Raw genomic sequence first — 461,373 nt, forward strand, 5'->3', positions numbered from 1 at the left:
TGGCTTGATGGACTGGCAGATGGTATCCGACGGTTCGGTAACTACCTGGTATCCCCGGATTTCAAAAGTGACGTTGAGTCGTTTATGACCGGTGTTGAAAGGCTGGCGCGGGTTATTGGCAAGGTGATCGATTGGGTTACCGGAAAAACCGACATTACATTGGATGATGTTAAGTCCAACTCGACAATTCTCAGTGATGAGAAGCAGATCAATCCGCAGACAGGGGAGAGTTATACGCCGGGCAGCGATGATGATCCTCGCGTGTGGGGATGGTTGAAAGGGGCAAAGGGATTTTTCTCCAGTGATGGCAGTTCCTCCGGTAGTGATGGAAATCAGCCTTGGTGGAAATTACGCGCCGGCAATGATGGCATTTTAAACAATAAATGGAATCAACCTGAGCAACATGCTCAATCAGGTAATAGGCGATCATCAGCCGCGGTACCGTCTGATTACGATGGGTATTTTGAAGAGGCAGCCAAAAAATACGGATTAGATCCCAAGTTGCTTAAAGCTGTAACGGGTGCAGAGTCATCATGGAATACACATGCTGTCAGCAAAGCGGGCGCGCAAGGCTTGATGCAGGTGATGCCCTTCAACTTTAAACCCGGTGAGGATCCTTACAACCCCCGCGACAATATTATGGCCGGTGCCAGGGTAATGAAGTGGGCGAAAAATCAGGCTGGCGGTGATGTTGAAGAAATGCTGCGCTGGTATAACGGCGGCAAGAATCGCGGCAGCAAGGAGAATCGTGAATACCCAGGACGGGTTCGAGAGCAGTTCATAAAGCTCTACGGATCAGGCGCGCCGGGATCTACACAAAGCAATCCGCAGCAGCAACTCACTCAGCAGTCTTCTAGCAAAACCGACCAGATATTACAGCAAATCTTGGATAACCAGCGCAGGGGCGGCAGCTCGGGTGTGGTTGTGTACAACAACACCGGCGGCAGCGCGATTGTCTCGAGCACGCAACTCGGAGGATTTGGTTAATGGCATTTACCCGCGAACTTTACAAATTGGGGTTTGAAATCTCACCGGTGATCCTTTGCGACGGGGTTGCGCAGAGTATCCCCGGAGGGATGCTGCCGATCGTTGCGCTGACACAGAGCGCCAGTTTTGTCAGCAACCTGATGGGCGGCGCGGTAAATTTGACTGACCTGGATAAATATTTCTGCCACTGGCGCGCCGCACAGGGTTCCAGCATGGTGGATTACGATATCGGTCGCTACCCCTTTGCTAATCAGGCTGTCGCCGCTAACGCACTGCTGGCGCAACCGTTGCGCATTCCCATGCTGATGGATGCACCGGTGAATGAAAACACCGGCGCGTTGACAAAGCTGGTCACGCTCAGCGCATTGCAGGCCGTCCTGCAGGCGCACGCCAACCTTGGCGGCACGTTTGTTGTGGCCACGCCGTCGCTGATTTATAGCGGCTGCATCCTGCGCACCGTTCGAGACGTCACGGGGTCGAATGATCCGCTACCGCAGCGTCAATGGTTGTGGGACTTTGAACAGCCGCTGATTACCGAAACCGGCGCGGAGCAGGCGATTAATAGCTATTTGAGCAAGATTGATAATGGCGATAAAACTACGGAAAGCGCCTGGACCAATACGGTTTCCGCGCTCGGGAATACTTCGTTGGGCAGCAGCGTATCGGATGCGGTAACCGGGCTTATCGGTAAATTAAGCGGGGCGTTTAATTTATGAGCACAACACTTTATCCGTTTTCCGGGAATGAGCAGAAAAGCATGATTTTTACGCCAATGCTTGACGGTGAGGTATACAACTGCCAGACCAAATGGAATATTGCCGCGCAACGCTGGTATCTCAATATTACGGACAACTCAGGGAATCGCCTATTAACCATGCCGATGATCGATTCGCCGATGGGGTACGACATTAACTTGCTTATCGGGGCATTCACCGCCACGACAATGGTGTGGCGATACTCCTCGGGGCAAATAGAGGTAATCAACTGATGCGGTATTACGATATTCAGATATTTACCCCACCTGATAAAGACGGTAATCCCGGAAAACTCTTCAAGCAATATTCCAGTCTGAAAAATGGTGTCTTTAATCCCGGTAATTTAATGATTGAATTTGATATTCAACGCTTTGGGGAATCTACGCCGAAGGGGCAAAGTCAGATTACTATTTGGGGGATCGGACCGAAGGACATGCAGCAAGCCAGGCAAAACATGTTTGGCATGACGATAAAAATGTGGGTGGGCATGTCCAAGGGATTGCCGTTGGCGAAGCCTGCTCAGCAAGGACTGGTATTGGAGGGGACGGTGTGGCAGGTGCTGGGGAACTGGCAAGGTACCGAATTACGGACGGATCTCATTGTCACTGCGGGAGCCGTATCGGCGGTGAACCCAGCCCCTTTAGCGCCGATCAATTTAACGCTTCCGTGGAATAAGGGAATAAAGCTTTCTGTTGCGTTGACGCAATGCTTTCAGAACATGGGTGGAGATTACCGTTTCTCGATAAGCATCAGTGACCGCCTGGTGAATAACTACGACAGCAGCATGTTTTGCGGCAGCCTCTCAGAACTGGCGACGAAATTAAAATCGCTGAGCAGAAATATTATCAGGGACGATAAATATTCAGGTGTCGAAATAACGGTAGTGAATGGTAAGGAGATCCGCGTTTTCGATAATGATTTTGAAAGCCATATCGACAAGGACGCGAAAAAAAGCGCCAGTTACCGCAACAAAAATCCGGTCCAGATAGCGTTTACCGACTTGATCGGTCAACCAACGTGGGTGCAATTCGGCACGGTCAGTATTCCTTGCGTCATGCGCAGCGACATTCAAGTGGGGGATTATATCCGAATGCCTAAGGATTCTCGGCCGATGCTACAGGCTTCATCCTATTCCCAATTCCGAGATGACGCCGCCTTTACCGGTGACTTTCTGGTTTCTTCTGTGCGGCTCCTTGGCAACAGTCGACAGCCGGACGCTAACAGTTGGGTGACGGTGCTTGAGGCCCATCCGACAGGGGGAATGGCTGCAACATGAGTATTGAAAAAAAGCAGAGTTTCGCCGGCAACATGCATCGGTTCGCCGACCAAAAAATCGCGGACGCCATGCAGATGGCCGGCAAGGTGCTGCCGGCCTCGGTGGTCAGCAGAGCGGGGAATATGGTTACGGTGTCCTTCCTGCTGCGCGATATTCCTTTCATGTTGCCGCAGGTAACCCTCCCTTTATTTGGGCCGCAGTATATCCGCTATCCCATGCAGCCTGGGGACCGGGGGATCGTCATCCCAGCAGATACCTATCTGGGCGGTGCCAGCGGACAGGGTGGCGGCACCGCCGACCTCACGCCGCCGGCTAATCTCAGCGCGCTAGTGTTTTTGCCGATCAGTCACACGGAATGGGAGAACGTCGACGGGCAAGTGCTCACGTTGTATGGCCCGGAAGGCGTCACGATACGCGATGCCGGCAGCAAGACGACGTTCCTGCTAACGCCGGAGAGCATCACGATTGCCACACCTGATCAGTTCAAGGTCACGGTGGGCAGTACTGTGCTGACGCTGACAAATGGCTCATGGTCGCTGACCGGGCAGAGCGGAACCCTGGCGGATGGGCAGGCCAGTACCAGCCCGGCCATTATGCATGAAGGCTGGCAGCAGTTGCTTGCCTGGGTGAATTCCCATCAGCACAGTAACGGCAACGATGGGCAAGACACCGGAGGGCCGACAACACGTTTCGATGGGAGTATCACCGAATGAGATCTTACGGGCAGGATGAATCCGGCAAATGGGTCACGATCACGACCGACGCAAATGGTTTCAACGACGCGATTTATCTCACTACGCTGGTGCAAAATCTCAAGCTTGCACCGCAAGAATCGCCGTTCTTTGCGAACCATGGCATTCCGGCTAACGGCTCGGTGATCCAGCAGATTATCCCCACATTTTACGTGAACAGGCTACAGCAGCAGTTCAGTGGCTATTTTTCCTCTCTCCAGATTGCACTTACCGAGGTTGATCCTCCGGTTTACGACATTTCGGTTATCACCAACTCGGGTTCGAAAATAGTGGCGAAGGTGTATGTATGAGTGATTTACCCGTTATTTATGATATTACCGGCCCCGTCGCAAAAACGGCGGAAGAGCTGCGGCAGCAGGTTATAGAAACGGCGACGCGGCTTTCACCAGGGATCACGACCGATTTACCGGGCTCATTGATTGAAGACATGGTCAGCACCAGCGTTGGTGCGCTGCTGGTTTGCGACCAGGCGCGGGTTGATTTGATTAACTCATGCAGTCCTTACGGTGCGAACGTTCACCTGCTGAAGCAACAGGGGGCCATCTACGGCGTGCCGCAAGGTGAAGGCACGAACACGTCGGTGTATGTCGTATTTTCAGGGCCGCCCGGTTTTGGCATACCGAAGGGGTTTACCGTAGGGGATGGTACCTATTTGTATACCGTCAGACGGGACACGGTGATCCCCGCCAGCGGTCAGACCGAGCCTGTGTACTGTCTGGCTACGACTGGAGGGATATGGGCGGTGCCGGCAGGGACGGTTAACCAGGTGAAAACCTCTGTGCCGGAATCTTACCAGGTGACCTGTACCAACCTGACCGCCGGCTTACCGGGAACAGACGAGCAAAGCCTGGCATCGTATCGCGGGCAGGTGATGCGCTCCGGTATGTTTGGGGTGCAAGGCACGCCGGATTGCTACCGATCATCCCTGCAAAAAGTAGCTGGCGTACAGGAAAACCTGATTTCGTTCCGCCAGGCGACGCTCGGAAAATGGGTTGCCGTCGTCGGTGGCGGGGATCCTTACGAAGTTGCCTATGCGATTTATAAAGCTGTACCGGATATTTCCATTTTAACCAACGATGTATCGAATCCATCGGGTGCAGAAGTGGAAAAGAAAACCATACCGGTAACGGTCTACCCCGACGTCTACCAACTGCCTTTCGTGGTGCCATCGTCGCAAAATGTGGTGGTGCTGATCACCTGGAACTCAGCGTCAACGACCTACATCGATCCGGCCGGTGTTGCAAAAGCGGTGCAGCAGAATATCGCCGATTACGTTAACGCTATCGCCGTTGGCCAGCCGATAAACATTTTCCAGATACAGGACATTTTTCTGAAATCGGTTGAGGGACTCGTTGCCGCGTCGCTGCTGTCCATGATCCAGGTGCAAATCGGGATCAACGGCGCAATTAAACCACCGGCACCGGAGTCAAGCCTGGTTTATGGCGACACCTACGCCTATTTCTCCACCTCGGCGGCGCAAATACAGGTGAAGCAATATGCAAGCTCTAATTGAGAAAATCATTCCTGCTTATCCGTATACGCAATATAACGCCGACCCCAACATTGTCGCGTTCTTCACCGCCTATAACGCGTTGGCGCAGGGGTATCTTGACTATCTCAATGCGCTTAATTTGCCGTGCTGGACTTCTCCCTCCATCACGGGGGATCTGCTGGACTGGATAGCGCTCGGCATTTACGGGGAAGGGCGGCCATTACTGCAAATATCTGAGGATGCGATCGCTCGTGGTGCCTACAACACCATCGAGTACAACGCCATTCCGTATGCCGGCCTGAAAAATTACGTACCGGGCTCGGCGTCATACGTGCCCGATGATTATTTTAAACGGATCCTGACCTGGAATTTTTATAAAGGTGACGGCTCGCACTTTTGTATCGACTGGCTCAAGCGCCGCCTGGCGCGATTTATTCATGGCACGAATGGCATCGATCCGCCGTTGCAAAGCACCTTCGATATCAGCGTAACGGTCAATAACGGCGTGTTCACTATCACGATCCCCGATTATGGCGATGGCGTTGGCTATTTCCTGAAAGATGCGATCAGCCAGTCTCTGGTCAAGCTCCCCTTTGTTTATACCTACTCTGTAACGGTGGTTGAACCATGATTATTGGATTTGGAAACAACGTCGTGTCGTCGTTGGCAGCAGATATTACGGCGACCCAGACCACGATACAGGTGATGCCTGGCGCAGGCGCGTTGTTCGCCGGTCTGCTCACTTACGATTATGCCAACGACTCAAACCTCCTCAAGACCTACGCGAAAATCACATTGACGGATGCGAAAGAAACCGTGTTCGAAGTTTGCCACCTTACTGCCGTCAACAACGATATGCTGACAGTTGTGCGTGGCCAGGAGGGTACCGCGGCTAAAGGCTGGTCCCTGAACGATGTGATCGCCAACTTTGCGACAAGGGGTTCAGAAAATCAGTTCGTGCAGATAGAGCAACTGCAAAGTGGCCATTACACGTCGGCGGTGGCCGGCGGTACGGCGAACGGGTTAACGCTGGCGCTGCCGGCGACATTTTTCCTGAATGGATCGACGGACTGGGCATTAAAAACGCCGCTCCTCATTTACCCTATCCTGAACAATACCGGTGCCAGCACACTGCAGTTGACTATGGGCGGCCGTGTAATGGGGACTTATCCGCTGGTGAAGGGCAGCAACACGGCATTACGTGTGGGGGATATCGTTGCAAAAAATCCTTTCCTGGTGGTGTTCAATGCTGATCAGGGGCGATTCGTTGTGCTAAACCCAACAACAAATGTTGGGGCGGTTTTGACTGTTAATTCACATACCCCAGATGCAGCAGGAAACGTAAAACTGGGCACGGCTGCTGATGCCGATATTGGGACTTCTACGGGCAATGTGATAGGGGTGGGCGGCTTTGGCTTGGCTCCCTCCCTGACTTCGCTGTCTGGTGTTGACCTAAATACGCTGAGTACATTCGGTTTCTATGTTGTTCGAGACTCTACTAATACCCCATTAAATGATTCAAGTGTTTGGTTTTTATCAGTTCGAACATGGGACTCAAAATCGGCGGGCGATCCGTTTCGAATTGTTCAAATTGCAGAGGGTTATGGTACTTCCGGAACGCTGAAAAACAGAACATTTCACCGCACATACTCTGGTAACGCGGCTGGGTGGTCTACATGGGTAGAGTTCTACTCAGAGGCCCATAAACCCACTGCCGCTGATATAAATTCCTATACAAAACAAGAGGCAGATGGTCGTTTTATTTATAAGACTGGCGACACGATAAATTGGCTAACAGTCACGGATGGGTTAGACACAGGAAATGATGTAACTGTTGGTAGAACGCTCTACATTAAAGGCCTGGATTTTATTGTGAAGCAGGGGTTACAGGACCCCGTGAATAACTATCGGCAAACTAACGGCATGCGGATTCAAGGCGCAGGAAATTTGTTTGTTGATATATATCAGGCTGAGCGCATTGGCCAGCACCACTTCTTAGGTATTCACGTCGCAAATGGTGGTGCGGATGGCTGGTATGAATTTAGTAATGATGGCTCATTCAGTGCCGGGGCTACTGTATGCGCTGGGGGAGGCAGTGGAGGTAAACTTTATCAAGATGGGAATCTTTCTGGCTCCATTTGGGGAGGGTATCTCAGTAACTGGCTGAATCAAAATATTTCTAACGCACAAAACAACGCGCAAAACTGGGCCTATCAGAACCTTGTGCAAAACGTCAGGCTTACCGGACGAATCAACCAGCCTGATACCGGCGGCCAGGTCAGGGCTCCTGATGGTTGTGTGTTTACCGGTATGTCAGGTGCTAACTATGATCCATCTATTTGGGGCTCATATTCATATGTTCAAGTTTTAATTAATGGCTCTTGGCGGAATATAGGAACTTCTTAATTATGGTTAATTACAGAAACTTCACGACATACAAACCGGAATTTAAAGCCAGCGAAGAAGAGGACGCGGAATACAGGCCGGACATTCTTTATGCCCGCGATGAAACCGGGCGCGATTGGTACGATTGCCAGGCCGATTTTAGCGACGAAACGTTGAAGGTTATGTATGACGACAAGGGTGTTATCGTCTGCATGTCTATAGACGTTACAGCAATTTTCCCTCCGGGGTTCTCAGTGGCCGAGGTGGCGATAAGCGAGGTACCGCCGGAAGCGTGTAACGATATGACATGGGCATACCGCGATGGAAAGGTTGTTAAGCGCGTATACAGCCAGACTGAGAAACGCAAGATGGTTCAGGGCGAGAAAGAGCGCCTAATTACGCGCGTTAACCAGGTGACGCAAACCCTTAGCAGCAAGTTGTTATTGGGTATGGCTACCGATGAGGAAAAAGCTAAATTGCGCGTCTGGATGGACTACGTTAACGAAGTTGAAGAGATCAGCGACGATGAGGATCCTGAAAAAATCGTGTGGCCGACTCCACCAGACGCGAAATGATAAAAGCCGGGAAAGGCCGGCTTATCTGTTTAAATCGACAGCGTGCGCCCCAGCGGCGCGCGTTGACACCACCTATCTTTATACGCCTCCGTCGGCTTACCGAAGGAGTAGCGCATCTCCTTTCCCTCCCGTTCGCATAACTCGTATGCAGCCCGAACGTTTAACCATGTGACGATTGTCCCAGGACAAAATCCGTTATGTTCGCGGTCATATCCTCCATTCACATAATCAAAGCAAATCCACTCTGGACTGTCTGCGCGAGTAATTAGCTGGAAAGCGCACGGCTGGCCGTTATAGAACAGAACATAGCCGAAAATCATCTCACGCAGTGACGTTATCATTTCTATCATTTGGTGTTTGTTGCCGGGTTCTTCCCCCCAGCGCTTTGCGTACAATTCAAAGTAAATATCGACGAGTTGAATCGGGGTTAGTAACGTCTGATCTACTACTTCACCGCCTGAGTTCAGGAATTTTTTTAATTCACGGTTGCGGCTGTTTTTTGTCGATGACGAATATCCACCTTTGCCACAGGTTTTAGCCAGGCATATTTCACGCTGACTGTTCAGTGAGAACGTGGAGTTTAACGTAGAGCGCCCGTTAATGGCCGATAGGATTTTTGAGCGATAAGGGATCACTGTTTTAACACGGTTGCTAATTGGTAAAATCATTTCGTCCTTGTTGAACGGGAACATATCAATCCCGATGTTCTTCGACTTACGACCGACTATAGCGATCTCTTTACTTCCGTTCGTGCACATACCGCCGAGTAGCGAACCGTTGCTATCGCGTTTGATGTAGTATTTATGGTGTATGTTAAGTTGACGTTGCATAAAAGATAGGACGTCTGGGTGGGTCACAAAACTACCGCCATAAAGGCTATAACATGTTCTATATTCTTCTGCTGTGCCTGCGCGCCAACCCGACGCATAAGAAATAAATTTCCGTATCATAATTTAGATGTTTTCCTATGTTATACGGTGCCATTGTATGCTAAATGACCTTGCTTTTTGAAGTGTTACTTAACATAGTTACTTGGTATGGTGGGATTTCATTAACGACAAAAGGTGGTACACCATGCAGCTAGATGAAGAACGAGCAGTCTTTATGGCCAATGAGATAGGCGCGGCTGTGATCGATCTGATCGCGCAGGGTATGGATGTTAACCGTGCAAATATCGCTGGAATCCTTGAAGGAAAACGCAAGATTGTCGGTAATACGCGCTGTACAAGGGCGTATTGCGAGATGCTGCTGCATTAGTTCGCGAAAAATAATAATGACCGGTCACCAGTTTGTGCCGGTTGACTGATTTGATGCTGGACGGTTCGTTCTGCAAAACTCAACTGAAACCACTATGAATAAAGGCGCGTTAGACGCGATTCACTTGATATACCGAAATCTAAAATAGTGCTCTTTGTTTATATAATTCAGCATGTTAATTTTCACATGGTATGTGATGCTGCGTCACATGGGCTGGTTCGAAGCGGCTGACCTGATTGTTAAGGGCATGGAAGGCGCAATCGCTGCCAAGACTGTGACCTATGACTTCGAACGCCTGATGGAAGGCGCTAAGCTGCTGAAATGTTCAGAGTTTGGCGACGCTATCGTTAAACACATGTAATGGTGTTTAAGCGCTAAATGATAACGGGAACCTGATGGTTCCCGTTTTTTATTATTCAAACTGCAACGGTTATCAAAACTCGAGCACTTTGGGGGCGCTTTAGGGGGAGGGTATAAAAGTAATTGCCCGTTTATAACCAAACGCTAAAGCGTAAGCGTAAGTTAACCAATAGCTTGCCACTCTCTCTTAAGCAGAGCGTAAACGAAGGTATTGTCATATTGCTCCTCGCCATTTTCCGCTATAAACGTAACAAACTCCTTGAAGCAACCCTCCTGACGCATATGAAGACGGGCGCAAAGTTTCTGAGACGCCATGTTGTAATCTTCTACGTAGGCATAGAGGCGTCTGGCGTTTTTTTCAGTAAATAAATAATTAAACAACGCCGTGACGGATTCGGTGGCAAAGCCTTGGCCTTCATAACGCTGATTAAAGTGCCAGCCCACGCTCCAGGTATTCTGGTCCGGCTCTTCACTATTATCGGCAAAGAGATGGCCAATAAGTATGTCGTTCTCTTTGAGACATACGGCGAACTGACTGGGATCGAGAGCACGCTTGTTAACCGATTCGACTGCTTCGGCCAAGGAGTTGAGTTTCTCGTCATAAAAACAAGGCGTGCGGGGCGAGGACAGGTAGTCAAATAGCGCATTCGCATCTTTGCCATTAAATGCACGAATAATGAGTCGTGGGGTAGTGGTGACGATCATGAAACCTTCTTGTTAACCGGCGCTTTTTGCGGTTTATCCTAGCATCGTTTTACAGATGTTAGGATCGGTATCTGACACATCAGCAATGGCGGTCACGACCAAACACTGATAAATATTATCTCTTGTGAAAATCTGAAATCGGCAGGTGTGAAGCGTGTTGAAAAGATGCCAGTAACCAAGGAACCAGAAAAATGATTGTTCGTCTTGCTACGACAGCGGATATTTCTGCGCTGGCCGCTATCGATAGTTCTCTATCTCATGTCCCGCATCGCTGCACCCAGATTCGGGAATGGTGTGCAGCAGGAACCTGTTATCTCGCTGAGAATGAAGAGCAGGTGGTGGCCTATGGTGTGTTGAATGCCCATTTCTTTGGCTGCGGTTTTATCGAAATGCTGATGGTGGCTGAAGGCTACAGGCGACAGGGAGTGGGTTCACAACTGTTACACACGCTGATATCACTTTCACCTCAGCCCAAGCTTTTTACGTCAACCAACCGTTCGAATGTAACCATGAGGGGATTGTTGCTGGCGGCGGGCTTTATCGAGAGTGGCCATATTGAGAATCTTGATGAGGGCGATCCGGAGATGATTTTTTTCTATCCGAACAGGTGTGCGAGGAATTAACCGACAGGTGAGTTCACGTCAGCTTCAGCGGCACGCGTTGTTATCCCTATTGAGCCGATAAAGCCTGGCCTGGTAAGACACAGATACAACCGTTGGGGCCTGAAAAGGCCCCGGAATGAAGAGTACTGGCGTTTTACTCCGCCTTCGTGGCATCAGGGTGGTTTTTCCCTTCCTCGATGAATTCTTCATCGATTTCATCCGTATTTTCCTTGCTGTCGCGGCCGGAAAGTATATTCCAGCAAGCGATAAACAGGGCGGCAATCAGTGGGCCGATGACAAAGCCGTTGATACCGTAGATTTCCATCCCACCCAGGGTAGAGATCAGGATCAGATAGTCAGGCATCTTGGTGTCTTTACCGACCAACAGTGGACGAAGGATGTTATCGACCAGGCCGATGATAACCACGAAGAAGCCCACCAGGAACAGGCCTTTCCACAGCATACCGGTGGCGAAGAAATAGATGGCTGCAGGCACCCAGATAATGGCAGAACCCACGGCAGGGATAATGGACAGGAATGCCATCAGTGCAGCCCACAACAGGCTACCTTCGATCCCGGTGACATAAAACGCCAGACCACCGAGCGCACCTTGCACGACGGCGACCACGACGGTGCCTTTCACCGTGGCACGGGAAACCGCGGCGAATTTCACAAACAGGTGGTGTTTCACGTATTCGGATAACGGCAATGCTTCGAGCGTCAGGTTGACCAGATAAGGGCCGTCTTTCAACAGGAAGAACAGCAGATATAGCATGACGCCAAAGCCAACGGCAAAGTTGAACGTACCCTTGCCGATCAGGAACACGCTACCGGCAAGATATTGCCCGCCTTGCAGCGCCAGCTCGGAGAGTTTCTTTTGTATTTCTGCGGCATTGTCGAGGTTATGTTCAGTCAGAAAATGGCGTGCCCAACCCGGCAGTAATCGCAGGGTGTCGGCCAGAATGACCGGGAATTGCGTGTTGTTACCTTGCAACTTGGTGTAGACAACGTTGAGTTCAATCGCCAACGAAGATGCGATGATCGCCAACGGCGTAAACACGATCAAACAGATCACTGCGACCGTCAAAAGCGAAACCAGGCCATTTCGATCGCCCAGGTATTGTTTGAGCTTTTGTTTCACCGGGTGGAAAATCACCGCCAAAATGATGGCCCACAGCACTGACGAGTAATAGGGACCCAATACGTCCAGAAAAGCAGCGGTAACAATAAAAAGGATCAGAATAAAGAATCCTTTTGAAATACCTTTAGACATCATACCCGTCCCTCTGATGATAGATTTTTCTTGTCAATCTCGATATGCACCGGCATTGACACTTCTTGAAGAACAAACCCTAACATCACAAACGCGTAACAGGTAGTGGATTTTATGCACCAATAATTAATAAAGCTTATTAATGATGCCTCATTTTGTGGGGGTATTGGGTATAGGAAACGGGGCGTTAAGTTCGCCAGCGAGAATCCCCTTCGTCGGTGACGTTACTGCTCACATAGGCCACAGCGGCCTCTCGTTGATTACCAGCCCAATGGACTCATTTTATATATTGTGTAATGGGCCTTTCGTTTATCGCGCCTTCGTTGTGAGCGATAACGCCAGTGCGCTCCCCAGCACCGCGGCGGACAGCACCAGTACGGAGGGGGCTGTCCAACCCGCGTAGGCAACAAGGGCACTCAAGACGACCGGGCCGATCACCTGGCCGAGATAAATGCCTTGCATCACCAGGCCCAGGCTCAGGGGGATCAATGTGGGCTCTGGCGCTGCTGCTGGTGTCGCCGCCAAGATAGTGGCGGGCAGCATGCCACCGATGCCACTAAACAGTAAACACAGCGGGACAAGCAGGCCGTTAGGCGTTATTGAAAGGAAAACGCCGGCCCCGGCAAGCCCCATGAAGGTACTGACAACAGCGAGCAGGGTTCGGGCCCGTAGACCGCGCGACAACAGCACGCCTGCGGCCAGGTTGCCGAGAATATTGACGGCAATCACGGCAGCGCTGACGCCACCTGCCGCTGCCAACGTTAACCCGATGCGTTGCATCAGGAATATCGGCAAAAAGGCCATCACGGCAAAGAACTGCAGGTTGTAGGTGGTAAATATCAACGCCAACAACAGCGGTTGTCGCGCACGCATGATACTGAGCAGCGCCTGCCGCAGTTTGATCGCGGGTGCTGAGGAAAGGGTTATCGTACCACGTGGGGTCGTTAATGGCAGCAGCAGTGCTGCCAGCAGCGTCAGGGCACCGCCCGCGACCCAACTCTGTTGCCAGCCAGCGAAATGCGGGCCGAAAAACAGGGAGAGGGCTATGCCTGCCGGCATAAAGGTGCTCCAGATGCTGAACACCAGATTCCGTTTTTGTGGTGCGACCACACGTGTGAGCACGGTCGGTGCGGCGACGACGACAATGACGAAGCCAATTCCTTCGACGACTCGGGTCACGATCAGTCCGGCAAAAACATGTTGCATGGCGCCGGCAAAGCTGGCGAGGCTGACAATCACTAATCCCAGGCTCAGTAAAAGACGATCGCCCCAGCGGCGAACCAGCAGGCCTGCAGCGATACCGCCAAACACGCCGATAAACGGAAAGGCCGAGATGATCCAACTCAGCGACTCCAGCGAACGACCAAATTCGCGCTGCAGTTCCGGCAGGGCAATGGTCGCTTTACCCACATGGAGGGCAACGGCAATACCAGCGAACAGCACGTTGACGATTGCTGGCCATTGCGTCACGGTAGGGCTGGCCGAATCCACCGTGTCTGATTTGCTTGTGGTCATGATTTTCTCCAGGGAGATAAAAATCAGACTATGCGTTATGTCGATAATACCAACAGTTCAATTATTGCTCTATTCACCGGCAAAACCGTTCATTTCGAGCTTTATTGAGAAGCCAGAACGCTAAAGCTTCGGGTGTGAAGTGAAACGTAGAGTCACTCCAGAATAGGGTTACAACGAAAGAGAGAAGCCCTATGGCTTCTCTCTTGTTTAGGTGAAGATCAGAAAACGACGGGTTTTCTCATCATGTGTGCAATGGCTGCTAGGGACGAGACTGCGCGTATAATCCTGCCAGCACCTCCGCTATTTTTTCGCCAATAAAGTCTTTATTGCGGCTGACAAACCAGTGGTCACCGTGTACCACAAATTGCTGGAAGGCGTGGGTGGTTTGCGCCTCCCAGGCGGTCATTTCATCGACCAGCGTGACCTCATCCTCCAGCGCTGAGAACACCGTAATCGGGCAGGACAGCGGCGCGTCGTGCTGGTATTCATAACTTAATAGTAATGGCATATCTCTGCGCAGCCCCGGTAAGATTTGCTTAACGAACTCCAGATCGTCAATGTAGGTCAACAGACCGAGGATTTTTTGCTCTGAGTTGGAAGCAACACCACTTTCGCGTAACGATTCGCGGTTTTTCCAGGTGCCGGTGAGCTGTGGTGCCATGGTTGCCGATGAGAAGAAATGCACCGGCAAGAGTTTGTTGCCGGCACGCAATGCCCGGTAGAGCTCGAACATCACTATCCCTCCGTAGCTATGACCAAAGAAGGCGATGTCACCCTCCCAACCCAGCTGTTTTTCATCTTCCATCAAACGATCGAATGCCGTTTCCAATTCGCTCAACAACGCCGACAACTGGGTGTGGTTTTCTTCCTGTAACCGGTTTTCACGGCCCGGGGATTGAATGGCATAGACTTCGCAATCTGCCGGGGGGTTATAGAGGAAGTGAGCAAACATCGATGCACCAGCCCCCATCGAAGGCATCATAAACAGCTTGGTTTTCTTCGGCTGTTCATTCGGTGCCCGTTTTAAACGGACAAAGTATTCATGCACAACCTCAATGTCGGCTTCTGAAGTAATACCTGAAATGTCGCCGGATGGTGCTTGCGCAGTGCTGCCATTGGTCAATTCCTGGTAAAGTTGCTCGGCGAGTTCAAGTAAGCTTGGGCCTTTCACCATGCGCATCAACGGGTAATTGATCTCCAGTTTTTGCTGGATCCAATGGCGTAACTGGTTGAGCATTAACGAATCCAAGCCCATCGCAGAGAGCGATTTTTCCGGCGCAACCTTATCAACGGTGGTACCAAGGATCCGCGCTAATGCTTCGGTCAGCTGATGTTTCAGTTCCTGTACGGCCTCGGAACCCGACAACGCCTGTACTTTTTCACGCAGGCTGATATTGCCGTCGTTTTGCCCTTTGATCTGCAGTGCTTCATTGGACAATAAATGGGCGAAACGCAGATCGTTGCGCAGATGATCGTAATGCTCACGGAAACGCACCCAGTCAATATTGGCGGCCATTCTTATCACATTGCCGTCCAGCAACACTTGCTCGATTTTCGCTGTCACCTGTTTCTGGCTCATCGGCAGCCAGCCTTGTTTATCCAGCAGGTTCAATAACGAATCGGCATCCTTTGTTAGCCCGGCAAACTGACCGAGTACGCCGATATTGATCGCCTGCGCAGTCAGTCCCTGCATTTGGCGATAATGCGTTAGCTTGTCGATAAAGTTATTGGCGGCGGAATAACAGGTCTGGCCGCCAAAACCGAACACGGACGCGATGGAGGAAAGCGAAAGGAAGAATTCCAGAGGCGTATTCTGCAGGGCTTGATGTAAATGCCAGGCGCCCAAGGCTTTGGCCTCGAAGGCTGGCATCAGTTCGTCACGCTGCAGATTGCCGATCAGGGCATTTTGCATCACCGCCGCTCCGTGAATAACCCCGCCCAACGGGGCAACGTGCTTGATCTGTTCGATCATGGCCATCACGTCGGTGGACGAAGAGAGGTCGACTTTAGGTAACAGCACCTCAACCCCTTGTTGGCGCATTAGCGCAATGGCATGGCGATCCTCGTCATGCTTAGGGCCGCTGCGGCTGGCGAGCACCAGTTTTCTGGCTCCGTGCTCCACTAACCACGTAGCCAGCACAATGCCCAATCCGCTGGCCCCGCCGGTGATCAGATACGTTTTCTCCGCTGACAGTTGTAAATGCTGCGCGGGAAGTGCATTGACGGAGACCCCCTCCATGGTCACCACCCTGTTTTCTGACTGGCGATCGTCGCCCAGTGCGGAGGGAAGTGCATTGACCGGAAGAGCGGAGTAGGCCGGCAATGGCATTGGCGTTGCGCTGTTAATTGCATCGATGGCCTGAGCAAAGAGCTCTGCGGCTTCATGCGGTCTCTCAGCGACCAGAGACAGAACATCCACGGCAAAATAACTGAAGTTTGCTTGTTGGCAGTGGAAGCTTAACGCTTCATTTTCTCCTTGGTTATGTGGGTTCAGCGCTATAAACCGGCCAAAAGGCTGCAGGCATCTCAGACTTTGCATAGCGCCTTTACCGCTGAGGTTATTCAGAACAATGTCGACGCCGGCACCCTGCGTATCGGTCATAATTTGCTGATGGAAGCTTAACGTCGTGCTGTCATAAACGTGCGTAATGCCCAATGAGCGAAGCTGTTCTCGGCTAGCGTCGGTATCGGCGCTGGCAAAGACATCGGCTTTTAGCTGTTGAGCCAAATGCACGCAGGCCAATCCCGTTGGCGTATGCGCGCAGTGGATCAGCACACGTTCACCCGGTTTGATTCGAGCTAGCTTGAACAGGGCTTGCCAAGCCGTCAGGCAGGCGATAGGCAGCAGTGCGGCTTGTTCAAACGACAGGGCGGCAGGTTTATGTGTCACGTAATGTTTGTCGACTCGAGTGATTCCGGCCACGCCGTTAGCGGTGATAGCGATAACCCTATCCCCCGTCTTGAAGCCGCTGACTGCCGAGCCGATGCGGGTTATCACACCACTGCATTCGTGGCTGAGTGAACGTTCAGACGTTGTACGGCGGTTCAATGCCGCGGCTTTTATCGCGAGCTCAATCTCATGTTCCTGAAGCTCCGCAGGTGTAAATTGACGCATTTGCAGTGAACCGATCACGCCCGGCACACCAAACACAGCATGATAATTCCCGCCGCACCCCGGTAGCACTTTGGCGGCGTTGAGCTGAGCTTGGTCGGGGTCTACGCTCTTCAACCTGCGGGCGAAGAGTTGCTCCCCGCGTATCGCCAATTCGGTTTCATTCTTACCCCTGTGGGGGGCCGTAATCAGTCCAGCAAGAAGGCTCAGTTCGCCTTCGTTAGCCTTGCCTAAATCAACAACCTTGCAGACGGCAAGCGGATATTCATTGTTCATGGTGCGGCTGACGCCATACAGCGGAGCCTGTATCAGATTAATGGGCGAGTCTTCTGACGTGACCCACTCCGAGCCGCAGTTGATGGTCCAAAGGACGGGTTGCAGTTCATTTTCAATGATTGCGTGGTTGATATTGACGCTTTTCCAGATTAGCGATTCTATCCGGGGGGCCAAGTCATGTTCACCGACGTGCTCTTGCGGCAGCAGATTCACAATGCGCGTCAGGGCAGGGTAGCGTGCTTTGACTTCCCCCAACGCATTGAGCACGGCCTGGCGCTCCTGCAGGTCTACCGGCCAATCGAATGCGGGGTTTTCTCCCAAGGTAATGACCGTCGCCCCGCGCTGCTTCAATGCGTTGGCGAGTGCGCGATAATGCGTCTGCACGTCCGCAATCAACAATACTTCTGTACCAGGCTGTGCCGGTACACTTACGTTGTCGACAGGATGCCAGCCATATTCATAACAACCGCTGTAGGCAATATCCTCTTCGTTACTGCGTGAGCCGATGATGTATTTTAATCGCAGGCCGATGATTTGAGCGACTACATTACCGGCATCATCAAACAGCAACACATCACTTTGCAGATAGTCTTCGTCGGCTTGTTGGACAGAAAGGTAGCTCCATAAAATATCGCCCTGTGCCTTTTGGAAGAAGTGGTAGCGTTCGATATGCACCGGCAGGTAAACACCCAACTCTTCGTCAGTGTCCTGCTGTCGCGTAGCGAGAATGCTATGAACCACGGTGTCCATGAGTGCAGGATGCATGAAGTAGCGGTCGAGGCCAAACTTCAGGCTGTCAGGTATGACTATTTTCGCCAACAACTTATTCGGCGCGCTCCAGAGGTTCTGGATAGTTTTAAACGCAGGACCATAGCTTAAACCACCGCGTTTTAAACTGTTGTAAGTGGGTTGTACCGGGATTCGGTGGCTGACATCACGCTGAACTTCTCTCAGGCTGATTTGCGGCGCTGCCGGTTTAACGTCCAGATAATTTATTATTCCGTTCGCGTGTTTTATCCACTCCGCATCGGGTTTGCTGCCATCCCGGCTTAACAGCCAATAGCGGCCTGATGCAGAATCAATCTCCAGGTTAATGGTTAAAGGCTCCCCTTCATCCGGCAGGAACAGTCCGCGTTCAAAACTGATATCCATCAGATAACTGAACGACTCGCCAAAGGCCTGACGACCTGAGGCCATTGCAAGTTCCAGAATCCCGGCACCCGGGAACAAAATCAGATCATCCATCCGATGCTCGCTGAGATACGGATCTGCCTGGCTATCAAGAAATACATTGAACACGTGCCAGGTTGGATTGATGCCTGAACGATGATGTTGGGTAATATTGGGGTGGAAATCGAGTTTGAGGCGGTGTTCCTGATGGCGGCGGCTCTCATTCCAAAAACGTTTCTCTTGCCAGGCATAGCGAGGCAAATCATGCAGTCGGCCTGCACCAGGGCAGACCTTGTGCCAGCTCATTGGGTGTCCCGCGATCAGCAGCGCACCCAGGCTTTGCTTAAGGCGCACGGCTTCATCTTCCTGACGGCGGATTGACGGCAATATTTGTGCATTGACGTTCAGCTTGGTGAACAGTTCTTGTGCTCCACTGCTTAAAGCCGGGTGTGGGCCGATTTCGATAAACATATCAAAGCCGTCTTCTACCATGCGTTGCAGTGCCGGCGAGAAATAGACCGGGTCGCGGACGTTTTGGTACCAATAATCGCTGACTAAATGGAGTCCGTCTTCCCGCTTGCCGCTGACGGTGGAATAAAGGGCAATCTGGGCGGCAGTGGGCTCTAAAGCGCTGAGTGAGGCGATCAGCTCTTCTTTGAGTGGGCCCATATGGTGTGAGTGGAATGGCACATCGACCTTCAGGAACCGATGGAAGACATCTTTTTTTTCCAGCTCACTGGCAATCGCGTCCAGTGGTTTACGGTCTCCGGAAAGGGTAATGCTTTCGGGGCCGTTAATGGCGGCTATGGACACGCGATCGGCAACGTTGGCAATCAACTTTTCGGCGGTCGGTAAATCGACGCCAACAGCCAACATGACGCCTTTGCCAGATGCCGCGTGCTGGCCGCGACTGCGGTGGAATATCACCTGCACTGCCTGTTCCAACGTGAGTGCCCCGGCGGTATAGGCTGCCGCAACTTCACCGATTGAGTGGCCAATGACACCTTCAGGCTCAATACCGTTGTGTTTCCATAATTCGACCAAGGCGATTTGCAAGGCCATGATGGCGGGTTGGGCAATCCGAGTATCACTAATTTGTGATTCTGATTCTGGACGGCTCATTTCTTCCAGTAACGACCAACCGGCAATGTCGACAAACAGCTTGTCGATGGTGGCGATTACGTGACGGAAAACGGGCTCCGTATCAATAAGCTGACGGCCCATGGCGTACCATTGCGGCCCTTGACCGGTAAAGACGAAAGCCAAACGCGGCTTCTTATCCTGTGCCTGTCCTGACTCAACGCCGGCGAGCGACTCACCGCGTAGGTAAGCACTTATCTTTTCACCAAGATCCTCCGTGCTGCTGGCTGCAATAGCGAGACGGTGGCGAAGTAACGATCGATGTTGACCGGCGTTGAAACAGATATCGTTCAGGTTAGCTTGGGTGTCTGACAGATAGGCCAGATAGGTTTGCAATTGTGCTTTCAGCGCCTCAGGCGTTTGGGCACTGCAACTGAACAGATTTACCTCCGGCCGGATATCTTCTGCCTGATCCAGGCCGACAATGACCTCTGTATCCGGTATGTATTCTTCCAAGACAACGTGAGCGTTGGTACCTCCTGCACCAAATGAGTTAACACCGCCTATACGTGAGCGACCGTGGCTCGGTGCAGGCCAGCGTTGATTGCGGTCCACCACCTTCAGGCGCCAATTCTCAAAGTCAATTTTGGGATTTGGTCTGTTGAAATGCAGGTTCGCCGGGATCTGTTTATGATGGAGGCAGAGCGCCAGTTTAATCAAGCCGGTGACACCTGCTGCCCCCTCCAGATGACCAAGGTTACTTTTTATTGATCCAATAAGCAGGGGCTGTTCAACGGGACGCTGGCTAAACACATTGGCGAAGGCTTGAGTTTCCAATGGGTCACCGACAGAAGTTCCCGTACCGTGGGCCTCAATATATTGCACTCGTTGCGGATCAATGCCTGCTTGCCGGTACGCCGTCTGAAGCATTTCCGTTTGGGCTTCGGGGTTGGGTACGGTAAAACCGGCAGGGGTAAAGCCGTCAGAGTTACAGGCGCTGCCTCGCACCAGGGCATAGATCTTATTATTGTCCGCCAACGCCTGAGTTAGTGGCTTCAGATAGACCAATCCCACACCTTCTCCGCGCACGTAGCCATTGCCACTTTCGTCAAAACTTTTACAGGTGCCGTCTGCACTGAGGAAATTGCCTTTTGACAGCATCATCGTCAACGCAGGGTTGATATTCAGGTTAACCCCGCCGGCAATGGCCTGCTTCGCCTCCCGTAACCAAATGCTCTGACACGCCAGGTGGATGGCAACCAGGGAGGCCGAACACGCGGTATCGACGGCAATGCTTGGACCTTTTAAATCGTACAAATAGGAAATACGGTTTGCTAAAGATGTCAGTGAGATCCCCATGGCTGACTGCGGGCTAATGCGATAACGGTTATCAGGATCGGCAAGAATATCCTGATAATCGTTGGCAAACGAACCGATATATACGGCGGTTTTTGAGCCGCGGAACCTATCCAGTCGATCGCCAGCGTCTTCTAACGCCTCAAAGGTTGCCTGCAGCAGCAAGCGCTGCATGGGATCGATATTTTCTGCTTCCTTGGGGAAAATATTAAAGAATTCATTATCAAACTTGTCAATGCCATTGATAAAACCACCGCGTGCCGTCTTGGTTTTTCCGGTTTTATTGGTGTCTGGATCGTAGAACTTGTCCTTATTCCAGCGCTCAGGGGGGACGTCGGTAATACCGTCGACGCCTTTCAGTAATACATCCCATAACTCTTTGTGATTATTCGCATTTCCAGGGGTTTTGCAACCAATGCCAATAATGGCAATAGGTTCTCTATTTGCAGACATAGGGTGACCTCCGTGATGTAAACATAGGATTTTTTTGAAGATAGGAATTTTATTAATTTGCTATTTATTTATGGTTTGCTCATTGATTTTCTCTGTGGTCAGGCGTCGAAAATTAATTATAGATAGTTAATTTTTTTTCACATTTATATTTCCTTGTTTTTAGTAATGGTTTTATATCACTTTGTTTTATTTGATTTATTATTTCTATTAAATCCATATGGTATTATTTTTTTCTGATATAACTAAGGTTATTTGTGTTTGCCGAGATGAGGGGAAATTAAGTAGTATCAGGTGATTACCCTGTTTATTACTGACATAACCATCTCGGTTTTGATTTTTTATTTTTATAATTGTTTATTATCTTTATTTCTATAATTTCAACACGGTTCTATTTATCTTTTTGTTGTCTGGTTCGAGAGTGGGGCACTGTCATAATGATGCAGCATGTTATTTTTTTTCGGCGGCTCTGATCGATATCATTGAAAACTATCGACAGTCTGGGTAACACTGATGTCAACACCAAAGGAGAAAACGATGTACAGCGACAACGAGAAGAAGTTCTATATCATCCTGAACCGCAACCACGAACCTGCAACCTTGTTCAACGCGTCCTGTCACTTGACGGCAGGCATTACCGATTTGATCGAACAGCGTGAATTCCATCATTACCCTAGCGCTATCGACGGTGTCAGCGCCAATATGAGCCATTACCCGATCGTGATCCTGCAGGCGAAAAACAGCAGCCAGCTCAGCAATCTGATCCTTAAATGTAAGGAAGAGGCGGTGCTGGCAAACTTCTTCACCACCACCATGTTGTCGCACTCTGCTGAGCAGCAGATCGCGGATACTGCGAATACAGAGTACGAAAAGTTGGAGTTCGTTGCCGTAGCGCTGTACGGAGACACCGAACAGCTTAAGCCCCTAACGAAAAAATTCTCCGTTTATCGGTAAACCCTGTCTCCGCCATACCTCATTCACGTGCCCGATCACACAAACGCTGCCGCCGAGTTTCGTCAGGCGCATTTGTCATGATAGTTTCTATCAGAATAATGATGGGAGACGAGTATGGCAGGTAAGAAAACCACCCTGGCCGCCATCGCCAGAGAGGCACATGTCGGCATTGCCACGGTTGACCGGGTGATAAATCAACGAGCAGCGGTGCGGCCAGAAACGGAACGCAAGGTGATTGCGGCAGCGAAAAAATTGGGGTTCGCCCTGGAGAAATCGCATCGTTTGTTTGAAACGGCCGGGAAACCGGTTGTTCGGGTAAAAATGGGGTTTATCCTGCTGCGGAAGGCGCATTCGTTTTACGCCCAATTGGCTGATAGCCTGATGGAACAGGCTGCGTTATATCACGATCCTGCCTCTCCCCCGCAGTTCATTTTTCATGATATCAGTGCCGTCAACGAGACGGCCGCAGCCATTACGTCCCTAAGCCAGCGTGTTGACGTTATCGGCGTGCTGGCGTTGGATAACCCGATGATTGGTTACGCCGTTGAAGAGGCGACCCGGCGGGGCGTCAAGGTGTTTACGCTCCTGTCGGATCTGTCAGTGCACAGCCGCACTGGCTATATTGGTTTGGATAACCAGCAGGCTGGTCGTACCGCTGCCTGGGCGGTGGAGAGATTATGCCGACAGCCAGGAGACGTTGGTGTGATCATCGGTGATAACCGTTTTTTGTGCCAGGAAACCTGCGAAATCAGCTTCCGCTCTTACCTGCGTGAGCACCAGACCGGCCATCGGGTACTTGAACCGGTGCGCAACCATGAACAGGCAGAAAGCGCCAGGCAGGTAACTCAGGCCTTGCTGGCGCAACATACTGAGCTGGTGGCCCTCTATGCACCTTGTGGCGGTGTTGAGGGGATTATCGCGGCGCTGCGAGAAAGTGGCAGGCAACATGAGATTACCTTGGTTTGCCATGGCCCGGTGGACGGAGGGGAGATGGCGCTGTTTGATGGCACGTTGGATTTGATGTTGAGACACCGCATTACTGAGTTTGCCGCGACGGTTATCAACACTTTTGTGTCGGCTGTAACCCGTGATTCGTCCGGTTTTATACATGTCATTAATCGTTTTGATTTGATCACCCAAGAAAATATTTGACTGCCTGGCTCCCTGTTCGGGGGCCGTTCCCCGGTTCCAATTCCCTAAGCCCCTCTATAAGCCGTCTCGTCTTTATTTGATAAAAAACTATCATTTTTGTGATAAAAATTAACGCGATCGCTATCAAAAAATGAAATTTTCATCATTGCCGATTTTGAAACGTTTGTTTGATACTGACGCCACGCCTACTTCGCTACGGAACAAAAATCATGACTTTGTCTATCGCCAATGCACCTTGCAGTTGGGGAGTGGATGACCCTAACAATCCGCATCTTCCGCCTTACGCAACCGTCTTGCAGGAGGCAAGTACGGCTGGTTACCGCAGCATAGAGCTGGGGCCGTGGGGATACTTACCGACCGATGTCCTGACGTTGAATACCGAGCTGCAACGGCATGGACTATCGCTGGTGGCGGGAACCCTGTTTGACGATCTGGTCAGTGAGCATAACTTCGACCATATCCTTGAATTGACACATAACATTTGTCGCAACTTATCGCAGTCGATAAAAGCGCAACAAAACCGCGCCCCTCATTTTTCGCCACCTTATCTGGTCATTATTGATTTCGGCGACCCGCAGCGGGCGAAATTTGCCGGGCAGTCTTCTCTGGCACCGCGATTGTCACCAGATGATTGGCAAAGAATGATCAACCATATTATTACCGTCAGCGAGATTGCCTGGCAGAAGTATGGCGTACGGCCGGTTGTACATCCGCACGCGGGGGGCTGTATCGAATTTGCTGATGAGATCGAACAACTGACCGCCCAAATCCCGTATCAAACCGCCGGGCTGTGCCTGGATACCGGGCACCTTTACTACGCCGGAATGGATCCCGTTACCTGGCTCGACCGTTACTTCACGCGCATTGATTATCTGCATTTCAAGGACGTTAACCCACGGGTATTTCACGATGTATTGGCGCGTGGGTTGGACTTCTTTACGGCTTGTGCGCAAGGGGTGATGTGTCCTCTTGGCCAGGGAGCCATTGACTATCCGGCCGTGCGTGAATTATTGGCGGCACGTGGTTATCAGGGCTGGATCACCATTGAGCAGGAGCGCGATCCGCGTCATGCGCAGGGTAGCCTGCGCGATGTTACGGAAAGCCTCAACTATTTACGAAACATCGGCTTTTAATCAGGAGAAACGTGATGATCAACGGCACTAAACCTTTGGACCGATCCCTGCGCTGGGGCATGATCGGCGGCGGCGGCACCAGCCAGATTGGTTATATTCATCGTTCTGCGGCACAGCGCGATGGGACTTTCACCCTGCTGGCTGGTGCGTTTGATATCGATGCGCAACGTGGGCGCAGCTTTGGGCAAAGCCTGGGGGTGGCACCGGAGCGCTGTTATCCAGATTACGCCACGTTATTTCGCGAGGAGGCCGCAAGAGCGGACGGCATTGAAGCGGTTTCCATTGCTACGCCAAACAATACCCACTTTGCTATCTGTAAAGCGGCGCTGGCGGCCGGTTTACATGTGGTATGCGAAAAACCCTTGTGTTTCACCACGGGAGAGGCGCAAACACTGATCGAACTGAGCCAAAAGCACCATAAGATTGTCGGCGTCACCTATGGTTATGCCGGGCACCAGCTAATACATCAGGCGCGACAGATGATCGCCGATGGGTTGCTGGGCGAAATACGCATTATTAACATGCAGTTCTCTCATGGATTTCACGCGGCCCCGGTGGAGCAAGAAAACCCCAGTACCCGCTGGCGGGTAGATCCACGTTTTGTTGGCCCCAGCTATGTATTGGGGGATTTGGCGACCCATCCATTGTTCTTGTCGGAAACCATGGTGCCGCAGCTTAAGATCAAACGCCTGATGTGCAGCCGCCAGAGTTTTGTTAAAACCCGAGCGCCGCTGGAAGATAACGCCTTTGTGCTGATGGAGTATGATAATGGTGCTGTGGGTTCCATGTGGTGTTCGGCGGTTAACAGCGGATCGATGCACGGGCAGAAGGTGCGTATTGTTGGCGAAAAGGCGAGCCTGGAATGGTGGGATGAACAGCCTAACCAACTACGTTTTGAAGTGCAGGGGGAACCCGTACGCATTCTGGAGCGTGGTATGCCCTATCTCGATCCTATGGCGTTGGCGGATGATCGTATTGGCGGCGGTCATCCGGAAGGATTATTTGAAGCGTGGTCAAATCTCTACAGGCGCTTTGCGCTGGCCATGGACGCTAGCGATCGAGGGGACGGCGAATTTCTGGCCGATCTATGGTACCCCGACGTGCATGCAGGTGCGATGGGCGTGCGTTGGGTAGAAAACTGCGTGCGGTCGGCCGATGCAGGCGCCAGTTGGGTGGCGTTTCGCTGAGGTGCCGTAGTGCAACCTCATCGTAGGGGTTATCGCGGATAGGCAGGCAAGCCCATTGTGTTGTCTGCCTATTCGCGACGGCTCAGGCGCTGGCACCGTCATAGGGGTGGATTTGCAACGACTCGAGTGCCAGTTCGGGCACGCAGCGCAGGTTAACAGCGCACATCGCCGAACCGTCCGGACCTTTCCCATAGGCAAACGCCTCGGTGCCGCATGTTTGGCAAAATTGGTGCTGGATAACCTGTTTGTTAAAGGTATAGCCGCGCAGCGAGGTATCACCGCTGTTTAGCACAAAGGTGTTGATCGGGAAGAACGCCAGCAACAAGCCTTTACGGCGACAGATTGAACAGTTGCAACTCAGGGCTTCATGGGGCAGATCGGCGTTCACCGTAAAGGTGACGGCACCGCAATGACAGCTTCCTTGAAATGACATAATGGCTCACCTGCTGAAAATCTCAGTTCGTCCAATTATAGTTCACCTATTTAGCCTATTGATTGGCCTGGTGTACTGCACCTGAAGTGGGAAAGCGGTTTTGGGACGGCTGTATTAGAAAAATCTTTAAATTCTGTTAAGTTAGTGATTAAGGCAATGACAAGGAGACAGTGATGTTAGAGCAATACTACCCAGCCACCCTGAGTTCCAAACCGATCACGGACGAACAACATAAAAGACTGGTGGCTGTGCAAGCCGCACTGGAGCTGATCAAGGCGACATTATCCGACACCAACGACGGAAACGGTGTTGATTTCCAGCTTAAAGCGGCCGAAAAGCACATTGGCCCGATGGCTGACGCCATTCAGGAAGCGTTGAAATAAACGCCGAAAACGAGAATAAACCGCCTAAGTCTTAAGGGCGGTTTTTTTGTGCCAGCTTTGCTGGCAAACCGCGTTGAGCGCACAGCCATCGCATGATTGCTGTGATTTTTTCATTAGCGTATTGCCTTTTTCCCGACTAGTGCCGTTTTCAGCACCCACCTACTATGCAGATCCGGTTAATTACCAGGTTCCCTGTCATGTTCAAGAACACCCTATCATCAACTTCACCGCTGCGCTTTGGTGGTATTACGCTGTTGGTCAGCGTCGTCATGTTCTTTGCGACTGCCGCGCCGACCCAGGGCGCGCAGGTTATCACCTTTGTGCCCGATGCCGCTGGGGGATACCCCGAGAGCATTGCCTGGAATGAGCGCGCCGGGGCGTTTCTGGTTTCGTCGCTGCGCGGCGGGCAGATCGGCCTGGTTTATGAGGATGGGCGCTACAGGCCTTTCGCCGTCGACCGTTCACAGATCACGACTTCCGGCATTGTCGTTGACGCCGTGCGCAATCGGGTGCTGGTATGCAACGAAGATGTAGGCATTGCCCTCACGTCTTCGCCCGGTACGCACAATCGCGTGGCGCAGGTGCTCGAGTTTGATCTCGACACAGGTGCGTTGCAACATGTCTATGATTTCTCGCCGTTGAGCAAAGGACCGACGCTCGCCAACGATCTGGCCCTCGACGCGCAAGGCAATGTCTACGTTACCGATAGTTTCCAGCCGCAGATTTATAAAATCGACCAGGCAACCAAGGCGGTTTCGATACTTGTGCGTTCCGAACGTCTGATGCCCGCCACGACCACGGCGGCGTCGGGGGCGAAACCTTATCTCAACGGAATTGTTTACCACCCGGACGGCTATCTGATTGCCGGGGACTATTCCCGTGGTCTGTTGTGGAAGGTGGCGCTGGATGGGACGCACGCTCTAAGCGAAATCAAGCTGCCACAACGTTTGAAAGGGCCCGACGGGTTACGTCTTAAAAACCCCGACACCCTGGTGGTGGTGCAGTCTTTCCCTGGCATCGGGCAGGGCATGTCGGGGGATGTGACGCTGCTTTCTTCATCCGACGGCTGGGCTAGCGCGCGCATTACCGCTGTTGTCACCCCGCCGGGATTGGATGGACCCACTGCGGCGGCAGTCAAGGATGGTGAGGTTTGGGTTGTCAATTCACGTTATCCTCGCCTCTTTGCCGATACCGCGAATGCCGATCGCGCGCGCGCGTTCAGCATCGTCAAGGTGGCGTTTAGCGATGGCCAAAATGTCTCCGGGTTGCCATGAAGGCCCGTAACGCCCACTGATGGGGCGTGGATTTTCAACTGAAAACGGCAGCGCATGGGGCCGATGGCTGGCGCGATCGTCAATCCTGGCAGCAATCATCAACCGCTTAAGTGGCGTTCACTGAGGCGGTTTTTTTGTGCTATTCAGGCGGGAAAATTCGGATTTTTTGTCTACTGACAGCGGAAAAAAATTGGCAGAATTCATCTCAGGATTATTTTAGGGAATAGGCTGAGGAGAGCGTTGATGAAAGATGTGCATATTGCACTATCGGGTGGCTGCGTGCGGTTAGCTTACCCGGGAGAGGACGTACTGGATTTCACCGATAACCTGTCATTTGGGCCGCTGTGCGCGCTGGATGACGAGCAGGGTCTTCAGGCCCGATCCCGCTGGTTTCAAGATCTGCACCACTCTGTTAACGCCCCCGATTGGGGCACCTCTGCCCAACGCCTGACGGCGATGGAAAGCTTAAAAAAGCAGTTGGCTGCGATCACCGGGCAGGTGACCCTGTGGATTGGCGACAACGCCGATGAGCAATTGATGTTGCGTGCACTGCTGCCATTATTGTGTGAACACCCGGTGTTTGTGGTTAACGTCACCGCACTTGCCGCACACGAAACCACCGGTTGCTGTCCGATTGAAATGCTCGAATCTTTGTGGGTTCGCCGGCGTGAATTGCCACCCGAAGACCAAGCGGCGCTCATTACCGACTGGTATCGCCTGCTGAAGGAGAACGCCCCGGTGCGGATCTTTGCACAGGGAGAAGTGCAGGGGAAAACGCTGGAATTCCACGACCCGTTGCTGTTGCAATATTGCCCCAACGATTACACCCTGGGTTCCCGGGTGGTCGGCAACGCAAGGGTGAATTCGCCCTATGGGGTCGGCGACACTTTTCTGAATTTCCGACTGTACGCGTTGATTGAGCAGGGCATATTGCAGGCGCAGACCGGCGGCGTGAACATGAACCTTCTCCAGGTGCGGCAGGCTTAATCGTGCTCACCCCGCGTTGTGATTTTTTGTGCGGTGGGGCGGATAAAGCGGGGCAAAGCAGTTTTATCCGACCCCGGCTTCTGTTTATAATGCGGCATTGACTGTACAAATAAACAGGTATCTCGCAATGACGCTGGTATTGGATGGTGAAAAGATTGGCCGTAACCGGTTTACCGGCGAGAAGATTGAAAACGGCAGCTTTATTAACTGCGATTTCTCGGGTACCGACCTGACCGGTACCGAGTTTATTGACTGTCAGTTTTACGATCGCGAGAGCCAGCAGGGCGGTAATTTCAGCCGTGCGCTGCTGAAGGACGCCAGTTTCAAAAATTGCGACCTGTCGATGGCGGACTTCAGAAATGCCAGCGCGTTGGGCATCGAAATCCGCGAATGTCGTGCGCAGGGCGCTGATTTCCGCGGCGCCAGCTTTATGAATATGATCACCGCACGCACCTGGTTTTGCAGCGCTTACATCACCAAAACCAACCTGAGCTACGCCAACTTTTCAAAAGTGGTACTGGAGAAGTGTGAGCTATGGGAAAACCGCTGGAACAGTGCACAGATCCTTGGTGCGACCTTTAGCGGTTCTGACCTGTCCGGTGGCGAGTTTGCCTCTTTTGATTGGCGTGCGGCCAACTTTACGCATTGCGATCTGACCAATTCGGAACTGGGTGAGTTAGACCTGCGTGGCACTGATCTGCAGGGCGTGAAACTGGACAGCTACCAGGTGTTTCAAATGATGGAGCGGCTGGGTATTGCGGTTATCGGCTAGGGTTATGCCCATCGTCTTTCAAGCTGCCAGCGATGTTTTATGAAGGGCCGTGAGGCCCTTCGCGTTAGCGACGGCTGGCGCTGCGGCGGATAAATAATAAGAGGTGTGTATAAATATTATAATAAATATTCCTTGCTTAAATAAATCCCTCGTGTATAAATAACGCCATCGGTTTGTAGTACAGACCTTATGAAAGCAGTTTTAGTAAAGCAGTTCTCAGTATTAGTGATATCCATAGATACCTCTTCTCCCGCGAATTTCCTTCTTTAGTGCCCAATAAGTTTCCAACAAAAACAGACCTCTATCGCCATATGGCGTCTCAAAAATATAAAGGAAATATCTATGTCTACTAAAATGACTGGTTTGGTAAAATGGTTTGATGCAGGTAAAGGTTTTGGCTTTATCTCTCCGGCAGACGGCAGCAAAGACGTGTTCGTACACTTCTCCGCTATCCAGAGCAATGATTTCAAAACGCTTGATGAAGGTCAGCGCGTTGAATTCACGATCGAAAACGGTCAGAAAGGTCCTTCTGCCGGCAACGTCGTCGTTTTATAATTTGTAGGTAGTGATTTATTTCTTGCGATAGCGAAGACGGTGTAAACCTGAGCAGATGAGAAATAAATGCAATGCCTGAATAAACTCCAGGATTACCTGGAGTTTATCTAAAAATAAATTAAGCGTATTTCAATAACGGAAGTTATTGGCAACAGCAAAAGAGATTGGCGTCGTAACAATAATAACGACGATGATTCAGTCTATTTTTCTGTTGTGAAAAAGTTGTGCTTAGGCTGCGTAAGGTTGGAGTGTTGGACGGACGCTTACGCCATAACATGACAGTCGGGAAAGTAACCGACAAACATTGATAACCCTGGCCTGCGGCCGGGGTTTTTTTATGCCTAATGATCAGATTAGACGGTGGTTAGCTTCGCTGAGAATCCAGTACTTCACTGTTTTTCACGACGTCCTGCGCTTTAACATAGCTTTCAATGAGCAACTGATAGGCCGGGAATATTTTGGTGTAAACCTCTGCCCATTGCTGAGCATCCTCACGGTTCCAACTCCCCTGAAGTTCAGAAGCTACGCCTGCAGTATCAATCGGAACTACACCGGCCTGCACTACGCGCGCCAGGGTGATTTCCTGCGCCATTTTTGAATAGGTGCCCGACGCATCGATGACAGCAAACACTTTATATCCATCGGCGATTGCGCTTATTGACGGGAAAGCCATGCAAACGCTGGTAATGGTACCGGCGATGATCAGCGTTTTTCGCCCGGTAGCCTTAACCGCAGCGACAAAGTCTGGGTTATCCCATGCGTTGATTTCGCCTTTACGGGCAACATATTTTGCGTGCGGGGCATTTTGGTGGATCTCAGGGATCAAGGGGCCATTAGGACCTTGCGGTACTGAAGCCGTGGTGATTACCGGCAATTTGCTTAGCGTAGCGATACTGGCCAGTGCGCTAGCGCGAGCGCGCAGCTCAGTTATTGGCATGTCGGCGACGGTCTGGAACAGGCCGCTTTGATGATCGATCAGCAACATAACGGCATCATTAGCATCAATAACAGGACGCTGACCATTGAAGTTTGCTGGAGTGCTCATAGTTGTATTCCTCTTTCATCGGTAGATGGAACGTCAATTAACGTCAAAAAAGCCGGACTGAATCTCAGCACCTGCCTTTAGTCTAGGGATGGTGAGGATTTTCGGTAGAGGGTGAAGTCAGGATACATCGTCCCATCAACAGAACAATAACGCGGGAGGGCGATGATTTAATCGCTGAACTAAACTTAAGTTGCATGAGAGACATGCGAAACGTCTATTGCAGGGAGCGCGGTCCTGTTTATTGGCTCGATGTGGAGGGCAGTCATCATGACTTATCAACATATCGTTGTTGCAACGGATCTCAGTGAAGATGCTGAATTCTTGCTCGGAAGGGGGGCTAGGCTGGCCAGCGAGCTGAATGCCAAACTATCGTTGATATATATCGATATCCATCATGCCGGTTATTACGCCGAACTGGGGATCGGTGAATATAACTACACCGATCGTACCTTTTCTGAACGTGTAAAGAATATGCTCAATGCCATCAAGGGACGGTCATCTTATCCGGTTGAAGAGGTGATTATTGGGCGTGGCGAACTGACGGAAGAACTGAATCGGGCGGCAAAGAACAAAGGTTTTGACCTGATCATCTTTGGCCACCATCACGATATCTGGAGCCGATTGATGTCGTCGACACGACAAGCGATCAATCAGTTGAATATCGATCTGCTGGTTGTTCCCATTGAGAAAAAATAATCCATCCTGGGCTGCCCAAGATGCAGTCCGGGTTTTTCTATAACGGTTGCTTATCAACCAGATGACAACATAGAACAGTTCTTGAACTTATTCATTTCTGATAATACAGCTTAAAAATAATCACGCATGATTATTTTATTAATGGCATCAAAGGCTTGGCCTAATTCCGATAATGATTGCCCTGACGCCTTGAATTTACAATGAATACCTCTTTTTGATTATAAAACCGCACGTTTTGACTGGCCCTCACCCCCCATGAGTTTTATCCTCGGACTTAATCAGGATTTGTATGACTTATAAAAATACATTCACATGGAGGAGTTCTTATGCGTTTCGACAATAAAGTGGTCGTTATCACCGGGGCCGGCAATGGGATGGGGGAAGCGGCGGCACGCCGGTTCTCTGCCGAAGGGGCAACCGTGGTTCTGGCTGATTGGGCGAAGGATGCGGTAGACAAGGTGGCCGCCTCACTGCCAAAAGGCAAGGCATTGGCGGTGCATATCGATGTTTCCGACCACGTTGCGGTTGAAAAGATGATGAACGACGTGGCGGAAAAATTGGGCCGTATCGACGTATTGTTGAATAATGCCGGTGTGCACGTCGCGGGCAGCGTGCTGGAAACCAGCGTAGCTGACTGGCGTCGCATCGCCGGCGTGGACATTGATGGTGTCGTGTTCTGTTCCAAGTTCGCCATGCCGCATTTGCTGAAAACCAAAGGCTGTATCGTTAATACCGCTTCGGTTTCTGGCTTGGGGGGGGACTGGGGCGCCGCGTATTACTGCGCGGCGAAAGGCGCGGTGGTGAACCTGACGCGTGCGATGGCGCTGGATCACGGCGGTGATGGCGTGCGAGTGAACTCCGTCTGTCCAAGCCTGGTGAAAACCAATATGACCAATGGCTGGCCGCAGGAGATCCGCGACAAGTTTAACGAGCGTATTGCGTTGGGCCGAGCGGCAGAGCCGGAAGAAGTGGCTGCGGTGATGGCGTTCCTGGCCAGTGATGACGCCAGCTTTATTAACGGTGCCAACATCCCGGTTGATGGTGGGGCGACCGCCTCAGACGGTCAACCTAAAATTGTTTAAGTCGTAACGGTCAGGCCCGGCATCGCCGGGCCTGTAAACCTTACACGCCAATCCGATCTCGCAGTGTGTAGTAGGCTGCACCAATAGCGGTAAAGGGGATCTGTAGATTGCGGCCACCGAAGAACGGCAAGTGTGGCAGCTTGGCAAAGGCGTCAAAGCGTTCCGCATCGCCGCGCATCAACTCCGCAATCAACTTGCCCGCTAAATGGGTACAGGTCACGCCGTGGCCACTGTAGCCCTGCATGTAATACACGTTATTTTCAAGGCGGCCGAATTGCGGCATACGTGACAGCGTCAGCAGGAAATTACCTGTCCAGCGGTAGTCGAGGCGCACGCCCTTCAACTGTGGGAAGGTTTTCAGCAGTTTTGGCCGGATCAGGTTGTCTATATCGTCAGGATCGCGGGCACCATAAACCACGCCACCGCCATACAGCAGGCGGTTATCGCCCGTGATGCGGTAATAATCCAACAGGTAGTTACAGTCTTCAACGCAGTAATTCTGTGGGATCAATGACTGAGCCACTTCCGGTGCCAATGGTTCAGTGGCAACCACCTGAGTGCCGCACGGCATACTCCGTCTGGCCAGCCGCGGCTCCAGTTTATCGCCCAGATAGGCGTTACCTGCCACGATCACATAGCGTGCCTTCACCTGTCCATTGGCCGTACTGACGATCGCCGGTTCACCGTGCAAGATGTTGGTGACCGCAGACTGTTCGAAGATCCGTCCGCCTTGCAGACGAACGGCTTCGGCTTCGCCGAGCGCCAGATTCAGCGGATGGATATGGCCACCGCTGTGATCGAGCAGCGCACCGACGTAGCGATCGCTGTTGACCTCTTGGCGGATCCGCCCAGCATCCAACAGCTCAAGTTGCGTGTTACCGTAGCGTTCCCAGTTTTGTTTTTGCTCTATCAGCGCATGATATTGCCGGTTGTTGAGCGCGGCGAAGATCCCGCCTAGGCGATAGTCGCATTCGATGGCGTATTGCTTGATGCGGCTGCGAATGATTTCTGCGCCCTCAAACATCATGCTGCCGAGTATGCGGGCGCTTTCCGGGCCGTAGCGTTGTTCTATCACGTCGATATCACGGCTGTAAGAATTCACCAATTGACCGCCGTTACGGCCGCTCGCCCCAAAGCCAATACGGGCAGATTCCAGCAGGACGACGTTGTAGCCGGCTTCCACCAGAAACAGCGCCGAGGACAGGCCTGTGTAACCGCCACCGACGATACAGACGTCGCATTCAATGGATTCATTCAACTGCGGATAGGGCGCGTGGCTGTTGGCCGAGGCCGCATAATAGCTTTTTACGTGTTCAGTCATGGTGTCTGCCCTTATTCCAGCGAAATCCAGGTGGTTTTCAGTTCGGTGAATTTATCCAGCGCATGCAACGATTTGTCGCGTCCATTGCCGCTTTGTTTGTAACCCCCGAAGGGCACGGTCATATCCCCGTCGTTGTAGTTATTGATGAACACGGTACCGGCTTTTAACTGGCGAGCCAGGCGGTGCGCACGGGACAGATCGCGTGTCCAGAGCGCGGCACCCAGGCCGTAGTCGCTGTCGTTGGCCAGTTGCATGGCGTGTTGTTCACCGTTGAATAGCGTGACCGCCAGTACCGGACCAAAGATCTCATCGCGCGCAACGCTCATGGCATTATCCACCTGGGTGAGAATGGTCGGGCCAAGATACCCGGCGTGACCATGCTGTGGGTGTTCGCGGCCATCAAGGAACAGCGTCGCACCTTGGCTCAAACCTTGTTCGATATAGTCAGCGACTTTCTCGCAGTGGCCTTGGTCGATCAGCGTGCCCATCACCGTTGCAGGGTCGAGCGGATCGCCGGGCGTGAATGCTGCAGCATGTCGACGCAGCGCGTGCAGGAATTCTTGCTGAATGCTCTCTTCAACCAACAGCCGAGTCCCAGCGATGCACACCTGCCCCTGATTATAGAAGATGCCCGCTGCGGCACTTTGTGCCGCTTTATCCAGGTCAGGACAGTCGGCAAAGATAATATTGGCGCTTTTGCCACCGGCCTCCAGCCATACCCGTTTCATATTGGATTGGCCGGCGTAGATCATCAGTTGCTTGGCGACCTGCGTGGAGCCGGTGAAGGTGAGGGCATCAACGTCATTGTGCAGCGCCAATGCCTTGCCGGCATCGTGACCGTAACCGGGGACAATATTCAGCACGCCGTCCGGCAGTCCTGCCTGTTGCGCCAGTTTGCCCAGATAGATAGCCGTTAGCGGGGATTTTTCAGAGGGTTTGAGAATCACGCTGTTGCCGGTGGCCAAGGCCGGGCCGAGCTTCCAGCAGGCTAACAACAGCGGGAAGTTCCAGGGGACGATAGCCCCCACGACGCCAATGGGTTCGCGTTCGATTAACGCCAGTGCATCACCCGCGGTGGGGGCAATTTCGCCGTAAACCTTGTCGATCGCCTCGGCATACCAGCGCAGGCAGCGAATGGCACCAGGTACATCGTCACGCAGACTATGGCGAATGGGTTTACCGGTATCCAGCGTCTCCAGCAGTGCCAGCTCTTCTTGATGCTGCTCCATTAACGTCGCTAACCGTAACAAGGTGGCTTTGCGCTGCGCAGGCGCTGCCCGTGACCAGTCCCCACGTTCAAACGCCGCCCGCGCCGCACTGACCGCCAGATCAATATCGACACCGCTACCGCGGGACACCTGCGTTAACTCGCGTTGGGCGGCAGGATCCTCCACGGCAAAGGTTTTACCTTCGGCGGCGGGTTGATAACGGCCATTGATAAACAGTCGGTTCTCAATATTCAGGGCTTGTGCCCGTTGTTGCCAATACTGTAAGTGGTGGAAGTCCATGCCTTGCTCCGTTGATCAGAAAGTCGTCGGTGTATGGGCGCTGATAATTCGGCAAATCCGCGCCGACGTGTTGCTGAAACTGTGGGGAATGCCGGTGTTGATGGCGTAGCTCTGGCCAGCCTGCAGATGATAAGCCTGCCCATTGACCTGCAATACCACCTCGCCTTCCAGCAGGGTGCCAATCTCTTCCCCCTGATGCTTAATACGTTCGCCGGTGGTGGTACCCGGCTCATAGGTTTCGATCATCATCGCCAAAGTGCGATTGGGGTCGCCGTTGTGGATCAATTTCATCGACACCCCCTGACTGCCAATTTCGATCAGATCTTGGTGATCGATAACAATTTGCGGTTCATCCGGTTTTTCCGGCTCGGCGAAGAACGCCGACAGTGACAGCCCGTACACCGTCAGCAGCTTTTGCAAGGTACTGATGGCCGGGCTGACCTTGTCCTGTTCGATAGTGCTAATGGCGCTGTGGGTTAATCCAGACAGTTCGGCCGCGCGGCGCTGTGACAGACCCAATTGTTGGCGGATCTGTGACAGGCGTTTTCCCGGTGCCAAGCTGACATCGCTCATGGGCGTTTTTCCTTTTGATAGTGTCGGCAAGCGCTAATGAAACCTTCAAACAACAGACGCGACAGGGCGTACTCTTCACTGTTCCATTCCGGGTGCCACTGCACACCCAGCGCAAAGGGCTGATCGCGCAGGCTGATAGCCTCCACCAGCCCGTCTGCGGCGTGGGCCTCGATACGCACGCTGGAGCCGAGGGTTTTTGCCCCTTGCCCATGCAGTGAGTTCACCCAGAATCTGTTGCAATCCGGTATCAGTTGCGAGAGTAATCCGCCTTCCTGAACGATGACTTCATGGGCAGGGGCGTATTGTTGTTCCAGCGGTAGGTCGTGATCTTCTCGGTGTTCGAGTAATTCAGGTAATTCAAACAAGCGACGGTGGAGAGTGCCTTGGGTGGCAACCACCATTTCCTGCATGCCGCGGCAAATGGCGAAAAGGGGAATGCGCCTGTCGAGCGTATGGCGGATTAACGCCAGGCTCAATTCATCTCGCCCAGGATCGGCGTCAGGCTCATCGCCGTTTTCATCATAAAGGTGCGGCTGCACATTACTGGGGCTGCCAGGCAATAAAATGCCATCGAGGTGAGGCAGCAGTGCGTCCAGCAGTTCCGGCTCCGCAAGCGCGTGCGGCAGGGCGATTGGCAGCCCTCCAGCGGCTACTACGGCATTTAGGTACTTTTCTTGCAAGGTCTGAGTGAGGTGCCCGTTTAACCTATACCTGCACATCACTACGCCGACCACTGGTCTGTTAAATATATTGCCCATGCTATCCCCTTGGTATGTTCGAAATTATGAACGATAAGCTTCTCCACTGCCGTTTTCGTTCAATATTTTATAAATCTAGCAGTCAAATGGGCAATATTCAAACTCAAAGTAACACTTGCAAAACAATTTTGTTGCATCTATGTTTCATTGGTGGACATTATATTGAGCAAGATGGTCAAAAAACATCGACGGCAATAAGTGTGAGAACCACAGACAAAAACATACATGGCGGGTGAATCATGCAGACCAACATAGTAGAAGTGGAAAACTTTGTTCAGCATCATGAAGAAAAGCGAAGTAGCGCGTTCCAGCGTGAAGTGAAGAAGTACCTGGAGCGTTATCCATTAACTCAGCACGTTGACGTTCTGCTGACCGATCTTAACGGGAGTTTCCGCGGTAAACGCATTCCGGTTGCCGGGCTGAGTAAACTGGAGAAAGGGTGTTACTTCCCCGCATCGGTTTTCGCGATGGATATTCTCGGTAACGTTGTCGAAGAGGCTGGATTAGGGCAAGAACTGGGCGAGCCGGATCATATCTGCGTGCCGGTGCTGGGGACATTGACGCCGTCAGCGGCGGACCCGCAATACATCGGCCAGGTACTGCTCACCATGCTGGATGAAGATGGTACTCCCTTTGACGTTGAACCGCGCAATGTGCTGAACCGAGTGTGGCAGCGTTTGCGTCAGCGCGGGCTATCCCCCGTAGTAGCGGTAGAGTTGGAGTTCTATCTCATCGATCGCCAGCGCGATTCGGAAGGCTATCTTCAGCCGCCATGCGCACCGGGGACTCAGGAACGCAATACCCAGAGCCAGGTTTATTCCGTCGATAACCTTAACCACTTTGCCGATGTGCTCAGTGAGATTGATGAACTGGCGCGTATGCAGGGTTTGCCGGCGGATGGTGCGGTGGCGGAAGCCTCGCCAGGCCAATTTGAGGTCAACCTGCACCACACCGACAATGTCCTGCAGGCCTGTGACCATGCATTGGCGCTAAAACGCCTGATCCGCATGGTGGCGGAAAATCACAACATGCAGGCCACGTTTATGGCAAAACCCTACGAAGAACACGCCGGCAGTGGTATGCACGTGCATATCAGCATGCTGGACAGGCAGGGCAATAACGTTCTTGCGGACGACGACGGCGAAGATTCTGCATTACTGAAACAGGCACTGGCAGGAATGATTGCCCTGATGCCTTCTTCTATTGCGTTACTGGCACCTAACGTTAATGCTTACCGCCGTTTCCAACCGGGCATGTACGTCCCTACTCAGGCATCCTGGGGCCACAACAACCGCACAGTGGCACTGCGCATTCCCTGTGGCGATCGCGACAGCCACCGTGTGGAGTATCGCGTGGCCGGCGCCGATGCCAACCCTTATCTGGTGATGGCGACCATTTTGGCGGGTATTGTTTATGGCCTGGAAACGACGTTGCCTTTGCAAGAGCCGGTAACCGGCAACGGCCTGGAGCAAGAGGGGCTACCTTTCCCAATCCGCCAAAGTGATGCGCTGTACGAATTTGAGCACCAGCCGGTACTGACTGCGCTGCTGGGGGAAAGGTTTAGCCACGTCTACCTGGCCTGCAAAACGGATGAGTTGGTGCAGTTTGAGCGCCTGATCACCGAAACCGAAATCGAGTGGATGCTGAAAAACGCCTGACCCACTCAATATCCATTATACCGCGCGCGTTTGGCGCATTCCGCCGGCTATCCTGTGGCCTGCGAAGCTGCGCGCAGCGGTACAGCATTTCTTCCACTTTGGCGTACAGGACGCCAGCGAGGAAATAATCATGACAGCCATAACTGAACCATCAGTCTGCTCAGGCGTGTGCCTGAGCCGCAGTAAATACGGGCCATCTGCAGGCTTGTTCCCGTTGTCTTTACATCGCATTTTCCGCCGCCTGAACAGCAGTTTCCCCGCGGCCTCTCTGAATGACGTTAACCAGTTACCAGCAGAGGACAAAGAGGGGAAGAGCCATGACGATTAATGCCATTAACGGTAATGAAGCAGCCAAACCGCAGCTGCGTAAATCTCTGAAGCTGTGGCAAGTGGTGATGATGGGCCTGGCTTATCTGACACCGATGACCGTGTTTGACACCTTCGGTATTGTTTCCGGACTGACTGACGGTCACGTGCCTGCCTCTTATTTGCTGGCGCTGGCTGGCGTACTCTTTACGGCAATCAGCTACGGCAAACTGGTGCGCCAGTTTCCGACGGCGGGTTCCGCCTATACCTATGCGCAGAAGGCCATTAATCCGCACGTCGGCTTTTTGGTGGGGTGGTCCTCGTTACTCGATTACCTGTTCTTGCCGATGATTAATACGCTGCTGGCAAAAATCTACCTGACCGCCTTGTTTCCTGACGTGCCGCCGTGGGTATGGGTGGTGGGTTTTGTGATCATTATTACTGCCATCAACCTGAAAAGCGTCAATCTGGTGGCCAACTTCAATACGTTATTTGTTCTGGCTCAGGTTGCCATCATTGTGGTGTTTATTTTCCTGGTGGTGCGCGGTTTGCACAGCGGTGAAGGGTTGGGCACCGTGTGGAGTTTGCAACCGTTCGTGAGTGAGAACGCGCATCTGCTACCGATTATTACCGGTGCTACCATTTTGTGTTTTTCGTTCCTTGGCTTTGATGCGGTCACCACGTTATGTGAGGAAACGCCCGACGCCGCCAGGGTGATTCCCCGCGCCATTTTCTTGACCGCGCTGTATGGTGGGGTGATTTTCATCAGCGTGTCGTTCTTTATTCAGCTGTTTTTCCCTTCTATTCAACGTTTCCACCAGCCAGATGCGGCATTGCCAGAAATCGCGCTGTATGTGGGCGGCAAGCTGTTCCAATCGATTTTCCTCTGCATTACCTTTATTAACACCTTGGCGTCCGGTTTGGCCTCACACGCCAGCGTGTCGCGGCTGTTATATGTAATGGGGCGCGATAATGTGTTCCCGGAAAAGTATTTTGGCTATATCCATCCGAAGTGGCGCACGCCGTCGTTGAACGTGCTGTTGGTTGGGCTGGTGGCGTTGTCTGCGCTGTCATTCGATTTGGTCACGGCCACGGCATTGATCAACTTTGGTGCACTGGTGGCTTTCACCTTCGTCAATTTGTCGGTGATCAGTCATTTTTATATCCGCGAGGGCCGCAACAAAACGTGGAAAGACCATTTCAATTATCTGTTGCTGCCGTTGGTGGGGGCTCTGACGGTGGGCGTACTTTGGTTGAATCTGGAAAAAAGCTCGCTAACCATGGGACTGATTTGGGCCGCTCTGGGCTTTGGTTACCTGGTGTATCTCACCCGGCGTTTCCGCCAGCCACCTCCGCAGTTTGAGCGACAACCGCAGCAATAACCCAAGCCAGGCGGGGACGCCCGCCTTTCTTTTTTTTCCTGTGGGCAGTAGAGTGAAAATCCTGATAAAAAATAACCTATTGGATTTCATCGATGCCCTCTTTCCCCGTCCAGTATAGAGCCACATTACTCGGCCTGTTAGCGATCTTGCTGTGGAGCAGCGTTGTCGGCCTGATACGTAGCGTTAGCGAGGGGCTGGGGCCTATTGGCGGTGCGGCGATGATTTACAGCGTCAGCGCGATTTTTTTGCTGCTGGTGCTGCGGCTGCCAAATTTTCGCCATTTCCCGCGAGCCTATCTGATCCTCGGTAGCCTGTTGTTTGTCAGCTATGAGATCTGTCTGTCACTGTCACTGGGCTACGCGAATACCCGCTTGCAAGCCATTGAGGTTGGGATGATCAACTATCTCTGGCCTTGTTTTACCGTGCTGATGGCGCTGGTATTCAACGGGCAAAAAGCCAAATGGTGGCTGGTGCCAGGGTTGTTGCTGTCATTATTCGGTATCGGCTGGATCATGAGCGGCGAGGGCGGTTGGTCACCGGCGCAAATGCTGGAAAATGTGCGTAGCAATCCGCTGAGCTATTCGCTGTCGTTCGCTGGCGCGGTGATTTGGGCACTGTATTGCAATCTGACCAAGAAAATTGCGCAGGGTCAAAACGGTGTCGTGCTGTTTATTACGCTGACCGCCATGGCGTTATGGCTGAAGTACGCGTTTAGCGCCGAAAGCGGCATGCAATTTACCCTTCCCGTGACCTTGACGCTGCTATGTGCGGGTATCGCGATGGGGGCGGGCTACGCGGCGTGGAACGTCGGTATTCTGCATGGCAATATGACGTTATTGGCGACGGTGTCCTATTTTACGCCGGTGTTGTCAGCGGTATTTGCCGCCCTCGTGCTGGAGACTGCGCTGACGGCCAATTTTTGGCAGGGAGTGGTGATGGTCACGTTGGGCTCATTAGTGTGCTGGCGGGCAACCCGAGGAAATTAACGGAAATTATCAACCGATTGTCCGATGTTGGACTAGAATCTAACTAGCGATTCTGCATGAAGGAACATGAAAATGAGAGACGATATCCAATTCATTCAGCAGCCAGTTATTGATGATGAAAGCTATATGCGCGGTGATACCGTGCGACTGACCACGGCTAATTTGCGCCACGAATACCAACTGGATGTCAGTATTTTGCGTCGCGAAGGCAAGTTGATTGTGGGGTCGGTGATCGCTGCCGCACCCAAAGTGGATATTCCACCCAAAGAGTGGGAGATCGCACCTGGGCAGGAGGTGGTTTTCCGTCAAGAGAATATCGCGAAAGCTCTGCCCGCCGTTAACTGAAGTTTGACCAGCGGGGGGCTATTCCCCGTTTATCACCGTAGATTTCCTCAAAATGCCAGCGTTAAAAGCGCTGGCATTTTCATTTTTGCGACAGACCTGGTTACGTTTTTGTGTTGAACATAATTGGCACAAAAACTGCTTAAAAATTTACCGGGCATGACAAAAATCACAGCGATCGTGAATTTTCATGAAACATAATTTGACAAATGTGAACGCAATCGATTACCTATTCGCAAAATGCATAACTGGATCACAGATTCTTACACCCAGTGATTTCTATAATGCGCGCGTCGCCCGAGAGTTTGTAAGCGGAGGCAACGCCAGGTGTCGTCAGACTCATTGTCATCTTTTCTAACGGGCAGGAAATGGCCCTTTAAGCATGTGGTAATAAAATGAAAAAAATAGCTCTCGCAGCAGGTGTACTGCTCGCAGCGTCTTACAGTGCATCTTCAATGGCTGATAGCAAAGACAGCCAATACGTTTCAGATTGGTGGCACCAGAGCGTTAACGTGGTAGGCAGCTACCATACCCGTTTCGGACCTCAGTTGAACAACGACGTCTACCTGGAGTATGAAGCCTTCGCTAAAAAAGATTGGTTCGACTTCTATGGCTACGTTGACGTACCTAAGTTCTTCGGCGTTGGTAACACGCCGGATCGTGGCATCTGGGACAAAGGTTCACCGATGTTTATGGAGATTGAACCGCGCTTCTCCATCGACAAACTGACCGGTACCGATCTGAGCTTCGGCCCGTTCAAAGAATGGTACTTTGCTAACAACTACATCTATGACCTGGGCCACAATGCCGATGGTCGCCAGAATACCTGGTACATGGGTCTGGGTACCGACATCGACACCGGTCTGCCGATGAGCCTGTCGATGAACATCTATGCAAAATACCAGTGGGAAAACTACCAGGCTGCCAACGAAAACAGCTGGGATGGTTACCGCTTCAAAGTGAAATACTTTGTGCCGTTGACCCAACTGTGGGGTGGCAATCTGAGCTACATCGGCTTTACCAACTTTGACTTTGGTTCCGATCTGGGCAAAGACAGCAATTGGACCGACGGTACCGGCAAGCAAGTGCGTACCAGTAACTCAATTGCTTCCAGCCATATCTTGGCGTTGAATTACGATCACTGGCACTACTCGTTTGTTGCCCGTTATTTCCATAACGGTGGCCAGTGGCAGGATGGGGCTGATATCGGCACTCCGCAGGGCCCAATTAAATCCACCGGTTGGGGTTACTACCTGGTAGCCGGTTATAACTTCTGATTTTCCGTGGTGTCAGAAACAGAAAACCCCGCTTTGGCGGGGTTTTTTTTGTCATCACTGCGCAGGTTCACCCGGCAAATGTCTTACCGGCATAAATAATCGTCCTTTGATTACATGGCATTCATTATTGATCCAGTTGATGATTTGTTCACGGCTCACGCCTTCAGATTGCGCGTAGCGGTGAAGATCGCCATTAAAGTGCTGTGTGATGTATTCCATGAGGGTCATTTGCATGTCTTTTGCTCCTGAACGCCCGTCAGTTGCCACCTGGCCATTGCGGGAGGTTAAGGTTTCTCAGACGCCGAATTTAAAGTATTGGCAACTAAATCTCAACAAAAAGCACTGGTGTGGTGCATTTGATGTCAGTTTTATAGCAAAAAGAATCCCGCACGGAGTGGCGGGAAGTATTCCGAATTATCACTTTGGGTGATGAAAAATAATTTGAGGTGCGACGAAAAAGAGCAGATTCACTCTTTTTTGTGACCCTCACAAACTACGACAAGGCTTATTTCTCTGCAAGAAAAATCTCAGTCAAATCATTCGGTTTTATCGAGTTATTTTGCAGTGGGGGACCGTATTTTCATCTGAAGGGTGCGTCCTCATTCCAGGGGATAAATATCTCAGAGTTTTCCGCATGCTTTATGTGGACAGTTGCGCCAATATTGGAGGCAATAACCCATGCAGGAAGTGACACCCATGCGTACACCTCATATTACCCTCACCGTGCTGGCGCTGATCGCGTCGTTGGGCCTGTCATCTGCACCGGCATTGGCTGATAAAGGGGGGGACGGCCATGGCAACAACGGTAATCATGGCAACAACGGTAATCATGGCAATAACGGTAACCACGGTAATAAGGCCAAAGGAAACGATAGCGACCAAGGCATGGTTTCAGTCAGTATTTCTCGTGAGCGTGCACGCTCTCTGGCAGTGAACTATGGGCTGACCGGGTACCGTTCTTTACCGCCGGGTATTGCCAAAAATTTGGCGCGTGGCAAGCCGTTACCCCCTGGCATCGCCAAGAAAATGGTGCCCTCATCGATGCGCCATGATTTGCCTTATTATCCAGGCTATGAATGGCGTATTGCCGGTGACGACCTGGTCTTGGTCGCGCTGAGCACCGCATTGGTAGCATCAGTGATCAATGGCGTGTTTAATTAACGCGGGATTTTGCTGCGTAGAGCCTCGCTTCGGCGGGGCTTTTTATTTGCCTGAACCCAAGGTTCGTGGTGAACTCTTATCCTTATTGTTTTTAGGCAAATAAATAAGGACATGGTCATGTTCAGGATGTTATTGATTGCCTGTTGTCTGGTCAGTTTTTCCTCGTTGGCTGAAAGCAACATGGCACTCGGTGAGCTGGTAAACCAGCGGTTGTCTTACATGAAAGATGTTGCGGGTTATAAGGCACTACGCAATCTGCCAATTGAGGATTTGGCGCAAGAGGCCAACGTATTGGCAAGTGCGGAGGCAGAAGCGGGGCGTTTAGGATTGGATCCGCTTTCTGTCAGGCCCTTTATCAAGGCACAAATGGACGCGGCCAAGGCAATCCAATACCGTTATCGCGCAGGCTGGCTGGCGCAGCCGGAAAGTGAGTGGCAGCCGCGCCCGCTCGAGAGCGTACGGCCGCAGATTGCTGAACTCAGTAGCCGTATTTTACAGCAGTTGGCGACGGAGGTGAAAAGCGGTTCGTTGACGCAGGCCAGTCGCAGTGCCTTTATTCACGCGATTGATCAGGCCAACCTGAGCGAGGCTGACAAACAGCGCTTATTTACCGCCTTGCTGGCCGTCAGGGTAAGCAAGGCGGGGTGACAGCGCGATTAATCGCAACCCACGCCGCTGCGCTGAAAGGTCAGCACGCGGCTGCGATTAGCAATCAAATCCACGCTGTAACCACGGAAGTACAGGCAAAAGCGTTTTAACCACGGGCCGTCGTTGCTTTCAACCAGCATGCGGCCCTGGCCGAGCGAACTGATTGTCCCGGTCTGTGCCGCAGGGCCAACCCCAATATGCACTTGATCGCCGCAAATTTCGAAAGCTGTTCGGTACTGCGGGTGATACCACAACCCCTGAACGTGTTTCAGGCAGTCGCGGTTGGGTGTCACTGGCAGAAAACTGCGCGTCACATGGCCCACTTCCCCTTCAACGGCTTCCCCCGTCCATTTGAGCCGTATCGGCATATGAGCGGAAAGCGACACGGCGTAACCATCATCAGCTTGATACAGGGGTTCATCGCTACCCAGATAGGCGACGTTGCCGTTTTTCACCTCCAGCCAGTAGGGTTCGGCCACCGTGGCATAAATACCGTCAGGAATCGCCGTGCTGCGTTGCGGGAGCGCTTCGCCAAGCAAAGCGGCCATGACCTGCAGTGCCATAGCAAAACTGTCACAGTCCTCGCGGTTGGCGACCAGTACGACGCCAGCTTGACGGTCAGGTGCCAACAAGAAATAGGTTTTGTAGCCGGCATGTGAACCGCCGTGCCCCAGCAGTTGATGTTGGCCGAGCGGAGTTTGTGCCAGCCCCAGACCATAACGGCTGAGTTGGCCCTGGTTGAGATGACGCGGCGCACTGAGTTGTGCCAGTACGCCACGGCCGGGATCGCGATCGGCGAGCAGCGTTTGTAACCAGCGGGTGAGGGCATTGGCGCTGCCCGTCAGGCTACCGGATGCGGAAAGATGCAGACCCGCAGTGGCGAGTTGCCAACCCAGTGCTGAACGCCAGTAACCGGGGGCTAGACCGGGGACAACGTCAAACCAGCTTTCGGGCGCCCGTAGCTGCACCTGCAACGGCTGGGCGATGTGCTGCTGCACCAGTTGGTCAAAATCATAGCCCCTGGCTTGGAGTGCGGCTTCGACCAGCCGGTAACCGGTATTGGTGTAGGTGATTTCGCTTCCCGCGGGGTAGTTCAACCCACTCAGCCCTTGCAGGAACTGCATCACCGGCTGTGCCTCGCTGCGAGTGTGCACCGAGATGCCCAACAACCCCAGGGTTTCGCGCACGTCGGGGAGCCCGCTGGTCATGTCGAGCGCTTGGCCGACGGTGACGTCTGCCAACGGAGATTGCAGCTCAGGCAGCAAGTTGCCAAGCCGGTCACTGAGGCTGATGGCGTTGTCCGTGGCATTTAGTGCCAGCGCGGCGAAAATATGTTTGGTGACAGAGGCATAACGGACTACGGTGTCGGCGGTAAACGGGGTATTTTGCGCCAGATCGGCAAGGCCTGCGCTGGTGGTCGCTTGGATCTGCATCGCGTCGAACAGGGTAATCGCTCCACCGGGTTGGCCATCGGGCTGCCAATCAGCCAACAGCCGGTTGGCAACCGCCTGTGCGGCGCGCCAGTTTAGCGGGATTTCAGACATATCTAGCCTCCAGAATAGATTATCAATTTGTGCCTCGATGGGCTTTTCGCCAGATTGTCGCGTACCACGCAATCTGCGGGCCGCTGTTTTGTGCGCTGTTCCGACCAGATACGGTAATTTTCAGTCAAAACTGAGATGCAGTACGCAAATCGAAACGGCAGAAGGGAAGGAGGCAAAATGTGTGCCACAAGGCAAGACGTCAAGCGCAGGGATATGCGAGGCCGGCGCCGTGCCTCGCAACAGGTAGAGAAGACTTAGCGTGGCAACCCGCCCCAGGAAAGCAGACTGTCGATCATTTGTTTGAGCAGGCGTTGCAAGGACGCTGCACGCTGCGGATCAAAAGCAAAGGGATACTGTTCTGACATGTAGTTCACCTGCGCCAGCTCAAGCTGAATGGCATGCAGCTGTTCTTGCGGCTGGCCGTAAGCGCGAGTGATGTAACCACCTTTGAAACGGCCGTTAAGCACGTGCGTGAACTGTTGCTGCTGTTCACAACAGGCGACCAGACGATCGCTCAGCGCCGGGGCGCAGCTTTCACCGCTGTTGGTGCCCAAATTGAGGTCCGGCAGCTTACCGTCGAACAACCGTGGGATCACTGAGGCAATAGAATGCGCATCGAAGAGCAATGCGTAACCGTGTTTTGCCTTTAACCGTGCCAGTTCATCCTGCAATTGCTGGTGATAGGGTTGCCAGATGTCTTGCAGATAACGGGAACGCTCCTCATCAGAGGGTGCCTTGCCCGGCAAAAAGCTCGGACGTCCGTCAAACAGCACGTCAGGATACAGACCGGTCGTCGCGGTAGTATACAGCGGCTTATCGTCCGCGGGGCGGTTCAAGTCGATGACAAAGCGCGAATAATTACCGACCAACATGCTGGCACCCATCGCACGGGCAAAATCGTACAACTGCGGGATATGCCAGTCGGTGTCGGGTAGCGGTCGCGCGTCGTCGGTCAAACCGGCTTCGACCGCCGGCGTGAGTCGAGTACCGGCATGGGGAATGCTGATCAGCAACGGCAGGCTGCCGGCATGGAAATCAAACGGATCGCGAATAGTCATTGACGTACTTCTCCTCGGAAAATCACCGTACAGGGCAGTTGTCCGCCCAACCAGTAAGCCAGTTCAGCCGGTCGCGACAGCGGCCAGTGTACAAAATCTGCCACTTTGCCCGTTTCCAGCGTGCCATGGCTGGCTTGAAGGCCCAGCGCTTTAGCCGCGTGAGTCGTGACACCGGCAAGGGCTTCTTCCGGTGTCAGACGGAACAGGGTGCAGGCCATATTGATCATCAAACGCAATGACAGGGCCGGTGAGGTGCCTGGATTGGCGTCACTGGCAATGGCCATTGCCACACCGTGTTTGCGGAACAGGTCAACCGGTGGACATTGGGTTTCACGTAACAGGTAGTACGCCCCTGGCAGCAGTACCGCTACGGTACCGGCGTCGCCCATGGCGCGGGCATCTTGTTCGGTGGCGTATTCCAGGTGATCGGCGGATAGGGCATGGTGCTGCGCTGCCAATGTGCTGCCGCCCAGTGCAGAAAGTTGTTCGGCGTGCAGTTTCACGGGCAAACCCGCCGCTTCAGCGGCGGCGAACACTTTTGCCACCTGCGCGGGAGAGAATGCCAGGTGCTCGCAGAAGGCGTCGACCGCGTCGGCAAGCCCGGCGGCAGCCGCTTGAGGAATGATGGTGTTGCATACCAGATCGATATAGTCGTCGGCGCGGTTGGCGTATTCCGGCGGCAGGGCGTGCGCTGCCAGGCAGGTGGTTTTCACCTCTACCGGCACGTGTTCGTCCAGTCTGCGTGCGACACGCAACATTTTTAGTTCGCTTTCTGGTGTCAGACCGTAGCCGGATTTGATCTCCACGCAGGTTACACCTTCCGCCAGCAACGGGCGCAGACGAAACAGCGCCTGTTCAAACAACCGCTCTTCATCGGCGTCGCGAGTGGCTTTGACCGTGGAAATGATACCGCCGCCTTGGGCGGCAATGTCGGCATAGCTTACACCGTTCAGACGCTGTTCGAACTCACCGCTGCGATTGCCACCGAACACCAGATGCGTATGGCAGTCAACAAAGCCTGGGGTAATGATGCCGCCGTCGAATTTCACCGTTTCATCCGCGATTAGCGCAGCCGGCATTGCCGCATGTTCACCCAGCCAGACAATTTTTCCATCACGCACGGCAATCGCGCCGTTGCTGAGCGTGTGGTATTTGCCGTCGCGCATGGTGACGATATCGGCTCCGTGCCACAGGCTGTCGCAGTGAATCTCAGTGGTCATTGCTTTTCTCCGCTGGAGCCTTGGCTCCCACATGGTTGTATATACAATTAAAAACAACCTAGCGCATTCATCGGATTGTCACAAGAGGCAGGCTAAAAATTTGTTATCGGGATGTGATCGTTGTGGAAGGGCGGGTGCAAAAGCAGCACCCGCAGGGAATTACACGTCAGTGGTGAAACGGCCGAACAGTTGATAGCGGCTGCCCGGATACAGCAGGCGCGCTGAGGTCACCACGGTTTTACCCGACCAGGTGCGGCGGTGGATCAGCAGTCCGGGTTCATGGTCCTCCAATTGCAGCAATTCACGCTCACGGGAGGTTGGCACCACCGCTTCCACGATATGCTCGCCGGCGGTCAGCGGTGCGGCCTGTGTCAGGTAGATATAGGGCGTGACGCGATCGAAATCCTGCTTCATGTAATCAGGTGCGATCAGGGGGTTCACGCAGCGGTCCTCTACCTGAACGGGAATGTCGTTTTCGTAATGCACGATTTGTGAATAGAAAAGCTGTTGGCCGGGCTGGATACCCAACGCGACCGCCTCTTCTTCGCTGGCAGGGCGTGCTTTGAGCTGCAGAATTTTGCTGCTGTGCCGATGCCCACGTGCGGCAATTTCGTCGGCAATGTTATGCACTTCCAGCAGGGCGGTGTGTGCCTTGGCTTCGGCGACAAAGGTGCCAACACCCTGCATGCGGATGAGGAAGCCTTCAGTCGTCAGCTCACGCAGTGCGCGGTTGATGGTCATACGGCTGACGCCAAGCTCGGCGACCAGCTCGCTTTCAGAAGGAACGCGTTGGTGCGGTAGCCAATGACCTGCGCGGATCTGGTTTACGATTGCCTGCTTGACCCGTTGATAAATTGGGGCGGGGGTATCGCTCATTGCAGCAGCCAGTTGTAACAGGGTCTGTTGATCAACCACGACGTTAACCTCGTCAAATAAAAAAATAATAACACCAGTTTACTGTTGATGTCGGCGTATGTATATGTATATACAACTAAGGGCCGGTTCGCCACAGCAACACGTTGGCCCTGCATTTTCGGATGCGCGATTATCGCGCGTTATCAGCCGTTACACTAACAGTGGAAGACTGCCATGCCAGCTTATTTTGCCTCACGCTCTCTGCTCCCCGAAGGGTGGGCGCATAACGTCCGCCTGGATGTTGATGCGCTAGGTTACCTGACTCAGGTGACTGCCGATTCAGATCCTCAAGGCTGCACCCGATTGCACGGCGACGTGGTACCGGGCATGCCGAATCTTCATTCCCATGCTTTTCAGCGTGCGATGGCCGGGCTGGCAGAAATAGCGGGTAACCCACAAGACAGCTTCTGGACCTGGCGTGACCTGATGTACCGCCTGGTGCAGCGCTTGACGCCGGAACAGGTGGAAGTGATCGCCCGTCAACTGTATATCGAAATGCTGAAAGGGGGATATACCCAGGTTGCGGAGTTCCACTATCTGCATCACGGCGCGGACGGCAACCCTTACGCCGATCGCGGTGAAATGACGGGGCGTCTCAGCCAGGCGGCAGCACAGGCGGGGATTGGTATGACACTTTTGCCGGTGTTGTACAGCTATGCGGGGTTTGGCGGTCAGCCCGCGCAACCAGGGCAAAAGCGTTTTATTCAGAATGCGGAAAGCTATCTGGAGCAGCAGCAGGTGATTGCCCGTCAGTTGGCGGATCAACCTTTGCAAAATCAGGGACTGTGCTTCCACTCGCTGCGAGCGGTAGAACTGAGCCAGATGCAGCAGATCCTTGCCGCATCAGACAGCACCTTGCCGGTGCATATTCATATTGCAGAACAGCAAAAAGAGGTCAATGACTGTCTGGCCTGGAGTGGCCGCCGTCCGGTAGCTTGGTTGTATGATCACTTGCCGGTCGATAGCCGCTGGTGTCTGGTGCACGCAACGCATCTCGACCGTGACGAGCTGGAGCAGTTGGCGCGCAGCAAAGCGGTAGCGGGCCTGTGCCTGACCACGGAAGCGAATCTGGGCGACGGTATTTTCCCCGGCGACGCCTACCTGCAGCATCAGGGGCGTTGGGGCATCGGCTCCGACAGTCATGTCTCGCTCAATGTGGTTGAGGAACTGCGCTGGTTCGAATACGGCCAGCGGTTGCGCGATCAGCGTCGTAACCGGTTGACTACGCCAGAGCAACCGGCAGTGGCCGATGTTCTGTACCCGCAGGCCTTGCAGGGGGGGGCGCAGGCTTGTGGCGCGCCTATTGGGCGTTTACAAAGTGGTTACCGTGCCGATTGGCTGGTTCTGGACGGTGATGACCCTTATCTGGCTGCTGCACCTGACGCCGCCATTCTGAATCGCTGGCTGTTCGCCGGCGGCAAAGAGCAAATTCGCGACGTGTTTGTCGGTGGTCGGCAGGTGATTGAACAGGGGCGTCATGCCCTGCAACAGCAGAGCAGCACAGAGTTTCTGCAGGTGCTGAAAACGTTCCAGCAGGAGGCATAATGGGCCCGACGCGTTTTGATTTTGCCTCTCTGCCGGTAACGCCGTGGCGCAATGGTGGGGGAGAAACCCGCGAGATTGCCTGTTGGCCCGCTGGCAGTCAGGATTTTGATTGGCGCGCCAGTATTGCCACTATCGCGCAGGACGGCCCTTTCTCAGCTTTCACCGGTATCGATCGGTCGATCACGTTGTTGGAAGGCGATGGTGTGCATTTGCTGAGCGACGGGCAGATTGATCATCACCTTTCGCAGGTTGGTGAGCCGTTCGCCTTTTCCGGTGATGTGGCACTGAATGCGACATTGCTCGGCGGTAGCAGCCAAGACTTCAATATCATGACCCGACGCGGCCGCTGGGCAGCTAACGTGCAGCGTGTAACTGCGGCGACGGTGTTACCCCGCCATCATGCCGGTGTGTTGTACGTGCTGCAGGGCCGTTGGTCGCTGGCCGATGGCGTCATGCTGGCTGCGCGTCAAGGCGTGTGGTGGGCGGCGGATGAACACCACGGCACCTTGTCGTCGCTGGCGGAAGACAGCGTCATTCTGTGGGCCGATATCATGCCCTGCTAGACCGGGCTAGAGTCCAGCGCTAAGCTATGGGATTATTTGGTTTTCTATCCCACACAGAGAAGGGTGCATGGCCTCGCTGAAAGACGTTGCAAAACTTGCCGGGGTATCGTTAATGACGGTATCCCGTGCCATCAACGAGCCCGATAAGCTGCGGCCGGAAACCTACCAACGCGTCAAATTGGCGATTGACCAACTCGACTATGTGCCCGATCTCGCGGCACGGCGCATTCGCGGCGACAGCAGCCGGGTGCAAACGCTTGGCGTTTTGGCGCTGGATACTGCAACCACACCGTTTTCTGTGGAAATGATCCTGTCGATTGAAAAAACGGCGCGCGAGCACGGTTGGAACAGCTTTGTCGTTAACCTGTTCGCCGACGACAACGCTGAGCACACCATTGACCTGCTATTGGCACATAGACCGGATGGGGTGATCTTCACCACCATGGGGCTGCGCCAGGTGACCCTCCCGGCCAAGCTGCTGGATAAAAAACTGGTGCTGGCGAATTGCGTCAGTCCGGAACATCGGGTCGCCAGTTACATTCCTGATGATGAACAAGGCCAGTACGACGCAATGTGTACGCTGATCGCCAAAGGCTATCGTGCCCCCTTGTGTATTCACTTACCTGAAACCACCGTGGCAGCGGGCCTGCGTCGCCGCGGCCTGGAGCGTGCCTGGTGTGACGCGGGGGGGGATGTGAGCCAGTTGCGTCAGTATCATCTCGATTTGACGGATGGCGACGAGCATTACCGCGACAGCGTAGAACTGCTGGAAAGGCACTTTTCACCCGGGCAGCGCGACTGTGATGTGGTGGTGTGCGGGAACGATCGGGTAGCATTTATGGTGTATCAGGTGCTCTTGGCGCAGGGCTGGAAAATACCTCAGCAGGTAGGCGTTTTGGGCTATGACAACATGGTGGGGATTGGTCAACTGTTCCTGCCACCGCTGACGACGGTACAGTTGCCACATTACGAACTGGGCCGTCAGGCGGCGCTGCATCTGATCAATCAGCTCGATCACCAGGATACGCGGAAAGTCGCTTGCCCACTGTTGCTGCGCGAATCACTTTAATCCATCAGGGCCCAATAAACGCGTGCTGGTAATCAATGGCTGGGAACCGGCCCGAACATGTTCGACCCGATTTATCCCTTGCAGATGCAATGGGGCGCAGCATGTAAACTGTGCCCCTCACACCAAACAGGCGTTTATTCCCAGATGCTGTCCAATTCCCAGGCCTGTAATGCAGCAAACTGCGCCTGTCCACTTTCGGCAAACAGGCTAACGCCTTGATGACCGTCGGCCGGGTAGATACGGCTGGTTAGACAGGCAACGCCCTGATTGACGAAGACCTCCAACGATGATCTGTCGATAAAGATCTGTAACGATAACCCTTCCCCCGCCGGTAGTGGCACGCTGCGACAACCACATAGACCGGGATCCTCACTGAACCGCTCCAATACCAGGCGATGCGCCTGATTATCGACGTACAGCCGTGCAGCCTTACCGATAGCGATACCGTAACGCTCGGCATTACTGTCAGCCAGATTCAGCGTCAGGGCTAATTCCTGCACTTCTCCCGCTAACATTTGACGTTGGTTGCACAGCGATACCGCAGCCAGAGATTGTTGCTGCCCACGCAATGCCGCCAATTCGCGTGCCGGGTTCATCAGTACGTTTCCATCGGCCGCCAGCGTCAACTCACGGGGCAGGGTAAGGGCGCCGGCCCAGCCGTGCGCTTTGCTCGGCATCGGGGATTCCCACATGTCCATCCAGGCGAACAGCATGCGTCGGCCATCGGCGGTGGTAAAGGTTTGTGGCGCATAGAAGTCGTGCCCGTTGTCCAGTTCGCAAAACGCTTGGGTAACGTTGAAATCATTGCCGGGTTGCCAGTGACCAAGCAAATAGCCGCTCTGGAATCGATTGCGATTGCGGTATCCCTGCGCCGCCAACCCTTGTGGGGAGAATAGCAACACCTGTTTTTCCCCTAACGGGAAGAAATCGGGACACTCCCACATATAGCTCTGATGTAACGTCTGTGCAGCGCTCAATACGCGATCAAACTGCCAGTCGTGCAGATCGTTCGAACGGTAAAGACGCGCTTGTCCCAACCCGTTCTCCTTGGCACCGACTACCATCCACCATTGGTCGCCGGCGCGCCAGACTTTTGGATCGCGAAAGTGCTGGATACCCTCTGGCGGCGTTAGCACCGGCCCGTGTTTAACGAAATGGATCCCATCTTCGCTGGTGGCCAGGCATTGCACCTCGCGTACCTGATCATCATCGCCTTCTTTGCCCAGCCAGACGTGGCCGGTATAGATCAGTGTCAGTATGCCGTCATTATCCACCGCACAGCCTGAGAAGCAGCCGTCTTTGTCATCATCATCGCCTGGTGCCAGGGCGACAGGTTGGTGCTGCCAGTGCGTGAGATCTTGGCTGGTCGCGTGGCCCCAGTGCATTGGTCCCCAGTTCTCATCATACGGGTGGTGTTGATAGAACACGTGATAGACACCGTTAATACAGATCAGGCCATTGGGATCGTTGATCCAGCCTGCGGCCGGAGCCAGATGAAAGCGTGGGTAGTACTGCTCCTGACGTTGTGCGCGCAGGGCTTCGACCGCATGATCGGCTTGAGCTAAGGCATTTTTCATTGGGTTGGCTCACTTGATTTTATCGTGGATTGAAATGGATGCGTGCTGATCACGGTCTCGCCGCGCAGCAAAAAGCAGGAAATCAGTGTGGTACCGGCCACCGCGCAGCCCATCAGCAAATAGGTGTCAGCAAAACCGATGCGGTCATAACCGTAACCCGCCAAGGGGGCCAGAATGCCGGCAACGATCTGGCTGATAAATTGAAATCCGACCAGATACAAGGTGGAGGACAGGCGACTGTCGAAGCGCGTAGTGATGTACTTGAACATCGCTACCAGCAGGATCGGCAATTCTACGGCGTGCAGTAACTTCATGGCGGAAATCATCAGTGCGCCGCTGGCCATGCCGGAACCGAACATGCGCAGTGCCATTACGCTACTGGCCAGCAACAGACTCTGTTTGATGCCGATGCGGTTAACCAGCAGCGGTGCCAGGAACATGCCGCCGGCCTCCAGAAACACCTGCAGTGAGTTGAGGAAACCGTACATACGGTTGCCTTCTTCGTGGGTTGCGAACTGCGAGGCGAAATAAACCGGGAACTGCTGATCAAACACGCCGTAGATGCTGGTGCCGAGTACGAATACCACGAGTGCCCAGAACCCCGGTAAGCGCAGCAATGCCAGGGCGTCCTGCAGTTTCAGGTTTTCCGGCTTGCCGTACTCGAGACCGGCCATGGCATTGGGTTTCAGCTCACGCACTTGCCACAGTAACAGCAGAAACACTGCCGCCGAGGCCGAGGCGATCCAGAAGTTGATGTTGGGGTTGATATTGTAGTTAAAACCGGCAAAGAAGGTGGCGCTGGCCCAGCCCAGAGAGCCCCACATACGCGCCCGGCCAAATTCGAAACCGACGATGCGGCTGACACGTTCGGTATAGGATTCCAATGCGCCAATCCCGGCGTTGAACGCCAGGCTGACAAATACGCCGCCGACCAATGCGCCGGCCACCAAATTGGTTTGCAGTAGCGGGGCATAGACGTAGATAAAGAAGGGGCCGGTGAGTAACAGCAATACCCCGACAAACAGCAGCAGATGTTTACGCAGCCCGAGTTTGTCCTGAATAAAACCGTACAGCGGCTGTGCGCACAGCGCCATGATCGACATTGCGGAGAAGATGAGGCCGGTTTCTGTCCCTTTAAGGCCAATTTTCTGGTTCAGCCAGATCGAAATCAGTGAAAAGCTGGATGACCAGGTAAAGAAGAAGAAAAACAACAGGCCGCTGAGAAGTGCATAATATTTTTTTGTTTCGCGGTTCATGTGGAATGCCCTGATGGATGAAATTGGCTCTATTGTTAACGTTAACTTTGTGCCAAATAAAGTCATCAAAATGAGATGTTGCGATGTTAATCACAAAAGTTAACGTTAACATTTTACTGGTGTGATCGAAATCACTCAGCGAGAAAATAGGGCGCGCAGAGCGCCCAAAAGGAATTAACGCTCGTTGAGCGAACGCAGATGGTCGTCACGCCGCAGGGTCATCAGCGCGAACAGGCTGACAACCGACGTGGCGACCACATAGTAAGCGGGAATGTCGAGGTTGCCGGTCTGTTTAATAAGACCGGTGATGATTAACCCCGCGGAGCCGGAAAACACGGCATTGGACAGCGAGTAGGCCAGCCCCAGGCCGGTATAGCGCACCCGGGTTGGGAACATTTCTGCCAGCATAGCGGGGCCTGGTCCGGCGAGCAGGCCGACGACAGCACCGGCGATCATCACCGCTATACCCTTGGCCAGCAGCGAGCTCTGCGGATCTTGCAACAGGTGCAACAGCGGGAAGGTAAACAGGATCACCGCCACCACCGCGGTCAGCATGACCGTTTTGCGTCCCAGTTTATCGCTAAGGATACCGGCGGGCAGAATAGTCAGTGCGAAGCCGATGTTGGCCAGCACGGTGGCGACCAGCGCCTGTTGAAAGGTTGCGTGCAGCGAGGTTTGCAGGTAGGACGGCATGACCACCAGGAAGGTGTAACCGGCAGCAGACCAGCCCATCATGCGGCCAATGCCGATCACAATGGTTTTCACGACGCCGCTTACCTTCACGGCGGGTGCCTGCGTGGCTGTGTGGCGCGTCTGTTGTGCCTGGGTAAAGGTGGGTGTTTCTTGCAGTTTTAGCCGCAACCACAGTGCTACCGCCCCCATGGGTAACGCGAGCAGGAAGGGAATTCGCCAGCCCCAGTCATGCAATTGCTCTGTCGTTAATAATGCGGCTAACAGTGCCACCAGGCCTGCGCCGGCCAATAGCCCGAACGCCACGGTCAATGATTGCCAAGCCCCGAACAGGCCACGTTTACCCTTTGGCGCAAACTCGGTCATGAGCGACACCGCGCCACCAAACTCACCGCCGGCAAACAGCCCCTGAAACATACGTAATAACGTCAGCAACAGTGGGGCGGCGACGCCAATGGAAGCGTAAGTTGGCATTATGCCAATCAATGCAGTGGCTACCGTCATCAGCAGCAATACCGCAATTAACGTCGGCCGGCGACCAATGCGGTCGCCGATACGACCGAAAATCACGGCGCCGATCGGGCGACAGAAAAAGGCCAGCGCAAAGGCGGCATAGGTGAGGATCAGGCTGGTGATTTCACTTTCACCCTGGAGGGTAAAAAAATTGGCGGCGATCACGGTGGCGAGAAAACCGTAAACGCCGAATTCATACCATTCGATAAAGTTGCCGACCGAACCGGCCAGCAAGGCCTGACGCGACTGGCGTGCGTCGATAACCGCCGTTTGTGTGTCCATCCCCATTCTCGTGTCTTTGAATTATTGTCATTCAGTTCTAAATTCTTATGACAAAACAATCAATTATTTTAAACAGGAAGTGTGAGACGGGATTCACCATGGCAAAGGGGCGACCTCACGGCCGTTTTCAGCGTAGTACAAGGAGGGCAGAAATTGTGCCAGATAGCTGAATTCATTGTAACAATGGCGCATCAGGTTAAAACCGACATCATCCGGTAATTCGTCATGTGCGTTGGTGCAGGATTTCCCCAGTAAGAAGCGGCTGCGCAACACGCAACCATAAGGGGTGTCCCGAACCAGGTGCAGCATTTCTCCGTCGAGAGGGTCGCCGTTATCGTCCAACGCTACCTGTTCGCCGAAACCGATGCGGGCGCAAATCGCAGCAGATAACGCCTGGCTTTCGCGTGCCTGCTGCAAGGCGTGTGCAGCAAAGAAGTCTTCGGCGGCATGGAACTTCAGCCGAGCCGGTGTCGGTGGCATTTCCGCTAGCCACTCCACCGCGTCGATGCTGGCCCCGACATAGCTTTCCCCTTTTTTCCAGTGGGCGTCCCAGCCACGGTGTTCGACGTGATCATGCGGATGCCACCAGCGGATGTGTTGCGTGGTTTCAAAAAAGGTAAACCACCACTCCAGCATACGGCCTTTGCAGCCGTGCAGGTCGGTACGAATAGCCACGGTCAACAAACCGTCCATGCTACGTGTCAGCCCCATCTCCAGCCGCAATGGTTCCGGTTTAAGCAACGCGTTGATATCATTAACGCCCCAAGGGAGCACCAGCGATTGATGTGTCATAACGGTCATCCTTTTATTTTGGAAACTTATGTTGTTTCCAAAATAAGACTATGCCGGTATGCTGTCTCTGTCAACGCTGTAGAGGATTAATCATGGCAAATGAAACAGACGCTCAATCGCGTTCACGCGGAAGGCCAGCGGTCCCGGAAAGCGAGCTGCGGGCCGCCGTGGTGGAGGCGACCCTGCAACTCCTGCTGACGCAGGGCTATGCCGCGACGACAGTGGACGCGGTGGCAAAACAGGCAGGCATGGCCAAAAAGACCCTGTACCGCTTTGCTGAAAACCGAGAGGCACTGGTGATGCAGGCGGTAGCAAGTTGGCCGGACGCTTTTCAGCCGGTGTTCGAACAAGATCCACAACAGGTGGCAGAACTGCCGATGTTGTTGGAACAAGGCTTACGGGCGATAGCACGGCAGGTATTGAGCGCACAGGCCCTGGGGATGTTTCGTCTGTTACAAGGCGAGTTTCCAGGCCGGGAAGCGCTGTTGGTCATCTACCAGCGCAACGGTATTGAACGCGGTCGGGCTATTGTGGCTGATTGGCTGCAACGCCAACAGCGGCGCGGCTGGCTACGTGAGCTGGAATACACCCAGATCAGCGATCTGCTGCTGGCGATGGTGATAGCGGAACCGTTGCGCCAAATGGCACTGGGGCTGTTGCCACCGGGCAGTGAAATCGATGATCGCATCGCGGCTGCGGTGGCGGTGTTGTTGCCTGGATTGCTCAGCGCGCCGTTGCCGGCGCCCTGAGCGTGGGGGAGGTCTGCTGGCTTACTTGCCGTATTGACGTAATACTTGCTCGGCGGCTGCAAAATCTGGGGCTAGCGGGCGATCTGTCTCGATAAAGGGGACCTGTTTGCGTACAGCAGCGTAGAGTGCTGCAGTAGGTGCAGAGAGCACAAAACCATTGTGGCGTTGCTGGCGTAAATCCACGGCCTGTGCGTCATGAACCAGCAGAATGCCCAGCAATTGATAACTGTTATCCACTTGCTGCTGAACGCGCTCAACCACCGACGGGGCATTGGTGGCGATGTCTTCGATATCGCCGGCGACTGGGAAGTAATCAAGCGACACTGGCATTGCCAGCTCTTTGTTGCGCATTGCCAGCATCATGACCGGTTTTTCCATCGCACCAAAGGCATGTACCGTATGATCCGTGCCGAGAAAACGCGTCAGGCCAGTAAATGCAGGGTTGTTCAGTTTGACCACCTGTTGTGCGCTGGCCAGCGAGTTGTGCGCCAAGGCTAACCCCAATTGTTCGAAGGCCAACACCCACGGAAGGGGCTCAAAGTTGGCGCTGGGGAGCACGGCACCCTGCAGGTCGCCTTCACTGACGTACCCGACGGCCTCTTGCGGTCGCTGTGACGGTGCTGTCACGTTCAGTGCGACACCCGGATTGTCATCAGAACTGTTCAACTGCACCAGTAACTGATCGTAAGCTTGCTGATAGCTGCGTTGAAGTTCTCCTAAAAGATAGACGCCGGAGCGGAAGCTAAGTGGGTCTTGCAAGGGGCGGCTGTCGTCGTGTTGCCACAGGCTGGAGCCGGCCAGCAGCTCACGCAGGTTTTTCCCCGTGGCTGCCACTTCGGGATAAGGGCGCAATGCCAGGGTATTGGCAAGGAAAGGGGATACGTTGCCATTTAGCGCTTGCAGACTGAGCGCGTAGGTCAAGGTATTAACCTGTATCAGGTGAGACAATGAATCCAGGGCTAATGCGCCGCTGGCGGCAGAGTAAGCATTAGAGCTGAGGATCGATAACGCGTCTTTGGCATAAGGAGCAATGGGCGGCGTTTGGCTGCTATGCAATGCCGTTTTGGCCGCCACCTTTTTACCTTGGTAATAGACGTCGCCTTCGCCGAGCATCGCCAGTCCGACGTGGCTAATTACCGTAATGTCGCCTTCACCCACGGAACCCTCTGCGGGGATGACCGGTGTGATACCTTTATTCAGGAAGGCGACATAGGCGTCGACAATCGCTGGCTGAACGCCACCGCCACCGCTCAACAAGGCGTTGAGGCGGGTTACCATGGTCGCCCGCGCGACTCGAATGCTCATGGGGTTACCGATGCCGCCAGAGTGGGCATGCAACAGGCCGACGTTAAATTTCTTCGATGCCTCTACCACTTCTTGCGTTAGCTTGCCGTGTACATCGACCATCGGGCGGTCTTTGTTCAGGCCTACGCCGACCGTCAACCCATAGATTTTCAACCCGTTCTGCGCAGCTTGTATTAATACCTTATGTGACATTGTCACGCGCTCCATTGCTGCCGGAGCCACTGCCACTGCTTCGCCATCGGCGACGTTGGCGACAATCTGCGGGGTAAGAGAGTGGCCGTCGAGGGTTACGGTGGCTGCCCCGATCTGGCTGTAACCGAGCGTGAGCAGGATCAACAGCGATAACGTCAATTTTCCTGGCATGATAAATAGACCCTTATTATTGATTTTTATGATGTTGTAATCGCGATCTGGTTTAGAACTGCCGCTGTGGGCGACGGGCGATCAAATACAGGGTGATCAACGCCAATAAACTGGCGATCATCACGTACCAGGCCGGGGCAAAACGGGTACCGGTATTTTGGGTTAACCAAGTGAGGATTGCCGGGGCAAAACCACCGAACACGGTGACAGCCAGGTTGTAAGAGACGGACATGCCGCTGGCACGGACTTCAGTAGGAAAGAGATCTGATAAGGCTGCGGGTGCCACGCCGACGAACAATGACACCAGCACGCAAAACAGTGTCTGCACCAGTATCAGCATCGCCGTGGTGTGGTAGGCATCCAGCAGCAACAACAATGGGTAGCTGGCGACCAGCAGTAGCGCAGCCCCGGCCTGCAAGATCTTCAGTGTCCCGATCCGGTCTGACCAGGCACCGGCAGCGACACAACACACCACCATAAAGCAGTTGCCGATCAGCGCTGCCAGAAACGCCTGGTGGCTTTCGAAGTGCAGTACGCGCTGGACGTAAATCGGCATATAAATAATCAGCGCATAGACACTCACGGCCCATAGGATTGACAGCCCGGTACCCAGCAGGACGGCATGACGATGGGTACGGAATAACAAGCGCAACGGCATCTCTGGTGCACGTTTCTCTTGCAGCCGTCGCGCCTGTTCCTCGGCGAACAGGGGCGTTTCTTCGAGCGTTTTACGCATCCACAGGCCGATCGGGGCGATTGACAGGCCGATAATGAAGGGAATGCGCCAGCCCCAGTCACCCACTTGCTCGTGGCTAAGTGTCAGCGTGACGGCTGTCGCCACCAGTGCGCCAAGGATATTGGATATCCCCATGCTGGCCTGCAGCCATGAAGCGTACTGGCCTTTTTGATCCTTGGGGGCATGTTCGATCAAGAATGCCGCGGCACCGCCAACTTCACCGCCCGCGGAAAACCCCTGCAGCACTCGGCCACACAGGATCAGCAGTGGTGCCCCTATACCAATGGCGCTATAGGGGGGAGCAAAGGCAATGATTGCGGTACCGACGGCCATGGTCATTATCGTCAGCGTCAGAGCGGCCTTACGGCCGACCCGGTCGCCGTAAGCGCCGATCACCAATGCACCGAGGGGGCGAATGACGAACCCGAGGCCGAAGGCCAGAAAGGCTTCAAACAATTGGGTGCCGGGATCGTTCGGGTGAAAGAAGTTCTGCGCGATATACACCGCAAAAAAGGCGTATACCGAGAAGTCATACCACTCCAGCGCATTACCGACAGAAGCGGCGGCAATCGCTTTGCGCCCACTGCTTTTTTTACGCGGCGTGACACTGGCGTCAGTGGCCAACAGAGGCGATATTGAGGGAGCCGTGCTTTTATTCATCGTTGTTCTCCACGAGGCAGTGAGATATACGGCAGGGATTTTTCAGCAATCTCGTCCAGTGACTCTTGATAGCCGGCGTCGGCGTAGCGCATCACGCCCGTGCTGGTGTCGTTAGTCATCGACAGTTGCAGGCGCTGTGCCGCCGCAATGCTGCCGTCAGCAACGGTGGTGATGCCAGAGCTGGTCATATAACCGCTGTAACCGCCGCCACCGGAGTGAATGGCCACCAGATCCGCCATAGAGGCACAGTTGACCAAGGCATTGAGCAGCGGCCAGTCGGCGATCGCATCGGAGCCATCCTTCATCTTTTCAGTCATGATATTAGGATGTGCCATCGCACCGGCATCGAGATGATCGCGTGTGAAGGCGATCGGACCGGACAGGCGCCCGTCTGCCACCATACGGTTCACCTCTAGCGCCAGCTCGGTACGTTCACCGTGACCAAGCCAAGCGATGCGCGCCGGTAATCCCTCGAACGGAACATGCTTACGTGCCAGGGTGATCCAATTACTGACGATGCGATTGTCGGCAAAACGCTGCAGCAGATAGTCATCAATCACGCGAATGTCGTCGCTGTTATTGGACAGGGCTATCCAGCGGAACGGGCCGATAGCGCGGCAAAACAGCGGGCGAAGGAAGGCCTCGGTGAAAATAGGGATCTCGAATGCACGCTCAACACCGCCCTGATGGGCGTGAGTGCGTATGAGATTGCCGTTGTCGAACACCACCGCACCGCGATCCATAAAACCGATCATGGCCTGTACGTGCTGAACGATTGAACGGCGGCTGGCATCCATCAGGGCATTGATGTCTGTTTCGCGCTGTGTCGCCACCTGAGCGAGGCTATAGCCCGCAGGGACGTAGCCGTAAACCAGGTCATGCGCTGCTGTTTGGTCGGTGACGATATCAGGGATGACACCACGGGCCAAAATAGCCGGGTAGATCTCGGCGGCGTTGCCTAGCAGGGCAACAGAAAGGGCCTCTTTGCGCTGTTGGGCGGCAGCGATCATCGCCAGTGCCTGGTTGAGATCTGCCGCTTGATGCTGAAGAAAACCATTTTTCAGCCGCTTGTCGATGCTGGCTTGATTGACTTCGATGGTCAGAATCGCGGCATTGGCCAGGGTGCCTGCCAGTGGTTGGGCACCGCCCATGCCACCCAATCCGGCGGTAAGAATAAAACGCCCGCGTAGATCGTTGTCAAAATGCCGTTCGGCAATGCGCGAGAAGATTTCATAGGTGCCCTGGATCACGCCCTGCGAACCGATATATTGCCAGTCACCGGCGGTCAGGCCTCCCCAACAGATCAGATTCTCTTTTTCCCAGCGGTAGAAGTTTTCCGCTTTCGCCCATTGGCCGACCATATTGCAATTGGCCATGATCACTAACGGTGCATTGGCGTGGGTTTGCAACACGCCGATGGGTTTGCCGGACTGCACCAGCAAGGTCTGGTCTTCACGCATGGTTTTCAGTGCGTGAACAATGGCATCGTGTGATGGCCAATCACGTGCGGCCCGGCCCAGAGCGGCATACACCACCAGTTCATCCGGGTTTTCGCCTACCGCCAACACATTCTCCATCAGGCGCAGCAGGGCCTCTTGTCGCCAGCCGAGGCAGCGTAATTGGGTGCCGGAGGTGACCCCAAAGGTTCTTTTCATGCGGCATCTCCTGTCGGCAGGTAACTGCGTAGATCAATACCCAGCGTTTTCTCCACCGGGGGATAGACCGCAGGATCGGTAACCGAAGACGAGAGCGGGAACTGCGAGTGATGCATATGGAAAATCACGACGTCCATCCCGGCTTTCAGTTGCCCTGCGCTGATCGGGTTACCGGCCATATCCAGTGTGGTGATGACGTCCGGATAACTGGCAATTCGCTCACCATGGGCATCTTCTACTGCCATATGCTCATTCATGACGTGGATGCGGCGCAGCCCATTCCCCTGACCAATCGTCACAATACCGACGTCAAACGCCTCTTCGGTATAGCGCAAACTGTTGTCGGCAACGACGCCGCTGCCGATGATTTGACCGCCGGTGTGGCGGCAAATCGCGTCGACAACGTCACGGCCCTGTGCCGCCAGAATGCTTTCACCTAATGAGATCGCCTGACTGATTCCCCCCAGTGCCGCGTGTTGGCGTACATAGGCGGCCGGTATCGGGTTGCGGCAACTGGCGATGAACCCGCCGGACATGTCGGCCGCTTTGCGCAGCACTGGCGATACCTTGGCGGTGGCACCTTTCACGACCAACTCGATATAGGCATTATGGTTACGGTTACCACCGACGGCGGCCTGGATCATGGGTTGCGGGCTGGAGGCCAGGCCAATAGAACCCATATCACCGGTGGGATGGGCGCGCAGGTCGCCAACGGCATCAACGACCTTGCAGCCGAGGATTGCCGCAGGCAACCAGCCGTTGAGGGTACTGGACATACCATTTTGGCCAACCATCAATCCCGCGATAGGGGCGCCCAGTTCCTGTTGTACCAGTTGGACCGCCTTGACGTAGTCGACACCCAGCATCTGCCAATCGGTCAGACCGCCGGGGGCGCCAATTGCCGCAGCGGTGGCGATCCAGGCGTCATCGGCCAACTCATCAAGAGTCACTAACTCTGGCCGCCCAATGGTCACGGCCAACCGCCCCAGTTCCAGGCCGTGGGCCACCCAGCCGCCACCGCCGCAGGCAAATACCGAACCGCCTTTTACTGCGGCTTCTACATCATCAAGTGTTAAAACACGCCCCATGGTCTGTGCTCCTGAAAGTATCGGTGAGATTGCGCTTGAATGAATAATCTGTGAATAGTTGCGCTACCGGAATTCGATACTAGGGGGCGGTTAACTAAAATGTCGCATTACTTTTTATCACCTGCGTATAACAAAATGTTAACCCATGACCTAGAAAAAATAATGCGCCGCCGTCATGAGGGACAGCGGCAAGGGAAAGGGCGAAAAAATGGCCTAGCGCGACCAGTGGATCTGTACTGACTCCAGGGTATGGATAAACGCTTGTGCCAAGCGCGACAACGGTTCGTACATGCCATGCACGATACTGATAGGGGTATTTGCAGTGGGTTCTATCGGCCGAAAAACCACCTTGGTCCACACAGGTCCGTTGGCGGTAATTTCGTCGATCAATGCGATACCTACCCCGGCTTGCACCAATGCACAGGCGACATGGATCTGCTGCACCTCAACGGTGGGTCTCAGAATAATGTCGGCATCGTTCAACAGTTTGCGTACCAGCTGGCCGATAGGGATGTCGGCACCGTAGCCAATGAAGGGTTGGTCGATTAATTCTTCGATGCCAATCACATTTTTAGCCGTCAGTGGATGAGAAGCGGGCAGCGCCACCACTAATCGGTTCTCGTACAATTGACGCGAATGCACGTTGGGATGGCCCTCATGCAGAAAGGCGACGCCCAATTCGACCTGTTGTGTCAGCACCGCTTGCAAGAGCACATCCGGGATCATGGTGTGCAGAATTACCCGTGCTTCAGGCAGTTGTGCGTGAAACTTGGCGATAGCACTGGGGATAAGGCCTTGGCCTAAACTTGGGCTACAGGCAATGCGCAGGTGTCCCATGCGGTTTTGGATCAAATCCTCCGCCACTTCGTTGACCCGCTGTACTCCTTGATACACAGAGTTGACTTCGACAAACAGGTGGCGAGCTTCTGGCGTGGGGTACAGCCGCCCCTTGATACGCTCAAATAACGTCAGGCCTAACCGTTGCTCGGTATAGGCGATGAGTCGTGAAACTGCCGGTTGAGAAACGTGCAGCAGTTTTGCGGCACCGCTGATCGAACCGGTCAGCATAATGGCGCGAAACACTTCGATTTGTTTGAGGTTTAAACGCACACGTCCTCCACGGGTAGTTAACATTTTGTTATGCATGAGTGATAAACAAGCATAAGACAGAATAGATAGCCTCACCCTACACTGCCCTTGGTATCGGCACAACTGGTCGATTGATAACCTGAGATAACTGCATTTTTATGCAGTTATCGGAAGGGGATAATAAGGAGAGAGGCATGATGAATCTGAGTCAACGACCCGAGCTGGTGGTAAAGGGCAATCTGGTGGATGCCGAACGGGTGACACCTGACGGCTGGCTAGCGATCGCTGGCGGTAAAATCATTGGGAGCGGCAGTGGACAAGCCCCCGAGGCATGCAAAGTCATTGAGGCCAGCGGCAAGTGGATCCTGCCCGGCGTGATTGACGGTCAGGTGCATTCTGGTAGCCAGGCGAATCAGGAAGGGCTGGGGTGGGCATCGCGCGCGGCGGCGGCGGGGGGAATCACGGTGATGGTTGATATGCCCTATGACGACCCCGAACCTGTGGCTTGCCGCGCACTGCTGGACGCCAAGATTGCCGAGGTCGAGCGTGACTGCCATGTTGACGTGGCCTTGTTTGGTACCCTTAATGCAACCTACGGTTTTGACGCCGCCGCGGGTCTGATTGAAGGTGGCGTGTGCGCCTTTAAATTCTCTACCTTTGAGGCCACACCGGGACGCTTCCCTCGAGTGGATGAGGATGACCTGATGCACGCCTTTGAGCTGATTGCGCCCACGGGGCTGGCCTGTGCGGTACACAACCAAATGCAGGAGCTGACGCGTAAGAATATTCAACGGATGATCGACAGGGGGGATACCGGCTGGGATGCTTTTATGCGTGCCCATACGCCCTTGATCGAAAATCTGGCGACGGCGCTGATTTATGAAATGGGGGCAGAAAGCGGTGCTCGCGCCCATGCGGTGCATGTTTCTACCTCACGCGGTTTCGAGCTGTACCGGATGTATCGACAGGCCGGGTATCCCGTCAGTATTGAAACGTGCGTTCAGTACCTGATGCTCAATCACGAACAGCATACGCGCCAATTTGGTGCCAAAACCAAACATTACCCACCGATCCGCCCAAAAGCGGAAATGGAACGACTGTGGAGCCATATTGCACAGGGCGATTGTACTTTCGTTTCGTCCGACCACGTCAGTTGGGGGCTGGAGCGGAAAGGGGATGCCAACGTGTTCAAAAATGCGTCCGGTGGTCCCGGATTGGAAACCTTGCTGCCCGCACTGTGGACGGGATGTGAGCAACACGGCATCGCACCGACGACCGTGGCACAACTGTTGTGCCGCAACCCTGCGCGTCATTTCCTTCTCGACGATCGCAAAGGGGCGTTTAACCCCGGCATGGACGCTGACTTTGTCATTCTGCGGCCGGAACATTATCGATTCGACCCGGCTAACAGTCTGTCAGCCGTCAAATGGAGCGCTTTTGAGGGCATGGAGTTTAGCGTGCGGGTAGAAGCAACCTATTGCCGTGGTGAGGCGGTTTTCGTCGATGGGCATATTGTTAACACTCCGGGGACAGGCCAGTTCCTGCGTCCACACATTGCCAGAGGAGAAAAACAATGACAGCGTTAATCGATAGCGGACGCTTATGGGCAAGGGTCAATCATCTGGCACAGATGACGCTGCCGGACGTCCCCTGGACACGGCGTGCCTTTACACCGCTGTTCAGTGAGGCGCGTATCTGGCTTGCTGAGCAAATGCAGCTGGCCGGACTGACAGTGACGTTGGATGAGGCGGGCAATCTGATCGGACGTCGTGCAGGGCTACGCAATGATTTGGCACCACTCGTCACGGGGTCACATTGCGATACCGTGGTGGGCGGCGGGCGCTATGACGGCATTATCGGCGTATTGGCGGGGATAGAAATAGCCCATAGCCTGCACCAACAGACAATTGCTTTGCAGCATCCGTTTGAGGTGATCGATTTTCTGTCCGAAGAGCCGAGTGATTATGGCATTTCTTGCGTTGGCAGCCGGGCGCTCAGCGGTGAGTTGGACAGTGGCATGCTGGCGGCGAAGAACGCACAGGGTGAAACACTGGCGGAGGCAATGGCTCGTATCGGTGCTCAGCCTGAAAAGCTGGTCCAGCCGCTGCGCCTGCCCGGGGGGACAGCAGCTTACCTTGAATTGCATATAGAACAGGGCCCAGTGTTGGAGCACCAACGGCTGCCGATAGGGGTTGTAACGCATATTGTCGGCATTCGCCGTGTATTGGTGACTGTGGTTGGGCAACCGGATCACTCGGGCACCACGCCTATGGATATTCGTCGCGATGCACTGGTCGGTGCGGCACATGTGATAGAGCAGGCCCATGCCGCGGCATCACGACAAAGCGGCAACCCGCATTATGTGGTAGCGACCGTGGGCCGTATCTCTATGACGCCGAATGTACCCAACGCCGTACCGGGGCGGGTGGAGTTAATGCTTGAAGTCCGAAGCGACAGTCAGCAAGTATTGGACAGCTTTCCTGAGGTCCTGCTGGAGCAGTGCCTTTCGCGGTTACAGGCGTTGGGTTTGCAGGCGGAATTGCAGCACGTTAGCCGTGCGCGCCCTACCGCCTGCGCGGAACCGGTGATGCAGGCGATTGATAATGCTGCGCAATCACTTGGGTTGGCCAGTCGTCGTTTGCCTAGCGGCGCTGGACATGACGCCGTTTACATGGCACCGACCGGGCCGGTGGGAATGGTGTTTATTCCTTGCCTGAACGGGCGCAGTCATTGCCCTGAGGAATCGATTACCGAGCAACAGTTGGCGGATGGCGCCAGGGTGTTGGCACAGGCATTGATTAATTTGGATAAGCAACTGGCGTAAAAAAGGGGCCAATCGGCCCCTGAATCGTGAATACCTCTTTGCTTATGGGACTGAGCGCAACGTGCTGCGCCCCGTTGCCTTACAGTTTAGGTCCCGCATTCACCAATTTTTCCCCTGCAGGGGTCAGGGTATATTTAGCGAAGTTGTCGATAAAACGCTGCGCCAGATCCTGCGCTTTTTCCTGCCAGAGCGATTCGTCAGCGTAAGTTTTGCGCGGATCGAGGATCGAAGGATCAACGCCCGGCAACGCTGTCGGCACTGCCAGGCCAAAGATCGGCAGGGTAAAGGTGTCGGCGTGTTCAATCTCACCGTTCAAGATAGCGTCGATGATGCCGCGTGTGTCCTTAATGGAAATACGCTTGCCGCTGCCGTTCCAACCGGTATTAACCAAATAGGCCTGGGCGCCGGCGGCTTCCATACGTTTAACCAGCACTTCGGCATATTGCGTCGGGTGCAGCGTCAGGAAGGCTGCGCCGAAACAGGCAGAGAAGGTTGGGGTTGGGGTGGTGATCCCACGTTCAGTCCCCGCCAGCTTGGCCGTGAAACCGGACAGGAAGTGATATTGGGTTTGTTCCGGCGTCAGGCGAGATACCGGTGGCAGCACCCCGAAAGCGTCCGCAGTCAGGAAGATGATTTTCTTCGCATGGCCCGCTTTAGACACCGGTTTGACGATGTTTTCGATGTGGTCGATCGGGTAAGAAACACGGGTGTTTTCGGTTTTGCTGGCGTCATCAAAATCAATGCTGCCATCGGCCAATACCTGCACGTTTTCTAGCAGCGCGTTGCGGCGGATCGCCTGGTAGATTTCAGGCTCTGCCTGCTGAGACAGCTTAATGGTCTTGGCGTAGCAGCCGCCTTCAAAGTTAAACACGCCGTCATCATCCCAGCCGTGTTCGTCATCGCCGATTAACTGACGTTTGGGATCGGTGGAAAGGGTGGTTTTGCCGGTGCCGGACAGGCCAAAGAACACTGCCACATCACCTTGTTCGCCAACGTTCGCAGAACAGTGCATTGAAGCGATGCCCTGCAGCGGCAGCAGGTAGTTCATGATCGAGAACAACCCTTTTTTCATTTCGCCGCCGTACCAGGTTCCGCCGATGAGCTGCATACGTTCAGTCAGGTTAAAGGCAACGAAATTCTCTGAATGCAGCCCCTGTTGTTGCCAGTCCGGGTTGGTGCATTTGGCCCCGTTCATCACCACGAAGTCCGGTTCGAAACGTTGCAGTTCTTCGTCGGTCGGGCGGATAAACATGTTTTTGACGAAGTGTGCCTGCCAGGCCACTTCGGTGATGAAGCGGACCTTCAGGCGGGTATCGGCATTGGCACCGCAGAACGCATCCACAACAAACAGGCGCTTGCCGGACAGTTGGTTGCCCACCAATGTTTTCAGATGTTGCCAGACCTCGGGCGACAGCGGTTGGTTGTCATTTTTGCCGGTGCCGTTGTCGGACCACCAGACGGTATCGCGCGTGGTGTCGTCACGCACAATGTATTTGTCTTTCGGTGAGCGGCCAGTGAACTCGCCGGTATCGACGTTAACCGCACCCAATGTGGTTAGCGTTCCGCGCTCCAGTGCCGGCAGGTCGGCACGGGTTTCCTCAGTGAAGAGTTGCTCGTAGCTTGGGTTATGGACGATTTCGGTAGCCTGATGGATGCCGTAACGGGCCAGCGTTTGTGGGGTAATAGCGATTGAAGACATATCCTACTTCCTTATTAGTTCTATGCCCGCTGACTTTCGGGCCGCAGCAAAACTACCCGCATTCAGTAAGCCGCAGGGCATATATTATGTGCCTGTTTTCTGCACGGTGCCGCGTACAGAGACAGGCTCGGGTACAGCTGACCGGATTCAGCTAATTACCGCTCCGGTTCTCATTAATAAACGCGCGGATTTTTACTTCCACCTATAGCATAGCAGTGAATTTACGACTGATTATTTTAATTACAAAACGCTGACGATAATTAATTAAAACCAACATCGGCGAAGGTTCACAATATTGGATTAATAAGGCGTAATTTAGTTTTGTATTTTTATTTTTTATCATATTGTCAGTGCTGTCCACTATTTTATTTATTATAAGAAATAAAATTTATCCAGATAATAGCTTGTTTTAACGCTTTAAATTACTCCACGTATCGTTAGACGATCCGCTCCATACTGAACACTTGTCAGCAGGGTGAATAATGAAACAGATAAATGCAGAAATTGCGTGTGAGAAAGAAACACCGCAGCCTGATCCGTCAAGATTAATTAACCAAATCCGGCAGATGGATATCGGTGCAGTACCGGTTGCACTGTTTATCACTATTTGTGCCATTGTTGCCGTTTCGGCCTACGCCAACTTCTTGCCAAAGAATATGATCGGTGGTCTGGCGGTGATCATGACACTGGGTTTTGCGCTGGCACAGTTAGGGAAAAGTATTCCTGTGCTGCGCGATATTGGTGGTCCGGCGATTCTGTGCCTGATGGTGCCTTCAGTATTGGTTTACTTTAATTTCTTCCAGCCGAACGTAATGGCAACCGTTCATCTGCTGATGAAAGACGCCAATCTGCTGTACTTTGTGATCGCCAGTTTGGTGGTCGGCAGTATTCTTGGCATGAACCGGGTGATCCTGATTCAGGGCATGATCCGCATGTTTGTGCCTTTGGTCGTCGGCACGGTGACGGCCGTGGTGACGGGGCTGTTGGTGGGTAAGTTGTTTGGCTTCACTTTCTATCACACCTTCTTCTTTATCATTGTGCCGATCATCGGTGGCGGCATTGGTGAAGGCATTTTGCCCCTGTCACTGGCGTATTCTGCCATTCTGGGATCAACACCAGACGTGTATGTGGCGCAACTGGCACCCGCAGCGGTATTGGGCAATATCTTCGCCATCGTAGCGGCAGGTGTGTTGGCCCGTCTGGGTATGAAGCGCAAGGCATTGAGCGGCGATGGCATGCTAATCCGCTCGGCGCAAGAAAACGCCGTGTTCGCCATTAAAGAAACCAGCGGTAACGTCGATTTCCAATTGATGGGGGGCGGGCTGTTGGTGATTTGCGCCTTCTTTATCGTCGGTGGTCTGTTCGAACACATTGTGCATATCCCTGGCCCGGTGCTGATGATCTTGTTTGCGGTACTGTGCAAATACTGCCGAGTGATACCCACCTCAATGGAAACGGGAGCACACAGCTTTTATAAATTTGTTTCCACCGCGCTGGTGTGGCCGCTGATGATTGGCTTGGGTATGTTGTATGTGCCGTTAGAAAGCGTGGTAGCCGTCTTTTCAGTAGGTTATGTGGTGGTCTGCGGTTCAGTGGTGTTGTCTATGGGGTTGGTGAGTTTCCTTATTGCGCCTTATTTAAAAATGTACCCGGTTGAGGCGGCGATTGTGACCTGTTGCCACAGTGGATTAGGGGGGACCGGCGACGTAGCGATCCTCTCCGCATCCAACCGCATGGGATTGATGCCTTTCGCGCAAATTGCCACACGTATTGGCGGCGCTTCTACCGTCATTGGTGCGACGCTGCTATTGGGTTGGTTAATCTGAGTCCAAATGACATTATGGATACCGGGGTGGATTGCCCCGGTTTTTTTATTTGTGTCGCGGGCTAATAATAAGCACCAAAGCGTAATGGGAAAGGGCGTCATTATTTTAATGAGGTGAGGCGGTATTTTAATTAAAAGTGTCTATGCTTTTTGTTAAGGGATTATCGTTCTCATTAAGAGTGCTCATGGAGGGTGCCAGCCGCATTACCGAAATCCCCGTATTGACTCAGCACCGGACCCCGGCCATTAAGGCTATCCGTCAGTGACGCCCTCAGCTCACTGAAATGACGAATATGGAGATTTTGGCATGTCATCAAATAAGCAACAGGCTAGCGCTTCTGCTGAAGCTATAACGGTATTGGCCTTTCAGGGCGCGTATAAACCTGAAAGCGATTCACAGCTTAATGTGATCCATCCCTCAAAAAGTTTTGATAATGCCGGGCTGGAATTGATTCGTGGCGATCGCAGTTGGCACGACAAAGGGGTAACAGAAACGGCGGTTAACCTGAGCTATAGCTTCTGGGAACAGGCACCGGGCAATATGTCGAGCATGGCGATCAGCGGGTTCAGCAGCTTTAATGCACAGCAGCGTGAACAGGCGAAACTTTCACTGCAATCTTGGTCAGACGTTGCCAATATCACCTTTACAGAAACCAGCAATACCCAAAGCGCGAATATCAAATTTGGTCTTTTTGATGTCAGCTCGCGTGGTTCATATGCTTTCGCTTATAACCCGGACTCTTCTCCATCGGTGGCGGGACAAACCTGGTATAACGCCAAAAGCAACGTGTTCGTCAATAATCTGATTCATGAAAATGAATATGGACGCCAGACATTTACCCATGAGATTGGTCATGCTCTGGGGCTGCAACATCCAGGCGATTACAACGCTGCGCCTGGCGTCAGCATCACTTACAGCAAAGATGCCACCTACTTTGAAGACAGCCGCGCCCACAGCGTCATGAGTTATTTCAGTGAAAGCAGCACCGGGCAGGACTTCAAGGGGGCATACTCCTCTGCTCCATTGTTAAATGACATCACGGCGATTCAGCATTTTTATGGCGCCAATATGACGACCCGTAGCGATGATACGGTTTATGGCTTTAATTCCAATACCGATCGTGATTTCCTCACGGCCACCCATGCCCAGGACAAAATCGTGTTTACCGCGTGGGATGCCGGCGGCAATGACACTTTTGATTTCTCCGGTTTTAGCCAGAATCAGCGCATTAATCTTAACGAGAAATCGTTCTCCGATGTGGGAGGGTTGAAGGGGAACGTTTCAATCGCTGCCGGTGTTACGATCGAGAATGCGATTGGCGGTGCGGGAAATGACGTCTTGATTGGTAATGCCGCGAATAACCTACTGCAAGGCGGAGCGGGCAACGACGTACTGTTTGGTGGTGAGGGCGCTGACCACCTGTACGGTGGCGCAGGTAAAGACACCTTTGTTTATTTTGGTGCGTCGGAATCGCGTGCGTCTGCACCGGACTGGATCCACGATTTTGTTCGTGGTGAAGACAAGATTGATCTGTCGCTGTTTAATACCGGCAGCAATAGCCTTGAATTTGTCAGCCAATTTAGCGGCAAGGCCGGGGAGGCTATGTTGACCTATGACCAACAGGCTCATGTCAGTGATGTGGCAATCAATATGGGCGGCGGGTTTGACGGCAGTGATTTTCTGGTGAAAGTGGTGGGGCAACCCTTGGAAATCAGTGATTTCGTGCTGGCGTGAGGCCTGATGGCAACAATAATTCGGTGTTTTGAGGAAAAACCCGACAATTCCTATTAAATCCGTCATGTTAGCCTGACATAGTAATGCCCAGAAGGCCGGGCTTGCATACCTCGGGCTTCTGCCGAATCGCCAACCATTCCGGTTGGCGATTCATTTTCCATCTTTCAGCATGTTGATCGCCGCGCCGATCAGGATACGGCGTTCGATATCGTTGCAGTCGTCCAGTTGTTGTGTCAGGTGTTTCGCCAGCGTTTCTACCGTTAAAACCTCACCGCGATGGCGCAACTGCATCACGCTGTCGCCGATCAAACGTGCTACTTCATCCCACACGGGTTTTATCTCCTGCTCCGAGAACATCATCGTTTACCTCGGCTGGGTGATTTTTGGTCAATGTAGCAGGTGAGCCTGGGGTTCGCCACCACCCCGATCGCACAATTCCAAAACCGGAAGTATAAAAAACAAACCATCAGTATTTCTTCTGGTTTTTTTATCCAATACTGACAGTGTTGAATATCTGGAGGATGAATGATGAAACTGATCGATCAATTGGCTGGCTACCATCGCCGGAGTCAGCGGGCAGAAGTGCAGCATTGGTTGAGTCGTCTGTGGTTACCACAAGGGGAGGCACGAATAGCCTATCTGCGCGAGCTGCTGGAGCCGGAAGCCCAACAACCCGCAAAACGGGATCACCCCTAGTGCGGTGTTCGCCAGTGTCCGGCCGGACTGGCGTTATTCGAGAATATCTTCGATCTCTTCGAGCATCTGGTGACCTAATTCGGTGGTAATCATCAATACACCGCAGATCAAAATAACCAGCGCCAGCAGCAGTAAGGCGATTTGGATGCCTTTGCCATTATTTTTTGCCATCGGGCTTGCTCCTTGCCGTTAGCCAAAGACGATTGCCGCCCAGCGCAATAACAGTAGGGCGAGACAGATCAGCAACAAAATCAAAAACATCTTCCAGTGTTTGGTGCGCATGCGTTTGGTTGCCAATGTGACCTCCTGTTGGTGTAATCAACTGAAATACCAGCCGCCGATAACAAAGATAACGATCACCACCACCGCCAGGACTTTGAGTAAGTCACTAAAGGTGTCATCTGAGTCTTTATCTGCATCTTTCATTTTACCGCCTGACCGTCGCCATGGAGTGGATCTCGCCCACAGTATGCCTGTTGTCCTGGCACAGGCACAGGCATTTACCGTAAACGGCTTGTAAAAAATGTGGGAATGAGTGACAGCGGGGTGAATTAGGCAGGTGCAGGCAGCGGGGAATACGTTGTACTATTCTGTCTGCACAATGATTCATTCAATAAGGTATGGCAATGGCGAGCGAAATTCCGAAAAAATATGAAAACACCGAACGTTGGGCGTTTGGCAATACTGAGCAGCAGGCCGATGACATCGTAAAGCTGATCCTCAACGGGACCAAGACGGCAACCTGCGCCAATCTTGACGGTGAAGGTATCCCGCTGGCCGGCGATGTGTTTGTGGTGGTTGATGGCAAGGGTAACCCGATTTGCGCGGTAGAACTGACATCAGTAGAAATGAAAACCTACGATCAGGTTGATGAAGCGCATGCTTATGCTGAAGGCGAAGGTGACCGTTCACTGGCCTACTGGCGTAAAGAGCTGCAGAGTTTCTTTGAAGAGTATGAACTGTTCTCACCTGATATGACGCTGGTGCTGATGAATTTCAAAGTGGCAGAGACGTTCTGATTTGACACGTCCTGTTCCCTACGTCTGCCAGTGGGCGACACCCGAACTTGCGGCCGACTTGATTGCGGGCCGAGTGACGTTGGCTGACGACGCCAACTGGGCGCTCAGTGGTGCGCATGACCGTGCGGAATACGTCGAATGGGCTAACCACGTCTGCGGTATGGCCTGTCTGAAAATGGTGTTGAGCCACCGTGATGGTGATGCGCCATCGCTAATGGAGCTGGCACGCCGCAGTTTGCCGTACGGCGCTTACGTACGTGAGGGGGAGCGTATTAAGGGGCTGATCTACGCGCCCTTTGTCGACTATGTGCGTGAGCAGTTTGCGCTGGCGGCAGAGGTTCGGGTTGGGCTTGAACCTGGGGAGTTGCTGCCGTTATTAGCGCGACACCGTTATTTTATGGCCTCGGTGCACCCTGGCATTCGCCAGCCTGAGCAGGTACCTCCTCAACGAGGGGGGCATCTGGTTTTGGTGACGGCGGTCGAGGCTGACTGCGTGACCTTCCACAATCCTTCCGGTGACAGCCTGGCGACCCGCAAACAGGTGAGGTTACCGATGAACCACTTTGGCCGTTTTTTTGCCGGCCGCGGTATCGCTATCGCATAAAAAAACGCGCCGTGTTCTTAGCGGACACTGCGCGTTCTTCCGTTTACTGCCGTTCATTCTAATCGCATCACCCAGGCATCGGTCTGTCGATCGTAATGTTGTTTATACAGCAGCGATTGCTTGCCATTCAACATTGCCGGGATACTGGTGTGTTCATCCCAACCGTCTAGCTGCATACACAGGTCGGGATCCGACTTGCAAGGGATTGCCAGCGTACTGGCTTGCTCTGACGAAGAAGACAAATGTGCATCGTCGACCTCAAAACTGCCTATTTTCACCACGGTTTTGCCCATTGGAACTCCTTGCCTGATCTGCTGGTGTGAGGTGTGACCAGTTTGGGTCATCAGTATCAGCATAGACAAATGAGCAAAAAATGCCACATAAAAAATACAAGCTGGCAACATTCGTGTTCGGTGGCTACCGCATGGCGTTAATATGTCACCACAAAACTGACGTTGTCCTGATAGGTACCGACCGGCGCTTCGGTTTGTGCCGGGTTAATGGCTGCCTTGAAAGGGATGCTCTGCGCCAGGCCTGTTCCGGCGCCGCTTTGCGCGTTGGTGCTGCTCCATACGGTAGAGGTATTGGGCAGATAAATTTGGTACTGCAGAAAATTAGTGGTGCCATTAATCATCTGCCGCCAGCCGGTAACCGGGTTGTTGCCATTGGTGAAGTAGGTGGTGTAGCCCTGGCTCTTGGTGCAGGTAAGGGTGATGCTTTGGTTAATGGGATTAAATTGGCCAACCAGGGCCATACTGCCAAAATTGACGCTGTTGGCGGTATTGATCAGGCAACTCTTGGTGATGATTGCCGTCACGGTGACGGTACTGGGTTGATCGGTGCCATCCCACCAGACGCACAGTCCTAGCACCCCCAGGCCGCAGATATGGTAGTTCCATATCAGGTTAATGGTATCAGTATAGGTGCCGGCACTGACGTTCGCTCCTGCAGTGGTCTTGATATAAACCGGGAAGTTAACGTTAGAGGAGATCAGGATCAGCGACAGTAGATTCAGTGAACTGTAATCGATGGTTTGTCCGATGCTGTAGGGATATTGGTAATTCGCATCGGGGTAAATCAGGTAGGAAATTTTATCGCCGGAACCGTTGTTATTAAGTAGTGCCATGGTGTTTGTGGTTGAGGCGATTTTCACCGTTACGGTATTTTGTGACAACAGCGACAGGCCAAGGCCGGTGCAGTTAAGTCCTGCGGTACCCTGAGCATTGATCTGACCGTTGTACACGGCAAAGGAGCTGCTGGTGGGGAGCGTTACCGTACCGCTGGTGGTGCTACAGGCTGCCAGCCCTCTTTGACAGGTCATCAGCAACAACGCCGCCAGGATTATTATGAGTGGCCGAGACATATCTTTTTCTCCGTAATGGGTTATCGGCAGACGACGGGGCCGACGCGTTGCATACCTTGCGGTTTATCCAGGGTGAATTCTGCCTGGCATGGCGCACCGCCGTCAGCCGGAATGACGCTTAAGCGGTTGTGTTGTTCTACCGGGTCGATATAACTCATGCCGTCCCAGCCGACATAGCTTTGCTGATTGCTGCCGATAACGGCAACCTGGCTGCCATTGGCCAGATGTTTCCCTTGCGCATCGACCAGCTCAACGTCGGCAGCTGAAACACGTTTGACCGGGAAATTAACCAGGAAACCACTGTGGTCTCGTACGGCGACGGTTTTCTCTACCGTTGGGAGGGTAACGTCCGCAGGCAGATTTAAGGGGTCGATTTGGAATTTTGCATGGTAATACGAAGTGACGGTAGGCACTAATAGATAGCCATTGTTATTGGTTATACCAATCCGTTGGTTTTCGTAGCTCACCGGGATACCGGCGTAGCCATCCGTTGAAATCAGTGCAAAGGCGTCATTAATGGTATTGGTGGCATAGAAACTGCTGTTCATGGCGACCAGAGAACCGCTGACTTCGCCCCAACGCGTGTAGTTATTGCTGTTGCCATACAGGCCCGCGCGGGTTTCAAGCAGTGACGTACGCCAGGTGAGGTCGGCCTGTCGATAATCATTGCCACTGCCCTGGCTGTCGGCATAAGCCAGGTTCCATCCCAATCCGCCATCCGTAGGTGCAGACCGACTGTAACCCACGCGTTCACTCCAGCGATTATTGGTGTCACGTGTGGTGCTCACGCTGGCGGTGCCCCAACTGTCGAATGGGATACTGAGCTGGAGTTGCGAGCTGTAGCCGCTGCTGCCTATCTCACGGTTTACCGAGGCATACAGACTCATATTACGCCACAGAGTCAGGCTGTAAGATAAGTTGACCAAGCGCGTGCGCGTGCCGATGGCATCGCGCACGTCAAAATAGCCGACACCAATGCTACCAAAGCGTTCGAGCCCAATGCTGCCGGTGAGCTGATCGGTACGGCGGCTCAGACGGTAGCTGCTCTTATAAGCAGAAAGATCGCCGTAGCCTTCACTGCGCAGAACCCGCTGGGCGTTAAGGCTGAACAGTGAGTTGCTGTAGGTGTACCCCAGACTGGTTTGATCCCCACGCGTACTGGTGTACTGATAAACGTCGGTAGGTTCGGCCGGTGTGAACGGTTGACCGGTGATGGGATCATAGTAAATCTGCACGGGCAGCGGCGTGCCGTTGAATGCGTCACTGCCCGCCTGGCTATGACTGTAAGAGGCGTTTACTACCCCCCATTGCCCAATTCGAATGTCTGCGCCGGTGCCAGCGACGGCCAGTTGTGCGGCACCTTCGGCACGGCCTTCCAGGGTTAACCAATCGGTGACGCCGTAACGCCCACTGCCGCTGGCAACCCATTGCCCGTAGTCACCCGAGCTGATGCCGTAGTTTTGCCGCAGGGCACCGGTCGATAGGCTGAAATCACTCATACCGGCCTGTAACAAATTACTGGCGACGTAAAAGGGCACGGTCGTACTCACCTGGCGACCGAGTGCATCGGTAGTCACTACCGTTGCCTGACCGGCACCATTAATGTAGGGAACGGTATTGAGCGTGAAAGGCCCGGGGTTCACATTCGTCGATGTATTTTTATAGCTGTTGATATACAGATCGACGCTGGTGGGCACCGCTGCTTGCCCAGAAAACTGCGGTAATGGGTAGGTTATTACGTCCGGACGTGTGGCGAAGTCACGCGCCAGTTGCAGCCCTCCAATTCTGACTGCTGTTGTCCAGGGTAACGAGCCGGTGGTGACATCGCCTGCGGTGTAACTCAGCATGCTGTCTTCGTCACTGTAGCGCCATGAGCTGTCGTAACGGACGTAGCGACTGTTTTGTTCGCTTGTGCTGTCGTTGTTGAAACTGCCACGGTAAATACCGGTATTGGCGATCACACCAAATCCGTCGAATAAGCGCTGTTCGCTCCAGAGCGAGAAATACCCGGGGTTACCACTGCCGCTCTGGCTGGCATAGGCATCATAATTAAAGAGAAAACCAAGGCTGCTTTGTGCTTTCAGACGCTGTTCCGGATCGGTGGCGCTAATGTTTTGATTCGGCAGCCAGTCATTGGGCACGTTAATCATCAGCTGTTGGGTTTCGCCACTGTAGGTGACATCCACTTTATTGAGCTGATCGACGGCAATTTCTTTCGCCTGTTTATCTGCCACGGGCAGGCCGGCGTCGATAAGCTGTTGCGGGGTGAGGTAGTAGTGACCGCCGCGGTAGCTAATGGGGACCACATTGCCGGTTGGCCTGCCATTGACCACCGGCTCCAGGTAGAGGGTAGTATCGGGCATGGTGATCGCACCGGGCGGCGGTGGCAGATCGTCCGCCCGCACGTCTGCTAGCCACAGGTCTACCACCATACAGAGTACGGCAAGGGCTAACGGTTTTAGTCTCAATCCGTTGCCAATAGGGAGGCGTATCCGATTCACCAGCACCGAAGGCTCAATAGGCCGGAATCGTTATTGGCTGTTTATTATCGTTGACCGTCGCCTGTAGCTTACCGCCGGCAAAACTGGCTGACGGCGGTAAGGCAAAGCGTACCTGCGAACCCGGCAGGACGTAGCCCAGCAATCCAGCCGCAAGAGGCTTGCCCTGCATGCTGACTTGTGAAAGCCGGGCATGCACTACACCGGTATTACGCACGTCAAGCCAGCGTTGGCTGTTTTGCTGTGATAACCGGTAACTGAGCTGCGGTTGGCTGGCCGTTGCGTAGTCACGCGGATGCTCGTAATCCTGCTTGGTCCAGATCCCTTTGCCGCTGACAAACAGCGGGACGGAATAACGCATTTGGAATTTTAATCCCATTTGCGCCCCTTTTTCTGGGGCAGCACCGTCCTGATCCTTAATCGGCACTTCATCGACCAGAATACGGTATGCCTGCTCTTTACCGTCAGGGGTCGGCGTTTGTCTAATTAAACGGATCAGCTGACGTTTGCCGGGGGCGATGGTGGCAACCGGCGGGCTGGCGACCACGTTACTCTGGTTGTGGTAGTCATCTTTACCGTTAACCTGTTGCCATCCGAGAACGCGAACTTGCATATAAACGGTTTTGCTGTCGCGGTTCTCCAGCCACAGTGCGGTGGCCGGCTGATTGGCTTCAATGGCTGGATCAATCGGCCAGATAAGGATGGACGCGGCGGCAAAAGCGTGTGGCTGGCTTGCGAGCAAGAGGGCTGTCATCAAAGACAGTCTAAGGGCGGTTCGCATAGTGTGATCCTTGTTAAAGCTTAATAAGTCACTGTTAATAAGACCGTATCACTATAGGTGCCACTGGTGGGCAGGATACTGGTCGACATTAAACGGGCATAAATTTTGATTTCTTGCGTGCTGCCGGTGCTGGACACGGTTTGTGCGTTGCCACCGTTGGTGCCATCTCCCCAAAGGGTTGAGTAGTTACTGTCCTGGTACAGTTGGTACACCAGCGTTTCCAACGTGGTTGCGTTTTGTAATTTCCTGCCGCCGGAAATGGATCCGGTCACATTACTGCCTACATTAAGCGCCAATGTGACGCTCACATTTGGATTGCAGCGAATCAGTACCGAGCCAGCGCCAGCGCTGGATACGATGCTGATATTGCTGCTGAGTGAGGAGACCTGTCCGAAGCTGAGGGTGCCGAATGTCGTAACATCAGTGACACCGCTCCCCAATACGCAGCCTTTGATAATGGAAGCATTCACCGTAAAGGCCTGGCTAACGGTATCGGCAGAAGCCCCGCAGGCGCTTATCAGGCCAGCTAACAGCAAACAGGTCTTCGCGCTTTTCATTACCAATTTATCGTTACCTGTACCGTATCGGAATAGTTACCGGTAGCGGGGGTTGTTTGTGCGGGAACCAAGCCATACACCGGTAGCCAGGTCGTTTGTCCGGTGGCTGTCATCGACACGCCGGTCACGTTGTCCCAGACCAGGGTATGAGCGGCGTTGGTATAGAGGTTATAACTGACTTTTGCGCCAGCAGTGCTCTGCATATACCGCGCCGCCGTATTCCCACTCTGCCCACCGCCCAGCAACACGGTGTAGCTGGTTCCATTGTTGCAATTTACCTGTAAGGCCCCGGAATTCTGCTGTCCGGTAACCGGCACAGCGGTATTGAGGAAATACACTGTACCAAAGTTAAGCGTACCGAAAGTGGTGCTGCCGCCGCTGGTGGTACCCGCCACACAGGATTTAACCAGTGTGGCGTTGACCGAGACAGTGGCAGTCTTGACATCAGCACGGCCGTTTACAGCCACCAGCAATAACAGACAGGCGCTGGCCAGACGCAGCATGCTTACCAGGTTACCGTCATGGTCACCGTATCGGCATAGGCTCCAGCAGCCGGGGTGGTACCTGAAGATGGCACCAGACCATAGACGGTTAATGGGACGACCGCACCTGTACCGGTACCGGCAAGAACGCCAGTGGTGTTGTTCCACGTGAGCGTATGAGCGGCATCTTGATAAAGGTTATAGCTGATGTACGCGGGAACACTGCTGGCCATCCGACGTTGACCACTGGAGGCGTTTAACCCGTTATCCAACGCAACGGTATATGCGGTACCGTCGGTGCAGTTCAGCCCGATCGAACTGCCCGCGCCAGCGGTGCCGGTTGAGCTGGCGGTGATGATGTTGGCCAATGAGGAGTAGGTGCCGAAACTGATAGAACCAAAGTTGTTGACGGTTCCGGTTGAGGTACCACCGGTAACGACACAGCCGTTACCTATGGTTAACGATACGCCGAGCGTACCTTGAATTGTGCCTGCGTTAGCTGCGCCATTTGCGCACAGCAGGGTGGCTACCGAGGTCAATGCCATCAGAATCTTTTTCATATTAGTTTCCTTGCTGTGTAAGGGAGAACCCCACAAAATCGCCACCCGAAAACGGGTTGAACGCATTAATTTATTTACAGCTTAATTAATAGAATAAGAACTCGAAATTGTCTTGGGGAAAGACCGAAAATTTTCTTTGTTTTTGAAAGATGTCGCTATCCTCCAGCATCTCAGGGGGATAATGATTAGTTATGGAAATGATTAGAATAATAATACTTACGTATAGGAATATTATTAGGAGGATTAACCGGCCGGGGATTGACCGGCCAGTTAGGGCAAACATGGGATTATTGTTGGTGGAAATCCAGCACGCCGTCACGGACCAGTTCGCGCGGCAGGTTGTTTTTGATCCGGCTGCCAATGCGCTTGGCGATGCCTAACGGTTGTTGTTGATAGGTGACAATGCATTCGTCGGTCTGCGGCGGCAGTTCCGGGTACAAATCGCGGCCGTGGAACCACTCTTGCGCCAGCGCGGCATTAAGTTCAAAACGCTGTTTGCTATCGTCCATCGCCAAGGCGATAACAGCTTCGTGCTGCCAGCGGTAACCCTTGGTGAAACGCTCGGCCAGTTTCAGCCCGATGCGTGAGAATCGCACTTTATTGACCAGTGCCTCCAGTTCGGCGGGGAACAGCCAAATCTCCTTATCGCGCGCCCACAGACGACTGCTTTCATCCCAGGACAGGCCGGAGGCAGCGGCGGCCTGGGCAATGTCAGCCGAGTCCTTGCCGGACAGCGGGGTAAACGGAAACTTACCCAGTTTATAGTTTGGTTTTGCCAGTGGGGCAACGGAGTGGTGCTTACGCAAACGTGCCACGAAGAAGCCTTCGCTGTCGTAGATTTGCGGGAATACGTGCAGGAAACCTTCGGCAGTTAACGCCTGTTTAGCACCGGGGAACAGTTCACCCAGCGGTTCAATGCTGACTGCATCGCCGTAGGCTGCCAACAACCCGTTGACGATTTGCTGGTTCTCTTGCGCATTGAGTGTGCAGGTGGAATAGACCATCACCCCGCCAGGGACCAGGGCATGGAAGGCACTGTCGATCAATTCGCGCTGAGTGTCCGCTATGGCGGCAACGCTTTCCAGCGACCAGTTGCTCATGGCGTCTGGATCTTTGCGCACCACACCTTCACCGGAGCAAGGCGCATCCAGCAAAATGGCGTCAAAGCTTTCCGGTAACGCAGCACCGAAGACCCGACCGTCAAAGTGAGTTAACGCCACGTTTTTTACGCCACAGCGGCTGATATTGGCGTGCAGCACTTTTACCCGACTGGCGGAGTATTCGTTAGCCACGATACCGCCCTGGTTATTCATCAAGGCAGCAATTTGAGTGGTTTTTGATCCCGGTGCAGCAGCGACGTCCAGGACCCGTCGTGGCGTTTCCGTGTCAGCGAACAGTGCGCTGACAGGTAGCATCGAGCTGGCTTCCTGAATGTAAAACAGGCCACTCAGATGTTCCGCCGCGCTGCCCAAACGCAATTCTTCATCTTTTCGTTCTATCCAAAAGCCTTCAGCACACCAAGGGATAGGCTCCAATTGCCAGTCATAGTCCTGCACCAATACCAGAAAGTCAGCAACGCTGATCTTCAGGGTATTGACCCGCAGGCTACGGCGTAATGGGCGTTGGCAGGCGGCAATGAAATCGTCCATCGACAGGTCGGCGGGCATGATGGCGCGCGTCGCGTCGAGAAACGCGGGCGGCAAAAAAACGGAGGCAGGTTTGGCCACGGGTGAGCTCTCTGGCAGCAGTCAAAATAAGGGCGGGAGTTTATCACAAACCTGAGAACAGTAGGGGCCCAGCATTGCTGAGCCCCTGACGATGTTACGAAATTACTCTTTAGGGATTGCGGTGCCCCAAGCTTTCCAATCCTTCGGTTCTTCAGCATTCAGCATAAAGTGCTTGTTCGGCGTCGACTTCGGTGCCAGAGGAATGCTTGGCGGTGTGGCAAATGCAATGCCGCCGCGAATGAACTGTTGGAATGTCCCACTCTTGATGACGCCACCGGTCAGACCGAACTGCAGGTTATAGCCGGAGGCCAGCCAGAATACGCTGTTGTTACGCACCAGATACTGGTATTTCTTGCTGATGCGCAATGCGACGTGAACGCGATCGGACATGGTGCCCAGATAGAAACCGGTAACAGTGCCGACCTCCACTCCGCGGAACAATACCGGCGTGCCGATTTGCAGCGATCCGGTTTCTGCTGCGTCGAGGATAACGCTCAGGCCGTCCAGGTAACGTGAGTCGGTAATACTGGCTTCCTGCAGTTCAAAGCTGCGCAATTCGCGCCCACGACCCGGTTCAACGTTAATGTAGGGCTGTAGCAAGGTGTCGAGATTGCTCACCCCGGCTGCGGAAATCTCCGGTGATACGATGGAGAAACGGCTGCCCAGGCGTGCGAAGGTTTGCACGTATTCCGGGTACAACACCGCTTTGGCCAGCACTTCATTGCGTTCAGGTGCCAGTTTCAATGAGTCTACCTGGCCGATATCAATACCGAGATAACGCAGTGGCATACCGGGTGACAGCTTACTGGCGTCATAGGTTTTCAGGATAATCTGGCTGCCTACCGCACGGGCGGCAGTTTCTGTGGCGTACAGCACGCGTTTGGCGCCTTTGTCCAGCGTCACGCCTTGCAGGTTGTCGAAACTGATGGCCCCTTTCAGCGCGCGGTTGAGTGGCGATGCCTGAACCGTCAGGCCGCTACCGTTCAATTGCACTTTGGCGCCACCTTCGGCCCAGAAAATACTTTCGTTAGTCAGTAGTTTACGGTATTCCGGGCTGATATAAACATCGACCTCAAATTCGTTGGCTTTGGGCCGCACGTTAACGATTTCGCCTACCTGGAATTTACGGTACAACACGACCGATCCTGCCTGTACGTCTGGCAGACTGACCGCCGTCAGTGTCAGGGTAGGGGTCGGGCTATTGCCGATGATGCCGGCCTCTGCCTTTTCGCTATTGCCATATAACGGATACTGGCTGACAGCGTCGCCTTTGCTGCCGGGAATGATACGCACACCGCCGTCCAGCCATTCCTGGGCACTGGCACCAAGAACCTCCATACCATCCAGCCCCAGCTTGACGTCAACGCGGCTATTGACCACGAACTTACTGTCTTTATGCAACAGGCTGCGATATTGCGCTTCAATGGCGGCGGTAAACACCACGCCGTTGGCGGTCAGGGCGCGGCTCATGACCTGGCCAACCTTGACGCCATGCACAACCAGCGGCTGGCCAACGTCGATGCCGTAACTTTGCGGTGCGTTAAGCGTCACAGTCAGGACGCCAGGCTGTTGCAGCAATGTTTCGCTGCTATCGAGAACGTTGAAATGTTGCTGTGGTTCGCCTTCACCCGGCACCAGTTCCAGCGTATTGCCCGTCAGCAGTTGGCTGAGCTTGGCGTCGTTGAGGCTCAAACGCGGGCTGCGCATGACGATCCGCGTGCCGCTACGCATCAAATCCACGACCGCGGGATCGATCGTCAGTTCACCGGTGACCTTGCTGTCCTGTTGCAAGGTTAACTTGGTCAGGGTGCCCACCTGTAACCCTTGGTAAATCAGAGGGGTGCGGTTTTCGGTCAGATTGTTACCGCTCGGCAGATCCAGCGTGATGTTGACGCCGCGCTGGCTGTGCGCCAAATCGGGATACAGGGTATAGCTTTGATCGGCTTTGGCCTGCGGGGCGTCGAGCGGTGAATCAAAAGCAATGGCGCCATTGACCAGGGCTGTCAGGCTTTCCATCTGCACTGACGCGCCTGCCAGGCTAAAATCGCCTTTGAAGCCTGAGACGTTCCAAAAACGGCTGTTGCCTTTGACCAGATTGGCAAAGCGGCGATCGATCAGCACGTCGATAGTGACACCTTTATTGCCCTCGGAGATGGTGTAGTCATATACCTTGCCGACGGGGATTTTGCGGTAGTACACCAGCGAACCGGTATTCAACGAACCGAGATCGTCTGCGTGCAGGTGTATCATCAGTTCGCCGGTGTTCAGCCGGTACTTGGGCTGGGTATCGAGCGCGGTAAAGTGGGTTTGCGGCTGCCCGCTGCCTGGCATCATGCCGATGTAGTTGCCGCCGACCAACGCATCCAAGCCAGACACCCCCGCCAGCGAGGCTTTCGGTGTCACCAGCCAAAACTGAGTGCCGTCGCGCAGTGAGTCTTCGAGGTCACTTTTGATACTGGCTTCGACCACGATACTGCGCAGATCCTTGCTCAGGCTGATGCTTTGTACGGTACCGACTTCCACCCCTTGGTAACGCACAGGGGTACGCCCGGCGATAATGCCTGCGGCAGACTGGAAGTCTATGGTTACCGTGGTGCCACGTTCCTGGACGTTGTTATAAACCAACCACCCCGCGATCAGCAGGGCAATAAACGGCAGTAACCAGAATGGCGAAATACGGCGCTTGTTTTTGACCCGCGCCTCAGTCGGTGTATTCGGCGTTTCCTGTTGCATGTGCATCCCAAATCAATCGGCTATCCAGCCACTCTACGGCAAGAATAGTTAAAATAACCGCAGACCCAAAGTAAAAGGCAGCCGGTCCCATAGTAAAAGATAACAATTGGTCGCGATTCACCAGCGACATCATTAACGCAATAACAAACAGATCGAGCATCGACCAGCGCCCGATCCAGGTCACCAGACGCAGTAGGCGGATACGTGTTTTCAAACTGTGCGAGGTCTTGAAATGAATGCTGAACAGCAATGTAATCAGCACAATGACCTTGGTAAAGGGCACCAGGACGCTGGCAATGAAAACGATAGCGGCAATAGGCGCATTGCCCGAGGTTGCCAGCGAGACGACACCAGAGAAGATGGTATCTTCCAGGCGCGCACCGTTGGCGTAAATAATGGATATAGGCATCAGGTTGGCCGGGATCAGCAGAATCATTGCTGCAATCAGAGCGGCCCAGGTTTTTTGCAGACTATAAGGCTGACGATGGCACATCGGAATATGGCAGCGTGTGCAGCGGCCGCGTTCGTCAGGATAGCCGGTAAAATGGCACGACAAACAGACATGCAGCGCCGCCGGCGGACCTTCCGGCTGTTCCTGCGGGTAATAACGCTCCCACAATTGCTCCAAATTGACATGGATCAGCGTCAGGATACTGAGCAGAGTGAGCGACAGGTACGCAATCAGCGCGCTGCCGGCCTGAATGTCGGCGTACTCTTTGACCTTGATTGTCGCAACGGCCATGCCGATCAGGTAAATATCGAGCATGACCCACTCTTTCAATCGGTCCAGCATCAGCAGCACCGGCCGTAGATTCATGCCCAGCGCATGGCCAAACCGCAGGTAAAGCAGTGACAGTGCCAGGGTCAACGGGGCGCCAATGGTGCAAAATGCCACCATACTGGCGGTGATGGGATCGCCCTGACGGCTCATCTGCCAGATACCTTCCAGTAGGCTGGCGTCAATACGCACCCCCAGCAAACGGATGCTGATCAATGGTTCACTGAAGGCGAAGGGCATTAACAGCAACATCGTGACTGCCATGGCGGTGAGCCGGGTCATTGACCAGTCGCGTCCACTCACTACTTTTGCATCGCAACGCGGGCAGTAAGCGGCCTGGTTACCGCTGAGTGGCGGCAACACGAAGAGCAGGTCGCATTCGCAACAACGTTGGTGGCGAGCTTTGGAAAGTGGTGTGGTGATCGCGTGTATTTTCATCATGACAAAAGCTGCCCTAGAGCCCGCCGGATTTCATAGCGTAGCTGAAAAATAAACCTGGTCTAACCTGCTGATGATAAAGCTCAGGGCGGCAACGCAGGGAAAACAGGGTTTCTGCGAGGCAAACATACCTTGCCCGACAGGGGTTGTGAAGCAACAGTTCAACAACCCCGTGGCGATTGGCATTTAATGCCTATGGCGCGCAGGTTGGACAATGGCTTTACAAGCACCGGCAGAGAATATCCAATGCATTGATATAAAAAGAATAAAGCTTATTTCATTCAGTAAAGTGACTGCCGGGCTAACTTGTTGTTTCAAAACGTCTCATGATTGCTTTGGACAACCCGATGTAATAGCAATTATGCTGAGGGTCAGCTGGCAGAAAAATGGCAAGACAGCAAAACTACCTGCATGATATACAATAGAAAATCAAATAACTTGTCGCTCATGCGCATTATGACTGACCCCCTGTGTTTCTTTTAATATTAGACACAGGAATAGAAAACCATGGTTAACAGATGACAAAAGAAGAGTTCTACACAGATTTAAAACGTGATTTGGGTGCGCTGCTCGACGGGGAAACCAACTTTATCGCTGCGTTGTCCAACGCCAGTGCGTTGATCAATGAGCGTCTTGACGACGTCAATTGGGCGGGTTTTTACCTGATCGACGGCAACCAACTGGTGCTCGGTCCGTTCCAGGGAAAAATCGCCTGTGTGCGTATTCCTGTGGGTAAGGGTGTGTGCGGTACCGCGGTGGCGGAAAACCGCGTTCAGCGGGTTGGCGATGTCCATGCGTTCCCAGGCCATATCGCCTGCGATGCGGCCAGTAATGCAGAAATTGTGCTGCCGCTGAACGTTGGCGGTCATATTATCGGCGTTCTTGATATTGACAGCACAGTTTATCAACGTTTCGACGAACAGGACGAAAGGGGCCTGGAAGCAGTGGTGGCGGGGCTTTGCGCGCAGCTGGAACAGTGTGATAGTGCGAAATATGTCACTGTGACAGCAAGTTGATCTACGGTTAACGTGGCATTTACCGATGGCGTCATTATAATGACGCCTGTTCATGCCTGCGCTGGTTGGCAAACCCGTTGTAATCAGGAAATTTCATGGAAAATCAACCTAAGTTGAACTCTAGTAAAGAAGTCATTGCTTTTCTTGCCGAGCGTTTTCCGCTCTGCTTTAGCGCCGAGGGCGAAGCTCGCCCGTTGAAAATCGGTATTTTTCAGGATCTGGTCGAGCGTGTTCAAGGGGAAGAAAACCTGAGCAAAACGCAATTGCGTTCTGCTCTGCGCCTGTACACCTCAAGCTGGCGTTATCTGTACGGTGTCAAAGTTGGCGCACAGCGCGTCGATTTGGACGGCAATCCGTGCGGTGAGCTGGAACAGCAGCATGTCGATCATGCCCGTCAACAGCTTGAAGAAGCGAAAGCGCGCGTTCAGGCACAGCGTGCCGAACAAAACGCGAAAAAACGTGAAGCTGCGGGTGAATCAGCCGACGCGGAACCACGCCGTCCGCGCCCTGCAGGTAAAAAACCTGCCGTGCGTCGCGAAGGTGGAGCCGCACAGGAGAACCGCAAACCGCGCCCACAAACTCGCCCACAGCCAGCTCGCCAACCTCGTCCAGTAAAAGAGGAAAGCCAGCCGCGTCATGTGCCAGTCACGGATATCTCTAAACTGCAAATTGGCCAAGAAATCAAAGTCAGAGCAGGCAAGAGCGCGATGGATGCTACCGTACTCGAAATCGCTAAAGATGGCGTACGTGTGCAGCTCTCTTCCGGTCTGGCGATGATTGTGCGCGCAGAACACTTGCAGTTCTGATACGGAGGCCAACCAAGGCATGAACAAATTTGTCAGATTAACAGCAGTCGCGGGTCTGTTGTGGGCGGGTGTAAGTTACGGAGCGGACACAGCCAACATCCGCATCGATCAACTGCCGCAGCTTCAGCAGGAACCGCAACATGCTACTGTGAGTGAGCGCGTAACGTCGCGCTTCACTCGCTCTCATTACCGCCAGTTCTCCCTCGACGCGGACTTTTCAGGCAAGATATTTGATCGTTACCTGAATATGTTGGACTACAGCCATAATGTGTTGTTGGCCTCTGACGTGGCGCAATTCGCTAACAAGCGCGATCAGCTTGGCGAAGAACTGAAAAGCGGTAAGCTGGATACGCCATACGCGCTGTACAATCTGGCCCAGAAACGCCGTTTTGAGCGTTACACCTATGCCTTATCGCTGCTGGAAAAGCCAATGAGCTTCACCGGCAACGACACTATCGATCTCGACCGCAGCAAAGCGCCGTGGCCGAAAGACAAGGCCGAACTGGACAGCCTGTGGAATGCCAAAGTCAAATATGACGAGCTGAACCTCAAGCTGACCGGTAAGACCGACAAGGAAATACGTGACACGCTGACCAAACGCTATCAGTTCGCTATCAAGCGCCTGACGCAAAGCAACAGCGAAGACGTATTCCAACTGGTAATGAATGCCTTTGCGCATGAAATCGACCCACATACCAATTACCTTTCTCCGCGCAACACCGAACAGTTCAATACCGAAATGAGCCTGTCATTGGAAGGCATTGGTGCTGTGTTGCAGATGGATGACGATTACACCCTCATCAATTCTATGGTGCCAGGTGGCCCGGCGGCGAAGAGCAAGGCGATCACCGTAGGTGACCGTATTGTTGGCGTTGGCCAAGCAGGCAAACCTATGGTTGATGTGATCGGTTGGCGCCTGGATGACGTGGTTTCCTTGATTAAGGGGCCAAAGGGCAGCAAAGTGCGCCTGGATATCCTGCCGGCTGGCAAAGGCACCAAAACACGGGTGGTTACGCTGACCCGTGAGCGCATCCGTCTGGAAGATCGTGCGGTGAAAATGACCATCAAGACCGTCGGCAATGAGAAAGTCGCGGTGATGGATATTCCCGGCTTCTACGTTGGCCTGACCGATGATGTGAAAGTGCAGTTGCAGAAGATGGCCAAGCAAAACGTCAAGAGCCTGATCATCGATCTGCGCACCAACGGTGGCGGTGCGCTGACTGAGGCGGTATCGCTGTCTGGCCTGTTCATTCCGAGCGGCCCGGTTGTGCAGGTACGTGACAACAACGGTAAAGTGCGTGAAGACGCAGACACCGACGGTGTGACCTACTACAAAGGGCCATTGGTGGTACTTGTTGACCGTTTCAGCGCCTCGGCATCCGAGATCTTTGCTGCAGCAATGCAGGACTACGGCCGTGCCCTGATCGTCGGTGAACCCACCTTCGGTAAAGGCACTGTGCAGCAGTACCGTTCGCTGAACCGCATTTACGATCAGATGCTGCGTCCGGAATGGCCGGCCTTGGGTTCTGTGCAGTACACCATTCAGAAGTTCTACCGCGTCAATGGCGGCAGTACTCAACGTAAGGGTGTGACGCCGGATATCCTGATGCCAACCGGTGTTGATCCCGCGGAAACCGGTGAAGCGTTTGAAGATAACGCGATGCCGTGGGACAGCATCAATGCTGCGACCTACACCAAAACCGGCGACTTGAAGCCGTTCGAACCTGAACTGCTGAAAGATCATGAGCAGCGCATCGCGAAGGATCCTGAGTTCCAGTACATCGCGCAGGATATCGCGCATTACAAGGCACTGAAGGACAAGCGTAACATCGTTTCACTCAACCTCGCCCAGCGTGAGAAAGAGAACCACGATGATGATGCTACCCGTTTGCAGCGGATTAATGATCGTCTGCAGCGTGCCGGTAAGAAGCCGCTGAAGTCGCTGGATGATTTGCCGAAGGATTACCAGGAACCAGACCCATACCTGGATGAAACCGTGCATATCGCACTGGATCTGGCGCACCTTGACCAGGCGCAGCCAGCGGCGGCGAAGTAACGCAGTCGAACATCAGCAAATGAAAAGCGCACCCAAGGGTGCGCTTTTTAATGGGCGCTCCTGAAGCGTTTTTCGACGTTAAACACAGGGTGGGAACATGATGGTGAGCAACTTAACTCCTGCAATGCGTACTCTGCTGCGGCTCGAAGCGCTGCTGGTTCTGATCCTGTCTGTCGCGATATATCATTACCAACACTATAGCGGGTGGCTGTTTGCCGGTTGTTTTCTGCTGCCTGACATTTCATTTATCGCCTATGCACTGGGTAAAAAGGCCGGGGCGCTCGGGTATAACATCGCACATTCCTATATAGGCCCGATACTCTGTGGCCTGGTGTTTGTCTGGCTCCAACAGCCGTTTTGGCTGATGGCTGCACTGATTTGGTGTGCGCATATTGGCTTTGACCGCACGCTGGGCTATGGGCTGAAATACGCTGAAGGATTTGGTTATACTCATCTCGGGCGTTTGAATAATAAACAGCGCTGATTTTCCGTTAGAAAACCCACCTCTTTATGCAACAATCGTTTACAATTTGAAAAGCATTGCTCGCGCGCCGTTTTTGTAAAGTTTCGTATTTTTAGTAGGTTAATGGCGTGGAACTCTTGAAACTGTGACGAATGCCCATACGATCTAGGGTATCCGAGACAGCGTTTTGTTAACATTTATGAGGAAGTAAACATTTTATGATGCGTATAGCTCTGTTCCTGCTCACCAACCTGGCGGTGATGTTGGTTTTCGGGCTGGTACTCAGCCTGACGGGAATCCAATCCAGTAGCGTTCAGGGCCTGATGATCATGGCTGGTCTGTTCGGCTTCGGCGGCTCGTTTGTCTCATTGCTGATGTCCAAATGGATGGCGCTGCGCTCCGTTGGCGGGGAAGTGATTGAACAACCGCGTAACGAAACTGAAAACTGGTTGCTGGAAACAGTACGCCGTCAGTCACAACAGGCAGGCATCGCCATGCCGCAGGTGGCGATTTACCATGCACCGGATATTAACGCCTTTGCTACAGGCGCACGCCGTAATGCGTCGCTGGTTGCTGTCAGCACCGGTCTGTTGCAGAGCATGAGCCGTGACGAAGCGGAAGCGGTTATTGCCCACGAAATCAGCCACGTTGCCAACGGCGACATGGTCACCATGACGCTGATTCAGGGTGTCGTAAACACCTTCGTGATCTTTATCTCACGTCTGATCGCGCAGGCGGCCGCAGGCTTCCTGGGCAACCGTGACGGCGAAGGGGAAGGCAACGGTAACCCGATGATCTATTTCGGTGTGTCGATGGTATTGGAACTGGTGTTCGGTATCCTGGCCAGCATTATCACCATGTGGTTCTCACGCCACCGTGAGTTTTACGCCGATGCCGGCTCTGCCAAACTGGTTGGTCGCGAGAAAATGATTGCGGCGCTGCAACGCTTGAAAACCAGTTACGAACCGCAGGAAGCGGGCAACATGATGGCGTTCTGCATCAACGGCAAATCCAAGTCGTTCAGCGAACTGTTCATGTCGCACCCGCCGCTCGATAAACGTATCGAAGCGCTGCGTTCAGGCCAGTACCTGAAGTAACCCTGATAACGTTAAAAACCCCGGCTTGCCGGGGTTTTTTTATGCCTGCTATTTGGCTTGTTGGTGGCTTTCTACCGGTTGTACCCGCGGTTGAGTAATACGCAAACTGCTGACCGCCGCCGCCAATGTGGCAAAGGTGCCCGCCAGGATCAGTGAGGCATGAGTACCTGAGGCAGGGAACAGGTTAAACATCAGCGCCACCAAGGCTGCGCCGGAGGTTTGCCCCAACAACCGTGCGGTGCCGAGCATGCCGCTGGCTCCGCCGCTACGGTTACGTGGAGCGGCGGAAATAATCGTGTGGTTATTGGGCGATTGGAACAACCCGAAACCAGCGCCGCACAGGACCATACGCCAGATAATATCCATGTCCGACGGGTTATGCGGCAGCATCGCCAGCAGGAATAACCCCGATGCAAACACGGCCAGGCCTATACACCCGAGCAGCCCGGCGTGGACGCGTTCTACCAGCCGCCCTGCGAGGGGGGCCATGACGATAATGGCTAACGGCCACGGCGTTAGCAGCAGCCCGGTGGCGACCTCATCACGGCCCAACGTGCTTTGCAAAAAGAACGGCAATGAGACCATAGCCAACATCTGTGCCGCGAACGAACAAATTGATGTGCCCATCGACAGTGCAAAAATGGGGATGCGCAGCAGATCTACCGGCAGCAACGGAAATTCCTGGCGCAGCTGGCGGCGGACAAAGAAGAAGCCAATCACCAGTAGTGCTGCGATTTCGCTGAAAATCAACGTCAGGCTCTGGCCTTGAGCAAAGCCGCTGATGGCGGTAATCAACAACCCGAAGGTCAGCGCGTTCATCACGGCGCTGGTCGGGTCAAAGCGCTGGTTAGTACTTTTCTGGCTATTGGCCGGAAGATATTTCATCCCCAGCAACAGCGCCACAATGCCGATCGGCAAGTTGATGGCGAACAACCATTGCCAGGATGCTACCGACAGGATCGCTGCCGCTACCGTGGGGCCAGCCGCCGACGAGAAGGCGACAATCAGCGAATTGATGCCCATACCGCGCCCAAGGAAGCGCTGCGGATAGATAATGCGGATTAATGCGGTGTTGACGCTCATGATGGCGGCGGCGCCAAAACCTTGCAGCACGCGGGCGATGGTCAGTGTCGTCAGTGAGTCGGACAGGGCGCAAAACAGTGATGTAACGCTGAAAACCAGCAGGCCAGCCTGGTAGATGCGGCGATAGCCAATCAAGTCGCCGAGTGAGGCCAACGACAGCAGTGAAATGGTAATGGCTAACTGATAGGCGTTCACTACCCAGATGGAGCTGGCTGGGCTGGCATTCAGATCGCGGGCGATGGTTGGCAGTGCCACGTTGGCAATCGCACCGTCGAGCACTGAAACGGTAATGCCCAGGGCAATGGCAAGGATAGCCCCATAGCGCTGCGGGACGGGGAGGCCGTCAGTACAAGGACGCATGTTGATCTCGGCGGTATTAATTCGGGGGAGTATTATCATGCTAATCATATTCGTCTGCGATTGCATCCACAGTTTCGCACGCAATTGTAATAACCAATGAGAGCGAAACGCCTAACCCTTTCCCTCTCAGGCATTTATCTCTTGGCTGGATTGCATGGTCTCTGAGGTACCGCGTATACTGAAACCCGTGTTCAAATTTCTTAAAACAGAAGCTGGGTAGGATATATGGTTAACGCAGATCCAGATAAGCAACCGGATGCCGTGTCGTCGGTGCTAAAGGTTTTTGGTATCTTGCAGGCGCTGGGCGAGGAACGCGAGATCGGCATTACTGAGCTTTCCCAGCGGGTGATGATGTCCAAAAGTACTGTCTACCGTTTTTTGCAAACCATGAAGTCCTTGGGCTATGTGTCGCAGGAAGACGAGTCGGAAAAATATGCGCTTACTCTCAAGCTGTTTGAACTGGGAGCCAAGTCGTTACAGAGCGTTGATCTGATCCGCATCGCTGACGTCCAAATGCGTGAACTGTCGAGTCACACCCGTGAAGCCATTCACCTTGGGGCATTGGATGAAGATAGCATTGTCTACATCCACAAAATCGATGCCATGTATAACTTGCGCATGTACTCTCGCATAGGCCGCCGTAACCCCCTGCATAGCACTGCGATTGGCAAAGTGCTGCTGGCCTGGCGCGATCGGGCGGAAGTAACCCACATCCTGTCGCAGGTTGAATTTACCCGCAGTACTCCGAACACCCTGACCGACGCCGCTGCGCTGTTGTCAGTGTTGGATCAGGTGCGTGAACAGGGCGTGGGCGAAGATATTGAAGAGCAGGAAGAAGGGTTACGCTGTATAGCCGTGCCGGTATTTGACCGCTTTGGCGTAGTCACTGCGGGTCTGAGCATTTCGTTCCCTTCTATTCGTTACTCCGAAGACGCGAAGGCCGATTACATCAAACGTTTGCATACCGCCGCGCGTAACATTTCCGAGCAAATGGGTTACCACGACTATCCATTCTGATCCCGTCGGTATAGGGCATTAAGGGCGCAGCCAGTCATGGCTGCGCCTTTTTATTGTGGGCTTACGACGGCGCACCGGCATGCAGGATTAAAGCGTATCAACCTCAATGCGCAGGCTGTCGTGGCGCCAATATTCGATGTCGAAATCGAGAATGCGGCCTTGCTGATCGTAATTAAGTCGGCGCAGCAACAGTGCCGGCAGGCCAACCATCGCACCCAAGGCGGCAGCGGCATTGTGTGGCAGTGCGGTCGGGTAAAACGACAGGTGCATTTTGCGATAGGTCAGGTTGTAGTGTTGCTGATAAATCTCGGTCAGGCTGCCGTTTAGATCTCGGCGGAGTAGTTCCGGTACTCGCTCGGGCAGACAGTGATTTTCACAATAACAAATTGCCCGGTCATCGGCATAGCGCACACGGCGTAGCAGATAGATTTTATCCGATGGCGCTAATGCCAGCGGTTGCATCACATCACGCGGTACCCTGGTTTTCTCAGCCGATAATAGCGCAGTGCGGGCCGCACGCCCCTGTTCCTGACACAAGCGGTGAAAGTTGGTGTTTTGCGTCGGATCTAACCACAGCCGTTCTGGCGTCACAAACCATCCCCGGCGATCGGCACGGTAAATGGCCCCGGTCGCTTCCAGTTGCGCCAGGCTTTCACGGACGGTAACCCGGGTCGTGGAGAAAATTGCGCACAGCTCGCGCTCAGAAGGCAGTTTATCTCCCGCCTGCAGTTCACCAAGAGTGATGCGCGCCTGTAACTGATCCTTGATTTGCAGGTAGTGGGGGATCTCGCTCTGATGTTCTTTCATTTCAACTCGCTATGGCATTTTGGCACCTGCCCATTATACATGTGCAGATGAATTTTTTGTTTCAGCTGCGGTTGTCGTTTGACCCGAGAGCAAATTTACCGCCACTATACCGCAATCTGGTATAGACCAATTAGGTGAGTGAAATGTCTGAACATGATTACCTGTTGTTAACGCCTGGCCCGCTGACCACGTCAAAAACGGTGAAAGAGGCCATGTTGTTCGATAGCTGTACCTGGGATGAAGATTACAACCTGGGTGTGGTGCAGAACATCCGTCAGCAGTTGGTGGCGCTGGCGACTCAGTCGACCGGCTATACCTCGGTGTTATTGCAGGGCAGCGGCAGTTTTGCCGTAGAAGCGGTGTTGGGAACGGTGATTGGCCCACAGGACAAGCTGTTGATCGTCAACAACGGCGCTTATGGCGCGCGCATGGTTGAGATGGCCAGGTTGATGGATATCAACCACCACGCATTCAACTGCGGTGAAGTGAATGAGCCGGATGTAGAAGCGATGGACGCTGTGCTGAAAAGCGATACGCGTATCAGTCATATCGCCATGGTGCATTGTGAAACCACGACGGGAATGCTCAACCCGCTGCAACGGGTCTCAGGTTTGGCGGCGCGTAATGGCAAAACCTTGATCGTGGACGCGATGAGCAGTTTCGGCGGCATTCCGCTGGATGTGGATGCGCTGGGCATTGATTATCTGATCAGCTCTGCCAATAAATGCATACAGGGCGTGCCGGGTTTTGCATTTGTGATAGCACGACGCAGCGAGCTGGAAAAGTGCATTGGGCGTTCGCGTTCGCTGTCACTGGACTTGTATGCTCAGTGGCGCTGCATGGAAGATAACGCCGGTAAATGGCGTTTCACGTCGCCAACCCATACTTTACTGGCTTTTGCGCAGGCCCTGCGCGAACTGGCGCAAGAAGGGGGCATTGGTGCCCGTAACGTCCGCTACCGTACTAATCAACAACGTTTGGTTGCAGGGATGCGCGCACTTGGATTTGAAACGTTGTTGGAAGACGATCTTCACTCGCCGATTATCACTGCCTTTTATTCGCCTAAGGCAGAAAATTACCGCTTTACAGAGTTCTACCAGCGCCTGAAGCAACAGGGCTTCGTTATTTACCCCGGTAAGGTATCGCAGAGCGATTGCTTCCGTATAGGCAACATTGGCGAAGTCTATCCGCAAGATATTGAACGTTTGCTGGCCGCGGTCGGGCAAGCAATGTATTGGGAGCGATAGGATACCCATGAACCAGATTAACGCAGTGATTCTCGACTGGGCCGGTACGACAGTGGACTTTGGTTCTTTTGCGCCGACGCAGATTTTTGTCGAAGCCTTTAAGCAGACCTTTGATATCGACATTAGCTTGGCTGAAGCACGTGTTCCAATGGGGTTGGGCAAGTGGCAGCACATTGAAGCTTTGGGCAAGCTGCCGGCGGTAGATGCGCGCTGGCAACAAAAGCTCGGTCGTTCTATGAGCCATCAAGATATTGATGCGTTGTACCAAGCCTTTATGCCGCTGCAAATTGCCAAGGTCATCGACTTTGCCGACCCTATTGAGGGGGTTCCGCAGGTGATTGCCGCGTTACGTGAACAAGGCGTCAAGATTGGCTCCTGTTCAGGCTATCCGCGTGCAGTGATGGAGGTATTAGCACCTGCGGCAGCGCAGCGTGGCTATGCGCCGGACCATTGGGTATCGACGGATGATTTGGCCGTTGGCGGCCGTCCTGGGCCGTGGATGGCGTTACAGAACGTGATTATGCTGGGTATTGATGCCGTGGCGCATTGCGTCAAGGTGGACGACGCGGTGCCGGGTATCAGCGAGGGGATCAACGCGGGGATGTGGAGCATCGGGTTGGCGCTGTCGGGTAACGAATTCGGCGCCACCTGGGAGGAATACCAGCAAATGAATGATGAAGAGATTGAACGGCGGCGCAGGTTGGCGGCGGATAAGTTGTATGCTGCCGGGGCACACTACGTGATTGATACATTGGTACAACTGCCGGGGGTGATTGCCGAAATCAATCAGCGGTTGGCGAAGGGTGAACGGCCATAGTCGTTTCCCAGATATAAAAAAACCGGGGCTGGTGAAAGCCCCGGTTTTTTTAGTGCTGACGAAATTTACTGGTGAGCCAGTTCGACTTCGTCTTCGCTGTCCATAATGGACTTGTCAGTTTGCTTCATCAGCTGGCTGGTGATGGTACCGGCAGCCATAGAGCCGTTGACGTTCAGTGCGGTACGGCCCATGTCGATCAAGGGTTCAACCGAGATCAGCAGGGCAACCAGCGTAACTGGCAGGCCCATTGCCGGCAGCACGATCAGAGCGGCGAAGGTTGCGCCGCCACCCACACCGGCAACGCCGGCGGAGCTGATAGTGACGATCCCGACCAAGGTCGCAATCCACACCGGGTCCAGCGGGTTAATACCGACGGTTGGGGCAACCATGACCGCCAGCATCGCCGGGTACAAGCCCGCGCAGCCATTCTGGCCAATGGTGGCACCGAACGAGGCCGAGAAGCTGGCAATGGATTCCGGCACGCCCAGACGACGGGTCTGCGCTTCCACGTTAAGTGGAATACTGGCGGCGCTGGAGCGGCTGGTAAAGGCGAAAGTGATGACCGGCCATACCTTGCGGAAGAACTTCAGCGGGTTAACACCGGTGAATGCCAACAGGGCAGCGTGCACCGCAAACATGATAGCCAGACCCAGATATGAGGCGACGACGAAGCTACCCAGTTTGATGATGTCGTGGACGTTAGAGCCGGCGACCACTTTGGTCATCAGTGCCAATACGCCGTATGGAGTCAGTTTCATCACCAGACGTACCAGTTTCATCACCCAAGCCTGCAGAGTATCGATCGCCACCAGCACGCGTTCGCCTTTAGGCTTGTCGTCTTTCAGCAGTTGCAGCGACGCCACGCCGAGGAAGGTAGCGAAGATCACCACGCTGATGATCGACGTTGGGCTGGCACCGGTCAGGTCGGCAAACGGGTTTTTAGGAATAAAGGACAACACCATCTGCGGTACGGTCAGGTCGGCCAGCTTGCCCACGTAGTTGCTTTGGATCGCTGACAGACGCGCGCTTTCTTGCGCCCCTTGCACCAGGCCTTCAGCAGTCAGGCCGAACAGGTTGGTCACCAGCACGCCCACCAGCGCTGAAATCAGCGTGGTGAACAATAGGGTACCGATAGTCAGGACGCTGATTTTCCCCAGGGAAGAGGCGTTATGCAGCTTGGCAACCGCGCTCAAAATAGAGGCGAATACCAGCGGCATCACAATCATTTGCAGCAGTTGCACATAGCCGTTGCCGACAATGTTGAACCAGCTGATGGATTCTTTCAGTACCGGGTTGTCCGAGCCGTAGACCAGTTGCAGTGCCAGACCGAACACCACGCCCACGACCAGGCCGATCAGGACTTTTTTCGCCAGGCTCCATTGCTTGTGGCGGGTTTGCGCCAACAGCAAAAGAAGGGCGACAAAAATCACCACGTTAATAACGAGCGGAAGGTTCATCCCCAATGTCTCCAATATTTTTCTTATATAAAAATGGCTATGCACCATGGCGTAGCAATACTAAATATCGTAACAGTTTGCGTGGTGGCTCACTTATATCCAAATGGAATTTGATATAACTCCATGTGCTAATTTGTTTAATTAATGTGCTTTATGGGTGCTAAGTGGGCACTTTTATGTGATCACAGTCTGATATTTTTTATCTGCTCAAAATATGACTGCACTGGGATGGTGCACCCGCCTTGCCAATAGATGGCGAAAGCCACCAGGCACAGACACAGGGCGCGCTCAAGTTGATTGCCTTTTTGAGAATTAAGCAGTGGCAAGCGAAAACGCCAACGGCAGGGCCAAAGTAAGGGGACTCCGGCAGGGGTGAGCATATCCGCCAGCAGGTGACTGAAGTAACCAATAATCATGGCGTGCAGGACGTCGGCAGGGATGGGCCAGCTACGCGGTACATCGAGCTGGAACAACGCCATACCGCCAGCGATTGCCAGTAAGCTGTGGGTAAAGCCACGGTGGCCAAATGCGCGTGAAATTGGAATGGCAATCCAACGCAGGCGCTGACCCAGCACTGATTTGGGGTGATCGATATCGGGGAGTAACGACGTCAGCAGCGCGGCAGGGATGATATGCCACCAGTCGCCGGTAGCAAGCGATGGTGTCACCTCGGCCTTCTTGGCGAAAATCGCGCAAGCGACAGAGAAAATAAGATGCCCTTCCGCGGTCATACTGCTGTTCCGGCTGATAAACTGTTAATTTATCCAGTATATGGGAAAATTCCCAGTAGTGGAAGCAGTTACCCTGTAACCAATTGTTTATTTTTCTCGGGTTTACAACGGCTTGTTACTTAAATGGCCAATCGTTGTGCACTTTTGCGACATTAAGGCGGTTGGTGAGGGAGAAAGCGCCGGACGCGAGCGTTCGGCTGCGTGGCAGTGACAACCTGCGCCAACCGCCCGGTGCTTTCTTGTTGCTCCAGCATAAGGAGGGTGGCACGGTAACTCAATAAAAATGAAATAACGTTTTATTTATTTTATGACGGAGAGCAGGTTTTAGACATTGGCTTGCGGGTTAGGGGGGAAGATAGACATCATGGCATCGGATTAAGATTAAACCGATGCCATGCAGATCAGGTCAGGTGGTTGGGTGTCAACTGTTCGAGGCTATCGAGTTTATGATCCGCTAATGCCCAGCGTGTATCGTGCCGGTATTCGTGCGCAGGGATCACGATTGAACGCATTCTCGCCGCTTTGGTGGCGATCATGCCGTTGAAGGAGTCCTCCAGAGTAATGCAGTGCAGCGGATCGCTGCCGAGGCGTTCGGCGGCGATCAGGTACACTTCCGGATGCGGTTTGCTATAAGGCAGATATTCGGCGGAGACCAGTTGGTCAAAGTAGCCGTCGAGATCAAACATCTTCAGCACCTGCTGCTGCATATGCAGTGGCGAAGCGGAAGCCAGGCCGATATTCAGATCCAGACTGCGACACAGCTCCAGCGCTTGTTGTACACCTGGCAGCAGAGGGCGTTTCTCGCGGACCAGCTCGATAGCGCGCTCGATAATGCGGCCGGAAACCTCTTCCTGTGAAACACCTTGCCACGGCATGGCCTGGTACCACATTTTCACCACCAGATCGATGCGCAGGCCCAGGGTATCTGGCAGCTTGTGACGGTCAGACAAATCCAACCCCAGTGCGCCAAAAATATCCAGCTCTGCCTGGAGCCACAGCGGTTCTGAATCGATCAATAAACCGTCCATATCAAAAATAGCGGTTTCAATACGTTGCGAATAGGCCATTAGCGGTTAACTCCTGCCGGCGCCGGTGAATGTGGCCAACACTTTACCATTGCCGGCGGGGAGACTAAAACTTTTGCCTGCGCGGCCGAGCCTTGCCATACCGCAGAATACGCCACATATCCTGCAGTTTTAGCCACCAGCGCTGGTGTTGACGTTCGGTAACCTGCTGCAGCATCCGCGCATAATCCAGCACCAATCCCGGTGTCCAGGTCATGCTTTCGCCACGGCTGCGCAGCACCGCCAACATCCACAGGTTAGGATCGAGTATCAGCAACAGGAAGCGACGCCACAGATGTTTATCACCCAGTACGCCTTCCAGTGCGCTGTCGAGCGCCAAAATGACCGTGGTGGAACAGTTACGACGGGTCAGATTGTAGGTGGCGTCTTGATGGTAGCGCTGCCAAAAAGCGCGTAGTGCGGTGGGATTAAAACGATGGAACTGAATTTTCTTGTCCGGTGGACACCAGGCTGCCACTTCCTGCTGCAAACCCGGCAGAAATCGGCCGTCGACGTTGTTTTTCTCACCGGAATGCAGCAACTGGCGAAAATCTTGTGTGGACTGGCTGATATCGTTAAGCGGGTAGTGGCTGATATACACGTCCGGTGCCAGCGCCAAGGCTGCGTGGCCCGTGGAGATATTCCCGTTGCCGTCGACGGCTGCGATGTAACGATCAACGATGTAACGTCGCCGGGCATCTTTTGCTGAACCCATCGGTGTCCAGATATACAGGGTGAGCAAGGCAATTTCATCTGTCCCCGTTAACGTGGGGGGCTCCGGCGTTGGGTTCTGATTCAACGCAAAGCTCCCTAACTGCCGGGCAATGCGCAACAGCGCCCAACCGGAAAGCAGAATCATCACGCCGAGGCAAAAAGGCACCGTCATTCGGTGCGGCACCGGCCAGCCGACAAAGATCATCAACGAAAGCAGAATTTCGCCGCTGCCTGCCAGTGCAACCAGTTTCCAGCGGCTGTGTTGGATCACCGTAGATGAGGCGATGCGAACTGCGCCGTCGAGCAATAACGCGCTACCGAATACCAGCGTGGCGACAATGTTATCGTCGGCGGGTACGTCGAGCACCAAGAAGGCCAAAAACAAGAAGCCGAGCCCTTTCAACAATACCGGGCGGCTTGCGGAGGAGCCAATCACCAGCGCGGCGGAAATGGCCACCAGCCCCTCGAGCGCCAACAGCACGGCCAGCGCATCCAATGCCAGAACGGAGCGGCCGTCCTGCAAAACGTCGAACAGCATAAGTGCACCGATGGCTACCCATACCCAGCCAAACAACATCAGCAAGCGTCGCTGGCTGTGCAATGCCTTCGCACCCAGCAATAAGATTATCAGTCGAATCATGCAGACTCCTGTCGAGACGAACTTATTTAACTATATAACGATTAATGGTAACGAGCGGTCGCTATTGATCTGTCGACTTTGGATGATCCCGGCTACGCTTGTAGCACAGTAACGCTGAAGAAAACGATGGGCGAGCTTCAGTAACTACAGGTAGACTTAAGCAATTACGATTACGTCACTTACAAGGGGAACACATGACGTATCAACAGGCTGGGCGGATTGCCATTATAAAACGTATTCTTGGTTGGGTGGTTTTCATCCCTGCATTGCTGTCGACGCTGATCTCTATGTTGATGTTTGTGTATCAGCACAGTGAAAAGACGGCAGGCATTAATGCGGTGATGCTGGATTTCGTTCACGTAATGGTAGATATGGTGCGCTTCAATACGCCGTTTCTGAATATCTTTTGGTATAACTCGCCGGTGCCTGACGTAGAAAAAAGCCTGTTTAGCGGTGCTAATCTGATGTTCATCATCATTTATATTCTGATTTTTGTCGGGCTGGCACTCCAGGCTTCGGGCGCGCGCATGTCACGTCAGGTGAAATTTATTCGCGAAGGGTTGGAGGATCAAATGATCCTTGAGCAGGCCAAGGGGAGTGAAGGTCATACGCGTGCGCAGTTGGAAGAACGAATTACGCTGCCGCATCACACCATCTTGCTGCAATACTTCCCGCTGTACATTTTGCCGGTAGTGATTGCCGTGATCGCCTGGTTTGTGATCAAGTTGCTTGGCCAGTTGGCTGGCGCGGCTTGATGTCAGATAAAGGCAAGGCGCTGCGTTCAGCGCCTTGATTTTACTGTTGTTCAGGATGTAACAATGCGTCCACAGCACGCTGAGCCTTGACGAGGTGTTGCCCACCAAACAGGTTGCTACGGTTAAGCAGATAATACAGCTGATACAGCGGCTGACGTTCGATAAAACCACTCTCTAAAGGCCATACGCTCTGGTAACCGTCATAAATCTGCGGTGGCAATTCCGGATATAACGGCAGCATCGCTAAATCGCATTCTCTGTCTCCCCAATAACAGGCCGGATCAAACAGCAGTGGGCCCTCAGCGGTCATGGCGCAGTTGGCTGGCCACAGATCGCCATGCAGCAGAGAAGGTTGCGGCTGATGGTGTTGGAGATGCAGATAGACGATGTCGACAATTTCATCAATATCCCCAAAGGTCATGCCTTTTTCCGCGGCCATCTGTAACTGCCAGCCGATGCGTTGCTCGGCAAAAAACTCTGACCAGCGACGCTGCCAGGCGTTGGGCTGTGGCGTGGTGGACAGATCGTTATCGAAGTCGAGGCCAAACTGCGGCTGTTCACTCCATTTATGCAGATACGCCAGCTGTTGGCCGAGACAATAAGCGCCGTGGGCGTCAAGGGGTTTCAGGGGGTGGTATTCCAGCAGGAGGAAACTGTAGTCGCGATCGCTACCAACGCCGTACACCTCGGGGACCCGCACGGTTTTACTGCGTGCCAGTAACGCCAATTGATCGGCTTCAGCCGTAAAGATGGGGAGCAGTTCCCGAGCGTCGCATTTGACAAACACCTGCTTGTCACCGTAACTCACGCGCCATGCAGGGTGAATATCGCCCCCGGGCAGTTCGATTCTTTCGCGGATTTCTGCGCTGCCAAGATGTTCACTTAACAGACGACTAACGGCTTGCCACATGGTACACCCCCTCTGTGCTGCCTGCGAATTCATTAGGTTAGCGTCTTTAGCCTTGTGAAAACACGACCTGGCGCACAGCTGGCACCAACAATCGGCGATTTTCTCGCCACTCGCGTTTGCTCAAAGTATATACGCTATTGATTAATTTAAGTACTGTGCATGTTGCAACTTGGTGGTATGGGGGTAATGTTTAGTAGGCTGATTGCACATGTCGCGACAGTAGAAACCTTTAATGGCCTTCATTATCAATGAGATGAGAGGAAATGGAGCAAAATCAGCAATGGCAACGCGGTAACTGTTTGATCACCAGCAACATAAATGCGAGATACGCATTTATGTTGCTGGAAGATATCCTGAGCAATGAGTCAAACGATCGCATTTAAACAATGCGTTATCTCTTTAATGCTCGCTCCTATTCCACGACTTCTATAACGCCATGTGGCTTTTCACTTTTAATTAAGGTGATTTGTTAATTTCGAGTCATTAAGTATTGCTACACCTATACGTGATTGGTTATCAATGGCACAACATAGATGGCATTTTTTTATGTTCGTAAAGTAATACCATCATAGAGCGATATTTAGATGCTGTTATTGTTTTCTAAGGAGAAAGTATGAAATTCAAACGTGTTTATCTGATTTGGTTGATGGTTTTTTTATCATGGTCTGCGTCAGCAAATGATAATGTTAAATATTATGGTTATGATTGGTTGGATTTTTATGATGTTAGTAATCCATCTTTTAGTGCTACTGACGCGTTTAATTCGATCTATGGAGCAGGGTATAGTGCAACAAACCTTAATGTTGTTCATTCAATTAAAAACTTAAACTTGCCAATTTGCGCGAATGGAATGTGTGCGCTTAACATTCAAGCTGGTTCAGGTGTAACGGCTGGTTCACCATTTGTGGATATCTGCCCTGGGGCAGCCTCTAACAGTGAGTGTCAGGCTGCTGGTTCATGGAAAAATATCTGGAAAATAATTCAGGATATCAGTACTGCCAAAAATAAGCCCTCGGCTATTTATTTCATTGATGAACCTTTTGATGTGCCTGCATTACAGACAAACAAAATCTATGATGCATACCAATATTCCAGCTATGTTTGTACAGTAAGGCAGGCCATGAAAAACCATGGGCTTTCGATACCTATTTATACGATACTTTCATATCGTCACTCACAAGTTCCAGCATATCTCAATGAAATACAGAATGGAGCACCAGCGTCAGCCTGTCCGCTTGCAGACAAAAGTTCACCTGATTGGGTGGGTGTTGATAACTATGATTGGTCGCTATCTGATATGTGGGAAACATATAATCGTGTCGCACCTCAATCTAATAAAGAAAGCCCAAAGTGGGTATTGGTCCCGCCCTCAACGGCATCATTAGGTATGAACGATGAGAAACTATTCTCACAAATAAAGTTATATCGAGATTTTATCGGCCAATATCCTAATGCGCCTGTTGTTTATGTAATGAACTGGAGATTTGATCGAGATGTGACAGAGAAACGTGAAGTTTATAAGAAATCGACGGCGGTACTTTCTTGTATGGCCAACTCCATTGTTCTGAGGCTGAAATAGAGAATCGGATGGTGCCTTGCTAGCGTCTTTAGCCTTGTGAAAACACGACCTGGCGCACAGCTGGCACCAACAATCGGCGATTTTCTCGCCACCCGCGTTTGCTCAAAGTATATACGCTATTGATTAATTTAAGCACTGTGCATGTTGCAACTTGGTGGTATGGGGGTAATGTTTAGTAGGCTGATTGCACATGTCGCGACAGTAGAAACCTTTAATGGCCTTCATTATCAATGAGATGAGAGGAAATGGAGCAAAATCAGCAATGGCAACGCGGTGAATACCTGATCACCAGTGATAAAAGTGATTTAAATATTGTCTTTACGCATGCTTTTTTGACCACTTCAACGTGGGCGACCGGTATCTCGCTGCAGACGGTGCAACTGTCAATCGACAACAGCCTGTGTTTCGGTTTGTACTATCAGCAGCAACAAATTGGTTTTGCTCGTCTGGTGACGGATTACGCCACTTTCGGTTATCTGTGTGATGTCTTTGTCTCCCCGGATTATCAGGGGCAGGGGTTAGCGCGTTGGCTGATGGATTGCACGTTGGAACACCCTGTGCTGCAACGGTTGCGACGGATTATGTTGGTGACTGGCACTGCCCCCTGGTTGTACCAAAAAGTGGGTTACGAAGCGGTTAATCGTGAGGATTTTGTCTGGCATATCGTTCGACCGGATATCTACCAGCAACACTAATACGAAGTGGCGGCGCAATGGTGCACCGCCATCCATTTTAGCGTTTATCGGTGAGTAAGTTCTCTTCGTGACGTTGTAACGGTTTGAGTTTGCTGTAGAGCAGGGCGAAAACGAACAGAATGGCCTGAACGATCACAATGCAGGGCCCCGTGGCGCCATCAATGTGGAAGCTGATCAAGGTGCCTAGCACGCAGGAGAAGACTGACACCACCGTAGCGACGATCAACATACGATCGAAACTGCGGCACAGCATAAAGGCAATAATGCCCGGCGCAATCAGCATCGCAATCACCAAAATAACCCCCACCGCCTGCAACGAAGCGACAATGGTCAATGCCAGCAGACAGAGTAGCCCGTAATGCAGTAGCTTTACCGGCAGGCCAATAACGCGGGCATGGTTAGGATCGAAACAGTAGAGCATCAGATCTTTGCGTTTTAGCAGCACCACAACCAGGGTGATACCCGCCATCAGCAGGGTTTGTTTCAGCTCTGCATTGGTAATACCCAGCATGTTGCCGAACAGGATATGGCTCAGGTGTTGATCGGTGTCGATGCGTGAAAACAAAACCAGCCCGAAGGCGAACATGCCGGAGAAGACAATACCCATCACCGTGTCTTCTTTCACCCGGCTGTTCTCTTTCAGGTAGCCGGTAGCCACTGCGCAGAAAATGCCGGAAAAAAATGCGCCAATAACCACGGGAATGCCCAGTACGAATGCCACCACAATGCCTGGAAGTACCGCATGTGAGATGGCGTCACCCATCAGGGACCAGCCTTTGAGCACCAGATAGCAAGACAAAACGGCGCAGACGACACCGGTAACTATGGCGGCCAAGATCGCTCGTTGCATAAACGGGTAGGCGAAAGGTTCGCTGAGCAATTGATACAGGGTTTCCATCAGTGGCCTCCGGTCTGTTCATGCGCCACACGCCGCTTGGACGCCAGCAGGCCATGTTTGGGCGCGAAGAAAAATGCAACCAGGAACACCAGCGTTTGCAAGGTGACGATCACGCCACCGGTTGCGCCGTCAAGGAAGAAGCTCAGGTATGCACCAAGGCCACTGGTTAGCGCACCGATAATGATGGCAATGATCACCAGTCGGCTGAAGCGGTCTGTCAGCAAATAAGCGGTAGCACCCGGTGTGATCACCATGGCAATCACCAAAATGGCGCCAACGGTTTGCAAGGCGGCGACGGTGCAGGCGCTAAGGAGCGTGAAGAACAGGATCTTCAAGCGCAGCGGTGACAGGCCGATAGACACCGCGTGGTTTTCGTCAAAGAACACCGCCAGCAAGTCTTTCCAGACCAGACAGAGAATCAGCAGTGAAACGCCGATGATAATTTCGACCTGCAATACATCCTCGTCAGCAATGCCAAGAATATTGCCGAAGATAATGGATTGCACGTTAACCGACGTTGGGTTGAGCGAAACGATCAGCAGGCCTACGGCAAAGAAAGTGGAAAAGATAAAGCCGATAATGGCGTCTTCGCGCAGGCGAGTGACGTGACGCACTAGCGTCATGGCCAATGCAGCCAGCATACCGGTGAAGAAGGCCCCGGCAGCGTAAGGCAGCCCAAGCGCATAGGCACCTGCGACGCCGGGCACGACGGAGTGCGATAGCGCATCGCCCATCAGCGACCAGCCTTTCAACATCAGGTAGGCCGAAAGGAAGGCACAGGCGGCACCGACGATGGCGCTAACCCAAATGGCCTTGACCATATAGTTGTAGCTGAAGGGTTGTAACAGGAATTCCAGCATCAGGGTTGTTTCTCCTTTGGCTGGCTCTGTGCCGGGGGATCGCTCTTGGTATGCCCATAGAACACCGCTGGACGCTCATCGTCGGTCAAGACCGTTACGGTACGCGGGTCATTATCGTCGTGCAGATCCGGGCCTGAGAGGTTGATATGGCGCAGTACGCCGCCGAATGCCTGCTCCAGATTGCTCTGGGTAAAGGTGGTTTCTGTCGGACCGGCGGCCAGCACGGTGCGGTTAATCAGGATGACCCGATCGCAAAATTCCGGCACGCTGCCCAGGTTATGGGTAGAGACCAGAATCAGGTGCCCCTCATCGCGCAGCGCACGCAGCAGGTCGATAATGGCGTTTTCTGTTTTGACGTCGACGCCGGTAAAGGGTTCGTCCAACAGCAGCACCGTACCTTGCTGGGCCAAAGCGCGTGCCAAAAAGACACGTTTTTTCTGCCCGCCAGACAGTTCACCAATCTGGCGGGTACGCAGCTCGCTGAGGCCAACGCGCTCCAATGCTTTATCGACCCGTAAGCGGTCTTCTTTGGATGGGATACGCAGAAAGTTCATTTTGCCATAGCGGCCCATCATCACCACGTCTTCCACTAACACAGGGAAATTCCAGTCGACGTCTTCGGTTTGCGGGACGTAGGCGATAACGTTTTTCTTCAGTGCTTGCGCGACTGGTTGTTCGTTTAGCTGAACGCGCCCCGTGGTGGGGCGCACCAGCCCCATGATGCTTTTGAATAGTGTCGATTTGCCACTGCCGTTAACGCCCACCAGCGCGCAGATTGCACCGCCACTCAAGCTGAAGCTGGCGTTGTGGATAGCGGTATGTCCGTTGTTGTAGGTCACGGTAACGTCGTCCACGCTTAACTCTGGGCGGACAAAAACCTCAGTGGTCATTGATCAAATCCTTTGGCAATGGTTTGTACGGTAACATTGAGCAGGTCGATATAGGTAGGGACCGGGCCGCCCTGAGTGGATAGCGAATCGACGTACAGCACGCCGCCATATTTTGCCCCGGTTTCTTTCGCCACCTGTTTGGCCGGCTTGTCAGAAATGGTGCTTTCGCTGAATACCACAGGAATATGATGAGCGCGAACGGCGTCGATCACTCGGCGAACCTGTTGCGGTGAGCCTTGCTCATCAGCATTGATGGGCCACAGGTAGACTTCTTTTAACTGATAGTCTTTCGCCAGATAGCTAAAGGCACCCTCACTGGTTACCAGCCAGCGCTGGGCTTCAGGGATGCGCGCCAGGCGTTCGCGCAATGGGGCGTCCAACGCGGCAATTTTGGCCGCATAGGCTTTGGCATTGCGGTTATAGGTTTCCGCATTGGCAGGATCGTATTGCACCAATGCTTTGCGAATATTCTCGATATACACCAGCGCGTTAGTGGCGGACATCCAGGCATGCGGGTTCGGGTTGCCGTTATAGGGGCCTTCACGGATCGGGAGTGGGGTGATGCCTTCAGTCACTACCGCCGCGGGCACCTGTTTAATGTTCTCGAAGAAACGTTGGAACCAGCGCTCCAGATTCATGCCGTTCCATAGAATAAGATCTGCATGTTGCGCTTTGACGATATCGCGTGGCGTCGGTTGGTAATCGTGGATCTCGGCGCCCGGTTTGGTAATTGACTCTACCACGGCAGCATCACCGGCCACGTTTTGAGCGATGTCTTGGATGATGGTGAAGGTGGTCACCACGCGCAATTTTTTTTCCGCCAAGGCAGCATGGCTAGTCAGACTGGCGCTCACTAATAGGCACATCAGTGCGAAAGGGCGACAACATGTCCACGCCCGAACAATAGAAAGGCGTGGAAAAATGTATTGTTTCAAAAGCATGGTGACATCTCCTGGCTCAAATGAAAATGATTATCAATATCAATTAGAGCAAAGTCAAGCGTCACCTGCAGGTTGACTGCCGGTTATTTCCTCAACACGAAAAAATAATACCGCCCCGTAAGTTATAGCATTTTATGTATCAGTATGTAACCGCTTAACGTAGTCGTCATAGGTGACAATATCGACCTCCGGGGTTTTCCTCAGTGCGACCTCACCCAGCTTCTGTGCCAACAACAGTACATCCTTTTGATCCAGCGGGGTTATTAACGCAAAACTGTTGCTGCCCAGCTCATGTGGAACGCCTTGTTCGTCAGTCACTGACGTGACAAATCCCTGAAGGGTTAATTGTCCTGTTAGCTTGGCTAAATCAGCTAATCCTTCTTCCTGGTAGCGAAAAGTCACCACAAAACACGTCGTTGCAGATTGACTCATAAATCACCTCTTGGTATACGAGTAGCTTGAGAGTAGACCAAAAAAAGCGTACAGGCGTCCTTACAAGTTGTATATGCTACGCAACTCATTGAAAGGGGTGAAGGATTCTGTGAAAACAAAAATAGGTTGCCTGACGGCAATTTTGCTTTTGTCGGGGTGCGCCAAAGACCCGCAAAACGCAAACAATAATTTAAGCAGTGGCACATCGCGCGGTGGTTGGTTAAAGACCCCCCCGCAAGCTCCGGTTAACCGCACAGGGACACCGATAGCCTATAACGATTATATTCGTCAGGCCGCCAACAGTTATGGCGTTGACGAAACGCTGATTAAAGCGATTATTCAGGTGGAGTCCGGGTTTAACCCGAACGCAGTCAGCACCTCGAACGCAGTAGGGTTAATGCAGCTGAAACCTTCAACCGCCGGGCGTGATGCCTATCGTCTTAAAGGAAGAAGCGGGCAGCCAAGCTCGCGTGAGTTGAAGGATCCGGCGGTCAATATTGATCTGGGAACAGCCTATATCAATATTCTTCAAAGCCAGCAGCTAGCCGGGATCAATGATCCACAAACATTGCGTTATGCCACCATTGTTTCTTATGTGAATGGGGCCGGTGCCATGTTACGCACCTTCTCATCAGATAAGCGCGTGGCGGTAAACCGCATCAATCAAATGAGCCCGGATGAGTTTTATCAACACATCCAGAAAAAGCACCCAGCCCCGCAGGCGCCGCGCTATTTATGGAAAGTGACGACGGCCTACCAGGCAATGTCACCCTAGTTCAGATTTCGTTGATTAAACGGCCCCTTAATGGGGCCGTTTTTTTATCGGCGCGCAGTAAAATCGCGATACAACTCTCATTTTTCGTTATTTCCCATCCTGTTACCTAAAAAACCGCACAAATAGTTAAATTTACATTACCAACCAAATCTTTACGTTCATTCAATAAGTTACCGGTAACATTTTTGCGTTTGCTCACTTTGTGGCCTTCAATAAATAGACAAATAGGTAACAATTTATGTTTAAAACCCGCATCGACCGCAAGGTTGAGGTTAAATAGTTGTGATTATCTTTGGATGGAATGTGATATGTCGGACGATAAAACTAACAATTCACGGCGCGATTTCCTGTTGAAATCGATGACTTTAATCCCCGCAGCGGTGATTGGCGGCAGTGGCGTTAGCGCGCTGACAGCCACCATGCCGGCGGTTGCGGCGACAGATACCCCTAAACAAAATGACTACCAGCCTACGTTCTTCACCCCGGAAGAGTGGGCGTTCGTCAAGGCGGCGACGGCACGGTTGATCCCTGCTGACGATCGCGGTCCTGGCGCATTGGAAGCCGGCGTACCGGAATTTATCGATCGTCAGATGAATACCCCTTACGCTACCGGTTCTATTTGGTACATGCAGGGACCGTTTAACCCGGATGTGCCGAAGGAAATGGGTTACCAGCTGCCGTTGGTGCCGAAGCAAATCTACAACCTCGGTATTGCCGATGCCGACGCTTACAGCAAGAAAACCGCCGGTAAAGTTTTTGCCGAATTAGACGCTGCGCAGCAGGACGCCATGCTGCAAAAGTTTGAGTCTGGTGATGCGGAATTCCAGCAGTTACCTGCCAAGTTGTTTTTCTCCTACCTGTTGCAAAACACCCGCGAAGGTTTCTTCAGCGATCCGATCCATGGTGGTAATAAAGACATGGTCGGTTGGAAGCTCATTAATTTTCCGGGCGCGCGCGCCGATTTTATGGACTGGGTCGAGCGAGGAGAGCGTTATCCCTTACCCCCGGTATCAATTCGTGGGGAGAGGGGTTAACAATGGCAACGGTAATGAAAAAAGTAGACGCGGTGATCGTCGGCTTCGGCTGGGTTGGCGCCATTATGGCCAAAGAACTGACCGAGGCTGGCCTCAACGTGGTTGCGCTGGAGCGCGGCCCGATGCGCGATACCTACCCGGACGGTTCCTACCCGCAGGTGATTGACGAACTGACCTATAATATTCGCCGCAAACTGTTCCAGGACCTGTCTAAAAGCACCGTGACGATTCGTCACAATACCAGCCAGACAGCGGTACCTTATCGCCAGTTGGCGGCGTTCTTGCCGGGTACCGGCGTGGGTGGTGCAGGTCTGCACTGGTCTGGGGTGCATTTCCGCATCGATCCTATCGAGCTGCGCATGCGTAGCCACTACGAAGAACGTTATGGCAAAAGCTTTATTCCGAAGGACATGACCATTCAAGACTTCGGCGTAACCTATGACGAGCTGGAACCCTTCTTCGACAAGGCCGAGAAAGTGTTCGGCACGTCCGGCACGGCCTGGACAGTCAAAGGCCAGAAGATGGCGACGAAAGGCGGAAACCCTTTTGCGGCGGACCGTTCAGACAACTTCCCGCTGCCGGCGCAGAAGAATACGTTTTCTGCACAGCTGTTTGAGAAAGCGGCGCGGGACGTGGGTTATCACCCTTACAATCTGCCGTCAGCCAATACATCAGATTCCTACACCAACCCCTACGGTGCGCAGATGGGGCCATGTAACTTCTGCGGTTTCTGCAGCGGCTATGCCTGTTACATGTATTCCAAAGCATCGCCGAACGTCAATATCTTGCCGGCGTTGCGGATGGAGAAGCGTTTCGAGTTACGCACCAACGCCAACGTGTTGAAGGTGAACCTGACCGACGATAAATCTCGTGCAACCGGCGTGAATTATATCGACGCGCAGGGCCGTGAAATCGAACAGCCAGCCGAGTTGGTGATCCTGGGTGCGTTCCAGTTCCACAACGTTCACCTGATGCTGCTGTCTGGCATCGGCAAGCCTTACGATCCGGTAACCGGTGAAGGTGTGGTAGGGCGTAACTTCGCTTACCAGAATCTGACCACCATCAAGGCGTTCTTTGACAAGGACGTGTTTACCAACCCGTTCATTGGTGCCGGCGGTAATGGTGTAGGTGTGGACGACTTCAACGCCGACAACTTTGACCATGCTAAAGAAGGCTTCGTCGGCGGCTCGCCGTTCTGGGTCAACCAGGCGGGCACTAAACCCATCTCTGGATTGCCAACCCCTCCAGGCACTCCGGCGTGGGGCAGCAAATGGAAAGCGGCGGTGGCGGATGCCTATACCCATCATGTCTCGATGGATGCCCACGGCGCGCACCAGTCGTATCGCAGCAACTATTTGGATCTCGATCCTAACTACAAGAACGTGTTCGGCCAACCGCTGCTGCGTATGACGTTCGACTGGCAGGAAAACGACATCAAGATGGCGCAGTTCATGTTCGACAAAATGGCACCGATCGCCAAGGCCATGAACCCGAAACTGATCTCTGGCAGTCCGAAAAACGCCAACAGCCATTTTGATACGACCAGCTACCAAACCACCCATATGAATGGCGGCGCGGTAATGGGTGAAGATCCGAAAACCAGCGCGGTAAATCGCTATTTGCAAAGCTGGGACGTGCATAACGTGTTCTCGATCGGCGCGTCGGCGTTCCCGCAGGGGCTGGGTTACAACCCGACCGGCACCGTAGCCGCGTTGGCTTACTGGTCTGCACGCGCCATCCGCGAGCAGTATCTGAAAAACCCAGGCCCTTTGGTGCAGGCATAAGGACGGCGACTGATGAAAGCATTTGTTCCCGCACTGGTTCTCAGTGCACTGAGTTTCTCCGTCTGGGCGCAGGACACCACGGTCAGCAGTGAGCTGATCAAGCGCGGCGAGTATCTGGCGCGCGCCGGTGACTGCGTGGCCTGCCACACCAATGGTAAAAGCGGTAAAGCCTTTGCCGGTGGCCTGGCAATGGAAACGCCGATCGGTACCATTTACTCCACCAATATCTCGCCGGACAAGAAAACCGGTATCGGTGATTACAGCTTCGAAGAGTTCGACAATGCGGTGCGTAAGGGTGTCGCCAAAAATGGCAGCACGCTCTACCCGGCAATGCCGTACCCGTCATTCGCGCTGGTGAAAGAGGACGACATGCGCGCCATGTACGCCTATTTCATGCACGGTGTGGAGCCGGTGGAGCAGGCCAATAAGGATTCAGACATCCCTTGGCCGCTGTCGATGCGTTGGCCGTTGAGCATCTGGCGTGGCATGTTTGCGCCGGCGCCTGCGGACTTTGTGGCTAATGCCAAGGCCGATCCCGTCATTGAACGTGGTCGTTATCTGGTGGAAGGTTTGGGGCACTGCGGTGCTTGTCATACGCCGCGTAGCATCACCATGCAGGAAAAGGCACTGAGCAATAACGACGGTGATAACTATCTGTCCGGCAGTAATGCACCGATTGATGGCTGGGTTGCATCGAGCCTGCGCGGTGACAATAAGGACGGGTTGGGGACCTGGAGTGAAGCCGAGCTGACCGAATTCCTGAAAACCGGTCGTAATGACAAGTCGATCGTCTTCGGCGGTATGAGCGACGTGGTTGAGCACAGCTTGCAGTACCTGAGCGATGAAGACCTGACGGCGATCTCGCGTTACCTGAAAACGCTGCCACCGAAAGATGGCAAGCAGCAGGCAGTGCCTGTCGAAGACAGCGTCGCCAAGGATCTGTGGCGTGGTAACGACAGCAAACCGGGGGCGGCGCTGTACGTCGATAACTGTGCAGCCTGCCACCGTACTGATGGCGTAGGCTACAAGCGCGCCTTCCCGGCGCTTAAAGGTAACCCGGTCGTGCAAACTGAAGACGCGACGTCGCTGATTCACATTGTGTTGACCGGCAACACAACGCCAGCGGTGAAAGGGGCTGTATCCAACATCACCATGCCACCGTTCGGTTGGCGTCTGAATGACCAGCAGGTGGCGGATGTGGTTAACTTCATTCGCTCAAGCTGGGGTAACAGCGCCAAGCCTATCAGCGCTTCTGACGTGGCCAGCGTGCGTAAAGACCGCTCGATGATCCGCGATGAGAAGGAGATGGGCAGCGCAGCGGTACCGGAACACCCGGACGCTAACAAGTAACGCCGACTGGGGCCTCGTAAGAGGCCCCAGCTTTTTGTGCTCCCCGTGGCGGTTTTTACCGCGATAATTGTTCGCTAAGTAGACACTCAGCAAGCGAGAGATGGACCCGGACAGCATTTTTAATTATCCTTTGCCGTCCTTTTATCAGGTATGTGAATGAAATTCTGAGTTAATCCACTGATTATTATTAAAAATTCGCGGAGAAGGATATCCCGTTAGGCGCAATCGTTGTCGCCGCAGATTAAGGTAAGCTTTCCTATGAGTACGATTTCTCCCGATTCAGGTACGCTGGCTTCCGCCCAGCCGGCCAAATGGAATAAAACCGACACCCTCTGGATGTTTGGTCTCTACGCTACGGCGGTGGGTGCAGGTACACTGTTTCTGCCCATCAACGCCGGTTTAAATGGTCCGTTAGTGTTGGTGCTGATGGCGTTGTTTGCCTTCCCGTTGACGTATTTACCGCATCGCGCACTGAGCCGCTTTGTGCTTTCCGGCTCTAGCCGCGACGGCAATATTCATGATGTGGTGGTTGAGCACTTCGGCGTGCTGGCCGGTAAAATCATCATGGTGCTGTACCTGATGGCGTTCTTTCCGATTGTGCTGGTGTACAGCATTTCGATTACCAACGCGCTCGACAGCTTCCTAATCCATCAGTTTCATATCACGCCATTGCCACGTATCTGGTTGAGCCTGGCAGTCGTGGTTGTGTTGAACCTGGTTCTGTTGCGCGGCAAAGACGCCATTGTTTCGGCGATGGGGATGTTGGTGTTCCCGCTGCTGGTGTTTTTGATGGGGATTTCGTTGTACCTGATGCCCACCTGGCAAACGGCCAACTTTGTTAACGGACTGGCCAATACGCAATTCAACAGCCCTGATCTCTGGCATTCATTGTGGTTGGCTGTGCCGGTAATGGTCTTTTCTTTTAGCCATGCGCCGATCATTTCGTCGTTTGCTTCGACCCAAAAGAGTCTGTATGGCGATCTGGCTGAACGCCGCTGCGCACGTATCATGCGCTATAGCTATGTCCTGATCTGCGTCACGGTATTGTTCTTTGTCTTCAGCTGCGTGTTAAGCCTGTCTCATGAAGATATGCAACAGGCTAAAGAGCAAAACATCACCGTGTTGACTACGCTGGCGAATAAATTCTCTAATCCACTGATTGCCTATCTTGGCCCGATGATGGCGATGCTCGCGATGGCCAAGTCTTATCTGGGTACTTCTCTGGGGGTGACAGAAGGGGCGACCAGCCTGATTGACGGCCTGACGCGTGCGGTAGGTAAACCCTTAAGTTCGCGTATTACGCACCGAATTTCCGCGGTGTTACTGTTCCTGCTGACGTGGGCGGCGACGGTCTGGAATCCGAGTGCGTTGCATATTATCGAAACCATCAGCGGCCCGCTCATCGCGGCGATCCTATTTATTCTGCCGATGTATGCAGTGCGAGCGGTACCTGCAATGCGCCGCTATCGCGCGTTAAGTAATGTCTTCGTACTGGTGATGGGGCTGATTGCGTTGTCGGCGTTGATCTACGGCCTGATTTAATCTCAATGGTGCGCCGGCTCCGGCGCACCAGCTTGTTCTTGTTCACATCTCTTTTCAATTAACCGAAAACTCGTCTGGCGTTCTCTTTGATAATGGGAGCAATTCTCATTATTATTTCTGGATTAATTTCCTACGCTAAGGAGTGTTACGTGCACCGTCGAATGACCCTGCTGGCTTTAGCCTGCGCCTGTGGTTTGTCTGCTCAGGCAATGGCGACCACTTATCCACTCACCCTGACTGATGCCGCCGGTCAAACCCTGACCATTAAGCAAGAGCCGAAACGCATTGTGGTGCAGGACGGTCGCGATATTTTGGCGCTGGCCTTGCTTGACCGCGCCGATCCCTTTACCCGCGTGGTGGCATGGAACAACCTGCTGAAGAAAAGTGATGGTGAGACCTGGAAAATCCTGCAGAGTAAGTGGCCCGGAGCAAACAACATTATTGATATGGGGTTTAGCGACAAGGGCGAGGTTAACCTGGAAAGCGTCATCGCCAAGCACCCTGACCTGATGGTAGCGCAGCTGCGTTCTAAACCGTCGCTGAGCCAGACTGGCGTGTTGGACAAGCTGCAAGCACTGAATATCCCGGTGTTGTTTATCGATACCATGCTAAAGCCAGTGGAGAATACCCCGAAGAGCATCACGTTATTGGGGGAAACGCTAAACCGTGAAAGTGAGGCGAAGCAGTACACCGACTTTTATCAGCAGCACTATCAGCACATCCTCGATAAAACCAAAACGGTAGAACCAAAGCCGCTGGTGTTTATTGAGGCGAAAGCCGGCCTGAATGGGCTGGAGTCTTGCTGTTTCACGCACGCGCATGTTGGTTGGGGTGGGATGATTGAGGCGGTAGGTGCACGCAACGTGGGTTCAGCACTGTTACCGGGCGCGACGGGTGATGTATCCCTTGAAAAAGTGATCAGCATGAAACCGGATGCCTATATTGTATCCGGCTCCCAGTGGGCCAGCAAAACCAACGCCGCAGTGCCTTTTGGCTATGGTGTGACGCAACAGCAGGTTGATGATGCGTTCAACAAAATGAAGCAACGCCCAGGCTTTGCCCAGCTTTCCGCGGTGAAAGAGGGGCGCTTCTATGGCATCTACCACAACTTCTACAATCATCCTTACAATATCGTTGGACTCGAGTATCTGGCGAAGTTTATCTATCCGACTCAGTTCAAGGATTTGGACCCGGCGAAAACCTACAGCGAGATCCTCAGTCGATTTACCGAAGTGCCGGAAGGCAAGGGGATTCTAGGCGCGCAGGCGCCGGCAGGTAAATAAGTGAAGCGGGCGCGGCAATCGCGCCCGTTTAACCGGTCAGGCGACGGCAGGGGTGTAAGTGGAGATGATCTCCAATATGCCGTTGATAATAAATTGCACACCCATACACACCAGCAGGAACCCCATCAGGCGTGATATTGCCTCAATGCCGCTTTGACCCACGAGACGCATGATAGCGCCGGAGCTGCGCAAGCAGGCCCACAGGATAACGGCGACCGTCAGGAAGATGGCTACAGGTGCTACCAGCAGTACCCAATGCGCAAATCCCAGGGTGTTTTCTTTAACGCTTGAGGCCGAACTGATGATCATGGCAATGGTCCCAGGGCCTGCGGTGCTGGGCATGGCTAGCGGGACAAAAGCGATATTGACGGAGGTTTTCTTACGCAATTCGTTGTTCTTGGTTTCAACCTCGGGCGCCTCTTCCGCGCGCTGTTGCGGGAACAACATACGAAAGCCAATGAATGCCACGATCAGTCCACCGGCAATACGCAAGCCGGGAATAGAAATCCCGAAAGTGTTCATGACTAACTGACCGGCATAGAACGCTACCGTCATGATGAAGAACACATAGACCGACGCCATCAGTGATTGTTGATTGCGTTCTTCACGCGTCATGTTACCCGAAAGACCGAGTAACAGCGCGACCGTAGTGAGTGGGTTGGCCAACGGCAGCAGTAGCACCAAACCCAGCCCAATGGCCTGGAATAACTGCAGAATACTCGTCATGGTTCAAACTTCCTGTTTTCAGTGAATGTTGTGACGCGGCATAGAGTCATCCCCTGGTTTGCCACCTGTTGAGGGGCAGTGGCAGGGGAATAGATCTGTAATATAGAGGAATGGTATTTGCAGCTCATTATCCTTGAGTGCTGGAAGGGGTCAGCTCAGGAACAGCGTCAGTGTTGGTATCATCGTCATTCACACAATCGCTGGTTATCTCTTGTGTATCTTCACACTCCATTGGCGGTTCGTTAACCGCAATGGCTCTTGGGTGGCGGTCTGCCCCCAAATGCAACAGCGCAAAAATAGCCACCAACACGATGCAGGCACCAACGAGTAACTTCAATAACCGGTTCATGATGCGGGATGCTGTCTCAACTCTGCCGTTAATGGCATCAGGATAGCGGGAGCGGAGCATGTTCGCCATAGCTGATTGACGCAATATTATTGTCTGTCTGCTCAGGACCCGTTTGGGGTTGGACACAAAAAATTATCGGTGAACAGATGTCTCTGCCTGAACCGGCTTATTTTAGTGTCATGACGCCTATGGTCTTGCGTGCAGGAGAGGCTTTCTGGTGTAGAGAACCTAATTCATCGCTTATTCAAAGCCTGCCCAGAAACTCCGGGTAGATGGCGCGCTAATCATAGTGTTACACTGTCCGTTCCGTTATGGCGTCGCACCATGTCACATAGACATTATGTGTTCATGAGGGCATATATTCGGCAGGGTAAAGTTGAATAGCGTTCATAACATAATGTATTTAAACGATTTTGTATTTCTTCATGTGATCTGTCGTGTGGGTCACCACTGTAGATAAGGAATTATTAATGCCTGTTATTACTCTTCCTGACGGAAGTCAGCGTCATTTTGATCGTGCCGTTTCCCCCCTGGATGTTGCCCTTGATATCGGCCCTGGCTTGGCGAAGGCCTGTATTGCCGGCCGTGTAAACGGTGAACTGGTTGATGCCGGCGATCTGATCGAATCAGATGCGCAACTGGCGATCATCACCATCAAGGACGCCGAAGGTCTGGAAATCATGCGCCACTCTTGTGCGCACCTGTTAGGCCATGCGATCAAACAACTGTGGCCAGACACCAAAATGGCCATCGGTCCAGTGATTGACAACGGTTTCTACTATGACGTTGATATTGACCGTACCCTGACGCAGGAAGACCTGGATCTGCTTGAAAAGCGGATGCATGAGTTGGCTGACAAAGATTATGACGTCATCAAGAAAAAGGTTAGCTGGCAAGAAGCCCGCGACACCTTTGCTGCACGTGGCGAAAGCTACAAAGTGGCGATCCTGGATGAGAATATCAGCCATGACGACCGTCCTGGCCTGTATCACCACGAAGAATACGTCGACATGTGCCGCGGTCCGCACGTGCCGAACATGCGTTTCTGCCATCATTTCAAACTGCAGAAAACGTCGGGCGCTTACTGGCGTGGCGACAGCAAAAATAAAATGCTGCAGCGTATCTATGGTACTGCCTGGGCAGACAAGAAACAGCTGAATGCCTATTTGCAGCGTCTGGAAGAAGCGGCTAAGCGTGACCACCGCAAGATCGGCAAGCAGCTCGATCTGTACCATATGCAGGAAGAAGCACCGGGTATGGTGTTCTGGCACAACGACGGTTGGACCATTTTCCGTGAGTTGGAAGCCTTTGTGCGTATGAAGCTCAAAGAGTACCAGTATCAGGAAGTGAAAGGGCCATTTATGATGGACCGTGTGCTGTGGGAAAAAACCGGGCACTGGGAAAACTATAAAGACGCCATGTTCACTACCTCGTCGGAAAACCGCGAGTATTGCATCAAGCCAATGAACTGCCCGGGACACGTGCAGATCTTCAACCAGGGCTTGAAGTCTTACCGTGATTTGCCACTGCGTATGGGCGAGTTCGGCAGCTGCCACCGCAATGAGCCGTCAGGTTCTCTGCATGGCCTGATGCGTGTACGCGGTTTTACTCAGGATGACGCCCATATCTTCTGTACTGAAGAGCAGGTGCGTGCCGAAGTAAACGAATGCATCAGAATGGTCTATGATGTGTACGGCACTTTTGGCTTCGACAAGATTGCTGTGAAGCTTTCAACCCGCCCAGAGAAGCGTATCGGTACTGACGATATGTGGACGCGTGCAGAAGACGATTTGGCTGCAGCGCTGACTGAAAACGGGATTCCGTTTGAATATCAGCCGGGTGAGGGTGCCTTCTACGGACCAAAAATTGAATTTACTCTGCATGATTGTTTGGATCGTGCATGGCAATGTGGTACCGTGCAGCTCGATTTCTTCTTGCCGGGTCGTTTAGGCGCGTCGTATGTTGGCGAAAACAACGATCGCGTGGTCCCGGTAATGATTCACCGCGCTATTTTGGGCTCCATGGAACGTTTCATCGGTATCCTTACCGAAGAATACGCAGGGTTCTACCCGACCTGGATTGCTCCGGTGCAGGTGGTGGTGATGAATATCACCGACAGTCAGTCTGATTATGTCCAGCAATTGACCAAAAAACTGCAGGACGCAGGTATTCGCGTGAAAGCGGACTTGAGAAATGAGAAGATTGGCTTTAAAATTCGCGAACATACTTTACGACGGGTTCCTTACATGTTGGTGTGCGGTGATAAAGAGGTCGAATCAGGCAAAGTTGCCGTTCGTACCCGCCGTGGCAAAGACCTGGGAAGCCTGGACGTAAATGAAGTCGTAGACAAGCTGCTGAAAGAGATTCGCAGCCGTAGTCTTCATCAACTGGAGGAATAAAGTATTAAAGGCGGAAAACGAGTTCAACCGGCGCGTCCTAATCGCATTAACAGAGAAATTCGCGCGCAAGAAGTTCGCCTAACCGGCGTCGATGGCGAGCAGATTGGTATTGTCAGTCTGAATGAAGCTCTTGAAAAAGCTGAGGAAGCGGGTGTTGATTTAGTAGAAATCAGCCCAAATGCCGAACCGCCAGTTTGTCGAATCATGGATTACGGCAAATTCCTCTACGAGAAGAGCAAGTCGACAAAAGAACAGAAGAAGAAGCAAAAAGTTATTCAGGTCAAGGAAATCAAATTCCGTCCTGGTACCGATGATGGCGACTATCAGGTCAAACTACGCAACCTGATTCGCTTTCTGGAAGATGGCGATAAAGCCAAAATCACCCTGCGTTTCCGTGGGCGTGAGATGGCGCACCAACAGATCGGTATGGAAGTGCTTAACCGCGTCCGTAAAGATCTGTGTGAAGACTCTGATTTGGCCATTGTCGAATCCTTCCCTACAAGGATCGAAGGTCGTCAGATGATCATGGTGCTCGCACCTAAGAAGAGACAGTAAGGCTTCCAAGTAATCGAACCCACGCAGCGCATGCGTTGTGTGGGTTTTATTCGCCTCACTGACTTGTTGTTTAACAATGCGAAGTGGATTTAATTAAAATGCCAAAGATTAAAACTGTACGTGGTGCAGCCAAACGCTTCAAAAAAACCGGCAGCGGTGGTTTTAAGCGTAAACATGCTAACCTGCGTCATATTCTGACCAAAAAAGCAACCAAGCGTAAACGTCACCTGCGTCCGAAAGGCATGGTGTCTAAAAACGATATGGTCCTGGTTGTCGCGTGCTTGCCGTACGCTTAAGCCATTTTTTTTGAATCTAGAATAAGACTTTAGGAGAGAGCATATGGCTCGCGTAAAACGTGGTGTAATTGCACGCGCACGTCACAAGAAAATTTTAAAACAAGCGAAAGGTTACTACGGTGCCCGTTCGCGCGTTTATCGTGTTGCCTTCCAGGCAGTAATCAAAGCAGGTCAGTACGCTTACCGTGACCGTCGTCAACGTAAGCGTCAGTTCCGTCAGCTGTGGATTGCACGTATTAACGCTGCTGCTCGTCAGAACGACATGTCTTACAGCAAATTCATTAACGGCTTGAAAAAAGCTTCTATTGAAATTGACCGTAAGATCTTGGCTGACATCGCAGTCTTCGACAAAGTGGCATTCTCTGCACTGGTTGAGAAAGCGAAAGCAGCACTGGCGTAAGTCAGTTATTAAAGAGGGAGCTTGCTCCCTCTTTAATCTTTGTTTTCAGCGACACACATTGACTTTTATTGACCGCCGCTATATCACTGGTGGACAATCATTGACCAGGTAATACAATCATGAAAGCTGCTATTTTTCGTTTCTTTTTTTACTTTAGCGCCTGAACTCAGGAGGCTTTGCGCGTAAGAAAAGAAACGAAAAGTAGCGCCTAAGCCTCCCTTGTGGAGGCTTTTTTGTTTTTGGCCGTCTTCGAAGCCGGGTTAAAGCGTTAAATGCTTTGAAGATGTGCTAAAGGCGTGTTCGAATAATAGATAACAATTACTTAGAGCCATATCGGCCAGAGGAAGAGGAAAGCAATGCCACATCTCGCAGAGCTGGTTGCCAATGCCAAGGCAGCCGTAGAAGATGCCCAGGATGTTGCCGCGTTAGATTTGGTACGCGTCGAATATTTAGGCAAAAAAGGTCATTTCACCTTGCAGATGCAATCGCTGCGTGACGTGCCGGCGGAAGATCGCCCGGCTGCCGGTGCGGTGATCAACCAGGCAAAACAAGCGGTGCAGGAAGCGCTGAACGCGCGTAAAAACACGCTGGAATCTGCCGCATTGAACGAACGTCTGGCCGCAGAAACCATCGACGTCTCTTTGCCGGGCCGCCGCATGGAAAACGGTGGATTGCATCCGGTGACGCGCACCATCGACCGTATCGAAGCCTTCTTCGGTGAGTTAGGTTTCTCCGTGGAGACCGGGCCGGAAATTGAAGATGACTATCACAACTTCGACGCGTTGAATATTCCGGGTCATCACCCGGCGCGCGCCGATCACGATACCTTCTGGTTCGACGCCACACGCTTACTGCGCACACAGACATCCGGCGTGCAGATCCGCACCATGAAGAACCAGCAGCCGCCAATCCGCATTATTGCACCGGGCCGTGTGTACCGTAACGATTACGACCAGACACATACCCCGATGTTCCATCAGATGGAAGGCCTGATTGTTGATAAAGACATCAGCTTCACCAACCTGAAGGGGACATTGCATGATTTCCTGAATAACTTCTTTGAAGAAGACTTGCAGGTTCGTTTCCGTCCGTCTTACTTCCCGTTTACCGAGCCTTCCGCTGAAGTGGATGTGATGGGTAAAAATGGCAAGTGGCTGGAAGTGCTGGGCTGCGGCATGGTTCACCCGAACGTGCTGCGCAATGTGGGCATCGATCCGGAGATTTATTCCGGTTTCGCTTTCGGTATGGGTATGGAGCGTCTGACGATGCTGCGTTACGGCGTTACCGATCTGCGTGCATTCTTCGAAAACGATCTGCGTTTCCTCAAACAGTTTAAGTAAGGCGGGAATATCACATGAAATTCAGTGAACTCTGGTTGCGCGAGTGGGTAAACCCGGCCATCAGCAGCGAAGCATTATCCGATCAAATTACCATGGCCGGCCTGGAAGTGGACGGCGTGGAGCCTGTCGCGGGTGCCTTTAACGGCGTGGTCGTGGGCCATGTTGTGGAGTGCGGTCAGCATCCGAACGCGGACAAACTGCGCGTAACCAAGATTAATGTGGGTGGTGACCGTCTGCTGGACATCGTCTGCGGCGCACCAAACTGCCGCACTGGCTTGAAAGTGGCTGTTGCTACCGTGGGCGCAGTGCTGCCAGGCGACTTCAAAATCAAAGCTGCGAAACTGCGTGGCGAACCTTCTGAGGGTATGCTCTGTTCGTTCTCCGAACTGGGGATTACCGACGATCACGACGGTATCATTGAGCTACCGGAAGACGCGCCAATCGGGACAGATATTCGCGAATATCTGCAGCTGAACGACAACGCGATCGAAATCAGCGTCACGCCGAACCGTGCCGACTGCCTGGGTATTATTGGCGTTGCACGCGATGTTGGCGTTTTGAATCAGGTCGCGTTGACCGAACCGGATATGAGCTCGGTAGCCGCAACTATCAATGATACATTGCCAATCCGTGTTGATGCGCCTCAGGCGTGCCCGCGTTATCTTGGCCGCGTAGTAAAAGGCATCGACGTTAAGGCTGCCAGCCCACTGTGGATGCGTGAAAAACTGCGTCGTTGCGGTATCCGCTCCATTGATGCTGTGGTTGATGTGACCAACTATGTACTGTTGGAACTGGGGCAACCCATGCATGCCTTCGACCTGAGCCGCATTGAAGGCGGTATCGTGGTGCGTATGGCAAGCGAAGGCGAAACCCTGACGCTGTTGGACGGTAACGAAGCGAAGCTGAACGCCGATACTTTAGTGATTGCCGATCACCAGAAAGCCCTGGCGATGGGGGGCATCTTCGGTGGTGAACATTCCGGTGTTAACGAATCCACCCAGGATGTGCTGCTGGAGTGCGCTTTCTTTAGCCCGTTGTCCATTACCGGACGCGCACGCCGTCATGGCTTACACACTGACGCATCACACCGTTACGAGCGTGGCGTTGATCCTGCGTTGCAGTATAAAGCAATGGAGCGAGCGACTCGTCTGTTGATTGATATCTGCGGCGGTCAGGCTGGCCCTGTGATTGATGTAACCGCTGAAAGCGAGCTGCCAAAACGCGCCACCATTACGTTGCGTCGTGAAAAACTGGATCGCCTGATTGGTCACGTTGTGCCAAGTGAGCAGGTAAGCGACATTCTGCGTCGTTTGGGTTGCCAGGTGACCGAGCAGGGCGATAACTGGTTGGCGGTTGCGCCTAGCTGGCGTTTTGATATGGAAATCGAAGAAGACCTGGTGGAAGAAGTGGCCCGTGTTTACGGCTACAACAATATTCCTGACGTCCCGGTACGCGCTGACCTGATCATGACCAAGCATCGTGAAGCGGATCTGACGTTGAAGCGTGTGAAGACCATGTTGGTCGATCACGGTTATCAGGAAGCTATCACCTATAGCTTTGTTGATCCTAAAGTTCAGGCCTTACTGCACCCTGGCGAAGACGTCTTGATTCTGCCAAGCCCGATTTCGGTCGAAATGTCTGCGATGCGTCTGTCTCTGTGGACCGGTTTGCTGTCTGCGGTTGTCTATAACCAGAATCGTCAGCAAACTCGCCTGCGCCTGTTTGAAAGCGGCCTGCGCTTTGTGCCTGATACTGCGGCAAATCTGGGTATCCGTCAGGACGTCATGCTAGCTGGGGTGATTGCGGGCCATACGCATGAAGAACATTGGGATCTGGCGCGTAAGCCTGTCGACTTCTATGATTTAAAAGGGGATCTGGAGTCTGTTCTGGAGCTGACCGGTAAATTATCTGAAATTCAGTTCAAGGCAGAGACTCATCCAGCATTGCACCCGGGGCAGAGTGCGGGCATTTATTTCCAAGGTGAACCTGTAGGTTTCATCGGTGTAGTTCATCCGGAACTTGAACGTAAACTGGATCTTAACGGCCGAACAGTGGTGTTCGAACTGGAGTGGAACAAGGTCGCAAGCCGCGCCGTGCCTCAGGCGCGAGAGGTTTCTCGCTTCCCGGCAAACCGCCGTGATATCGCTGTTGTGGTGGCTGAAAACGTCCCCGCAGAAGATATTTTGGCAGAGTGTAAGAAAGTTGGCGCAAATCAGGTAGTTGGCGTAAACTTGTTTGATGTGTACCGTGGCAAGGGCGTGGCAGAGGGTTATAAGAGCCTGGCTATCAGTCTGGTATTGCAGGATACCGCTCGTACACTGGAAGAAGAGGAGATAGCCGTTACCGTTGCAAAATGTGTAGAGGCTCTAAAACAGCGATTCCAAGCATCCTTGAGGGATTGAACCTATGGCGCTTACTAAAGCTGAAATGTCAGAACACCTGTTTGAAAAGCTTGGGCTTAGCAAACGGGATGCCAAAGACCTGGTAGAACTGTTTTTCGAAGAGGTACGTCGTGCTCTTGAGAACGGTGAGCAGGTAAAACTGTCAGGTTTTGGCAATTTTGATTTGCGTGACAAAAACCAACGTCCGGGGCGTAACCCGAAGACCGGCGAGGATATTCCGATTACGGCGCGCCGCGTGGTCACTTTCCGTCCGGGACAAAAGCTGAAAAGTCGGGTAGAGAACGCAAGCCCGAAAGAGTAAGTTACGTGAAACCAAAAAAGGCCGCTTTTGCGGCCTTTTTCTTTTTGTGTATTAAATTCGGTTTATTCTTAAATTAAGGCGGAAAAACGAATTAAAAAATTAAGTTTCATTGGTTTTTTTAAATCCAAAATAATATATCGTTTGCGGATTATTCTTATGGTTATTTTTAACTTCGCATTACCATAAATAAAAGGGGCCGAAGCCCCTAATAATTAATAATGGTTGTAGTAGTGGCCAGGGCCACCACCGCCTCGGTGTCCACCACCGTAAGGTCCGTAGCAACAGGCGCTAAGCGCCGTGGCCAGCACGGCAACGGTCAGCAGCAGTACAATACGCTTAATCATAATAATATCTCTCTGGTGGGTGTTGGTTGAATTATAAATGTCGGTAGGGTACGCAGTACGTCAGTTATTCGTTAAACGTTGTTAGCAGCTATAATTATTTAAATAACGAAAAGTTGACTGTATGGATTGTGTAAAGGAGATGAAAACGATCTGAAAATAGGCTTTGGTGAGATAGGCGCAAAATAAACGCACTGATATAAACACCACAGCGAGAAAATAAAGTAGGAGCGTAAAATGAAAAAGATCCTGTTGCTGGTGTGTTTACCGCTGCTGCTGCCGCTGGTTGCAAAGGCGGATGTCTCTATCGATATCAATGTACCGGGTGTTGCGGTGCATTTGGGGGATCAGGACCGTCGCGGCTACTATTGGGATGGATACGACTGGCGCCCACCACAATGGTGGCATGAACACCAGGGACGCGGTATTGGCGAACGAAACAACCGCGGTATGTATTGGGATGGTGGGCGTTGGCAACCCTCGCCGCCGCGCGGAAATGATCACCGTGGCCCTGAGCGAGGGGGTAACCCGTTCCACGGTGAGCGTGATCATCGTGATAACGGCAATCATCATGACAATGGCGACCGCGATAATGGCCGCGATCGTGACAATGGTCACGGCAAACCCTATCCGCAAAACAATAACGACCCTCGCCGCTAATTGATTTAACGGCGGCTAATCTTGCCATCACCTGAGGGTTGTGGGCAGGATTAGCCGCTGTTTTCCTGCCGTAATCCTTATGCAATGCTTTCCCTTCTGAGGCTAACCCCCTAATATTTGACCCAGACGTCAATTATTCGGCCGCTGATCACGGCCAGCAGGGAACCGCCACACTTATGTCAACCCGCCAGACTTTTACCTTATTGCTGCACAAACAGCGTCATCGCGATAAACGGCATCTCATGGTGTTGGCGTTGGGCGTTGCCGTTGCTTTTGTTTTCAGCCTCAGTGCCGGTGATATATGGCTTTGGCCCACGCAGTGGTCGAGTGAAACGGCGCAGCTCTTTGTCTGGCAATTACGCTTGCCCCGTGCGCTGGCGGTGATGTTGGTCGGGGCGAGCCTGGCGGTTGCGGGTGCGGTAATGCAGGCACTCTTTGAGAATCCGTTGGCCGAACCGGGTTTGCTGGGGGTGGCAAATGGCGCGGGTGTGGCGTTGGTGCTAACGGTGCTGTTGGGCAACGGCCTGCTGCCGGTGGCGATGATGAGCCTGAGCGCTATTGCCGGTGCATTGATAATGACTTTCCTGTTGCTCAGTTTTGCGCGGCGCAAGCGCTTGACCAATGCGCGTTTACTGCTGGTCGGCGTTGCCCTGGGCATTCTGTGCAGTGCCGTGATGACCTGGGCGGTGTATTTCAGTTCCAGTCTGGATTTGCGCCAACTTATGTATTGGATGATGGGAGGGTTTGGCGGCGTTGACTGGCGACAGAAGTGGCTGGTATTGGCGCTGTTGCCCGTGTTGTTGTGGTTGTGCGTTCAGGGCAAGGCGCTGAACTTTATGGCGCTGGGGGAAGTGCAAGCTCGCCAGCTTGGCCTTTCTTTGCACCTCTGGCGCAACCTGCTGGTTTTAGCGATCGGCTGGCTGGTGGGGGTTAGCGTCGCCTTGGCGGGGGTGATCGGTTTCGTCGGTTTAGTGATACCGCATATACTGCGTCTGAGTGGCCTGACCAACCAACGTTATTTATTGCCCGGCTGCGCGTTGGCGGGCGCCGGCGTGTTGCTTGCGGCCGATGTCATGGCTCGTATTACTTTGCTGTCGGCTGAATTACCCATTGGTGTGGTGACCGCTACGTTGGGTGCACCTCTATTTATCTGGTTACTGATCCGGGTAAAAAGCGTAAGGTAGTTTCTCTGTTCATCTGCAAGCAAAACAAGAGGATAAAATCCATGGCTCAACCGATTTATGACATTCCACTGAATACCATCCAAAACCAGCCCACCACGCTGGGTACGTATAAAGGCCGCGTGTTACTGGTGGTGAATGTGGCATCAGAGTGCGGCTTGACGAAACAGTACGAAGGACTGGAAGCCTTATATGAAACCCACCGGGAGCAAGGTTTTGAAGTCCTGGGCTTTCCGTCTAACGAGTTCCTTGGGCAGGAACCAGGAAGCAACGAAGAGATCCTGGCTTTTTGCCGTGGCACCTTTGGCGTCCAGTTCCCGATGTTTGCCAAACTCGAAGTCAACAGTGAAAACCGGCATCCATTGTATCAGGCGCTGATCGCTGCAGAACCTCAAGCCGTTGCACCACAGGGCAGTGAGTTCCTGGCACGCATGAGCAGCAAGGGCCGGGCACCGAAGCAAACCGGCGATATTTTGTGGAACTTTGAGAAATTCCTGATCGGGCGCGATGGCACTGTGATCCAGCGTTTCTCCCCGGACACAACGCCGGAAGATCCGATCTTGGTTGCTGCGGTTAAACAGGCGTTGGCCGAAAAATAAAGAGGGAGTGGTAATTAAGCATGCTGCAACTCAGTCAGGTTGGGGTAGAAGGGCGTTTTACGCCGTTTTCAGCACAGGTCGATGCTGGGTTGCAGTTTCACCTTATTGGTCCGAATGGCGCCGGTAAAAGCACGCTGCTGGCGCGACTGGCGGGTATATTGCCGGGTACAGGTGATATCTTGCTCGCCGGGAAACCATTGGAAGACTATCAGGGCCATGAGTTGGCGTTGCGCCGTGCCTATTTGAGCCAGCAACAGCCGCCGGTCGCGCTGATGCCCGTATTCCAATATCTGGAACTGCACCGCCCTGCGGGGGCCGAGGAAGAGGCTCTGGAAAGTACCCTTCTTTATCTCTGTCAGCGTCTGAAACTGATGGATAAATTGTCCCGCATGTTGACACAACTATCCGGCGGGGAGTGGCAACGGGTGCGGCTGGCGGCGGTATTGTTGCAAGTCTGGCCGACGGTCAATCCGCGGAGCCAACTGTTGTTGCTGGACGAACCGACAAACAGTCTGGACGTGGCGCAGAAGGTTGCCCTGGATAGGTTGCTGCGGGAGTTTTGCCAAAGTGGGCGCAGTGCATTAGTTTGCGCGCATGACCTCAACCATACCTTGCAGCAGGCCGACCGAGTTTGGTTATTGCATGCAGGCCGTTTGGTTGCCCAGGGAGCCACGCAGGAAGTGATGGAGCCGTTATTGCTTTCAACAATTTATGACGTGGATTTTCACTTGCAGGCGGTTGGCGATCAACGCTGGATTATGACCAAAACTGCATAGTCCGTTAGCACGGTTAAAATTCACCCTAAACGAAAATTAAACGGACCCGATATAAATAGCGAGATAACGGTCGGCGTTATTTCCCTTTTTGCTTAAAATTGTCTGTCCAATCTTGAAAACCGTCGCTGACGTGCTACGATGATTAAGTTCAAAAATAATAAGTAAATAATTATAAATTACTATAACTAATTGATTATCAAATCAATTTGATTTTATGATGATGGCCCTCGCAGATCAGATAGTTAACTGATAATAAATCGCATCTTAAGGTTTAGTTAAGCTTGCGGCCGTACATTGGCAGTTAATCAACCAGGAACGATTCTCTCTGGCGTTTAATATCCGTTAAATAAAAGAGATCTACAGTGTCATTAAAAGAAGTTTGATACGTTTGGGGTTAACTATGGATCAATTTTTACCTTTCTCACGCCCAGCGATTGGCGATGAAGAAATCGCGGCGGTAGAAAGGGTATTGCGCTCAGGTTGGATCACTACCGGGCCGCAAAATCAGCAGTTGGAAAGTGAGTTTTGCGCCACCTTCGGCTGTAAACATGCCATTGCTGTTTGTTCCGCCACCGCCGGTATGCATATCACCCTGATGGCTCTGGGTATTGGCCCAGGCGACGAAGTTATCACTCCCTCACAGACCTGGGTTTCCACCCTCAACATGATTGAATTGCTCGGCGCGACGCCGGTAATGATTGACGTTGACCGCGATACGCTGATGGTCAGCGCCAGCGATGTTGAAGCAGCGATTACGGCAAAAACCAAAGCTATTGTTCCGGTACATTACGCTGGCGCACCACTGCAAATGGACGCGTTGCGCGATGTGGCTCAACGCCACAACATTCCTCTGATTGAAGACGCGGCCCACGCCGTCGGTTCCCGTTACAACGGTGAGTGGGTCGGTGCTCGTGGCACGGCCATCTTCTCATTCCACGCGATTAAGAATCTGACCTGCGCCGAAGGCGGCCTGATTGCCACCGACGACGATGAATTGGCGGATCGCCTGCGTTGTTTGAAATTCCACGGTTTGGCCGTTGATGCGTTTGACCGCCAGCAACTGGGGCGCAAACCTCAGGCTGAAGTGGTCGAGCCTGGCTACAAATACAATCTTTCTGATATCCATGCGGCCATCGCCGTGGTGCAACTGGCACGCTTGCCGCAGCTTAATGCTCGCCGTAAAGCGCTGGCGCAGCGTTATCTCACCGCGTTGGAAGGCTCGCCTTTCCTGCCGCTGGGTTTGCCGGATTACCCGCATGACCACGCATGGCATCTGTTTATGGTACGCGTTGATGCCGAGCGCTGTGGGATCGACCGCGATCAACTGATGGAACGCTTGAAAGAAGTCGGTATTGGCACCGGTCTGCATTTCCGCGCGGCCCATACTCAAAAGTTTTATCGTGAACGTTATCCGCAGCTGTCTTTGCCGAATACTGAATGGAACTCGGCGCGCCTGTGTACCTTACCGCTATTCCCTGATATGACCGACGACGATGTTGATCGCGTGGTCAAAGCCTTGTCTTCTGTTGTGGAGTCGTTACGTGTCTCGCGTTGAACCGATAAAAAAAGTTTCGGTGGTGATCCCGGTATACAACGAGCAGGAAAGCTTACCTGCTTTGCTTGAGCGTACCAGTGCTGCCTGTAAACAATTGACCCAACCTTATGAAATTATCCTGGTCGATGACGGCAGCAGTGACAACTCTGCTGACATGTTGACCGCCGCGGCTGAACAGCCAGGCAGCTGTGTTATTGCGGTATTGCTTAACCGTAACTACGGTCAGCATTCGGCGATCATGGCCGGTTTCAACCAGGTGAGTGGCGATCTGGTGATTACACTGGATGCCGATTTGCAAAACCCACCAGAAGAGATCCCGCGTTTAGTGCGCGTGGCGGAAGAAGGCTACGACGTTGTGGGCACCGTGCGTGCTAATCGTCAGGATTCCTGGTTCCGCAAAAGTGCCTCGCGCATCATCAATATGATGATCCAACGCGCCACTGGCAAATCGATGGGGGATTACGGTTGCATGCTACGTGCTTACCGTCGCCATATTATCGAGGCGATGCTTAACTGCCACGAGCGCAGCACCTTCATCCCTATCCTGGCGAATACCTTCGCCCGCCGCACCACAGAAATTGAAGTGCTGCATGCTGAGCGTGAGTTTGGCGATTCCAAATACAGCCTGATGAAGCTGATTAACCTGATGTATGACCTGATCACCTGCTTGACGACAACACCGCTGCGTTTGCTCAGCGTTGTCGGCAGCGTGATAGCTCTCTCAGGTTTCATACTGGCAGTGCTGTTGATCGCTCTGCGTTTGATTATGGGACCTGAATGGTCAGGCGGCGGGGTGTTCACCCTGTTTGCCGTATTGTTTACCTTTATCGGCGCCCAATTTGTCGGCATGGGCCTGCTGGGCGAGTACATCGGTCGTATCTATACCGACGTGCGTGCTCGTCCCCGTTATTTTGTTCAGAAAGTGGTCGGTGAACAACCGACTCACAATACTCAGGAAGAAGAATAATGAAAGCTATTGTATTTGCTTACCATGATATTGGCTGCGCAGGCCTGAAAGCGCTAACTGACGCAGGCTATGATGTTCAAGCGGTATTCACGCATACCGACGATCCTGGTGAGAACAACTTTTTCTCCTCCGTTGCCCGCTTGGGTGCAGAATTGGAGTTGCCGGTTTATGCGCCGGATGACGTTAACCACCCGCTGTGGATCGAGCGTATCCGTCAGATGCAGCCGGACGTTATTTTCTCATTCTATTATCGCAATCTGCTGAGCGACGAACTTCTGTCACTGGCCCCGAAAGGCGGTTTCAACCTGCACGGTTCATTGCTGCCACACTACCGCGGCCGTGCACCAGTGAACTGGGTGTTGGTGAATGGCGAAACCGAAACCGGTGCGACGCTGCATAAAATGGTCAAGCGCCCAGATGCGGGTGACATCGTTGGTCAACGTAAAGTAACCATTGCCGCTGAAGACACAGCTCTGACGCTGCACAAAAAAGTGTTGGAAGCCGCGCAGGTACTGCTGAAAGACGAGCTGCCAAAACTGAAAAACGGTACCGCCACGTTCACCGCGCAAAACGAAGCCGAAGCCAGCTATTTTGGCCGTCGCACTGCGGCAGACGGTGAAATTCTGTGGCATAAATCCGCGCAGGAAATCAACAACCTGGTGCGTGCTGTTACCGAACCTTACCCAGGCGCTTTCAGCTACCTTGGCCAGCGTAAATTGATCGTTTGGCGCGCTCGCGTGCTGGATACACAGCACGACAAACAACCGGGTACTGTGCTCAGCACTTCTCCGCTGGTTATTGCCTGCGGTGAAGGCGCACTGGAAATCGTTGCCGGTCAAAACGATGCGGGTCTGTACGTACAGGGCAGCCGTCTGGCACAGGAAATGGGTATCGTCACCGATGTGCGCCTGGCTGCCAAGCCAAACGCAGTGATGAAGCGCAGAACGCGTGTGCTGATTCTCGGGGTTAACGGCTTCATCGGTAACCACCTGACCGAACGCCTGCTGCGTGATGACCGTTACGATATCTACGGCTTGGATATTGGCTCTGATGCTATCAGCCGTTTCCTTGATAACCCGCGCTTCCACTTTGTGGAAGGTGACATCAGCATTCACTCCGAGTGGATCGAGTATCACATTAAAAAATGTGACGTCGTTCTGCCGCTGGTGGCTATTGCGACGCCAATCGAATATACCCGCAACCCACTGCGCGTGTTCGAGCTGGATTTTGAAGAAAACTTGAAAATCGTCCGCGACTGCGTGAAATACAATAAGCGCATTATCTTCCCGTCCACCTCTGAAGTGTATGGCATGTGTGACGATAAGGAATTTGACGAAGACCACTCACGTCTGATTGTTGGGCCAATCAACAAACAGCGCTGGATTTATTCCGTGTCCAAACAGTTGCTGGATCGGGTTATCTGGGCATACGGTGCCAAAGAAGGCCTGAAGTTCACGCTGTTCCGTCCATTTAACTGGATGGGGCCACGTCTGGATAACCTGGATGCTGCGCGTATTGGTTCTTCCCGTGCTATTACCCAGTTGATCCTTAATCTGGTTGAAGGTTCTCCAATCAAATTGATGGACGGCGGGGCGCAGAAACGTTGCTTCACTGACATCAACGACGGTATCGAGGCGCTGTTCCGCATTATCGAAAACCGTGATGGCCTGTGTGACGGCCAGATCGTCAACATTGGTAACCCGACCAACGAAGCCAGCATCCGCGAATTAGCAGAAATGCTGCTTGAAAGCTTCAACAACCACCCGCTGCGCGATCGCTTCCCGCCGTTTGCCGGCTTCAAAGATGTGGAAAGCAGCAGCTACTACGGTAAAGGCTATCAGGACGTTGAGCACCGTACGCCAAGTATCAAGAATGCGCGTCGCCTGCTGGATTGGCAGCCGACCATCGCGATGCAGCAAACCGTTGCTGATACGCTGGATTACTTCTTGCGCACAACCGTTCAGGAAGGTGACGGTGCATGAAGAAAGTCGGTCTGCGAGTTGATGTAGATACCTTCAGCGGCACCCGGGAAGGGGTGCCGCAGTTGCTGGAGTTGTTTGACAAGTACAATATTCAGGCCAGTTTCTTTTTCAGCGTAGGACCGGACAATATGGGGCGCCATCTTTGGCGCCTTTTGCGTCCGAAATTCCTGTGGAAAATGCTGCGTTCTAACGCAGCATCACTGTATGGCTTGGACATTTTGCTGGCTGGCACAGCCTGGCCGGGACGCAATATCTCCCGTCGGCTGGGGCCGTTGATGAAACTTACCGCAGAGGCCGGGCATGAGGTGGGGTTACATGCCTGGGATCATCAGGGTTGGCAAGCCAAAGTCGCGCGCTGGTCTGAGGCTGAGCTGACGCAGCAGGTTCAACTTGGGGTGGACGCACTGGCTGCCAGTACCGGTCAGCCGGTTAAATGTTCAGCGGTTGCCGGTTGGCGTGCAGATACGCGGGTGTTGGAAGTGAAGCAGCGCTTTGGTTTTCATTACAACAGCGATTGTCGTGGTACACATCCCTTCCGCCCTGTGTTAAGCGATGGCCGCCTGGGAACCGTACAGATTCCAGTCACGCTACCGACCTTCGATGAGGTGATTGGTAGCGAAGTGAGTATGGCTGACTTTAACGATTACATTCTGCGGGCCATTGAAAGCGATCCGGGTGTGCCGGTATATACCATTCACACTGAAGTTGAAGGTATGTCACAGGCAGCCATGTTTGAGCAGTTACTGCAGCGGGCGCAACGGCAGGGCATAGAATTCTGTCCGTTAAGCGCACTGTTGCCCCAAGATTTGGCGTCATTGCCATTGGGCCGCGTCGAGCGTGCTCCTTTCCCTGGCCGCGAAGGTTGGCTGGGCTGTCAAACCGATGTGAAGGACGATTCATGAAGGCGCTAAAAGGATCATGGGCCATTTTATTGGCCATTTTTTTTGCTTTGGTTTACCTGATTCCTCTCAACGGTCGCCTGTTATGGCAACCAGATGAAACTCGCTATGCTGAAATTAGCCGAGAGATGCTGCAACGTGGCGACTGGGTCGTGCCGCATTTGCTCGGTCTGCGCTATTTTGAAAAACCGGTTGCTGGCTATTGGTTCAACAACATCAGCCAATGGTTGTTTGGTGATACTAACTTTGCGGTGCGCTTTGGTTCGGTATTTAGCACAGGCATGACGGCGTTGTTGGTATTTGTACTGGCAATGCTGATGTGGCGCAATGCCCACCGCGCTTGCCTGGCGGTACTGATTTTCCTGTCTATGGTGCTGGTTTTCAGCATCGGTACCTACAGCGTATTGGATCCGATGATCTCGTTGTGGCTGGCCGCAGCCATGGTCAGCTATTATATGACGCTGAAAGCCACCACGGTTAAAGGCAAACTGGGTGGCTACGTGCTGCTGGGCTTGGCCTGTGGAATGGGCTTTATGACCAAGGGGTTCCTGGCACTGGCGGTACCGGTGATTGCGGTGATCCCGATCGTTATACAACAGCGGCGGATTAAAGATCTGTTGATTTATGGCCCTGTGGCGATCGTGGTTGCCGTGTTGCTGAGCTTGCCTTGGGCGTTGGCGATTGCACAACGTGAACCGGACTTTTGGAATTACTTCTTCTGGGTTGAGCATATTCAGCGATTCGCCGAAGACAATGCCCAACATAAAGCGCCATTCTGGTATTACCTCCCGATTCTGATGGCTGCTGTATTGCCATGGCTGGCACTTTTGCCGGGGGCGCTGCTCAAAGGCTGGCGTGAACGCGTCCAACGGCCTGAGCTGTTCTTCCTGCTCAGTTGGGTGATGATGCCGCTGATCTTCTTCAGCATCGCCAAGGGCAAGTTGCCAACCTATATTCTGCCATGCATGGCACCGATGGCGTTGTTAATGGCGGCGTATGCTGAAGATTGCGTGGCGGCACTGCGCAATAAGGTCTTCAAGGTTAACGCCGTATTAAACGGATTGTTTGGCTTAATCGGCATCGTGGCGCTGCTGCTCCTGGGCTCCGGGTTACTGCCGAAAGTGCATTTGTTTACTGCACAAGAGTGGCCGAAGATCGTCATCGGCATTATCGCCTTTGCCGGTTGGTTGCTGTTTGCTGTCGTATCGGTGCGCAATAATGCAAAACGCTGGAGCTGGGCGGCGGCTTGCCCGTTGCTGCTGTGCCTGCTGATTGGTTATGCTATTCCACAACAGGTCACTGACTCCAAATTGCCGCAAAACTTCGCGCAGACCAATATGGCTGAGTTAAGCCACAGCCGTTATGTACTGACTGATAGCGTTGGCGTGGCTGCGGGTTTGGCCTGGGAATTGAAGCGCAGCGATGTACTGATGTTTAACCAGAAGGGAGAAGTTTCCTATGGCTTGGATTACGCAGATGCGCGTAGCCATTTCATCAGCGATGCGGACTTCCCACAGTGGTTGGAACAGGCACGTAAGCAGGGCGATGTTTCACTGGTCTTGCAGTTGTCCCGTGGCGAAAGCATTGAACAGCAAAATCTGCCGCCGGCGGATAAGGTGCAGGTAATGAACCGTCTGGCATTGTTCTGGTATCAGCAGCAGCCATGATCATCGGCTATCTGTTGGTCATTGTGGTCAGCTTGCTCACCTGTGGTGGGCAGCTGTGCCAGAAACAGGCCGCCCAGTGCTGGCAGTTGGCTCCCGCCGTCAGGCGGGGGCCAACGCTGCGTTGGTTGGCACTGGCGGTGTTGTTGTTAGGGTTAGGTATGGCCGTGTGGCTTAACGTATTACAACGTTTGCCGCTCAGTTTGGCCTATCCGACACTCAGTCTGAACTTTGTGTTGGTGACGCTTGCCGCCCGTTGGTTGTTTAAAGAACCGACTACCGTACGGCATTGGTGGGGGGTAGGTTCGATTATGCTGGGGATCCTGCTGATGAGTATAAATCCATGAGGGGCTATGCCTGGGGCGCTGCCAGCGTCCTGCTGGTTACGCTGGCACAGCTGTTGATGAAGTGGGGAATGTCACAGATCCCACTGATGTCATTTGCTGACGTCACTCTCAGCCTGTTTAGCCAATACTGGTTACCACTTCTGGCGGTCAGTGGCGGTATTTTCGGCTATGCATTGTCAATGTTATGCTGGTTCTTCGCGCTCCACCATTTGCCTCTTAACCGTGCTTATCCCTTGCTGAGTGTCAGTTATGCGTTGGTCTATCTGGCGGCGGTGATTTTGCCATGGTTTAACGAATCGGCTACCTTACTGAAAACATTGGGTACGCTGTTTATCCTGTTTGGCGTGTGGTTGATTAACAGCCAAGCCACGGTAAAAACGCCCCAATAGCACAAAAACTGCCGCTAATACGATTATCTCCTTCACAGCGCTTGCCTTTTTCCCCCGGTGGGGGATAAATTAGCCCAAAATAGCGATCTCCTTACGTGGTGCCAGCTTTGCCTCGCAGGCGGTAGGCTTTACCGGACGGCATGATGCGGCAGCGTGTTCAATGAAGGGATATTATGCGGATGCGTATTTGGTTTTTACTCGCCAGTTTAATACTTGCTGGTTGCAGCAGCCATGCACCACCTCCAAGCGGCCGGTTGGCGGATTCCATTGTGGTGGTGGCTCAGTTAAATGAGCAGCTGCGTCAATGGTACGGCGCACCTTATCGTTACGGTGGCGTGGATCGGGGCGGCGTTGATTGCTCCGGGTTCGTCTATCGCACCTTCCGCGACCGTTTCGATATGCAATTACCTCGCTCCACAGCAGAGCAAACGTCTCTGGGCACCAAAGTGTCTCGTGATGAACTGATGCCGGGCGATTTAGTCTTTTTCAAAACCGGTGCTGGCGAGAACGGTTTGCACGTCGGCATTTATGATACCAACGATCAATTCATTCACGCGTCCACCAGTCGAGGCGTGATGCGTTCGTCTCTGGACAACGTATATTGGAAAAAGGCCTACTGGCAGGCTCGCCGCATTTAGTCTTAACTCTTTGATTTGGTGTATCATGGCGGTATCACATATTTAACGGTGACCGCCATGACACGTTTACGCTTATTGATTTCCGACTCTTACGATCCTTGGTTCAATCTGGCTGTGGAAGAATGCATCTTCCGCGAAATGACTACGCAGAAAATTCTGTTCTTATGGCGCAACGCCGAAACCGTGGTGATTGGCCAGTCACAAAACCCCTGGAAAGAGTGCAATACCCGCAGGATGGAACAAGACGGCATTCGCCTGGCACGTCGTAGCAGTGGCGGTGGCGCGGTATTTCACGATCTGGGGAATACCTGTTTTACTTTTATGGCGGGCAAGCCCGATTACGATAAGACAGTCTCAACCGGGATTATCCTGCAGGCGTTGGCACAGCTGGGTATTTCCGCCACCGCATCCGGGCGTAATGATCTCGTGATCGATACCGCAGACGGCGTACGCAAAATCTCCGGCTCAGCCTACCGAGAAACGCAGGATCGTGGGTTCCACCACGGTACGTTATTGCTCAATGCCGATCTTAACCGCTTGGCGGACTACCTTAATCCTGACCCAAAGAAATTGCAGGCTAAAGGCATCACGTCCGTACGCTCTCGCGTTGCCAATCTGTCCGAATTTCTACCCGACATTAGCCATGAACACGTATGCAACGCGGTGATCCAGGCGTTCTTTAATCACTATGGAGAGACCGCCACGGCGGAGATCATCTCGCCTGATGTCTATCCTGACCTGCCGGATTTTGCCGCACAGTTCGCCAAACAAAGCAGTTGGGAATGGAACTTTGGCAAGGCGCCAGCGTTTAGTCATTTGCTAAATGAACGTTTTGTCTGGGGCGGGGTAGATATCTTCTTTGACGTAGAGAAGGGCCTCATCTGCCGGGCGCAAATCTTTACCGACAGCCTTAGCCCGGCACCGTTACAACATTTGGCCGACATGCTGATTGGCTGTGCCTACCGTACTGATGCACTGGCAGCGTGCTGTGACAGTCTGATTGCCCAGTTTCCAGAACAGGGGGCTGAATTGGCCGAGCTGCGGCAATGGCTGGTTGAGACGATTAAATAATATTCAGATTCTGAATGTTCTGGGATGAGGCAACTCATCCCTTTTTTATGCCAGAAAGAGGGGCTTACTGACGGCCGGTATCCTCCCTTCGACAAAAAATGCAGCCAAAACATCGATGTAGTAGATTTTTCTCAAAAAGCAAGGTGGCATTTTTTTACCGTTTCAATGCAAGGAATAACGAGTGAAATTGATGCGTAATTAAATTTAATCAGTTTATGTGTCTCTTGTGCTTATGTTTGTCGTATACCTTGTTAATAGATTTACGTTGTTAGGATTTTCTTTAATGAAAACAATGATAATAAGTCAAATTTTTAGCGTGACGATATCACTTAAGTTAAATATCGCTTTTTTTAGGGTGTGGCGCGTGTTTTTACCCTTAAGCCAAATTGTTTCTGTTTCCGTCTGATGTGTCGTGGATATAGCTTTAATCTATCAATTAAATGATAAGTTATGGGAGGCTGCATTGATATTTCCGATTAATCTCAGAGGGATTGATCGATAAAATATATTGATATACGATGAGGTGCTCGCCATTCAGCCTGTGGCATTGAAATGAAAATCCAATTCGAAGCTGACTTTATTAGTAGCTATGTTTTTCAACCTGTTTACTCAATGGAGGGCAGGCTGTTAGCGGTAGAAATCTTGAACCGTTTTAATAGTCTGGACGGTGATTTGGCTATGCCGGCTGACATTGGGATTAATTTATTGACCGCTGAGCAAAGGATTGAGTTATTTAATGAGCAATTGAAATTGGCAGAACAGAATGCACCCTGGTTTGCCGAAAACAACGTGTTGTTGACGCTGAATATCGAAGAAACTCTTGTCGATTTGATACTCACTGATGATCAACTGTGTGAACGCATCAGAAAGTGGCCTTTTATTGCCTTTGAAATCAGTGAAGGTTTTCCGAATCTTTCGGCAGGTAAAAACAATGAAAAAATCTACCGGCTTAGCGAGAGGTTTTCGCTATGGTTGGATGATTTTGGTTCTGGTCAGGCAACGTTGACGGCATTGTATGATGGTTTGTTCGACTATGTGAAAATTGACAAGCGTTTTTACTGGCAGTTGTTTACCCATCAGGGATATGACGTGGTCATTGACTCGCTATTAAAGAATATCAATCTGCTGTGTAAGGGGGTGATCGTCGGAGGAATAGAGAAAAAGGAATACTTTAATAAGCTCAGACATGCTGGCGTTTTTGGGCTGCAAGGTTTTTTATGGCCTAGCGTCGGTGTGGATAATCTGGCAGCGTTACGGGTAACACCCGATGAGTTTAATAACAATAATTGAGACCGCACACACAACGGAGCCAATAGTGGACTGGATGATTTTTTCTGTGATTCCGGCGCTGTTATTCATTATCATTTTCTCGCTGATTAAGTATTTTATCTACCAGCGTAAAAAGACATTTAAGTCGTATCGGCATAAACGCTGATCTCCCGCATCTGCCCGCGTTTCGGGCAGATGCGTTCTCCCTACATTTCCTCTGTGTTAATCGTTCCGTCCTGGCTCTACACTAGCTGTAACGGAGGGCCTATGCCGCAGTTTGAAAATGCTTACCATGACCAGCTAGCCGGTTTTTATACCGAATTGAACCCTACGCCGCTGAAAGGCGCTCGCCTGCTGTATCACAGTGAGCCACTCGCGCGTGAGTTGGGGCTGGACGAAAGTTGGTTTACCCAAGATAAAACCCCGATTTGGGCGGGTGAAACGCTGCTGCCAGGGATGAAACCGTTGGCACAGGTATACAGTGGGCACCAGTTCGGGGTTTGGGCTGGGCAGTTGGGTGATGGCCGTGGCATTCTGCTGGGCGAACAGCGACTGGCCGATGGCCGCAGTATGGACTGGCATCTGAAAGGGGCCGGAATGACGCCATACTCGCGTATGGGGGATGGCCGTGCGGTGCTACGTTCGGCGATCCGCGAGTTCCTGGCCTCTGAGGCAATGCATCATCTGGGTATTCCAACAACGCGAGCACTGACCATTGTGACCAGTGAGCATCCCGTTTACCGTGAACAGCCGGAACACGGAGCGATGCTATTGCGCGTAGCAGAAAGTCATGTCCGCTTCGGCCATTTTGAACATTTCTACTACCGCAAACAGCCAGAGCAGGTACAACAGTTAGCTGATTTTGTCATTGCCCGCCACTGGCCGCAGTTTCAAGATCAAAGCGATGGCTATTTGCAGTGGTTTACCGATGTCGTCGAACGTACCGCACGGCTTATCGCCCATTGGCAGACCGTTGGCTTCGCACATGGCGTGATGAATACCGATAATATGTCGATTCTGGGTATGACCATTGATTACGGCCCCTATGGCTTCCTGGATGATTACCAGCCCGACTATATCTGCAACCATTCTGACCATCAGGGCCGTTATGCATTTGATAATCAACCGGCAGCCGCATTGTGGAACCTCCACCGGCTGGCGCAGACGCTGTCCGGATTGATGAGCACCGAACAGTTGCAGCAGGCGCTAGGAGCCTACGAACCGGCGCTGATGCGTGCCTACGGAGAGCAAATGCGGGCCAAGCTCGGTTTCTTCACCCAGTCGCAGCAGGATAACGATCTGCTTACCGGGTTGTTGAGCATGATGGCACAAGAAGGGCGGGATTATAGCCGTACCTTCCGTTTGTTGGGCCAAACGGAACAGCAACAAGCGCAGTCGCCATTACGGGATGAGTTTATTGATCGCGCCGCATTCGACAGTTGGTATCAGCAATATCGCCAGCGTTTGCAGCAAGAACAGGTGAGTGATGCCGAGCGTCAGCGGGCAATGAATGCCGTGAATCCTAAGTTAATTCTGCGCAACTATCTGGCACAGCAGGCGATCGAGAGTGCTGAACAGAACGATGTGAGCAAACTGGCACGTTTGCATCAGGCCTTACTGACCCCTTTTGCTGACACAGCGGAATATGACGATCTCGCGGCGTTGCCGCCAGATTGGGGCAAACACCTGGAGATTTCCTGCTCGAGCTGAAATACCCGTCGTCTTTCAAGCTGCAGGGTGGTTACCTGCACTCAGTGACGTGGCCCGTCCATGGGCCACACCCCTCGCTGCGAGCCGCGTTCACATCAGCTGGGCGCCTGACTGCAACTTAACATTCATCGGGTATAGGCATGGCAGTCAACTCATTGGCGCAAATACACCTGCGGCAACGCCACTTCCGGGTGGTGCACCACTCCCAAGTCCGCCTGATACCAACGGGTGAGAATCTCCGCCTGCAAGACCTCTTGTGGCGTCCCCGAAGCGACCAGTTGCCCCTGATGCAGCAACAAAATGCGGTCGGCATACAGCGCGGCCAGGTTGAGGTCGTGCAGTACGCAGCACACGGCAATGGGCTGCTGGCGTGTCAGCGTCCGCAGTAGCCTCAGCGTATGCTGCTGGTGGTAGAGATCCAATGCTGACGTCGGTTCGTCAAGAAACAGCCAGGCCGGAGAGGGCTGTGGCTGCCAGAGTTGTGCCAATACGCGGGCAAGCTGCACCCGTTGCTGTTCACCGCCGGAAAGTTGGCGATAATCTCGTTGTGCCAATTCAAGGCAGCCGGTTTGCGTCATCACCTGTTGTATTGCTTGCTGCGCATCCCGCTTGCCATGTGGCGCACGCCCCATGCTGACCACTTCTTCTACCGTAAAGGGAAAGGCCAAATCACTATGCTGGCGCATTACCGCGCGCACCTTCGCCAATTGCTGGGGATGCCACTGTTCTAACGGGCGTCCGAGCAACTGGCATTCGCCACAACCTGGAGCCAGATACCCGGTTAACACACGTAGCAACGTCGACTTACCCGCACCATTCGGCCCGATAATCGCCACCATTTCACCGCTGTTGATGCTGAGTGACACGTCGTTGATTAACCTGCGTGAACCCAGGCTGTAGCGTAATTGCTGCGCTGTCAGACTTGATGTGTTATCCACCCACACGCTCCCGCTGGCGCATGACCAGCCATAAGAAGTAAGGCCCGCCAATCAGACTGGTCATCAAGCCGACGGGCATTTCCGCCGGTGCAACCAGCGTGCGTGCAAACGTATCGCTGACTAAAAGCAGGCAAGCTCCCCCCAGTGCAGAACAAGGCAACAGCCAGCGATGGTCACCGCCAAGGCGCATACGAACCAGATGCGGTACCACCAGCCCGATAAAGCCAATCACGCCGCTCATTGCCACTGCCGCGCCAATCAACAATGCGCTTAATAACAACAGCTGCAGTTTGGCACGCTGGACGTTCACGCCAAGATAATGTACCTCTTCATCACCCAGTTGCAGCAGGTTCAGTCTACGCGCTTGCAACAGCGTGAGTAGGGTCGCGGGTAAAATCAGGGTGGCGGAAACCGCCAGCGTAGGCCACTGCGACTGGCTCAAGCTGCCCATCATCCACAATGAAAACTGGCGCAATTGCTGATCGTTACTGAGGTAAGACAGTACGCCAATTGCCGCCATGCACAGCGCATTGATGGCAATACCCGCCAGTAACAGACGCGACAGGCTCCCGTGCCCGCTGCGGCTGATACCGTAGATCAGGATAGACACCAGCATGCTGCCGAGAAACGCCGCCAGCATGTGGCCATAGAGGGCAACTACCGGTGGTAACGCCAGTGGCATCACGATAATCAGTGCGACAAACAGCGCACCGCCACTGCTGATACCCAGCAAGCTGGGGTCAGCCAACGGGTTGCGGAACAGCCCCTGCATTACGGCACCGGACACGGCTAACGCGCAGCCAATCACCACCGCTAACAGCACGCGCGGCAGACGGATGTTTAACCAGATATGCCAGGTGGTGTCGCTGAACGGTTGCTGCCACAAGGTACGGAATGACAAGGTCAGTGCACCCATATTGGCGGCACCCAGCGCCAGAAGCGTCAGTAACACCAGCAGGCTGGCAATCGCCAGGCGTGGGGAAGTGCGACTGCGCATTACTTTTGCTCCGCCGCATTACGCAATTTAGCCAGCGCGGCAGGCGTTTCTAACCCAAAACCGAGCAGCGCCATATCGTCAACGACCAGCACACGATGTTGTTTACCGGCAGGCGTGAGTGCAATGCCGGGCAATTTCCAAAGTTGTTCCTGCCCACCGAGGGTTTTAATGCCGTCAGTGGTGACCAACAACAGATCGGGTGCACTGGCGATCACGCCTTCCTGCGACAGCGGGCGGTAGCGGCTAAATCCTTGCATGGCGTTCTTCAGACCGGCTGCGGTGATGACCGCATCAGCCGCGGTGTGCTGCCCGGCAGCCATGGGGGTAATGCCGCCATGGCTCATGACGAACAAGACCCTGACCGGCAAGGCATCGGTTTTTACCGCCGCCAACTGTTGCTGGTAGCGCGTGTTTAACGCCTTGCCTTGGGCGGTTCGTTGCAGTGCATTGGCAATGACGGTGATTTTTTCCGGCACGCTCTGCAACGTGGTATCGCCTGGAATGCGCACCACGTTAACGCCGCTTTCTTCCAGTTGTTTCAGTACCAAGGCCGGCTCGGCCAACTCAGTGGTCAATACCATCGTGGGTTTTAACGCCAGAATGCCTTCGGCATTAAGCTGGCGCATGTAGCCGACATCCGGCAGTTTTTTGACGGCTTCCGGTTGCAGACTGGTACTGTCTCGCGCTATCACCTCATCGCCCGCGCCCAGTGCGAAGGCAATTTCGGTGACGTCACCGCCTATCGAGACAATACGTTCTGCCGCCGTAGCGGTGAAGGGTAACGCCAGCGCAATGCACAACGCCAGGCGACGGGTCAATGAGGATGTCATGCAGCAATGTCCTTAGGTTCAAGTGCCGCAACCTGCTCGCGCCACTGGGTTTGTTCAGGTTGACCTTCAGTACGTTGACCGTAAAGCTGGGCGATTTGTGTCCCATCAGCAGCGAACAATTCCAGACTGGTGACAAAGCCGTCTTTGGTTGGTTTGCGGGTGATCCAACTTTCGGCGATGGCATCTTCGATCAGGTGCAGGGTGAAGCGACGGTTAAACACGTTAATCCAGCCTTCCTGTGGCATCAGACGCTCGATCTGACCGGTAAAGATCTGCACACAGCCACGGTTGCCGACAAAAATCATGATTTCGTTTTGCAGGCCGAGCGCTGCGTTGAGCAACTGGGACAGGGCGCTGTTATCCACCCGGTAGGCCAAATCGTTGCCGACGGCCTTGAAGGCCTGCTGACGCGTCAGCTTATTGCGGCTTAACAACTGGAAGAACTGGTGAACGTCGGTCATTTCACGCCATTCGCGGTCGATCTTTTCGTTGTCCGGTGCGGCGTTACTGACCGTAGCGTCCGGGGCTTTCAGTTCCAACGCCGGATTTTCTGCACTCAGATGGCGCTCCACCAACGCCATCCAGGCGGACAGGTCGGTCTCGTCGGTGGTGTACACCTTATGCAACGCGTCACCCTGATGATCGAAGAACTGAATGCTGTGACGCACGCCGCGCTTGTTGGTTTCGCTCATGGCGAAGGCGCTGGCCCACTGGTTGAGGAACAGCCGCAAATCCAACTCGCGCGGGTTGAGGATCAGCCCCGCGTGTCCGTTCAGGTGTTGGTTGAGGTAGCGCCCCATCTGCTCGTGCACCGCGTAGCTGTTACGGGTGATGGATTTGGTGACGCCAACCTGCTCCAATTCGGTCAGCAGGGTACGGGCATCAGTCTGAAGGCGGCGGGTATCCTGACCAACGCGAGCATGGGTCAGTTCCGCTTCGCTAACGCCAAGCAGTTCGGCCAAATCACGTGCATATTTGCCTGGGTTATCAATCTTGGCCTGCTGGTAGCGTGCGTAGAGGGTATTGCTCATAAATAGTTCTCCTGTGTAAGGTGCAATCGGCGGGCATTCGGGTTGCCCGCCGGACTTAAAACGTTACCACTGGTAGCTGACCAACAGTTTGGCATTACGGCCATCCTGCGGAATGCCCTGCGGCGAGTAATATTCTTTGTCGAAGGCGTTCCCCAGCACCACGGTGGTGGTGACGCCTTGCAGACGATCGCGACCTTTATAGCTCAGGTAAAAGTCGTTGACGCCGTAGCCGCCTTGTTCTGGCGTGCCGGTTTCTACGCGGCTAGCCCGTTGGGCTAAGGTGGCGACCCAACCGGTTGACAGGCCTGTTTCGCCGAGTGGAATATCCAATGTGCTCGTGACGGTGTCTGGATTGATGCTGTTTAGCCATTCGCCGCTGGTTTCGTTCTTGCCGCGGGTACGGTTGTATGCCAAGTCCCAGCCAAAAATCGAGGTTTTATAGCTCAGCATGGCGTCCCAACCCCAGATTTTTGCCCGGTCGATGTTGGTCGAGAACGTGGTACAGCTGATGCAATAAGGGCCACGTGGGCCGCGCCCCAGCTCCATGGTGACGTCCGTGGTAATGTAGTCCCGCGCCTTGGTGTCGAAGTAGCTGGCTTTAAATTGCAGGCTGTCATCAGCCAACAACAGATCGTCAAAGCGTAATCCAAAACCGTATTCTTGGGTCGCATTGGTTTCAGGCTTCAGATTTGGGTTGGGCACCCAGTTGTTGGTAATGGTGGTAGGCCCCATAGGGATCGAGAAGTGTTTGGAATCGTTGTACATCTCTCCCATCGTTGGGGCACGGAATGCCTGCGAGTAGGAGCCGAACAGCATCAACCAATCGGTTGGCGTGATGCTGACTGCACCGCGAGAGGACCACTTGTCGGCATCCACATCCGCATACCCGTCGCTAGAGCCTTTGTAATTGTCGTAGCGTGTCCCGGCAAGCAGGGTGATAGGCAAATCACGCAGGGTGATTTCGTCTTGTAACCAGCCGGAAGCAAAGTTGATTTTTGCCTGTGGGAAGCTTTCCGTGGCGCCACCTGGCGTTTGTTCCTGCTTGTAAGCTTCACTGCCGTAGGTAAACAAGTGGGAAGCGAAGGTATCCGCAAACAGCCGCGTGCGGTTTTCCAACTTCGCACCCCGCGTGGTTTGCTTGCGGGCCTCATCTTCACTGCCGTTGGTGTGTGCGTTAATCTCTACTTCGGAGTAATAGACTTTCGCTTCTGCGTCGAGCCAGTCTTGGCCTACAGGTTTCAATTTGTAGCTAAGTTGACCGTCACGCTGGATGGTAGAACGGTCGGTCATCAGGTTACCGCTGCTGCTGGCGGACTCTTGCGGGTTCTTTGGCTCCTGCGCCCGGTTATTGTAGTAGCGTAAATTCCCGCTTAACGATTGGTTCTCATCGAGCGTCCATGTCCCTTTGGCTAACACATTGCTGATGGTTTCATCATTCGGTGCATCGAAGCCGTTACCCTGGCGCAGATTACCGACATCACGGGTGCCGAATGACAGCAAACCGTCGAGATTGTCAGTCCTGCCGTAGGTGCTGGCACCCATACCCAGGCTGTGATCGCCGCTACCCGCGGTGCCATAGACCCGGTAGCCGCTATTGTGACCCGGCATTAATAGATCGGCGGCATCCACCGTTTCATAGGCAATTACGCCGCCCAACGCACCGCTGCCATACAACAGGGCAGAAGGGCCGCGCACCACTTCAATACGCTTTACCAGAGCAGGGTCGAGGAATGTCGCACCAAGGTGCCCGGTGTCAGTGCCCTGACGAATACCGTCTACCAGCGTTAGTACGCCATTTTTACCATAGCCGCGCATAAAAACGTCCTGACCGTTGCTGCGACCGGTGCCATTGACGGTAATACCCGGCACGCGGCGTAGCATATCGGCGGCGCTGGTGGCGGTCTGGCTTTCAGGCGTATCGCCCTCGATCACCGTGACCATCATTGGTGCTTCGAAGCTACTGCGCGCGTTGCCGGTGGCGGCCACGGTCATTGTTTCGTCGCTGGCTTTGTCTTTTTTCGCTGGTGAAGCCGCCGTCGTAGAACGAGAAGAGGTCGTGCTGTTGGTTTGTGCAAAAGTCACCGCCGGCAGAGCACAGGCAATCGCCAGACTCAATGCGGATAAACGCAGCCGGGTGGAAGGGGTCAGAGGCATGTCGCAACTCTCCGTATGTTTTTAACATATCAATAGATTTGCTGGCTGCCTGGATCAACATCGATCGGGGTGGCTGGCGTTAAGGGATAGGTGTTATTTGGTCAGGATCAATTTCCCGGCTTTGGTCTGCCGCAGCTGATAGCGCTGGCCCTGATGGATGATGATCGCCACGCCATCGGCATCAAGCAGCTGAGTGCTGTCGTAGCAAGGAGGCGAGGTCAGGCCGGTCGCCGCGGGGCTAGCGGCTTTGGCGGGTAGATTATGATTGTGATTATCCATCGTCATGTGTTTATAAAACAGACCATTAAATAGTAATTAATATCAAAGTGAGAATCATTATCATGTGAACGAAAGGTTACATCAAGGAAAATTTTCTTACCAATGGAACCTTTTTGCAGGAAAGTGATGTGGTACGGGCTGAGCGACTCAGCCCGTGAAAATTGCGGTTATTTCAGCAGGGTTTCGATACGGTCAAATAAGCGTTCGGGTTTGGTGATCGGCGCGAAGCGTTTCACTCGTTGGCCGTCTGCCGTCAGCAAGAACTTGGTGAAGTTCCATTTGATGCGTTGGCTACCGAATACACCCGGTGCCAGTCGCTTTAATTCGTTAAACAGCGGGTGTGCACCCGGACCGTTAACTTCAATTTTGCTGAACAGCGGGAAGCTGACGCCGTAGTTCAACGTGCAGAAGTTGGCGATTTCCAGCGGATCACCGGGTTCTTGTGCTCCGAATTGATTACAGGGAAAGCCCAGTACCATCAGGCCGCGCTCGCGGTAGTATTGCCAAAGGTTTTCCAACCCACGGTACTGCGGTGTAAACCCGCATTTGCTGGCGGTATTCACCACCAAATAGGCCCGGGCAGGGAAATCACCCAGGGTTTTGTGTTCCCCTTGCAATGTAACGCAGGGGATGGATAACAATGAATTGCTCATGCAGGGAACTCCATATCCTGTGACGAAAGCGCTTTCGCGCTGCAGACTGGGCATAATTATAGATGAGTCGCTGGCGGGTGGAAAAGCCGGGGCGGGCGCCCCGGTGAGTGGCTCAGAAGCGGGTATCTACCGCATCCGCGAGCATAGCCAGCAACTGTTCGCTGTCGGACCAGCTCAGGCAAGGATCGGTGATCGACTGGCCGTAGGTCAGCGGTTGTCCGGCAACGATTTTCTGTGTGCCTTCTACGAGGAAGCTTTCTGCCATTACGCCTGTGACAGCGACAGAACCTGCACGGATTTGCTGGCAGACGTTTTCTGCCACTTCCAACTGGCGACGATGCAATTTCTGACAGTTACCGTGGCTGAAGTCGATCACCAGGTGTTCCGGCAGGTCGAATTCACGCAGGCTATCGCAGGCGGCAACGATGTCGGTTGCATGATAGTTCGGCGTTTTGCCCCCGCGCATGATGATATGGCCATACGGATTACCACTGGTCTGATAGATCGTCATTTGCCCGTGTTTGTCCGGGGACAGGAACATATGCCCGGCGCGTGCGGCACGGATGGCATCTATGGCAATACGGGTGTTGCCGTCTGTCCCATTCTTAAAGCCTACCGGGCAAGAAAGCGCCGAAGCCATCTCGCGGTGGATCTGGCTTTCGGTAGTGCGTGCGCCAATGGCACCCCAGCTGATCAGATCGGCAATGTATTGGCCGACAACCATGTCGAGGAATTCGGTGGCGGTAGGCAGGCCGAGTTGGTTCACTTCCAGCAACAGTCTACGGGCCATTTCAATGCCACGATTCACCTGGAAAGTTCCATCCAGTGCAGGGTCGGAGATTAAGCCTTTCCAACCCACCACGGTGCGCGGCTTTTCAAAATAGGTACGCATCACGATTTCGAGGCGATCCTGATAACGGATGCGCAGGGCATTCAGCCGGCCGGCATAATCAATGGCGGCGTCAAGATCATGGATAGAACAAGGGCCGATAACCACCAATAGACGGCGATCCTCACCGGTCAGGATTTTTTCAATTCGCTTACGTGACGCCGTCACGTTATCAGCGATTTCCGCCGAGATCGGCAACGTCTCTGCCAACGCTTGCGGCGTCACGAGGCTGTCGATGCGCGCGGTCCGCAGTTCATCTGTTTTGTGCATGATTTTCTCTAAAGATTTTTCTTCGCTGCGGCCGGAGTGCCGGGAAGTGATGGCGATCACAATAACGTAAAAACCGATGAATTCAACCGTAGAAACTGTGTTCTGTTGATCAAAGCCGCGAAAAAAAGCGCAAAAATGATGGGCTATGGAGGAATAATCAACAGATGGCAGGGGAGAGCCTCTGCGATTAGCATTCAAATCTGCTGCCGGTAGAATTGTCCTTCCAGTGATTTGCGGGGGCGAATACGTTTGCCGCGATTAACGCGGGCGCAGCATGCCGTGCCCCTTCAATCATGTCAGGTGCCTGTCCGTAATGTAGAGGGTACAGATCAGAACATACGGCGGCTCATACCCAGAATATCCAGAATCTTGGTTGAGATTTCTTCTACCGAATAGTTGGTGGTATTCAGATATCGGATCTGATTCTTGCGGAATAAAGCTTCGACTTCTGCAAGCTCCATACGGCACTGGCGTATTGAGGCATAACGGCTGTTTTCGCGCCGCTCTTCACGGATCGCGGCTAAACGTTCCGGGTCAATCGTCAGACCGAAAAGCTTGTGCTGAAACGGTTTCAGCGCGGCAGGCAGATGCAAATTGTCCATATCGTCAGCGGTAAACGGGTAGTTGGCAGCGCGAATCCCGAACTGCATCGCCAGGTACAGGCTGGTGGGGGTCTTTCCGCAGCGGGACACGCCAAGCAAAATCACCTGTGCCTGATCGAGGTTGCGTAACGAGATTCCGTCATCGTGTGCCAATGTGTAGTCAATGGCGGCAATACGTGCGTCATATTTCCCAAGGTTGCTGGCCGTCAGTCCGTGGGTGCGATTCGGTACCGGCGTCGGTTCCACACCCAGCTCACCCTGTAACGGACCAACCAACGCTTGCACGATATCCTGACAAAAGCCTTCGCTCTGAGTAATAACATTGCGCACTTCCGGCGATATGATCGAGTAAAACACCAGCGGGCGCACGCCGGTTTCACGATAAATCTCATTAATCTGCTGACAAACACCGCGGGCGCGCGCTTCAGTTTCCACAAAGGGCAGCGTAAATGTCGTGGCCGTCACTGGAAATTGCGACAACACGGCATGACCCAAGACCTCGGCAGTGATCGCCGTGCCGTCCGAAATATAAAAAACGCTTCTTTCCACCCTAGACTCCTTACCTGGAACAGTGACGTAATTTTCACGTCTGCTTGTTCTTATCATGGGCTCCAGGTAATCCAGCGGTAAAGAGGCGGGCAGAAAAATTGTGATAACGCGGTCAGAGTCGGTCATTAATCTGGCAAAAAGAGGGGGGGATGTCGGGTAAAAACTTCAGTGAAACACTATTTCAATTTTAATGAAGAGTTTAAGGTTATTTATCCTGCGTTATTATTCCGCATTGTGGTGTTATTTTGGTCTAAAACATGAATTTGAGTGTGGTTTTTAAAACTGAAGTTTAAAAAATACTTAATTTGTTGAGTTTTAAGCTATTAGTGCGGCAGGGAACGATTCCATCGCCATTTTCCCTGTCAGGAAGTTTTCCTAAAATCCACTTTCTTCGCCGGGTTGATCGATTCACCTTTCCATTTCCTATGGATCATTGTGCTAGTCTGATTCGGCGCCGTTTTGGCGGTGCTGAGAAAGCAAGCGAATTAAATCCGTCTATACCCTACTGATAGCAATAAGGATTGTCTCGATGTCCAACAATGGCCCAGACTTGCGTAATGTGCTTTGGTACAACCAGCTCGGCATGCACGACGTTGACCGTGTCGGCGGCAAAAATGCCTCCCTCGGTGAAATGATCACCAATCTTTCCGATTTGGGCGTGGCCGTGCCAAACGGTTTTGCCACCACCGCGCAGGCGTTTAACGATTTCCTCGAGCAAAGCGGTGTTAACCAGCGCATCTATCAGCTACTGGATCAAACTGATGTTGACGACATTGCTCAACTGACCAAGGCTGGCGCGCAAATACGCCAATGGATTATCGACACGCCGTTCCATGCAGAATTCGAGCGTGAAATTAATCTGGCTTACCAGCAGCTGGCCGACGGTGAACCCCAGGCGTCATTTGCAGTACGTTCATCGGCGACTGCGGAAGATATGCCGGATGCCTCTTTTGCCGGCCAGCAGGAAACCTTCCTCAACGTGCAGGGGATCGACGCCGTCATGGTGGCGATCAAACACGTATTCGCCTCGCTGTTTAACGACCGCGCCATCTCCTACCGTGTGCATCAGGGTTATGACCACCGCGGTGTGGCGCTGTCAGCGGGCGTGCAGCGCATGGTGCGTTCTGACCTGGCGTCTTCCGGCGTCATGTTCACCATTGATACCGAATCGGGTTTTGATCAGGTGGTGTTTATCACCTCCGCCTTCGGCCTGGGTGAAATGGTGGTGCAGGGTGCGGTAAACCCTGACGAATTCTATGTGCACAAACCGACATTGCTGAAAGGCAAACCGTCGATCGTGCGCCGCAACCTGGGTTCGAAAAAAATCCGCATGGTGTACGCACCTTCGCAGGATCACGGCAAGCAGGTACAAATCGAAGACGTGCCAGAGCAGCAACGCAATCGTTTCTCTCTGACTGACGAAGAAGTACAAGGCTTGGCCCATCAGGCACTGCTGATTGAAAAACACTACGGTCGCCCAATGGATATCGAGTGGGCCAAAGATGGCCATACCGGCAAGCTCCTGATCGTGCAGGCGCGTCCGGAAACCGTGCGCTCTAACGAGCAAACCATGGAGCGTTACCAGCTCAATGGTTCCAGCCCGGTGCTGGTGGAAGGGCGTGCTATCGGTCACCGCATTGGCGCGGGCCCGGTGAAGGTCATCCACAATATCAGCGAGATGGATCGTATCGAGCCGGGTGATGTTCTGGTGACAGACATGACTGACCCGGATTGGGAGCCGATCATGAAAAAGGCTGCAGCAATCGTCACCAACCGGGGCGGTCGTACCTGCCACGCGGCCATCATCGCCCGCGAACTGGGTATTCCTGCCGTGGTGGGCTGCGGCAATGCGACCGATCTGTTGAAAGAAGGTCAGAAAGTCACGGTTTCTTGCGCAGAAGGTGATACCGGCTTTGTTTACAGTGAGATGCTCGACTTTAGCGTGCAGAGTTCTGAAGTGACTGAATTGCCTAAACTGCCGCTGAAAATCATGATGAACGTCGGTAACCCCGATCGTGCTTTCGACTTTGCGCGTTTACCGAATGAAGGTGTGGGTCTGGCTCGCCTTGAATTTATTATCAACCGTATGATTGGTGTGCATCCGAAGGCCTTGTTGGAATTTGATCAACAAACCCCCGAATTGCAAAATGAAATCAAGGCGCTGATGCAGGGCTACGACCACCCGGCCGAGTTCTATGTGGGCCGTCTGACGGAAGGGATCGCGACGCTGGGTGCTGCGTTCTGGCCAAAGCGTGTGATTGTGCGTCTTTCTGACTTTAAGTCCAATGAATACGCCAATCTGGTTGGCGGTGAGAAGTATGAGCCGCACGAAGAGAACCCAATGCTGGGCTTCCGTGGGGCAGGTCGTTATGTCTCTGATAACTTCCGCGACTGCTTCGCGATGGAATGTGATGCGGTAAAACGCGTTCGCAACGAAATGGGCCTGACCAACGTTGAGGTCATGGTGCCGTTTGTCCGCACCGTAGCACAAGCGGAAGCCGTCGTTGCCGAATTGGCGCGTCAGGGTCTGAAGCGCGGTGAGAATGGCCTGAAAGTGATCATGATGTGCGAGATCCCATCCAATGCGCTGTTGGCGGATCAGTTCCTGGAACACTTTGATGGCTTCTCCATCGGCTCTAACGACATGACTCAGTTAACATTGGGTCTGGACCGCGACTCGGGTGTGGTGTCTGAACTCTTTGATGAGCGTAACGAAGCGGTGAAGATTCTGCTGTCGATGGCGATTCAGGCGGCTAAGCGCCAGGGTAAATATGTCGGTATCTGCGGCCAGGGTCCTTCTGATCACGAGGACTTTGCAGAGTGGTTGATGGATCAGGGTATTGATAGCCTGTCACTCAACCCGGACACTGTCGTACAAACCTGGGTTAATCTGTCGAAGAGGAAGTAATTCTCTGGCGTTGATTAATTGCTCACTCTAAAGCCGCGACCCTGTTGCGGCTTTTTTTATTTCTGAATGTAAATAAAAAGGGGCACAGGAATAATAATGACCAAAAAAAGAATAAAAAAAAGCCCATCATAGGAGACGGGCAAAGACTACACACAGCAATTCACATGTATGGCATTACATTGTTTGGAAATCTTGCTTTAAATCAGGTATTTGAAGCAATACATGGCAATAATACTAGATATTTAAACACCATTAGTCATTAAGAATCATCCTAATCAATATCCCTATCCCCCTTTATTTTTACCAGGCGTGATTATTATTGGGCTGATAAAAAGGTGTATTTATTCGGTATGTTCAATGCGTGCTCGAAAGAAAGTCACGGTGGTGATTTTATTATCGTGACCGGTTAATCCAAAAAACCAGGTGAGAGGCAGGGGCGGGGAAAGATCTCTGCCCGGCAGCCCGGGCAGAGTTTAAAGAGGGTTACATTTGCTCCAGATCTTTGGCGACCTCTTTTACATCGGCGGTGGGCTCTGGCGCTTCGCTCATCCAGGCAGTGAGTAAACGATAGGATACCGCCAGCACGACCGGGCCGATAAACAGGCCAATCATACCGAACGCGAGCAGGCCACCAATAACACCGGACAGGATCAGCAACATCGGTAAATCGGCACCCATGCGGATCAGAACAGGGCGCAGAACGTTATCCAGCGTGGCCACCACACAGCTCCAGACCAATAGCACGGTGCCCCAGGTTGTGTCCCCGCTCCAATACAGCCAGATGATTGCCGGCACCAGCACCAGTAGCGGCCCTAGCTGTGCAACGCAACAGATGAAGATCAGCACGGTCAGCAGCGTCGCGGCAGGAATGCCGGTTACTGCCAGGCCAATGCCGCCCAGGACCGATTGCACCAGCGCTGTCACTACAACGCCCAACGCGACTGCGCGGATTGCCTGCCCGGCCAATACCACCGCCGCGTCGCCGCGTGCAGCACCGAGACGTGTCGCAAAGTGACGGATACCCAGAGCAACTTGCTCACCGCGGGCATAGAGTAAAACGCTAAACAGCAGCATCAAGGTGCAATGCAATAAGAGGCGGCCAATATGCGCCGCTTGCGCGACAAACCAGGTTGCGGTCTGGCCGAAGTAAGGCTGGACCTTCGCGACCAGCGCCGTCCCCCCCGCGCTCACCAGCGTGTGGTAACTGGTATAGATCTTATCGCCGATCATCGGGATTGATTGTAGCCAGGCCAGATCGGGAATATGCAATTTTCCCGGCGTGCTAGCCCAGGCAACAACGGGCGCACTGTTGTCCACTACGCTGCTTATCAGCAGGGATATCGGCAGTATGAATAGCAGGATCAGCAGTATCGTCATCACGACGACCGCCAGTGAACGTCTACCCCAAAGTACTTTTTGCAACTTAATGAGCAATGGCCAAGTGGCGATGACCACCATGCCCGCCCAGGCAAAGCCGAGAATGAAGGGTTGAATGACCCAAAAACAAGCGACGATCATAATGGCGATAAATAGCACGCCAAAAATAATCCGTGGCAAATCGTATCGAGATTGCGGGATTGTCATGAATGGGTTCTCATCCTGGTAGGTTTAGTCCTTGGGACCGTTTAATCATGGTGCATATTGGTCAAAAATTACAGGGCGGCACACCTTTTGTTGCGGGCCATTCTGTGACAGGACAATTGCAATAATGTGCATGCCTTCACTAAACGAGTATGTTAGTTTTTATCTCTAATAAAAAATAGGGCGGGTCTGAATAAAGGCCTGATTCAGCGTTCATTAACGCATATAAAACAGACAGACAGGGTCAAAAATCGAATGATCCCACAGATTTCTCAAGCGCCCGGCCTCGTTCAGCGGGTGCTCGACTTTTTGGAAGCGTTAAAGCAAAACGGATTCAACGGCGATATCGCCACCAGCTACGCCGATCGACTGACGATGGCGACCGACAACAGTATCTATCAGTTATTGCCCGATGCCGTCGTGTTCCCTCGCTCAACGGCAGACGTGGCGTTGATTGCGCGTCTGGCGGCAGAGGAGCGTTTCAGTACGCTGGTCTTTAGCCCGCGCGGCGGGGGCACCGGCACTAATGGCCAGTCGCTCAATACCGGTATTGTGGTGGATATGTCGCGCCATATGAACCGCATCCTTGAGATCAACGTTGAGCAAGGCTGGGTCAAGGTTGAAGCGGGGGTCATTAAAGACCAACTTAACCAGTATTTGCGGCCGTTCGGCTATTTCTTCTCGCCGGAGCTTTCTACCAGTAACCGCGCCACGCTGGGCGGTATGATCAACACAGACGCCTCCGGTCAGGGCTCGCTGGTGTACGGTAAAACATCCGATCACGTGTTGGGCCTGCGAGCTGTCCTGCTGGGTGGGGACATGATCGACACGCGTGCTATGCCGACGCCGTTGGCGGAAACGATTGCTCGCGAAGATACGGTTGAAGGCCGGATTTACCACACCGTGCTCAATAGCTGTCGTGAGCAGCGCACACTGATTCTGGAAAAATTCCCCAAACTTAATCGCTTTCTGACCGGGTACGATCTGCGGCATGTGTTTAGCGATGACATGCAAACCTTCGATCTGACACGTATTCTGACGGGCGCTGAAGGGACGTTGGCGTTTATTACCGAAGCGCGGCTGGATATTACGCCATTGCCGAAGGTGCGCCGCTTGGTGAATGTCAAATACGATTCGTTTGATTCTGCACTGCGCAATGCCCCGTTCATGGTGGATGCCAAGGCTCTGTCGGTTGAAACCATCGATTCCAAGGTCCTGAATCTGGCTCGTGAAGACATTGTCTGGCATTCGGTGAATGAATTAATCACCAACGTGCCAGATAAAGAAATGCTTGGTCTTAACATCGTCGAGTTTGCCGGGGATGACAACGTGTTGATCGATCGGCAGATGGAGGATCTCTGTCAGCGGCTGGACGAATTGATCACCGAAAAGCAGGGCGGTGTGATCGGCTATCAGATCTGTGGGGATCTGGCCGGCATTGAACGAATTTATAACATGCGTAAAAAGGCTGTCGGGCTATTAGGCAACGCCAAAGGGCGCGCTAAACCTATTCCGTTTGCCGAAGACACCTGTGTGCCGCCGCAGCATCTGGCCGATTACATCGTCGAGTTCCGCCAGTTGTTGGACAGCCATAACCTGAGCTATGGCATGTTTGGCCATGTGGATGCTGGCGTATTACATGTACGCCCTGCACTCGATATGTGTGACCCACAGCAGGAAGTGTTGATGAAACAGCTTTCTGACCAGGTGGTGGCGCTGACGGCCAAATATGGTGGGTTGCTGTGGGGGGAACATGGCAAAGGGTTCCGCGCTGAATACAGCCCTGAATTCTTCGGTGATCAGCTGTTCCTGGAACTGCGGCGTATTAAGGCCGCGTTTGATCCGAACAACCGTCTCAACCCCGGTAAAATATGCCCGCCATTAGGTGTCGATGCGCCGATGATGAAAGTTGATGCCGCCAAGCGTGGCACGCTTGATCGCCTTATCCCGGTAGAGGTACGCACTTCGTTCCGTGGCGCGATGGAATGTAACGGCAATGGTTTGTGCTTCAATTTTGATGTACGCAGCCCAATGTGCCCGTCGATGAAGATCACCGGTAGCCGTATTCATTCACCCAAAGGTCGGGCGGCGTTGGTACGTGAATGGTTGCGTCTGCTTTCAGAGCAGGGCGTCGATCCGCTGGTGCTGGAGAAACAGCTGCCACAACAACGTCTCAGTTTCCGGACTCTGATAGAGAAAACGCGCAACAGTTGGTACGCCGGCAAAGGCGAATATGATTTCTCCCACGAAGTGAAAGAGGCCATGTCCGGTTGTCTGGCCTGCAAAGCCTGTTCTACGCAGTGCCCGATCAAAATTGACGTGCCGGGCTTCCGTTCGCGTTTCCTGCAGCTATACCACACGCGCTATTTGCGGCCGGCACGCGACTATATGGTCGCAGGGGTCGAGAGCTACACGCCGCTGATGGCGAAAGCGCCGAAAGTGTTCAACTTCTTTTTCCGCCAGCCCTGGGTTCGTGAATTGAGCCGTAACACGATTGGCATGGTTGATTTGCCGATGCTTTCCAGCCCGACGCTGCGCCAGCAACTTTCAGGTCATGGTGCCATGACCATGACGCTGGAGCAGCTTGAAGCGCTGAGCGTAGAAAAGCGCGAACAGTATGTCCTTATCGTTCAGGATCCCTTTACCAGCTATTACGACGCCAAAGTGGTGGCGGATTTTGTACGGCTGGTGGAAAAGCTCGGTTACCGTCCTGTGCTGTTGCCGTTCTCACCGAACGGGAAAGCCCAACATATCAAAGGTTTTCTGACACGATTTGCCCGCACCGCGCGCAAGACAGCTGATTTTCTTAACCGAGTGGCAAAGCTTGGCATGCCGCTGGTGGGTGTCGATCCGGCGTTGGTGTTGTGCTATCGCGACGAATATAACGAGATCCTCGGTGAGGCCCGCGGGGATTTCCAGGTACAACTGGTGCACGAGTGGTTGCAGCAGCGCTTGGCTGAACGTGCAGAGCAGCCTGCGACGGGCGAAGCCTGGTATTTGTTCGGCCACTGTACGGAAACCACGGCCTTACCTGCCAGCGGCCAACATTGGGCGTCCATCTTTGCACGCTTTGGGGCCAGGCTGGAAAACGTCAGCATCGGTTGCTGCGGCATGGCGGGAACTTACGGGCATGAAGTAAAGAACCTGCAGAATTCGCTCGGGATTTATGAGCTATCCTGGCATCAGGCATTACAACGTCTGCCGCGGCAACGTTGTCTGGCGACCGGCTATTCCTGTCGCAGCCAGGTCAAACGTATTGAGGGTAACGGTGTACGACACCCATTACAGGCACTTCTGGAGATGATTGAGTGAAACTGTGGAAACGAGAGACGACGCTGGAGCAACTAAACCAGGCCGGTGACGGATGTATGGTCAGTCATGTGGGGATCCAATTTACCCGACTGGAGGACGATTATCTCGAAGCGACCATGCCGGTTGATCAGCGTACCCGGCAGCCGTTTGGCCTGTTGCACGGTGGTGCATCGGTAGTGCTGGCAGAATCGATGGGGTCGATGGCCGGTTACCTGTGTAGCGAAGGGGAACAGAAAGTGGTGGGGTTGGAAATCAACGCCAACCATCTGCGCGCGGTATTTGAAGGCCAGGTGCGCGGCGTGTGTCGGGCGTTGCATGTGGGGCGTCGCCATCAGGTGTGGCAGATAGAAATCTTCGATTCACGCGATCGCCTGTGCTGCACTTCACGCCTGACTACGGCCGTTATCGACTAGGTTTACCCCGCAGGTAGCCTTACCTGCGGGTATTTTTGCCATTCAGTCAGTTCATAACTGAAAGGGCACCCGCTTAACGAAGTCTTTCTGGAAGGCATTGGCTTTCTCCCAAGTGCCTTCCATTGCATATTTTTGACAGATTAAGGTCAGAGTATGACGGGCAAAATGATAGCTCTGAACCCGGAACAGCTGACAACGCTGTGGGTTGTTGATCTCTACGATCAGCCGGTTATGCAGTTTGCTCAACGCGTGCAGATAGCTTTCATCATCACCGTTTTCCAGACACAGATTGGCCATATTCAGGCTGACACTGTTGTAGCGTTTCAGATGGTTGATATTGCACTCCGGCCGTTTAAGCGACGCCTCTGCCATGTAGAAATCTACCGTAGCGTCGCGCACGCTGAATTTATAGTCATCAATTTTGCCCAGCAGCCACGCATTCATCGAGATATTCATTTGCCCGTGCTCAATTAGAATTGAATGATAATCATTATCATATTTATTGGTGCGTTCGTGATCAATCATTCTGTTGAAATTTTTATCGCCAGCAGGGGATGCATTGGGGGGACAGCACCCCAACATAGTCAGTAGCGACTAAACTTTAATCAGGGATTGCCGCTTTTGTTGGGACGGACGGAAAGGCAAAAGAGGGGGAAAAGCCGTTAATTGTCGATAAACGCATTTTTAAGACAGACAAAATTCAGAAATAGGTATTTTCTATGAATGTTTAAATCGACATAAAAAGCCCGGTTCTGTAAAGCCTTCGCGCCAGCGGGTAAGGGGCATGGTATGACAGGATGTACAGTAAATTCATAAGGATAAAATGATTCCATTTCCGACCGGCAGCGCCAGACGCGCTGACTGTCCCACGCAGTTGCCGCACGCCAAAGCAAAAATCCGGGCTTTTGGCGGATAACCCCGCAAAACAAACGGTTGAAGTGATAATCGTTATCACTAACATAGTAGCAACCCAGATTGGCTGTGGTAAAACACGAGTGTGAGGTAGGCCATATGCAAACGGAAAATGTCGGCACTTTTTCTCTGGACGAAAATGTCTGGCAAGGCATTTTGCTCAGTGACAACGCCGTACAACAAATAACGAAACTAATGCAGCAGGATCCACAGGTGAAGGGGCTGCAACTCGGGGTCAAGCAGTCAGGCTGCGCCGGGTTTGCCTATGTGCTGGATCTCACCCGTGCTCCTGCTGACGACGACCTGCTGTTTGAGCGCGATGGCGCCAAACTGTATGTGCCGTTGAAAGCCATGCCGTTTATCGATGGCACCACGGTAGATTTTGTCCGTGAAGGGCTGAATCAGATATTCAAATTTAATAACCCTAAAGCTCAGCATGCCTGCGGGTGCGGCGAGAGTTTTGGCGTTTGAGCGATGCAATCAACATGACACGAAGCAATGTAGAAATGCCTAATGAAGTGCAGGCTTGGGTCAGCGAAGGTCGCTACAAAGAAGGTTTTTTTACCCAACTGGCCACCGATGAGTTAGCGAAGGGCATCAATGAAGACGTGGTGCGCGCCATCTCGGCCAAGCGTAATGAACCTGAGTGGATGCTGGAGTTCCGCCTTGAAGCCTACCGTGCCTGGCTGCAAATGGAAGAGCCACACTGGCTGAAAGCGAACTACGATCGGCTGAACTACCAGGACTACAGCTATTACTCCGCGCCCTCCTGTGGCAGTTGTGACGATGCCTGTGGATCCCAGCCGGGCGCAGAACAGCAACCGGGCGCACCGACCGATAACAACTACCTGACCAACGAGGTTGAGTTGGCGTTTAACCAACTCGGCGTCCCTGTGCGCGAAGGCAGTGAAGTCGCGGTCGATGCGATTTTTGACTCTGTCTCTGTCTCGACGACCTACCGCGAAAAGTTGGCGGAAAGCGGGGTCATTTTCTGCTCGTTCGGTGAGGCCATACACGAATACCCGGATCTGGTGCGTAAATACCTCGGTCGCGTCGTACCGTCCAACGACAATTTCTTCGCCGCACTGAACGCAGCGGTGGCTTCCGACGGGACCTTTGTCTATGTGCCGAAGGGCGTACGTTGCCCAATGGAACTGTCGACGTATTTCCGTATCAATGCCGCTAAAACCGGTCAGTTCGAACGCACCATACTGATCGCCGATGAGGGCAGTTATGTCAGCTACATCGAAGGCTGTTCGGCGCCGGTACGCGACAGTTACCAACTGCATGCCGCGGTGGTAGAAGTGATCCTGCACAAGGATGCCGAAGTGAAATATTCGACAGTGCAGAACTGGTTCTCTGGCGGTGACAGCAAGGGAGGCATCCTGAACTTTGTGACCAAGCGCGCATTGTGTGAAGGCGCAGGTTCAAAAATGTCATGGACTCAGTCGGAAACCGGCTCGGCAATCACCTGGAAATACCCTAGCGTGATCCTGCAGGGGGATAATTCTATCGGTGAGTTCTTCTCGGTAGCCCTGACCAGCGGCCATCAGCAGGCCGACACCGGCACCAAGATGATCCACATCGGCAAAAATACCCGTTCAACCATCATCGCCAAAGGTATCTCTGCCGGACACAGCGAGAATACCTACCGTGGCCTGGTGAAGATCCTGCCGGGGGCAGAAAACGCGCGTAACTTTACCCAGTGCGACTCGATGTTGATTGGGCCGGACAGCGGTGCCCATACCTTCCCGTACGTTGAAGCGCGTAACAACAGTGCCCAGTTGGAACATGAAGCGACGACATCAAAAATTGGCGATGACCAACTGTTCTATTGTTTGCAGCGCGGCATTAGCGAAGACAATGCCATTTCGATGATTGTTAACGGATTCTGTAAGGACGTGTTCTCTGAGCTACCGCTGGAGTTCGCCGTCGAGGCGCAGAAGTTATTGGCCATCAGCCTGGAACACAGCGTGGGCTAAACGCCGGATTTACAGCGCGACAGCGCGATCTAAGGACACTGCATGTTAAGTATCAAGAATTTAAAAGTCAGCGCGGAAGGCAACGAAATCCTTAAGGGATTGAACCTGGAGATTAAACCGGGTGAAGTGCATGCCATCATGGGGCCGAATGGTTCAGGCAAGAGCACGCTTTCGGCAACGCTGGCGGGACGCGAAGAATATGAAGTCACCGAAGGTGAAGTGACCTTCAAAGGTAAGGATTTGCTTGAGCTGGACCCGGAAGATCGTGCGGGTGAAGGCGTATTCCTGGCCTTCCAGTATCCGGTGGAGATCCCCGGCGTCAGCAACCATTTCTTCCTGCAAACTTCGGTTAACGCCGTACGCAAATACCGCCAGCAAGAACCGCTCGACCGTTTCGACTTCGCTGATTTTATCGAAGAAAAAATTGAATTGTTGAACATGCCACCTGACTTGCTGACCCGTTCGGTCAACGTCGGTTTCTCTGGCGGTGAGAAAAAACGTAATGACATCCTCCAGATGGCGGCGCTGGAGCCGGATCTCTGTATTTTGGACGAAACCGACTCCGGTTTGGATATTGATGCGCTGAAGATTGTCGCTAACGGCGTGAACTCGCTGCGTGATGGTAAGCGTTCGTTCATTATCGTTACGCACTACCAACGTATCCTGGACTACATCAAGCCGGATTACGTCCATGTTCTTTCTCAGGGGCGCATCGTCAAGTCCGGCGATTTCTCTCTGGTGAAACAGTTGGAGGAGCAGGGCTATGGCTGGCTTACCGACGAACAATAACGCGCGCGCGCTGCAACAACTGTATAGCCTGTTTGAAGCACGCGGTGGTGAGCACTCTGCCCATGCATTGGCACACTGGCAACAGGCTTTGCGCTTGGGGTGGCCGACGCGCAAGCATGAAAACTGGAAATACACACCGCTGGAAGGTTTGCTTGAACAGCAGTTCCTTGAGCCACCGGTGGAGCCAGTCACTGCCGCGCAGTTGGATGCGTTGGCGCTGGCGATTGATGCTTATCGGCTGGTCTTTGTTGACGGGCGTTTTTGTGCGGCGTTGAGCGACAGCGACCTGGGTGATTATCAGTTCGACATCGCACCCTACGGGACGTTACAGGCGCTACCCGAACCGATCCAGCCCGAGATCTTTCTGCATCTGACGGAAAGCCTGGCGCAGGAAACCAGCATTGTTCGCGTGGCCGCCGGTAAAATCGCGGCGCGACCGCTGTATCTGCTGCATATCAGCAGCGGACGCGGGGCTGAAGGTGAGGTGAATACCGTGCATCACCGGCATCACCTTGATATTGCGCGTAATGCGCAGGCCGAGGTGATAGAGCATTACGTCAGCCTGAACCAGGCTGCGCATTTCACTGGCGCGCGCCTCACCGCTAACATCGGTGATAATGCTCAATTGAACCATTGCAAGTTGGCATTTGAGAGCCAGCCGAGTTACCACTTCGCCCATAACGATCTGGTGATTGGCCGCGATGCACGGGTGAAGAGCGACAGCTTCCTGTTGGGGGCTGGGCTAACACGGCATAACACCAGCGCACAGCTTAATGGTGAAGGCTCTAATTTGGTGATCAATAGTCTGGTATTGCCGGTCGGTAAAGAGGTGTGTGACACCCGTACTTACCTTGAGCATAACAAAGGCTATTGCGAGAGCCGCCAATTGCACAAAGTGGTGGTCAGCGATCGCGCCAAAGCGGTATTTAACGGCATGATCAAAGTGGCAAAACACGCGATTAAAACCGATGGGCAGATGACCAACCATAACCTGTTGCTGGGTAAGGTGGCGGAAGTGGATACCAAACCGCAATTGGAAATCTATGCCGACGATGTGAAGTGCAGCCATGGCGCTACCGTTGGTCGTATCGATGAAGAGCAGCTGTTTTATCTGCAATCGCGCGGCATTGACAAGCACGCGGCGCAGCAGATGATTATCTTTGCTTTTGCCGCTGAGCTGACTGAGGGGATTGGTAACGATCTCATCCGAGAATCGGTACTGGCACGCATTGCGCAGCGCCTGCCGGGGGAGGCCGCATGAGTTTTCCGATTGAACGGGTACGCAGTGAATTCCCGCTGTTGGCGCGTGACGTCAATGGCCAGTCGCTGGCTTACCTCGACAGCGCTGCCAGCGCGCAAAAGCCGCAGGCGGTGATCGATCGCGAGTTGGATTTTTATCGTCATGGCTATGCGGCCGTTCACCGAGGCATCCACACCCTGAGTGCTGAAGCGACGCAGGACATGGAAGCGGTGCGTGAAAAAGTAGCCGCGTTTATTAATGCCGCTTCGGTTGAAGAGATTGTGTTCGTTAAAGGCACCACCGAGGGCATTAACCTGGTGGCTAACAGCTTTGGCCGTCATTTCCTGCAACCCGGTGACAGCATTATCATCACCGAGATGGAACATCACGCCAATATCGTGCCTTGGCAGATGCTGGCGAAGGAACGAGGACTGAACCTGCGTGTTTGGCCGTTACAGCAAGACGGCACCTTGGATCTGGCACAATTGCCTGGCCTTATCGACGCCAGCACCAAATTGCTGGCGTTGACCCAGGTTTCCAATGTGTTGGGGACGGTGAACCCGGTACGCGACATTACGGCGCAGGCGAAGGCCGCAGGCCTTAAGGTGTTGATCGACGGGGCACAGGCCGTGATGCACCAGCAGGTGGACGTACAGGCGCTGGACTGTGACTTCTACGTGTTTTCCGGCCATAAGCTGTATGGGCCTTCCGGTATTGGCATTCTTTATGGCAAGCAGTCACTATTGCAGCAAATGCCGCCGTGGGAAGGGGGCGGCTCGATGATTCAGCAGGTCAGCCTGACGCATGGCACAACCTATGCGGAGCCACCGTGGCGCTTTGAGGCGGGCTCACCCAATACCGCAGGCATCATGGGATTGGGGGCGGCGATCGATTACGTGAATGCGCTGGGGCTGGCAGCGATTGGTGATTATGAGCAATCATTAATGCATTACGCACTGGAAGCGCTGCAGCAGGTGCCTACCCTTAAAATCTACGGCCCGGCAGAGCGCGCCGGTGTGATCGCCTTTAATCTGGGTGAACACCATGCCTATGATGTTGGCAGCTTCCTGGACAAGTATGGTATCGCTATTCGCACCGGGCACCATTGCGCGATGCCACTGATGGCGTTCTATAATGTGCCGAGTATGTGTCGCGCTTCATTGGCTGTCTACAACACGAGGGACGACGTGGATCGGCTGGTGGCCGGGTTGCAGCGAATTCATAAACTGCTGGGATAGGGGCGATCAGCGTGCATAGCCGCCGAGTGAATGAACGTCTGTTGTATAAGACATGGGGTCGGCATGCCGGCCCCTAAATTATTGAAAGGATCCTCATGGCGAACTTGCCGGACAAAGATAAGTTAGTGCGTAATTTTTCCCGTTGCCTTAACTGGGAAGATAAATATCTGTATGTCATCGAACTGGGCGCGAAGCTACCGGCACTGGACGACAGTGAGCGTCAGGCGGGAAATCTGATTTCCGGTTGTCAGAGCCAGGTGTGGATTGTGATGCGGCTTGACGAGCAAGGGCACGTTGAGTTTCATGGTGACAGCGATGCGGCGATTGTAAAAGGACTGCTGGCAGTGGTGTTTATTCTTTATCACCATATGACCCCAGAGCAGATTATCGCATTGGATGTTCGTCCGTTTTTTGCCGAGTTAGCGTTGAGCCAACACCTGACACCTTCACGTTCGCAAGGGTTAGAAGCCATGATCCGTGCAATCCGCGCTCAGGCTGCCAAGCTCTGATGTGCGCTAAGACTCATTGATACGTTGCATGTTTTCTTGTGTCAGTGAGTCTTTACAAAGACCTGCCCACCTCGCCATTCATCCCGCAAATTAGTGACATATCAGCAGTTTACCTATTGACGTTCTGTTGACAAATGCATAAAGCGATTACGTTATAACATGTTGATTTTTAGAGGACTTATTGCCTTTGACGTCAGCATTGCTAGTATTAATCAGGTCTTGTCTGATTTACCCGCGGCCAGGCGCCAGATAGCCTTGTTGCCGAACCGTAATAAGCATAATAGGGATGATAATGAAACGTGCGTTGAGTTTAATGGGCATGCTGTTTGCCACCGTACTGACCGGCACCCAAGCCGCCAGCGCGAGCGAATACCCGCTGCCGCCGCCAGATAGCCGCCTGATTGGCGAAAACACCACTTATACCGTGCCGAACGACGGGCGTCCGCTGGAGGCCATTGCGGCCGACTATAAGATTGGTCTGCTGGGTATGTTGGAGGCCAACCCCGGTACAGACCCGTTTCTGCCGAAGCCGGGCACGGTATTGACCATCCCGACCCAAATGCTGCTGCCAGACACCAAGCGTGAGGGGATTGTGGTTAACCTGGCTGAGCTGCGTTTGTACTACTACCCGAAGGGCGAGAACAAGGTCATCGTTTATCCTATCGGTATCGGTCAGACGGGGATGCATACGCCGCTGCAGGTGACGTCTGTCAGCCAAAAAATCCCGAACCCGACCTGGACACCGACGGCTAATATTCGTAAACGCTATCAAGAAAAAGGTGTGACGTTGCCTGGCGTGGTTCCGGCCGGTCCTGATAACCCAATGGGGCTGTTCGCCATGCGCTTGGCGATGGGGCACGGTGAGTATTTGATTCACGGTACCAACGCCAACTTTGGTATCGGCATGCGCGTCAGTTCCGGTTGTATCCGCTTGCGGCCAACCGATATCGAGGCGCTATTCAATATGGTACCGCGTGGCACGCGGGTTCAGGTGATCAACGATCCGGTGAAAATTTCCGTTGAGCCGGACGGTAAACGCTATGTTGAAGTGCATCAGCCGCTGTCGAGAGTCGAAAGCGATGATCCGCAAACCATGCCGATCGCACTGTCTAAAACCGAAAAAGCGTTTGTTGGCGATGCACAGACCGATAAGGCCATGTTCGACAGTGCGGTTATACGCCGCTCTGGCATGCCGGTGCTGGTTAACCTTGGTCAGAACCCATCTGAGGTGAGTTTAACGCCTGTAGCCTCGCAGGAAGCGAATAAAGGCTTATTCAAAGGGGCACCCATCAGCTCTGTGAATTAAAATGTGCTTATAACGGGTATTACTGAGGGGTTCAGCGTGCTGAGCCCTTTTTTTTGCCTGGTGGCAAGAGGGGATTCATCGAGGGGATCAACAGACAAAAAAAACGGCGCACAATGTGCGCCGTTTTCATTAACCGAAGCTAACTTACTTTTTGTAAGCGTGAGCTTGGTTGTCCAGGCGCTGGTTAGCACGTGCTGCGTCGTCTTTAGCTGCTTGAACGTCAGAACGGATTGCGTTCACGTCGTTGCTCAGCTGGTCAACTTTAGCGTTCAGAGTCTGAACGTCAGAAGACAGTTGATCGATTTTAGCATTGCTAGAGCAGCCTGCCAGCAGAGTGGAACCCAGGATTACCGCGCCCAGTACCAGTTTAGTACGATTCATTATAACACCCTCTAGATTGAGTTAATCTCCATGTAGCGTTACAAGTATTACACAAACTTTTTTCGAAAGAGAATAATTTTTTTGTATTGGAGTGCTTTATTTTGATCGTTCGCTCAAACTTGCATCTTCTTTTGAAAAATAGTTAAAAAATGTAGGGAAAACAGCCGGATTCCATGGGACAACTCCGATTTGTAATTAGCCAAATAATGAGCAATCGATGGTTGCGTTTTTGATAAAATAGTTTACTAGTGCTAAAAAAAACGCCGCAAAGCGGCGTTTTTGTCAAAATAATTATGTCACGTTTTATATTAGAGCACGTGAACCGAGGCCGTATTGGTGGTGCCACTTGGTACCAGTGCACCAGAAACCATCACCACAACGTCGCCTTTTTGTGCAAGACCACTGGCCAGTGCCGCTTCTTTACCAATGCGGTAGAAATCGTCGGTGGAGGCGATTTCCTTAACCATTTGTGGAATCACGCCTTTGCTCAGAATGAGCTGGTGAGCGGTGACTTCATTGGTGGTCAGCGCCAGGATCACAGCGTTAGGGAAGTATTTACGCACGGACTTGGCTGATTTACCGCCGCTGGTGGCGACGACGATCAGTGGTGCATCCAGCTTTTCTGCGGTTTCAACCGCGCCGCGGCATACCGCTTCGGTGATGCGCAGTTTACGGTTGTCATTCAGGCTGTCGATACGGCTTGGCATCACGCGATCGGTGCGCTCACAGATGGTCGCCATGATGGTAACGGCTTCCAGCGGGTACTTACCCTTGGCGCTCTCACCTGACAGCATGACGGCGTCGGTACCATCCAGAATGGCGTTGGCAACGTCGCCAGCTTCTGCACGGGTAGGGCGCGGGTTTTTGATCATGGAATCGAGCATCTGCGTGGCGGTGATGACCACTTTGCGTGCACGGTTACATTTTTCAATCATCATCTTCTGCGCGAAGATCACTTCTTCTACCGGGATTTCCACACCCAGGTCACCACGAGCAACCATGATGCCGTCAGAGGCTTCGAGGATCTCGTCGAAGTTGTTCAGGCCTTCCTGGTTTTCGATTTTAGAGATGATCTGGATTTGCTCGCCGCCGTGGGCTTTCAGGTGTTCACGGATTTCCAGCACGTCTGAACGTTTACGGATAAAGGACGCAGCAACGAAGTCTACGCCTTGCTCGCAGCCGAAAATCAGATCGCGCTTGTCTTTTTCTGCCAGTGCAGGCAACTGAATAGAAACGCCCGGCAGGTTAACGCCTTTGTTTTCGCCCAGGTCGCCGCTGTTCAGTACCTTACAAACCACTTCGTTTTCGGTCACGTTGGTGACTTCCATACCGATCAGACCATCGTCTACCAGCACGGTGTTGCCGATTTTCAGGTCAGCACTAAAACCTGCGTAAGTGACCGCGACACGTTCATTGTTGCCGATAACGCTCTGATCGGTAGTGAAAGTGAAAGTCTGACCTGCAACCAGTGCGGCGTCTTTGCCGCCTTCCAGTTTCATGGTGCGGATTTCCGGGCCTTTGGTATCCAACAGGATACCTGCGTTCTGACCGGTTTTCGCCATTACGGCACGCATGTTCTTGATGCGGTTGCCGTGTTCTTCATAATCACCATGTGAGAAGTTCAGGCGCATTACGTTCATGCCGGCATTCAACAGGTTGGTCAGCATTTCTTCCGATTCGGTTTTTGGACCGATGGTACAAACAATTTTGGTCTTTTTCATGACGGATTTTTCTACAAGTTGTGATGGATAAAGAAACGAATAAAACCAGCGGTCAGGCCACTGATAAGGGATTTGAGTCGTGCCTGGTGATACAAAACAAAGTTAAGGATAGGTGACCAGAGTCGAAATGGGGCGGAAAAATTCAGCCCGCGCCGGGATGCGGGGATGCTGCGCAACGAGATGAGGTGAAAATATGTTGTTATTGCGTTTTCGCAGATCAAGGGCTGAAACCATTCAACTGAAAGACGTTGCGCATTATAAAGGCTAAGCGGCGGGAAACAAAATAAAAAACCGATGCTAAATCGCGGAACCGTCAAATCAGCAGCAAATGTGGCGCAAATGCAAACCAACAGCAGGTGTTTGTTGCGCAAATAACCCTTCTGTAAATACAAGTACCGTCGAGGGTTAGCTTGACGTGATGATTTCCCACAGCGTACCGGCAGACAAACAGAAGCAGCCACTCGCGGTATTCGCGGGGATCGTGACGGTTTCACCGGCGAGTACTATCTGGGTGTCGCTGCCTACGGTAAATTCAAACTCACCAGAGACTACCCGTGTTTGCAACGCGTGGGCGTGCTTTTGCAGTTGGCCGAAGGCACCCGCGTCAAATTTGACTTCTGTGGCGCGTGCTCCGTCGTTCATTTTCCCTTGTCGGCGGGAGAGACCATTGTCGAGCTTCTCAAAGGGCGTCTCTGCGGTAAATGTCAGCATGGGATCTGTCCTGATAAGGTATTCGCCTTGATGATAGGATATATGGCCTGCGATGGCAGAAACAAAAGTATGGGGCCGTGCTGGCGAGTTAACAATAGCGTGAGTGTTAAGCTGATAGGGCAAGTTTGAGAAAACAACGCTTTGGTGCGTCCGAGTGGACTCGAACCACCGACCCCCACCATGTCAAGGTGGTGCTCTAACCAACTGAGCTACGGACGCACTGCACTGCTTTAGAAATTTGGTGCGTCCGAGTGGACTCGAACCACCGACCCCCACCATGTCAAGGTGGTGCTCTAACCAACTGAGCTACGGACGCACTGTACTGCTCAGGAATTTGGTGCGTCCGAGTGGACTCGAACCACCGACCCCCACCATGTCAAGGTGGTGCTCTAACCAACTGAGCTACGGACGCATCTTTTCCTGTCTATCATGGCTGACAGCGGGGACGAATATTAACGAGCTACCCGCGTGCTGGCAAGGAGAAAAACGTAATTTTATCCGGTATTTCACGCGATTGCTGCGCTTATGTGCAGTGCGGTGGTTTTTTCCGCAAACTCTGGCGATGAAGCCGTCGGCCGGTTTAGCTACCGGCCGACGGTGGTGTTTAGCGGGTCGAGCGTTGCAAGATGAGTGTGGCGGGTTGTTTTTGCAGCCAACGCATACGCAAAGCCATCATGATGGCGGCAAAGGTTAGCCCGATGATAAATCCAATCCAGAACCCGCTTGGCCCCATTGCCGGTACGACGACATCCGTCAGCGCCAACAGATAACCGCTGGGCAAACCCAGTACCCAATAAGCGATAAAGGTGATGAAGAAGATTGAGCGGGTGTCTTTATAACCGCGCAGAACGCCGCTGCCAATAACCTGAATCGAATCGGATATCTGGTAAATCGCCGCCAGCAGCATCAGTTGCGACGCCATTGCCACAACCGCGGGGCTGTCGTTGTACAGCAGGGCAATGTGTTCGCGGAACGTGGCGGTAAACAGCGCGGTACAGCAGGCCATTAAGATGCCGACGCCGATGGCCGAATAAGCGGCAATCCTTGCGCCTTCGACCGAGCCTTCGCCCAACCGGTAGCCGACGCGAATCGTTGCGCTGACGCCCAGTGACAGAGGCAGAACGAACATCAATGCGCTGAAGTTCAGTGCAATCTGGTGTCCTGCGACGGAAACAATGCCGAGCGGCGACACTAACAGAGCAACAATCGCAAACAGCGTGACTTCAAAGAACAGGGCCAACGCAACCGGCAGGCCAATGCCGAACAAGCGTTTGATCGCTGGCCAGTCTGGCCGTTTGCTGCTGCCTTCGTGCGGGACAATATCGCGCTGCGACGGTGCACGTCGCACGTACCAACGCATCGCCAGGAACATAAACCAGTAGACGCTGCCGGTCGCCACGCCGCAGCCGACACCGCCCAGTTCCGGCATACCGAACTTACCGTAAATGAAGATGTAGTTAATCGGAATATTGACCAACAAACCGAGAAAGCCAATAACCATACCGGGTTTGGTTTTTGACAGCCCTTCACATTGCCCACGTAACACCTGGAAGAACAGATAGCCTGGCGCCCCCCACATGATGGCATGCAGGTATCCTACGGCTTTATCGGCCAGCTGCGGGTCAATGTTGTGCATCATGTCGATAACAAATTTGCTGTTATACAGCACTACAATGACCAACACGGAGACGGTCCCAGCCAGCCAGAACCCCTGACGGACCTGATGAGCGATACGATCGCGCCGGCCTGCACCATTAAGCTGTGCAATGACCGGTGTCAGCGCGAGCAGCAAGCCGTGACCAAAGAGAATGGCCGGCAGCCAGATGGAGGTACCGACGGCGACGGCAGCCATATCCGTGGCGCTGTAAGCACCTGCCATGATGGTATCGACGACACCCATTGCAGTCTGTGATATTTGCGCGATGATTACCGGGATTGCGAGGGCCAATAAGCTACGCGCTTCAATGAAGTACTTCTGCACGCATACACCTTTTCTAATTATTTATGATGAAGGGAAGGGTTGTCGCGAAAGGACAACAATTAAAAATAGCGGAATTTTGTACAAAAATATTGTACCCGCTCGGCGTCGTTAAGCAAATGCTGCGATGAAATAGTTATTAAATGCGCAGGTGCAGGTTTTTTGTCTCCTCGGGTTTGGTTTTCCTCGCTAACTGGGGCAAACTGCCCCAAGCGCTTTAAACATTGTAGAAAGAAGAGGCCCACATGTTCACCGGTATCGTACAAGGCACCGCGCCGCTGGTCGCCATTGATGAAAAATCCAACTTCCGCACTCACGTTATCGACATGCCGACTGAACTCTTGCCAGGGCTAGAGCTCGGTGCATCGGTGGCACATAACGGCTGCTGCTTGACCGTCACTGCGGTAGAGGGCAACCGCGTTAGCTTTGATCTGATCAAAGAAACCCTGCGTTTGACTAATCTCGGTGATCTGGTGTTGGGGGATGTTGTCAACATCGAACGTGCAGCCAAGTTTAATGATGAAATTGGCGGTCACCTGATGTCCGGCCATATTATCTGCACGGCGGAGGTAGCCAAGATTTATACCTCCGAAAATAATCGTCAGGTATGGCTGCGCATGCCGAATGCAGAATTGATGAAATACGTTCTGCACAAAGGCTTCATTGGCATTGATGGTATTAGTCTGACTATCGGTGAAGTCGTGAATAATCGTTTTTGCGTGCATTTGATCCCGGAAACGCTGGAACGCACCACGCTGGGTAAAAAACGCCTGGGTGATAAGGTAAATATTGAGATAGACCCGCAAACGCAGGCGGTGGTGGACACCGTTGAGCGTGTTTTAGCGAGCCGTGAAGCGGCGATGGCGGCGGCGAGCGCGCTGTCGCAGAAAATCTGACGGACGACAAACCAGAGAGGAGCAAACGCGTGAAGTTTTATGGGAAAACGTTGATGTTAACGGCGCTGTTGGCGCTGAGTGCTTGTAGCAGTTCGCCTGAACAGGGCGCGGCCAACCCGGCAGTAGACGCAGAAAATGATACCTGCGGTGCGGCACAGTACCAAAGCTATGTCGGTAAACCGATGTCAGCGCTTGAAGGTGTGCAGATTGATGCTCAGGTGCGCGCTATTCCGTATAACTCAGCGGTCACGATGGACTTTAACCTGCGCCGTCTGAACTTCCTGGGTGACAGTGATGATAAAATCACTCGCGTTTATTGCGGCTGATTCCTATTAGGTCATCAATGTATAAAAAGAACCCCGGCTAACAGGCCGGGGTTCTTTTTATTGCAGAGTGTCAGCGCGGAACGCGGATGCCACCTTCAACGCCTTTCGGGCTGAATACTACCTGCCACAGTTGAATATCCCGCGCGCGGAATGCGCCGGCGCAGGCGTTCAGGTAATAACTGAACATGCGTTCGAAGCGATCCGAATAACGTTGGGAAAGTTCTGGCCAGGCCTGTTTGAATCGCTCGTACCATGCCATCAGCGTGCGATCATAATCAGCGCCAATATTGTGCCAGTCCTCCATCACAAAATGCCCCTCGCTGGCCTGAGCGATATGTGAAACGGAAGGCAAACAGCCATTCGGGAAGATATATTTGTTGATCCACGGATCAACATTCATATCTGTCCGATTCGAACCGATAGTGTGCAGCAGGAATAAGCCGCCCGGTTTTAAATTACGCTCCACAACATTGAAGTAGGTGCGGTAATTTTTAGGGCCGACGTGCTCAAACATGCCGACAGAAACGATCCGGTCAAACTGTAGGTGCAAATCGCGATAATCTTGCAGCAGGATTTCGACATCCAGCCCGGCACAGCGCGCTTGCGCCAACTTTTGCTGCTCGGCAGAAATGGTGACACCGACCACGGATACGCCAAAGTTTTTTGCTGCATAAGCGGAAAGACCGCCCCAACCGCAGCCAATATCCAGCAAACGCATACCCGGTTGTAGCTGCAGTTTTTCGCAAATCATCCGCAGCTTGGCCTCTTGCGCCTCTTCCAGCGTGGTTGCCTCTTTCCAGTAGGCGCAGGAATATTGCATATAAGGATCGAGCATCTGCGTAAACAGGTCGTTCCCCAGATCATAATGTTCTTTACCGACAATCCAGGCGCGTTTTTTCGATTGCAAATTGGTTAATCGCGCGGCGGCAATTCGGAGGGTATCTTTGAGATGGCGGGGGAGTTTCTTTTCCAGGCCAGCGCGGACCACATGGTGAAAGAATATATCCAGCCGTTCACACTCCCACCAACCGTCCATATAGCTTTCGCCAAGGCCAAGGGAGCCTTCCTGCAGAACGCGTTTAAAAAAACTGGGATTTTTAACCTGAATATCGAATGGGCGTGAGCCGTTTATTTCAATACCGGCCATGCTGAGCATTTCATGAGCGATACGATACCATTGGTTATCCTGAATGCTCACATCTTCTATACACGATGAACTCATAGCTTCTCCATCACCTTCTTCTGACTTATGACCCGTCAAAAAATAGCTTAGACAAATTCTGCGGGTGCATACGTTTACCTACGGTAAAAAGGTCCCGTGGCGTCTGATATCCGACTATGAACAGAGGAAAATTTTAAGAAGGTTCCTGCGCAAGAAACGCGGGAAAGGCAATCCTTAAAAAAGTGTGACGCCATACGCGTACACAACAGCAATTTGTGATAAAGAAATTATAAAAGTGTTATTTTAAAAGGTCGTTTTGAGTATAGGCTTGCCGAGGCGCTTACTCAACTGTAAATCGCACTCGGCAAAAATATTCTTTAAGTGATTATTAATAATGACAATTATGACGCAGGGTTAGCATGTTCCTGCTGTGTTACGCGTCTATCGTCCTCCACTGTTCCCCGTTGCCACACATAGCCCAATGCGGCCAACAACACGGTTGAAACCATTACCGTCACCGTTGCCAATAACGGTTGGGCAATAAATGCCGAAACCAACATACTGGCGACAAAACACAAACCCAACTGCAAGGTGTTTTGCAAGGCTGCGGCTTTACCCGTGCCCTCAGGGAACGGCGTCAACGCATTCGCCACTACGATTGGATAGGTGGCGCCGTTAACGAGTGCCATCACGCAGAACGGAATCAACAAGGTGGTCAGCGTTGGCTCAGTCAGTGTGGCAACCAGGTATAGCGACACCATACTTATGCCATAAGCTACCAGCAGCCAGGGTAATAAGGTGTTGCCATTCATGCGGTTTAGCGCGGTGCGGCAACCATAACCCCCCAATAAGAACGCCAGCGTCTGTGGCACGTAGCTCAGACCAATATCGTTTGGGCTGTACCCCATATCACCAAGAATAAACGGCGAACCGGTCAGCCAGGCGAAGAAGCCGGCTGAGCAGGCGGCAAAGATCATGACGTTACCGCTGAAAGCACGTGATTTCAGGAGCTGGAAGAACGTTAGGCCGTTTTTCTTATTGGCGGAAGACACCGCTTTTGCGTTTTCTTTCAGCAGTAATGTCGGCAGTAATAAAACAACGGTGATGCCCAGCAGCACGGCGAAAATGGCGCGCCAACCCATGTGGTTTAACAGCCATGCCCCGACCAGCGGTGCCAATGCCGGGGAAAGTGCCACCAGTGGCATGATGGTGGCGAAAACGCGGTTTGCCTTACCTTCACGATAACGGTCAATGACGAGCGCTTGCCAGGTGACCGCGGCGGAACAGACCCCAATCGCCTGGATAAAACGCAGCGACCAGAGCTGAACGGCATTCTCTACCCACAACATCCCCAGGCAGCCCAAGGCAAACAGGGCCAGACCAATCAACAGCACGGGCTTACGGCCAAGGTGATCGGAAAGCGGACCCCAGAGCAATTGTGCAAAGGCAAAGCCCGCCAGGAAGATACTCAAACTGGCGCTGATCGCCCCGGCAGAGATTTGCAGGTCTTGTTGCATCACGCCAAAAGCGGGCAAGTACATGTCGGTAGCCAGGTAACCCAGCATACTCAGGCCGGCAAGATAGAACATAAAGCCAAAGGAATTTCGCATGGTATTTCTCGTTAATATTTTATTGTCGCAGGTTTTTAGCGCCGGCAAGTGTATCCGGCTGGATCTCTGCTTGTGAAACGGTAATATTTGCAAAGTGCTGTTAAAAAAATTGAAGGCAAAGCCATGTGGTCTGAATATTCTCTTGATGTAGTGGATGCGGTCGCCCGAACCGGCAGTTTCAGCGCAGCGGCGCAGGAGTTGCATCGGGTACCTTCGGCGGTCAGTTATACCGTGCGGCAACTTGAGCAATGGCTGGCGGTACCGCTGTTTGAGCGCCGTCATCGCGACGTGGAACTGACGCCTGCCGGCGTGCTATTTATTCAGGAGGCGCGCGGTGTCATCAAAAAAATGCTCGACACGCGTCGGCAGTGTCAGCAGGTGGCCAACGGCTGGCGTGGCCAGTTGAAAATTGCCGTAGATATTATCGTCAAGCCTCAACGTTGCCGTCAGTTGGTGTTGGACTTTTATCGGCATTTTCCTGACGTTGAATTATTGGTTCAGCCAGAAGTGTTCAATGGCGTCTGGGATGCGTTGGTGGATGGGCGTGCTGATATGGCGATAGGTGCGACACGGGCCGTACCGGTCGGCGGTGGGTTTGCCTTTCGCGATATGGGCGATATGCGTTGGTTGTGTGTGGCCAGCCCGCAACATCCACTGGCGGCTCAGGATGGCGTGTTAAACGATGATCAGCTACGACCTTTCCCATCGCTCTGTCTGGAGGATACCTCACGCAATCTCCCCAAGCGGGTCACCTGGACGTTGGATAACCAGCGGCGCTTGGTGGTGCCGGACTGGTCGTCGGCGGTGGATTGCCTGTGCGCCGGATTGTGTGTCGGGATGATGCCTGCGCATCAGGTCTTGCCGTTAGTACAACGTGGCGAGTTAGTGGCGTTACAGTTGCAGGAGCCGTTCCCAGCCAGCCCTTGTTGCCTGACGTGGCAGCAAAATACGCCTTCTCCGGCGATGGCCTGGCTGTTGGACTATTTAGGGGACAGTGAAACGTTGAATCAGGAATGGTTAAGCGAAGTGACGCCGGAAACCGCAGTGGCTTCCGGCGCGAATGACTAGCGGCGGTAATCGATGAACGGGCCGTCAGCAACCGAACGGCGCTCAACCAACTTGGGATGCACCTCAATCACCTGTGATTCTTCACGCTTGCTGATGATGCGATCCAACAACATGGTGAATGCCATCTCACCCAAACGCTCTTTGGGCTGATGAATAGTGGTCAGCGCCGGGGTGAAATAGCGCGCATTGCGCACGTTATCGTAGCCAATGACCGAGATGTCTTGAGGCACGCGTAGCCCAAGCTCATCGGCGGCGCAGATAGCCCCCATTGCCATGATATCGCCACCACAGAATACCGCTGTCGGACGCTGTTTCTGCGACAGTATCTGGTGCATGGCCTTGTAGCCGGATTCTGGCTCAAAGTCACCCTGGACGATCCACTCGTCGCGCACGTCGATATGGGCTTCCTCCATCGCTTTTAAGAAGCCCTGATGGCGCCCGCCCCCTGTATTACGTGACAGTTGGCCGGGAATGGCGCCGATATCGCGGTGTCCGCGTTCGATCAGATAGCGCCCAGCCAGATAGCCACCTTCGAACGCGTTATCAATGATGGTATCAGTAAAATCACCGCGTGCGGCGCCCCAGTCCATGACAACCATTGGGATGTTGCGGTAATCTTCCAACATGCCAAGCAATTGGTCCGGATATTCTGAACACATCACCAACAAGCCATCGACGCGCTTTTGCGCCAGCATTGCCAGATAGGCACGCTGTTTGTCCAAATTGTTGTGCGAGTTACACAGTATCAGCGTATAGCCTTTGCTGTAGCAGCTGTTTTCTACCGCTTCGATCACTTCAGCAAAGTAGGGTGCTTCACTGGAGGTTGCCAGCAGGCCAATCGATTTGGTGTGATTGACCTTCAGACTGCGCGCCACTGCGCTGGGTGAATAATGCAGCTCTTTAATTGCGGCACTCACGGCCGCTTTAGTCTCTTCGGCGACGAAACGAGTCTTATTGATGACGTGCGAAACGGTGGTGGTGGAAACGCCAGCGCGTTTGGCCACATCTTTAATCGTTGCCATGTAAAGAATGACTCCTGAACTCACATGTTGCAGTATGTAAGTGTGATGTTAATCGTTTGCCTGCGTAGATCCTTCTCCAAAGAAGCGAAAACTGAGTTTTTAGTGTGTTGAAGTCGTCAGCGCTTGGTCAGGAGGGGCATTTTTGCCGGTACACAGTTGTGAACTGCGAATTTTGTCCCATACTGAGCAAAAGGGGAAGAGGTAATCGGTATTATAAACCGGGAAATGATAACAAGATTTTATTGGCCAACTGTGTGAAAATGGTTTGACGCATTAATTGTGTGCCTTTTATCCTTGGGAAAACCAATCTGAAAAGGAGTTGTAATGGATACCGATCTGAAAATGTCACTGTTCACCACTGTCTGTGCGCTGGCCGTGATTATTGCTTTTAGCTTCACTGCAGCATTGAACTGATCCCCGAAGTAAAAACAGGCGCCGCTTCGTGCGCCTGTTTGCCTTATCCCACGCTATGCCAGGTTTTTCTCCACAAATGCCCAGTTAACCAGCGCCCAGAAGTTCTCCAGGTAAGTCGGGCGGGCGTTGCGGTAATCGATGTAGTAGGCGTGCTCCCACACGTCGACGGTCAGCAAGGGTTTATCTTCGCCGGTCAGCGGCGTGCCCGCGTTCGACGTGCTGACAATGGCCAGCGAGCCGTCAGTCCTCTTCACCAGCCAGGTCCACCCGGCGCCAAAGTTTTTGATTGCGGCATCGCTGAATTGTTCTTTAAAGGCAGCGAAAGAACCAAACGCCTGATTGATAGCAGCAGCCAATGCGCCCTGAGGCTCACCGCCGCCCTGTGGCGATAAGCAGTGCCAATAGAAGGTGTGGTTCCATACCTGAGCGGCGTTGTTGAAAATGCCGCCGCTGGACGCCTTGATAATCGCCTCCAGAGACAACCCGTCGAACTCGCTGCCTTTCAGCAAATTGTTCAGGTTGACCACATAGGCGTTGTGATGCTTACCATAGTGGTATTCGAGCGTTTCTGCGGAGATGTGGGGTTCGAGTGCGTTCTTCGCATAGGGTAATGCAGGTAGTTCAAACGACATTGCTTCCTCCTTATACAGGATCCATCCGACAACCCATAAATGGACTACAGATTGACCTGTTTTTATTGTGGGTATTTAGCTTATCAATTTTCACGATAAAAATCAGGGATGAGTCGGAGAAAAGCACAGGTGGGGAACTAACAGTTAAAGAAGCAAACAGAGGAAAGCGGCTGGGAAGGCCAGCCGCAGAGCGCATTATCGAATGGTTTTCGGCGTCACCACACGGCGTGCGCCAATGTAGTGGTTTTGCCAGTAGTCGTTGTCGAGCTGGCTGATGCGAATTTCTTCACCCGTACGCGGGGACTGAATGAATTTGCCATTGCCCAGATAGACACCGACATGGTCAGCTACGCCGCGGTTATTAATGCGGAAGAACACCAGGTCACCACTTTCCAGTTCGTTTTTCTTGATCGGTGCAGCGTCGCGCAGGTGATACATTTCGTTAGCGGTACGCGGCATTTTGATTTTTACCACGTCTTTATAGGCGTAATAAATCAGACCGCTGCAGTCAAAACCGGTTCTTGGTGACGTGCCGCCCCAGCGATAAGGTTTGCCCATTTGATCCATCAGCTTGGCCATCGCGGTTTGCTTGGCGTGCTGATAGCGTTTCTTGTGGGCTGGGGTGAGCTTCAGCGGTTTTTCATCACGTGCCAACTTAGCGGTTGCCATACCGGCTTCACGATGACGACCATAACCCTTTTTGTAACCCTTTTTCGGTGGGGTCACTTTGATTTTGGCGGTTTGTTGAGTTTTGTGTTTCGATTTGGCGCTGACGACCTTTTTAGCGGCTTTTTCTGTCTTGGCTTTGGTAACCTTGGCTGTTTTTTGCGGGGTGGTGACTTTTACTTTTTTGCTGCTGGCCTTAACCGCTTTCTTTTTCTTACGGTCATCTGGCCGGGCTTCGTTTACGTGGCTCTTGCGCTGTTCAGCGGCAATACGCGCCTGTGGCGCTGCGTGCGCCAAATTGAAGAATAGCTGTGTAAACAACAGCACAAAAAGCGTAAGAATTAAACGCATGTCGACGTTACCAACCTTGGCCCCGGAACAGATATCGAAAGAATGACAGTATTCCCGAATTTCGCCATATAAAACAGCGAAGAACTCATAAATGATAATCCATATTGTGAGAAAACGTTAATGACATTTTTTTTGCTGAAAAATCAAACCGTTGATGTATAAAAAATCAACAACAAACGCGTGGGGAATTATTAAACGACGTGTTTTGGTGAAAAAATATAATAGTGAAATGGCCAAGTTAAAAATGTTATTCTGTGCGTATGTTTTGGTCGGAAAGCGCTGGCCGATGACATGCGACTGACAATGGGGAATGCCCTTGCAAAAGATGGCGTTTTCTTGTGACGGTTTCAGCCGCTACAATAGCCTGTGTGATGCATGTTGTAGCCATGAGATTTGGCTTGAGGAAGCAATATAATGACGACGACGATTGAAAAAATTCAGCACCAGATCGCTGAGAACCCAATTCTGCTGTACATGAAAGGTTCACCGAAATTGCCAAACTGTGGTTTCTCCGCACAAGCCGTGCAGGCATTGTCTGCCTGTGGCGAGCGCTTTGCCTACGTTGACATTTTGCAGAACCCGGACATCCGTTCCGAGTTACCGAAGTACGCCAACTGGCCGACGTTCCCACAGCTGTGGGTCGACGGTGAACTGGTCGGCGGCTGTGATATCATCATGGAAATGTATCAGCGCGGCGAACTGCAACAGCTGATCAAAGAAACGGCAGAGAAGTACAAACAGCAGGAAGACCAGCAGCCATAACCGGCTCGGTTTAATTGTTGGACGAGAGTCGGGCGGTGCCAGTTGATACTGAGCCGCCCGATTTTTTTTCGCTAAACGCATCGTTTTTCTGTTGCTGCGTATAGCGTCTTTGCAACGATAGAGCTCGTTGAACGATGAGCCCTGATACGTAATTCAGAGCGCTTCGTCGGTATTGTCGGTAGCCAACGGCCAGCCACCAAGGCGCTTCCAGCGGTTAACCAGTTCACAGAACAACTGAGCGGTTTGCTCTGTGTCATACAATGCTGAGTGTGCTTGCGCGCTATCGAATGGAATGTTGGCGGCAATACAGGCTTTAGCCAGTACCGTTTGCCCCAGCACCAGCCCACTCAATGCCGCAGTGTCGAAGGTGGCGAACGGATGGAAAGGGTTGCGTTTCAGGCTGGCGCGCTCCGCTGCAGCCATCAGAAAGCTGTGATCAAAATTGGCGTTATGCGCCACAATAATCGCTCTGTTACACCCCCGGTCCTTGATACCTTTGCGCACGGCTTTGAAAATCGCGTGCAGCGCATCGTGTTCGCTGACTGCGCCACGCAGCGGGTTGCTGGGGTCGATGCCGTTAAAGGCCAGCGCTTCTGGCTGCAGATTAGCGCCTTCAAAAGGTTCTACGTGGAAGTGCAGGGTTTCGTCCTGCTGCAACCAGCCGTTTTCATCCATTTTTAACGTCACGGCGGCAATTTCCAGCAGTGCGTCAGTTTTGGCATTAAATCCGGCGGTTTCTATATCTATAACTACGGGGTAAAACCCACGAAAACGGCCACTCAGGGCGTTAAGATCACTTTTTTCGGCCATCAGTTTCTTATCTTCATCGAATGCAGCGCGCATTATGGCAAATTTTGCGCCCGGTTGCAGGCGGTTATCACGCGGATAAAAACAAGGGCGCAAAAAGCGCCCTTGATGATCGATCTCAGTGGCCGAGACCATGGCCGGCGTGTTTATTTTCGATCAGCTCAATCTTGTAACCGTCGGGGTCTTCAACAAAGGCGATGACCGTGGTGCCACCTTTGACAGGACCGGCTTCGCGGGTGACGTTGCCGCCTGCATTACGGATGCTGTCACACGTCGCGGCGACATCGTCAACACCCAGAGCCAGATGACCGAACGCGGTGCCCATTTCGTAGCTATCGGTGCCCCAGTTATAGGTCAGCTCAATCACCGCACCTTCGTTTTCATCGGTATAGCCTACAAACGCCAACGAGTATTTGTATTCAGGGTTCTCGCTGGTACGCAGCAAGCGCATGCCTAATACCTTGGTATAGAAGTCGATGGAACGTTGTAAGTCACCGACGCGGATCATGGTATGGAGTAAGCGCATAATTCCTCTGATTGGATGTGCCGTTGCCAGCGGCGGATGGATTGAAGCGAAAACCAGTATAGCGTTGCCGCATAAAGGATTTCAATGTAAGCCACGGAGGGGGGCGCAATGTACTTGCAGTGACATTGTCACTGACTCTTGCTGTCATGCAACAAGCGCACACATTGTCGGCGATAGGAGCCTGAAAATCGCTACTATAGAAGTATTGCGGAGCACCGTACGGCCTGATAACGAATAAATGTCTGGGTTGGATGGGGTAGTTTATCAATTAGGATCTTGTTTATATGGTTGTTTATTTTTCCAGTGCAGATTTACTCCCCTTGCTGGAGGAGCCGACAAATGGATGAAATGCTGATACTGGTAGATGCCGAGGATAACGCCATTGGTTCACAAACAAAAATGCTGGTGCATCAGCAGGGGTTACTGCATCGGGCATTTTCAATATTTATATTTGATAGCCAGGGGCGTTTGCTGTTGCAGCAGCGGGCTTTCAGTAAATATCACTCGGCCGGTTTATGGACCAACACTTGCTGCGGCCACCCGCGATGGGGAGAGTTAACGTTAGCCGCAGCGCAGCGTCGGTTGCAGGAAGAAATGGGTTTCAGCAGTGAGCTGCAGCAGGTATCCAGCTTTACCTATCGCGCAGAGGTGCCGGGCGATTTAATTGAGCACGAATTCGATCATATCTGCGTGGGGCTGTTTAACGGCGAACCGCAGGGCGATCCTGCAGAGGCAAAGAGTTGGCTGTGGATTGACCCTCAGCAATTAACCGATGAGATGCAGCGTAATCCAGATAACTTTACCGTTTGGTTTAGAACCATAATGGATAATATTGACGCCAATGAAATAGCACGTTGGGCGGCGCTGGTGGCCCGTTGAATTCATTCCTGAACATGCGGAGATAACGGTCTCTTTCTGCTGCCTTTTGGGAACAATGCTAAAAGCCCACCAATGCTTTCTCTGGCGGGCTTTTTTACTTAAATAAACATTCTTACGGCACAGTAGATCAATAACGCCGACAAAATAACATTGATCGTGCGGCCATGATATTGGAATAGAGACTGGAATATATGCCCAGCAAGCCCCCAAACCAAATTACCCATTGAACCAATAAAAGCCAATAAAATGCTAACGCATATGACTATAAACATATCGTGAGTATAGGGTAAAACGAATGTAGAAATTGCCGTGATGCCGTACAAAATTATTTTAACATTAACAAACTGAAGCCAAAAACTGACCCAGAAACTCAATGGCCTTGCCGCATCATCGTCCGCTGAGGGATTACTGGTGGCTATCCGCCAGGCCAGCCAAAGAATATAGGCTGCACCCGCCCAAGAAAGCCAGTGAGTAACAGAGGGGAGGAGGCTAATTAATGTGAATGTGAAAACCGCACAAAGCAGCATAAGGATCAGGAAGCCTGCACTCATCCCGGACAATACCCGCAGGCTCCGGCGAAAACCATGCTGATTAACTGAATTTAAAGCAAGAATATTGTTCGGTCCTGGGGTTAACGCTGTAATAAGTGTATATGTAAGAAATCCACTGATGATGGCTGATGTCACTTGTCTTCTCCTCGTTTTTCCAACATATTAACGCATCCGAAAAGGTCAAAATAACGAATATTTTCAAACTCTGACTTTCATGATTTCGATTGAATTTGGAGGGCACCATGGACTTACGACGCTTTGTTACGTTGAAAACGGTGGTTGAAGAAGGGTCTTTTTCAAAGGCATCACAAAAGCTGTGTTGCACACAGTCAACGATAACTTTTCATATTCAACAACTTGAACAAGAACTGTCGCTGAAGATTTTTGAGAAGATTGGCCGGCGGATGGTTTTGACATCTGCGGGGAAAAAACTCATGCCCCAAGTTCATGAACTGACACGGGTGCTTGAAGGGATACGCCAAACGACACAGCATGACGCTGAATTGGCGGGTGACTTGAGGATCGGGATCGGCGAAACCCTGCTGGCGTATAAAATGCCGGAAGTACTACAACTCTTTAGGGCTAAGGCACCCAAAGTTCGCATATCCTTACAATCGCTCAATTGTTATGTGATCAGAGATGCTCTCTTGGCAGACCAAGTGGACTTAGGTATTTTTTATCGTGTAGGCAATGATGATGCACTTGAAATGACCAGTTTTGGCAGCCAAGATTTGGTATTAGTCGCATCACCGTCGTTTCAACATATTGATTTTATGAAGCCAAATCGTCATATACCTGTAAGCTTCATTATTAATGAACCTCAGTGTATCTTTCGGCAAATATTCGAAAGCACGTTAAGGGCGCGGCAGATCACTATTGAGAGCACAATTGAACTGTGGAGTATTGAAAGCATAAAGAAATGTGTCATGAGTAATCTGGGTATTTCTTTTCTGCCTCGTTTTACCGTTGAACGTGAGCTTAATACGGGGGAGCTTCAAGAAATCATATTTTCAGATGTGCCCTTGTCAATAACGGCTCTGTGTGCTCACCATAATGACAAAACCGTCAGCCCAGCAATGCGCGCATTCATCGATTGTATGAAGGAATGTTTGCCATTGAACGTCGAAAACGCATTGGTAGAACGTTAAGCTGCAGTTTATGTCTTATACGAAGGGCTCGCGTTTTTTACCGCTATTTTCCATCATCAATATAAAACGGGGCCACATTTGTCATGTGGCCCCGTTATTTTACGCGTCTTACTTTTCAGATAAGAAAGGGTAGTCGGTATAACCCTCGGCACCGCCGCCGTAGAAGGTAGCATGTTGTGGTTCGTTGAGTGCCGCATTTTGTTTGAGGCGTTCAACCAAATCCGGGTTGGCAATATAGCTGCGTCCAAAGGCAACTGCATCGATAAAGCCTTTATTGATCAGTTCTTCTGCTTTTTCGGCGGTATAGGCACCGGCACCGACAATCACCCCTTTAAAGTGGGCGCGTACCGAATCGCGGAACGCATCAGAATAAGGTTTACCACCCGCCCAGTCCGGTTCGGAAATGTGCAGGAATGCAATGTTACGCTTGTTCAATTCTTCAACCAGATACAGCGCTGCGTCTTCCTGATCTTCGCCGTTATCCAGGCCGTTGAATGGACCCAGTGGTGAAATACGGATACCGATATGTTCTGAGCCCCATTCAGCAATGCTCGCATCCACCACTTCCAACGTCAGGCGAGTGCGGTTTTCAATGCTGCCACCGTATTGATCGGTACGCTGGTTGGAGGCAGGCGCCATAAACTGGTGCAGCAAGTAACCGTGTGCGGCATGCAGTTCGATAAAGTCGAAACCGGCTTCACGTGCGTTGGCTGTTGCCTGGCGGAAATCGTTAATGATGCCTGGGATTTCTTCTGTTTCCAGCGCGCGTGGCGTCGAGGTTGGGACGCGCACCCAGGCGCCTGTTTCGTCACGTACGGTGGTGCGGGTATCAGCATTGATCGCAGAAGGGGCAACAGGAGCTTGTTGACCCGGTTGCAGGCTGTTATGCGAAATACGGCCCACGTGCCACAGTTGTACGGCAATATGGCCATTTTTGTCGTGTACGGCCTGGGTGATCTTTTTCCACGCGGCGATTTGTTCTGGGGTATGCAGCCCTGGTGCGCCGGCATAGCCTTTCGCCTGGAAAGAGATCTGGGTCGCTTCGGTAACGATCAGACCTGCGCTGGCGCGTTGAGCGTAATATTCGCCCATGAGAGGCGTAGGAATATCGCCGGGTTCAATGCTGCGCAGACGCGTCAGAGGGGCCATAAACACGCGGTTTGGCAGGGTTACAGCGCCAACCTTCAATGGGGAGAACAACTTTTCAATCTTCATAGTGCATCCTATATTAATAGACCGGTCGACTAGTAACGAGCAAAGAATTGCCCAACAGGGGAATCCTTGATGAATCTATCGTTGTGTGTTTAGGGTTGCGCTGGGCGCAACAATAACTCAATACTTTCCAGCGCGCTGGTCAGCGGTGCAAGCGAGCGGCGGATTTTGGCGCGCAGTGAGGCACCAAGCCACAGTGAATACAAGGTTTCTGCCGTTGCCGCCGGGCTCATGGCTATTGACAGTGAGCCTTCACGAATACCGCGTTCAATTGCGTCTTGCAGATGGCCAATGACCCGGGCTGTGCCCGTTTCCAGCGCATGGCGCATGGGCTCCGACAAATCGCTCACCTCTGCGGACAGCTTCACCGCGAGGCAGGCGTTATGACATTCGCTGCGACAATGGTAGCTGATCGCCTGGGCGTAATAACTCAGCAACTGGTGGCGCGCATCCGTTTTATCATCAGCGAACAGTTGCTGCATCGCGGCATCATAGTGCCCGAAATAACGCTGTAGCATCGCTTCGCCAAAGGCTTCCTTCGAGCGGAAGTAATGATAAAACGACCCTTTCGGCACACCCGCCGTCTTCAGTAATTCGCTCAACCCCATGCCGGTAAAACCAAGGCGCAGGCTGAGCGTCTCGCCAGTGGCGAGCAAATGTTCACGGGTATCTGTAGGGCAATGCGCATGTTTAGTCATAATGGTTGCTAGCATAATAGACCGATTGGTCTAGGTCAATAAGAAAAAAACCGGCGTAAAAACGCCGGTGTCGATGAAGGGTATTTTGCCCGAGCGGGGCGCAGAAGTTAAGCCTTTATACCTCAGTACGGCAGCGTTGCAGGATATCCAACTGCGGTTGATATTCGCGCGTTTGCACGTTCAGCATGCCAATCATGGTGTGGAACAGGTTATCTTGTGAGACATCCTCTTTCTCAGCCAGAGTGCTCAGGCACTGACGGTCAACCTTGAAGTTACGCTCATAGTCAGCAGACATCCACATCAGGAAGGGGACATGGGTCTGCTGGCTTGGAGCGAAGACATAAGGCGTACCGTGCAGATACATGCCATTTTCACCCAGCGACTCACCGTGGTCAGAGAGATACACCAGCGCCGTGTTGAATTTGTCGCTGTGCTGTTGCAAAAGCTTGATGGTGTCGTCCAACATGGCGTCGGTATACAACAGGGAATTGTCATAGGTGTTTACCAACTGCTCATGTGTACAATCCTGAATCTGATTACTGCTGCAGATGGGCGAGAATTTCTGGAACTCGGGTGTGCTGCGGCGGTAGTAAGCGGGGCCGTGACTGCCCATTTGATGCAATACAATCACGCCGTCGTCTTTCAGGCCGTTGATATAGTCGTTCAGTTTGTACAACAACACATTATCCATGCAGACGTCACCGTCACAATCCTGCGGCAGTTTCATCTTGGTCATATCGACATGTGGCACGCGATCGCAGGCCCCTTTGCACCCCCCATCGTTTTCACGCCACAGGAGATTAACACCAGCATGCGCCAGTACATCAAGCATGCCTTCCTGATGCGTCGCCAGCGTTGCGTCGTAATCTCTGCGTGGCATGTTGGAGAACATGCAGGGCACGGAAATTGCGGTTTCAGTCCCACAAGAGCTGGCGTTTTTGAAGTACACCACGTTGTCCTGCTTAAGGCGTGGGTTGGTTTCACGTTCATAACCGCCGAGTGAGAAGTTTTCAGCTCGCGCAGTTTCCCCCACGACCAGAATCACCAGCGTTTTCTTTTGCTGTCCAGCGATCAACGGCCCTTTACGCGCATCTTCACCGATTTTCACCAGCGGGAGATTACGTGTGAAATAACGTTGCTGAGTAAATTTGATGGTGCCGGAAACGAAGTTCGACGGCGTCAGCATTTTCACCACGCTTTTGTTATTACGGATTAACGAAGCGTAATCCTTATAAAACAGTGCGGCGATAATCAGGATCACTACCACGGAAAGCATCACATTGGCAGCGCGTAGCCCAACCATGTACCACCATGGGCGCGTTTGACGGATATGGGTAAAACAAACCAGGATCGCAGGAAGAATGCCCAGCAACGCCAGCCATAACCCCATGCGCGGCGTTAATAGCGCTGTGGCTTCTTGCGGATTGGTCTCGAAGGCGTTCTGCATCATATTGCCGTCGATCACCACGCCATAACTGTACATAAAGTAGTTTGCGACGGCGCTGCCGAGCAAGAAAAAGATGATCAGCGGTTTACGCAGGAACGGTACCGTCAACACGCTGAAGATAATATTCAGCGCGCAGAAAATCACGACCGGCATGGTAGCGGCAAAAATCACGCTGTGGACGTTATCGAAAGTGATATACGACCAGGCTTTATGAAGGAATAACGCGTTTTGGAACAGAGTGAAGAACAAGGCGCAGGTGAGGATAAAACCCAAGCTGTTGCACTGTAAGCGTTGACGTAACCACATTGCCAAATCTAAATCCTGATATTGAGTAATGCGCTGAAATTTACAGGATGAAACTTAAGAAAACCTTAGAGATTCAGAATGGTGGCGGGGTTGTTTACTTTTGGTTTAGGTTGGAAAATGCCAGACCCTGAGGCCTGGCGATACGCTTAATAAGCGGCGGTAAACTGGGCTTTGATAAACTGTGGTTTTTCGATCTCATCGACAATGGCTACCGACAGATCTTCAACCGAGATACCGGCGGGTGCCTGGCCGTTCATCAACAATTTGGTGGTGCCAAGGCGGAACTGACCGGTGCGTTTGCCGGGTTCCAGCAGTGCAGCGGGGGACAAATAGGTCCAGTCGAGTGAGGATTCATTACGCAGTTTGTTACGTAAGTCTCGCACGGCCAGCGCCCCCGGGCGGATATTCTCCGGAAACTCTGGGGTATCCACCAGCTCAAGGCCAGGTGCAATTTCCAGGCTGCCAGCCCCACCAACGACCAGCAGGCGTTTGACACCGGATTTTTTCACGGCGTCCAGGATCTGCTGCGCACCTTTGGTGGTTTTGTCGTACAGGTTGTCTTCAGCCCAACCTGGGTTATAGGCGCTGATCACGGCATCTTGACCGGCTAACTGTTTTGCCAGCCATTCCGTGTCGGCCACGTCGCCCAAGGCAACGGTCAAGTTGGCATTGTTCGGTAAGTCTTTTTGCTGGCGGGCAATGGCGGTGACGTGCAATCCACGGGCAAGTGCTTCATCTACCACGCGACGGCCTACAAAACCTGTTGCTCCAATAATGGCGACTTTCATCAGTTTGCTCCTGTCAGGAATAGGTTCAGTGCGAAGTGTCAGGCCAAGTTGACCTGAGCGGTTGTATCTACTGTAGTACTTAACAATAGTCCTGATTAGTGCCATATTCATGCTTTCTTGATTAAGTAAAACTTCATAATCATGGATAAATTGAATCGAATGGCGGTATTTGCCACCGTGGTGGCGGAGGGGTCGCTGGCTGGCGCAGCACGGCGACTGGGCATGACGCCGTCGGCGGTCAGCCAACATATGCGTTCACTGGAAAAAGTGCTTGGCGTACCCTTGTTGCACCGTTCGACGCGGCGCTTGGCGCTCACCGAGGCGGGAGCAGCCTTTTATCCTGGCTGTGAGGCCATGCTGTTTCAGGCGCAGCAGGCCGAACAACGGTTGGCAGAGCTGCGCGATACGCTGGTGGGGGAACTGCGCATTGCCACAACCATCGGTATCGGCGGGCGTCCGCTGGCAGAAGCAATGGCTCCGCTGTTACAGGCGCACCCCAAACTGACGTTGCGGGTGCTGGCGGATGATCGCATCATCGATATGATCGAACAACGGATCGATATTGCACTGCGGGTCAATCGTCAACTGGCGGATGCCAACATGATCGCGCATCCGCTGGCCGAATGGCCTATGGTGCTGTGTGCTGCACCGCGTTATCTCAGTCAGCACGGGGTACCGGAAGCACCGCAGGATTTGGTGAAGCACCGTTGGATCTCCGGTGCTTTCAGCGGCGCGCACGTGGATTTACACCACCAAGGGGGCCAGCAGCTTAAATTGCGCCTGGCGGAAGGGCAGATTGTCAGTGACAGTATGAACGTGATGCGCGCCTTTACTCGCAGCGGCCTGGGGATTTCTATTCAACCGCTGTATGAAATTGAGGATGAGCTGCAACGCGGTGAACTGATACAGTTGATGCCAGAGTGGCGACCCGCACCGTTACGGTTGCATGCGATGACGCTAGAGCGGGCGATGCCGGAGAAAACTCGTCAGGCGCTGCGTTATCTGCGTGATTATTTTCACCGTCATGCCGAAAAGTCACTTGCCAGCAGCGGCGATGGCGTCTTCAATTAGCTAAAGAACGCAGGAGGACGTGTGCCGCAGCAGCTTGAGTTTTTTGACATCCCCAGCCCGTGTCGCGGCATTTGTCAGGCCGACGACCGCGGTTTTTGTCGTGGTTGCTTGCGTAGCCGCGAGGAACGCTTTGGCTGGATGCAAATGAGCGATGCGCAAAAGCGTGACGTGTTGCGCCTGTGTCGCCAGCGCTTCCTGCGCCTGCAACGCGCCAATAAACAGCCTGATGATCCGCAACCCGAGCAACCCTCATTGTTCTGACGCATTCCTGATCTGCCGCACGTAAGTGTGGCTTTCCGCTTCCCACTGCGTTATCTGCTTGTGTATGCTGGCTTTAAACACTGTCATGAGGTTTCAATAATGGTAAACCGTATTCAACTCGCACCGCAGGGGCCTGAGTTTTCTCGCATGATTTGCGGATATTGGCGTTTGATGGAGTGGGGCATGTCACCGCAGCAGTTGCTGGCATTCATTGAGCAACATATCGAACTGGGAGTGACGACTGCCGATCACGCTGACATCTATGGTGGTTATGCCTGTGAACAAGCCTTTGGCGACGCGATGCGCCTTAAGCCTTCGTTGCGTCAGTCTATGGAGCTGGTGTCCAAATGCGGTATTGCAACCACGGCTAAACCGGGCAATCCCATTGGACACTACATTACTGAGCGTAAGCATATCGTTGGCAGCGCGGAGACATCGTTGGCGAATCTGCACACCGATTATCTTGACCTGTTATTGATCCACCGCCCAGACCCGCTGATGGATGCTGATGAAGTGGCTGAGGCCTTTGTGGCGTTGCACAAAAGCGGCAAAGTCCGCCACTTCGGTGTTTCCAACTTCACGCCAGCGCAATTTACACTGCTGCAATCACGCTTGCCATTCTCGCTGGTGACCAATCAACTTGAAATTTCGCCGATCCACCAGCCGAGTATTCTGGATGGTACGTTGGATCAGTGCCAGCAGTTGCGTATCAAACCTATGGCGTGGTCTTGCCTGGGTGGGGGGCGTCTCTTCAACGATGTCGAGTTCCAGCCACTGCGTGACGAGTTACAGGCCGTTGCGCAGGAAATTGGTGCGGAGACGATTGAACAAGTGGTTTACGCGTGGGTCATGCGCTTGCCGTCTGCGCCGCTACCGATCATCGGCTCCGGCAAGATTGAACGTGTGCGTTCGGCGTTGAAGGCGCACGCGTTGACGCTGAATCGCCAACAGTGGTTCCGTATTCGTAAAGCGGCACTGGGTTACGACGTACCCTGATCATTGACAATAAACGGGGCAGCCTTGGCTGCCCCTTCTTTTACGCCAAAACGACCTGTCCGTCCGACAAGCTGTTCAACCCTAGCCCGACCAGCGTGACCGTATTGCCGCCAAAGTTAAACACCAGATTGTCGTTCACTTCGGACACAAAATCGCGGTAATCGCCGCCCGAACTGCTGCCCGGTGTCCCCATAAAGACCAGTTTGTCTTGTGCCTGATAGCCATAAATCTGATCTTGGCCAAAGTTACCGCTGAACAAGAAAGTGTTGCTGCCACCCTGACTGTGCATGATGTCGTTGCCGGCACCTCCGACAAACACATCGTTGCCTTTGCCGCCGAAGAGTTGGTCATCACCGTCAAGGCCGAATAACCAAGAGCCGGCGTTTTTGGCTGTCAGGATGTCATTGGTAGCGCCCCCTTTTTCCGAGCTGGCATAGGCAGTCAGTCCTTTCTCCGAGAGTAACCCACTGTCGGTTACCTGATGCGCAACGTCTTTGGTGAAAATCAGCAGTGACGACTCTGTACTTTTCAGCGTATTAATCGAGGTTGCCTGGGTAATATCGCCGTTAGCGTTGCGCAAGTAGAGGGTATTACCGTCGTAGGCAACTTCAGTCTTTTTCAAGGCGTGTTGCAGATCCAGTGTGTTGTTGCCTTCACCACCGGAAATGATGTTAAAGCCGCCACTGTCGCGGAAAGTGTCATTACCGGCGCGGCCCTCAAGATAATCATTGCCTGCACCGCCCTTGATTAAATCATTACCGTCGCTACCCACGATAAACGTCGGACCGCTGTGTTTCTCTGCGTTGCGGTTGAGATCCTCCACCCAGGTATTACCACGGGTGACATCGGAGAGGTTTGAGACGATCACCGTCGAATCTTTATTGGTCAGCGAGTAAAACTCGGAGTTTAGCACCCGCATTAACCCATCTTGATAAAAGAACGGCAGATGAGATAGCCAGGTTGGAATATTCAGAATGGAGAAGGGCAGGATGTTCCAGGCTGCGGAGGCATAGTGATCGTTAAAGTTAACGATATTATTGGTGGCAGACTCTTGTGGCGCATCGTGTACCCCTAACGAGGAAGGCGTGAGCGTCGTGCCATCAAGCGCGCGGAATACCGGGTCATTTTCGTAACCGATGTTGATCACTTTGCCGCCCGTCTCGTATTGCGTCGGCGAGGCAAATGCCACATAGCTGGATTGCGCATAGAAACCGCCCCAGTTATTGTCGCTGAGTGCCGCCATGCTGTTCACCGCCAATCCGCCAAGACTATGGCCGCTGATGGTCACATCATCCCCGCTTAGGCCCTGCGCCTGGGCAAATTTGGCCACATCGGCCAACAGGTTGCCAAAGGCCTTCAGACTGTAGTTGTCCGCATAACCCTTTGGCCCGAACCCGGCCAGCACATCGTTGATCAAGTCACCGATGGTATCGGTGACTAATGACTCTCGCGGGCCACTGGTGCCACGAAAAGCAATGCCAATGCCGGTCAGATGACCCGCGTCGTCATATTTTCCCAGCACCTCGGCTTGGGCCGTGGTATAGCCCAGCGTCTCACCATAATAGGTACCTCGGGCATCAGTCTTCCCCTGATAACCTAATTGATCGGCGCTTATCAAGGACCAACCGGCGCTATTTACCGCTGCCAGTGCTGCCTTTTCCGAATCCGGATTCCACGGAATACCAGGCAACCCGCCTTGTGACTGTGTGCTGCCAATCAACGCAGTCACCAGCGTCAACGGCAAGCCCAACCCAAAACCGGTCGTATGGTAGCCTTCGTCAAAACCATTATCGATATTGTGATAGGCATAGGTAGAAATCGCCATGGCATCGGTAAATAACACTTTGGACTTTGCCTCATCGAGGCCTTGATAATTAAAGATTCCCATATCAGTTCCTTATGAATTTGCTGCATTGCCGGGGGTGATCTTTGAATAGCCTTTGCAGCGGTTGCAGGTAAGCAGAGTGTATCTACCGATATCTGGTCAGAGGACCGACATCGGTAGAATTATTATTAGTAAGAATTATTAATAATGCGAACTTGATGGTCGAAAATGTGCCTGTTTTGAGTGGTGGCGTCACACATTCCCCTATACTGAATACTCACAGTTATTCAAAGGAGATTGATGAATGAAACATTATTGGTATGCGGCCTTCGGCCTGATGGCCTGCGGAGTCGCTCAGGCGGCAACGGTAGATGTTGACATGAATCTGGTGACCGGACAGGGAATTGGCCAGGACATTGGCAAGGTGACAATCAGTGAAACGCCTTACGGCCTGATGTTTACACCGCAACTAAAAGCGTTGCCGCCCGGCGTGCATGGTTTTCATGTTCATGAAAATGGCAGCTGCGAGCCGGGCATGAAAGAGGGCAAGGCGGTTGCTGCGCTGGCAGCGGGCGGGCACTTTGATCCGCAAAAAACCGGCAAGCACCTTGGCCCTTATGCTGATGGCCATTTGGGCGACCTGCCGGCGCTCTATGTGACAGACGACGGTATGGCTACGTATCCGGTGTTGGCCCCCCGGCTGAAGAAAATCAGCGAAATAACCGGCAAAGCACTGATGGTCCATGCGGGGGGCGATAATAACGCCGACCATCCGAAACCGCTGGGGGGCGGAGGGGAACGTTTCGCCTGCGGCGTCATTAAATCGTAACGTCGGTCAGTGGGCTGCGGGCACCGCTATTGTCGTGTCTGGTGGTGTAATCGCCTGCTGTAGCTGTTGCAACGAGCAGTACAGCCGCCAAATGAGTCCGGCAAGATCGCGTGCCGCCTGATCCGGGTGGTGCGCCAATGCATTGCTCATTCGCAGCAACTCCTGCAACGTGGCGTCTAGCGAGCTGTGCTGCACACCTTTCTCCGTCATAATGCCTCGCAGGCAGTGAATGCAGACGTCACGTACCGCTGAGAGCGGATCGGATCGTGTTTGCCAGCCGCGTAATTGCCAGACGATATGGCTGCAGTTAAGTAACACGACACCCCAGCGCAATAACCAACTACGCGCTTCTTGATCCTGACTTTGGTTCAATTGACTGATGCGGTGATAAATCAGCGATTCAAACTGGCTTTCGCTCTGCTGCGGCTTTTTGCTTAACTGATCGATAAAATCGCGTCGCAGGGCACGAATAATCCGCCGGCTTTTACGTTTGTCCGAACTGGGCCGTAAGATCTGGAATGCCAGGCCGGCCAGCAGCACCCCAACAATTTTACCGATACTGTCGTTAATAAAAGACTGATAATCGTAGCTTGGTGGATTGGTGACGGAAAGGAAAGAGCCCATAAATACAATCAGTTGTCCCCATAATGCCGCGTAGGATGGATGTTGCAGTTTGAACATCTGCATCGTGACCAGCACCGGGAACAGAAACGCGCAGAACAACCAAAAATCATCAATCTGAATCATCAAGCCGAATTTCACCACGAAACAGGCAATTGACAGCAATAGCACGGCTTTTAACAACGTCTTGATGCTGTTGATGGGGGACGGTGTGGAGGAATACAGCACGCAGCTGATAGCGATCAGCGTCAGGGCTGAGCTCCCCGCGTCCCACTGAGTGTTAATCCAGTAGGCACAACCGAGGACGATGCATAAGAAGGTGCGCAGGCCGTTATAGGCGGCCTCATAACTGTCGGTATGGCGAGCCAGCGAGGTCACGCGTGGCGGTTGGATATCGCTGACGGGTGTTGCGCTCTCGAGCCGCAATAACCAACGGCTGCAGTTCAGGTATAACCAGCAAAAATGCCGCAGGCGTAGCCAAAAGGCGCGGTGGCGGTAATCTGCCGGATCCTGCGGGGCGATCTGCTGCAGGATGCGTGCAAGACGGTATTTGTCGGTGTCGGGATGACGGAGTTCGGTCAGCAATTGATCCAAAACAGCCGCCAGGTTCGCAGGGCGGTCCGGCCAGTTCAGCAGCATACGGCGCAGGCTGGAGATGACGCTGGTAATGCGTAGCTGCTGATGCAACATATAATTGAGGAGGTTATTTTGTCGACGCAGTCGGTAGTGACTCCAGAAGGCCTGAATACGCAACAGATTCATGGTCAGAATCTGGCCGATCACCCCTTCATGTGATGTGCGCATCTGCAGGGTGATTTCCGGTTGCCATAGCATTGCTGCATGTTCCAGCAGGCGTAAATGCATGCGCCTTAATGAGGTCAAGAGTGCTTCACCGTCCGAGGTGCTGGGCAAGATCATCATCATCAGGCCACCGCACAGAATACCGGTGATCACTTCGCAAACGCGGGCCTGCGCGATATCGAAGATTTGCTGGGTATCCGTGACGTTGACTGTGCTGAATGCAATGATAGCGGCGGTATAGCCCGCCAGGGCAAAGGCGTAAGAGACGTTATTCTGATAATGATTTGAAATGTATGTGCACAGACCGATCCACGCCGCGATAAACAGCGTGAATAACCAAGGGTCGTTCAGGCAATGACCGGCGATGGCGACCGAAGCGGCCGCTCCCACCAGGCTACCGAAAACGCGGCCAATACTTTTACTTATTACACCGCCCACGGTGGGGAAACTGACCACCGCCGCCGAGGTTAACGCCCAATAGGGCTCGTCAAGATTCAGGACGAAGGCCACCCAAAGCGACAGGCACATTGCCAGCGAGTTGCGCAGCGCATAACGCCATTGTCCACCGGTGGCTTTCCCCCAGGGGGTACGGTTCCATTCCAAAAAGGGCAGGTTCACTCGTTAGCCTTACTGATGAATCGAGATGGTACAGGTTGTACCGGCCACTAACGGTAAATCAGTGGGGACATTCAGTAGTTTTATCCGTACCGGTACGCGTTGCGCCAAGCGAACCCAAGGCACGTTGGGTTTTACATCCATTAATAAATCGCTGCTGCTTTCAACACTCTGATCGTAAATAGCGCGGCCAATACTCTCCACCTCGCCTTGAAGTGGTATGTTGCCATTATATAAAACGATATCCGCTTTATTGCCTTCTTTTATATGTTTTAGCTTGGTTTCTTCAAAATAACCGAGCACATAAAACGAGTGTACATCGACCAGTGCGACCAACGGCGTGCCTACGCTGGCATAGTTTCCAACCCGAGTTTGTAAATTGGTGATATAGCCATCGGTAGGGGCGTAGATTTTAGTTTTACTTAAATTCCATTTAGCCTGTTCAAGATTCGCTTGGGCAGCTTTATATGCGGCTTTCATTGCCTGGGCCGCTAAATTTGACTCATCCATGTCTTCAGCCGAAATAACATTCTTCGGCAGACCTCGGCGTCGCGCCGCCTCGTGGTCAGCCTTGGCCATGTCGGATTGTGCTTTTGCCAATGCGGCCTCAGCATTGTCGAGTGCAATCTGGTATGGCACTGGGTCGATCGTAAAAATCAGACTTCCCGCAGGTATGAACTGATTGTCATGAACCGTTATTTTCTCTAATCTTCCAGAAACTTCTGGTGTGATATTGACGAGCTCGGCACGCACCTTTCCATCACGGGTCCACGGGGATTGCATATAATAATTCCAGAGCCACCAACCGGCACAGATGGCAATGGCGCAGACGATTACCGTAGAAAAGTATTTTAATGTTTTACGCGTCATGGGTTACCAACTCGCTAAAATCCACAGGGAGCCGCTGACGGCGATGACGAAAATAGACAAGTCCATCAGCATGGGGTGCCAAATTTCACCAGAATAAATCCAGTCTCGCAACAACTGGTGTACCAGCAGCCATAAAACGAGTCCGAGCAGAAAAGCCTTAAATATGGGCGGAAAATAAAGTGAGGCGCCCAAGACCAAATCGGGCAAAGGGGACGAGGCATGGAGCCATGAAGTATTCACATTAACAATCCCGATGAGTGAATATGTTGAGTGTTTGCATAGATAATAAACAATAACCGCTCAAAATGGTGGCTATTTCCACAATATACATTATATACATTTGTGTTTTTAATGTGAGTTACTCAAAATAGTCTAAGCTCTGGGAGGGTATATTAGCATGCTAATTATAAGGAGGGGGAAGTGGAGTCAACATTAGGTTCAGATCTAGCACGATTAGTTCGTGTTTGGCGCGCGCTCATCGATCATCGGCTCAAGCCGTTGGCGCTTACGCAAACACACTGGGTTACTCTGCACAGTATCAATCGTTTGCCGCCGGAGCAGTCGCAGATCCAACTGGCCAAGGCGATCGGCATTGAGCAACCATCATTGGTTCGTACGTTGGACCAGCTGGAAGAGAAGGGGCTGATTACTCGCCACACCTGCGCCAACGACCGGCGTGCTAAGCGTATCAAACTGACTGAAGCGGCCGACCCCATTATCAGGGAAGTGGACAGCGTCATCAGCTCTACGCGTGGTGAGATTCTGAGTGGCATTAGCATTGATGAAGTGCAGCTGTTGGTTGGTTTGATTGATAAGCTGGAACAAAACATAACTGAACTGCAAAACAAACAATAAGATTTTCTTTATTTTTTACGATTAGATTTCACAGCATCGGAAATGAAACCGGAGGCCTAAAGCCTCCGGTTTTACCTGATACGCTGAGTTTACAGCGGGGATACGGTAATGGTGTCGCCGGTGCGAGCCATACGAACACGTTGACCCGGGCTGAACTTGGTGTCTCCAGCCTTCTGAACCACCACGATGTTCTCTTTTTGGTCTGTCTTGATTTCCAGCTCGTAGCCTGAAGTACGACCGGCCGCTTCACCTATGCTGTTACCTGCCACACCACCTGCCACTGCGCCTGCAGCCGTCGCCAAGCTACGACCCGTACCGCCACCCACGGTATTACCAAGGAAGCCACCCAAAACGGCCCCCCCGATTGCGCCAATGGTATTCGACGTTTCACTACCCTGGATCTTGACTGGACGCACTGAAACCAGCGTACCGTAAGTCACGGTTTGCACCTGTTTGGCCTGCGAAGCGGAATACACGTCGCCTGACATGGAATCATTAGCACACCCTGCCAGCGTAACTGCGGCGATAGCAACGACGAGAAGACGCTTGATCATATAAAACTCCTGTTGGTAGTAGTCCATAACCTGGGGAACCTTTCCAGGCCATATTCAGTGAAAAAGATAGATAAAGTATGGCGTAAACGTGCGGATATCACCATGACCTGTTACTGCACGCAGCTTAACTTTGCACTGTTCAACCAATAATAAACGGTGGTTTAGCTTTATAACAGTATAGGAAGAAATTCCGTCGCATATTGAGCTGTTGTTTAGCCGAGGTTATCACTATGGAGAATAGGCGAATAAACAGGCGCATTGCTCACAGAGGTGAAAAAAGACATCATAATTCATGGCGTTAATGTTTCAATTCTGGTTTATTTATCAAGTTAAAATTTTGCTTCCCCGTCTGGGGTAAGGGATGTTGCTATGAAGTCAGGCCGCTATATAGGTGTTATGTCTGGCACCAGTCTGGATGGCGTCGACGTGGTGCTTGCTGCGATCGACGGACGAGTGGTCGCGCAACAGGCCAGCTACAGCCATCCGATACCGATTCAACTAAAGCAAGACATCCTCGGCATGTGCCAGGGACAGCAGACCACACTTTCTGCGGTAGGCAGGCTGGATGCTCAGCTTGGCACACTCTTTGGCGAGGCGGTGATTGGCCTGCTGAAACAAACCGGTCTGACGGCTCAAGACATTACTGCCGTTGGTTGCCATGGGCAGACGGTATGGCATGAGCCCGACGGCGATGCACGTTTCTCAATGCAATTGGGTGACAATAATCGTATCGCTGCGCTAACCAATATCACCACCGTTGGCGATTTTCGTCGTCGTGACATGGCTTATGGTGGCCAGGGTGCCCCGTTAGTGCCCGCCTTCCATCAGGCACTGTTGGCGCATCCGGTCGAGCGCCGTATGGTGCTGAATATTGGTGGGATCGCCAATCTCTCGATGCTATTGCCGGGGGCGCCGGTGCGTGGTTTTGACACCGGGCCGGGCAATATGCTTATGGATGCCTGGATATGGCGTCACCGTTCCCAGGCTTACGATAAAGACGGCAGCTGGGCTATGGAAGGGCGGGTCTGCCTGCCTTTGTTGCAGCAAATGCTGTCCGATCCCTATTTTGCGCTGCCTGCGCCAAAAAGCACGGGACGCGAGTATTTCAATGCGGCCTGGCTTGAACGTCAACTGGCGGGATTGGTCGCGGTCAGTCCCGTCGATGTGCAAACGACGTTGGCGGAACTGACGGCGATCACCATCTGTGAACAGGTTCAGTTAGCGGGAGGCTGCGAGCGCCTGCTGGTGTGTGGCGGCGGGGCACGTAACACGTTGCTGATGGCGCGGATGTCGGCATTGTTGCCCGGTACAGAAGTGTGCCTGACGGATGATTTCGGGATCAGTGGTGATGATATGGAAGCGTTAGCCTTTGCCTGGCTGGCGTTCCGTACGTTGTCTGGGCAGCCCGGCAACCTGCCTTCAGTAACGGGGGCAAGTTGTGAAACGCTGCTGGGTGGGATTTATCCGGTTTTGCCTTTGGGGGGGCGTTAGCTCTGTTAGGATAGAAATCGACAGGTTTTCCTAAGGAGCAATCGCATGAAAAAAGTCATTATTTCCGCCGGGGTACTGGCATTGGCTGGCTGTAGCTACGTTTTACCGCAAAGCAGCCAGACGTTGCATTACCAATGTGGCACCACGCCGTTGACGGTGTCGCTGGACGGTAAGGAGAGCACCGTCAGCATGTTGATGGACGGCGAACAGCTGAAGCTGAAACAGGTGTTGGCCATGTCCGGTGCCAAATACAGCGACGGCAAATACACCTTTTGGTCGAAGGGTCAAAACGCCTACCTTGAGCGTAATGGCAAAGTGATCATGAGCGACTGTACGCTGGCTAATTGATCCAGCGGGTGCGGCGTCAGAGCGATTGAGATCCTGACGCCGCTGGCGCAGAATAGAATCACGATTTTTCAGTTGGTTGATAACCGGATGATTGAAAATAATGAGTTTGATGTCGCGGACCTGCGCCGTGAATACACTCGGGGTGGCTTGCGCCGCAACGATCTGACCGCTAATCCGTTAACGCTGTTTGAACGCTGGCTGAAACAGGCGTGCGACGCGCGCCTGGCCGATCCCACGGCGATGTGTGTAGCAACGGTGGACGAGAACGGGCAGCCCTATCAGCGTATTGTGCTGCTGAAACATTATGATGACAAAGGGTTGGTGTTCTACACCAATCTGGGCAGCCGCAAGGCACAACAGTTAGCACAGAACCCACATATTAGCCTGCTGTTCCCATGGCACATGCTTGAGCGACAAGTGATTTTCCTCGGCAAAGCGGAGCGGTTATCCACTTTAGAGGTTATGAAGTACTTCGCCAGCCGGCCAAAAGACAGCCAGATTGGCGCGTGGGTGTCGCAACAGTCATCGCGCATTTCCGCGCGTGGTGTGCTGGAAAGTAAATTCCTCGAGCTGAAGCAAAAATTCCAACAGGGCGAAGTACCGCTGCCAAGTTTCTGGGGCGGGTTCCGGGTTAATTTCGACTCCGTCGAGTTTTGGCAGGGCGGTGCCAACCGTCTGCATGACCGTTTCCTGTATCAACGGGACGGGAATGACTGGAAAATTGACCGACTGGCACCCTGAAGACCGAAAATCCCCCTTAAGCGCTGGTACTGATGCCGCCGGCGCTTTATTCTATACCCGTCATATTTCAAGCGGCAGCCTTCCTGCGGCTCGAACGGGTTAGACTATATGCGTTATTCTGAATTTAATATTTCGCCAGTGGGCGAAAGGTCGTGTACCGACAAAGGTGCATTCGTTTATACATGGAGTCATTGATGGCAAGCAGCAACTTGATTAAACAACTGCAAGAGCGGGGCCTCGTTGCCCAGGTTACGGATGAGGAAGCGTTAGCAGAGCGACTGGCGCAAGGGCCAATTGCACTGTATTGCGGTTTCGATCCGACCGCTGACAGCTTGCATTTGGGCCATCTGGTTCCTCTGTTGTGCCTGAAGCGCTTCCAGCTTGCCGGTCACAAGCCGGTAGCGTTGGTGGGCGGTGCCACCGGTTTGATCGGTGACCCGAGCTTCAAAGCGGCCGAGCGTAAGTTGAACACCACCGAAACGGTGAACGAGTGGGTGGATAAAATCCGCAAGCAGGTTTCCCCGTTCCTCGATTTCGACTGCGGTAGCAACAGCGCGATTGCCGCCAACAACTACGACTGGTTTGGTGGCATGAATGTGCTGACCTTCCTGCGTGATATTGGTAAGCATTTCTCGGTCAACCAAATGATCAACAAGGAAGCGGTGAAGCAGCGTCTGAACCGTGACGACTCGGGTATTTCTTTCACTGAGTTCTCCTACAACCTGTTGCAGGGTTTTGACTTCTCCGAGCTGTACAACCGTCATCAGGTTGAACTGCAGATCGGTGGTTCCGATCAGTGGGGCAATATCACCTCCGGCATCGACTTGACCCGTCGTATGCACCAGCAACAGGTCTTCGGCCTGACGGTGCCATTGATCACCAAAGCAGACGGGACCAAGTTCGGTAAGACGGAAGGCGGCGCAGTCTGGCTGGCACCAGAAAAAACCAGTCCTTACAAGTTCTACCAGTTCTGGATTAACACGGCCGATGCTGACGTATACCGTTTCCTGAAGTTCTTCACCTTTATGGATCTGGCAGACATCAACGCGCTGGAGGAAGAAGACAAGAACAGCGGCAAGGCACCACGTGCGCAATATGTGCTGGCGGAAGAAGTGACCGGTATGGTGCACGGTGCTGAAGGCCTGGCTGCGGCCAAGCGCATCACGCAAAGCCTGTTCTCCGGCGCGCTGCACGACATGACGGAAGCGGACTTTGCCCAGTTGGCGCAGGACGGTATGCCGACAATTAAACTTGACGGCGACGCCGATCTGCAACAGGCGCTGGTGAATGCCGAATTGGTGCCTTCACGCGGCCAGGCGCGCACCATGATCGGTTCCAATGCGGTGACCATCAACGGTGAGAAACAGTCCAACGCCGAATACACCTTCAGCGATACCGATCGCCTGTTTGGTCGCTACACGCTTCTGCGTCGTGGTAAAAAGCATTACTGCCTGGTGGATTGGAAGTAATCAAAATTGCAGCAAAGGGGCCCTCAGCGGCCCCTTTATTTTTAAGGCGTCAGGGCAGGTCTTTGATGAAAAACATTCTTTCTATTCAATCTCATGTTGTTTTTGGCCATGCAGGTAATAGCGCTGCAGAATTTCCGATGCGCCGCATGGGTGTAAACGTTTGGCCACTCAATACCGTACAGTTTTCCAATCATACTCAATATGGCAAATGGACCGGCTGCGTGATGCCAGCCAGCCACCTGACTGAGATTGCGCAAGGTATTGCCGATATTGACCAACTGAAGCATTGCGATGCTGTGCTGAGTGGCTACATAGGTTCGCCGGAACAGGGTAGCCATATTCTGGAGATCGTGCGTCAGGTTAAGCAGGCTAATCCGAACGCGTGGTACTTCTGCGATCCCGTTATGGGCCACCCGGAGAAGGGGTGCATAGTCGCGCCGGGCGTGGCGGAGTTTCATTGCCAGCAGGCATTGCCGTGCAGTGACATGATCGCACCCAACCTGCTGGAGCTGGAGTTATTGAGCCAGCGCACCATCGCTGATGTTGATCAAGCGGTAAGCGCTGCGCGCGAATTAATTGCCAAAGGGCCAAAAGTGGTGTTGGTCAAGCATTTGAGCCGTGCTGGCTATCATAGCGACTGTTTTGAGATGCTGTTGGTTACGGTCGATCAGGCTTGGCACATTAGCCGCCCGCTAGTGGATTTTGGTTCTCGGCAGCCTGTGGGCGTGGGCGATCTGACCAGCGGCCTGTTGTTGGTTAATTTGCTGAAGGGTGAGGCGCTGGATAACGCGTTGGAACACGTTACGGCAGCAGTCTATGAGGTCATGCTGACCACGCAGGCAATGGGTGAGTATGAGTTGCAGGTCGTGGCGGCGCAAGACCGCATTGTACAACCGACGTGTGAATTTAAAGCGGTAAAGGTTTAAGTCAGATTCAGCGCCCCGGCAAGAAAACCTGCCGGGGCGTGGGTATTATTTCAGCCCTTCGGCACTCAACGTTGCATCCACCGCCGGTCGTGCCGCTACGCGCTCAAAATAAGCGGATAAGTGCGCGCGTTTTTTGAGATCAAACTGCATAGCAATTGCCCACCGCAAGATGGTGAACAAGTAAGCGTCAGCGACGCTAAAGCGCGCCCCTAACAAGAAATGCTGCTTCGCCAGCACCGAATCCAGGTAGTCGAACTGCTTATCCAGTTTCTCCCGCGAAAAGGTTTTGTATTCTTCCGGCGTTTTCGGGTTAAACAGCGGACTGAAGCCTTTATGCAGCTCCGTCGCGATATAGTTTAACCATTCAATAGCGTGGTAGCGTGACAATGTGCCTGCCGCCGGGATCAGCCCGCGATCCGGAACGCGGTCGGCAAGATATTGCACAATCGCTACGCCTTCAGTCAGCAGGCTGCCATCATCAAGCAGTAACGCCGGCACCTGTCCTTTTGGGTTGATGGTCAGGTAATCTGCGCCGCTTTCGGTTTTCTTCAGCGCGAGATCAACCTTTTCCGCCGTAAAATCCAGGCCCGCCTCACGCAGAACGATATGAGGGGACAGAGAACAGGCACCGGCTTTATAGAACAGTTTCATCGAAAGCTCCTTGAGAGTGATAAGTGACAGGCATGCTTAACCTCTGATCCTAGCTCTATAACGTCAAAATTACAGCGGGTTAACCGACAAAATTAACTTATCAATGCTTCTTCGGGTTCAAGCTGTGCCAGGGTAGTGGCAATTTGCTGCTGCAACGCCTGCGGCACGCTTTGCATTGGTGAGCGCAACTCATTGCGGATCAACCCTTGCAGAGCCAGTGCAGCCTTGACCGGCGCGGGGTTAGGGAAACTGAACATCTGGTGGATCATCGGCAACAGCGAGTAGAAGTTGGCGCGTGCGGCGATCAGATCACCGTTGGCAACCTGTTGCACCAGCTGCACAAAGCGCTCCGGGTGAATATGCGCTGAGGCGGAAATGGCGCCCGTGCCGCCGAGGCACAGCGTGGTGAGGATCAGATTATCTTCGCCTGTCAGAACGTCGATCTCACCATCGCTAATGAGTGCCATGGTGGTGTCCGGATTACCGCCGCAGTCCTTAATGGCTTTTACCTGCGGATGGCGTGCGATCTGGCGAAGGGTGGCCAGCTCGATCACCACGCCGGTGCGTTGCGGAATGTTGTACAGGATTACCGGCACGTTTGAGGCATCGGCAAGCTGGGTGAAATAGTCCACCAGACCACATTGCGACGGGCGAATGTAATAGGGCGCGGGGATCAGTACACCAGCAATGTCGCGCAGTTGGATCGCCTGCTGCATTTGCAGTGTGTCACGCATGTTATTACCGGACAGCCCCATAACCACTTGATGAGCCGGTGTCACGGCCAGTACCGCGTCGAGCACTGCCAGCTGTTCGTCGGTGCTCAATGCCGCCGCTTCTCCGGTAGTACCGCAGACCACCAACCCATCGACCCCAGAGGCGATCAGGTGTTGAGCCAGCCGTTGAGTCGCAGGCAGGTCGACGGCGCTGTTATTGAATGGGGTCACCAGCGCAACCCAAATACCGGAGAATGAGGCCATATTAATTTCCTTCAATGCGTGCAATAAGAAGCCAGATGAGAAAACAAGAGAGGAGACGAGTTGCGTACCGCCCTGTCAGCTCATCTGACGGGACCCTACGCCCCAGTCAAATGAGCGTCTGTTTCTTCGAATTAACCGCGAGCAAACCCGCAAGGCGCAATGTCGGCATCTGAGGAGCGTCATTGTTGTTGAGGTTGGCCATAGCAGTCTCATGAAAAGTGGATATGCGGTGATAATGAATATTCTGCATGATGCTGTCAATTTACAACCGCTTGATAACACGGTTATTCATGATTAAGACGGGCTGATGAGTTTGGCTAATCAACAATGGGGGAGTAAAACCCCGTCAATACGGGGTTTTGGGGCGGAGGTTTAGCGAGGGCGACGTGTGCTGTTCATTGAGGCTGTCCAGCTATAGGTTTCCCCAGTGGGCTGAATGCGATTGGCTTTGCGCTCGGCACGCGTCGCTTTTTCAATTTTTGCACGGGCGGCGGTGATACGTGCCACGACTTCATCCTTGATCTTGTTATTTTCGGCATTGGTCAATGCGCGGCCGAGACTTTTGCGTGCCTTGTCCAGCTCGGTTTTAACTTCACGTTGCTCGCTTTCCGTCATGTCTTTCAGCGTCAATTTTTTCATTATCGTCATAGCCTGGTCAGTGAAGATGACAGTCAGTGTACAGCAATTAGCGAGCCGAAGATGCCGCTGGCTTAACGGAACGACCGGGCAGGGGAAATTATCCGTTCACACCTCGTCCAGCAAGTCGCTAAGGAAGCGTCGCATGCGCTCGGTGCGCTCTTGCGCCATTGTTTTACCGGTGACGGTTTGGAAATCGTCCTGGAGTTTGAACAACTTGGTTTCGAAGTGGTCCAGTGTAAAACGTTTATCGTCATACTGACGATGGTGTGCCAGCGGATCGGCTGCATCGTACAGTGCGCTGCGCATGCGTCCACCAATATAGAAGCAACGTGCGACGCCAACCATACCGATGGCGTCCAGACGGTCTGCGTCTTGCATGATCTTTGCTTCAAGCGTCTCTGGCGTAATGGCGGCGGAAAAACTGTGCGCCTCAATAGCGTGAGCGGTTTTGGCGATGTCTTGCGCGGCCCAACCCAGCTGCGTCAGCAGTAAACCGGCTTTTTCGGCCGCCATGCGTGAGGCCAGGTGCCGCTGGGGCGAATTCTTTTCCACGGCCACACAGTCATGCAGCAAGACGGCAGCACACAGAATGCGGCGGTCACCGCCTTCATGTTGACTGATCTTACAGGTGTTTTTCCACACCCGGTGCAAATGGGCCACATCATGCGAGCCATCATCGGAATCGAGCGTCAGTGGCAGCAATGCCTGCGCCAGTTCCTGATAGGGCGAGAAAGGCTGCAGTAGGGCTTGCGGCAGGGAAGAATGCACGTTGTGTTCCTTGTTGTCGGAAAGCAACAGATTATAACAGCCGTCAATGAGCCGGTTATGACAATGCGGTAAAAGAATTGTTTACTATACTGCAACGGACTATTGCCGCAATTGCGGTTTTTGTACCGGAATAAGCAACCTACAATGGTCTTATTCCGGTCATCCCCGCTTGGTGTAAACCTGTGTCCGTGGGGTATGGCCGGAATATCCCGCTCACGCCACCGGAGAAATGTCATGCCAACGAATCTTGAAATTGTACGCGCTACTTATGAGGGTGGCAGTGCAGAAGAGAATGGTCGCAACCTGCTGGCGGCGTTAGCGCCCGACGCGGAATGGACGGAAGCTGCAGGGTTTCCCTATGCCGGTACCTATATTGGCCCACAGGCGATCTTTAAAAATGTTCATCAGCGTTTAGGAACGGAGTGGCAGGGTTACCGCGCGGATGTTGACCATTTTTATGATGCAGGTGATAACGTGATTGCCCAAGGGTTCTATCAGGGTACCTATGGCGCCACCGGTAAGTCTTTCACCGCATCCTTTGCGCATATTTATCAGCTACGTGCGGGGAAAATCGTGAAATTTGTGCAAATCGTAGACAGTGCAAAAGTGCTGGAGGCCATGCAGGGCTAATGGCCACTGTGCTTGCCAAATTTGCGATCGTACTCCCGCCGGTAACCGCGCGCTTTGTTGCGATCGCGGATCCACAAATACCCGCATACCAGCGCAACGGCGCCTGAAAAGGTGATGTTGCGCATATCCCGGTCATAAAAAAACACCAACACAGCGTCCATCGCCGCGATAAAGGCAATCCATTTGTACATATGGGATTGTCGTCGCGTGGCGGCGTTGAGGCGCTTTAATTGTCTGGCTTCGTGCATAACCGGCTTTTGTTGCATAACGTCTCGTCGGTAACAAATTTCTTAGTGGTAAATTAGCAGAATATTCCTGATAGCGGCAAAGCTTAACGCATGCGCGGCCCTGTTTTTCTTGTCGGCAGCTCCCTCATTGAAAACTTGCGTACTGACTGGCGAATTCTGTGAAATGCGCGTTGGTATATTTATGCAGCATAATGGATTGTTTATTCAATTTGGGCGCGTTGTAGCGCCCCAAACTCATAATGCCACCACGGCCTCGATCTCCACGCTAATCTGCGGTGAGAAGAGTGCGCTGACCTCAACCAGTGAACAGGCTGGTAGTGCACCATCAAAGTAGTCAAACAGCACGGGCCGAAGGGTCTGCAGATCGCCGATATTGGTTAAAAATACCGTTATTTTAATCAGCGCTTTTAGGTTCGCACCTTCCGCCGCGGTGATGGTCGCCAACTGCTCCAAAATAGCCTGTGCTTGTTGTTGCGTTGCTTGCCCCTGAGCCTCAGTGGCAAATGCCGTCAGCCCGGACACATACAATGTATCTCCATGGCGCACAGCATGGACATAGGGGCCGCCAGGTGTCGGCAAGTGCGGATAATTAATGCGCTTCAATGATGTCATGATTAAAACCCCGAGAGATTAATTAAAAAAATAAACAAACTTGGTTAGGATAGAGCGAAGAACATCGGAAGTACGCTGAGATCTATTGATTTCTAATAGTATCACTAACATTCATTTATAACTGTGAAGGATATTTCAGGGTAATGAATCAAGCCTTAATTCCCTATATGCAACGTTGGCAGTTGCAGCCCGACGGGCAGGCTTTTGAAACCCACAGCAGCCTGCTGATGCCGGTGCGCTATCAAGGGGCTCCTGCGATGTTGAAAATCGCACGCGAAGAGGAAGAAAAATTCGGCGGGCTATTAATGTGCTGGTGGCAGGGCGAAGGCGCTGCGCAAGTTCTCGCACGGCACGACGATGGCATCTTGTTAGAGCGCGCGCAAGGGACGCGTTCGCTGGCCCAGATGGTCCGTGAAGGTGACGATCAGCAGGCGACGGCAATTCTTTGTCAGGTGGTTGCCCGCCTGCATGTACCGCGTTCGCAGCCATTGCCGGATCTTATCCCTTTACACCAGTGGTTTAGCTCTTTGTGGCCAGCGGCTCAGGCTCACGGTGGCATGCTGCGCCTGAGCGCTAACGTGGCGGCTGAATTACTGACCAGCCCGCGCGAACAGAGCGTATTGCATGGTGATATCCACCATGACAACGTGTTGGACTTCGGTGACCGCGGTTGGTTGGTGATCGATCCCAAACGTCTCTATGGCGAACGTGCCTTCGACTACGCCAATATCTTCTGCAACCCTAATTACGGTGTCGCGACCGATCCTGACATTTTTTCCCGCCGGGTTGAACAGGTCTGCCAATTGGCGGGGTTCGAACGGCAGCGACTGTTGCAGTGGATCCTCGCTTGGGCAGGATTGTCCGCGGCCTGGTTTATGGAGGACGGCGAGGCGGCGGATATTGATTTCCGTGTAGCCGAGCAGGCCGCGCGAGCATTGGGGCTCGCGATACCTGAAGGCGATTCAGGGTTCATCCTGCCAATAATCGAGCGACGCTGAAGGGCGTTGCATGTAACGCACCGGTTGAGCATCTTCACGCAGGGCTGACGCCAAAAACTTGCCCGAGTCCGGATATTCCACCAGTTCGGGTTGTTCGCGGGTGCTGATGGAAAGGTATTTCAACGGCGCATCTGACGTGTTGATGATCTGATGCGGGTATTCCGGCCCCGGCGGGATAAAAATAACGTCGCCGGTTTTGATCGGCAGTTGTTCACCCGCAACCCGTAGGCTGCCCGTCCCCTCAAGTACAATGAACATTTCTTCCTGTGCATAGTGAAAATGATAAGGGCAGGAGCGCATGCCCGGCGCCACGATGTCTATGGATGCGCCCAACTTGCTGGCAGCGGTGCCAGTAGCCAAGCGGGCGCCGACGCTGTCATAAAGAGGTGGGCGCTGGTCGTGCGTTTTTTCAACCTGTTCGATATTGCGGATCAGACGCTGAGCTAACAGCGTGGCGTGGTCATTCATGAGTTTTCTCGTGACGGTGTAACCTAATAGTTAACTATGGCGATGGAAAAACCATCCCATCCCTTACTCCCTACGGTCTGCAACGCGGTAGCGCTGAGACGAGGTTCATTGGCCATCATGTCAAAAAAGCGCCGTACACCCTGAACCCGCTCGTCACGGCTTGTTGAGTCGGTAACTGCGCCGTCACGTACGACGTTATCGCCGATAATCACCGTTCCGGGGCGAGACAACGCCAGCGCCCATCGTAAATAATCAGGATTATTGGGTTTGTCGGCATCAATAAAGATCAGATCGAAAGGGGCTTCTTGCTGTAATTGCGGCAGGCTGTTGAGCGCCGGTCCGACCTGTAACGCAACACTTTCACTCAGCCCTGCGCGGGCAATATTGTTTCTGGCTATCTCAGCATGGCGTGGATCGGCCTCCAGCGACACCACTAAGCCGCCCGGTGCTAATGCACGCGCCAACCAAATGGTGCTGTAACCGCCTAAAGTCCCGATCTCCAAAATACGCTTGGCATTCACCATCAGGGCAAACAGATGCAGCAATTTGCCCTGATTTGGCGCGACGTCGTGATCGGGTAATCCTGCTGCGCCGTTGGCAGCCAGCGCCTGCAACAGAGCGTCATCCTGTTCGACCAGTTTGTCGACGAGATAAGCGTCAACCTGCGCCCAGCGGTTATTGTCTTGCATGGTTCACCTGATGTTGTTGGCTATACCAGCCCGGCCGGCGTTTGGGTTGCGGCCAGAACAGGGCACCTTGGCCGCCGCCGGGTATTTGCCACACCGCGCAGTCATAAATGGTGAAGGCATCACCAAATTTATCCACGCGCAGACCACAATATCCTTGTGCAATCCCTTTCAGCGTGACTTTATCCAGCAATTGCTGACGCTCCGCGCGATCCGCCGGTGAAGCACTCAGTCGTGAAGGCAGCGCGATAAATTCATCAAAGGAATAGCCAAAGCAGTGCTGAGCACAGTGATTGGCATAGGTAAACAACGGGTCGACGCCGTCCGCGTGAGCCAACAAGCTGTAAGGCGCTTGCTGATGTAACCAGGCGAGCCGCTCGTCAGCGGCCGCCTGCGGGCCGGGTAATCCATCGCCTGTCCAATGGCGGTAAGCGGCGTCAATTTGCTGAATCAGATCAATTTGCACGGAAGATGGCATGGCGGCTCCCTTAACGGTCCATTATGGGCAACGAGCTTTCCCACTTTCAGTTAAGCAGAAGATCACCGAAGGGGAAAAAAATTGCCACATTAACCCATGTGCGAAGGTCGCCCTGTTGGTTTAGCCTCCCGGTAGGCGCTTACGCTGCGGTAACGAGAGGATGAGATGGGCGATAGCCCCCCCGATAATTCCCCAGAATGCAGAACCCACACCGAGCAATGTCACGCCGGACGCGGTGATCAGGAAGGCAATCAGTGCGGCATCGCGCTGTCTTTCATCTTGCAGGGCGCGTTGCAAACTGCCTGCGATAGTGCCCAGCAGTGCAAGACCGGCAATGGTATGGATGAGTGCCGCAGGTAATGCGCTGAACAGCATGCCGATAACAGCGCCGAATACCCCAGCCAGCAGATAAAACCCACCTGCGGCCACGGCAGCCATATAGCGACGCTGTGGATCAGCGTGCACGTCCGGGCCCATGCAGATGGCGGCGGTAATCGCGGCAATACACACCGAAAACCCGCCAAAGGGGGCTAACAGCAGAGCGACCAGCGCCGTCCAACTGATCAGTGGTGACGTGGGCACGTTGTAGCCGGCTGCCTTCAGCGTTGCAATGCCCGGGGCGTTTTGTGATGCCATGGTGACAACGAAGAACGGGACGCCAATGCCTAATAACGTTGACCAGGTAAAATGCGGTGCAATAAATTCCGGTACGGCGAAAGTCAGTGGTTGTTGTGAAAGGTGAATATTGCCTTGCAGCGCTGCAATCGCCAGTCCGGCCAGCAGCGTCAACACAATCGCATAACGCGCCAAATAGCGGCGGGCGATCAAATACACCAATCCCATGCCCGCGCTGAGCACGAAATTGACCTGTAATGAGGCGAAGGCGTCGAGTCCAAAGCGCAGGAGGATCCCTGCCAGCATCGCCGCTGAAATAGCCTGGGGAATATAATCCATGAGCCGGGCGAACAACCCAGTGACGCCGCACAGCAGGATCAGTCCTGATGCAAAGATAAACACGCCAATGGCTTCGTTGATCGGAGTACCAGGCAGGCTGGTTACCAGCAGTGCCGCACCGGGAGTCGACCAGGCGGTCAAAATGGGGGTGCGGTAATACAGTGAAAGCCCCAGAGACGTTATCCCCATCCCCAGGCCTAACATGCTCAGCCAACCGCCGATCTGTAACGGCGTCGCGCCTGCGGCAGCGGCTGCCTGGAAGATAATGGCGGCGGAACTGGTGTAGCCCACCAATACCGCTACAAACCCGGCCATAACGGCGGGTAAAGAAAGGTGACGCAGAGAGATGGCAGGGCGCATAACACACTCCGGCAGCAGTTGTGCGTTATAGCGCACGAGAAGAAATGAGCATAGCATCGTGCGCTATAGCGCACAAGTGGCTATAATCAACCGGAATTTCAGGGGAGAAAAACATGCAGGAACTGTCCAGTCATCTGGCTCAGACGCTCCGTTCGTTGCGTATGCATCGCGGCTGGAGCCTGGCACAGGCAGCTGAAAACACCGGTGTCAGCAAGGCAATGCTGGGACAGATAGAACGCGGCGAATCCAGCCCGACGGTGGCGACACTGTGGAAGATAGCCACGGGCTTTAATGTGGCATTTTCTGCTTTTTTGGAAATATCACCGCTGCAACAGCAGGCGACGCTCCACCGCTATGGTGACGCGCCGGTGTTTAATCAGAACAGCGCCGATATGCGCGTCGTACCGCTGTTTCCGTTCGATCGTCAACTGGGCTTTGATATGTTTGTTATCGATCTGGCCCCGGGGGCTCTCAGCGAGTCTTCAGCGCATGAACCGGGGGTGATTGAGCATGTGATTGTCATCAGCGGTGAACTTGAGTTGGCGGTTGATGGGCAGTGGTATTCGCTGGCGACGGGCGAGGCAATGCGCTTCCAGGCCGATCGCCCCCATGCTTACCGCAATGCCAGCCAACAGACGGTGCGTATCCACGATCTGATCCACTATCCTAAATTTTGACTCAACGGTTGGGGCACAAGCTTTGACTCAGCGTTGTCAAAGACCTACTTTATTGAAAATGAGTCTTATTTATCCAAGAGAGGGAGCTTGATTTTGACGGTAACTCATCGACGCCAGTTTATTAAACTCAGTGTACAAACCGCAGGAGCCGTATTTGCGATGACTTCATTACCCAACAGTATCCGCCTGGCGATGGCGGCAGAAGGGGGCGCTCATCCCACCGATGAATTCCTGTGGCTGGAAGCGTTGCAGGGCAAGGCCGCCCAGGCGTGGATCAAGCAGGAAAACCAGCGTACCACTGCACGCTTTGCGCAAAGCGCAGCGTTCCAGCAGGTGGAAAAGCAGGTGTTGGACATTCTGAACAAAGACAGTCAAATTCCGTGGGTCGCCAAGCGCGGGAATTACTATTACAACTTTTGGCAGGATCAAACCAATCCACGGGGATTATGGCGACGGACCACGCTTCAGGAGTACCGCAAAGAAAAACCCGCCTGGGAAACGGTATTGGATATCGACGCACTGGGCAAGGCCGAGGGCAAAGACTGGGTGTTCCACGGTTCACAATCACTGGCACCAGAATACCGTTATTGCCTGGTGGAACTGTCACCGGACGGGGGTGACGCCACCGAAATTCGCGAGTTTGATCTGGTCAGCAAGCAGTTTGTGAAAGATGGCTTTGTCTTGCCTGTGGCGAAAAGCCAGGCGTCGTGGATTGATAAAGACACGCTGTTTGTCGCCACCGATTTTGGCCCAGGATCGATGACCCAATCCGGCTATGCGCGCATTGCCAAGCGCTGGCAGCGCGGTACACCCTTGAGTGCCGCCCAAATGCTGTATGAAGCGCAACCGCAGGACATGGCGGTGTTTGCCTATCACGACCACACGCCGGGGTTTGAACGGAACTACGTGGGCCGTAGCCTGGATTTTTACCGTCGTGAAACCTATCTGCTGACCGCGCAAGATCAACAGGTCAAAATTGATATTCCGGCTGACGCCGAGTTCAGCACACATCGCGAATGGTTGTTGATTAAACCGAGCAGTGACTGGGACGTTGGCGGTGTGCGTTATCCCTCCGGTTCACTGCTGGCGGCGCATTTCGATGATTATTTAGCGGGCAAGCGTGAGCTGACGGCATTATTCACCCCGACGGCTCAGGCTGCGCTGAGTGGTTACAGCGCCACGCGCGATCATTTGATCCTCAGTATCATGGACAACGTGGTCAACCGACTGGAAGTGCTGACGCCGCAGGGCACCACCTGGCAACGCAAGCCGCTGGGCAAGCCTGGTACGATCAGCACCATTTCAGCCGGCGGTATTGATGATGAAACCAATGATTATTTCCTGACCATCAGCGGTTTCCTGCAGCCAACCTCACTGTATCTGGGTAATCTTGATGGCGCTGAGGCAGAACTGCTCAAGCAGGGGCCACAAGACTTTGATGCCAGCGGCTATCAGGTCAGCCAGCATTTCACTGCCTCTAAAGACGGGACGCAGGTGCCGTATTTCCAGATAGCCGCCAAGGGCATCAAATTAGACGGCAGCAACCCAACGTTGCTGTACGGCTATGGCGGATTTGAAGTGTCGTTATTACCGGGCTACCTGGGGGCCAAGGCGCCGACCTGGCTTGAGCGCGGCGGCGTGTATGTGGTGGCGAATATCCGCGGCGGGGGCGAATATGGCCCCGCCTGGCATCAGGCGGCGCTAAAACAAAACCGCCACCGTGCTTACGAAGATTTTGCCGCCGTGGCACAGGATTTGATTGCGCGGAAAGTGACGTCGTCACAGCACCTGGGTGCCCGTGGCGGCAGCAATGGTGGGTTACTGGTGGGCAATATGCTGACACTTTACCCGCAGTTGTTCGGGTGTATTGTCTGCGAAGTGCCGCTGCTTGATATGCAACGCTATACCCAGCTGTCTGCGGGTGCATCATGGATTGCTGAATACGGCGACCCAAGCAAACCTGAAGAGTGGGCCTATATCAAAACATTCTCGCCTTACCACAACATTAAGGCTGATGTGGCCTACCCGCCGGTGTTGTTTTACACCGCCACCAGTGACGACCGGGTTAACCCATCCCATGCGCGTAAGATGGCGGCACGCATGCAGAAGATGGGCTACCAGCAGGTCTACTTCTATGAAAATACCGAAGGTGGGCACAGTGCGGCGGCGGATAAAAAACAATCCGCGTTTCATGGGGCATTGGTCAGCGAGTTCATGTGGACTAATCTGAGCGGCAAATCTTCGGTCTGAATCACCAACGACGCGGTATAAAAAAAAGCCGGTGCAAATTATTGCCCCGGCTTTTTTACGATTGGAAACCGTCGTCAGCGATTAATTGGCTGCAGCGGCAGCCTGCGCTTTCTTGTTGGTATCTTCTGCGGTGTCCAGCGTCATGCGATACAGCTTCGGCGCCGTCAGCATCATCAGGATGGCGATCACGGCGGTAGCAATACCAATTTGCATAAACACGTGGCTGTAGATAGCCAGTGACGCGTGGGCGTCGTTGACGTCGCTTGGCACAGCGGTCAGACCTGCGACTTTACCGGCAATCAGCGCAGCAGCGGCGGTGGTCAGGAACCAGGAGCCCATGATAAAGCCCATCAGGCGCTGTGGAACCAACTGAGCGACCATTGCAAGGCCCAGGCCGGAGATCATCAGCTCACCGATGCTCTGCAGTGCATAGCTCAGGATCAGCCAGTTAACCGAAACGATACCCTGTTCGTTGGCGAAGCTGGCGCCCCAAGGCAGCACCAGGAAGGCACCGGAGCACAGGATCATACCGAAAGCGAACTTGTGCGGCATTGGCAGACGGTCGCCCATCTTGTTATACAGCGCCGCCAGAATTGGGCTGGCCAGCATGATCCAGAACGGGTTCAGCGCCTGATACTGTTCAGGTTCAAAGGCAATGCCCAGGATGTTGTGCTCAACATTATGGATGGCGAAGAAATTCAGCGAGGTTGGCATCTGGCTGTACAACACGAAGAACACCACCGCTTCCAGCATCAGCAGGAAGGCGACGATCATCTTGCGGCGTGCGGCACCGTGCAGCGCAAAAGTTTCTTTGGCGAACACAATGACGATACCGATGGAAACGATAGCCAGTGCCCAGCGTGCAATAATCTGGTTGTGCAGCAGCCAGCTGGAAATAGCGACCAGCGCGACCACACCAACCAATACCATCAGCAGTTTTTTCACCTGCAGCGGTTTAAAGTCAGGCTTGGATCCCTGATTTTTTACCCATTTATTGCACATCATAAAGTTGACCAGGGTGATCAACATACCCACTACGCTCAGAGAGAACGCCACGCTCCAGCCATATTTGGCTGCCAGCCATGGCGTTGCCAGCATAGAGAAGAAGGAACCGATGTTCACCGACATATAGTACATGGTGAAAGCGCCATCGAGACGCGGGTCGTCTTTCTCATAGCAGGTTGACAGCAAGGAGGATGGGTTAGCCTTGAACAGGCCACTGCCCACGGCGATAGTCGCCATACCCAGATAGACCCAGAAGATGTCGTGGCCAGAGTAAGCCACCATGGCGTAGCCGATAGCCAGCACCAGTGCACCCAACACGATTACGCGTTTGGAGCCCAGCACTTTATCCCCAAGCCAGCCGCCGATGGCGACAAAGCCATAGACCAGTGCACTGAAGGAGGAGAACAGGGTAATGGAGTCGGCTTCACTCAGGCCAAGCATTTTGACCAGGTAAACCGCCATGATGCCTTGCAGGCCGTAATAACCAAAACGTTCCCAAAGCTCGATCGAGAAGATCAGATAAAACGCCTTAGGCTGTTTGAACGCGTTCAAACTGACGCTTTCAGGGTGTTTGCTGTTGTTGTTTGCTGTTGACACTGGTACCTCTGATTTTTCACTGCCCCGTCCCAGAGAGACGAGAAATTGCAAAAGGTGATGCAGGACTGCATCCTTCTGCGTTGTTATAGGATGGGATGACGGCGGTTAATGTTCACTATCTTTGTCAGCGAGGCAAGGTGTTTGTCATATCCTGTTACATATAACGTTCGCGAAGTGAAACAACCATGTTGCAAATGTTATGCAGCATTAACTTTCGACTTTATTTGCTTTGCCGAGTTTTTGTTTTGATTAAAAGCTATACGGAATTTAAACAGTGATATATTCTGCTGAATTGGATTTTGACGGTTCATATCAACAGGTGGGGTGATTAATCCATTGGATTGTTGTGCATATGGTGGGTTTTGTAAAATTATAGAAATTTAGGAAAACAGGGCTGGCGCTTGTGACGGTAATGTGATCTTTAAAACGTGAGGTTTGCCGCAATTTTTGACTAATTTTTCGCTTGAAAATAAGCGGGAAGTGCGTTTTCCACTGAAATCCTCGATAAGACCAAGGTTACTGCTGTTTGATATCACATTTCTGATAAAAAATAGCTCGATGGTATCGGGGGGATGAGGGACGGGCGCAATGTTGGCGCCCAACAGGATCAGGCGTCGGGATAAACCTTCTCTTTAAACTCACAGAGATCTTCAATGATGCAGGAACCGCAGCGCGGTTTACGTGCAATGCAGGTGTAGCGGCCGTGCAGAATCAGCCAGTGATGACAATCAACCTTAAATTCTGCGGGCACGACCTTTAATAGCTTCTCTTCAACCAGATCCACATTCTTGCCTGGCGCAAAATGCGTGCGGTTGCAGACGCGGAAGATATGGGTATCTACGGCAATGGTTGGCCAGCCAAAGGCCGTATTAAGCACCACGTTAGCCGTTTTTCGGCCAACGCCGGGCAGGGCCTCTAACGCGGCGCGATCTTCCGGCACTTCACCGTTGTGCAGCTCCAGCAGCATGCGACAGGTTTTGATCACGTTCTCAGCCTTGCTGTTAAACAGGCCGATGGTCTTGATATAGTTTTTAACGCCGTCAACGCCTAATGCCAGCATCGCCGCCGGCGTATTGGCGACCGGATAAAGCTTGGCGGTCGCTTTATTAACGCTGACATCGGTAGCCTGTGCGGAAAGTAGCACGGAGATCAACAGTTCAAACGGCGTGGTGTACACCAGTTCGGTGGTCGGCTGCGGGTTGTTGTCGCGCAGCCGGGTAAGAATTTCCAGCCGTTTCTGCTTGTTCATTATGCTTTCTCTGCCTGTCCTTGTCCCAGCACCGCTTCGGTGGTTAACGCTTTCGCCGTGCGTGCTTTCATCCGTTCATCAATCAGGTATTTTACGGCCAGCAACAATCCCAACCCGATGAAGGCGCCGGGTGGCAGCATAGCCAGCAGGAAAGGGCTGTCGAAGTGAACGACTTCAATGCGCAATACTTTGGCCCAGCTCCCCAACAGCATATCGGCGCCGTCGAACAGGGTACCGTTGCCCAGGAGTTCACGCATGGCACCCAGAGTAACCATCACACCGGTAGCGCCCAGGCCAATCGCCAAACCATCCAGCGCGGATAGGCCAATCGGTTTTTTAGAGGCTACCGCTTCAGCACGGCCGACCACGATACAGTTGGTGACGATCAACGGAATAAAGATCCCCAACGACTGATACAGGCCGAAGGCATAGGCGTTGATCAGCATTTGTACGATGCTCACGGCTGCGGCAATGATCATTACGTAAATCGGGATACGCACTTCATTTGGCACCCAGCGGCGCACGGCTGAAATGGATCCGTTGGTCAGCGTCAATACCAGGGTGGTTGCCAGCCCAAGCCCAAGGGCATTGGTCACGGTGGAGGTCACGGCCAACAGTGGGCACATCCCCAGCAATTGCACCAGGGCGGAGTTGTTTTTCCACAACCCTTGGACAATCAGATCTTTGGCTTCACTCATTCGCTGGCTCCACAGGCAGGTAAGCTATCAAGTTTAGGCGGCAGCGTTTCCATATACAATGCCGTGCGGCGAACGGCGTTGACCACTGCGCGTGGGGTGATGGTGGCACCGGTGAATTGATCGAACATACCGCCGTCCTTCTTCACCGCCCAGCGTTTATCGTCTGGGCCTTCAATTTTTTTGCCGCTGAAGAACGAGATCCAATTCGAGATACGTAATTCAATTTTATCGCCCAGTCCTGGGGTTTCATGGTGTTCGACCACACGAGTGCCCAGCACGGTGCCGCTGAAATCAGCCCCGACCAGCAGCTGAATCGCGCCGGAATAGCCGTCCGGGGCGGTGGTTTCTACCGCGGCCGCGGTGGGCTGACCGTTTTTGCGCGCCAGGTACAATCGATGCGGGGCACCATTACCCAGTGCCGGATCGCTGATCAGGAAACACTCGGTTTGCATGTTGTTGTCGTAGTGTTCAGGCGGAACCACCTGGTCAAGCAGCGCCTTTTGCTGCAAGGCCGCCTGGTGGGCGATGGTTTTCTGCGTCAGACTATGCACCACAGCGGTCAGGCCGGTGGTCACTGCGGCAAACACCGCCAGCGTGGTGCCATGCTTTCTCATTGAATTAAGCATCATGGCTCCTTAGCGATGGCCATACACGCGGGGCTGCGTGTAATGGTCGATAAGCGGTACGGTAATGTTGGCCAGCAGTACGGCAAAGGCGACGCCGTCGGGATAACCCCCGTAAACGCGGATAAGCCACACCAGAACGCCAACCAACGCGCCATAAATAAGGCGGCCTCTCGGCGTAGTAGACGCGCTGACTGGGTCGGTGGCAATAAAGAATGCACCCAACATGCTGGCACCGGAGAACAGATGAATCAGGGGCGAAGCTTGCTGCGCCGGATCAAGCCACCAGGCCAGACCGGAACACACCGCGATGGCTGCCAGCATGCTGAACGGGATCTGCCAGTGAATCAGGCGGCGGGCCAACATAAACAGGCCACCGGCCAGAAAACCGAGGTTGACCCATTGCCAACCGATGCCGGCTAACGCACCACCGAACAGCGGCTGCTGCAAAACCTGTTCGACGCTATGACCGCTGCGCAGGCCGGTTTTGAATCCGTCCAATGGCGTCGCCTGGCTGATGCCATCAATGCCCATTTGCAATTCATGGATGCTGGCACCTTGTGCAGTATGGCCGCTGAAAATAGCCAACAGCGTATCCTGGAATGACAGTGCGGTCGCACGTAGCTCATCCGGCGGCAGCCAGCTGGTCATCTGTACCGGGAAAGCGATCAGCAAGACGACATAGCCCACCATTGCCGGGTTGAACGGATTTTGTCCAAGGCCGCCATACAGCTGTTTAGCAATGACAATGGCGAAGAAGGTACCGATCACAATCATCCACCAGGGTGCTAACGGTGGCAAACTGATCCCCAGCAGCAGGGCGGTCAGCAGGGCAGAGTTATCCGCCAGCCGGGTGCGTACCGGCAATTTACGCAAGGCGAGAATGGCGCCTTCCGCCAATAGCGCGACGATCATTGCCAGAGCGGTTTGCACCAGGGTGCCATAGCCAAAAAAAACTACCTGCGCCGCAATACCGGGAATACAGGCCAACATCACCCACAGCATAATACGGCGGGTGCTTTGCTGGTTGTGGGTGAAAGGAGAGCTGGCGATGTGCAAGCCTTTGGTGGTTGCGGGTTGTACCGGCCTGAACTTCATAGAATAACTACACCTATCTTTACCGTATATTGGCAAGTTCAACGCGCCTCTCAGCGGAGGCGCAGGGAAAATTATAGCGCTGCATTCTACCTGAATCACTGCAAGGGTAATACGTCTTAATTGTAGGGCTATTAAGCTTTTAGCACTGCGCGTGTGCCAGGGGTTGGCAGGCAAATGGCGCGATTGGATTTTTCTTGGTGATAAAACCGGGATAGCTTGGTGCAGCAATCGTGAAATAGTCGTCATCACTGACCGGCGACAGGCAATATCCACTGGATTAATCGGGGGGATTAGGCCCCGTTTTTCGCACAAAATAACAACTTTTGCATAATCTATGTGGGTTATTATCCCGAGTATTATTAAGTTAGTGAATGTATATTAATGACTAATGAAGATGTATTTTTTATTGAAGAGTTAATTGAGTGGGTTGAGATACATCTGGAGAAACGGCCAAACCTGGACGAAGTCGCGCGCATTTCCGGCTATTCCAAGTGGCACCTGCAACGTAAGTTCAAACGTATCACTGGTATTCAACTTGCCACCTATATTCGCTCACGCATTCTGACGCGCGCCGCGGTAGCGTTACGTATTACTCATCGTTCTATTATCGATATTTCAGACGAACTGGGTTTCGATTCCCAGCAAACCTTCACTCGGATGTTCAAACAGCGTTTCGACACCACGCCTAACCGTTACCGTTCGATGGAGCGGTGGGATGTGAAGAACCTGATGCCGCGCTTTAGTTTTGATGCCAACTTTGCGGCTGACTACTACCCAGAGGTCAAGCGCCTGACCCTGCCGGATATGCAATTGGTTGGCTACTCACGTCAGTTGGATTTTGTCGGAGAGACGGAGATCGAACATTCGTCTTGTATGGCGATGAAAGATGAAATCTTTACCGATTTCTTCCGCGGGCTTAATGTCGATTGCCACCGTGTTTACAGTATTCACTCTGTCCGTAATCGAGGGGGCAGCGAATGTTCCGCGACGCACATCATGGCGGTGGATCCTGAGAATAAAAAAGACATTTTGTCAGGTTATCATATTGATAATATCCCTATTGCCGGGCGTGAGTATATCTCCATCAATCATTTGGGTACCGCGAAAGAGTGTTCACAGTTCTTTGCCTATCTGAGCACCCATGTGATGCCAGGACTCCGGCATGAGGTGAAAGGCAGCATTGAAATGGAAATTATTCAAACCAAAGAATGGAATCAGGATTCGAAAATGCGTCAGATCGACGTTGATTACACCTATCTGATTTCTATCGACTAGAGGGCGCCCCTGTAAGCGGAGCCGTCAATTGGGTTCAGCTAGCCTCATCATGGTCGCCAGCGACACTGACATACAATAAGGCATTGAGGCGCCCTGGATCCTGCAAGGCGCCTCATTTCGTCACTCTTTATCCATTTCTGCCGTGGTCAGACTCTGCGCGGCTTTTTTAGCTTTGACGCGTGCGATGGCCGCCGCAACCGCTGCCTTGCGCGGATCCTCTTCTGTCACTGTGGCAGCGGGTTCGGCCGGTGTGTCAACCGGGGCTGCCTGCTGCGCGGCTTTCTTGGCTTTGGCACGGGCGATGGCCGCCGCAACCGCTGCCTTGCGCGGATCCTCTTCTGTCACAGTGGCAACGGGCTCGGCCGGTGTGTCAACCGGGGCGGCCTGCTGCGCGGCTTTTTTGGATTTGGCACGGGCGATGGCCGCCGCAACCGCCGCCTTGCGCGGATCCTCTTCTGTCACTGTGGCAACGGGCTCGGCCGGTGCGTCAACCGGGGCTGCCTGCTGCGCGGCTTTCTTGGCTTTGGCACGGGCGATGGCCGCTGCAACCGCCGCCTTGCGCGGATCCTCTTCTGTCACAGTGGCAACGGGCTCGGCCGGTGCGTCAACCGGGGCTGCCTGCTGCGCGGCTTTCTTGGCTTTGACTCGCGCCAATGCCGCCGCAACCGCCGCCTTGCGTGGATCCTCCTCTGTCACTGTGGCAACGGGCTCGGCCGGTGCGTCAACCGGGTCCACCTGCTGGGCGGCCTTCTTGGCTTTGACTCGCGCTAATGCCGCAGCCACTGCCGCCTTGCGCGGATCATCGCCTTCTGCGGCGGCACTCGGCGTAGGGATTATTTCCTGCTGGGCGCGGCGTTCGCGAGCCTGCGCCTTGCGAGCCTCGCGGGCAGCAATCATCTCGCTGTTGTCCGGCGCGTCACCGCGAATAGTGCCCGTCGCCGGTGCGGCATTCTTACTGCGAACCCGTGCCAGGGCAGCCTGAACGGCATCCTGATCGCCATCGGTTAATTTGACCGCCGCTTTCTTGTGGCGCTCTTCGCGTGCCAGTTTTTCACGTTCGAGACGCGCCAGCTTGGCTTCATAACGTGCCTTGGCTTCCGCCGTGCGTGCCGCTTCCTGATCGATGGCTTTGATCTCGGCCTTTTCCTGGCGGTAGTACTGCACCAGCGGAATATTGCTTGGGCAAACAAACGCACAGGCACCACATTCAATGCAGTCGAACAGATTATGATTGCGGGCTTTTTCGTGTTCTTCGCCGCGGCTGAACCAGTAAAGCTGTTGCGGTAACAGACCTGCTGGGCAAGCGTCAACGCACAAGCCGCAGCGAATGCAGGATTGTTCGGGTTCCTGTGGCGCCATTTCACTGACAGACGGTGCCAGAATACAGTTGCTGATCTTCACGATCGGCACGTTAAGCGCGGGGAGGGTAAAGCCCATTAGCGGGCCGCCCATCACCACCATTTGCTGGGGCTGGGGCTGAAAACCGGCAAACTTCAGCAGGTGTTGCACTGGCGTACCAATGCGTGCCCACAGGTTGCCCGGTTGGCTCAGGGCTTCGCCGGTCAGGGTCACCACGCGCTCGATCAGGGGCTCACCGTCGACAATGGCGCGTTTGATCGCAAAGGCGGTGCCGACGTTTTGCATGAGCACGCCAATCGCGGAGGAGTGCTTGCCGTGCGGCACTTCTTTGCCTGTCAGGATCTTGGTGAGCTGCTTGGCGCCACCGGAAGGGTACTTGGTCGGGATCACGCGCAGGGCAATGCCGGGCTGGTCACGTAACGCATGTTTTAACGCGTCGATCGCTTCGGGTTTATTGTCCTCGATACCGATCAGGGTGACCTTGGGTTGCAGCAGGTGACGCAGGATTTGCGTGCCTTCGATAATTTGATCGGCATGTTCCTGCATCAGACGATCATCGGCAGTGATATAAGGTTCACATTCTGCGGCATTCAGGATCAGGGTTTCCACCCCGTTCATCCCCCCTTGCAGCTTGCTGGCGGTCGGGAAACCGGCACCGCCCAGCCCGGCGATGCCGGCCTGATGAATACGTTGGATCAGTTCGTTCGTTGCCAGTTGGCGGTAATCCGCCACCGGCGTGCGCTCACACCAGCGGTCTTCGCCGTCAGGCTCAATGATCACGCACAGCTCTGCCAACCCTGATGGGTGAGCCGTGATATGCGGTTTGATGGCGCTAACGGTACCGGAGGTGGGGGCGTGCACGGGGACAGTGCGGCCACGGCCGACGGTCAGCGGTTGGCCTTTAAGTACCCGATCGCCCGTTTTGACGCACAGCTCACCTTCCGGCCCCAGATGTTGCTGAAGCGGGATAACAAAGGTGTCAGGCAGTGGAGCGACACGCAGCGGCACACCGCTGGACAGCGTCTTCATTTCCGGTGGATGGATCCCGCCGTCGAAATCCCAAATCCGGTCTTTTTTGAAGGCGGCGAACAAATTAAGCATGTTGCTCCACGTGAATCACTTGCACCGGGATCGTCTTCATATCCCACTTCCAGTTGGCGGTAGTGGTGGCGACCGGTCTCATTTCAATACAATCGGTAGGGCACGGCGCAACACACAGGTCGCAGCCGGTACAAAGATCGGTAATGACGGTATGCATGGCGCGGGTGGCACCGACGATGGCGTCCACCGGGCAAGCCTGAATACACTTGGTGCAGCCGATACAATTGGCTTCGTCGATATAGGCGATCTGACGTACAGGCTCGACAGCGGCTTCGCTACCCAGCGGCTGTGGTTCGACGTTGAGCAGCTCGGCTAATTTCAGCATCACTTGCTCGCCACCCGGCGCGCATTTGTTGATCATCTCACCGTTAGCCACGGCTTCGGCATAAGGGCGGCAACCGGGGTAACCGCATTGGCCACACTGACTCTGGGGCAGGATCTCATCGACCTGCTCGGCCACGGGGTCTTCTTCTACTTCAAAACGGCGTGCGGCAAAGCCCAGCACCAGGCCAAACAACAGGCCGAGCGCGCTCAATGCCGCAATCGCAATCCATAACGCGGTCATTAGAATTTCACCAGCCCGGTAAAGCCCATAAAGGCCAGTGACATCAGCCCGGCGGTGATCAGCGCGATGGACGAACCGCGGAAAGGGGCCGGTACGTCGGCGACAGCCAAGCGTTCACGGATCGCAGCGAACAATACCATCACCAGCGAGAAACCTGCGGCGGCACTGAAGCCATAGACCGCAGACTGCAGGAAATTGTAGCCGAGGTTGACGTTAAGCAGCGCAACGCCCAGTACCGCGCAATTGGTGGTGATCAACGGCAGGAAAATGCCCAGCAGGCGATACAGCGCCGGGCTGGTTTTGCGCACAACCATCTCGGTAAATTGCACCACGACGGCGATCACCAGAATAAATGACAGCGTGCGCAGATACACCAGATCCAACGGAACCAGGATAAAGGTGTTGATCACCCAGGCGCTGACGGAGGCCAGCGTCATAACAAACGTGGTAGCCATCCCCATACCAATGGCGCTTTCCAGCTTTTTGGAAACGCCGAGGAACGGGCACAGGCCAAGAAACTTCACCAGGACGAAGTTATTCACCAGTACGGTGCCGACAAACAGGAGCAGGTATTCGGTCATTGCGATGCCTAAAAAAATAAAAGCCGCCTATTATCGGGAATTGGCGGCCTGACCACAACATAGGGATAGCAGGGTTATTGCCCTTTTTGCCCATTTTTGGCGAATATTTACACAATAACTCGCACAAAACGTGCCACAGCCGAGGTTAGCGCTCGGTAAAGGTACCTTTGACCCGTTGTGAACGCTTCATATAAGGCACCAGCAGCGCCGCCATTAACAATGGCCAACCCAAACTGCGCACAGCCAACTCATCCGGTACCGGCGCAAAGGCAAAGGCTTTCACCGCCAGCAACACGGTGATCAACAGCCACAAGAGGAAGAGTTTGGGGAACCGCAGTGATCGGTGGCAGAACAACCAAAGCAGCCACAGGGTAAAGCACCACATCGCCAGCGTCGTCAGCACTGAAAAATACCACTGCATGCTAAAGGCCTGGGCGTTGGTCAGCAGGTATTCGCGCGATTCCGGCATGAAAATGGCCATGGCATACAGGAGCAGCATCAGGCTGGCACTAAGCAGGGTGACGATCAGATAGGCCATTGGGGCCAGCAACCAACCGCCGATACGGGTGTATTCAGCTTGAGACATAAACGGCTTCCTGGGTAAGACATGATTCAATGAGACAGCCGCATAGCTTAGCGGGTAATGCGGGCTTAGTCATCAATATCACGTTATACCCTGTATACTTGAAGCTGCCTCTTTGTTGGCTTCCTGCGCTTACCCCGGTCACATACTGCTTGTTGGCTCCGGGGGATGCGCTGAGTTGCCGCCGCGATGCAATTTCAATTATTTGGGGTATAGATGTCAGGGAGCGTTTGGCTACCGGCAGACTGTTTTGCTGCCGGTAGCGGGAAAACTAACGGCGGTTAAGTTGGTAGTAGGCGTCGTTCCAGCGCAGCGCATTTTTGAATGCCGGAAGGGTGGTTGCCTGATCGATTAACAAAAACTCGATGTTATGCATTTCGGCATACAGTTGTAACAGTTCGGCATCCAGCGCCTGTGAGAATACGGTATGGTGTGCTCCCCCCGCCAGGATCCAGGCTTCAGCGGCAGTGGCCAGCGTGGGTTGTGCCCGCCAAATGGCACGTGCCACCGGCAGTTTTGGCAGTGGATGCGGCTGTTCCACCGTGTCCACCTGGTTGACCAGCAAACGGAAGCGATCGCCCAGGTCAATCAGGCTCGCGTTAACGGCAGGGCCGGCCGGGGTGGAGAAAATCAGCCGCGCCGGGTCGGCCTTGCCGCCGATTCCGAGAGGGTGGATATCCAGCAGCGGTTTGTGTTCTTTGGCGATCGACGGACAGACCTCCAGCATGTGTGAGCCGACCACTAAATCGTTACCGGGTTGGAAGTGGTAGGTGTAATCCTCCATAAACGACGTGCCACCGTTTAACCCGCTGGCCATGACCTTGAGAATGCGCAGCAAGGCCGCAGTTTTCCAATCGCCTTCGCCGCCAAAGCCGTAACCTTGTTGCATTAGGCGCTGCACCGCCAGCCCCGGCAGCTGTTTCATGCCATGCAGGTCTTCAAAATTGGTGGTGAAAGCCTGGAAGTTACCCTGTTCAAGGAATCGCTTCATGCCCAGTTCGATCCGCGCGGCATCGATCAGGTTCTCTCGCTTTGCCCCGTTGATCTTCGCAACGTCACTTAACACATAGCTGGCTTCATACTCTTCAATCAGCGCATCCACATCGCCACGGCTGACTTCATTGATGACGCTGACCAAATCGCCGATACCATAGGCATTGACCGAGTAGCCAAACTGGATCTGGGCGCCGACCTTGTCGCCCTCTGTCACCGCCACTTCACGCATGTTGTCACCAAAGCGAGCCACTTTCAGCTGCTGGCTGGCCTGTTTGGCTGCGGCTGCGCGCATCCATTGGCTGATGCGTCGGTGTGCCTCGGGATCCTGCCAGTGGCCGGCAATCACGCTGTGCTGTTGACGCATACGGGCGCCAATGAAACCAAACTCACGGCCGCCGTGAGCCGTTTGGTTAAGGTTCATAAAGTCCATATCCATGCTGTCCCAAGGGACCTGGGCGTTGAACTGGGTATGGAACTGCAGCAGGGGCTTGTGGAGGATGGATAATCCTGCGATCCACATTTTTGCCGGTGAGAAAGTGTGAAGCCAGGTCAGAATGCCGATGCACTGTGGCTGATAGTTGGCGTCACGGCACAGAGCGGTGATTTCATCCGGTGTGGTGACCAACGGTTTCAGCACCAGTTTTACCGGCAACCCGGCTTCGCGGTTAAGGCTATCAACCACCTGCTCGGCGTGAGTTCTGACCTGTTGCAACGTTTGCGGGCCATAAAGGTGTTGGCTGCCGATGGCGAACCAGACTTCGCGCTGTTTAAATGCGTCCATTAAAAACTCCTGAATTGTGTATTGGGACTGATTTGCTGAACCGCGGGTTGGGACGGATACCCGTAATAGTTGGCGTTGCGTCGGTATCTAAGCGCATTCCCGGTGAGGTGACCGGGGATGCGCAGGAAGCCAACGGGGGGCCACGTCACGTATCTTGGGCGTAGCGTGGCTCGGCGGCCTGGCACCATTGCTGATAACGCTGATAAAGTTGTTGGTAGCGAGCGACACGCTGTGCGTCTGGCTGTAAGGTGCGTTCGATGTCACAGGCCATTTGGCGTTGGGCGTCGGGCACACTGCCAAAACGGCCCGCGGCCACGGCGGCGAAGATCGCCGCGCCCAACGCACAACACTGATCGGAGGCAACAATGTGCAGCGGCCGGTTCATTACGTCGGCGCAGACCTGCATGATCGCCGTGGATTTACGCGCAATACCGCCCAAGGCCAGCACGTTATCGACCGGGATCTCCTGCTGTTCAAAGCACTCCATAATGGCGCGGGCGCCAAAGGCGGTGGCGGCAATAAACCCGCCAAACAGGGTCGGCGCATCGGTACCGAGATTGAGATCGGCTATCACACCTTTCAACCGCTGGTTAGCGTAAGGGGTGCGACGGCCGTTAAACCAGTCCAGCACCACCGGCAGATGGTCCAGTGAAGGAGCCTTGGCCCAAGCGTCGGTCAGTGCCGCCAGTAACCCCGTTTCAATGTCTTGCAGCTGTGGCCGCAATTGAGGGTGATTTTTTGCGGCTTCACGCAGCGGCCAGCTGAGCAAACGGCTGAACCACGCATACATATCGCCAAAGGCTGATTGTCCGGCCTCCATGCCGATCAACCCCGGCACCACGCTGCCATCGACCTGGCCACAAATGCCTTGAATGGCACGCCCGTCTGCCCGTTTGCGATCGGCGATCAAGATGTCGCAGGTAGAGGTGCCAATCACTTTTACCAAGGTATAAGGTTGGGCACCCGCACCGACGGCACCCATATGACAGTCAAAGGCACCACCGGACAAGACCACTGTCGTCGGTAATCCAAGGCGTGTGGCCCATTCAGGGCTCAAGGTACCCACCGGCAGGTCGGCGGTGTAACAATCTTCAAACAGTGGCCAAGGCAAGTGCTCAACCAACATGGGGTCGAGGGCAGCAAAAAAGGCTTTTGGTGGCAGACCGCCCCAGTCGGGGTGCCACAATGTCTTGTGGCCCACGCTGCAACGCCCGCGTTTTAGCTGATGTGGGGCAGTGGTGCCGGACAAAAGCGCCGGTACCCAATCGCACAGTTCCACCCAGGAAGCGGCCGCCCGGCGAACCTCGGCGTCTTGGCGCGTGACATGCAGGATCTTGGCCCAGAACCATTCGGCCGAGTAGACGCCGCCGATATAGCGGGAATAGTCGGGGAATTCACCGCTGCGGCACAGCCGATTGATGGCGTCGGCTTCTTCGAGGGCGGTGTGATCTTTCCACAGGACAAACATGGCGTTTGGGTTGTCGGCAAATTCTGGCCGCAGCGCCAATACCTGGCCTTGCTCGTCTATCGGCGCCGGCGTGGAGCCTGTTGAGTCAACGCCAATGCCAATCACCTGCAACCGTTGCTGCGGGGTCATACGTTGTACCAGACCGACAATGGCCTGTTCCAGGGTTTCAATATAGTCGAGTGGGTGATGGCGGAAACGGTTCTCCGCCGCATTGCAGAATTCACCGCGTTGCCAGCGGGGATAATAAACCACCTCGGTATCCAGCTCCGCACCGTCCTGGCAGTCAACCGCCAAAACCCGTACCGAATCGCTACCGAAATCCAATCCCAGGGCAATAGCACCTGCCGTCATGATGTGACTCCTGATGTGTTAACACGCTGTGACAACCATAGGAGCCGAAGCGGTGGGCAGGTGAGGAGCCGTTGGCTGGAAGTATGCACTTTTCTGCTTCACGCAGTGGTTTTGTGATGGCTGTCATAAGTTAGCGCTTGGCGAAACTCGCTAAATATATGCACATATCTGCTGTATTCCACGGATGTGATAGCGCTCTACATTTAAGTAACAAATACCCGCTAAAACTTAAGCCGTCTTACCCCTGCCGTGGGTGATTGCCGCGATATATGCGACATACCGACGGTATAAAACCTAATGATAACGTTTTCACCGCGAGCGGGTTTCGTCGCCAAAGAGAACAAAATAGCGGAGAGCATCATGCATAAATTCACTAAGGCGCTGGCGACACTGGGTCTGGCGGCCGTTATGTCACATTCAGCTATCGCCGAAACGATGAAACTGGGTTTTTTGGTCAAGCAGCCGGAGGAGCCGTGGTTCCAGACAGAATGGAAGTTTGCGGACAAGGCCGGTAAAGACCTGGGTTTTGAGGTGATCAAAATCGCCGTGCCGGATGGGGAAAAAACCCTGAATGCCATCGACAGTCTGGCGGCCAGCGGAGCCAAGGGCTTCGTGATTTGTACGCCGGATCCGAAGCTTGGATCGGCGATCGTTGCCAAAGCGCGCAGTTACAACCTGAAGGTGATTGCCGTGGACGACCAGTTTGTCAACGCGAAGGGCAAACCTATGGACACTGTGCCCTTGGTGATGATGGCCGCCACAAAAATCGGTGAGCGCCAGGGCCAGGAGTTGTGGAAAGAGATGAACAAGCGCGGTTGGACACTGCCGGATACCGCCGTGATGGCGATCACCGCCGATGAGCTGGACACCGCCCGTCGTCGTACCGGGGGTTCCATTGCGGCGTTAAAGGCTGCCGGCTTCCCAGAAAAGCAGATTTATAGGGTACCGACCAAATCTAACGACATTCCGGGGGCGTTTGACGCCGCAAACTCAATGTTGGTGCAGCATCCGGAAGTAAAAAACTGGCTGATTGTCGGGATGAATGACAACACCGTGCTGGGCGGCGTGCGCGCTACCGAAGGCCAGGGGTTCAAAGCGCCGAACGTGATCGGCATTGGTATCAACGGCGTGGATGCGGTCAGTGAATTGTCCAAGGGGCAGGCGACCGGCTTCTACGGTTCACTGCTGCCAAGCCCGGATATCCACGGTTACAAGAGTATTCAGATGTTGCATGACTGGGTCGAAAAAGGCGTAGAACCGCAGAAATTCACCGAAGTGACGGATGTGGTGTTGATCACCCGTGACAACTTCAAAACCGAACTGCAGAAAAAAGGCCTGATGTAATCCCCGAGCCGCCCGCAGCATTATACCGGGCGGCATTGTTGACTGCAGGAGGAAAACGCTATGAGCGCCGCATTGCCGTATCTGGCATTTAAAGGCATAGGTAAGACCTTCCCGGGCGTAAAGGCACTGGATGACATCAGCTTTAGCTGTCAGGCCGGGCAGATCCACGCGCTAATGGGAGAAAATGGCGCCGGGAAATCAACGTTGCTGAAAATTCTCAGCGGCAATTACGCGCCGACCCAAGGGGAAATTCAGCTGCAAGGCCGGGCGGTACAGTTCACTAACACCACCGATGCGTTGAATGCAGGGGTCGCGATTATTTATCAGGAACTGCATCTGGTGCCGGAAATGACGGTGGCGGAGAACATTTATCTTGGCCAGTTACCGACCAAGCGCGGGCTGGTGGATCGCAAACTGTTGCGCTACGAATCCCGGCTACAGCTGGAGCACCTCGGGCTGGATATCGATCCGGATACGCCGTTGAAATACCTGTCGATCGGCCAGTGGCAGATGGTGGAAATCGCCAAAGCGCTGGCGCGTAATGCCAAGGTGATCGCTTTTGACGAACCCACCAGTTCGCTGTCCGCCAGAGAGATTGAACAACTGTTCCGCGTGATCCGTGAGTTACGCGCCGAAGGGCGGGTGATCCTGTACGTTTCGCACCGTATGGAGGAGATCTTCGCCCTCAGCGACGCCATTACCGTATTCAAAGATGGCCGCTATGTGCGCACCTTTGATGATATGCGGCAGGTCGATAACGCGCAGCTGGTGCAGGCGATGGTCGGGCGCGATCTGGGCGATGTGTATGGCTATCAGCCTCGTGAACTGGGCCCGGAGCGTTTAGTGCTTAAAGGGCTTAAAGCGCCGGGTGTCAGAACCCCGATCGACTTGAGCGTGCGGGCTGGGGAGATCGTCGGGTTGTTCGGTCTGGTCGGCGCGGGGCGCAGTGAACTGATGAAGGGCATTTTTGGTGCTACGCGTATCAGCGGTGGTCAACTGATGCTTGATGGACAACCGATCGCCATTCGTTCACCGATTGATGCCATTCGTGCAGGCATCATGCTGTGCCCGGAAGATCGTAAAGCAGATGGCATCATCCCGGTGCACTCGGTCCGCGACAACATCAATATCAGCGCGCGACGTAACAGCATCCGCGCTGGGTGTTTGATCAACAACGGCTGGGAAGCCAGTAATGCCGAACACCACATCCGTGCGTTGAACATCAAAACCCCAAGTGCCGAGCAGCTCATTATGAATCTGTCTGGCGGTAATCAGCAGAAAGCCATTCTCGGCCGTTGGTTATCCGAAGAGATGAAAGTGATCCTGCTGGACGAGCCGACGCGTGGCATAGACGTGGGCGCCAAGCATGAAATTTACAACGTTATTTATCAACTGGCGCAGCAGGGCATTGCGGTGTTGTTCGCTTCCAGTGATTTGCCCGAAGTACTGGGATTGGCGGACCGCATTCTGGTGATGCGGGAAGGCGCCTTGTCTGGCGAATTACTGCATAACACGGCCAGCGAGGAAAAAGCCCTCAGCCTGGCAATGCTACGCACCCCTGATATTGCCCCTGATGCCGCTGCGGCGGTGGCCTGATTGTGAAGGAGAAAGAGATGTCGACCCTAACGACCGATTCCGTAAAAAACCGCAGCGGCCAAGGGCTGGCGCGGATTTGGGACAGCTACGGCATGCTAGTGGTGTTCGCGGCGCTGTTTATCGCCTGCGTGCTCTTTGTGCCCAACTTCGGTTCCTTCATCAATATGAAGGGGCTGGGGCTGGCAATTTCCATGTCCGGCATGGTGGCCTGTGGCATGCTGTTTTGCCTGGCTTCCGGTGATTTTGACCTGTCTGTCGCGTCAGTTATCGCCTGTGCAGGCGTCACCACCGCGGTGGTGATCAACATGACCGAAAGCCTGTGGATCGGCGTAGCGGCTGGCCTGCTGTTGGGCATGGTCTCTGGGTTGATTAACGGTTTTGTGATCGCCCGGCTGAAAATCAACGCGCTGATCACCACCTTGGCAACCATGCAGATTTTTCGCGGGCTGGCCTACATCATTTCTGACGGCAAGGCGGTGGGTATCGAAGACGAACGCTTCTTTACCTTGGGGTACGCCAACTGGCTGGGATTACCTGCGCCGATTTGGATCACCGTCGCCTGCCTGATCTTGTTTGGTTTCTTGCTCAATAAAACCACCTTTGGCCGCAATACGCTGGCGATTGGCGGCAATGAAGAGGCTGCACGTCTGGCCGGGGTGCCCGTCGTCCGCACCAAGATCGTGATTTTTATGCTGTCTGGGCTGGTTTCCGCCGCTGCCGGCATCATCCTGGCATCACGCATGACCAGCGGCCAGCCGATGACATCGATCGGTTATGAGTTGATCGTGATCTCCGCCTGCGTGCTGGGTGGCGTGTCATTGAAAGGGGGCATTGGCAAAATTTCCTATGTGATTGCAGGTATCTTGATTCTTGGCACGGTAGAAAACGCCATGAACCTGTTGAACATCTCGCCGTTCTCGCAGTACGTGGTACGTGGCGTCATCTTGCTGGCCGCGGTGATTTTCGACCGGTACAAACAACAGGCCAAACGTACGGTCTAGAAAATCGAGAACCCTGTTCACAGTTCTGTTAACTGCCCGGGTCGTTTTCCACCGGGCATCTAAGCTATAGGATCGTTACCTAAGCCGTTCCGGGAGGACAGATGTATCATCGTATGGCACAGGAACCGCAGCCAAACCCGTTGTTACCGGGTTATACCTTTAACGCCTATTTGGTGGCGGGGTTGACGCCGATCATGGCCGACGGCCCACTGGACTTCTTTATCGACCGCCCAGGCGGCATGAAGGGTTATATTCTTAACCTGACCATCAAAGGTCAGGGCAAGGTATTTGACGGCGAAGACACCTTTCACTGTAATCCCGGCGATCTCCTGCTGTTCCCGCCCAAAGCGGCGCATTACTACGGCCGTTCACCGGACAGCGATTGCTGGTACCACCGTTGGGTGTATTTCCGTCCACGGGCCTACTGGGCCGACTGGCTGGAGTGGCACAGCAAGACCCATGAGGTCGGGCGGTTGACGCTGCCGAACAATAACCTGTTGCTGGAGTTCGACCGGCTGTTCGCCAATATCGAGCAAACCCAACGTTCTGGCCGTCGGTTTGCCGAGGAGCTGGGGATGAACTTGCTGGAGCGCCTATTGCTGCGTGCGATGGAGGAAGACCCTCTGAGCCCGCAGAGGATCATGGACCCGCGAGTGATTGAAGCCTGTCAGTTTATTACCGGCAACCTGGCCGGGGAGTTGCGTATTGATGAGGTGGCGCGCCACGTCTGCCTCTCGCCTTCACGGCTGGCGCACTTATTCCGTGAGCAGGTGGGCATCAACATTCTGCGTTGGCGGGAAGATCAGCGGGTGATCCGTGCCAAGTTACTGTTGCAGACCACACAAGAATCTATTGCCACGATCGGGCGGGTGGTGGGCTATGACGATCAGCTCTATTTTTCCCGTGTGTTTCGCAAACGCGTGGGTGTGAGCCCGAGTGATTTCCGCCGTCGCAGCCTGGAGATTAATTATCCGGCCAGAAATGAGCGTGAATCGGCTCCTCTGGCGGTTACAAGTTAACATTAAATTTACTTCTTGTTCCTGCCAGCATCATGGTGTCAAATCTGATGGGTCCCTACTCGATAGATTTCACGTTCAACCAGGCGGCAAGCGTGTGAATTCCCAAGCGCATACTCAAGTAAGTGACGGGGTTGAGCACGAGCAGCCAACAAGGTTGTGGTTTGAAAGATGAAGAGTATTTTGCGAGCCAGTAAGAGGAAACACCATGGCAGAGAAAATTCGGGTTGGATTGGTCGGTTACGGCTATGCCAGCAAAACCTTTCATGCGCCATTGATCGTCGGTACGCCGGGCGTAGAGTTGGCTGCCGTATCCAGCAGCGATGCCGGTAAAGTGCACGCTGATTGGCCATCTATGACGGTGGTCAGCGATCCGCAGGCGCTGTTCAACGACCCGTCTATCGACCTGATCGTCATTCCTACCCCCAATGATACTCACTTCCCGCTGGCACAGCAGGCCATGGCCGCCGGCAAGCATGTGGTGGTGGACAAACCGTTTACCGTGACGTTGTCACAGGCACAGGAACTGAAACAACAGGCGGAGCAAAGCGGCAAGTTGTTGTCAGTGTTTCACAACCGCCGATGGGACAGTGATTTCCTGACGCTTAAAGCGCTGCTGAAAGAAGGTGTACTTGGCGACGTGGTTTACTTCGAGTCTCATTTTGATCGCTTCCGGCCGGAGGTTCGCCAGCGCTGGCGTGAGTCAGGCGGTGCCGGCAGCGGCATCTGGTATGACTTAGGACCGCATTTGATCGACCAGGCACTGCAATTGTTTGGCAAGCCGGACACCTTGTTTGTCGACCTGGGGGAACTGCGTCCAGGCGCGCAATCGGTGGATTATTTCCACGCGGTGCTTAATTACGGGAAACGTCGCGTGGTCTTGCATGGCACGGTGCTGGCGGCAGCGGAAACTGCACGCTATATCGTGCACGGTACTCAAGGCAGCTTTATCAAATTTGGGCTGGATCCGCAGGAAGACCGTTTGAAGGCAGGCGAGCGTCTGCCGCAGGCTGACTGGGGTTACGATATGCGTGACGGCGTCGTGACATTGTCACGCGATGGGGTGTTGGCGGAAAAACCCTTGCTGAGCCTCCCTGGTAACTACCCGGCTTATTACGCGGCAATCCGCGATGCGATTAACGGTGAGGGTGACAACCCGGTACCGGCTGCCGATGCCATCAAAGTGATGGAAATGATTGAGTTAGGCATTGAGTCGGCGAAACAACAAAAAGCGCTGCCGGTAGCCTAACTGTCGCGTTTCATTCTCCGGGTTCGGCGTGCTGAACCCGCTTTACTCTTCGAGGGATCCCGATCCATGTCCTGGTTGCAGCGTCTGCGTATTGATAAATTTTTGCTGGTATTGATTCTGGTCGTGATTATCGCTTCGGTTTTCCCCTGTGAAGGCGTATGGAAAACCTTCTTTGATCACCTGACCACTGCTGCTATCGCGTTGTTGTTCTTCATGCATGGCGCCAAGTTATCACGTGAGGCGATCATCGCCGGGATGAGCCACTGGAAGCTGCATTTGATGGTGTTTCTCAGCACCTTTGCGCTGTTCCCGTTGCTGGGTGTGGCGATGAACCTGATGGTGCCAGGCTTGATGACACCCACGGTGTATTTGGGCTTCCTTTACTTGTGTGCGCTGCCGGCGACGGTCCAGTCGGCGATTGCTTTTACCTCGGCAGCGGGTGGAAACGTGGCTGCGGCAGTATGCAGCGCTTCGGCATCCAGTATTCTTGGCGTTTTTCTCTCGCCGTTGCTGGTGGGGGCGCTGATGCATACGCAAGGGGGGGATACTGACGTGTTGCACGCCATTGGTTCCATCATTTTGCAATTGATGGTGCCGTTTGTGGTGGGGCATCTGGCAAGACCGTTGATCGGCAAATGGGTCGATCGTCACCGTAAACTCATCAATCTCACTGACCGTTCATCGATTCTGTTGGTGGTATATACCGCCTTTAGCGCAGCGGTGGTGGAAGGCATTTGGCACAAGATCGACGGCTGGTCACTGTTGACCATCTTGGTGATGTCATTGGTGCTGCTGACGGTGGTGTTGGTTATCAATACCTATGCTGCGCGCTGGTTAGGCTTCAGTACGGCTGACGAGATCACTATTGTGTTCTGCGGTTCGAAAAAGAGCCTGGCAAACGGCATCCCGATGGCCAACGTGTTGTTCCCGGCGGCGGCAGTGGGGGCAATGGTGTTGCCGCTGATGATTTTCCATCAGGTGCAATTGATGGTGTGCGCCGTGTTAGCGCAGCGCTATGCGCGCAAAACCGCCAAGCAGCGGGCGGACGTGCTGACGGCGAAATAAAAAATGAGGACGTGGGTAAAATACTCCGTTGTTTCATTGAAGGGGCGCTGCATGCTGCGCCCATTTGTATAATCAATGGGTTAAATCGGGTCGAACATGTTCGACCCCTACCGGTTTAGCCCTTAAGCGGGTTTATCAGCAGCCACAATGGGCGCGAAATAGCGCCCATCGCTCAATTCAATTAGCCCGGACTTTATCGCGCAGCGCTTGTTTTTCCTGCTCGCTGAGGAACGCCATTTTCAGGCCGTTTTCCTGAGCGGTACGGATTTCAGCCGGGGTCAGGCCCGCTTGTGGCGCCGCCACAAGGTACTCGTGTTCAATTTCGATGCCCTGAACCGCCGGATCGTCGGTATTGATCGACGCCATGACGCCGTGACGCAAGAATTTGGCCAGCGGATGTTGCGCCAGAGAAGGCACGGTGCTGGTCTGAATGTTGGACGTCAGGCAGGATTCGATCCCAATGCCGTGTTCCGCCAGGAAGTCCATCAACGCCGAATCTTCAATCGCTTTTACCCCGTGGCCGATACGCTCGGCACCCAGCTCACGGATCGCCTGCCAGATGCTTTCCGGGCCGGCGGCTTCGCCTGCGTGCACGGTGATGCGTAGACCCGCATCACGGGCGCGGTTGAAGTGATTGAGGAACAGACTGCCAGGGAAACCCAGCTCGTCACCGGCCAGATCCAGGGCTGTGATGCCGTCGCGATGTGCCAATAAACCGTCCAACTCTTGCAAGCAGGCGGCTTCGCCAAAGGTGCGGCTCATGATGCCGATCAGACGCACATCAATGCCAAAATCTCGTGTTCCTGAACGAATGCCATCAATGACGGCCTCGACTACGCCAGCCACGGGCAACTGGTGCTTCATCGCCATGTAATACGGCGAAAAGCGCAGCTCGGCATAGTGCAGGCCGGCATTTGCTGCATCTTCAACGTTTTCGTAAGCGACGCGACGACAGGCGTCTACATCGCCCAAGACCGCTACGCCCCAGTCCAGCTTTTGTAAAAAGCTGATCAGATCCGGTTCTGCATGGGTGATTTGCACGTGTGGGCGCAGTGCGTCGAGATCGTTGGCGGGCAGAGCAAGGTTAAATTGACGCCCTAGGTCGAGAATGGTTTGCGCGCGGATGTTACCGTCAAGGTGACGGTGGATGTCGGTCAGCGGTAAGCGGGAGTCAATCATGATGTGCACTCGTTATTTTGTTGTAGGTAAAGTGCAGATCAGTATAAAAACAAATTGATGAAAATTTCCATATTGTTGCATAAAAAAGTGACGGCAATCACATTAATGAGAGTGATTGCCATTTTTCTGCGCTGAGGTTGAAGAAAAAGCCCCCGCGTTGATAGAGGTAACAGATTTCAGCCCACCTTCAATGCTGAGAGGCGTTCATCATGATGCTCGCCGATGCCATGCTGTGCCAACCAATGCTTAACCCGACTGATATCCAACGGCTGCGCCTGATCAATACGGAGCACCGGTCCCAGGGCCAACGGCATGGCGCGATCGGCCAGCGCACGCAGTTCGGGCAGGTATTCCACTCCAGGGTGGCCTTTAGGGCGCTGCCCGGCACGTGCTGCATAGCGTTCGGCTGCCAATTCACCGGATATTTGGTTCCACACCTCCAATACCTGGGCCACGCCCGCCTCGCGCAGGTACTGGTTCAGCTGTTCTCTGGGCTGAAAGCCGAACCAGGCATCAATAACATAGATGCAGCGCAGTGGCGCCTGCGCCACCATCGACCAGATGGCCTGATAAGCGGCGTAACCCAGTTGCCGGTTAAGCTCGCGGTCAACGTCACCCAACCGTGCCATAAAAGGCTCTTTGATACCGTCGAGGGAGAGATAAGGCAAAGTAAAATGCTGTGCCAACGCGTGGGCAAGGGTGCTTTTCCCGGAAGCCGGAACCCCATTGACCAAAATAACGGTTTTACCGCCGGTCACTGTTGTCGAAGTCATAATATCTCCACCACGTCTTGCCAAAGTTTTGCGGCGCGTAGCTGGTCGAGACGCTGCTTGTTATCCAGCAAGTCCACGATTGCGCGCAGGCCTTCTTCGATATGGCTGTTACTGTCGGTCGCGCCGAACAAGATGACGATGTCGGCCTCCTCACTGTCCTGGAAGGTGATAGGTTGCTCGAGCAACACCATGCTGAAACAATTCTTTATCACGCCGCACTCTGGCCGCGCATGAGGAATGGCAATGCCTTCGTCGAACACGTAATACGCACCATGGGCCAGCGTATTGCTGATCACCGCCTGATAATAGGATGCGTGGATATAGCCGTTATCGATCAAGGGGCGTGCCGCCAACGCTATGACCTTTTTCCAGTCGGTTTCCTGCACACCGACCTGTATCGCACCGGCCTCTATCAACAGTTGTTTAATCGTCATCATGTTCCCTCAGAGAGACTTCCTGATAATATTGCGCAGCTCATCCATTTTAATAAAAACAGCATCGATATGTTGGCGATGGTTTTTATTTTTGGCATAAATCTTTAACGCGCGATTATAGGTCAGCATTAACGTCTTATGAATTTCGCTGTCCGCCGGTGTTGTTGCCAGTCGCTGCTCCAATGCGTCAATTTCGGCTGATATTTCATTGGCTTCATTATCTTGTTGATGGGGATTAGGCTCTTTATCCCGCCGGCTCTTCATAAAATTAAACATAACCATCTCCAGAAATTAGGCATAAAGTTTCCAGCCCCGACGGGCGCCGGGGCACCAGGGTTGTGGGTTTTATAAAAAAGAAAGCGGGGCAGTGATTATTTAAACAGACCGATCTTTTCCGTTAATACCTGGGTAACGGCATTATTGGCGGGGATCAGGAATTTGCGCACGCTGTCATTGACCTTGCCTTTTTCAAATGTGTGTTTGCATCGATCGACCCATTGCACGTTCATCTCGGTACCCACATTAACTTTCTCTATGCCCCCGGCCACCGCGCGCCGCATATCTTCATCGCTGACGCCGGTGCCACCGTGCAATACCAGAGGGGTACCGGTGGCCGCGGTGATTTCCGCCAGACGCTGATGCTGAATATGTGCTTTGCCGGTATAGAGCCCGTGAACGGTACCTACTGACACCGCCAGCATATCGACCCCGGTTTCATCAACAAAGCGTTTGGCATCCTCCACCGTGGTAAAACAAATGTCTTCTTCTGCCACGGCTTTGCCGTCTTCAGAGCCGCCGATGGCACCCAACTCGGCCTCCACCGACACGTTGCGCTGACGTGCAATGTCGATCACGCGACGGGTATTGGCGATATTCTCATCCATTTCCAGGTGCGAACCGTCATACATTACCGAACTGAAACCGGCGTCAATCGCCGTCTCGATGGAGGCAATGTCAGAGCAGTGATCCAAATGCAGACAGGTGGGAACATCCTCGCTCTGAGCCAGTGAGCGTACTGAATCAACCAGCAATTTATAGCCTAAATACTCGGCGGTACCGGTCGAAATCTGGATCATCAACGGGCTGTGCATGTTTTTGGCCGCTTTGAAAAAGGCCGGTAACATCTCCAGGCAGTGGAGATTAAATGAACCTATCGCCTTAAAATCACGGGCTTTGGCCACGGACAACAGCTCGTTGAAATTATAGAGTTTCATGGACTTTTTCCTCATGGTGCTTGGTTGATTTACCGTTAACAAACCACGCAATCAGCGTGACGAAGACGATGAACAGGGCGATGAACAACCAATTGCCCTGGAAAGCATGTCCCATCACCAGCCCACTGCTGATGACGTCGGAGTCGCTGAAGGTCACGCCGACAAAGCCATAACTTTCCAGCATTGGTACCAGAATGGCCGGGAGGAAGGTGATAAACAGGCCGTGAACCACGCCACCAATCATGGCGCCACGACGGCCCCCCAGCGCATTGCCGAAGATGCCTGCGGTGCCGCCGGCGAAGAAGTTGGTCAGCAGGCCCGGGAGGATCATCGCCAGGCCGAACATCGGGAAAACGATCATGCCGATGATTGAGCCAAGGGTGGTGGCCAGGAAGCCGACGATCACCGCATTGGGTGCGTAGGGGAACAACACCGGGCAGTCCAGCGCCGGTTTGGCATCCGGCACAACCCGTAGGGCGATGCCCCGGAAGGCGGGTACCAGCTCATTGAGCAGCAGGCGTACGCCGCTGTAGAGGATAAATACGCCGGCGACAAACTGGATGGCCTGCATAAAGGAATACATCAAGTAGTTCATGCCGCCGGCATACTGAGCGATATACTGCGGACCGGCAGCCAGCGCCGGGATCAGATACATCGGGATCATCACCACTGCCATCGACAGGTAGGTGTCCTGCAGGAATTTGAAGTTATCGGGCAGCTCCAAGTCCTCGGTTGAGCGGGAGCCCTTACCGACCACCTTGGCGACGGCGGCCTGTACCAGGTAGCCGATGGTGCAAAAATGCCCCAACGCCACGTCGTCTGAACCGGTGATTTTGCGTACCACCGGCTGGGCCAGCGCAGGCATCAACACGGCCATCACGCCACCAAATATGCCGCCGGTCAAAACCAGCGGCAAGCCGGTGAGTCCGGCCTTGTAGCCGATTACCGCACCGATGGTGGCCATCCACAGCAATGCTTGTCCGGTCAGAAAGATGTATTTGAACGGGGTAATGCGCGCAATGATGATATTCACCGCGAAAATCACCATCAGGGTTAACGCGACCTCTGAGCCCAACTCGCGGTTGGCCAGGCCGGCGATGGCGGCGACGTCGGTGATATAGCCGGTCATGCCGAAACCCTGAGTGAAGATGCTGTTCAAATAGGTCAGAGCGCCGACAATAATGTTGATGCCTGCCATCATGATCAGGAAGCCCAGCAGGGTTTTGAAGGTGCCTTCGGCCACTTTGCCGACGGACTTCTTCTGCAGCAATAGCCCCAGCATGGCGATAAAGGCGACCAAGATAGACGCCTGGCCCAATAAGTCTTTGACGATAAAGTCAATCAGGCTATTCATGGTGGGGTTCCTTCATGTCGCGTTCTTTCAGGAAGGCCACAATCTTTTGCTCAATTTCTGCCTTATCGGTGAGCCGGTGCAGAATAATAACGCGTTTCTTTTCTTCTTCGCTGGCATCGGCATTTAAAATATCGGCGAAGGTTTTTTGGGTAAGAATAATATCTGATTTAAAGGCACTGGCCTCGGAGATAGTGGTGTGATCAATATCCGCCTCAATCTCTAATTTTTTCAGCACCGCTCTTGCGCTCATTTCGATGGCAAAGCTGGAGCCGAGGCCACAGCCACATACGCACAGTATTTTAAGCATGGGTATCTCCTCAGATTATATTTAATTGCCTGGCGAGTTTGTAATGGTGTCCTTCTGTATCAACCAAACGTTTTTGCATACTGATTAGATCAATGGGAATGGGTTGATTGCTGGCATTAATAATGATTGCCTTGTTCTTCATGCCTGAATTAATGCACCTGACCACTTCACTGGCCATAATAGTGCCCTGGTAAATTTCTTCACCGGTCGGGTCTCCATTGCGCAGACCGTAGCCCATAATAGTTTTACGAATGCGCACACCAATCTTGGGTTCCAGCTGCTTAATCATGGTATCGATGGCGCCTTGAAAACCGGGTGAGTATTCTTTGGTATAGCCTTCGGAACACAAAATAATGACGCTGTTTTGCTGTTCCAACCGCTGAGTTATTTTTTCTGCCAGCTGATTTAAGGCATATTGGCATTCTGGGATAAGGGCAAAGTCCGCATTGGACTTGATCGCCGATTGCAGTGTCAATTCCCCGCAATAACCGCCCAGCAGCTCTATCATAAACACGCGCCCAGGCAGGGCACGCCCGGTGTTCCTCAGTTTGGCGACTTCTTTTATCACCTGTTCGCAGGCAGTAGAAAAACCAATGCTGTAATGACTGCCGAAAACGTCATTGTCGATAGTCATCCCTACGCCGAAACAGTTAACGCCAAACTCGCTGAGTGTATTCAAAAACTGCAGCGATCCATCGCCACCGGCCATAATAAGCACGTCTATGTGCAAAGCCTTAAGCTGCTTATGAATGGTTTCATATTCGTCAGAAGTCAATTTCTTGGCCGTACGGCCGGAAGACATTATTGGCATCGATGAAATCGAGAAGTCAACCAAGTCACGCTGGGCAATAGGATGATGCTGGTTGGCCAATAATCCGGGTATGCCGCCGTCAAACAGAATAATATCGGCCTGCGCTAGCCTAGCGACCTGGAAAATAAAACTATTGATACCTGTCACATCGCCGCCGCTTATTACTACACCAATTTTCATATATCCGTCCCCAGCCTGTTCTGTGGAACTCATTGTCATTTTTGGCATCGGTAAAATTTGCAATGGATATCACAAAACAATCACAAATATTTTTGTCATTAGGCTTGACAGGTAGAGTGAGGGGGATGGTTTTGAGAGGGAGGTCTCATTTGTATTTGGCGGTTTTAGCGAGTGCGTGATTACTATTAATTAAGAATCAATGCGTTATGTTTGTTTTTCTCTAAAGCGGTTTATTTCATCATCAACGACGATGCAGCAAAAAATAAGTTTAATGAAATGTGATAACTCTCGCATTTTTATCCGACACGCAGAGAATAACGCGAATAAATACGTGGCGAGTCTGAATAACCACGTATTTATTAAGTCCTTTAAGGTTGACGTTTATTCATGCTCTTATCACCGTCAATCCGGCCTGTTCCAACGGACCTGTCAGTGCAGCGTCGGTTGAACGTTCGACGATAACGCTTTGCGCCAGCGTGATATCGCCAATGGCATATTGTGAGGCGGCATTGAGTTTAGCCGCAGAAGCCAACACGACGGTTTCTGCCGCTCGTGCCGCCAACGCGCGTTTTATATAGGCTTCTTCAAGATCGCCGGTGCTCAAGCCCGCGGTGGGGTGTACGCCGGTCACACCCATAAAGTAGATGTCAGCGCGGATATGCGACATCGCCTCCACGGCCGCGGCCCCCACGCTGACGATCGAATGTTTGTACAGCCGCCCGCCGATCAGTATCACCTCAACCTTGGGGTGTTCGACCAGGCCAACGGCCACGCTGGGACTGTGGGTGACAATGGTGGCCTCCAGCGTGGGGGGCAGTTGCTTCACCAATTCGGCGGAGGTGGTGCCGCCATCCAGGATCACGACTTGCCCGGGGGATATCATCGCTGCGGCTGCTTTGGCAATGGCCCGTTTGGCGGCAGACTCCTGCCCATTCCTTTCGGCAAAGGGGGCAATGGCCGGGGAAACGGGCAGTGCGCCGCCATGTACCCGTTGCAGCAAACCTTCGCTGTCCAATTCACGCAGATCGCGTCGTAGCGTGTCTTCAGATAGCCCAAACATCTCGCTGAGCTGTTTGGCCAGCACCTGTCCGTCTTGGGCCAGTTTTTCCAGAATGATTTTTTTACGTTGGCTGGTGAGCATGGTTTTTCCCGTTAAATTTGCACTGCACGAAATATCTTGATCATACACGAAAATGCACGATAGTATCAATTTCCTTTCCTGGTTGTGGAGTTAACCAACATGACTGCTACCCAAGATCGGGTTCGTATTGTCGAAACCCGAGTGCTGTCCGATGACTGGTATCTGCTGAAAAAAACCACCTTCGATTTTTTACGACGTGATGGCGTATGGCAAAGACAGAGCCGTGAAACCTACGATCGCGGTGACGGTGCGACCATTTTGCTGTTTAACCGGCAAGCGCAAACCGTGGTGTTAACACGCCAGTTCCGTTTTCCGGTGTTCGTCAACGGCCATGATGGGATGTTGATCGAAGCCGCTGCCGGTCTGCTGGACAATGCGTCACCGGAAGAACGCATCCGTGCCGAAGCAGAAGAGGAAACCGGCTATTTCGTGCAACACGTGCAGAAGGTCTTCGAGGCTTATATGAGCCCCGGTTCGGTCACTGAGAAATTACATTTCTTTGTCGGTGAATACCACGCAAACAGCCGAGTCAGTGACGGGGGGGGCGTGGAAGCCGAAGGCGAGGATCTTGAAGTGCTGGAACTGCCGTTAACGGAAGCGTTGCAGGCCATTCGGCAGGGGATAATCGTTGATGCCAAAACCATCATGCTATTGCAGTTCGTTGCTCTACATCACACGTTGGATAATACACGATGAAGTCTCAACTGATTTTGATTGCCGGTCCTTATCGTAGCGGCACGGAGGGCGAACCGCAGCGAATTGCCGCGAATTTGCAGCGGTTGGAACAAGCAGCGCTTGCGGTCTACCAGCGTGGTCACGTGCCAGTGATCGGTGAGTGGTTGGCATTACCCTTGGCCGCAGCGGCCGGTTCCACGCAGCATGGTGACGCTATTTGCGAAGAATATCTGTATCCGGTGGCCCACCGGCTGATTGCCCAGTGCCAGGCCATTTACCGCATCGAAGGCGCCTCAGCGGGTGCGGATAACGACGTGCGCCTGGCAAATGAGCGGGGATTGCCGGTGTATTACCGTTTGGACGATATCCCGCAGTTGGCGCAGTAAGTAGGAGAAAAGGCAGGCTTATACCTGATGCTGGTCACGTAAGGTGATTTTTAGCGAGCTCACCGTTCTTTTCGGTCGATAAACAAACAACGCACTATGCAGCTCATGCGCCTCGACCGAGCAAGGGACCCAAGGCGGGGTCCCTTGCAACCCGCGCCTTTGCCCACTCAGACGGTTGGCTGAGCCAACGGCTCTCACTTCATCACGCCGCATCACGGCCGGCTACGACAGGCGTCCCTGCCTGTCTCGCCTGAAACCGCCGTCCATGGCGGTTTCGCCTATGCGTTGTTCTTGCGTTCGACGTCTTCAAGGGCGCCCAAGACCCTGCTTATCTCATCATGTTCACGGCCTTGGGTCACTGAGCCTACAGAGGCCGAATAAAAAAATGCCAATCGGACCTTACCGATCGACATTTGGCTTATACCTGCCTTCCGGTCGGTCAGATCATGCCTCGTCCAACACAAACGTGAGCCCATCGATCAACTTGTCCATTCCGGCCTCGACCTTACTGCGCGGACAGCCAACGTTTAAGCGCAGGAAACCACGGCCTTCCTCACCGTAGGTGAAACCGGGCATGATGGCGACCTTCTCGCGCTCAATCAGTACCTGTTGCAACTGACGATCGTCAATGCCCAATGGCCGCAGATCGATCCAGGCCAGATAGGTCGCCTGTGGCGGTTGCCACCCCAGTGCAGGGAATGCCTGATTCAACCGTTCGGCAACGTAGGTCAGGTTATCCTGCAGGTAATCGCGCAATGCGTCCAACCAGGGTTCGCCGTGGCGATAAGCGGCAACATGCGCCGCCACGGCTAACACCGCGGGTGAAGACAATCCATCGCGGGCTTTTAACTGTTGCGTGTAAGCGTCGCGTGCAGCGTCCTCACTGATAAAACCGTAGGCGCCGGTCAATGCCGGTATATTGAAGGTTTTGGAACCCGACGTCAGCAAGGCCCAGGGGGTGGTGGCAACCTGGCTCCATGGCGTGTGGCGCTGTTCTCCCCATACCATATCCATATGGATCTCATCGCTGATCACGCGCACACCGTGGCGTTCACACAGCTCGGCCATCTGTTGCAGTTCCTCTACGCGCCACACTTTTCCGGTAGGGTTATGCGGGCTGCACAGCAACAAAACTTTGGTTTGCGGCCGTGCCAACAAGGCTTCCAGGTGTGTCATGTCACACCGCCAATCATTGCCGTCCTTATGCAGGGGACAGGCCAGCAGTTGGCGCTGATTGCCGAGGATCACTTTATAAAAAGCGTCATAAGCGGGGGTATGAGTGACCACGCATTCACCCGGTGCTGACCACTGGCGGATCAATTGCGCCACCATGTAAATCACCGATGGCCCATAGACCGCCATGCGGGTGTCAATGGCGGTATTAAACCGCTGTTGATACCAGTGGCGTACTGCACCAAGGAAATCCTCATGCTGCCAGCGGCTGTAGCCAAGTACGCCATGCTGCAGGCGCTGTTGCAGCGCCTCGATAATGCAGGGGGCGGTGGCAAAATCCATATCGGAGATGGTGAACGGCAGGAGATCATCGCGGCCAAAACGGTCGGCGATGTAATCCCATTGCGTGCACCATGTGCCGTGCCGGTCAACCGGGGTAGAAAAATCAAACATGTGATGCTCCCTGCAAGGGTGCAGCAGGTTGTGCTGCAGCTATCAGTGAGTCTAATTCATCTTTCACTGATTGCACCTGTGGCCCGATCACCACCTGCAGATTGTGCTCGTTAAGGTGCACCACACCAATGGCGCGATTGGCTTTTAACGCTGCGTCATCCACTTTGCTCATGTCGTCAACCGACAGGCGCAAGCGGGTGATGCAGTTATCCAGTGAAATAATATTCTCACTGCCACCCAGCGCCGCCAGGATAGCCGGCACGTTATAGCCTGATTTGCCGACCGCGCCGACAGGTGCGCTCTGGCTGCCGGCAGACTCGCTCTCACGGCCCGGCGTCTTGATGTTAAAGCGCTGGATGGAGAAGCGGAAAATGGCGTAATAGGCGGCGAACCAAATGGCGGCGACGATCGGCACCAGATACCACTTGGTGGCGGTGCCGTGCAGGATGCCGAAGACGACAAAGTCGATAATATTGCCGTCAGTATTGCCGATGGTTACCCCCAGCAGTGCCATTACGGTAAAGCCCAGCCCGGTGAGAATGGCGTGGATGAGATACAGGAAAGGCGCGACAAACAGGAACAAGAACTCGATCGGTTCAGTCGTACCGCCGACCACGCAGGCCACCACACCAGAAATCAGCAGCCCTTTAATTTTATGGCGGTTTTCAGGTTTGGCACAGTGGTACATCGCCAGTGCCGCGCCTGGCAGCCCGCCGAGGAAGGCCGGCATTTTGCCTTGTGACAGGAAGCGCGTCGCGCTTTCGGCAAAGCCGGTCGTGGTTGGGCAGGACAGCTGTGCCTGGAAGATCGTCAGTGCGCCGCTAACGGTATGACCGCAGACATCCAGCGTGCCGCCTGCTTCGGTAAAGCGGATCAGCGCCACCAGAATATGATGCAGCCCAAATGGCAACAGCAGCCGCTCGCCAGTGCCGAAGATCATCGGTCCAAAAGCGCCGGCCCCGTTAATCACCCAGCCCAGGCCGTTGATACCCGCGGCAAACCACGGCCAGATCAACGGAATAATCAGCCCACACAGGCCCAGCACAACGGTCGTGACGATCGGCACAAAGCGAGTGCCTCCGAAGAACGCCAGCGCATCCGGCAAGCGAATGGTATTGAAGCGCTCATGCAACAGATAAACGATAATCCCGACGATCACTGCGCCCAGGATCCCGGTATCGATCGACTGAATGCCGAGGATGTTCTGGATATTGTTGGCTTTCAACACTAACGGATCGGTCGTAGGCAAAATACCGGTCGTGGTCAGGTAGAAGTTGGTAGCCAGGTTCAATACGGCGAACCCGACAAAACCGGAGAAGGCGGCGACGCCCTTGTTTTCACGCGCCATGCCCAATGGAATAGCAATGGCGAACATCACGGGCAGGAAGCTGAAGGCAAAAGAGCCGATCTTGCTCATCCAGGTGAACAGTAACTGGAAGGCAGGATGGCCAATAAACGGCAGTAGGGTGATGACATCACGGCTACTCAGCGAACTGCCGATCCCCAGCATGATGCCACAGAACGACAGCAAGGCGACGGGCAGCATGAATGTCTTGCCCAGACTTTGGAAAAACTCCCAAAGCGTTATTTTTTGTTTTTTAGATGCTGGCATAACCGACGGCTCCTGGCGAAAAAATGTGCAAAAGTGGTGTGTGCCCTGTTAGGTAAAAATAAGATAAAACGTTTTACCTAGCAAAAATGCGCCGCTAATCACAATTCCAGCGTGCGCTTTGCGGCGACAATGCTGATGCCAGTAAAACGTTTTACTGGCCAAACAGATTCGGTATACCATTTGCTTCAAGAGACATATTCCGTTGTCTTTCACGTCATTGCTCAGTCGTGTGAAAGGAAATGGGGACAGAATGCCCAGGATCGGGCTCGCAGAGGTTACGACCATCAAAAAGATCACCATTACCGATGTCGCCCAGCAGGCCGGTGTCTCTGTGACCACGGTTTCGCTGGTGCTGAGTGGCAAAGGGCGTATTTCACCCACCACCGTGGCGCGGGTGAATCAGGCGATTGAACGCTTGGGCTATGTGCGTAACCGCCAGGCTGCGACCTTGCGTGGCGGAGAGTCGGGGGTGATTGGACTGATCCTGCGCGATATCTGCGAGCCGTTTTATGCGGAAATGACGGCGGGGCTAAGCGAGGTGCTGGAAGCGCATGGCAAAGTGCTGTTTCTGACCCAAAGCGGCCGCGACGGCAAGGGGCTAATGCGGTGTTTTGATACGTTGCTGGAACACGGGGTTGACGGCATTGTGCTGGCGGGGGGCGTCCGTCTGGCCGAAGGGCTGAAGGAAAAAGCGGCAGAACAGGGGGTGCCACTGGTCTGTGCAGCACGCTCTAATGGGCTCGAAGGGGTTGATGTGGTGCGGCCCGACAATATGCAAGCGGCTAAAATAGCCACCGAATTCTTAATCAAACGTGGGCACAGCCAAATCGCTTACCTGGGGGGTGAGAGCAGTTCTCTGACGCGTGCCGAACGGCTCGGGGGATTTTGTTCCACGCTGGTACAGTATGGTCTGCCTTTCCGCTCCGATTGGATTATTGAGTGTGACTGCCATCAGCGTTCGGCGGCGGAAGCGGCTGAACATTTGCTGCGGCAACACCCGAATATCAGCGCACTGGTTTGCCACAAGGCATCGGTCGCGTTGGGGGCCTACTTTGGTATCGTGCGCAGTGGGCGCAGTATCGGCTCGGAAGGGGTCGACACCTACTACGGCCAGCAGGTGGCGTTGATTGGCTTTGGCGATGTGCCCGAAGCCGAACTGACCGAACCGCCGTTGACACTGGTTTCCAGCTCGGCACGTGAAGTGGGCCGCAGTGCCGCTTCACGCTTGCTACAACGGATTACGGATGCCGGGCTGCCGCCGCAAAACGTCATCCTGCCACCGATGCTGATCAAACGCGGCTCGGCCTGATCTCAATTCTGCTCATCGTTGGCCTGTTGCAATAGCCAACTCACAAACATTTTCATCGCTGGCGTCATATCGCGTGATTTCAGGTAGGTGAGCCAATACCCGCCTAAATTCGCTTCGGCGGTGAAAGGGCGTTGCAGAATGCCTTCCCGGAGCTCGCGGGTAAACATACACGCCGGGGCTAACGCCACGCCGCTGCTGTGAATTGCACCTTCCACCATCAGCCGAGACGAGTCAAACACCGGGCCGTTAATGCGCCAGGGGGGGATCCCTGCAGCGGTGAACCAGCATTCCCATTCGTCTTTGCGGTAACTGCGCATCAGCCGCTCGTTTTGCAGATCTTGCGGTGTGTGCAGCCGTTCCGCGACGTCGGGCGGACACAACACGGTCAGTGGCGCGTCAAACAATTTAACGTTATGGGTTGCTGGCCATCGGCCCTCGCCAAAACGAATAGCAAAATCCATCCCGTCAGCGGACAGATTGACCAGGTTATTATTGGTCAGCACCCGCAAATCGATAAACGGATGTGCTTCTCTGAAGGCCGCCAGGCGGGGCATGAGCCAACCCACGGCAAAGGTGCCGACCACGGCGACCGTCAGCACTTCATGGAAATGCCCACCTTCAAACTGCTGCAACACCGATTCAATACGATCAAAAGCATCCGTCAATATTGGCAGCAGTGCCTGTCCTTCCTCGGTCAGGTCCAGCCCGCGCGGCAGGCGACGGAACAGCTGAATACCCAGCTGTTGCTCAAGCGTACGTACCTGTTGACTGACAGCGGCTTGGGTTACACTGAGCTCCAGCCCGGCGCGCGTAAAGTTCAGATGACGAGCGGAAGATTCAAACGCTCGCAGTGCATTCAGGGGAAGTCGGTTGCGCATAATGATAGCCATAAGTTTTTCTTTATGCTGGCTGAAATTATTATCGCTTGTCAAGGCAAGGCTAAACCCCGATATTTTGCGCAACTGTTGCGGAAGTCACGCAGTCAGAAAAGGAATCGCATCACCACCCAAGGATATCCGCGTGTTGAATGACAATAAAATCTTTTGCCATCGGCCGATACCCTGCAACCCATGAGTTTTTACATGATGAAAATAAATCGCCTGGCGGCCGCGCTGCTCGCCACATTAATCTTGCCTGCTGGCCATGCTGCCGATAAAGCAGACATTGACGCCATCGTTCAACCGCTGATGCAGAAATACGGCGTGCCGGGTATGGCAATCGCCGTGTCGGTAGAGGGAAAACAGCAGTTCTATCACTACGGCGTTGCGTCCAAACAGACAGGTAAACCGATCACCAACCAAACGCTGTTTGAAATCGGTTCATTGAGCAAAACCTTCACTGCCACATTGGCTGCCTATGCCCAAAATGAGGGCAAACTGTCGTTCTCAGAGCCCGCCAGTCGTTATCTGCCTGAACTGCGCGGCAGCGCATTTGACCATGTCAGCTTGCTGAACCTGGCGACGCATACCTCTGGATTACCGTTGTTTGTGCCCGATGAGGTGACCAACAACGCACAGCTGATGGCCTATTATAAAAACTGGCGACCGCAGCACCCGGCAGGCAGCACGCGCATTTATTCCAATATGGGTATCGGCATGCTGGGGATGATCACGGCGAAAAGCCTCAACCAGCCGTTTGCCAAGGCGATGGAACAGACTCTGCTGCCGGCACTGGGCATGACTCATACCTATATCCATGTTCCTACCGATCAAATGGCCAATTACGCACAGGGCTACGACAAGCAAGATAAACCGGTGCGTGTGAACCCAGGCCCACTGGACGCCGAATCCTATGGCATCAAGTCCAACGCCCGCGATTTGATTCGTTATCTGGATGCCAACCTGCAACAGATCACAGTGGCGGAAAAATGGCGCAGCGCACTGGCTGCTACCCATGTCGGTTACTACAAGGCAGGGGTTTTCACCCAAGATTTGATGTGGGAAAACTACGCTTATCCGGTCGATTTAACCCGTCTTACCGAAGGGAACAACGCGGGGATGATCATGAACGGCACCCCTGCAACGGCGATCACGCCACCACAACAGGAACAGGCCGCCAGTTGGTATAACAAAACCGGCTCGACCGGTGGGTTCTCAACCTACGCCGTATTTATCCCATCGCAAAAAATCGCCGTGGTGATGCTGGCAAACAAATGGTTCCCGAATGATGATCGGGTTGCGGCGACCTACCGCATTGTTCAGGTATTAGATAAGAAATAATCACCGCTGGGGCGCCACGGTGCCCCAGTTATCATATTAACGCCAGTCCCGATTACCGTGATGCAAATAAGGTAAAATGCACAGGCGTGCCCCTCTCGTTAATACCCTCTCAATTTACCCTGCTGAACGCCAACCGATCGCCATTGCTCCCAAAGAGAACCCCCTCGTGAACCACTGTTCATGACGGATCACGATTGGCCCCGAATGGGTTACCTGACCATTTTCGCCTTCGATGAAATTGGTTATTGCCTTAAGGCGTTGGGGTTATGCTGCTGAGCCCGTTTTTCACGCATAAAATCAATAAATACCCGCAGCTTGAGCGGCATATGCCGATTGGCGGGAAAGTAGATGAAAAAGCCGGGGAAGTCACCGCTGTAATCCGACAGAATCTCCACCAACTGCCCATTATTGAGCTCGTGTTGTACGGTGCTGGCAAAGCGTTGGGTGATGCCCAAACCGGCCAGCGCGGCGTCTTTAATCAACCTGTCCTCGTTAAAGATCAGGCTGCCACTGGCTTCAAGGGTGAGCTGCCCGCCGTCCTGCCTGAAGTACCAAGGTTCAAATTTTCCACTGCCGGGGAAGCGGTAGCGCAGGCAGTTATGCTCGCTCAGTGCCTGGGGAGTCAGCGGTGTGCCGTGCTGTGCCAGATAGCCCGGCGTGGCAATGATCACACGCCGTTGGTCCTTGTCGATCGGCACCGCAACCATGTCTTTTTGCACCATGGCACGCATACGGATACCGGCATCGAAATTGTCCAACACCAGATCGGAAAAATGGTCGTCGGTAAACAGCTCAAGCTGCACCTCAGGGTAACGCGCCAGAAACTCCGTCAGATAAGGCATCACCAGTAACGACGCGGCCAGCTGCGGCAAGGTAATACGCAATAAACCGGAAGGGCGGCCGTGCAGGCTACGGACGTCATCAGCAGCTACGTCTATTTGCCCCATAGCAGGAGCCACTCGCTGGTAAAAGAGACGGCCTTCATCGCTTAGCCGAACCGACCTGCTGGTACGGTTAAACAAACGTACACCCAAACGTGTTTCCAGAGCCTGTATGTTTTGTGACACGGCGGGTGGGGTGACGCCCAGGTGATTAGCGGCCTGGGTAAAACTGCCTAACCGGGCCACGGCTTCAAAAAACGGCAGTAACTGCAACAGTGAGCTCATCTATCGATAATCCCTGCTTAATGATTCGTTAAGTAACCAGGTATTTAATTTTATAATAATCACTTTAGACTGATTTTATTACCCCTCAGAGAGCAATAAAACATGTCGACAGTGAATCAGTCATTAGCAGAAAGAGTTCAGGCGGTCAGCCTGCGGGCAATTGAAGAAGAGCGTATCGTCGGCAGCGTGGTGTTGGTGGCGCAACACGGCACCGTCATTTACGCCGAAGCCTACGGCTACGCCGATCGAGAGCAACAGCGGCCTATGCGGCGTGAGACGCAATTCCTGCTGTCGTCAGTCTCCAAGCCCTACATCACATTGGCGGCGATGCGCATGGTCGAACAGCAAAAGCTGAATTTGGATGATGCGGTCAGCCGTTGGTTACCCTGGTTCACGCCGACGTTGCCTGACGGTCGTCACCCCGAGATTAAAATCCGTCACTTACTGAGCCACACTGCCGGGTTGAGTTATCGCTTTAATCAGCCTGATGATGGGGTATATCAGCGTTTGGGCATTCAGGACGGTATGGCGCTGTCGTCATTGACGCTGGAACAGAACTTGCGCCTGTTGGCGCAGGCGGACCTGCTGGCCGAGCCGGGTCACGAGTTTAATTATTCTCTGTCTATCGACGTGCTGGGGGCCGTGTTGGAGCAGGTTGCGGGGGAGCCACTGCCACAGTTATTCAATGCCTGGGTTGCACAACCGTTGGGATTGGGAAATACCGGTTTTCACGCCGCTCAGGCCGACAATCTGGCTACGGCCTATCAGGATACGGCTGCCCGTCCAGAACCCATTTATGATGGGATGCGGCTGGCCTTGCCGGAAGGCTTTGGCTTCGCTATCGAATTGTCGCCTTCACGCGGGCTTGATCCTCAGGCCTATGCCTCCGGCGGAGCCGGTATGGTCGGTGATGCTGATGATGTGCTGCGGCTGGTGGAAACATTGCGCAATGGCGGCGACGGCATTTTGCAACCGGCCACGGCGGAACTGATGCGCCAACCCCATGTTGGGGCAGAGGCTGAAATTCAGGGGCCGGGCTGGGGCTTTGGCTTTGGTGGCGCGGTCTTGGTGGACGCGCAGTTGGCGGCGACGCCACAGCACAATGGCACTCTGCAGTGGGGCGGTGTGTATGGGCACAGTTGGTTTTACGATCCGCAGGCAGCATTGAGCGTGGTGGCGTTGACCAATACGGCGTTTGAGGGGATGAGTGGGCTCTATCCGCAGCAGATCCGCGATGCGGTGTATGGGGTTTAGCAATAAAAAGGCCCGCTAAGCGGGCCTCAATGCTTTTCGAACGGGGATTACTGGGCTGGTGCCGGCGCGGCGTCCTGAGCCGGGGCCCCGTCTTCCGCTGGAGCTCCCAGCAGACCGAAGGTGCCGATGAACTCTTGCAGTGACATCTTGTTGCCGTTCAGATCAACCTGATTGTCGGCGTAATGGAAGCTGCTGCCAATCACGTCGTCTTTCAAGGTGGTCAGTTTGAACATCTGCCCCATGGCCGCCAGCCCTTGCACCTGTTGCTGTGCCAGTTTCTGAGCTTCTTCAGCACTGTAACCCTGCAGTAATGCAGTTTGTGACGTGATTTCAGTTGCCATTGCGACAGGAATGCTCAGGTTTGCATCCAGTTTTTTCACTGAACGGGCAATCAATTGGTCTGGCGACTCTGCCGGTGAGCCAGCTTGCGCCGGGTCGGTCAGGTCCAGATTCAGGGTAAAGGTGCTTTCACCCTTGCTGTTTTTCCAGCTCAACGGGGCAACGCTAATGGTCGGGTTGCCTTTCAACAGCAGCGGCAGATTTTGCAGCAGGATATCGGTGGTTTGCTGCTGATAGGCCACAGGATCCATCGTTTGTGCCTGCTGCAGCATCGCCATCGCTTGTTGGTTGTAACGGTCGGCGAACTCTTTCAGCGATTTTGCGTCCAGTTTGTCGATTTTTAACGTCAACTTACCGGAGCCGAAGTCGCTGTTTTGGATCTTCAACGCGTCCATGGTGTAATCGATCTGGCCGTTCAGATTGCTGTCTTTCTCACCGAATTGGCTTGCCAATTTAAAGCCGTCCAGCGTCAGCGTTTCTTTACCGTCAACGGCAACCTTAACCTGTTTTACTGCCAGATTCTGGTTACCCAGGCTGAGATCGAACTGACCTGCGTGGGTGTTGCTTTTCAGCGTAGCGCCCAGCAGCTGCACCTGTTCGGTTTGACCAAACTGGTTTGGTCCGCTGATCACGGCGCTGTCGCTGCTGGCGTCCAGCGTGATGGCTTTCATATCGCGTGATACATCGGCATTGATGGTTGCACCGCCGAACTTCAGCGCTGACTTGTCTTTTTGGTAATCCAGCGGGATCACGTCAATAGCGGACGAGGTGTCGCCCGAGTAAGAAATGCGGGATTCGGCGGTGAACAGCGATTTACCCTTGGTGATCTCAAACAGACCTTTAGTTGCTGCGGTGTTTTCCAGTTCGGTATGCACCGACGCCATGCTCGGTAACAGGTTGAATTTTTTCAACTGGGCCAGCGGGAACGGGCCGTGATCGATGGTTTCCATAAACGCGACTTCATCGCCGGCTTTCAGAGGCGCATCGTCAGTCGTGACGCTGCCGTCAGCGCGCAGGACATAGCGAATTTTGCTGCTGAAAATACCGCGTTGGTAATTTTCGTAACCCAGTTTGACACCGGCTTTTGGCAGATAGGCTTTGAGTTGGCTGTTGGCGTTATCAACCACTTCACCCATCCGTTGTTCGATCAGTTTGCCGGTGTACCAGGAAGCCCCGGTCCATGCTGCGCCAAGAACCACAATGACGCTAACAGCGACTAACGATTTTTTCATAGTTCTGTTCATCCTTATTAAGCCAACTGTCTTAAGCAGGTGGCTGGGCAAATTTGGGCCAATAAAAAAACGCCCGCAGGCGTTTAATTGTGAAGGTAAGCCACTCTTTCAGCAACCAATTTGCGGAAATTTACCGAGTGTTTACGACAACAGGTTATAAACACGGGCGATTCGGCCCGAACCGCTGACGCTAACCGGCGATTCAAACGCGCCAATAAAGCAGGATTCACCCGGTTTGAGGACCAATTGCTGGTTTTGCTTGGTCAGCACGGCTTCACCGTCTACGCAGAACAAAATAGCGGCACTATTTTGTGTCAGCGCCTGCGGGGTGGCGGAAAGGTCGTGTAACGAGAACGCGAAATCGTCAACCGGGATGGGGAAGAAGAGCTCATCGCCGCGTTTTTGTGGCTGAGTCAGCAGACCGGCAGCCGGCTGCGGGCGGAATTGCAGATTAGCCAGCAATTCTGGGATATCAATGAACTTTGGTGTCAGGCCGGCACGCAGTACATTGTCCGAGTTGGCCATCACTTCCAGTGCAACGCCTTTCAGGTAGGCGTGTGGGGTTTCGGCATACAGGAACATCGCTTCGCCTGGCTTGAGCTGAACCACGTTCAGCAGCAACGGTGAAAACAGGCCGCTGTCTTCCGGGTAGAAACCAGCGATAAAGCGCACGGTATCCCAAGGCTCACCCTGTTGGTTGTTCAACGCGGCTTTCAGTACGCCGAGCGCCAACGCTTTTTGCTCACCGCTCATCGCCAACAGGCTGGCAAACAGCGCTGATAAGCGGGTGACGTCAGGCTGTTGCAAGAACGCGGCAATATCGTGATGCGCCCCGGCGAGTGGCTGTAACAGGGAAACAATATCGGACAGTTCACGGAAGCCGTTCATCGCCAGGAATGGCGTCAGGGCAAACACCAGCTCAGGTTTGTGATTGGGATCTTTATAATTGCGCTCGGCCGCATCCAGTGGAATGCCCGCCGCGTTTTCTTTGGCAAAACCGATTTCAGCCGCAGACTTGCTCGGGTGCACTTGAATTGACAGCGGTTGATCGGCGCACAGCACTTTGAACAGGAAGGGCAACTCGCCAAAACGGCGGGCGACGTCGGTGCCCAATTGCTTGGACTGATCTTCATCAATGACATCGCGCAGTGAGCGCAAATTGCCGTCGGACCCCGCTACGCGCGAGCTGCTCTTCGGGTGAGCGCCCATCCACAGCTCGGCCATCGGCAACCCTTGTGGGTTGGCGATACCATACAGCTGAGTTAATGCGTCGTGACTGCCCCACGCATAGTTCTGCACTGCGTTGATCATTTTTTGCATCTTGATAAACATCCTTTGCATTCGCCGCCGGGTGACGGTAAGTAGCTGACTGATTTATCCCCTTTGGTTTTCACACTGCACGTTGAAAGCCAGGGGGGATAAAAGGCTAAAACAAACAAATTAGGCGAGCTCCATCCTACACCCGAACGACGGCGAGAAAGGGGGGGATGATCAAACATGTGGCTCATCTGTGCCGCTGCCCCGCGGCTGGCAAAGTATAACGTGATAGCGTCAACAGTCACAATTCCCCTGTCCCTTGACAAAGGCCAGGGTGGCACAACACCGGGCGGGGGAAGGTAGAATAAATAACCTGTTATTGTGGCTCAGCGTAAATCCGGCATGCATACCGAAATAAATATTTTGTCCGTAGTATTATGCTCCAATATATTTCAATCTGTGTTTTTTGACGTGAATTATTACCGGGTGAATATATCTTTCATCATAATTATTCCGATTTTATCAGCAACCACACAAATGGCTTAAATTACCCAATGGCGTCGCTATACAGTGCAGACCAATAAACCGACTCTCTGATAATGACTTAACGCTGAGGCGCTGATGAAAAAACTTTTACTGGTTCTGGTTATGTGCACGTCGGGTGCTAATGCGGCTGTCGTTGTTACCCATGCATATGGCTATGGCGTTGCCAGGCCCGTGGTGGTGGCACCCAGGCCGGTGATTGTGGCGCCTCGTCCCGTGGTTGTTGTACCGCGGCCGGTCGTTGTGGCACCTGCACCTGTGGTGGTGACTGCCGCTCCGGTTGCGACAACAACGGTCGCTCACCCCGTCGCTGCGGTGGCCGGTGCTGTCGGCGTGGGGGTGTACCGCCACAATGAACGTCAGGACGCCTACGATGAAATCAACCATCTGCAGGACCAAAGAATTAATGCCTATAACCAACACCACCATTAATAGGTGTGCCGTGCAATAAATATTAAGAGTGCCAGATGGCGCTTTTTTATTATTCCGCACTATGAGGTAGAAGAAGGGGGAGAGAATGGGAGCTAAAAAATAATGCCCGCACACTGTTTAAGACAATGAAGAAAAAATGCTGTGAGGTAACTCTCTTAATGCGAATAGTTATTATGTCACTATACTGGATGGGTGTGCTGACGGGCTCGAGTACGTTGGCGTAATCGTACATTTTTAGGAATTGTACTAAGGAGATCGTGATGGCAGCCGTTCGTATTGAAAAAGACTCTATGGGACCCATCGAAGTGCCGGCAGAAAGGCTATGGGGCGCGCAAACGCAGCGTTCTCTGGAGCACTTTCGTATTTCCTCTGAGAAGATGCCGACCGCCTTGATTCACGCACTGGCGTTGACCAAACGCGCCGCGGCCAGCGTGAATATGGATTTGGGACTGCTGCCGGCCGAGCGGGCCAATGCGATTATCCGCGCCGCCGATGAAGTACTGGCGGATCAGCATACAGATGAATTCCCGTTGTCAATCTGGCAGACCGGCTCCGGTACCCAGACCAACATGAACATGAATGAAGTGCTGGCTAACCGCGCCAGTGAGTTATTGGGGGGCGTACGCGGCGAAGAGCGGCGGGTGCACCCGAATGACGACGTCAACAAGAGCCAAAGTTCCAACGACGTGTTTCCGACCGCGATGCATGTCGCCGCTGTGCTTGCCGTGCGCGAGCATCTGATCCCCGAATTGAACGTGCTGCATAAAACCTTGAGCGACAAAGCGGATGCCTTCCGCGATATCGTTAAAATCGGCCGCACCCATTTGCAGGACGCTACGCCGCTGACCCTTGGCCAGGAAATTTCCGGTTGGGCAGCAATGTTGGCGCACAGTCTGCGCCATATTGAAGACAGCATTCCGCATATTTGCGAACTGGCGCTGGGTGGCACCGCCGTGGGCACTGGGCTGAATACGCATCCGGAATACGCCGTTCGCGTTGCGAAGGCGCTGGCCGAGCTGACGCAACAGCCGTTTGTCACGGCACCCAACAAGTTTGAAGCACTGGCGACCTGTGATGCGCTGGTACAGGGCCACGGTGCACTAAAAGGCCTGGCAGCGTCGTTGATGAAAATTGCTAACGATGTGCGTTGGCTGTCGTCCGGCCCACGTTGCGGCATTGGTGAAATCGCCATCCCGGAAAACGAACCGGGCAGCTCGATCATGCCGGGTAAGGTGAACCCGACCCAGTGCGAAGCGATGACCATGCTGTGCGCACAGGTGCTGGGCAACGACGTGGCGGTGAATATTGGCGGTGCTTCTGGCAACTTTGAGTTGAACGTATTCCGCCCGATGGTGATCCACAACTATTTGCAGTCCATCCGCCTATTGGCCGACGGTATGCAAGGCTTTAACGAGCATTGTGCGGTAGGTATCGAACCTAATCGTGACCGCATCAGCCAGTTGCTGAATGAGTCGCTGATGTTGGTGACCGCGCTGAATACGCATATTGGCTATGACAAGGCCGCAGAAATCGCCAAAAAAGCGCATAAAGAAGGCCTGACATTGAAGGCGTCGGCGCTGAAGCTGGGTTACCTGACGGAAGAACAGTTTGATCTGTGGGTCCGCCCAGAAGAGATGGTTGGAAGTATGAAGAAGTAATTGATAGTCTGCATTGCACAGGGCTTACTTAGGGTAAGCCCTTTTTTATGGAGAGAAATGGATGTCGCGTACCGAGCGTTTATTCGATCTCATGCAGATCTTACGGCGGCATCGCTACCCGGTCACCGGCCAGGCGTTAGCACAGGAAATGAAGGTCAGTATGCGCACGTTGTACCGTGACATAGCCACGTTGCAACAGCAGGGGGCTGAGATCGTCGGTGAGGCGGGTGTCGGTTATGTATTGCGGCCTGGCTTTATGTTGCCACCCCTGATGTTCTCCCAACAAGAAATAGAGGCGCTGGTGTTGGGGATGCGCTGGGTAGGACGACGAGGCGACAGCCAACTGGCGGGCGCAGCCAATAACGCGTTGGCAAAAATCGCCGACGTTTTGCCTGCAACGCTGCGCGATGAGCTGGAGGCCAGTACGTTACTGATTGGCCCGATGGACTTAGTGAAGGTTGCGGATGAGACGCTGGTGCTGATTCGCGACGTCATCCGTCAGGAGCGTAAGCTCGCGGTGGATTACTGTGACCGCGAGGGTAACGTCAGTGAACGTATTCTGTGGCCATTTGCGCTCGGGTATTTTGAACAGACACGAATGCTGGTTGCCTGGTGCGAACTACGCCAGTCCTTTCGCCATTTCCGCCTCGACCGCATTCACCGGGCGACGCTACTGGAACAGCGTTACCCGAGAGGCCGCCGCATGTTGATGAAAGAGTGGCATAAAGCGCAGGGCATCCCACCGCAGTAATCATCACTGCTGCCAAAAACTGTCAGCAGACCCGTTTAGCCTTGGGTTATCGGGAACCAACCGGTTCCCCTCAGCCCTAAGGTGGATAAGATGACCATGCCGAACATGACCCTTCTGTACGTTGATAACCCAGAAAAGAGTGCTGCTTTTTACCGCCGTTTATTGGGGCAGGCACCGGTGGAACTTTCGCCTACCTTTGCGCTGTTTGTGCTGGGTAACGGCTTCAAATTAGCGATGTGGTCGAAACATACCGTGGAGCCTGCCGCAAGGGTTACCGGTGGCGGCGGAGAAATCGGTTTTATGTGCGAAACGCCGCAGCAAGTGGATGCGCTTTACCCGCAGTGGTGTGAACAAGGGCTTGAGATAATTCAGCCACCTGTGACGCTGGACTTTGGTTACAGCTTTGTCGCCACCGATCCGGACGGCCACCGCCTGCGGGTTTACAGCCTCAGCGAGTAGGCATGTCGGTATAAAGATGCAGCCGTTTAACCAGCAGTCGTAGCGGTTTGGCGTCTGGCTTGTATTTGTGTTTGACCGCCGCGGCGTCGTAATTGAGCAGCTCGCCAATCTTTGGCACCTTGGCACCGAGCTCAACCTGGCACAGGGCAATCAGCGGTAGCGGGCAGGGGTGTTGTACCTGCTTTTGCTGCGGCTGATACCAAACACGGGCGATGGGCTGCACTTTTACCGGGCGTTTAATTTTCAACGTCGCTTGCTGCGGCAGACGGCTGACATCCTCGATCTCGCGGCCGACCAGCTCGGCCCATTGCTCACGGTTATAGGGCGGAACTGCACGCCCAGCCTTCAGGCTTTTTTCCAATTGAGCCAGAATATCATCGCGTTTCACGTTCTTGATAATGTGCTTGTTGGCCCAGCCGAAACGCACGGAATCCGGATTCGTCAAAACGGTGAGGGTACGATAGGCGCTGAGGGTGATCAGGCCGTGCAGGTGAGTGTGAACAAAGTCAAAACGCTGCTCCGGTGCCAGGCCGGAGTCGACGGTGATAATCTGCTCCAGCTCGGCTTTGAGTCGGTTAATCAAAGCAACCTGCGCCTGTATCGCCCGGTATTCCGGTTGTTCCACCGCCAAGCAGAACACGCCGGGCAGGCGTACCGCCGCCTTGCTGCTGACGTTATGCTTGTTGTGATGGATAAACAGCCGCTGGACGTGTTCCAGCGCCAAATCACGTGCCGCCTGGCCAAGATGCTGCTCGACGGCGATCTGCTCCACAGCCGCATGTTCTTTGCCTTTCTCTATCTCCGGCAGACTGAATACCCGGCCAGCCAGCAAGCGCAGCGGCAGGATCTGCTGGTGGAGAGCGGCCAGCGCCTGTTCCAGCTCATTGAAACAAGCATTCATCCTGCCGATTAAACCGTACTTGTCCATCATTCACCTCTCATTTTAGTTACAACATACATTAAGAGGACGGCAAACAAAAGGGCAACATCAGCCACCGTGACGGGGTGAACATCGAGTGGTCCAGGCCTGGCAGGGGAATCAAGGTCACCGCCCGCCAGAGTCAATAGCGGGCAGGCGGTGAACAGGGGATTAAATGCGTGCAGCTTCCGGCAGTTTTTTCAGGTAGTGCACGACCAGTAAAGCCAGCAGCAGCATCACGCTGATAAACACCACGACGCCATTCCAGCCGAAACTGTGCCAGAAAACACCGCCAAGTGTACCCGCGACGCTGGAGCCTACGTAGTAACAGAACAGGTAGAGTGATGATGCCTGGCCTTTGGCCCGGCGGGCGCGACGTCCAATCCAACTGCTGGCGACAGAGTGGGCGGCAAAGAAACCGGCGGTGAACAACATCATGCCGAGAAAAATAACCGCTACCGGAGCCAGTGCGGTGATAAGAATCCCGATCAGCATAATCAGCGTTGAAGCCAATAGCACGGGCCCGCGGCCAAAACGGCTGGTCATGGCACCGGCTTTGGGTGAACTGTAGGAGCCGGTCAGGTACACCACCGACAGCAAGCCCACAATCGCCTGGCTGAGATGGTAAGGATCAGACAGCAGGCGGTAACCGATATAGTTAAACATGGTCACGAAGCTGCCCATCAGTAGAAACCCTTCGGCGAACAGCAATGGCAATCCCTTGTCGTGCCAATGCAGACGAAAGTTTATCAGCAAGGTGCGTGGACGCAGTGAACTGGCACGAAAGTGCGTGGAGGCGGGCAAAATGCGCCAGAACATACAGGCGGCAGCCAAGGCAAATAACCCAATTACGGCCAGTGATACACGCCAGGAGAAGAAATCGGTCAGTACTCCAGTCACCAGGCGGCCACTCATGCCACCGATCGAGTTCCCGCTGATATACAAGCCCATAGAAAAAGCGACAAAGCTGGGATGGATTTCCTCGCTCAAATAGGTCATGCCGACGGCAGCGACACCGCTCAATGAAAGCCCTATCAACGCACGCATCAACAAGATGCCTTGCCAACTGGTCATAAAGGCGCATATCAGGGTGCAGATTGCCGCCAGCAGCAGCGCCACGACCATAACCGGTTTACGGCCAATGGCATCGGAAAGCGGGCCGGTAAACATCAAACCGAGCGCCAGCAAGCCGGTGGATACTGACAATGACAGGCTACTTTCCGCAGGGGAGATGCCAAAGTCTTGTGATAAAACCGGCAGAATCGGTTGCACACAATACAACAAGGCGAACGTCGCCAGACCGGCAGAAAACAACGCCAACGTAACGCGTATAAACTGCGGCGTTCCGCGTTCGATGTAGGGAAGTTTGTTCAGGGTGGAACGTTGGGTTTTTGGCGCAGCAGCCGCATCGTCGTTGGCGGCCAGCGTCGACGGCATACTGGCCGCAGAACGCACAGGGGTTGTCACAGTTTTTCCTTACCGAACGTGGGGGTGTATTCAGCACTTCATGGGTTAACAAAATGATAGGGAGAGGGCAGTTTTTTGTCTAATATATTAATAATTAAAATTAAGACGTTTAACGTATGAATATTGAATTGAGACATCTGCGCTATTTTGTTGCCGTGGCGGAAGAGTTGCACTTTGGGCGTGCAGCAGAACGCTTGCGGATTTCACAGCCGCCGCTTAGCCAGCAGATCCAGGCGTTGGAAGAGATGGTGGGGGCGCGTTTGTTGGCGCGCAACAACCGCAATGTCAGCCTGACGCAGGCGGGGGAAATGTTCCTGAAAGAAGCGTATCAGGTACTCGATCAGGTCGGCCGGGCGGCTGAGAAAGCGGCCAGACTGGAACGCGGGGAGTTAGGGGAGCTAACCATAGGTTTCACGTCCTCAGCCCCATTTATCAGCGTCGTATCACGCAGTTTGCGGGCTTTTCGGCAGCAACACCCACAGGTGCATATCAAAATGCGCGAAGTAAACACCAAACAGCAGATTGAACCCTTGCTTAATGGTGAACTGGATCTGGGCGTTATGCGTAATACGCGCTTACCAGACGCGTTGAAACATCAGCTTTTGCTGTGTGAACCCTTGGTGGCCGTGGTGCCGGAAGGGCATCCGTTAACCCATGTTGCTCCCGGCACCTTGCGTTTTCAGCATTTAGCGGAAGAGCCCTTCGTGTTTTTCTCCCGCGAGGTGGGCACCGCACTGCATGACGAAATTTTATCCTTGCTGGCCAAAGCGGGGATCACTCCTTACATCACGCAAGAGGTTGGCGAGGCGATGACCATTATCGGTCTGGTGTCTTCCGGGTTGGGTATTTCTATTCTGCCGGCGTCTTTCGCCCGCGTTAAAATTGATGGCGTGCAGTATTTGCCGTTGGCAGAACCGGGCGCCATGACGGAAGTTTGGTTGGTGCATCACCGGCAAAGGCCACTGACCGCAGCGGCCAAATCGCTGATGGCATTGCTGTTAACCTGAAGGCCAGGCTGGGCAAATAAAACACAATCCGCAGTGAAAGTGGGGTGAATTTGTGCAGCAAATCACATAACGAATCAAATAGTTGACGCTGTATTACAAAAGCCCCACCATAGCCGATAGTCTTTATTTAGAAGCGCGAAAAATAGTAGGAGCAGGTTTGTGATTGCTGTTGGGCAGCCTGGGCATATTGATCAAATCAAGCAAACAAATGCAGGGGCAGTTTATCGGTTAATCGATCAACTGGGCCCCATTTCGCGTATCGAATTATCCAAACGCGCGCAGCTCGCTCCCGCCAGTATCACCAAAATTGTTCGCGAACTGCTGGAAGCGCATCTGGTTAAAGAAACCGAATACCAGGAAGTGGGCAGCCGTGGCCGTCCTGCCGTGGGGTTGGTGCTGGACACCGAAGCCTGGCACTATCTGTCCGCTCGCATCAGCCGTGGCACCATTACGCTGGCGTTGCGTGATATCAGCAGCAAATTGGTGGTCGAAGAGCTGTTGCCTCTTGCCGCCGAACACCCTGATCCCCTGCTAAAGCGTATTCTCGGTGAAGTAGATCAGTTCTTCATTCGTCATCAAAGCAAGCTTGAGCGGCTGACGGCTATCGCCATTACGCTGCCAGGCATGGTTGACGCCGTTTCTGGTGTGGTGCACCGCATGCCGTTTTACGACGTCAAAGACATGCCCCTGGGACCGGCGCTGGAAACGCGCACCGGGCTACCGGTTTATCTGCAACACGACATTAGCGCCTGGACAATGGCCGAGGCCTTATACGGCGCATCTCGCGGCAGCCAAAACGTGATTCAGGTGGTGATCGACCACAACGTTGGCGCCGGCGTGATCACGGGCGGTAGAGTTCTGCATGCAGGCAGCCACAGTGTGGTAGAGATTGGCCATACTCAGGTCGATCCTTACGGCAAACGCTGTTACTGCGGTAACCACGGCTGTCTGGAAACTGTGGCCAGTATCGAAAACATGCTTGAAATCGCCCAGCAGCGCCTCGGTAGCTCAATGAGTTCAAGCTTGCATGGCGCACCACTGACGGTTGAGTCATTGTGTGATGCCGCGATGGCGGGCGATCAACTGGCTAAAGACATCATTCTTGGGGTGGGACACAGCGTAGGCCGGATTTTGGCCATCATGGTCAATCTGTTCAATCCGGAAAAAATTCTGGTTGGTTCACCGTTGAACCGGGCGGCGGAAATTCTTCATCCGGCCATCGCCTCTTGTATCCGCCAACAATCGCTGCCAGCTTACAGTGAAAATGTGAAGGTAGAATCTACCCAGTTCTTCAATAAGGGCACCATGCCAGGTGCCGCACTGGTAAAAGAAGCGTTATACAATGGCTCGCTGTTGGTGCAGTTGCTGCAAGGCTAAGCCAAAATACGCGCCCCATACCCGCTCACTACCAATCAGTAATTCTTATCGTTTAACGACAAAAGGTTGAGCTACCTCAAGCCCCGTCTCCCCGGCATCCTCTAGACTTTTCCTGTTCGTCTCTTTCGCCGTCTTTGCGGTGATATTTTGGTTAACGGTGCATCTCGGGGCAATTAAGTCATGTTAACGCGTTTATTTGTTACAGGTACGGATACCGATGTCGGTAAAACCGTGATTTCCCGCGCTTTGTTGCAGGCATTTGCTGCGCAAGGCCGCTCTGTGGCCGGCTATAAGCCTGTTGCCGCACGCTGTCAGGAAACCAGCGAAGGCCTTCGCAATAAAGACGCTCTGGTTTTACAGGCTTCCTCAACCATACCGTTGTCGTATCAAGAAATTAATCCCATCACCTGCCTGGAAGAGGTGTTCCACGCGCAGCCTACTGATGACATCAACTACGGTGTGATGAGCAGTGGTTTGCAACATTTATCCGCGAAAGCCGATACGGTGGTGGTCGAAGGGAGTGGCGGTTGGCGCGTGTTGATGAACGATATGCGGCCTTATGCTGAATGGGTTATCCAAGAGCAATTGCCGGTGGTCTTGGTGGTGGGAATTAAGCTGGGTTGTGTTAGCCACGCATTACTTACCGCACAATCCATCATCAATGATGGTCTGCCTTTACTGGGCTGGGTGGCAAACCGCATCAATCCGGGGTTAGCGCACTACGCTGAAACCATCGAGGCATTGCAGCAGCGCATACCTGCGCCACTGCTGGGGGAAATTCCTTATCTGCCTCGCGCCGAACAGCGTGAGTTGGCGCATTATCTGGATATTACGCCTCTTTTGGGTCGTTAAGCATTGTGATAGACCGACACTGAACGTAAGCCACGTGACACGGTGGTTGCGATCACGCAGGCCAGCAGAATGCCGGGCAGCAGAGTATATTCACCGGTCATTTCGAACACCATTAATGCAGCCATAATCGGTGCGTGGGTGGTTGCAGCCAACAGCGTGGCCATGCCGGTTAACGCCATTAGCAGCGGCACCGCACTGCCTAATTCTGGCCAAAGGGCACACAATTGCCCAATCACCGAGCCGAGTGCCGCGCCAACAAACAGGGTGGGCGTGAACACACCGCCAGGCGCACCGGAACCGCTGCTGGCAAGTACGGCCAGCAACTTGCAGATCAGAATCGCGCCAACCAACAATACGCCGGGCGGCGCGCTAAGCAGTGACTGCACCACGCTGTAGCCGTTCCCCCACACTTCAGGAAACAGCAACGAGAGCAACCCCACAATCAACCCGCCAAGTGCCAATTGCAGTGGCGGTTTCAGGCGCAGTGAACGGAACGCATGGCCGGACGCCGACATTGCCCATAAAAATAAGGGGCCACAAACGCCGGCCAAGATCCCGAGTAGCGCCATCAGCAGATATTGTATTGGCCAAGGGGCAGGTAAGGGTTCGACCAAATACAGTGGCGCTTGGCCGCCATTGAGCAGATTGGTGACCAGCAATGCGCTGACGGCGGCAATGACCACTGGGCCGAGAGAAGCCAACATCAGCGTACCAAAGAGTATTTCGGCGATAAACAAGCTGCCCGCCAGGGGCGCATGGTAGGCGCTGGCCATCCCGGCGGCGGCACCGCAGGCCACCCACAGCTTCCACTCTTTCTCATGAGTGAAACGTTGGGCAAACACCGACCCCACCAAGGCTGCCAACAGAATCATCGCGCCTTCACGACCGATAGCGCTGCCGCTCGATACCACCAGCAGCGAAGCCAGGCATTTTACCAGGCTGGCGCTGACGTCGAGTCGGCCGTCGCCAGTTTCAATGGCTTCCATATAATCGGTGGGAGCTACCTGACGTTGGTGTTGATAACGTTGGTAAATCCACAGCAGCAAACCGGCGGCCAGGCCACCCAACGCGGGCGTTAACGCCCTGCGCCAGCCCGGTAACGCAGCCGCGGCAGCCACCAGGCTGCCTTCACCGTGATCGAGCAGCAACCATTCCAACCCGAGCATTGCACGGTGAAACAGCCAAACCACCAACGCGGCAGCAATACCAAGAAAAATGGCAATAAACAGACGGCGCAGCAGGGCGCGATAGTGGTGCAGGTGGACCCATCGTTTCATGCGTCAATAAAATCGTGAGAAAAATGAAAGGTTCAGCTTTGCATTGTGCTTGGCGGCCCGACCGAAGGCCAGAGAATCTTTGCAGATTCGCCGGTAGGTTCGCGCTTTGTGGGTTATGCGGCTGATTCAGCTTGATTTATAGTGACGTTGTCACTATACGTTCAAATGGTGCGCTTTTCGCCAATAAAAACAGCTAAGTAGACACAGATAACGGCAGTGTTTCTTCCGGCTGGTATAATGAGGTGAAAATAAAAATCTACGGTTTGTAATAACGCTATGACAAATAACGAAGTATCTGCCCCCATCGCGCACCGTCCCTTGATCCTGATTGCCTGCATGTTGGCGATGTTTATGTCCGCGATTGAGGCAACCATTGTCGCCACGGCGATGCCGACCATTATTGGCGACCTCGGCGGGTTTTCTCTGCTCGGGTGGGTATTTGCGGTCTATTTGCTGGCGCAGGCCATCACCATCCCCATTTATGGTCGGCTGGCGGACCTGCTGGGGCGCAAACGGGTATTTTTCTTTGGCGCATCGCTGTTCTTGCTGGGGTCGGTACTCTGTGGTTTCTCGCCAAACATGTACTGGCTGATTGGTTTTCGGCTGCTGCAGGGGCTGGGGGCCGGGGCTATTATGCCAACAGCGACCACCATTATTGGTGATATCTACAGCCCCACCGAGCGGCCAAAGGTGATGGGTTACATCTCCAGCGTTTGGGGGGTATCGGCGATTATTGGCCCCTTACTGGGGGCGTTTATCGTCCAGCATTTGCCCTGGGCGCTGGTATTCTGGGTCAATCTGCCGATTGGTCTGCTGGCGATGTTTTTCCTTGCTCGTTATCTCCCTTCTCGCCAACAGGTGCGTAAACATGCGCTGGACCTGGTGGGCACCGCTTGGCTGACGCTGTTTGTTACCGCGTTGCTGCTGTCACTGCTGCAGGCAGAAAATCTGGGGTGGTGGGTGTTGCCGCTGTTGGTGTTGGCGGCTATCTCGCTGATGTTGCTGATCCGCCAGGAACGACGTGCACCAGAGCCGTTGTTCCCGCTGGCGTTATGGCAAAGTCGGGTGATTGTGGCCGGCAATATTGGCGGGCTGGTGATTGGTGCAGCGATGATGGGCATCAGCGCTTTCCTGCCAACCTTTATTCAGGGCGTGATGGGGAGAACGCCGTTGGAGGCAGGGACGACCTTGGCGTTAATGTCGATCGGTTGGCCGCTGGCCAGCACCTTTAGCGGGCGGTTGATGCTCATGACCTCTTATCGGACCACGGCGTTACTGGGGGCATTACTGCTGTTGGCCGGGGGACTGATCCTGTTGCTGCTGCAACCTGCCGGCGGTCTGTTATGGGGGCGCGTGGCCGCCTTTATGGTGGGTGCCGGTATGGGGCTGTGCAACACCACATTCTTGGTGTCGGTGCAAAACGCGGCGCATCACAGCATTCGCGGTATCGCTACCGCCTGTACCGTGTTTACCCGAATGATGGGCTCGGCCATCGGGACCGCGATTTTAGGGGCGACGCTAAACATCAACCTGCAGCTCCGCTTACCGCAAACGTCCGATCCTGTTCAGCAGTTAATGGAGCCTGCCGCGCGGGGATCAATGGCACCGGAGATGTTGGCGGATATGACGCAACAGGTAGCCGCTTCGCTGCATGGGGTATTTTTGGTTTCTGCACTGATATCACTGCTGGCACTCGCCGCAGCGATGCTGATTCCTGCGCGGCATCGTCCACAGGGCGAGGGTGAAGAAGCGGAACAGGCGTGAGGCGCAGAAGAAGTAGAAAAGGAAAGGGCGCGGTTAGCGCCCTTAACGATCATTATTGCGAGGTCTTAGTGTCCTGGCTGGTGCCGGTTTGCGCCGCGTCACCATTGTCATCACCGTTACTGATGCGGGTATAGACAATCTTCTGTGTGTCATTTTCGCAGTGACCCACCACCAGCCCGCCAGCCTGTTGGGCCTGGTCATTCGGCACAATATCCAGCTTGAAGCCAGATTCTGGCACGCCGTTATTGACAATTTTCTGCGAAATATCAGCCTTCACGCTTTCGCACGAGGCCAGGGCAGCCAGTGGTGCTGACGCCAGCAGCAATGCACCCAGGATAAGCGCTTTTTTCATCAATTCATCCTTATTTGAGATTGGGCTTCCTTTGTCAGGATAGCAGCAACGGCGTCGTAGGGTAACGGCCGCCGCCTGCTGCGGCAAGATTAAGGATTAATCTGACGGCCCGTCTGGCGGTCCAGACACTTACGGGTATTGGGTTCCCAGTAAGCGTTAACGTTCAGGCTGTCGTCGCAGCGCTCTTCGTTATCAATGGCCTTATCGACCTTATCGAATTCTTTCTCAACGCGGGTGTTGACCTTGTTGCGCAGAGACTTGGTGTCGTTGAATTGCTGTTTGCTTTGGCGAGCCGCTTCTGTGCTCATCGCTCCGCTGTTGCTGCCATCGACGGTAACGCAGGTGCTGCCCTGAGTGCAGGTGGCAGCCAGCGCTGGAGCCTGCCAGGCACCCATCAGCACCAGCATGGCGACCGGCAGCATCCCGCGCAGCAGTCGTTGAGTCGAAAGTGTTTTCATCGTTTCATCCTTATGAGTTAGTGTTGCCTGAAAACGGCAACACTGGCTTACTGCGCCCTCAGGCGTGTTGATAAATATACCATCGCGCACTTAGACTGCACCAGCCAAGCACGGCCTTGTTTACTTTATAGAGAGAAAACGTTCCTATGATCAAGACCACACTGTTATTTTTCGCGACGGCATTGGCCGAGATCATTGGCTGTTTCTTACCCTACCTGTGGCTGAAAAAAAGCGCCAGCGTGTGGCTGCTGTTGCCGGCTGCGGCGAGCCTGATGTTGTTTGTCTGGCTGTTGACGCTGCATCCTGCCGCCAGTGGGCGCGTGTATGCGGCTTACGGCGGCGTCTATGTGGCGACTGCGTTGCTGTGGCTACGGGTGGTAGACGGGGTTAAATTGTCTGCGTTGGATTGGCTGGGGGCTAGCGTGGCCTTGGTGGGGATGTTGATTATTGTTTCCGGCTGGCGAGCCGCCTGATAAATGGCGGCAGGGCATGCCTGCCGCGCACAGGATCAGGCCTCGCGGTGAATGTTCAACCCGGCAAAGGACTGACTGACCGGCATGATTTCCAGCGAGTTGATATTGACGTGGCTCGGCAGGGTTGCCACCCAGAACACCGACTCGGCGATATCCTCCGGCGTCAATGCATTGGCCCCGTCATAAACTTTGTTAACTTTGCCGTCGTCACCTTTGAAACGCACGTTGGAAAATTCCGTGCCGCCTACCAGGCCGGGCTCGATGTCGGTAACGCGAATACGCGTGCCCTGTAGGTCGGCACGTAAACCGAGGCTGAACTGTTTCACGAAGGCTTTGGTGGCGCCGTAAACGTTACCGCCGGCATAAGGCCAGTTGGCCGCGACGGAGCCGATGTTAATGACATGGCCAACATTGCGTTCAACCATGTCAGGTAACAGGGCGCGGGTCATGTTGACCAGGCCTTTGGCGTTGGTGTCGATCATCGTTTCCCAATCGTCAGCGTTGGCTTTATGTGCCGGTTCCAGACCTAACGCCAGCCCGGCGTTATTCACCAGTACGTCGATGTGGCGGAGTGCCGCAGGCAGTTCGTCAATCACTTGCTGAATCGCCGCGCGGTTACGCACGTCCAGGCGGACGATATGCAGCGGATCACCCAACTCGTCTTTCAATTCTTCCAGGCGTTCGATACGACGGCCGGAGGCAATCACCTGATGGCCTTCGCGGATAAAACGTCGTGTAATGGCTTCACCAAAACCGGATGTGGCACCCGTAACAAAAATGATCATGTTGCTGTTCCCCAACTGTTTTTACCCTACATGCTACTAGCATTAGCATAATCCCACGTTAAGTGGCAGTGGTTATCGGCGTCGACATAAAAAAACCGCCATCGCTGCTGCCAGACGGGCGGTTTTTGGTCAGTGAATCCTGCATGTTTAAAGACGGGCCGAGCAGAATGGCCGATAAAGTGATCAGTGCTGTGGTGGGACGTGATACACCACGCAGTCGTATTTGGTGTTTTCGCGTCGGCCGGCCACCACGCCGCCTAAAGATTCGGCGATGCGCCGACTCGGCGTATTTTGCTCTGCCACCGGATAGATAAAGTATTGTGGGTGGTAGCGCTCGCTGGCCCATACCGCCATAGCTTGAACAATTTCACGGCCATAGCCCATGCCGTGCAGATTCTCTTTTACCCAAATACCCAGCTCTGGCGTGGTGCCATGCAAATCGTGTACGCCACCTACACCAACAAACTGTTTAGTGTCGCGCAGGCGTGCGATAAAAATCACTTCCTCGCCTTCACGGATTAACGGTAGCCAGCCTTGCCACACGTTTTCAAACGCTTCTGGCGACGCCTCCGGTTCAAAATTCATAAAGCGTGTCAATGTAGGGGTGATCGCCTGGTAAACATCGTCGGCGTCTGCTGCGGTAAAGGGGGCAATCAACAACCGGTCGGTGTTAACGCGGCACTGAGAAAGGTCACTGTGAATCATTATTATTACCTCGCTTTTCAGGCCAAAAACGGCAAAAAATCCGCACCGGTGAAACGGGGCGGATCATCGATACTACGTTGATTGGCAGCAGATGCGACTTATTTTTGCAATCGTTGAGGTGCGTTCGTCAGTGGTGCCGCCGGGGAGGTTCTTTGTCGGACCTCGTTACCTGCGTTGGCATTCAGGGTTGCGCTGTCGATCACGGCTACCACGGCAATCACGCCGATGACCACGAAAGCCCACTGAAAATCGGCCAACGGAATACGCTCAGCGGACTGCGGCATCAGCATCTCCGTTACTCTCAATGCCAGCGCGCCGACGGCAATCCCCAGCCCGCTGCCCATTTGTTGTGACACATTAAACAGGGTATTGGCGCCGCTCATCTGTGATTGCGGTACTTCCGAAAATGCCAGTGTATTGAGCGCGGTAAACTGCATGGATCGCGTCAGACCACTGACGAACAACAGTGCCAGAATCAACCAGGTTGGCGTCTGTGGCGTCAATAGTGCACAAGCGAAAATCGTGGCGGCATTTAGCAGGCCATTCACCACCAACGTGGTGCGAAAGCGAAACCGGTAAAGTACCGCGGAGGTAAAGGGCTTCATCACCAGGTTACCGGCGAATACCGCCAGTACCAATAATCCGGCGTCAAAGGCGTTCAGGCCAAAACCGATCTGAAACAGCAGCGGTAACAAGAAAGGTACGGCACCAATGGCGATGCGGAACAACGTCCCACCCCATATAGTGACGGCGTAACTTTTTATTCGCATGGCCCACAGCGTGATCAAGGGGTACGCGGCGCGTTTGGCATGGCGAACCGCCAGCGCACCGAGTGCCAGACTGCCAAGAAGGCATAGCGCAGGCACCAGCCAAGACAACTGCGGATGGCTGATCAGATCCAGACCAAACATCAGACCAAAACAGGCAACGCCGGTCAGTACAAAACCGAGGGTGTCAAAGGGAACGCCTTTCTGTGGTGCTTCCTGTGGGATCAGTCGCCATGCCAACCACAGCGCGGCCATGCCCAAGGGCACGTTGAGAATAAAAATCCAGTGCCACGAGGCATAGGTCGTAATAAAACCGCCGACGGGAGGGCCGAGGATAGGGGCGACCAATCCAGGCCAGGTAATGGTGGCGATGGCTTTGATCAAATCGGGTTTGGCGGTGTTGCGCAGTACCACCAGCCGGCCGACAGGCACCATCAGAGCACCGCCGAAGCCTTGCAAGATACGGGCAGCGGTAAAGGTAGGCAGGTTAATACTGGCCGCACACAACACGGATGCCAGTGTAAAAATCAACACCGCGGCGGCAAAGATATTGCGTGCACCAAAGCGGTTGGCAATCCAGCCGCTGGCGGGAATAAACACCGTTAGCGTCAAAATGTAAGCTGAAATACCGATGTTCATGTCTACCGGCCGTACGCCGAAAGCCGCTGCCATTTGTGGCATGGCGGTGACAATCACAGTGCCGTCGAGGTTTTCCATAAAAAAGGCACCGGCCACCAAGAGAGGCAACGCACTTGCACGTGAAAAAAAGCTCATGGCAGAGCGCACCGGATGGCGTACAGACGGAATGCGGACATGGCAGAAATCCCGTTTCAAAAATGTTAAAGCCGGAAGGGTTTTTGAGCATAGCGCATTGGGCAGAGGTTAAAAAGAGGTTGAGCAGGTGATAATTAGCGGGCGCAGTGATTGCGCCCGCGGGGGAATTAGAACTTTACAGAGCCTTGCAGATACAGGGTACGTGGCTGACCGATGTACAGCCCCTTGTTGTTATCGTCGTAAGCGCGGGTGAAATATTCGTGGTTAAACAGGTTCTTAACCCCGACACCCAGGTTTAGCCCGGCCATTTCCGGCCCAAAGTCATAGGCGGCGCGCATGCCCCACAGCATATAGCCAGGAATGCGACCGGTGCTGCCGTCAGCACTTTCCGCCACCGTGTTGGCGTTATCGGCAAACTGGCTGGACTGGAATTCACCGTTGAGGTTAAACAGCCAATGACCCGGGGTGTAATCCAGTCCCAGAGTCCCCTTATGCTTTGGTGAGAACGGCACCTGATTTCCCCGGTAAGCGCCGTCTTCGCGGATAGTCGCGTCGACATAGGCATAGCTGGCGTATACCGTCATATCATCAAGTGTCGGTGTCAGCTGCGACAGATCATAACGCAGGCTGCCTTCCAGTCCGGCGTGGCGGGTTTTGCCGCGTGCGGTAACGCTGTCGGTCACCTGATTGGAATCGTACTGATTATTGAAGTTGATCAGGAAGAGACCGATTTCACCCTGCAGCGCATCGCCCTCGTAGCGTGTCCCCAATTCCCAAGTGCGCGCCTTTTCCGGCTCGATATTACCGCTGTCGACTGCTTTGCCCATCTGGCTGTATTGCACGGTCCCGAATGAGCCTTCCGTGTTCGCGTACACATTCCAGTATTCATTCAGGTGATACATCACGTTCAGCGCTGGCAGGGGCGCGTTGTAGCTCACATCCAGGCGGTTATTCTTGATGTAGTTGTTCTGATACGAGGTGATATGCTCGTAACGCATACCCGGTGTGATGGTCCAGTCGCCGATATCAATACGATCATCGATATAAAAGGCGTGGGCATCGGTACCGGATTGGGTATCACGATCGTAAGGGCTACGGGTTGACGGCAGAACGCCGTTGCTGGCCTTACTGTAATAACGCAGCTCGTGGGTGGACTCGCTCACATAACGGTAGCCCACGCCAACTTCATGCGCCGATTGCCCCCAGCGGAAGCTCTGGCTGTAACGTGGCTCCACGCCGCGCACCCAGTATTCACGCGGAGACAGTGTCAGGTTCTTGCCCTGATCCAGATAACCGCTGCGCAGGGTATAGGTATAGAAACTTTGCACATCGAATTTGTGTTGCTGGTCGGGCTGGTACCGGTAGCCAAAGTTCGCCAGCTGGCGACGGCCCCAGAACTTATCGTATGGGCGTGTCGATTGAAACGGGTTGGCATTGTAATCTGCCCGGCTCAGGCCGCCCGGCATGTCCGCTTCACCTTCATAATATTGCAGCAGGCTATTAAACGTATGCACATCGTTGGGGGCATAGCGGCTTTTCAGCATCACGTCGTCAATTTTGGTTGAACTGTGTTCGCGCCAGTCGCTGCCGCGCGTGCCGGAATAAAGCAGTGCGCTGCCAAAGCCATTATCCGCGGTGCCGCCGATCATCAGGTTGCCCGTTCCCTTTGGGTGATCCTGACGAGACGTCGGGCTCAGTTGGCCCTGCATACCGGCCTCCATGCCGAAGGTCTCCGGGATGGCCCGAGTGACAAAGTTGACCACGCCACCGACGCTCTGTGGCCCATAACGAACGGCACCGCCGCCCCGTACCACATCAACGGCATCCATATTGCCGAGGGAAACCGGCGCCAGCGACAGCTGCGGCTGGCCATAAGGGGCGAAGGGGACCGGGATCCCGTCCATCAATACCGTTGAACGGCTGGCCAGACGCGGGTTCAGGCCACGAATACCGAAATTGAGTGCCATATCGTGACTGCCGGTCCCGTTGTTTTCTGGCGCAACAACGCCGGGAACGCGGTTCAACACTTCACGTAGCGTGGTAGCCCCGGTTTTGGCGAAGGCTTCACGGCGAACGACATCACGTGCCCCAGCGTGTTCGAACACGTCAATTTGCCGGCCTTCAGCCAGCCAGTCGCCCACAACGGTGATGTCTTGTTCTTTCTGCGCGATTGGGATATTGACCAGGGTGTAACCATTGCCACCGAGCGCCTTGGCCTGCAAACCGCTGCCCGCCAGCAGTGCGTTCAGCCCTTGGTCGAGGCTGTAATTACCCTTTAACCCTGGCGAATGCTTACCGGCGGTGAGCTTTCCGTCTACCGACAGCGCAATACCGGCATGCGCGGCAAAGGTCGTCAACGCACCATCCAGATCACCCGCAGGGATAGCGTACGCGGTGGGTGCCGGTTGTGCTGCCATCACCGGTAAAGCGAATGCCAGGCCCACGGCTATCGCCAGTGGTTGAAGCGGTTTTCCCCAAAAGTTGTTCATACCTTCTCCTGATTTCTTCTATTTTTTGCTGCAGTGTTTTATCTGGAGTCGAATGAGAATGGAAAAGGGACAATCAAGAATGCGATTTTTTATCATTTTCATTTAAATAAATCAGGCGGGGACAATTTTTAACCAGTAACGGGTAAAACTTTGCAGCCGTATCGGCAGGGTTTGGCTGAGTAAAAGAAGGGCGCGATCCGGCTCCCTCAGCGGGAAGCTGCCGCTAACACGAAAATTGGCAACGGCGGGATCGCATTCCAAACGGCCAGGGCGGTAACGCGCCAGTTCGGCAATCACCCGATCCAGCCGCCATTGGCTTACGTTGAGCACGCCGCGTGTCCAGCCATCAGCGATATCCAGCGTCTGCAGCGGGTTAAATGCGGTGGCGCTAAAGCTGATTTGCTCGCCGGCGTTAACCCGACGCTTCTCCTGCGGATACTGTGCCAGTTGGGCTTCCACGGCGTGTTCAATCACGGCCAACTGCGTTTGCCCCTCGCTTTCATGTACCAGAAAATGGGTGCCCAGTGCACGCATTGCGCCTTGTTGGCTTTCTACCCACAGAGGGCGGGTATCACGGCCGGTTATGAGGCTAATCTCACCGGTGTGCAGTACGATCAGCCGCTTTTCAGCGGTGTAGCGAACATCAACGGCGCTGGCGGTGTTTAACACCAGTTGGCTGCCGTCGCTAAGGATGATGGGTTTGATCTCACCCGTAGCGGTGCGGTAGTCAGCGCGCAGCTCACGCCCCAGCGGTGACTGATAGCCTAGCCAACTGCCGCCAACGCCGAGCAATAGCAGCAGGCTTTTCAACAGCGTGCGGCGATCCAACGAGCTGTGGCGATCGGCCTGATCGAGCGTGCGATAGCCGAATTTACCCGGTACGCCTTGTAATTGGCTTTGTAGCGCTTCAACCCGTTGCCAGGCCCAGCGGTGGTCATCGTGTTGTTGATGCCAGGTCTGCCATTGCTGTCGCTGGCGTTCGGTGACATTTTCATCACTTAACAGGGCAAACCAGTGAGCGGCCATTTTCAGCGCATGGCGTTGTTCGGGGGTGATGTTATGACTCATTGCAGGTATTCGTTTTCCAGGCTGAACAGCAGGCAGTGCTCGGTGGCTTTTGCCATATATTTCTTCACTGAACTGACTGAGACGCCAAGCCGCAAAGCGATGTCGGCATAACCCAACCCTTCAAGTTGCGACAGCAAAAAGGCCTGTTTGATTTTTGGGTCCAACCCGTCGAGCATGCTGTCGATCTGTTGTAGGCTTTCCAGCAAACATTGGCGTTGTTCCGGTGAGGGGGCAAGCGCTTCCGGCGCTAATGCGAGCATATCCAGATAGGCTCGCTCCAACGTTTTACGGCGGAAAAAATCGACCATGACCCGTTTGGCGAGCGTGACCAAGAAATCTTTAGGTTCACGGATGGTGGCGGCGGAATCACTTTTCAGGATCCGCAGGAACGTGTCTTGTGCCAAATCGTCGGCATCACATGCGCAGCCAAGCCGACGGCGTAGCCAGCCCTGTAGCCAACCATGGTGGGTTGTATAGAGGTGAGCTAGCGCTTCAGAGGGTGAAGGGGCTGTGGCTGACATGGGTTCCGCGGTGAAGGTCTACTCTAAAAAAGATGCGCGGATGATAATTGAGAATGGTTATCGTTTCAAGTTTGATGCCGTCCATGGCAACCGGTTCTCTTAACGTTCACTGAGTCGCTGTCCTGTTGCAGCGTCAAACAAGTGGATTGCATCACTGTTGGGAGCCAGGTACAGCAACTGACCGCTGTCTGCGTTGACTCGCCCGCTGAACTGTACGTGCAACGTGTAACTGCCCCAGGTGAGATGCAGCAGGCTGACATCGCCGGTGATCTCCATCAGCCGCAGCGTGGCGGCCGGTTGTTCGCTGGTTTCTACCAAACGGAAGTCATGCGGGCGCAGCCCAAGGATCACTTTGCTGCCTGGAACGGTTTGATGCCATTTCGCGGGCAGGGGAAACCATAACGTTCCGCAGGTTACGCCAGGACGATGGTCACGTGGCGTAACGACGCCCTCCAACAGGTTCATCGGCGGTGAGCCGATAAAACGGGCGACAAAGGTATCTGCCGGTGCATCGTAAATCTCCAGCGGTTTCCCTTGCTGCACGATATTGCCGTCTTTCATCACCACAATTTGGTCAGCCAGCGTCATGGCTTCGATCTGGTCGTGAGTGACATACACCGTGGTGGTTTTAAATTGCTGATGCAGGGATTTGATCTCGGCGCGCAGCTCCATACGCAGTTGGGCATCAAGGTTAGACAGCGGCTCATCGAACAAAAATACCTTCGGGTTGCGCACCATGGCGCGGCCCATCGCCACCCGCTGGCGCTGTCCGCCTGACAGCTCTTTCGGGTAGCGCTGTAAAAGAGGGTCGATTGCCAAAATACGCGCGGCCTGTTGAACCTTGGTCTGTTGCTCGCTTTTTGGCACCTTCATCATCTGCATGTGGAACGCCATGTTTTCAGCCACCGTCAGGTGCGGGTAGAGCGCATAGCTCTGAAATACCATGGCGATATCGCGATCGGCCGGGTCCAGATCGTTAATTTTTTGCTTATCCAGCAGGATCGCGCCGTCGGTCAGCGTATCGAGCCCGGCCAACAGACGCAGTAACGTGGATTTCCCGCAGCCAGAGGGGCCGACCAGCACGGTAAAACTGCCGTCGGGAATGGTCAGATCCAACGGATTCAGCACGCGCTGTTTACCGTAATATTTGGTGACTTTTACCAGCTCTACACTTGCCATCAGACCATTTCTCCGGCGCAGGTTTTCAGGGTGTTCCAGTCCAGGTACTGGCGCGGTGAACTGCTGATGGCGTGGCTTGCGGCGTGGATACCCCAGCGCAGCGCGACCGCAGCGGAATGGCCATACAGGCAGGCGGTCAGAAACCCCGCGTTAAAACTGTCGCCGGCACCAATGGTGTCGACGACCTTGATCGGATGCGCCGCTGCTTGCAACAGGCGCTCTCCCCACCACATGCGAGCGCCGTCAGGGCCGCATTTCACCACACAGGCGGCATCGGTCGGTTGCTGCCGGTTCAGCGTGCGGGCGGCGGTGTAAAGGTCTTCATGACCGGCCATACCGCAGGTCTCCACTTCATTAAGCAACAGAATGTCGCAGAACGGCAGCCAGTCGGCGATCTGCCCGCGTAAAGCATCGCTCCAGCCCTGAGGTGGCCAGCCGGTATCCACCGCAATGCGGTAGCCGCGCTGGCGCAAGGTTTGCAGCAGCGCCGGATATTCCGCCATCAAGGTGGTGCACAAAAACGTGCCGCACAACAACACCGTGTCGCCAGTGCCGGCGAACAGCGGGATCTGATGCAGCACGTCGTCCTGGCTCAGGCGGGTGATATGGCCCTGATTGCTGAAAAAAGTGCGCTCGTTATCGGGGTGCGTTACACCGAAGGTCAGAGAGGTTTCACAACTGTAGGTCGGCCAGTACAGCGAGCTTTCCGGGAACAGCTGTGCCAGCCAGGGGCTGAAATAGTCGTTGCCCTGGTTGGCCACCAGCCGGTAAGGGGTTTCCAGCGCCGCCAGCGCCAGTGCGCAGTTGCCCGCCGAACCACCGGGGCGCAGTTCGCTGTGATCCAGCATCGCCTCGGTGCCTTTTTGCGGCCACTGTTGCAAAGTGCTCATGATCACGTCGACGTTGATATTGCCAACCACGTACAGTGTGGGTCTGGTGTTGGTGTTCATCATGTTAATTTCCCTGAATAAATTAGCCCTTGCTGCCGCCACTGGTTAAACCGCTAACCAGCGTTTTTTGCAGCCAGATGGCAATAAAAAGAGGTGGAATGGCGGCCAGAATGCCGACGGCGGCGATCAACCCGTCATCGGTGGCGCGACCGGCAGTGAAGCCGGCAATGGTGACAGGTAGCGTCTGTGCCTGAATATTGCTGGTGAACAGCAATGCATAGAAAAATTCGTCCCAGGCCAGCAGCCAGCCAAACAGCGCGGAGGCGCCCAGTGCCGGTTTGGCCAGCGGCAGGGTGATGCGTAACAACACCTGCCATTGCCGCAGCCCATCCAACCGCGCCGCCTGTTCGATATCTATCGGCAAGGCGTCGAACTGGTTTTTTAGCATCCAGGTGAGAAACGGCAAGATCAGTGAGCAATAGACCAGCACCAAACCAATATGGGTATTCAACAAGGCTAACTGTTGCAAAATAAAGTACAGCGGCAAGACAAAAGCCACGGGGGGCACCATGTAAATGGCCAGGCTGGCAAACAGCCAGCCGTCGCGTCCTGGGTAGCGTGAAAAGCTGAACGCTGCCGGGATCGCCAACAGTAATGAAATTAGCGTAGCGCCACAGGCCACCAGTAGGCTGTTGAATAGCGCGTGCAGAAACAAGGTACCCGGCTGGCCGGGCTGCAATGACAGCAGGCTGCCGTAGCGCGAAAAGTCCCACTGACGTGGCAGCCACTCCAGGGGCACTCGCGTCAGATCGGCCGAGGCACTGACGCTCATCAGAAACAGCCACAGCATGGGCGCAAGGATTGAAACTGCCAGCAGCAGCGCGGCGCTGTAGCGCAGCACCAAACGAATGTTACGCTTCATCGGCGAGGCTCCTTCGGCGCTGACGGAACAGCATCAGCATGTACAGCGCGATCAATAACCCGCACAACAGCGTCATCAACACCGCATAGGCGGCACCGCTGCCGGCGCGCAGATAACTGAATGATTCCTGATACACGAAGAAACTGAGGGTTTTGGTACTGTCCATCGGCCCGCCGCGCGTCATCACGTAAATAATGTCGAACACCTTGAAGGCGTCAATGGTACGTAATACCAGAGCCACCGCCAGCGGTGCCAGAATGGCGGGCAGGGTGATGGCGCGAAACCGACGCCAGGCAGAGGCCCCGTCCAGCCGCGCAGCCTCGTACAAATCGTCTGGGATGGATTGCAACGCCGCCAGCGTCAGCAGGGTAATCAGCGGGTAATTCTTCCAAATATCCGCCAGCATCACCGCGTTAAGTGCCGAAGCGGGATCGCCCAGCCAACTGCGGTAGTGATCAATTACGCCAAGCTGGGTCAACAGTGCGTTGATACTGCCGTAATCCGGGTTGAAATTCAGCCGCCACATGGTGGCATTAACGATGGTGGGTAGCGCCCAGGGCAGAATAACCAGTACCCGCAGAAGGTTACGCCCATGGAATTTTTGGTTAAGCAGCAACGCGACCAATACGCCAATCACGCCTTCAAATGCCACTGACACCAGGGTGAAATACAATGTACGCCACAGGGCAGCCTGGAAATCCGGATCGGTCAGCGCATAAAAAAAGTTGTCCATACAGACCCAGGCCGGCGTTACGCCATCGCCCACCAGCGCCGCATCGGTAAAGCTCAGCCATAGCGTACGGGCCAGCGGCCAGGCGGTTAGCAGCAGCATCATCAGTAGCATGGGTGCTAACAGCACCCATGCCTGACGCCGCTCACGTTGGGGAAAAGTGAGCATTGTCATTCCTTAACGCAACCGCGCAGCGCTTTGGGTCGCGGCGTCCAGCCCGGCCTGCGGCGTGACTTTACCCTGCAAGATTTGCTGCAGGTCCTGCTGCAATCCGTTGGACAAACGGGAGTAATCGACGGTTTCAGGGCGCGACAGCATCACGTTCAACGACTGTTTGGCTGCGGCAATCAACGGCTCCTGGCCTTTCTGTACCGCCGGATCGTCGTAGGACGCCTTCCAGATCGGCAGGCTCAGTTTGGCGTATTTGTCTTGCACCGGCTGTGAGGTCATATAACTGATGTACTGCCAGGCTTGGTCAGGGTGGGCGCTGGCTTTGGCGATGCCCAGCCCCATCGACCCATTCACCGCGGAGACCTGGCCTTCCACCGAGCCAGGCGCAGGGACGATCCCGACGTCACCGGCCACTTTACTTTGCTTCGGATCGTTGGCCATGTTGTACATGTAGGTCCAGTTTAGCGCGAAGGCGGCGTCACCGTTGGAAAACGCCTTACGCACGTCTTCCTCCAGATACTCGCGGGAGTTCGGGTTGGTTAACCCTTTGTCCAGCGACGCTTTCATATAGTCGACAGCCTGCAGCGAACCTGGCGTAGAGAAGGTGATTTTCCCTTGCTGGATAAACTGCCCCTTAAAGGCAGACACCAACGTGGTGTAGTCGCATACCAACGCCTCGGCCTGTGACCAGCTCCACACCAGCGGGTACTTGACCACGTTTTTCTGTTTCAGGATTTCGGCCTGTTGCGCCAGCTCCTGCCAGGTTTTCGGCGGGGCTGCGATCCCGGCCTTGGCCAGCATGGCTTTGTTGTAATACAGGTATTTGGTGTCCAGGATCCACGGCATACCCCAGCGTTTGTCTTTATAGGTCACGGTGGTCATGGCACCGGCAAAGATTTTATTGCTGTCGTCGGCACTAATGCGCGCAGTGACGTCTTGCAACAGGCCGAATTTGGTGAATTCCGCGGGCCAGATAGCGTCAAACAGCACCACATCATAGCCGTTACTGCCGGCACCGCGCGCGGCAACGATTTTATCGTGCAGGGCTTCGTAAGGAACAAACTCCAGGTTAACGGTGATATCCGGGTGCTGTTTGCTGAAGTCCGCGGTCATCGCGCGGATGTCGTTTTCGCTGTAGGCCGCCTGGGTCATAAATAACGCATTGATTTGCGTTGGGGCGGCATAGGCGGATGACAGGCTGAGGGCCAGGGCAGAAAGGGTACTGACTGCCGTAGCGGCAAGGGTATGGCTTTTCATTGTGCGTTCTCCGGTGTTAAAAAGATTCTTAAATCAATTTGATTGCTTTATTAGAGGGCACCATACTGCAAAGACGATTTCCCTTTCTGCATAGGCAGTTATGACGACTTCCGGCACTAACCTTGAACATGCTCGTGCACACAACCGGCGCGTAGTGATAGAGGCTATCCGTTTGCACGGTGAACTGACCCGTGCCGAAATTGCCCGGCTGACCTCACTGACGCCGCAAACCGTTTCAAACATTGCAACAGAACTGGAACAGGCCGGTATTCTCTCCTCGCACCTGCCGCGTCGTGCCGGCGGGCGGGGCCAACCGGCCACGCCGTTGACCCTGAACCCAGACAGTGCGTATTCCATCGGCATCCATCTGGATCATCAGTCACTGCTGATCATCGTCGTTGATCTGTCAGGCAGCGTTCGTTTCCACCGGCTGATTATGGTGCAAAAGCCGCAACCTGCTGCGACCTTGAAACTGATTTGTGATGTACTGCAAGAAATGCGCCAGCAGCCGGATCTGAGCTGGGGAAAAATGTTGGGGATCGGCGTTGTGATGCCGGGGCCGTTTGGCGTCGAAGGTATTTCCTCCGTTGGGCCGACCACGCTGAACGGCTGGGAAAATATTGATGTAGTGGCCGAACTTAACGCGCAGAGTGGCCTGCCGGTGACGCTCGAGAACGACGCCACCGTTGCGGCGATTGGCGAGCGTTTGCACGGTATCGCCAGGCAGCTTAATTCGTTTATTTATTTGTATCTTGGCACCGGGCTGGGGGCGGGGATTTTCACCGACGGCCGAATTTATACCGGCCATGCGCACAATGCTGGTGAGGTCGGCCACATGATTGTGCAACCGGGTGGCCGGGCGTGCTATTGCGGCAACCAGGGGTGCCTGGAACGCTATGTGTCATTACAGGCGGCCTATGAGAGCTGCGGGTTGGATCCGATGCGCGCCAGACCGCAGGACTTACTGGCATTGCCGCAGGGGCAGATAGACACATGGCTGGATTCGGCGGTGCCGGCGTTACGTCAGGCGATCAACATTATTGAGTGCATGTTTGACGCTGAAGCCGTGATTATTGGCGGTCTGATGCCGGAAAGCCTTGTCGAGCAGCTCATCAAGCGGCTTGCGCCATTGCACCGCTCGGTACGCAGTAAATACCTTGACGGTCTGCGGGTGCGGCTGGGGACGACGGGCGCGGATACTGCCGCATTAGGCGCCGCAGCCTTGCCCCTGTTTGATGAGTTTAACCCTCGCTATGAAGTGCTATTAAAGTAATAAATTCTATTACCCCCATTTGTATTCTTGCCCAATATTGGTGCGCGCGCTCAATTAATACAATATAAGCAAACGGTTGCTATTTAAATGCAACCGTTTGCTTATTCCTGGCTTATTTCCCTTGACTAAGAATATTGAGCGACTTGTTTTTATCGCTTTGTTTTTAAATGGAAATCATCAATAAAAAACCCATTGGCACGCTGATTGCTATTCTTAAACCAACACCTGCGATCGATAAAAAGACCGCGATCACGCCCTGGCCTGAATTGACTCAGCTGGGTGTTGTGCGCTGGTTCTGTAGAGAAGGAAAGTAAAATGAGCATCCCATTCACCACGGCGATTCGTGGCAATTTCTTTGATATCACTGCCTGCGTGGATAACCCGCAACAGTTGAGTCGGCAATTACGCCATCTTCCTGACGGATTAATTCTGCTTAATGAAGGCACCATTGTTTGGTTTGGTAGCTGGCAGCAGGGGGAGTCGCTATTGCCGTCGGGGTGTGAGGTTACCCATTATCGTGACAAACTGATCGTACCGGGTTTTATCGACACCCATATTCATTATCCGCAAACCGAAATGATTGGTGCCTACGGCGATCAACTGCTGGCGTGGCTGAAAAACTATACTTTTCCGACAGAAAGCCAGTTTTGCTGTGAACAGCATTCCGACAAAATGTCGGCGTTTTTTCTACAACAACTGCTAAGCAATGGCACGACTACGGCACTGGTATTTGGCACTGTGCACCCGCAGTCGGTAGAAGCCTTGTTCAGTCAGGCAGCAGCACTCAATATGCGTTTGATCGCCGGCAAGGTGATGATGGATCGCCACGCACCGGACGCCCTGTTGGAAACCCCGGAGGAGAGTTACCAACAAACACGCGCGTTGATCGAACGCTGGCACGGTAAGCAACGGCTGAGTTATGCCATTACACCGCGTTTCGCCCCTACCAGCACACCGGCCCTGTTGGCACAGGTGCAACGGCTGCGCGAAGAGTTTCCCGATGCCTATATGCACACCCACCTGAGTGAGAACCTGGATGAAGTGGCATGGGTGAAAGAACTGTTCCCGGACAGCCGCAGCTATCTGGATGTTTATCATCAGTATGGAATGACCGGGGAGCGGAGCGTTTTCGCCCACTGCCTGCATTTGGAAGAGCAAGAGTGGGACTGCCTATGCCAGACCCGCTCGGCGATCGCCTTTTGCCCGACCTCCAACCTGTTCCTTGGCAGTGGCCTGTTCAATATGCAAAAGGCTTGGCAAAAACAGGTGAAACTGGGCATCGGCACCGACGTTGGCGCCGGTACCACGTTCAATATGCTGCAAACGCTGGGTGAGGCTTATAAGGTTGGCCAGTTGCAGCACTACCAACTTTCCGCCTGCGAGGCGTTTTACCATGCCACGCTGGGCGGCGCACGGGCACTGTCGCTGGAGGATAAAATCGGCAACTTTGACATTGGCAAAGAGGCGGACTTTGTGGTGCTGGATCCTGCGGTGTCACCGTTGCAGAAGCTGCGCCATGAGAACAGCCGCGAGTTAGCGGAACAACTTTTTGTGCTGATGACGCTGGGCGATGATCGCAACGTTTACCGTACCTACGTCGACGGTAAAGTGGTCTATCGGCCGACCACGCACCAGGAGGCTGCATGATCCAGTTTCTGCTTAATCAAACGCTGAAAAGTGAAACAGCGCTCGATCCCAACACGACGGTGCTGAACTATCTGCGTCGCGATCTCGGCCGCTGCGGCACCAAAGAAGGCTGCGCTTCCGGTGACTGTGGCGCCTGTACTGTCGTCCTGGCGGAGCCGGACGGCGAACAATTGCGCTATCGCAGCGTTAACGCCTGCCTGACTTTCGTCAGTGCGCTGCACGGTAAACAGCTGATCACCGTAGAGGATCTTAAACAGCAGGGGGCGTTGCACAGCGTGCAGCAGGCGATGGTTGACTGTCATGGCTCACAGTGCGGTTTTTGCACGCCGGGATTTGTCATGTCGATGTTTTGTCTACAAAAAAACAGTGAAAGCTATCAGCCTGAACAGGCGCAGCACGCGTTGGCTGGGAATTTGTGTCGTTGTACCGGCTATCGGCCAATTTTGGCCGCGGCGCAGCAGGCCTGCAATACCAAAACGCCCGACAGTTTCGAACGCGACCAGGCGCAAACGCGACAGCGTTTACAGGCGATAGGCCCAGCGACGTTGGTGGCGTCCGCGGGCAAACGCTGCCTGTTGCCACAAACCCTCGATGAACTGGCGACGCTGTATCAGCAACACCCTGAGGCCAAACTGCTGGCCGGCGGTACCGACCTGGCACTGGAGGTCACTCAGCGTCATCAGGATATCCCGTTGATGATCGCCGTTGGGCAGATTGACGCGCTCAAGCGCGTCCGTTGGCAGGATGAGCGTCTGATCATCGGGGCCGGGGCGACGTTAAGCGATGTATACCCGCTACTGGCCAGCTATCACCCGGCCTTTGGCGAACTGTTGGGGCGTTTTGCTTCGCAACAAATTCGCAATCAGGGCACCTTGGGCGGCAATATCGCCAACGCATCCCCGATTGGTGATGGTGCACCGTTACTGTTAGCGCTGGATGCGAAGCTGACGTTGCGCTGCGGTAAGGCGCGTCGTGAACTGCCGTTGAACGACTTCTTCCTGGGCTACCGCCAGACCGCATTGCAGCCGGGAGAGTTTATTGAAAATATCCTGTTGCCAGCCAGAGCGCCGGCAGATTTCCGCGCCTGGAAGGTCTCTAAACGGCTGGAAGATGATATTTCTGCGGTCTGCGGTGCCTTCAATCTCACCCTTGACCAAGGTGTCATTCGTGACGCCCGTTTGGCGTTTGGGGGCATGGCGGCAACGCCGAAACGCGCCTTGCTGAGCGAACAGCAACTGGTGGGGCAGCCGTGGCAGCGCGCCACGGTGGAACGGGCTGCGCAGGCGCTGGCACAAGACTTTACGCCGCTGAGCGATTTTCGTGCCAGCAGCGCCTACCGTTTGCTGGTGGCGCAAAATCTGCTGCGTCGCTATTTCATCGCATTGACTGAGCCGCAGCTGGCGATCGAGGTGACTGCCCATGAGTAATCGCAAATACAGCGAACAGACGCAGGCGCAACTGGCCGAACGCTTCCGTCAGTCATTGACCAGCGGTGTGGGACGGAGTCGTAAACACGAAAGCGCCGACAAACACGTCAGCGGAGAAGCACAATACATTGACGACCGGTTGGAGTTTCCCAACCAGTTGCACCTGGCGGCCAAGCTGAGCGAACGGGCGCATGCCCGTATAGAAAAACTGGATCTGTCTGCCTGTTACGATTTTCCCGGTGTAGTGCGGGTGATCACCTGGCAGGACGTGCCGGGCGAGTTGGATATCGCACCTTTAACCCACGGCGATCCGCTGTTGGCGAAAGAGGAGGTGGAATACGTCGGGCAGGTGATTGTGGTCGTGGCGGCGGACGATCCCGAGACCGCCTGGCGCGCTGCGCAGGCGGTCAGCGTAACCTATCAGGATTTACCTGCCCAGTTGGACGTCACGCAGTCCCTGCGAGATGGCTTTGTGGTACAGGAGGCCCATCATCATCAACGGGGTGATGTCGAGGGGGCACTGGCGCAAGCTAAGCACCGTATTCAGGGTGAGTTGCACGTTGGGGGACAGGAGCATTTCTATCTGGAAACCCAGATAGCCTCGGTGCTGCCCGTCGAAGACGGCGGCATGCTGGTCTATTCATCGACCCAGAACCCGACAGAAATACAAAAACTGGTCGCTGCGGTGCTCAATCTGCCCATGCACAAAGTGACTATCGACATGCGTCGTATGGGCGGTGGCTTTGGTGGCAAAGAAACGCAGGCCGCAGGCCCGGCGTGTTTATGTGCCGTAGTGGCGCATCTCACTGGACGACCGGCCAAAATGCGGCTTAATCGCCGTGACGACATGCTGATTACCGGTAAGCGTCATCCGTTTTATATTCAGTATGACGTCGGCTTTGACGACAACGGATTGTTGCACGGCGTGAAAATCGACCTGGCAGGCAACTGCGGTTACTCGCTCGATCTTTCGGGGTCTATCGTCGATCGTGCTATGTTTCACGCCGATAATGCCTATTTCTTGCAGGATGTATTGATTACGGGGCACCGATGTAAAACCCATATTGCATCCAATACCGCCTACCGTGGTTTTGGCGGCCCGCAGGGCATGATGGCAATTGAGCAGGTCATGGATCATATTGCCCGCTATCTGGGGGACGATCCGCTGGCGGTGCGCAAAACCAACTATTACGGCAAGGAACAGCGCAATGTCACTCATTACTATCAGCCGGTTGAGCAGAATCTGCTGCAAGAGATCACCGCTGAACTGGAACACAGCGCCGATTATCAGGCGCGGCGTCAGGCGATTCGGCACTTCAACGCACAAAACCCGATTTTGAAGAAAGGGCTGGCGCTGACGCCGGTGAAGTTCGGCATCTCCTTTACCGCCAGCTTCCTCAACCAGGCCGGGGCGCTGGTACTGATTTACACCGACGGCAGTATTCAACTCAACCACGGTGGCACCGAAATGGGCCAGGGGTTGAACACCAAGGTGGCACAGATTGTCGCAGAAGTGTTCCAGGTCGAGATTGAGCGTATCCAAATCACCGCCACCGATACCGGCAAGGTACCCAATACCTCGCCAACGGCGGCGTCGTCAGGCACAGACTTGAATGGCAAAGCGGCGGAGAATGCCGCCTTGACCATTAAGCAACGCCTGATCGACATGCTCAGCAAACAGCATTGTGTCGATGCCGAGCAGATCGCCTTCAATAATGGTCAGGTCAAGGTAGGAGAGCACTATTTCAGCTTTGAACAGGTGGTTGAGCAGGCCTATTTCAACCAGGTTTCACTCGCCAGCACCGGCTATTACCGCACGCCGAAGATTTTCTACGATCGCGACCAGGCACGCGGCCATCCGTTTTATTACTTTGCCTACGGTGCGGCCTGCGCGGAAGTCGTCATCGATACCCTGACCGGTGAATATAAGCTGTTGCGTGCCGATATTCTGCACGACGTGGGCGACTCACTGAACCCGGCGATCGACATAGGTCAGGTGGAAGGGGGATTTGTGCAGGGCATGGGGTGGCTAACCAGCGAAGAACTGGTGTGGGATGACAAGGGCAAGTTGCTGACCAACGGGCCGGCCAGCTACAAAATCCCGGCGATTGGCGATGTGCCTGCCGATCTGCGCGTCACGCTGCTGGAGAACCGCAAAAACCCGGAGGACACGGTGTTCCACTCCAAAGCGGTGGGTGAGCCGCCGTTCATGCTGGGGATCTCGGTCTGGTGTGCGATAAAAGACGCGGTGGCCAGCCTGTCGGATTACCGCCTGCAGCCCAACATTGACGCACCGGCCACGCCAGAGCGGGTGCTGTGGGGCGTACAGCAGATGCTGAATAGTGACATTGTCACTAACTTGGCGCGGGAGAACGGCAATGGATGAATGGATTGAGGCTTTGGCCGAGCAGCGGCGGCGTGGCGAGCCTTGCATCCTGGTGACGCTGGTGGATGAGTTGGGGTCCACGCCGCGTAACCGTGGAACCAAAATGCTGGTAACCGCGGAACGGGCGGTGAATACCATTGGCGGTGGCCATCTCGAGTTTCAGGCGTTAGCGATCGCCCGCGACATGCTCAAGCAGGGCGTTGCCACGCTGCGACTGGAGCGCTTCCCTCTGGCGGCTCGGCTGGGACAATGCTGCGGTGGAACCACCAACGTGCTGTTCGAACCCCTGATACCCCCTCGACCACAGATTGCGCTGTTTGGCGCAGGACACGTGGGCCGGGCGTTGGTGACCATCCTTGCGACACTGCCGTGCCGGGTGCATTGGGTGGATGGTCGTGCTGCGGAGTTCCCTGCGCTGATCCCGGAGGGGGTTCAACAGCAGATCTGTGAAGACCCGCTGGAGATGGCTGATGCCATGCCGGCAGGGAGTTATTTCATCGTCATGACGCATGATCACGCATTAGACCTGGCGCTGGCAGAACGCATTTTACGCCGTGGTGATGCCGGTTACTTCGGCCTGATCGGCTCACTGACCAAACGCAAACGCTTCGAATATAAACTGGGCCAGCGCGGTATCAGTGAACAGACGATTGCCGGTATGCGTTGCCCTGTGGGGCTGCCAGACGTGAAAGGCAAGCTGCCGGCGGAAATTGCGGTGGCGGTAGCCGGGGAGATCATTGCCTGTTATGGCAGGTAGAAAGCATCCCCCCGGCATGTTTGTTTCTTACAGGCCAGATCAAAAACTGAAGGTACCTTGGGCCAGAAAGAAGTTCATGTCTTTCAAACCGGCGTGCTGTTCAAGGCTGCGTCCGACGTTGAAATAGACGTAAGCGACCTTGAATTGCAGCCAACTCTCCGGGGTCCAGAGGGTTTCGATCTGGTACTGATGGCCAATAAATCGACTGCCTTTTTCACTGTCTTTGACCGGTCTCATGGGCCCCAGATAGAAACCATCCGCCGAACTCTGACGCCACATGGCGTCCCAACTGAGATCCAGCGATACCGTTTCCCATGGTGTCAGGGTGATAGAGGGATGAAGGTCGATCAGGTTGGCTGGCGCGACCAAGCCATTTTCGGTCAGGTAGGGCAGCTTGGGGTACATGGCATTGAAGGTATTGAGTTGCCCGTCATGCGGGTTTTTGTCGCCGCTGGCGATGCCAGCTTTGCCGCCGAATCTTGGTTTGAGAGGCCAGCTTTCAATGGTATAACCGGCATGACTAGAAACAGACCAGGCGCGTATGTCATGTTGCCGAAATTGACCGTACTGATAGGCGGTTTCATTATCCCAATCAACGTTGTTTGCATGACCATACAAACGAGCACCGAGGGTGTAGCGCCGCTCTTCCCCCATCCCTTGCGTGTAGTGGGCGTTCTGCTGTTCAAAACCAAAGGTGTAAACATCCACTGAGGAGTTGAACGCGGTGACTGGCGTGGTGCCATAGATACCCCAAACTTTTTGACTGTTGTCGGTACTGTCGTCAAAACTGCCTTCTTTCAGCGTAATGGGATGACCGATAAAGGCATCAAGCCGACTCGTGTCCCATTGCCAACTGGCACGTATTGCGTCAAAGGCGCGACGCACGTTAGCCCCATCACGGGTTCCCATTAGGTGCAGTGCCCCCAAAGGTATTTCCTGGCGTCCTACGCGCAGTGTGCCTTCACCGTACGGGGTGGGCAACTTCAGGTCTATGTACCCTTGTCCCAAATAGGCATGATCTTCATCGGTGGGTTTGCGCCCCTGCTCGCGGGGTGTGGCCAACGATGAACCGACTTGGATGTAGGCACTAAAATAGTCGGTATAGTCAAACCGACTACCGATCAATAGCCTTTGCATGAAAATGTCATCGCGGCTGGCGCCGTTCACGCCGAGATCACGGCGATCGGTCCATTCGTAGCGTTCGCGCAGCGAACCATCAAATGACAAAAGCCTATTGTCGCCTAGGTCGATATTCTTCCAGGACGGGGATGGCGCTGCCACCGCAGAGGCGATGGGTAAACCTAGCGTAAACACTAAATAAAAGGGTAATTTCATTTTTATGCTCAAAAAACCGCACCGTAGTGCGGTGAGAGAAAGTGTCATTATTACTGTGCAGATTGGTGAACTTCAGCTATATAGCCCCCGGGGAACTCAACGAGTGCCGCGCTTTTTGTTTCTGCGGGGTTACTATTCCAGAGAATCTTGGCACCGCTGGCGCGTGCTTTTCTGAGCGTGTCTTGCAGGTTGGCTACGGCATATCCGGTCCGCTCATGGCCAAAGGGATAAGGCAAATAGCCATTCGTGACAAATATGCGAGTTTTGCCAAAGGCTGAGTCCAGCTTGACTTCCCGAATAGTTTTTTGCCCATTACGACCAATTACCTGGTCGTTAACTTGAGTGTCACTGACCACTTTCCCATGAGAAAATGCTTGGTAACTTTTAATAAAAGTATTTACCCGATAAGAAGAGAGATAAATACGGTTTTCCGGAATGTAGGACAGCGGTTTGTAATTCGGAGCCTTGGTATGAGAGTAAAGCTGCATATTGACGCCACCTGGCCATTGTACTATCGCATCACGACCAATTGGGTCATCGAAAGGTTCAACCAATACATCGGCACCTGAAGCCTTGGCTTGTTTGATGGCTTCATCCATGTTTTTTACCAGAAAGCCGTTGCGTTCTGTCCCGAATGGATAAGGGATCGGCGTTTGGAAATCGAATACCGAGAAAGTACCTGAGGGGGTCAGTATCAACTGGGAAAATGTTTGGCTCGGAGTTGGTGTGACATCAGCTAATACGCGTTTTGTAACGGTGCCACCGAAAGTTTTCACGATGCTGTCTACGAAGTTGTCCATTTTGCCGTGTTCAACATATACATGCGTGGTGTCGTACTGAGGGCTGACCGCGACCAGCTCAGAACCATTAGCGTACGACAAGGCTGGAGTGAGCAGGGTAAATATCGATGTCAGCATCCAGCAAGAAGGAATACGAGCCTGTGTCATTCAATACACCTCATTAACTTGGCATTAGTGAATCGTTGATATAAACGACCATGAAATCGTTATATTTGATTAAAAACTCAATGGCGTCGGCGCAGAGTCGATGCTGAATTTCATCTTACGAAGTTAATGAATAAAACATAGATAATAATTTTATACAGCTTGTTGAGTTTTTTTATCCATTTAAATACAGTTAGTTAAAATTCATTAAAGACCATTGAGTTAACGGAAAAGAACAGGGTTCTAGTCAGTGCGGAATAAAATACTAATGGCTAAAATTACCGCATCGGCGACAATGAATATTTCAATAATGCTATTTAAGAAATTCGTTATCATGCGAGAAATTTCGGCAATAATATTAAGGCGGCGGTGAATGGGTACAGCTAACGTCGGGTGATAGGGCATATTGAAGTAGCAGCCGTGGATAACGCCGATGGATCACCACTATTTGTGTGATAGAGCCAAATTTGAAATGTCCATCGGCTAGTGGTTAAGCTCCCTAATCACTTGTTTTTGCTCAAACTGCCAACTGCGCCTAAGCTAGGATGTGACTCAAGGGGAGACGAACTCCCCGCAACAATTTTCTGTGGACATGGAGGAGTTTCGATTTGATGCGTTTATCGACATTGGTGCTGGCGATCGGCATGGCGCTGGGCACACAGGCACAAGCAGAAGAGACCAACCCGCACGCGGATCATAGCGCGTTGCCAAGCGGCCAGGCAAAGGAGGCTACCGTGACCGGCGAAGCCAACCAGCACGACAAAAAGAACGAAAACCCGTTCTTCTACCAAAGTCGCCTGCCATTCCAGGCACCACCGTTTAATGTGATCAAAGAAAGTGACTATGCGCCGGCGATTGACGCCGGTATCAAGCAAAAACTGGAGGAGGTGGAGAAGATCGCCAACAATCCGGCCAAGCCTGATTTTAAAAATACCTTTGTGGCCCTGGAGCAAAGTGGCGCATTGCTGTCGCGAGTGATGAACGTGTTTGGTGCCATGACCTCGGCCAACACCAGCGACGCGTTACAGAAGCTGGACGAAGAAAGCTCACCGAAGCTGGCGGCGCTGGACGACGCCATCATGCTTAACAGCAAACTGTTTGCCCGTATCAAGGCTGTGTATGAACAGCGTGACGCACTAAAACTGGATGCGGAATCTCGCCGACTGGTGGAAGTGACCTACAAGAACTTCGAGCTGGCGGGGGCCAATCTGTCCGACGCCGATAAAACCAAGCTGAAGGCGCTGAATCAGGAAGCGGCGACGCTGAGCACCCAGTTCTCCAACAAATTGCTGGCCGCAACCAAAGAGGGTGCGCTGGCGATCGCCGATAAAGGCAAGCTGGACGGCCTGTCGGAAAGCGAACTGGCTGCCGCAGCCCAGGCCGCCAGCGAACGTAAGCTGGATAAACAGTGGTTGCTGGTGCTGCAAAACACCACCCAGCAACCAGAACTGCAAAGCCTGAAGGATCGTGATACCCGCAAAGCGCTGTTTGATGCGTCCTGGAACCGGGCAGAAAAAGGCGATGCTAACGACACTCGCCAGACAATCGCTCGTTTGGCCAAGGTTCGGGCTGAACAGGCCAAGCTGCTGGGCTTCCCGAATTACGCAGCCTGGAAACTGCAAAACCAGATGGCCAAAACACCGGATGCCGCGCTGAGTTTTATGCGTAACATCGTCCCTGCGGCGACCGCCCGTGCAGAACGTGAAGCCAAAGACATTCAGGCTGTGATTGACCAGCAGAAAGGTGGATTTAAGGTTGAAGCCTGGGACTGGCAGTTCTATGCAGAACAGGTTCGTAAAGCAAAATACGACCTTGATGAGTCGCAGATCAAACCTTATTTCGAACTGAATAACGTGCTGAACAACGGCGTGTTCTATGCTGCGAATCTGCTGTACGGCATCAGCTTCAAAGAACGCAAAGATATCCCGGTTTACCAACCGGACGTGCGGGTTTATGAAGTGTTCGATAAAGACGGTAAATCATTGGCATTGTTCTATACCGACTTCTTTAAGCGCGACAACAAAGGCGGTGGTGCCTGGATGAGCAACTTTGTCGAACAGTCGAAGCTCAAAGGCACCAAACCGGTGATTTACAATGTTGCCAACTTCACCAAACCTGCGCCAGGCCAGCCTGCGTTGTTGTCGTATGATGATGTGATCACCATGTTCCACGAGTTTGGTCATGCGCTGCACGGCATGTTCGCCGATCAGGAATACCCAAGCCTGTCCGGCACCAACACGGCGCGTGACTTTGTTGAATTCCCATCACAGTTCAACGAGCATTGGGCCAGTGATCCTAAAGTGTTCGCGCACTTCGCCAAGCATTACAAAACCGGGGAAGCGATGCCGCAAGAACTGGTCGACAAAATCAAAAAGGCCGACAAATTCAACAAAGGCTATGACATGACCGAGCTGCTGTCTGCGGCGCTGCTGGATATGCACTGGCACATGTTGAGTGCTGATCAACCGCAACAGGACGTGGACAAGTTCGAAGCCGAATCGCTGCAAAAAGACAAAATCGATCTCAGCTATGTGCCGCCACGCTATCGCTCAAGTTACTTCAAACATATCTGGGGTAACGGCTATGCCGCTGGTTACTACGCCTATCTGTGGACAGAAATGCTGGCGGATGATGCTTTCCAATGGTTTACCGAACACGGTGGCCTGACCCCCGAGAACGGCCAGCGTTTCCGCGACATGGTGTTGTCGCGTGGCAACAGCCAGGATCTGGAAAAACTGTATATCGACTGGCGCGGTCAAGCACCCAGCATCGAACCCATGCTGATTAACCGTGGGTTGAAAGACGAATAAAATAGTGTGATGTCTGTACGACGAACAAGGGCGTAATAAATTACGCCCTTGTTATTTAATAAATTTAACATTTACCTATCGTTGATGAATTCCAGGTTGTTTCTGGATGAGAGCAAGGTGAAAAGAAGACGTCATGAAGCATGGTTAATAATGGCATTTTCATTTTTCTTTCTGTTTGTTTCTTTTGGGTCGTTAAAAGATGACCCTTATTTGGGGTTGGCTTTATTTGTTACTTGGATTGTACTTTTTATGCTCCCTATAGCGGTTTTCCCGCCACCGAAAAACTCAGGCGGCAAGCTCAAGAGCACATAGAGAACTATTACGCCGAACAACAGGTTTGAATCATGGGCGCAGTTCAAAAAAACCGCGCCCAACACCTTCAGCGGTTAACCACCTTGGCTGGCAGGGCAACCACCAGTAAAGAACTGATCAGCAGGCAACCGGCGAAGGCCCAGAGTGCGCCACCGCTTTTTCCGGTCAGATCCAGTGCCAGACCCATCAGTGAGTTACTCACCAACCCGGCGATATTTGCCAGCGAGCAGGCCAGCGCAAAGCCGGTGGCCGCTGCCGTACCGCGCAGGAAGGTGGCCGGCAGGCTGAAGAACACCGGCACCGCACCGATGATCGCCGCCTGGGCGACGGAGAACAGCAACACCGTGGCGATCACGTTGTGCGTGAAGAACGTACTGCCAGCCATCGCCATCGCGCCAACAATAAACGGCACTATGATATGCCAGCGCCGCTCACGCATGCGGTCAGAACTGGTGCCGATCAGCAGCATACCCAGCAGTGCGGCGACGCTCGGCAGCGCGGTCAGCATACCGATGGTGGTAATGTCGGTCACCCCGGCGGTTTTGATAAAAGTGGGCATCCAGAACCCCATCGCATAGGCGCTAAGCAGGATCGAGAAGTCGATGCCGCCCAGCATCCAGACCTTGAGGTTAAAAAAGCCGTCGCGAAAACGGTGTTTGCTGTGACCGGCTTCGGCATCATCTTGCGCCAGGTCATCCGCAATACGCTGTTTCTCTTCGTCGGATAACCATTTGGCTTGGCGGAAATGGTTCGGCAACACCCAGAACGTCAGTATGCCCAGCAGTACGCTGGGGATACCTTCCAGCAAGAACAGCCACTGCCAACCGTGCAGCCCGTGGCGCATGTCGAAATGCCCCATAATCCAGCCGGAGATCGGGCCACCCAGCACGCTCGACAGCGGCAGACCGATCATGAACAACGCAATAATGCGGCCGCGGCGGTAGGTCGGGAACCACAGCGTCAGGTAGAACAGCACGCCGGGCAGGAAACCGGCCTCCGCCACGCCGAGCAGAAAACGGATGACGTAAAACTGATTCGGGGTGGTGACGAACATGGTGCACGCGGAAAGCAGGCCCCAGGTGATCATGATTCGGGCGATCCACACCTTGGCGCCGACCCGTTGCAGGATCAGGTTGCTAGGCACCTCAAACAGGATATAGCCGACAAAGAACAGCCCGGCACCCAAACCGAAGGCCGCCTCGCTTAATTGCAGTTGCTCTGCCATCTGCAGCTTGGCCAGCCCGACGTTGATGCGGTCGAGGTAGGCGGCCAGATAGCACAGACAGAGAAACGGGATCAGCTTCCAGGTGATTTTGCGGTACAGAAGCGATTCTGCGCCCGCTTTCCCGGTTAACGGGGTTTCAACAATGGCCATGATGATGTCTCCAGGTGGTGCATGGTGGCCTCCTGAGGAGGAGTGTTGTGTGTGTTTGCTTGATCGCCGCCCTGTATCGGGCGGTCGCTTGAGACGCTTGCCGCGCCTTCTTTATTTTTCAGTTCTCCGTGCAGGTGAAGCTCTGGATTACAGCCGGTTCTTACACTTTATCCTTCAAACTGCGTCCTTGTTGGCTGCCTTTGTTCACCTGAATCACTTACTTGAGTAAGCTCATCGGGATTCACTCAGTTGCCGCCTCGACGCAATTTGAATGATTTTGTGTACAGATAATCGAGGGTCTCCTGTTTGGTCACGACGTCGCCGTATTTACTGTCGATATCGAACAGATTGGCCTCATGCGGGCCAGGGTGGCGATCGCCCACGCATTCACGTACCACGATGGTACGGAATCCGTGCTGTACCGCATCCACCGCGCTGGCGCGGATGCAACCGCTGGTCGAACAGCCGACCAGCAACAGGGTATCGACGCCAAGCGCCACCAACATGGGGGCCAGCGAGGTACCGAAAAAGGCGCTGGCGTACTGCTTGGTCAACACCACTTCCGAGGACAGCGGTGCCACCTGCGGGCAGAATGCCGCCAGCGGATGACCTTCCACCATGTCTTTCATCACCGGCGCTTTCTTCACCCAGATGCCACCGTCGGCAAAATGCCCTGCATGATAGCGGATATTGGTGTGGATCACCGGAATACCCACCTGGCGTGCGGTAGCCAGCAATGCCACGCTTTCATCGACCGCGCTGACCACGCCAGGGGCGAACAAGGGGGCACCTTCGGTGGTGTAGCCCTGCATAAAGTCGACCACCAACAGTGCCGGGCGATGGCCGAAACCGATACGGTTACCCCAGACGCCGCTGTAGTTATCGGTGAGACTGTTCTCGGTTGCGGATTCCATGTTGCCTCCTCAATAAGCGCCGGACAGCAGGGCGCCGGCACCGGGAACGATCGGCTCCAGCTCCAGGGCCGTCAGCATAGCGTAGGTGGTGGCGATGGCGGCGGTCAGCACCGGCTTGCCGGTTTGCGCCTCCACGGTAGCGACCGCCGGTAAGGATGGCATCTGCACGCAGGCGGACAGGACGATAACGTCCACATCGCTCAGGTCCATTTCCGCGACAATGCCCGGCAGGTTGGCCGGATCATGACGGCCTACGGCCAGATTGTCGGCGATCTCCAGCGCGCGCCACACCTTGACCTCAATGCCTTCGTGTTCGATATATTCCACCACCATTTGGGTCAGCGGCTTCATGTAGGGCGCCACCAGTGCAATACGTTTGGCACCCAGCACCTTCAGGCCGTTGACTAATGCCCCGGCGCTGCTGATCACCGGGGCGGCGGCGTTGTTGTCCCGAGTCACCTGCGCCAGCCGCGCCTGGGATTCACGGTGATAGCCTAATCCCATCGACATGATCGCCACCAGGCAGGCATAGCCGAGTACGTCGACCTGCGCGTCGGAAAGCTCCAGCGCGCAGCGGTCTGATTCGGCGTCCATCGCCGCCAGCTCTGCTTTGCTGACGTGCTTCATGCGCATGCGGCTGGAGTGGAAGGTGAAGCGTTCCGGGCGGATCAACTGACGTGCGGTCAGCATCGCCGGGATTTCGGTTTCCATCGTGGTATTGGAACTGGGCACGATCTGGCCGATACGGTAATTTTTGCTCATGACAAAGGTTCCTTAATTAATCCAGAAAATCGCCCAGGGCGTGGAAGAAACCGTCGAAGTCGTCCCACGGGATCATATGGCCGGCTTTTTCAACGTGAACCAGGGTAATTTCCGGCTGCAACTGGCGGATCTCCGCTTCGTCTTCCGCTTGGATCACGCCACCAAGGCCCGCAATCATCAGCAACGTCGGCATGCTCAGCGAGGGATAGTCGCGGTGGCTGTCGACCTGATGAAAATCTTCATAGGCGCGCTGAATCGCCGGTTCGTAGCAGGTGTGCAGCCACTCGGCCCGCAGTTGGCGCTGTTGTTCGCTCCAGCTCGGGCAGAAACTGCGCATCTGTTCGGCGTCCATCCCCTGCAGCGACTGGCGGATCGAATCAACGTACCAGGGCCATTTCCCCGGATATTCACGACGGCCGGGGCCGGAAACCGGCGGATCGACCAATACCAAACGCCGTACGCCAGCCGGTTGCAGCGCGGCAGCGCGCAGTGCAAAGCGCGCCCCCATCGAATGGCCAAGCAGAGCGACGTTTTCCAGCTTTAATGCGGCGGCGAAGGCGTTGACGTCCTCGGCGCAGGTTTCAGCGTCATAGGCCAGATCCGGTCCGCTGGCGGACAGGCCACGGCCACGCACGTCCAGCACGTAGGTGTCGTAGCGCTCGGCCAGCCGTTCGGCAACGAAGCCCCAGGTAATCGCCGGGCTGGTGATACCGGGGATCAGGATCACTACCGGGCCTTGCCCCCCGTAACGCAGGTAGTGCTGGCGAATGCCGTTGGCCTGCACGTTGGCGCCATAAAGGAAGTGGCTCATGCGGCGTTCTCCGACTTCAGCGCCTGCGCGTACAGGTCATAGCCGTAGACCCAGGCCGGATCTTCCTGAGTACGCAGGAAGGTATTGGCATTGGAAACGGCCTGCACGCGGGAGGCGCGTTCTTTGCGGTTGGCTTCATACAGTTGGAAAGCGGTACGGTAGTCGGTCAAACCGGTTTCCTGCAGGCAGCGCGCCAGCATGGCGGCATCTTCGATCGCCATCGCCGCGCCTTGCGCCATGTGTGGTTTCATCGGGTGGCAGGCGTCGCCGAGCAGCACCATTCGGCCTTCGCTCCACAGCGGCAGCGGCTTACGGTTCAACAGCGGCCATTTGGTGACCTGTTCACTGGACTCGATCAGCGCTTGCACAATCGGGTGATAGCCGGCAAAGGTTTCGTACATTTCTTCGCGGCTGCTGTCGATAAAGCTGCCCTGGAAATCCCACGCCGGGTGAGGCACGCCGCTGACGTAATAGTATTCATCACGTTTTTGGGTGGTGTAGTAGACCATCAGGTGGCGATCTGCCGACCACCACTTCACGCAGTCTTCAAAGCTCAGGTTGTATTTGGCCAGTTTTTCGCCGCGGATCAACGCACGGTGGGCGACCCAGCCACTGTAGGTCGGCGCTTCAGCGCCCAGCAGGTGTTCGCGAATGCGGGAGTTGATACCGTCGGCGCCAATCACGATATCGGCGCTGGCCTGGGTACCATCGGTAAAGTTCAGCACCACTTCATTGTCGCGTTCCTCAATTTTGCTCAGGCACTTGCCAAAATGCACGCTGCCCGGTTGCAAGGCGGCCATCTGCAAGGCCTGCAAATCGCCCCGGTGTACCGTCACGTAAGCCGCGCCGTACTCTTTGCGGGCAAAGGCCCCCAGCTCAATGCGCGACAGATAGTCACCGCTTTCGGCATCGCGACTGAACCAGAAGTCCGGGTGCGAGGCCATTTGCTCCAGTGGCTGTTCAATACCGAGGCGGCGGAAAATCTTCAGTACGTTCGGCCCCATATGGATACCGGCCCCCAGGCGTGAAAACACTGGGCTCTGTTCGTACAGGTCGACGGCAAAGCCGGCTTTCTGCAGCAGACCGGCTGCTGCTGCGCCACCCAGACCGGCGCCGACTACGGCAATGCGTTGTTGTTTGCTCATCATTTTTCCCCTGACTGTTGGTTTTTTACCCGTCATCCGCAGTGACGCCGGATGATTGGTTTATAGTGTATACGCTTTATATTGAAAAGTTGCACAAGTGTTAATTTAGATCTGGCTCACGCTAATCAATCGCCGATTTCTGTTAAGCTCATGTTAATCACAGGATGGATAGGGCTTAAAATAGGAATTACTTATGGGTAATCGCGGAGTGTTGCTTCCTGTCTGATTTTGGGATTATATGATTAAAAGAGCGTATTCACTTTAATTTGCGCAAAATAACCTCATCGGCGCCGGGTGCGTCGTCCAACCCATAGCGAGACAGGAGATACACTATGGCGGTCAATGATAGTCAGTTGGTTCAACTGTTCGAGCAGGTACTTAGGCTGTCGAAGGTGGATGCTTCGCAAAGCGTGGCGATCCTGAAGAGCCACTATTCCGATGCGCGTACGGTACGTGCTGCCACCGATGCGGCGTTACGGCTGGGTGCCAAGGTTTATGCGGTAGAACTGCCGTCATTCAACCATCCGCGTGCCATGGGCAATGACATGACGGCTTACTGCGGCGACACGGCGCTGACCGGTAACCCTGCGGCGCAGCGCGCACTGGAGGCGGCCGATCTGATTGTCGACACCATGATGCTGCTGCACTCACCGGAGCAGGAACAGATCCTGAAAACCGGCACGCGTATTCTGCTGGCCGTCGAACCGCCAGAGGTGTTGGCACGGATGTTGCCTAATGCAGAGGACAAAGCACGGGTATTGGCGGCTGCCACGGTGTTGGAGAAGGCCAAACTGATGCAGGTGAAGTCTGCTGCCGGCAGCGATTTCCGTGCGCCGCTGGGGCAATACCCGACGGTGACCGAATACGGCTATGCCGACGAACCGGGGCGCTGGGATCACTGGCCGAGCGGGTTCTTGTTCACCTGGCCGAATGAAGAACAGGCGGAAGGGGTGTTGGTGCTGGAGGTGGGCGATATTCTGTTGCCGTTCAAGAGCTATGCGCGTGAGCGCATTACGCTGGAGATCGACAAAGGCTTTGTTACGCGTATTCACGGTGGCTTTGAAGCGGAATATCTGCGGGAGTATATGAAGTATTTCAACGACCCGGAGGTGTACGGCATCTCGCATATCGGTTGGGGCTTGCAGCCACGGGCGCAGTGGACGGCGATGGGTTTACACGACAAAAACGACGGTATGTGTATGGATGCACGCGCCTTCTACGGCAACTTCCTGTTCTCCACCGGACCGAATACTGAAGTCGGCGGCACGCGCAAAACGCCGTGCCATATGGACATCGCGCTGCGCCATTGCGACATCAGCCTGGACGGGGCTACGGTGGTGGCGAATGGCGAAGTGGTGGCACCGGCGGCATCGCGGGTCAACCAGGGTTAACCTTGCTGTTAAACGTGGGGGTTTGTACTATTCTCGGTGGTTTCCATAGATGGTGAGAGTAACGCAATGACGCCCCCCGAATACCCGGCTGCAGAGAACGGCAAGACCGAAAATTATCATTTTACTGAACAAGTCGGGCACCTGCTGCGCAAGGTTTATCAGCGCCACGTGGCGATTTTCCAGCAGAACGTTGGCGATTCGCAATTGACCGCCGTGCAGTTTATTACGCTGTGCGCGGTGCGTGACATGGGCCCAAGTTCGTTGACCGAGTTGGTGCAGGCGACGGCGGTCGATCAGGCGACCATTCGCGGTATTGTCGAGCGTCTCAAGGCGCGTGAATTGATCACCGTGATGCCGGATCCGATCGACCGACGCAAAGTGGTGGTCGGGCTGACCGCCAACGGCGCTGCGCTGTTGGCGGAAACACTGCCGCATGCGGCGACGATCACAGAATTAACTTTCGGTACGCTTAATCCGGCCGAACGTATAGCACTGATGTTCCTGCTTAATAAAATGCTGGAGGACCCGCCGGCCACCTGATTCGCCACCCGCAACTGCGGTTATCTGGTGAAGGCGGTGGCGGCGAGGTCACGGCCCACAATATATACCCTCTGGCTTTCACGCTGGGCACCCAGCGGCGATTTGAACGATGGCGGGTATAACCAGAGCGCAGGCGGAGACGCAAAAATGGCGATAGCTGAAGTGCAATTGCCCAGGGAAGGCGCGGTAAAAATACTGACGGAGCATCCGCTGATGCTGTCAGTCAACGGCGAAGATATTCATACCCGGGTCATGGCGGATACGCCCCTACTGCTGGTATTGCGTAACGATCTGGCGCTTAACGGCCCGAAATACGGTTGTGGCCTGGGTGAGTGCGGTGCCTGCACGGTGTTGGTTGACGGCATTGCCGCACGCGCCTGTGTGATCCCGGCTCTGGGCATGACCGGGCATGCCGTTACCACACTGGAAGGGCTGGGCGATCGCGAGCATCTGCATCCGGTGCAACGTGCCTTTATCGAAGAACAGGCGGCCCAGTGCGGCTACTGCCTGAACGGCATGATCATGACCACCAAGGCCCTGTTGGATCGCAACCCGTCGCCCAGCGATGGCGAGATCCGTCAGGCGCTGTCCGGCAACCTGTGCCGCTGCGGCACCCATATCGAAATCCTGCGTGCGGTTCAGCGCGCCATCATTCTCTGCCGCAGTGAGGAAATCTCGCCCCATGACTGACGCCCATTCCTCATTTCCGAGCCAGGCCGAATTATTGCAACGTCATGGCACCTTGCTGATTATCGATCAGATCCAACCCCCGCCGGGCCTGGTGCCGAAAGGCCAGACCCCGAGCCTGAAACCCAAAGAACAGGGGTTGTTCATCGCCATTTGCGACAGCGGCGAAGTCTACGCCTTCAACGGCCATGTCGATCTTGGCACCGGTGTTCGCACCGCGCTGGGGCAGATTGTCGCCGAAGAACTCTATCTGCGCATGGACCAGGTACGCATGGTGTTAGGCGATACCGAAAGCACGCCGAATCAGGGCGCCACCATTGCCAGCGCCACGCTGCAAATTTCCGCCATACCGCTGCGCAATGCCGCCGCCGAGGCACGGCGCTGGCTACTGGCGCAGGCAGCGCAGCGCTTTAGCGTTAGGGTTGAGCAACTGACGTTGAACGACGGCACCATTGTCAGCCCGCAGGGAGCCGCGGTGAGCTATGGCGAACTGGTTAACGGGGTGCATATTAAACTGCCGATCTCCGGCGATGCGCCACTCAAGCCGCAGGCCGACTACCGGCTGGTCGGCACCAGCACCGCACGCGTCGATATTCCGGCCAAGGCCACCGGCGAATCCACTTACGTGCACGACATGCGGCTGCCGAATATGCTGCACGGGCGGGTGGTGCGGCCGCCGTATGCCGGTTACGACAGCGGCGAGTTTGTCGGTACCAGCCTGTTGGCAGTAGAAGAACAGTCAATTGCTCATATTCCCGGCATCATTAAACTGGTGGTGATCGGGGATTTTATCGGCATTGTCGCCGAGCGCGAGGAGCAGGCGATCAAGGCGGCGCAGGCGCTGCAGGTGAGCTGGAAGGACTGGCGGCGTAACCTCCCGCAGATGACCGACGTGGCGCAGGCGCTGCGCGATAACCCGCATTCTACGCGGGTGGTGCATGACACCGGTAACGTGGATGCGGCTTTGGCTGCCGCCGATAGGCGCTTTACCCGCAGCTACCTGTGGCCGTACCAACTGCACGCCTCTATCGGTCCTTCCTGCGCGCTGGCGGACTACCAACCGCAGCAGTTGCAGGTGTGGTCAGGTAGCCAGAACCCGCACCTGTTGCGTGCCGATCTCGCCTGGTTACTGGAATACCCGGAAGAACAGATCGAGATAATCCGCATGGAAGCTGCAGGCTGCTACGGCCGTAACTGTGCCGATGATGTTTGCGCCGATGCGGCTTTGCTGTCGCGCGCGGTGGGCCGCCCGGTGCGGGTTCAGCTCACCCGCGAGCAGGAACACCTGTGGGAACCTAAGGGCACCGCACAACTGATGGAAGTTGACGGTGGGCTGGACGCCGCCGGTCATCCGGTGGCCTATGATTTTCGTACCTATTATCCGTCCAACGGTGCACCCACGCTGGCACTGTTGTTGACCGGGATGGTCGAACCGGTGCCGGTGGCCTATGAGATGGGCGATCGCACCTCGGTGCCGCCTTATGAATACCCCGAGCTGCGCGTTAGCATTGAGGATATGGCGCCCATCGTGCGTGCCTCCTGGATGCGCGGCGTGTCGGCACTGCCGAATACCTTCGCTCACGAGTCCTATATCGATGAGTTGGCAACCGCTGCCGGTGTGGATCCGCTCGAGTACCGGCTGCGTTATATCAAAGATCAACGCGCCACCGAACTGATGCTCAGCACCGCCGAACGGGCAGGTTGGACGCCACATACCGAACCGATGCAAACCGCGGCGGAAGACGGTGTGCTGCGCGGGCGCGGTTTTGCCTATGCGCGCTACATTCACAGTAAATTCCCCGGTTTTGGTGCCGCCTGGGCGGCCTGGGTCGCCGATGTGGCGATCGACAAGGCCAGCGGTGAAGTGGCGGTCACGCGTATTGTGGTCGGGCACGACGCCGGCATGATGGTCAACCCGGACGGTGTGCGTCACCAGATCCACGGTAACGTGATCCAGTCGACCAGCCGGGTGCTGAAAGAACGGGTGACCTTCGAGGCGTCGACGATCTCCAGTAAGGAATGGGGCGCTTACCCCATCCTGACGTTCCCGGAAGTACCTGAGGTGGATGTGGTGATGATGCCGCGGCCTTATGATCCCCCGTTGGGGGCCGGAGAGTCTGCTTCGGTACCCAGTGCGGCGGCCATTGCCAATGCGGTGTTCGACGCTACCGGCATTCGTTTTCGCGAGTTGCCGATCACGTCCGATCGTCTGCGCGAGGCGTTGAACGGCCCGGATAGCGCCCGGCAGGAACCTGCGCCACCGGTAAAACCCAAACGCAGCAAATGGTGGTTCGGCGGTGCGGTCGGTATTTTCGGTGCCGTATTGGGTGTCGCGACGACGGCGTTGCCGTGGCGGGCCGAGATTGCCCCGGTGGCCACCTCAGGGGCGAGTACCTGGTCGACGGCCACTCTGGAGCGCGGTCGTCAACTGGCCGCCGTGGGGGATTGCGCGGTGTGCCACACCGCCTCTGAGGGGGCGACCAATGCGGGGGGGCTGGCGATGGAAACGCCGTTCGGCACCTTGTACAGCACCAATATCACCCCAGACGTGGAAACCGGGATCGGCAACTGGTCATTTACGGCTTTCGACCGGGCGATGCGGCAAGGTATCAGCCGTGACGGTCGTCATCTGTATCCGGCATTTCCCTATACGTCGTTCAGTAAAATGACCGACGGCGATATGCAGGCGCTGTATGCCTATATGATGTCGCAGCCGGCGGTCGCGCAGACTAATCCGACTAACCAGATGCGTTTTCCGTTTAATCTGCGCCCGCTGATGGCCGGCTGGAATGCGCTGTTTTTGCGTCAGGGTGAGTTCCAGTCGAACCCAATGCAAACTGCGCAGTGGAACCGGGGTTCATATCTGGTCAATGGGTTGGGGCACTGTGCGGCCTGCCATTCGCCGCGCAACCTGATGGGGGCGGAAAAGGGCGGCCCCGGTTTCCTGGCCGGCGCGATGGTGGACGGCTGGGAGGCGCCGGCGCTGAACCAACTGGCCAATGCGGATAAACCCTGGAGCGAGGATCAACTGTTCCAGTATCTTCGCAGCGGTCATTCAACCGAACACGGCGTCGCGGCAGGGCCGATGGGGCCGGTGGTCAGCGAACTGGCGACGTTGCCGGAATCGGACGTGCGAGCGATGGCCAATTACCTGATATCCCTGAGCAGTCCGACGCAATTGAATTTGGAACCGCAGGTAAAATTGGCCTCCAGCCTGCAACCCGCATTGGGTCAGCAGGCCGGTGAGCGCCTGTTTCAGGGGGCCTGCCAGGCCTGCCACAGCGCCGCCAGCGGCGGGCCGCAACTGTTTGGCGTCAGTCCTGATCTGGCCAATAACACCAATATTTTCAGCGAGCGGCCGGACAACCTGATCCACGTGATCCTGCAAGGCATCGCCAAACCGGCCACCACCGAACTGGGTTTTATGCCTGGCTTCAAGGACAGCTTTTCCGATCGACAAGTGGCGGATTTGGTGAACTATCTGCGCCAGCGCTATGCCGCTGACAAACCGGCCTGGTCCGGGGTTGAGGCGCAGGTAGCCAGGTTACGCGCTAATCCTGGTAGTCATTAGCGGCTGTCAGAAAGTGGCGCAAGCAAGCTTGCGTCCTTTTGTATTGTGCGGCGCCTTAAGGAGGAGGCCGCAGACAGGCATTTCACCTGTCAGCAGGCAGGTGAAATGCCCAAGAGCCATTATTGTTACCAAAATGGCGGAAAAAAACAGACGACGGGCAAAGAGATAAGCGACTCAGGCCAGCGGCCCGCCCATAATGGTTTCTTTCATGCCAGAGATAATGCGTTCGCCGGTTTCGGTTTTCAGCTCTTCATACCACCCGCGGGTGATCTCCATTTCTTTGCCGTGAGTCACATCGCAACGTTTGCGGGCTTTCAGCACCAAATCCTTCACGCGATAGCCGCGTTTTTCCTGATAGCGCAGCAGCGCATCTTCAATACCCAGTGAATTTGTCTGCAAGGCAATCGCCAGTACTACGGCGTCCTCCATTGCCGCGCATCCGCCTTGGCCGATGTCCGGTGTGGTGCTGTGCCCGGCATCGCCCAATAATGCCACGCGACCGCGAACCAGTTGTTCGAAAGGTTCGATATCGTGGATTTCTATGCGGTTAAGGGTGTTGGGGTCGATCGCCGCAATCAGTTTTTGCACCGGCTCGGCCCAGCCAGAGAAATAACGCTGTAGATCGGCACGCGCGGTGCTGCGATCTTCCGCCAGCCCGGTGGGCAGTGGAACGTCGAAGAAAAAGTAGAAACGGTTGTCGGATACCGGCATTAACGACACGCGTTTGCCTTCGCCAACAAAGGTAGTCCATTGATCGGCTGGCGCGATGGATTCATCAATGGTCACCAGCCCGTTCCAGTTGACGTAACCGGCGTAGCGGCGATCAACGCCATGGCCCAGCACATACGGGCGAATGACGGAATGGGTGCCATCGGCGGCGATCAGGAAATCGCCGCTGACCTGGCTACCGTCTTCAAACCAGGCAGTCACGCCTTCCGGCGTTTCTTCAATGCCACTGACGCGCTTGCCAAAACGCACCTGATCCCGGCCGTAGGTCTCGAGCAACATCGCTTGCAGTTCGGCGCGGGCTACCGGGTAAGGGCGTTCGCCGACGCTGGCGATGAGCGGCTCCAGGCTAAAGCGCGTCAACGTCTGGCCGTGCCGATACTCCTGATACGCCATGTAGTGCATGGCACCGCCGAGCGCCCGCAACGGTTCTTTCATCCCCAAATAATTAAGGCATTTAACGCCGTTGGGCCAAATGGAAATTGCAGCGCCAACCGGTTTGATCTCTTTGACGGCTTCAAACACCTCGGTGTCGATGCCGCAACGCTTCAATGCGATGGCGGTACACAGACCGCCAATGCCGCCGCCAATGACGATTGCTTTCATGTTCTTCTCCTTCATAAGCCATGCTGAGGAGAAGCAATTTCCATACCAGCCCGTAAACAGGGCGCTGGCGCGGTATCAGGCAGCCGCCTGATGCTCATTGGTGCAATACAGGAAAATGGCCGCGTACTTTTGCACCAGAAAAGTCACTGCGCTAGGTGCGATCCCGGTTTGCCAACTGAATTGCCAGGTTTTCAATGCGCTCTGCCATTTGTTTCGTCAGGGCGGTTAATTCTGTGTTTTGTTTTAACAGCGCCAGTAACTGATCAGATTGCTGGGCAGCGAGCGTTTGCCTTTGCGCCATGGCCTCATCCAAATCCTCACGGTGTTGAGCATCGGTCAGAGCATGTGCCTGATCGCGCTCGGCCTGCCGGGTTTGTGCAAGCAAGATCAACGGGGCGGCATAAGCGGCCTGTAGGCTGAATGCCAGGTTCAGCAAAATGAATGGATAGGGGTCAAACTTGGTGAAGCCTGCCAGATTGAGATAAATCCAGACGGCAACGACGACGGTCTGGCCGACCAAAAACGTCGGTGTACCGAAAAAGCGGGCAAAGGCCTCTGCCTTCAACGCAAACCATTGGTCACCAAAGGTGTGGGTTAGGCTTTTCAACGGGCGATAAAAACGAAACTTTTTATTGGGTTGCGACATGGCGTTCACACTCGTGAATGTAATGAAGAAAGATGTCATTTATAGCATGGGGGCCGAAATCCCCGCGCAAGACACAGCACAAATCCACCACAGAAAACCGCGTTCGAATGTTAAACAATCAAAATAATAGACTACGCTAACTATTAGCCTGTCGCGCTAGTGCATGCAGACGGTGCGCATAAAAAGAATGATTTCGCCGCATTGATTAAGGTTGATCGGCATTTTGGAGCTATGAGCAATGAATCTACCCGAAGTCCCGCTTACCCGGCGGCGTTTTATCGTCGGCGCCAGTGCGCTGGTGATCGGAGCCTACCTGCCGTCTACCGGCGCTCTGGCCCGCTCATCCTCCGCCTCCGTGCCTGAAAACAATCCTCATGCAGCCAATGCCTTCGTGCAGATCGACCAGGAAGGGATTGTCACCGTAATCAGTAAACACACCGAGGTGGGCCAGGGTGTGTACACCGGCATGGCGACCCTGGTCGCCGAAGAGCTGGACGCCGACTGGGCGCAGGTGCGGGTGGTTGCCGCGCCGGTTGACACCAACGTCTACAAAAACCTGTCATTCGGTTTCCAGGGCACCGGGGGTTCCAGCTCGGTAGCCAATGCTTACGAGCAGATGCGCCGCATGGGTGCCATGGCGCGTGCGATGCTGGTTCAGGCCGCCGCGCAACGTTGGAAAACATCAGCGCAGGAAATTACCGTGCAGGCGGGCAAGATCCGCCATGCTGCCAGTGGGCGTGAAGCAGGCTTCGGTGAGTTTGCCCTGTTAGCCAGCCAACTGCCGCCACCCGATCCCGCCACATTGACACTCAAAGACCCCGCCAATTTTACCCTGATCGGCAAGGCCAGCGGCCTGCACCGGGTGGATTCACTGGCGAAGACCAACGGCACGGCACAATTTACGCAGGACATTCATGAGCCGGACATGCTGACGGTGACCATCAAAAAGCCGCCGCGCTTTGGCGGCAAGGTGGCCTCGTTTGATGCCAGCAAGGCGCTGGCGGTGCCGGGCGTCGTTACGGTGAAACTGACCGATACCGGCGTAGCGGTGTACGCCAAAAACACCTGGGCGGCGATCCAGGGACGCGAAAAATTGCAGGTGGAGTGGGATGACTCGCAGGCAGAACGCCGCAACACCGAACAGATCTTTGCCGAGTTCCGGCAGGTGGCCCAAAAGGCCGGCGTCGTGGCGAAAAGCCACGGCAATCTGGATGACGCTTTTAATAAAGCCGATAAGGTCATCGAGGCGGAATACACCTTCCCGTACGTTGCTCATGCGCCGATGGAACCCTTGGACGGTTACCTGTTCTGGGATGGCGAAAGCGTCAAGGCGCGATACGGCTGCCAGATCCAAACCCTCGATCATAAACAGCTGTGCGATCTGTTCCAACTGCCGCCGGACAAAGTAGAAATTGAAACCATTTTGGCTGGCGGCAGTTTTGGGCGACGTATTGATTTGGGTAATCCAACGCTGGGGCCGGATCTGGCAGCGGATATGGCGGCGGCGGCCAAGGCCATTGGCCCAGGCCACGGCGTGAAGGTGGTCTGGACGCGTGAGGATGATATTCGCAATGGGTGGTACCGCCCGATGATCTTGCATCGGATGCGCGGTGCGATCCGTGGCGGCAAGGTGGTGGCCTGGAGCGATACCATCGTCGGCCATTCCTGGACGCTTAACAGCGCGATGACGGCACTGGTGGTTAACGGCCTCGATCAGATGATGGTTGAAGGTGCCAGTGAGGTGCCCTATAGCTTTGAAAGTTTCCGCTGCGACGCGCATATCGTGCCGGGTAAGGTGCCGACGACGTCACTGAGATCGGTCGCCAGTACCCATACCGGTCACGCGGTGGAAAGCTTTATCGATCAACTGCTGCAAGAGACCGGGCAGGATCCGGTCGAGGGGCGTTTGGCGTTGATGGGAGATGCGCCGCGTGAGGCAGGGGTATTGCGTGCGGTGGCCAAAGCTGCCAATTGGCAAGGTGCGAAAGTGGTGGAGGGGCGGGCGCGTGGCGTCGGTGTTGCCAAGGCGTTCGATACGCTGGTGGCGCAGATAGCCGAGGTCTCTATCGGCGAAGGCGGTATTCCACGAGTGCACAAAGTGTGGTGTGCGGTGGATTGCGGTGTGGCAGTCAACCCCGATGTGATTCGTGCACAGATTGAGGGGGGAATTGGTTATGGCCTGAGCATCGCGCTGTACGGCAACATCACCTTGAAAGATGGCGTGATTGAGCAATCCAACTTCAACAATTTCCGCCCACTGCGCATTGATGAAATGCCGGAAATAGACGTGATTATTGTGCCTTCAACGGAGAAACCCACTGGCGTAGGGGAACTCGGTGTCCCCACGATTGCACCTGCGGTCGGCAATGCGTTGGCGTTGCTCGGGCGGCCGCGGACTTCGCTTAGTCTGCCATTTCATCGACCTAACCCCGACGCCAGCGTCTGATCAAGGAGAACAGCATGATAACTTTAACCGTGAACGACCAACCGCTGACGTTTGATGGCGATCCCCACATGCCGCTGCTGTGGTTTTTACGTGATGAAGCCGGCCTGACGGGCACCAAATTTGGCTGCGGCATTGCGATGTGTGGTGCTTGTACTGTCCACCTGGACGGTGTGCCGGTGCGTTCATGCATGACGCCGGTTTCAGCCGCTGAGGGCAAGAAAATCACCACTATCGAAGCGATCGGCGAAACACCGGCAGGCAAAGCGGTGCAGGCGGCCTGGGTCAATCTGGACGTAGTGCAGTGTGGATACTGCCAATCCGGTCAAATTATGAGTGCCAGTGCCCTGCTGACACAGAGCAAAAATCCGAGCGATGCCGATATTGACGCGGCGATGAGTGGCAACGTTTGCCGCTGCGCTACCTACGTGCGCATTCGCGCTGCCATCCACCAGGCCGCCAAGGCGTTGGATTAAGGGAGAAACCCATGAGCAACGCCCTGAGATGGCTATTATGGTTGATTGTCGTAATCGTGGTGATAGCGGGCGGTTACGCGCTCTATACCCTGTTACGCCCGGTTGGCCCCGAGCCCACAGCCCCTATCGCCGGAGCCCCGGCAGGGATGAGCGTTAAGCTGGCTCGCGGTGAATATCTTGCCCGTGCCGCCGACTGCGTGGCTTGCCACACGGCACCAGGCGGGAAACCTTTTGCCGGTGGCTTTGCCTTTAAACTGCCGTTCGGCACCATTTATGGCACCAACATTACCGCCGACGAAGAAACCGGCATCGGTGGCTGGAGTGACGATCAGTTTGTACGTGCTGTGCGTGAGGGGGTTGGGCCACAGGGGAATCTGTATCCCGCCATGCCTTACACCTCATATACTGCGATGAGCCGCGACGACGTATTGGCGATCAAAGCCTACCTGTTTAGCTTGCCGCCCGTGAAGCAAGCCAACCCGGAAAATGGGCTGTCGTTTCCGTTTAACCAACGCTGGGGCATGAAGTTCTGGAACCTGGCATTTTTCAATGAGAAACGTTTTGAACCCAACCAGAATCAGGATGAACAGTGGAACCGTGGGGCTTACCTGGCCACGGCGTTGGGGCATTGTAGCGAATGCCACACGCCACGCAACTTGGGCTTTGGCATCAATCAAAGCAAAAACCTTAGCGGTGAGGTGATCCAGGGGTGGTTTGCCGCCAATATTACCCCGGACCCACAAACAGGTATTGGGGGCTGGAGCGAGCAGCAACTGTCGCAGTATTTGGCAACCGGTCATGCGGAAGGCCGCAGCAGCGCTTCTGGCCCGATGGCGGAAGCAGTAGAGAACAGCCTGCAGTACCTGACGCCGGAGGATAATCGGGCGCTGGTGAAATACCTGCGCAATATCGAGCCTATCGCCACCGACAGTGCCAGCGCGGTCAATCTGCAGCCGAAGGGGGCAACGTCGTCCAGCGCGATATTGCCGGGCGGGCAGGAAGATTCACTGGGACGCCGTTTATTTGCGGGGGATTGCAGTGGTTGCCACCAGTGGAACGGTACGGGCCGCCAGAGCAAATATGCGTCGTTGGTTGGCAGCACCGCAGTCAACGATCCCCAGGGCCGCAGCGTGGTGCAGGCCATTCTGAAAGGTACGCGTATCAGTATCGGTGAGCAGCACGAATTTATGCCGGACTTTGGGGCCCAATATTCGGATGAGGAAGTGGCTGCGGTAGCTAACTACGTCGTCGGTCAGTTTGGTGAAAAACAAGGGAAGGTAACGGCCAAGCAGGTCGCGGAACAGCGCAAGCAGTAGCCGTTGGCGAGGGGGTTACCCCCTCGCTATCCATCAACCTCTGCGGCGGGACATCACCAGTTTATCCTTGGGGCGATCTTGCCAGTCGGCAATCTGATTATTGAAGTTATCAGCCAGTAGATAGGCCGGCGTTTTTGCCAGCCAGTCAGACAGCGAAATATCCTGGTAAATGCCGTTATCCAGTACAATTAACACCTTAAGATCCTCATCGCCCATATTCTCAATGTAGTGACCAAAACCCTGCGGGACATAACCGACGTCGGTCGGTGCATATTCAGATGTCTGCGCATGACCGTGTGAACTAAATACCGTCATGCGACCCTTGCCGGAAATATAGTATTGCCATTCATTGGCGTTGGGGTGCCAGTGCAATTCTCGCACTGCACCAGGTTTGACGATTTCTATAATTCCGGTCATGGTGGTTGAAATAGGAAATTCTTTTGACGACACCAAATGAACGCTGCCTGCATCATTTTCAAAGAAAGGTTTTTGTTTCATTAATTCATAGCGATGGGCCAGCGGGGCGTTATTCAATCCGCCATCTTGGGTGGGAAGGGGCAACGCCGGCGGAATTGCGCCGCCGACAATATAGGCTTCACCCTGTTTGGCTTTGGAAAATACCGATGCAGGCATATTAACGCTTTTTTCCAACACCTCTTTAGGCATGTGCGCTACCCAGTCGGTAATGCTAAAAGTACCGAATTCGGAAAAATGACCGTTATCAAAGGTTAAGACAAAGTGTGCGCCGTCTGCCAGCGCCTGTATCGAGTGCCCATAGCCTTTGGGGAAGTACCAGACGTCGCCAGCGCCAAAGTCCGCCACTTCACACTTTCCGTCCGGATCGATGATGGTAATGCGCGCATGGCCTTCCAGCATAAATGCCCACTCAGCGGCAATGGCGTGCCAGTGAAGCTCACGTACGCCGCCCGGTTCCAATGTCATATCTACCCCGGCGACGCCTTCAGAAATCGGGAATTGTTCGACGGTGGCCTCTCTGGCCCACCCCTTGGGCAGGCTGCGTTTCTTACTGTTGGCAAAGACATACTTATAAACGTTTTGTACATCGGCGGCGGGTTGGAAAGTACTGGGTGGGACAATATTGCGATGTTCGTCGGCGCTGGCGGATTTAATCATAGCCCCCATGACGCTGGCTGCCGCTGCGCTTACCGCAGAGGCTTTTAATATATCACGACGCGATAACATATAATTCCTCCAATATATTGAGTATTTGCCGAAGTATCGGCGTGTTTATTGGTTTGTTTATTGACTGCAGGCGTTTATTGCCGCGTTAAAATGTTCGGCGACGATTAAATCATAGTGGGTTGAGCTGCATTCGTAGCGAATAATTTATTTGTTTGTGTTACCAATTGAGTGGGGTTGTAATTATTGGTTTTGTTTTAAAATAATAATCCCTCGTTACCAGTTTAATTTCGTTTTTTATTAAATGAATAATAAACAAATTTAATCTATCAAGGTGTTTTTCTTATTTCTGATGTTATTTTAACTGGTTAATTAAACCGCGGCGGCGCTAAGGTAGGGCATGCAGACAACACAGCCGTGCATTTCAGAAAATGAGTGATGTTAATCACAAAGATTGACGCAGGCTATTGCCGAAAAATCACAACTGTGACGATACTTTCGCTGCGATCTTAGCGATCGCCAGACATTTTTATTACGGCGTGTTACTGCTTCGGCAGGCAAGACCAAAATAGGAATGCACCTCTCCTTGTGATGAGGCGCATTTTGATTTTGGTCTTTTTTTTTTGTTTTTTTACCGGGGAAACATGATGGATTACAAACAGCTGGGGCTAGAGATATTGGCGCGGGTCGGTGGCAAGGGCAATGTCAGCAAACTGACACACTGCGCCACCCGCCTGCGTATGGAGTTTAACGATGACAGCAAGGTAGAGGCGAAGGCCATTGAGGCTCTGCCGGGCGTGATCAGCGTGGTGGAGCGCGGCGGCCAGTTTCAGATCGTGATTGGCAATAACGTGCAGCAAACCTTCCGTACGCTACAAAAAGAAATTGGCGAGCTCTCTGGCCGTCAAAGCGAAAAAACATCTCCGGCACGGGGCGGGGTGATGTCGCGGATCATCAGTGTGATCTCTACCACGTTCACGCCGGTGATCCCGGCGATCACTGGCGCGGGGATGATTAAGGCACTGTTGGCGATCCTCAAGCTGACCGGGGCGATAGACGCTGCCAGCCCGACCTACCATTTGTTGGACACCATTGCCGATGCGGCATTTTTCTTCCTGCCGGTATTGCTGGCTTACGGTGCGGCGATCAAGTTTGAGTGTAACCCGATCTTGGCAATGACCATCGCCGGGGTGTTGCTGCACCCGAATCTGGCGCAGATGCTGGCGGCAGGCACGGCGATTGATTTTGTCGGTGTTCCTGTGCGCTTGGCGGATTACGCCGGCTCAGTGCTGCCGATTATTTTCACCGTATGGCTGATGTCTTATATCGAACGTTTTGCCGAGAAAGTCTCACCGACGATGATCAAATTTTTCACTAAGCCAATGATTATCCTGTTGGTTACCGCACCGCTGGCGTTAGTGGTGGTGGGGCCATTCGGTATTTTCCTCAATGACCTGGTTGCGGCCGCTGCGGCGATCGTTGACGGTAAAGCGAGTTGGTTGATTCCGATGTTGATGGGGGGGTTACAGCCGTTTCTGGTGATCACCGGCACTGCCTGGGCCATGACGCCGATTGCGACCGGGCAGTTGAGTAAGAACGGTTTCGAGATGATCAATGGGCCCGGTATGCTGGCATCTAACATTGCACAGGGCGCGGCGACCCTGTGCGTGGCCTTCCGCACGAAAAATAAAAACCTGCGCCAACTGGCGTCTTCTGCCGGTTTTACTGCGCTGCTGGGCATCACCGAGCCTTCGCTGTATGGCGTTACGCTCAAACTGCGCAAACCACTGATTGCGGCGATGATCGGCGGGGGTTGTGCCGGTATCTATGCCGGACTCAGCGGGCTGGTTCGCTATGCCTTTGTCTCCCCTGGGTTAGCGGCGCTGCCAGCCTTTATCGGTGAAAACCCGATGAATATCGTCCATGCGTTGGTCACCTGCGCTATCGCGATTGTAGTGACCTTTGCACTGACCTGGATCTTGGGTTTTGAGGATCCGGTTGATGAGCAAGACGTCAAGGCGGCAGAGCCACTCAGCGGCAGTGAACAGCAGATTTTAAGCCCGATGTCCGGTCAACTTGTGGCCTTGGATCAGGTGAATGACGACGTTTTCTCTCAGGGATTATTGGGCCAGGGCGTTGCGGTACGGCCACAGGAAGGGGTATTGCGTGCGCCTCTGGACGGAGAGGTCATGACCTTCTTACCGTCGAAACATGCGGTCGGTATCAAGGGCGATAACGGCGTCGAACTGTTAGTGCATATCGGTATCGACACCGTCAATCTGGCGGGGCAGCATTTCACTTCAAGCTTGAAAATTGGCGACCGCGTTAAGGTGGGAGATGAACTGGTGCGCTTTGATCTGGCGGCGATCACCGGGCTGGGCTATGACATGACCACGCCGATACTGGTGGTCAACAGCGAAGACTTTCCGCAGCTGAGTTGCCGTAGGCCGGGTGCGGTGGGCTTTGGGCAACCTATCATCAGCCTTAATAATGCGCAGCAGGAGCAGGCATGATTTATCAACGACTGAATGATTTCCCCGCAGATTTTCTGTGGGGGGCATCCACCTCCGCTTATCAGGTGGAAGGCGCGTGGAACGAGGGCGGCAAAAGCCCATCGATTGTGGATATGCTCGATCATCCCAAAGAGACGGCCGATTTTAAGGTTGCCAGCGATCACTATCACCGCTTCCGCGAGGACGTAAAGTTGTTCGCCGAACTCGGGTTAAAGGCCTATCGGTTTTCAATTGCCTGGACGCGAGTGCTGCCTAATGGCACCGGCGAGGTCAACGCCACCGGGTTGGATTTTTATCGCCAGTTGATTGATGAGCTGTTGAGTTATGGCATAGAGCCCGTGGTGACGCTGTATCACTTCGATTTGCCTTACATACTGGAACAACAGGGCGGCTGGTCCAATCGGGCCACTATCGACGCCTTTGTCGACTATGCCGGTGTGCTGTTCAACGCCTTTGGTGACCGAGTGAAGTATTGGCTGACCATCAATGAACAAAACACCATGATCTTGCACCCAGGCGCCATTGGCATGCCCAAAGGGGGCGAATTGCCATCCAAACGGGTGCTGTATCAGCAAAGCCACCATATGCTGGTGGCTCAGGCCCGCGTGATGGCGTTATGTCACCAGCGTTGCCCGGGCGCTAAAATCGGTCCGGCGATAAACACGACCTCGATGTATCAGGAAACCTGCAATCCGCTGGACGCTATCGCCGCCCATAACTGGGAGACGCTGCGTTGTTGGAGCTTCCTGGATGTTGCCGTGCATGGCCGCTATAACCCTCTGGCCTGGCGTTATTTGCTGGACCGCGAATTAGCGCCGCAGATGGCGCCAGGCGACGCGGCGCTGTTGCTGCAGGGGAAGCCGGATTATGTGGCGATAAACTACTACTCTACCGCGACCATTGCCGCCAGCCGTGGTGATGCTTCAGACGTCAGTGCGCGTGCGGGCGATCAACAAATCATGCTGGGAGAACCGGGGGTTTATCGGGCGGCAGAGAATCCTTTCGTCGGCAAAACCCGTTACGGCTGGGTGATCGACCCGGTTGGGTTGCGGCTGACATTACGCAAAACCGCTGAACGCTATCATTTACCCATATTAATTACTGAAAACGGTATTGGTGCCCCTGATGCGCTACAGCCCGATGGTACAATTAACGACGATTACCGCATTGAGTTTATGCGCCAGCATGTTGAGCAGATGCAGTTGGCGATTAACGATGGCGTTGAACTGATCGGTTATTGCCCGTGGGCAGCGATAGACGTGGTCAGTACTCATCAGGGCTACGCCAAACGTTATGGATTTATCTATGTAAACCGGGGTGAGCAGGATCTGAAAGATCTGCGGCGTATCAAGAAAAGCAGTTTTGACTGGTACCAACGCCTGATTGCCTCCGATGGCCGGCAACGCGAATAAAAACAGAGGGTGATGGCTACGACGATGGAAGTCATTAAGGTACTCAACAATAGCCTGGTGCTATCGACGGATGGCGATAACAATGAAGTTATCGTTATGGGTAAGGGTATAGGGTTTAACAGCAAAGTGGGTGACGTTCTCGATCCGGCCGCGATCGAGAAAGTGTATGTGGTGCAAAACGGTCAAAAGGGCCGAGATTATCTGCGCTTGATAGAAACGACGCCGGAAGAACACATCGAGATTGTGCAGATGATCCTCGCAGAGGCCAATCGCCATCTTAACGGACGGATTAACGAGCAGATCTTCTTCACGCTGGCAGACCATATCAGTTTCGCCATTGAACGCTATCACAAAGGGATTGCGATCCAGAACCGGCTGTTGTTTGAAGTGAAGCGTTTTTACCCGCAGGAGTTTGCGGTAGCGGCGCAGGCGCTGGCCTATATCAACCAACGGCTGAATATTCAGTTGCCGGAAGAAGAGGCCGGCAACATCGCTTTCCATTTGGTTAATGGGCAAACCGATGTGCAAAACATGGAGCACACGCTGCTGGCGGTGAAGATGTTGAAGGATATATTCAACATCATCAAATATCATTTTCGCATCAATATCGACACAGATTCGCTCAATTACGCACGTTTTCTGGTTCATATGCAGTTTTTTATCCAGCGAATGGTGGAAGGGCAGCAGGTGGTGTCGAAAGACGACTTTATTTTTGCGCAGGTGACCAAAGAATATCCGCACGCTTATCGCGGCGCGTTACTGATCCGCGATTACGTGAAGAATCTGCTGCAAATGGAGATGTCGAACGATGAACTGCTGTACCTGGTGATCCACCTCACGCGTATTACCGACACACAAGACTAGTCAGCCGGCTGCTCACTGACCGCCTCTGCCACCAGATCGCGAAAACGTGTGATGATGGCGGAGGCGCGATTGCTGCGTAACGCCAGGTAAAGTGGCGCACTGAGCTGGGCTTGTTCGGCAATCGTCCGATAGATAATGCCATCTCCCCCCAAGCGCCGCATCGAGGCCGGTACAATCGACAGCCCTAAACCGGCCCCCACCAGACTGAGCGTGGCGGGCAGGCGTGGGGCTTCTTGAATAACACGTGGACTGAACCCTGCGCGGTGGCAGGCAGCCAAAATGGCATCATACAGGCCTTGGCCGGCAGGGCGACGATAAAGAATGAATGCTTCGTGGGTTAACGCTGCCAGCGGCAGAGATTGCTCGCTGTTGACTGCCAATGGGTGCCCGACAGGCAGAGCGACCAGCATAGGTTCACGTAACACAGGTTCAATGGTTAGCCCCGGAATGCCGCCCACAGGCGAACGGACAAAGGCAACGTCGAGCCGCTCCTCCACCAAGGCATCCAAGAGTTCTCCGCTGCCGGCTTCTTCCAACTGGGTGGTAATACCTGGCAGGATCTCACGGTAGCGCCGCAACAGGTTGGGCACGAACGGATGCAGGGCAGCGGAGCTGGTAAAGCCGATGGCGATGTGCCCTTGTTCGCCACGAGCGGCGCGGCGCACGGCTTCGGTCAAGTGCTCTGCACGCGCCAGCAAGGCGCGCGCCTCATTGAACAGCACGCTGCCAGCCTCGGTGACGCGAACCCCACGCGGCAGGCGTTGCAGCAGTTTGACGCCCAGCTCATCTTCCAGTCCTTGCAGCAGTCGGGTCAGCGGTGGTTGCTGGATAAATAGACGTTCGGCAGCGCGGGTGATATTACCTTCTTCTACCACGGTAACGAACGCCCGCAGGCGACGAAGTTCGATCATAGCCATACCTTTTAGGTATCCTTATTGCTTCCGAAATGCATTAGACATCATGTCATGACGGCGCGCATCATACCAGTCATCACAATAAGCAATGTGGAAGGACCATGTCTGAATCTGATGCGGTAAAAAACGAACGGCTTGCAGCCCCGCCGGGCAATGGCGAGTTGTTTTGGGGCTTTTTGATGCTTGGGCTGATTGGCTTTGGCGGTGTATTGCCGCTTGCGCGCAATATGCTGGTAGAAGACAGGCGCTGGCTGAGCGGCGAACAGTTCACCGAGCTGCTGGGTTTATGCCAATTCTTGCCTGGGGGCAATGTGATCAACCTTTCGGTGGCGGTGGGGATGGAGTTTCGCGGCCTGCGCGGTGCTTTCTGCGCATTGCTGGGGCTGATCAGTGCGCCGACGGCGATTGTGGTCGGTCTGGGTATGGTTTACGCCCGCTTCCAGAATGATGCCCATGTGCAACACGTCTTTGCCGGATTGGCGGCAGCGGCAGCGGGTTTATTGCTGTCCACGGGGATCAAAATGCTGTTGCCGTTGCGCGGTAAATGGCTGGCGCTGGGGATTGTCGCACTCTGTTTGAGCGCCATCGCCTGGCTGCGTTTGCCGTTGCTGCCAACCATGCTGGTGCTGGCACCGCTGAGTATTTTACTGATGTGGTGGAGGAATCCATCATGATCGGTGTTTTGATTTCGCTGGCGATCATCTTCACGGAATTGTCACTGTTGGCGTTCGGTGGCGGCATGACAATTTTGCCGGAAATGCAGCGTCAGGTGGTGGAGGTTCACCAATGGATGAGCGCGCAGGAGTTCAGTGCACTTTTCGCTATGGCGCAGGCTGCGCCGGGACCGAATATGATGATCGTGCCACTGATTGGCTGGCACGTGGCCGGCTGGGCCGGGCTGTTGGTGTCTTCCGTTGCCAAGTTTGGCCCGTCATCGATAGTCACGTTGTTGGTGATGGGCGCCTGGCGGCGCTTTAAGGACAAACCCTGGCGCCGCCGCGTGCAGAGTGGGCTCGTACCGGTTACCGTTGGGTTGGTGGCGGCGAGCGGGGTGCTGATCGCTGAGGCTTCTGCCCCCCGTTGGCCGCTGGCGGTGATTATTCTATTGGCCACGGTGTTGAGCATGAACAAACGCATTCACCCGCTGTGGGTATTGGCGGGCGGGGCGTTATTGGGATTGTTGGTGGCGTAATCGATGGGCGTTGGCGGCAGAAGAGTCACACTGCCGCCATGTAAACAGCGCAGTGACTATGGGCGCGGTATCAGCGTAAAACGCGCTTTGCCAGTGTGATTCATCACTTCATAGCGTTTGGGCGCGGTCAGCGCGAGAAACGCGACCATGCTGCCGTCGGCATTGGTCAGCGTCATGCCGTCTGGCGTTGGGCGCCAGGCAACCGGCAGCTCGCTAAGCGCCAGCGGTTGCAAGCACTGCGCGGAGGCAGTAAAGCGGTAAGCGTTGCTGCCTTCGATAAGTTCATCACTGAGTTCAACGTTGCAGGTAGCGGTTTTGTCCTCGGCGTCGATCAGTTGCCAGTGCCCCTTCAGTGCAGAGGGGGCCAGCAGAGGCAGTGAACTGGCAAAGGTACTGCTGCTTAACATAAGGCTCATAACAACTCCTGTCAGGGCAACGCGCCGTAATGCGCGTAAAGAGAGAAATCTCGGCATCGGCCACTCCTTACTAAAATCCGCTAATACCATAGCACGATCCCCGGCATCGGATGGGGGAAGGATAAGGGATTTTAATCCTTGTTAAATAGATACAGATGACAAGGCTTGCCGGTTGCAGAACGACCACTTTGTGCAGGGCTAGCCGCTACTTCGCCGCGCTGGCTTCCAATGCGAAAGATCCCGTGGAGATGTTACCGGCGCGCTGATAGTGCGCGATGATCACCCCACTGGGTGAGATAACTGACTTAACCAGCTTAAAGGCGGCCGGTGACGTCCCCTTGCCGAACAGGCGTTTACCGCCGCCCAGCAGCAGCGGGTAGGTCAGCAGACGCAGTTCGTCCACCAAATCCTCAGCCAGCAACAGTTGGATTAACTCGGTGCTGCCTTGAACCACCAGAGCCGGTCCTTGTCCGGCTTTGATCTCTCGCAGACGTGCGGCAACATTCTGGCTCAACCATTGGCTGTTTTCCCATGCCAACGTTTCACCCCGGTGGGTAGCGACATATTTGGTCGCCCAATTGAAGGTGTTGGCAATCTCTGCGTTGAGTTGTTCAAACCCCTCTGCGTTGGGATCGGTTTCGATACGCGGCCAGTGCGCGGCGAAAATGTCATAGGTTTTACGGCCCAGCAGTAAATCAAACGGCTGAGAGAAAGTCTCCCCCATTGCCGCGGCAATGCTGTCATCCCAATAGGGCACTGTCCAACCGCCAAACTGAAAGCCACCCGTCGTATCTTCTTCCGGTCCACCCGGGGCCTGCATGACCCCATCAAGGCTGATAAACGCGCCCACAATAATCTGTCGCATAGTCTTCTCCGCTGCCATTGTTACCCGTAGCGCAAAGTTTAGGCAGGCATGGGTGACAGATCCAGCCAATGACGCTTAGGGCTGCAATGCCTTAATCAGCGCATTGTTAAACTGTGTGGGTTCCTCCATCTGTGGCGCATGGCCCAGTCCGGGGAATTCGATCAAGTTGGCGTGGGGGATCAGCGTTGCCACCTGTTTGCCAAGAACGTTGTATTTGCCCAGTTTGGCTTTGACCGCAGGTGGCGCGATGTCACTGCCGATGGCTGTGGTATCGGCGGTGCCAATCATCAGCGTGGTCGGCGTTTGCAGATCCTTAAACTCGTAATACACCGGTTGAGTAAAAATCATGTCGTATATCAGCGCCGAGTTCCAGGCCACCAGGCGATGCCCCGGCCCATTGTTCAACCCGGCCAGCATATCGACCCAGCGGTCATATTCTGGTTTCCAGCGGCCCACATAGTAAGTGTTCAATTCATATTGCCGAATGCCGGCGGCGGAGGTCTTGAGTTCGCGTTCGAACCACTGATCGACGCTGCGCCACGGCACGCCCTTGGCTTTCCAATCTTCCAACCCAATGGGATTGACCATCACCAGTCGTTCCACTGCCTGCGGATACATCAGGCTATAACGGGTTGCCAGCATGCCGCCGGTAGAGTGGCCGACGATCACCGCTTTACTGATCTTCAGGTTACTCAGCAACGCGTGGGTATTTTGCGCTAACTGTTGAAAACTGTATTGATAATGTTGCGGTTTGGTCGAGCTGCAAAAACCGATCTGATCCGGGGCAATCACCCGATAACCGGCCTTGGTCAGCGCTTTAATGGTTTCCTGCCAGGTGGCCGCGCAGAAGTTCTTGCCGTGCATCAACACCGCTGTGTGGCCATTGGCTTTCCCCTCTGGCGGCACGTCCATGTAGCCCATACTCAACTGCTGCCCCTGAGAGCCGAAACTAAACTGTTGCAGTGGGTAAGGATAGTGGAAGCCCTGTAGCTCTTGGCCATATTGGGGTGTTTCTGCTGCGGTCGTTGCGAACGTAATAAGCGCTGCTGATAACAGCCAACGGCGAGAGAATCTCAGCATCCTGATGTCCTTATGAAAAATCGGCAGAGTCTCAGTATAGCCATAAGGCGTCAGCTTTTAGGATGAAAGGGGCTATAGGGATAACCGCCAGCGAACTGGCGGTAGGTTTCAGTACGCCAGGACCACTATACCCAGCCTTTGGCGCGGAAATCATGCAGGGTTTTGGCGACAAAGGTCATCTCTTGCGGCGTGCCGAGCGAGATGCGGCACCAGGCATCGGCCGGAGGGAACGCACGCCCAATAAGGATGCCAGCCTGCTTCATGTGCTGCTGATACGCTTTCAGCGGCACGTTAAGCTGGTGAAAGACAAAGTTGCCCTCGGACGGCAAATACGTGATGTTCAGCGCTTTTAATGCGTCCAGCAGAATCTGGCGTGACGTGTCGTTGCTCTTTTTGCTGTACGTGATGAAGGCCTGATCATCCAGCGAGGCCAATGCTGCATCGACACCGCAGAAATTGATTTTCTCACCGGCGACGTAGTGACCTAGACGGGCAATGATCTCTGGCTGCGCCACGGCGTAACCCACACGCATGCCTGCCATGGCAAAGATTTTTGAAAAGGTTTTAAGCAGGATGACATTGTCTGCTCCCTGCTTGAACAATGGGCCGACCGAGCGAAAACGTGGGTCATTGACGAACTCGGCGTAAGCCTCATCCACAATGAACAGGGTGTTGGCCGGTTTCGCGGCGATCCAGGGTTCGATCACATCTGCCGGCGTAATGGTTGCCGTGGGGTTATTTGGATTAACCAGGTAGACCAATGACGGACCCTTGTAGTTTGCCACCGCATTTTTCAATCCATCGATATCGAACTGCCAACCATCCAGCATCGGCACTTTAGTGATTTTGATACCCGCGATTTTGGCAAAATGCTCGCCGTCGCCGTAGGTCAGTTCTGGGATCACCAACTGGGTATCTAAAGTGGCGTAAGCTTCTACTGCGGCGCGGATCCCTTCGGATGAACCCGCGGTGAGCAGGATTGCCGTTTCGGGTACCTGATATTGGCTGGCCAGTTTACTGCGTAGCGCGACGATCTCGTCCTTGGCGTAGCGGTTGGCCTTTATCACGGCATCACGTGCGGCGGCCTGTGCCTTGGGTGACATGCCCAGTGGGTTCTCGTTGAAGTTAATCCGGATCGGATTATCGACGGTGGGGGTGGTGAAAGGGGCGTCGCCCGAAGAGAGGTTCGCCAGTGCACTACGATTCAACCCCACCAGCGCGATACCGCCGGCCAGAACCCCAGAGAGTTTTAATAACTGCCTACGTTTAACGTTTAAGGTGTTGCTTTCTTGCATGTGCCCGTTCTCCTTTTTATAAAGTTGCAAAGAGAACAGGCAGAAAACATGCCAACTTTTAATATATTGATTTTATTAAAATTAAATCTATTCAGTGCACTATAGTGCACCAGCGTGAGTCGTTAAGTGCACCAGACGATGTTTTTACTTATGCCACCGGGTATCTGTTGCCTTGAAAATATCCTGCAAAAAACCGCTGACCGCTCGCACGCGTGCTGAGACACGAACGTCAGCATGCGTTACCAGCCACAATTCTTCTGTGAATACCTCTTGCGGTGTCAGCGTTTGAACCAGCGGATCATTATCCATCACCATAAAACAGGGCAAGACGGCTAAGCCGATCCCCATTTTTGCTGCGGAATATTGTGTTGCGACACTGCTGGTGGTTAATGCCGGTTCTTGGCTATGTCCATGCTTTTCTAACCACTGTGCGGCCGGCAGATGTGCAAAAGTTTTATCCCAGCAGATGAAGCGCCTTTCTTCTGGTGTGGACAGGGCAAGGTAATCCTGGCTGCCATAGACAGCAGAGGGCATATTCCCCAGCTTTTGGATGACTAAATTGCCGTGACCAGGTCGCACCAAGCGTAATGCCAAATCTGCCTGATAGCGGGGGAGATCAACCATGTCGATGCCGGTGATCAACTCCAGCCGTAGTTTGGGATGGCGTGCAGCCAATAACGGCAATGCAGGAATAATGACATGAGTGGCCATTGTTTCTGCAGTGGCCAACCGGACAACCCCGGCAACTGTCGCGTCCAGGTTTGATGCATCTTTTTCCAATTCAAACACCCGGGCTTCAACGCGTTCGGCTTGCGTTAAAACGTCCTTCCCATTATCCGTCAGGAAATAACCCGTTGCATGACGCACAAATAGCGCAGTACCCAGACTCTCTTCTAATGCGGCAATACGTCTTGCGATAGTGGACTGGCTGACACTCATTTCTTGTGCTGCGCCGGTCAGGCTTGCATGCCTGGCCACACAAAGAAAATAACGCAGATCGTTCCAATCCATATTTTTCATTTTTAGAAAACCTATTGGCAATTTCTTCTGTAGTTATGCATAAAAAGAAATCCAATAATACCCCTCTGACGCCCTTTGTTCGAGTTTTGACGGCGGGTTTTATTATTTCTTAAGAGGATCATGACATGGCTAACCTTACCTCACTTCATACCGAAGTTGTGCAGCGTTACATCAGCGCTTTTGGGGCGGGCGACGTTGATAGCGCATTACAACTGCTGACCGATGATGTGGTGTGGCATGTTGACGGGGTCACACAGGTTTCAACCGTTGGCATATTGAAAGGACGCGAGTCGGTGCGTCAGTGGTTGCGGTCATTCCCTGAAAACTTTCAGCCACGGGTTTTCCGGTTGGATAACTGGTGGGTTTCCGATGATAGCGTCATGGTGAAAGGGTATTTCCGCCACCGGGTGGTTTCTACCGGCCGTACTGTAGGCAGCGATTTTGTACTGCATTTTCAAATCCGAGAGGGTTTGATTGCGCGTTATCAGATTTTTGAAGATTCAGCGTTGCTTGCACGAGCTTTTGATTCTACCTGCGATGATGAGAAATACAGGGTACGCCTCAATCACACAGAATATGCCTATACGGATCGAGGTGAAGGACCTGTGCTCATGTTTGCCCATGGACTTTTTGTCGATGGCGATATTTTTACCGAGCAGATGGCAGTACTGGCAAAAAATTACCGCTGTATTGGGCTTGATATGCCAGGCCACGGGGAAAGCAGTTTCAATCACCGGGGATGGAGTCTGGATGATATTGCTGACGATCTGGCGTTGATGATTAACGAACTCTCTCTGGGGCCTGTGGTATTTATTGGGCAAAGTCAGGGTGGAATGGTGGGGATCCGGTTGGCGGCAAAGCACCCGGAATTGTTGTCCGGTTTGGTGTTAATTGGAACCAGCGCCCGTGAAGAGGATCCCCAACGCTACGGGACGTGGGAGCGTTTAAAAACGACACTCCTGCAAGGTAGTCATGAAGATTGCGAGGCCGCTTTCATCAATGTGCAGCAACACGTCAATGCGCCAGCCTGGCGACGTAACAATCCGCAGGCCATGGTGAGAGACCGGGCTATCATGCTGAAACATGACCGTAAGGGGCTGTCGTTGGCGATAGATGCGGCGGTCATCGAACGCGGAGATTGCCGTGCGTTGTTACCGCTGATAACGACCCCGACATGGGTTATTTGTGGGGAACAAGACGTAGCGACACCGCCAGAGCTCAGTGGGGAAATTGCTGAGGGGATTGCTAACGCCCGTTTATTAATGATGCCCGGTGTTGGGCACCATCCCCCACGGGAGGGCGCCAGCGAACTGGCGCAGGCGCTTGAGTGTTTCATTGGAACGTTCACCGACATTAACTGACCGGTTATTAATGGCGGAGTAACCAAAAAAACTCGCTCTGGGTGATGGCTGATAACCAGGGGGGCGCCTTCCAGTAAGGCGCTCTTTACTTAAACGGCCCGCTTGTGCCATAGCGCACTGAACCTGCCCGGCTTCGCAAACATCACCAGATTGCCGAGTAAAATCATGCCTAAACCCATCACGGCATTGAGGTGCCATTGGTAGCCTTCATAGAACGTTGAAATGCTGAGTGCGACCAGCGGGAACAACAGTGTGCTGTAGGCGGCAGCCCCGGCGCCAATGCGGCCCAGCAGACTGAAGTAGGCCGCGAAGGCAATCACTGATCCAAAAATGGCCAGATACAGCAATGAGCCAATATAGCGGGTGTTGAATTCAATCTGGAACGACGCTCCTTGAGACAGCGCGATCAATGCCATCAGTATTGCGCCGTAGCTCATGGCATAGGTATTGGTGGAGAGAATATCCAGCCCGCGCCGCTGGTGGCGAGTACTGATCATATTTCCCAGCGAAAAGCCGTAAGTACCGAGCGCACTCAGTCCAATGCCTTTCAACAGTTCGGGTGCCATTTGCGTGGCGGCCAAATCTTGCCAGAACAGGGCGACGATCCCGGTTAATCCCAGCACCGCTGCCGGCAATAGGTTCGGACTGGGGCGTTGACGAAAGAAAATCATGCCGTTAACGGCATTGAACAGCACTGCCATTGAAAAAATTACCGATTCCAAACCACTGCTGATATAAGCCGCAGCATGGTAAAAACAGTAGAAGTTAAAACCGAAAACGCAGCAGCCTTGCAGGATGCAAAACACATGGTCACGTGGGGCAATGCGGCGCAAGCGGCGCATCAACAACAAGATGACAAACATCGTCATGGCGGCAACAACAAAACGGTAGCTAATGGAAACAGGAATGGCCACCGGGCCTGCTTGTTGTAAGGTAATTGCAATCCAGGTGGTGCCCCAAATCAGTACCACGGCCAGGTACAACAGCGTGTTCATAATTGACTCCGACAAAAATAGACCGGGGCAGTATCCTTCGTGGCTGGGTATCGCGCTTTCAGCGCATTGCGCGCAATTGCATATTCTTGCGCTTTTTTTGGCAAAAGCGAGGGTTAGCGTCTGGTGTGGTACGGCACCTCTCTCTACACTGGAAACATTGGGAAAAGCGGGGGCGGGTGATGTCCAGGTACAAGGCGTTTGAAACACTGCGGGAGCATAACGCGCAGTTGCACAACAATGTGCAGCTGGGGTCCGGTGTGGAAATTGCGGCCTGGTCCAACCGTAACGATCGCATTACTCAGGAAAGTGCCGATCACCATACGCTGAGTCTGTATGTCGCAGACGGGTATGAGTGCTATCAGAAAGTGCCCGGCGGTTGGAAAAATGGCGGTGGGCCAGACCGCTTCTGCATTATGCCCCGTCAATATGAATCTACCTGGGATGTGCGCAGCGATTTATCTTTCGTACACCTTTATTGCACCGATCGGCATCTGCGTCAGGTGGTGGAACACACCTGGGATCGGAGCCCTGCCGCGATTAACCTCGATCAGCTCGCGTTTGGCGAAGATCCCAAGATTACGTTGCTGTTTCGCCAGTTTATACTCAACTGTAACTGGCAGGAGAATGCCAATCAGCTGGCACTCAGTAGTGCGACGACCTTTTTGATGTCGCATTTGGTGCAGCATTACAGCCAACTGCATTGGGTGTTGCCACAGGTACGGGGCGGTTTGGCCCCCGTGGTTGCCAGGCGGGTGAAAGCCTACATAGAGCAGCATCTGGACCAACCGTTGTTGCTGTCAGATTTGGCGGCAGAGGCCGGGTTGAGTGAATTCCACTTTGCCCGTATGTTCAAACATGATACCGGTATGGCGCCGCACCAGTTCGTGATGCGTGCACGGTTGCAACAGGCGGAAAGGTTGCTGTGCCACAGCGTACTGTCGCTGACGCAGATTGCGTTGGAGTGCGGCTTTAGCTCGTCCAGCCACTTTAGCAATCGCTTTAAAGCGGCCTACGGATTTTCCCCAACACAAATGCGCCAGGGGCGTTGATGTCCTTTACAGGAGAGAACATGGAACAGCAGTTCGCAGGACTGGGTGTGTTATTTATCGCTGGATTTGGCCCGATTACTCAAGAGACGGATCACAGCAAAGCCTTTTATGTTGACGCATTGGGATTGCCGCTTAAGCCGATGGAAGGTAATCCAGACTATCTGTTAACCGAGCATGGCGCGCTGGAGGGGGTAAAACACTTTGCCCTGTGGCCGTTGGCGCAGGCCGCACAATCGTGTTTCGGTAGCGATCAATGGCCCGTTGATCTGCCGGTGCCGCAGGCCTGGATGGAATTCGACGTCGCCGATATCGCGCTGGCGACTCAAGGGCTGATTGATCGCGGCTATCGCCTGTTGGTTGCCAACCGTGAAGAGCCGTGGGGCCAAAGCGTGACCCGCTTACTCAGCCCGGAAGGGATGTTGATCGGCGTGACCGTTACCCCTTGGTTGCGGGATTAATCGCTGTTTATTACCGCCCTCAATGACAGTACTTCCTTTTATCAGGGCCGCTGCGGCGGCCCTATTGATCACGCCTGGTCACGCTCAACTTTTTTAAACTGACGGCGAACCTGCAGGCAGTTGATCAATACCAGTACCGCCGTTACGGCGAATACCCAGCGGAATCCCATCAGTGCCGAAACACCAGAGCCAACCAGCGGGCCGACCACATTGCCAAGGTACATAAATGACTGGTTATAACCAAAGATACGGCCAGTGACCTGATCGGAAGAATACTTCAGTAGCAGCGTCTGTACCGCAGGCATCAAGGCCCCGTCAGCAAACCCCAGCAGAAAGCGAAGTATCCCCAGTTGGAGTGGCGTTTCCACCCAGGCCATGATCGCGAACAGCACCGTTGTTAACCCCAGTGCGGCCAACAAAATACGTGAGGTGCCGATACGGTCGCCAAGCCGGCCAAGACGCGGGGCGGAAATCAAGGCCGCAACGCCGGGAACGGCGGCAATCATGCCGCTAATGAAAGCAATATTGCTGCTATCACTGGATAACTCCTTAATAAAAAGCGTCAAGATTGGGCTGATGGACGAATTGGCCACTTGGATCATCAGCGTACTGACAAACAGCGTTACGATCAGCGCTGGATAGGGCAGCGACTGGAATACCGCCTTACCGGTCAGCCGATCGGCTTTTTTCACCTCAATGCGACGTTCTTTTATCAGGAACAAAGTGATCAGGAAGCTGACGAACATCAGCCCGGCAGTGACAAAAAACACCACGCGTAAGCCAAGGTGGTCGGCCATTAACCCACCCAATAGCGGACCGACGATCACTCCGGTCACCGGGCCGGTGGACAACGTACCCAGTGCCCAACCGCTTTTATCGCGTGGCACCTGCGAGGCAACCAATGCCATCGCATTGGGGATATAACCGGAGGCTAGCCCCATCAATGCGCGTAGCGCGAACAGTTGATAAACGTTGCTGACCAGGCCTTGCAGCGCAATCACGATTGCCATCCCCAGGGACGCACGCAGCAACATCAGTTTTCGGCCTTTGCGGTCCGCCAGGCTGCCCCACAGCGGCGATACCAATGCGGAGACCAAAAAAGTACCGCTGAATACCAAACCGGACCACATACTCAGCGACTGGTGGCCGGTAACACCGAGCTGTTCGACATACAGCGGGAGAAAAGGGAGGATTTGGCTCATTGCCAGCCCGGTAAAGAAACAGCCGAGCCAGACCGAAATCAGATTGAGTTTCCACGCTTCCATCAGCTTGTCGTACCACTTTGAATTAGGAGGGAATTATTGAGCAGAATAATAATAACACCGGTTATCAGGCTGTGCCGGGGGAAATAAGTGAACAAAAGTAAAACCCGCCGGGACATTGCCCTGATCAAGCCTTGCAGCGGCCAGTGTGCAGATGGATTCACCACTGGACAGTGGACTTAACGAAGGGGGCGTTAGACGGGGTCTGCCCTGTATTGATACGCCCACGATCAGGATCCGAGGCGAGCCTCATAGACCGGATTACGATCTTGCACCGACGTTTGCATTGGTTTCGCAAGCGCTGTCATAAAATTGAAAATCAGTGGTTCATGGCAGTGCATTGCCAGATGCATTGCCCAATTGTTGTGCAATAGTTATCAACTGATGACTATGTTGTAACCGTAGGTTCTGCCGTCCCTGCGTTGCCCTACGGCGCCGTGTGTGAATTTCCCCCAGCCGTTCGCAATTGGCACAGGCCATGCATAGCCATCATCAGCGTCTGTTATCTGAGTAACAGAAGGTGGTTTAGTGACAACTCAACAACAGTGGGCAGAATATGGCAGAGCACCCTGATGTGATCGCACAAATCGAAGCGTCATTTGCGGTTCAGACCCCAACGGGCAAGCGTATCGCCGGATATCTGCTGGCCAATTTGGCGCAAGTTCCGTTTGAAACGGCTGACAGCATCGCCCGCAGCACGGCCACCAGCGGCATTTCAGTCGGGCGCTATCTGCGTAGTCTGGGGTACCGCAATCTTGAGGACTTGAAACGCACGTTGCGTGAACAGGGCACCGCGCTGTATCAGCCCTGGGGCGTGACCGATCGTCTGGGTGCCTACCGACAACGTCGCAAACAGCCACAGCCTCAGAAGCTACGCCAGGCGTTAACGCTGGAACTGGAGGCGATAGAACACGTTTACCAATTGGCGGGTGGCGAAGCTTTTGCCCAGATCAGCCGCCAGTTGGCACAGGCAGAGGCGGTATTTGTGATTGGCGTCCAGTCGACGCGGGGGATTGCTAACGCCTTCTACAGCCACCTGGAATACCTGCGGCCCAAGGTCTATTACGCCGATGGTCTGTCCGGTACCTACGTAGAGTCACTCAATTCAGAATTCAATTCACCCTATCTGGTGCTGACCGATACCCGCGCCTATTCCACTATCGCCCAGAAATACTGCCAGGCGGCATGCGCACGCGGGCTGCGGTTGGCACTGGTTACCGATATTTACTGCCCTTGGGCACGAGATTATCCCATTGACCTGCTGCAGGTGAAAACTGACACCGGCCAATTTTGGGATTCATTGGCACCGTTCAGCTGCTTGTTCAACTTGCTGCTGTCCTCCGTGCTGGAACAAGGGGGAGCGGCGGTAGAACAACGGCTGGCCAATAACCGCATCCTGCAAAAAGAACTGGGGCAATTTGAATCTTAATCGCTATGGGAAAATGCAATGAGTGACAATGTAACCTTAACCGATCTGGCAGCCACGTTCCCCGACTTGCCTATCGATCTGAAGTACGCCACCGCTGACAACCTGACGGGGCGGGCAATCTACCGTGAAAGCCGCTGCTTGCTGCATCCCGATGCGGTGGCAGGGCTACGGCGCTGTTTATTGGCTGCGCGGCTGGCCGGTTTTTCTCTGCAGGTGTTTGATGCTTACCGTCCACAGCAGGCGCAGGCACTGTTGTGGCTGGCGTGTCCCGATCCGCAGTATGTCACCAGCACACAAACCGGTTCGCACCATAGTCGCGGCGTGGCGATCGATGTGACGTTGCTGGACGCCAGCGGCACAGCGCTGGATATGGGCACCGGATTTGATGAGATGAGCGAACGCTCTCACCCGTTTTACCCTGATTTCTCTCCGGAGGTGCAACGCAATCGGCTGCTGCTGAATGCGGTGATGGCTGCCGGAGGTTTTCGCGGCATTGCCAGCGAATGGTGGCACTTTGAACTGCCTAACGCCGGTGATTACCCGCTGCTGGCCGATCGTTTCGGCTGTTTTTCTTACGATTAAAACAACACACATTCAACGCATCAGGAGCTTTGTTTATGAATAAGATCAAATACGCCGCTCTGGCGGCAGCAGTGACGTTGGGCATGGTCGTCATGGGGCAGGCACAGGCCGCCGTACCCAAAGACATGTTGGTGATTGGCAAAGCCGCCGATCCGCAAACGCTGGATCCGGCGGTGACTATTGATAACAACGATTGGACGGTGACCTATCCGGCTTACCAACGGCTGGTACAGTACAAAACCGAAGGCGGGAAAGGCTCGACTCAGGTTGAAGGCGAACTGGCCGAAAGCTGGACGGCTTCTGATGATCAACTCGTCTGGACCTTTAAGCTTAAGCCGGGCAACAAATTTGACGACGGTTCGGATGTCAATGCAGACGCCGTGAAGTGGTCGTTTGAACGCCTGATGAAAATTGGCCAGGGGCCGTCCGAAGCCTTCCCGAAAGACATGCAGGTCACGGTGGTGGATCCGCTCACCGTGCGCTTTACCTTGAAAACCCCGTTTGCGCCGTTCCTGTACACCTTAGCCAACGACGGGGCCGGTATTGTTAACCCGGCTATCGCCAAGGCCAATCCGGCCGATGAAGGTAAAGCCTGGCTGTCGAGTCACAGTGCCGGTTCGGGCCCGTACAAGCTGGATCGTTGGCAGAAAGGACAACAACTGGTGCTGGTGCCGAACCCGCATTACAACGGGACAAAACCGGCGTTTAAGCGTGTGACGGTCAAAATCATCGGTGAAAGCGCAACCCGCCGTTTGCAACTGACACGTGGCGATCTGGACATTGCCGAGTCACTGCCGATCGACCAACTCACTGCATTAAAGAGCGAAAACAAGGTGGCGGTAAATGAATATCCGTCGTTGCGGGTGACCTATTTATACCTCAACAACGGCAAAGCACCGCTAAACCAGGTGGATCTGCGCCGGGCCATTTCTTACGCGGTGGATTATCAGGGCATGGTGAAAGGGATCCTCGGCGGTAACGGCAAACAAATGCGTGGCCCGATCCCGGAAGGCATGTGGGGTTACGATGCCAGCGCGCAGCAGTACAGCCAAGATGCCGATAAAGCCAAAGCAGCGCTGGCGGCGGTGAAGGATAAACCCGCGTCGCTGAACTTCCTGTATTCGGTCAGCGATCCCAACTGGGAGGCGATTGCGCTTTCGGTACAGGCCAGTCTGGCGACCGTGGGCATCAACGTCAAGCTGGAGAAATTGGCTAACGCCACCATGCGCGATCGCATCGGTCAGGGCAATTACGACATCGCAATTGGCAACTGGAGCCCGGACTTTGCCGACCCCTACATGTTCATGAACTACTGGTTCGAGTCCGACAAGAAAGGGCTACCCGGCAACCGTGCGTTCTACAGTAATCCGCAGGTCGATGCGCTGCTGAAGAAAGCGGTATCGGTGTCCGATCAACAGGTGCGCACTGCTGACTATCAGGCCGCGCAGAAAATCGTCATTGACCAGGCGGCCTACGTCTATCTGTTCCAGAAAAACTATCAGGTAGCGATGAACAAAGATGTGAAGGGCTTTGTATATAACCCGATGCTGGAGCAGGTATTCAACGTTGGGCAGATGAGCAAGTAAGTTGTTTGGGTGCTTCAGACAGCTAACAAAGCCAGTTATTAGGGAGAGCGTGCCGAAGGGGTCGTAACGGCTTTGGCCGTCGGTGCGTTAGGCCCGAGTATCCCTGGTTTGAAGACAATATTGCTATCCAACTCGGGCAGCCGTTTGGCTGCCCATGCACCATGGGAAACCACTATGAACGTTTGGAGCCTTATCCGTCAGCGCTGCTGGGGACTGGTGCTGGTGATGTTCGGGGTGTGCGTGATCACCTTTACCATCTCACACCTGATCCCCGGCGATCCGGCGCGGCTGTTGGCCGGTGACCGGGCCAGTGAGGAGATTGTCCAGCATATTCGCCAACAGCTGGGCCTGGATCAGCCGCTATATGTGCAATTCGGTCGCTATGTGCTGGATTTGCTGCACGGCGATCTGGGGACATCTATCCGCACCGGGCGACCGGTGCTAGAGGATTTACGCGCTTTCTTTCCCGCGACGTTAGAGTTGGCTTTTTGCGCGTTGGTATTGGCGATCGCGTTGGGCGTTCCACTCGGGGTTGTGTCGGCGGTTTACCGTAATAAATGGCCCGACCATCTGGTACGGCTATTGTCGGTGACCGGCATCTCTACCCCGGCTTTCTGGCTGGGGCTGGGCGTGATCATTTTGTTTTATGGACAACTCAATCTGTTACCCGGCGGTGGTCGGTTAGACGACTGGTTAGATCCACCCACGCATATCACCGGATTCTATCTGCTTGATTCACTTCTGACCGGCAATGGTGAAGCGTTCTGGAACAGTCTGCGGCATCTGATTTTGCCGGCACTCACCCTGGCGTTTGTTCACCTCGGCGTGGTGGCGCGGCAAATCCGCTCGGCAATGCTTGAACAGTTGGGGGAAGACTACATCCGTACCGCGCGGGCCAATGGCCTCTCACACTGGCGTGTGGTGCTGGGCCATGCGTTGCCCAATGCGTTAATCCCTTCGGTGACGGTGTTGGGGCTGGCGCTGGGGGATTTGCTGTACGGTGCGGTGCTGACTGAAACGGTATTTGCCTGGCCAGGTATGGGGGCTTACGTCGTGGACTCCATTCAGGCATTGGACTTCCCGGCGGTGATGGGCTTTGCCGTCGTGGTGTCTTTTGCCTATGTAATGGTGAATTTGATCGTCGATCTGCTCTATCTGTGGATCGACCCGCGAATGGGGCGCGAGGGATAATGACGATGATTCAAATCGAACAACCGCCCGTGGCGGAGGCAGCACTGCGTTTTGTCAGCCTGCGTCGTGCCTGGTACCGGGTACGCCGCAGTCCGCTTACGCTGTTGGGTGCTGCCATCATGATTGCCGTGGTGTTTCTGATGCTGTTTTCACCGTGGTTGGCACCGCATAACCCAGACGCTATCGATCTTACCGCCCGGTTATTGCCGCCTTCGGCAGCGCATTGGTTCGGCACCGACGAAGTGGGCCGAGACCTGTTCAGCCGGGTGCTGGTCGGCAGCCGTCAGTCGGTGGCCGCCGGATTGGCGGTGGTGGTGCTGGCGGGCGGAATTGGCTCGCTGCTCGGCTGTTTCTCCGGCGTGATGGGCGGTACGGTGGATGCGTTGATCATGCGCTGCATGGACATCATGCTGTCAGTGCCCTCGCTGGTGCTCACGATGGCATTGGCGGCAGCGCTGGGGCCCAGCCTGTTCAACGCCATGCTGGCGATTGCCGTGGTACGCATCCCATTCTACGTCCGATTGGCACGAGGGCAGACGTTGACGCTTCGCCATCAGGCCTATATGCAAGCGGCACGTACCTTTGGTGCCTCACGCTGGCACCTGATCGGTTGGCATGTCCTTCGCAACGTGATGCCGCCGCTGGTGGTGCAGGCATCGTTGGATATTGGCACCGCGATTCTGATGGCCGCCACGCTGGGTTTCATCGGGCTGGGTGCGCAGCAGCCGACCGCCGAGTGGGGGGCGATGGTGGCCAACGGCCGGAACTATGTCCTCGACCAGTGGTGGTATTCGGCGTTTCCCGGAACGGCGATCTTGATCACCGCCACGGGGTTCAATCTCTTCGGCGATGGTCTGCGTGACCTGCTTGATCCTAAATCCCGGGGGCGTTAATGAGCGAAACTACGGTGTTATCCATTGATGAGTTGCAGTTGGAATTCCCGGTTTACGGCGGCAGTATCAAAGCGCTCAACCGGGTATCGCTGCAGGTCAAGGCTGGCGAAATTGTGGGCGTGGTTGGCGAGTCCGGCTCCGGCAAGTCGGTGACGGCGATGATGACGCTGCGTTTGTTGGCTGAAGACGGCTACAGCGTTACCGGCGGTTCTCTGGAGATGTTGGGCACTGACGTGCTTAACGCCAGCGAGCGGCAAATGCGCCAACTGCGCGGCGCACGGGTGTCGATGATTTTTCAGGAGCCGATGAGTGCGCTAAACCCTACGCGCAAAATTGGTCGGCAAATGTGTGAAGTGATCCGCCTGCATCAGCAGCTATCCCCGCAGGCGGCACGAGACAAGGCTGCCCAACTGCTGCGTGAGATGCAAATTGCCGACGCGGAACGGGTGATGGAGCGCTATCCGTTTGAGTTGTCCGGCGGCATGCGCCAACGGGTGTTGATCGCCATGGCGTTTTCTTGCGAACCGGAACTGATTATCGCCGATGAACCGACGACCGCACTGGACGTCACGGTACAGCGGCAGGTACTGCGTTTGCTGCAACAAAAAGCGCGCGCCAGCGGTACGGCAGTGCTGTTTATCACTCATGATATGGCCGTGGTTTCGCAGCTGTGTGACCGGGTGTACGTGATGTATGCCGGGCACGTGATAGAAAGTGGTACCACGGGAAATGTGATAGAAAATCCCCGTCATCCCTACTCGATCGGGTTGTTGTTAGCGGCACCGGAACATGCCGAGCCACGCAGTCTGTTACGTGCCATTCCTGGCACGGTGCCCAATCTTGGTGCCTTGCCGCCAGGGTGTGCTTTCAGTAATCGCTGTAGCCACGCTGACGCTCAGTGCCTGCAAACGCCACGGCTGGTGCCATTAGCCTCTGAACCGGCCCAACACGTGGCCTGCTGGCATCCGCAGTCTATTGATTTGGAGGCGCGAAATGAACGTTGAAGCACTACTGGAGTTGCGCAATGTGCGCCTGCGTTTTCCTGCCAGTTATAACTGGTGTGGCAAACCACAAGAGTATGTGCATGCGCTCAATGGGCTGGATCTCAACATCATGCGTGGCGAAACGTTGGGTATCGTCGGTGAGTCCGGCTGCGGCAAAAGCACGTTAGCGCAGTTGCTGATGGGATTGTTAAAACCGAGCAGTGGCGAACTGGTGCGTGCTCGCAACGCGGGTTCTTGGTTTGGCAGCGGTATGCAAATGGTATTTCAGGATCCGCAGTCGTCGCTCGATCCACGCTTGCCAGTCTGGCGCATTATCACTGAGCCGGTGTACGTGCAGCAGCATAACAGTGTGGCACAGCGGCGAGCACTGGCAACGGAGCTGGCACAACAGGTTGGCCTGCGGCCGGAGGCGATCGACCGATTGCCGCATGAGTTTTCTGGTGGCCAGCGCCAGCGCATCTCCATTGCACGTGCGTTGTCTTCGCAACCGGATATCATCGTGCTGGATGAACCGACCTCTGCGTTGGATATTTCGGTACAGGCGCAGATCCTCAATTTACTGGTGGAATTGCAGCGCGAACGCAATCTGACGTACGTGCTGATTTCGCACAACGTTTCGGTGATCCAGCATATGAGTGACCGGGTGGCCGTGATGTATCTGGGGCAAATCGTAGAACTGGGGCCGACCGCACAGGTACTGCGCCAGCCGCAGCACCCCTATACGCGGCTGCTGCTGGATTCTGTGCCGCGGGCAGGCCGGTCACTGAGTGACAGTGCGATTGAAGACCGTAAGGGCGAACTGCCGGGCAACCGCCAATTACCGCCAGGCTGTTTTTTCCGCGAGAGATGCCCGTATGCGGGGGAAGGGTGCCAACTGCCACAAAGTTTACGGGTGAATTTAGGGGGATCGGCGGTGCGTTGCCACAAGGTGGCATGATGCATGACATTCACAGCGTTCCCTTTTTAAATTCAGGGGCGCTGTGAATATAGGGGTGTTGAACAGTGGCTCAGGGTGAAACGCAATCAGTTATTGGTTTCTTCATTCAAGATGTAATAAGACACTGGAACAGTTTCCATCTTATTGGCTTTGTCGGTCGTCATCTTCCTTGCCAATGCAGTATCGAGATTAATAAGTTGGCGGCCATCTTCATTGAACAGCATTTTACTTATTTCTTCATCATTATACGTGGTGCATTGTTTATATACGTTACGGAACAACGCATTGTAACCGTCGGAGAACTGCTTGATTTGCGCTATTTCGTTAGGCTTCAGATAGTCTTGCTTGATGTTTGACGCAGCCGCAGGATGCAGCATAAAGCTGGCGGCGGGCATGGAGAGTCTTTCTTTACCGGCACAATAGAACAGGGTTGCCGCTGAACCGACAAACGCCGAGTTAACCGTGGTAATGGGGACCGGCGAGCTCTTGACCGCTTCATAAGCCATGTAACCGCTGGCCATATCACCGCCGCCGCTATTGATATACAAATACAGGTGTTTTAACGCGGGGTAGCTGGCGTTAATTTCATCGATGGAGGCAATGAGTTCGGTGACACTTTTTTCCGTGACATCGCCGACATACAGGATTTTGGCGGATTCAACGTTATTGTTTTTTACATTGCTCTTTTTGACGACGGATACGGTCGCAAAAGAGGCCGTCGAAAATACCGTGGCGCAGAAAAGTGTTATTATTTTAAAGGTGTTTCTATGCATTTGAATATTCCTTATTCAATAAAGTGGTGCACTATTGTAAAACGAGTCGATGAACCGTTTTGGAATGAATCAGGTTGGTTTAGCGTTTATTTACCCCTACGAACAACGCGGAAAGAATATAACATCGAGGCCGGAGCCGATATTCACGGCAGGTAAAGCGCGTCGCACTCTACCTGCCGGGGCGATTTCAGGGCATGGGCCAGTCGACAGGCGTGTTGCTCACCACGTCGACATACATATCCCACGCGTTTGACCAAAATTGCACAAATCCTTCCTGGCTGACGCTGATGCCCATCAGGCCCATAACGAACCAACAGGTGGTGAATAGCCCCAGGCTGCTGAACATAAATGCCATACCGTTGCGGCTGGTCTTACGGCACACGACATTTAGCTGGCTGGCCAAAAACATCATAACAGCGCTCAGTAACTCCCAGCGCATCATAATAAAACCTGTGGCTATGGTACTCATCGAACATGATCCTTGGTGGAAAAGCCGCACCCGGCGGTGCGTCGGGAAATCAGTGCGGGCAAGGGTAAATTAGTGTGATCTTCGTCACATTGTAGCATCGCTGCAAATCACTGCTCAATCCCTGAACGGGGGAAAATCGGCATTTGGTAACATTCAAACATGCTGAAACATTTATGCCATTTCATTAGCAACCTTTTCGTGGGGACCGTTAGCCAATAACGCTATGCTTGCCGACTTTTCACTGCCCTGATTTATCTTGGGAAAATGTGACGTCAGACAGGTAACTTGCCACGTATGGCACTATTAAAAGATAAAATCCGTGACCATTCCGCTGAGGAAATGCTGTTTATCCGCCGTGCTGGCGTGGCGATGGTGTTGGTTGTCGCCTGTTTTGGCATTTTGATTGTTAACCTGTACCGTCTGCAGGTTAAGCAGCATGCCTTTTACCAAACGCGGTCCAACCAAAACGACATTAAAATGGTGCCAATTGCACCCAGCCGAGGGCTGATATTCGACCGCAATGGCATTCCTTTGGTGCGCAACATTACGCTGTACCAGATCCAGATTACCCCCAGCAAAATCGACAATATGGCTGCGCTTTTGCAGGCGTTGACGCCGATTGTCGATCTGACCCCCGAAGATATCACTGCTTTTCGCGATGAAATGCATCACAACGGCCGCTATAAACCGGTGACGCTGAAAACGGGTCTGACAGAAACCGAGGTGGCACGTTTTGCGGTAAATCAGTATCGCTTTGACGGCGTGACCATTGATACCTATCAGCAGCGGGAATATCCCTATGGGGCAGAATTAGCCCATGTCGTGGGTTACGTCTCGAAAATCAATGACGGTGATTTAAAGCGGCTGGATAAAGCCGGTCTGAGCGAGAACTATGCCGCCGACCACAATATCGGTAAGCAGGGCATCGAGGCTTACTACGAGTCCGAATTGCATGGCACGACCGGTTATCAAGAAGTGGAGGTGGATAACCATGGTCGCGTAATACGCCTGCTGAAGGAACAACCGCCACAGGCCGGTAAAAATATCTATCTGACGCTGGACCTGTCTCTACAACAGTACATTGAGTCGGTATTGAAGGGGCAGCGTGCGGCGGTGGTGGTTGAGGACCCGCGCGATGGTGGCATTTTGGCCATGGTTTCCAGCCCCAGTTACGATCCCAATCCTTTTGTGAAAGGCATCAGCTATAAAGCTTATAAAACACTGCTGACCAACCCCGACTTACCGCTGATTAACCGCGTCACGCAGGGGCTGTATCCACCGGCCTCCACCGTGAAGCCTTACATGGCGACGTCGGCGCTGTTTGCCGGTGTGATTACCCCCAATACCACTTTCTTCGGCGCGCCGACCTGGACATTGCCAGGCACCGAACGCCGTTACCGTGATTGGCTAAAGAGCGGCCACGGCATGTTGAATGTGACCAAGGCCATTGAAGAATCTGCCGATACCTTCTTCTATCAGGTGGCGTACGAAATGGGCATTGACCGCATTCACAGTTGGCTGAGCCAGTTTGGTTACGGCCAGGCGACCGGGATCGACCTTAACGAAGAGTATCGTGGCGTGTTGCCAAGCCGTGAATGGAAACAACGGGTACATAAGAAACCTTGGTACCAGGGTGACACCATTTCGGTGGGTATCGGCCAGGGGTATTGGGTCGCCACGCCGATCCAGATGGTGAAGGCATTAACCACGCTGATCAATAACGGTAAGGCGAAAACGCCGCATTTGCTGTACTCCATGCGCCAGGGCAATCAGGTAAGCCGCTACCAGCCGTCGGCAAAGGCCATGCAGATCGGTGATGCCAAATCGCCGTATTGGGGCATTGTACGTAATGGAATGTATGGCATGGCCAATCTGCCGAACGGTACAGGCTATAAGCTTTTCCATACCGCTCCGTATCAGATAGCTGCCAAATCCGGGACGTCACAGGTCTTCGGTTTGAAAGAAAATCAGACGTATAACGCCAAAATGATCCCGGTGCGGTTACGTGATCATATTTTCTATACCTTGTTTGCTCCTTATAAGAATCCGCGGGTGGCAATGGCGCTGATTTTGGAAAACGGCGGGGGAGATGGCGTGGTGGCTGGGCCGACCGCGCGGGCAATTCTTGACCACATTTTTGACCCGGCTAACGCACCGCAGCCTGACGCGGACCAGAAAGGTAAACCGGAGTTAAACGATAGCGCGGATGTGCAACAGTAAACGCGTTTGTTTTTACTTTCTTACAAACTGCAATCTTCTAAAGATTTCCGTCAGGTTAGACTGAAATAATTACATAATCCGAATAAAAACGCAGGGTTAACAGTGGCGCCTTCAACAAAAAAAAGCGGTAAAAATTATTCAAGCCTTCGCTTTGGCTGGATTTGCGGCGGGATACTGGTGTGCTTTTTTCTGCTGGCGTTCAGGGTCGGTTATTTGCAGCTGATGGAGCACCAGCAGTTGGCCGATCAGGCGGACCAGCGGTCGATCCGCACGCAAGTGGTGCCGACCAATCGGGGAATGATCACCGACCGCAATGGCGAAGCTTTGGCGGTGAGTGTGTCATCACGAGATATTGTGCTGGATCCCAAGCATATTCTGGACACCAACACCGACCTCAGCAATGAGCGTTGGCAAAGTATGGCCAATGTACTGAAAATGCCGCTGAGCGACGTGCAGAAGCTGATCCAGACTAACGCCCATAAGCGCTTCGTCTATCTGGCACGTAAGGTAGAAGACGATAACGCGAACTATATCAGCAAATTGCATCTAACGGGCGTGAGCACAGAGCAGGATTTCAGTCGCTTCTACCCGATGAGCCAGGATGCTGCCGGGCTTATTGGCATTGTTGGCCAGGACAACCAGGGGCTGGAAGGCATTGAGCTCGGCTTTAACCACCTGCTACAGGGCAAAAATGGCCTGCGGGTATATCAGAAAGACGGCAGCGGCGCGGTGATTGGCGTAATCAAGAGCGTCGATCCCGTACCGCCACCGAACGTGACGCTGAGTATCGATAAATTCATCCAATATGTGTTGTACGCACAAATTCGCGACGGTGTGGTGGCTAACCAGGCTGATTCTGGTTGTGCGGTATTGGTGAAAGTAAACACTGGCGAAGTGTTGGGGATGGCAAGCTACCCGTCGTTCAACCCGAATAATTATGCCAATACGCCGGCCAAAGATATCCGCAACGTGTGCAGTAGCGACAGTTTTGAACCGGGCTCCACGGTGAAACCGGTGGTGGTGATGGTGGGGCTGGAACACCACTTAATCAAGCCGGATACCGTGCTGGACACCACGCCTTATCGCGTGAATGGCCACTTGATCAAGGACGTGGGGCACTGGTCGAAACTGACCATTACCGGTGTGTTGCAAAAATCCAGTGACATCGCCGTGTCCCACATTGCGTTAGCCCTGCCAGCCACCGTACTTCCCGCAGTGTACAAGAGCTTTGGTCTGGGTTTGCCGACGGATCTGGGCATTGGGAACGAAAGCAGCGGCTACTTGCCACAGCACCGCGAGCGTTGGGCGGACATTGAACGTGCGACCTTCTCCTTTGGCTATGGCCTGCGCGTAACACCGCTGCAGATGGCCCGTGAATACGCCACTATCGGTTCCTATGGTGTTTATCGGCCACTGTCGATTACCCGGGTGACGCCGCCCGTTATGGGGCAACGCATTTTACCGGAAGATACGGTAAAAACGGTGGTGCACATGATGGAAAGCGACGCCTTGCCAGGCGGCAGTGGGCTCAGTGCCGCCGTGCCGGGTTACCGGTTGGCGATTAAAACCGGCACGGCAGAGAAGATGGGGGCTAACGGTAAATATGACGGGGGCTATATCAACTACACCGCCGGTGTGGCACCCGCTAGCGATCCGCAAGTCGCCTTGGTGGTCATGGTCAATAATCCGAAGGCCGGTAAGCACTTTGGCGGCTCGGTGGCAGGCCCTGTGTTTGGCAAGATTATGGCCCAGGTATTGGAACATATGAATATCCTGCCTGACGCGCAACCGCTGAACGTGGTATCCCAGGTTAAGGGGTAGCGTGAACCCCCTCTGCGGAGGGGGATTCCAGCCGCTTTTTCAATGATTGTAGATTGACCTGCATTGATAGGGTGCCCCGGACGAGTATTCCCTTATCTCATCGATAAAAGCCAAATGTGTTGTTGCGGTGAACAGGACGAGGTTATTAAATAGGACGTGTTTTTAGCGTACGAATAGGGTTTTTGCGGAAATATTTATAGGTGCGTTAATCTGTTTAAATTCACTGAATATAAAATATACCCATTAATCTCTATGGATGTTTAAAATAGATCAGGCCGGGTTCTTTTCAAGAAAAAGTGCCCGGCCTGGAAATATTAACGGCTGGTCTGGTGACCGATGATACCGCCCAAGGCCGCACCACCCAAGGTTCCCAGCGTACTGCCGTCGGTCAATACGGCACCGCCCAGCGCACCGACGCCAGCGCCGATAGCGGTGTTGCGATCGCGGTGAGACATATTCCCACAGGCCGTTACGGACAGCGTAGCCATGATAACAACCATTACGCCTGCGGCACGTTTAAGGTTCATAAGATCTTCCTGGTAAATTGCCTAATTAACAGACAAAGAAAGTACTGATTAATCGGCCAGTAAAAGTTGAGATGAATGTATTCTTCCGGAAGAAAATAGAATAGGTAAATATTCTTAATTTTGAGAAAGCGTTTTTATTTCGCCGTTGCTGATGGTGTACTTGGCGATTAAAACATCAGCGTGCCGTTCAGTGGGATCGGCAGGGCGGTCATTAAAATCCGTTAAAAATCCTAAGGCTCATCATTATTATGCCTTTTCAGGCCATAGGGTGAACGCCCCCCAAAGCCCTGGAGAGAGCATTTTTTTGCATTGCGGTAATGCAACTGTGTAAGTTACATTAGCGACGTAAGGTTGTGATCTCCGTCACAGATTGAAATCAAGCAAAAATAACCTTAAGAAATTCCAGGGAAATACCCCTTTCTGGAAAGGTATTCCTCTGCTTAAAAACCAGGAGAAAGCGATGTTAGAAATGATTGAAAGTTTGGCAACCGTGGTGATCCTGGTGCCAGTAATGATAGCCGTGTTGCTCGGCTCGATTTATGGCTTGGGTGAGCTGTGTAATATTTTCTCTGCCATTGGCAAAAAAAGAGACTGATTTTCATGCTCAGGGGGCGCAATGCCCCCCGATGCAGGTTTAAAGCAACGTCGTCACAAAACCGCAGGTTTTAGATACCCATCGCACCCCATGTTATGCCGTCTGCCTTGCACGCGCAGATGACATAATCATCGCCATCACGTGTTTGAACATGTCGCTGTCAGGATTAGCCAGTGCGTTTACCAGCGTGAAATGATTGCTATGCCGATCTTCCAGCCGCCTGACGTCGAGCCCCTTTTCCCGGCAGGCGGTGTAATAGGCCAAGGTTTGGTTTTTAAACCCCTGCGTTTCTTTGGCACCGACGTCGAGCAGGATCTGCGGCGCATTGGCCTTTTCCGGCAGCATAAACAGTGGGCTAAGCGTTGCTGCCTGCTCTGGCGTGAGACGCATCCAGTCATTCACGTAGATATCACATAACGGACGAATGTCGTACAAGCCACTCAACGCCAGTGCACCTTTGATGACATTGACCGGTACCTGATAAAGATGCTGCCAGTCATCGGCGATCAACATGCCAGCCAGATGACCGCCCGCCGAGCTGCCACTGACAAAAATGCGCTCAGGATCGACGCCATATTGATGGGCATGGTGATAGAGCCAGGCGATGGCACTGCGCACCTCACGGACGATTTCAGCCAGCGTGGCTTCCGGTTGCAAGGTGTATTCTATGGTGGCAACGGCAACACCGTGGCGCGTGAAACTGGCTGCCATTGAACAGGCTTCCTCTTTGCGCTGGGAATGCCAATAACCGCCGTGAATAAACACCAATAGCGGTGCAGGCTGATTGGCTGCCGGGAACAGATCCAGGCGTTCTGCGGTACCCATGCCGTAATGGAGGTCATAGATCCCTGGCGTTTCCGCTTTGGCCTGGGTAGCCAGCGCTGCGTATTGCGCCATACAGGCGTCAAAATCATCGACCGAAGCGCGCGCATTGTATTGCACGGCGCGTGCCGACAGGTCATCAAACATCAGGTCTATTTTCATCACGTCTCCTTAAGCAGTTTCCCCATCATCTGCCTGAAGTGGTTTTGGTGCTTGCGCCTTAATGCGGGTTTCTGGCAACCATGACATGGCGTTGGATGCATTAATAAACTGCATGTGCTGCGTCTTCCGCCATGTCCTGCGTTGGCATAGGCTTCTGAAAGATTCTTTCAGGAGAAAACGCGATGAAGCTTAATGTTCAACACGCCACCGGCAGTACACACCTACGCGGGCTTCTCACCAGCCTGTCCCTGTCAATGTTGGTCTCATCGTTGGGGGCCAGCATTGCCAACGTGGGTTTGCCTACGCTGGCACAGGCATTCAATACCTCTTTCCAGGCGGTTCAGTGGGTCGTTATTGTCTATCTGCTGGCTATCACTACATCCATTATCGCCATAGGGCGTTTGGGGGATCGAATAGGGCGACGACGTCTATTGTTGCTGGGAATTGCACTCTTTACCTTCGCGTCTGGCCTGTGCGCCGTTGCACCGGGTGTGTGGCCGCTGTTGGCGGCGCGGATTGTGCAAGGGTTGGGAGCCGCAGTCATGATGGCGATGACCATGGCGTTGGTGGGTGAGACAGTCGATAAAGACAACACCGGGCGTGCCATGGGGCTGCTTGGCAGCATGTCGGCGATCGGCACGGCGTTGGGCCCGTCGCTCGGCGGTGCATTGCTTTATGCTTTTGGTTGGCGGGCAATGTTCCTGGTTAACATTCCTGTGGGTCTGCTGGCGTTTATTCTGGCTTATCGCTTTTTGCCCAAGAGGCGCCAGCCTTCACAAAAAGAGTGCGGCCGGTTTGATCTGCCCGGCACCTTGCTGCTGGGGATAACGCTGGCCTGCTATGCCCTGTCTATGACGCTGGGGCGTGGTGATTTTGGCGTCATTAATGTGGCATTGCTGCTGTGTGCCGCATTGGGGGCGGGGTTATTCGTGCGGCTGGAAAACGTCACCGCATCTCCCCTCATACAACTGGCGCTGTTCAGGCAGCCGGGGTTGGGTATTGGGCTGACGATGAGTGCGCTGGTGATGACGGTGATGATGACAACGCTGGTCGTGGGGCCATTCTATCTGACGCGTGGATTGGGACTGCCGGTGGGACAGGCCGGGTTGGCAATGTCTGCCGGTCCGACCGTGGCGGCTTTGCTCGGTGTGCCTGCAGGCCGGTGGGTCGATCGTATGGGCGTATACAGCGTCACTGCTGCGGGTCTGGCGATCATGGCCGCCGGGGCAGGCGTCATGGCGATGATGTCGATAAAACAGGGCGTCTTGGGTTATCTGGTGCCACTGTGTTTGATCACCCTGGGATACGCGTTATTTCAGGTCGCCAACAATACGTCACTGATGACGCATGCCGCCCCTGAACAGCGCGGCGTGATCTCTGGCATGATCAATCTCTCACGCAATCTTGGGTTGATCACCGGTGCTTCCGCCATGGGGGCACTGTTCATGCTGGCGGCGAACACCGGTGACATTAAGCTGGCAACAGCGGATGCCGTGTCAAATGGCATGCGTGTGACGTTCCTGGCGGCTGGAGCCTTAGCGGCCATCGCGCTGGTGATGACCCTCAGGACGAATACGATCGGTAAGCAGGGGCCCGATTACAACAGGTCCCCCCGGTAAGCGATATGAATTTTATTGCCATCCGGATCGCGCAGGTAAGCGCCAAAATAGCCCAGGCCATAGTGAGGGCGCTCGCCGGCCTCGCCTTCCGATATGCCGCCCGCGGCGATCCCGGCGGCATAGGCGTCACGAACCTGCTGCTCACTGTGGGCAGCGAACGCCACCATGCTGCCGTTGCCCGCGCTGGCCGGCTGCCGATTATAGGGCTGATAAGCGTAAAATCGTGGCAAGGCGTGTTCCGGCACAACCCAGCAACGTGCCGCGGGGCCGCCATCCGGCGTGACCGGGCGTTGTGTTAACCCTAAAGGCAGCAAAATGGCATCGTAAAACGCAGTGGCTTTGTCCAGATCGCTGACGCCGACGGTGATATGACTAAACATGTATTCTCCTTCCACGCCAGTGAACGGCATCGATACGTTGAGATGTTTTAGATCAAGCCAAATGGGCGATACAGGTGATTGCCCAAAAAGCATGATGACATCCGGTGTTTACTGCCCATTATTGCGCAACCACGCCAGGGTATCCTGAAGTGTCTGCTCCAGCGGACGGAATGTGAGGCCCAGCTCTCGCTCACTTTTCGCGTGATTGAAATGGGAGCGATTAGCTTCTTTTACCATTAGACGTACCGTGGCCATGCTGAGTAAGACGGGTTTGCCGCTGAGGCGAGCATAGGCCTCCTGGAGTGTCGCCAGCACGTAGAGTAGCGGCATTGGCAGCGTGCGTTTGGGTGTTTTGACTCCGGCAATCTTCCCCAGCAGTGGCACCAACTGGTGCATGGTGATATGTCGTCCAGCGGCCAAATAGCGCTCACCGCGTCTACCTCGCTCTGCTGCCAGGATCATCGCCAGTGCGACATCCCGCGCGTCGACCACGGAAAAGCTCCCCGCGGCCAAGCCTGGCAGTTTACCGTGCATGACGTCATTCGCTAACTGACCGGAAGACGTAGGGCCAAGATCGCCTGGGCCCCACATCCATCCCGGCAAGATCAGGCTGCCGTTCATTTGCGGGTGCTGCCGCAGGAATTCTAAGACTATGTCATCCGCCAGTATTTTACTGCGGTAATAATCATCGGCATCCTGGGGACGTCGCAAACAGGTTTCGTCGATCGGCGCTCCTGGTTCACCGTTGAGCACGGCTATCGAGGAGGCATGGACAAAACGGCGCACGCCGCACCGGTAAGCCTGATTCAGTAGGTGCTCAGTGCCGGTGATGTTGACCGCTTTCAATTGAGCCCAGTGACTGCCTCCCTTGTAATTATCACGAAAATAGGCGGCGGTATGAAACAGGACGTCACAGCCGTGCAGGTGTTCGGCAAAGGCATTCACGTCAGTCATGTCGCCGGCAACTAATTCAATACCTTCGGTCGTTCCAAACTGTTTGCGGCCTTTTTCCAGAGAGCGTACCAGTGCCTTGACCGCTATCCCCTGGGAGACAAGTTCACGGACCAGGTTATTGCCGAGCAGGCCTGTCGCTCCGGTCACAAACGCCGTTTTTGTTTTCATCATGATGGATATCTTGAGTGGGTTTTCAAAGTTCAAGTGATATTTAAATCTAGAGGTGGCGGTTTGAAATATCAAGTGATATTTTAAATGCATTAAGAGCATGGATAATCCGCGTAAAGTTGACCCAGATGAAAACGACAAAAAAACGGCTAACCCGCGAGGAGAGCCAACAGCAGACCCGCGAACGCTTGATCGAGACCGCCCGACAATTATTCGTTTCTGGGGGCTACGGTGGTACCTCAATCCGCGATATCGTCAACCAGGCGGGTTACTCACAGGGGGCTTTTTATTCCAATTTCGCTTCCAAGGAAGATCTGCTGCTGCAGCTTTTGCAGCGGCATATGGAAGCGGAGGCCGCGCAACTCTCTCGCCTGACCCAAAATCGCACCGCTGATGCGAGCCAGGTGTTAGCCGCGCTTGAAGGATGGTCGGCAACCCTGAATCAGGAGGTCGACTGGTGTACATTATCGATTGAACTGCAATTGCATGCGAAGCGCAGCCCGGCCTTTGCCGTTGAGTATCAACGTGTTTGGGATGCGCACCAGGCAAAAATTGGCACGGTGATTGGCTCGCTGTTTCAGCAAAGGGGAAAGACGCCGCCGGCAGACCCTAATGAATTGGCGTCGGCCTTGATGGCAATGGCGCACGGGCTGGCTTTGCAGCGCAGTCGCCCGGGCGCCGATCCAACAGGCCGGTTGATCATGCTGTTTTTACGTAGCCTGCTTTCAGCGGCAGACTGACAAGTCATCACGGCACGTAAATAATCTCAAAGCTGGAGGTTTTATCGTAGTAGGGCGTCATGCCACCGTCGACGTAGTAAACCTGCAAATCATAATGATAAACCAGCTTTTTATCCGGATTGAGGATCAGATCCAGTGCTGAAACTTTGACCGTGACGTCATGGTTGGGGTGCTCTTTATTCAGCTCGATCGTTTGATTGTCGATGTTGACCAAAATGCGTTTGATCGGGCGTGGCCCTGACGGATCGTAAGCCCCGCTGTCACTTCTGAACTCCAGGGTTTTGTAGATGTCCACCGGCGCGGTCTGTTTGATAAAGTCGCGCACCTTGTTCTGGTATTTGGCGTCCAGCGCCAACATCACCGGCAAATGATCCGGATTGAAACCGATGAATTGCACCGCCAAATAACCTTTGAGCAGCAGGTTTTGCGGTGAGCGATCGAATAACGCGTCCCATATCAGCGCAAATTGCTGAGCGGGCAGCGTGAAGGAATCGACAATGCCACTTTGCAGATTGATCAGCGCATTCTTCTCCTCCGTTTTGCCATCGGGCAACGCCAACTGCAACATCAGCGTATCGGCATTAGCGAACGGGACCAGCCTGGCGTCCGCCTGCATTTGCGAAAACTGTTCTGTGGCGTTAGCAATTCTGCCCTGACTTACCTTGGGTAACAGGAAGTAGTCAAAGGTCACCTGGACGTCTCCCAATGAGGTGGCGTGTTCAGGGGCTGAGAAGGCGATCGACAGCATGGGTTTACCGTCGGTATCGGTGGCCAACAGGAAGGTATCGGGCAGGTAGTAAAGATAATTTTTGCGTACATAATCCTGGTAGTAGTTGTACCACAGTTGCTGATACTCCAGCGGAGTCAGGATCAGTTGCAGGCGTGGCGGTGGCGGCAGGATGCCCTGATAAATATACGGGTAGTAGTTTTCGGCGAAGTAGAAAATCTTGGGATCGGTGACGGTATTGGTGATGCCGTGCTCGGTTTTAATCGCGACCACCAGCGTGGTCTGCGCATCGTAGTCGGATAAGGCTCGCAGTAAGGCGTCACGTTGCTCCAGTCGCTGCAGGTCAAGCTGCGCATGGTAGCGGTTTTCCTGTGACGTCAGCAGCACCTGATTGAAGATCATCTCTTCGGCGCTGCCGAAGGAAGTGAAACTCAGCACCACATAGGGAACTTGCGGCACCTGACGGCTGAGGGTGAAGTCCAGTTTCATGCTCCAATGGGTGCCGTCGGTGCTGGTGGCAATCTGGTAGCGCGTTTCGCCTGAAACGATCTCGGTGCAGACCTCGGCGGTGAGGTCATTTGCCGCCATCGGCGCTGCTCGCCGATAGCGCAACTGTTTGGCGGCGACGTCAGGAAACTGTTCGCGCGCATTCTGCAGAATAATTTGGTTCAGTGTCACCAGGTCATTGAGAAAGGTATTCATGGTTATCCTCAGTACATTCGGTTTGGGCCAGCGTTCTGAATTGGTTCAGGCAGGAAGAGGTCCAGAGAAAGCGCCCGTCGTGCCGACGGTACAGCGGGCTTTCCAAGGGTTCAGCGGGCCATTGCCAACGGGCCAATGCGTCAATCACGGGGGAAAGTTGCGGGATCCCCGTTTGCCTGGCGTACTCCAGGGTGGTGCGCCATTCGCCGGGATGAGCGTAATAGGGGGTTAGCCTACTGAGCCGATCGTAACGGCCGTCACTCCATTGCACTGCCTGATTCAACATCTGAATAATGCGTCGGTAGGCCGGCAATACGGCACCGTTTCCGCTTGTCAGCGTGTTGAGCAGGATCAGCGCGTTGGTATTTACACAGCAATCCAACTGGCGGATGTCGTTGTCGTCCTTCATCCAGGTATGAAAACTTTGACATTCCGCCCATTGGTGCTGTTCGGCGGGCTGCCGCGGATCGACCCGGCGTACCTGATAGCCGTTCATCTGTGAAATCGTCTGGCTAACCCGCGACAACGAAATGCGGCCAAACTTGTACAACAGCTCGGTAATAATGGCGGTGTCGTCAATATCTGCGCAGATACTCTGGTTCGCCATCCAGCGCGGATGGGCAGCGTTCGGCCAAAACCTGAAGTGGAACGGGCGGGCCTCGCAAGCCAGCAAAAAATCGAGCGCCTTCTCAATAAAGGGGGCGGTCTGCGAGGTGTAATCCAGGGTGCGCAACACCTGTGCAGTCACAAAGGCGTTTTCATCCTGATGCCAGCGTCCGTCAGGCGTTCTGACATGGGCGGCAAAGGCGCCGCTGGCACACTGTTGCGCCAGTAATGTCGCCAGCGCCGGTTTGCCAGGCATGATCACCACCGGGGTAGACTCCAGCGGCAACGCCTCAAAGCAGGTATTTTGCGGGCTGAAGGTACAGCTGGTGGCGTTATGCCCTTGCAGATCAACCGAAAAACCGACCACGTTAAACTGCAGGTCAAGCTGCTTATCCACCGCCTGTTGCAATAAGGGCAAGGCCTGGCCGCTTTGCGCCAATAAGGCTTGCAGTGCCGGGAATACGCGCTGGTTATCACCAAAGAAACTGGCCGCCATGGTGAACAAGGTAAAACTTTCCAGTTCACCGCCTGGGGCATAGGCCAGGCTAAAACCGTAGGTCGTGGGGGGAAAACCCTCGCGACACAAGGTTTGCAACAGGGCGCATTCCAGCAAGGGGGACAGCGTAGAGAACAGCATCCCACAGCCAAAAAAGGCCATTACCGCAGCAATATCTGCGTGGGTGATGAGCGCGCTGTGCCATTGAAAATAGTATTCACGGGGTGAGGCCGGCAGCTGCGGATAATAGCCGATCATCAATAAAGACAAACCCACGTCTCGACAGGCCGCAGGATAATCCGCCACGCCACCTGGCCAGGCACAATCTGCAGGCACCTCCGAGTACACCTTGGTTTTAACCCCCTCCGGGGTATATTTTCGCCCCAACCAAGAGCCGAACCTCAAGGGCTGAGCGCTTTGGCGCTGCATGTGGCCTATCTCGGCAAAACAGCGTTCAACATCCGGCTCAACGGGTGAGGCGGTGATCTTTTGGCTGTGTCGATAAAAAGCGTCGATGCCGCGGTTTTCCGCGTAGCGAGGCAAAAAAGGATCCAAGGTACAGGCAAGCGCCAGCGGCTTTGATGACGAAACGGTGAACTCGAGTGGGCAACCGTTATACCCCAGCAGGCTGGTGTTAAAGGCGGCGGACAGGCAGCCTGAAGCCAGGCGAGCCTGGCTGAAACGGGCGATCTCGGGCACCAGCGTGGTCCGTAAATAGGGTGCTTTTTGGCACAGGGCACTTACCAGGGCGTTCCATGCCGCTGGTAATACTGCATTGCGTTCGACCATCGTCAGTCACCTATGCCACGGCCGGAATAACGATGGCCGGTGGGTTTTCGGTGCCATCCCGCGTGACGCTGTCACCGCCGACCAGCAGGTAGGTGATTTTGTAGCCGACCTTCCAGGGTTTCTCGGTCAGGCAGCGATACTTGAAAGTCTGCTCTTCGGTCTTATCTGGGTTAAACAGGTATTTTTTGGTTTTGCGGCTCTGTTTGTCGTCCAGATAGGTCAGTTCGACAATCACCTGATTGTAATTTTCCCAAGAAAATTTTCGGTCGAGGAAAATCGAGATCTCGTTGAAGGTCAACACCGAACCGGGATCAAGGTTCAGCAGGGTGGAAGCTGAGACCGACCGCGGCTGATAGCTGCTGCTGCCTTCCCAACCTGTGGTCGCGGCAGACTTGAAGGCATATTCGCTGTCGATCACAAAGAGTTCATTAATGTCTCTGCTGCGGGAAATGACCTTGCTCCATTTACCGTCGTCGGCGATGAAGGGCTCTGCCGTATAAACCTGCTGGTTGTAGCTGATTTTGAAGGTGGCCGCTTTAATACCGTACTCGTCAAAACCGTCTGGCCCCAGCACGGTGAAATCGATTTTTTGGTAGAAAGGGTCGTTGACGTTAACTTCAATAAAGTAAGGAGGCTCCTTTTTGGCGCGCAGGATATCGCTGCCGATGAAGTTTTGCGGCACGGCAGATTGGCTGAGGGCCTTCGAGGAAACGTAATTGAAGTTGAGGCTCTTGGTTTCTTCGATCCGCACCAGTTTTATCTCCAGAGAGGCGCTGGGGAACAGTCCACCTTTGCCGCCTTCTTCCCCCTCTTTATTGCTCGAAATCAGCGAGTCCAAAATGGAGTCGCTGGCCGATTTGGCCTGGGTATTGCTGTCGTCATTAGGTTTGAGCGAGGCGGTGAAGAAGCTTTTCAAGATCTCTTCTTTGACGAATTGCAGCGCCCATTCTTTTTCTTTGGCTGCCTCTTCGCTCGGCATGCTTTCGGTCACTTTGATGATCAACTTCTGGTCCTGCTGCAACTTCTTGATCACGCTGTCAAAACCCAGCCAGAAACTGGCGGGGGTTTCAACCGGGATTGGGATGTTGGCGCCAAATTTAAGATCAAATTCCTTGTAGAGGCTTTCAAACTTGGCCTCGACTTCAACTTTTAACGCCGGAGTGATGCCGGTAAAACCGAGGTTATAGGCCACGGCGGCCGGTGCCTGCGCCTTATTAAACGCGGATTCGAGGATCACCGCCTGCTGCGGCGTCAGTTTAGCGCTGAAAATGGCGCTGTTATTGCCAAACAGGCTGGGGCACTGTGCGCTGATCAACTCGCCGTTGGTGCTACCCACATCAAGCACAAAAAAGTTTACCGTGCCTTTGTCATAGGGGACCTGCGCCTTACGGGCGGTTTTCGGGTCAACTTTCAGTTTCCGTAGGTATTCGTTGAAGGCGCTGTCCAGTACGGCGGGATCGATGGCGGTGTTGACCTCGAAATTGAGGTAACCCCCTTGTTGACCGGTGTTGTCGCCGGTGTACTTAATCAGTGAAAAAATCGGTTTTCCATCTTTTTCTGCGATATGGATATCACCGGGTAAATACCAGAACTGATTGTCATCGGAGTCATCGGCAAAGAAGGTGATGTTTTTGATGGTAGCGGTTCTTGCTCTGAGTAATAACATGGCGTTTCCTTAATTAATTGAGGTTGGCGATATCGATACCGTCTTGAACGGTTGAGGTTTGGACGTACTCGGGTTTATCCCCTTGCTGGCCCGGTTGGTAGGTGAACCAGATCTCCAGGTCGACGCTAAGGCGTAGCGGGTCGATTTGGTCGGCGCTGAACCGCTGGGGAGCGGCATCGGATTCGGTAAACTGAAACACCTGCTGCAAAATGTCGTCATCACCAGGCAGGTAGGCATAGCTGGCTGAGACCAGCACCATTTCGACCTGCTGCCAGTCCATGTTGGCGGACAGCGTCAATACCCGTTGCTGGTAAAGGCGGGAGAACAGGTACACATCCTGGCTGGTGGGTTCGCTCAGCACCGCAGGGATATGGGGCGAATTGGCGGCGCAGCTGTACTCTTTGATGACCTCAAACAGGTAGAGGTCGGGGTTGGGTAGCATGACCGGATAGTCATGCTGCTGCGATGTCTCGCTAATCTGGAAACTTTTCGACAGGCTGGATGCCGGCAGTTTCATATGGCGGCAGCGCAGGGTGACCAACACTGACTGGTACCAGCGCCAGTCAAATTGACTGGCTGCCTTGATGACAAAATCATAACGGCCATACAGCGACTCAATGTCTAGATAGACGTCATTCAATTCGGTGTGCAGTGGGCCGGAATTGACCGATCTCACGCCGCCCACCGCCTGATTGAGATAGACGGTGAAGTCATAGTCGACGGGCCACAGCATTTTTCCTGTTTTCGGATCGGTAATACTGGGCGACCTGAAGGTTTTAGGCTCGATATCGTCTTTACGGAAGGTGAACTGCTTGTTGTCCTTGCCATAACGCAAACGGGCCGTCACCAGTTGGACATTCGCATCCAACTCATCCGACAGCAGATGGATCCGAACTTCACGGTGGGCGAAGAAGTCATCCTGCAGATCGCGTTGACTGATCACCCGATCGGCCTGATAGTCGGTACCGGCGACCAACTCGGCGAATAACGCCTGCGGATAGAGCGAGCGTTTCACTACCGTGGTTTCGCTCAGCTTGCCGCTTAAACGTCGCTGATCGATATCCTCAACCGACAGCCGTTGCAAATAAAACCCGGCCTTTGGCTTGGCTTGTTGCGGCACCTCGGCAAACACCGGAGTAAAAAACTCACTGGTCAGGATCTGCGTCAGTTCAGCCGCCGCCTGCGCAAAGTGGCCGTCGGGATCGGTGTCTCTGACTTTAATGGTCACGACTTTTTCGCTGATGAGTCGCGACGAGGTTTCCTCGATATCGACGGAGAATATCAACAGGTTGAAGCCGACAGACTCCTGCAGAAACTGATAAACCTGGTCCCAGCGGGCCTCCAGTTCGAAAGTGGCCGGCGGCAGCTGTTGCAGGTAGTCAATTTTGTAGCTGATGGCGATGGGCGCGGTGGCGGGCGTTGCCATCAGGCTCGCCAGCAGGGCGATATCGGCCTCCGCGGGGAGTTTGGCCAGCAGATAGCAGTTTTGTTGGTCGCTCAATGACGTTTTGCTGGTTTGACCGGCGACAAAGCCGGGGATGTCCAGAGTGGCGCTGCAGGCTATGGCCTGTAATGGCAATAATATCGCATCGCGAGGCATCTCCGAGCTGGCTGCTGCCGCCGCCTGGGCGGCCTCAAGGCTGCTGGTCAACTGGGTTTGCAGCGACAGCATGGCATAGTAAACCGTGGCCGGTTGACTGCTGTTGCGGAAAATCTGCAGTTGGACGGCGGGCTGGTTTCCATCGATAACGCTAATGCCCGGCGCAGCCGCGCAATAGTAATAAATGGGTCTGTCCGGGTCGGCTCGGATAAAACAGATGTTTTGCACTACGATTTGGCTGTTCATAGCGACAATCCCATTTGATAAATGGTGAAGGCAGGGCAACATCACGTTGCCCTGCGTTGTGTGTACCGATTAGAACGTCACCACGACGATGGTGCTCGTGCCCGTCACAGGTTTTTCGACGGTTTTTTCCTGGTTGTTGTCGCCGTAGTACACCGTGGCGATGTATTTGATCTGCGGTACGTTGTCAGCTTCGACCTGCATTAGATCAAAGGTCAGATATTGGGTGAGGGATTTAGTATCGAACTCGGTCAGGGCCAGGGATTGGGACTGCGTGAAATTCCATTTGGGGTAGTAAATCACCATCTCATAGGTGATCAGCGAGATATCTTTCTGACTTGGCTTAAAGATAATGGTGTACTTCTGCGCCTTCGGCAGGGCATTGGCGACCAGAATCTGATGACCGCGGATCAACCCATAACCCGGCAGTTGCGGGCTGGTTTCTACCCCGCTGGGAATATAGGTCAGGCTATCGCCATCCAGGGCATAGTAGTCGGTGGAGAAATAAATCGGTTTATCCACGTCGACGCCAATCGGATAAATAAAGGGTCTGGGCGGTGTAGATTCATTAACCACCTGATTGTCAGTCTTGAGTTTGATCCCCTTGTCCGGATCGGAATATTGCGTTTTGATCACCACCTGGCTGAAGACTTTCCAGCCCGTAGGGTTGAGTAACGTAGAGATATCGGCATACACGATGCCGCATTCGGCCACGTTAATGGAGATAATCAGATCCTGATCGCTCTGAATTTCGCCAGAATGGTAGGGTTTAGCCTGCAGGCCGGTAAAGTTGACGGTGTAGGAATATTTAAATGCACGGCCCAGCTCGGGTTTGATAAACCATTTGCCGGTTTTTTTCGGCGTGCTGTCGTTGGGGGAAAACTGCAGGGTGCTCTGGTTGTCCTTATCGTAGATGGCGGTCACCACGATATTGGCGACGTTATATTGCGCCAAATCGTCGGTAACGAAAAATTCGGGCTGTATGTACTGGTAGAAAGGATCGTTGAGGTCGTACTCTTTAAAGTACTCTTTAAGATTGGCTTCGCCGACGATGGACCGGATAGAGGGTAACTGGGTCTGTGGCGCGATAGCGAAGGAAACCACGGAGTTTTCATCATAGACCCGGGTAAAGCTTTTGGTTTCTTTGAGGCTGGATTGGAATTTATCAAAACCGTCGGCGTCATTGAGCAATTCGAGGCTCATGTCCAGCCCGGTTTGGCTGCTTAGAATCTGTTCGACCTGTTTCTGGCCCCAGGCGGTCAGACCCTCTTTCCACTTGATGTACTGGGCATCGTCCATTCCCATTTCCTTCGCGGTCAGCCCGACCTGAACGTCGATTTTGATGGCGCCTTTTTCGATATATTCACGCTCGATCTTTTTCTCATCGGCCGACCAAGTGTGATAACTGATGCTTTGCGTCACCGACTTGGTGATTTCGCTGTCGTAGCTGACGGTGACCTTGGCCGCCGGCAAAGAGGCATCCAGGTTGAAGTCGAAGCGAATCCCCACGCTGGAGTTTTTGTCTGTGCCTTGCAGCACCTGTTCGAACAAGGTCGCGCCTTCACCGGTCAGCGACAGGCTGAAAACGGTATTGTTATCACCCAGGCCGGATGGCGACAGCGTGGTCGGGATCTGGCGGTAGAATTTGTCGTTGCTGTCCAGAATCAAAGACGCCTGCGCCGAAGTATATCTAGGTTGCATCAGTTTGATTTTTTCGGCATTTTCCGGCAATAACTGAGCAAGGAACTGGTCAGGACCCTTGTTGGGATCGTACAGGGCGACAAACTTGCTGGCCTGTTCATCGTTCAGGCCACTGTTACGCAGCGCAGTGTCCATTGTCGCTTTTTTGGTCGCATTTTCGGGATCTGCAGTGTAGTCCTGTTCTGCTTTGACATACTTGACGATCAGGGCCGATTTCGCCTCCAGTTGGCTTTGGATATTGCCAAATAGCTGGGCGCGGATTTTGGCCTGCAGGTCTACCGGTGGGAACGGCAACATCACGGTAAATTGCGCATAACCGCCCTGTGTATCTTCGCTGCGATACTTGTAAAACATAAAGCTCGGACTGTTCGTATCCCTGGCGACAAACACTGGTGTTTCAGGCACCACGTAAAAAATGTCCTTGTCGAGGCTGTCTCCGTAACAGGTATAGGCGCACTCTTTAATACCCAGGTATTTATCCGTGGGAATTTTGACCGATTGCTGCAAAGCGGTGGTTAACATAGGGTGTTCCTCTTGTTTATGTGACTACTTGTATTGCAGTTTGATGGGGCTTGCGCTGGCCTGTTGCGGGCCAGAGTCGTAGGTTTTCGGGAAGATCGACGCGGTTTTTCCTTGCCAGCGGTACTCGATTCGGCCGTTCAGTCCGGCTGAATGCGCATTGATCCACCAGTTGGCCAGCCAGGGCTGGGCGGGAAACGCAAAGCTAAAGTTCTGCTTTTTGCCCTGGCCGGCGGGGGTGTAGCTGGCACTGCCGGAAAGGGTTTTGAAATCAGCCTTCAGGTGTTCTGCCTCAAACAGCACGCTGTAAAAACCCAGGTCTTGCGGGGTAAGTGCGATAGCGTCTTGCCAGACGAGCGATTTTTCATAGCTTGAATAGTCGGAAAAGGTCACTTTGAGGGTGATTTCGCTGACCGGGGATGGCGTTTTTAACGTCACCGGCGGGAAGCTGGGCCATGGCATAGGCGTTTGTTCACCCGCATAGCGCAGTTCGATCGACATAATATTGAAGCCATTAGGGTTGAACCCCAGGCTGACCACGCACTGCCGATTTTTGATCGGTTTGTCCGGTCGGCTGGGCTCCGGCAACGGCGTTGGTGTAAAGGTGATAATGCTGTCGGCAGGCAGTTGACCAAGCAGGGTGGCGATATCCTGCTGCTGCGCGAGTAAATAGCTTTGCGGTACGCTATTGCTGTATTTCACGTCATAGCTGAGCTGGTTGGGGATTTCATCTATGGAGTGGATATTTCGCAGCGTGTTGCTGACCAATTGCGATGCGGTTTTCACCAGCGCGTTTCTGACCAGTTCGCGGGTCTGCTCCGACGGGGCATTGTCGAACTGCTCCAACAGAGTGACCACGCCGGCGTCAATCTGTTGGTTAAGCAGAATGGCAATGGCCTCTGGCTGGCGAGCCTGTTGGTTGAATGCCAGGGTCAAAAAGGCCACCCAGTCCGTTTCCAGGCTGGCGGTGACGCGGCTGCTGACGTTGAACTTGCTGTGCGTCACCAGGTAAACCTGGTTTTTGGCTCCGCGAATGGCATTGTCCAACAACGCTGACTCGGTATGCGTCAGGGGTATTTTGGATTGTTCAAACTCGACGTTATAACTGTCAGATTCAGGCTGGCGAGCAAAACGCAGGAACAAGGTCTGGCGAATATCCCCTTGTTCCAGGCGGATCGGTTTCGGCGCAGGAATGAAATGCTGGCGGATATAAGCTTCTATCGCCGCCGTATCGACCGGCATATTGGGAGCGATGAAGGTCGCGAGGCCGCCACCGGGGCTGGTCAGCAAATGCAGTGCGCTGACCTTGCCACCCGGGGTGTCCAGCACCACCTGGGGTATGAAACTGCCGTAGGTGTAGCACTCAGCAGGCAGGCTTTGGTCGTGGAACGCAAAGGCCCGGCCAAGCAGGAAAAAATTCTGCAATGTTTGTTGCGGGTTCAACTCGTCAGTATTCATTTTTCACCTTTGACATCAATCGTTTGATCGCCGGTCACAATCTCGGACCATGGGCTACCCTCGGGTTTGTAACGAAATCCGGCTGCAAAAATAGAGGTAACGTTCCATTGATATTTGAAGCTGTCCTGCTGGTGGGTGAAGATGTGATCCGTCGTGCGGCTTTCGTTTTGCTGCTGGAACGTCACCTTGAATGTGGGCAGGTTGTCCGGAAAATGGACGGTGATACGCGCCTGCTGTGCACCAAATTGTGGGAAGCTATAGGCACCAATGGTGGTGGCTTGGGTTATCGGCATGGGCAATACGACAACGCCGGTGTCGCCTAGCTGGTAGGCCGTCGCTTCGGCATAGGTTTCGTCGCCGAGAATGGGACAGCTGAAATAGGGGGCTGCCGCGGTTAACGCCAAATCCTGCAGCCAGCCGGCGGAATGATAAAGCCCGCTAATTCGGCTTTGCCGGGCAAAGCCCGGATCAATACTGATCGTCATAAATTGGCAGGGCAGCGCGGTGTAATCGAGTACCAGCGCAGGCTGGGCGCAGGAGCGCAGTTCGCTGCTCAGCGTGAGCCAACGGCCATCCTGTGAATAGTTGACCCGAATTTGGTAGAAGAAAGGCGCCGCTTCCAACGCGCTGGTTCTGAAGCGGAAAATCAATCGACTTTGCTCCGGCGTCAGCACCTTGGTTTGCGTCTGCTCCACGGGGTAAATATCACCACCCGGTACGGTTAGCTGAATATCGATAGACACGCTGCTTTTCAGCCCAGGCGGGTAGGCGTAAAAGACGTTGATCTCCCTCTCGCCTGAGGGCAATGGTGGGGCCGTTGAACGGTGAATAATGGCATCGGGGGTGGCTTTGACGATTTGCTGCGCAGCGGCAAAGGGATCCAGTATGAAGCACAGAGGACGTCGGCTCAGCACCAGCGAATCGAGGTTGAAAATCACCCGGCCGCCTTGAGCAGGAACCGTCAGGGCGATCATCGCCGTGTTACTGGAGGCCGGACCGGCGTAGGGGGAGCCCAGCAGATTGTATAGCCGATCAAGTAATGCCTGGCTGAAAAGCAGGTTGTGTTCGGGATCCTTTATCGGTAAAGGGGGGCTGATTTGCAGCGGCAACAAAGCAATATTTTGATAGAGATACTGTGTTAGCTGGCCGTAATCAAAGGCTACCCGATTGTCGCCGAGCGCCTGTGAACCCTTGACCCCGGCGGCTAAATCAAGCATCAACGCCCTGGGATCACATTCGACGGAGTAGGCCAGACGGGGCGAGACGCCCTCAACAAAGCCGTCCAGACGGGCATTAAAACCGAGGGTTTCATCCCGCAGCGTTTTCTCAATCAGCTCGGTGCTGGCCGAATTGAGCAAAATAATAAATTGAGCGCACTGCGCCGAATACCAAGTGGCGTCATAGCTTTGCCCGCTGAGGGGGCTGTGATAGTCAATAGGGACGTCAAACCCCAGGCTGCCGGGTAATATGGGCAGTACCTTAATGGCTTTATCCGGGTGCTGCCGTTTGAAGTCAGCCAAACTTTGCTCGCCGGCATACTGCAATTCGGTCGTGAAATTCAACCAGCCGTAGACGCTGTCGGTACTGGGGCTGCGGACAATATCCAAAGAAAACGCCAGTGGGTCTGCCACCAGAATACTGACGGATTCGGGGTATAAAAAGTAGGCGTCGTTTTGCCGATAAGCGGCAATAAATCTTTGCTTGTCAGTGACGATAATCTGCTGAAAGTCCGGGTATCCCTCATACATGAGATTATTTCCCCGCTTTATTGAGATGGTTCTGATAATCCTGATGCCATTCTTTTGGCAGTTTGTTCAGCACGTTCGCGGGCCGCTGATGATATTCATCCTCATAGACTCTTTGCATCTGGATATCACCCACCAATATGCCGTTGGCGTACAGGGTGTTATCGGTGTAGTGCCCGTCGGCGGAGGAGAGTTGCAGATTGTAGACGTTCAGATCACCCTGCTGTTGAACAATGCTAATGATTTCGCTTTCGCCATCCAGGGTGATTAATTTACTGGATGGGGTTAATTCTCGGGCGATGACTACGCCTGACGGTGTAATGAAAGGGTGCCCCAGACTGGCAGTGATATTTCTTGTCTGACCTGCGCTATTACGTACGTTGATCTCGAGATAATGCTGTTCCTGGCCGCGGGTGACCGCCTCAACGGTGAGCGGTTTATTATTTTTCGATAATACAATTTCACCAATATCAATCGCGGAAATCGATTTTTCACTGCCATCCTGCATTAGAATTTTGCTGTCGCCAGCCAGGCATCCGTACACAATACGCATCGGTTTTAACTGTACGGTATTTAAAAAACGTTGATCTGGCTCAATCTCTTTCGGCGCATTGGTAATAAAAGCAACGATGCTTTTCCCGTCAATGTTAAGAATGACCTTGAAAACATAATAGATCCATTCACCTGATTCGAAATTGACCTGATTAAATTTAAGCCAGTCCAAATCCCAGGAAATGTTGTTACCATTAATTCGGGTGTTGGGGGAAGTGAAAATATTGTAGTTGCCGAAAGGGGTGACGGGATCGCCACCCGCCCGCGTGCGTATCAGATAAATGGTGTTACTGGCTTTCACCGGCTGGCCGCCGTTGAGTTCAATTTGGCCAAAATAGGTGATATTTCCCTTAATGGGAACTCTGACTGAACCGTCATAGGTATTCCGATAATCGCAGTCGGGTTCATCACGGGTTAAACAAATCTTTATTTCATTCGGGTTGATAATACTTCGAGGTGATTCATTGAAAATATCTTTGGGGTAACTTTGCGTAGTGATAATTTCTGCACCGTATACTGTGTTTCTGTCAATCGTCTGTGCAAAGGTATAAATCACCGTGACCGGATAGTCGGTAGCGATCTGGCTGCCTGGGTAGACGCCATTGGCGCTGAGGGTACAGTCTGCGGCATAGACATAAGCCTGGTTGTAGTTCACCGTACCGACATTAACCGCTTCGCCGTCAAACAACCCCAGGGTTTGCGTCACGTTGGCGGCGGATACCGGCAAGGAACCAATGGCGTCGGCACGGTAATTGCGGCCGTCTGTTGAATCCAACCGCACAATACTGTAGACCGGTTGAGCGGAGCCATTATTGGCCTCGTTCAACAGGCCGCCGCTGCGTTTAAGTTGCTTTGTCTGTTGCCAGCATTGGGTGAACTGCGGAGAGTACCCTGAGGTGAGACCGGCAAGTTTGAGTTGAATATCATAAAAACTGGCCAGCAAGGGGTCACCGGGATCAATAACAAACAACCCGGTGTTGGTATATTTGCTGATGACATTTTTGACAATATTCTTTTCATCTGATGTATAACCTTGTGTGATCATAATATCAGCACCCAATAATATTTAGATGTAAACGCAGGGGATAATGTGTGAGATAAAAAGAATTTTGGCCTTGCGCTTATTTACAGGTCTCTTTGCAGTAAGAGTAAATGGCGCTCAGACTGTCAGAACCCAAATATTGCTCAAATTCACCGTCGGTAGGGTCAATATCAGGATCCAGCGTCATGGCATATAACTCTTGTGCAAACATCGCTTTGGTCGCTGAAGGTTTACTCTTAAAATAGGCTTTCAACTTTCCTTTGCTGACTTTTCGTATCCAGGCAAATTCACCACCCAGGGCAACTTTCCCGGTGAAGATAAAGTCTTTACTGGTATAAAAACTAATGTCGTTAGGGTAAACCTGATAACGAACAACCTGTTGGACTTCAATATTTTGCAGAGTCTCTTCCCAGGTTTCTCTTTTGATTACGTTTAATGCGAAGTTCTTACCGTCAACCGGGCCGTCTTTTGCATCTGCGGTACCCCCGAATAACATTGGGCAACCTCTGGCAAAACCGGTGTTTTTTAAACCTAACAGGATGAAATCATTATTTCCAACAGCAGACGGATTACTGTCGAGAATGACGTATTTTTTTATAGGCATAGTCAGGTCCTTATACATTTTTAAGTATAAAAATAAGGTTTTTGAGTCGCTTTGGGAGCGATGAATTACTCATCTTCAACAATAGCAATGGCGACTAAAAAATCAACTGACACATAAAAAGAAATGAAGTATTTTTTGTTTTCAAGAGAGATACTCATGTAAATCACCACGTTAAAAAACAGGAAAAAAAACTTTAAATAATCAAATAAACAGAAGGGGTTTGTTTTTAATTTGTTAAACTTGTCTTTTAAGTAAATTAAATCAATGAATTGGGGAGGGTGATCTTTAAGAAATGATTGTGGTGGTTTAAATAATTTGAATTTATTAGCGTGGGAATTAATTGCATGGTAGGAATTTCGTTAATAATAATTCTTATGAATAATTAATGAAGCAGCGAAAATAGTCATAAAAATACATCGATAGTTATATTTATACGTTGATAATTATATAAAATCAGAAAGGACACTGAAACGTTCGCCAGGTGTTGACCGGTGAACGTTTCTGGCCTGGCGCTGTTTTCAGACGTTATCTACCCGCGGATTAGAGTGGGTTGGTTGGCTAGGATACTCAACCTGGTGTTTGTGCAGATAGTCGCGTATGAGCTGGCGGATCACCTGGGAAGGGGTGACGTCTTGCTGCAAACACAGCTCTTCCAACGCTTTTTTCTTATCCGGATCAATGAGTACGGTTAAACGCGCCGTTTTCTTTTCCATGAGGGTGACTCCAGAGATTGATAATAATAATAAGAGCGCCGTGTTGTTTCAGCTAAAATGCAACCGCTCAATTTTGCGTGACAGATAGCCAAGATCGCAATTGAAGCTCGGCCCAATCTCGGCAGAAAGGCGGCGCAGCAAGTTTAGCGGCGTTTCAACATCGGCAGGTGACGCATAGATAATCACATTGCCGCTGGGCGCTACACAGTACAAAACGGTGTTAAATACGCGGTGCAAACTGTGGTACAGCAGTGAGTCCTCGTCCGGGACCTCATGGTAATTCAGCACGAGCCAACCCTGTGGCGAAAGCCGCGCGGCACACTGTTCAAGAAAGTGCTGGGTGCCCTGCTGAGGATCCATCGTAAAGGCGCTGTAGAGGTCAGAGAAAATCAAATCATAATAACGCGTTACGTTAGCCCGCAGATAATCGGCGGCATCCGTGACGTGCAAAATCACCCGTTGGTCGGCAGGTAGCGTGAAATACTGACGCGCAACGGACACCACTGCCTGACGCAGCTCTACCACTTCCAGCAGTATGTTGTCGTCATAGGCGTGCAGTGCGCGCACCAAGCCGCCACCCCCCAACCCCAGAATCAGTGCAGCAGAAGGGGGTTGCCAGGCCACGGCCATCAGCATGGTTTTAATGTAATTGTGAACCGGCACCTGCGGTGCGCTAATACACATTTTGCTCTGCTCGCAGATACCGTCGAAACGCAGGGTTCGGTAGCCTTTGTGGTCGGACACAATAATTTCACCGCAGTGATCTTGTTCCCGGGCGATGACCTGGCCACGAGGAGAGAAATCCAGCGTATTAAGCAATTTATCAACCAAAGACATAACGTTTTCGTTGAGCCTCCATTAGAAAAAACAACCTTACTTGCGGGCGCACATAAATTCGGCAGTACAAATACGGCGGCCATTGACCGTGGCGCGGCCTGTAAAGCGGGCAAGGCCCGAACGTTGCCGAACAAAGGCGACGTCCATACGAAGCTGGTCGCCGGGGCGGGCAGAACGATAGAAGCGGGCATGATGAATGGCCGCAAAATAGTAGTGTTCACCCGGCAACAGCGGGCTGAGATAGTAATGGGCTAACAGCCCGGTGCTTTGTGCCAGCGCTTCCACCATCAATATTCCGGGAAATACATTTACCTGATGATGACCGGCCCAAAATGTGGGCTCATTGGCGGTAATGTTTTTGATGGCGCTGAGACGCCCCTGCGCAATGGAAGTGCCGTCAGCCAGAATGCCATCGACCAGCAGACAGGGAAATCGGTGTGGCAGGATGGATTGAACGTCCTGGTACTGCAGTGGATTACCATTCAGCGGCATGATTTATCTAGGTCCTGTCAGCGGAAGCGTTCGGCTTACGCTCGCCTCTGCGCTTATCGAAGTGTAATAACATTATAATGTTATTATCATCAGATGGCACTAATAGAAATGGGTAACGTGGCAAGTGAAGCCAATTTTAGTGACGATGTCACTTTAATTGCGCCTAAAGCGCCTGCTCAACAAATTGATTTTTAATGTTTTAATGTAATGGCGGGCAGAAGGGTTAGCCGCCATTGGGGCATGGCGGCTAAAGGGGATCAGTGCTTGTAGCGGGTCAGTTTATCGAGGTAGCCCATGACAAATGCGGAAAGCACAAAGGTGAGGTGGATAACCACATACCACATCAGCTTATTGTCCGGCACATTCTTGGCATCCATAAACACGCGCAGCAAGTGAATGGAGGAAATGGCGACAATCGACGCGGCAACCTTGTTCTTCAACGAGGTGGCGTCCATCTTACCCAGCCAGCTCAGCTTTTCTTTGTCGTCGCTGATATCCAATTGCGAAACAAAATTCTCGTACCCCGAGAACATCACCATCACCAGCAGGCCGCCGACCAATGCCATGTCGATCAATGAGAGCAGCGTCAGAACCAGATCTGCTTCGGCAATGGAGAAAATGTTCGGCAAAACATGAAGAATCTCCTGGAAGAATTTTACCGACAGTGCCAGCAAGGCCAGGGACAGGCCGAAGTAAACCGGGGCAAGCAGCCAGCGAGAGGCGTACATCGCATTTTCTAGAAAGCGTTCCATAGTCATCTGAGTTCATTACAAAAAGTGGGGCGTAGTATAACGCAAGAGGCCTGGCAAAAGGCAAGTGACGGTGAAATGAATGCGGGGTGTTCCACGGGCATTCGGGGAAAGGCACATGCCGTGAATCGCATTAGGTATTAACATCATTATCATTTATTTTCGCGATATAGATTGAGCAATCTGAAAATCATACTACGATTTAAATGCTGCAATATAAGTCGGCAGCAGTTGTTTATATCGCAATTGAATTATATATAACGGAATGAATTAACCTACTGGAGATGGACATGGAAAATTCCCTGAATGGAAATACAAGCGGTTGGGACAGTGTTAATGATTTGCTCAATTACCATAATAGAGGTAATGGATTAACGATTAATAATAAGCCTTCTTTCGATGTGGAGGCGGCAGGTAAGCAAATAGCGCGCAGTGAACAGACCTGGAATGGCGTTCATATTACGGGACAAGGCGCGACGGTGACTTATTCCTTCCCGGTTTGGGATTATAACGAGGGTAACCTGAATGCCCGTTTCGGCAGCCAAGATACCGGCCTAAGTGCCTTTACCGCGCAGCAAAAAGCCCAGGCAAAACTGTCCTTACAGTCTTGGGCAGATGTGGCTAACCTGAATTTTGTCGAAGTTGCCCCCGGACAAAAATCCAATATTACCTTTGGTAATTACGAAGGCGACGGCCAGGCTTATGCAATTAAGCCCTTTACCGGAGCGGGTAATGACTATCGTGGGCATAATACCGATGGCCAAAGCTGGTTCAACATCAATTACGATTACGCGGATCCCCGCGACGGGGTTTACGCCAACCTGTACCCTGAGTTGGGCAACTACGGCCGCCTGAGCATCACGCATGAATTAGGGCACACGCTGGGGTTAGATCACCCAGGTGCTTATAATGCCGGCCAAAATCCTAGCTATGCGAAGGGGACCTATGCCGAAGACACTCGCCAGTTCAGCGTGATGAGCTATTGGGATGAAGGCGTTACCGGTGGTGATAACGGCGGCTATTTTGCCGCAGCGCCTCTGGTTGACGATATTGCCGCTATTCAACATCTCTATGGCGCGAATACCAGTACCCGTACCGGGGATACGGTATACGGGTTCAACTCCAATACCGGCAGGGACTTCTACACGGCGACGGACAGCAGCCAGAAATTGGTTTTCTCCGTTTGGGATGCGGGTGGTAATGATACCCTTGATTTCTCCGGCTATACGCAGAACCAGCGCATCAACCTGACAGAAGGCTCCTTCTCTGATGTCGGTGGGTTGAAGGGGAACGTGTCCATTGCACTGGGTGCAATTATTGAAAATGCCATCGGTGGTTCGGGTAATGATGTTATCGTCGGTAATAACGCCGCCAATATTCTCCACGGTGGTGCCGGTAATGATGTTATCTATGGCGGTGGGGGGCAGGATCAGCTATACGGTGGCAGCGGCAACGATATTTTTGTTTTCGCAGCGGTGAGTGATTCACCTTTCGCATCCCCTGATAAGATCGTGGACTTTGAAACCGGCATCGACAAAATTGATCTGTCCTTCTTTAATCACGGCGCTAAAGGTGCGGACTTTATTCATTTTGTTGACAATTTCAGTGGCCAGGCAGGGGAAGCACTGCTGACCTATAATTCACAAAGCAATTTAAGTGAATTAGCGTTGAATATAAATGGTCACGCCTCTCCAGACTTCCTGGTTCAAATTGTAGGGCAGGCGAATACGGCGACAGACTTTATTGTTTAACTCAGTCACGGTGGGTTATGCCCACCGTTCTCTCAGGGTTTTTCATCCCTGCATGCTTGAACATCCGTCCCCGGCCTACTGTAGTACCGCTATGTAAGGATTGCGTAAGCAATTGGGAAATAGTGCGTCAATACATCAATCAATATTATGACGATATTGCTTATGATAAGCATTATCATTATCATGTGTTTCATCAAGTCTACGTAGAAAGACCTTTATTTTTACATTATTACTTTTCATTAATATTGTTGAACCCGGTTAACTCCCGGGTGACGAAGCAACTGCGAGCTTATACTAATAATTAATGCAGGGTTAATACATGCGCAAAACTTTTAATTACCGGGGAATTATCGGGCAGTCCGTCCTATGCGGGGCTCTGGCCAGCACCACTTTTTACGTTAATGGTGAAGTAAATAAACCCTTAATACAAAAGACCACGCAAAATGAAGAGGAAATAACGGTTGTTGCACCGGTAATTGAAAAAAAAGCCGGAACAATAACCACGATTTCTGCACAAGATATGCAGAAAAAAGGGGGGAATGATTTTGGCTCAATAATGCGTTATGAAACGCTGATTGGTGCAACGGGTGTCAGTGGTGGCTCTTCTTCCGGGAAAAGCGGGTTCGATCGCAGTGGTTACACCGGATATAACATCCGTGGCCTGGAGAGTAACCGTGTCGGGCTGGATGTGGATGGGATCCCACAACCAGATGCGACTGGGCGTAGCTATGTTAGCCGTGCGGGGCTCAACACTTTCGGTATCGGCAGGGACTATCTTGACCCTTACATGTACGGCCAAGTGGACATTGAGTCGGGGGCGACGTCAACAGAACGCAGTAATACCTCTATCGGTGGCGCGGTATCGTTTTCACCCAAGACGGCGGACCAGTATCTGTCACCCACCAAGCAGACCTACTTTGGTTACCAAAGCGATTACGACTCATCCAATCGCAGTTGGCATAACGGCATCACCGCTGCCGCAGGCGATGAGCAGTTGCGAGGGGTGTTTGTGTATAGCCGCCGGGATGGGCAGGAAACGCAAAATAACAGTGGTACCAATGAGGCTTATCCGGCCAACTGGCATTCCAATGCGCTGATGGCTTCCGGCATCTGGCAACCCAGTGACGAGCACAAACTCACCGGCACGGTAGATTACTACGACAAAACCAACCATACCCATTACGACAGTTGGAATTCGGCCGGAAGCGCCATTCTGGGCACCGCACAGCAGCAGAGCAATACGCGCCGTTGGGGCGTCAGCCTGAAAGATGAATGGACGCCATACAATGATTTTGTCGATACCCTGACATCAAAAATCTATTACCAGCAGACTCAAGCACATGATAACACCTACATGCCGACCAGTACCGGCAGCATGGAGCGGGTTTACTCCGACTACAACGTTAACACCTACGGTTTTGAAACACAGATCGCCAAAACGTTGGGTCGCCATACGCTGAGTGGTGGGGTTAATGCACGCGTGGCGGATACCGAGCGACCATTCCGGGAAGAACCGGCGCCAAGCGCGTTCACCGCCATCATGCAGCCAGAGTCTGACAGCCGTAGTTACGTGCTGGGTGGGTATGTACAGGACCGGATCCAGTTTGATCTGGACGGACATGGCTTTGCCGTTGTACCCGGTGTGCGCGTGGCTCACCAAAGCACGAAACCGCAAAACCTGAGCAGTCTGACCACGGGGAGCGCGGTGCTCACGGAGTCTGAACTGGAAACGTTGTACGGCAAAAGCAATACTGACACGCAAGTCTTACCGTCACTCAGTTTCCAATACGACATTACGCCAACGCTGATGACTTATGTACAGTACAAGCGTGGGGCGCAGTTCCCTAACGCCAGTCAGCTGTACGGTTCATGGAACCTTGGCTCCAGCTATGCAGGTACGGCACAGTATGCGTTGATTGGTAACGCCGATCTGAAAACCGAGACCAGCAATAACCTGGAATGGGGCATGAAGGGAGACGTCGTTGAGGGTGTTACGGTGCGTACGTCGCTGTTCTACAACACCTATAAAAACTTTATTGCGTATACCCGCTATCAACGTGCCAGCAGCCCGGGCAAGTTCACTAACGTGCCTTCCAATATCTACACCATTTACCAGGCAGAAAACCGCGACAAGGCTTACATCTACGGCGGCGAAATCAGTACTCGACTGAATTTCGGCACCTGGTTTGAGCAGGTTAACGGTCTGAGCGCGAATTTTGCGCTGGGTTACAACCAAGGGAAATCCAAGTCTAGTTATTCAGGCGACAAATATGTCGATATTGACAGCGTCGCGCCAATGAAAGCCATTGTAGGGATGGCGTGGGATGATCCGGCGAAACGCTACGGTGCCGCCATTACTGCGACCTTTGTGAAAGGCAAACAGGCGGCAGCCACCAACCGTGAAAGCTATAGCAACGCCAGCGGCAGTACGCTCACTGACGCAACGGCCGAGTATTTGCGGGTGCCGGGTTACGGTCTGGTGGATATGTCGGCTTACTGGCAGGTTGCCCGTAATGTGAAGCTGAGCGGCGGCGTATATAACATCACCGACAGAAAATACCGTGATTATCTGAGCAGCCGTGAACTCACGGACTCTACCAAACAGGATGCTTACGATAATGCGCTGGCCGTTATGCCGGGAAGAACCTTCCAACTTGGCGTAAACGTCGATTTCTAAGCCCCGTCCTTGGATACACCTTTAGCCCAACAAGCACCTTTCTTATCGGAAGGCGCTTGTTACCTGATTATCCTGCCCATGAAGGAAAAAACCAATGAGAGCCTGGATTCTAGGATTATTGGCGCTGCCGTTTTCGGTTTTTGCCAACGAACGTGTGATATCGATTGGTGGAGACGTCACGGAAATTATTTATGCGTTAGGTGCACAGCAAGCATTGGTCGCGCGTGACAGCACCAGTCAACAACCGCTGCAAGCCACAGAGTTGCCGAATATCGGCTATATGCGTCAGCTCAATGCCGAAGGCATTTTGGCGTTGAAACCTACGCTGGTGATCGCCAGTGAACTGGCACAACCGTCGTTGGTATTACAGCAGCTTGAGCAGGTTGGCATTACCGTTGTAACGGTGACGGGCAAACCCGCGTTGAGCGTAATTAATGAAAAAATTGCCGTGATCGCCACCGCGCTCGGGCGTGAAAAAGAGGGGCAGGTTCTGCAGTCGAAACTGGCTCGTCAATTGGATGCCGTGCCAACCCATCCGCTGCCCATCAGGGTATTGTTCATTATGGCACACACCGGTATCTCGGCGATGGGTGCCGGTAAAGGCACCGCGGCTGATGGCGCGATTCGCAGCACCGGTTTACAGAACGCGATGGCCAACGTGACTCGCTATCAGTTGCTGACCCAGGAAGGGTTAATTGCCGCAGCACCACAGTTACTGGTAATAGGTAAGGGCAGTCTGCGCAGGCTGGGCGGCGAAGTGAATCTCTGGAAATTACCTGGGCTGGCGTTTACGCCTGCGGGTAAGCAGCGGCACCTGCTGGTGATTGATGACAGTGCCTTGCTGAACTTTGGTTTGGCTATGCCGGCAGCCATGAGCCAATTACGGCAGGCTGCGCAAACGACAGTGCCTTAACCTTTAGCCCCTTTATTATCCACATGTCCCAAGGAACGCTCGGGGAAGCAGCGATCGCGCAGACGTTGCTTTAACGCAGATGCCTCTGGGAACCCACCGTCGATTTTTCGATCCCAAATGACTACGCCATCGACGGAAATTTCATAAATGCCGCCGGTACCCGGAACCAGCGTAACGGCAGCCAGATCGGTGTTGAAGGTGTGCAGCAGCTCTTGTGCCATCCACGCTGCGCGCAGTAGCCAGTTGCATTGCGAGCAATAGTGAATGGTGACGGCGGGGGATGTTTTCATTATCTGAACCTAAACGGATGAGGTAGCTAAGCATCATCAGTGGCCGCCGTAACCCTGTCAAGGCGATCAAAACGGCGGCATATGAGAGTAACGGGCTGAAATCAACCTCAGAAGTTGGCGCATCGCCCTGGCGGTTGGTGGATTGAATAAGAATTACTTTCATTTGCCGGCCGTTATGCCATAGTGAAAGCCTTGTTGCCCGTTATCTGACCCCGTGCACACTATGACAACCCTGCCGTTTTCCACAGCACAGCATCAGCCAATGATCACCCCCGTTCCGCACCCCGAGCGCCTAAAATTTGCACCGCACATCCTGTTACATAGCGGTACCTGGCTGGAACCGCAGTCTGCCTGGGAAGATGATCCGTTGATCAACGGTATCAAACTGGCGCTGGTGCACAGTGGCGAGATGCAATGCCGGGTTACAGGGCAGGCCGAACGGCATATCGCTGAGCCTTCACTTTGTGCATTCAGTAACCTTGGCGACTTCGCCGTCACACACCGTTTTAAACGCAACACCCCTCTGCGCTACACTATTTTGCAATTAGAGAGCGACGGCCAGGATCAACATGCTGAACTGCTTCCGGCGGCATTAACGTCTCGGGCAGGGCAACCGCCGAAAATGCTTATCGGCCCGGCACCTAAACTGTTGTTGGCGTTATCCACACAGATTGCCACTTGCCCGTTGCAAGGTGCCACGCGCGATCTGTACTTGGCGGGTAAGGCGATGGAGCTCATCGCCATGAGCCTGCAACACCTGTCCGATGCCCCGTCAAAGGCGGCCGATCTACGCCTCTCACGATCGGACATTGAGCGTCTCCATGCCGCGCGCGATCTGTTGATTGCCAACCTGCCACATCCTCCAGGACTGGATCGTCTGGCGGCACAGGTGGGGATTAACACCCGCAAGCTCACCAACGGCTTCCGTCAGATCTTCGGCAACAGCGTTTTTGCATGGCTGCAAGAGTATCGCCTGCAACAGGCACACCGCATGCTCAGCGCTGAAGAGGCCAATGTTGCCACCATTGCCTATCGTGTGGGTTACAGCCCCGCACATTTATCCATCGCATTCCGCAAGCGCTTTGGCATTTCTCCCCGAGCGGTGAGGGCACGCTAACCGGCGGGCGATATAAAAAGTCCCGCTGTCAAAAGTATCCCCGCCGGAGCTCACCTGATTTTCCGCTATCGTAAGGTATGGAATTTTAAGGAGAGTGCGCGATGAAAGGGGCATTACACTGCCTGTTACGGCCGTATTACCGGCCACTGGCAGCGGCCATTTTTTTGCAGACGTTGGCAGGTCTATGTTCATTGGTCCCTTGGATCCTGCTGGGATATATCGCAGCAGAAACACAATCTGTTGCTGAAAGGGGTTGGCTGTGGCTTATCGCCGTCAGCGGCTTGGTGTGGCTGATCGGCCAGACGTTGGCACTGTATCTGACGCACAGCGTAGATGCCGGGCTTTGCCATCAGCTGCGCTTAACATTAGCGGAAAAATTGCAGCGTTTGCCGTTGAACTGGTTTGTACATCAAGGCCAGGATGGCGTAGCCCGTTACGTTGAGCAGGATGTAAGAGCGCTGCATCAGTTGATCGCCCATGCGCCGACGGATTTGGTGAATTTGCTGATTGTGCCATTGGTGGCCTTTGGTTATTTGTTCTCACTGAATATGTCGCTGGCGCTGTTTGCGCTGCTGCCCCTTAGCGCTGCGATTGGGTTGTTTTTGGCGATGCGAGCTCCCCGGTTCCGGGCCGATGTCGAACAGCGCGATCGTACGATGGAGGATATGCTGGAAAGCTACGGCACGCTGGCCAGTCATCCGGTTGCCGTGCGGCAGTATCCGCAGGCCGGGGTACAAGCGCAGGCACAGGCGGCAGCCGATCTTTTTGTGACGGCATTCAGCCATTGGGTTCAGCGTATCGGCCGTCTGAGCGCGGGTATGCAACTGCTGCTGGGGGCACCCTTGCTGGGGATTTGGGTCATTGCTGGCGCGTTGAGCTTGGGCGAGACGCCTCTGCCAGCCGCGCAACTGTGCGTATTTTTGTTGTTGGTTAAGGCAATTGCCGCACCGCTTCAGGCGATGGGGCATGGCGGTGATGCCCTGCGTAGTGCCCAATTGGCGGCAGAGCGGTTGAATACGTTGCTCGCTACGCCAGACATGGTGAGCGGAACACAACAGCCCGACATGACTGCGCCGGTCGATATTGAGGTGCGCGAACTCTGTTTTCATTACGATGATCAACCGGTTCTACAGAACATCAATTTTTCGCTGCCAGCCGGCAGTGTCACCGCGATTGTTGGGCCGTCGGGGGCCGGGAAAAGCAGCTTACTGTTGCTGTTGGCGCGGTTTATGGATCCGGACAGCGGGCAAATCCGGATCAAGAATCACCCTTTGGCGAGTCTGTCTGATGCCTGTCGTTTTCAACTGATCACCCCGGTATTGCAACAGGGATGTGCACTGGCACGCCCGTTGGATCAAAACATCGCGCTCTACCGTCCGGATGCCGATCAGGCCACTGTCCATGCCGCAGCAAAGGCTGCCTGTCTGCACGAGGACATCATGGCACGGCCGTTGGGTTACCAAAGCATACCGGGACAAGACTTACAGCTTTCAGGTGGAGAACTGCAACGCTTGTCTATTGCACGGGCCTTGCTGTCTCCGGCACCGATTTTACTGCTGGATGAACCCACGTCGGCGCTTGATCCGCAAACTGCCGCGGCATTATTAGGTCGCCTGCGTCAGCGGCCGGGCACCACGGTGATCGTCAGTCACCGATTGGCCGATGTCATGGATGCCGACAGTATTCTCGTGCTGGAGCGCGGGCAGTTAGTCGCCAGTGGCAATCACCGGCAATTATTAGCCGCCGGGGGCCTTTATCGCCGGCTTTGGGACAGCCAGGGAGACAGTTATGGCTATTAATATGACACGCCTGAAATCTTTGCCATCTCGGGATCGGACGCCGCTGGTGAAGACACTGTCGTGGGTGACGCTGTGCGCCGTTTTGGATGGTGTCGCCGGTCTGATGTTAGTGCCGCTGATCGTCGCCTGGTTCAGCGGCACCAGCGCGCAAATTTGGTCGGCATTTGGGGCGTTGCTGGCGGCCACCGCGGTGTATGGCGGCGTGATGTTTTGGGCGACGCTGAAAGGGTATTTGGCTGGCTGTACGGTAGTACGGATACTGATCGGTGCTTTGATCCAGCATATTCCGCATATACCCGCCAACCTGCTTGGCAGGGTGAATTTGCCGGGGTTGGTGCGGGGGCCGGTACTGACGGCCATGGCAATCCCCGCGCATTTGCTGGCTCCATTGATTACGGCGGTTGTGACCCCTGCAACGGTTATTGTTGGGTTGGCGTTTATCGATTTGCCGCTGGCCTGTTGCCTGTTGATCGCCGCGGTACTTTTAGGCGTGGGGCTACGTTGGGGAGGGCAACGGACGCTTGCCCTGGAAGATCAACGGCATTTGGCAGAACAGAACAGCGCCGCGCAGCTGGCCGAGTTTGGGCAACAACAGGCGTTACTGCGCACCGCGGGGTTGAATCAACAGGCCGGACAGCGGTTGGTACAGGCACTGACCGCGCAGTACCGGAACGTGGTGCAACTTCAACGACGCTCATTACCTATCACGTTGGTCTTTGCCGGTGCGGTACAGGCGGTATTCTTGCTGGTGTTACTGCTGGGGGCCTGGCGGGTCAGCAGAGGTGAACTGACCATCCCGCTGTGGATTGCCGAAATGGTGCTGTTAGTCCGGTTTATCGAACCCTTGGCGGCAATGACGCAGCTTGGCCAGTCGCTACGCAATGCCTGGCAGGCGTTGATGCAGGTGCTCAGGGTTTTGGAAACACCCGCAATCCAATTCGTACAACCCGGTGAGACGCCGGCGGACAGCCATGTGATCGCGCGGCAGGTCAGCTACCGCTTGCCGGACGGCCCGGTGCTGCTTAGCAATATTGACCTTGATATTCCACCGGGTAGATTGCTGGCCATCGTCGGCCCATCCGGCGCGGGTAAGAGCACTTTATTGAGTGTTCTGGCGCGTAACACCGACGCTACCGAAGGGCTGATCACGGTTGGTGGGGTGGATATTCGTCAGCTTGACGCACCAACCTTGGCAGGGTGTCGCAATGTGTTATTGCAAGATACGCCGCTGTTCCGGGGAAGTGTTCGCTGGAACCTCCAATTAGCGAATCCGGCGTTAAAAGAACATGAAATGCAGGAGGCGCTGTCGGCGGTAGGCCTGCAACAGGAGATCGCCCGTTTACCGCAGGGGTTGGACAGCGATGTTGGCGTGGGCGGTGCGGCATTGTCCGGGGGGCAACGGCTGCGCCTTTGTCTGGCGCGAAGCCTGTGTGCCAAAACGCCCATCCTTTTGCTGGATGAACCCACCGCGAGCCTGGACTCACTCAGCGTTAACCGCGTGATGGCATTGCTGGCACGTCAGCGTGGGCGCGCCAGCTGCATTTATGTCACTCATAACCCTCGATTGGCGGCGCTGGCCGACAGTATTGTCATTGTGGCCGCGGGGCGGTTACGCCGCAGGGGGAGCCATACTCAGTTGTTAGCCGAAGATCGCTGGTATCGAGAGTTTTGTGCTGAAAATGGCCAAGAGGGCGGACACGCTTAAAACACATAGCCGCAGAGGCTGCGGCTATGTGTTTGACGTTCTATACCATCAGGCAGCGGCACGCGAGGGGGCCTTGGCTAACAGCCGCAGTACCAGCCCTCCGGTCGCCGCCAACGTTGCCAATGCGATCACCCCAGGCCAACCGGCACTTTCCAGGATCTTGCTGCCTAAAGCGGCGCCGCTCGCCATGCCGATAAACACCAGAGTAAACATGATGGCATTAAGGCGGCTGCGGGCGGCCGGGTTAATGGCGTAGATAATCGTCTGATGCGCCACCAACGTGGCCTGTATTCCGAGATCAAAACCTACCGCACTTATGGCGATCAGGGTCAACTGCGCGGGTACTGACAGTAACGGCAACAGAAACATCAGGGCAAATGAACACACCACCATGGCGGCGCCGATTTTAGTGACATAGTCGGGGCCATGACGATCTGCCAGTGTGCCGGCCAAGGGGGCCGCCAGTGCTCCCGCCGCGCCGGCCAGCCCAAAAGCACCGGCCACTGCGCTACCTAACTGATACTGTTCCGCCAGCATTATCGCCAGTGTTGACCAGAAAGCGCTAAACGCAACCGACAATAAACCTTGCGCCAGGGCTGCACGCCGTAAAGCTGGGTACTCTGTCCACAACGTGCCTAATGAGCGCAGCAGCGCCGGGTAGCTCAACGTGGTATTGGGTTTAAAACGCGGTAATACAGCCCCCATCGCGAGGGTAATGGCCAGAACCCCTAATGCTGCCAGGAGGTAAACACTGCGCCAGCTAAAATATTCCGCAACCACGCCGCTGAAAACGCGCGATAGCAAAATGCCGGCTAATAGCCCGGTCATCACTGTCCCCACGGTTTTTCCCCGATTGGCGTCAGAAGCCAGCGTAGCGGCTGCCGGTATGATGTCTTGCGCAACCGTTGCAGCTAACCCGATCGCCAGACTGCTGAGCAACAGCAGCGGGAATGAAGAGGAAAAACCACAAAGCAGCAAGGTCAGCGCCAGCAGTACGCCTTTAATCCGGATGATTTGCCGACGATCGTGACGATCACCCAGCGGGGCCAATAATAAGATCCCCAGCGCGTAGCCTATTTGTGTCAGTGTCGGCACCAGGCCGGTATCACTCACCCCGGTGTGGAATGCATCACCCATAATGCTCAGCATAGGTTGGCTGTAGTAGATGGACGCCACACTCAGACCGGCCCCCGTTGCCAGCAGAAAAACAACGTTGGAGGAAAGGGTGGTGGTGTCGACTGATGAAAGTAGGCGCATGTTGGTTATCCAGAACAGGTTAAGTGCGGCTATTTTTGCCGTTCTTCGCCGCCAACTGTAGCCCCAGGACAGGTAAAACTGTTATACGTATTACGTATGAATAAAAACTCATTTCCGAATGGCGACCGCATAGCCATGTTGCAAACGCTGGTACGTATCGTTGACAGCGGCAGCCTTTCCGCGGCGGCAGCGCAAATGCAGACGTCGCAGCCCACCGTTAGCCGGCGCCTACAGGTGCTGGAACAACTGCTGGGCGTTAAGTTAATCCAACGCACGACGCACACCATGAAGCTGACGGATGACGGCGAACGTTGTTATCAGCATGCGCGTAAGCTGATTGAACAGTGGCAGATCATGGAGGATGAGCTGCGGGGTGCCCGCGATGAGCCGGTGGGCATATTGCGGGTGCGGGCGCCGCACGCCTTTGGTCAGGACCAGTTGATTGGACCGTTGGGCGATTATTTGCAACGTTATCGCCAGACCAGTGTGGAATGGACGCTCAACGATCACTCGCCCGATTTCATTCCTGAGGGCGTGGATTGTGCGATCCACGTCGGCGCCGTGACCGATCCTTCGGTGGTTGCCGTATTGTTGGCGGAAGTGCCGCGCATCGTGGTAGCTGCGCCAGGGTTATTGGCAGGTGGCACTCCGCTGAATCAAATCGGCGATTTAGCGCAACTGCCTTGGCTGGCGCTAAACAGCTTTTATCGCAATGAAGTCACGTTGACCCATCACGACACCGGGGAGACCTGCCGTTTTGACATTGCGCCCAGATTAAGCACCGACAGCCTTTACGCGGTGCGTAAAGCCGCGTTAAACGGTGTTGGGGTCGCAATGTTGTCGTCCTGGGTAGTTAAACAGGATCTGGAGCAGGGGCGACTTATCCCATTGATGCCGGACTGGCGTGCGGCGCCATTACCGATATATTTGCTTTACCCTTACGCCAGTTACTACCCGGCGCGCCTGCGTAAATTTCTGGCGTTGATGAAAGAGGTGATGCCACGCATCACGGGGGCTCAGCCACCCATTCCGTGAAAGGGGCACACAGCGGAATTGGTCGTTGCCGAAGGCATAAACAGCGTAAATGTAGAGTCGTGGTGGCGGGATTCAACCTGATTGGCGGCGGTATCTGTTTGATAATCGAATCAACAGTGACCGTCCCTTTCAAACGAGAGAATCGCCATGCACTTTACTCAAGCCATTGCCAGACTCCCTGCCGATAGCTGCGGCAGCGGACAAACTACCACGCAACTGGGCGCGCCGGATGTCGCCGCCACCGCTCAGCAGTTTTTGGCCTACGTGGACACCTTGCTCCGCCTGGGGCTCAAAGTGACGGTGTTGCCCGCTGCGCCGGCCTTTCCTGATGCACACTTTGTCGAAGACACGGCGGTGGTAATGCCGGAGTTGGCGGTAATCACTCATCCCGGGGCACCCAGCCGTCAGGGCGAGGTTGACACTATTGCCCCCCTGTTTGCCGGTGAGCGGCCAGTGGTGCGGATGAGCACAAGTGGCCATCTCGATGGCGGTGATGTGCTGTTGGTTGATCGCCAGTTCTTTGTCGGTCTGACGTCACATACGGATGATATCGGTATTGGTGAGTTTGCCGCAGCGGTAGAACCCTATGGTTACCGAGTGACTGCGATTGAGGTAAGTGCCGGGCTGCACCTGAAATCGATAGTTAACTATGTTGGCCGCAATACCCTGTTACTGACGGAAGATTACCAGCACCATCCTGACTTTCGCGCTTACAGCAGCATTGTCATTCCAGAAGCCGAGTCCTACGCCGGTAACACACTGTGGATCAACGATACGTTGATTACCCCGCAGGGCTATCCGCAGACCTTGGCGCAAATTGAAACGTTAGGGATGCCGATCGTTCAGCTCGACACCAGTGAATTCAAAAAAATGGACGGCGGCCTGACCTGCCTGTCACTTCGTTTCTAGTATTTTCTTTCACCGGGGATCTCAGCCATGAAAAAAACATTAGCCGTTTTATTGACCAGCCTGGCACTGGGTGGCCCAGCGGCGGCCCAGGCCTTTGACACCATCAGTTTTGGCGTTGATGGCGGTTATCCGCCCTTTGATGTGCTTGCACCCAATGGGGAGATCACCGGTTTCGATATTGATATTGCCAATGCATTGTGTACCCAACTGCATGCCAAATGCGTGTTCGTCAAACAACCTTTTGAGAGCATGATCGCTGCGCTCAATGCGCATAAGTTCGATGCGATTATTGCTTCGCTGACCATTACCGATGAGCGTAAAAAGGAAGTGGACTTCACCGATCGCTATTACCGCAGTTCCGCCCAGTTAGTGGCACGCAAGGGCAGTAATTTACTGCCAGAGGTCGCAAGCCTGAAAGGGAAAACTGTCGGCGTCCAGACAGGTTCAATCCATGAGGCCTATGCGAAACAGCACTGGGGCGGGAAGGGCGTGAAGATTGTTTCCTATGCCAATCAGGATAATGTCTATCTGGATCTCATGTCCGGCCGTATTAATGCGTCGTTACAGGATAACACTCAGGCTGCCAGCAGCTTTATCGATACGCCTCGCGGACAGAAGTTTGCCTTCGCCGGTCCGGTGATCAACGACAGCAGTATTTCCTCCGACGTGGGTATCGCAGTGGGTAAAGACAACCCCGCTTTGCGAGATGCGCTTAACGGTGCAATAAAAGCCATTCGCGCCGACGGCACTTATGAGGCCATCCAGAAAAAATATTTCAGCTTCGATATTTACGGTGACTAAACCGGCTCGCTAACGCCGGCTGACCCGGCATTCAGTTAAATTGGGGAGGCCGGGAATGGTCGTAGAGTATTTGCCATTGCTGATACAGGGCGCGGCGCTGTCGCTGTGCGTGATGCTGGTTTCGTTGGCCGTTGCCTTGGCGCTTGGGCTGATTAATGCGGTGATCAAACTGTTCGGTCCGCGCTGGCTGCGTTGGGTTTCAACGGGTTATACCACCCTGGTGCGTGGCATTCCTGAACTGGTGATCATGCTGCTGCTGTTCTTTGGCGGTGAGATGCTGGTTAACGGCGCGCTTGGTTTGCTGGGGCTGGGCCCCCTGCATTTCAACACCTTTATCTCCGGGGTACTGGCGATAGGCTTCGTGTTTGGCGCTTACTATACCGAAACCTTCCGCGGCGCATTTCTCACCGTGGAGCGCGGCCAACTTGAGGCGGCGATGGCCTACGGCATGAGCCCCGGCCAGGTGTTCCGGCGCGTGCTGTTACCGCAGATGCTGAGTTTCGCCATTCCCGGCATTAATAATAACTGGCTTGGGTTGATGAAGGCCTCAGCGCTGGTGTCGATCCTCGGGCTGGAGGACATGGTGTGGTTGGCGGAGCAAGCGGGGCGCGCAACGCAAAAACCTTTCCTGTTCTATTTCCTGGTGGCACTGATTTATATGGTGATCACCGCGATCACCAGTTGGGGCTTTAGCCTGCTGTCGCGGCGTTATGCGCTGGCGTCGTCGAATTCGGCAGGAGCACGCTGATGAACCTGCAAAACATGCTGGAAGCGGTGCCGAGCTTTTTATGGAGTGATGGCTCTGATGTGACCGGGCTGGCAATGACCGCCAAGTTATTCTTGCTGTCGGTTGTACCCGGTTTATTGTTGGCGATGCTAATGGCGATTGGCCAAGTTTATGGCCCGCGGCCGGTGGCTTGGCTCATCCGCAGCATCACTTACTTTTTTCGCAGTACGCCGCTTTATCTACAGTTGATGCTGATTTATTACGGCCTGTCGCAGTTTGATGTGGTGCAGTTGGGGTGGCAGAACGATCAGCCATTCTGGCTGCTGTTTCGTGACGCGACGTTCTGCGCCACGCTGGCGCTGGTGCTCAATACCAGTGCCTACGTCGCACAGTTGTTGGCCGGTATGATGGAAACTTTCCCGCGCCAGGAGTGGATTGCCGGCGAAGCCTATGGCATGAGCCAGTGGCAGATCATTCGCAGGCTTGTCCTGCCTGCGACGCTGCGGCGTGGCATTCCTGCACTGAACAACGAGATGGTCTTCTTACTGCATGCCACGTCGCTGGCCAGTACCGTTACGCTGTTGGATATCACGGGTGTGGCGCGCGCCCTTTATGCCGCAACCTATTCACCTTTTGTTCCGTTCCTGATGGCAGCGGCGCTGTACCTGCTGTGTACCTTCCTGCTGATCTTCCTGTTTTCACGGGCAGAACGGCGCTGGCTGGCGTTTATTCGCCGCGATTAATCCGGCTCAGGAACGTTTGATGGACTGCAATTCGGTTAACGTCACAATTTTATCCACCCGGAATTTTTTGCTGGTCAGCCAAGCATCGGCCAACAGCCGGTAGTTTTCCATACTGCGGCAACCGACCCGCACCAGAAAATCAAAATTGCCGCTGACCAGCCAGCAGTCCAGCACTTCCGGCGTATTGCGCATCTCCTGCTCAAACGCCGGTTGGGAATGCCCATGGTCGGCCAGTGCGATCTGCGCCTGAATGACAAACGCATGTTCCGGCTCAGGCAATTCAATAATGGCGCTATAGCCACGAATAATGCCGTCGCGCTCCAACCCACGTACCCGTTCCAGACAAGGGCGAGCGGTCAGATTGACCTGCTCGGACAGCTTTTGATAGGAAATGCGGCCATCCCGGCACAGTATTTCAAGGATCTTTTTGTCGATGCGATCAAGCCGGGCTTTTTTTTCCACAGAGAGGGCGTCCAATGAAAAGTAAACATCATAAGTTACCTGAACATGCGCTGGGTGGGCAGCGCCAAATTACCAGTTTTCATTTCGGCCAGCCGGGTAAAGGGGAAAAGATCTACCTGCAGGCCGGTTTACATGCCGATGAACTGCCCGGCATGCTGGTGTTGCATTATCTTAAAAGATTACTCAGCCAGGCGGAACGGCGTGGGGAACTGCAAAGTGAAATAATCATTGTTCCGGTTGCCAACCCGCCCGGATTGGCTCAGGTGCTGCTCAATGGCGGCGTGGGGCGCTTCGATCTGGTTAGCGGCCGCAACTTCAACCGAGATTTTCCCGACTTGGCACTGCTGTTAAAAAACCAGGACTTCAGTCTCGGAAAGCCCTTACCTCTGCAGGTGCGTGCCGCAATGTGTGACGCGTTACAGGCGCTGCAGGACACCAGCGAAGTCACGGCATTACGTCGCCAATTGCTTCTGCTCGCCTGCGATGCGGATGTGGTTCTGGATCTGCACTGTGATGATCGTGCAATCTTGCATATGTATGCCGATCCAGCCTGGCGTGAACAGGCAGAAGTATTGGCGTGCTTTATGGATATCGGCGCAGTGCTGCTTTCACAAGACAGCGGTGGCGGATCCTTTGACGAGGCTTGCGGCCTGCCTTGGCACCGACTGGCGGCGCAGCATGCTGCGCTGAAAGACCTGGCACCCGGCTGTATGGCGGTCACGCTGGAGCTGCGTGGGCAACGGGATATTAGCCACGAGCTGGCCAGCACCGACGCTGAACGTCTCTATCGTTATTTGCAACACCGGGGTGCCGTTACCGGTGAATCCCCCGTAATACCGCAGCGAGACGTGACAATGTTACCCTTCGCCGCCGGGGAGATTGTCACAGCGCCCGCCAGCGGTATTCTGTTGCTGCTGCGCCAGCCGGGGGAGTGGGTAGAGGCAGATGAAGCCGTGGCTGAAATTGTTGACCCGATCACCGATACGGTAAAAGCGGTACGCGCCAAAGCAGGCGGACTTATCTATGCCTGCCGGCAAGCACCTTTTGTCACCCTGGGAGCAGAAGTGATGAAGATTGCCGGAAAGACGCCATACCAGGGTGGCGGTGGGCTGGCGTCTTGACGAGGATTTCACTTTGGCAAACTGCAGCGGCCAGGGCAAATTTGGGCATGATTGTTAAAAAAAATTAATAAATATGAAACTTGAGAGTCATGTGAATAGATTAAAAAATTTAAACAGATTTTAGGGGGCTACGCTAAGGAAAGACGTTTATGGAAAACTATATGTTGCAAGGGAACGTGATCAAGCTACTGCCATTGGGGCTTCCTAAGGATGAGGACATAACAGGGGATACACTTACCATTCTAAATCGCAGCATATCTACTTTACAAAATGGAATTTCTTCAGATTGCAATTATCATCAATTTATCAGGAATGTTGAAGTTTCCATTGAAAATGGAAGTGTATCTATTTTGAAACACCGTCTCAGTCCGTATGTGGATGATATAATGTTCGCCAACGAAAATAAAAGTAGCGACAATGACTTTAAAGCTTTTAATTTTTTAAGTGTTAACTTTTCTAGTATTTTAAATGATGATAAAAGTTTTTGTGATTTTATTTGTTTGGCTGGGACTGAGTTCAATCGAAGTAATAGAATTCGTGAGATCAATGTAAGGACTGTTCCTGAAAAAGATGGCAGTTATACAGAGTTCCTGGACTTTCAATGCCTACCTTCTGAGCTGAGCAAGTTGAGAACATTTATCTCAGACAATTACAAAGAAAACACTTTGTTTTGTGCAATTATTGCAGCGGCTTTCTTGATGAACATACATCCACTCCATGATGGAAATGGTCGTGTGTCTAGAATGTTATTCAATCTGATTTTAGATAGAGGAGAAATTAATTATATTCCGCTGACAGAATTATGTCATGTCGCAAGGAGTGGGTATGTCATAAGTTTGCGCGAGGCATTTTTATTTTCGGAGTGGGATTCGATTATTGTGTTTTATTGTAAGTGCATCGAGGTTGTTCACTTAAAGCATTTAAAGTGATGTTTCTAGTATGTGATTATATGATTACATACTATACAGATCATTTTAATTTTTTAAAGGGGATTGTATGTTAACTGAAAAAGATCTTTTACTGATTAAAACGACGACCATGACTGATACTCAGGTCGATAAAATAGACCCGACTCTAGGTTTTAAACGGTTTGTCAAGATCTAACATTTAAGACATAACGGGGGCCCCCGTTATGTCTTAATATTGAATAATATAAGGAATCTAGATGAACAAGTTTTGGCTTATACTCAGGTACTTTAAAAATACTTCAGGAATGTCAGCTAAGACCAAGTTCTTTGTGATTATCGTCATTTCATTTTTATCTACCATTCTGATTTCCATACAACCCGTTATCATGGCGCGATTGATCGGTGTAATTGATACCAGGCTTACGAATTTTCAGGCTGTTGTCTACCTGCTTGCATTTAGCTACATTGTCATAATGAGTCTCAGAAAACTTGCTTCTGCGTTGAATTTCATATTAATAACGTCTTTGAGAAACAACCTTGTAATCAGCATGACCAATCATTATTTCAAAAGCCTTTTCTATAGAGAGGATGCCATAAAAAAAAGTGAAAATACTGGGGATATCACTCAAAGACTGAATCAGGCAATAGATGAGCTGACGGTTTTGTTAAGGAATATATCTCATAATTTCATCCCTCCATTATTACAATTAACTTTTAGTGTAGTATTCATTATCATCTCTGGTGATTATGTTGTCGCCTTGCTTTTTACCTTGTACTTCATTTTGTATTTTTTTATTAAAAATGCCTTCAACCCTGAAATCGTAGGGTTATATAATGACTTTTACAATACATCAGTAAAAAAATACAGTTTAATTACAGATAGTGTTAAGAATATGGGGGCTGCAAAAGTATCTAACTCCTATGAATATCTTTTTGGCCGTTATGAAAAACTCCTTAATAAAATCGAAAAAAAACATGAGGGTTTACTTAAAGCTGATATGAGGTTTCTTATTGTTGAATCAGTTTGCAATATTGTTTTCTTTGGAATGTCATTTTTCTATTCACTATACCAGGTAAGTCACGGCAACATAAGTATTGGACATTTTGTGATGATTTCATCTTATATATTCTTATTGTCATCTCCTTTGGAAAGTATTGGATCAATGTTTACGGCACTACAAAAATCGACAACATCACTTTGTGTATTCATTAGTTCATTATCTGATGTGACTGCAGCACAGGACAGTCGTTCAGGCCTGATTGGTCCTATTGAGTGCGTTAAAATGAAAGGCCTTGGCTTTAATTATGAAGGAATGTCAAACCCTATTATTAACGACTTCAATATGGAAATTAAAAAAGGATATTTCATCACGCTAACAGGTAGCAGTGGGTCAGGAAAAAGCACGATTGCTAAACTTTTAGCTGGCGATCTGAAATCCGAGACTGGTGAGGTTTTATTAGACGAAATAAATATTAATAATCTATCACAAAGTCAACGAGCCAATACGATTTTTCACCTGTCGCAGAATGATTATATTTTTATGGACACACTAAGGTTTAACTTAAGAATCGCTTGCCCGGAAGCAACTGATGAGCAATTGAAAACGGCGCTTAAATTAGCCAGGCTTGATGATCTTGCCGTTGACAATTCGCAGGAACTACTGGATATGAATATTGGAGATGACGGCATGACGCTTTCTGGCGGCCAGCGCCAAAGGTTGTCGCTGGCCCGGTTATTTCTTCGGAATCCCTGTGTCATTATCCTTGATGAAATAACATCGGCTCTTGATGTTATCAATGAGAGGGTAGTGATAAAAAACATTAAGCTTTGTTATCCAGAGGCAATGATACTTAACATAAGTCACCGCAGCTCTACCTTTAACTTCTCGGATGAAATCATCGTAATGGAAAACGGTCGTATTATTGATCGAGGTGACTTTACTTCGTTAAAAAATAGAAATGCTTATATACAATCGATCCTACGGCAAGAGGCGTTAAAGGAAGCGCAAGAAGTTACTGGGGTAGAGTGACCCCAGTTCCCTAACCCCCTAATTGCTAATTAGCAGTAGGAATTCTATCGAGTCAGCACCCGACTAATTTCCGGGCCATAACCCGTGACCGAAAGCGTCTCTTCTGCCAGTTCTACTACGGCGAAGGGGAGTAAATTGTCGCCATCGACCATGCCTTTTAGGGTGATAAAGTCGGTATTTTCCACCCGTACATAATCACCCAAATGATAATGACCGGCAAAGTATGCACGTACCTGATAGCGGCACAGCAGATCCACCAACGCATCGCAGTTCCACAGATTATGTTCATTGGCCGGCGCTAAGGGGTAGTGCCCAAACACCACAACGGTTTCCCCTTTGCTTTGTGCATCCGCCAGACTGCACGCCAGCCAGCGCAGTTGTTCATCACCCACTGCGCCGTTCCAGCTTTGCGCTTGCGGCTGATGCTCGGCACGGATGCGGGCCAGTAGGCGCTGTGCCTGCGCGTGTTCATCGCCGTTGGCTTGATTGCAATACAGGCTGAGGTCGTTACCGTCAATCACGATAAAGCGATAGCCTTTCAGGCTGAACTGGTAATAGTGCTTGGGCAGTGCCAGTACAGGGGATTGCGCTGCCAGATGGCGGGAAATCACATCAGCATCATGGTTACCCATAACCACCGCATGCGGATGACGTAACTGCTGGTATACCGGCAGCAGTTCAGCATAACTGCCCCAGTTATCATCGACTAAATCTCCCAACGTCGCGACAAAGGCCAAGGGCAAGTCATTAAGCTGAGCAATAGCCTGGGTCAGTTTACGCAGGCTGTTACGGTAGTAGCGGTTATATTCCAGGTTGGGATCGGCGTTGGCATATTGCGGATCGGCGATGAGCCCAAAGCGCAGGGTGCCAGGTGCTACGGGGTCGCAGGAAAACTGGGGGGGTTGGTAAAGCGAACTGACCTGACCCAGGGCCAGTGACTGTGCTGCGGTGAGGTGTGTAGTCATGGGTTACCTGCTCAGCGCTAGCGAATGCCGGCGCGCATAAAGGATTGAACAAACTGACGTTGAAACACTAAAAACAGCACTAATAACGGCACAGAGGTCATCAACGTTGCGGCACCGATCAACGCCCATTGCACGCCTTGCTCCGGTGCTGAAAACAGCTGTAGCCCCACGGTCAGCGGCCGTACATTGACCGAGTCGGTAATGACCAGCGGCCAGAGGAAATCATTCCAGTGAAAGCTGATTGAGACCAAGGCAAACGCGACATATACCGGTTTTGCCAGCGGAATATAAATACGGCGCAAGATGTAAAACCGGCTGGCACCCTCGACAATGGCCGCTTCTTCCAGCACCAGCGGGATGCTTTTAAACGTTTGTCGCAACAGGAAAATGGCGAATGCTGAGGCAAAATAAGGCAGGGCAATCCCCAAAAGGGTATCGCGCAGCCCCAAGGCGCCAATGGTCTGGTAGTTATTCAGGATCAGTACATCGGGGCTGATCATCAACTGCAAGAGCACCAGGGCGAACAGGATGCCCGCACCTTTGAGCCGGAACCGTACCAGCGCATAGGCTGCCATGGTGGCCAGTATCAGTTGGAAGAAAACAATCAGCAGTACCAGCGAAACGGTGTTGAGGAAATAGCGTCCAAACGGGGCAGCATGCCAGGCATTGATAAAGTTTTGGGTGGTCAATGGGGCAAAAAGTGAAAACCCGCCTTGATCGGCTGCGGGATGAATTGCCACCCAGGTCGCGACCAGGATCGGGAAGACCCACAGCAGGGCAGCCCCCCAGGTCAGTAAATTCCAGCCAATACGGCGTAATGAGCCGGTTTGTGCCGGCGCGGCAGTGAGGGAAAGGCTCATTGATAGTGGGCTCGCTTATCCAGCAAATTGAATTTAACCAACGCAATAGAGGCCAAAATGACCAGTAGCACGACGGTCATTGCGGAGGCATACGGCAGATCCCAATAGCTGAACGCCGTACGGTAGATGTAGAACAGCAGCAGGCTGGTGCTGTTGTCCGGCCCTCCGTTGGTCATGGCGATCACTTGATCGACAATGCGGAAAGCATTCATTGAGGCGTTGATCAGGATAAACAGCGTGGTGGGCATCAGCAGTGGCCACTGGATCCGTCTAAAGAAGTAGCGGCGGGAAGCACCTTCAATCTCGGCGGCCTCAGCCAGTTTGGGATCAATCTGCTGTAGCGCGGCCAGATAAAAAATCATGAAGAAACCGGCTTCACGCCACACCGACACGGCCATCAGGCAATACAGCGCAGAGTCCGGATCGCCCAGCCAGTTCACCGCCGGCAATGAAAACAGCGCCAACAATTGATTCAATAATCCCACCTGCGGTGTATAGAAAAACAACCACAGATTGGCGATGGCGACCATCGGCAGCAGCGATGGAATAAAGAAGGCGGCACGGGCAAGTGCGGTGCCGCGCATGCGCCGATTTACCGCCAAGGCCATCAGTAGTGCTAACCCAACGGCCAGCGGAATGGTGATTGCCGCATACAACAGGTTATTGCGTAAGGCCAGGATGAAGGTCTCGTCGTCCAGCAATGCACGGTAGTTTTCCAGCCCAACGAATTGGGCCGGTTGGTTATTGTGTGCTGCGCTGAATACACTTTCCCACACCGTAGCCAGCGCCGGGTAGTGGGTAAAAGTAATCAGGAAAACCAATGCCGGCAGTACCAACAAATAGCCATAAAGCTGTAAAGAGAAACGCTTATGGCGTGCGGCGGGCAAAGCAGAGTGCGATATGGTCATGCCGGCCCCGGTTATTGGTAACGTTTCAACAGGCGGTCAGCCTGTTTTTGCGCGCTGTCTAACGCCTGCGCCGGGGTTTTGCCTTGCGTCACAGCGGCCTCTACGGCGCGGTTCAGTAATTCCTGAATTTGCACGCTGTTATAGGTTGATAGCTCCGGTTGTGAATACTTCAACTGCTCACGCGCGACGGTCGCTTGCGGGACCTTGACGGCATAGTCTTTCATGGTCGCAGTTTCCCAGGCGGCCGGTGAGGTGGCGACATAGCCCGTGGCGATGCTCCAGCGGGCAGCTTGTTCTGGCGCAGAAAGCCAGCGCATAAAGGTCACTGCGGCTTTTTGTTGTGCCGGGCTAGTCCCTTTGAACAGGTACAGGTTGCCGCCGCCGGTTGGGCTACCGCGCTGCGTTTTCTCTGGCAGCATGGCGACCCCAAATGGGAACTTGGCATTTTCACGTACGGTGGTCAGGTTGCCGGTCGTGGTAACCATCATCGCGGTTTTGCCGTCGATAAAGTCCTGCGGGGTGGTGCTCCAGGTAATGGCTCCCTTTGGCGATACTTGATATTTCTGTGCCAAATCGGTCAACCAGGTCAGTGCTTCAACGTTAGCCGGGGTATTGAAGGTCACGGCCGTTCCCTTGCCGTTATCCAAATGGCTGCCATTGGTGGCGGCAATCCCCTGGAAGGTCCAGTAACCAATCGGGGTCGACGGGATTTCAATCCCCCATTGCTTAACGTCGTTGCCGTTGCGGACGACCAGTTTCTGACCGAAATCAACCACCTGTTGCCAGTTGGCTGGCGGGGTATCACCATTGAGCCCCGCTTGCTGAAATGCCTGTTTATTCCAATACAACACCACGGTGGAGCGTTGGAAGGGAATGCTCCAAACCTTACCCTGAATTTTGCGAATAAACGCCGGGTAGAAACCGTCGATCCAGGCTTTGCCCGCTTCATCATTTGCCAAATCACTGACCGGTAAAATGGCACCTGCGTCGATCAATGAATAGGCTTCAATATCGCCAATCACGGCGATTTGCGGAGCATTGCCGCCGCGGAAAGCGGTCAGTGCCTTGGTGACCGTGGTGGCGTAGTCACCGGTATACACGGGTTGAATACTGATATCGGGGTGCAGCTTCTCGAAATCAGCCACTAGCCCTTCAACGGTATGGCTAATTTTTCCGCCGACGGCGATCGGGTAGTACATTTGCAGCTTCACGGCATCTGCCGCCAGAGCAGAAACAGAAACGCCAGCCAATAACAGCACGGCAGCGCTTAATGTGGATAAACGGATAGAGACGGACATGGTTTTCCCCTGAAATAAAATGGTGCTTTTGATTATTGAATTGCGTATTGGTGTGTCACGGGCTGAAAGGCGTGTTCCATCTGGTGGCAACGCTCACCACTGTGGGTTGAAAATAGATACTGCGCCGCCTCTGCCCATTGCAGGCCAACCAGGCTGCCCTCAGTAAAATGCTGCATACCGGGTATTTTCACCGTGATTTGCCCCTGAACCGCAGGCAGATGGCAAACGGCGAGCGTATCGGCGCCCATATATTCAGCACTGAGGATCTGGCAGGTGAGGTTGCCGTTGCCAGGTGCGCAGAGACGAATATCTTCGGCGCGGATGCCTAAACTTAACGCGTCCTCCTGGTTGCTGAACACCACGGGCAGTGGGGCGTTACCAATATGGTATCCGCTGCCTTTGCGTGTTAATGGGACGATGTTCATCGGTGGCGCGCCAATAAACTGTGCGGCGAAAATGCTGGCTGGGTTGTTATATAAATTGTCCGGCGTGTCGTGCTGCTCAATGCGACCATCGTTCAGCAGAATGATTTTGTCCGCCATGCTCATGGCTTCAGTTTGATCATGGGTGACATACAGCATGGTCAAACCCAGCTTGCGCTGCAGCGCACGAATTTCTCGGCGCATGCTCTGACGCAGCTTGGCATCCAGGTTGGATAAGGGTTCGTCCATCAGACACAGTTTGTTTTGAGCTATCACCGCACGGCCTAATGCCACACGCTGTTGCTGCCCACCGGAAAGCTGAGCCGGCAGGCGATCCAGCAGCGGCTCCAACTCCATCAGCTTACTGATCTCTGCCAATCGAGCGGCAAAGTGCTGCTTGTCTTCGCCCCGAGCCCGCAGGCCAAACAGCAGATTCTCACGCACGCTGAGGTGCGGGAATAACGCATAAGACTGGAAAACCATTGACAGTTTACGTTGTGACGGCGGCAGGGCCGTCACGTCACGTTGCTGGATCTGAATGATGCCGCTGTCCGCGTTCTCTAACCCGGCCAGTGTACGCAGCAGGGTAGATTTTCCGCAGCCGGAAGGTCCCAGCAGGGCAACAAAATCACCTTCCTGTACGTCAAAACTGATGTTATCCAGCGCGGTTTTGTCGCCCCAGGTTTTCTTGATGTTATTAAGTGATAAATAGCTCATGGCGCTTCTTAACGTGGCGTGTTCAACCCACCCTAGCTGCCGCGTATTTATCTGGTATGAATAATTAATGACAGTTGTATGTCGCCCGGTGCAACCCCCCAGGCAGGAAAGATGGCTTGCCCGCCGCCGTCCATGTTAAATTTAACAGGGAGACTCCGTAGCCCCTGATGACAAAGAGAATTTAACATGATGAACGGCTATTTTTGTTCCATTGCGATGGGCGTTTCAGTCGGGTGTATGCTGACCAGGGGGGGTAACATGGCCATGTCACTACGGGAGGGTGAATATCATCGATAATCACGCTGAGCCTGAGCCGTCAGTGACTAAGCGCACAGCCAAACCACGCCGCCCGCACGGACGGTGGGTTTACTATATTCTGCATGAAGATATTCTGTGGCCTTGCCCGGTTAAGTGGGAGTGGGAAAGCAGTTTTCATGCCTGGCTGCCTTTCTACTATTCACCGACGCTGGAGTTTGTGGCCGGTAACCCAGCCAAGGCGACAAAGATCACGAAAACCAAGCGTTAATCTTTAATTTCGCTTAAGAACCCCGTTTATCGCGTTTGCTACCCGCATTATTTAACCCTCTGTTTTTAAACAAACAGCCCGTACCTTGCCCTCAGCAATGACAGTAACTACATTAACAACTGTACTTTCAACGTAACCTGAGAGGATATGTCCTATGAAAGCTGCCGTAGTCACCAAAAACCACAGTGTAGATATTCAGGAAAAACAGCTTCGCCCACTGAAACACGGCGAAGCGGCACTCAAGATGGAGTGTTGTGGGGTGTGTCATACCGATCTTCATGTCAAAGATGGGGATTTCGGTGAGGTACCCGGCATCACCTTAGGCCATGAAGGGGTTGGTGTTGTCACCTCGGTGGGCGAAGGCGTGACCTCGTTAAAAGTGGGGGACCGAGCCAGCGTTGCCTGGTTCTACCAGGGCTGTGGCCACTGTGAATATTGCGTCAATGGCAACGAAACCCTGTGTCGTTCGGTCAAAAATGCCGGTTACAGCGTCGATGGCGGCATGGCAGAGGAATGCATCGTAGTGGCAGATTACGCCGTCAAGGTACCTGATGGCCTGGACTCCTTTGCCGCCAGCAGCATTACCTGTGCTGGGGTCACCACCTATAAAGCGGTGAAGATTTCCGACATCAAACCTGGGCAGTGGATCGCAATTTACGGTTTGGGCGGTTTGGGTAACCTGGCATTGCAGTACGCCAAAAATGTGTTTAACGCCAAAGTGATCGCCATTGACGTTAACCAAGGGCAGTTGGATTTCGCAAAAGAGATTGGTGCAGATCTTGTGATCAACTCTAAAACCGAAAACGCCGAAGAGATTATTCAGCAAAAAGTCGGCGGTGCTCATGCCGCCGTGGTCACTGCCGTGGCGCGTTCAGCCTTCAACTCAGCCGTGAATGCCGTCCGCGCCGGGGGCAAAGTGGTCGCCGTGGGGCTGCCGCCGGAGAGTATGGATCTGAGCATTCCGCGCCTGGTGCTGGATGGTATTCAGGTCGTGGGATCGCTGGTGGGAACGCGGGAAGATCTTAAAGAGGCTTTCCAGTTTGCCGCCGAAGGCAAGGTGACGCCGAAAGTCACGAAAAGACCGCTGGGGGATATCAACGCGATCTTCGAAGAGATGAAGTCAGGCACCATTCGTGGCCGTATGGTTATCGATCTTTCCGCGTCTTAATGCAATAAGTCAACGGAAGGGGTAATGCTTGTCGGTCGCGGCGGGCAAGCATTATTTTAAACAGGATCTCACTTTAAAAGCAGCCGGCTCCCGCCGTTCTCAATCACTCGGACGCGCAACCCGATCAATTCCGTCCACCACTGTCTCAAAAAGCGAAGGCGGCAGATCATGCCCCATTCCATCGATAAGCATAAACGTCGAGTCCTGAATTGAAGAGGCGGTGTCTCTCCCACAGGCTGCAGGTATTAGCGCATCGTCGGCACCATGTACAATCAATGATGGGACGGTGATCTTGGCTAACAGCGGCCGTAGATCGCCAGCAGCGACGATCGCCCCCATCTGTCGACCTACACTGGATGGGTCATAGGCACGCTTGGTTTCCTCCAGAATCAGGGTTCGATGGTACTCTTCGTCAAATGGATATCCAGGGCTTGCTATCCGTCGTGCAAAAGCGAGTTTGTGTGCCAGAAAACCGGCTTCATCTCGCCGTGGATCGGGGGCTGGCTTAGTCAACATCGCCATCACTTCTGGTGAGGCTGATGGAAGATTCGGATTCCCCGTGCTGGACATGATCGAAGTTAACGACAAAACCCGCTGCGGATATTCACTAGCGGCAATCTGAGCAATCATGCCCCCCATTGATCTGCCGACGAGGTGCGCGCGAGGGATCCCGAGTGCATCAAGCAGTCCCATTGCGTCGTTGGCCATGTCGAACAGTGTGTAAGGCACATTTGGCCGTTGCCCGGCCGAGTGAGAAGCCGCCAACGCAGCGAAATCAGGTGCAGGGTGGTCTGTAAAATGTGATGAGCAACCCGCATCACGATTGTCGAAGCGAATCACTCGATAACCTTTTGCAACCAGACGTTCACAAAATAACACCGGCCAGCGGATCATTTGTGTTCCAAGACCGGCAAGTAAAAGCACGGTGTCGGCATGGTTATCGCCGAAGCTATCGCAACTCAGATTGATGCCATTTACGTTGAAAGTGATCATTTGCCCGTCCAGATTTGAAACATCCTGGATGTCTGCACCCAGGATTTACGATGCAGACGTCATTTAGGGTTCAGTGGAATTGCTTCATACCACGTCGAAGGCCGCCAAACTCAATGCGTAATTGCGAATGTCGGAAGGCCACTCGACAGTAAGCTGGATGAATTTCTCTGAGTCACCAGCGAACAATGCGCGCGAACTTTCTTCGAAGCCGGCCATGTTGCCTGCCATTGTCGACATGAACTGGTAAGCACGTTCCTGCGTCCTGCGTTTATCATCACGATCCACCGTGTTGCGCCTGGCTTCTTCAACCAGTTTGCGTAAAGCGACAGAGGCTCCCCCCGGTTGCGTTGACAACCAATCCCAATGGCGAGGAAGTAGCGTGACCTCACGTGGGATCACGCCGAGCTTTGGCCTGCCACGCCCACGTGGCTGAGGCGAGGATTGCGCATTTTCGACTGAGTCAGATTGATGATCTTTGGTTAACCGTGCGACCGCTTCCGCGTCCGTTCCACGGATATCAACCTCTTGGACACGGCCTGTCCGGTCATCAAAGATCAATACCGGCTCAGTGGAACCCGACGTTATAGCCCGCTTTACAGCCAGCACGTTGGTTTCGAGGTTGCCACAGGCAATGCGTTTTAAGCCGTCAAAGCTAGTAAAGGAGGGGGAGTCTACCGTTGTCATGGCGATATCGTCAGAATGTCAATGTCGCATAATTATATCCGGGTAAAATTAAATATCAATTAATACCCGGATAAAATTTAGACGCGGTTTGGTTACCGATGAGGTTGGTCGCCCTTGAAGGCACCAAACGCGGGAAGATACACAAGTACAGGTTGCAAGGGACCCCGCCTTGGGCCCCTTGCACGGTCAAAGTCTACTAGCTATATAGCAACTAACGTATGGGCATTCGACAACAAATTAAAACAGCCCGAGCGGTTTGGAATCGTAACTAACCAACAGATTTTTCACCTGCTGATAATGCGACAGCGCCACTTTGTGGGTTTCGCGGCCGACGCCCGAGTTTTTATACCCCCCGAAGGCAGCGTGCGCAGGGTAGAGATGGTAACAGTTAGTCCATACGCGCCCGGCCTTAATAGCACGCCCCATGCGATAGGCACGGTTGACGTCACGGGTCCACAGGCCGGCACCCAGCCCGAACTCACTGTCGTTTGCCAGCGCCAGCGCTTCGGCTTCATCTTTAAAGGTCGTCACGCCAATCACAGGCCCGAAGATCTCCTCGCGGAAGAAACGCATGCTGTTATTACCGGTTATCAGCGTGGGTTGAAGATAGAAACCGCTCTGCAACCTCTGTTCATGGCTGGCGCGCTCACCACCGGCAATGATTTTCCCCCCTTCATTTTTGGCGATCTCAATATAAGAGAGGATCTTGTCAAACTGCTGTTGAGACGCCTGTGCACCAATCATGGTGTCGGTATCAAAAGGGTCACCCTGACGAATCGTGGTGATTCGGGCCAACACTTTTTCCATAAATTGCGGGTAGATCGATTCCTGGATCAGTGCGCGTGAAGGGCAGGTGCAGACTTCACCCTGGTTAAAGAAGCCGAGGATCAGCCCTTCAACGGCCTTGTCGATAAACTCCGGTTCGGCCTGCATGATGTCTTCAAAGAAGATGTTAGGCGACTTGCCGCCCAGCTCCACGGTACTGGGGATGATGTTTTCAGCCGCGCAGGCAAGAATATGCCTGCCCACCGGCGTTGAACCGGTAAAGGCGATTTTATCGATGCGTTTGCTGGTCGCCAGTGCCTCGCCGGCTTCTTTCCCAAAGCCTTGAACCACGTTGAGCACCCCAGGTGGCAGCAGATCGCCAATCATTTCCAGCAGAACACAGATGCTGAGTGGGGTCTGTTCTGCGGGCTTGAGTACGACGCAGTTGCCGGCAGCCAGCGCAGGGGCCAGTTTCCAGGCAGCCATCAGTAACGGGAAGTTCCAGGGGATAATCTGTCCAACCACGCCCAGTGGTTCATAAATATGGTAGGCCACGGTATTTTGGTCGATCTCAGCGGCAGTCCCTTCTTGCGCACGCAGGCAACCGGCAAAATAGCGGAAATGGTCAATCGCCAGGGGGATATCGGCATTAAGCGTTTCGCGAATTGGCTTACCGTTATCCCAGCTTTCAGTCAGCGCCAGCAATTCTAGCTGCGACGCCATGCGATCGGCGATTGCCAGTAACACGTTGGAACGTTCCTGTACGCTGGCTTTGCCCCAGGTTTCAGCCGCGGCATGTGCGGCATCCAGCGCCAGTTCGATATCTTTTGCATCTGAGCGCGGAAATTCGGCGACGGTTTGGCCTGTCATTGGGGAGGTGTCGGTGAAGTAGTTGCCTGAAACGGGTTCGACAAATTTGCCGCCGATATAATTGCCATAGCGTTTTTTGAAAGAAACCAACGAGCCAGGTAAACCAGGATGAACGTATTTCATGTAAACACCTCTCATGAGAACTGACACTGTAGGGTTGACGCCTGGATGCATGACGCCATCGCAGAAACCATAAGCATTACCTATGCCACTTTGTGCTTATTCGGTAGCCATAAAATATAAAAATGTTTAATATCATCTAATTAAAAACAGAAAATACCTGCTTTGGGCAATAAAACCGCTGTCTTATTATTCATTCCTATTATTTTTTGTGTCCCATGTCGCAACGCATGGGACACATTTGTGATACATAAATGCAACACTTTATTTGGCGGGAGTTGGGTATGTTGCATAAAGACCAGACCACCCAGACCGGGTTTGACTCTGACAGTGATAATCTGTCTCTCCCCAGCCGACTCTCAGAATCCTGGCTACGTAGCCAACACTATGGCTTGAGCCGGGCTGACGATCTGGTGCCTTTTGTTCGGCCTGCGTTGCTCAATGAAGTGCGTGGGCAAAACGGCTGGGTTGCACAACTGGCACAGCCGCTGATCGCGCGTTTAGGCAACGAAATTAACCGGCAACCCTCAATTGTGGTGGTCTCTGATGCCAGCGGGTTGGTGTTGGAAACCTGTGGGAATACTGACTTTCTGCATAAGGCGTCACGCATTTCTCTGGCCCCGGGCAATTTATGGGGGGAACAGGAGCGTGGCACCAATGCCATTGGTACGGCACTGGCGCTGGGGAGCCAGTGTGAAGTCAACGGTGATGAACACTTCCTTAATCAGAATGCAGGGCTTTATTGTTCCGCCGCGCCGATCTATCGCCCCAACGGCGTGATAGCCGGGGTGCTGGATATCTCGACACCGGCGCAGCGCCCGTATAATGATGCGCACTCACTGATTTTACAGGCGGTCAGGCACATTGAGCACCAGTGGGTGACAAGTAGCGTGACGTCTCAACATTGGACGCTGCGCCTGCACAGTGACGCACGTGTTCTCGGCAGTGCACACGAACTGATACTGGTGTTCCACGACGACGTCCTAACCGCCGCCAACCGGCTGGCGATGCAAGAATTTAATCTCTCGGTGGCTTCTTTCGGCACGCTAGACTTTGCCTCACTGTTCCCGGATATGTCACGCCAGGCGATGAATGCGCCACATCAGACGCTGGCAATCAATAATCGCCACTATTACTCCTTGTTGCAGATGCCGGAAAGGCATTCACAGGGGGTTAAGCCGCTGGCACCGCCTTTTGATCGCGATGGGGCTGACAGGCAGAAAGCGTTACGCATTCTCAATGCCGGCCTGGCGCTGTGCATTCGGGGGGAAACCGGCTGCGGCAAGGAGTATTTCAGCCAACGGTTGTTTGAGGAAAGTCGGCGTCGGCAGGGGCATTTTGTGGCGATTAACTGTGCGGCACTGCCTGAAAGCTTGATTGAATCCGAACTATTTGGCTATGCGCCGGGGGCGTTTACCGGTGCCAATTCAAAAGGATACCTGGGCAAGATCAGAGAAGCCGACGGTGGCGTATTGTTCCTGGATGAAATTGGCGATATGCCATTAGGCTTACAAACCCGGCTATTACGTGTTCTACAGGAAAAAACGGTTACGCCGCTCGGCAGCCACATGTCCTATGCGGTGGATTTTTCACTGATCTGCGCCACCCATCAGGATCTGGACCAGCAGGTTGCGGCGGGGGCCTTCCGCGAAGACTTGCTGTACCGCATCCAGGAATTCAGCTTACGCATATTGCCGCTACGTGAACGGGCACACGTGGATCGTTTTATTCTTAACCTTTGGCGCGAACTGGGGGGCGAGCAGCGTGGTATCACGTTGGCGCCTGATGCCGTCGCGGCGCTGGCGCGTTATCCGTGGCCGGGGAATGTGCGGCAGTTGTTGAGCACGCTCAAGGTGCTGTTGGCACTGACCGATGATGGCAGCATGATTACACTCGACGATCTGCCTGAACCGTTCAGCGTCGTCCCCTCATTCAGTACGGAGACTCAGTCGGCACCGCAGGACATGCTCGACGCCATCAGAAATGCCAACGGTAACATCAGCCAGGCGGCGAAGCGGTTGGGGGTATCACGCAGTACGCTTTATCGCAAAATGGAGAAAAGCAGGGGACGTGTGGCTGACTGAGGGTAACCAAGGCCCACAGATTGGGCCTTGGTCTTGAAACTATTTGTCCCCCAACCCCAGTGGGTTAATTTCAGAATGTTCGATTTTCTCGTCGCTTTCCGCCCAACGATCCAGCACTTTCAGGTAGCTGCCATTGGCAATCGCACTATTGAGTGACGCTTGCACGGCATCAACCAACCCATTGCCTTTCTTTACCGTGACCGCAATGTTCGCGCTGCGTGGCCACCCGCCAGGCACGATGCCAACCAGTGTGGTTTTGCCGTTCAACTTCGCCTGATAAGCGCCGGACACGTTGGGCCCAAAGGTCGCATCCGCCCGGCCAGATTGAATGGCCAGCGTCGCGGCGGCCTTGTCAGTAACATAAATTGGCTGCAGGGCTGGCAGCCCTTTGGCCTGGTTCTCCTTATCCCAGGCCAGCAGCACGGCTTCCTGATTGGTTCCTGAATCCACGATGATCTTTTTGCCGGCAATATCCGGTGCCGATTTTATCGAGGTGATTTTACTGCCGGACTTCACATAAAAGCCCAGCGTATCCTGGCGATAGGTGGCAAAGTCGAACTTGGTTTTACGCTCCTGAGTCACGGTAATGTTATAAATCGCCGCATCGTATTTTCCTGAGGTGACACCCAGTGGCCAATCCTCCCAAGACGTCGGTACCAGTTTGAGTTTCAGCCCCAGCCCATCAGCAACCAGCCGTGCGATATCCGACTCACTGCCAATCACCGTTTTATTGTCACGTGCGTATAACCCAAAGGGCGGGCCGCTGCCCAAAATTGATACCGCAACGGTCAACGTACCGGGTTCGACGAATGTAAACCCGGACGGGATTTTGGCTATAGCCTCAGGGCTTTTCGCCGTATTAATGGGCGTTTCGTTGGCGACCAAATCAATGCCCGGCGCGGCATTAGCCAGCGCGGAAAGGCTCAGGAGTGCCGCCGCTGCGGTGAGTTTTGCGCTATACATCATCATGATTACCTGCATTATTATGTTGTTGGGGCGGTCAATGCACTATCCTTTAAGCCGTTAAATCTGTGAACGAACAAAATTGGCTAACTAATTTTAGAAATGCGACGTTGGTGCCGTCCTTAAATACAAAAAGGAGGCCAAGGCCTCCTTTTTCAGCAACACCGTCGTTGCGGTTTTTTGGGTTATTCAAGAGACAACGTTGATGTACGGATCAAACCAGAAGTAACCCATGGATTTACCACTGTTATACACCACGAATTCCAGCCCGTAGTTCAGGAGGCCAATAGAATCTGCTATATCGAACGTAACATAGGGGTTGTAGATGCGTGGTGTCGAAGGGGTTCCGTCCTGACCCGCCAGCACGCCACCATCCTTCCAGTATGAGGTGAAGGGAGCATTATCGTCGGCCCACTGAGGCTGTGTGGCAGCATAATCAAACCCATATGCGTCCGCATGCCTTTCCATAAACGCAGGTAAATCGAGAGGTTTATTTTCTCCAAGTATATTAATCTGCGTATCAGGATCGGTCGGTTCACCTGTCACAAAAGTCTTCACTTGTGCTCCGTCTTTCCAGCTGTGTGCGATAAACCTAACCGGGGCAATAATGATATTTTGTCGACGACCCAAATCTTCCAGCCAGATCTGTATCTGTTCTTCCTGCGAGACCGGCACAGGATAATCCCCATCGTGGGACGTCGATGGACCGTTATTTTGGCTAACAAGCATAACGGGATGTGCGACCGCCACAGGGTTATCGAAGCTCCCCCCCGTAGAAGGCAGGGTACTAATATCAACAGTAAAAATTATCTGTGTTCTCATTGATCTCTGTATGAACACATCCCGTTTGAAAGGTTGCCAATGTGCTGACATTGACGACGGCAGTTACCGTTCATCTGTTATTGCCATTACTCAGACGGCCTCGCAAACTTTCAGCATTCACCCTTTTACAAAATAGTTAATATTTATCAGCACATATCGTTTATCACGATCTGAAGCTGACGTGCTTTGTCGCATACTTGAACACGAACTACTGTGAAAGGTATTTTTCGGCGTGATTATCCACATGATTAAAATGAGAGTAATCAACAAGTCATTCCGAAAGGCATTCTCTATCAGTGGTTTATTAATGATAATAAATTGTCTCTCGCAATAAAATGCGAGGAAATAACCATCGATAATAAAATGATGGTTATTGAAAGATAGAGTAGGCGTGTTGGAACAGCAATAACGAAAGTTAAATATAATTCATTTGCTCGACATAAAAATAATTAGAGTGAAAAGAATAAAAACAACACTTATTTTACGTGAAATTATTTCGACCTTCGTTAAGTAACGCCCTGAAAATTTATATCAATAGACAAGTGCAACCGTAGTGCGAGCATACTCCATTGTTATTAATGGTTTTTTATTAATTCTGAATGATTGGAGAGGAAAGGGTTGGATGTTCTTATTTATGCGTGGATTCTCCAGTCTGTTGTTTTTCTGGCGTATTATGGTTGGAGGTGATTTGTTGTCTTTTTTGTTGTCGTGGCTAATTATTAAGAAATGGAACGAGAGTGAGTGATTAAATACCACTATCAACGATATTAAGTATTATGCTGCCCACATTTTTATATGCGATCTTTATTTTCATTAAAATATACATTGGGATAGGTGATAGCCCAATGATAATAATATCTTTGCGCGGCGAGAGGGGCCGCCCGGTATCATTGACCGGGCTATATTTATTCGTTTACAGGTTTAAAGTGGCATGTTGTTGCAGCATATTGAGTACCTTTGGTGCCTCAACGGCCTGGCTAAAAAGAAATCCCTGACCCAGGTGATAGCCTGAGTCACATAACGTCTGGCGTTGCTGCTCGGTTTCAATGCCTTCTGCAATGATGTCGATCGACAATTTTTGTCCCAGGATCCCCATGCTTTCCACGATGCCCAGAATGGCCGGTTCGTGATTCATACGCCGGATGAAATCGCGGTCCAGTTTAATGCAGTCCAGAGGGTAGTCCATGAGATGTGTAAAGGAGGAGTGCCCGGTACCGAAGTCATCGAGCGATATTCTGACCCCCATTTCCTTGAGCATCTGCAATGCGCGCAGCACATACTTCGAACCGTGTTTGTTGAAGGCATGTTCGGTGACTTCCAGCTCGATCAGGTGATGCGGAATGTGGAACATCTGCAAACGTCTCAGGAAGGTTTCAGCGTAGTTATCACGTAAAAACTCGATGGGGGACGCGTTTAACGACACCGGCAAAACATCGACACCCGAGGCCAGCCAACCCGACATATCGGCAAACACCTTCATCTGCATGGTTTCACTGAGTTTGGTGGCCAATTCGTAATCGTTAAACGCCTCACTGACCGTGTCAGGCATCTGCATGCCCTTTAACGGACAATACCAGCGCAGCAAGGCTTCAAATCCAATGATCGCGCCATTGCTCAAGCTGACCTTGGGTTGATAACTGGGGCGGATCTGATTATTACGGACAATTTGGCGCGCGTGATTGAGCTGTGCTGCACGCTCCTTTGCCTTATCCATCATTTTTTGATTAAACATATAAACGCCACCGCGGCCACCGTCTTTGAGTTCGTACAGGGCGGTATCGGCGCATTTCATCAGTTCCGACGCATCACGCGCGTCTTGAGGGTAGATCGCACAGCCGATGCTCATGCCGCAATGCAGTGCCTTACCCCCATGCGTGATCGGTGATTCAAGCTGCATTAAAAAGGTATTGGCGATCTTGAAAATATCTTGTTCGTTTTCGACGTCGCTAATCACTATCGCAAATTCATCGCCCCCTAAGCGGGAGACGAAAGAGTTATTGTTTAGGTATGCCGTTAGTCGGCGCGATAAGACGCGCAAAAGATGATCACCTGCAGCGTGCCCGAGGGTATCGTTAACCAGCTTAAAGTGGTCGAGGTCCAATAAAATCAATCCCAGAGACGTGTTTTTGCTCAGGGCCTGTTTCATTTCATGTTTTAATTTCCGCTTGAATAAGCGTCTATTGGGTAAACCGGTCAATTCGTCATATTCACTGGCGATCAGCAAACGTTTCTCAGCTATTCGCTGTGAGGTTACATCGCGCGAAACGCATAATATATTTTGTATCTGCTCATCTTCGCCGAAAACGGGGCTAAGGATATTATCCCAATGCTGAAGCGCGCCAGTTGGTGAGGCACTGAGTCCGGCGAATCGGGCGCTTTTTCCGTTTAAAACTTTACGCAGTGCCTTTCTGCCACGGTTGCGTACTTCGGGTTGCAACAGATCCAACCAAGGCATGCCAAATTGTTGTGGGTTCTCATCCAGGCCCAAAGCGATGCTGCCTGCTTTGTTCATATGCAGTACCGAACCGTCATTATTAATGACCTTGATACAGTCGACGCTGGCGTCGAGCATATTCTTTTGTGCTGCCAGTGTTTCCGTCGTTAATTGCTTTTTCAGCATTTTTTCATGGATATCGGTGCAGCTAAGATACCAATGCATCTGCGCAGAATCGCGATCTTGCTTTGCACCAAACGACAGTAAAAACCAACGATACTCACCGTTGTCATTGCGCAGCCTGGCTTCCTGTACGAATGAATCGGCGTTGAGCATGGCGTGTTGCTGCAGCAGAGCAATGTGGGCGTATTCGTCGACGTGCAGCGCTTCTAACCAGCCGACGTCATTGTGATCAAAGGAAGAAAGACCGGTATATTCACACCACAATGCATTGAAATGTCCGCCGAGCCCGTTACCAACGCCAATGAGATTGGGTAAACCATTGAAGATATCATAAGCGATATCAACAGGATGAATTTCATCGCTGTGCTCGGGTAAAACATTCATCTGTCATTTCCTCTAAAAGCTGCCCGACATTTACGCTAAAAGAAACCATTTTTATAATATTGTAGTCAGCGGCAAATCGTTATGTAGCCTAGTCTGCGCGATAAAAAGCCGCCAGAGAGAATGAGATATAATTCAGAGCAACACAGTAGGAATACTCTCGTATTTACGCGTTAAATGACGTCCGCTTATTGAGTCTCATTCGTCATTAAATATCGCGAATCGGCAGGGACTGGATATAAAAAAGCCCCCGCGGTCAGGCGGGGGCTGGACATTATCCTGCGCGCTGAAATTTATTTATCTAACGCATAGGCAATGACGTAGTCGCCACGATCGGGTGACTGACGTGCGCCACCGGCGGAAATCACAATGTACTGCTTGCCGGTGGTCGGTGAAATATAGCTCATTGGTGTACCGCCGCTGCCAACGGGCAGACGCGCTTTCCATACTTCTTCACCTGTCGAAGAGTCAAACGCCCGCAGGTAGTAATCCTGAGTGCCGGCAATGAAGACCAGGCCGCCTTGGGTCGCCAGGGTGCCCCCCAGCGTTGGCATACCCACCGGCATTTGCGCCCGCATCTTGATACCGAACGGCCCCGTGTCCTGAACGGTCCCGGCGGGAACTTGCCAAACCACTTTTTGCGTTTTCAGATCGATCGCAGACAGGGTACCGAATGGCGGTTTTTGGCACGGGATGCCCAGTGGGGACATAAAGCGGTTTTTGTTTACGCCGTACGGCGTGCCTTTCAGCGGAACAGCCCCCATTCCTGTGTTGACTGATTCACCGCCATTACTGGCCGGCGTATTGGCATCGGTTTTCTGCGGGATCATCTGCACCCACAGGCCTAATCGCATGTCGTTGGCGAAGATATAATGGTTGTTAGGATCAGTCGACAACCCTCCCCAGTTCATGCCACCCAACGAGCCAGGGAAGCTGAGTGAGATATCGGTATCCGGTGCAGTGAAGAGACCGTCATAGCGCATGGATTTGAAACTGATGCGGCACATCAGTTGATCGAACGGCGTTGCGCCCCACATATCCGACTCGGTTAACTTTTCATTGCCAATCTGCGGCATGCCGACTGAGAAGGGTTGGGTGGCTGAGTATTGTTCACCGGGAATGGTGCGCGTTTTTACTGGCAGCTCTTTGACTTCTGTCAGGAGTTTGCCGGTAAGGCGATCCAGAACGAAAATTTGGCCGGTTTTCGCGCCAATCACGACGGCAGGTTTGGTGGTGCCATCCTTCATTGGGAAGTCGATCAGGCTTGGCTGCATCGGCAGGTCGAAATCCCACAGGTCATTATGGACGGTCTGATAAACCCATTTCTCTTTGCCGGTAGTGGCATCAAGCGCCAGGATAGAGGCACCGTATTTGTGATCCAATGCGTTACGGTTCGCACCCCACAGGTCAACGGAAGAGCTCCCCATTGGCAGGAACACGGTGTTCATCGCAGGATCATAGGACATCGGTGCCCAAGAGTTCGGCGTACTGCGCACAAAGGTCTGGCCCGGTTTCAATACCGAATTTGGATCTTTGTTGCCTGGGTCGAACGCCCAGCGCATTTCACCCGTGATCACGTCGAAACCGCGCAACACGCCGCCAGGCATATCAGTTTGCACGTTATCGGCCACGCGGCCACCAACCACAATGGTCGTGCCTGCCAACGTTGGCGCAGAGGTGAGCTGGTATTTTGGATCAGCGGCATCGCCCAGGCCCGCTTTCAGGTCGACCACGCCTTGGTTGCCGAAATGTTGGCAGTATTCGCCGTTATCAGCATTGATTGCCACTAAACGAGCATCGATGGTGTTCATCAGAATACGACGCTGACAGCTATCACCGGCTGCCAGGATGGCCGGGGTCGCAGGCGTTGAACCTGGAACGGTTGGCTGTGGCAGCGGTTTTGTAACATCAAAATACGCCAGCCCGCGGCAACGGTTCCAGACCTGGGATTTTGCATTGACTTCGCGCGTCCAGATCGCTTTACCGCTGTCAGCATCGACGGCAATCACGTTGTTATGCGGCGTACACAGGAAAATGCGGTTGCCGATTTGCAGCGGGGTTTGCTGATCTTCTGCGCCATTGCCGTCCGGGCTTAACGGAATGTCACCCGTATGGAAGGTCCAGGCAACGTGCAATGCTTTTACGTTGTCGCGGGTGATTTGGTCCAGCGCCACGAAACGGCTACCGCCCGGCGTGTTGCCGTAGTTGTCCCAGTCTTTCTGCTGTTTGGCTTTATCCACGGGGATTAACGGCAGCTGTTTACCGCTGAAAGCGACGGTAGGGTGTGGCTGGAACATCTGTACGAAGGTGCCAACCATGCCAACCGCCAGTACGGCACTGAACAGGTAGGACGGTGTGGCCAGCGGGGCTTTACCTTCCGATTTACGCAGCGCAGGCCAGCTCAAGAAGGCCAGAAGCATTAAACCGGTAGGCACCATAAGCCGTGATACCAACGGCCAGAAATCAAAACCGGCATCGACCACTGACCAAATCAGCGTGCCAATGAAAACCAGCAAGAACAGCATCACCGCCGAAGATTTGCGACGGAAGAATTGCACGGCCGAAAGCAGGGTGACAATGCCAGCGATCAGGAAGTAGCTACTGCCGCCCAGTGAGACTAGCTTGCCACCGGCAATGGCAAAGAACAGACCGACGACAGTAAGAATTATCCCTAATAAACAGCATGATAGTTTAAGTTTTATACCCGGCCGGGTATTTGATTCAGGCATAGCGAGCAAACTCCAAGATAATGTTTTTTTCATGTTTACCCCGAGTGATCTCGACCTTGCTGTTCCCTGGTGGAATGAGAGCAGAGTGTAAATCAAACGATGGAATGGCCATATTGTACCATTTGATTCATTATCAAGTTAAGAATATGTTGCCCGATAACTCAGACCTTAGCCCGAATTGCAACAATTGATGCGGCTGAGCGCGACCGGGCTCCGGTGATCGACTCACCGTCAATGGGGGTGCTCTAGACGGGAAATATAATAATAAACCATGGAAATAAAAGGGATAATGGAAATCGTGGGTATTTAACAGGCTCGTAATTATATTTTTCTATTATTGAACCTTTGTAATACCATTGGATAGCTTTTTGGTTTCTTTAGTTACATAAGGTTAGAAATCTTAATAAGATACGTTAACATTACTATTCCACTATGCAGTGCTTCGATTGATTGGGCGTCATCGTTTTACTGTACTGCATAGTGGTCACTCTATATTCTATAAATATCCTAAATCCCTAAATCAACAATCCTCCCCTTGAGAGCCTCAATGCCTTCCGCTTCCAGTCGTTCCAGCAATCGCGACAGGATCGCCGAGTTGTAATAAACGATCGCGTTGGAAATCAGCCGCCCACACGGGTTACTGACCTCTGTTTCAATGTCATTTTTCCCGGTTAACTCCTTCTTTCCGCTGACTTTTGCCACTGCGGCACGCAGTTGGTGATGAGATTAAATCTCAGTAAACGACAACACTGACAGAGGTGACGGACAGATTACTATTTAATTTTATCAGTAAGTTACGTTGTTCCCGCAGACAAATAACATACTAAAAATATAAACGGTATTTGTCTGCAGGCGAAGGAGGGGAGTTCTTTTTGATTTATATTATTTTGGTAGATATTCCATTACGACATACTTGCTTAAATCATTTATTACACTTGAACGTTCTTCAAGTGAAGTGCCATCTTTTTTAACATAAATACTTATGAATATGGGTGCGGATTTTTCTGACCATACCATTGAAATCAAACCACGGACACCATAATCACTCGCTCCAGAACGATCGGCAATTTCCCATCCTTGAGGTAATGTCGCTCGTAACATATCATCAGCAACCTTATTGCCCATCATCCAATTTTTCAATTGAACTTTAGAACTATCCGATAAAACCTTGCCAGTAAGTAGCCTTTTTAGACTGGAATTAATAGCGTTAGGTGTCGTAGTGTCTCTTAAATCATGATCAGGATTTACCGTCAATTCAGGTTCATACCTATCAGAGCGTGTTATATCATCACCGATAGAGCGCATGAATGATGTGAGTCCTTCAGGTCCGCCACCGGCGGAAATAACTATATTTGCTGCTGTATTATCACTATAAGATGTTGTGGCTTCACAGGATTGCTGCAAATTTATTTTTTTATTAATATAATTTTTGACAATTGGAGAGTATTCTACGATATTTTCCGGTTTAACTAATATCGAATCATCTAAATTAATTTTATTTTCATCTACTTTAGCAAGAATATTTGCGCAAGCTAAGGCTTTGACGGTACTGTCTAAAGGAAAACGTTCATCCCCATTTATCGAGACCATCTTGCCATCCATATTAAGTATTGATAATCCAATACTCCAACCTTCTTTGCTAAGTTTATTTACCTCATCATCAAGCGTCGCAGAGAACGATAAAGGTATAAATGAAGAAAAAACAACCACACTAGCAACGGATTGAAGAAATACTCTCATGAAATCCCCTTCGGAATTATATTTATTAATTGTCAAGTGCAAAACATGATGGATTTTTTTGCAAGCTACTAATTGGAGTTATTACCGATTACTTCCGGTTTTGTTTCTGTAACGGTGATCCCATCCATGTAGTTATGACATAATCACTGCTATAACCTCATTTTACAAGCAAGTAAAAGTTTTATTAGACTTAAGAAAATCTAACACCCTAGCACAAGCAGTATCAGGAAGAAGGATCTATCGCATTAAGGCTAATACCCTTGATGTTAGTAATATATTTATATGCTGTGATGACATTGGTTTCAGCTATGTTGTGACTTTGTTGAATAAATCGAACTTCTGACTGCAATCAGGATCAGATCACTACATTCCTGTGACCTGCTCCCCCTTGATTAGTACATCCCGATGGTAGTTTTCAAGGGATACAAAAGCGCCTCCGATCTGTTCAGCAATACCTGAAGGGAATTCGTTTATTGATTCAGGGCATTGCGGTGCCCATCAGACATTGACTGTCGCGAAACGCTGTTTAACCACACTTAACACCAGTTGCCGCAACCATCGATGGGCCGGGTCGGCCTCCAGACGAGGGTGCCACATCTGAGAAACGGTAATACCTTGGGTTTTTACCGGCAGGTCGAAGGGGTAAAGTGCGGTGCCTATCGGTTGATTGATCAGGAAAGAGGCGGGTACCAACGCCACTAAATCCGAGGCCTCGGCCACGGCCAGCGCGGCGGGAAAGCCAGGAACCACGGCGGCGATCTTCCGTTCCAGACCCAATGCAGTCAGCGCGTCATCTACGGGTCCGGTTAATAAACCACGTCGCGAGGCAACGACATGACCGCAGGCGGCATATTGCTGGGCGGTAATCTCGGATAGCGACTCAAATGGATGCCCCTTTCTGACGACGGCCACAAAGCGGTCACGAAATAACGTCTGTAACCGAATCTCTGGCCCCATGTCTCCCAATACGCCAATCTCAAGATCGACCAAGCCTTCCCGCAAATGCCGTGAGCTCTTTTCTGGCTTGGGGGCAAAACACAGGCGAACCAAAGGAGCGACCTGTGCCGCCGCAGCGATCAGCGCTGCACCAAAGGCTTCGACAAATCCGTCGTTGGCGCGCAGGGTGAAGGTCCGTTCAAGCGCGGCTAAACTCAGTTCCGTTGTCGCAGGGCGAAGGACTGCGCGTGCCTCGAATACCGCGTTTTGCGTGCGTTCGCGTATTTCCTCAGCATAGGGGGTTAACACCATATGGCGACCCGCCCGGACCAGTAAAGGATCGCCAGTCACCGCCCGCAGGCGACTCAGTGTGCGGCTCATCGCGGACGCGCTGAGTTTAAGGCGGCGAGCCGCACCCGCCACGCTGCCCAAGGTAAGCAACGCATCAAGAGCAATCAGTAAGTTGAGGTCGGGTTCTGTCATGTCTGTCATCCTGAGCGGTCAATGAAGGTAGGCGTTTGGCGCATGTTATAAATGCAGATGCTGCGTCTTCCGCTATCTACTCCGCATAGTTATATTTTCTACACGACAAAACAACTGAAATGCAGAGGAAGTGAACAATGCCAACAGTATCTTCACAACAAAACACTGTCCTGATTATCGGTGCTTCTCGCGGTCTGGGGTTTGCAATGGTGGAAGAGTGTCTAAAACGGGGTCACAACGTGATTGCCACTGGGCGCGCATCGTCTAAAGATGCGCTTGGCCGTTTGGCTGAAAAGCACCCTGACACCCTTGAGGTAGAGACTGCCGATATCACGGTGCCTGAGCAGGTCAGTGCCTTACATGAACGACTCCACGATCGGCACGTTGATCTGTTGTTTGTTAACGCAGGCGTTAAAAATGACGATCGTGAAACAATCGCGGACGTCTCGACCGAAGAGTTCACTCGGGTCATGGTGACCAATGCGCTAAGCCCGATGCGCGTCATTGAAACCTTTAAGGACCTGGTTGCGCCCACCGGCACGATCGGCGTGATGTCTTCAGGTCAAGGGAGCCTCACCAATAACACCAACGGCAAGTTTGAAGTCTATCGGGCGAGTAAATCCGCGCTAAATATGCTGATGCGTAGCTATGCGGCACGAAACAGTGACGATCCTCGGACGTTGCTGCTGATGGCCCCCGGCTGGGTGCGTACCGAGTTAGGGGGGGCAGAAGGGCGTTTGAGCATCGACGAAAGCATTCCGAATTTGCTCAATACGATTGAAGCCTATGCCGGACGTTCAGGGCTGCATTATCTCGACTATCTGGGCAAGATTGTGCCCTGGTGATAGGGGCAGGTCAGTCTGCCAGCTCGGCGCGTGCGGCTCATTGACAAAAAAGCCGATCGCCTCAACGGCGATCGGCTTTTCACTGCGTGTTAAGGCAATGCCGGCAGATTAGGCGGCAGGTAACTGCTGCGCGGTTTTATCCACCAGCGCCAGCAGGACTTTGATCTCGTCCAGGCTGACCGTTGGGTTTAGCAACGTCATTTTCAGGCAGGTAACGCCATTAAATTCGGTCACACCAACGTTGGCGCGGCCCGATTCCAGCAACGCATCGCCAATCCGCTGGTTCATCAACGCGACTGCCGCGTCGCCGCGTGCCGCCAAGGCGTCTGGACGGTAGCGGAACAGTACGCTGGCCAACTGCGGCTGCATCACCAATTCCAGCGACGGTTGGTCGCCGATATAGTGTGCAACTTGCTGCGCCAGCGTAACGCCATGATCGATGATCGCTGCGTATTGCTGTTGCCCCAACGCCTCTAATCCCATCCACAGTTTTAATGCATCAAAACGGCGGGTGGTCTGCAAGGATTTAGAGACCAGGTTAGGCACGCCCTGAGCTTCGTCAAACTCGGAGTTCAGGTAAGCCGCCTGATAGCGCATCAATTCATAGTGACGAGCTTCTTTCAGCAAGAAAGCGCCGCAACTGATGGTTTGGAAGAATTGCTTATGGAAGTCCAGAGTAATGGAGTCCACCAATTCAATGCCATCCAGATAATCACGGTACTTCTCGGAAAGCAGCAACGCACCGCCCCAGGCTGCATCCACATGCACCCAAATTTGGTGCTCCGCAGCCAATTGTGCAATACCGCGCAGCGGGTCGATCGCGCCGGCATCCGTCGTCCCCGCAGTGGCGACAATCGCCAGGATCTGCTCGTCGTTGGCTTTGGCTTGCGCCACTTTCTCAGCCAGATCGTTCAGATCCATTCGGGCGAATTGATCGGTTTTCACCAGCGTGACGGATTGGTAACCCAGGCCAAGCAGCGCCATGTTCTTTTGCACAGAGAAATGGGCATTTTCAGAACATAATACTTTGATCTTGCGCAGGTTACCGACCAATCCATCCTGTTGCACAGAGTGGCCTTGCTTGGCGAAGAAGGCATCGCGTGCCAGCATCAGACCCATCAGGTTGCTCTGGGTCCCGCCGCTGGTAAACACGCCGGCATCGCCAGGCTGATAACCGACCTGGGTGCGTAGCCATTCAATCAGTTTCATCTCGATGATAGTGGCTGACGGGCTTTGATCCCAGGAATCCATGCTTTGGTTGGTGGCGTTAATCAACACCTCAGCAGCTTGGCTAATCACCAGGCTTGGGCAATGCAAATGTGCGACGCACTGTGGGTGATGCACCGACAGGCTGTCTTTTAAAAAGTACTCGATCGCACGTTCGATTGCCGCCTGGTTACCCAGGCCCTGAGGATTAAAATCAAGCGTAATGCGTTCACGCAGTTCAGCAACGGTTTTCCCCTGGTACATCTCGGGTTGTTGCAGCCACTGCACTACGGCTTGGCTTGTCTGTTCGATCGCTTGCTGGTACGCGTCAGTGCTTTGCGCTGACGCGGCCAGAATCGGGTTTAACCGGGACATCGACTTCACTCCACATCCACAGGCTTGATGCCGGCGGCTAACAGGGCCTGTTCAAATTTATCCAGGAAAATACCCAGTTCATCGTTGGTGATCAGCAGGGAAGGTAACAGGCGCAGTACGTTGCCGTTACGACCGCCACGCTCGAGGATCAGGCCTGCATCGAAGCATTTCTTCTGCAGCAAAGCAGACAGCTGGCCGTCAGCCGGGTAGCAGCCCATATGATCCTGCGCTTCGTTTGGTTTAACGATTTCCATACCAATCATTAAGCCCAGACCACGCACATGACCAATCACCGGATAGCGTTTTTGCAGCTCGGCCAGTTTGGCTTTCAGCCATTCACCTTGAGCGGCAACTTTATCCGCTACCTGGTTGTCTTTGAGATGCTGCAGGGTGGTCAGGCCGGTCGCCATCGCCAATTGGTTACCCCGGAAGGTGCCGGTATGGTGGCCAGGTTCCCAGGCGTCAAATTCTCTCTTGATGCCCAATACTGCCAGTGGCAAACCGCCGCCAACGGCTTTGGACATCACAATGATGTCTGGCTCGATACCGGCGTGTTCGAAGGCGAAGAATTTACCTGTGCGGGCAAAACCAGCCTGAACCTCGTCGATGATCAGCAAAATACCGTGTTCCTGAGTGACTTTGCGAATACGCTGCAACCACTCGACAGGGGCCGGGTTGACGCCGCCTTCACCCTGAACGGCTTCAAGAATAACGGCCGCAGGTTTGCGCACGCCGCTTTCGACGTCGTTAATCAGGTTTTCGAAATAGTAAGTCAGTGCTTTAACGCCAGCTTCGCCGCCGATGCCCAATGGGCAACGGTACTCATGCGGGTAAGGCATAAACTGGACTTCCGGCATCATGCCGTTGATCGCTTCTTTCGGTGACAGGTTGCCCGTTACCGCCAGCGCACCGTGCGTCATGCCGTGATAGCCACCGGAGAAGCTGATCACACCAGAACGGCCGGTGTATTTTTTGGCGAGTTTCAGCGCGGCTTCTACCGCATCTGCGCCCGATGGGCCGCAGAACTGCAGGCAATATTCCTGGCCCTGTCCTGGCAATAAAGAGAGTAAATAAGCTGAGAACTCATCTTTCAACGGTGTTGTCAGATCGAGTGTATGTAACGGCAAGCCGCTGGTAATGACATTTTGGATGCTTTGGAGGACGTCAGGATGGTTATGACCCAGAGCCAGCGTACCCGCACCAGCCAGGCAATCAAGATATTGATTATTCTCAACATCCGTGATCCACACGCCTTGGGCTTTCGCAATTGCTAACGGCAATTTGCGGGGGTAACTCCTGACATTCGATTCAAATTCAGCTTGCCTCGCCAAATATGTTTCGTTGTTTGCATTTTTTGAACTCACACCTAAATTATCAATACGGACTTTATCCGTCATCATATCTCTCCTACAACTGGGGGTATCGATACCGCCCGAATTGAATTATTGAATGCAACAATTAACTACCGTGAGAAAAACGCGCCCAATATATGGCTTTTTACCCCCCGGCTCAATAGTTATTTGGCCGGTAAAAATTTATTGTTTTTTCGATAAAAATCAACAAATTGCTGCTTTATTGGCCAATAATGACGTATTTTGGGTTCGCTATGATGCTTGACAAGGCACAAAAATCCCCCTCAGAAAAAGTAGGGGTACAGGTCCAATGCATTTATTTTGAAGGTAATTTTCGGGGACGGGTCCCTATTTTACGAAGGGATTTTTGAAGCAACGACTTATTATAAATAATCCGTTGCTTAGACATTAACCCACTTTAGCGAACAGGCCGGGCTTTTTTCCATGATAACCGGACAATTTCCAGGGGCCCGCTGTGGCGAACAGCGAATTTTAGTGTCGTTTAGGCACACTCCCAGTGGGTTACTGTTGCGTGAAGAACGGCGCATGCCTTCGTCAGGATGACCGATTCAAAACAAGAATCCGGAAAAACCTCGAAAAACGTCTAAGCTCAATGCAAATAAGTCATTTAGGGTGCGGTGTTAAGGCAATAAGGCAGCGGCTTGAACCAACATCGCCCAGGAACAGTCATCCGGAGCACAACACATGTTCGAGCCATGTTTTCCAGAGAATGAAGCCGAACGTTTGTCGGTTTTGAACTCGTTGAATGTACTGGACACGAATGCGGTAGAAAAGTTAGACCGCGTTACGCGGTTAGCCGCCAAGTACTTCGGCGTCAGCATTGCCTTAATCTCGTTGATCGATCGTGAGCGTCAATGGTTCCTGTCACGCTTTGGTTTGGATGCCCGCGAAACCCCTCGCAACATCTCATTTTGCGGTCACGCCATTTTGCAACGAGACATGTTGGTCGTGCCCGATACTGCAGCCGATCCCCGGTTCTTTGACAACCCGTTGGTCACCGGCGGGCCAAAGATAGGTTTCTATGCCGGGCAACCCTTGCGTTCACTGGACGGTCTGCCGCTGGGTACACTCTGTATTATTGACGGACACCCTCAGACATTCTCTTCGGAGATGATGCGCGACTTACGCGATTTTGCCGCCGTTATCGAAGAATATCTGCACAGTATTGAGCGTGACATCTATACCGAAAGCCTGAGGTCAAACCTACAGCGTACAGAGGCGTTATTTGAACAAACCTTTTCTCAGGCAGCCGTGGGGATGGCGCTTATCTCACTGGAAGGATACTGGTTGCGCGTCAATCCGCGAATTTGTGAGATGTTGCAGTATTCGGAACGGGAACTGTTGGAGCGTACCTTCCAGGACATCACGCATCGCGATGATCTAAACACCGACCTTGGGTTGTTGAAACAGCTATTAGCCAATGAAATCGACACGTATTCGATGGAGAAGCGCTATATCCGCGCGGACAGCTCAACGATTTGGGTTCAGCTGACCGTTGCGCTCAATCGTTTACCGAACGGAAATCCGCATCACTTTATTTCTGTCATTGTCGATATCAGCGAGCGCAAGGCGGCAGAAGCCGATCTTTATTCACTGCAACATGAACTCGAAGACCGGGTAGAGGCCCGTACTCGGGAACTTAAGGTTGTTGTGACTAAACTCAACCAGGAAATTGCAAATCGAGCGCTCACCGAGCTGCAGCTCAGTACTGAAAAAGAGCGCCTGCGGGCGATTACCGACAATATGCCGGCGTTGGTCAGCCAGATTGATGCCGATGAACGCTATCTTTTTGCTAACAGCGCTTACAAAACCTGGTTTGGTCTGGAAGAAGAACGTCTTAAAGGCATGACCGTGCAAGCCTTTATGGGCGAGAGCGCATATGAAATGGCGAAACCCATGATTGAGCTGGCGCTGCGGGGGCAAACGGTGAGCTTCGAGAATGAACTGCAAACACGCCAGGGCTCGCTGATGATTCACACCACGCTGGTACCCAGTGAAACCCGAGGCTTCTATATTCTATCAATGGATATTACCGAGCTTAAGCGGTTACAACGTCGGTTGGAGTACGATGTCTCTCATGACATGCTGACAGGCTTAACCAATCGGCGCGCTTTTTTACTTCGGTTAGGTGCAACCTTACAAGCGTGCTGCCCACAGCAACAGATGGCGTTGCTGTTTATCGATCTTGATGGTTTTAAAAACCTGAATGACAGTTTTGGTCATGATTTTGGCGATCTTATTCTTAAGACCTTTGCTGATCTGCTCAGTGCCTGTGCAGGTCCCCATCACAGCGTTTCGCGGCTTGCCGGCGACGAGTTTACGGTTATCCTCTGGCCGCTGACGCAACCTCAGCAGCAGGTGCGCGCCTTTTGCGAGTGTGTATTGGCAGCGCTAGCGGCAACAGAACGGGTCGGCAATCAAAAAGTGTGTCTCTCAGCCAGTATCGGCGCAGCCATATCCCCGGGGGGCAATATTACGGCCGAGGCTCTGCTGACGAGAGCAGACGATGCTATGTATCGTGCGAAATCTGCGGGCAAAGGAACCTATGCAATCCGTGAGTGATGGGGATCAAGCATCACGATCAGAATGCCCAAAAAAATGGAGCCCTGAGTTTTTGTGTCATTAGGTAGGGAAGTGACAGCTTCTGTCGGTGATGACGAAGCTGTCGATTGAGTGCTAAACGGCGAGCGAATCATAATTTTTGCGGCGGTAATTAATCGCGGACCATGCCCACAGCACCACAAACAGTGCGATGGCGGCGTAACCGACGCGCCCCATATTGTCATTGAGGATCTCAACACCGTGCCACAGGCCGCCTTGTAATCCCAGCTTGTCGGCCAATAAACCCAAACCTTCCAACCCGCCAATCACCAGGGCGATGACCACGCTGGTTGCCGTGATGGTCATGTTGTAATACAGCTTGCGGATCGGTTTGTTGAATGCCCAACCATAAGCGCCGACCATCACAAAATTATCCAACGAGTCAATCAGCGCCATGCCACTGGCGAACAGCAATGGGAACACCATGATTGACCAGACTGACATCCCAGAGGTTGCACCGGCTGCGGAGATACCCAGTAAACCGACCTCGGTGGCAGTATCAAATCCTAGGCCAAACAAAAAACCGACCAGATACATATGCCAGCTTTTATTCACCAGATTAAAGGCAAAGCGATACAAACGCGTCATTATGCCGCCAGTGCCGCTCACCAGAAGATCAACATCCTTTTCCCGTAGTGTCACACCGCGCTTTACCTGGCGGAATATGCGGTAAACATCACGAAAAATCATCCAGTTTAACAACGCCATCGCCAGCAGGAACAAGGAGGAGATCAATGTCCCCAGCGTGGCGCCGTATTGATGCAACCAACCTATGCGATCGCCAAAGGCCAATGAAGTGGCGGCAATTGCAATACACGCCAGGATCACGATGCTGGAGTGCCCCAGGGAGAAAAACGCCCCGACGGAAATCGGACGTTGGCCTTGTTGCATCAGTTTACGTGTAACGTTATCTATGGCCGCAATATGATCGGCATCTACGGCATGGCGCAGCCCATACCCATAAGCCAGTATTGCAGCGGCGATCAACGTAGGGTGATGGCTGAAGGCAAAAAAAGCGGCGGCCCAGGCCATCAGGTTCAGGATCACTAACGCCACTAATAACCAAAATGCGCGGGTATGGGTATGGAAAAACGCAGAGTTTAACATTTTATATCCTGTCAATATGTGAAGAAGAAACCGGGGAGCGCTGGGCACAGGCAACCAGTGCCTGACCAAAGGCCAGCCCGCCGTCACCGGCAGGCAGTTTCTGTGGCAGTAACACCTGCAACGGTGCTAAATGAAACTGCAGCCGTTGGCGCAGTAAACGGTTATGCAGCACGCCGCCGCTTACCGCGACATGCCGAATGCCGTGTTGAGCAGCAAAATGTTTCGCCATATGGGCAAATCCTTGCGCAAGCGCATCATGAAACGCCCAAGCCTGTTGCGGGGCGGGGGCATGCCAGTTCAACCATTGCTGCCAGAACACGGACAAATCCAACTGATGGCCACGAAGCGGCAACGTAACCGGGTGGGCGCAAGGCTCGCTTTGGTGGGCAACTGCCTCAAAAATGCTGGACGCTTCGCCCTCCCAACTTTGCTGTGCGGGTGCATAGCCCAGCGCCGCTGCCGCGGCATCAAACAAGCGGCCGCAGGAAGAGGCTAAAGGGGCATTAATGCTGGCGTTAATCGCATGCAGCAGCGGTTGCCAAGGGATTGCCAATAACGGCTTAGCCTGAGGGTAGCGTTGCCAGTCCGGCACGAAACGCGCAAAGTGCGCGAGCTGATTACGCCAGGGGTGTTGCGCGGCGAGATCGCCACCCGGTAACGCGACGGCTGGCAGCCCCCCCAGATGACGGCACCGACGGTAATCCACTAACAGGCACTCTCCGCCCCATAAGGCACCATCCTGCCCATAACCGAGACCGTCTAGCGCCAGACCGATCACGGCATCGCCGTCTAATTTCCAGTGGTGTTCGGCCAGGCAAGCGGCCAAATGTGCATGATGATGCAACACCGGGGTTACCGGCAGCGATTGCTGCGCGGCCCATTGATGGCTGACATAACCGGGGTGTGCGTCACTTGCCAGCCGCTGCGGTTGGCAATGATATAGGCCGATGAAATGTTGCATCGCATGTTGCCACTGTTGCTGGATATCCTCCCGCTCCAACTCGCCAAAATGGGCGCTAAGCATGGCGTTATGTCCGGTTACCAGGCAAAAAGTATTTTTGCGGTCGCCACCTACAGCCAGCAAGGGGGGTTGAGACGGAAAACCGGGCGGTAGCGGCAGGGCATCAGGAACAAATCCGCGCGCCCGGCGTAACATTTCATGGCCATCCGGCAGCAAACGGACGAGAGAGTCGTCAGCCCGTTGCAGGATTTCGCGATCGTGCATGAGCCACAGATCGGCTATTCCAGACAGGTCGGACAACGCCTGCTCATTGGTTAATACCGGCGCATGGCCTGCATTATTGCCAGAGGTCATCACCAGCGGTCTTTGTATTTCTTGCATCAAGAGATGCTGGATCGGATTGGACGGTAACATTAAGCCCACTTCACCCAGTTGTGGGGCAATAGCGGTGGACAGCGGTGCGTTGGCGTGCTGCTTCACCAGCACGATAGGGGCTGCCGGCGAGGTCAATAATGCCTGTAGCCGTGCCAGGTCAACCCCCGTCGCACAGCGCGCCAGCCAATGGGGATCCGGTAACATCACTGCCAGCGGTTTGCTCGGTCGCCGTTTACGCAGGCGAAGACGTTCGACGGCCTGGGTGTTGGTGGCGTCGCAGGCCAGATGAAAACCGCCCAGGCCTTTGATGGCCACAATGTCCCCGGCAGCCAGGGCAACGGCGGCCTGTTGCAGTGCCGCGTCGCCCCGATGCTGAGGGGCCCCTTGTGCCTCGCAGCAGAACAACGCCGGCCCGCAATCGCCGCAGGCCACCGGCTGAGCATGAAAGCGACGGTTTTGCGGGGCGTGATACTCTCGCTTGCAGCTAGGGCAGAGAACAAATGGTGCCATGCTGGTCGCCGGGCGATCATAAGGCATAGCGCGAATAATGGTAAAACGTGGGCCGCAATGCGTGCAGTTGATAAAAGGATAACGGTAACGCCGATCTTGAGGATCGTTCATTTCCTGCAGGCATTGTGGGCAGGTTGCCGCGTCTGGAACGACATGCGTTGCCAAAGAACCGCATTGGCTGGAACGGATACTGAAGTCGCTGGGCGCGTGTAACCAGGTAAACGGCCATTGCTGGATGCGCTCGATCTGCGCTAAAGGCGGAGCCTGTTGGTGCAATACGTGTAGGAAAACCGCCAGATCAACGGGGTGGAGCAGACGAATTTCAACGCCTGCACTGTCGTTCCAAACCTCGCCGAACACGTTGAGCTGTTTGGCCAGCTGCCAAACAAAAGGTCGGAAGCCGACGCCCTGTACTTTGCCACTGACACGTAGCAGTAATCCGGGATGGGACATTGTTGATTACCTTCTGCGGGGGCTGTTGGTCGGCTCCCGAAAAACCTCTTTCTCAAGGGGGCAGTCATCCACTGCTCCCCCTGACAATCATGGGGCGTTACATCACGTCTTCAGCCGCACGGCGCAGACGGGCTTTCATGTCGCTGTAGCTCTGTTGCGCATAGTTTTCTGCCCAGTTTTGATCGGTGATCGCGTCCAGTTTTACCGCACAGTATTTGGTTTCCGGCGTTTTGGAGATCGGATCCAGATTCTCCTGGGTGAGCTCGTTACAGGCGCCAATCCACCACTGGTAGGTCATATACACCGCCCCCAGATTAATACGTGCGTTGTAGTTGGCGCGGCTGATCACCTTGCCGCGGCGTGAACTGACCCACACCAATTGCTGATCGGCAATGCCCAACGCAGTAGCGTCTTGCGGATTGACCTGCACGAACCCGGGTTCATCGGCCAAGGTTTGCAGCGCAGCGCAGTTACCGGTCATTGAACGGCAAGAGTAGTGGCCGACTTCACGCACGGTACACAACACCAGTGGGTAGTCGGCATCTGGGATTTCCGCGGGTGCACGCCATGCAGTGGCAAATAATTGGCCTTTACCGGATGGCGTGGTGAACTGGTTGCCTTGATACAGATAAGGCGTTCCCTGACTTTCCAACGTGGTACAAGGCCATTGCACATGGCCAAGCTCGCCCATTTTTTCGTACGTGGCACCGTAAAACAGCGGGCAGAGTTCACGCATTTCGTCCCAAATCTGCTGGTTATCATCGTAATGCATCGGATAACCCATTTCGGTGGCCAGCAAACTGATGATTTCCCAATCCCGTTTGACGTTGTATTGCGGCTCGATGGCTTTCTCGAAACGTTGGAACCCGCGATCGGCGCAGGAGAATACGCCGCCATGCTCACCCCACGAGGTGGACGGTAAAATCACATCGGCCTGCTCGGCGGTTTTGGTCATGAAGATGTCTTGCACCACCACAAAGTCCAGCCGCTCGAACGCGCCACGTACCAGGCTGAGGTCGGCTTCTGTCTGCAGCGGGTCTTCACCCATGATGTAGTAGGCTTTCACTTTGCCTTCATGGACCAAATGCGGGATTTCGGTAATGCGATAACCGACGTTGGGATCCATCCTGGCGGCGTCAATGCCCCAGGCCGCGGCGAATTTGGCACGGACGTCCGCGTCAGTTACGGCTTGATAGCCAGGGAACTCATTGGGCAGTACGCCCATGTCACAGGCACCCTGAACGTTGTTCTGCCCGCGTACCGGCCCGACGCCCACGTTGGCTCGACCCAGATTGCCGGTAAGCAGCGCCAAGCTGGCGAGGCCTTTGACCACATCGACGGCCTGACCGAATTGCGTCACGCCCATTCCCCACATAATGGTAGCGGAAGGGGCGCTGGCGTAGGTTCGCATTGCCTGACGGATCTGCTGGGCGGTGACGCCGGTGAGGTGTTCGACCGCCTCTGGGGCGTAGTCCGCCAACTGTTGACGGTAAGCTTCAAATCCCTCGGTGTATTTGGCCACGTAGTCGCGGTCATACAGATTTTCTTCAATCAATACATAGGCGAAGGCATTCACCAACGCCATGTTGCAGCCGTTCTTGATTTGCAAATGCTGATCTGCGATACGTGCGGTTTCAATACGGCGCGGGTCGCACACAACAATTTGTGCCCCTTTTTCTTTGGCCTTCAGCACCCGACGCGCCACGATAGGGTGTGAATCGGCACAGTTATAACCAATGATCAGCAGACATTTGGAGTTTTCGATATCTCCTATGGAGTTGCTCATCGCGCCGTTACCCAGCGTAGCCTGCAAGCCTGCTACCGAAGGGCCGTGGCAGACACGGGCGCAACAGTCGACGTTGTTGGTGCCGATCACTGCACGGGCGAATTTCTGCATGACGTAGTTGGTTTCATTGCCCGTTCCGCGTGATGAACCGGTATGCATGATCGCACTGGCACCGTGCTTATCTTTGATCTGTTGTAGCCGTTGCGCGGTATAACGAATCGCCTCATCCCAGCTGACCGCCTCAAACTTGCCGCCTTTCTCTCGGCGAATCAGTGGCTGGCTCAGGCGAGGGGTCAAGAGTTTGGTATCGTTGAGAAAGTCCCAGCCGTAATACCCTTTCAAGCACAGCTCACCTTGATTGGTCACGCCGTCAGCTGCCTCGGCGCGGATGATTTTTCCGTTGTCGACCACCAGTTTCATTTTGCAACCTGCACCACAGTAGGGGCAGACGGTTGTGATTTTTTTCATCGGTTCAATTCCTAAAACAGTGACGACATAGTGTCGAGTGCAGCGCGACGACGTTTCTCGGCGTTCATTTCCTGCAGCATATTGCGATCAACGCAGTGCAACGCATTGGTTGGACAGGTTTCCATGCAGGCAGGGCCGCTATCTCGCCCGATGCACAGGTCGCATTTGTGGGCTTCGGCTTTTTCCGTCGTCGCACTCATCATGGCGCCGTTTTGGCGGATAACCGGGCGGGTGAGCACCTCCATTGCGCCGTAAGGGCAAGCGACAACGCAGGTTTTGCAGCCGATGCAGCGTTCTTGCATGACCAGTACCATGCCGTTGGTGCGGCTGATGGCACCATTGGGGCAAACGTTGGAGCACGGTGCGTCTTCACACTGACGACACAGTACGGCGGTACTGACGTTGACGCCTTTGATCACATGCAAGCGCGGGGCGAAGCTGGCGGCATTTAGCGCTGAAATATCCTGGCTTTCACTGTGCGCGATCACACAGGCGATCTCGCATGTACGGCAGCCGATACATTTTTTAGGATCGGCGATGATAAACCGGTTCATCAATAACTCCTGGATTACCCTTCATTTTGGTCAGGCAGTAGAAACATCGTGCCTTCGTTTAGGCATAAAGCATGCCAATAATTAAAATTCTTTAAAAACATGCAATTAGTGAATTTTGGCGACATGGGCGGCGGCATATCGACATAAATGACGATATCGCGTCAGACATTCGTCACCACCAGTTGCGGATAGCCGCCCTGGTGTGGCCAGGCATGCAGCCGCTGGTGCAGCGTGGTCACCGCCTGTTGCACTGCCGCGCCGATGGGGTAGTAAAACGCCACCACTTCAGGTTGGATGCCGATAAATGTAATGTCAGGGATATCTTCACGCAGTTGGTCGATCAGGAAATTGAGCGGGAGGTTATGCGTGGTCATGATGAACATGGCGGCAATGTCTTGCTCGTCGATCACTCGGGTTTCTCCCGGAGCCAGCCCCATATCGGTGGCATCGACAATCACCAATCGGTCAGGACGCAGCTCGCGGATATGGCCGATGTCATTTTCCGGCGCTGCGCCGCCGTCAATCACCGTCCAACCTGCAGGCGGGTGGCTGCCACACAATTGCGCCAACAGCGGCCCGGCGCCGTCATCACCCATCATGCAGTTACCTACACACAACAGAACATCAGTCATCATGCCTCCGAACCATCAGATAAATGGCAGGCTCGTTTTCGATCGATTGCAGCAGGGCGATCAGCCGTTGGCTCCAGTCTTGCTGCTCTGCATTCATCTTCGGAGCAGCGGCATCCAAGGCAAGGGCTAACAGGTGGGTGTGACTGTTGTCGATACAGATTTCACCAAAGCGATCGACACCTTCCAGTTTGCGCCGTGCGGTACTGCCAGCCGGCAGTTGGGCCACCCACGCGTGGAAACCGGCTAACGGACAACGGAGTTTGGCTTCCAGACAGTCGATCACCCCCAAATGGTGACCAATGGCCAGGCTGTAATAGATCACCTCTTGTGCTTTTGGCGGGGCTTTTTTCTCCTGCACAAATTTGCGGCTCAGGGAGTAAAAGACCACCTGGGCCTGAGAACCGGTCATAGTCGTAACTCCCCACGCAGCACCCGTTGATAAAGACTGAGCAGGTTGCCGACAATTTCGTTCAGGCGCAGGTCGTCTTGCTGTTGCAGGTATGCGGTAACCCGTTGTTCGACTGGGAGCGCGCTGTCTGTCACCAGCAATTGCATAAAGTGGTCGGCGATTTGGCGTCCATAGCGGTAACCGGCCATCCGCCGCGCCTCCCGATCCAGCAACACTCGCAGTGGTTGAGGCAGTTCAGGGTGCAGCAAGCGTGTCGCTTCCCCCTGAGTTTCATCATGCTGACGGCCTTTGATTTTCTGATCCAACAGACCGAGCGCCATGGCGAAACCGTAAATGGTTGCCGCGGGCGTTGGCGGGCAACCGGGGATATAAACGTCGACCGGTACGATGCGGTCGGTGCCGCCCCATACGCAGTAGAGATCGTGGAAAATACCGCCGCTGTTACCACAGGCACCGTAAGAAATGCTGATTTTCGGATCGGGCGAGGCCTGCCAGGCGCGAATCGCAGGAATGCGCATGGCCCGCGTCACCGCGCCGGTAAACAGCAGAATGTCGGCATGGCGTGGTGAAGGAACCACTTTAATACCAAAGCGCTCAGCGTCGAATAGGGGTGAAATGGCAGCGAAAATCTCAATTTCACACCCATTGCAGCCGCCGCAATCCACCCGGTAAACGTAAGCTGAACGGCGGATATCCTTTAGCAAGGTGGATTTCAATTTGGCGATACTGTCGTCGAGAGTGATTGGCACTGGCAGGCCATTCTCATCGCGTGGACCAATCAGCGGCTGATTCATGACATGACCTCCCGGGTCAAATGACGGCCAACGTCAATACGATCGGCCTGGGTCAGGTTTTGCTGTTGTTTGCAGGCCGGGCAGGTTTCAAACTGCTGGCGACGGGCGGCTATTTCTGTACTGCTCACCCCAAGCAGCGCAATGGCATAATCAATCTCCTTTTGCGATGCATACGGCTTGCCGCATTGCCGACAATGGCAGATAGCGAAGTCGGCGTGTTCGTACAAATCCTCTTTACGCCACACCGCCAATTCGAACTGCTGCGAAAGCCGGATAGCCGCGGTCGGACAGACCTCTTCGCAGCGCGCACAGAAGATGCAACGCCCAAGAAACAGCTGCCAACGCACCGTGCCGCTGGTCAGATCGGTTGACATGGACAACGCATTAGACGGACAGGCGTTAGCGCAAGCCCCGCAGGCAATGCATTGCTGCGGGGTGTATTCAGGTTTGCCGCGAAAGTTCGGGTCGATGGTCAACGGCTGGGCCGGGTAGGCAAGGGTAGCGGGACCGGTTTTCAGTACTTTTTTAATCAATTTCAGCATGATGGGCTCCGGTTAGAACGGTTTGTTTTTCCGTTCGATGCCATAACGCTCAATCTCTTTGTACGGCACGATGACGGACTGACGTTTACGCACGTCGACGATGGTCATGCGATCGGTACAGGAGTAGCAAGGATCCAGGCTACCGATGATCAGTGGGGCGTCAGAAACGGTATTGCCGCGCAGCATGTAACGTAGGGTGGGCCAATTGGCATAGGTCGCGGCACGGCAGCGCCAGCGGAATAATTTTTGGTTATCGCCGGTCATGCTCCAGTGGATGTCATCGCCACGCGGCGCTTCGGCAAAGCCCAGGGCAAAGCGGTGGGGGACATAGGTGAACCCGTCCACCGCCAAGGGGCCGGTTGGTAGGTTTTGCAGACCAAACTCGATGATGCCAAGCGAGTTGAAGACCTCGTGAATGCGTACCTTGAGCCGTGAATAGACATCACAGCCGTCCTCCACGCACAATTCCACCGGCAGTTTGGCATAGCCGGCAAAGGGATGATCGAGGCGAGTATCGCGACGGTGACCGCTGCCACGGATCATCGGGCCTACGTTGCTGTAGTCACGAGCGACCTGAGGATCAAGACGGCCAACGCCTCGGCTACGTTGTTCAGTATTTGGCGTACTGAGCAAGATATCGACCAAATCCACCAATTCACTGCGCATTTGCGCCGCCAGCCGTAAGGTTTGCAACATGTCGTCTTTTAAAATATCGCGACGGATGCCGCCAATCAGGTTCAAGCCGTAGGTTTTACGCGCACCGGTCAGGATCTCGGCCATTTTCATTGACTGTTCGCGTACCCGGAAGAACTGCATAAAACCAGAGTCAAAACCGACAAAGTGGCAGGCCAGCCCCAAATTCAGAAGATGGCTGTGCAAGCGCTCCACCTCCAGCAGGATCGACCGGATCATCTGGGCGCGTTCCGGTACCTGAATACCCATCGCGTTCTCTACCGAACTGGTGTATGCCACGCTGTGGGTAAAACCGCAAATGCCGCACACCCGGTCTGACAGGAAAGTCACTTCGTTGTAACCCATGCGGGTTTCGGCCAATTTCTCCATCCCACGGTGTACGTAGAACAGACGGTAATCGGCATCGATGATGTCTTCACCGTCGACGAACAGCCGAAAATGGCCGGGTTCATCCGAGGTGATATGCAAAGGGCCGATCGGCACCACGTTGGCTTTGGCACCTGCCAGGCTCTCAAACGGGTAGGTTTCCACGTCGGTGGTGGGCGCGGGGCGCTGGCGATAGTCCATGGCGTCTTTGCGCAGAGGGTAGAGATCGTCCGGCCAGTCGTCCGGCAGGACCAGTCTGCGCTCATCCGGCAGGCCTATTGGGCGCAGGCCGTACATGTCGCGCACTTCGCGCTCTCCCCAGACCGCCGCAGGAACCCGTGGTGTCACAGAAGGGAACTCCAGTGTCTGGGCGTCTACCTCGGCACGTACCGTGATCCAGCATGGGGTGTCTTTTTCCATCGACAGCACGTAATACAACGCGTAATTACCGCACAGCGTACGTTCGTCGTTGCCAAACAGCACTGACAACCAGCCGCCTTGCTGGTAGTACAGCCATTCCACCACGTCCGGCAGTGCGTTGAGTTTCACGGTGACCGTCAACTGATCGGCCGTTTGCCACTCGGCAGCCAGCATGGCAGCAGGGAAATGTTGCTGCAATGCCGCCAGGTAGTGTTGGCCTTGATGTTCGTTAGTCATTATTGCCTCTGTCATGATTCATTCAGTTGACGACCAGCCAGGAAACCAGCGCCAGAAATGCCAGTCCAAAACCCGTCCAGGTGGTATAAGCGGTTTTCAAGAAACGCAAACGCGCCACGCTGTTTTCCATAACCGCAATCAGTGCCACAGCACACAGCAACTTGAGCAGCGCCAGTACCAGCCCCATCAACAGTTGCGAAGCGGTGAGTTCCGCTGCTTGTCCCCAGGGGAGGAAAACACCAAGGAACAGCTGTAGCACCACCAGTTGTTTAAGGCTGATGCCCCATTTCACAATGCCGAGTTCAACACCGGAATATTCCGTCAGCGGGCCTTCCTGCAGCTCTTGTTCCGCTTCAGCCATATCGAACGGCAATTTTCCCATTTCAATGTAGGTCGCGAATGCACAGGCCAAGCCGGCCAACAGCAGGGGTAGCCCGGCGTGATGCGGCAAAGCCAACATGCTCTGCGCTATCGCGCTAAGTTGGGTGGAGCCCCCAACCAATGCCGCTACCCATAAACCGAGCAACAAAATGGGTTCAACCAAAATGCCTAACACGGCTTCCCGGCTGGCACCGATGGCAGTAAAGGTGCTGCCGGTATCCAGCCCGGCAATGGCAAACACAAAGCGCACCGCGGCAAACAGATAGATCAGCGTGATCACGTCGCCAATAGCGGGCAACGGTGATGTCGTGGTCAGCATTGGCAGCGCACAGGAGATGGCCAGCAAGGTGCCGGTCAGCAAATACGGCATGGCATGAAAGGCCAGGCCGGACGCTGCCGGTGCTATGCTCTGGCGCTTGAGTAATTTGGCGATGTCCCGGTATTCCTGTAAGACACCGGGACCGCAACGGCTATGGATACGCGCACGCAGTACTCGACTGATTCCGGCAAACAGCGGGGAAATAGCCAGTAACAGCAGCGCTTGCACCAGACCAAGTAACAGGCTGGGATAAGTCATTTCATCTCCTCAGGCAAAAACCACGACCAACAGCGTCGCAAGCTCCACTGCGGCCAGGCCACGGCAGAAGGTAACGAATTTGTTACGGTGTAACTGATCGCTTATCGTTTTCGGCACCCAGCGGCGCAGTTGATAGAGCGGAGCAAACATCACCCGCAGCGGTTGAGCAAATCCGGTGGCCGTGATCACCATGGCATCCTCATGCCCATAACCACAGGCCCAGGCTTGACCCTGTGTGCGACGAGGCTGGCGACGAGTCTGGTAACGTGCCGCAATCAGCAACGGCAACAACGGCATTGCCAGCAATAAAATGGCGATCAGCGGAGTGGAAACCAGCGTCTCTGTTACGGAGACGCTGTGTTCTGGCATAGTGCCAATCAAGCGGGTAAACAGCGGGACAATCCAGAGTGCCCCCAGGCCGCATAGCAAACACAGTAATGCAGGCACGACATGGCTTAGCGTCAGCCACACGTTGGCCTGAACAGCATTCGCGGCAGCGTCGCTGCGCGGAGCTCCCAGGCAAGCCACACCAAACACCTTGCTGACGCACATCACCGCAAGTGCGCCGGTGAGGGCTAACGCCACCGCCAGCAGCGGACCCACCAGATGCCCGATAAAGCCCGGTGCGGCGCTGAAACGGAAAAGCCCTTGGTAGATCAACCATTCACTGGCGAAACCGTTCAGGGGTGGCAACGCCACCATCGACACCAAACCAATCAAGAGAGAAACGGCGGTCCAGGGCATCAGCCGGGCTAAGCCCCCCATTTTTTCCATGTCTTTCAGGCCGGTTTGTTGCTCAATAGCGCCTGCAGCCAGTAACAATGCACTTTTGAACAGGCTGTGATTGAGCAAGTGGTACAAGCCCCCCACCAAAGCAAACGCCGTCAACAGAGGCTGTTGCAGTGCCATGCCGACCATAGCGCCACCAATCCCCAGCAGAATGATGCCGATGTTCTCGAGCGTGTGATAAGCCAATAAGCGACGCAAATCGTGTTCCATCAACGCATACAGCCCGCCAAAAAACGCGGTCCCGGCAGCAAGCAGCAACACCAGCAAGCCCCACCACAGTGGCGGAGTGCCCAGCAGATCCAACCCGACTTTCAAAATACCCAGCAAACCGACTTTCATCAGCGCGCAGGAAAACAACGTGGCGGCAGAGGCAGGCGAGCTGCTATGGGATTGAGGTACCCAGGCATGTAACGGCATCACTCCGGCAAAGATGCCAAACCCGGCAAGTGCCAACAGGAACACGCCATTACGCAGTGCGTCTGGCAATGGCGTAGCGCGAATTACGCTAAATACCGAACTGTGGCTATGGGCATAAATCAGGGTGAACGCGATAACCAATAGCAGCGAGCCTAATCGCATCAGTAAGAACTGGTTATGCCCGGCACGCAGGCTTTTGGCTCCCGGGGAATGGGCAACCAGAAAGTAGCCGCACAACGCCGCCAGCTCCAACAGTAAAAGCAGCGCAATGGCATTATCGGCCATCACTGCGGCGCTTAATGCAGCCAACATCAGATTGGTCAGCCCGCCAATTCGTCCACGCGCGCGCGGGTTTAACCTGTGTATGTACCCCGCGTGATATAGCGCGGTAAAGACACCGCTAAGGGCAATCACCAGCAGTAGCAGTGCGTTAGGGCCACTGATTTCCACGGCATAATGCAGCCAGGGTAATCGGGCGCTGCGCAGTGGCGTAAACAACATGGATAAGGCCGCCAACAATGCGGCGAGAGCGCACAACAAAGTGCCGCCACTGAGCGGCCTGCTAGCCGATGCCCAGGGCGAGGTTAGCCAGCTCAACAACGCACAAAGCACGTATCCCCCGAATGCCAATGTCAGTAGCAACAATGGATCGGGCGCAATGGTATACATCATCAATTCGGCTCCTTGCGGAAGTCAGGGGCAGCAACGAACGGCAACTCGGCGCTGAGTGCCTGCATGGCGTTACGTCTTTTTTGTTCGCTCGCGAGTCGCACGTCACGGTCAGTCACCAAGCGGATGGCCTGAGTGGGGCAAGTGCGGATACACGCGGGGCCATCTGCGCTGAAATTGCAGAGATCGCACTTCACCGCCACAGCCCGGACGCCGGGCAGGCAGTCAAGAAAAGCACTAATGGGGCGTGGCGCTGTGGCAGCGGGTAGCGCAAGCGGCGTATTGCAATCTGCAGGTATCGCCAGCGGGGTACTACCACCAAAACCAATAGCCCCGAATGGGCAGGCAATGCCGCAAAGCTTGCAACTGATACACAGGCTTTCGTTCAGTGAGATGGCGTCATCCTGATGGCGAATCGCGTTGACTGGGCAGACTTGTGCACAGGGCGCATCTTCGCATTGATGACACATCACGGGGGCCGAATCGCGGGCACTGCGTATTACCTGCAAGCGGGGTAATGCCTGCAAGCCGTATTGCCGGTGTTCCGCAGAGCAACTTGCCATACAGGTATTGCAGCCAATACACAATTTAGGGTCCGCAATAATAAAGCGGTTCATGCACACTCCTTGCTTCGTCATTTATGACGACATCGTCAGTAAAAAATGACGTTTCGACAGTTTTCCGTCAGTGATTAACGCCGACAGTCAGACGGGTAAGGTTATTTTCTTCAGTGCGTCATGAATGGCACATCCATCATGAAGGGAGTCGAACAGGCATTGATAAATAATGGCGATCTTATCCAGATAATGTTCAAAAACTGCCTGTGTATCACGATTGTTTATTATTTCGTCGACATTGCCGTTTTCATCCAGGGTAGCATGTGCAAAAGCGGCAAAATTCTCCGGTTCATGCGCCGTCGCCAAATTAATGCGGTAGCAAATGTCTCGGCTGTAAAATCCCTCACTTAATTGAATACTAACGGTAAAGTGGTTGAACAAGACAAAGCGTAGGTCGTCCTCCTTTCCGTAGGTAAACTGATGATTAATCTTCTTTTTAGTGGTGGTGACCGCTTTAATTAATGTGCTGTGATAGGTTTGCCATTGCGCCATCAGGCGGTTGCTTTTGCTGGCGATATAATCGGCCTGGCTGGTTACTTCACTGATTGTACTCATTGTCCTCACTCAACATTAATGGTCATTGTCGAAACAGCTCTGGGTCAACGAGTTAAAGCATAAAGTGTGCCAAAGCTTCGATTCATTCATTTATCCCTTTAACTTCAACCTGTAGCGTTAAATTAAATACCCGGTCTTTCAGAGGAGGGTTTATGTAATTGCTGCCGATGACATGACGATCGACAAATATGTCAATTTCGGTTTGGCATCATATTTGCAATGTTATTACTACGACGCGTTTTATCACCCTTGGCGGAGACCGGATGCACGAAATAACCTTGTGCCAACATGCGATGGAAATAATGCAGCAACAGGCTCGCCAGCATCATGCTCAACGCATTACTGCGGTGTGGTTCGAAATTGGCGCATTTTCTTGCGTGGAAGCGGAGTCTTTGCGCTTCTGTTTCGACATGGTGTGTCGAGACACCTTGGCTGAAGGCTGCGAGTTGCATCTGATAGAGCAACGTGCGCAGTCCTGGTGTCATGACTGCCAGCGTGATGTCCAGTTGCTGATGCCACAGGTCTTGGTCTGCCCGCACTGTGCCGGGCGAAACCTGCGTGTGGCGGCCGATGATGGCTTACACATAAAACGCCTGGAAATTGAATAGACAACATGCCCAAAGAAGATAAAGGGTCTAGGAGGACGAACATGTGCAGTACCTGCGGTTGTGCCCACGGTGAACTGACGATTGAAGGGGAAGTAAAAGTCCCATTCCGTCCGCAACGGAATAGGCAAGGCGATTTGCATTACGGCTTGGGGCTGGCAGGCACCCATGCGCCGGGCATCAGCCAGCGCCGCATGCTGGAAATCGAAACCCGGGTGTTGGATAAAAACGATCGCCTGGCAGAGCGTAATCGTCAGTATTTCACCGAACAACATATCCTGGCGTTGAATCTGGTTTCCAGCCCCGGATCAGGCAAAACCACACTGCTGACAGAAACGTTGTTGCGGCTACGTGGCCATCATACTTGCGCGGTGGTGGAGGGAGACCAGCAAACGACCAACGATGCTGAACGCATTCGCGCGACCGGCGTCCCGGCAATTCAGGTCAATACCGGCAAAGGCTGTCATCTGGACGCACAAATGGTGCATGAGGCCACCCAGCGTTTAGGGTTGAAACCCGGCAGCCTGCTGTTTATCGAAAACGTCGGTAACCTGGTTTGTCCGGCCAGTTTTGATCTAGGTGAACGCCATAAGGTGGCAGTGCTCTCGGTCACCGAAGGGGAAGACAAGCCCCTCAAGTACCCGCATATGTTTGCTGCCGCACGTTTGATGATCGTGAACAAAATCGATCTGCTGCCGTATTTGAAATTCGATTTGGCGGCCTGTATCGACAATGCCCGTCAGGTCAATCCCGCCATTGAGGTGATAACCCTGTCGGCAACCCACGGTGAAGGGATGGAACACTGGCTGGCTTGGCTGGAGAAAGAGTTATGTGTATAGGCATTCCCGGGCAAATCGTGGCGTTGGATGAAAACCAGCCCCAACATGCCTGGGCCGACGTCTGCGGTGTGCAGCGTGAAGTGAATATTGCGTTGGTACGTAAAGATGATGAACCCAGAGAAGCGATGATCGGCTGCTGGGTATTGATCCACGTAGGGTTCGCGATGAGCCGACTTGATCGGCACGAAGCCGAAGAGATGTTGGCGGCGCTGCACGCGATGGGCGAAGTAGAAGAGGATGTGGCGCTGTTTTTAGCGGGGGAAGACCATCATGCATTACGTTGACGAATTCCGCGATCCGCACCGGGTAAAATCGCTGCTTCAGCATATCAGGCACCGCGCTGCCCAGTTGCCCTTTACCATGGAGCGACCGCTGCAAATCATGGAAGTGTGTGGGGGACATACTCATGCCATTTTCCGTTTTGGCCTGGATAAGTTGCTACCGCCCAACATTGAGTTTATCCACGGCCCGGGTTGCCCGGTGTGCGTGTTGCCGATGGGGCGCATAGACGCCTGCTGTGAAATCGCCGAACACCCGGAGGTCATCTTTTGCACCTTCGGCGATGCGCTACGGGTACCGGGCAAACAGGGGTCATTGTTGCAGGCCCGTGAACGCGGGGCCGATGTACGGGTGGTTTACTCCCCATTGGATGCACTGGCACTGGCAAGACAAAACGCACACCGGCAGGTGGTGTTCTTTGCCCTTGGTTTTGAAACCACCATGCCGGTTACGGCGATAACCCTGCAGCAGGCCCGACAGGAAGGTCAACGCAACTTTAGCGTATTTTGCCAGCACATCAGCCTGATCCCGACGCTACGCAGCCTGTTGCAACAGCCAGATGTGCGTATCGACGGTTTTCTGGCACCCGGCCATGTCAGCATGGTGATCGGTACCGAACCTTACGGTTTTATCAGCCAGCAGTACCGCAAACCATTGGTCGTGGCCGGTTTTGAACCGCTGGATATCTTGCAGGGAGTAATGATGCTGGTTGAGCAATTCCTTCAACAGCAGAGCCGGACCGAAAATCAATACCGACGCGTGGTGCCTGAGCAAGGAAACCCGCTGGCTCAGCAAGCTATGAGTGAAGTGTTTGTGCTGGGTGGTGGGAGTGAATGGCGAGGCCTTGGCACCATTGCCAATTCCGGCATTGCCTTAACCCCCGTCTATAGCGCCTTTGATGCAGAGCGCCGTTTTCAACCGCAATATCGGCAGGTGGCAGATGATCCTCATGCCCGCTGTGGGGATGTGCTCACCGGGCGTTGCAAACCGCGTGATTGCCCCATGTTTGGCCGCGGCTGTACACCACAAAATGCTTTTGGTGCTCTGATGGTGTCTTCGGAAGGTGCCTGCGCCGCTTGGTATCAATACCGCCGTGAAACAGAGGAGACTCCGGCATGAATAACGTCATTACTCTGGCTCACGGTAGCGGCGGCACAGCGATGCAGCAGTTATTGGATACGCTTTTCCTGCCCGCCTTCGCCAACCCGCTTTTGGATCAGCGTGAAGATCAGGCTCGGCTAAGTCTGGCGGGGTTAACGCAGCAGGGCGATCGACTGGCGTTTACCACTGACAGCTACGTCATTGATCCTATTTTCTTTCCGGGTGGGGATATTGGCAAACTGGCCGTCTGCGGCACGGCGAACGATCTGGCGGTGAGCGGCGCCCGGCCAGGCTATCTTTCCTGCGGTTTTATCCTCGAAGAGGGCTTACCCCTGGTCGATTTACAGCGGGTGGTTGCTTCTATGGCCGCGACCGCTCAGCTGGCCGGTATGCGTATCGTGACCGGGGATACTAAGGTGGTGCAACGTGGCGCTGCTGACAAAGTGTTTATCAATACTGCCGGTATTGGCGTGATCCCGAACGATCTGAATTGGGCTGCTCAAAATATCCAGGCAGGAGACGTCATCATTGTTAGCGGCACGTTAGGTGACCATGGGGCGACTATCCTCAATTTGCGGGAAAATCTGGGAATGTCGTTGGATGTCATCAGCGATTGTGCCGTGTTAACCCCTTTAATCTCACCGCTGCGCGCCATTAATGGCGTGCGGGCACTCCGTGATGCTACCCGCGGCGGCGTGAACGCCATTCTGCATGAGTTTGCTCGTGCAGCACATGTCGGTATTGAGGTTGAAGAGCGTCTCTTGCCGGTAGCCCCGGCGGTGCGAGGGATCTGTGAATTGCTGGGGCTGGACGCTATCAATTTTGCCAATGAGGGCAAACTGGTCGTGGTTGCCGCACCAGAGGCTGAACTCGCGGTTCTGACCGCATTGCAGGCGCATCCCTTGGGCACCGCCGCGGCGGTAATTGGCCGTGTGACAGGTGGGCGGCAAGTGAGGATGCAGGGTGCTTACGGCATCAGCCGTTTACTGGATTTGCCCCATGCCGAACCTTTGCCGCGCATTTGTTGATCCTGTCGGGGGAGAATGCCGTCGCTCAGCGTTACACTTTGCGACGTGACTCACACAAATCATCATCGCGACTCAGGCAAGTGATAAACAATGTCGAATGCACAATTAGAAAAACAAGCGCTACTTGAAATTACCCGCACGTTACTCAGTCAACACAGCTTCACTGATTTACTGATGCAATTGCGTCAGGTGTTGCAACGCCTGCAGTTGGCGGAACATGTGACGCTGGTGTTGTTTGATCCGCACAGTGAGCGGGTGAGTTTTTACGGTTTGGATGCCCGTCGGCAACCGCTGAACTACCAGGATGAGACTCTGTTGGCCAATGGGCCGGTCAGTCGGCTACGGCAGAGTCCCTTACCGCAGTGTTGGCAGAGCGATGACCTACACGCCCGTTACCCGCAAATCGGCGCACTGGCGTTGTATCCCCCCTTTAGCCAGTACTGTCTGATGCCGCTGCATGCAGGCGGTACCCTCATCGGCGGGTGTGAACTGCTGCACGCTAACCCACAGCCTTTCAGTGATAGCAGTCTGGTGCAACTGCAGACACTGATGGAGTTGGTTGCACTGGCAACTGAGCAGCTCACGTTACGCAAAGAAGCGGAAGCGCAGCAACGTCAGTTGCGCCATGAGCGAGATGACTACCGTATTTTGGTCGACGTCACCAACGCAGTGCTGTCGAAGCTTGATCTGGACGATTTGATCGGCGAGATCTCCACGGAAATTCACCGCTTTTTCAAAATTGATGCCATCAGTATGGTGCTGTACGCAGATAAAACAGAACAGGTAACCATTTACTCTACCCATTATTTGCAAGACGACGTCGTTGAACGGCAGCAATACAGCGTCCCATTGGCAGGCACGTTATCGGAACAGGTAATGCAAAGTGGCGAAATGCTGCTGTTGAATCTGAGGCATTCCGATCGCCTGGCGGCGTATGAACGCCAGCTGTTCGATCTGTGGCATGACCAGATTCAAACGCTCTGCGTGCTGCCATTGGTGTTTGGCAAAAAGACCCTGGGCGTTCTGAAACTGGCGCAGTGTCAACCGGACAATTTTAACGCTGCCAATTTGCGGGTGTTGCAACAGATTGCCGAACGTATTGCTATTGCGGTTGATAACGCACTGGCGTACCAGGAGATCAACCGGCTTAAAGAGAGCCTGGTGCATGAAAACCTCTATCTGACCGAGCAGATTAACGGCAACAACCCGGATTTCGGTGAGATTGTCGGACGCAGCGTCGTGATGTCTGCGGTGCTAAAACAGGTCGAAATGGTGGCTAAAAGCGACTGTTCGGTGTTGATCCTGGGTGAAACCGGCACCGGTAAAGAACTTATCGCTCGCGCTATCCACAATTTGAGCGAGCGTCGCGACCAACGCATGGTGAAAATGAATTGTGCCGTGATGCCAACAGGGTTGCTGGAAAGTGATCTGTTCGGCCATGAAAAGGGCTCGTTCACGGGAGCGACGAACCAACGGATGGGGCGTTTTGAACTGGCGGACAAAGGCACCTTGTTTCTGGATGAAGTCGGTGAAATTCCCGTTGAGCTGCAACCTAAGTTACTGCGGGTATTGCAGGAAAGGGAGTTTGAGCGAGTAGGTGGCAACAAAGTGATTTCGGTCGATGTGCGTTTGATTGCGGCAACCAACCGTGATTTGCAGCAGATGGTGGCCGACCGCGAATTCCGTAGCGATCTTTTCTACCGACTGAACGTGTTCCCTATCGTTATTCCCCCGCTTCGGGAGCGGCCCGAAGACATTCCCCAATTGGTGAAATTCCTGACCTATAAAATCGCGCGTCGGATGAAACGCACGATCGATAGCATTCCAGCGGAGACGCTGCGTTTGCTGAGCCAAATGCCGTGGCCAGGTAATGTGCGCGAGCTGGAGAATGTCATCGAGCGCGCAGTGTTACTGACGCACGGCACGGTGCTTAATCTGCAACTGCCGGAAATTCAGTATCCCGTGCCTTCGATGGCGTTACCCCTCCCTACGCCGGAACCCAGTCAGCCTGGAGAAGACGAGCGTCAGCGGATTATCCGCGTGCTGAAGGAAACCAATGGCGTGGTCGCCGGCCCGCGGGGCGCTGCGCAGCGATTGGGTCTGAAGCGAACCACATTGCTTTCACGGATGAAAAAATGGGGCATTTTGGTCAAGTAAGGGGGAGGTAAATAAAAGGCCAGAGCCCGGTTGAATATCGGACTCTGGCCCCGTCATGCACTTACCCTTGGCCGTTCAGTTTTGTTTCCTCGGGCCTTTGCTTGCGCAGTAAATGCAACAGTAAGGACACGCGTCGCTCTGTCCGTTCCGGGCTATCCGGTGGCAAGTTATAACGTAAGCTATAACGCTCGTTTTTCTCATTGACGAATTCGATGAGAAGCACGGGGACTGAAGCCCCGACGACGTGTTGATAGTTCAATGAGATAGATGACAGGTCTCTTTTCATGAAAATACCCATGATCCATCAGCTCACAACGAGGGGGCGACGAGTTGACACAGCAATCCGTCCGATACCAAAGCTCAGTGCGGCACCCAATAACAGTATCAGTAAGGAACTCCATGCGGCACGGGACACTTGCTTGGCAGCCACATCCGCAGCTTCACGCGCTTTCTGCTCAGCCTGAGCCTTAAGTTTTTCGACTTTTTGCACCGCCTGCTGATATGCCTGGGCGTAATTATCAACGATTTGAGTCGCTTCGGCGCGGCTCTTACCGGTACGTGCAGCAACGATGTTCACCAACGCATCTTTATCCGCCGCGTTCAAAGCAGGTTCGCCGGATTGTTTAACGCGTTCGAACCATTGTTTAAGCTCTGTCGCCGCCTGCGTTGGAACGGTGGTGGCATCAGTGGCTGATTGCTTGCCGTCCGTTGCTGCCTGTTCGGTTTTTTGCGTCAGCGTCGATGGATCTAATTCAGGCTTACCGGTTTGCTTGAGTGTGGTGGTCAACTGATCCTCCAAATCCCCCCAGTCCAGGCTAATACCTTTCTTATCAAGTTGCTGCTTGACGCTATCACCAATACCCGGTGCGGCTGCCGCAAGGCCATTGCCCGCCAGCGATAACCCTTTACCCACGGCGTTTCCGGCCAAACCGACAACGCCGCTCGCCAACGAAACCACCAACCAGGTCGTCAGCAATGTGGTCACCGCCCAGCTCAACAAGCCGTGCAAGCCTCCACGATCAGGTGCGGTTCGGCCAGCGATAAATGCCCCCGCGGCTAGCGAGATCAGCGTGGAGACAAAAAGCCAAATCCCGGTCCCTACACCGAAGCCGCTTAACGGATTGCCTTCATGCATCGGGTCCACGGCAGATGCGCCAACAGCGGTACCCAGGACGCTTAATATCAAATAGGTCACCAGCGCCATGGCACTCCCGGCCAATATTGAGCCCCATGAAACGTGAAACGCAAAGCGATTGGATTCATAGACAGTGGTCATTGTTCTTCCTTATATTTACTGGACAAGTGGTTGTACGCGCAGCATCCACCGCGCCGACAGAATCAGTCTGCCGCTGTGCACCACCGATCGTCCCGGTTCATTTGCACTGCTAAACCTAGTGCATTCACACCCCGCGAATGCATGACTTACGCACTATGCTGATCCTGAAGTCGCGTAATTTACAGGAGCTCCGATCGCCGCTTGGCGGCCCGGGACCTTTCGTATTTTGGAGAAAACATGAGCCAGGCCGTACTCGCCAGCGAAACTAACCGTAGCCAATTACAACAGATCATCTCAGGGCTGACCGAAGGGGTGATGTTGATTGAAATCGACCAGACTATTCTTTGGGCCAATGAAGCCGCGCTAAGCATGCATGAATTGAGTCATCTGAGTGAACTGGGGGCAAATGCCCAAGAGTACGCTGAACGTTTTGCCCTGCGATATCGCAACAATCATCCGTTAACGGCGGATCAATACCCGATCAGCCGGGTTGCCAAGGGTGAGGCGTTTAGCGATGTGCTGGTGGAGGTGAAACCCACCACGGAGCCAGACTTCATTTGGGTTCACCGGCTACGCAGCCTGATTATCACCGACAGCCAAGGGCAGCCCGAGTTGCTGGTGTTGATCTTGAGCGATGCCACTGAATGGGCGAGTGCGGAGGAGCGTTTTGAAAAAACGTTCAACGCCAATCCCGCCCCCGCCGTGATCTGCAGCCTGAGCGATCTGCGTTACATTAAGGTCAACCAGGGGTTTCTCGACATGACCGGCTATAGCCGCGACCAGGTCATGGGCAACTCGGTCTACGCATTGGATGTACTGGAGCAGGCAGAGCATAAAGAGCAAGCCGTACAGCGCCTGATTGACGGGGAAACCATCCCGCAGATGCAAGCAGAGCTGAAATTACCGGAGGGGGGAACCAAGCTGGTCATCGTCGCCGGTCAGCCGTTAGACGTTAATGAAAAAGAGTGCATGCTGTTTACCTTTACCGATCTGGAACCCCGGCGTAAGGCAGAGTCAGCCTTGCGTGAGAGCGAAGAGCGATTTGCCAAATCCTTTCGCTTGAGCCCGGTTCCCACGCTGGTATGCACGGCTGACAAACAGCAGGTGTTGGATATCAATGAAGCCTTTATGAAGACCACCGGATATGCCGCTGAGGAGCTCATCGGTAAGTCGGTCGACGACATCAATTTTTTTGACGGGCAAGGGGAGTGCCAGCGCTTGTTTGCCGCGTTGGGGAAAACCGGCAACGTCGAGAGTCAGGATTTCAAAATCCGGAAAAAGGGCAATGATGTGATCGATTGTGTGGTCTCAGCCGATGCGGTGAGTATTCAGGATGCCCCTTGTTACCTGCTTGTGCTGATGGACATTACTGAGCGTAAGCGTTCAGAGCTTGAATTGGTCGTGGCTATCGAGGAGGTGATGCAAGATGCGTCCTGGTTCAGCCAAACCCTGCTTGAGAAACTGGCCAATGTAAAAAGCATCAACAAGCCCAATCTGTCAGGGTTTTCCTTTACCGATCTTACCGCCCGCGAGCGCGATGTATTGGGGTTAATCTGTGAAGGTTTGCCGGACAAGAAAATCGCGACCCGGCTCAATCTTGCCCCCAATACCGTACGCAATCACGTGGCTACGGTGTATTCCAAACTTGACGTGCATAGCCGCAGCGAAGCTATCGTTTGGGCCAGAGAGCGGGGGCTGTTTGCGGGTGAACGGCAGCCTAAAAACGGCAAATAGGGTGCAAATGGACTAGTTCTTCCCATGCAAACTGGCCTTATGAACCCGTGATTTGCGGCTTAACATTGAGGACAAGTCACGGCATCTGTCTCTACCGATGCCGAAGCTGACCTAACCTCAGGAGAGCATAATGAACAGCGATAAGATCAATGGTGTTATGGACAAAGTTGTGGGTAAAGCACAAGAAGTGGCGGGTGACGTGACGGGCGACGAGCAGTTACAAGCCGAAGGGACCACCCGTTACGTTGCTGGTGCAGTGCAAGAAAAATACGGTGATGCTCTGAACTGCATCAGTGATGCCGTCAGGAAGAAGCCGCTCGCTACCGTTGCTATCTTTGCCGGCGTGAGTTTACTGGCTGGCCTGCTGTTACGTCGCCGTTAAGACAGGTTTAACTTCTGATATCGCCCGCATTTCGCGGGCGAACTGCTTCAAAATGGGCCGGTCATTGACAGCCTGACTTATTCATCGCCTTTCGCCCCGCAGTCATCTTTGTCCGCTATCCTTCCCTGAACAGAATCAAAACCATCTTGGGCTCTGTTTTGCGTCTGGCGCATACGTCCTATATATTTATTCATAGGCCCTGAGGCCGTTAGGGAATAGTGATTCTTGATCCAACTAGTCACCGATTACTAGGAAGCTATCATGCATAAAAGAACACTGGCGACATTGCACTACGAGAATATGCCTTACGACGGGGTGTACTACCATATCTTAAAACGTGAGGCGCAAGGGCACACGGCGCTGTTGAAACTTGATGCTGGCAGTAAGCAGTCGGCCCGTATGCATCCGGGCTGGGTTAAATTGATGGTCCTGTCCGGTGAGCTCAACGTTGGGGACCAGACTTTGCAGTCTCATGAAATGTTGATGATCCCGGCCAAAACCGCGTATACGGTAGAAGCCATAACAGAAGTGTTCTGTCTGGCGATTTCTGAACTCGATGGGGTAGAACTGGCTCGTTAAAGAGTGTACTTATCAGATTAGCCTGGTGGGTGTCATGGGCTTATCTGGTGGAATTCCCCGTCAAGCTGCGGGGAGTTCTGATTTACGCTGGAAAACGGCCTGGGCTTAACAAAGGCATCCCTTTTTGTCTGCTGAGATCCATCTCGCGCCGTTTTCTGAAACGATATCCCCCATCTTGCGTATCCCGTTGCTTTCAGAACATCACCCTGTCCTTGTCTCTCACTGCAACGCCTTGAATGATCAGGCAGGGGATATAAAACACGTAAGTGACCAAATAACCATTTGGTCACTTGTTGTGGATCGCCGCTCACCGAGATAAGCTATACAGATGAATGAAAAAATGAATACACCACAGACGCGGGGCCCTTCGGACCACAGTGTTCGCGATCAGGTCGTGGCAGCCGCTACCGAATACTTCGGGCACTACGGTTATGAAAAAACCACGGTGTCCGATCTGGCCAAAGCGATCGGCTTTTCGAAGGCTTACATCTACAAGTTCTTTGAATCCAAACAGGCGATTGGTGAGGTGATCTGTTCTAATCGCCTGGCGATGATTATGGCGCTGGTGGACTCAGCCATCGCCGATTCGCCAACCGCGTCAGAGAAGCTAAGACGCTTGTTCAAGGCGCTGTCGGAGACCAGTAGCGACTTATTTTTCCATGACAGAAAACTCTATGATATCGCCGCCGTCGCCGCACGCGATCAATGGCCTTCGGTGAAGTCACATGAAGCTCATCTGCTGCAAATCATCCAACAGATCCTCCGCGAAGGGCGTGAGTCCGGAGAGTTTGAACGCAAGACCCCGATGGACGAGGCTGCCAGTGCGATTTATCTGGTGATGTGTCCCTATATCAACCCCGTACAGCTGCAATACAACCTCGAAACCGCCGGGGAAGCCGCGGTACTGTTGTCGGGCCTGATATTGCGCAGTTTGTCGCCTTAATATGAATGGTGACCATTGACTTAATTGGTCACTAGTCGGAGAATGCGGTTCTTGTCCTGTCAATGACGTAAGGGAACCCCATGCTCCGGCTCAGACCTGCCACTATTGGCGCTTGCCTGTTACCCCTGGCCTTGGTGGCCTGTGATAACGTATCAACCGTCGACGATCCGCGTAATAAGCCGCCGCTAGTGAGGGCGGCTGTGGTAGAAAATGCGGTCGACATCTCCCGGGCATTCACCGGCGTCGTGGTCGCCCGAACCCAAAGTGACTTGGGATTCCGTGTCTCTGGCAAAATACTTGAGCGTCTGGTCGATACCGGCCAGTCCGTCAAACGCGGCCAGCCGCTGATGCGGCTGGATCCGGTTGATCTTGGTTTGCAGGCGCGGGCACAGCAACAAGCGGTGGCTGCCGCACGGGCGCAGGCTCGGCAGGCGACGGCCGATGAAGCTCGCTACCGGGGGCTGGTCACAACCGGCGCAGTTTCGGCGTCGGCCTATGATCAGATCAAGGCGGCGGCGGATACCGCAAAGGCACAACTCAGTGCCGCAGAAGCGCAGGCAGATGTAGCCCGGAATGCGTCCGAGTATGCCGTTTTGCTGGCCGACGCCGATGGCGTGGTGGTGGACACGCTGGCCGAGCCAGGACAAGTTGTCAGTGCTGGGCAAGCCGTGGTGCGACTGGCGCGTGCGGGGCAACGCGAAGCCATAGTGCATCTACCGGAAACCTTGCGTCCGGCCATCGGCAGCGTGGCTATGGCCCGTCTGTATGGGCACGACACGGGAGCGGTGCCTTCAACATTACGCCTGCTTTCTGATGCAGCCGATGCTTCAACACGGACGTTCGAGGCCAGGTATGTACTTAACGGCCCGCTGGCAGGAGCCCCCTTAGGTTCAACCGTCACCCTTGATATCGCCAAAAACGAAAGCGCTGCGCCACTGCTGCAGATCCCCATCGCCGCACTCTTTGATCCCGGTAAGGGTACCGGCGTATGGGTTATTGCCGGTCAGCAGGCGGCTGTCGCCTGGCACCCCATACAGGTACTGAGCATCAGCGACGATGTCGCCAAGGTTGCCGGCAACCTTAAGGCGGGTGATCAGGTTGTGGCATTGGGTGCCCATTTGCTGCGCGACGGTGAGCAGGTCAGGGTGGCCCCCGTTTTGCCAGGAGCCGCCCATGAGTGAAGGACGTTTTAATCTCTCGGCGCTTGCCGTTCGCGAACGTGCCATCACGCTGTTTCTGATTCTTCTTATCGCGGTAGCCGGTGCCCTTGCGTTCTTTGAGTTGGGACGGGCAGAGGATCCCCCCTTTACGGTTAAACAGATGACGGTCATCACTGCATGGCCGGGCGCGACCGCGCAGGAAATGCAGGATCAGGTCGCCGAACCGCTCGAAAAACGGATGCAAGAGCTGAAGTGGTATGACCGCACCGAGACTTATACCCGCCCCGGTCTGGCTTTTACTATGGTGTCATTGGCAGACAAAACACCGCCTGCCGAGGTGCAGGAAGCCTTCTATCAGGCGCGCAAGAAGCTGGGTGACGAAGCTAAAAACTTACCTGCCGGCGTCATTGGGCCGATGGTCAATGACGAGTTCTCTGACGTAACCTTTGCGCTGTTTGCTTTAAAAGCCAAAGGGGAACCGCAACGTCTGTTGGTCCGCGATGCAGAGTCCTTGCGTCAACGTTTACTCCATGTACCTGGCGTGAAGAAGGTCAACATCATCGGGGAGCAGGCCGAGCGCATCTTCGTTTCATTTTCCCACGATCGGCTCGCCACGCTAGGGGTTACCCCACAGGAGATTTTCTCCGCGCTGAACAGTCAGAACGTCTTAACGCCCGCAGGTTCGATCGATACCCACGGGCCGCAGGTATTTCTTCGCCTTGACGGTGCTTTCGATACCCTGGCCAAGATCCGCGCCACACCTATTGTGGCCCAAGGGCGCACCTTGACGCTTTCGGATGTCGCGACAGTGGAGCGCGGCTATGAAGACCCAGCGACCTTCATTATTCGCAACAACGGCGAGCAGGCGTTGTTACTGGGTGTTGTGATGCGCGAAGGCTGGAACGGACTGGATTTGGGGAAAGCGCTTGATGCTGAGACCAGCAAAATAAACGCGGATATGCCGTTGGGCATGACGTTGACTAAAGTCACCGATCAATCCGTTAATATCGGCTCGGCGGTCAATGAGTTTATGGTGAAGTTTTTCGTCGCACTCCTGGTGGTAATGGTCGTTTGCTTCGTCAGCATGGGATGGCGAGTGGGCGTTGTTGTCGCTGCGGCTGTCCCTTTGACGCTGGCCGTGGTGTTTGTCGTAATGGCGTCCACAGGCAAGAACTTTGACCGCATCACGTTGGGATCGTTAATACTGGCGCTGGGACTGCTGGTTGACGACGCCATCATTGCCATTGAAATGATGGTGGTAAAGATGGAGGAAGGCTACGACCGTATCAAAGCCTCTGCCTATGCCTGGAGCCACACCGCAGCCCCCATGCTGGCCGGGACGCTGGTAACAGCCATTGGGTTTATGCCTAACGGTTTTGCACAGTCAACGGCTGGCGAGTACACCAGTAATATGTTTTGGATTGTCGGTATCGCGCTGATCGCCTCCTGGGTGGTTGCGGTGATCTTTACACCCTATTTAGGGGTAAAGATGCTGCCGAACATCAAGACGGTTGAAGGCGGCCACGCAGCTATCTATAACACTCGCCACTATAATCGTTTTCGCCGTTTATTGGCCCGCGTCATCACCCGCAAATGGTGGGTGGCAGGGGCCGTGGTGAGTGCTTTTGTTTTGGCCATCCTTTCCATGGGGCTGATCAAAAAGCAGTTTTTCCCTACCTCCGACCGTCCTGAAGTATTGGTTGAGGTGCAGATGCCCTATGGCACCTCTATCGAACAGACCAGCGCTGCCACCGCGAAAATTGAAACCTGGCTGAAAAAGCAGAGTGAGGCCAAGATCGTTACGTCGTATATCGGCCAGGGTTCGCCACGTTTCTATCTGGCGATGGCGCCGGAGCTGCCCGATCCCTCGTTTGCAAAAATTGTGGTGCTCACCGACAGCCCGGCAGCCCGTGAAGCCCTAAAATTCCGCCTGCGAGCGGCGGCGGCAGACGGACTGGTACCCGAAGCGCGAGTGAGAGTGACGCAACTGGTGTTTGGCCCGTATTCACCGTTCCCCGTGGCGTATCGCGTTTCGGGGCCGAACCCCGACAAACTGCGTGAGATTGCAGGGCAGGTCGAGACCGTGATGCAAGCCAGCCCAATGATGCGTACCGTCAATACCGACTGGGGGCCACGCGTGCCAACGCTGCATTTCTCGTTGGATCAGGACCGGCTGCAAGCGGTGGGTCTGACGTCAAACAGCGTGGCGCAACAATTACAGTTCCTGCTCTCTGGCGTCCCGATCACCGTGGTGCGAGAGGACATTCGCGCGGTACAGGTTGTAGGGCGCGCGGCGGGGGATATTCGTCTCGACCCGGCCCAAATAGAAGGATTTACCCTTGTGGGCTCTGCCGGGCAACGTATTCCGCTGTCGCAGGTGGGCGAGGTCGATGTACGTATGGAAGATCCTGTCCTGCGGCGTCGCGATCGTACCCCAACGATGACCGTGCGAGGTGACATTGCTGAGGGGCTGCAACCACCCGATGTTTCCACTGCGATACTGAGTGAGCTCAAGCCGATCATCGACCAATTGCCTGCCGGCTATCGCATCGAGCAAGCGGGATCCATTGAGGAATCAGCCAAGGCGACCCAAGCAATGTTGCCGTTATTCCCAATCATGATTGCGCTGACGTTGTTGGTCATCATCCTGCAGGTGCGCTCGATATCGGCAATGGTCATGGTGTTTCTCACCGCACCCTTGGGACTGATTGGCGTCGTACCCACATTGCTGCTGTTCCAACAGCCATTTGGCATTAACGCCCTGGTCGGCCTGATCGCACTGTCGGGTATTTTAATGCGTAATACCCTGATCCTGATTGGCCAAATTACTGACAATCAAAAGCAGGGCATGGACCCGTTCCATGCGGTGGTGGAGGCCACAGTGCAACGTGCCAGACCGGTGTTGCTTACGGCATTGGCAGCCATATTGGCGTTTATTCCGCTGACCCATTCGGTATTCTGGGGCACTCTGGCATACACTTTGATCGGCGGTACGTTCGGTGGAACCATCATGACATTGGTATTCCTGCCTGCCATGTATGCCATCTGGTTTAAGATCCGCCCTGGCAAAGGGTGACATTGTCACCTATTTACGCAGCCCAAGACTTCACCTGGCGGGGCCCATAAGGGATAAGGTTAAGATGATGACGAATTTGTTAACACATTTTCCTGAGGCCGCACTTAAGGCGGAAGCAGAAACCTTTGAGACGCTGTTATCTCAGCCAAACGTGCAGATTGAACGTATCATCTCTAGCGGGCAATCAAGCCCGCCAGATTTTTGGTATTGCCAGCCGCAAAATGAGTGGGTCATCGTTTTACAGGGTTCTGCCGGTTTGCGGTTCGAGGATGAACCTGAGGTGCGGATAATGAATATCGGCGACTTTGTGAATATTCCGGCACAACGTCGCCATAGGGTTGAATGGACAGATCCCAACACGCCGACCGTTTGGTTGGCTGTCCATTATGGATGAATCAGTCTAGGGGTTGCAGGACCAATGGAACGAAAACGTACGATAGCAGGGTAACGATATGATTATATTGGATTATAATTTTAGCGATGTAAGGATTTATCCACCACACCGTACAACCTAAAACTTGTCGCCAAGCCCATCCCGATAGCCATTTCAATGTTGCGTGAAGCCCCAAGAAACGGGCATAACCCTAGAAACTTAACTAACACAAAGTTGTTAACTAGGACAGTGCCCAGGAAAAGGAGCGCATATTCAGACATAATGTTTTCTGTAACAAATTGAAATATATGATCACGTACCGTGCCTACACTTTCAACCCCAAAAAAAGTATGACAACACTCAAAGCCAAGTGTGCAAAAACAGTTTTTCGTCGATTTACTAGTCTTGATAAGCGGCAGGTCAACGCCATGCTCAAAGGCCTATTGCTCCAGTACATAACAGAAGCGTAATCATTTTTTAAACATCCGTAAAACTATAACAAAAAATACCGGTACAAAAAATATTGCTAATAAAGTCCCACTTATCATGCCACCAAAGACCCCAGTTCCAATGGCATGTTGAGTGCTGTCACTAGCACCACTGGCGAGCATCAAGGGTACGACTCCCAGCGTAAAGGCCAGTGAAGTCATCATAATTGGCCGTAATCGTTGTCTGGCTGCCTGCAAGGTCGCAGCGACAATATCCATACCCTGCAAACGTAATTGTCTGGCGAATTCAATAATCAATATGGCGTTTTTGGTCGAAAGTCCAATGATCGTTATCATTCCCACCCGGAAAAAAACATCATTCGACATATTAGCAACCATTACCGCAAGCACCGAACCCGCCAACCCCAACGGAACGACTAATATTACAGCAAAGGGTATTGACCAGCTTTCATAGAGTGCGGCAAGCACCATAAACACCACCAGGACGGATAACAAAATAAGTGCTGGAAGTTGAGACGCTGATTCTCTTTCCTGTAGCGAACTACCTGCCCACTCGGCTCTGAATCCCGTAGGTAATACACTCGCAAGGCGATCCATCTCTGCCATGGCGCTACCGCTTGCTTTCCCCGATGCAGCACTTCCGGTCACTCTGATTGCGGGATAGCCCTGATAGCGATTTAATTGTTGTGGGGCCTGGACCCAAGACGGCGTTACGAAAGAAGAAAGTGGTACCATTCCACCTGTTTTGTTTTTGACCGATACTTTCAGTAAGTCAGTTAACTGCATTCTGTAAGCGGTATCAGCCTGGACTATAACCTGCTGAACGCGGCCGTCATCCGTGTAGTCATTAACATAATAAGAGCCAGAAGCAGCAGAGAGCGCCTGGTTAATCTCATCAAATGACACACCGAAAGCTTCGGCTTTTTCCCTGTCCACATCCAGAGAGACACTTACTCCTTCGGGAAGTCCGTCAATGTGAACATCCGTTAGCAGCGAACTTTTGTTGGCATGTGTGATGAGTTTTTCGGCTGCCGCTTTCAAAGCAGGGTATCCTTTTCTTGCCCGGTCTTCGATATACAGCGTAAAGCCCGATGACGTCCCCATATCAGAGATAGCAGGGGGCAGCAGGCTCAGCGTAGCGGCGTCAGATGCTTCCCCCAAAGCAGTTTGCACAAAATCTGCTTCGCCCTGAGCTGTCGCGCCGTTTCGATATTGCCAATCTTTTAATGTGGTAAACGCCATCGCAGTGTTAGAGCCCGACCCGGAAAAACCAAACCCGAGGATCATCACATTACTTTCGACAGCTTTACGCGTCGAAATGACATCCTCAAAACGCTTCACGGCTGCAAGTGTTCGTTCCATAGTGGCATCTGAAGGCAGTTGGATGGATGACATAAAGTAGCCTTGGTCTTCATCCGGCAAAAATGATGAAGGTAGATTTTGCAGAGCAACCAACAGTAAACCGCAAAGCGCGGTATAAAACAGCAACATCCTTCCAGTTCGTTTCAGTACATATCGCAGTCCTGATTCATAATGAGCTGATACGGCATTAAAATTGCGATTAAACCAGCCCGAAAAACCTTTTTTATCCCCATTTAGTTGAGTATGCGGTTTTAGTAAAGAAGCGCAGAGCGCCGGAGTCAGCGTCAGCGCCAAAAATGCCGAAAAGAGAATCGACACGGCCATAGAGAGCGCAAACTGACGGTAAATAACACCAACTGAACCACTGGCGAACCCCATAGGAATAAATACGGCGGTTAACACCAGAGTAATGCCGATAATGGCGGGGGTAATTTCGTTCATCGCCTCACGAGTGGCCTCTTGTGGTGACAATCCCTTCTCTTCCATCAACCGCTCAACATTTTCCACCACTACGATCGCATCATCTACAATGATGCCGATAGCTAACACCATGCCAAACATGGTCAATACGTTGATAGAAAAACCGCATAACAGCATGATGGTGAACGTACCCAATAACGCCACTGGAGCCACAATAGCAGGGATCAGCGTACAACGGATTTTATGCAGGAACAGCAACATCACCAAGAAGACCAAAACCATCGCTTCAATAAAGGTATGGATAACTTTCTCAATCGACAGCTTGACAAAGGGTGCCGTATCAAACGGTACTGAGAACGCCATCCCTTGTGGCAAGTCAGCAGAAAGCTCTGCAAGTCGTGCATGAATACCGGCTGCCGTACTGATTGCATTAGCCCCCGGAGCAAGTTGGATCGCCGCCGCCGTCGCAGGAAAACCATTTTCACGTATCGCAAAGGCATAACTTTGTAGACCAGACTCCACCCGGGCAATATCTGCCAGCTTTAAGCGGGCGCCGTTGGTATCCGCTCTAATCGTAATATTGCGGAACTCTTCTATCGTAGCGAGCTGCCCTTTCACTATAAGCGGATACGTCACACGCTGGTCGGATGCAGCAGGCTCATTGCCAATACGACCTGGTGAAACCAGAACATTTTGTTGGCTGAGCGCAGTGATCACTTCATTAACTGACAGCTTAAAAGTGTACATCTTGAGTGGATCCAGCCAGATGCGCATAGCCTTTTCCGCACCAAACAACTGGACTTTACCTACGCCGGGAACACGACGTAGCTCATCACTAACATTACGGGCAAAATAATCGCTCAAATCAGCTTCCTGATATGTACGGGAGGGCGATTTCAATCCCACCATCATCAAAAATCCTGAGTTTGCCGCTTCTACACTTACGCCATTCTGCCGCACCGCCTGTGGAAGGCGCGGTTCAACCACTTTGATTTGGTTCTGAATATCCATTTGGGCAAGTTTGATATCGGTCCCAGGCTTAAACGTCACCGTAATGGATGCTGAACCCGAAGTGTCGCTGGTTGACTCAAAATACAGCAGGTGATCCACCCCTGAAATTTCACGTTCAAGCAGAGAGACAACCGATGTGTCCATTGTTTCCGGCGTAGCACCGGGATAACTCACGGATATCGTCACGGTAGGCGGTGCCACTGCTGGATATTGAGCCACCGGCAGTTTAGGGATCGCCAGAATACCACTTAGGGTAATAAATAACGCTATCACCCAGGCAAAGACAGGACGCTCAATAAAAAACTGAGACATTGAAGTTAATCCATATTGATTTCTGAATTATAAAAAAAGACTGACGTGATTTACGCCATTTTTTAAGCATGGAAGCGATCATTCCTCTTCCTCTGTGCTTACTCGCTTACCAATATCCTTAAGCTGCGAATATTTCTCCAGCAACTGTGGACCATCATCAAGACTGGTGGCAAACATCCACATATAGGTCATCACTGAATAAATATGCCCGGCACTGATCCCCTTTGACTTCGTCATCCAGATAATGGTCAGACTAAATAACATGGCGACAAGCACACCAATCGACAGGTACCCCGTAGCTTCACGGTCAGAGAGGCGTATACGTAATTTCGCAAGCGTAGAATAATGTCGCTTCAAAGATAACGTTGTAGCCTTTGTAACAAAGTCAACCTCCTTCTCAAGACGATTATTCAGCTTGTTATATAACACCTCATTTCTCTGGGTAAAACCGGGTAGAAAACAGGCGAGAAAAGCCAGAATGACCAAACAGGCAATGCCTGCCCAAGATTCGATAATCAACAACATTACCGCCGCACCGATCATCGATACCAGCGAAGTAATGAGCATAGGCAAGTGCAATTCAAAGAAATCAACAAACTCTCTCGACAACGCTACTCGCGCCGCAACGGTTGAGTGATTAAGATTATTTTTACGTTGCGTCATGACCACAGAAACCGCCAGAACCGCATAAATTCTGGTAAAAGTACGGGTATCCACGCTTCTGCGCGCTGCGCCTAGGCACCAGATAAATAATATCATCAGCCCATAAAGCACGGCATTTAATGTCTGCCCCGACAGTATGGCGTTAATGGAGACACCAGCAATAATCGGGTACAACAGATAGGTGACGTTTTCGGCAACAACCAGCAAAAAGGTAAAGAACAACTTTTTGCGGTGGCGACTGGCCAGTGATTTCAAGGTGCCGGAAGCACTTCCGCTTGCGGAGTGCACAGGGAGATTTTCAGTGTTCATTAGTGACAATTCTGCTAAAATAGAGCAATCGCTCAACAATGGAAGTATGCTATTTGAGCAATTGCTCAAAGTCAATAGGGGTGACAGATGCAAGCTAAATCTGAGCTAATGAGAGAGAAGATTCTTAAGGCTGTTGTTGAATTGTTTATCGAGAAGGGTGTTGAAAAGGTTACAACGCGCGATCTGACAGAATATTTAGGCATATCTCGTAGCCATATTTATCACTACTTTAAAGACTGGCAGACCCTGAGCCTTGCTGCAGTAACAAACTTTATGAACGACGAACTCGAAGAGTTTCGTTCACTCATTCAGCCTTTATCCGCTTGTCAGAAACTGGAGGAATATATTGATGGTATGATATCCAACTCTCCAGATCCGACACGAAAGTTATATGGTTATTTATGGTCACTCTCAAGCTATGACAAAGCCTACGCGAACTTGATGCAGACTTTTTTGGGGGAATGGCATTTGGTATTGGCGAGCATTATTCAGTCAGGTATGGACGAACGCACGTTTCACATTGTCGATGCGCAACGCGTGGCACGGCAATTAGATGCCATGCTATTTGGTTACAGTGAACACCTGTTAACCTTACCCTCCGAAGGTTTAGTGAAGCAGGTGAAAGAAGATATAGACGATTTTATTCACCGAAATATACTGGCATTTTGACGAAGATTTAACATCAGAACGGTACACCGACAAACGCCTGCATAATTGTAAAGCGTAACGAGAAAGCTCTTTTGGAGAGCCATCCATATAACGAGGGGAAACGTAAGTACTGATCAGTAAGAGAAGTGGAAACAAAAGCGGTAAGTTAGTAGTGGTGTCAAAGTCGCTGGTTTGGAGCAACGCTCAGCTGGTTAAGTACAAACATCTGAGGCATCCTCAGAGAAATTGGTGGATATGAAGAAAGTAGCTCTAAACATAATGTCAGCAAACAAAATATGTGGAGGGGGCTTAACACTATGATTTTATGTAAACCATCTAGATTCATGAAGTAAGTGAACAATCAACATGATTTAACATAATATACATTATGCGCACCAAGGTGATGGTACGTAGAATCTGGGCTTTTGGCCTTTGTCATGGGCTTTCACCCATATAATGCTTCAGGCTGATTTTTGCGCCAACCACACTGTACGTCCTCCGCATTCAGGATCTTCGAAAACCGTCTTCAGGACATCAAAACCATTTTCATGCAGCAACTGCCGGTACTCTGTTGGTGCCAAACTTGAATGATACAGCGGCTCCCCTTGAAACATACCAATGGCTTCGCCATCACTGGTGCCACTGGTAAACATCAATACCGCTTTGCTTTTGGCATGCGCTGCGAAAATCGTAAACATCCGGCGTTGATCATCTCGCGGCAAATGGAAAAAACTATCCCAGGCAATCAGCCCATCAAACATTTCACTGAGCGCCAATGTGCGCATATCCATCACACGCCACTGTTGATGTGGGAGTTTTTTCTGACATGCATCAATCATCGATTGCGAACTATCAATCCCCATCACGTCAAAACCCCGCTGAGTAAAATACGCAGCGATTGGCATTCCATTTCCACATCCGATATCCAGAATCCTACCGGTGGCTGGCACTAAACTCAAAAACCTGTCCAACCTCAAAGAGATCCGTTGAACGTAGTTTTCCCCAGGCTTCTGCATGCCGTTCGTATAAAGCTATGATGCTCCCGGCTGAAAAATGTGTCATTTGCCCTCCCATACTTTCAACATATGCTTGAATCCTGTACGTAATGACCAACATGTTATGATGACCGGGCATTGATTTGCTGCAAATCACGGCTAATGGCTTAAATATAGCCTCAAAACACCCTCTTTTTTGATCGCGCTACGTGAAATCTGAGGAGCGGTGGCTACATTCACCTTGCAGACTTCATCAAAACGCACCGTTCTAATCCGCTACCGAAGGCATAAAACCAGGATTTTACCCTGGCTGCGTATCAGGATGCCTGACCCAATATATGCATTCCAGCTGTCAACAATGCCATTTATATTTGTGACATTGTAACATGACTATCAACCATGGAGAGTTTATGTAGGCTATGCATTTATGACCTATTACGGCAGAAAAAAAACTTAATCAAGATTACGCAGAATGGAATTACGTGACGGTGTCACTCACCCCATCCTGTTAATCACTCTATAAATAACCGTTTACCAGCAAGACCTTAGATCACATATGAAAGCAAGAAAGTCATGCCTAGTGCCAATACCGAAGCGATAAAGGTTGCTGTGGTGTAGTACTTGAAGGTTTCATTTAACGTTGCGCCACAATATTGCTTCACTAACCAGAATAGCGAATCCGTCACGATGGTACAGCCTATAGCACCAGACCCAATGGCAATCGTCACAATCTCCGGGCTCACATTGGGATAAAGCGACAACATTGGCGCGACAATGGCCGTCGCCCCCATCATGGCTACGGTGGCTGAGCCCACGGCGGCATGCAAAATAAGCGCGACTAGCCACGCCAGCAGAATCGGATGCATATGCAGGTTGGACAGCATCACTGCCAGGGTGTCAGCTAAACCGCTGGTTTTCAAAATGCTATTGAATGCTCCGCCAGCACCGATGATCAACAAAATATTGGCGATGGAAGAAAAACCGGTTTCTGTGTGGCTTAACAGGGCGCTCATCCCCATATGTCGACGGATCCCAAGCACGTAGTAAGCTACGAACACAGCAATAAACATGGCGATAATCGGGTTACCGATAAACTCCATGGCAGCAAACAAGTGCCCTTCTTTATTCATATTGAGTTCGGCGACCGTTTTGACAAGCATCAACACGATCGGCAACAAAACGGTAAACAAGGTTGCGCCAAGGGATGGCAATGTATGTTCTTCCCGCACGGCCAGATTGGAAAACTCTGGTGGTACCGCTTTAAACGGCAGGCGCTTGCCCAGCAACTTCAGGAACAGCGGCCCCCCGACCAATGACGCCGTCAGCCCGACGATCAGCCCATAGACAATCACCGTGCCTACGTCTGCGCCCAGCTTGTTCGTTACAAACAACGCTGCTGGATGAGGAGGAACAACACAGTGCACCGCCATCAATGCAGTACACAGAGGGATCGCCAGCTTTAGCAATGAGGTTCCCGTTTTTCTGGCGATGGAGAATGCCAGCGGGATCAGCAAAACGACCCCCACCTCAACAAACAGGGTGATGCCGCAAACCAAACCGACCAACACCATAATGACATCGACAGAAAGCCAACGGCAGCGCTGTAGCGCAAGACCAATTCGCTCTGCCGCCCCAGAAACCTCCATCATCTTGCCCAGGATGGTACCCAACCCGATGACGGCCGCCAAAAAGCCCAAGGTGCTGCCGATGCCGTTTTCGATGGCATTGACCATATCAATCGGCCCCATGCCCATCATGCCGCCGACAAAAAAGCTCGCGAGCAACAACGCCAAAAACGGGTGAAATTTAAACCTAACGATAGTCAAAATGATAAGCGCAATACTGGCGATCAGCGTGACAGCAACCCAAACGTGTGAATCCATAGCCTCTATCCCCTGCAATTAACCTGCCTTCATTGGACAGGAAAACGACGAACGGTGACAAACGATAAAAATCCACGCTCACATGAGTAAAACAGAATCAAACGAGTGACTTACGCCAAGAAATGGTGCAATTTAGCGACATGGGTCAACTTTACTCACCAAACAAGTGCGTTAAGCGCAGATATTTTTTAAGCTCCAGGGGGCGTTATGGCGGCAAATCACCTGTTAACGGGTCAGCATCGTTCACTTAATGGTTGGCAATTATCACGGTTGTATACCTTTGAAGTGGCAGCGCGTCATGAATCATTTGCGATGGCAGCTGATGAGCTTTCGGTCAGCCCTAGCGCCGTCAGTCATAACATTAATCAGCTTGAGGCGAATCTGGGTATTCAACTGTTTGTCCGCTCTCATCGTAAGGTGGAACTCACCACGGAAGGCAAACGGGTTTTTTGGGCGCTGAAATCGTCGTTCGGTACTCTGAACCAAGAGATTTTGGATATCAAAAATCAGGCGTTGTCCGGGTCATTAACCGTTTACTCACGGCCATCGATCGCTCAGTGTTGGATCGTGCCGGCACTGGCGGACTTCTCTCGCCGCTACCCTGCCATCAATCTGACGATTCTAACTGGCAATGAAAATGTGAACTTCCAGCGGGCGGGGATCGATCTGGCGGTGTACTTTGATGCGACGCCGTCTTCACAGCTGCATTATCAATACCTGATGGACGAGGCGATCATCCCCGTATGTAGCCCGGAATATGCCAATAAATTTGAGCTGGTCAACTTTCCAGGCAACCTTTCACATTGCACCTTACTTCATGATAGGCAAGCCTGGAGCTATGACTCCGGCACCGATGAATGGCACAGTTGGGCTCAGCATTTCGGCGTGAATCTGGATACCTCTCCGGGAATAGGATTCGATCGTTCCGATTTGGCAGTCACAGCAGCGATGAATCACGTCGGCGTTGCTATGGGCCGTAAACGTTTGATCGGTAAACAACTCAGTACCGGTGAGCTCGTGGCACCCTTCCCCAAAATGGCGTTGAAATGCGATCAGCACTACTATGTGTCGACCCTTTCCGACCGTCAGTGGCCAAAAATAGATGCGTTCATTGTTTGGCTAAAGGCATTGGGAGAGCAGCCCCTGTAATTAGCGACGCCACGTAGAAATGATACCCGAAAATAATGCCACACGTCGTAAAGCAGGCGTTAATTCCCCTTGTTGATTGTTTCTTCAATTAACGTGGCATTGCCGGTGAAAAATCCACCGGTAAAGATATAACACCAATTTTATTGCCAGTATTATTTATCAATGTAACCAAGGTGTCTTTTAATGGTGAAAATGGTTGATAACGTGAGATGAATGGCATTTTACTTTGCGAATTAGCTCAGCATGCATAAAATGTTTTAACATTTACGGCATAAAACAGTACAATCCTGCCCGTTAATATCGCGCTATTTTAGGATATATGTGTCGTTAATTCGAACTGCCACATCGCGAAGTTCTCTCCCTGCCTGTTTGGGGATTTTTGCGATCCTGATGTTGTTCATTGCCCCGGTGATCTCTCGATCGCTGGAGCATGCACGTGTCGGGCAGTCTGAATCTACGGGTATGCCTGATTGCGGTATGGATATGTCGATGCCCATGCATCATGAGCCGCCGCAGGACCAGACCAGTAAGGCCAGCTCGCACAGCATGCCGATGTCCATGCAGACCGGCAGCCATAATATGGCGATGATGATGGATGACAGCGCCTGTGGATATTGCGTATTGCTTATCCATGTGCCGCTGTTGGACCTGGCTTATTCCCCTCTGTTTTGGTCAGGTTCGTTGCTGTCGCGCGCGCCACCGGCCCATTATATCTTTCCATTATTTGCCCATGTGATTCACGCCGAGTCGCAACCCCGCGCTCCACCAGCATCACTTCCTCTGTTTTAAAAAATTAATAGACCGCAGCCAAATGACGCCTGTTGAAACTATTCAACCAGGTGGGTTACTTATGCCTATAAATTCTACCGCTGCCAGTCATTTTTCATCACCCCCCTTCTGACGTTATTTTTTACGCCGGAACTGGGCCAACCCTTTATTAACGGCGGCGTTATGCTCCGGGCGTACTCACGTCTCAATAATACCCGGTTGTGATGAAAACTATTTTTAGCGTCGAAATTTGCATTAAGGAACGATGATGTTCGGAAAAACCACAAACTATACCAAGCGCCCTCTGTCACTGCACATCAGCGCGGCAATGCCCCTGTTTCTTCTGGCGGCCTTTAATACGCATGCAGCAGAACAGCACCAGCATGACTCGGCGGTTAAAAAGAATGACGGTGACGTGATCACCGTGACTGCACCGCTCTATTCCCCCATGACCATAGTGACATCACCGAAAACGCCACGCCAACCAGTACCCGCCAGTGATGGCTCGGATTATCTGAAGACCATCCCTGGCTTCTCGCAGATCAGAAATGGCGGTACCAATGGCGATCCGGTGTTCCGCGGCATGTTTGGCTCACGGCTAAAGATTCTCACCGACGGGGGGGAAATGCTGGGTGCCTGTCCTGCAAGAATGGATGCCCCAACCTCGTATATTTCACCAGAAAGCTACGACGTGCTGACCATCACCAAAGGCCCACAAACGGTACTCTGGGGGGCGGGCTCATCGGCAGGTACCGTGCGTTTTGACCGCGAGCGTCCGCGCTTTGATCAACCGGGTATCAAAGGCAATGCCAGCGTGTTGGCCGGTTCTAATGGGCGCTGGGATGAAAATATCGATGCCAGTCTGGGGGGCGAACAAGGCTATCTGCGCCTGATGGGCAACAAATCCCGCGCCAACGATTATCAGGACGGTAATAGCGAGCGCGTGCCGTCGCGTTGGGACAAATGGAATGGCGATCTGGCCATTGGCTGGACGCCAGACAGCGACACCCTGCTGGAAGTGACCATGGGCCGCGGCAATGGCGAAGCCCGCTATGCTGGCCGCAGTATGGACGGATCACAGTTCAAGCGTGAAAGCCTCGGGATGCGCGTGGAGAAATCCAATATCGGCGAGGTGTTAGATAAAGTGGAAGCTCAGGTGTATTACAACTACGCCAACCACATTATGGATAACATGACCCTCCGCTCTCCAGGGCAAGGCGGTATGGCAATGGGGCATATGGGGATGTCCATGCCAATGCACAGCGCCGGTATGGCCATGCAGTTGGATCGACGTACCGTCGGCGGCCGCGTGATGGGCACCTGGTTGTGGCAAGATTTCAAGCTGGAAAGCGGTATGGACACCCAAACGAACACGCACCGCAACAAACAGGGCAACGATTGGCAAAAAGATGCGCAATTCCATAACTACGGCGCCTTTGGCGAGCTGACCTGGACCGCAACGGAACAAAGTAAGGTTATCAGCGGTGCTCGCATCGATCGCAGCCTGGTCGATAACGATAAATACGGTAATGACACTGAGCGTTCAGACACATTGCCGAGCGGGTTTACCCGTATCGAGCATACCTTACCTGGCCTTCCGCTGATGGTGTACGCCGGGATAGGTTATACCGAGCGGTTCCCTGACTATTGGGAGCTGTTCTCTCCGACCTTTGGCCCGAACGGCAGTAAAAACCCGTTTGATAGCGTGAAGAGTGAAAAGACCACGCAAATCGACATTGGCGCGCAGTACACTGACAAACGCTTTAACAGCTGGGTTTCGGCATACCTTGGCCATGTGAATGACTTTATTCTGTTCAAGTATGATCCGCACCACGCGCGTATCAGCCAGGCCGATAACGTCAACGCCACAATTATGGGTGGTGAGATGGGTATGGGTTACCAACTGACCGAACATTGGAAAACGGATGCCAGCCTGGCCTATTCCTGGGGTAAAAACACCACGGATAACCAACCGTTGCCGCAGATCCCACCGTTGGAAGCACGCTTTGGTTTGACCTATGAGCGCGGCGACTGGAGCAGCACGGGACTTTGGCGTGTAGTTAGCAGCCAGCACCGCGTAGCGATCAACCAAGGTAACGTTGTGGGCAAAGACTTTGCCGACAGCCCGGGCTTTGGCGTACTTTCTGCTAATGTGGCGTATAAGGTTAATCCACATGTCAAACTCAGCACGGGTCTGGATAATATCCTCAATAAAACCTACAGCGAGCACCTCAACCTGGCGGGTAACAGCACCTTCGGTTATTCATCCAATACGCCGGTCAACGAGCCCGGGCGCACACTCTGGGCCAAGGTTAATGTAACCTTCTAAGCAGAACCGGGCGATGCGCCGTCATCGCCCGGCAAATGCCCCTCAGGGTACATTATCAATGTAGGCTGTGTCTTCGCTCCCAGGCACGTTGAATTGCCTGGATGAACCCTGAATAATGTCTTATGTTTTCTCTCCCACCTTACTACAACAAGGCGCAGCAATACGCCACGACAGAATGTTATCCTGTCGCGTCAATAAA

General features: G+C 53.4%; 418 protein-coding genes, 3 tRNA genes, 1 other RNA gene, 3 pseudogenes and 1 other annotated feature (1 of these 426 running past the window's edge). Of the genes and pseudogenes, 207 read left to right on the top strand and 218 right to left on the bottom strand.

Annotation, left to right across the window (positions count from 1 at the left end):
- The 10 genes in view from JOE25_RS04560 to JOE25_RS04605 are tightly spaced (at most 2 nt apart) and all read left to right on the top strand, a layout consistent with a single transcriptional unit that may run on beyond the window.
- Nucleotides 1–987, top strand: the final stretch of a protein-coding gene (locus tag JOE25_RS04560) for a lytic transglycosylase domain-containing protein (protein ID WP_201895418.1). The gene continues 1,035 nt to the left of window position 1, outside the view; 987 of the gene's 2,022 nt are visible here — the last part of the coding sequence; its start codon lies off the left edge, out of view; its stop codon occupies nucleotides 985–987.
- Nucleotides 987–1,703, top strand: a complete 717-nt coding sequence (locus JOE25_RS04565; protein WP_209632910.1) for a hypothetical protein — start codon at nucleotides 987–989, stop codon at nucleotides 1,701–1,703. Before JOE25_RS04560 ends, JOE25_RS04565 begins: the two co-directional genes overlap by 1 nt.
- Complete coding sequence (locus JOE25_RS04570) at nucleotides 1,700–1,975, top strand: hypothetical protein (protein ID WP_209632911.1); 276 nt, start codon at nucleotides 1,700–1,702, stop codon at nucleotides 1,973–1,975. The genes JOE25_RS04565 and JOE25_RS04570 overlap by 4 nt, the downstream gene beginning before the upstream one ends.
- The gene (locus JOE25_RS04575; protein WP_209632912.1) at nucleotides 1,975–3,018 is read left to right on the top strand and encodes a hypothetical protein; all 1,044 of its coding nucleotides are present in this window, start codon (nucleotides 1,975–1,977) and stop codon (nucleotides 3,016–3,018) included. Before JOE25_RS04570 ends, JOE25_RS04575 begins: the two co-directional genes overlap by 1 nt.
- Nucleotides 3,015–3,731 carry a hypothetical protein gene (locus tag JOE25_RS04580; protein ID WP_209632913.1) on the top strand — a complete coding sequence of 239 codons (717 nt, stop codon included), beginning with the start codon at nucleotides 3,015–3,017 and terminating at the stop codon, nucleotides 3,729–3,731. Before JOE25_RS04575 ends, JOE25_RS04580 begins: the two co-directional genes overlap by 4 nt.
- On the top strand, nucleotides 3,728–4,060 hold the full coding sequence (locus JOE25_RS04585) for a hypothetical protein (protein WP_201895413.1): 333 nt from the start codon (nucleotides 3,728–3,730) through the stop codon (nucleotides 4,058–4,060). Before JOE25_RS04580 ends, JOE25_RS04585 begins: the two co-directional genes overlap by 4 nt.
- Nucleotides 4,057–5,283 (top strand): baseplate J/gp47 family protein, encoded by a 1,227-nt coding sequence (locus tag JOE25_RS04590; RefSeq protein ID WP_209632914.1) that lies wholly within the window; start codon nucleotides 4,057–4,059, stop codon nucleotides 5,281–5,283. The genes JOE25_RS04585 and JOE25_RS04590 overlap by 4 nt, the downstream gene beginning before the upstream one ends.
- Nucleotides 5,267–5,893, top strand: a complete 627-nt coding sequence (locus JOE25_RS04595) for a hypothetical protein (RefSeq protein ID WP_201895411.1) — start codon at nucleotides 5,267–5,269, stop codon at nucleotides 5,891–5,893. The genes JOE25_RS04590 and JOE25_RS04595 overlap by 17 nt, the downstream gene beginning before the upstream one ends.
- On the top strand, nucleotides 5,890–7,668 hold the full coding sequence (locus JOE25_RS26555; RefSeq protein WP_245209697.1) for a pyocin knob domain-containing protein: 1,779 nt from the start codon (nucleotides 5,890–5,892) through the stop codon (nucleotides 7,666–7,668). The genes JOE25_RS04595 and JOE25_RS26555 overlap by 4 nt, the downstream gene beginning before the upstream one ends.
- A 2-nt stretch (nucleotides 7,669–7,670) precedes the next feature.
- Nucleotides 7,671–8,222, top strand: coding sequence for a tail fiber assembly protein (locus JOE25_RS04605; protein ID WP_209632915.1), 552 nt, complete (start codon nucleotides 7,671–7,673; stop codon nucleotides 8,220–8,222).
- Nucleotides 8,223–8,251: 29 nt separating this feature from the next.
- Here JOE25_RS04605 and JOE25_RS04610 read toward each other — a convergent pair whose 3' ends face one another.
- Nucleotides 8,252–9,172, bottom strand: coding sequence for a GNAT family N-acetyltransferase (locus tag JOE25_RS04610; protein WP_209632916.1), 921 nt, complete (start codon nucleotides 9,170–9,172; stop codon nucleotides 8,252–8,254).
- A 124-nt stretch (nucleotides 9,173–9,296) separates the two neighbouring features.
- Between JOE25_RS04610 and JOE25_RS04615 the strand changes: the two genes are divergently transcribed.
- Complete coding sequence (locus tag JOE25_RS04615) at nucleotides 9,297–9,479, top strand: hypothetical protein (RefSeq protein WP_348539664.1); 183 nt, start codon at nucleotides 9,297–9,299, stop codon at nucleotides 9,477–9,479.
- Nucleotides 9,480–9,657: 178 nt separating this feature from the next.
- The gene (locus tag JOE25_RS04620) at nucleotides 9,658–9,840 is read left to right on the top strand and encodes an isocitrate/isopropylmalate family dehydrogenase (RefSeq protein WP_348539683.1); all 183 of its coding nucleotides are present in this window, start codon (nucleotides 9,658–9,660) and stop codon (nucleotides 9,838–9,840) included.
- Between the two features lie 161 nt (nucleotides 9,841–10,001).
- Here JOE25_RS04620 and JOE25_RS04625 read toward each other — a convergent pair whose 3' ends face one another.
- The gene (locus tag JOE25_RS04625) at nucleotides 10,002–10,544 is read right to left on the bottom strand and encodes a GNAT family protein (protein ID WP_209632918.1); all 543 of its coding nucleotides are present in this window, start codon (nucleotides 10,542–10,544) and stop codon (nucleotides 10,002–10,004) included.
- A gap of 191 nt (nucleotides 10,545–10,735) precedes the next feature.
- Here JOE25_RS04625 and JOE25_RS04630 point away from each other — a divergent pair, with 191 nt between their 5' ends.
- Nucleotides 10,736–11,167, top strand: coding sequence for a GNAT family N-acetyltransferase (locus tag JOE25_RS04630; RefSeq protein WP_209632919.1), 432 nt, complete (start codon nucleotides 10,736–10,738; stop codon nucleotides 11,165–11,167).
- Between the two features lie 133 nt (nucleotides 11,168–11,300).
- Here JOE25_RS04630 and JOE25_RS04635 read toward each other — a convergent pair whose 3' ends face one another.
- The 3 genes from JOE25_RS04635 to JOE25_RS04645 form a co-directional block, all read right to left on the bottom strand.
- On the bottom strand, nucleotides 11,301–12,422 hold the full coding sequence (locus tag JOE25_RS04635) for an AI-2E family transporter (RefSeq protein ID WP_209632920.1): 1,122 nt from the start codon (nucleotides 12,420–12,422) through the stop codon (nucleotides 11,301–11,303).
- A 306-nt stretch (nucleotides 12,423–12,728) separates the two neighbouring features.
- On the bottom strand, nucleotides 12,729–13,934 hold the full coding sequence (locus tag JOE25_RS04640; protein WP_209632921.1) for an MFS transporter: 1,206 nt from the start codon (nucleotides 13,932–13,934) through the stop codon (nucleotides 12,729–12,731).
- Between the two features lie 259 nt (nucleotides 13,935–14,193).
- On the bottom strand, nucleotides 14,194–21,381 hold the full coding sequence (locus JOE25_RS04645) for a type I polyketide synthase (protein ID WP_209632922.1): 7,188 nt from the start codon (nucleotides 21,379–21,381) through the stop codon (nucleotides 14,194–14,196).
- 534 nt (nucleotides 21,382–21,915) lie between these two features.
- Between JOE25_RS04645 and JOE25_RS04650 the strand changes: the two genes are divergently transcribed.
- From JOE25_RS04650 to JOE25_RS04665, 4 genes are all read left to right on the top strand, one after another.
- Complete coding sequence (locus tag JOE25_RS04650) at nucleotides 21,916–22,332, top strand: DUF2000 domain-containing protein (RefSeq protein ID WP_209632923.1); 417 nt, start codon at nucleotides 21,916–21,918, stop codon at nucleotides 22,330–22,332.
- A 114-nt stretch (nucleotides 22,333–22,446) separates the two neighbouring features.
- Complete coding sequence (locus JOE25_RS04655; protein ID WP_209632924.1) at nucleotides 22,447–23,484, top strand: LacI family DNA-binding transcriptional regulator; 1,038 nt, start codon at nucleotides 22,447–22,449, stop codon at nucleotides 23,482–23,484.
- A gap of 209 nt (nucleotides 23,485–23,693) precedes the next feature.
- Nucleotides 23,694–24,617 carry a TIM barrel protein gene (locus tag JOE25_RS04660; protein ID WP_209632925.1) on the top strand — a complete coding sequence of 308 codons (924 nt, stop codon included), beginning with the start codon at nucleotides 23,694–23,696 and terminating at the stop codon, nucleotides 24,615–24,617.
- 14 nt (nucleotides 24,618–24,631) lie between these two features.
- Nucleotides 24,632–25,804 carry a Gfo/Idh/MocA family oxidoreductase gene (locus JOE25_RS04665; protein WP_209632926.1) on the top strand — a complete coding sequence of 391 codons (1,173 nt, stop codon included), beginning with the start codon at nucleotides 24,632–24,634 and terminating at the stop codon, nucleotides 25,802–25,804.
- An 82-nt stretch (nucleotides 25,805–25,886) separates the two neighbouring features.
- Here the strand turns inward: JOE25_RS04665 and JOE25_RS04670 are convergent, their stop codons facing one another.
- A complete protein-coding gene (locus JOE25_RS04670; protein ID WP_209632927.1) occupies nucleotides 25,887–26,237 on the bottom strand; it encodes a GFA family protein in 351 nt (116 codons plus the stop codon).
- Between the two features lie 173 nt (nucleotides 26,238–26,410).
- Between JOE25_RS04670 and JOE25_RS04675 the strand changes: the two genes are divergently transcribed.
- The 5 genes from JOE25_RS04675 (at nucleotide 26,411) to cspA (ending at nucleotide 30,208) form a co-directional block, all read left to right on the top strand.
- Complete coding sequence (locus JOE25_RS04675) at nucleotides 26,411–26,620, top strand: hypothetical protein (RefSeq protein WP_209632928.1); 210 nt, start codon at nucleotides 26,411–26,413, stop codon at nucleotides 26,618–26,620.
- Nucleotides 26,621–26,817: 197 nt separating this feature from the next.
- Entirely contained in the window at nucleotides 26,818–27,894 is a 1,077-nt protein-coding gene (locus tag JOE25_RS04680) for an SMP-30/gluconolactonase/LRE family protein (protein WP_209632929.1), read from the top strand.
- Between the two features lie 243 nt (nucleotides 27,895–28,137).
- On the top strand, nucleotides 28,138–28,881 hold the full coding sequence (locus JOE25_RS04685; protein WP_209632930.1) for a DUF3658 domain-containing protein: 744 nt from the start codon (nucleotides 28,138–28,140) through the stop codon (nucleotides 28,879–28,881).
- Between the two features lie 127 nt (nucleotides 28,882–29,008).
- Nucleotides 29,009–29,653, top strand: a complete 645-nt coding sequence (locus JOE25_RS04690; RefSeq protein WP_209632931.1) for a Qnr family pentapeptide repeat protein — start codon at nucleotides 29,009–29,011, stop codon at nucleotides 29,651–29,653.
- A 342-nt stretch (nucleotides 29,654–29,995) separates the two neighbouring features.
- Complete coding sequence (cspA, locus tag JOE25_RS04695) at nucleotides 29,996–30,208, top strand: RNA chaperone/antiterminator CspA (RefSeq protein WP_012006483.1); 213 nt, start codon at nucleotides 29,996–29,998, stop codon at nucleotides 30,206–30,208.
- Nucleotides 30,209–30,572: 364 nt separating this feature from the next.
- Here cspA and JOE25_RS04700 read toward each other — a convergent pair whose 3' ends face one another.
- Nucleotides 30,573–31,253, bottom strand: a complete 681-nt coding sequence (locus JOE25_RS04700) for a hydrolase (protein WP_209632932.1) — start codon at nucleotides 31,251–31,253, stop codon at nucleotides 30,573–30,575.
- Between the two features lie 267 nt (nucleotides 31,254–31,520).
- Between JOE25_RS04700 and JOE25_RS04705 the strand changes: the two genes are divergently transcribed.
- Nucleotides 31,521–31,949 (top strand): universal stress protein, encoded by a 429-nt coding sequence (locus tag JOE25_RS04705; protein ID WP_209632933.1) that lies wholly within the window; start codon nucleotides 31,521–31,523, stop codon nucleotides 31,947–31,949.
- A 326-nt stretch (nucleotides 31,950–32,275) separates the two neighbouring features.
- The gene (locus JOE25_RS04710; RefSeq protein WP_061807606.1) at nucleotides 32,276–33,031 is read left to right on the top strand and encodes an SDR family oxidoreductase; all 756 of its coding nucleotides are present in this window, start codon (nucleotides 32,276–32,278) and stop codon (nucleotides 33,029–33,031) included.
- Between the two features lie 40 nt (nucleotides 33,032–33,071).
- Here JOE25_RS04710 and JOE25_RS04715 read toward each other — a convergent pair whose 3' ends face one another.
- The 4 genes from JOE25_RS04715 to puuD are packed head-to-tail and all read right to left on the bottom strand — an operon-like array spanning nucleotide 33,072 to nucleotide 37,191.
- Nucleotides 33,072–34,352, bottom strand: a complete 1,281-nt coding sequence (locus JOE25_RS04715) for an FAD-binding oxidoreductase (protein WP_209632934.1) — start codon at nucleotides 34,350–34,352, stop codon at nucleotides 33,072–33,074.
- Nucleotides 34,353–34,363: 11 nt separating this feature from the next.
- On the bottom strand, nucleotides 34,364–35,860 hold the full coding sequence (puuC, locus tag JOE25_RS04720; protein ID WP_209632935.1) for an aldehyde dehydrogenase PuuC: 1,497 nt from the start codon (nucleotides 35,858–35,860) through the stop codon (nucleotides 34,364–34,366).
- A gap of 15 nt (nucleotides 35,861–35,875) precedes the next feature.
- Nucleotides 35,876–36,433: an HTH-type transcriptional regulator PuuR gene (puuR, locus tag JOE25_RS04725; protein ID WP_209632936.1), complete on the bottom strand. Its 558-nt coding sequence runs from the start codon at nucleotides 36,431–36,433 to the stop codon at nucleotides 35,876–35,878.
- Nucleotides 36,430–37,191: a gamma-glutamyl-gamma-aminobutyrate hydrolase gene (gene puuD, locus JOE25_RS04730; protein ID WP_209632937.1), complete on the bottom strand. Its 762-nt coding sequence runs from the start codon at nucleotides 37,189–37,191 to the stop codon at nucleotides 36,430–36,432. Before puuD ends, puuR begins: the two co-directional genes overlap by 4 nt.
- 239 nt (nucleotides 37,192–37,430) lie before the next feature.
- On the opposite strand from puuD, the gene JOE25_RS04735 reads away from it, so the two are divergent.
- The 6 genes from JOE25_RS04735 (at nucleotide 37,431) to JOE25_RS04760 (ending at nucleotide 43,142) form a co-directional block, all read left to right on the top strand.
- On the top strand, nucleotides 37,431–38,849 hold the full coding sequence (locus JOE25_RS04735; protein WP_209632938.1) for a glutamine synthetase family protein: 1,419 nt from the start codon (nucleotides 37,431–37,433) through the stop codon (nucleotides 38,847–38,849).
- 130 nt (nucleotides 38,850–38,979) lie between these two features.
- Nucleotides 38,980–39,177, top strand: a complete 198-nt coding sequence (locus JOE25_RS04740; RefSeq protein ID WP_209632939.1) for a hypothetical protein — start codon at nucleotides 38,980–38,982, stop codon at nucleotides 39,175–39,177.
- Nucleotides 39,167–40,537 carry an APC family permease gene (locus JOE25_RS04745; protein ID WP_209632940.1) on the top strand — a complete coding sequence of 457 codons (1,371 nt, stop codon included), beginning with the start codon at nucleotides 39,167–39,169 and terminating at the stop codon, nucleotides 40,535–40,537. The genes JOE25_RS04740 and JOE25_RS04745 overlap by 11 nt, the downstream gene beginning before the upstream one ends.
- Nucleotides 40,538–40,629: 92 nt before the next feature.
- Nucleotides 40,630–41,523, top strand: coding sequence for an aromatic amino acid DMT transporter YddG (yddG, locus tag JOE25_RS04750; RefSeq protein WP_209632941.1), 894 nt, complete (start codon nucleotides 40,630–40,632; stop codon nucleotides 41,521–41,523).
- A 72-nt stretch (nucleotides 41,524–41,595) separates the two neighbouring features.
- Nucleotides 41,596–41,868, top strand: coding sequence for a hypothetical protein (locus tag JOE25_RS04755; RefSeq protein ID WP_209632942.1), 273 nt, complete (start codon nucleotides 41,596–41,598; stop codon nucleotides 41,866–41,868).
- 392 nt (nucleotides 41,869–42,260) lie between these two features.
- Nucleotides 42,261–43,142 carry a nucleoside-specific channel-forming protein Tsx gene (locus JOE25_RS04760; RefSeq protein ID WP_209632943.1) on the top strand — a complete coding sequence of 294 codons (882 nt, stop codon included), beginning with the start codon at nucleotides 42,261–42,263 and terminating at the stop codon, nucleotides 43,140–43,142.
- A gap of 54 nt (nucleotides 43,143–43,196) precedes the next feature.
- Here the strand turns inward: JOE25_RS04760 and JOE25_RS04765 are convergent, their stop codons facing one another.
- Nucleotides 43,197–43,376, bottom strand: coding sequence for a hypothetical protein (locus JOE25_RS04765; protein ID WP_209632944.1), 180 nt, complete (start codon nucleotides 43,374–43,376; stop codon nucleotides 43,197–43,199).
- Between the two features lie 462 nt (nucleotides 43,377–43,838).
- On the opposite strand from JOE25_RS04765, the gene JOE25_RS04770 reads away from it, so the two are divergent.
- Entirely contained in the window at nucleotides 43,839–44,303 is a 465-nt protein-coding gene (locus JOE25_RS04770) for an anti-virulence regulator CigR family protein (RefSeq protein ID WP_209632945.1), read from the top strand.
- Nucleotides 44,304–44,420: 117 nt separating this feature from the next.
- Nucleotides 44,421–44,951 carry a chorismate mutase gene (locus tag JOE25_RS04775; RefSeq protein ID WP_209632946.1) on the top strand — a complete coding sequence of 177 codons (531 nt, stop codon included), beginning with the start codon at nucleotides 44,421–44,423 and terminating at the stop codon, nucleotides 44,949–44,951.
- A gap of 8 nt (nucleotides 44,952–44,959) precedes the next feature.
- Here JOE25_RS04775 and JOE25_RS04780 read toward each other — a convergent pair whose 3' ends face one another.
- The 4 genes from JOE25_RS04780 to hutC form a co-directional block, all read right to left on the bottom strand.
- Complete coding sequence (locus JOE25_RS04780) at nucleotides 44,960–46,495, bottom strand: serine hydrolase domain-containing protein (RefSeq protein WP_209632947.1); 1,536 nt, start codon at nucleotides 46,493–46,495, stop codon at nucleotides 44,960–44,962.
- Between the two features lie 254 nt (nucleotides 46,496–46,749).
- Nucleotides 46,750–47,553 carry an N-formylglutamate deformylase gene (gene hutG / locus JOE25_RS04785; protein WP_209632948.1) on the bottom strand — a complete coding sequence of 268 codons (804 nt, stop codon included), beginning with the start codon at nucleotides 47,551–47,553 and terminating at the stop codon, nucleotides 46,750–46,752.
- Nucleotides 47,550–48,773, bottom strand: a complete 1,224-nt coding sequence (gene hutI, locus JOE25_RS04790; RefSeq protein ID WP_209632949.1) for an imidazolonepropionase — start codon at nucleotides 48,771–48,773, stop codon at nucleotides 47,550–47,552. The genes hutG and hutI overlap by 4 nt, the downstream gene beginning before the upstream one ends.
- A 159-nt stretch (nucleotides 48,774–48,932) precedes the next feature.
- A complete protein-coding gene (hutC, locus tag JOE25_RS04795) occupies nucleotides 48,933–49,688 on the bottom strand; it encodes a histidine utilization repressor (protein ID WP_209632950.1) in 756 nt (251 codons plus the stop codon).
- Nucleotides 49,689–49,862: 174 nt separating this feature from the next.
- On the opposite strand from hutC, the gene JOE25_RS04800 reads away from it, so the two are divergent.
- The 3 genes from JOE25_RS04800 to JOE25_RS04810 all read left to right on the top strand — a co-directional run bounded on the left by JOE25_RS04800 (nucleotide 49,863) and on the right by JOE25_RS04810 (nucleotide 52,865).
- Complete coding sequence (locus JOE25_RS04800; RefSeq protein WP_209632951.1) at nucleotides 49,863–51,233, top strand: formimidoylglutamate deiminase; 1,371 nt, start codon at nucleotides 49,863–49,865, stop codon at nucleotides 51,231–51,233.
- Nucleotides 51,233–51,796, top strand: coding sequence for a HutD family protein (locus JOE25_RS04805; RefSeq protein ID WP_209632952.1), 564 nt, complete (start codon nucleotides 51,233–51,235; stop codon nucleotides 51,794–51,796). The genes JOE25_RS04800 and JOE25_RS04805 overlap by 1 nt, the downstream gene beginning before the upstream one ends.
- 67 nt (nucleotides 51,797–51,863) lie before the next feature.
- On the top strand, nucleotides 51,864–52,865 hold the full coding sequence (locus tag JOE25_RS04810; protein WP_209632953.1) for a LacI family DNA-binding transcriptional regulator: 1,002 nt from the start codon (nucleotides 51,864–51,866) through the stop codon (nucleotides 52,863–52,865).
- A 134-nt stretch (nucleotides 52,866–52,999) separates the two neighbouring features.
- Here the strand turns inward: JOE25_RS04810 and JOE25_RS04815 are convergent, their stop codons facing one another.
- From JOE25_RS04815 to JOE25_RS04830, 4 genes are all read right to left on the bottom strand, one after another.
- The gene (locus JOE25_RS04815) at nucleotides 53,000–54,442 is read right to left on the bottom strand and encodes a glycoside hydrolase family 32 protein (RefSeq protein WP_209632954.1); all 1,443 of its coding nucleotides are present in this window, start codon (nucleotides 54,440–54,442) and stop codon (nucleotides 53,000–53,002) included.
- Nucleotides 54,439–55,698, bottom strand: a complete 1,260-nt coding sequence (locus JOE25_RS04820; protein WP_209632955.1) for an MFS transporter — start codon at nucleotides 55,696–55,698, stop codon at nucleotides 54,439–54,441. The genes JOE25_RS04815 and JOE25_RS04820 overlap by 4 nt, the downstream gene beginning before the upstream one ends.
- A 174-nt stretch (nucleotides 55,699–55,872) precedes the next feature.
- The gene (locus JOE25_RS04825; protein WP_209632956.1) at nucleotides 55,873–57,183 is read right to left on the bottom strand and encodes an MFS transporter; all 1,311 of its coding nucleotides are present in this window, start codon (nucleotides 57,181–57,183) and stop codon (nucleotides 55,873–55,875) included.
- Between the two features lie 93 nt (nucleotides 57,184–57,276).
- Nucleotides 57,277–57,975, bottom strand: a complete 699-nt coding sequence (locus tag JOE25_RS04830; protein ID WP_209632957.1) for a hydrolase — start codon at nucleotides 57,973–57,975, stop codon at nucleotides 57,277–57,279.
- Nucleotides 57,976–58,067: 92 nt separating this feature from the next.
- On the opposite strand from JOE25_RS04830, the gene JOE25_RS04835 reads away from it, so the two are divergent.
- Nucleotides 58,068–58,724 carry a TetR/AcrR family transcriptional regulator gene (locus JOE25_RS04835; protein WP_209632958.1) on the top strand — a complete coding sequence of 219 codons (657 nt, stop codon included), beginning with the start codon at nucleotides 58,068–58,070 and terminating at the stop codon, nucleotides 58,722–58,724.
- Between the two features lie 21 nt (nucleotides 58,725–58,745).
- Here JOE25_RS04835 and JOE25_RS04840 read toward each other — a convergent pair whose 3' ends face one another.
- The 5 genes from JOE25_RS04840 to JOE25_RS04860 form a co-directional block, all read right to left on the bottom strand.
- The gene (locus JOE25_RS04840) at nucleotides 58,746–60,392 is read right to left on the bottom strand and encodes an aromatic amino acid lyase (protein WP_209632959.1); all 1,647 of its coding nucleotides are present in this window, start codon (nucleotides 60,390–60,392) and stop codon (nucleotides 58,746–58,748) included.
- A 52-nt stretch (nucleotides 60,393–60,444) separates the two neighbouring features.
- The gene (locus JOE25_RS04845; protein WP_209632960.1) at nucleotides 60,445–61,788 is read right to left on the bottom strand and encodes an MFS transporter; all 1,344 of its coding nucleotides are present in this window, start codon (nucleotides 61,786–61,788) and stop codon (nucleotides 60,445–60,447) included.
- Nucleotides 61,785–63,443 carry a urocanate hydratase gene (locus JOE25_RS04850; RefSeq protein ID WP_209632961.1) on the bottom strand — a complete coding sequence of 553 codons (1,659 nt, stop codon included), beginning with the start codon at nucleotides 63,441–63,443 and terminating at the stop codon, nucleotides 61,785–61,787. Before JOE25_RS04850 ends, JOE25_RS04845 begins: the two co-directional genes overlap by 4 nt.
- The gene (locus tag JOE25_RS04855; protein WP_209632962.1) at nucleotides 63,440–64,531 is read right to left on the bottom strand and encodes a DUF917 domain-containing protein; all 1,092 of its coding nucleotides are present in this window, start codon (nucleotides 64,529–64,531) and stop codon (nucleotides 63,440–63,442) included. Before JOE25_RS04855 ends, JOE25_RS04850 begins: the two co-directional genes overlap by 4 nt.
- A 213-nt stretch (nucleotides 64,532–64,744) precedes the next feature.
- The gene (locus tag JOE25_RS04860) at nucleotides 64,745–65,641 is read right to left on the bottom strand and encodes a LysR family transcriptional regulator (protein ID WP_209632963.1); all 897 of its coding nucleotides are present in this window, start codon (nucleotides 65,639–65,641) and stop codon (nucleotides 64,745–64,747) included.
- A 173-nt stretch (nucleotides 65,642–65,814) separates the two neighbouring features.
- Here JOE25_RS04860 and JOE25_RS04865 point away from each other — a divergent pair, with 173 nt between their 5' ends.
- Together JOE25_RS04865 and JOE25_RS04870 are read left to right on the top strand one after the other, a co-directional pair.
- The gene (locus JOE25_RS04865; RefSeq protein WP_209632964.1) at nucleotides 65,815–67,197 is read left to right on the top strand and encodes an amidohydrolase family protein; all 1,383 of its coding nucleotides are present in this window, start codon (nucleotides 65,815–65,817) and stop codon (nucleotides 67,195–67,197) included.
- Nucleotides 67,194–68,444 (top strand): Zn-dependent hydrolase, encoded by a 1,251-nt coding sequence (locus tag JOE25_RS04870; RefSeq protein ID WP_209632965.1) that lies wholly within the window; start codon nucleotides 67,194–67,196, stop codon nucleotides 68,442–68,444. The genes JOE25_RS04865 and JOE25_RS04870 overlap by 4 nt, the downstream gene beginning before the upstream one ends.
- A 79-nt stretch (nucleotides 68,445–68,523) precedes the next feature.
- Here JOE25_RS04870 and pckA read toward each other — a convergent pair whose 3' ends face one another.
- Nucleotides 68,524–70,143 carry a phosphoenolpyruvate carboxykinase (ATP) gene (gene pckA / locus JOE25_RS04875; protein WP_209632966.1) on the bottom strand — a complete coding sequence of 540 codons (1,620 nt, stop codon included), beginning with the start codon at nucleotides 70,141–70,143 and terminating at the stop codon, nucleotides 68,524–68,526.
- A 482-nt stretch (nucleotides 70,144–70,625) separates the two neighbouring features.
- Between pckA and JOE25_RS04880 the strand changes: the two genes are divergently transcribed.
- Both JOE25_RS04880 and JOE25_RS04885 read left to right on the top strand, forming a co-directional pair.
- Nucleotides 70,626–71,969 carry a 2-hydroxycarboxylate transporter family protein gene (locus JOE25_RS04880; protein WP_209632967.1) on the top strand — a complete coding sequence of 448 codons (1,344 nt, stop codon included), beginning with the start codon at nucleotides 70,626–70,628 and terminating at the stop codon, nucleotides 71,967–71,969.
- A 306-nt stretch (nucleotides 71,970–72,275) separates the two neighbouring features.
- Nucleotides 72,276–73,703 (top strand): serralysin family metalloprotease, encoded by a 1,428-nt coding sequence (locus JOE25_RS04885; RefSeq protein ID WP_209632968.1) that lies wholly within the window; start codon nucleotides 72,276–72,278, stop codon nucleotides 73,701–73,703.
- Between the two features lie 150 nt (nucleotides 73,704–73,853).
- On the opposite strand, the gene JOE25_RS04890 is transcribed toward JOE25_RS04885, so the two are convergent.
- Complete coding sequence (locus JOE25_RS04890) at nucleotides 73,854–74,063, bottom strand: hypothetical protein (RefSeq protein WP_209632969.1); 210 nt, start codon at nucleotides 74,061–74,063, stop codon at nucleotides 73,854–73,856.
- A gap of 165 nt (nucleotides 74,064–74,228) precedes the next feature.
- Between JOE25_RS04890 and JOE25_RS04895 the strand changes: the two genes are divergently transcribed.
- Nucleotides 74,229–74,399 carry a hypothetical protein gene (locus JOE25_RS04895; RefSeq protein ID WP_209634231.1) on the top strand — a complete coding sequence of 57 codons (171 nt, stop codon included), beginning with the start codon at nucleotides 74,229–74,231 and terminating at the stop codon, nucleotides 74,397–74,399.
- A gap of 33 nt (nucleotides 74,400–74,432) precedes the next feature.
- Here JOE25_RS04895 and JOE25_RS04900 read toward each other — a convergent pair whose 3' ends face one another.
- Together JOE25_RS04900 and yniD are read right to left on the bottom strand one after the other, a co-directional pair.
- Nucleotides 74,433–74,570 (bottom strand): hypothetical protein, encoded by a 138-nt coding sequence (locus JOE25_RS04900; RefSeq protein WP_209632970.1) that lies wholly within the window; start codon nucleotides 74,568–74,570, stop codon nucleotides 74,433–74,435.
- Between the two features lie 18 nt (nucleotides 74,571–74,588).
- Complete coding sequence (yniD, locus tag JOE25_RS26560; RefSeq protein ID WP_012144841.1) at nucleotides 74,589–74,696, bottom strand: small membrane protein YniD; 108 nt, start codon at nucleotides 74,694–74,696, stop codon at nucleotides 74,589–74,591.
- Between the two features lie 329 nt (nucleotides 74,697–75,025).
- Here yniD and JOE25_RS04905 point away from each other — a divergent pair, with 329 nt between their 5' ends.
- Together JOE25_RS04905 and JOE25_RS04910 are read left to right on the top strand one after the other, a co-directional pair.
- A complete protein-coding gene (locus JOE25_RS04905) occupies nucleotides 75,026–75,418 on the top strand; it encodes an ASCH domain-containing protein (protein WP_037422476.1) in 393 nt (130 codons plus the stop codon).
- Between the two features lies 1 nt (nucleotide 75,419).
- Nucleotides 75,420–76,022 carry a hypothetical protein gene (locus JOE25_RS04910; RefSeq protein ID WP_209632971.1) on the top strand — a complete coding sequence of 201 codons (603 nt, stop codon included), beginning with the start codon at nucleotides 75,420–75,422 and terminating at the stop codon, nucleotides 76,020–76,022.
- Nucleotides 76,023–76,075: 53 nt separating this feature from the next.
- Here the strand turns inward: JOE25_RS04910 and JOE25_RS04915 are convergent, their stop codons facing one another.
- The 10 genes from JOE25_RS04915 to yebS all read right to left on the bottom strand — a co-directional run bounded on the left by JOE25_RS04915 (nucleotide 76,076) and on the right by yebS (nucleotide 87,939).
- Nucleotides 76,076–76,315 (bottom strand): YebV family protein, encoded by a 240-nt coding sequence (locus JOE25_RS04915; protein WP_037422480.1) that lies wholly within the window; start codon nucleotides 76,313–76,315, stop codon nucleotides 76,076–76,078.
- Nucleotides 76,316–76,452: 137 nt separating this feature from the next.
- Nucleotides 76,453–77,385 (bottom strand): spore coat protein U domain-containing protein, encoded by a 933-nt coding sequence (locus JOE25_RS04920; RefSeq protein WP_209632972.1) that lies wholly within the window; start codon nucleotides 77,383–77,385, stop codon nucleotides 76,453–76,455.
- Nucleotides 77,386–77,405: 20 nt separating this feature from the next.
- Nucleotides 77,406–79,748 carry a fimbria/pilus outer membrane usher protein gene (locus JOE25_RS04925; protein ID WP_245209775.1) on the bottom strand — a complete coding sequence of 781 codons (2,343 nt, stop codon included), beginning with the start codon at nucleotides 79,746–79,748 and terminating at the stop codon, nucleotides 77,406–77,408.
- Nucleotides 79,749–79,899: 151 nt separating this feature from the next.
- Entirely contained in the window at nucleotides 79,900–80,664 is a 765-nt protein-coding gene (locus tag JOE25_RS04930; RefSeq protein WP_209632973.1) for a molecular chaperone, read from the bottom strand.
- Nucleotides 80,665–80,684: 20 nt separating this feature from the next.
- The gene (locus JOE25_RS04935) at nucleotides 80,685–81,221 is read right to left on the bottom strand and encodes a spore coat U domain-containing protein (protein WP_209632974.1); all 537 of its coding nucleotides are present in this window, start codon (nucleotides 81,219–81,221) and stop codon (nucleotides 80,685–80,687) included.
- Nucleotides 81,221–81,724 (bottom strand): spore coat U domain-containing protein, encoded by a 504-nt coding sequence (locus JOE25_RS04940; RefSeq protein WP_209632975.1) that lies wholly within the window; start codon nucleotides 81,722–81,724, stop codon nucleotides 81,221–81,223. The genes JOE25_RS04935 and JOE25_RS04940 overlap by 1 nt, the downstream gene beginning before the upstream one ends.
- Before the next feature lie 2 nt (nucleotides 81,725–81,726).
- The gene (locus JOE25_RS04945) at nucleotides 81,727–82,263 is read right to left on the bottom strand and encodes a spore coat U domain-containing protein (RefSeq protein WP_209632976.1); all 537 of its coding nucleotides are present in this window, start codon (nucleotides 82,261–82,263) and stop codon (nucleotides 81,727–81,729) included.
- A 287-nt stretch (nucleotides 82,264–82,550) separates the two neighbouring features.
- Nucleotides 82,551–83,990 carry a 16S rRNA (cytosine(1407)-C(5))-methyltransferase RsmF gene (gene rsmF / locus JOE25_RS04950; RefSeq protein ID WP_209632977.1) on the bottom strand — a complete coding sequence of 480 codons (1,440 nt, stop codon included), beginning with the start codon at nucleotides 83,988–83,990 and terminating at the stop codon, nucleotides 82,551–82,553.
- 102 nt (nucleotides 83,991–84,092) lie between these two features.
- Nucleotides 84,093–86,723: a PqiB family protein gene (locus JOE25_RS04955; protein ID WP_209632978.1), complete on the bottom strand. Its 2,631-nt coding sequence runs from the start codon at nucleotides 86,721–86,723 to the stop codon at nucleotides 84,093–84,095.
- Complete coding sequence (gene yebS / locus JOE25_RS04960; protein ID WP_209634183.1) at nucleotides 86,692–87,939, bottom strand: membrane integrity lipid transport subunit YebS; 1,248 nt, start codon at nucleotides 87,937–87,939, stop codon at nucleotides 86,692–86,694. The genes JOE25_RS04955 and yebS overlap by 32 nt, the downstream gene beginning before the upstream one ends.
- A 214-nt stretch (nucleotides 87,940–88,153) precedes the next feature.
- Between yebS and JOE25_RS04965 the strand changes: the two genes are divergently transcribed.
- The 6 genes from JOE25_RS04965 (at nucleotide 88,154) to htpX (ending at nucleotide 93,377) form a co-directional block, all read left to right on the top strand.
- Nucleotides 88,154–88,354 carry a hypothetical protein gene (locus JOE25_RS04965; RefSeq protein WP_209632979.1) on the top strand — a complete coding sequence of 67 codons (201 nt, stop codon included), beginning with the start codon at nucleotides 88,154–88,156 and terminating at the stop codon, nucleotides 88,352–88,354.
- A gap of 103 nt (nucleotides 88,355–88,457) precedes the next feature.
- Nucleotides 88,458–88,955: a GAF domain-containing protein gene (locus JOE25_RS04970; protein ID WP_209632980.1), complete on the top strand. Its 498-nt coding sequence runs from the start codon at nucleotides 88,458–88,460 to the stop codon at nucleotides 88,953–88,955.
- A 95-nt stretch (nucleotides 88,956–89,050) separates the two neighbouring features.
- Nucleotides 89,051–89,761 (top strand): RNA chaperone ProQ, encoded by a 711-nt coding sequence (gene proQ / locus JOE25_RS04975; protein ID WP_209632981.1) that lies wholly within the window; start codon nucleotides 89,051–89,053, stop codon nucleotides 89,759–89,761.
- 19 nt (nucleotides 89,762–89,780) lie between these two features.
- Nucleotides 89,781–91,817 carry a carboxy terminal-processing peptidase gene (gene prc / locus JOE25_RS04980; protein WP_209632982.1) on the top strand — a complete coding sequence of 679 codons (2,037 nt, stop codon included), beginning with the start codon at nucleotides 89,781–89,783 and terminating at the stop codon, nucleotides 91,815–91,817.
- A gap of 100 nt (nucleotides 91,818–91,917) precedes the next feature.
- Nucleotides 91,918–92,301 (top strand): DUF4260 domain-containing protein, encoded by a 384-nt coding sequence (locus tag JOE25_RS04985; RefSeq protein WP_245209777.1) that lies wholly within the window; start codon nucleotides 91,918–91,920, stop codon nucleotides 92,299–92,301.
- A gap of 197 nt (nucleotides 92,302–92,498) precedes the next feature.
- Nucleotides 92,499–93,377 carry a protease HtpX gene (gene htpX, locus JOE25_RS04990; protein ID WP_209632984.1) on the top strand — a complete coding sequence of 293 codons (879 nt, stop codon included), beginning with the start codon at nucleotides 92,499–92,501 and terminating at the stop codon, nucleotides 93,375–93,377.
- A 48-nt stretch (nucleotides 93,378–93,425) separates the two neighbouring features.
- Here the strand turns inward: htpX and JOE25_RS04995 are convergent, their stop codons facing one another.
- The gene (locus JOE25_RS04995; protein WP_209634185.1) at nucleotides 93,426–94,820 is read right to left on the bottom strand and encodes an MFS transporter; all 1,395 of its coding nucleotides are present in this window, start codon (nucleotides 94,818–94,820) and stop codon (nucleotides 93,426–93,428) included.
- 225 nt (nucleotides 94,821–95,045) lie between these two features.
- Here JOE25_RS04995 and kdgR point away from each other — a divergent pair, with 225 nt between their 5' ends.
- On the top strand, nucleotides 95,046–95,837 hold the full coding sequence (gene kdgR / locus JOE25_RS05000; protein WP_209632985.1) for a DNA-binding transcriptional regulator KdgR: 792 nt from the start codon (nucleotides 95,046–95,048) through the stop codon (nucleotides 95,835–95,837).
- A gap of 87 nt (nucleotides 95,838–95,924) precedes the next feature.
- On the opposite strand, the gene phnR is transcribed toward kdgR, so the two are convergent.
- The gene (gene phnR / locus JOE25_RS05005) at nucleotides 95,925–96,644 is read right to left on the bottom strand and encodes a phosphonate utilization transcriptional regulator PhnR (protein ID WP_209632986.1); all 720 of its coding nucleotides are present in this window, start codon (nucleotides 96,642–96,644) and stop codon (nucleotides 95,925–95,927) included.
- Between the two features lie 143 nt (nucleotides 96,645–96,787).
- On the opposite strand from phnR, the gene phnW reads away from it, so the two are divergent.
- Nucleotides 96,788–97,891 (top strand): 2-aminoethylphosphonate--pyruvate transaminase, encoded by a 1,104-nt coding sequence (gene phnW / locus JOE25_RS05010; RefSeq protein WP_209632987.1) that lies wholly within the window; start codon nucleotides 96,788–96,790, stop codon nucleotides 97,889–97,891.
- A gap of 7 nt (nucleotides 97,892–97,898) precedes the next feature.
- The gene (gene phnX, locus JOE25_RS05015; protein ID WP_209632988.1) at nucleotides 97,899–98,708 is read left to right on the top strand and encodes a phosphonoacetaldehyde hydrolase; all 810 of its coding nucleotides are present in this window, start codon (nucleotides 97,899–97,901) and stop codon (nucleotides 98,706–98,708) included.
- Nucleotides 98,709–98,773: 65 nt separating this feature from the next.
- Here the strand turns inward: phnX and JOE25_RS05020 are convergent, their stop codons facing one another.
- From JOE25_RS05020 to JOE25_RS05035, 4 genes are all read right to left on the bottom strand, one after another.
- Nucleotides 98,774–100,165 carry an L-cystine transporter gene (locus tag JOE25_RS05020; protein WP_209632989.1) on the bottom strand — a complete coding sequence of 464 codons (1,392 nt, stop codon included), beginning with the start codon at nucleotides 100,163–100,165 and terminating at the stop codon, nucleotides 98,774–98,776.
- Nucleotides 100,166–100,347: 182 nt separating this feature from the next.
- Entirely contained in the window at nucleotides 100,348–100,896 is a 549-nt protein-coding gene (locus JOE25_RS05025; RefSeq protein ID WP_209632990.1) for a metal-dependent hydrolase, read from the bottom strand.
- A gap of 401 nt (nucleotides 100,897–101,297) precedes the next feature.
- Nucleotides 101,298–101,963, bottom strand: coding sequence for a hexitol phosphatase HxpB (gene hxpB / locus JOE25_RS05030; protein WP_209632991.1), 666 nt, complete (start codon nucleotides 101,961–101,963; stop codon nucleotides 101,298–101,300).
- 64 nt (nucleotides 101,964–102,027) lie between these two features.
- Entirely contained in the window at nucleotides 102,028–103,314 is a 1,287-nt protein-coding gene (locus JOE25_RS05035) for a protease (RefSeq protein WP_209632992.1), read from the bottom strand.
- A 194-nt stretch (nucleotides 103,315–103,508) separates the two neighbouring features.
- Here JOE25_RS05035 and JOE25_RS05040 point away from each other — a divergent pair, with 194 nt between their 5' ends.
- A complete protein-coding gene (locus tag JOE25_RS05040) occupies nucleotides 103,509–104,069 on the top strand; it encodes a YniB family protein (protein ID WP_209632993.1) in 561 nt (186 codons plus the stop codon).
- 40 nt (nucleotides 104,070–104,109) lie between these two features.
- Here JOE25_RS05040 and JOE25_RS05045 read toward each other — a convergent pair whose 3' ends face one another.
- On the bottom strand, nucleotides 104,110–104,979 hold the full coding sequence (locus JOE25_RS05045; RefSeq protein ID WP_209632994.1) for a fructosamine kinase family protein: 870 nt from the start codon (nucleotides 104,977–104,979) through the stop codon (nucleotides 104,110–104,112).
- Between the two features lie 613 nt (nucleotides 104,980–105,592).
- On the opposite strand from JOE25_RS05045, the gene JOE25_RS05050 reads away from it, so the two are divergent.
- Nucleotides 105,593–106,558 carry a hypothetical protein gene (locus JOE25_RS05050; RefSeq protein WP_209632995.1) on the top strand — a complete coding sequence of 322 codons (966 nt, stop codon included), beginning with the start codon at nucleotides 105,593–105,595 and terminating at the stop codon, nucleotides 106,556–106,558.
- A 245-nt stretch (nucleotides 106,559–106,803) separates the two neighbouring features.
- Entirely contained in the window at nucleotides 106,804–107,253 is a 450-nt protein-coding gene (locus JOE25_RS05055; protein ID WP_209632996.1) for a GNAT family N-acetyltransferase, read from the top strand.
- Nucleotides 107,254–107,290: 37 nt separating this feature from the next.
- On the opposite strand, the gene JOE25_RS05060 is transcribed toward JOE25_RS05055, so the two are convergent.
- The 5 genes from JOE25_RS05060 to ghoS all read right to left on the bottom strand — a co-directional run bounded on the left by JOE25_RS05060 (nucleotide 107,291) and on the right by ghoS (nucleotide 111,274).
- Nucleotides 107,291–108,151: a metal ABC transporter permease gene (locus JOE25_RS05060; RefSeq protein ID WP_209632997.1), complete on the bottom strand. Its 861-nt coding sequence runs from the start codon at nucleotides 108,149–108,151 to the stop codon at nucleotides 107,291–107,293.
- On the bottom strand, nucleotides 108,151–109,011 hold the full coding sequence (gene yfeC / locus JOE25_RS05065) for an iron/manganese ABC transporter permease subunit YfeC (RefSeq protein ID WP_209632998.1): 861 nt from the start codon (nucleotides 109,009–109,011) through the stop codon (nucleotides 108,151–108,153). The genes JOE25_RS05060 and yfeC overlap by 1 nt, the downstream gene beginning before the upstream one ends.
- A complete protein-coding gene (locus JOE25_RS05070; RefSeq protein ID WP_209632999.1) occupies nucleotides 109,011–109,901 on the bottom strand; it encodes a manganese/iron ABC transporter ATP-binding protein in 891 nt (296 codons plus the stop codon). Before JOE25_RS05070 ends, yfeC begins: the two co-directional genes overlap by 1 nt.
- The gene (locus tag JOE25_RS05075) at nucleotides 109,898–110,842 is read right to left on the bottom strand and encodes a metal ABC transporter substrate-binding protein (protein ID WP_280921262.1); all 945 of its coding nucleotides are present in this window, start codon (nucleotides 110,840–110,842) and stop codon (nucleotides 109,898–109,900) included. Before JOE25_RS05075 ends, JOE25_RS05070 begins: the two co-directional genes overlap by 4 nt.
- Nucleotides 110,843–110,974: 132 nt before the next feature.
- Nucleotides 110,975–111,274, bottom strand: a complete 300-nt coding sequence (ghoS, locus tag JOE25_RS05080; RefSeq protein WP_209633000.1) for a type V toxin-antitoxin system endoribonuclease antitoxin GhoS — start codon at nucleotides 111,272–111,274, stop codon at nucleotides 110,975–110,977.
- 109 nt (nucleotides 111,275–111,383) lie between these two features.
- Here ghoS and JOE25_RS05085 point away from each other — a divergent pair, with 109 nt between their 5' ends.
- From JOE25_RS05085 to JOE25_RS05110, 6 genes are all read left to right on the top strand, one after another.
- The gene (locus JOE25_RS05085) at nucleotides 111,384–112,049 is read left to right on the top strand and encodes a transglycosylase SLT domain-containing protein (RefSeq protein ID WP_209633001.1); all 666 of its coding nucleotides are present in this window, start codon (nucleotides 111,384–111,386) and stop codon (nucleotides 112,047–112,049) included.
- A gap of 308 nt (nucleotides 112,050–112,357) precedes the next feature.
- Nucleotides 112,358–113,083, top strand: a complete 726-nt coding sequence (locus tag JOE25_RS05090; protein WP_209633002.1) for a gluconate 2-dehydrogenase subunit 3 family protein — start codon at nucleotides 112,358–112,360, stop codon at nucleotides 113,081–113,083.
- A 2-nt stretch (nucleotides 113,084–113,085) separates the two neighbouring features.
- Nucleotides 113,086–114,867, top strand: a complete 1,782-nt coding sequence (locus tag JOE25_RS05095) for a GMC family oxidoreductase (protein WP_209633003.1) — start codon at nucleotides 113,086–113,088, stop codon at nucleotides 114,865–114,867.
- A 12-nt stretch (nucleotides 114,868–114,879) separates the two neighbouring features.
- On the top strand, nucleotides 114,880–116,217 hold the full coding sequence (locus JOE25_RS05100) for a cytochrome c (protein WP_209633004.1): 1,338 nt from the start codon (nucleotides 114,880–114,882) through the stop codon (nucleotides 116,215–116,217).
- A gap of 258 nt (nucleotides 116,218–116,475) precedes the next feature.
- Nucleotides 116,476–117,759: an HAAAP family serine/threonine permease gene (locus tag JOE25_RS05105; protein WP_209633005.1), complete on the top strand. Its 1,284-nt coding sequence runs from the start codon at nucleotides 116,476–116,478 to the stop codon at nucleotides 117,757–117,759.
- A gap of 149 nt (nucleotides 117,760–117,908) precedes the next feature.
- Complete coding sequence (locus JOE25_RS05110; protein WP_209633006.1) at nucleotides 117,909–119,042, top strand: ABC transporter substrate-binding protein; 1,134 nt, start codon at nucleotides 117,909–117,911, stop codon at nucleotides 119,040–119,042.
- Nucleotides 119,043–119,078: 36 nt separating this feature from the next.
- Here JOE25_RS05110 and JOE25_RS05115 read toward each other — a convergent pair whose 3' ends face one another.
- Together JOE25_RS05115 and JOE25_RS05120 are read right to left on the bottom strand one after the other, a co-directional pair.
- On the bottom strand, nucleotides 119,079–119,768 hold the full coding sequence (locus tag JOE25_RS05115; protein ID WP_209633007.1) for a MarC family NAAT transporter: 690 nt from the start codon (nucleotides 119,766–119,768) through the stop codon (nucleotides 119,079–119,081).
- 127 nt (nucleotides 119,769–119,895) lie between these two features.
- Entirely contained in the window at nucleotides 119,896–120,117 is a 222-nt protein-coding gene (locus JOE25_RS05120) for a hypothetical protein (RefSeq protein ID WP_209633008.1), read from the bottom strand.
- A gap of 470 nt (nucleotides 120,118–120,587) precedes the next feature.
- Here JOE25_RS05120 and thrS point away from each other — a divergent pair, with 470 nt between their 5' ends.
- The 8 genes from thrS to ihfA all read left to right on the top strand — a co-directional run bounded on the left by thrS (nucleotide 120,588) and on the right by ihfA (nucleotide 127,810).
- Nucleotides 120,588–122,516, top strand: a complete 1,929-nt coding sequence (gene thrS, locus JOE25_RS05125) for a threonine--tRNA ligase (protein ID WP_209633009.1) — start codon at nucleotides 120,588–120,590, stop codon at nucleotides 122,514–122,516.
- Nucleotides 122,517–122,519: 3 nt separating this feature from the next.
- Nucleotides 122,520–123,071, top strand: a complete 552-nt coding sequence (infC, locus tag JOE25_RS05130; protein WP_013812633.1) for a translation initiation factor IF-3 — start codon at nucleotides 122,520–122,522, stop codon at nucleotides 123,069–123,071.
- Between the two features lie 98 nt (nucleotides 123,072–123,169).
- Nucleotides 123,170–123,367, top strand: coding sequence for a 50S ribosomal protein L35 (gene rpmI, locus JOE25_RS05135; RefSeq protein WP_004943591.1), 198 nt, complete (start codon nucleotides 123,170–123,172; stop codon nucleotides 123,365–123,367).
- Nucleotides 123,368–123,410: 43 nt separating this feature from the next.
- Nucleotides 123,411–123,767 (top strand): 50S ribosomal protein L20, encoded by a 357-nt coding sequence (gene rplT, locus JOE25_RS05140; protein ID WP_020826620.1) that lies wholly within the window; start codon nucleotides 123,411–123,413, stop codon nucleotides 123,765–123,767.
- Between the two features lie 115 nt (nucleotides 123,768–123,882).
- Nucleotides 123,883–124,005, top strand: a sequence feature (Phe leader region).
- Nucleotides 123,887–123,931 carry a pheST operon leader peptide PheM gene (pheM, locus tag JOE25_RS05145; RefSeq protein ID WP_130383008.1) on the top strand — a complete coding sequence of 15 codons (45 nt, stop codon included), beginning with the start codon at nucleotides 123,887–123,889 and terminating at the stop codon, nucleotides 123,929–123,931. It overlaps the preceding feature by 45 nt.
- A 118-nt stretch (nucleotides 124,006–124,123) precedes the next feature.
- Entirely contained in the window at nucleotides 124,124–125,107 is a 984-nt protein-coding gene (gene pheS, locus JOE25_RS05150; protein WP_037418571.1) for a phenylalanine--tRNA ligase subunit alpha, read from the top strand.
- Between the two features lie 14 nt (nucleotides 125,108–125,121).
- On the top strand, nucleotides 125,122–127,509 hold the full coding sequence (gene pheT / locus JOE25_RS05155; RefSeq protein ID WP_209633010.1) for a phenylalanine--tRNA ligase subunit beta: 2,388 nt from the start codon (nucleotides 125,122–125,124) through the stop codon (nucleotides 127,507–127,509).
- Between the two features lie 4 nt (nucleotides 127,510–127,513).
- Entirely contained in the window at nucleotides 127,514–127,810 is a 297-nt protein-coding gene (gene ihfA, locus JOE25_RS05160) for an integration host factor subunit alpha (protein ID WP_004943604.1), read from the top strand.
- Between the two features lie 212 nt (nucleotides 127,811–128,022).
- On the opposite strand, the gene JOE25_RS26670 is transcribed toward ihfA, so the two are convergent.
- Nucleotides 128,023–128,154 (bottom strand): hypothetical protein, encoded by a 132-nt coding sequence (locus JOE25_RS26670; protein WP_265556156.1) that lies wholly within the window; start codon nucleotides 128,152–128,154, stop codon nucleotides 128,023–128,025.
- 234 nt (nucleotides 128,155–128,388) lie between these two features.
- On the opposite strand from JOE25_RS26670, the gene JOE25_RS05165 reads away from it, so the two are divergent.
- The 15 genes from JOE25_RS05165 to JOE25_RS05235 all read left to right on the top strand — a co-directional run bounded on the left by JOE25_RS05165 (nucleotide 128,389) and on the right by JOE25_RS05235 (nucleotide 143,858).
- Nucleotides 128,389–128,811, top strand: a complete 423-nt coding sequence (locus tag JOE25_RS05165) for a DUF2502 domain-containing protein (protein ID WP_209633011.1) — start codon at nucleotides 128,389–128,391, stop codon at nucleotides 128,809–128,811.
- A 176-nt stretch (nucleotides 128,812–128,987) separates the two neighbouring features.
- A complete protein-coding gene (gene btuC, locus JOE25_RS05170) occupies nucleotides 128,988–129,995 on the top strand; it encodes a vitamin B12 ABC transporter permease BtuC (RefSeq protein ID WP_209633012.1) in 1,008 nt (335 codons plus the stop codon).
- A gap of 41 nt (nucleotides 129,996–130,036) precedes the next feature.
- Nucleotides 130,037–130,591: a glutathione peroxidase gene (locus tag JOE25_RS05175; protein WP_209633013.1), complete on the top strand. Its 555-nt coding sequence runs from the start codon at nucleotides 130,037–130,039 to the stop codon at nucleotides 130,589–130,591.
- Between the two features lie 20 nt (nucleotides 130,592–130,611).
- Complete coding sequence (btuD, locus tag JOE25_RS05180; protein ID WP_209633014.1) at nucleotides 130,612–131,367, top strand: vitamin B12 ABC transporter ATP-binding protein BtuD; 756 nt, start codon at nucleotides 130,612–130,614, stop codon at nucleotides 131,365–131,367.
- A 400-nt stretch (nucleotides 131,368–131,767) separates the two neighbouring features.
- On the top strand, nucleotides 131,768–132,922 hold the full coding sequence (gene arnB / locus JOE25_RS05185) for a UDP-4-amino-4-deoxy-L-arabinose aminotransferase (RefSeq protein ID WP_037418591.1): 1,155 nt from the start codon (nucleotides 131,768–131,770) through the stop codon (nucleotides 132,920–132,922).
- Nucleotides 132,909–133,889, top strand: coding sequence for an undecaprenyl-phosphate 4-deoxy-4-formamido-L-arabinose transferase (gene arnC / locus JOE25_RS05190; RefSeq protein WP_209633015.1), 981 nt, complete (start codon nucleotides 132,909–132,911; stop codon nucleotides 133,887–133,889). Before arnB ends, arnC begins: the two co-directional genes overlap by 14 nt.
- A complete protein-coding gene (gene arnA / locus JOE25_RS05195; RefSeq protein WP_209633016.1) occupies nucleotides 133,889–135,871 on the top strand; it encodes a bifunctional UDP-4-amino-4-deoxy-L-arabinose formyltransferase/UDP-glucuronic acid oxidase ArnA in 1,983 nt (660 codons plus the stop codon). The genes arnC and arnA overlap by 1 nt, the downstream gene beginning before the upstream one ends.
- Nucleotides 135,868–136,773 carry a 4-deoxy-4-formamido-L-arabinose-phosphoundecaprenol deformylase gene (gene arnD, locus JOE25_RS05200; RefSeq protein ID WP_209633017.1) on the top strand — a complete coding sequence of 302 codons (906 nt, stop codon included), beginning with the start codon at nucleotides 135,868–135,870 and terminating at the stop codon, nucleotides 136,771–136,773. The genes arnA and arnD overlap by 4 nt, the downstream gene beginning before the upstream one ends.
- Complete coding sequence (gene arnT / locus JOE25_RS05205; protein ID WP_209633018.1) at nucleotides 136,770–138,437, top strand: lipid IV(A) 4-amino-4-deoxy-L-arabinosyltransferase; 1,668 nt, start codon at nucleotides 136,770–136,772, stop codon at nucleotides 138,435–138,437. The genes arnD and arnT overlap by 4 nt, the downstream gene beginning before the upstream one ends.
- Nucleotides 138,434–138,781: a 4-amino-4-deoxy-L-arabinose-phosphoundecaprenol flippase subunit ArnE gene (arnE, locus tag JOE25_RS05210; protein ID WP_209633019.1), complete on the top strand. Its 348-nt coding sequence runs from the start codon at nucleotides 138,434–138,436 to the stop codon at nucleotides 138,779–138,781. The genes arnT and arnE overlap by 4 nt, the downstream gene beginning before the upstream one ends.
- Nucleotides 138,778–139,170: a 4-amino-4-deoxy-L-arabinose-phosphoundecaprenol flippase subunit ArnF gene (arnF, locus tag JOE25_RS05215; RefSeq protein ID WP_209633020.1), complete on the top strand. Its 393-nt coding sequence runs from the start codon at nucleotides 138,778–138,780 to the stop codon at nucleotides 139,168–139,170. Before arnE ends, arnF begins: the two co-directional genes overlap by 4 nt.
- Before the next feature lie 173 nt (nucleotides 139,171–139,343).
- Nucleotides 139,344–139,808 (top strand): NlpC/P60 family protein, encoded by a 465-nt coding sequence (locus JOE25_RS05220; protein WP_037418610.1) that lies wholly within the window; start codon nucleotides 139,344–139,346, stop codon nucleotides 139,806–139,808.
- Between the two features lie 57 nt (nucleotides 139,809–139,865).
- Nucleotides 139,866–140,879: a lipoate--protein ligase A gene (locus JOE25_RS05225; RefSeq protein ID WP_209633021.1), complete on the top strand. Its 1,014-nt coding sequence runs from the start codon at nucleotides 139,866–139,868 to the stop codon at nucleotides 140,877–140,879.
- A 552-nt stretch (nucleotides 140,880–141,431) separates the two neighbouring features.
- A complete protein-coding gene (locus JOE25_RS05230) occupies nucleotides 141,432–142,169 on the top strand; it encodes an EAL domain-containing protein (RefSeq protein ID WP_209633022.1) in 738 nt (245 codons plus the stop codon).
- A gap of 246 nt (nucleotides 142,170–142,415) precedes the next feature.
- The gene (locus JOE25_RS05235; protein ID WP_209633023.1) at nucleotides 142,416–143,858 is read left to right on the top strand and encodes a protein adenylyltransferase SelO; all 1,443 of its coding nucleotides are present in this window, start codon (nucleotides 142,416–142,418) and stop codon (nucleotides 143,856–143,858) included.
- 152 nt (nucleotides 143,859–144,010) lie between these two features.
- Here the strand turns inward: JOE25_RS05235 and JOE25_RS05240 are convergent, their stop codons facing one another.
- The 9 genes from JOE25_RS05240 to JOE25_RS05280 all read right to left on the bottom strand — a co-directional run bounded on the left by JOE25_RS05240 (nucleotide 144,011) and on the right by JOE25_RS05280 (nucleotide 153,050).
- Nucleotides 144,011–144,796: a heme ABC transporter ATP-binding protein gene (locus JOE25_RS05240; protein WP_209633024.1), complete on the bottom strand. Its 786-nt coding sequence runs from the start codon at nucleotides 144,794–144,796 to the stop codon at nucleotides 144,011–144,013.
- On the bottom strand, nucleotides 144,789–145,793 hold the full coding sequence (locus JOE25_RS05245) for an iron ABC transporter permease (protein ID WP_209633025.1): 1,005 nt from the start codon (nucleotides 145,791–145,793) through the stop codon (nucleotides 144,789–144,791). The genes JOE25_RS05240 and JOE25_RS05245 overlap by 8 nt, the downstream gene beginning before the upstream one ends.
- On the bottom strand, nucleotides 145,793–146,623 hold the full coding sequence (locus JOE25_RS05250; RefSeq protein WP_209633026.1) for a hemin ABC transporter substrate-binding protein: 831 nt from the start codon (nucleotides 146,621–146,623) through the stop codon (nucleotides 145,793–145,795). The genes JOE25_RS05245 and JOE25_RS05250 overlap by 1 nt, the downstream gene beginning before the upstream one ends.
- The gene (locus tag JOE25_RS05255) at nucleotides 146,620–147,654 is read right to left on the bottom strand and encodes a ChuX/HutX family heme-like substrate-binding protein (RefSeq protein WP_209633027.1); all 1,035 of its coding nucleotides are present in this window, start codon (nucleotides 147,652–147,654) and stop codon (nucleotides 146,620–146,622) included. The genes JOE25_RS05250 and JOE25_RS05255 overlap by 4 nt, the downstream gene beginning before the upstream one ends.
- A gap of 63 nt (nucleotides 147,655–147,717) precedes the next feature.
- Nucleotides 147,718–149,808, bottom strand: a complete 2,091-nt coding sequence (locus JOE25_RS05260) for a TonB-dependent hemoglobin/transferrin/lactoferrin family receptor (RefSeq protein WP_209633028.1) — start codon at nucleotides 149,806–149,808, stop codon at nucleotides 147,718–147,720.
- Between the two features lie 93 nt (nucleotides 149,809–149,901).
- Nucleotides 149,902–150,087, bottom strand: a complete 186-nt coding sequence (locus tag JOE25_RS05265) for a hemin uptake protein HemP (RefSeq protein ID WP_209633029.1) — start codon at nucleotides 150,085–150,087, stop codon at nucleotides 149,902–149,904.
- 167 nt (nucleotides 150,088–150,254) lie between these two features.
- Nucleotides 150,255–150,740 (bottom strand): glutathione peroxidase, encoded by a 486-nt coding sequence (locus JOE25_RS05270; protein ID WP_209633030.1) that lies wholly within the window; start codon nucleotides 150,738–150,740, stop codon nucleotides 150,255–150,257.
- A 112-nt stretch (nucleotides 150,741–150,852) separates the two neighbouring features.
- Complete coding sequence (locus JOE25_RS05275) at nucleotides 150,853–151,899, bottom strand: 3-deoxy-7-phosphoheptulonate synthase (RefSeq protein ID WP_037418629.1); 1,047 nt, start codon at nucleotides 151,897–151,899, stop codon at nucleotides 150,853–150,855.
- A gap of 329 nt (nucleotides 151,900–152,228) precedes the next feature.
- The gene (locus JOE25_RS05280; protein ID WP_209633031.1) at nucleotides 152,229–153,050 is read right to left on the bottom strand and encodes a pyruvate, water dikinase regulatory protein; all 822 of its coding nucleotides are present in this window, start codon (nucleotides 153,048–153,050) and stop codon (nucleotides 152,229–152,231) included.
- Between the two features lie 529 nt (nucleotides 153,051–153,579).
- Between JOE25_RS05280 and ppsA the strand changes: the two genes are divergently transcribed.
- Nucleotides 153,580–155,958 (top strand): phosphoenolpyruvate synthase, encoded by a 2,379-nt coding sequence (gene ppsA / locus JOE25_RS05285; RefSeq protein WP_209633032.1) that lies wholly within the window; start codon nucleotides 153,580–153,582, stop codon nucleotides 155,956–155,958.
- Nucleotides 155,959–156,069: 111 nt separating this feature from the next.
- On the opposite strand, the gene rprA is transcribed toward ppsA, so the two are convergent.
- Nucleotides 156,070–156,180, bottom strand: an RNA gene (gene rprA / locus JOE25_RS05290) — antisense sRNA RprA.
- Between the two features lie 261 nt (nucleotides 156,181–156,441).
- Nucleotides 156,442–157,542, bottom strand: a complete 1,101-nt coding sequence (ydiK, locus tag JOE25_RS05295; protein ID WP_209633033.1) for an AI-2E family transporter YdiK — start codon at nucleotides 157,540–157,542, stop codon at nucleotides 156,442–156,444.
- A gap of 252 nt (nucleotides 157,543–157,794) precedes the next feature.
- Between ydiK and JOE25_RS05300 the strand changes: the two genes are divergently transcribed.
- Both JOE25_RS05300 and menI read left to right on the top strand, forming a co-directional pair.
- A complete protein-coding gene (locus tag JOE25_RS05300) occupies nucleotides 157,795–160,851 on the top strand; it encodes an FAD-binding and (Fe-S)-binding domain-containing protein (RefSeq protein WP_209633034.1) in 3,057 nt (1,018 codons plus the stop codon).
- Nucleotides 160,848–161,264 carry a 1,4-dihydroxy-2-naphthoyl-CoA hydrolase gene (gene menI / locus JOE25_RS05305; protein ID WP_209633035.1) on the top strand — a complete coding sequence of 139 codons (417 nt, stop codon included), beginning with the start codon at nucleotides 160,848–160,850 and terminating at the stop codon, nucleotides 161,262–161,264. The genes JOE25_RS05300 and menI overlap by 4 nt, the downstream gene beginning before the upstream one ends.
- Nucleotides 161,265–161,315: 51 nt before the next feature.
- Here menI and JOE25_RS05310 read toward each other — a convergent pair whose 3' ends face one another.
- Complete coding sequence (locus JOE25_RS05310; protein WP_037418867.1) at nucleotides 161,316–161,720, bottom strand: hypothetical protein; 405 nt, start codon at nucleotides 161,718–161,720, stop codon at nucleotides 161,316–161,318.
- A 555-nt stretch (nucleotides 161,721–162,275) separates the two neighbouring features.
- Between JOE25_RS05310 and sufA the strand changes: the two genes are divergently transcribed.
- The 7 genes from sufA (at nucleotide 162,276) to JOE25_RS05345 (ending at nucleotide 169,240) form a co-directional block, all read left to right on the top strand.
- Nucleotides 162,276–162,647 (top strand): Fe-S cluster assembly scaffold SufA, encoded by a 372-nt coding sequence (gene sufA, locus JOE25_RS05315; RefSeq protein ID WP_037418650.1) that lies wholly within the window; start codon nucleotides 162,276–162,278, stop codon nucleotides 162,645–162,647.
- A gap of 14 nt (nucleotides 162,648–162,661) precedes the next feature.
- Complete coding sequence (gene sufB / locus JOE25_RS05320; protein WP_037418869.1) at nucleotides 162,662–164,158, top strand: Fe-S cluster assembly protein SufB; 1,497 nt, start codon at nucleotides 162,662–162,664, stop codon at nucleotides 164,156–164,158.
- Nucleotides 164,159–164,200: 42 nt separating this feature from the next.
- Nucleotides 164,201–164,947: a Fe-S cluster assembly ATPase SufC gene (gene sufC, locus JOE25_RS05325; protein ID WP_209633036.1), complete on the top strand. Its 747-nt coding sequence runs from the start codon at nucleotides 164,201–164,203 to the stop codon at nucleotides 164,945–164,947.
- Nucleotides 164,922–166,208, top strand: coding sequence for a Fe-S cluster assembly protein SufD (gene sufD, locus JOE25_RS05330; protein ID WP_209633037.1), 1,287 nt, complete (start codon nucleotides 164,922–164,924; stop codon nucleotides 166,206–166,208). Before sufC ends, sufD begins: the two co-directional genes overlap by 26 nt.
- Nucleotides 166,205–167,425, top strand: a complete 1,221-nt coding sequence (gene sufS, locus JOE25_RS05335; protein ID WP_209633038.1) for a cysteine desulfurase SufS — start codon at nucleotides 166,205–166,207, stop codon at nucleotides 167,423–167,425. Before sufD ends, sufS begins: the two co-directional genes overlap by 4 nt.
- A gap of 95 nt (nucleotides 167,426–167,520) precedes the next feature.
- On the top strand, nucleotides 167,521–167,934 hold the full coding sequence (gene sufE / locus JOE25_RS05340; protein ID WP_209633039.1) for a cysteine desulfuration protein SufE: 414 nt from the start codon (nucleotides 167,521–167,523) through the stop codon (nucleotides 167,932–167,934).
- 292 nt (nucleotides 167,935–168,226) lie between these two features.
- Entirely contained in the window at nucleotides 168,227–169,240 is a 1,014-nt protein-coding gene (locus JOE25_RS05345) for a L,D-transpeptidase family protein (protein WP_209633040.1), read from the top strand.
- Nucleotides 169,241–169,384: 144 nt separating this feature from the next.
- Here JOE25_RS05345 and JOE25_RS05350 read toward each other — a convergent pair whose 3' ends face one another.
- The 7 genes from JOE25_RS05350 to JOE25_RS05380 form a co-directional block, all read right to left on the bottom strand.
- A complete protein-coding gene (locus tag JOE25_RS05350; RefSeq protein ID WP_004943717.1) occupies nucleotides 169,385–169,621 on the bottom strand; it encodes a major outer membrane lipoprotein in 237 nt (78 codons plus the stop codon).
- A gap of 308 nt (nucleotides 169,622–169,929) precedes the next feature.
- Nucleotides 169,930–171,342: a pyruvate kinase PykF gene (gene pykF, locus JOE25_RS05355; RefSeq protein WP_037418669.1), complete on the bottom strand. Its 1,413-nt coding sequence runs from the start codon at nucleotides 171,340–171,342 to the stop codon at nucleotides 169,930–169,932.
- 405 nt (nucleotides 171,343–171,747) lie between these two features.
- A complete protein-coding gene (locus JOE25_RS05360; RefSeq protein ID WP_209633041.1) occupies nucleotides 171,748–172,053 on the bottom strand; it encodes a cupin in 306 nt (101 codons plus the stop codon).
- A gap of 142 nt (nucleotides 172,054–172,195) precedes the next feature.
- Nucleotides 172,196–172,272: transfer RNA gene (locus tag JOE25_RS05365), tRNA-Val, on the bottom strand.
- 20 nt (nucleotides 172,273–172,292) lie between these two features.
- Nucleotides 172,293–172,369 (bottom strand) — tRNA-Val (locus tag JOE25_RS05370).
- Nucleotides 172,370–172,388: 19 nt separating this feature from the next.
- A tRNA-Val gene (locus JOE25_RS05375) sits at nucleotides 172,389–172,465 on the bottom strand.
- Nucleotides 172,466–172,657: 192 nt separating this feature from the next.
- Nucleotides 172,658–174,034, bottom strand: coding sequence for an MATE family efflux transporter (locus tag JOE25_RS05380; protein ID WP_209633042.1), 1,377 nt, complete (start codon nucleotides 174,032–174,034; stop codon nucleotides 172,658–172,660).
- A gap of 242 nt (nucleotides 174,035–174,276) precedes the next feature.
- Here JOE25_RS05380 and JOE25_RS05385 point away from each other — a divergent pair, with 242 nt between their 5' ends.
- Both JOE25_RS05385 and JOE25_RS05390 read left to right on the top strand, forming a co-directional pair.
- Entirely contained in the window at nucleotides 174,277–174,927 is a 651-nt protein-coding gene (locus JOE25_RS05385) for a riboflavin synthase subunit alpha (RefSeq protein WP_209633043.1), read from the top strand.
- 29 nt (nucleotides 174,928–174,956) lie between these two features.
- The gene (locus JOE25_RS05390) at nucleotides 174,957–175,253 is read left to right on the top strand and encodes an I78 family peptidase inhibitor (protein ID WP_209633044.1); all 297 of its coding nucleotides are present in this window, start codon (nucleotides 174,957–174,959) and stop codon (nucleotides 175,251–175,253) included.
- Between the two features lie 70 nt (nucleotides 175,254–175,323).
- Here the strand turns inward: JOE25_RS05390 and cfa are convergent, their stop codons facing one another.
- Nucleotides 175,324–176,475 carry a cyclopropane fatty acyl phospholipid synthase gene (gene cfa / locus JOE25_RS05395; protein WP_209633045.1) on the bottom strand — a complete coding sequence of 384 codons (1,152 nt, stop codon included), beginning with the start codon at nucleotides 176,473–176,475 and terminating at the stop codon, nucleotides 175,324–175,326.
- Nucleotides 176,476–176,816: 341 nt separating this feature from the next.
- Nucleotides 176,817–178,025 (bottom strand): purine nucleoside transporter PunC, encoded by a 1,209-nt coding sequence (gene punC, locus JOE25_RS05400; protein WP_209633046.1) that lies wholly within the window; start codon nucleotides 178,023–178,025, stop codon nucleotides 176,817–176,819.
- Nucleotides 178,026–178,148: 123 nt separating this feature from the next.
- Between punC and punR the strand changes: the two genes are divergently transcribed.
- Entirely contained in the window at nucleotides 178,149–179,093 is a 945-nt protein-coding gene (gene punR / locus JOE25_RS05405; protein WP_209633047.1) for a DNA-binding transcriptional activator PunR, read from the top strand.
- On the opposite strand, the gene purR is transcribed toward punR, so the two are convergent.
- Nucleotides 179,090–180,115 (bottom strand): HTH-type transcriptional repressor PurR, encoded by a 1,026-nt coding sequence (purR, locus tag JOE25_RS05410; protein ID WP_209633048.1) that lies wholly within the window; start codon nucleotides 180,113–180,115, stop codon nucleotides 179,090–179,092. The two genes, punR and purR, sit on opposite strands and share 4 nt — an antisense overlap.
- A 324-nt stretch (nucleotides 180,116–180,439) precedes the next feature.
- Between purR and JOE25_RS05415 the strand changes: the two genes are divergently transcribed.
- Nucleotides 180,440–180,529: a YnhF family membrane protein gene (locus JOE25_RS05415; protein WP_004943739.1), complete on the top strand. Its 90-nt coding sequence runs from the start codon at nucleotides 180,440–180,442 to the stop codon at nucleotides 180,527–180,529.
- A gap of 53 nt (nucleotides 180,530–180,582) precedes the next feature.
- On the opposite strand, the gene sodB is transcribed toward JOE25_RS05415, so the two are convergent.
- Both sodB and JOE25_RS05425 read right to left on the bottom strand, forming a co-directional pair.
- Entirely contained in the window at nucleotides 180,583–181,161 is a 579-nt protein-coding gene (gene sodB / locus JOE25_RS05420; RefSeq protein WP_209633049.1) for a superoxide dismutase [Fe], read from the bottom strand.
- A 195-nt stretch (nucleotides 181,162–181,356) separates the two neighbouring features.
- Nucleotides 181,357–182,178, bottom strand: a complete 822-nt coding sequence (locus JOE25_RS05425) for a C40 family peptidase (RefSeq protein WP_209633050.1) — start codon at nucleotides 182,176–182,178, stop codon at nucleotides 181,357–181,359.
- A 414-nt stretch (nucleotides 182,179–182,592) separates the two neighbouring features.
- Between JOE25_RS05425 and JOE25_RS05430 the strand changes: the two genes are divergently transcribed.
- Nucleotides 182,593–182,940: a Grx4 family monothiol glutaredoxin gene (locus JOE25_RS05430; RefSeq protein WP_061807546.1), complete on the top strand. Its 348-nt coding sequence runs from the start codon at nucleotides 182,593–182,595 to the stop codon at nucleotides 182,938–182,940.
- 153 nt (nucleotides 182,941–183,093) lie between these two features.
- On the opposite strand, the gene rnt is transcribed toward JOE25_RS05430, so the two are convergent.
- Together rnt and gloA are read right to left on the bottom strand one after the other, a co-directional pair.
- On the bottom strand, nucleotides 183,094–183,783 hold the full coding sequence (gene rnt, locus JOE25_RS05435; RefSeq protein WP_209633051.1) for a ribonuclease T: 690 nt from the start codon (nucleotides 183,781–183,783) through the stop codon (nucleotides 183,094–183,096).
- Nucleotides 183,784–183,865: 82 nt separating this feature from the next.
- Nucleotides 183,866–184,273, bottom strand: a complete 408-nt coding sequence (gloA, locus tag JOE25_RS05440; RefSeq protein ID WP_209633052.1) for a lactoylglutathione lyase — start codon at nucleotides 184,271–184,273, stop codon at nucleotides 183,866–183,868.
- 339 nt (nucleotides 184,274–184,612) lie between these two features.
- Here gloA and idi point away from each other — a divergent pair, with 339 nt between their 5' ends.
- A complete protein-coding gene (idi, locus tag JOE25_RS05445; protein WP_209633053.1) occupies nucleotides 184,613–185,152 on the top strand; it encodes an isopentenyl-diphosphate Delta-isomerase in 540 nt (179 codons plus the stop codon).
- Nucleotides 185,153–185,250: 98 nt separating this feature from the next.
- Here idi and eamB read toward each other — a convergent pair whose 3' ends face one another.
- A complete protein-coding gene (gene eamB / locus JOE25_RS05450) occupies nucleotides 185,251–185,838 on the bottom strand; it encodes a cysteine/O-acetylserine transporter (protein WP_209633054.1) in 588 nt (195 codons plus the stop codon).
- A gap of 107 nt (nucleotides 185,839–185,945) precedes the next feature.
- On the opposite strand from eamB, the gene JOE25_RS05455 reads away from it, so the two are divergent.
- Nucleotides 185,946–186,851, top strand: a complete 906-nt coding sequence (locus tag JOE25_RS05455) for a LysR family transcriptional regulator (RefSeq protein WP_209633055.1) — start codon at nucleotides 185,946–185,948, stop codon at nucleotides 186,849–186,851.
- 108 nt (nucleotides 186,852–186,959) lie between these two features.
- On the opposite strand, the gene JOE25_RS05460 is transcribed toward JOE25_RS05455, so the two are convergent.
- The 4 genes from JOE25_RS05460 to JOE25_RS05475 form a co-directional block, all read right to left on the bottom strand.
- The gene (locus JOE25_RS05460) at nucleotides 186,960–188,066 is read right to left on the bottom strand and encodes an alkene reductase (protein ID WP_209633056.1); all 1,107 of its coding nucleotides are present in this window, start codon (nucleotides 188,064–188,066) and stop codon (nucleotides 186,960–186,962) included.
- A gap of 89 nt (nucleotides 188,067–188,155) precedes the next feature.
- Nucleotides 188,156–188,776 carry a TetR/AcrR family transcriptional regulator gene (locus tag JOE25_RS05465; protein ID WP_209633057.1) on the bottom strand — a complete coding sequence of 207 codons (621 nt, stop codon included), beginning with the start codon at nucleotides 188,774–188,776 and terminating at the stop codon, nucleotides 188,156–188,158.
- Between the two features lie 100 nt (nucleotides 188,777–188,876).
- Complete coding sequence (gene eptA / locus JOE25_RS05470; protein ID WP_209633058.1) at nucleotides 188,877–190,514, bottom strand: phosphoethanolamine transferase EptA; 1,638 nt, start codon at nucleotides 190,512–190,514, stop codon at nucleotides 188,877–188,879.
- Nucleotides 190,515–190,660: 146 nt separating this feature from the next.
- A complete protein-coding gene (locus JOE25_RS05475; RefSeq protein ID WP_209633059.1) occupies nucleotides 190,661–191,302 on the bottom strand; it encodes an NAD(P)-dependent oxidoreductase in 642 nt (213 codons plus the stop codon).
- Nucleotides 191,303–191,443: 141 nt separating this feature from the next.
- Between JOE25_RS05475 and JOE25_RS05480 the strand changes: the two genes are divergently transcribed.
- The 3 genes from JOE25_RS05480 (at nucleotide 191,444) to JOE25_RS05490 (ending at nucleotide 193,630) form a co-directional block, all read left to right on the top strand.
- A complete protein-coding gene (locus JOE25_RS05480) occupies nucleotides 191,444–192,373 on the top strand; it encodes a LysR substrate-binding domain-containing protein (protein WP_209633060.1) in 930 nt (309 codons plus the stop codon).
- A gap of 21 nt (nucleotides 192,374–192,394) precedes the next feature.
- Entirely contained in the window at nucleotides 192,395–192,634 is a 240-nt protein-coding gene (locus tag JOE25_RS05485; RefSeq protein WP_209633061.1) for a DUF1289 domain-containing protein, read from the top strand.
- Nucleotides 192,635–192,733: 99 nt separating this feature from the next.
- A complete protein-coding gene (locus tag JOE25_RS05490; protein WP_209633062.1) occupies nucleotides 192,734–193,630 on the top strand; it encodes an aldo/keto reductase family oxidoreductase in 897 nt (298 codons plus the stop codon).
- Nucleotides 193,631–193,670: 40 nt separating this feature from the next.
- Here JOE25_RS05490 and JOE25_RS05495 read toward each other — a convergent pair whose 3' ends face one another.
- A complete protein-coding gene (locus tag JOE25_RS05495; protein ID WP_209633063.1) occupies nucleotides 193,671–195,518 on the bottom strand; it encodes a polyurethanase in 1,848 nt (615 codons plus the stop codon).
- 241 nt (nucleotides 195,519–195,759) lie between these two features.
- On the opposite strand from JOE25_RS05495, the gene sodC reads away from it, so the two are divergent.
- On the top strand, nucleotides 195,760–196,284 hold the full coding sequence (gene sodC / locus JOE25_RS05500; protein WP_209633064.1) for a superoxide dismutase family protein: 525 nt from the start codon (nucleotides 195,760–195,762) through the stop codon (nucleotides 196,282–196,284).
- A gap of 6 nt (nucleotides 196,285–196,290) precedes the next feature.
- Here sodC and JOE25_RS05505 read toward each other — a convergent pair whose 3' ends face one another.
- The 3 genes from JOE25_RS05505 to JOE25_RS05515 are packed head-to-tail and all read right to left on the bottom strand — an operon-like array spanning nucleotide 196,291 to nucleotide 199,431.
- Nucleotides 196,291–198,324, bottom strand: coding sequence for an FUSC family protein (locus JOE25_RS05505; protein ID WP_209633065.1), 2,034 nt, complete (start codon nucleotides 198,322–198,324; stop codon nucleotides 196,291–196,293).
- A gap of 9 nt (nucleotides 198,325–198,333) precedes the next feature.
- Nucleotides 198,334–199,191 (bottom strand): HlyD family secretion protein, encoded by an 858-nt coding sequence (locus JOE25_RS05510; protein WP_209633066.1) that lies wholly within the window; start codon nucleotides 199,189–199,191, stop codon nucleotides 198,334–198,336.
- Between the two features lie 3 nt (nucleotides 199,192–199,194).
- Nucleotides 199,195–199,431: a DUF1656 domain-containing protein gene (locus JOE25_RS05515; protein ID WP_073963435.1), complete on the bottom strand. Its 237-nt coding sequence runs from the start codon at nucleotides 199,429–199,431 to the stop codon at nucleotides 199,195–199,197.
- 180 nt (nucleotides 199,432–199,611) lie between these two features.
- Here JOE25_RS05515 and slyA point away from each other — a divergent pair, with 180 nt between their 5' ends.
- Complete coding sequence (gene slyA / locus JOE25_RS05520; protein ID WP_037418732.1) at nucleotides 199,612–200,046, top strand: transcriptional regulator SlyA; 435 nt, start codon at nucleotides 199,612–199,614, stop codon at nucleotides 200,044–200,046.
- An 89-nt stretch (nucleotides 200,047–200,135) separates the two neighbouring features.
- Here slyA and JOE25_RS05525 read toward each other — a convergent pair whose 3' ends face one another.
- A complete protein-coding gene (locus JOE25_RS05525; RefSeq protein ID WP_026142354.1) occupies nucleotides 200,136–200,600 on the bottom strand; it encodes a glycine zipper 2TM domain-containing protein in 465 nt (154 codons plus the stop codon).
- Nucleotides 200,601–200,969: 369 nt separating this feature from the next.
- On the opposite strand from JOE25_RS05525, the gene anmK reads away from it, so the two are divergent.
- The 5 genes from anmK to pdxY all read left to right on the top strand — a co-directional run bounded on the left by anmK (nucleotide 200,970) and on the right by pdxY (nucleotide 205,575).
- On the top strand, nucleotides 200,970–202,091 hold the full coding sequence (gene anmK / locus JOE25_RS05530; RefSeq protein ID WP_209633067.1) for an anhydro-N-acetylmuramic acid kinase: 1,122 nt from the start codon (nucleotides 200,970–200,972) through the stop codon (nucleotides 202,089–202,091).
- Between the two features lie 45 nt (nucleotides 202,092–202,136).
- Complete coding sequence (locus JOE25_RS05535) at nucleotides 202,137–202,439, top strand: MliC family protein (protein ID WP_209633068.1); 303 nt, start codon at nucleotides 202,137–202,139, stop codon at nucleotides 202,437–202,439.
- 87 nt (nucleotides 202,440–202,526) lie between these two features.
- Complete coding sequence (pdxH, locus tag JOE25_RS05540) at nucleotides 202,527–203,180, top strand: pyridoxamine 5'-phosphate oxidase (protein WP_209633069.1); 654 nt, start codon at nucleotides 202,527–202,529, stop codon at nucleotides 203,178–203,180.
- Between the two features lie 194 nt (nucleotides 203,181–203,374).
- Entirely contained in the window at nucleotides 203,375–204,649 is a 1,275-nt protein-coding gene (gene tyrS / locus JOE25_RS05545) for a tyrosine--tRNA ligase (protein WP_209633070.1), read from the top strand.
- A 65-nt stretch (nucleotides 204,650–204,714) separates the two neighbouring features.
- The gene (pdxY, locus tag JOE25_RS05550; protein WP_209633071.1) at nucleotides 204,715–205,575 is read left to right on the top strand and encodes a pyridoxal kinase PdxY; all 861 of its coding nucleotides are present in this window, start codon (nucleotides 204,715–204,717) and stop codon (nucleotides 205,573–205,575) included.
- A gap of 45 nt (nucleotides 205,576–205,620) precedes the next feature.
- Here pdxY and gstA read toward each other — a convergent pair whose 3' ends face one another.
- From gstA to JOE25_RS05570, 4 genes are all read right to left on the bottom strand, one after another.
- Nucleotides 205,621–206,226: a glutathione transferase GstA gene (gstA, locus tag JOE25_RS05555; RefSeq protein WP_209633072.1), complete on the bottom strand. Its 606-nt coding sequence runs from the start codon at nucleotides 206,224–206,226 to the stop codon at nucleotides 205,621–205,623.
- Nucleotides 206,227–206,318: 92 nt separating this feature from the next.
- Nucleotides 206,319–207,203, bottom strand: a complete 885-nt coding sequence (gene dapA / locus JOE25_RS05560; RefSeq protein WP_209633073.1) for a 4-hydroxy-tetrahydrodipicolinate synthase — start codon at nucleotides 207,201–207,203, stop codon at nucleotides 206,319–206,321.
- A gap of 372 nt (nucleotides 207,204–207,575) precedes the next feature.
- A complete protein-coding gene (yjbD, locus tag JOE25_RS05565; RefSeq protein ID WP_209633074.1) occupies nucleotides 207,576–207,842 on the bottom strand; it encodes a DUF3811 domain-containing protein in 267 nt (88 codons plus the stop codon).
- A gap of 105 nt (nucleotides 207,843–207,947) precedes the next feature.
- Nucleotides 207,948–208,610, bottom strand: coding sequence for an HD domain-containing protein (locus JOE25_RS05570; RefSeq protein WP_209633075.1), 663 nt, complete (start codon nucleotides 208,608–208,610; stop codon nucleotides 207,948–207,950).
- 234 nt (nucleotides 208,611–208,844) lie between these two features.
- Here JOE25_RS05570 and JOE25_RS05575 point away from each other — a divergent pair, with 234 nt between their 5' ends.
- Nucleotides 208,845–209,240, top strand: coding sequence for a nuclear transport factor 2 family protein (locus JOE25_RS05575; RefSeq protein ID WP_209633076.1), 396 nt, complete (start codon nucleotides 208,845–208,847; stop codon nucleotides 209,238–209,240).
- On the opposite strand, the gene JOE25_RS05580 is transcribed toward JOE25_RS05575, so the two are convergent.
- Together JOE25_RS05580 and JOE25_RS05585 are read right to left on the bottom strand one after the other, a co-directional pair.
- Nucleotides 209,237–209,506, bottom strand: coding sequence for a hypothetical protein (locus tag JOE25_RS05580; protein WP_209633077.1), 270 nt, complete (start codon nucleotides 209,504–209,506; stop codon nucleotides 209,237–209,239). The genes JOE25_RS05575 and JOE25_RS05580 overlap by 4 nt on opposite strands.
- 216 nt (nucleotides 209,507–209,722) lie before the next feature.
- On the bottom strand, nucleotides 209,723–210,100 hold the full coding sequence (locus JOE25_RS05585) for a RidA family protein (protein WP_209633078.1): 378 nt from the start codon (nucleotides 210,098–210,100) through the stop codon (nucleotides 209,723–209,725).
- 143 nt (nucleotides 210,101–210,243) lie between these two features.
- Here JOE25_RS05585 and JOE25_RS05590 point away from each other — a divergent pair, with 143 nt between their 5' ends.
- Nucleotides 210,244–211,098, top strand: a complete 855-nt coding sequence (locus tag JOE25_RS05590) for an aminoglycoside phosphotransferase family protein (protein ID WP_209633079.1) — start codon at nucleotides 210,244–210,246, stop codon at nucleotides 211,096–211,098.
- Here the strand turns inward: JOE25_RS05590 and JOE25_RS05595 are convergent.
- The 4 genes from JOE25_RS05595 to JOE25_RS05610 form a co-directional block, all read right to left on the bottom strand.
- Nucleotides 211,063–211,566, bottom strand: a complete 504-nt coding sequence (locus tag JOE25_RS05595) for a cupin domain-containing protein (protein ID WP_209633080.1) — start codon at nucleotides 211,564–211,566, stop codon at nucleotides 211,063–211,065. The genes JOE25_RS05590 and JOE25_RS05595 overlap by 36 nt on opposite strands.
- A 23-nt stretch (nucleotides 211,567–211,589) precedes the next feature.
- Nucleotides 211,590–212,255, bottom strand: a complete 666-nt coding sequence (locus JOE25_RS05600) for an O-methyltransferase (RefSeq protein WP_209633081.1) — start codon at nucleotides 212,253–212,255, stop codon at nucleotides 211,590–211,592.
- On the bottom strand, nucleotides 212,242–212,730 hold the full coding sequence (locus JOE25_RS05605; protein ID WP_209633082.1) for an MEKHLA domain-containing protein: 489 nt from the start codon (nucleotides 212,728–212,730) through the stop codon (nucleotides 212,242–212,244). Before JOE25_RS05605 ends, JOE25_RS05600 begins: the two co-directional genes overlap by 14 nt.
- Before the next feature lie 120 nt (nucleotides 212,731–212,850).
- Nucleotides 212,851–214,044 (bottom strand): benzoate/H(+) symporter BenE family transporter, encoded by a 1,194-nt coding sequence (locus tag JOE25_RS05610; protein WP_209633083.1) that lies wholly within the window; start codon nucleotides 214,042–214,044, stop codon nucleotides 212,851–212,853.
- 113 nt (nucleotides 214,045–214,157) lie between these two features.
- Between JOE25_RS05610 and JOE25_RS05615 the strand changes: the two genes are divergently transcribed.
- Complete coding sequence (locus JOE25_RS05615) at nucleotides 214,158–214,721, top strand: XRE family transcriptional regulator (protein WP_209633084.1); 564 nt, start codon at nucleotides 214,158–214,160, stop codon at nucleotides 214,719–214,721.
- Between the two features lie 159 nt (nucleotides 214,722–214,880).
- Nucleotides 214,881–216,971 (top strand): prolyl oligopeptidase family serine peptidase, encoded by a 2,091-nt coding sequence (locus JOE25_RS05620; RefSeq protein ID WP_209633085.1) that lies wholly within the window; start codon nucleotides 214,881–214,883, stop codon nucleotides 216,969–216,971.
- A gap of 81 nt (nucleotides 216,972–217,052) precedes the next feature.
- On the opposite strand, the gene dtpA is transcribed toward JOE25_RS05620, so the two are convergent.
- From dtpA to rsxD, 5 genes are all read right to left on the bottom strand, one after another.
- Nucleotides 217,053–218,573, bottom strand: a complete 1,521-nt coding sequence (gene dtpA, locus JOE25_RS05625) for a dipeptide/tripeptide permease DtpA (protein ID WP_209633086.1) — start codon at nucleotides 218,571–218,573, stop codon at nucleotides 217,053–217,055.
- 607 nt (nucleotides 218,574–219,180) lie between these two features.
- On the bottom strand, nucleotides 219,181–219,822 hold the full coding sequence (gene nth / locus JOE25_RS05630) for an endonuclease III (protein WP_209633087.1): 642 nt from the start codon (nucleotides 219,820–219,822) through the stop codon (nucleotides 219,181–219,183).
- Entirely contained in the window at nucleotides 219,822–220,520 is a 699-nt protein-coding gene (locus JOE25_RS05635; RefSeq protein WP_209633088.1) for an electron transport complex subunit E, read from the bottom strand. The genes nth and JOE25_RS05635 overlap by 1 nt, the downstream gene beginning before the upstream one ends.
- Nucleotides 220,517–221,146: an electron transport complex subunit RsxG gene (rsxG, locus tag JOE25_RS05640; protein WP_209633090.1), complete on the bottom strand. Its 630-nt coding sequence runs from the start codon at nucleotides 221,144–221,146 to the stop codon at nucleotides 220,517–220,519. Before rsxG ends, JOE25_RS05635 begins: the two co-directional genes overlap by 4 nt.
- Nucleotides 221,147–221,155: 9 nt before the next feature.
- Entirely contained in the window at nucleotides 221,156–222,241 is a 1,086-nt protein-coding gene (gene rsxD / locus JOE25_RS05645) for an electron transport complex subunit RsxD (protein WP_209633092.1), read from the bottom strand.
- Between the two features lie 381 nt (nucleotides 222,242–222,622).
- Here rsxD and JOE25_RS05650 point away from each other — a divergent pair, with 381 nt between their 5' ends.
- Nucleotides 222,623–223,516, top strand: coding sequence for a helix-turn-helix domain-containing protein (locus tag JOE25_RS05650; protein WP_209633094.1), 894 nt, complete (start codon nucleotides 222,623–222,625; stop codon nucleotides 223,514–223,516).
- Between the two features lie 120 nt (nucleotides 223,517–223,636).
- Here JOE25_RS05650 and rsxC read toward each other — a convergent pair whose 3' ends face one another.
- From rsxC to JOE25_RS05680, 6 genes are all read right to left on the bottom strand, one after another.
- A complete protein-coding gene (rsxC, locus tag JOE25_RS05655; protein WP_209633096.1) occupies nucleotides 223,637–225,976 on the bottom strand; it encodes an electron transport complex subunit RsxC in 2,340 nt (779 codons plus the stop codon).
- Nucleotides 225,969–226,541, bottom strand: a complete 573-nt coding sequence (gene rsxB, locus JOE25_RS05660; protein WP_209633099.1) for an electron transport complex subunit RsxB — start codon at nucleotides 226,539–226,541, stop codon at nucleotides 225,969–225,971. The genes rsxC and rsxB overlap by 8 nt, the downstream gene beginning before the upstream one ends.
- Nucleotides 226,541–227,122, bottom strand: a complete 582-nt coding sequence (gene rsxA / locus JOE25_RS05665) for an electron transport complex subunit RsxA (protein ID WP_004938443.1) — start codon at nucleotides 227,120–227,122, stop codon at nucleotides 226,541–226,543. Before rsxA ends, rsxB begins: the two co-directional genes overlap by 1 nt.
- A gap of 145 nt (nucleotides 227,123–227,267) precedes the next feature.
- Nucleotides 227,268–227,708, bottom strand: a complete 441-nt coding sequence (locus tag JOE25_RS05670) for a DUF2569 domain-containing protein (protein ID WP_037414760.1) — start codon at nucleotides 227,706–227,708, stop codon at nucleotides 227,268–227,270.
- Between the two features lie 268 nt (nucleotides 227,709–227,976).
- Nucleotides 227,977–229,482: an L-arabinose isomerase gene (gene araA / locus JOE25_RS05675; protein ID WP_209633101.1), complete on the bottom strand. Its 1,506-nt coding sequence runs from the start codon at nucleotides 229,480–229,482 to the stop codon at nucleotides 227,977–227,979.
- A gap of 145 nt (nucleotides 229,483–229,627) precedes the next feature.
- Entirely contained in the window at nucleotides 229,628–231,301 is a 1,674-nt protein-coding gene (locus JOE25_RS05680) for a ribulokinase (RefSeq protein ID WP_209633103.1), read from the bottom strand.
- Between the two features lie 360 nt (nucleotides 231,302–231,661).
- On the opposite strand from JOE25_RS05680, the gene JOE25_RS05685 reads away from it, so the two are divergent.
- From JOE25_RS05685 to JOE25_RS05710, 6 genes are all read left to right on the top strand, one after another.
- On the top strand, nucleotides 231,662–232,645 hold the full coding sequence (locus tag JOE25_RS05685; RefSeq protein WP_209633105.1) for an arabinose ABC transporter substrate-binding protein: 984 nt from the start codon (nucleotides 231,662–231,664) through the stop codon (nucleotides 232,643–232,645).
- A gap of 60 nt (nucleotides 232,646–232,705) precedes the next feature.
- Nucleotides 232,706–234,241, top strand: coding sequence for an L-arabinose ABC transporter ATP-binding protein AraG (araG, locus tag JOE25_RS05690; protein ID WP_209633107.1), 1,536 nt, complete (start codon nucleotides 232,706–232,708; stop codon nucleotides 234,239–234,241).
- 17 nt (nucleotides 234,242–234,258) lie between these two features.
- Nucleotides 234,259–235,242 carry an L-arabinose ABC transporter permease AraH gene (gene araH / locus JOE25_RS05695; RefSeq protein ID WP_209633109.1) on the top strand — a complete coding sequence of 328 codons (984 nt, stop codon included), beginning with the start codon at nucleotides 234,259–234,261 and terminating at the stop codon, nucleotides 235,240–235,242.
- A gap of 101 nt (nucleotides 235,243–235,343) precedes the next feature.
- A complete protein-coding gene (araC, locus tag JOE25_RS05700) occupies nucleotides 235,344–236,261 on the top strand; it encodes an arabinose operon transcriptional regulator AraC (RefSeq protein WP_209633111.1) in 918 nt (305 codons plus the stop codon).
- A gap of 205 nt (nucleotides 236,262–236,466) precedes the next feature.
- Nucleotides 236,467–237,507, top strand: coding sequence for an oxidoreductase (locus JOE25_RS05705; RefSeq protein ID WP_209633112.1), 1,041 nt, complete (start codon nucleotides 236,467–236,469; stop codon nucleotides 237,505–237,507).
- A gap of 66 nt (nucleotides 237,508–237,573) precedes the next feature.
- On the top strand, nucleotides 237,574–238,572 hold the full coding sequence (locus tag JOE25_RS05710) for a bile acid:sodium symporter family protein (protein WP_209633114.1): 999 nt from the start codon (nucleotides 237,574–237,576) through the stop codon (nucleotides 238,570–238,572).
- 177 nt (nucleotides 238,573–238,749) lie between these two features.
- Here JOE25_RS05710 and add read toward each other — a convergent pair whose 3' ends face one another.
- From add to JOE25_RS05755, 9 genes are all read right to left on the bottom strand, one after another.
- The gene (gene add, locus JOE25_RS05715) at nucleotides 238,750–239,751 is read right to left on the bottom strand and encodes an adenosine deaminase (RefSeq protein WP_209633116.1); all 1,002 of its coding nucleotides are present in this window, start codon (nucleotides 239,749–239,751) and stop codon (nucleotides 238,750–238,752) included.
- A gap of 176 nt (nucleotides 239,752–239,927) precedes the next feature.
- Nucleotides 239,928–240,524: an AAA family ATPase gene (locus JOE25_RS05720; RefSeq protein WP_209633117.1), complete on the bottom strand. Its 597-nt coding sequence runs from the start codon at nucleotides 240,522–240,524 to the stop codon at nucleotides 239,928–239,930.
- Entirely contained in the window at nucleotides 240,521–240,958 is a 438-nt protein-coding gene (locus tag JOE25_RS05725) for a PTS sugar transporter subunit IIA (RefSeq protein WP_209633119.1), read from the bottom strand. Before JOE25_RS05725 ends, JOE25_RS05720 begins: the two co-directional genes overlap by 4 nt.
- A 9-nt stretch (nucleotides 240,959–240,967) precedes the next feature.
- Nucleotides 240,968–241,234, bottom strand: a complete 267-nt coding sequence (locus JOE25_RS05730) for a hypothetical protein (RefSeq protein WP_209633121.1) — start codon at nucleotides 241,232–241,234, stop codon at nucleotides 240,968–240,970.
- A gap of 95 nt (nucleotides 241,235–241,329) precedes the next feature.
- Nucleotides 241,330–242,172 carry a class II fructose-bisphosphate aldolase gene (locus tag JOE25_RS05735; RefSeq protein ID WP_209633123.1) on the bottom strand — a complete coding sequence of 281 codons (843 nt, stop codon included), beginning with the start codon at nucleotides 242,170–242,172 and terminating at the stop codon, nucleotides 241,330–241,332.
- A complete protein-coding gene (locus JOE25_RS05740) occupies nucleotides 242,159–243,526 on the bottom strand; it encodes a PTS sugar transporter subunit IIC (RefSeq protein ID WP_209633125.1) in 1,368 nt (455 codons plus the stop codon). Before JOE25_RS05740 ends, JOE25_RS05735 begins: the two co-directional genes overlap by 14 nt.
- Complete coding sequence (locus JOE25_RS05745; RefSeq protein WP_209633126.1) at nucleotides 243,519–243,833, bottom strand: PTS sugar transporter subunit IIB; 315 nt, start codon at nucleotides 243,831–243,833, stop codon at nucleotides 243,519–243,521. Before JOE25_RS05745 ends, JOE25_RS05740 begins: the two co-directional genes overlap by 8 nt.
- A 10-nt stretch (nucleotides 243,834–243,843) precedes the next feature.
- Nucleotides 243,844–244,824 carry a 6-phosphofructokinase gene (locus JOE25_RS05750; RefSeq protein WP_209633128.1) on the bottom strand — a complete coding sequence of 327 codons (981 nt, stop codon included), beginning with the start codon at nucleotides 244,822–244,824 and terminating at the stop codon, nucleotides 243,844–243,846.
- A gap of 385 nt (nucleotides 244,825–245,209) precedes the next feature.
- Entirely contained in the window at nucleotides 245,210–245,965 is a 756-nt protein-coding gene (locus JOE25_RS05755) for a DeoR/GlpR family DNA-binding transcription regulator (protein WP_209633130.1), read from the bottom strand.
- Nucleotides 245,966–246,064: 99 nt separating this feature from the next.
- Here JOE25_RS05755 and JOE25_RS05760 point away from each other — a divergent pair, with 99 nt between their 5' ends.
- The gene (locus tag JOE25_RS05760) at nucleotides 246,065–246,661 is read left to right on the top strand and encodes an NUDIX domain-containing protein (protein WP_209633132.1); all 597 of its coding nucleotides are present in this window, start codon (nucleotides 246,065–246,067) and stop codon (nucleotides 246,659–246,661) included.
- Nucleotides 246,658–247,026: an NUDIX hydrolase gene (locus tag JOE25_RS05765; RefSeq protein WP_209633134.1), complete on the top strand. Its 369-nt coding sequence runs from the start codon at nucleotides 246,658–246,660 to the stop codon at nucleotides 247,024–247,026. The genes JOE25_RS05760 and JOE25_RS05765 overlap by 4 nt, the downstream gene beginning before the upstream one ends.
- Nucleotides 247,027–247,470: 444 nt before the next feature.
- On the opposite strand, the gene JOE25_RS05770 is transcribed toward JOE25_RS05765, so the two are convergent.
- Both JOE25_RS05770 and malX read right to left on the bottom strand, forming a co-directional pair.
- Nucleotides 247,471–248,652, bottom strand: a complete 1,182-nt coding sequence (locus JOE25_RS05770; protein WP_209633136.1) for a MalY/PatB family protein — start codon at nucleotides 248,650–248,652, stop codon at nucleotides 247,471–247,473.
- Nucleotides 248,645–250,264, bottom strand: a complete 1,620-nt coding sequence (gene malX, locus JOE25_RS05775) for a maltose/glucose-specific PTS transporter subunit IIBC (RefSeq protein ID WP_209633137.1) — start codon at nucleotides 250,262–250,264, stop codon at nucleotides 248,645–248,647. Before malX ends, JOE25_RS05770 begins: the two co-directional genes overlap by 8 nt.
- A gap of 250 nt (nucleotides 250,265–250,514) precedes the next feature.
- Between malX and JOE25_RS05780 the strand changes: the two genes are divergently transcribed.
- Nucleotides 250,515–251,573 (top strand): Mal regulon transcriptional regulator MalI, encoded by a 1,059-nt coding sequence (locus JOE25_RS05780; RefSeq protein ID WP_209633139.1) that lies wholly within the window; start codon nucleotides 250,515–250,517, stop codon nucleotides 251,571–251,573.
- A 2-nt stretch (nucleotides 251,574–251,575) separates the two neighbouring features.
- On the opposite strand, the gene JOE25_RS05785 is transcribed toward JOE25_RS05780, so the two are convergent.
- Nucleotides 251,576–252,463, bottom strand: a complete 888-nt coding sequence (locus tag JOE25_RS05785; RefSeq protein WP_209633141.1) for a LysR family transcriptional regulator — start codon at nucleotides 252,461–252,463, stop codon at nucleotides 251,576–251,578.
- A 192-nt stretch (nucleotides 252,464–252,655) separates the two neighbouring features.
- On the opposite strand from JOE25_RS05785, the gene ampC reads away from it, so the two are divergent.
- On the top strand, nucleotides 252,656–253,792 hold the full coding sequence (ampC, locus tag JOE25_RS05790; protein WP_209633143.1) for a class C beta-lactamase: 1,137 nt from the start codon (nucleotides 252,656–252,658) through the stop codon (nucleotides 253,790–253,792).
- Between the two features lie 242 nt (nucleotides 253,793–254,034).
- Here ampC and JOE25_RS05795 read toward each other — a convergent pair whose 3' ends face one another.
- Nucleotides 254,035–254,958, bottom strand: a complete 924-nt coding sequence (locus JOE25_RS05795; protein WP_209633145.1) for a LysR family transcriptional regulator — start codon at nucleotides 254,956–254,958, stop codon at nucleotides 254,035–254,037.
- A gap of 102 nt (nucleotides 254,959–255,060) precedes the next feature.
- Here JOE25_RS05795 and JOE25_RS05800 point away from each other — a divergent pair, with 102 nt between their 5' ends.
- On the top strand, nucleotides 255,061–256,212 hold the full coding sequence (locus JOE25_RS05800; RefSeq protein WP_209633146.1) for a serine hydrolase domain-containing protein: 1,152 nt from the start codon (nucleotides 255,061–255,063) through the stop codon (nucleotides 256,210–256,212).
- Nucleotides 256,213–256,259: 47 nt separating this feature from the next.
- Here the strand turns inward: JOE25_RS05800 and JOE25_RS05805 are convergent, their stop codons facing one another.
- Entirely contained in the window at nucleotides 256,260–257,783 is a 1,524-nt protein-coding gene (locus JOE25_RS05805) for a YdgA family protein (protein ID WP_209633148.1), read from the bottom strand.
- A gap of 141 nt (nucleotides 257,784–257,924) precedes the next feature.
- Entirely contained in the window at nucleotides 257,925–259,103 is a 1,179-nt protein-coding gene (gene manA / locus JOE25_RS05810) for a mannose-6-phosphate isomerase (protein ID WP_209633150.1), read from the bottom strand.
- A 558-nt stretch (nucleotides 259,104–259,661) separates the two neighbouring features.
- On the opposite strand from manA, the gene JOE25_RS05815 reads away from it, so the two are divergent.
- The 4 genes from JOE25_RS05815 to JOE25_RS05830 all read left to right on the top strand — a co-directional run bounded on the left by JOE25_RS05815 (nucleotide 259,662) and on the right by JOE25_RS05830 (nucleotide 262,883).
- Nucleotides 259,662–260,015 (top strand): hypothetical protein, encoded by a 354-nt coding sequence (locus tag JOE25_RS05815; protein WP_209633152.1) that lies wholly within the window; start codon nucleotides 259,662–259,664, stop codon nucleotides 260,013–260,015.
- Between the two features lie 260 nt (nucleotides 260,016–260,275).
- A complete protein-coding gene (gene fumC, locus JOE25_RS05820; RefSeq protein WP_209633154.1) occupies nucleotides 260,276–261,673 on the top strand; it encodes a class II fumarate hydratase in 1,398 nt (465 codons plus the stop codon).
- A 61-nt stretch (nucleotides 261,674–261,734) separates the two neighbouring features.
- The gene (locus JOE25_RS05825) at nucleotides 261,735–262,424 is read left to right on the top strand and encodes a YafY family protein (protein ID WP_209633156.1); all 690 of its coding nucleotides are present in this window, start codon (nucleotides 261,735–261,737) and stop codon (nucleotides 262,422–262,424) included.
- A 90-nt stretch (nucleotides 262,425–262,514) separates the two neighbouring features.
- Complete coding sequence (locus JOE25_RS05830) at nucleotides 262,515–262,883, top strand: VOC family protein (protein ID WP_209633158.1); 369 nt, start codon at nucleotides 262,515–262,517, stop codon at nucleotides 262,881–262,883.
- On the opposite strand, the gene tus is transcribed toward JOE25_RS05830, so the two are convergent.
- Both tus and JOE25_RS05840 read right to left on the bottom strand, forming a co-directional pair.
- A complete protein-coding gene (tus, locus tag JOE25_RS05835; RefSeq protein ID WP_209634189.1) occupies nucleotides 262,873–263,811 on the bottom strand; it encodes a DNA replication terminus site-binding protein in 939 nt (312 codons plus the stop codon). The two genes, JOE25_RS05830 and tus, sit on opposite strands and share 11 nt — an antisense overlap.
- Before the next feature lie 162 nt (nucleotides 263,812–263,973).
- Nucleotides 263,974–265,239 (bottom strand): MFS transporter, encoded by a 1,266-nt coding sequence (locus tag JOE25_RS05840; RefSeq protein WP_209634191.1) that lies wholly within the window; start codon nucleotides 265,237–265,239, stop codon nucleotides 263,974–263,976.
- Between the two features lie 146 nt (nucleotides 265,240–265,385).
- On the opposite strand from JOE25_RS05840, the gene JOE25_RS05845 reads away from it, so the two are divergent.
- The 3 genes from JOE25_RS05845 (at nucleotide 265,386) to bioD (ending at nucleotide 268,505) form a co-directional block, all read left to right on the top strand.
- Nucleotides 265,386–266,276, top strand: coding sequence for a LysR family transcriptional regulator (locus tag JOE25_RS05845; RefSeq protein WP_209633161.1), 891 nt, complete (start codon nucleotides 265,386–265,388; stop codon nucleotides 266,274–266,276).
- Nucleotides 266,277–266,435: 159 nt separating this feature from the next.
- Nucleotides 266,436–267,653: an ROK family transcriptional regulator gene (locus JOE25_RS05850; protein ID WP_209633163.1), complete on the top strand. Its 1,218-nt coding sequence runs from the start codon at nucleotides 266,436–266,438 to the stop codon at nucleotides 267,651–267,653.
- 180 nt (nucleotides 267,654–267,833) lie between these two features.
- A complete protein-coding gene (gene bioD, locus JOE25_RS05855) occupies nucleotides 267,834–268,505 on the top strand; it encodes a dethiobiotin synthase (protein ID WP_209633165.1) in 672 nt (223 codons plus the stop codon).
- Here the strand turns inward: bioD and clcB are convergent.
- Nucleotides 268,502–269,782 carry a voltage-gated ClC-type chloride channel ClcB gene (clcB, locus tag JOE25_RS05860; RefSeq protein WP_209633168.1) on the bottom strand — a complete coding sequence of 427 codons (1,281 nt, stop codon included), beginning with the start codon at nucleotides 269,780–269,782 and terminating at the stop codon, nucleotides 268,502–268,504. The two genes, bioD and clcB, sit on opposite strands and share 4 nt — an antisense overlap.
- A 276-nt stretch (nucleotides 269,783–270,058) precedes the next feature.
- Between clcB and JOE25_RS05865 the strand changes: the two genes are divergently transcribed.
- Entirely contained in the window at nucleotides 270,059–271,546 is a 1,488-nt protein-coding gene (locus tag JOE25_RS05865) for an MDR family MFS transporter (RefSeq protein ID WP_209633170.1), read from the top strand.
- Between the two features lie 52 nt (nucleotides 271,547–271,598).
- Here the strand turns inward: JOE25_RS05865 and JOE25_RS05870 are convergent, their stop codons facing one another.
- Both JOE25_RS05870 and JOE25_RS05875 read right to left on the bottom strand, forming a co-directional pair.
- Nucleotides 271,599–271,898: a DUF1161 domain-containing protein gene (locus tag JOE25_RS05870; protein ID WP_209633172.1), complete on the bottom strand. Its 300-nt coding sequence runs from the start codon at nucleotides 271,896–271,898 to the stop codon at nucleotides 271,599–271,601.
- 89 nt (nucleotides 271,899–271,987) lie between these two features.
- Nucleotides 271,988–272,356, bottom strand: a complete 369-nt coding sequence (locus tag JOE25_RS05875) for a DUF1283 family protein (RefSeq protein WP_209633173.1) — start codon at nucleotides 272,354–272,356, stop codon at nucleotides 271,988–271,990.
- A gap of 146 nt (nucleotides 272,357–272,502) precedes the next feature.
- On the opposite strand from JOE25_RS05875, the gene JOE25_RS05880 reads away from it, so the two are divergent.
- Nucleotides 272,503–272,829: a YnfA family protein gene (locus tag JOE25_RS05880; RefSeq protein ID WP_209633175.1), complete on the top strand. Its 327-nt coding sequence runs from the start codon at nucleotides 272,503–272,505 to the stop codon at nucleotides 272,827–272,829.
- A gap of 35 nt (nucleotides 272,830–272,864) precedes the next feature.
- On the opposite strand, the gene ydfG is transcribed toward JOE25_RS05880, so the two are convergent.
- The 11 genes from ydfG to JOE25_RS05935 all read right to left on the bottom strand — a co-directional run bounded on the left by ydfG (nucleotide 272,865) and on the right by JOE25_RS05935 (nucleotide 285,087).
- Nucleotides 272,865–273,614 (bottom strand): bifunctional NADP-dependent 3-hydroxy acid dehydrogenase/3-hydroxypropionate dehydrogenase YdfG, encoded by a 750-nt coding sequence (gene ydfG, locus JOE25_RS05885; protein WP_209633177.1) that lies wholly within the window; start codon nucleotides 273,612–273,614, stop codon nucleotides 272,865–272,867.
- Between the two features lie 183 nt (nucleotides 273,615–273,797).
- Nucleotides 273,798–274,319: a GNAT family N-acetyltransferase gene (locus tag JOE25_RS05890; protein ID WP_209633180.1), complete on the bottom strand. Its 522-nt coding sequence runs from the start codon at nucleotides 274,317–274,319 to the stop codon at nucleotides 273,798–273,800.
- 98 nt (nucleotides 274,320–274,417) lie between these two features.
- On the bottom strand, nucleotides 274,418–275,860 hold the full coding sequence (locus JOE25_RS05895) for an MFS transporter (protein WP_209633182.1): 1,443 nt from the start codon (nucleotides 275,858–275,860) through the stop codon (nucleotides 274,418–274,420).
- A gap of 167 nt (nucleotides 275,861–276,027) precedes the next feature.
- Entirely contained in the window at nucleotides 276,028–278,349 is a 2,322-nt protein-coding gene (gene fecA / locus JOE25_RS05900) for a TonB-dependent Fe(3+) dicitrate receptor FecA (RefSeq protein ID WP_209633184.1), read from the bottom strand.
- Nucleotides 278,350–278,460: 111 nt separating this feature from the next.
- Nucleotides 278,461–279,417 (bottom strand): ferric citrate uptake sigma factor regulator FecR, encoded by a 957-nt coding sequence (gene fecR, locus JOE25_RS05905; RefSeq protein WP_209633186.1) that lies wholly within the window; start codon nucleotides 279,415–279,417, stop codon nucleotides 278,461–278,463.
- Nucleotides 279,414–279,938: a ferric citrate uptake sigma factor FecI gene (gene fecI / locus JOE25_RS05910; RefSeq protein WP_209633188.1), complete on the bottom strand. Its 525-nt coding sequence runs from the start codon at nucleotides 279,936–279,938 to the stop codon at nucleotides 279,414–279,416. The genes fecR and fecI overlap by 4 nt, the downstream gene beginning before the upstream one ends.
- A 99-nt stretch (nucleotides 279,939–280,037) precedes the next feature.
- Complete coding sequence (gene ugpC / locus JOE25_RS05915; RefSeq protein WP_209633190.1) at nucleotides 280,038–281,117, bottom strand: sn-glycerol-3-phosphate ABC transporter ATP-binding protein UgpC; 1,080 nt, start codon at nucleotides 281,115–281,117, stop codon at nucleotides 280,038–280,040.
- Nucleotides 281,117–282,070, bottom strand: a complete 954-nt coding sequence (locus JOE25_RS05920) for a carbohydrate kinase family protein (RefSeq protein ID WP_209633192.1) — start codon at nucleotides 282,068–282,070, stop codon at nucleotides 281,117–281,119. Before JOE25_RS05920 ends, ugpC begins: the two co-directional genes overlap by 1 nt.
- Before the next feature lie 19 nt (nucleotides 282,071–282,089).
- The gene (locus JOE25_RS05925; protein WP_209633194.1) at nucleotides 282,090–282,929 is read right to left on the bottom strand and encodes a carbohydrate ABC transporter permease; all 840 of its coding nucleotides are present in this window, start codon (nucleotides 282,927–282,929) and stop codon (nucleotides 282,090–282,092) included.
- On the bottom strand, nucleotides 282,919–283,827 hold the full coding sequence (locus tag JOE25_RS05930; RefSeq protein WP_209633197.1) for a sugar ABC transporter permease: 909 nt from the start codon (nucleotides 283,825–283,827) through the stop codon (nucleotides 282,919–282,921). Before JOE25_RS05930 ends, JOE25_RS05925 begins: the two co-directional genes overlap by 11 nt.
- Nucleotides 283,828–283,836: 9 nt before the next feature.
- On the bottom strand, nucleotides 283,837–285,087 hold the full coding sequence (locus JOE25_RS05935; protein ID WP_209633199.1) for an extracellular solute-binding protein: 1,251 nt from the start codon (nucleotides 285,085–285,087) through the stop codon (nucleotides 283,837–283,839).
- A gap of 100 nt (nucleotides 285,088–285,187) precedes the next feature.
- On the opposite strand from JOE25_RS05935, the gene JOE25_RS05940 reads away from it, so the two are divergent.
- The 6 genes from JOE25_RS05940 (at nucleotide 285,188) to xdhC (ending at nucleotide 292,577) form a co-directional block, all read left to right on the top strand.
- Nucleotides 285,188–286,360: an ROK family transcriptional regulator gene (locus JOE25_RS05940; RefSeq protein ID WP_209633201.1), complete on the top strand. Its 1,173-nt coding sequence runs from the start codon at nucleotides 285,188–285,190 to the stop codon at nucleotides 286,358–286,360.
- Between the two features lie 167 nt (nucleotides 286,361–286,527).
- The gene (locus JOE25_RS05945) at nucleotides 286,528–286,674 is read left to right on the top strand and encodes a hypothetical protein (protein ID WP_209633203.1); all 147 of its coding nucleotides are present in this window, start codon (nucleotides 286,528–286,530) and stop codon (nucleotides 286,672–286,674) included.
- Nucleotide 286,675: 1 nt separating this feature from the next.
- The gene (gene guaD / locus JOE25_RS05950) at nucleotides 286,676–288,007 is read left to right on the top strand and encodes a guanine deaminase (RefSeq protein WP_209633205.1); all 1,332 of its coding nucleotides are present in this window, start codon (nucleotides 286,676–286,678) and stop codon (nucleotides 288,005–288,007) included.
- A complete protein-coding gene (xdhA, locus tag JOE25_RS05955) occupies nucleotides 288,004–289,434 on the top strand; it encodes a xanthine dehydrogenase small subunit (protein ID WP_209633207.1) in 1,431 nt (476 codons plus the stop codon). Before guaD ends, xdhA begins: the two co-directional genes overlap by 4 nt.
- Nucleotides 289,427–291,820, top strand: coding sequence for a xanthine dehydrogenase molybdopterin binding subunit (gene xdhB / locus JOE25_RS05960; RefSeq protein WP_209633209.1), 2,394 nt, complete (start codon nucleotides 289,427–289,429; stop codon nucleotides 291,818–291,820). The genes xdhA and xdhB overlap by 8 nt, the downstream gene beginning before the upstream one ends.
- Nucleotides 291,813–292,577 carry a xanthine dehydrogenase accessory protein XdhC gene (gene xdhC / locus JOE25_RS05965; RefSeq protein WP_209633211.1) on the top strand — a complete coding sequence of 255 codons (765 nt, stop codon included), beginning with the start codon at nucleotides 291,813–291,815 and terminating at the stop codon, nucleotides 292,575–292,577. Before xdhB ends, xdhC begins: the two co-directional genes overlap by 8 nt.
- Before the next feature lie 39 nt (nucleotides 292,578–292,616).
- Here the strand turns inward: xdhC and JOE25_RS05970 are convergent, their stop codons facing one another.
- Complete coding sequence (locus JOE25_RS05970; RefSeq protein WP_245209702.1) at nucleotides 292,617–293,912, bottom strand: alginate export family protein; 1,296 nt, start codon at nucleotides 293,910–293,912, stop codon at nucleotides 292,617–292,619.
- A 50-nt stretch (nucleotides 293,913–293,962) separates the two neighbouring features.
- On the bottom strand, nucleotides 293,963–294,859 hold the full coding sequence (locus tag JOE25_RS05975; RefSeq protein WP_245209703.1) for a glyoxalase: 897 nt from the start codon (nucleotides 294,857–294,859) through the stop codon (nucleotides 293,963–293,965).
- A 608-nt stretch (nucleotides 294,860–295,467) separates the two neighbouring features.
- Here JOE25_RS05975 and dcp point away from each other — a divergent pair.
- Entirely contained in the window at nucleotides 295,468–297,666 is a 2,199-nt protein-coding gene (gene dcp / locus JOE25_RS05980) for a peptidyl-dipeptidase Dcp (RefSeq protein ID WP_209633215.1), read from the top strand.
- 379 nt (nucleotides 297,667–298,045) lie between these two features.
- Here the strand turns inward: dcp and JOE25_RS05985 are convergent, their stop codons facing one another.
- The 5 genes from JOE25_RS05985 to JOE25_RS06005 form a co-directional block, all read right to left on the bottom strand.
- On the bottom strand, nucleotides 298,046–299,353 hold the full coding sequence (locus JOE25_RS05985) for an MFS transporter (protein WP_209633217.1): 1,308 nt from the start codon (nucleotides 299,351–299,353) through the stop codon (nucleotides 298,046–298,048).
- Nucleotides 299,354–299,598: 245 nt separating this feature from the next.
- Nucleotides 299,599–300,267, bottom strand: coding sequence for an N-carbamoylsarcosine amidohydrolase (locus tag JOE25_RS05990; protein ID WP_209633219.1), 669 nt, complete (start codon nucleotides 300,265–300,267; stop codon nucleotides 299,599–299,601).
- 9 nt (nucleotides 300,268–300,276) lie between these two features.
- On the bottom strand, nucleotides 300,277–300,978 hold the full coding sequence (locus tag JOE25_RS05995; RefSeq protein ID WP_209634194.1) for an Asp/Glu racemase: 702 nt from the start codon (nucleotides 300,976–300,978) through the stop codon (nucleotides 300,277–300,279).
- A gap of 67 nt (nucleotides 300,979–301,045) precedes the next feature.
- Entirely contained in the window at nucleotides 301,046–301,840 is a 795-nt protein-coding gene (locus JOE25_RS06000; RefSeq protein ID WP_209633221.1) for an alpha/beta hydrolase, read from the bottom strand.
- Nucleotides 301,837–302,988, bottom strand: a complete 1,152-nt coding sequence (locus JOE25_RS06005) for an FAD-dependent monooxygenase (RefSeq protein WP_314589557.1) — start codon at nucleotides 302,986–302,988, stop codon at nucleotides 301,837–301,839. Before JOE25_RS06005 ends, JOE25_RS06000 begins: the two co-directional genes overlap by 4 nt.
- A gap of 329 nt (nucleotides 302,989–303,317) precedes the next feature.
- Here JOE25_RS06005 and JOE25_RS06010 point away from each other — a divergent pair, with 329 nt between their 5' ends.
- The 4 genes from JOE25_RS06010 (at nucleotide 303,318) to JOE25_RS06025 (ending at nucleotide 309,174) form a co-directional block, all read left to right on the top strand.
- Nucleotides 303,318–304,376, top strand: a complete 1,059-nt coding sequence (locus JOE25_RS06010) for a 2,5-dihydroxypyridine 5,6-dioxygenase (RefSeq protein ID WP_209633225.1) — start codon at nucleotides 303,318–303,320, stop codon at nucleotides 304,374–304,376.
- Nucleotides 304,377–304,442: 66 nt separating this feature from the next.
- Nucleotides 304,443–304,916, top strand: a complete 474-nt coding sequence (locus JOE25_RS06015; protein WP_209633227.1) for a MarR family winged helix-turn-helix transcriptional regulator — start codon at nucleotides 304,443–304,445, stop codon at nucleotides 304,914–304,916.
- Between the two features lie 147 nt (nucleotides 304,917–305,063).
- Nucleotides 305,064–305,606, top strand: a complete 543-nt coding sequence (locus tag JOE25_RS06020) for a (2Fe-2S)-binding protein (RefSeq protein ID WP_209633229.1) — start codon at nucleotides 305,064–305,066, stop codon at nucleotides 305,604–305,606.
- Nucleotides 305,599–309,174, top strand: coding sequence for a molybdopterin cofactor-binding domain-containing protein (locus JOE25_RS06025; protein WP_209633231.1), 3,576 nt, complete (start codon nucleotides 305,599–305,601; stop codon nucleotides 309,172–309,174). Before JOE25_RS06020 ends, JOE25_RS06025 begins: the two co-directional genes overlap by 8 nt.
- A 174-nt stretch (nucleotides 309,175–309,348) precedes the next feature.
- Here the strand turns inward: JOE25_RS06025 and hpxO are convergent, their stop codons facing one another.
- Together hpxO and JOE25_RS06035 are read right to left on the bottom strand one after the other, a co-directional pair.
- Nucleotides 309,349–310,506 (bottom strand): FAD-dependent urate hydroxylase HpxO, encoded by a 1,158-nt coding sequence (hpxO, locus tag JOE25_RS06030; RefSeq protein WP_209633233.1) that lies wholly within the window; start codon nucleotides 310,504–310,506, stop codon nucleotides 309,349–309,351.
- 151 nt (nucleotides 310,507–310,657) lie between these two features.
- The gene (locus JOE25_RS06035) at nucleotides 310,658–311,152 is read right to left on the bottom strand and encodes a DUF1003 domain-containing protein (RefSeq protein ID WP_037414954.1); all 495 of its coding nucleotides are present in this window, start codon (nucleotides 311,150–311,152) and stop codon (nucleotides 310,658–310,660) included.
- A 238-nt stretch (nucleotides 311,153–311,390) separates the two neighbouring features.
- Between JOE25_RS06035 and JOE25_RS06040 the strand changes: the two genes are divergently transcribed.
- The 3 genes from JOE25_RS06040 to JOE25_RS06050 are packed head-to-tail and all read left to right on the top strand — an operon-like array spanning nucleotide 311,391 to nucleotide 315,387.
- The gene (locus JOE25_RS06040) at nucleotides 311,391–313,598 is read left to right on the top strand and encodes a molybdopterin cofactor-binding domain-containing protein (RefSeq protein ID WP_209633234.1); all 2,208 of its coding nucleotides are present in this window, start codon (nucleotides 311,391–311,393) and stop codon (nucleotides 313,596–313,598) included.
- 14 nt (nucleotides 313,599–313,612) lie between these two features.
- Nucleotides 313,613–314,071: a (2Fe-2S)-binding protein gene (locus JOE25_RS06045; RefSeq protein ID WP_209633236.1), complete on the top strand. Its 459-nt coding sequence runs from the start codon at nucleotides 313,613–313,615 to the stop codon at nucleotides 314,069–314,071.
- 11 nt (nucleotides 314,072–314,082) lie between these two features.
- Nucleotides 314,083–315,387, top strand: a complete 1,305-nt coding sequence (locus JOE25_RS06050) for a cytochrome c (RefSeq protein WP_209633238.1) — start codon at nucleotides 314,083–314,085, stop codon at nucleotides 315,385–315,387.
- A 33-nt stretch (nucleotides 315,388–315,420) separates the two neighbouring features.
- Here JOE25_RS06050 and JOE25_RS06055 read toward each other — a convergent pair whose 3' ends face one another.
- Nucleotides 315,421–316,590: a cupin domain-containing protein gene (locus JOE25_RS06055; RefSeq protein WP_209633240.1), complete on the bottom strand. Its 1,170-nt coding sequence runs from the start codon at nucleotides 316,588–316,590 to the stop codon at nucleotides 315,421–315,423.
- Nucleotides 316,591–317,174: 584 nt separating this feature from the next.
- Here JOE25_RS06055 and JOE25_RS06060 point away from each other — a divergent pair.
- Genes JOE25_RS06060 through JOE25_RS06070 form a run of 3 tightly spaced genes read left to right on the top strand, consistent with a single transcriptional unit; the run spans nucleotide 317,175 to nucleotide 321,316 of the window.
- Complete coding sequence (locus JOE25_RS06060) at nucleotides 317,175–319,040, top strand: beta-glucoside-specific PTS transporter subunit IIABC (protein WP_209633242.1); 1,866 nt, start codon at nucleotides 317,175–317,177, stop codon at nucleotides 319,038–319,040.
- Nucleotides 319,037–320,452, top strand: a complete 1,416-nt coding sequence (locus JOE25_RS06065) for a glycoside hydrolase family 1 protein (RefSeq protein ID WP_209633244.1) — start codon at nucleotides 319,037–319,039, stop codon at nucleotides 320,450–320,452. The genes JOE25_RS06060 and JOE25_RS06065 overlap by 4 nt, the downstream gene beginning before the upstream one ends.
- A 24-nt stretch (nucleotides 320,453–320,476) precedes the next feature.
- Complete coding sequence (locus JOE25_RS06070) at nucleotides 320,477–321,316, top strand: PRD domain-containing protein (protein WP_209634196.1); 840 nt, start codon at nucleotides 320,477–320,479, stop codon at nucleotides 321,314–321,316.
- Here the strand turns inward: JOE25_RS06070 and JOE25_RS06075 are convergent.
- Nucleotides 321,313–322,233 (bottom strand): LysR family transcriptional regulator, encoded by a 921-nt coding sequence (locus tag JOE25_RS06075; RefSeq protein ID WP_209633246.1) that lies wholly within the window; start codon nucleotides 322,231–322,233, stop codon nucleotides 321,313–321,315. The two genes, JOE25_RS06070 and JOE25_RS06075, sit on opposite strands and share 4 nt — an antisense overlap.
- 98 nt (nucleotides 322,234–322,331) lie before the next feature.
- Between JOE25_RS06075 and JOE25_RS06080 the strand changes: the two genes are divergently transcribed.
- Nucleotides 322,332–322,904, top strand: a complete 573-nt coding sequence (locus tag JOE25_RS06080; RefSeq protein WP_209633248.1) for a chromate transporter — start codon at nucleotides 322,332–322,334, stop codon at nucleotides 322,902–322,904.
- Nucleotides 322,901–323,422, top strand: coding sequence for a chromate transporter (locus JOE25_RS06085; protein WP_209633250.1), 522 nt, complete (start codon nucleotides 322,901–322,903; stop codon nucleotides 323,420–323,422). Before JOE25_RS06080 ends, JOE25_RS06085 begins: the two co-directional genes overlap by 4 nt.
- A gap of 56 nt (nucleotides 323,423–323,478) precedes the next feature.
- On the opposite strand, the gene JOE25_RS06090 is transcribed toward JOE25_RS06085, so the two are convergent.
- From JOE25_RS06090 to JOE25_RS06110, 5 genes are all read right to left on the bottom strand, one after another.
- On the bottom strand, nucleotides 323,479–323,838 hold the full coding sequence (locus JOE25_RS06090) for an AprI/Inh family metalloprotease inhibitor (RefSeq protein WP_209633253.1): 360 nt from the start codon (nucleotides 323,836–323,838) through the stop codon (nucleotides 323,479–323,481).
- Between the two features lie 205 nt (nucleotides 323,839–324,043).
- Nucleotides 324,044–324,703, bottom strand: a complete 660-nt coding sequence (locus JOE25_RS06095; protein WP_209633255.1) for a dihydrofolate reductase family protein — start codon at nucleotides 324,701–324,703, stop codon at nucleotides 324,044–324,046.
- 75 nt (nucleotides 324,704–324,778) lie between these two features.
- Nucleotides 324,779–325,783 (bottom strand): alpha/beta hydrolase, encoded by a 1,005-nt coding sequence (locus JOE25_RS06100; protein ID WP_209633256.1) that lies wholly within the window; start codon nucleotides 325,781–325,783, stop codon nucleotides 324,779–324,781.
- A 125-nt stretch (nucleotides 325,784–325,908) separates the two neighbouring features.
- Nucleotides 325,909–327,078: a histidinol-phosphate transaminase gene (locus tag JOE25_RS06105; RefSeq protein WP_209633258.1), complete on the bottom strand. Its 1,170-nt coding sequence runs from the start codon at nucleotides 327,076–327,078 to the stop codon at nucleotides 325,909–325,911.
- 144 nt (nucleotides 327,079–327,222) lie between these two features.
- Nucleotides 327,223–328,119, bottom strand: a complete 897-nt coding sequence (locus JOE25_RS06110; protein ID WP_245209704.1) for a LysR family transcriptional regulator — start codon at nucleotides 328,117–328,119, stop codon at nucleotides 327,223–327,225.
- Between the two features lie 104 nt (nucleotides 328,120–328,223).
- Here JOE25_RS06110 and JOE25_RS06115 point away from each other — a divergent pair, with 104 nt between their 5' ends.
- Entirely contained in the window at nucleotides 328,224–329,459 is a 1,236-nt protein-coding gene (locus JOE25_RS06115) for an alpha/beta fold hydrolase (RefSeq protein ID WP_209633260.1), read from the top strand.
- 89 nt (nucleotides 329,460–329,548) lie between these two features.
- Here the strand turns inward: JOE25_RS06115 and JOE25_RS06120 are convergent, their stop codons facing one another.
- Nucleotides 329,549–330,454 carry an EamA family transporter gene (locus JOE25_RS06120; protein ID WP_209633262.1) on the bottom strand — a complete coding sequence of 302 codons (906 nt, stop codon included), beginning with the start codon at nucleotides 330,452–330,454 and terminating at the stop codon, nucleotides 329,549–329,551.
- A 179-nt stretch (nucleotides 330,455–330,633) separates the two neighbouring features.
- On the opposite strand from JOE25_RS06120, the gene JOE25_RS06125 reads away from it, so the two are divergent.
- Nucleotides 330,634–331,503: an AraC family transcriptional regulator gene (locus tag JOE25_RS06125; RefSeq protein WP_209633264.1), complete on the top strand. Its 870-nt coding sequence runs from the start codon at nucleotides 330,634–330,636 to the stop codon at nucleotides 331,501–331,503.
- 20 nt (nucleotides 331,504–331,523) lie between these two features.
- The gene (locus JOE25_RS06130) at nucleotides 331,524–331,961 is read left to right on the top strand and encodes a glyoxalase (RefSeq protein ID WP_209633267.1); all 438 of its coding nucleotides are present in this window, start codon (nucleotides 331,524–331,526) and stop codon (nucleotides 331,959–331,961) included.
- A gap of 68 nt (nucleotides 331,962–332,029) precedes the next feature.
- Here JOE25_RS06130 and JOE25_RS06135 read toward each other — a convergent pair whose 3' ends face one another.
- Nucleotides 332,030–333,226: a multidrug efflux MFS transporter gene (locus tag JOE25_RS06135; protein ID WP_209633269.1), complete on the bottom strand. Its 1,197-nt coding sequence runs from the start codon at nucleotides 333,224–333,226 to the stop codon at nucleotides 332,030–332,032.
- A 553-nt stretch (nucleotides 333,227–333,779) separates the two neighbouring features.
- On the opposite strand from JOE25_RS06135, the gene JOE25_RS06140 reads away from it, so the two are divergent.
- The 7 genes from JOE25_RS06140 (at nucleotide 333,780) to JOE25_RS06170 (ending at nucleotide 340,845) form a co-directional block, all read left to right on the top strand.
- The gene (locus JOE25_RS06140) at nucleotides 333,780–334,652 is read left to right on the top strand and encodes a MurR/RpiR family transcriptional regulator (RefSeq protein WP_209633272.1); all 873 of its coding nucleotides are present in this window, start codon (nucleotides 333,780–333,782) and stop codon (nucleotides 334,650–334,652) included.
- 18 nt (nucleotides 334,653–334,670) lie between these two features.
- The gene (gene ddpX, locus JOE25_RS06145; RefSeq protein WP_209633274.1) at nucleotides 334,671–335,234 is read left to right on the top strand and encodes a D-alanyl-D-alanine dipeptidase; all 564 of its coding nucleotides are present in this window, start codon (nucleotides 334,671–334,673) and stop codon (nucleotides 335,232–335,234) included.
- A 35-nt stretch (nucleotides 335,235–335,269) separates the two neighbouring features.
- Nucleotides 335,270–336,820, top strand: a complete 1,551-nt coding sequence (locus JOE25_RS06150) for an ABC transporter substrate-binding protein (protein WP_209633276.1) — start codon at nucleotides 335,270–335,272, stop codon at nucleotides 336,818–336,820.
- A gap of 174 nt (nucleotides 336,821–336,994) precedes the next feature.
- A complete protein-coding gene (locus JOE25_RS06155) occupies nucleotides 336,995–338,011 on the top strand; it encodes an ABC transporter permease (RefSeq protein ID WP_209633278.1) in 1,017 nt (338 codons plus the stop codon).
- Nucleotides 338,012–338,016: 5 nt separating this feature from the next.
- On the top strand, nucleotides 338,017–338,904 hold the full coding sequence (gene ddpC, locus JOE25_RS06160; protein ID WP_209634200.1) for a D,D-dipeptide ABC transporter permease: 888 nt from the start codon (nucleotides 338,017–338,019) through the stop codon (nucleotides 338,902–338,904).
- Nucleotides 338,904–339,908, top strand: a complete 1,005-nt coding sequence (locus JOE25_RS06165) for an ABC transporter ATP-binding protein (RefSeq protein WP_209633280.1) — start codon at nucleotides 338,904–338,906, stop codon at nucleotides 339,906–339,908. Before ddpC ends, JOE25_RS06165 begins: the two co-directional genes overlap by 1 nt.
- Nucleotides 339,898–340,845 carry an ABC transporter ATP-binding protein gene (locus tag JOE25_RS06170; RefSeq protein ID WP_209633282.1) on the top strand — a complete coding sequence of 316 codons (948 nt, stop codon included), beginning with the start codon at nucleotides 339,898–339,900 and terminating at the stop codon, nucleotides 340,843–340,845. Before JOE25_RS06165 ends, JOE25_RS06170 begins: the two co-directional genes overlap by 11 nt.
- Nucleotides 340,846–340,931: 86 nt before the next feature.
- Here the strand turns inward: JOE25_RS06170 and JOE25_RS06175 are convergent, their stop codons facing one another.
- Nucleotides 340,932–341,618 (bottom strand): ATP-dependent Clp protease proteolytic subunit, encoded by a 687-nt coding sequence (locus JOE25_RS06175; protein WP_209633284.1) that lies wholly within the window; start codon nucleotides 341,616–341,618, stop codon nucleotides 340,932–340,934.
- Between the two features lie 187 nt (nucleotides 341,619–341,805).
- Nucleotides 341,806–342,087, bottom strand: coding sequence for a YjcB family protein (locus tag JOE25_RS06180; RefSeq protein WP_209633285.1), 282 nt, complete (start codon nucleotides 342,085–342,087; stop codon nucleotides 341,806–341,808).
- Nucleotides 342,088–342,381: 294 nt separating this feature from the next.
- On the opposite strand from JOE25_RS06180, the gene mrdA reads away from it, so the two are divergent.
- The gene (gene mrdA / locus JOE25_RS06185) at nucleotides 342,382–344,307 is read left to right on the top strand and encodes a penicillin-binding protein 2 (RefSeq protein ID WP_209633287.1); all 1,926 of its coding nucleotides are present in this window, start codon (nucleotides 342,382–342,384) and stop codon (nucleotides 344,305–344,307) included.
- A 102-nt stretch (nucleotides 344,308–344,409) separates the two neighbouring features.
- Nucleotides 344,410–346,128 (top strand): penicillin-binding transpeptidase domain-containing protein, encoded by a 1,719-nt coding sequence (locus JOE25_RS06190; protein WP_209633289.1) that lies wholly within the window; start codon nucleotides 344,410–344,412, stop codon nucleotides 346,126–346,128.
- Between the two features lie 314 nt (nucleotides 346,129–346,442).
- Here the strand turns inward: JOE25_RS06190 and osmB are convergent, their stop codons facing one another.
- Nucleotides 346,443–346,655, bottom strand: a complete 213-nt coding sequence (gene osmB, locus JOE25_RS06195) for an osmotically-inducible lipoprotein OsmB (RefSeq protein ID WP_037415059.1) — start codon at nucleotides 346,653–346,655, stop codon at nucleotides 346,443–346,445.
- A gap of 460 nt (nucleotides 346,656–347,115) precedes the next feature.
- Here osmB and JOE25_RS06200 point away from each other — a divergent pair, with 460 nt between their 5' ends.
- Nucleotides 347,116–347,250: an AcrZ family multidrug efflux pump-associated protein gene (locus JOE25_RS06200; RefSeq protein WP_209633291.1), complete on the top strand. Its 135-nt coding sequence runs from the start codon at nucleotides 347,116–347,118 to the stop codon at nucleotides 347,248–347,250.
- Nucleotides 347,251–347,343: 93 nt separating this feature from the next.
- On the opposite strand, the gene JOE25_RS06205 is transcribed toward JOE25_RS06200, so the two are convergent.
- Nucleotides 347,344–348,234: an alpha/beta hydrolase gene (locus JOE25_RS06205; RefSeq protein WP_209633293.1), complete on the bottom strand. Its 891-nt coding sequence runs from the start codon at nucleotides 348,232–348,234 to the stop codon at nucleotides 347,344–347,346.
- A gap of 182 nt (nucleotides 348,235–348,416) precedes the next feature.
- Here JOE25_RS06205 and JOE25_RS06210 point away from each other — a divergent pair, with 182 nt between their 5' ends.
- Nucleotides 348,417–349,853: an MFS transporter gene (locus JOE25_RS06210; protein ID WP_209633296.1), complete on the top strand. Its 1,437-nt coding sequence runs from the start codon at nucleotides 348,417–348,419 to the stop codon at nucleotides 349,851–349,853.
- On the opposite strand, the gene JOE25_RS06215 is transcribed toward JOE25_RS06210, so the two are convergent.
- Both JOE25_RS06215 and JOE25_RS06220 read right to left on the bottom strand, forming a co-directional pair.
- On the bottom strand, nucleotides 349,832–350,233 hold the full coding sequence (locus JOE25_RS06215) for a VOC family protein (RefSeq protein WP_209633298.1): 402 nt from the start codon (nucleotides 350,231–350,233) through the stop codon (nucleotides 349,832–349,834). The genes JOE25_RS06210 and JOE25_RS06215 overlap by 22 nt on opposite strands.
- 108 nt (nucleotides 350,234–350,341) lie before the next feature.
- Nucleotides 350,342–351,358: an SDR family oxidoreductase gene (locus JOE25_RS06220; protein WP_209633300.1), complete on the bottom strand. Its 1,017-nt coding sequence runs from the start codon at nucleotides 351,356–351,358 to the stop codon at nucleotides 350,342–350,344.
- A gap of 125 nt (nucleotides 351,359–351,483) precedes the next feature.
- Between JOE25_RS06220 and JOE25_RS06225 the strand changes: the two genes are divergently transcribed.
- Nucleotides 351,484–352,095, top strand: coding sequence for a TetR/AcrR family transcriptional regulator (locus JOE25_RS06225; RefSeq protein ID WP_209633302.1), 612 nt, complete (start codon nucleotides 351,484–351,486; stop codon nucleotides 352,093–352,095).
- Nucleotides 352,096–352,102: 7 nt separating this feature from the next.
- On the opposite strand, the gene JOE25_RS06230 is transcribed toward JOE25_RS06225, so the two are convergent.
- The 13 genes from JOE25_RS06230 to JOE25_RS06290 all read right to left on the bottom strand — a co-directional run bounded on the left by JOE25_RS06230 (nucleotide 352,103) and on the right by JOE25_RS06290 (nucleotide 369,339).
- Nucleotides 352,103–353,524, bottom strand: a complete 1,422-nt coding sequence (locus tag JOE25_RS06230; RefSeq protein WP_209633304.1) for a hypothetical protein — start codon at nucleotides 353,522–353,524, stop codon at nucleotides 352,103–352,105.
- Nucleotides 353,505–355,415: a hypothetical protein gene (locus JOE25_RS06235; protein ID WP_209633306.1), complete on the bottom strand. Its 1,911-nt coding sequence runs from the start codon at nucleotides 355,413–355,415 to the stop codon at nucleotides 353,505–353,507. The genes JOE25_RS06230 and JOE25_RS06235 overlap by 20 nt, the downstream gene beginning before the upstream one ends.
- Before the next feature lie 10 nt (nucleotides 355,416–355,425).
- Nucleotides 355,426–357,081, bottom strand: a complete 1,656-nt coding sequence (locus JOE25_RS06240; RefSeq protein WP_209633307.1) for a hypothetical protein — start codon at nucleotides 357,079–357,081, stop codon at nucleotides 355,426–355,428.
- Between the two features lie 13 nt (nucleotides 357,082–357,094).
- Entirely contained in the window at nucleotides 357,095–358,927 is a 1,833-nt protein-coding gene (locus tag JOE25_RS06245; protein WP_209633309.1) for a hypothetical protein, read from the bottom strand.
- 69 nt (nucleotides 358,928–358,996) lie between these two features.
- On the bottom strand, nucleotides 358,997–361,147 hold the full coding sequence (locus JOE25_RS06250) for a hypothetical protein (RefSeq protein WP_209633311.1): 2,151 nt from the start codon (nucleotides 361,145–361,147) through the stop codon (nucleotides 358,997–358,999).
- A 24-nt stretch (nucleotides 361,148–361,171) separates the two neighbouring features.
- Complete coding sequence (locus JOE25_RS06255) at nucleotides 361,172–362,602, bottom strand: hypothetical protein (RefSeq protein ID WP_209633313.1); 1,431 nt, start codon at nucleotides 362,600–362,602, stop codon at nucleotides 361,172–361,174.
- A complete protein-coding gene (locus JOE25_RS06260; protein ID WP_209633315.1) occupies nucleotides 362,599–364,350 on the bottom strand; it encodes a hypothetical protein in 1,752 nt (583 codons plus the stop codon). The genes JOE25_RS06255 and JOE25_RS06260 overlap by 4 nt, the downstream gene beginning before the upstream one ends.
- A gap of 4 nt (nucleotides 364,351–364,354) precedes the next feature.
- Nucleotides 364,355–365,944 (bottom strand): Hint domain-containing protein, encoded by a 1,590-nt coding sequence (locus JOE25_RS06265; protein WP_209633317.1) that lies wholly within the window; start codon nucleotides 365,942–365,944, stop codon nucleotides 364,355–364,357.
- 76 nt (nucleotides 365,945–366,020) lie between these two features.
- Nucleotides 366,021–366,545: a hypothetical protein gene (locus JOE25_RS06270; RefSeq protein WP_209633319.1), complete on the bottom strand. Its 525-nt coding sequence runs from the start codon at nucleotides 366,543–366,545 to the stop codon at nucleotides 366,021–366,023.
- Nucleotides 366,546–367,063: 518 nt separating this feature from the next.
- Complete coding sequence (locus JOE25_RS06275; RefSeq protein ID WP_037415083.1) at nucleotides 367,064–367,258, bottom strand: ribbon-helix-helix protein, CopG family; 195 nt, start codon at nucleotides 367,256–367,258, stop codon at nucleotides 367,064–367,066.
- Nucleotides 367,259–367,306: 48 nt separating this feature from the next.
- On the bottom strand, nucleotides 367,307–368,095 hold the full coding sequence (locus JOE25_RS06280) for a fused MFS/spermidine synthase (RefSeq protein ID WP_209633321.1): 789 nt from the start codon (nucleotides 368,093–368,095) through the stop codon (nucleotides 367,307–367,309).
- A 36-nt stretch (nucleotides 368,096–368,131) separates the two neighbouring features.
- Nucleotides 368,132–368,587, bottom strand: coding sequence for a 3-hydroxyacyl-ACP dehydratase FabZ (gene fabZ / locus JOE25_RS06285; RefSeq protein WP_209633324.1), 456 nt, complete (start codon nucleotides 368,585–368,587; stop codon nucleotides 368,132–368,134).
- Between the two features lie 257 nt (nucleotides 368,588–368,844).
- Nucleotides 368,845–369,339: a TIGR00645 family protein gene (locus JOE25_RS06290; RefSeq protein ID WP_209634202.1), complete on the bottom strand. Its 495-nt coding sequence runs from the start codon at nucleotides 369,337–369,339 to the stop codon at nucleotides 368,845–368,847.
- Between the two features lie 287 nt (nucleotides 369,340–369,626).
- Here JOE25_RS06290 and JOE25_RS06295 point away from each other — a divergent pair, with 287 nt between their 5' ends.
- The 3 genes from JOE25_RS06295 (at nucleotide 369,627) to JOE25_RS06305 (ending at nucleotide 374,677) form a co-directional block, all read left to right on the top strand.
- Nucleotides 369,627–371,087 (top strand): serralysin family metalloprotease, encoded by a 1,461-nt coding sequence (locus JOE25_RS06295; protein ID WP_209633326.1) that lies wholly within the window; start codon nucleotides 369,627–369,629, stop codon nucleotides 371,085–371,087.
- 319 nt (nucleotides 371,088–371,406) lie between these two features.
- A complete protein-coding gene (locus JOE25_RS06300; RefSeq protein ID WP_209633328.1) occupies nucleotides 371,407–373,764 on the top strand; it encodes a TonB-dependent receptor in 2,358 nt (785 codons plus the stop codon).
- A gap of 94 nt (nucleotides 373,765–373,858) precedes the next feature.
- The gene (locus tag JOE25_RS06305; RefSeq protein ID WP_209633330.1) at nucleotides 373,859–374,677 is read left to right on the top strand and encodes a hemin ABC transporter substrate-binding protein; all 819 of its coding nucleotides are present in this window, start codon (nucleotides 373,859–373,861) and stop codon (nucleotides 374,675–374,677) included.
- On the opposite strand, the gene JOE25_RS06310 is transcribed toward JOE25_RS06305, so the two are convergent.
- Nucleotides 374,674–374,967, bottom strand: coding sequence for a SelT/SelW/SelH family protein (locus JOE25_RS06310; protein ID WP_209633332.1), 294 nt, complete (start codon nucleotides 374,965–374,967; stop codon nucleotides 374,674–374,676). The genes JOE25_RS06305 and JOE25_RS06310 overlap by 4 nt on opposite strands.
- A gap of 262 nt (nucleotides 374,968–375,229) precedes the next feature.
- On the opposite strand from JOE25_RS06310, the gene JOE25_RS06315 reads away from it, so the two are divergent.
- From JOE25_RS06315 to JOE25_RS06325, 3 genes are all read left to right on the top strand, one after another.
- Nucleotides 375,230–376,084: an AraC family transcriptional regulator gene (locus tag JOE25_RS06315; protein ID WP_209633334.1), complete on the top strand. Its 855-nt coding sequence runs from the start codon at nucleotides 375,230–375,232 to the stop codon at nucleotides 376,082–376,084.
- Nucleotides 376,085–376,185: 101 nt separating this feature from the next.
- Nucleotides 376,186–377,883 (top strand): ABC transporter ATP-binding protein, encoded by a 1,698-nt coding sequence (locus tag JOE25_RS06320; RefSeq protein WP_209633337.1) that lies wholly within the window; start codon nucleotides 376,186–376,188, stop codon nucleotides 377,881–377,883.
- Nucleotides 377,873–379,588 (top strand): ABC transporter ATP-binding protein, encoded by a 1,716-nt coding sequence (locus JOE25_RS06325; RefSeq protein WP_209633339.1) that lies wholly within the window; start codon nucleotides 377,873–377,875, stop codon nucleotides 379,586–379,588. The genes JOE25_RS06320 and JOE25_RS06325 overlap by 11 nt, the downstream gene beginning before the upstream one ends.
- 48 nt (nucleotides 379,589–379,636) lie before the next feature.
- Here JOE25_RS06325 and JOE25_RS06330 read toward each other — a convergent pair whose 3' ends face one another.
- The gene (locus tag JOE25_RS06330) at nucleotides 379,637–380,845 is read right to left on the bottom strand and encodes an MFS transporter (RefSeq protein ID WP_209633341.1); all 1,209 of its coding nucleotides are present in this window, start codon (nucleotides 380,843–380,845) and stop codon (nucleotides 379,637–379,639) included.
- Between the two features lie 96 nt (nucleotides 380,846–380,941).
- Between JOE25_RS06330 and JOE25_RS06335 the strand changes: the two genes are divergently transcribed.
- The 5 genes from JOE25_RS06335 (at nucleotide 380,942) to JOE25_RS06355 (ending at nucleotide 385,060) form a co-directional block, all read left to right on the top strand.
- Nucleotides 380,942–381,880, top strand: coding sequence for a LysR family transcriptional regulator (locus JOE25_RS06335; protein ID WP_209633343.1), 939 nt, complete (start codon nucleotides 380,942–380,944; stop codon nucleotides 381,878–381,880).
- 147 nt (nucleotides 381,881–382,027) lie between these two features.
- Nucleotides 382,028–382,789 (top strand): amidinotransferase, encoded by a 762-nt coding sequence (locus JOE25_RS06340; protein ID WP_209633345.1) that lies wholly within the window; start codon nucleotides 382,028–382,030, stop codon nucleotides 382,787–382,789.
- Between the two features lie 27 nt (nucleotides 382,790–382,816).
- The gene (locus tag JOE25_RS06345; protein WP_209633347.1) at nucleotides 382,817–383,590 is read left to right on the top strand and encodes an ABC transporter substrate-binding protein; all 774 of its coding nucleotides are present in this window, start codon (nucleotides 382,817–382,819) and stop codon (nucleotides 383,588–383,590) included.
- Nucleotides 383,591–383,645: 55 nt separating this feature from the next.
- The gene (locus JOE25_RS06350; protein ID WP_209633349.1) at nucleotides 383,646–384,338 is read left to right on the top strand and encodes an ABC transporter permease subunit; all 693 of its coding nucleotides are present in this window, start codon (nucleotides 383,646–383,648) and stop codon (nucleotides 384,336–384,338) included.
- Nucleotides 384,338–385,060, top strand: a complete 723-nt coding sequence (locus tag JOE25_RS06355) for an ABC transporter permease subunit (RefSeq protein ID WP_209633351.1) — start codon at nucleotides 384,338–384,340, stop codon at nucleotides 385,058–385,060. The genes JOE25_RS06350 and JOE25_RS06355 overlap by 1 nt, the downstream gene beginning before the upstream one ends.
- A gap of 6 nt (nucleotides 385,061–385,066) precedes the next feature.
- Here the strand turns inward: JOE25_RS06355 and JOE25_RS06360 are convergent, their stop codons facing one another.
- Nucleotides 385,067–385,522: an Lrp/AsnC family transcriptional regulator gene (locus tag JOE25_RS06360; protein ID WP_209633353.1), complete on the bottom strand. Its 456-nt coding sequence runs from the start codon at nucleotides 385,520–385,522 to the stop codon at nucleotides 385,067–385,069.
- Nucleotides 385,523–385,536: 14 nt separating this feature from the next.
- Here JOE25_RS06360 and JOE25_RS06365 point away from each other — a divergent pair, with 14 nt between their 5' ends.
- From JOE25_RS06365 to JOE25_RS06375, 3 genes are all read left to right on the top strand, one after another.
- Nucleotides 385,537–386,643: a succinylglutamate desuccinylase/aspartoacylase family protein gene (locus JOE25_RS06365; protein ID WP_209633355.1), complete on the top strand. Its 1,107-nt coding sequence runs from the start codon at nucleotides 385,537–385,539 to the stop codon at nucleotides 386,641–386,643.
- A 149-nt stretch (nucleotides 386,644–386,792) separates the two neighbouring features.
- The gene (locus JOE25_RS06370) at nucleotides 386,793–387,572 is read left to right on the top strand and encodes a Fic family protein (protein WP_209633357.1); all 780 of its coding nucleotides are present in this window, start codon (nucleotides 386,793–386,795) and stop codon (nucleotides 387,570–387,572) included.
- Nucleotides 387,573–387,808: 236 nt separating this feature from the next.
- Entirely contained in the window at nucleotides 387,809–389,581 is a 1,773-nt protein-coding gene (locus JOE25_RS06375; RefSeq protein WP_209633359.1) for an ATP-binding cassette domain-containing protein, read from the top strand.
- A gap of 44 nt (nucleotides 389,582–389,625) precedes the next feature.
- On the opposite strand, the gene JOE25_RS06380 is transcribed toward JOE25_RS06375, so the two are convergent.
- Genes JOE25_RS06380 through JOE25_RS06400 form a run of 5 tightly spaced genes read right to left on the bottom strand, consistent with a single transcriptional unit; the run spans nucleotide 389,626 to nucleotide 394,751 of the window.
- Nucleotides 389,626–390,546, bottom strand: a complete 921-nt coding sequence (locus JOE25_RS06380; protein WP_209633361.1) for a metallophosphoesterase — start codon at nucleotides 390,544–390,546, stop codon at nucleotides 389,626–389,628.
- Between the two features lie 17 nt (nucleotides 390,547–390,563).
- Nucleotides 390,564–391,406, bottom strand: coding sequence for a carbohydrate ABC transporter permease (locus tag JOE25_RS06385; protein WP_209633363.1), 843 nt, complete (start codon nucleotides 391,404–391,406; stop codon nucleotides 390,564–390,566).
- Nucleotides 391,403–392,314: a sugar ABC transporter permease gene (locus tag JOE25_RS06390; RefSeq protein WP_209633365.1), complete on the bottom strand. Its 912-nt coding sequence runs from the start codon at nucleotides 392,312–392,314 to the stop codon at nucleotides 391,403–391,405. The genes JOE25_RS06385 and JOE25_RS06390 overlap by 4 nt, the downstream gene beginning before the upstream one ends.
- 11 nt (nucleotides 392,315–392,325) lie before the next feature.
- Nucleotides 392,326–393,612 (bottom strand): ABC transporter substrate-binding protein, encoded by a 1,287-nt coding sequence (locus tag JOE25_RS06395; RefSeq protein WP_209633367.1) that lies wholly within the window; start codon nucleotides 393,610–393,612, stop codon nucleotides 392,326–392,328.
- A 32-nt stretch (nucleotides 393,613–393,644) separates the two neighbouring features.
- Nucleotides 393,645–394,751 carry an ABC transporter ATP-binding protein gene (locus JOE25_RS06400; protein ID WP_209633369.1) on the bottom strand — a complete coding sequence of 369 codons (1,107 nt, stop codon included), beginning with the start codon at nucleotides 394,749–394,751 and terminating at the stop codon, nucleotides 393,645–393,647.
- A gap of 319 nt (nucleotides 394,752–395,070) precedes the next feature.
- Here JOE25_RS06400 and JOE25_RS06405 point away from each other — a divergent pair, with 319 nt between their 5' ends.
- Both JOE25_RS06405 and adhP read left to right on the top strand, forming a co-directional pair.
- Entirely contained in the window at nucleotides 395,071–395,277 is a 207-nt protein-coding gene (locus tag JOE25_RS06405) for a hypothetical protein (RefSeq protein WP_209633371.1), read from the top strand.
- A 154-nt stretch (nucleotides 395,278–395,431) separates the two neighbouring features.
- On the top strand, nucleotides 395,432–396,445 hold the full coding sequence (gene adhP / locus JOE25_RS06410) for an alcohol dehydrogenase AdhP (protein WP_209633373.1): 1,014 nt from the start codon (nucleotides 395,432–395,434) through the stop codon (nucleotides 396,443–396,445).
- 99 nt (nucleotides 396,446–396,544) lie between these two features.
- Here adhP and JOE25_RS06415 read toward each other — a convergent pair whose 3' ends face one another.
- From JOE25_RS06415 to JOE25_RS06425, 3 genes are all read right to left on the bottom strand, one after another.
- The gene (locus JOE25_RS06415; protein ID WP_209633376.1) at nucleotides 396,545–397,438 is read right to left on the bottom strand and encodes an alpha/beta hydrolase; all 894 of its coding nucleotides are present in this window, start codon (nucleotides 397,436–397,438) and stop codon (nucleotides 396,545–396,547) included.
- An 84-nt stretch (nucleotides 397,439–397,522) separates the two neighbouring features.
- Nucleotides 397,523–398,122 carry a DUF2239 family protein gene (locus JOE25_RS06420; protein WP_209633378.1) on the bottom strand — a complete coding sequence of 200 codons (600 nt, stop codon included), beginning with the start codon at nucleotides 398,120–398,122 and terminating at the stop codon, nucleotides 397,523–397,525.
- A 237-nt stretch (nucleotides 398,123–398,359) separates the two neighbouring features.
- The gene (locus JOE25_RS06425) at nucleotides 398,360–399,880 is read right to left on the bottom strand and encodes an aldehyde dehydrogenase family protein (protein WP_209633380.1); all 1,521 of its coding nucleotides are present in this window, start codon (nucleotides 399,878–399,880) and stop codon (nucleotides 398,360–398,362) included.
- 281 nt (nucleotides 399,881–400,161) lie between these two features.
- Between JOE25_RS06425 and JOE25_RS06430 the strand changes: the two genes are divergently transcribed.
- Nucleotides 400,162–401,961 carry a sigma-54-dependent Fis family transcriptional regulator gene (locus JOE25_RS06430; RefSeq protein WP_209633382.1) on the top strand — a complete coding sequence of 600 codons (1,800 nt, stop codon included), beginning with the start codon at nucleotides 400,162–400,164 and terminating at the stop codon, nucleotides 401,959–401,961.
- A gap of 39 nt (nucleotides 401,962–402,000) precedes the next feature.
- Here the strand turns inward: JOE25_RS06430 and JOE25_RS06435 are convergent, their stop codons facing one another.
- The 7 genes and pseudogenes from JOE25_RS06435 to JOE25_RS06465 all read right to left on the bottom strand — a co-directional run bounded on the left by JOE25_RS06435 (nucleotide 402,001) and on the right by JOE25_RS06465 (nucleotide 412,632).
- Nucleotides 402,001–402,927 (bottom strand): ABC transporter substrate-binding protein, encoded by a 927-nt coding sequence (locus JOE25_RS06435; RefSeq protein ID WP_209633384.1) that lies wholly within the window; start codon nucleotides 402,925–402,927, stop codon nucleotides 402,001–402,003.
- Nucleotides 402,928–403,113: 186 nt separating this feature from the next.
- The gene (locus JOE25_RS06440; protein ID WP_209633386.1) at nucleotides 403,114–403,746 is read right to left on the bottom strand and encodes an AidA/PixA family protein; all 633 of its coding nucleotides are present in this window, start codon (nucleotides 403,744–403,746) and stop codon (nucleotides 403,114–403,116) included.
- Between the two features lie 913 nt (nucleotides 403,747–404,659).
- Entirely contained in the window at nucleotides 404,660–406,747 is a 2,088-nt protein-coding gene (locus JOE25_RS06445; RefSeq protein WP_209633389.1) for an EAL domain-containing protein, read from the bottom strand.
- A gap of 290 nt (nucleotides 406,748–407,037) precedes the next feature.
- On the bottom strand, nucleotides 407,038–409,473 hold the full coding sequence (locus JOE25_RS06450) for a glucose/quinate/shikimate family membrane-bound PQQ-dependent dehydrogenase (protein ID WP_209633390.1): 2,436 nt from the start codon (nucleotides 409,471–409,473) through the stop codon (nucleotides 407,038–407,040).
- A 549-nt stretch (nucleotides 409,474–410,022) separates the two neighbouring features.
- Nucleotides 410,023–410,205: pseudogene (locus tag JOE25_RS06455) on the bottom strand (Tn3 family transposase); the annotation flags it as partial.
- Between the two features lie 150 nt (nucleotides 410,206–410,355).
- Nucleotides 410,356–411,213, bottom strand: coding sequence for a class A beta-lactamase (bla, locus tag JOE25_RS06460; RefSeq protein WP_209633392.1), 858 nt, complete (start codon nucleotides 411,211–411,213; stop codon nucleotides 410,356–410,358).
- Between the two features lie 498 nt (nucleotides 411,214–411,711).
- The gene (locus tag JOE25_RS06465) at nucleotides 411,712–412,632 is read right to left on the bottom strand and encodes a LysR family transcriptional regulator (protein WP_209633394.1); all 921 of its coding nucleotides are present in this window, start codon (nucleotides 412,630–412,632) and stop codon (nucleotides 411,712–411,714) included.
- 137 nt (nucleotides 412,633–412,769) lie between these two features.
- Between JOE25_RS06465 and JOE25_RS06470 the strand changes: the two genes are divergently transcribed.
- Nucleotides 412,770–413,477 (top strand): SDR family NAD(P)-dependent oxidoreductase, encoded by a 708-nt coding sequence (locus JOE25_RS06470; RefSeq protein ID WP_209633396.1) that lies wholly within the window; start codon nucleotides 412,770–412,772, stop codon nucleotides 413,475–413,477.
- A 108-nt stretch (nucleotides 413,478–413,585) separates the two neighbouring features.
- On the opposite strand, the gene JOE25_RS06475 is transcribed toward JOE25_RS06470, so the two are convergent.
- Nucleotides 413,586–415,058, bottom strand: a complete 1,473-nt coding sequence (locus JOE25_RS06475; protein WP_209633399.1) for an aspartate aminotransferase family protein — start codon at nucleotides 415,056–415,058, stop codon at nucleotides 413,586–413,588.
- A 5-nt stretch (nucleotides 415,059–415,063) separates the two neighbouring features.
- Nucleotides 415,064–416,455 (bottom strand): diaminobutyrate--2-oxoglutarate transaminase, encoded by a 1,392-nt coding sequence (locus JOE25_RS06480; protein ID WP_209633401.1) that lies wholly within the window; start codon nucleotides 416,453–416,455, stop codon nucleotides 415,064–415,066.
- A 52-nt stretch (nucleotides 416,456–416,507) separates the two neighbouring features.
- Here JOE25_RS06480 and JOE25_RS06485 point away from each other — a divergent pair, with 52 nt between their 5' ends.
- Nucleotides 416,508–416,675 carry a hypothetical protein gene (locus tag JOE25_RS06485; protein ID WP_209633403.1) on the top strand — a complete coding sequence of 56 codons (168 nt, stop codon included), beginning with the start codon at nucleotides 416,508–416,510 and terminating at the stop codon, nucleotides 416,673–416,675.
- 440 nt (nucleotides 416,676–417,115) lie between these two features.
- Nucleotides 417,116–418,993 (top strand): diguanylate cyclase, encoded by a 1,878-nt coding sequence (locus JOE25_RS06490; RefSeq protein ID WP_209633405.1) that lies wholly within the window; start codon nucleotides 417,116–417,118, stop codon nucleotides 418,991–418,993.
- Nucleotides 418,994–419,107: 114 nt separating this feature from the next.
- Here JOE25_RS06490 and JOE25_RS06495 read toward each other — a convergent pair whose 3' ends face one another.
- The 13 genes from JOE25_RS06495 to hycA all read right to left on the bottom strand — a co-directional run bounded on the left by JOE25_RS06495 (nucleotide 419,108) and on the right by hycA (nucleotide 433,344).
- Complete coding sequence (locus tag JOE25_RS06495) at nucleotides 419,108–420,139, bottom strand: HoxN/HupN/NixA family nickel/cobalt transporter (RefSeq protein WP_209633407.1); 1,032 nt, start codon at nucleotides 420,137–420,139, stop codon at nucleotides 419,108–419,110.
- 1 nt (nucleotide 420,140) lies between these two features.
- Nucleotides 420,141–422,438: a carbamoyltransferase HypF gene (gene hypF, locus JOE25_RS06500; RefSeq protein WP_209633409.1), complete on the bottom strand. Its 2,298-nt coding sequence runs from the start codon at nucleotides 422,436–422,438 to the stop codon at nucleotides 420,141–420,143.
- Between the two features lie 97 nt (nucleotides 422,439–422,535).
- Nucleotides 422,536–424,692 carry a formate dehydrogenase subunit alpha gene (gene fdhF, locus JOE25_RS06505; RefSeq protein WP_209633411.1) on the bottom strand — a complete coding sequence of 719 codons (2,157 nt, stop codon included), beginning with the start codon at nucleotides 424,690–424,692 and terminating at the stop codon, nucleotides 422,536–422,538.
- Nucleotides 424,693–424,703: 11 nt separating this feature from the next.
- Complete coding sequence (gene hydN / locus JOE25_RS06510) at nucleotides 424,704–425,246, bottom strand: electron transport protein HydN (protein WP_209633413.1); 543 nt, start codon at nucleotides 425,244–425,246, stop codon at nucleotides 424,704–424,706.
- 161 nt (nucleotides 425,247–425,407) lie between these two features.
- Nucleotides 425,408–425,878 (bottom strand): hydrogenase maturation peptidase HycI, encoded by a 471-nt coding sequence (hycI, locus tag JOE25_RS06515; protein ID WP_209634204.1) that lies wholly within the window; start codon nucleotides 425,876–425,878, stop codon nucleotides 425,408–425,410.
- Nucleotides 425,871–426,287: a formate hydrogenlyase maturation HycH family protein gene (locus tag JOE25_RS06520; protein WP_209633415.1), complete on the bottom strand. Its 417-nt coding sequence runs from the start codon at nucleotides 426,285–426,287 to the stop codon at nucleotides 425,871–425,873. The genes hycI and JOE25_RS06520 overlap by 8 nt, the downstream gene beginning before the upstream one ends.
- Entirely contained in the window at nucleotides 426,284–427,081 is a 798-nt protein-coding gene (locus tag JOE25_RS06525; protein ID WP_209633417.1) for an NADH-quinone oxidoreductase subunit B family protein, read from the bottom strand. The genes JOE25_RS06520 and JOE25_RS06525 overlap by 4 nt, the downstream gene beginning before the upstream one ends.
- The gene (locus JOE25_RS06530) at nucleotides 427,078–427,623 is read right to left on the bottom strand and encodes a formate hydrogenlyase complex iron-sulfur subunit (protein ID WP_209633418.1); all 546 of its coding nucleotides are present in this window, start codon (nucleotides 427,621–427,623) and stop codon (nucleotides 427,078–427,080) included. Before JOE25_RS06530 ends, JOE25_RS06525 begins: the two co-directional genes overlap by 4 nt.
- A 12-nt stretch (nucleotides 427,624–427,635) precedes the next feature.
- Complete coding sequence (locus JOE25_RS06535; RefSeq protein WP_209633421.1) at nucleotides 427,636–429,339, bottom strand: hydrogenase large subunit; 1,704 nt, start codon at nucleotides 429,337–429,339, stop codon at nucleotides 427,636–427,638.
- A gap of 22 nt (nucleotides 429,340–429,361) precedes the next feature.
- A complete protein-coding gene (locus JOE25_RS06540) occupies nucleotides 429,362–430,297 on the bottom strand; it encodes a respiratory chain complex I subunit 1 family protein (RefSeq protein WP_209633423.1) in 936 nt (311 codons plus the stop codon).
- A gap of 9 nt (nucleotides 430,298–430,306) precedes the next feature.
- Nucleotides 430,307–432,175 (bottom strand): proton-conducting transporter membrane subunit, encoded by a 1,869-nt coding sequence (locus tag JOE25_RS06545; protein ID WP_209633425.1) that lies wholly within the window; start codon nucleotides 432,173–432,175, stop codon nucleotides 430,307–430,309.
- Nucleotides 432,175–432,789: a 4Fe-4S dicluster domain-containing protein gene (locus JOE25_RS06550; protein ID WP_209633426.1), complete on the bottom strand. Its 615-nt coding sequence runs from the start codon at nucleotides 432,787–432,789 to the stop codon at nucleotides 432,175–432,177. Before JOE25_RS06550 ends, JOE25_RS06545 begins: the two co-directional genes overlap by 1 nt.
- An 87-nt stretch (nucleotides 432,790–432,876) precedes the next feature.
- Complete coding sequence (hycA, locus tag JOE25_RS06555; protein ID WP_209633428.1) at nucleotides 432,877–433,344, bottom strand: formate hydrogenlyase regulator HycA; 468 nt, start codon at nucleotides 433,342–433,344, stop codon at nucleotides 432,877–432,879.
- A gap of 263 nt (nucleotides 433,345–433,607) precedes the next feature.
- Here hycA and hypA point away from each other — a divergent pair, with 263 nt between their 5' ends.
- From hypA to flhA, 6 genes are all read left to right on the top strand, one after another.
- Nucleotides 433,608–433,952, top strand: coding sequence for a hydrogenase maturation nickel metallochaperone HypA (gene hypA, locus JOE25_RS06560; protein ID WP_209633430.1), 345 nt, complete (start codon nucleotides 433,608–433,610; stop codon nucleotides 433,950–433,952).
- Between the two features lie 41 nt (nucleotides 433,953–433,993).
- Nucleotides 433,994–434,788 carry a hydrogenase nickel incorporation protein HypB gene (hypB, locus tag JOE25_RS06565; protein WP_209633432.1) on the top strand — a complete coding sequence of 265 codons (795 nt, stop codon included), beginning with the start codon at nucleotides 433,994–433,996 and terminating at the stop codon, nucleotides 434,786–434,788.
- Complete coding sequence (gene hypC / locus JOE25_RS06570; protein WP_209633434.1) at nucleotides 434,779–435,072, top strand: HypC/HybG/HupF family hydrogenase formation chaperone; 294 nt, start codon at nucleotides 434,779–434,781, stop codon at nucleotides 435,070–435,072. Before hypB ends, hypC begins: the two co-directional genes overlap by 10 nt.
- Nucleotides 435,059–436,186 (top strand): hydrogenase formation protein HypD, encoded by a 1,128-nt coding sequence (gene hypD, locus JOE25_RS06575; RefSeq protein ID WP_209633436.1) that lies wholly within the window; start codon nucleotides 435,059–435,061, stop codon nucleotides 436,184–436,186. Before hypC ends, hypD begins: the two co-directional genes overlap by 14 nt.
- Complete coding sequence (hypE, locus tag JOE25_RS06580) at nucleotides 436,183–437,196, top strand: hydrogenase expression/formation protein HypE (protein ID WP_209633438.1); 1,014 nt, start codon at nucleotides 436,183–436,185, stop codon at nucleotides 437,194–437,196. Before hypD ends, hypE begins: the two co-directional genes overlap by 4 nt.
- Before the next feature lie 90 nt (nucleotides 437,197–437,286).
- Entirely contained in the window at nucleotides 437,287–439,353 is a 2,067-nt protein-coding gene (gene flhA, locus JOE25_RS06585; RefSeq protein ID WP_209633440.1) for a formate hydrogenlyase transcriptional activator FlhA, read from the top strand.
- A gap of 304 nt (nucleotides 439,354–439,657) precedes the next feature.
- Here the strand turns inward: flhA and JOE25_RS06590 are convergent, their stop codons facing one another.
- Nucleotides 439,658–440,629, bottom strand: coding sequence for a hypothetical protein (locus JOE25_RS06590; protein ID WP_209633442.1), 972 nt, complete (start codon nucleotides 440,627–440,629; stop codon nucleotides 439,658–439,660).
- Nucleotides 440,630–440,866: 237 nt separating this feature from the next.
- Here JOE25_RS06590 and JOE25_RS06595 point away from each other — a divergent pair, with 237 nt between their 5' ends.
- From JOE25_RS06595 to JOE25_RS06625, 7 genes are all read left to right on the top strand, one after another.
- On the top strand, nucleotides 440,867–442,363 hold the full coding sequence (locus JOE25_RS06595; RefSeq protein WP_209633444.1) for a helix-turn-helix transcriptional regulator: 1,497 nt from the start codon (nucleotides 440,867–440,869) through the stop codon (nucleotides 442,361–442,363).
- A gap of 130 nt (nucleotides 442,364–442,493) precedes the next feature.
- Complete coding sequence (locus JOE25_RS06600; RefSeq protein ID WP_209633446.1) at nucleotides 442,494–442,745, top strand: CsbD family protein; 252 nt, start codon at nucleotides 442,494–442,496, stop codon at nucleotides 442,743–442,745.
- A 261-nt stretch (nucleotides 442,746–443,006) separates the two neighbouring features.
- Nucleotides 443,007–443,324 carry a hypothetical protein gene (locus tag JOE25_RS06605; protein ID WP_209633448.1) on the top strand — a complete coding sequence of 106 codons (318 nt, stop codon included), beginning with the start codon at nucleotides 443,007–443,009 and terminating at the stop codon, nucleotides 443,322–443,324.
- Nucleotides 443,325–443,652: 328 nt separating this feature from the next.
- A complete protein-coding gene (locus JOE25_RS06610) occupies nucleotides 443,653–444,267 on the top strand; it encodes a TetR/AcrR family transcriptional regulator (RefSeq protein ID WP_209633450.1) in 615 nt (204 codons plus the stop codon).
- Between the two features lie 80 nt (nucleotides 444,268–444,347).
- The gene (locus tag JOE25_RS06615) at nucleotides 444,348–445,448 is read left to right on the top strand and encodes an efflux RND transporter periplasmic adaptor subunit (RefSeq protein WP_209633452.1); all 1,101 of its coding nucleotides are present in this window, start codon (nucleotides 444,348–444,350) and stop codon (nucleotides 445,446–445,448) included.
- A complete protein-coding gene (locus JOE25_RS06620) occupies nucleotides 445,441–448,503 on the top strand; it encodes an efflux RND transporter permease subunit (protein WP_209633453.1) in 3,063 nt (1,020 codons plus the stop codon). Before JOE25_RS06615 ends, JOE25_RS06620 begins: the two co-directional genes overlap by 8 nt.
- A gap of 64 nt (nucleotides 448,504–448,567) precedes the next feature.
- Nucleotides 448,568–448,897, top strand: coding sequence for a cupin domain-containing protein (locus tag JOE25_RS06625; protein WP_209633455.1), 330 nt, complete (start codon nucleotides 448,568–448,570; stop codon nucleotides 448,895–448,897).
- Nucleotides 448,898–449,010: 113 nt separating this feature from the next.
- Here JOE25_RS06625 and JOE25_RS06630 read toward each other — a convergent pair.
- The 3 genes and pseudogenes from JOE25_RS06630 to JOE25_RS06640 all read right to left on the bottom strand — a co-directional run.
- A pseudogene (locus JOE25_RS06630) lies at nucleotides 449,011–449,157 on the bottom strand (Rnf-Nqr domain containing protein); the annotation flags it as partial.
- Between the two features lie 189 nt (nucleotides 449,158–449,346).
- Nucleotides 449,347–452,430, bottom strand: coding sequence for a multidrug efflux RND transporter permease subunit (locus JOE25_RS06635; protein WP_209633459.1), 3,084 nt, complete (start codon nucleotides 452,428–452,430; stop codon nucleotides 449,347–449,349).
- A gap of 78 nt (nucleotides 452,431–452,508) precedes the next feature.
- A complete protein-coding gene (locus JOE25_RS06640) occupies nucleotides 452,509–453,402 on the bottom strand; it encodes an ABC transporter six-transmembrane domain-containing protein (protein ID WP_209633460.1) in 894 nt (297 codons plus the stop codon).
- Nucleotides 453,403–453,489: 87 nt separating this feature from the next.
- Here JOE25_RS06640 and JOE25_RS06645 point away from each other — a divergent pair, with 87 nt between their 5' ends.
- Nucleotides 453,490–454,071, top strand: coding sequence for a TetR/AcrR family transcriptional regulator (locus JOE25_RS06645; protein ID WP_209633462.1), 582 nt, complete (start codon nucleotides 453,490–453,492; stop codon nucleotides 454,069–454,071).
- Nucleotides 454,072–454,511: 440 nt separating this feature from the next.
- On the opposite strand, the pseudogene JOE25_RS06650 reads toward JOE25_RS06645, so the two are convergent.
- Together JOE25_RS06650 and dsdX are read right to left on the bottom strand one after the other, a co-directional pair.
- Nucleotides 454,512–455,112, bottom strand: a pseudogene (locus tag JOE25_RS06650) (class I SAM-dependent methyltransferase).
- Between the two features lie 478 nt (nucleotides 455,113–455,590).
- Complete coding sequence (gene dsdX / locus JOE25_RS06655; protein WP_209633465.1) at nucleotides 455,591–456,928, bottom strand: D-serine transporter DsdX; 1,338 nt, start codon at nucleotides 456,926–456,928, stop codon at nucleotides 455,591–455,593.
- A gap of 207 nt (nucleotides 456,929–457,135) precedes the next feature.
- Between dsdX and dsdC the strand changes: the two genes are divergently transcribed.
- The 3 genes from dsdC to JOE25_RS06670 all read left to right on the top strand — a co-directional run bounded on the left by dsdC (nucleotide 457,136) and on the right by JOE25_RS06670 (nucleotide 461,174).
- A complete protein-coding gene (gene dsdC / locus JOE25_RS06660) occupies nucleotides 457,136–458,077 on the top strand; it encodes a DNA-binding transcriptional regulator DsdC (protein WP_209633467.1) in 942 nt (313 codons plus the stop codon).
- Between the two features lie 321 nt (nucleotides 458,078–458,398).
- Complete coding sequence (locus JOE25_RS06665; protein ID WP_209633468.1) at nucleotides 458,399–458,866, top strand: DUF2946 domain-containing protein; 468 nt, start codon at nucleotides 458,399–458,401, stop codon at nucleotides 458,864–458,866.
- 307 nt (nucleotides 458,867–459,173) lie between these two features.
- Nucleotides 459,174–461,174: a TonB-dependent copper receptor gene (locus JOE25_RS06670; RefSeq protein WP_209634206.1), complete on the top strand. Its 2,001-nt coding sequence runs from the start codon at nucleotides 459,174–459,176 to the stop codon at nucleotides 461,172–461,174.
- Nucleotides 461,175–461,373 lie beyond the last annotated feature (199 nt).

It is taken from the genome of Serratia sp. PL17 (assembly GCF_017832355.1).
Lineage (GTDB): Bacteria > Pseudomonadota > Gammaproteobacteria > Enterobacterales > Enterobacteriaceae > Serratia.

Bases quoted from the DNA above. Each gene is read 5' to 3' on its own strand.
- JOE25_RS06220 (WP_209633300.1), bottom strand. From the start codon at position 351,358: ATGATGAAAACAAAAACGGCGTTTGTGACCGGAGCGACAGGCCTGCTC.
- JOE25_RS06550 (WP_209633426.1), bottom strand. From the start codon at position 432,789: ATGAACCGCTTTATTATTGCGGACCCTAAATTGTGTATTGGCTGCAAT.
- JOE25_RS05055 (WP_209632996.1), top strand. From the start codon at position 106,804: ATGGAGCAAAATCAGCAATGGCAACGCGGTGAATACCTGATCACCAGT.
- nth (WP_209633087.1), bottom strand. From the start codon at position 219,822: ATGAACAAGCAGAAACGGCTGGAAATTCTTACCCGGCTGCGCGACAAC.
- JOE25_RS04685 (WP_209632930.1), top strand. From the start codon at position 28,138: ATGAAAGATGTGCATATTGCACTATCGGGTGGCTGCGTGCGGTTAGCT.
- yfeC (WP_209632998.1), bottom strand. From the start codon at position 109,011: ATGCTGGAATTCCTGTTACAACCCTTCAGCTACAACTATATGGTCAAG.
- JOE25_RS05635 (WP_209633088.1), bottom strand. From the start codon at position 220,520: ATGAGTGAAGCCAAAGATCTGATTGTCCAAGGGTTGTGGAAAAACAAC.
- JOE25_RS05310 (WP_037418867.1), bottom strand. From the start codon at position 161,720: ATGAATATCTCGATGAATGCGTGGCTGCTGGGCAAAATTGATGACTAT.
- JOE25_RS05815 (WP_209633152.1), top strand. From the start codon at position 259,662: ATGAAAAAACTTTTACTGGTTCTGGTTATGTGCACGTCGGGTGCTAAT.
- JOE25_RS04635 (WP_209632920.1), bottom strand. From the start codon at position 12,422: ATGATGTCTAAAGGTATTTCAAAAGGATTCTTTATTCTGATCCTTTTT.
- JOE25_RS05490 (WP_209633062.1), top strand. From the start codon at position 192,734: ATGGTAAACCGTATTCAACTCGCACCGCAGGGGCCTGAGTTTTCTCGC.
- JOE25_RS06640 (WP_209633460.1), bottom strand. From the start codon at position 453,402: ATGAACACTGAAAATCTCCCTGTGCACTCCGCAAGCGGAAGTGCTTCC.
- JOE25_RS06610 (WP_209633450.1), top strand. From the start codon at position 443,653: ATGAATGAAAAAATGAATACACCACAGACGCGGGGCCCTTCGGACCAC.
- hypE (WP_209633438.1), top strand. From the start codon at position 436,183: ATGAATAACGTCATTACTCTGGCTCACGGTAGCGGCGGCACAGCGATG.
- puuC (WP_209632935.1), bottom strand. From the start codon at position 35,860: ATGGACTTCCACCACTTACAGTATTGGCAACAACGGGCACAAGCCCTG.
- JOE25_RS06390 (WP_209633365.1), bottom strand. From the start codon at position 392,314: ATGACCATATCGCACTCTGCTTTGCCCGCCGCACGCCATAAGCGTTTC.
- JOE25_RS06605 (WP_209633448.1), top strand. From the start codon at position 443,007: ATGCATAAAAGAACACTGGCGACATTGCACTACGAGAATATGCCTTAC.
- JOE25_RS06310 (WP_209633332.1), bottom strand. From the start codon at position 374,967: ATGAAAACATCCCCCGCCGTCACCATTCACTATTGCTCGCAATGCAAC.
- JOE25_RS06155 (WP_209633278.1), top strand. From the start codon at position 336,995: ATGAACGTTTGGAGCCTTATCCGTCAGCGCTGCTGGGGACTGGTGCTG.
- JOE25_RS26670 (WP_265556156.1), bottom strand. From the start codon at position 128,154: ATGATTAAGCGTATTGTACTGCTGCTGACCGTTGCCGTGCTGGCCACG.
- JOE25_RS05255 (WP_209633027.1), bottom strand. From the start codon at position 147,654: ATGAGCAATACCCTCTACGCACGCTACCAGCAGGCCAAGATTGATAAC.
- JOE25_RS04760 (WP_209632943.1), top strand. From the start codon at position 42,261: ATGAAAAAAATAGCTCTCGCAGCAGGTGTACTGCTCGCAGCGTCTTAC.
- rsxG (WP_209633090.1), bottom strand. From the start codon at position 221,146: ATGCTTAATTCAATGAGAAAGCATGGCACCACGCTGGCGGTGTTTGCC.
- JOE25_RS05895 (WP_209633182.1), bottom strand. From the start codon at position 275,860: ATGAGCTTTTTTTCACGTGCAAGTGCGTTGCCTCTCTTGGTGGCCGGT.
- JOE25_RS06345 (WP_209633347.1), top strand. From the start codon at position 382,817: ATGAAAAAAACATTAGCCGTTTTATTGACCAGCCTGGCACTGGGTGGC.
- JOE25_RS06520 (WP_209633415.1), bottom strand. From the start codon at position 426,287: ATGACCGGTTCTCAGGCCCAGGTGGTCTTTTACTCCCTGAGCCGCAAA.
- JOE25_RS06245 (WP_209633309.1), bottom strand. From the start codon at position 358,927: ATGAACAGCCAAATCGTAGTGCAAAACATCTGTTTTATCCGAGCCGAC.
- fdhF (WP_209633411.1), bottom strand. From the start codon at position 424,692: ATGAAAAAAATCACAACCGTCTGCCCCTACTGTGGTGCAGGTTGCAAA.
- JOE25_RS05525 (WP_026142354.1), bottom strand. From the start codon at position 200,600: ATGATCAAGCGTCTTCTCGTCGTTGCTATCGCCGCAGTTACGCTGGCA.
- JOE25_RS04715 (WP_209632934.1), bottom strand. From the start codon at position 34,352: ATGACTGAACACGTAAAAAGCTATTATGCGGCCTCGGCCAACAGCCAC.
- bla (WP_209633392.1), bottom strand. From the start codon at position 411,213: ATGAGAGTATTTCTTCAATCCGTTGCTAGTGTGGTTGTTTTTTCTTCA.
- JOE25_RS05670 (WP_037414760.1), bottom strand. From the start codon at position 227,708: ATGTCTCAAGCTGAATACACCCGTATCGGCGGTTGGTTGCTGGCCCCA.
- JOE25_RS05745 (WP_209633126.1), bottom strand. From the start codon at position 243,833: ATGCTTAAAATACTGTGCGTATGTGGCTGTGGCCTCGGCTCCAGCTTT.
- JOE25_RS06175 (WP_209633284.1), bottom strand. From the start codon at position 341,618: ATGCATAGAAACACCTTTAAAATAATAACACTTTTCTGCGCCACGGTA.
- JOE25_RS06135 (WP_209633269.1), bottom strand. From the start codon at position 333,226: ATGGAAGCGTGGAAACTCAATCTGATTTCGGTCTGGCTCGGCTGTTTC.
- JOE25_RS06355 (WP_209633351.1), top strand. From the start codon at position 384,338: ATGAACCTGCAAAACATGCTGGAAGCGGTGCCGAGCTTTTTATGGAGT.
- eptA (WP_209633058.1), bottom strand. From the start codon at position 190,514: ATGTGGTTACGTCAACGCTTACAGTGCAACAGCTTGGGTTTTATCCTC.
- JOE25_RS06340 (WP_209633345.1), top strand. From the start codon at position 382,028: ATGCACTTTACTCAAGCCATTGCCAGACTCCCTGCCGATAGCTGCGGC.
- JOE25_RS05620 (WP_209633085.1), top strand. From the start codon at position 214,881: ATGACTTCATTACCCAACAGTATCCGCCTGGCGATGGCGGCAGAAGGG.
- JOE25_RS05735 (WP_209633123.1), bottom strand. From the start codon at position 242,172: ATGAAACTCTATAATTTCAACGAGCTGTTGTCCGTGGCCAAAGCCCGT.
- sufE (WP_209633039.1), top strand. From the start codon at position 167,521: ATGGCGAACTTGCCGGACAAAGATAAGTTAGTGCGTAATTTTTCCCGT.
- JOE25_RS05425 (WP_209633050.1), bottom strand. From the start codon at position 182,178: ATGCGTTTAATTCTTACGCTTTTTGTGCTGTTGTTTACACAGCTATTC.
- JOE25_RS05535 (WP_209633068.1), top strand. From the start codon at position 202,137: ATGAAAAAAGTCATTATTTCCGCCGGGGTACTGGCATTGGCTGGCTGT.
- JOE25_RS04700 (WP_209632932.1), bottom strand. From the start codon at position 31,253: ATGAGCACTCCAGCAAACTTCAATGGTCAGCGTCCTGTTATTGATGCT.
- JOE25_RS04965 (WP_209632979.1), top strand. From the start codon at position 88,154: ATGGCTTTACAAGCACCGGCAGAGAATATCCAATGCATTGATATAAAA.
- JOE25_RS06495 (WP_209633407.1), bottom strand. From the start codon at position 420,139: ATGTTAAACTCTGCGTTTTTCCATACCCATACCCGCGCATTTTGGTTA.
- dsdC (WP_209633467.1), top strand. From the start codon at position 457,136: ATGGCGGCAAATCACCTGTTAACGGGTCAGCATCGTTCACTTAATGGT.
- JOE25_RS06295 (WP_209633326.1), top strand. From the start codon at position 369,627: ATGGAAAATTCCCTGAATGGAAATACAAGCGGTTGGGACAGTGTTAAT.
- JOE25_RS04805 (WP_209632952.1), top strand. From the start codon at position 51,233: ATGGGCCCGACGCGTTTTGATTTTGCCTCTCTGCCGGTAACGCCGTGG.
- JOE25_RS04670 (WP_209632927.1), bottom strand. From the start codon at position 26,237: ATGTCATTTCAAGGAAGCTGTCATTGCGGTGCCGTCACCTTTACGGTG.
- JOE25_RS04880 (WP_209632967.1), top strand. From the start codon at position 70,626: ATGAAACAGATAAATGCAGAAATTGCGTGTGAGAAAGAAACACCGCAG.
- JOE25_RS06280 (WP_209633321.1), bottom strand. From the start codon at position 368,095: ATGTCTTTGGTTGATAAATTGCTTAATACGCTGGATTTCTCTCCTCGT.
- JOE25_RS04580 (WP_209632913.1), top strand. From the start codon at position 3,015: ATGAGTATTGAAAAAAAGCAGAGTTTCGCCGGCAACATGCATCGGTTC.
- JOE25_RS04565 (WP_209632910.1), top strand. From the start codon at position 987: ATGGCATTTACCCGCGAACTTTACAAATTGGGGTTTGAAATCTCACCG.
- JOE25_RS06140 (WP_209633272.1), top strand. From the start codon at position 333,780: ATGGCAGAGCACCCTGATGTGATCGCACAAATCGAAGCGTCATTTGCG.
- JOE25_RS04605 (WP_209632915.1), top strand. From the start codon at position 7,671: ATGGTTAATTACAGAAACTTCACGACATACAAACCGGAATTTAAAGCC.
- JOE25_RS05460 (WP_209633056.1), bottom strand. From the start codon at position 188,066: ATGAAGATTGAAAAGTTGTTCTCCCCATTGAAGGTTGGCGCTGTAACC.
- hutI (WP_209632949.1), bottom strand. From the start codon at position 48,773: ATGACCACTGAGATTCACTGCGACAGCCTGTGGCACGGAGCCGATATC.
- gstA (WP_209633072.1), bottom strand. From the start codon at position 206,226: ATGAAACTGTTCTATAAAGCCGGTGCCTGTTCTCTGTCCCCTCATATC.
- phnR (WP_209632986.1), bottom strand. From the start codon at position 96,644: ATGAAAGAACATCAGAGCGAGATCCCCCACTACCTGCAAATCAAGGAT.
- JOE25_RS05455 (WP_209633055.1), top strand. From the start codon at position 185,946: ATGGACTTACGACGCTTTGTTACGTTGAAAACGGTGGTTGAAGAAGGG.
- JOE25_RS06335 (WP_209633343.1), top strand. From the start codon at position 380,942: ATGAATAAAAACTCATTTCCGAATGGCGACCGCATAGCCATGTTGCAA.
- JOE25_RS06150 (WP_209633276.1), top strand. From the start codon at position 335,270: ATGAATAAGATCAAATACGCCGCTCTGGCGGCAGCAGTGACGTTGGGC.
- JOE25_RS05925 (WP_209633194.1), bottom strand. From the start codon at position 282,929: ATGAAGCGTAACATTCGTTTGGTGCTGCGCTACAGCGCCGCGCTGCTG.
- JOE25_RS06100 (WP_209633256.1), bottom strand. From the start codon at position 325,783: ATGCTGAGATTCTCTCGCCGTTGGCTGTTATCAGCAGCGCTTATTACG.
- JOE25_RS05025 (WP_209632990.1), bottom strand. From the start codon at position 100,896: ATGACCGCGGAAGGGCATCTTATTTTCTCTGTCGCTTGCGCGATTTTC.
- JOE25_RS06590 (WP_209633442.1), bottom strand. From the start codon at position 440,629: ATGACCACTGTCTATGAATCCAATCGCTTTGCGTTTCACGTTTCATGG.
- JOE25_RS04765 (WP_209632944.1), bottom strand. From the start codon at position 43,376: ATGCAAATGACCCTCATGGAATACATCACACAGCACTTTAATGGCGAT.
- JOE25_RS04865 (WP_209632964.1), top strand. From the start codon at position 65,815: ATGATGAATCTGAGTCAACGACCCGAGCTGGTGGTAAAGGGCAATCTG.
- JOE25_RS04895 (WP_209634231.1), top strand. From the start codon at position 74,229: ATGATGAAACTGATCGATCAATTGGCTGGCTACCATCGCCGGAGTCAG.
- JOE25_RS05360 (WP_209633041.1), bottom strand. From the start codon at position 172,053: ATGCTGACATTTACCGCAGAGACGCCCTTTGAGAAGCTCGACAATGGT.
- JOE25_RS06235 (WP_209633306.1), bottom strand. From the start codon at position 355,415: ATGGTCGAACGCAATGCAGTATTACCAGCGGCATGGAACGCCCTGGTA.
- JOE25_RS04930 (WP_209632973.1), bottom strand. From the start codon at position 80,664: ATGCGAACCGCCCTTAGACTGTCTTTGATGACAGCCCTCTTGCTCGCA.
- ugpC (WP_209633190.1), bottom strand. From the start codon at position 281,117: ATGGCAAGTGTAGAGCTGGTAAAAGTCACCAAATATTACGGTAAACAG.
- JOE25_RS06050 (WP_209633238.1), top strand. From the start codon at position 314,083: ATGAGCAACGCCCTGAGATGGCTATTATGGTTGATTGTCGTAATCGTG.
- JOE25_RS06095 (WP_209633255.1), bottom strand. From the start codon at position 324,703: ATGCGACAGATTATTGTGGGCGCGTTTATCAGCCTTGATGGGGTCATG.
- JOE25_RS05870 (WP_209633172.1), bottom strand. From the start codon at position 271,898: ATGAAAAAAGCGCTTATCCTGGGTGCATTGCTGCTGGCGTCAGCACCA.
- hpxO (WP_209633233.1), bottom strand. From the start codon at position 310,506: ATGAAAGCAATCGTCATTGGCGGCGGCATTGGCGGTCTGTGTACCGCC.
- JOE25_RS04915 (WP_037422480.1), bottom strand. From the start codon at position 76,315: ATGGGCAAAACCGTGGTGAAAATAGGCAGTTTTGAGGTCGACGATGCA.
- guaD (WP_209633205.1), top strand. From the start codon at position 286,676: ATGAGCATCCCATTCACCACGGCGATTCGTGGCAATTTCTTTGATATC.
- osmB (WP_037415059.1), bottom strand. From the start codon at position 346,655: ATGAACCTTAAACGTGCCGCAGGCGTAATGGTTGTTATCATGGCTACG.
- ghoS (WP_209633000.1), bottom strand. From the start codon at position 111,274: ATGAGTCAATCTGCAACGACGTGTTTTGTGGTGACTTTTCGCTACCAG.
- JOE25_RS06125 (WP_209633264.1), top strand. From the start codon at position 330,634: ATGTCCAGGTACAAGGCGTTTGAAACACTGCGGGAGCATAACGCGCAG.
- JOE25_RS06375 (WP_209633359.1), top strand. From the start codon at position 387,809: ATGAACAAGTTTTGGCTTATACTCAGGTACTTTAAAAATACTTCAGGA.
- JOE25_RS06010 (WP_209633225.1), top strand. From the start codon at position 303,318: ATGGCGGTCAATGATAGTCAGTTGGTTCAACTGTTCGAGCAGGTACTT.
- JOE25_RS06015 (WP_209633227.1), top strand. From the start codon at position 304,443: ATGACGCCCCCCGAATACCCGGCTGCAGAGAACGGCAAGACCGAAAAT.
- JOE25_RS04740 (WP_209632939.1), top strand. From the start codon at position 38,980: ATGACAGCCATAACTGAACCATCAGTCTGCTCAGGCGTGTGCCTGAGC.
- JOE25_RS04625 (WP_209632918.1), bottom strand. From the start codon at position 10,544: ATGATCGTCACCACTACCCCACGACTCATTATTCGTGCATTTAATGGC.
- JOE25_RS04925 (WP_245209775.1), bottom strand. From the start codon at position 79,748: ATGCCCGATACTACCCTCTACCTGGAGCCGGTGGTCAATGGCAGGCCA.
- JOE25_RS06385 (WP_209633363.1), bottom strand. From the start codon at position 391,406: ATGAGCCTTTCCCTCACTGCCGCGCCGGCACAAACCGGCTCATTACGC.
- JOE25_RS06250 (WP_209633311.1), bottom strand. From the start codon at position 361,147: ATGTTAACCACCGCTTTGCAGCAATCGGTCAAAATTCCCACGGATAAA.
- hxpB (WP_209632991.1), bottom strand. From the start codon at position 101,963: ATGGCCTATTCGCAACGTATTGAAACCGCTATTTTTGATATGGACGGT.
- JOE25_RS05430 (WP_061807546.1), top strand. From the start codon at position 182,593: ATGACGACGACGATTGAAAAAATTCAGCACCAGATCGCTGAGAACCCA.
- JOE25_RS06165 (WP_209633280.1), top strand. From the start codon at position 338,904: ATGAGCGAAACTACGGTGTTATCCATTGATGAGTTGCAGTTGGAATTC.
- fecI (WP_209633188.1), bottom strand. From the start codon at position 279,938: ATGTCAGCCACAGCCCCTTCACCCTCTGAAGCGCTAGCTCACCTCTAT.
- JOE25_RS06075 (WP_209633246.1), bottom strand. From the start codon at position 322,233: ATGGCTATGATCGAACTTCGTCGCCTGCGGGCGTTCGTTACCGTGGTA.
- JOE25_RS04630 (WP_209632919.1), top strand. From the start codon at position 10,736: ATGATTGTTCGTCTTGCTACGACAGCGGATATTTCTGCGCTGGCCGCT.
- JOE25_RS04905 (WP_037422476.1), top strand. From the start codon at position 75,026: ATGGCGAGCGAAATTCCGAAAAAATATGAAAACACCGAACGTTGGGCG.
- JOE25_RS05590 (WP_209633079.1), top strand. From the start codon at position 210,244: ATGAATCAAGCCTTAATTCCCTATATGCAACGTTGGCAGTTGCAGCCC.
- JOE25_RS06445 (WP_209633389.1), bottom strand. From the start codon at position 406,747: ATGAATGTTTTACCCGAGCACAGCGATGAAATTCATCCTGTTGATATC.
- ydfG (WP_209633177.1), bottom strand. From the start codon at position 273,614: ATGATCATTTTTGTTACGGGTGCCACATCCGGTTTTGGTGAAGCCATT.
- malX (WP_209633137.1), bottom strand. From the start codon at position 250,264: ATGCCAGCATCTAAAAAACAAAAAATAACGCTTTGGGAGTTTTTCCAA.
- yjbD (WP_209633074.1), bottom strand. From the start codon at position 207,842: ATGAAAAAATTGACGCTGAAAGACATGACGGAAAGCGAGCAACGTGAA.
- JOE25_RS05040 (WP_209632993.1), top strand. From the start codon at position 103,509: ATGACGTATCAACAGGCTGGGCGGATTGCCATTATAAAACGTATTCTT.
- JOE25_RS04840 (WP_209632959.1), bottom strand. From the start codon at position 60,392: ATGCCAGGAAAATTGACGTTATCGCTGTTGATCCTGCTCACGCTCGGT.
- punC (WP_209633046.1), bottom strand. From the start codon at position 178,025: ATGCGAAATTCCTTTGGCTTTATGTTCTATCTTGCCGGCCTGAGTATG.
- JOE25_RS04825 (WP_209632956.1), bottom strand. From the start codon at position 57,183: ATGGACACACAAACGGCGGTTATCGACGCACGCCAGTCGCGTCAGGCC.
- rpmI (WP_004943591.1), top strand. From the start codon at position 123,170: ATGCCAAAGATTAAAACTGTACGTGGTGCAGCCAAACGCTTCAAAAAA.
- JOE25_RS06045 (WP_209633236.1), top strand. From the start codon at position 313,613: ATGATAACTTTAACCGTGAACGACCAACCGCTGACGTTTGATGGCGAT.
- JOE25_RS05115 (WP_209633007.1), bottom strand. From the start codon at position 119,768: ATGACGAGTATTCTGCAGTTATTCCAGGCCATTGGGCTGGGTTTGGTG.
- JOE25_RS04615 (WP_348539664.1), top strand. From the start codon at position 9,297: ATGCAGCTAGATGAAGAACGAGCAGTCTTTATGGCCAATGAGATAGGC.
- JOE25_RS05785 (WP_209633141.1), bottom strand. From the start codon at position 252,463: ATGGCTATCATTATGCGCAACCGACTTCCCCTGAATGCACTGCGAGCG.
- JOE25_RS05985 (WP_209633217.1), bottom strand. From the start codon at position 299,353: ATGGCCATTGTTGAAACCCCGTTAACCGGGAAAGCGGGCGCAGAATCG.
- btuD (WP_209633014.1), top strand. From the start codon at position 130,612: ATGCTGCAACTCAGTCAGGTTGGGGTAGAAGGGCGTTTTACGCCGTTT.
- puuR (WP_209632936.1), bottom strand. From the start codon at position 36,433: ATGAGCGATGTCAGCTTGGCACCGGGAAAACGCCTGTCACAGATCCGC.
- JOE25_RS05615 (WP_209633084.1), top strand. From the start codon at position 214,158: ATGCAGGAACTGTCCAGTCATCTGGCTCAGACGCTCCGTTCGTTGCGT.
- JOE25_RS04575 (WP_209632912.1), top strand. From the start codon at position 1,975: ATGCGGTATTACGATATTCAGATATTTACCCCACCTGATAAAGACGGT.
- JOE25_RS05045 (WP_209632994.1), bottom strand. From the start codon at position 104,979: ATGTGGCAAGCCGTTAGTCGTCTGTTAAGTGAACATCTTGGCAGCGCA.
- JOE25_RS05760 (WP_209633132.1), top strand. From the start codon at position 246,065: ATGACTGCTACCCAAGATCGGGTTCGTATTGTCGAAACCCGAGTGCTG.
- JOE25_RS05415 (WP_004943739.1), top strand. From the start codon at position 180,440: ATGGATACCGATCTGAAAATGTCACTGTTCACCACTGTCTGTGCGCTG.
- JOE25_RS05875 (WP_209633173.1), bottom strand. From the start codon at position 272,356: ATGAAAACACTTTCGACTCAACGACTGCTGCGCGGGATGCTGCCGGTC.
- arnD (WP_209633017.1), top strand. From the start codon at position 135,868: ATGAAGAAAGTCGGTCTGCGAGTTGATGTAGATACCTTCAGCGGCACC.
- fabZ (WP_209633324.1), bottom strand. From the start codon at position 368,587: ATGCCGCTGAATGGTAATCCACTGCAGTACCAGGACGTTCAATCCATC.
- JOE25_RS06205 (WP_209633293.1), bottom strand. From the start codon at position 348,234: ATGAAAATAGACCTGATGTTTGATGACCTGTCGGCACGCGCCGTGCAA.
- tyrS (WP_209633070.1), top strand. From the start codon at position 203,375: ATGGCAAGCAGCAACTTGATTAAACAACTGCAAGAGCGGGGCCTCGTT.
- araC (WP_209633111.1), top strand. From the start codon at position 235,344: ATGTATCATCGTATGGCACAGGAACCGCAGCCAAACCCGTTGTTACCG.
- JOE25_RS04800 (WP_209632951.1), top strand. From the start codon at position 49,863: ATGCCAGCTTATTTTGCCTCACGCTCTCTGCTCCCCGAAGGGTGGGCG.
- JOE25_RS04845 (WP_209632960.1), bottom strand. From the start codon at position 61,788: ATGAATAAAAGCACGGCTCCCTCAATATCGCCTCTGTTGGCCACTGAC.
- JOE25_RS05780 (WP_209633139.1), top strand. From the start codon at position 250,515: ATGCCCAGGATCGGGCTCGCAGAGGTTACGACCATCAAAAAGATCACC.
- JOE25_RS06180 (WP_209633285.1), bottom strand. From the start codon at position 342,087: ATGAGTACCATAGCCACAGGTTTTATTATGATGCGCTGGGAGTTACTG.
- JOE25_RS05995 (WP_209634194.1), bottom strand. From the start codon at position 300,978: ATGGAAACCGAAATCCCGGCGATGCTGACCGCACGTCAGTTGATCCGC.
- arnF (WP_209633020.1), top strand. From the start codon at position 138,778: ATGAGGGGCTATGCCTGGGGCGCTGCCAGCGTCCTGCTGGTTACGCTG.
- JOE25_RS04935 (WP_209632974.1), bottom strand. From the start codon at position 81,221: ATGAAAAGCGCGAAGACCTGTTTGCTGTTAGCTGGCCTGATAAGCGCC.
- hypF (WP_209633409.1), bottom strand. From the start codon at position 422,438: ATGTCCCATCCCGGATTACTGCTACGTGTCAGTGGCAAAGTACAGGGC.
- JOE25_RS04690 (WP_209632931.1), top strand. From the start codon at position 29,009: ATGACGCTGGTATTGGATGGTGAAAAGATTGGCCGTAACCGGTTTACC.
- pheS (WP_037418571.1), top strand. From the start codon at position 124,124: ATGCCACATCTCGCAGAGCTGGTTGCCAATGCCAAGGCAGCCGTAGAA.
- JOE25_RS06480 (WP_209633401.1), bottom strand. From the start codon at position 416,455: ATGACGGATAAAGTCCGTATTGATAATTTAGGTGTGAGTTCAAAAAAT.
- JOE25_RS04970 (WP_209632980.1), top strand. From the start codon at position 88,458: ATGACAAAAGAAGAGTTCTACACAGATTTAAAACGTGATTTGGGTGCG.
- JOE25_RS05100 (WP_209633004.1), top strand. From the start codon at position 114,880: ATGAAAGCATTTGTTCCCGCACTGGTTCTCAGTGCACTGAGTTTCTCC.
- JOE25_RS05050 (WP_209632995.1), top strand. From the start codon at position 105,593: ATGAAATTCAAACGTGTTTATCTGATTTGGTTGATGGTTTTTTTATCA.
- JOE25_RS05990 (WP_209633219.1), bottom strand. From the start codon at position 300,267: ATGGAATCCGCAACCGAGAACAGTCTCACCGATAACTACAGCGGCGTC.
- JOE25_RS06470 (WP_209633396.1), top strand. From the start codon at position 412,770: ATGCCAACAGTATCTTCACAACAAAACACTGTCCTGATTATCGGTGCT.
- JOE25_RS06595 (WP_209633444.1), top strand. From the start codon at position 440,867: ATGAGCCAGGCCGTACTCGCCAGCGAAACTAACCGTAGCCAATTACAA.
- JOE25_RS06130 (WP_209633267.1), top strand. From the start codon at position 331,524: ATGGAACAGCAGTTCGCAGGACTGGGTGTGTTATTTATCGCTGGATTT.
- anmK (WP_209633067.1), top strand. From the start codon at position 200,970: ATGAAGTCAGGCCGCTATATAGGTGTTATGTCTGGCACCAGTCTGGAT.
- dsdX (WP_209633465.1), bottom strand. From the start codon at position 456,928: ATGGATTCACACGTTTGGGTTGCTGTCACGCTGATCGCCAGTATTGCG.
- JOE25_RS05940 (WP_209633201.1), top strand. From the start codon at position 285,188: ATGACGACTTCCGGCACTAACCTTGAACATGCTCGTGCACACAACCGG.
- JOE25_RS06440 (WP_209633386.1), bottom strand. From the start codon at position 403,746: ATGAGAACACAGATAATTTTTACTGTTGATATTAGTACCCTGCCTTCT.
- JOE25_RS05070 (WP_209632999.1), bottom strand. From the start codon at position 109,901: ATGACCACTGAGGTTTTTGTCCGCCCAGAGTTAAGCGTGGACGACGTT.
- JOE25_RS06105 (WP_209633258.1), bottom strand. From the start codon at position 327,078: ATGCAAGAAAGCAACACCTTAAACGTTAAACGTAGGCAGTTATTAAAA.
- cfa (WP_209633045.1), bottom strand. From the start codon at position 176,475: ATGAGTTCATCGTGTATAGAAGATGTGAGCATTCAGGATAACCAATGG.
- JOE25_RS04940 (WP_209632975.1), bottom strand. From the start codon at position 81,724: ATGCTGCGTCTGGCCAGCGCCTGTCTGTTATTGCTGGTGGCTGTAAAC.
- JOE25_RS05575 (WP_209633076.1), top strand. From the start codon at position 208,845: ATGCCAACGAATCTTGAAATTGTACGCGCTACTTATGAGGGTGGCAGT.
- JOE25_RS04570 (WP_209632911.1), top strand. From the start codon at position 1,700: ATGAGCACAACACTTTATCCGTTTTCCGGGAATGAGCAGAAAAGCATG.
- JOE25_RS06270 (WP_209633319.1), bottom strand. From the start codon at position 366,545: ATGCCTATAAAAAAATACGTCATTCTCGACAGTAATCCGTCTGCTGTT.
- JOE25_RS05685 (WP_209633105.1), top strand. From the start codon at position 231,662: ATGCATAAATTCACTAAGGCGCTGGCGACACTGGGTCTGGCGGCCGTT.
- sodC (WP_209633064.1), top strand. From the start codon at position 195,760: ATGAAACATTATTGGTATGCGGCCTTCGGCCTGATGGCCTGCGGAGTC.
- JOE25_RS04640 (WP_209632921.1), bottom strand. From the start codon at position 13,934: ATGACCACAAGCAAATCAGACACGGTGGATTCGGCCAGCCCTACCGTG.
- JOE25_RS05730 (WP_209633121.1), bottom strand. From the start codon at position 241,234: ATGTTTAATTTTATGAAGAGCCGGCGGGATAAAGAGCCTAATCCCCAT.
- JOE25_RS05510 (WP_209633066.1), bottom strand. From the start codon at position 199,191: ATGACGCGTAAAACATTAAAATACTTTTCTACGGTAATCGTCTGCGCC.
- sufB (WP_037418869.1), top strand. From the start codon at position 162,662: ATGACACGAAGCAATGTAGAAATGCCTAATGAAGTGCAGGCTTGGGTC.
- JOE25_RS05725 (WP_209633119.1), bottom strand. From the start codon at position 240,958: ATGACGATTAAACAACTGTTGATAGAGGCCGGTGCGATACAGGTCGGT.
- JOE25_RS05935 (WP_209633199.1), bottom strand. From the start codon at position 285,087: ATGAAAAGCCATACCCTTGCCGCTACGGCAGTCAGTACCCTTTCTGCC.
- JOE25_RS04820 (WP_209632955.1), bottom strand. From the start codon at position 55,698: ATGAACCGCGAAACAAAAAAATATTATGCACTTCTCAGCGGCCTGTTG.
- JOE25_RS05265 (WP_209633029.1), bottom strand. From the start codon at position 150,087: ATGGATAATCACAATCATAATCTACCCGCCAAAGCCGCTAGCCCCGCG.
- clcB (WP_209633168.1), bottom strand. From the start codon at position 269,782: ATGAAACGATGGGTCCACCTGCACCACTATCGCGCCCTGCTGCGCCGT.
- ydiK (WP_209633033.1), bottom strand. From the start codon at position 157,542: ATGACAATCCCGCAATCTCGATACGATTTGCCACGGATTATTTTTGGC.
- JOE25_RS05610 (WP_209633083.1), bottom strand. From the start codon at position 214,044: ATGCGCCCTGCCATCTCTCTGCGTCACCTTTCTTTACCCGCCGTTATG.
- JOE25_RS04870 (WP_209632965.1), top strand. From the start codon at position 67,194: ATGACAGCGTTAATCGATAGCGGACGCTTATGGGCAAGGGTCAATCAT.
- JOE25_RS06305 (WP_209633330.1), top strand. From the start codon at position 373,859: ATGAGAGCCTGGATTCTAGGATTATTGGCGCTGCCGTTTTCGGTTTTT.
- JOE25_RS06005 (WP_314589557.1), bottom strand. From the start codon at position 302,988: ATGATGAGCAAACAACAACGCATTGCCGTAGTCGGCGCCGGTCTGGGT.
- JOE25_RS04645 (WP_209632922.1), bottom strand. From the start codon at position 21,381: ATGTCTGCAAATAGAGAACCTATTGCCATTATTGGCATTGGTTGCAAA.
- idi (WP_209633053.1), top strand. From the start codon at position 184,613: ATGGATGAAATGCTGATACTGGTAGATGCCGAGGATAACGCCATTGGT.
- JOE25_RS05720 (WP_209633117.1), bottom strand. From the start codon at position 240,524: ATGACTTCGACAACAGTGACCGGCGGTAAAACCGTTATTTTGGTCAAT.
- JOE25_RS06485 (WP_209633403.1), top strand. From the start codon at position 416,508: ATGCAACAATTAACTACCGTGAGAAAAACGCGCCCAATATATGGCTTT.
- sufD (WP_209633037.1), top strand. From the start codon at position 164,922: ATGGCTGGCTTACCGACGAACAATAACGCGCGCGCGCTGCAACAACTG.
- JOE25_RS05845 (WP_209633161.1), top strand. From the start codon at position 265,386: ATGAATATTGAATTGAGACATCTGCGCTATTTTGTTGCCGTGGCGGAA.
- JOE25_RS06530 (WP_209633418.1), bottom strand. From the start codon at position 427,623: ATGCTGAAATTGATTAAAAAAGTACTGAAAACCGGTCCCGCTACCCTT.
- JOE25_RS04770 (WP_209632945.1), top strand. From the start codon at position 43,839: ATGCGTACACCTCATATTACCCTCACCGTGCTGGCGCTGATCGCGTCG.
- rsxB (WP_209633099.1), bottom strand. From the start codon at position 226,541: ATGACCGCGTTATGGATTGCGATTGCGGCATTGAGCGCGCTCGGCCTG.
- JOE25_RS05770 (WP_209633136.1), bottom strand. From the start codon at position 248,652: ATGTTTGATTTTTCTACCCCGGTTGACCGGCACGGCACATGGTGCACG.
- hydN (WP_209633413.1), bottom strand. From the start codon at position 425,246: ATGAACCGGTTTATCATCGCCGATCCTAAAAAATGTATCGGCTGCCGT.
- JOE25_RS05105 (WP_209633005.1), top strand. From the start codon at position 116,476: ATGAGTACGATTTCTCCCGATTCAGGTACGCTGGCTTCCGCCCAGCCG.
- JOE25_RS06625 (WP_209633455.1), top strand. From the start codon at position 448,568: ATGATGACGAATTTGTTAACACATTTTCCTGAGGCCGCACTTAAGGCG.
- JOE25_RS06370 (WP_209633357.1), top strand. From the start codon at position 386,793: ATGGAAAACTATATGTTGCAAGGGAACGTGATCAAGCTACTGCCATTG.
- manA (WP_209633150.1), bottom strand. From the start codon at position 259,103: ATGCAAAAAATGATCAACGCAGTGCAGAACTATGCGTGGGGCAGTCAC.
- rsxA (WP_004938443.1), bottom strand. From the start codon at position 227,122: ATGACCGAATACCTGCTCCTGTTTGTCGGCACCGTACTGGTGAATAAC.
- JOE25_RS06040 (WP_209633234.1), top strand. From the start codon at position 311,391: ATGAATCTACCCGAAGTCCCGCTTACCCGGCGGCGTTTTATCGTCGGC.
- JOE25_RS06275 (WP_037415083.1), bottom strand. From the start codon at position 367,258: ATGGAAAAGAAAACGGCGCGTTTAACCGTACTCATTGATCCGGATAAG.
- JOE25_RS05035 (WP_209632992.1), bottom strand. From the start codon at position 103,314: ATGATTCGACTGATAATCTTATTGCTGGGTGCGAAGGCATTGCACAGC.
- JOE25_RS05830 (WP_209633158.1), top strand. From the start codon at position 262,515: ATGACCATGCCGAACATGACCCTTCTGTACGTTGATAACCCAGAAAAG.
- JOE25_RS05220 (WP_037418610.1), top strand. From the start codon at position 139,344: ATGCGGATGCGTATTTGGTTTTTACTCGCCAGTTTAATACTTGCTGGT.
- ihfA (WP_004943604.1), top strand. From the start codon at position 127,514: ATGGCGCTTACTAAAGCTGAAATGTCAGAACACCTGTTTGAAAAGCTT.
- JOE25_RS06425 (WP_209633380.1), bottom strand. From the start codon at position 399,880: ATGAAATACGTTCATCCTGGTTTACCTGGCTCGTTGGTTTCTTTCAAA.
- JOE25_RS06055 (WP_209633240.1), bottom strand. From the start codon at position 316,590: ATGTTATCGCGTCGTGATATATTAAAAGCCTCTGCGGTAAGCGCAGCG.
- JOE25_RS05120 (WP_209633008.1), bottom strand. From the start codon at position 120,117: ATGAACCGGTTATTGAAGTTACTCGTTGGTGCCTGCATCGTGTTGGTG.
- JOE25_RS05600 (WP_209633081.1), bottom strand. From the start codon at position 212,255: ATGCAAGACAATAACCGCTGGGCGCAGGTTGACGCTTATCTCGTCGAC.
- JOE25_RS06475 (WP_209633399.1), bottom strand. From the start codon at position 415,058: ATGTCCCGGTTAAACCCGATTCTGGCCGCGTCAGCGCAAAGCACTGAC.
- JOE25_RS05825 (WP_209633156.1), top strand. From the start codon at position 261,735: ATGTCGCGTACCGAGCGTTTATTCGATCTCATGCAGATCTTACGGCGG.
- JOE25_RS05755 (WP_209633130.1), bottom strand. From the start codon at position 245,965: ATGCTCACCAGCCAACGTAAAAAAATCATTCTGGAAAAACTGGCCCAA.
- JOE25_RS05710 (WP_209633114.1), top strand. From the start codon at position 237,574: ATGTCCTGGTTGCAGCGTCTGCGTATTGATAAATTTTTGCTGGTATTG.
- JOE25_RS06020 (WP_209633229.1), top strand. From the start codon at position 305,064: ATGGCGATAGCTGAAGTGCAATTGCCCAGGGAAGGCGCGGTAAAAATA.
- JOE25_RS06255 (WP_209633313.1), bottom strand. From the start codon at position 362,602: ATGAATACTGACGAGTTGAACCCGCAACAAACATTGCAGAATTTTTTC.
- JOE25_RS06225 (WP_209633302.1), top strand. From the start codon at position 351,484: ATGAAAACGACAAAAAAACGGCTAACCCGCGAGGAGAGCCAACAGCAG.
- JOE25_RS05740 (WP_209633125.1), bottom strand. From the start codon at position 243,526: ATGAATAGCCTGATTGACTTTATCGTCAAAGACTTATTGGGCCAGGCG.
- xdhA (WP_209633207.1), top strand. From the start codon at position 288,004: ATGATCCAGTTTCTGCTTAATCAAACGCTGAAAAGTGAAACAGCGCTC.
- JOE25_RS06325 (WP_209633339.1), top strand. From the start codon at position 377,873: ATGGCTATTAATATGACACGCCTGAAATCTTTGCCATCTCGGGATCGG.
- JOE25_RS06265 (WP_209633317.1), bottom strand. From the start codon at position 365,944: ATGATCACACAAGGTTATACATCAGATGAAAAGAATATTGTCAAAAAT.
- JOE25_RS06645 (WP_209633462.1), top strand. From the start codon at position 453,490: ATGCAAGCTAAATCTGAGCTAATGAGAGAGAAGATTCTTAAGGCTGTT.
- JOE25_RS04945 (WP_209632976.1), bottom strand. From the start codon at position 82,263: ATGAAAAAGATTCTGATGGCATTGACCTCGGTAGCCACCCTGCTGTGC.
- purR (WP_209633048.1), bottom strand. From the start codon at position 180,115: ATGGCAACGATTAAAGATGTGGCCAAACGCGCTGGCGTTTCCACCACC.
- JOE25_RS04920 (WP_209632972.1), bottom strand. From the start codon at position 77,385: ATGTCTCGGCCACTCATAATAATCCTGGCGGCGTTGTTGCTGATGACC.
- JOE25_RS05075 (WP_280921262.1), bottom strand. From the start codon at position 110,842: ATGCTTTTGAAACAATACATTTTTCCACGCCTTTCTATTGTTCGGGCG.
- JOE25_RS06300 (WP_209633328.1), top strand. From the start codon at position 371,407: ATGCGCAAAACTTTTAATTACCGGGGAATTATCGGGCAGTCCGTCCTA.
- sodB (WP_209633049.1), bottom strand. From the start codon at position 181,161: ATGTCGTTTGAACTACCTGCATTACCCTATGCGAAGAACGCACTCGAA.
- arnA (WP_209633016.1), top strand. From the start codon at position 133,889: ATGAAAGCTATTGTATTTGCTTACCATGATATTGGCTGCGCAGGCCTG.
- JOE25_RS06545 (WP_209633425.1), bottom strand. From the start codon at position 432,175: ATGATGTATACCATTGCGCCCGATCCATTGTTGCTACTGACATTGGCA.
- JOE25_RS06060 (WP_209633242.1), top strand. From the start codon at position 317,175: ATGGATTACAAACAGCTGGGGCTAGAGATATTGGCGCGGGTCGGTGGC.
- JOE25_RS05805 (WP_209633148.1), bottom strand. From the start codon at position 257,783: ATGAAAAAATCGTTAGTCGCTGTTAGCGTCATTGTGGTTCTTGGCGCA.
- xdhC (WP_209633211.1), top strand. From the start codon at position 291,813: ATGGATGAATGGATTGAGGCTTTGGCCGAGCAGCGGCGGCGTGGCGAG.
- JOE25_RS05300 (WP_209633034.1), top strand. From the start codon at position 157,795: ATGATCCCACAGATTTCTCAAGCGCCCGGCCTCGTTCAGCGGGTGCTC.
- JOE25_RS05480 (WP_209633060.1), top strand. From the start codon at position 191,444: ATGGATAAATTGAATCGAATGGCGGTATTTGCCACCGTGGTGGCGGAG.
- JOE25_RS04855 (WP_209632962.1), bottom strand. From the start codon at position 64,531: ATGGGGCGTGTTTTAACACTTGATGATGTAGAAGCCGCAGTAAAAGGC.
- kdgR (WP_209632985.1), top strand. From the start codon at position 95,046: ATGGTTAACGCAGATCCAGATAAGCAACCGGATGCCGTGTCGTCGGTG.
- JOE25_RS04885 (WP_209632968.1), top strand. From the start codon at position 72,276: ATGTCATCAAATAAGCAACAGGCTAGCGCTTCTGCTGAAGCTATAACG.
- JOE25_RS06615 (WP_209633452.1), top strand. From the start codon at position 444,348: ATGCTCCGGCTCAGACCTGCCACTATTGGCGCTTGCCTGTTACCCCTG.
- JOE25_RS06260 (WP_209633315.1), bottom strand. From the start codon at position 364,350: ATGTATGAGGGATACCCGGACTTTCAGCAGATTATCGTCACTGACAAG.
- JOE25_RS06620 (WP_209633453.1), top strand. From the start codon at position 445,441: ATGAGTGAAGGACGTTTTAATCTCTCGGCGCTTGCCGTTCGCGAACGT.
- hypD (WP_209633436.1), top strand. From the start codon at position 435,059: ATGCATTACGTTGACGAATTCCGCGATCCGCACCGGGTAAAATCGCTG.
- JOE25_RS05795 (WP_209633145.1), bottom strand. From the start codon at position 254,958: ATGAGCTCACTGTTGCAGTTACTGCCGTTTTTTGAAGCCGTGGCCCGG.
- JOE25_RS05680 (WP_209633103.1), bottom strand. From the start codon at position 231,301: ATGACGGCAGGTGCTATTGCCCTGGGATTGGATTTCGGTAGCGATTCG.
- ppsA (WP_209633032.1), top strand. From the start codon at position 153,580: ATGTCCAACAATGGCCCAGACTTGCGTAATGTGCTTTGGTACAACCAG.
- JOE25_RS05865 (WP_209633170.1), top strand. From the start codon at position 270,059: ATGACAAATAACGAAGTATCTGCCCCCATCGCGCACCGTCCCTTGATC.
- pykF (WP_037418669.1), bottom strand. From the start codon at position 171,342: ATGAAAAAGACCAAAATTGTTTGTACCATCGGTCCAAAAACCGAATCG.
- bioD (WP_209633165.1), top strand. From the start codon at position 267,834: ATGTTAACGCGTTTATTTGTTACAGGTACGGATACCGATGTCGGTAAA.
- JOE25_RS05245 (WP_209633025.1), bottom strand. From the start codon at position 145,793: ATGCGCAGTCGCACTTCCCCACGCCTGGCGATTGCCAGCCTGCTGGTG.
- JOE25_RS05095 (WP_209633003.1), top strand. From the start codon at position 113,086: ATGGCAACGGTAATGAAAAAAGTAGACGCGGTGATCGTCGGCTTCGGC.
- JOE25_RS05800 (WP_209633146.1), top strand. From the start codon at position 255,061: ATGTCGACAGTGAATCAGTCATTAGCAGAAAGAGTTCAGGCGGTCAGC.
- JOE25_RS06450 (WP_209633390.1), bottom strand. From the start codon at position 409,473: ATGCCTGAATCAAATACCCGGCCGGGTATAAAACTTAAACTATCATGC.
- JOE25_RS05225 (WP_209633021.1), top strand. From the start codon at position 139,866: ATGACACGTTTACGCTTATTGATTTCCGACTCTTACGATCCTTGGTTC.
- JOE25_RS05595 (WP_209633080.1), bottom strand. From the start codon at position 211,566: ATGAATGACCACGCCACGCTGTTAGCTCAGCGTCTGATCCGCAATATC.
- JOE25_RS06365 (WP_209633355.1), top strand. From the start codon at position 385,537: ATGAAAAGTAAACATCATAAGTTACCTGAACATGCGCTGGGTGGGCAG.
- sufA (WP_037418650.1), top strand. From the start codon at position 162,276: ATGCAAACGGAAAATGTCGGCACTTTTTCTCTGGACGAAAATGTCTGG.
- arnE (WP_209633019.1), top strand. From the start codon at position 138,434: ATGATCATCGGCTATCTGTTGGTCATTGTGGTCAGCTTGCTCACCTGT.
- JOE25_RS05250 (WP_209633026.1), bottom strand. From the start codon at position 146,623: ATGACATCCTCATTGACCCGTCGCCTGGCGTTGTGCATTGCGCTGGCG.
- JOE25_RS05385 (WP_209633043.1), top strand. From the start codon at position 174,277: ATGTTCACCGGTATCGTACAAGGCACCGCGCCGCTGGTCGCCATTGAT.
- JOE25_RS06465 (WP_209633394.1), bottom strand. From the start codon at position 412,632: ATGACAGAACCCGACCTCAACTTACTGATTGCTCTTGATGCGTTGCTT.
- JOE25_RS06320 (WP_209633337.1), top strand. From the start codon at position 376,186: ATGAAAGGGGCATTACACTGCCTGTTACGGCCGTATTACCGGCCACTG.
- JOE25_RS05165 (WP_209633011.1), top strand. From the start codon at position 128,389: ATGAAAAAGATCCTGTTGCTGGTGTGTTTACCGCTGCTGCTGCCGCTG.
- JOE25_RS06080 (WP_209633248.1), top strand. From the start codon at position 322,332: ATGTCTGAATCTGATGCGGTAAAAAACGAACGGCTTGCAGCCCCGCCG.
- JOE25_RS06200 (WP_209633291.1), top strand. From the start codon at position 347,116: ATGTTAGAAATGATTGAAAGTTTGGCAACCGTGGTGATCCTGGTGCCA.
- hypA (WP_209633430.1), top strand. From the start codon at position 433,608: ATGCACGAAATAACCTTGTGCCAACATGCGATGGAAATAATGCAGCAA.
- JOE25_RS06635 (WP_209633459.1), bottom strand. From the start codon at position 452,430: ATGTCTCAGTTTTTTATTGAGCGTCCTGTCTTTGCCTGGGTGATAGCG.
- JOE25_RS04890 (WP_209632969.1), bottom strand. From the start codon at position 74,063: ATGATGTTCTCGGAGCAGGAGATAAAACCCGTGTGGGATGAAGTAGCA.
- JOE25_RS06000 (WP_209633221.1), bottom strand. From the start codon at position 301,840: ATGAGCCACTTCCTTTATGGCGCCAACGTGCAGGCCAACGGCATTCGC.
- JOE25_RS06415 (WP_209633376.1), bottom strand. From the start codon at position 397,438: ATGATCACTTTCAACGTAAATGGCATCAATCTGAGTTGCGATAGCTTC.
- JOE25_RS06065 (WP_209633244.1), top strand. From the start codon at position 319,037: ATGATTTATCAACGACTGAATGATTTCCCCGCAGATTTTCTGTGGGGG.
- proQ (WP_209632981.1), top strand. From the start codon at position 89,051: ATGGAAAATCAACCTAAGTTGAACTCTAGTAAAGAAGTCATTGCTTTT.
- xdhB (WP_209633209.1), top strand. From the start codon at position 289,427: ATGAGTAATCGCAAATACAGCGAACAGACGCAGGCGCAACTGGCCGAA.
- JOE25_RS04995 (WP_209634185.1), bottom strand. From the start codon at position 94,820: ATGCGTCCTTGTACTGACGGCCTCCCCGTCCCGCAGCGCTATGGGGCT.
- JOE25_RS05765 (WP_209633134.1), top strand. From the start codon at position 246,658: ATGAAGTCTCAACTGATTTTGATTGCCGGTCCTTATCGTAGCGGCACG.
- JOE25_RS05705 (WP_209633112.1), top strand. From the start codon at position 236,467: ATGGCAGAGAAAATTCGGGTTGGATTGGTCGGTTACGGCTATGCCAGC.
- flhA (WP_209633440.1), top strand. From the start codon at position 437,287: ATGTCGAATGCACAATTAGAAAAACAAGCGCTACTTGAAATTACCCGC.
- JOE25_RS04655 (WP_209632924.1), top strand. From the start codon at position 22,447: ATGGCAGGTAAGAAAACCACCCTGGCCGCCATCGCCAGAGAGGCACAT.
- JOE25_RS04850 (WP_209632961.1), bottom strand. From the start codon at position 63,443: ATGAAAAGAACCTTTGGGGTCACCTCCGGCACCCAATTACGCTGCCTC.
- fumC (WP_209633154.1), top strand. From the start codon at position 260,276: ATGGCAGCCGTTCGTATTGAAAAAGACTCTATGGGACCCATCGAAGTG.
- araG (WP_209633107.1), top strand. From the start codon at position 232,706: ATGAGCGCCGCATTGCCGTATCTGGCATTTAAAGGCATAGGTAAGACC.
- JOE25_RS04835 (WP_209632958.1), top strand. From the start codon at position 58,068: ATGGCAAATGAAACAGACGCTCAATCGCGTTCACGCGGAAGGCCAGCG.
- pdxY (WP_209633071.1), top strand. From the start codon at position 204,715: ATGAAAAACATTCTTTCTATTCAATCTCATGTTGTTTTTGGCCATGCA.
- JOE25_RS06115 (WP_209633260.1), top strand. From the start codon at position 328,224: ATGGCTAACCTTACCTCACTTCATACCGAAGTTGTGCAGCGTTACATC.
- ddpX (WP_209633274.1), top strand. From the start codon at position 334,671: ATGAGTGACAATGTAACCTTAACCGATCTGGCAGCCACGTTCCCCGAC.
- rsxC (WP_209633096.1), bottom strand. From the start codon at position 225,976: ATGCTTAATTTGTTCGCCGCCTTCAAAAAAGACCGGATTTGGGATTTC.
- phnX (WP_209632988.1), top strand. From the start codon at position 97,899: ATGAACCAGATTAACGCAGTGATTCTCGACTGGGCCGGTACGACAGTG.
- fecA (WP_209633184.1), bottom strand. From the start codon at position 278,349: ATGAACAACTTTTGGGGAAAACCGCTTCAACCACTGGCGATAGCCGTG.
- JOE25_RS06215 (WP_209633298.1), bottom strand. From the start codon at position 350,233: ATGTTTAGTCATATCACCGTCGGCGTCAGCGATCTGGACAAAGCCACT.
- JOE25_RS04585 (WP_201895413.1), top strand. From the start codon at position 3,728: ATGAGATCTTACGGGCAGGATGAATCCGGCAAATGGGTCACGATCACG.
- JOE25_RS04810 (WP_209632953.1), top strand. From the start codon at position 51,864: ATGGCCTCGCTGAAAGACGTTGCAAAACTTGCCGGGGTATCGTTAATG.
- araA (WP_209633101.1), bottom strand. From the start codon at position 229,482: ATGGACGCATTTAAACAGCGCGAAGTCTGGTTCGCCATCGGCAGCCAA.
- rnt (WP_209633051.1), bottom strand. From the start codon at position 183,783: ATGCGCGCTGCATTCGATGAAGATAAGAAACTGATGGCCGAAAAAAGT.
- JOE25_RS05580 (WP_209633077.1), bottom strand. From the start codon at position 209,506: ATGCAACAAAAGCCGGTTATGCACGAAGCCAGACAATTAAAGCGCCTC.
- JOE25_RS05945 (WP_209633203.1), top strand. From the start codon at position 286,528: ATGGAAATCATCAATAAAAAACCCATTGGCACGCTGATTGCTATTCTT.
- phnW (WP_209632987.1), top strand. From the start codon at position 96,788: ATGTCTGAACATGATTACCTGTTGTTAACGCCTGGCCCGCTGACCACG.
- JOE25_RS04745 (WP_209632940.1), top strand. From the start codon at position 39,167: ATGACGATTAATGCCATTAACGGTAATGAAGCAGCCAAACCGCAGCTG.
- JOE25_RS05020 (WP_209632989.1), bottom strand. From the start codon at position 100,165: ATGAACCTTCCGCTCGTTATTAACGTGGTGATTTTTGTCGCCCTTCTT.
- JOE25_RS05890 (WP_209633180.1), bottom strand. From the start codon at position 274,319: ATGATTCACAGTGACCTTTCTCAGTGCCGCGTTAACACCGACCGGTTG.
- JOE25_RS06395 (WP_209633367.1), bottom strand. From the start codon at position 393,612: ATGTCCGTCTCTATCCGTTTATCCACATTAAGCGCTGCCGTGCTGTTA.
- yddG (WP_209632941.1), top strand. From the start codon at position 40,630: ATGCCCTCTTTCCCCGTCCAGTATAGAGCCACATTACTCGGCCTGTTA.
- JOE25_RS05175 (WP_209633013.1), top strand. From the start codon at position 130,037: ATGGCTCAACCGATTTATGACATTCCACTGAATACCATCCAAAACCAG.
- JOE25_RS05230 (WP_209633022.1), top strand. From the start codon at position 141,432: ATGAAAATCCAATTCGAAGCTGACTTTATTAGTAGCTATGTTTTTCAA.
- JOE25_RS05920 (WP_209633192.1), bottom strand. From the start codon at position 282,070: ATGATGAACACCAACACCAGACCCACACTGTACGTGGTTGGCAATATC.
- sufC (WP_209633036.1), top strand. From the start codon at position 164,201: ATGTTAAGTATCAAGAATTTAAAAGTCAGCGCGGAAGGCAACGAAATC.
- JOE25_RS06420 (WP_209633378.1), bottom strand. From the start codon at position 398,122: ATGACAACGGTAGACTCCCCCTCCTTTACTAGCTTTGACGGCTTAAAA.
- JOE25_RS06210 (WP_209633296.1), top strand. From the start codon at position 348,417: ATGAAGCTTAATGTTCAACACGCCACCGGCAGTACACACCTACGCGGG.
- JOE25_RS05475 (WP_209633059.1), bottom strand. From the start codon at position 191,302: ATGAAAGTCGCCATTATTGGAGCAACAGGTTTTGTAGGCCGTCGCGTG.
- gloA (WP_209633052.1), bottom strand. From the start codon at position 184,273: ATGCGCTTACTCCATACCATGATCCGCGTCGGTGACTTACAACGTTCC.
- JOE25_RS04985 (WP_245209777.1), top strand. From the start codon at position 91,918: ATGGTGAGCAACTTAACTCCTGCAATGCGTACTCTGCTGCGGCTCGAA.
- thrS (WP_209633009.1), top strand. From the start codon at position 120,588: ATGCCTGTTATTACTCTTCCTGACGGAAGTCAGCGTCATTTTGATCGT.
- JOE25_RS06290 (WP_209634202.1), bottom strand. From the start codon at position 369,339: ATGGAACGCTTTCTAGAAAATGCGATGTACGCCTCTCGCTGGCTGCTT.
- JOE25_RS06525 (WP_209633417.1), bottom strand. From the start codon at position 427,081: ATGAATCAGCCGCTGATTGGTCCACGCGATGAGAATGGCCTGCCAGTG.
- hutG (WP_209632948.1), bottom strand. From the start codon at position 47,553: ATGACTATTCGCGATCCGTTTGATTTCCATGCCGGCAGCCTGCCGTTG.
- JOE25_RS05970 (WP_245209702.1), bottom strand. From the start codon at position 293,912: ATGAAATTACCCTTTTATTTAGTGTTTACGCTAGGTTTACCCATCGCC.
- JOE25_RS04660 (WP_209632925.1), top strand. From the start codon at position 23,694: ATGACTTTGTCTATCGCCAATGCACCTTGCAGTTGGGGAGTGGATGAC.
- JOE25_RS04755 (WP_209632942.1), top strand. From the start codon at position 41,596: ATGAGAGACGATATCCAATTCATTCAGCAGCCAGTTATTGATGATGAA.
- JOE25_RS04680 (WP_209632929.1), top strand. From the start codon at position 26,818: ATGTTCAAGAACACCCTATCATCAACTTCACCGCTGCGCTTTGGTGGT.
- hycA (WP_209633428.1), bottom strand. From the start codon at position 433,344: ATGAGTACAATCAGTGAAGTAACCAGCCAGGCCGATTATATCGCCAGC.
- tus (WP_209634189.1), bottom strand. From the start codon at position 263,811: ATGGACAAGTACGGTTTAATCGGCAGGATGAATGCTTGTTTCAATGAG.
- JOE25_RS06670 (WP_209634206.1), top strand. From the start codon at position 459,174: ATGCCCCTGTTTCTTCTGGCGGCCTTTAATACGCATGCAGCAGAACAG.
- JOE25_RS04780 (WP_209632947.1), bottom strand. From the start codon at position 46,495: ATGTCTGAAATCCCGCTAAACTGGCGCGCCGCACAGGCGGTTGCCAAC.
- JOE25_RS05880 (WP_209633175.1), top strand. From the start codon at position 272,503: ATGATCAAGACCACACTGTTATTTTTCGCGACGGCATTGGCCGAGATC.
- arnT (WP_209633018.1), top strand. From the start codon at position 136,770: ATGAAGGCGCTAAAAGGATCATGGGCCATTTTATTGGCCATTTTTTTT.
- ampC (WP_209633143.1), top strand. From the start codon at position 252,656: ATGATGAAAATAAATCGCCTGGCGGCCGCGCTGCTCGCCACATTAATC.
- JOE25_RS06540 (WP_209633423.1), bottom strand. From the start codon at position 430,297: ATGACTTATCCCAGCCTGTTACTTGGTCTGGTGCAAGCGCTGCTGTTA.
- JOE25_RS04710 (WP_061807606.1), top strand. From the start codon at position 32,276: ATGCGTTTCGACAATAAAGTGGTCGTTATCACCGGGGCCGGCAATGGG.
- fecR (WP_209633186.1), bottom strand. From the start codon at position 279,417: ATGAGTCATAACATCACCCCCGAACAACGCCATGCGCTGAAAATGGCC.
- arnB (WP_037418591.1), top strand. From the start codon at position 131,768: ATGGATCAATTTTTACCTTTCTCACGCCCAGCGATTGGCGATGAAGAA.
- JOE25_RS06600 (WP_209633446.1), top strand. From the start codon at position 442,494: ATGAACAGCGATAAGATCAATGGTGTTATGGACAAAGTTGTGGGTAAA.
- pdxH (WP_209633069.1), top strand. From the start codon at position 202,527: ATGATTGAAAATAATGAGTTTGATGTCGCGGACCTGCGCCGTGAATAC.
- JOE25_RS06380 (WP_209633361.1), bottom strand. From the start codon at position 390,546: ATGACTACACACCTCACCGCAGCACAGTCACTGGCCCTGGGTCAGGTC.
- pckA (WP_209632966.1), bottom strand. From the start codon at position 70,143: ATGTCTTCAATCGCTATTACCCCACAAACGCTGGCCCGTTACGGCATC.
- JOE25_RS05840 (WP_209634191.1), bottom strand. From the start codon at position 265,239: ATGCCGTCGACGCTGGCCGCCAACGACGATGCGGCTGCTGCGCCAAAA.
- JOE25_RS06400 (WP_209633369.1), bottom strand. From the start codon at position 394,751: ATGAGCTATTTATCACTTAATAACATCAAGAAAACCTGGGGCGACAAA.
- JOE25_RS06535 (WP_209633421.1), bottom strand. From the start codon at position 429,339: ATGACTAACGAACATCAAGGCCAACACTACCTGGCGGCATTGCAGCAA.
- JOE25_RS05260 (WP_209633028.1), bottom strand. From the start codon at position 149,808: ATGCCTCTGACCCCTTCCACCCGGCTGCGTTTATCCGCATTGAGTCTG.
- JOE25_RS04735 (WP_209632938.1), top strand. From the start codon at position 37,431: ATGCAGACCAACATAGTAGAAGTGGAAAACTTTGTTCAGCATCATGAA.
- add (WP_209633116.1), bottom strand. From the start codon at position 239,751: ATGATTGACTCCCGCTTACCGCTGACCGACATCCACCGTCACCTTGAC.
- JOE25_RS05350 (WP_004943717.1), bottom strand. From the start codon at position 169,621: ATGAATCGTACTAAACTGGTACTGGGCGCGGTAATCCTGGGTTCCACT.
- JOE25_RS06025 (WP_209633231.1), top strand. From the start codon at position 305,599: ATGACTGACGCCCATTCCTCATTTCCGAGCCAGGCCGAATTATTGCAA.
- JOE25_RS06240 (WP_209633307.1), bottom strand. From the start codon at position 357,081: ATGTTATTACTCAGAGCAAGAACCGCTACCATCAAAAACATCACCTTC.
- JOE25_RS05345 (WP_209633040.1), top strand. From the start codon at position 168,227: ATGAAACGTGCGTTGAGTTTAATGGGCATGCTGTTTGCCACCGTACTG.
- JOE25_RS04815 (WP_209632954.1), bottom strand. From the start codon at position 54,442: ATGAAAAATGCCTTAGCTCAAGCCGATCATGCGGTCGAAGCCCTGCGC.
- JOE25_RS06330 (WP_209633341.1), bottom strand. From the start codon at position 380,845: ATGCGCCTACTTTCATCAGTCGACACCACCACCCTTTCCTCCAACGTT.
- prc (WP_209632982.1), top strand. From the start codon at position 89,781: ATGAACAAATTTGTCAGATTAACAGCAGTCGCGGGTCTGTTGTGGGCG.
- JOE25_RS05060 (WP_209632997.1), bottom strand. From the start codon at position 108,151: ATGGAAACCCTGTATCAATTGCTCAGCGAACCTTTCGCCTACCCGTTT.
- adhP (WP_209633373.1), top strand. From the start codon at position 395,432: ATGAAAGCTGCCGTAGTCACCAAAAACCACAGTGTAGATATTCAGGAA.
- JOE25_RS06120 (WP_209633262.1), bottom strand. From the start codon at position 330,454: ATGAACACGCTGTTGTACCTGGCCGTGGTACTGATTTGGGGCACCACC.
- JOE25_RS04595 (WP_201895411.1), top strand. From the start codon at position 5,267: ATGCAAGCTCTAATTGAGAAAATCATTCCTGCTTATCCGTATACGCAA.
- hypC (WP_209633434.1), top strand. From the start codon at position 434,779: ATGTGTATAGGCATTCCCGGGCAAATCGTGGCGTTGGATGAAAACCAG.
- mrdA (WP_209633287.1), top strand. From the start codon at position 342,382: ATGGCACTATTAAAAGATAAAATCCGTGACCATTCCGCTGAGGAAATG.
- JOE25_RS04900 (WP_209632970.1), bottom strand. From the start codon at position 74,570: ATGGCAAAAAATAATGGCAAAGGCATCCAAATCGCCTTACTGCTGCTG.
- JOE25_RS05585 (WP_209633078.1), bottom strand. From the start codon at position 210,100: ATGACATCATTGAAGCGCATTAATTATCCGCACTTGCCGACACCTGGC.
- hypB (WP_209633432.1), top strand. From the start codon at position 433,994: ATGTGCAGTACCTGCGGTTGTGCCCACGGTGAACTGACGATTGAAGGG.
- JOE25_RS04830 (WP_209632957.1), bottom strand. From the start codon at position 57,975: ATGACACATCAATCGCTGGTGCTCCCTTGGGGCGTTAATGATATCAAC.
- JOE25_RS04590 (WP_209632914.1), top strand. From the start codon at position 4,057: ATGAGTGATTTACCCGTTATTTATGATATTACCGGCCCCGTCGCAAAA.
- puuD (WP_209632937.1), bottom strand. From the start codon at position 37,191: ATGGGCAATATATTTAACAGACCAGTGGTCGGCGTAGTGATGTGCAGG.
- JOE25_RS05605 (WP_209633082.1), bottom strand. From the start codon at position 212,730: ATGCCATCTTCCGTGCAAATTGATCTGATTCAGCAAATTGACGCCGCT.
- JOE25_RS05495 (WP_209633063.1), bottom strand. From the start codon at position 195,518: ATGGGAATCTTTAATTATCAAGGCCTCGATGAGGCAAAGTCCAAAGTG.
- rplT (WP_020826620.1), top strand. From the start codon at position 123,411: ATGGCTCGCGTAAAACGTGGTGTAATTGCACGCGCACGTCACAAGAAA.
- yebS (WP_209634183.1), bottom strand. From the start codon at position 87,939: ATGAAAATACACGCGATCACCACACCACTTTCCAAAGCTCGCCACCAA.
- JOE25_RS05270 (WP_209633030.1), bottom strand. From the start codon at position 150,740: ATGAGCAATTCATTGTTATCCATCCCCTGCGTTACATTGCAAGGGGAA.
- btuC (WP_209633012.1), top strand. From the start codon at position 128,988: ATGTCAACCCGCCAGACTTTTACCTTATTGCTGCACAAACAGCGTCAT.
- JOE25_RS06430 (WP_209633382.1), top strand. From the start codon at position 400,162: ATGTTGCATAAAGACCAGACCACCCAGACCGGGTTTGACTCTGACAGT.
- JOE25_RS05975 (WP_245209703.1), bottom strand. From the start codon at position 294,859: ATGACACAGGCTCGTATTCCTTCTTGCTGGATGCTGACATCGATATTT.
- JOE25_RS04665 (WP_209632926.1), top strand. From the start codon at position 24,632: ATGATCAACGGCACTAAACCTTTGGACCGATCCCTGCGCTGGGGCATG.
- JOE25_RS06090 (WP_209633253.1), bottom strand. From the start codon at position 323,838: ATGAGCCTTATGTTAAGCAGCAGTACCTTTGCCAGTTCACTGCCTCTG.
- araH (WP_209633109.1), top strand. From the start codon at position 234,259: ATGTCGACCCTAACGACCGATTCCGTAAAAAACCGCAGCGGCCAAGGG.
- JOE25_RS06490 (WP_209633405.1), top strand. From the start codon at position 417,116: ATGTTCGAGCCATGTTTTCCAGAGAATGAAGCCGAACGTTTGTCGGTT.
- JOE25_RS04955 (WP_209632978.1), bottom strand. From the start codon at position 86,723: ATGCAACAGGAAACGCCGAATACACCGACTGAGGCGCGGGTCAAAAAC.
- JOE25_RS05275 (WP_037418629.1), bottom strand. From the start codon at position 151,899: ATGCACAAAACAGATGAACTGCGGACCGCGCGCATCGACAGCCTCGTG.
- JOE25_RS06170 (WP_209633282.1), top strand. From the start codon at position 339,898: ATGAACGTTGAAGCACTACTGGAGTTGCGCAATGTGCGCCTGCGTTTT.
- JOE25_RS04610 (WP_209632916.1), bottom strand. From the start codon at position 9,172: ATGATACGGAAATTTATTTCTTATGCGTCGGGTTGGCGCGCAGGCACA.
- JOE25_RS05090 (WP_209633002.1), top strand. From the start codon at position 112,358: ATGTCGGACGATAAAACTAACAATTCACGGCGCGATTTCCTGTTGAAA.
- JOE25_RS06085 (WP_209633250.1), top strand. From the start codon at position 322,901: ATGATCGGTGTTTTGATTTCGCTGGCGATCATCTTCACGGAATTGTCA.
- cspA (WP_012006483.1), top strand. From the start codon at position 29,996: ATGTCTACTAAAATGACTGGTTTGGTAAAATGGTTTGATGCAGGTAAA.
- dapA (WP_209633073.1), bottom strand. From the start codon at position 207,203: ATGGCCTCATTCTCCGGTATTTGGGTTGCGCTGGTGACCCCATTCAAT.
- JOE25_RS05750 (WP_209633128.1), bottom strand. From the start codon at position 244,824: ATGAAAATTGGTGTAGTAATAAGCGGCGGCGATGTGACAGGTATCAAT.
- pheT (WP_209633010.1), top strand. From the start codon at position 125,122: ATGAAATTCAGTGAACTCTGGTTGCGCGAGTGGGTAAACCCGGCCATC.
- JOE25_RS04705 (WP_209632933.1), top strand. From the start codon at position 31,521: ATGACTTATCAACATATCGTTGTTGCAACGGATCTCAGTGAAGATGCT.
- JOE25_RS06230 (WP_209633304.1), bottom strand. From the start codon at position 353,524: ATGAATACCTTTCTCAATGACCTGGTGACACTGAACCAAATTATTCTG.
- JOE25_RS04675 (WP_209632928.1), top strand. From the start codon at position 26,411: ATGTTAGAGCAATACTACCCAGCCACCCTGAGTTCCAAACCGATCACG.
- JOE25_RS05650 (WP_209633094.1), top strand. From the start codon at position 222,623: ATGACTAATGAAGATGTATTTTTTATTGAAGAGTTAATTGAGTGGGTT.
- JOE25_RS05930 (WP_209633197.1), bottom strand. From the start codon at position 283,827: ATGCTCACTTTTCCCCAACGTGAGCGGCGTCAGGCATGGGTGCTGTTA.
- JOE25_RS05235 (WP_209633023.1), top strand. From the start codon at position 142,416: ATGCCGCAGTTTGAAAATGCTTACCATGACCAGCTAGCCGGTTTTTAT.
- JOE25_RS04650 (WP_209632923.1), top strand. From the start codon at position 21,916: ATGTACAGCGACAACGAGAAGAAGTTCTATATCATCCTGAACCGCAAC.
- rsxD (WP_209633092.1), bottom strand. From the start codon at position 222,241: ATGAAGTTCAGGCCGGTACAACCCGCAACCACCAAAGGCTTGCACATC.
- dcp (WP_209633215.1), top strand. From the start codon at position 295,468: ATGCGTTTATCGACATTGGTGCTGGCGATCGGCATGGCGCTGGGCACA.
- JOE25_RS06315 (WP_209633334.1), top strand. From the start codon at position 375,230: ATGATCACCCCCGTTCCGCACCCCGAGCGCCTAAAATTTGCACCGCAC.
- hycI (WP_209634204.1), bottom strand. From the start codon at position 425,878: ATGACTGATGTTCTGTTGTGTGTAGGTAACTGCATGATGGGTGATGAC.
- JOE25_RS06035 (WP_037414954.1), bottom strand. From the start codon at position 311,152: ATGTCGCAACCCAATAAAAAGTTTCGTTTTTATCGCCCGTTGAAAAGC.
- htpX (WP_209632984.1), top strand. From the start codon at position 92,499: ATGATGCGTATAGCTCTGTTCCTGCTCACCAACCTGGCGGTGATGTTG.
- JOE25_RS04775 (WP_209632946.1), top strand. From the start codon at position 44,421: ATGTTCAGGATGTTATTGATTGCCTGTTGTCTGGTCAGTTTTTCCTCG.
- sufS (WP_209633038.1), top strand. From the start codon at position 166,205: ATGAGTTTTCCGATTGAACGGGTACGCAGTGAATTCCCGCTGTTGGCG.
- ddpC (WP_209634200.1), top strand. From the start codon at position 338,017: ATGATTCAAATCGAACAACCGCCCGTGGCGGAGGCAGCACTGCGTTTT.
- JOE25_RS26555 (WP_245209697.1), top strand. From the start codon at position 5,890: ATGATTATTGGATTTGGAAACAACGTCGTGTCGTCGTTGGCAGCAGAT.
- JOE25_RS05465 (WP_209633057.1), bottom strand. From the start codon at position 188,776: ATGCTAGCAACCATTATGACTAAACATGCGCATTGCCCTACAGATACC.
- JOE25_RS06435 (WP_209633384.1), bottom strand. From the start codon at position 402,927: ATGATGTATAGCGCAAAACTCACCGCAGCGGCGGCACTCCTGAGCCTT.
- JOE25_RS06350 (WP_209633349.1), top strand. From the start codon at position 383,646: ATGGTCGTAGAGTATTTGCCATTGCTGATACAGGGCGCGGCGCTGTCG.
- punR (WP_209633047.1), top strand. From the start codon at position 178,149: ATGTGGTCTGAATATTCTCTTGATGTAGTGGATGCGGTCGCCCGAACC.
- JOE25_RS06070 (WP_209634196.1), top strand. From the start codon at position 320,477: ATGGAAGTCATTAAGGTACTCAACAATAGCCTGGTGCTATCGACGGAT.